This window comes from Lysobacter sp. A289, from assembly GCF_054072675.1.
Genome location: NZ_JBSVRN010000001.1, coordinates 853,812 through 1,315,184, shown reverse-complemented (window position 1 = coordinate 1,315,184; position 461,373 = coordinate 853,812). Strand labels below are relative to the sequence as shown.

General features: G+C 64.5%; 382 protein-coding genes, 8 tRNA genes, 1 other RNA gene and 6 pseudogenes (2 of these 397 running past the window's edge). 204 read left to right on the top strand and 193 right to left on the bottom strand.

Annotation, left to right across the window (positions count from 1 at the left end):
* From rimM to ACW5DN_RS05960, 4 genes are all read left to right on the top strand, one after another.
* Positions 1-398 carry the 3' portion of a ribosome maturation factor RimM gene (gene rimM, locus ACW5DN_RS05975; protein ID WP_456962972.1) on the top strand. It extends 118 nt beyond the left edge of the window, so 398 of the gene's 516 nt are visible here — the last part of the coding sequence; the start codon falls outside the window, past its left edge; it ends in the stop codon at positions 396-398.
* A 55-nt stretch (positions 399-453) separates the two neighbouring features.
* Entirely contained in the window at positions 454-1,233 is a 780-nt protein-coding gene (gene trmD / locus ACW5DN_RS05970; protein ID WP_456961818.1) for a tRNA (guanosine(37)-N1)-methyltransferase TrmD, read from the top strand.
* A 77-nt stretch (positions 1,234-1,310) separates the two neighbouring features.
* Complete coding sequence (gene rplS / locus ACW5DN_RS05965; protein ID WP_456961817.1) at positions 1,311-1,742, top strand: 50S ribosomal protein L19; 432 nt, start codon at positions 1,311-1,313, stop codon at positions 1,740-1,742.
* Between the two features lie 166 nt (positions 1,743-1,908).
* Positions 1,909-2,313 (top strand): RNA-binding S4 domain-containing protein, encoded by a 405-nt coding sequence (locus ACW5DN_RS05960; protein WP_456961816.1) that lies wholly within the window; start codon positions 1,909-1,911, stop codon positions 2,311-2,313.
* 69 nt (positions 2,314-2,382) lie between these two features.
* On the opposite strand, the gene ACW5DN_RS05955 is transcribed toward ACW5DN_RS05960, so the two are convergent.
* A complete protein-coding gene (locus ACW5DN_RS05955) occupies positions 2,383-2,982 on the bottom strand; it encodes a DUF937 domain-containing protein (protein WP_456961815.1) in 600 nt (199 codons plus the stop codon).
* A 59-nt stretch (positions 2,983-3,041) separates the two neighbouring features.
* The gene (gene mutS / locus ACW5DN_RS05950; RefSeq protein WP_456962971.1) at positions 3,042-5,609 is read right to left on the bottom strand and encodes a DNA mismatch repair protein MutS; all 2,568 of its coding nucleotides are present in this window, start codon (positions 5,607-5,609) and stop codon (positions 3,042-3,044) included.
* A 329-nt stretch (positions 5,610-5,938) separates the two neighbouring features.
* On the opposite strand from mutS, the gene ACW5DN_RS05945 reads away from it, so the two are divergent.
* The 10 genes and pseudogenes from ACW5DN_RS05945 (at position 5,939) to ACW5DN_RS05900 (ending at position 17,078) form a co-directional block, all read left to right on the top strand.
* The gene (locus ACW5DN_RS05945) at positions 5,939-8,572 is read left to right on the top strand and encodes a TonB-dependent receptor (protein ID WP_456961814.1); all 2,634 of its coding nucleotides are present in this window, start codon (positions 5,939-5,941) and stop codon (positions 8,570-8,572) included.
* Positions 8,573-8,680: 108 nt separating this feature from the next.
* A complete protein-coding gene (locus tag ACW5DN_RS05940) occupies positions 8,681-9,184 on the top strand; it encodes a CinA family protein (RefSeq protein ID WP_456961813.1) in 504 nt (167 codons plus the stop codon).
* 77 nt (positions 9,185-9,261) lie between these two features.
* Positions 9,262-9,930: a transcriptional repressor LexA gene (gene lexA, locus ACW5DN_RS05935; protein WP_456961812.1), complete on the top strand. Its 669-nt coding sequence runs from the start codon at positions 9,262-9,264 to the stop codon at positions 9,928-9,930.
* Between the two features lie 176 nt (positions 9,931-10,106).
* Positions 10,107-11,141, top strand: a pseudogene (gene recA, locus ACW5DN_RS05930) (recombinase RecA); the annotation flags it as partial.
* Between the two features lie 95 nt (positions 11,142-11,236).
* On the top strand, positions 11,237-11,782 hold the full coding sequence (locus tag ACW5DN_RS05925) for a regulatory protein RecX (RefSeq protein ID WP_456961811.1): 546 nt from the start codon (positions 11,237-11,239) through the stop codon (positions 11,780-11,782).
* Between the two features lie 190 nt (positions 11,783-11,972).
* The gene (gene alaS / locus ACW5DN_RS05920) at positions 11,973-14,642 is read left to right on the top strand and encodes an alanine--tRNA ligase (protein WP_456961810.1); all 2,670 of its coding nucleotides are present in this window, start codon (positions 11,973-11,975) and stop codon (positions 14,640-14,642) included.
* 127 nt (positions 14,643-14,769) lie between these two features.
* On the top strand, positions 14,770-14,994 hold the full coding sequence (gene csrA / locus ACW5DN_RS05915) for a carbon storage regulator CsrA (RefSeq protein WP_456961809.1): 225 nt from the start codon (positions 14,770-14,772) through the stop codon (positions 14,992-14,994).
* A gap of 63 nt (positions 14,995-15,057) precedes the next feature.
* Positions 15,058-15,149: transfer RNA gene (locus ACW5DN_RS05910), tRNA-Ser, on the top strand.
* Between the two features lie 189 nt (positions 15,150-15,338).
* A tRNA-Arg gene (locus ACW5DN_RS05905) sits at positions 15,339-15,415 on the top strand.
* A 268-nt stretch (positions 15,416-15,683) separates the two neighbouring features.
* Positions 15,684-17,078, top strand: coding sequence for a TIGR03013 family XrtA/PEP-CTERM system glycosyltransferase (locus ACW5DN_RS05900; RefSeq protein WP_456961808.1), 1,395 nt, complete (start codon positions 15,684-15,686; stop codon positions 17,076-17,078).
* 20 nt (positions 17,079-17,098) lie between these two features.
* Here the strand turns inward: ACW5DN_RS05900 and ACW5DN_RS05895 are convergent, their stop codons facing one another.
* The gene (locus ACW5DN_RS05895) at positions 17,099-18,016 is read right to left on the bottom strand and encodes a glycosyltransferase family 2 protein (RefSeq protein WP_456961807.1); all 918 of its coding nucleotides are present in this window, start codon (positions 18,014-18,016) and stop codon (positions 17,099-17,101) included.
* Between ACW5DN_RS05895 and ACW5DN_RS05890 the strand changes: the two genes are divergently transcribed.
* Positions 18,015-19,049: a polysaccharide deacetylase family protein gene (locus tag ACW5DN_RS05890; protein ID WP_456961806.1), complete on the top strand. Its 1,035-nt coding sequence runs from the start codon at positions 18,015-18,017 to the stop codon at positions 19,047-19,049. The genes ACW5DN_RS05895 and ACW5DN_RS05890 overlap by 2 nt on opposite strands.
* Before the next feature lie 23 nt (positions 19,050-19,072).
* Here ACW5DN_RS05890 and ACW5DN_RS05885 read toward each other — a convergent pair whose 3' ends face one another.
* The 6 genes from ACW5DN_RS05885 to ACW5DN_RS05860 all read right to left on the bottom strand — a co-directional run bounded on the left by ACW5DN_RS05885 (position 19,073) and on the right by ACW5DN_RS05860 (position 23,869).
* On the bottom strand, positions 19,073-20,125 hold the full coding sequence (locus ACW5DN_RS05885; protein ID WP_456961805.1) for a hypothetical protein: 1,053 nt from the start codon (positions 20,123-20,125) through the stop codon (positions 19,073-19,075).
* Complete coding sequence (gene nadE, locus ACW5DN_RS05880) at positions 20,122-21,108, bottom strand: NAD(+) synthase (protein WP_456961804.1); 987 nt, start codon at positions 21,106-21,108, stop codon at positions 20,122-20,124. The genes ACW5DN_RS05885 and nadE overlap by 4 nt, the downstream gene beginning before the upstream one ends.
* Positions 21,105-22,619, bottom strand: a complete 1,515-nt coding sequence (locus ACW5DN_RS05875; RefSeq protein WP_456961803.1) for a class I adenylate-forming enzyme family protein — start codon at positions 22,617-22,619, stop codon at positions 21,105-21,107. Before ACW5DN_RS05875 ends, nadE begins: the two co-directional genes overlap by 4 nt.
* An 8-nt stretch (positions 22,620-22,627) precedes the next feature.
* A complete protein-coding gene (locus ACW5DN_RS05870; RefSeq protein ID WP_456961802.1) occupies positions 22,628-22,876 on the bottom strand; it encodes an acyl carrier protein in 249 nt (82 codons plus the stop codon).
* A 241-nt stretch (positions 22,877-23,117) separates the two neighbouring features.
* Positions 23,118-23,720 carry a hypothetical protein gene (locus ACW5DN_RS05865; protein WP_456961801.1) on the bottom strand — a complete coding sequence of 201 codons (603 nt, stop codon included), beginning with the start codon at positions 23,718-23,720 and terminating at the stop codon, positions 23,118-23,120.
* Entirely contained in the window at positions 23,717-23,869 is a 153-nt protein-coding gene (locus ACW5DN_RS05860; protein ID WP_456961800.1) for a hypothetical protein, read from the bottom strand. The genes ACW5DN_RS05865 and ACW5DN_RS05860 overlap by 4 nt, the downstream gene beginning before the upstream one ends.
* Positions 23,870-24,182: 313 nt before the next feature.
* Here ACW5DN_RS05860 and ACW5DN_RS05855 point away from each other — a divergent pair, with 313 nt between their 5' ends.
* On the top strand, positions 24,183-25,325 hold the full coding sequence (locus ACW5DN_RS05855) for a PQQ-dependent sugar dehydrogenase (RefSeq protein WP_456961799.1): 1,143 nt from the start codon (positions 24,183-24,185) through the stop codon (positions 25,323-25,325).
* A gap of 1 nt (position 25,326) precedes the next feature.
* On the opposite strand, the gene ACW5DN_RS05850 is transcribed toward ACW5DN_RS05855, so the two are convergent.
* Both ACW5DN_RS05850 and asnB read right to left on the bottom strand, forming a co-directional pair.
* Positions 25,327-26,307, bottom strand: a complete 981-nt coding sequence (locus ACW5DN_RS05850; RefSeq protein WP_456961798.1) for a methyltransferase domain-containing protein — start codon at positions 26,305-26,307, stop codon at positions 25,327-25,329.
* A gap of 42 nt (positions 26,308-26,349) precedes the next feature.
* The gene (gene asnB / locus ACW5DN_RS05845) at positions 26,350-28,296 is read right to left on the bottom strand and encodes an asparagine synthase (glutamine-hydrolyzing) (protein WP_456961797.1); all 1,947 of its coding nucleotides are present in this window, start codon (positions 28,294-28,296) and stop codon (positions 26,350-26,352) included.
* Between the two features lie 189 nt (positions 28,297-28,485).
* Between asnB and ACW5DN_RS05840 the strand changes: the two genes are divergently transcribed.
* Positions 28,486-30,249: a GMC oxidoreductase gene (locus ACW5DN_RS05840; RefSeq protein WP_456961796.1), complete on the top strand. Its 1,764-nt coding sequence runs from the start codon at positions 28,486-28,488 to the stop codon at positions 30,247-30,249.
* Here the strand turns inward: ACW5DN_RS05840 and ACW5DN_RS05835 are convergent.
* A complete protein-coding gene (locus ACW5DN_RS05835; RefSeq protein ID WP_456961795.1) occupies positions 30,140-31,300 on the bottom strand; it encodes a glycosyltransferase in 1,161 nt (386 codons plus the stop codon). The two genes, ACW5DN_RS05840 and ACW5DN_RS05835, sit on opposite strands and share 110 nt — an antisense overlap.
* 38 nt (positions 31,301-31,338) lie before the next feature.
* Between ACW5DN_RS05835 and ACW5DN_RS05830 the strand changes: the two genes are divergently transcribed.
* A complete protein-coding gene (locus ACW5DN_RS05830) occupies positions 31,339-32,403 on the top strand; it encodes an acyltransferase family protein (protein ID WP_456961794.1) in 1,065 nt (354 codons plus the stop codon).
* An 11-nt stretch (positions 32,404-32,414) separates the two neighbouring features.
* Here ACW5DN_RS05830 and ACW5DN_RS05825 read toward each other — a convergent pair whose 3' ends face one another.
* The 4 genes from ACW5DN_RS05825 to ACW5DN_RS05810 are packed head-to-tail and all read right to left on the bottom strand — an operon-like array spanning position 32,415 to position 36,968.
* Positions 32,415-34,514: an NAD-dependent epimerase/dehydratase family protein gene (locus ACW5DN_RS05825; RefSeq protein ID WP_456961793.1), complete on the bottom strand. Its 2,100-nt coding sequence runs from the start codon at positions 34,512-34,514 to the stop codon at positions 32,415-32,417.
* Positions 34,505-35,737, bottom strand: a complete 1,233-nt coding sequence (locus ACW5DN_RS05820; protein WP_456961792.1) for a glycosyltransferase — start codon at positions 35,735-35,737, stop codon at positions 34,505-34,507. Before ACW5DN_RS05820 ends, ACW5DN_RS05825 begins: the two co-directional genes overlap by 10 nt.
* Complete coding sequence (locus ACW5DN_RS05815; protein ID WP_456961791.1) at positions 35,730-36,341, bottom strand: class I SAM-dependent methyltransferase; 612 nt, start codon at positions 36,339-36,341, stop codon at positions 35,730-35,732. The genes ACW5DN_RS05820 and ACW5DN_RS05815 overlap by 8 nt, the downstream gene beginning before the upstream one ends.
* 24 nt (positions 36,342-36,365) lie before the next feature.
* The gene (locus ACW5DN_RS05810) at positions 36,366-36,968 is read right to left on the bottom strand and encodes a J domain-containing protein (protein ID WP_456961790.1); all 603 of its coding nucleotides are present in this window, start codon (positions 36,966-36,968) and stop codon (positions 36,366-36,368) included.
* A 153-nt stretch (positions 36,969-37,121) separates the two neighbouring features.
* Between ACW5DN_RS05810 and ACW5DN_RS05805 the strand changes: the two genes are divergently transcribed.
* Genes ACW5DN_RS05805 through ACW5DN_RS05770 form a run of 8 tightly spaced genes read left to right on the top strand, consistent with a single transcriptional unit; the run spans position 37,122 to position 46,349 of the window.
* Positions 37,122-38,210, top strand: a complete 1,089-nt coding sequence (locus tag ACW5DN_RS05805; RefSeq protein ID WP_456961789.1) for a polysaccharide deacetylase family protein — start codon at positions 37,122-37,124, stop codon at positions 38,208-38,210.
* An 11-nt stretch (positions 38,211-38,221) separates the two neighbouring features.
* Positions 38,222-39,553, top strand: a complete 1,332-nt coding sequence (locus ACW5DN_RS05800; protein ID WP_456961788.1) for an O-antigen ligase family protein — start codon at positions 38,222-38,224, stop codon at positions 39,551-39,553.
* A complete protein-coding gene (locus tag ACW5DN_RS05795) occupies positions 39,550-41,106 on the top strand; it encodes an oligosaccharide flippase family protein (protein WP_456961787.1) in 1,557 nt (518 codons plus the stop codon). The genes ACW5DN_RS05800 and ACW5DN_RS05795 overlap by 4 nt, the downstream gene beginning before the upstream one ends.
* The gene (locus ACW5DN_RS05790) at positions 41,103-42,494 is read left to right on the top strand and encodes a phenylacetate--CoA ligase family protein (RefSeq protein ID WP_456961786.1); all 1,392 of its coding nucleotides are present in this window, start codon (positions 41,103-41,105) and stop codon (positions 42,492-42,494) included. Before ACW5DN_RS05795 ends, ACW5DN_RS05790 begins: the two co-directional genes overlap by 4 nt.
* Positions 42,491-43,669, top strand: a complete 1,179-nt coding sequence (locus ACW5DN_RS05785) for a glycosyltransferase (protein WP_456961785.1) — start codon at positions 42,491-42,493, stop codon at positions 43,667-43,669. Before ACW5DN_RS05790 ends, ACW5DN_RS05785 begins: the two co-directional genes overlap by 4 nt.
* A complete protein-coding gene (locus tag ACW5DN_RS05780) occupies positions 43,666-44,319 on the top strand; it encodes a polysaccharide deacetylase family protein (RefSeq protein ID WP_456961784.1) in 654 nt (217 codons plus the stop codon). The genes ACW5DN_RS05785 and ACW5DN_RS05780 overlap by 4 nt, the downstream gene beginning before the upstream one ends.
* Before the next feature lie 33 nt (positions 44,320-44,352).
* Complete coding sequence (locus tag ACW5DN_RS05775) at positions 44,353-45,537, top strand: hypothetical protein (protein WP_456962970.1); 1,185 nt, start codon at positions 44,353-44,355, stop codon at positions 45,535-45,537.
* Positions 45,534-46,349 carry a glycosyltransferase family 2 protein gene (locus ACW5DN_RS05770; RefSeq protein WP_456961783.1) on the top strand — a complete coding sequence of 272 codons (816 nt, stop codon included), beginning with the start codon at positions 45,534-45,536 and terminating at the stop codon, positions 46,347-46,349. Before ACW5DN_RS05775 ends, ACW5DN_RS05770 begins: the two co-directional genes overlap by 4 nt.
* Before the next feature lie 9 nt (positions 46,350-46,358).
* Here the strand turns inward: ACW5DN_RS05770 and ACW5DN_RS05765 are convergent, their stop codons facing one another.
* From ACW5DN_RS05765 to ACW5DN_RS05745, 5 genes are all read right to left on the bottom strand, one after another.
* Entirely contained in the window at positions 46,359-48,035 is a 1,677-nt protein-coding gene (locus ACW5DN_RS05765) for a hypothetical protein (RefSeq protein WP_456961782.1), read from the bottom strand.
* A 197-nt stretch (positions 48,036-48,232) separates the two neighbouring features.
* Positions 48,233-49,537 (bottom strand): hypothetical protein, encoded by a 1,305-nt coding sequence (locus tag ACW5DN_RS05760; RefSeq protein ID WP_456961781.1) that lies wholly within the window; start codon positions 49,535-49,537, stop codon positions 48,233-48,235.
* Between the two features lie 26 nt (positions 49,538-49,563).
* Positions 49,564-50,349 (bottom strand): polysaccharide biosynthesis protein, encoded by a 786-nt coding sequence (locus tag ACW5DN_RS05755; RefSeq protein WP_456961780.1) that lies wholly within the window; start codon positions 50,347-50,349, stop codon positions 49,564-49,566.
* Positions 50,342-51,922, bottom strand: coding sequence for an XrtA system polysaccharide chain length determinant (locus tag ACW5DN_RS05750; protein WP_456961779.1), 1,581 nt, complete (start codon positions 51,920-51,922; stop codon positions 50,342-50,344). The genes ACW5DN_RS05755 and ACW5DN_RS05750 overlap by 8 nt, the downstream gene beginning before the upstream one ends.
* Positions 51,922-52,554, bottom strand: a complete 633-nt coding sequence (locus ACW5DN_RS05745; RefSeq protein WP_456961778.1) for an XrtA/PEP-CTERM system exopolysaccharide export protein — start codon at positions 52,552-52,554, stop codon at positions 51,922-51,924. Before ACW5DN_RS05745 ends, ACW5DN_RS05750 begins: the two co-directional genes overlap by 1 nt.
* Before the next feature lie 153 nt (positions 52,555-52,707).
* Between ACW5DN_RS05745 and galE the strand changes: the two genes are divergently transcribed.
* A complete protein-coding gene (gene galE / locus ACW5DN_RS05740; RefSeq protein ID WP_456961777.1) occupies positions 52,708-53,808 on the top strand; it encodes a UDP-glucose 4-epimerase GalE in 1,101 nt (366 codons plus the stop codon).
* Between the two features lie 28 nt (positions 53,809-53,836).
* On the opposite strand, the gene ACW5DN_RS05735 is transcribed toward galE, so the two are convergent.
* The 6 genes from ACW5DN_RS05735 to ACW5DN_RS05710 form a co-directional block, all read right to left on the bottom strand.
* A complete protein-coding gene (locus ACW5DN_RS05735; protein WP_456961776.1) occupies positions 53,837-54,673 on the bottom strand; it encodes an alpha/beta hydrolase family protein in 837 nt (278 codons plus the stop codon).
* Entirely contained in the window at positions 54,670-55,530 is an 861-nt protein-coding gene (thiD, locus tag ACW5DN_RS05730; protein WP_456961775.1) for a bifunctional hydroxymethylpyrimidine kinase/phosphomethylpyrimidine kinase, read from the bottom strand. Before thiD ends, ACW5DN_RS05735 begins: the two co-directional genes overlap by 4 nt.
* Positions 55,531-55,590: 60 nt before the next feature.
* Positions 55,591-56,262 carry a YoaK family protein gene (locus tag ACW5DN_RS05725; protein ID WP_456961774.1) on the bottom strand — a complete coding sequence of 224 codons (672 nt, stop codon included), beginning with the start codon at positions 56,260-56,262 and terminating at the stop codon, positions 55,591-55,593.
* A gap of 4 nt (positions 56,263-56,266) precedes the next feature.
* Positions 56,267-57,664 (bottom strand): PhoH family protein, encoded by a 1,398-nt coding sequence (locus ACW5DN_RS05720; protein ID WP_456961773.1) that lies wholly within the window; start codon positions 57,662-57,664, stop codon positions 56,267-56,269.
* Between the two features lie 76 nt (positions 57,665-57,740).
* Entirely contained in the window at positions 57,741-58,214 is a 474-nt protein-coding gene (locus tag ACW5DN_RS05715) for a peroxiredoxin (RefSeq protein WP_456961772.1), read from the bottom strand.
* 44 nt (positions 58,215-58,258) lie between these two features.
* Positions 58,259-58,819, bottom strand: coding sequence for a glycine cleavage system protein R (locus tag ACW5DN_RS05710; RefSeq protein ID WP_456961771.1), 561 nt, complete (start codon positions 58,817-58,819; stop codon positions 58,259-58,261).
* Positions 58,820-59,016: 197 nt separating this feature from the next.
* On the opposite strand from ACW5DN_RS05710, the gene dapA reads away from it, so the two are divergent.
* Positions 59,017-59,919 carry a 4-hydroxy-tetrahydrodipicolinate synthase gene (gene dapA / locus ACW5DN_RS05705; protein WP_456961770.1) on the top strand — a complete coding sequence of 301 codons (903 nt, stop codon included), beginning with the start codon at positions 59,017-59,019 and terminating at the stop codon, positions 59,917-59,919.
* Positions 59,920-59,933: 14 nt separating this feature from the next.
* Positions 59,934-60,482, top strand: a complete 549-nt coding sequence (locus ACW5DN_RS05700; RefSeq protein ID WP_456961769.1) for a hypothetical protein — start codon at positions 59,934-59,936, stop codon at positions 60,480-60,482.
* A gap of 36 nt (positions 60,483-60,518) precedes the next feature.
* On the opposite strand, the gene fdxA is transcribed toward ACW5DN_RS05700, so the two are convergent.
* Positions 60,519-60,842 (bottom strand): ferredoxin FdxA, encoded by a 324-nt coding sequence (gene fdxA, locus ACW5DN_RS05695; protein WP_456961768.1) that lies wholly within the window; start codon positions 60,840-60,842, stop codon positions 60,519-60,521.
* Between the two features lie 78 nt (positions 60,843-60,920).
* A tRNA-Glu gene (locus ACW5DN_RS05690) sits at positions 60,921-60,996 on the bottom strand.
* A 132-nt stretch (positions 60,997-61,128) separates the two neighbouring features.
* On the opposite strand from ACW5DN_RS05690, the gene pcnB reads away from it, so the two are divergent.
* From pcnB to panD, 5 genes are all read left to right on the top strand, one after another.
* The gene (pcnB, locus tag ACW5DN_RS05685; protein WP_456961767.1) at positions 61,129-62,478 is read left to right on the top strand and encodes a polynucleotide adenylyltransferase PcnB; all 1,350 of its coding nucleotides are present in this window, start codon (positions 61,129-61,131) and stop codon (positions 62,476-62,478) included.
* Positions 62,475-63,008 (top strand): 2-amino-4-hydroxy-6-hydroxymethyldihydropteridine diphosphokinase, encoded by a 534-nt coding sequence (folK, locus tag ACW5DN_RS05680; protein WP_456961766.1) that lies wholly within the window; start codon positions 62,475-62,477, stop codon positions 63,006-63,008. Before pcnB ends, folK begins: the two co-directional genes overlap by 4 nt.
* A gap of 15 nt (positions 63,009-63,023) precedes the next feature.
* Complete coding sequence (gene panB, locus ACW5DN_RS05675) at positions 63,024-63,851, top strand: 3-methyl-2-oxobutanoate hydroxymethyltransferase (RefSeq protein ID WP_456961765.1); 828 nt, start codon at positions 63,024-63,026, stop codon at positions 63,849-63,851.
* A 15-nt stretch (positions 63,852-63,866) separates the two neighbouring features.
* Positions 63,867-64,742 carry a pantoate--beta-alanine ligase gene (panC, locus tag ACW5DN_RS05670; protein WP_456961764.1) on the top strand — a complete coding sequence of 292 codons (876 nt, stop codon included), beginning with the start codon at positions 63,867-63,869 and terminating at the stop codon, positions 64,740-64,742.
* Positions 64,743-64,867: 125 nt separating this feature from the next.
* Entirely contained in the window at positions 64,868-65,251 is a 384-nt protein-coding gene (panD, locus tag ACW5DN_RS05665) for an aspartate 1-decarboxylase (protein WP_456961763.1), read from the top strand.
* 40 nt (positions 65,252-65,291) lie between these two features.
* Here the strand turns inward: panD and queG are convergent, their stop codons facing one another.
* Positions 65,292-66,452 (bottom strand): tRNA epoxyqueuosine(34) reductase QueG, encoded by a 1,161-nt coding sequence (gene queG / locus ACW5DN_RS05660; protein WP_456961762.1) that lies wholly within the window; start codon positions 66,450-66,452, stop codon positions 65,292-65,294.
* On the opposite strand from queG, the gene ACW5DN_RS05655 reads away from it, so the two are divergent.
* From ACW5DN_RS05655 to ACW5DN_RS05630, 6 genes are all read left to right on the top strand, one after another.
* A complete protein-coding gene (locus ACW5DN_RS05655) occupies positions 66,451-67,944 on the top strand; it encodes an NAD(P)H-hydrate dehydratase (protein ID WP_456961761.1) in 1,494 nt (497 codons plus the stop codon). The genes queG and ACW5DN_RS05655 overlap by 2 nt on opposite strands.
* Positions 67,941-68,417, top strand: a complete 477-nt coding sequence (tsaE, locus tag ACW5DN_RS05650) for a tRNA (adenosine(37)-N6)-threonylcarbamoyltransferase complex ATPase subunit type 1 TsaE (RefSeq protein ID WP_456961760.1) — start codon at positions 67,941-67,943, stop codon at positions 68,415-68,417. The genes ACW5DN_RS05655 and tsaE overlap by 4 nt, the downstream gene beginning before the upstream one ends.
* 88 nt (positions 68,418-68,505) lie before the next feature.
* Entirely contained in the window at positions 68,506-70,026 is a 1,521-nt protein-coding gene (locus ACW5DN_RS05645; RefSeq protein WP_456961759.1) for an N-acetylmuramoyl-L-alanine amidase, read from the top strand.
* A gap of 79 nt (positions 70,027-70,105) precedes the next feature.
* Positions 70,106-71,980 carry a DNA mismatch repair endonuclease MutL gene (gene mutL / locus ACW5DN_RS05640; RefSeq protein WP_456961758.1) on the top strand — a complete coding sequence of 625 codons (1,875 nt, stop codon included), beginning with the start codon at positions 70,106-70,108 and terminating at the stop codon, positions 71,978-71,980.
* Position 71,981: 1 nt separating this feature from the next.
* Positions 71,982-72,941 (top strand): DUF1684 domain-containing protein, encoded by a 960-nt coding sequence (locus ACW5DN_RS05635; protein WP_456961757.1) that lies wholly within the window; start codon positions 71,982-71,984, stop codon positions 72,939-72,941.
* A 31-nt stretch (positions 72,942-72,972) separates the two neighbouring features.
* Positions 72,973-73,998: a TraB/GumN family protein gene (locus ACW5DN_RS05630; protein WP_456961756.1), complete on the top strand. Its 1,026-nt coding sequence runs from the start codon at positions 72,973-72,975 to the stop codon at positions 73,996-73,998.
* Here the strand turns inward: ACW5DN_RS05630 and rnfB are convergent.
* From rnfB to ACW5DN_RS05615, 3 genes are all read right to left on the bottom strand, one after another.
* On the bottom strand, positions 73,952-74,383 hold the full coding sequence (rnfB, locus tag ACW5DN_RS05625) for an Rnf electron transport complex subunit RnfB (protein ID WP_456961755.1): 432 nt from the start codon (positions 74,381-74,383) through the stop codon (positions 73,952-73,954). The two genes, ACW5DN_RS05630 and rnfB, sit on opposite strands and share 47 nt — an antisense overlap.
* A 19-nt stretch (positions 74,384-74,402) precedes the next feature.
* A complete protein-coding gene (gene metG, locus ACW5DN_RS05620; protein WP_456961754.1) occupies positions 74,403-76,493 on the bottom strand; it encodes a methionine--tRNA ligase in 2,091 nt (696 codons plus the stop codon).
* A 173-nt stretch (positions 76,494-76,666) separates the two neighbouring features.
* The gene (locus tag ACW5DN_RS05615; protein ID WP_456961753.1) at positions 76,667-77,098 is read right to left on the bottom strand and encodes a DUF2147 domain-containing protein; all 432 of its coding nucleotides are present in this window, start codon (positions 77,096-77,098) and stop codon (positions 76,667-76,669) included.
* Between the two features lie 175 nt (positions 77,099-77,273).
* Between ACW5DN_RS05615 and apbC the strand changes: the two genes are divergently transcribed.
* A complete protein-coding gene (gene apbC / locus ACW5DN_RS05610) occupies positions 77,274-78,338 on the top strand; it encodes an iron-sulfur cluster carrier protein ApbC (RefSeq protein ID WP_456961752.1) in 1,065 nt (354 codons plus the stop codon).
* Between the two features lie 72 nt (positions 78,339-78,410).
* Positions 78,411-78,983, top strand: a complete 573-nt coding sequence (gene dcd / locus ACW5DN_RS05605) for a dCTP deaminase (protein WP_456961751.1) — start codon at positions 78,411-78,413, stop codon at positions 78,981-78,983.
* 82 nt (positions 78,984-79,065) lie between these two features.
* Here dcd and ACW5DN_RS05600 read toward each other — a convergent pair whose 3' ends face one another.
* From ACW5DN_RS05600 to ACW5DN_RS05585, 4 genes are all read right to left on the bottom strand, one after another.
* On the bottom strand, positions 79,066-82,011 hold the full coding sequence (locus ACW5DN_RS05600) for a TonB-dependent receptor plug domain-containing protein (protein WP_456961750.1): 2,946 nt from the start codon (positions 82,009-82,011) through the stop codon (positions 79,066-79,068).
* Positions 82,012-82,141: 130 nt separating this feature from the next.
* Complete coding sequence (locus ACW5DN_RS05595; protein ID WP_456961749.1) at positions 82,142-84,169, bottom strand: alpha/beta hydrolase family protein; 2,028 nt, start codon at positions 84,167-84,169, stop codon at positions 82,142-82,144.
* A gap of 139 nt (positions 84,170-84,308) precedes the next feature.
* Entirely contained in the window at positions 84,309-84,734 is a 426-nt protein-coding gene (locus tag ACW5DN_RS05590; protein ID WP_456961748.1) for an HIT family protein, read from the bottom strand.
* Complete coding sequence (locus tag ACW5DN_RS05585) at positions 84,731-85,393, bottom strand: dienelactone hydrolase family protein (RefSeq protein WP_456961747.1); 663 nt, start codon at positions 85,391-85,393, stop codon at positions 84,731-84,733. The genes ACW5DN_RS05590 and ACW5DN_RS05585 overlap by 4 nt, the downstream gene beginning before the upstream one ends.
* 122 nt (positions 85,394-85,515) lie before the next feature.
* On the opposite strand from ACW5DN_RS05585, the gene rimO reads away from it, so the two are divergent.
* Both rimO and ACW5DN_RS05575 read left to right on the top strand, forming a co-directional pair.
* Complete coding sequence (gene rimO / locus ACW5DN_RS05580; RefSeq protein WP_456961746.1) at positions 85,516-86,862, top strand: 30S ribosomal protein S12 methylthiotransferase RimO; 1,347 nt, start codon at positions 85,516-85,518, stop codon at positions 86,860-86,862.
* 111 nt (positions 86,863-86,973) lie between these two features.
* Positions 86,974-87,642, top strand: a complete 669-nt coding sequence (locus ACW5DN_RS05575) for a hypothetical protein (protein WP_456961745.1) — start codon at positions 86,974-86,976, stop codon at positions 87,640-87,642.
* Between the two features lie 75 nt (positions 87,643-87,717).
* On the opposite strand, the gene greB is transcribed toward ACW5DN_RS05575, so the two are convergent.
* Positions 87,718-88,227 carry a transcription elongation factor GreB gene (gene greB, locus ACW5DN_RS05570; RefSeq protein WP_456961744.1) on the bottom strand — a complete coding sequence of 170 codons (510 nt, stop codon included), beginning with the start codon at positions 88,225-88,227 and terminating at the stop codon, positions 87,718-87,720.
* A 121-nt stretch (positions 88,228-88,348) separates the two neighbouring features.
* Here greB and ACW5DN_RS05565 point away from each other — a divergent pair, with 121 nt between their 5' ends.
* The gene (locus tag ACW5DN_RS05565; protein ID WP_456961743.1) at positions 88,349-89,839 is read left to right on the top strand and encodes a rhomboid family intramembrane serine protease; all 1,491 of its coding nucleotides are present in this window, start codon (positions 88,349-88,351) and stop codon (positions 89,837-89,839) included.
* 13 nt (positions 89,840-89,852) lie between these two features.
* On the opposite strand, the gene ACW5DN_RS05560 is transcribed toward ACW5DN_RS05565, so the two are convergent.
* From ACW5DN_RS05560 to ACW5DN_RS05550, 3 genes are all read right to left on the bottom strand, one after another.
* Positions 89,853-91,124: a hypothetical protein gene (locus ACW5DN_RS05560; protein WP_456961742.1), complete on the bottom strand. Its 1,272-nt coding sequence runs from the start codon at positions 91,122-91,124 to the stop codon at positions 89,853-89,855.
* Positions 91,125-91,181: 57 nt separating this feature from the next.
* Positions 91,182-91,673 (bottom strand): copper resistance protein NlpE, encoded by a 492-nt coding sequence (locus ACW5DN_RS05555; RefSeq protein WP_456961741.1) that lies wholly within the window; start codon positions 91,671-91,673, stop codon positions 91,182-91,184.
* A 71-nt stretch (positions 91,674-91,744) separates the two neighbouring features.
* Positions 91,745-93,274: a helicase HerA-like domain-containing protein gene (locus ACW5DN_RS05550; protein WP_456961740.1), complete on the bottom strand. Its 1,530-nt coding sequence runs from the start codon at positions 93,272-93,274 to the stop codon at positions 91,745-91,747.
* Between the two features lie 130 nt (positions 93,275-93,404).
* Here ACW5DN_RS05550 and ACW5DN_RS05545 point away from each other — a divergent pair, with 130 nt between their 5' ends.
* Positions 93,405-94,973 carry a transglycosylase SLT domain-containing protein gene (locus ACW5DN_RS05545; RefSeq protein ID WP_456962969.1) on the top strand — a complete coding sequence of 523 codons (1,569 nt, stop codon included), beginning with the start codon at positions 93,405-93,407 and terminating at the stop codon, positions 94,971-94,973.
* Between the two features lie 7 nt (positions 94,974-94,980).
* Here ACW5DN_RS05545 and asd read toward each other — a convergent pair whose 3' ends face one another.
* A complete protein-coding gene (asd, locus tag ACW5DN_RS05540; RefSeq protein WP_456961739.1) occupies positions 94,981-95,841 on the bottom strand; it encodes an archaetidylserine decarboxylase in 861 nt (286 codons plus the stop codon).
* A 3-nt stretch (positions 95,842-95,844) separates the two neighbouring features.
* The gene (locus ACW5DN_RS05535) at positions 95,845-96,492 is read right to left on the bottom strand and encodes an SCO family protein (protein ID WP_456961738.1); all 648 of its coding nucleotides are present in this window, start codon (positions 96,490-96,492) and stop codon (positions 95,845-95,847) included.
* Positions 96,493-96,577: 85 nt separating this feature from the next.
* On the opposite strand from ACW5DN_RS05535, the gene prmB reads away from it, so the two are divergent.
* From prmB to pnp, 36 genes are all read left to right on the top strand, one after another.
* On the top strand, positions 96,578-97,540 hold the full coding sequence (gene prmB, locus ACW5DN_RS05530; protein ID WP_456961737.1) for a 50S ribosomal protein L3 N(5)-glutamine methyltransferase: 963 nt from the start codon (positions 96,578-96,580) through the stop codon (positions 97,538-97,540).
* 3 nt (positions 97,541-97,543) lie between these two features.
* Complete coding sequence (gene aroC, locus ACW5DN_RS05525) at positions 97,544-98,647, top strand: chorismate synthase (protein ID WP_456961736.1); 1,104 nt, start codon at positions 97,544-97,546, stop codon at positions 98,645-98,647.
* A 28-nt stretch (positions 98,648-98,675) separates the two neighbouring features.
* The gene (locus tag ACW5DN_RS05520) at positions 98,676-99,704 is read left to right on the top strand and encodes an aspartate-semialdehyde dehydrogenase (protein WP_456961735.1); all 1,029 of its coding nucleotides are present in this window, start codon (positions 98,676-98,678) and stop codon (positions 99,702-99,704) included.
* Positions 99,705-99,770: 66 nt separating this feature from the next.
* A complete protein-coding gene (locus ACW5DN_RS05515; protein WP_456961734.1) occupies positions 99,771-101,564 on the top strand; it encodes a type IV pilus assembly protein FimV in 1,794 nt (597 codons plus the stop codon).
* Between the two features lie 23 nt (positions 101,565-101,587).
* On the top strand, positions 101,588-102,382 hold the full coding sequence (gene truA / locus ACW5DN_RS05510) for a tRNA pseudouridine(38-40) synthase TruA (RefSeq protein ID WP_456961733.1): 795 nt from the start codon (positions 101,588-101,590) through the stop codon (positions 102,380-102,382).
* 10 nt (positions 102,383-102,392) lie between these two features.
* Complete coding sequence (locus ACW5DN_RS05505) at positions 102,393-103,052, top strand: phosphoribosylanthranilate isomerase (protein ID WP_456961732.1); 660 nt, start codon at positions 102,393-102,395, stop codon at positions 103,050-103,052.
* Positions 103,053-103,135: 83 nt separating this feature from the next.
* Entirely contained in the window at positions 103,136-104,422 is a 1,287-nt protein-coding gene (gene trpB / locus ACW5DN_RS05500; RefSeq protein WP_456961731.1) for a tryptophan synthase subunit beta, read from the top strand.
* The gene (trpA, locus tag ACW5DN_RS05495) at positions 104,419-105,231 is read left to right on the top strand and encodes a tryptophan synthase subunit alpha (RefSeq protein ID WP_456961730.1); all 813 of its coding nucleotides are present in this window, start codon (positions 104,419-104,421) and stop codon (positions 105,229-105,231) included. The genes trpB and trpA overlap by 4 nt, the downstream gene beginning before the upstream one ends.
* Positions 105,232-105,308: 77 nt before the next feature.
* On the top strand, positions 105,309-106,199 hold the full coding sequence (gene accD, locus ACW5DN_RS05490) for an acetyl-CoA carboxylase, carboxyltransferase subunit beta (protein WP_456961729.1): 891 nt from the start codon (positions 105,309-105,311) through the stop codon (positions 106,197-106,199).
* Positions 106,200-106,241: 42 nt separating this feature from the next.
* Positions 106,242-107,624: a phosphoglucosamine mutase gene (gene glmM / locus ACW5DN_RS05485; protein ID WP_456962968.1), complete on the top strand. Its 1,383-nt coding sequence runs from the start codon at positions 106,242-106,244 to the stop codon at positions 107,622-107,624.
* A 44-nt stretch (positions 107,625-107,668) separates the two neighbouring features.
* A complete protein-coding gene (locus ACW5DN_RS05480; RefSeq protein WP_456961728.1) occupies positions 107,669-108,616 on the top strand; it encodes an isopenicillin N synthase family dioxygenase in 948 nt (315 codons plus the stop codon).
* Between the two features lie 106 nt (positions 108,617-108,722).
* Positions 108,723-109,475, top strand: coding sequence for a triose-phosphate isomerase (tpiA, locus tag ACW5DN_RS05475; protein ID WP_456961727.1), 753 nt, complete (start codon positions 108,723-108,725; stop codon positions 109,473-109,475).
* Positions 109,476-109,518: 43 nt separating this feature from the next.
* Positions 109,519-109,947: a preprotein translocase subunit SecG gene (secG, locus tag ACW5DN_RS05470; RefSeq protein ID WP_456961726.1), complete on the top strand. Its 429-nt coding sequence runs from the start codon at positions 109,519-109,521 to the stop codon at positions 109,945-109,947.
* Between the two features lie 131 nt (positions 109,948-110,078).
* A tRNA-Leu gene (locus ACW5DN_RS05465) sits at positions 110,079-110,163 on the top strand.
* 90 nt (positions 110,164-110,253) lie between these two features.
* Entirely contained in the window at positions 110,254-110,610 is a 357-nt protein-coding gene (locus tag ACW5DN_RS05460; protein ID WP_456961725.1) for an NADH-quinone oxidoreductase subunit A, read from the top strand.
* Positions 110,601-111,179 carry a NuoB/complex I 20 kDa subunit family protein gene (locus tag ACW5DN_RS05455; RefSeq protein ID WP_456961724.1) on the top strand — a complete coding sequence of 193 codons (579 nt, stop codon included), beginning with the start codon at positions 110,601-110,603 and terminating at the stop codon, positions 111,177-111,179. The genes ACW5DN_RS05460 and ACW5DN_RS05455 overlap by 10 nt, the downstream gene beginning before the upstream one ends.
* On the top strand, positions 111,172-111,900 hold the full coding sequence (locus ACW5DN_RS05450; RefSeq protein ID WP_456961723.1) for an NADH-quinone oxidoreductase subunit C: 729 nt from the start codon (positions 111,172-111,174) through the stop codon (positions 111,898-111,900). Before ACW5DN_RS05455 ends, ACW5DN_RS05450 begins: the two co-directional genes overlap by 8 nt.
* A gap of 98 nt (positions 111,901-111,998) precedes the next feature.
* Positions 111,999-113,228, top strand: a complete 1,230-nt coding sequence (locus ACW5DN_RS05445; RefSeq protein ID WP_456962967.1) for an NADH-quinone oxidoreductase subunit D — start codon at positions 111,999-112,001, stop codon at positions 113,226-113,228.
* A 28-nt stretch (positions 113,229-113,256) separates the two neighbouring features.
* The gene (nuoE, locus tag ACW5DN_RS05440) at positions 113,257-113,784 is read left to right on the top strand and encodes an NADH-quinone oxidoreductase subunit NuoE (RefSeq protein ID WP_456961722.1); all 528 of its coding nucleotides are present in this window, start codon (positions 113,257-113,259) and stop codon (positions 113,782-113,784) included.
* Between the two features lie 8 nt (positions 113,785-113,792).
* Positions 113,793-115,148: an NADH-quinone oxidoreductase subunit NuoF gene (nuoF, locus tag ACW5DN_RS05435; RefSeq protein WP_456961721.1), complete on the top strand. Its 1,356-nt coding sequence runs from the start codon at positions 113,793-113,795 to the stop codon at positions 115,146-115,148.
* Positions 115,145-117,406: an NADH-quinone oxidoreductase subunit NuoG gene (nuoG, locus tag ACW5DN_RS05430; RefSeq protein ID WP_456961720.1), complete on the top strand. Its 2,262-nt coding sequence runs from the start codon at positions 115,145-115,147 to the stop codon at positions 117,404-117,406. Before nuoF ends, nuoG begins: the two co-directional genes overlap by 4 nt.
* 5 nt (positions 117,407-117,411) lie before the next feature.
* Positions 117,412-118,473 (top strand): NADH-quinone oxidoreductase subunit NuoH, encoded by a 1,062-nt coding sequence (nuoH, locus tag ACW5DN_RS05425; RefSeq protein WP_456961719.1) that lies wholly within the window; start codon positions 117,412-117,414, stop codon positions 118,471-118,473.
* Positions 118,474-118,482: 9 nt separating this feature from the next.
* Positions 118,483-118,971 carry an NADH-quinone oxidoreductase subunit NuoI gene (gene nuoI, locus ACW5DN_RS05420; protein ID WP_456961718.1) on the top strand — a complete coding sequence of 163 codons (489 nt, stop codon included), beginning with the start codon at positions 118,483-118,485 and terminating at the stop codon, positions 118,969-118,971.
* A gap of 8 nt (positions 118,972-118,979) precedes the next feature.
* On the top strand, positions 118,980-119,633 hold the full coding sequence (locus ACW5DN_RS05415) for an NADH-quinone oxidoreductase subunit J (RefSeq protein WP_456961717.1): 654 nt from the start codon (positions 118,980-118,982) through the stop codon (positions 119,631-119,633).
* Positions 119,634-119,638: 5 nt separating this feature from the next.
* On the top strand, positions 119,639-119,956 hold the full coding sequence (nuoK, locus tag ACW5DN_RS05410) for an NADH-quinone oxidoreductase subunit NuoK (RefSeq protein ID WP_456962966.1): 318 nt from the start codon (positions 119,639-119,641) through the stop codon (positions 119,954-119,956).
* Positions 119,957-119,969: 13 nt separating this feature from the next.
* On the top strand, positions 119,970-122,027 hold the full coding sequence (gene nuoL / locus ACW5DN_RS05405; RefSeq protein ID WP_456961716.1) for an NADH-quinone oxidoreductase subunit L: 2,058 nt from the start codon (positions 119,970-119,972) through the stop codon (positions 122,025-122,027).
* Positions 122,028-122,067: 40 nt separating this feature from the next.
* On the top strand, positions 122,068-123,567 hold the full coding sequence (locus ACW5DN_RS05400; RefSeq protein ID WP_456962965.1) for an NADH-quinone oxidoreductase subunit M: 1,500 nt from the start codon (positions 122,068-122,070) through the stop codon (positions 123,565-123,567).
* A 53-nt stretch (positions 123,568-123,620) separates the two neighbouring features.
* Positions 123,621-125,063, top strand: coding sequence for an NADH-quinone oxidoreductase subunit NuoN (gene nuoN / locus ACW5DN_RS05395; RefSeq protein WP_456961715.1), 1,443 nt, complete (start codon positions 123,621-123,623; stop codon positions 125,061-125,063).
* 215 nt (positions 125,064-125,278) lie between these two features.
* Positions 125,279-125,355 (top strand) — tRNA-Met (locus tag ACW5DN_RS05390).
* A 216-nt stretch (positions 125,356-125,571) separates the two neighbouring features.
* Entirely contained in the window at positions 125,572-126,198 is a 627-nt protein-coding gene (locus ACW5DN_RS05385) for a ribosome maturation factor RimP (protein ID WP_456961714.1), read from the top strand.
* A gap of 4 nt (positions 126,199-126,202) precedes the next feature.
* Complete coding sequence (gene nusA, locus ACW5DN_RS05380) at positions 126,203-127,690, top strand: transcription termination factor NusA (protein WP_456961713.1); 1,488 nt, start codon at positions 126,203-126,205, stop codon at positions 127,688-127,690.
* Between the two features lie 122 nt (positions 127,691-127,812).
* Positions 127,813-130,389, top strand: a complete 2,577-nt coding sequence (gene infB / locus ACW5DN_RS05375; RefSeq protein WP_456961712.1) for a translation initiation factor IF-2 — start codon at positions 127,813-127,815, stop codon at positions 130,387-130,389.
* Positions 130,390-130,393: 4 nt separating this feature from the next.
* A complete protein-coding gene (gene rbfA, locus ACW5DN_RS05370; RefSeq protein WP_456961711.1) occupies positions 130,394-130,759 on the top strand; it encodes a 30S ribosome-binding factor RbfA in 366 nt (121 codons plus the stop codon).
* Positions 130,760-130,791: 32 nt separating this feature from the next.
* Positions 130,792-131,730, top strand: coding sequence for a tRNA pseudouridine(55) synthase TruB (gene truB / locus ACW5DN_RS05365; RefSeq protein WP_456961710.1), 939 nt, complete (start codon positions 130,792-130,794; stop codon positions 131,728-131,730).
* Positions 131,731-131,918: 188 nt separating this feature from the next.
* Positions 131,919-132,179 (top strand): 30S ribosomal protein S15, encoded by a 261-nt coding sequence (gene rpsO, locus ACW5DN_RS05360; protein WP_456961709.1) that lies wholly within the window; start codon positions 131,919-131,921, stop codon positions 132,177-132,179.
* Between the two features lie 137 nt (positions 132,180-132,316).
* Entirely contained in the window at positions 132,317-134,425 is a 2,109-nt protein-coding gene (gene pnp / locus ACW5DN_RS05355) for a polyribonucleotide nucleotidyltransferase (RefSeq protein ID WP_456961708.1), read from the top strand.
* Between the two features lie 82 nt (positions 134,426-134,507).
* On the opposite strand, the gene ACW5DN_RS05350 is transcribed toward pnp, so the two are convergent.
* The 6 genes and pseudogenes from ACW5DN_RS05350 to dinB form a co-directional block, all read right to left on the bottom strand.
* Complete coding sequence (locus tag ACW5DN_RS05350) at positions 134,508-134,765, bottom strand: hypothetical protein (RefSeq protein ID WP_456961707.1); 258 nt, start codon at positions 134,763-134,765, stop codon at positions 134,508-134,510.
* 114 nt (positions 134,766-134,879) lie between these two features.
* Positions 134,880-138,212 (bottom strand): error-prone DNA polymerase, encoded by a 3,333-nt coding sequence (locus ACW5DN_RS05345; RefSeq protein ID WP_456961706.1) that lies wholly within the window; start codon positions 138,210-138,212, stop codon positions 134,880-134,882.
* A gap of 118 nt (positions 138,213-138,330) precedes the next feature.
* Positions 138,331-139,755, bottom strand: coding sequence for a Y-family DNA polymerase (locus ACW5DN_RS05340; RefSeq protein WP_456961705.1), 1,425 nt, complete (start codon positions 139,753-139,755; stop codon positions 138,331-138,333).
* A gap of 141 nt (positions 139,756-139,896) precedes the next feature.
* A pseudogene (imuA, locus tag ACW5DN_RS05335) lies at positions 139,897-140,502 on the bottom strand (translesion DNA synthesis-associated protein ImuA); the annotation flags it as partial.
* On the bottom strand, positions 140,502-141,137 hold the full coding sequence (lexA, locus tag ACW5DN_RS05330) for a transcriptional repressor LexA (RefSeq protein WP_456961704.1): 636 nt from the start codon (positions 141,135-141,137) through the stop codon (positions 140,502-140,504). The gene lexA (ACW5DN_RS05330) and the pseudogene imuA, both read right to left, overlap by 1 nt.
* A 384-nt stretch (positions 141,138-141,521) precedes the next feature.
* Positions 141,522-142,613 carry a DNA polymerase IV gene (dinB, locus tag ACW5DN_RS05325; protein WP_456961703.1) on the bottom strand — a complete coding sequence of 364 codons (1,092 nt, stop codon included), beginning with the start codon at positions 142,611-142,613 and terminating at the stop codon, positions 141,522-141,524.
* Positions 142,614-142,781: 168 nt separating this feature from the next.
* Between dinB and ACW5DN_RS05320 the strand changes: the two genes are divergently transcribed.
* From ACW5DN_RS05320 to ACW5DN_RS05295, 6 genes are all read left to right on the top strand, one after another.
* Positions 142,782-143,402, top strand: a complete 621-nt coding sequence (locus ACW5DN_RS05320; protein ID WP_456961702.1) for a CDP-alcohol phosphatidyltransferase family protein — start codon at positions 142,782-142,784, stop codon at positions 143,400-143,402.
* Between the two features lie 60 nt (positions 143,403-143,462).
* Positions 143,463-144,794, top strand: coding sequence for a class III poly(R)-hydroxyalkanoic acid synthase subunit PhaE (phaE, locus tag ACW5DN_RS05315; RefSeq protein ID WP_456961701.1), 1,332 nt, complete (start codon positions 143,463-143,465; stop codon positions 144,792-144,794).
* 1 nt (position 144,795) lies between these two features.
* Positions 144,796-145,902 (top strand): class III poly(R)-hydroxyalkanoic acid synthase subunit PhaC, encoded by a 1,107-nt coding sequence (locus tag ACW5DN_RS05310; RefSeq protein WP_456961700.1) that lies wholly within the window; start codon positions 144,796-144,798, stop codon positions 145,900-145,902.
* Positions 145,903-145,981: 79 nt separating this feature from the next.
* Positions 145,982-146,185 (top strand): PspC domain-containing protein, encoded by a 204-nt coding sequence (locus tag ACW5DN_RS05305; protein ID WP_456961699.1) that lies wholly within the window; start codon positions 145,982-145,984, stop codon positions 146,183-146,185.
* Between the two features lie 41 nt (positions 146,186-146,226).
* On the top strand, positions 146,227-146,655 hold the full coding sequence (locus ACW5DN_RS05300; RefSeq protein ID WP_456961698.1) for a hypothetical protein: 429 nt from the start codon (positions 146,227-146,229) through the stop codon (positions 146,653-146,655).
* Between the two features lie 65 nt (positions 146,656-146,720).
* Positions 146,721-146,807: transfer RNA gene (locus tag ACW5DN_RS05295), tRNA-Leu, on the top strand.
* A 70-nt stretch (positions 146,808-146,877) separates the two neighbouring features.
* Here the strand turns inward: ACW5DN_RS05295 and ACW5DN_RS05290 are convergent.
* The 12 genes from ACW5DN_RS05290 to ACW5DN_RS05235 are packed head-to-tail and all read right to left on the bottom strand — an operon-like array spanning position 146,878 to position 156,019.
* The gene (locus ACW5DN_RS05290) at positions 146,878-147,471 is read right to left on the bottom strand and encodes a cysteine dioxygenase (RefSeq protein WP_456961697.1); all 594 of its coding nucleotides are present in this window, start codon (positions 147,469-147,471) and stop codon (positions 146,878-146,880) included.
* Between the two features lie 53 nt (positions 147,472-147,524).
* The gene (gene metX, locus ACW5DN_RS05285; RefSeq protein WP_456961696.1) at positions 147,525-148,658 is read right to left on the bottom strand and encodes a homoserine O-acetyltransferase MetX; all 1,134 of its coding nucleotides are present in this window, start codon (positions 148,656-148,658) and stop codon (positions 147,525-147,527) included.
* 19 nt (positions 148,659-148,677) lie between these two features.
* Positions 148,678-149,688, bottom strand: coding sequence for a tetratricopeptide repeat protein (locus tag ACW5DN_RS05280; protein WP_456961695.1), 1,011 nt, complete (start codon positions 149,686-149,688; stop codon positions 148,678-148,680).
* Positions 149,682-150,140 carry a cytochrome c-type biogenesis protein gene (locus ACW5DN_RS05275; protein ID WP_456961694.1) on the bottom strand — a complete coding sequence of 153 codons (459 nt, stop codon included), beginning with the start codon at positions 150,138-150,140 and terminating at the stop codon, positions 149,682-149,684. Before ACW5DN_RS05275 ends, ACW5DN_RS05280 begins: the two co-directional genes overlap by 7 nt.
* The gene (locus ACW5DN_RS05270; RefSeq protein WP_456961693.1) at positions 150,137-150,709 is read right to left on the bottom strand and encodes a DsbE family thiol:disulfide interchange protein; all 573 of its coding nucleotides are present in this window, start codon (positions 150,707-150,709) and stop codon (positions 150,137-150,139) included. Before ACW5DN_RS05270 ends, ACW5DN_RS05275 begins: the two co-directional genes overlap by 4 nt.
* Positions 150,706-152,655 carry a heme lyase CcmF/NrfE family subunit gene (locus ACW5DN_RS05265; RefSeq protein ID WP_456961692.1) on the bottom strand — a complete coding sequence of 650 codons (1,950 nt, stop codon included), beginning with the start codon at positions 152,653-152,655 and terminating at the stop codon, positions 150,706-150,708. The genes ACW5DN_RS05270 and ACW5DN_RS05265 overlap by 4 nt, the downstream gene beginning before the upstream one ends.
* A 2-nt stretch (positions 152,656-152,657) precedes the next feature.
* Positions 152,658-153,161 carry a cytochrome c maturation protein CcmE gene (gene ccmE / locus ACW5DN_RS05260; RefSeq protein ID WP_456961691.1) on the bottom strand — a complete coding sequence of 168 codons (504 nt, stop codon included), beginning with the start codon at positions 153,159-153,161 and terminating at the stop codon, positions 152,658-152,660.
* Positions 153,158-153,349 (bottom strand): heme exporter protein CcmD, encoded by a 192-nt coding sequence (gene ccmD, locus ACW5DN_RS05255; protein WP_456961690.1) that lies wholly within the window; start codon positions 153,347-153,349, stop codon positions 153,158-153,160. The genes ccmE and ccmD overlap by 4 nt, the downstream gene beginning before the upstream one ends.
* Entirely contained in the window at positions 153,346-154,119 is a 774-nt protein-coding gene (gene ccmC / locus ACW5DN_RS05250; protein ID WP_456961689.1) for a heme ABC transporter permease CcmC, read from the bottom strand. Before ccmC ends, ccmD begins: the two co-directional genes overlap by 4 nt.
* Before the next feature lie 5 nt (positions 154,120-154,124).
* Positions 154,125-154,814: a heme exporter protein CcmB gene (gene ccmB / locus ACW5DN_RS05245; RefSeq protein WP_456961688.1), complete on the bottom strand. Its 690-nt coding sequence runs from the start codon at positions 154,812-154,814 to the stop codon at positions 154,125-154,127.
* The gene (gene ccmA / locus ACW5DN_RS05240) at positions 154,811-155,470 is read right to left on the bottom strand and encodes a heme ABC exporter ATP-binding protein CcmA (protein ID WP_456961687.1); all 660 of its coding nucleotides are present in this window, start codon (positions 155,468-155,470) and stop codon (positions 154,811-154,813) included. The genes ccmB and ccmA overlap by 4 nt, the downstream gene beginning before the upstream one ends.
* Before the next feature lie 39 nt (positions 155,471-155,509).
* The gene (locus ACW5DN_RS05235; protein WP_456961686.1) at positions 155,510-156,019 is read right to left on the bottom strand and encodes a DUF3293 domain-containing protein; all 510 of its coding nucleotides are present in this window, start codon (positions 156,017-156,019) and stop codon (positions 155,510-155,512) included.
* A gap of 162 nt (positions 156,020-156,181) precedes the next feature.
* Here ACW5DN_RS05235 and ACW5DN_RS05230 point away from each other — a divergent pair, with 162 nt between their 5' ends.
* The 6 genes from ACW5DN_RS05230 (at position 156,182) to ACW5DN_RS05205 (ending at position 161,723) form a co-directional block, all read left to right on the top strand.
* Entirely contained in the window at positions 156,182-157,351 is a 1,170-nt protein-coding gene (locus ACW5DN_RS05230; protein ID WP_456961685.1) for a pyridoxal phosphate-dependent aminotransferase, read from the top strand.
* Positions 157,348-158,145 (top strand): amidohydrolase, encoded by a 798-nt coding sequence (locus tag ACW5DN_RS05225; protein ID WP_456961684.1) that lies wholly within the window; start codon positions 157,348-157,350, stop codon positions 158,143-158,145. Before ACW5DN_RS05230 ends, ACW5DN_RS05225 begins: the two co-directional genes overlap by 4 nt.
* Before the next feature lie 177 nt (positions 158,146-158,322).
* Positions 158,323-159,882 carry an NfeD family protein gene (locus tag ACW5DN_RS05220; protein ID WP_456961683.1) on the top strand — a complete coding sequence of 520 codons (1,560 nt, stop codon included), beginning with the start codon at positions 158,323-158,325 and terminating at the stop codon, positions 159,880-159,882.
* A complete protein-coding gene (locus ACW5DN_RS05215; RefSeq protein WP_456961682.1) occupies positions 159,879-160,643 on the top strand; it encodes a slipin family protein in 765 nt (254 codons plus the stop codon). Before ACW5DN_RS05220 ends, ACW5DN_RS05215 begins: the two co-directional genes overlap by 4 nt.
* Positions 160,644-160,723: 80 nt before the next feature.
* Entirely contained in the window at positions 160,724-161,038 is a 315-nt protein-coding gene (locus ACW5DN_RS05210) for an MliC family protein (protein WP_456961681.1), read from the top strand.
* 112 nt (positions 161,039-161,150) lie between these two features.
* A complete protein-coding gene (locus ACW5DN_RS05205) occupies positions 161,151-161,723 on the top strand; it encodes an OmpA family protein (protein ID WP_456961680.1) in 573 nt (190 codons plus the stop codon).
* A gap of 279 nt (positions 161,724-162,002) precedes the next feature.
* Here ACW5DN_RS05205 and ACW5DN_RS05200 read toward each other — a convergent pair whose 3' ends face one another.
* The 5 genes from ACW5DN_RS05200 to ACW5DN_RS05180 all read right to left on the bottom strand — a co-directional run bounded on the left by ACW5DN_RS05200 (position 162,003) and on the right by ACW5DN_RS05180 (position 168,652).
* Positions 162,003-162,647 carry a response regulator gene (locus ACW5DN_RS05200; RefSeq protein ID WP_456961679.1) on the bottom strand — a complete coding sequence of 215 codons (645 nt, stop codon included), beginning with the start codon at positions 162,645-162,647 and terminating at the stop codon, positions 162,003-162,005.
* A gap of 21 nt (positions 162,648-162,668) precedes the next feature.
* Positions 162,669-163,406 carry a sensor histidine kinase gene (locus tag ACW5DN_RS05195; RefSeq protein WP_456961678.1) on the bottom strand — a complete coding sequence of 246 codons (738 nt, stop codon included), beginning with the start codon at positions 163,404-163,406 and terminating at the stop codon, positions 162,669-162,671.
* Positions 163,403-166,768, bottom strand: coding sequence for a protein kinase domain-containing protein (locus tag ACW5DN_RS05190; RefSeq protein ID WP_456961677.1), 3,366 nt, complete (start codon positions 166,766-166,768; stop codon positions 163,403-163,405). The genes ACW5DN_RS05195 and ACW5DN_RS05190 overlap by 4 nt, the downstream gene beginning before the upstream one ends.
* A complete protein-coding gene (locus ACW5DN_RS05185) occupies positions 166,765-167,715 on the bottom strand; it encodes a GAF domain-containing protein (RefSeq protein ID WP_456961676.1) in 951 nt (316 codons plus the stop codon). The genes ACW5DN_RS05190 and ACW5DN_RS05185 overlap by 4 nt, the downstream gene beginning before the upstream one ends.
* Before the next feature lie 91 nt (positions 167,716-167,806).
* The gene (locus ACW5DN_RS05180; RefSeq protein WP_456961675.1) at positions 167,807-168,652 is read right to left on the bottom strand and encodes a DUF6689 family protein; all 846 of its coding nucleotides are present in this window, start codon (positions 168,650-168,652) and stop codon (positions 167,807-167,809) included.
* Positions 168,653-168,858: 206 nt separating this feature from the next.
* Here ACW5DN_RS05180 and ACW5DN_RS05175 point away from each other — a divergent pair, with 206 nt between their 5' ends.
* The 5 genes and pseudogenes from ACW5DN_RS05175 to ACW5DN_RS05155 all read left to right on the top strand — a co-directional run bounded on the left by ACW5DN_RS05175 (position 168,859) and on the right by ACW5DN_RS05155 (position 175,570).
* Positions 168,859-171,357, top strand: coding sequence for a S8 family serine peptidase (locus tag ACW5DN_RS05175; RefSeq protein WP_456961674.1), 2,499 nt, complete (start codon positions 168,859-168,861; stop codon positions 171,355-171,357).
* Positions 171,358-171,650: 293 nt separating this feature from the next.
* Positions 171,651-174,146: pseudogene (locus tag ACW5DN_RS05170) on the top strand (class I SAM-dependent DNA methyltransferase); the annotation flags it as partial.
* Between the two features lie 2 nt (positions 174,147-174,148).
* The gene (locus ACW5DN_RS05165) at positions 174,149-174,532 is read left to right on the top strand and encodes a type IIL restriction-modification enzyme MmeI (protein ID WP_456961673.1); all 384 of its coding nucleotides are present in this window, start codon (positions 174,149-174,151) and stop codon (positions 174,530-174,532) included.
* 35 nt (positions 174,533-174,567) lie between these two features.
* The gene (locus ACW5DN_RS05160; RefSeq protein WP_456962964.1) at positions 174,568-174,900 is read left to right on the top strand and encodes a YnfA family protein; all 333 of its coding nucleotides are present in this window, start codon (positions 174,568-174,570) and stop codon (positions 174,898-174,900) included.
* Positions 174,901-174,979: 79 nt separating this feature from the next.
* The gene (locus ACW5DN_RS05155; RefSeq protein ID WP_456961672.1) at positions 174,980-175,570 is read left to right on the top strand and encodes a COG4315 family predicted lipoprotein; all 591 of its coding nucleotides are present in this window, start codon (positions 174,980-174,982) and stop codon (positions 175,568-175,570) included.
* A gap of 104 nt (positions 175,571-175,674) precedes the next feature.
* On the opposite strand, the pseudogene ACW5DN_RS05150 reads toward ACW5DN_RS05155, so the two are convergent.
* From ACW5DN_RS05150 to ACW5DN_RS05130, 5 genes and pseudogenes are all read right to left on the bottom strand, one after another.
* Positions 175,675-175,756, bottom strand: a pseudogene (locus ACW5DN_RS05150) (arsenic resistance protein ArsH); the annotation flags it as partial.
* Entirely contained in the window at positions 175,723-176,949 is a 1,227-nt protein-coding gene (gene arsJ / locus ACW5DN_RS05145) for an organoarsenical effux MFS transporter ArsJ (protein ID WP_456961671.1), read from the bottom strand. The pseudogene ACW5DN_RS05150 and the gene arsJ, both read right to left, overlap by 34 nt.
* 2 nt (positions 176,950-176,951) lie before the next feature.
* Positions 176,952-177,959 carry an ArsJ-associated glyceraldehyde-3-phosphate dehydrogenase gene (locus ACW5DN_RS05140; protein ID WP_456961670.1) on the bottom strand — a complete coding sequence of 336 codons (1,008 nt, stop codon included), beginning with the start codon at positions 177,957-177,959 and terminating at the stop codon, positions 176,952-176,954.
* A 56-nt stretch (positions 177,960-178,015) separates the two neighbouring features.
* Positions 178,016-179,302: an arsenic transporter gene (locus ACW5DN_RS05135; protein ID WP_456961669.1), complete on the bottom strand. Its 1,287-nt coding sequence runs from the start codon at positions 179,300-179,302 to the stop codon at positions 178,016-178,018.
* Positions 179,303-179,305: 3 nt separating this feature from the next.
* The gene (locus ACW5DN_RS05130) at positions 179,306-179,656 is read right to left on the bottom strand and encodes an ArsR/SmtB family transcription factor (protein ID WP_456961668.1); all 351 of its coding nucleotides are present in this window, start codon (positions 179,654-179,656) and stop codon (positions 179,306-179,308) included.
* Positions 179,657-179,673: 17 nt separating this feature from the next.
* Between ACW5DN_RS05130 and arsH the strand changes: the two genes are divergently transcribed.
* Both arsH and arsC read left to right on the top strand, forming a co-directional pair.
* Entirely contained in the window at positions 179,674-180,525 is an 852-nt protein-coding gene (gene arsH / locus ACW5DN_RS05125; protein ID WP_456961667.1) for an arsenical resistance protein ArsH, read from the top strand.
* A 10-nt stretch (positions 180,526-180,535) separates the two neighbouring features.
* The gene (gene arsC, locus ACW5DN_RS05120) at positions 180,536-180,955 is read left to right on the top strand and encodes an arsenate reductase (glutaredoxin) (RefSeq protein WP_456961666.1); all 420 of its coding nucleotides are present in this window, start codon (positions 180,536-180,538) and stop codon (positions 180,953-180,955) included.
* A gap of 55 nt (positions 180,956-181,010) precedes the next feature.
* Here arsC and ACW5DN_RS05115 read toward each other — a convergent pair whose 3' ends face one another.
* Both ACW5DN_RS05115 and ACW5DN_RS05110 read right to left on the bottom strand, forming a co-directional pair.
* Positions 181,011-182,342, bottom strand: coding sequence for an ATP-binding protein (locus ACW5DN_RS05115; protein WP_456961665.1), 1,332 nt, complete (start codon positions 182,340-182,342; stop codon positions 181,011-181,013).
* A gap of 10 nt (positions 182,343-182,352) precedes the next feature.
* Positions 182,353-183,018, bottom strand: coding sequence for a response regulator (locus ACW5DN_RS05110; RefSeq protein ID WP_456961664.1), 666 nt, complete (start codon positions 183,016-183,018; stop codon positions 182,353-182,355).
* A 62-nt stretch (positions 183,019-183,080) separates the two neighbouring features.
* Here ACW5DN_RS05110 and ACW5DN_RS05105 point away from each other — a divergent pair, with 62 nt between their 5' ends.
* Together ACW5DN_RS05105 and dsbG are read left to right on the top strand one after the other, a co-directional pair.
* Positions 183,081-183,944 carry a redoxin family protein gene (locus tag ACW5DN_RS05105; protein WP_456961663.1) on the top strand — a complete coding sequence of 288 codons (864 nt, stop codon included), beginning with the start codon at positions 183,081-183,083 and terminating at the stop codon, positions 183,942-183,944.
* Positions 183,944-184,711 carry a thiol:disulfide interchange protein DsbG gene (gene dsbG / locus ACW5DN_RS05100; RefSeq protein ID WP_456961662.1) on the top strand — a complete coding sequence of 256 codons (768 nt, stop codon included), beginning with the start codon at positions 183,944-183,946 and terminating at the stop codon, positions 184,709-184,711. The genes ACW5DN_RS05105 and dsbG overlap by 1 nt, the downstream gene beginning before the upstream one ends.
* Positions 184,712-184,776: 65 nt before the next feature.
* Here the strand turns inward: dsbG and ACW5DN_RS05095 are convergent, their stop codons facing one another.
* Entirely contained in the window at positions 184,777-186,180 is a 1,404-nt protein-coding gene (locus ACW5DN_RS05095) for a GntP family permease (protein WP_456961661.1), read from the bottom strand.
* Positions 186,181-186,351: 171 nt separating this feature from the next.
* Between ACW5DN_RS05095 and ACW5DN_RS05090 the strand changes: the two genes are divergently transcribed.
* Positions 186,352-188,601: a TonB-dependent receptor gene (locus ACW5DN_RS05090; RefSeq protein ID WP_456961660.1), complete on the top strand. Its 2,250-nt coding sequence runs from the start codon at positions 186,352-186,354 to the stop codon at positions 188,599-188,601.
* 100 nt (positions 188,602-188,701) lie between these two features.
* Positions 188,702-192,070 carry a hybrid sensor histidine kinase/response regulator gene (locus ACW5DN_RS05085; protein ID WP_456961659.1) on the top strand — a complete coding sequence of 1,123 codons (3,369 nt, stop codon included), beginning with the start codon at positions 188,702-188,704 and terminating at the stop codon, positions 192,068-192,070.
* Between the two features lie 34 nt (positions 192,071-192,104).
* Here the strand turns inward: ACW5DN_RS05085 and ACW5DN_RS05080 are convergent, their stop codons facing one another.
* The gene (locus ACW5DN_RS05080; RefSeq protein WP_456961658.1) at positions 192,105-192,770 is read right to left on the bottom strand and encodes a response regulator transcription factor; all 666 of its coding nucleotides are present in this window, start codon (positions 192,768-192,770) and stop codon (positions 192,105-192,107) included.
* A 119-nt stretch (positions 192,771-192,889) separates the two neighbouring features.
* Between ACW5DN_RS05080 and ACW5DN_RS05075 the strand changes: the two genes are divergently transcribed.
* On the top strand, positions 192,890-194,704 hold the full coding sequence (locus tag ACW5DN_RS05075; RefSeq protein ID WP_456961657.1) for a 3-hydroxybutyrate oligomer hydrolase family protein: 1,815 nt from the start codon (positions 192,890-192,892) through the stop codon (positions 194,702-194,704).
* A 64-nt stretch (positions 194,705-194,768) separates the two neighbouring features.
* On the opposite strand, the gene ACW5DN_RS05070 is transcribed toward ACW5DN_RS05075, so the two are convergent.
* The 3 genes and pseudogenes from ACW5DN_RS05070 to ACW5DN_RS05060 all read right to left on the bottom strand — a co-directional run bounded on the left by ACW5DN_RS05070 (position 194,769) and on the right by ACW5DN_RS05060 (position 197,989).
* Complete coding sequence (locus ACW5DN_RS05070) at positions 194,769-196,292, bottom strand: pseudouridine synthase (protein ID WP_456961656.1); 1,524 nt, start codon at positions 196,290-196,292, stop codon at positions 194,769-194,771.
* A gap of 154 nt (positions 196,293-196,446) precedes the next feature.
* Positions 196,447-197,017 (bottom strand): annotated as a pseudogene (scpB, locus tag ACW5DN_RS05065) (SMC-Scp complex subunit ScpB); the annotation flags it as partial.
* A gap of 66 nt (positions 197,018-197,083) precedes the next feature.
* Positions 197,084-197,989 (bottom strand): segregation and condensation protein A, encoded by a 906-nt coding sequence (locus ACW5DN_RS05060; RefSeq protein WP_456962963.1) that lies wholly within the window; start codon positions 197,987-197,989, stop codon positions 197,084-197,086.
* Positions 197,990-198,344: 355 nt separating this feature from the next.
* Here ACW5DN_RS05060 and ACW5DN_RS05055 point away from each other — a divergent pair, with 355 nt between their 5' ends.
* From ACW5DN_RS05055 to ACW5DN_RS05025, 7 genes are all read left to right on the top strand, one after another.
* Positions 198,345-198,644 (top strand): YciI family protein, encoded by a 300-nt coding sequence (locus ACW5DN_RS05055; protein WP_456961655.1) that lies wholly within the window; start codon positions 198,345-198,347, stop codon positions 198,642-198,644.
* A gap of 100 nt (positions 198,645-198,744) precedes the next feature.
* Positions 198,745-201,759, top strand: a complete 3,015-nt coding sequence (locus ACW5DN_RS05050) for a TonB-dependent receptor domain-containing protein (RefSeq protein ID WP_456961654.1) — start codon at positions 198,745-198,747, stop codon at positions 201,757-201,759.
* Between the two features lie 3 nt (positions 201,760-201,762).
* The gene (locus ACW5DN_RS05045; protein WP_456961653.1) at positions 201,763-203,478 is read left to right on the top strand and encodes a glucoamylase family protein; all 1,716 of its coding nucleotides are present in this window, start codon (positions 201,763-201,765) and stop codon (positions 203,476-203,478) included.
* Positions 203,479-203,503: 25 nt separating this feature from the next.
* Positions 203,504-204,832: a sugar ABC transporter substrate-binding protein gene (locus ACW5DN_RS05040; RefSeq protein ID WP_456961652.1), complete on the top strand. Its 1,329-nt coding sequence runs from the start codon at positions 203,504-203,506 to the stop codon at positions 204,830-204,832.
* The gene (locus ACW5DN_RS05035) at positions 204,829-205,707 is read left to right on the top strand and encodes a carbohydrate ABC transporter permease (protein ID WP_456961651.1); all 879 of its coding nucleotides are present in this window, start codon (positions 204,829-204,831) and stop codon (positions 205,705-205,707) included. Before ACW5DN_RS05040 ends, ACW5DN_RS05035 begins: the two co-directional genes overlap by 4 nt.
* 19 nt (positions 205,708-205,726) lie before the next feature.
* On the top strand, positions 205,727-206,548 hold the full coding sequence (locus tag ACW5DN_RS05030) for a carbohydrate ABC transporter permease (RefSeq protein WP_456961650.1): 822 nt from the start codon (positions 205,727-205,729) through the stop codon (positions 206,546-206,548).
* A gap of 137 nt (positions 206,549-206,685) precedes the next feature.
* Entirely contained in the window at positions 206,686-209,898 is a 3,213-nt protein-coding gene (locus ACW5DN_RS05025) for a discoidin domain-containing protein (protein WP_456962962.1), read from the top strand.
* On the opposite strand, the gene ACW5DN_RS05020 is transcribed toward ACW5DN_RS05025, so the two are convergent.
* A complete protein-coding gene (locus ACW5DN_RS05020) occupies positions 209,879-211,381 on the bottom strand; it encodes a PKD domain-containing protein (protein ID WP_456961649.1) in 1,503 nt (500 codons plus the stop codon). The genes ACW5DN_RS05025 and ACW5DN_RS05020 overlap by 20 nt on opposite strands.
* Positions 211,382-211,541: 160 nt before the next feature.
* On the opposite strand from ACW5DN_RS05020, the gene ACW5DN_RS05015 reads away from it, so the two are divergent.
* From ACW5DN_RS05015 to ACW5DN_RS05005, 3 genes are read left to right on the top strand one after another with little or no spacing between them, the layout of a single operon-like run.
* The gene (locus ACW5DN_RS05015; RefSeq protein ID WP_456961648.1) at positions 211,542-212,711 is read left to right on the top strand and encodes an SPFH domain-containing protein; all 1,170 of its coding nucleotides are present in this window, start codon (positions 211,542-211,544) and stop codon (positions 212,709-212,711) included.
* Between the two features lie 21 nt (positions 212,712-212,732).
* The gene (locus tag ACW5DN_RS05010) at positions 212,733-214,040 is read left to right on the top strand and encodes a TFIIB-type zinc ribbon-containing protein (RefSeq protein WP_456961647.1); all 1,308 of its coding nucleotides are present in this window, start codon (positions 212,733-212,735) and stop codon (positions 214,038-214,040) included.
* A gap of 2 nt (positions 214,041-214,042) precedes the next feature.
* On the top strand, positions 214,043-214,312 hold the full coding sequence (locus ACW5DN_RS05005; protein ID WP_456961646.1) for a hypothetical protein: 270 nt from the start codon (positions 214,043-214,045) through the stop codon (positions 214,310-214,312).
* 16 nt (positions 214,313-214,328) lie between these two features.
* Here the strand turns inward: ACW5DN_RS05005 and ACW5DN_RS05000 are convergent, their stop codons facing one another.
* On the bottom strand, positions 214,329-215,687 hold the full coding sequence (locus ACW5DN_RS05000; RefSeq protein ID WP_456961645.1) for a GH1 family beta-glucosidase: 1,359 nt from the start codon (positions 215,685-215,687) through the stop codon (positions 214,329-214,331).
* Positions 215,688-215,828: 141 nt separating this feature from the next.
* Here ACW5DN_RS05000 and ACW5DN_RS04995 point away from each other — a divergent pair, with 141 nt between their 5' ends.
* The 7 genes from ACW5DN_RS04995 (at position 215,829) to gyrA (ending at position 228,811) form a co-directional block, all read left to right on the top strand.
* Positions 215,829-216,965 carry an ABC transporter ATP-binding protein gene (locus ACW5DN_RS04995; protein ID WP_456961644.1) on the top strand — a complete coding sequence of 379 codons (1,137 nt, stop codon included), beginning with the start codon at positions 215,829-215,831 and terminating at the stop codon, positions 216,963-216,965.
* 166 nt (positions 216,966-217,131) lie between these two features.
* Entirely contained in the window at positions 217,132-220,635 is a 3,504-nt protein-coding gene (smc, locus tag ACW5DN_RS04990; RefSeq protein WP_456961643.1) for a chromosome segregation protein SMC, read from the top strand.
* Between the two features lie 51 nt (positions 220,636-220,686).
* The gene (gene zipA / locus ACW5DN_RS04985; RefSeq protein ID WP_456961642.1) at positions 220,687-221,439 is read left to right on the top strand and encodes a cell division protein ZipA; all 753 of its coding nucleotides are present in this window, start codon (positions 220,687-220,689) and stop codon (positions 221,437-221,439) included.
* A gap of 37 nt (positions 221,440-221,476) precedes the next feature.
* Entirely contained in the window at positions 221,477-223,879 is a 2,403-nt protein-coding gene (ligA, locus tag ACW5DN_RS04980; RefSeq protein ID WP_456961641.1) for an NAD-dependent DNA ligase LigA, read from the top strand.
* Positions 223,880-223,886: 7 nt separating this feature from the next.
* The gene (epmA, locus tag ACW5DN_RS04975) at positions 223,887-224,870 is read left to right on the top strand and encodes an EF-P lysine aminoacylase EpmA (RefSeq protein ID WP_456961640.1); all 984 of its coding nucleotides are present in this window, start codon (positions 223,887-223,889) and stop codon (positions 224,868-224,870) included.
* Between the two features lie 7 nt (positions 224,871-224,877).
* On the top strand, positions 224,878-225,936 hold the full coding sequence (gene mtnA / locus ACW5DN_RS04970) for an S-methyl-5-thioribose-1-phosphate isomerase (protein ID WP_456961639.1): 1,059 nt from the start codon (positions 224,878-224,880) through the stop codon (positions 225,934-225,936).
* A 232-nt stretch (positions 225,937-226,168) separates the two neighbouring features.
* A complete protein-coding gene (gyrA, locus tag ACW5DN_RS04965; protein WP_456961638.1) occupies positions 226,169-228,811 on the top strand; it encodes a DNA gyrase subunit A in 2,643 nt (880 codons plus the stop codon).
* 80 nt (positions 228,812-228,891) lie between these two features.
* Here gyrA and ACW5DN_RS04960 read toward each other — a convergent pair whose 3' ends face one another.
* On the bottom strand, positions 228,892-229,371 hold the full coding sequence (locus ACW5DN_RS04960; RefSeq protein WP_456961637.1) for a redoxin family protein: 480 nt from the start codon (positions 229,369-229,371) through the stop codon (positions 228,892-228,894).
* A gap of 138 nt (positions 229,372-229,509) precedes the next feature.
* Here ACW5DN_RS04960 and ACW5DN_RS04955 point away from each other — a divergent pair, with 138 nt between their 5' ends.
* Positions 229,510-230,439 carry a DnaJ C-terminal domain-containing protein gene (locus ACW5DN_RS04955; protein ID WP_456961636.1) on the top strand — a complete coding sequence of 310 codons (930 nt, stop codon included), beginning with the start codon at positions 229,510-229,512 and terminating at the stop codon, positions 230,437-230,439.
* A 40-nt stretch (positions 230,440-230,479) separates the two neighbouring features.
* Here the strand turns inward: ACW5DN_RS04955 and ACW5DN_RS04950 are convergent, their stop codons facing one another.
* From ACW5DN_RS04950 to purB, 10 genes are all read right to left on the bottom strand, one after another.
* The gene (locus tag ACW5DN_RS04950; RefSeq protein ID WP_456961635.1) at positions 230,480-230,845 is read right to left on the bottom strand and encodes a response regulator; all 366 of its coding nucleotides are present in this window, start codon (positions 230,843-230,845) and stop codon (positions 230,480-230,482) included.
* Positions 230,846-230,903: 58 nt separating this feature from the next.
* On the bottom strand, positions 230,904-231,896 hold the full coding sequence (locus tag ACW5DN_RS04945; protein ID WP_456961634.1) for a YhdH/YhfP family quinone oxidoreductase: 993 nt from the start codon (positions 231,894-231,896) through the stop codon (positions 230,904-230,906).
* Between the two features lie 69 nt (positions 231,897-231,965).
* Entirely contained in the window at positions 231,966-232,559 is a 594-nt protein-coding gene (locus ACW5DN_RS04940) for an LOG family protein (protein ID WP_456961633.1), read from the bottom strand.
* An 89-nt stretch (positions 232,560-232,648) separates the two neighbouring features.
* A complete protein-coding gene (gene lpdA / locus ACW5DN_RS04935) occupies positions 232,649-234,079 on the bottom strand; it encodes a dihydrolipoyl dehydrogenase (protein ID WP_456961632.1) in 1,431 nt (476 codons plus the stop codon).
* 17 nt (positions 234,080-234,096) lie between these two features.
* Positions 234,097-235,329, bottom strand: coding sequence for a dihydrolipoyllysine-residue succinyltransferase (gene sucB / locus ACW5DN_RS04930; protein WP_456961631.1), 1,233 nt, complete (start codon positions 235,327-235,329; stop codon positions 234,097-234,099).
* Positions 235,330-235,401: 72 nt separating this feature from the next.
* The gene (locus ACW5DN_RS04925) at positions 235,402-238,218 is read right to left on the bottom strand and encodes a 2-oxoglutarate dehydrogenase E1 component (RefSeq protein WP_456961630.1); all 2,817 of its coding nucleotides are present in this window, start codon (positions 238,216-238,218) and stop codon (positions 235,402-235,404) included.
* A gap of 176 nt (positions 238,219-238,394) precedes the next feature.
* Complete coding sequence (locus ACW5DN_RS04920) at positions 238,395-238,835, bottom strand: GNAT family N-acetyltransferase (protein ID WP_456961629.1); 441 nt, start codon at positions 238,833-238,835, stop codon at positions 238,395-238,397.
* Positions 238,832-240,028: a JmjC domain-containing protein gene (locus tag ACW5DN_RS04915; protein WP_456961628.1), complete on the bottom strand. Its 1,197-nt coding sequence runs from the start codon at positions 240,026-240,028 to the stop codon at positions 238,832-238,834. The genes ACW5DN_RS04920 and ACW5DN_RS04915 overlap by 4 nt, the downstream gene beginning before the upstream one ends.
* Positions 240,025-240,945, bottom strand: a complete 921-nt coding sequence (gene bla, locus ACW5DN_RS04910) for a subclass B3 metallo-beta-lactamase (protein WP_456961627.1) — start codon at positions 240,943-240,945, stop codon at positions 240,025-240,027. Before bla ends, ACW5DN_RS04915 begins: the two co-directional genes overlap by 4 nt.
* Before the next feature lie 3 nt (positions 240,946-240,948).
* Positions 240,949-242,325, bottom strand: a complete 1,377-nt coding sequence (gene purB / locus ACW5DN_RS04905) for an adenylosuccinate lyase (RefSeq protein ID WP_456961626.1) — start codon at positions 242,323-242,325, stop codon at positions 240,949-240,951.
* A 90-nt stretch (positions 242,326-242,415) separates the two neighbouring features.
* Here purB and ACW5DN_RS04900 point away from each other — a divergent pair, with 90 nt between their 5' ends.
* Positions 242,416-243,807, top strand: coding sequence for a class II fumarate hydratase (locus tag ACW5DN_RS04900; protein WP_456961625.1), 1,392 nt, complete (start codon positions 242,416-242,418; stop codon positions 243,805-243,807).
* Positions 243,808-243,893: 86 nt separating this feature from the next.
* Here ACW5DN_RS04900 and ACW5DN_RS04895 read toward each other — a convergent pair whose 3' ends face one another.
* Genes ACW5DN_RS04895 through ACW5DN_RS04870 form a run of 6 tightly spaced genes read right to left on the bottom strand, consistent with a single transcriptional unit; the run spans position 243,894 to position 248,025 of the window.
* Positions 243,894-244,670, bottom strand: coding sequence for a DUF4097 family beta strand repeat-containing protein (locus ACW5DN_RS04895; protein WP_456961624.1), 777 nt, complete (start codon positions 244,668-244,670; stop codon positions 243,894-243,896).
* 47 nt (positions 244,671-244,717) lie between these two features.
* Positions 244,718-245,413, bottom strand: a complete 696-nt coding sequence (locus ACW5DN_RS04890) for a hypothetical protein (protein ID WP_456961623.1) — start codon at positions 245,411-245,413, stop codon at positions 244,718-244,720.
* Positions 245,414-245,440: 27 nt separating this feature from the next.
* Positions 245,441-246,502, bottom strand: coding sequence for a hypothetical protein (locus ACW5DN_RS04885; protein ID WP_456961622.1), 1,062 nt, complete (start codon positions 246,500-246,502; stop codon positions 245,441-245,443).
* The gene (locus ACW5DN_RS04880; protein ID WP_456961621.1) at positions 246,499-247,410 is read right to left on the bottom strand and encodes an ABC transporter ATP-binding protein; all 912 of its coding nucleotides are present in this window, start codon (positions 247,408-247,410) and stop codon (positions 246,499-246,501) included. The genes ACW5DN_RS04885 and ACW5DN_RS04880 overlap by 4 nt, the downstream gene beginning before the upstream one ends.
* Complete coding sequence (locus ACW5DN_RS04875; RefSeq protein WP_456961620.1) at positions 247,407-247,781, bottom strand: GntR family transcriptional regulator; 375 nt, start codon at positions 247,779-247,781, stop codon at positions 247,407-247,409. The genes ACW5DN_RS04880 and ACW5DN_RS04875 overlap by 4 nt, the downstream gene beginning before the upstream one ends.
* Positions 247,782-247,785: 4 nt before the next feature.
* Positions 247,786-248,025, bottom strand: a complete 240-nt coding sequence (locus tag ACW5DN_RS04870) for a hypothetical protein (RefSeq protein WP_456961619.1) — start codon at positions 248,023-248,025, stop codon at positions 247,786-247,788.
* Between the two features lie 195 nt (positions 248,026-248,220).
* Between ACW5DN_RS04870 and ACW5DN_RS04865 the strand changes: the two genes are divergently transcribed.
* From ACW5DN_RS04865 to ACW5DN_RS04845, 5 genes are all read left to right on the top strand, one after another.
* Complete coding sequence (locus tag ACW5DN_RS04865) at positions 248,221-249,189, top strand: FKBP-type peptidyl-prolyl cis-trans isomerase N-terminal domain-containing protein (protein WP_456961618.1); 969 nt, start codon at positions 248,221-248,223, stop codon at positions 249,187-249,189.
* Positions 249,190-249,314: 125 nt separating this feature from the next.
* The gene (locus tag ACW5DN_RS04860; RefSeq protein ID WP_456961617.1) at positions 249,315-250,100 is read left to right on the top strand and encodes an FKBP-type peptidyl-prolyl cis-trans isomerase; all 786 of its coding nucleotides are present in this window, start codon (positions 249,315-249,317) and stop codon (positions 250,098-250,100) included.
* 44 nt (positions 250,101-250,144) lie between these two features.
* Positions 250,145-251,524, top strand: coding sequence for a UDP-glucose dehydrogenase family protein (locus ACW5DN_RS04855; RefSeq protein WP_456961616.1), 1,380 nt, complete (start codon positions 250,145-250,147; stop codon positions 251,522-251,524).
* Entirely contained in the window at positions 251,521-251,763 is a 243-nt protein-coding gene (locus ACW5DN_RS04850) for a SlyX family protein (protein ID WP_456961615.1), read from the top strand. The genes ACW5DN_RS04855 and ACW5DN_RS04850 overlap by 4 nt, the downstream gene beginning before the upstream one ends.
* Positions 251,764-251,802: 39 nt before the next feature.
* Entirely contained in the window at positions 251,803-252,522 is a 720-nt protein-coding gene (locus ACW5DN_RS04845; protein WP_456961614.1) for a DUF2058 domain-containing protein, read from the top strand.
* A gap of 189 nt (positions 252,523-252,711) precedes the next feature.
* Here the strand turns inward: ACW5DN_RS04845 and metH are convergent, their stop codons facing one another.
* From metH to ACW5DN_RS04830, 3 genes are read right to left on the bottom strand one after another with little or no spacing between them, the layout of a single operon-like run.
* Positions 252,712-255,402, bottom strand: coding sequence for a methionine synthase (gene metH, locus ACW5DN_RS04840; protein WP_456961613.1), 2,691 nt, complete (start codon positions 255,400-255,402; stop codon positions 252,712-252,714).
* A gap of 20 nt (positions 255,403-255,422) precedes the next feature.
* Positions 255,423-256,529 (bottom strand): homocysteine S-methyltransferase family protein, encoded by a 1,107-nt coding sequence (locus tag ACW5DN_RS04835; RefSeq protein WP_456961612.1) that lies wholly within the window; start codon positions 256,527-256,529, stop codon positions 255,423-255,425.
* A gap of 17 nt (positions 256,530-256,546) precedes the next feature.
* Positions 256,547-257,527, bottom strand: coding sequence for an ArsR/SmtB family transcription factor (locus tag ACW5DN_RS04830; RefSeq protein ID WP_456961611.1), 981 nt, complete (start codon positions 257,525-257,527; stop codon positions 256,547-256,549).
* Between the two features lie 142 nt (positions 257,528-257,669).
* Between ACW5DN_RS04830 and ACW5DN_RS04825 the strand changes: the two genes are divergently transcribed.
* The 4 genes from ACW5DN_RS04825 to ACW5DN_RS04810 all read left to right on the top strand — a co-directional run bounded on the left by ACW5DN_RS04825 (position 257,670) and on the right by ACW5DN_RS04810 (position 265,909).
* Positions 257,670-258,851 (top strand): acyl-CoA dehydrogenase family protein, encoded by a 1,182-nt coding sequence (locus tag ACW5DN_RS04825; RefSeq protein WP_456961610.1) that lies wholly within the window; start codon positions 257,670-257,672, stop codon positions 258,849-258,851.
* Positions 258,852-259,064: 213 nt separating this feature from the next.
* Positions 259,065-264,083 carry an NAD-glutamate dehydrogenase gene (locus ACW5DN_RS04820; RefSeq protein WP_456961609.1) on the top strand — a complete coding sequence of 1,673 codons (5,019 nt, stop codon included), beginning with the start codon at positions 259,065-259,067 and terminating at the stop codon, positions 264,081-264,083.
* Positions 264,084-264,188: 105 nt separating this feature from the next.
* Positions 264,189-264,962 carry an NAD kinase gene (locus ACW5DN_RS04815; RefSeq protein ID WP_456961608.1) on the top strand — a complete coding sequence of 258 codons (774 nt, stop codon included), beginning with the start codon at positions 264,189-264,191 and terminating at the stop codon, positions 264,960-264,962.
* Between the two features lie 41 nt (positions 264,963-265,003).
* Positions 265,004-265,909: a 5'-nucleotidase gene (locus ACW5DN_RS04810; protein WP_456961607.1), complete on the top strand. Its 906-nt coding sequence runs from the start codon at positions 265,004-265,006 to the stop codon at positions 265,907-265,909.
* A gap of 31 nt (positions 265,910-265,940) precedes the next feature.
* Here ACW5DN_RS04810 and ACW5DN_RS04805 read toward each other — a convergent pair whose 3' ends face one another.
* Genes ACW5DN_RS04805 through asnS form a run of 14 tightly spaced genes read right to left on the bottom strand, consistent with a single transcriptional unit; the run spans position 265,941 to position 278,368 of the window.
* Complete coding sequence (locus ACW5DN_RS04805; RefSeq protein ID WP_456961606.1) at positions 265,941-266,498, bottom strand: DUF2939 domain-containing protein; 558 nt, start codon at positions 266,496-266,498, stop codon at positions 265,941-265,943.
* Positions 266,499-266,501: 3 nt separating this feature from the next.
* A complete protein-coding gene (locus tag ACW5DN_RS04800) occupies positions 266,502-267,188 on the bottom strand; it encodes a DUF2461 domain-containing protein (protein ID WP_456961605.1) in 687 nt (228 codons plus the stop codon).
* Positions 267,185-268,663, bottom strand: coding sequence for an exodeoxyribonuclease I (gene sbcB, locus ACW5DN_RS04795; RefSeq protein WP_456961604.1), 1,479 nt, complete (start codon positions 268,661-268,663; stop codon positions 267,185-267,187). The genes ACW5DN_RS04800 and sbcB overlap by 4 nt, the downstream gene beginning before the upstream one ends.
* Before the next feature lie 4 nt (positions 268,664-268,667).
* Entirely contained in the window at positions 268,668-270,056 is a 1,389-nt protein-coding gene (locus ACW5DN_RS04790) for an FAD-dependent oxidoreductase (RefSeq protein ID WP_456961603.1), read from the bottom strand.
* Positions 270,057-270,089: 33 nt separating this feature from the next.
* Positions 270,090-271,364, bottom strand: coding sequence for a kynureninase (gene kynU / locus ACW5DN_RS04785; RefSeq protein ID WP_456961602.1), 1,275 nt, complete (start codon positions 271,362-271,364; stop codon positions 270,090-270,092).
* A gap of 40 nt (positions 271,365-271,404) precedes the next feature.
* On the bottom strand, positions 271,405-272,415 hold the full coding sequence (locus ACW5DN_RS04780; RefSeq protein ID WP_456961601.1) for an amidohydrolase family protein: 1,011 nt from the start codon (positions 272,413-272,415) through the stop codon (positions 271,405-271,407).
* A 22-nt stretch (positions 272,416-272,437) separates the two neighbouring features.
* Entirely contained in the window at positions 272,438-272,983 is a 546-nt protein-coding gene (locus ACW5DN_RS04775) for a 3-hydroxyanthranilate 3,4-dioxygenase (protein ID WP_456961600.1), read from the bottom strand.
* 3 nt (positions 272,984-272,986) lie between these two features.
* Positions 272,987-273,412 carry a RidA family protein gene (locus ACW5DN_RS04770; RefSeq protein ID WP_456961599.1) on the bottom strand — a complete coding sequence of 142 codons (426 nt, stop codon included), beginning with the start codon at positions 273,410-273,412 and terminating at the stop codon, positions 272,987-272,989.
* Position 273,413: 1 nt separating this feature from the next.
* On the bottom strand, positions 273,414-274,076 hold the full coding sequence (can, locus tag ACW5DN_RS04765; protein WP_456961598.1) for a carbonate dehydratase: 663 nt from the start codon (positions 274,074-274,076) through the stop codon (positions 273,414-273,416).
* Between the two features lie 6 nt (positions 274,077-274,082).
* Positions 274,083-275,507 (bottom strand): aldehyde dehydrogenase, encoded by a 1,425-nt coding sequence (locus ACW5DN_RS04760; RefSeq protein WP_456961597.1) that lies wholly within the window; start codon positions 275,505-275,507, stop codon positions 274,083-274,085.
* Between the two features lie 30 nt (positions 275,508-275,537).
* Positions 275,538-276,326, bottom strand: a complete 789-nt coding sequence (locus tag ACW5DN_RS04755; RefSeq protein ID WP_456961596.1) for an SDR family oxidoreductase — start codon at positions 276,324-276,326, stop codon at positions 275,538-275,540.
* 1 nt (position 276,327) lies between these two features.
* The gene (locus ACW5DN_RS04750; RefSeq protein ID WP_456961595.1) at positions 276,328-276,636 is read right to left on the bottom strand and encodes a hypothetical protein; all 309 of its coding nucleotides are present in this window, start codon (positions 276,634-276,636) and stop codon (positions 276,328-276,330) included.
* Positions 276,633-276,938: a hypothetical protein gene (locus ACW5DN_RS04745; protein WP_456961594.1), complete on the bottom strand. Its 306-nt coding sequence runs from the start codon at positions 276,936-276,938 to the stop codon at positions 276,633-276,635. The genes ACW5DN_RS04750 and ACW5DN_RS04745 overlap by 4 nt, the downstream gene beginning before the upstream one ends.
* Before the next feature lie 29 nt (positions 276,939-276,967).
* Positions 276,968-278,368, bottom strand: a complete 1,401-nt coding sequence (gene asnS / locus ACW5DN_RS04740) for an asparagine--tRNA ligase (RefSeq protein WP_456961593.1) — start codon at positions 278,366-278,368, stop codon at positions 276,968-276,970.
* 141 nt (positions 278,369-278,509) lie between these two features.
* Between asnS and ACW5DN_RS04735 the strand changes: the two genes are divergently transcribed.
* The 6 genes from ACW5DN_RS04735 (at position 278,510) to ACW5DN_RS04710 (ending at position 282,784) form a co-directional block, all read left to right on the top strand.
* The gene (locus tag ACW5DN_RS04735) at positions 278,510-278,848 is read left to right on the top strand and encodes a HesB/IscA family protein (RefSeq protein ID WP_456961592.1); all 339 of its coding nucleotides are present in this window, start codon (positions 278,510-278,512) and stop codon (positions 278,846-278,848) included.
* 223 nt (positions 278,849-279,071) lie between these two features.
* A complete protein-coding gene (gene rpsF, locus ACW5DN_RS04730; protein WP_456961591.1) occupies positions 279,072-279,536 on the top strand; it encodes a 30S ribosomal protein S6 in 465 nt (154 codons plus the stop codon).
* Positions 279,537-279,562: 26 nt separating this feature from the next.
* Entirely contained in the window at positions 279,563-279,793 is a 231-nt protein-coding gene (gene rpsR, locus ACW5DN_RS04725) for a 30S ribosomal protein S18 (RefSeq protein WP_456961590.1), read from the top strand.
* 63 nt (positions 279,794-279,856) lie between these two features.
* Complete coding sequence (gene rplI / locus ACW5DN_RS04720) at positions 279,857-280,309, top strand: 50S ribosomal protein L9 (protein WP_456961589.1); 453 nt, start codon at positions 279,857-279,859, stop codon at positions 280,307-280,309.
* 223 nt (positions 280,310-280,532) lie between these two features.
* On the top strand, positions 280,533-281,957 hold the full coding sequence (locus ACW5DN_RS04715) for a replicative DNA helicase (RefSeq protein ID WP_456961588.1): 1,425 nt from the start codon (positions 280,533-280,535) through the stop codon (positions 281,955-281,957).
* Positions 281,958-282,079: 122 nt separating this feature from the next.
* Entirely contained in the window at positions 282,080-282,784 is a 705-nt protein-coding gene (locus ACW5DN_RS04710) for an OmpA family protein (protein ID WP_456961587.1), read from the top strand.
* A gap of 129 nt (positions 282,785-282,913) precedes the next feature.
* On the opposite strand, the gene ACW5DN_RS04705 is transcribed toward ACW5DN_RS04710, so the two are convergent.
* The 6 genes from ACW5DN_RS04705 to ACW5DN_RS04680 form a co-directional block, all read right to left on the bottom strand.
* Positions 282,914-285,502 carry a glucose/quinate/shikimate family membrane-bound PQQ-dependent dehydrogenase gene (locus ACW5DN_RS04705; RefSeq protein WP_456961586.1) on the bottom strand — a complete coding sequence of 863 codons (2,589 nt, stop codon included), beginning with the start codon at positions 285,500-285,502 and terminating at the stop codon, positions 282,914-282,916.
* 75 nt (positions 285,503-285,577) lie between these two features.
* Positions 285,578-286,909: a carbohydrate porin gene (locus ACW5DN_RS04700; protein WP_456961585.1), complete on the bottom strand. Its 1,332-nt coding sequence runs from the start codon at positions 286,907-286,909 to the stop codon at positions 285,578-285,580.
* A gap of 45 nt (positions 286,910-286,954) precedes the next feature.
* The gene (locus ACW5DN_RS04695; RefSeq protein WP_456961584.1) at positions 286,955-288,430 is read right to left on the bottom strand and encodes an efflux transporter outer membrane subunit; all 1,476 of its coding nucleotides are present in this window, start codon (positions 288,428-288,430) and stop codon (positions 286,955-286,957) included.
* Complete coding sequence (locus ACW5DN_RS04690) at positions 288,423-291,593, bottom strand: efflux RND transporter permease subunit (RefSeq protein WP_456961583.1); 3,171 nt, start codon at positions 291,591-291,593, stop codon at positions 288,423-288,425. Before ACW5DN_RS04690 ends, ACW5DN_RS04695 begins: the two co-directional genes overlap by 8 nt.
* A 235-nt stretch (positions 291,594-291,828) precedes the next feature.
* Entirely contained in the window at positions 291,829-293,031 is a 1,203-nt protein-coding gene (locus ACW5DN_RS04685; RefSeq protein WP_456962961.1) for an efflux RND transporter periplasmic adaptor subunit, read from the bottom strand.
* Between the two features lie 38 nt (positions 293,032-293,069).
* On the bottom strand, positions 293,070-293,873 hold the full coding sequence (locus ACW5DN_RS04680; protein ID WP_456961582.1) for an SDR family NAD(P)-dependent oxidoreductase: 804 nt from the start codon (positions 293,871-293,873) through the stop codon (positions 293,070-293,072).
* A gap of 375 nt (positions 293,874-294,248) precedes the next feature.
* Between ACW5DN_RS04680 and ACW5DN_RS04675 the strand changes: the two genes are divergently transcribed.
* Positions 294,249-295,283, top strand: coding sequence for a LysR substrate-binding domain-containing protein (locus tag ACW5DN_RS04675; protein WP_456961581.1), 1,035 nt, complete (start codon positions 294,249-294,251; stop codon positions 295,281-295,283).
* 57 nt (positions 295,284-295,340) lie between these two features.
* Here ACW5DN_RS04675 and ACW5DN_RS04670 read toward each other — a convergent pair whose 3' ends face one another.
* Positions 295,341-295,766, bottom strand: a complete 426-nt coding sequence (locus ACW5DN_RS04670) for a hypothetical protein (protein WP_456961580.1) — start codon at positions 295,764-295,766, stop codon at positions 295,341-295,343.
* 141 nt (positions 295,767-295,907) lie between these two features.
* Between ACW5DN_RS04670 and zwf the strand changes: the two genes are divergently transcribed.
* The 5 genes from zwf to tkt all read left to right on the top strand — a co-directional run bounded on the left by zwf (position 295,908) and on the right by tkt (position 303,878).
* Complete coding sequence (zwf, locus tag ACW5DN_RS04665) at positions 295,908-297,314, top strand: glucose-6-phosphate dehydrogenase (protein WP_456961579.1); 1,407 nt, start codon at positions 295,908-295,910, stop codon at positions 297,312-297,314.
* A 72-nt stretch (positions 297,315-297,386) separates the two neighbouring features.
* The gene (gene tal, locus ACW5DN_RS04660) at positions 297,387-298,499 is read left to right on the top strand and encodes a transaldolase (protein WP_456961578.1); all 1,113 of its coding nucleotides are present in this window, start codon (positions 297,387-297,389) and stop codon (positions 298,497-298,499) included.
* Entirely contained in the window at positions 298,496-300,157 is a 1,662-nt protein-coding gene (gene pgi / locus ACW5DN_RS04655) for a glucose-6-phosphate isomerase (protein ID WP_456961577.1), read from the top strand. The genes tal and pgi overlap by 4 nt, the downstream gene beginning before the upstream one ends.
* On the top strand, positions 300,157-301,809 hold the full coding sequence (gene pgm, locus ACW5DN_RS04650) for a phosphoglucomutase (alpha-D-glucose-1,6-bisphosphate-dependent) (protein ID WP_456961576.1): 1,653 nt from the start codon (positions 300,157-300,159) through the stop codon (positions 301,807-301,809). The genes pgi and pgm overlap by 1 nt, the downstream gene beginning before the upstream one ends.
* Positions 301,810-301,829: 20 nt before the next feature.
* Positions 301,830-303,878: a transketolase gene (gene tkt, locus ACW5DN_RS04645; RefSeq protein WP_456961574.1), complete on the top strand. Its 2,049-nt coding sequence runs from the start codon at positions 301,830-301,832 to the stop codon at positions 303,876-303,878.
* A gap of 29 nt (positions 303,879-303,907) precedes the next feature.
* On the opposite strand, the gene ACW5DN_RS04640 is transcribed toward tkt, so the two are convergent.
* The 5 genes from ACW5DN_RS04640 to ACW5DN_RS04620 all read right to left on the bottom strand — a co-directional run bounded on the left by ACW5DN_RS04640 (position 303,908) and on the right by ACW5DN_RS04620 (position 309,267).
* Positions 303,908-304,699 carry a DUF6491 family protein gene (locus tag ACW5DN_RS04640; RefSeq protein WP_456961573.1) on the bottom strand — a complete coding sequence of 264 codons (792 nt, stop codon included), beginning with the start codon at positions 304,697-304,699 and terminating at the stop codon, positions 303,908-303,910.
* 128 nt (positions 304,700-304,827) lie between these two features.
* Positions 304,828-305,592 carry a 6-phosphogluconolactonase gene (gene pgl / locus ACW5DN_RS04635; RefSeq protein WP_456961572.1) on the bottom strand — a complete coding sequence of 255 codons (765 nt, stop codon included), beginning with the start codon at positions 305,590-305,592 and terminating at the stop codon, positions 304,828-304,830.
* Positions 305,589-306,494 carry a phosphogluconate dehydrogenase (NAD(+)-dependent, decarboxylating) gene (gene gnd / locus ACW5DN_RS04630; protein ID WP_456961571.1) on the bottom strand — a complete coding sequence of 302 codons (906 nt, stop codon included), beginning with the start codon at positions 306,492-306,494 and terminating at the stop codon, positions 305,589-305,591. The genes pgl and gnd overlap by 4 nt, the downstream gene beginning before the upstream one ends.
* Complete coding sequence (locus tag ACW5DN_RS04625; RefSeq protein WP_456961570.1) at positions 306,491-307,978, bottom strand: mercuric reductase; 1,488 nt, start codon at positions 307,976-307,978, stop codon at positions 306,491-306,493. The genes gnd and ACW5DN_RS04625 overlap by 4 nt, the downstream gene beginning before the upstream one ends.
* Positions 307,975-309,267 carry a glucoamylase family protein gene (locus tag ACW5DN_RS04620; RefSeq protein WP_456961569.1) on the bottom strand — a complete coding sequence of 431 codons (1,293 nt, stop codon included), beginning with the start codon at positions 309,265-309,267 and terminating at the stop codon, positions 307,975-307,977. The genes ACW5DN_RS04625 and ACW5DN_RS04620 overlap by 4 nt, the downstream gene beginning before the upstream one ends.
* Positions 309,268-309,353: 86 nt before the next feature.
* Here ACW5DN_RS04620 and ACW5DN_RS04615 point away from each other — a divergent pair, with 86 nt between their 5' ends.
* Complete coding sequence (locus tag ACW5DN_RS04615; RefSeq protein WP_456961568.1) at positions 309,354-313,355, top strand: GH36-type glycosyl hydrolase domain-containing protein; 4,002 nt, start codon at positions 309,354-309,356, stop codon at positions 313,353-313,355.
* Positions 313,356-313,507: 152 nt separating this feature from the next.
* Entirely contained in the window at positions 313,508-315,919 is a 2,412-nt protein-coding gene (locus ACW5DN_RS04610; protein ID WP_456961567.1) for a catalase, read from the top strand.
* 219 nt (positions 315,920-316,138) lie between these two features.
* Here the strand turns inward: ACW5DN_RS04610 and ACW5DN_RS04605 are convergent, their stop codons facing one another.
* From ACW5DN_RS04605 to ACW5DN_RS04580, 6 genes are all read right to left on the bottom strand, one after another.
* A complete protein-coding gene (locus tag ACW5DN_RS04605; RefSeq protein WP_456961566.1) occupies positions 316,139-317,986 on the bottom strand; it encodes a fibronectin type III domain-containing protein in 1,848 nt (615 codons plus the stop codon).
* Between the two features lie 95 nt (positions 317,987-318,081).
* The gene (locus tag ACW5DN_RS04600) at positions 318,082-321,075 is read right to left on the bottom strand and encodes a TonB-dependent receptor (RefSeq protein ID WP_456961565.1); all 2,994 of its coding nucleotides are present in this window, start codon (positions 321,073-321,075) and stop codon (positions 318,082-318,084) included.
* Positions 321,076-321,186: 111 nt separating this feature from the next.
* On the bottom strand, positions 321,187-322,668 hold the full coding sequence (locus ACW5DN_RS04595; protein ID WP_456961564.1) for a hypothetical protein: 1,482 nt from the start codon (positions 322,666-322,668) through the stop codon (positions 321,187-321,189).
* Between the two features lie 1,474 nt (positions 322,669-324,142).
* Positions 324,143-324,622: a hypothetical protein gene (locus ACW5DN_RS04590; RefSeq protein WP_456961563.1), complete on the bottom strand. Its 480-nt coding sequence runs from the start codon at positions 324,620-324,622 to the stop codon at positions 324,143-324,145.
* Between the two features lie 74 nt (positions 324,623-324,696).
* A complete protein-coding gene (locus ACW5DN_RS04585; protein WP_456961562.1) occupies positions 324,697-325,455 on the bottom strand; it encodes an enhanced serine sensitivity protein SseB C-terminal domain-containing protein in 759 nt (252 codons plus the stop codon).
* Between the two features lie 171 nt (positions 325,456-325,626).
* Positions 325,627-326,583 (bottom strand): DNA-binding protein, encoded by a 957-nt coding sequence (locus ACW5DN_RS04580; RefSeq protein ID WP_456961561.1) that lies wholly within the window; start codon positions 326,581-326,583, stop codon positions 325,627-325,629.
* 104 nt (positions 326,584-326,687) lie between these two features.
* Here ACW5DN_RS04580 and ACW5DN_RS04575 point away from each other — a divergent pair, with 104 nt between their 5' ends.
* Positions 326,688-327,773, top strand: coding sequence for a site-specific integrase (locus ACW5DN_RS04575; protein ID WP_456961560.1), 1,086 nt, complete (start codon positions 326,688-326,690; stop codon positions 327,771-327,773).
* Positions 327,774-327,828: 55 nt separating this feature from the next.
* Here the strand turns inward: ACW5DN_RS04575 and ACW5DN_RS04570 are convergent, their stop codons facing one another.
* From ACW5DN_RS04570 to ACW5DN_RS04550, 5 genes are all read right to left on the bottom strand, one after another.
* Complete coding sequence (locus tag ACW5DN_RS04570; protein WP_456961559.1) at positions 327,829-330,441, bottom strand: AAA family ATPase; 2,613 nt, start codon at positions 330,439-330,441, stop codon at positions 327,829-327,831.
* Between the two features lie 347 nt (positions 330,442-330,788).
* Entirely contained in the window at positions 330,789-331,550 is a 762-nt protein-coding gene (locus ACW5DN_RS04565; protein ID WP_456961558.1) for an AbiU2 domain-containing protein, read from the bottom strand.
* Positions 331,547-332,461, bottom strand: coding sequence for a hypothetical protein (locus tag ACW5DN_RS04560; RefSeq protein WP_456961557.1), 915 nt, complete (start codon positions 332,459-332,461; stop codon positions 331,547-331,549). The genes ACW5DN_RS04565 and ACW5DN_RS04560 overlap by 4 nt, the downstream gene beginning before the upstream one ends.
* 232 nt (positions 332,462-332,693) lie before the next feature.
* Positions 332,694-333,476, bottom strand: coding sequence for a DUF6988 family protein (locus ACW5DN_RS04555; RefSeq protein WP_456961556.1), 783 nt, complete (start codon positions 333,474-333,476; stop codon positions 332,694-332,696).
* Positions 333,473-334,858: a DUF6035 family protein gene (locus ACW5DN_RS04550; RefSeq protein ID WP_456961555.1), complete on the bottom strand. Its 1,386-nt coding sequence runs from the start codon at positions 334,856-334,858 to the stop codon at positions 333,473-333,475. Before ACW5DN_RS04550 ends, ACW5DN_RS04555 begins: the two co-directional genes overlap by 4 nt.
* Before the next feature lie 462 nt (positions 334,859-335,320).
* Between ACW5DN_RS04550 and ACW5DN_RS04545 the strand changes: the two genes are divergently transcribed.
* From ACW5DN_RS04545 to ACW5DN_RS04535, 3 genes are read left to right on the top strand one after another with little or no spacing between them, the layout of a single operon-like run.
* On the top strand, positions 335,321-335,461 hold the full coding sequence (locus tag ACW5DN_RS04545; protein WP_456961554.1) for a hypothetical protein: 141 nt from the start codon (positions 335,321-335,323) through the stop codon (positions 335,459-335,461).
* A gap of 53 nt (positions 335,462-335,514) precedes the next feature.
* The gene (locus ACW5DN_RS04540) at positions 335,515-336,141 is read left to right on the top strand and encodes a DUF6988 family protein (RefSeq protein WP_456961553.1); all 627 of its coding nucleotides are present in this window, start codon (positions 335,515-335,517) and stop codon (positions 336,139-336,141) included.
* Positions 336,142-336,168: 27 nt separating this feature from the next.
* Entirely contained in the window at positions 336,169-336,894 is a 726-nt protein-coding gene (locus tag ACW5DN_RS04535; RefSeq protein WP_456961552.1) for a hypothetical protein, read from the top strand.
* A gap of 236 nt (positions 336,895-337,130) precedes the next feature.
* Here ACW5DN_RS04535 and ACW5DN_RS04530 read toward each other — a convergent pair whose 3' ends face one another.
* From ACW5DN_RS04530 to ACW5DN_RS04510, 5 genes are all read right to left on the bottom strand, one after another.
* The gene (locus tag ACW5DN_RS04530) at positions 337,131-337,727 is read right to left on the bottom strand and encodes an energy transducer TonB (RefSeq protein ID WP_456961551.1); all 597 of its coding nucleotides are present in this window, start codon (positions 337,725-337,727) and stop codon (positions 337,131-337,133) included.
* Positions 337,728-337,889: 162 nt separating this feature from the next.
* A complete protein-coding gene (locus tag ACW5DN_RS04525; RefSeq protein WP_456961550.1) occupies positions 337,890-339,314 on the bottom strand; it encodes a serine hydrolase domain-containing protein in 1,425 nt (474 codons plus the stop codon).
* 767 nt (positions 339,315-340,081) lie between these two features.
* The gene (locus ACW5DN_RS04520; RefSeq protein ID WP_456961549.1) at positions 340,082-340,924 is read right to left on the bottom strand and encodes a hypothetical protein; all 843 of its coding nucleotides are present in this window, start codon (positions 340,922-340,924) and stop codon (positions 340,082-340,084) included.
* Between the two features lie 487 nt (positions 340,925-341,411).
* A complete protein-coding gene (locus ACW5DN_RS04515) occupies positions 341,412-341,894 on the bottom strand; it encodes a Mov34/MPN/PAD-1 family protein (protein ID WP_456961548.1) in 483 nt (160 codons plus the stop codon).
* Positions 341,857-343,635 (bottom strand): ThiF family adenylyltransferase, encoded by a 1,779-nt coding sequence (locus ACW5DN_RS04510; RefSeq protein ID WP_456961547.1) that lies wholly within the window; start codon positions 343,633-343,635, stop codon positions 341,857-341,859. The genes ACW5DN_RS04515 and ACW5DN_RS04510 overlap by 38 nt, the downstream gene beginning before the upstream one ends.
* Before the next feature lie 891 nt (positions 343,636-344,526).
* On the opposite strand from ACW5DN_RS04510, the gene ACW5DN_RS04505 reads away from it, so the two are divergent.
* Together ACW5DN_RS04505 and ACW5DN_RS04500 are read left to right on the top strand one after the other, a co-directional pair.
* The gene (locus ACW5DN_RS04505) at positions 344,527-346,647 is read left to right on the top strand and encodes an ATP-dependent nuclease (RefSeq protein ID WP_456961546.1); all 2,121 of its coding nucleotides are present in this window, start codon (positions 344,527-344,529) and stop codon (positions 346,645-346,647) included.
* Positions 346,644-348,377 carry a UvrD-helicase domain-containing protein gene (locus tag ACW5DN_RS04500; protein ID WP_456961545.1) on the top strand — a complete coding sequence of 578 codons (1,734 nt, stop codon included), beginning with the start codon at positions 346,644-346,646 and terminating at the stop codon, positions 348,375-348,377. The genes ACW5DN_RS04505 and ACW5DN_RS04500 overlap by 4 nt, the downstream gene beginning before the upstream one ends.
* A 277-nt stretch (positions 348,378-348,654) precedes the next feature.
* Here ACW5DN_RS04500 and ACW5DN_RS04495 read toward each other — a convergent pair whose 3' ends face one another.
* Positions 348,655-348,909 (bottom strand): alpha/beta hydrolase, encoded by a 255-nt coding sequence (locus ACW5DN_RS04495; RefSeq protein ID WP_456961544.1) that lies wholly within the window; start codon positions 348,907-348,909, stop codon positions 348,655-348,657.
* 181 nt (positions 348,910-349,090) lie between these two features.
* Here ACW5DN_RS04495 and ACW5DN_RS04490 point away from each other — a divergent pair, with 181 nt between their 5' ends.
* The 4 genes from ACW5DN_RS04490 to ACW5DN_RS04475 all read left to right on the top strand — a co-directional run bounded on the left by ACW5DN_RS04490 (position 349,091) and on the right by ACW5DN_RS04475 (position 352,709).
* Positions 349,091-349,339 carry a XapX domain-containing protein gene (locus tag ACW5DN_RS04490; protein WP_456961543.1) on the top strand — a complete coding sequence of 83 codons (249 nt, stop codon included), beginning with the start codon at positions 349,091-349,093 and terminating at the stop codon, positions 349,337-349,339.
* 1,177 nt (positions 349,340-350,516) lie between these two features.
* Positions 350,517-350,921 (top strand): DoxX family protein, encoded by a 405-nt coding sequence (locus ACW5DN_RS04485; protein WP_456961542.1) that lies wholly within the window; start codon positions 350,517-350,519, stop codon positions 350,919-350,921.
* A 13-nt stretch (positions 350,922-350,934) separates the two neighbouring features.
* Complete coding sequence (locus tag ACW5DN_RS04480; protein ID WP_456962960.1) at positions 350,935-351,642, top strand: pirin family protein; 708 nt, start codon at positions 350,935-350,937, stop codon at positions 351,640-351,642.
* On the top strand, positions 351,639-352,709 hold the full coding sequence (locus ACW5DN_RS04475; RefSeq protein ID WP_456961541.1) for a lipid A deacylase LpxR family protein: 1,071 nt from the start codon (positions 351,639-351,641) through the stop codon (positions 352,707-352,709). The genes ACW5DN_RS04480 and ACW5DN_RS04475 overlap by 4 nt, the downstream gene beginning before the upstream one ends.
* On the opposite strand, the gene ACW5DN_RS04470 is transcribed toward ACW5DN_RS04475, so the two are convergent.
* On the bottom strand, positions 352,706-354,547 hold the full coding sequence (locus ACW5DN_RS04470) for an esterase/lipase family protein (protein WP_456961540.1): 1,842 nt from the start codon (positions 354,545-354,547) through the stop codon (positions 352,706-352,708). The genes ACW5DN_RS04475 and ACW5DN_RS04470 overlap by 4 nt on opposite strands.
* A gap of 20 nt (positions 354,548-354,567) precedes the next feature.
* Complete coding sequence (gene wrbA / locus ACW5DN_RS04465; protein WP_456961539.1) at positions 354,568-355,167, bottom strand: NAD(P)H:quinone oxidoreductase; 600 nt, start codon at positions 355,165-355,167, stop codon at positions 354,568-354,570.
* Between the two features lie 189 nt (positions 355,168-355,356).
* Between wrbA and ACW5DN_RS04460 the strand changes: the two genes are divergently transcribed.
* The 7 genes from ACW5DN_RS04460 to ACW5DN_RS04430 all read left to right on the top strand — a co-directional run bounded on the left by ACW5DN_RS04460 (position 355,357) and on the right by ACW5DN_RS04430 (position 364,421).
* Complete coding sequence (locus ACW5DN_RS04460; RefSeq protein ID WP_456961538.1) at positions 355,357-356,238, top strand: LysR substrate-binding domain-containing protein; 882 nt, start codon at positions 355,357-355,359, stop codon at positions 356,236-356,238.
* Between the two features lie 61 nt (positions 356,239-356,299).
* A complete protein-coding gene (locus ACW5DN_RS04455) occupies positions 356,300-357,952 on the top strand; it encodes an MFS transporter (protein WP_456961537.1) in 1,653 nt (550 codons plus the stop codon).
* A 143-nt stretch (positions 357,953-358,095) separates the two neighbouring features.
* On the top strand, positions 358,096-359,460 hold the full coding sequence (locus ACW5DN_RS04450) for an alginate export family protein (RefSeq protein ID WP_456961536.1): 1,365 nt from the start codon (positions 358,096-358,098) through the stop codon (positions 359,458-359,460).
* A 93-nt stretch (positions 359,461-359,553) separates the two neighbouring features.
* Complete coding sequence (locus ACW5DN_RS04445; protein ID WP_456961535.1) at positions 359,554-359,895, top strand: carboxymuconolactone decarboxylase family protein; 342 nt, start codon at positions 359,554-359,556, stop codon at positions 359,893-359,895.
* A 197-nt stretch (positions 359,896-360,092) separates the two neighbouring features.
* Entirely contained in the window at positions 360,093-360,872 is a 780-nt protein-coding gene (locus tag ACW5DN_RS04440; protein WP_456961534.1) for an isochorismatase family protein, read from the top strand.
* Positions 360,873-360,956: 84 nt separating this feature from the next.
* On the top strand, positions 360,957-362,789 hold the full coding sequence (locus tag ACW5DN_RS04435; protein WP_456961533.1) for an amidohydrolase: 1,833 nt from the start codon (positions 360,957-360,959) through the stop codon (positions 362,787-362,789).
* Between the two features lie 132 nt (positions 362,790-362,921).
* On the top strand, positions 362,922-364,421 hold the full coding sequence (locus tag ACW5DN_RS04430; protein ID WP_456961532.1) for a catalase: 1,500 nt from the start codon (positions 362,922-362,924) through the stop codon (positions 364,419-364,421).
* Between the two features lie 41 nt (positions 364,422-364,462).
* On the opposite strand, the gene ACW5DN_RS04425 is transcribed toward ACW5DN_RS04430, so the two are convergent.
* The 4 genes from ACW5DN_RS04425 to ACW5DN_RS04410 form a co-directional block, all read right to left on the bottom strand.
* The gene (locus ACW5DN_RS04425; protein ID WP_456961531.1) at positions 364,463-365,680 is read right to left on the bottom strand and encodes an oxidoreductase; all 1,218 of its coding nucleotides are present in this window, start codon (positions 365,678-365,680) and stop codon (positions 364,463-364,465) included.
* Complete coding sequence (locus ACW5DN_RS04420; protein ID WP_456961530.1) at positions 365,658-366,329, bottom strand: DsbA family oxidoreductase; 672 nt, start codon at positions 366,327-366,329, stop codon at positions 365,658-365,660. Before ACW5DN_RS04420 ends, ACW5DN_RS04425 begins: the two co-directional genes overlap by 23 nt.
* Positions 366,330-366,342: 13 nt before the next feature.
* On the bottom strand, positions 366,343-367,632 hold the full coding sequence (locus ACW5DN_RS04415) for an MFS transporter (RefSeq protein ID WP_456961529.1): 1,290 nt from the start codon (positions 367,630-367,632) through the stop codon (positions 366,343-366,345).
* A gap of 207 nt (positions 367,633-367,839) precedes the next feature.
* Positions 367,840-368,958, bottom strand: a complete 1,119-nt coding sequence (locus ACW5DN_RS04410; protein WP_456961528.1) for an alkene reductase — start codon at positions 368,956-368,958, stop codon at positions 367,840-367,842.
* 119 nt (positions 368,959-369,077) lie between these two features.
* Between ACW5DN_RS04410 and ACW5DN_RS04405 the strand changes: the two genes are divergently transcribed.
* From ACW5DN_RS04405 to ACW5DN_RS04380, 6 genes are all read left to right on the top strand, one after another.
* The gene (locus ACW5DN_RS04405; RefSeq protein ID WP_456961527.1) at positions 369,078-369,716 is read left to right on the top strand and encodes a TetR/AcrR family transcriptional regulator; all 639 of its coding nucleotides are present in this window, start codon (positions 369,078-369,080) and stop codon (positions 369,714-369,716) included.
* 195 nt (positions 369,717-369,911) lie between these two features.
* Complete coding sequence (locus ACW5DN_RS04400) at positions 369,912-370,616, top strand: pirin family protein (protein ID WP_456961526.1); 705 nt, start codon at positions 369,912-369,914, stop codon at positions 370,614-370,616.
* A 98-nt stretch (positions 370,617-370,714) separates the two neighbouring features.
* The gene (locus tag ACW5DN_RS04395; RefSeq protein ID WP_456961525.1) at positions 370,715-371,287 is read left to right on the top strand and encodes an NADPH-dependent FMN reductase; all 573 of its coding nucleotides are present in this window, start codon (positions 370,715-370,717) and stop codon (positions 371,285-371,287) included.
* Positions 371,288-371,326: 39 nt separating this feature from the next.
* Positions 371,327-372,265: a rhodanese-like domain-containing protein gene (locus tag ACW5DN_RS04390; protein ID WP_456961524.1), complete on the top strand. Its 939-nt coding sequence runs from the start codon at positions 371,327-371,329 to the stop codon at positions 372,263-372,265.
* Positions 372,266-372,333: 68 nt separating this feature from the next.
* Positions 372,334-373,227: a pirin family protein gene (locus ACW5DN_RS04385; protein WP_456961523.1), complete on the top strand. Its 894-nt coding sequence runs from the start codon at positions 372,334-372,336 to the stop codon at positions 373,225-373,227.
* 133 nt (positions 373,228-373,360) lie between these two features.
* A complete protein-coding gene (locus ACW5DN_RS04380) occupies positions 373,361-373,894 on the top strand; it encodes an outer membrane beta-barrel protein (protein WP_456961522.1) in 534 nt (177 codons plus the stop codon).
* Positions 373,895-373,968: 74 nt separating this feature from the next.
* On the opposite strand, the gene ACW5DN_RS04375 is transcribed toward ACW5DN_RS04380, so the two are convergent.
* The 5 genes from ACW5DN_RS04375 to ACW5DN_RS04355 all read right to left on the bottom strand — a co-directional run bounded on the left by ACW5DN_RS04375 (position 373,969) and on the right by ACW5DN_RS04355 (position 378,222).
* A complete protein-coding gene (locus ACW5DN_RS04375; protein ID WP_456961521.1) occupies positions 373,969-374,916 on the bottom strand; it encodes a glutathione S-transferase family protein in 948 nt (315 codons plus the stop codon).
* Between the two features lie 221 nt (positions 374,917-375,137).
* The gene (locus tag ACW5DN_RS04370; protein ID WP_456961520.1) at positions 375,138-376,352 is read right to left on the bottom strand and encodes a PQQ-dependent sugar dehydrogenase; all 1,215 of its coding nucleotides are present in this window, start codon (positions 376,350-376,352) and stop codon (positions 375,138-375,140) included.
* A gap of 171 nt (positions 376,353-376,523) precedes the next feature.
* Positions 376,524-377,006: a DoxX family protein gene (locus ACW5DN_RS04365; RefSeq protein WP_456961519.1), complete on the bottom strand. Its 483-nt coding sequence runs from the start codon at positions 377,004-377,006 to the stop codon at positions 376,524-376,526.
* A gap of 66 nt (positions 377,007-377,072) precedes the next feature.
* Positions 377,073-377,636 carry a YceI family protein gene (locus tag ACW5DN_RS04360; RefSeq protein ID WP_456961518.1) on the bottom strand — a complete coding sequence of 188 codons (564 nt, stop codon included), beginning with the start codon at positions 377,634-377,636 and terminating at the stop codon, positions 377,073-377,075.
* A gap of 1 nt (position 377,637) precedes the next feature.
* The gene (locus tag ACW5DN_RS04355; protein ID WP_456961517.1) at positions 377,638-378,222 is read right to left on the bottom strand and encodes a cytochrome b; all 585 of its coding nucleotides are present in this window, start codon (positions 378,220-378,222) and stop codon (positions 377,638-377,640) included.
* Positions 378,223-378,521: 299 nt separating this feature from the next.
* On the opposite strand from ACW5DN_RS04355, the gene ACW5DN_RS04350 reads away from it, so the two are divergent.
* Positions 378,522-379,115 (top strand): YceI family protein, encoded by a 594-nt coding sequence (locus ACW5DN_RS04350; protein ID WP_456961516.1) that lies wholly within the window; start codon positions 378,522-378,524, stop codon positions 379,113-379,115.
* Positions 379,116-379,455: 340 nt separating this feature from the next.
* Here the strand turns inward: ACW5DN_RS04350 and ACW5DN_RS04345 are convergent, their stop codons facing one another.
* From ACW5DN_RS04345 to ACW5DN_RS04330, 4 genes are all read right to left on the bottom strand, one after another.
* Positions 379,456-380,847 carry a carbohydrate porin gene (locus ACW5DN_RS04345; protein ID WP_456961515.1) on the bottom strand — a complete coding sequence of 464 codons (1,392 nt, stop codon included), beginning with the start codon at positions 380,845-380,847 and terminating at the stop codon, positions 379,456-379,458.
* Positions 380,831-383,296, bottom strand: coding sequence for a membrane-bound PQQ-dependent dehydrogenase, glucose/quinate/shikimate family (locus tag ACW5DN_RS04340; protein WP_456962959.1), 2,466 nt, complete (start codon positions 383,294-383,296; stop codon positions 380,831-380,833). The genes ACW5DN_RS04345 and ACW5DN_RS04340 overlap by 17 nt, the downstream gene beginning before the upstream one ends.
* 48 nt (positions 383,297-383,344) lie before the next feature.
* Complete coding sequence (locus ACW5DN_RS04335) at positions 383,345-383,764, bottom strand: DoxX family protein (protein WP_456961514.1); 420 nt, start codon at positions 383,762-383,764, stop codon at positions 383,345-383,347.
* A 110-nt stretch (positions 383,765-383,874) separates the two neighbouring features.
* Positions 383,875-384,144 carry a pirin family protein gene (locus tag ACW5DN_RS04330; RefSeq protein WP_456961513.1) on the bottom strand — a complete coding sequence of 90 codons (270 nt, stop codon included), beginning with the start codon at positions 384,142-384,144 and terminating at the stop codon, positions 383,875-383,877.
* Between the two features lie 283 nt (positions 384,145-384,427).
* On the opposite strand from ACW5DN_RS04330, the gene ACW5DN_RS04325 reads away from it, so the two are divergent.
* Together ACW5DN_RS04325 and ACW5DN_RS04320 are read left to right on the top strand one after the other, a co-directional pair.
* Positions 384,428-384,856, top strand: coding sequence for an OsmC family protein (locus tag ACW5DN_RS04325; RefSeq protein WP_456961512.1), 429 nt, complete (start codon positions 384,428-384,430; stop codon positions 384,854-384,856).
* Between the two features lie 89 nt (positions 384,857-384,945).
* Complete coding sequence (locus ACW5DN_RS04320) at positions 384,946-386,160, top strand: alpha/beta fold hydrolase (RefSeq protein ID WP_456961511.1); 1,215 nt, start codon at positions 384,946-384,948, stop codon at positions 386,158-386,160.
* A 356-nt stretch (positions 386,161-386,516) separates the two neighbouring features.
* Here ACW5DN_RS04320 and ACW5DN_RS04315 read toward each other — a convergent pair whose 3' ends face one another.
* Positions 386,517-387,413 carry a LysR family transcriptional regulator gene (locus tag ACW5DN_RS04315; protein ID WP_456961510.1) on the bottom strand — a complete coding sequence of 299 codons (897 nt, stop codon included), beginning with the start codon at positions 387,411-387,413 and terminating at the stop codon, positions 386,517-386,519.
* A 204-nt stretch (positions 387,414-387,617) separates the two neighbouring features.
* Between ACW5DN_RS04315 and ACW5DN_RS04310 the strand changes: the two genes are divergently transcribed.
* The 5 genes from ACW5DN_RS04310 (at position 387,618) to ACW5DN_RS04290 (ending at position 391,673) form a co-directional block, all read left to right on the top strand.
* Positions 387,618-388,271, top strand: a complete 654-nt coding sequence (locus ACW5DN_RS04310) for a hydrolase (RefSeq protein ID WP_456961509.1) — start codon at positions 387,618-387,620, stop codon at positions 388,269-388,271.
* A gap of 79 nt (positions 388,272-388,350) precedes the next feature.
* Complete coding sequence (locus tag ACW5DN_RS04305) at positions 388,351-389,253, top strand: pirin family protein (RefSeq protein ID WP_456961508.1); 903 nt, start codon at positions 388,351-388,353, stop codon at positions 389,251-389,253.
* Between the two features lie 8 nt (positions 389,254-389,261).
* The gene (locus ACW5DN_RS04300) at positions 389,262-389,699 is read left to right on the top strand and encodes an OsmC family protein (RefSeq protein WP_456961507.1); all 438 of its coding nucleotides are present in this window, start codon (positions 389,262-389,264) and stop codon (positions 389,697-389,699) included.
* Positions 389,700-389,871: 172 nt separating this feature from the next.
* A complete protein-coding gene (locus ACW5DN_RS04295) occupies positions 389,872-390,768 on the top strand; it encodes a pirin family protein (RefSeq protein WP_456961506.1) in 897 nt (298 codons plus the stop codon).
* A gap of 164 nt (positions 390,769-390,932) precedes the next feature.
* Positions 390,933-391,673, top strand: coding sequence for an SDR family NAD(P)-dependent oxidoreductase (locus tag ACW5DN_RS04290; protein WP_456961505.1), 741 nt, complete (start codon positions 390,933-390,935; stop codon positions 391,671-391,673).
* Positions 391,674-391,737: 64 nt separating this feature from the next.
* On the opposite strand, the gene ACW5DN_RS04285 is transcribed toward ACW5DN_RS04290, so the two are convergent.
* The gene (locus tag ACW5DN_RS04285) at positions 391,738-393,171 is read right to left on the bottom strand and encodes an aldehyde dehydrogenase family protein (RefSeq protein ID WP_456961504.1); all 1,434 of its coding nucleotides are present in this window, start codon (positions 393,169-393,171) and stop codon (positions 391,738-391,740) included.
* Positions 393,172-393,228: 57 nt separating this feature from the next.
* Complete coding sequence (locus tag ACW5DN_RS04280) at positions 393,229-394,875, bottom strand: acetolactate synthase large subunit (protein ID WP_456961503.1); 1,647 nt, start codon at positions 394,873-394,875, stop codon at positions 393,229-393,231.
* Positions 394,876-395,058: 183 nt separating this feature from the next.
* Between ACW5DN_RS04280 and ACW5DN_RS04275 the strand changes: the two genes are divergently transcribed.
* Positions 395,059-396,015 (top strand): DUF5996 family protein, encoded by a 957-nt coding sequence (locus tag ACW5DN_RS04275; RefSeq protein ID WP_456961502.1) that lies wholly within the window; start codon positions 395,059-395,061, stop codon positions 396,013-396,015.
* A 3-nt stretch (positions 396,016-396,018) separates the two neighbouring features.
* Entirely contained in the window at positions 396,019-397,827 is a 1,809-nt protein-coding gene (locus ACW5DN_RS04270; protein WP_456961501.1) for a monovalent cation:proton antiporter-2 (CPA2) family protein, read from the top strand.
* 35 nt (positions 397,828-397,862) lie between these two features.
* Here the strand turns inward: ACW5DN_RS04270 and yedA are convergent, their stop codons facing one another.
* Positions 397,863-398,801, bottom strand: coding sequence for a drug/metabolite exporter YedA (gene yedA / locus ACW5DN_RS04265; protein ID WP_456961500.1), 939 nt, complete (start codon positions 398,799-398,801; stop codon positions 397,863-397,865).
* A 171-nt stretch (positions 398,802-398,972) separates the two neighbouring features.
* On the opposite strand from yedA, the gene ACW5DN_RS04260 reads away from it, so the two are divergent.
* From ACW5DN_RS04260 to ACW5DN_RS04235, 6 genes are all read left to right on the top strand, one after another.
* A complete protein-coding gene (locus ACW5DN_RS04260; RefSeq protein WP_456961499.1) occupies positions 398,973-400,013 on the top strand; it encodes an NADP-dependent oxidoreductase in 1,041 nt (346 codons plus the stop codon).
* A gap of 79 nt (positions 400,014-400,092) precedes the next feature.
* Positions 400,093-401,484 carry a M28 family metallopeptidase gene (locus ACW5DN_RS04255; protein WP_456961498.1) on the top strand — a complete coding sequence of 464 codons (1,392 nt, stop codon included), beginning with the start codon at positions 400,093-400,095 and terminating at the stop codon, positions 401,482-401,484.
* An 87-nt stretch (positions 401,485-401,571) separates the two neighbouring features.
* Positions 401,572-402,945, top strand: coding sequence for an RNB domain-containing ribonuclease (locus tag ACW5DN_RS04250; protein WP_456961497.1), 1,374 nt, complete (start codon positions 401,572-401,574; stop codon positions 402,943-402,945).
* A 100-nt stretch (positions 402,946-403,045) separates the two neighbouring features.
* Complete coding sequence (locus ACW5DN_RS04245) at positions 403,046-403,267, top strand: hypothetical protein (RefSeq protein WP_456961496.1); 222 nt, start codon at positions 403,046-403,048, stop codon at positions 403,265-403,267.
* Positions 403,264-403,857 (top strand): DNA-3-methyladenine glycosylase, encoded by a 594-nt coding sequence (locus ACW5DN_RS04240; RefSeq protein ID WP_456961495.1) that lies wholly within the window; start codon positions 403,264-403,266, stop codon positions 403,855-403,857. The genes ACW5DN_RS04245 and ACW5DN_RS04240 overlap by 4 nt, the downstream gene beginning before the upstream one ends.
* 109 nt (positions 403,858-403,966) lie before the next feature.
* Positions 403,967-404,839 carry an NAD(P)/FAD-dependent oxidoreductase gene (locus ACW5DN_RS04235; protein WP_456961494.1) on the top strand — a complete coding sequence of 291 codons (873 nt, stop codon included), beginning with the start codon at positions 403,967-403,969 and terminating at the stop codon, positions 404,837-404,839.
* A 13-nt stretch (positions 404,840-404,852) separates the two neighbouring features.
* Here the strand turns inward: ACW5DN_RS04235 and ACW5DN_RS04230 are convergent, their stop codons facing one another.
* The 4 genes from ACW5DN_RS04230 to ACW5DN_RS04215 all read right to left on the bottom strand — a co-directional run bounded on the left by ACW5DN_RS04230 (position 404,853) and on the right by ACW5DN_RS04215 (position 410,297).
* Positions 404,853-406,241, bottom strand: a complete 1,389-nt coding sequence (locus ACW5DN_RS04230; protein ID WP_456961493.1) for a replication-associated recombination protein A — start codon at positions 406,239-406,241, stop codon at positions 404,853-404,855.
* An 81-nt stretch (positions 406,242-406,322) separates the two neighbouring features.
* Entirely contained in the window at positions 406,323-407,060 is a 738-nt protein-coding gene (locus ACW5DN_RS04225) for a hypothetical protein (RefSeq protein ID WP_456961492.1), read from the bottom strand.
* 139 nt (positions 407,061-407,199) lie between these two features.
* A complete protein-coding gene (gene lolA, locus ACW5DN_RS04220) occupies positions 407,200-407,820 on the bottom strand; it encodes an outer membrane lipoprotein chaperone LolA (RefSeq protein WP_456962958.1) in 621 nt (206 codons plus the stop codon).
* A 113-nt stretch (positions 407,821-407,933) separates the two neighbouring features.
* The gene (locus ACW5DN_RS04215; protein ID WP_456961491.1) at positions 407,934-410,297 is read right to left on the bottom strand and encodes a DNA translocase FtsK; all 2,364 of its coding nucleotides are present in this window, start codon (positions 410,295-410,297) and stop codon (positions 407,934-407,936) included.
* Between the two features lie 219 nt (positions 410,298-410,516).
* On the opposite strand from ACW5DN_RS04215, the gene trxB reads away from it, so the two are divergent.
* The 4 genes from trxB to infA all read left to right on the top strand — a co-directional run bounded on the left by trxB (position 410,517) and on the right by infA (position 413,716).
* The gene (gene trxB / locus ACW5DN_RS04210; protein WP_456961490.1) at positions 410,517-411,473 is read left to right on the top strand and encodes a thioredoxin-disulfide reductase; all 957 of its coding nucleotides are present in this window, start codon (positions 410,517-410,519) and stop codon (positions 411,471-411,473) included.
* Entirely contained in the window at positions 411,466-412,671 is a 1,206-nt protein-coding gene (locus tag ACW5DN_RS04205) for a GNAT family N-acetyltransferase (protein WP_456961489.1), read from the top strand. The genes trxB and ACW5DN_RS04205 overlap by 8 nt, the downstream gene beginning before the upstream one ends.
* On the top strand, positions 412,640-413,383 hold the full coding sequence (aat, locus tag ACW5DN_RS04200) for a leucyl/phenylalanyl-tRNA--protein transferase (RefSeq protein ID WP_456961488.1): 744 nt from the start codon (positions 412,640-412,642) through the stop codon (positions 413,381-413,383). The genes ACW5DN_RS04205 and aat overlap by 32 nt, the downstream gene beginning before the upstream one ends.
* A 114-nt stretch (positions 413,384-413,497) precedes the next feature.
* On the top strand, positions 413,498-413,716 hold the full coding sequence (infA, locus tag ACW5DN_RS04195) for a translation initiation factor IF-1 (RefSeq protein ID WP_036193457.1): 219 nt from the start codon (positions 413,498-413,500) through the stop codon (positions 413,714-413,716).
* A gap of 72 nt (positions 413,717-413,788) precedes the next feature.
* On the opposite strand, the gene clpA is transcribed toward infA, so the two are convergent.
* Entirely contained in the window at positions 413,789-416,068 is a 2,280-nt protein-coding gene (clpA, locus tag ACW5DN_RS04190; RefSeq protein ID WP_456961487.1) for an ATP-dependent Clp protease ATP-binding subunit ClpA, read from the bottom strand.
* A 73-nt stretch (positions 416,069-416,141) separates the two neighbouring features.
* Positions 416,142-416,468: an ATP-dependent Clp protease adapter ClpS gene (gene clpS / locus ACW5DN_RS04185; RefSeq protein WP_456961486.1), complete on the bottom strand. Its 327-nt coding sequence runs from the start codon at positions 416,466-416,468 to the stop codon at positions 416,142-416,144.
* Positions 416,469-416,573: 105 nt separating this feature from the next.
* Between clpS and ACW5DN_RS04180 the strand changes: the two genes are divergently transcribed.
* The 4 genes from ACW5DN_RS04180 (at position 416,574) to acnA (ending at position 421,718) form a co-directional block, all read left to right on the top strand.
* Positions 416,574-417,053 carry an NUDIX hydrolase gene (locus ACW5DN_RS04180; protein ID WP_456961485.1) on the top strand — a complete coding sequence of 160 codons (480 nt, stop codon included), beginning with the start codon at positions 416,574-416,576 and terminating at the stop codon, positions 417,051-417,053.
* Complete coding sequence (mnmA, locus tag ACW5DN_RS04175; RefSeq protein ID WP_456961484.1) at positions 417,050-418,168, top strand: tRNA 2-thiouridine(34) synthase MnmA; 1,119 nt, start codon at positions 417,050-417,052, stop codon at positions 418,166-418,168. The genes ACW5DN_RS04180 and mnmA overlap by 4 nt, the downstream gene beginning before the upstream one ends.
* Positions 418,165-418,791: a high frequency lysogenization protein HflD gene (hflD, locus tag ACW5DN_RS04170; RefSeq protein WP_456961482.1), complete on the top strand. Its 627-nt coding sequence runs from the start codon at positions 418,165-418,167 to the stop codon at positions 418,789-418,791. Before mnmA ends, hflD begins: the two co-directional genes overlap by 4 nt.
* Before the next feature lie 158 nt (positions 418,792-418,949).
* Positions 418,950-421,718, top strand: a complete 2,769-nt coding sequence (acnA, locus tag ACW5DN_RS04165; protein ID WP_456961481.1) for an aconitate hydratase AcnA — start codon at positions 418,950-418,952, stop codon at positions 421,716-421,718.
* A 46-nt stretch (positions 421,719-421,764) separates the two neighbouring features.
* Here acnA and ACW5DN_RS04160 read toward each other — a convergent pair whose 3' ends face one another.
* The 6 genes and pseudogenes from ACW5DN_RS04160 to ACW5DN_RS04135 form a co-directional block, all read right to left on the bottom strand.
* Positions 421,765-422,760, bottom strand: coding sequence for a serine hydrolase domain-containing protein (locus tag ACW5DN_RS04160; protein WP_456962957.1), 996 nt, complete (start codon positions 422,758-422,760; stop codon positions 421,765-421,767).
* A 48-nt stretch (positions 422,761-422,808) separates the two neighbouring features.
* Positions 422,809-423,306, bottom strand: a pseudogene (locus tag ACW5DN_RS04155) (M15 family metallopeptidase); the annotation flags it as partial.
* A 142-nt stretch (positions 423,307-423,448) separates the two neighbouring features.
* On the bottom strand, positions 423,449-425,071 hold the full coding sequence (locus ACW5DN_RS04150) for a serine hydrolase domain-containing protein (protein ID WP_456961480.1): 1,623 nt from the start codon (positions 425,069-425,071) through the stop codon (positions 423,449-423,451).
* Positions 425,064-426,293: a dipeptidase gene (locus tag ACW5DN_RS04145; protein WP_456961479.1), complete on the bottom strand. Its 1,230-nt coding sequence runs from the start codon at positions 426,291-426,293 to the stop codon at positions 425,064-425,066. The genes ACW5DN_RS04150 and ACW5DN_RS04145 overlap by 8 nt, the downstream gene beginning before the upstream one ends.
* 121 nt (positions 426,294-426,414) lie before the next feature.
* Positions 426,415-429,396 (bottom strand): TonB-dependent receptor, encoded by a 2,982-nt coding sequence (locus ACW5DN_RS04140; protein WP_456961478.1) that lies wholly within the window; start codon positions 429,394-429,396, stop codon positions 426,415-426,417.
* Between the two features lie 35 nt (positions 429,397-429,431).
* Positions 429,432-430,997, bottom strand: coding sequence for a transglutaminase-like domain-containing protein (locus ACW5DN_RS04135; RefSeq protein ID WP_456961477.1), 1,566 nt, complete (start codon positions 430,995-430,997; stop codon positions 429,432-429,434).
* Between the two features lie 179 nt (positions 430,998-431,176).
* On the opposite strand from ACW5DN_RS04135, the gene ACW5DN_RS04130 reads away from it, so the two are divergent.
* The 4 genes from ACW5DN_RS04130 to ACW5DN_RS04115 all read left to right on the top strand — a co-directional run bounded on the left by ACW5DN_RS04130 (position 431,177) and on the right by ACW5DN_RS04115 (position 436,369).
* Positions 431,177-432,640, top strand: a complete 1,464-nt coding sequence (locus tag ACW5DN_RS04130; protein WP_456961476.1) for a C40 family peptidase — start codon at positions 431,177-431,179, stop codon at positions 432,638-432,640.
* 22 nt (positions 432,641-432,662) lie between these two features.
* Positions 432,663-433,775, top strand: coding sequence for a dipeptide epimerase (locus tag ACW5DN_RS04125; RefSeq protein ID WP_456961475.1), 1,113 nt, complete (start codon positions 432,663-432,665; stop codon positions 433,773-433,775).
* Positions 433,776-433,778: 3 nt separating this feature from the next.
* On the top strand, positions 433,779-434,630 hold the full coding sequence (locus ACW5DN_RS04120; RefSeq protein WP_456961474.1) for a MurR/RpiR family transcriptional regulator: 852 nt from the start codon (positions 433,779-433,781) through the stop codon (positions 434,628-434,630).
* A gap of 65 nt (positions 434,631-434,695) precedes the next feature.
* A complete protein-coding gene (locus ACW5DN_RS04115) occupies positions 434,696-436,369 on the top strand; it encodes a long-chain fatty acid--CoA ligase (RefSeq protein ID WP_456962956.1) in 1,674 nt (557 codons plus the stop codon).
* Between the two features lie 61 nt (positions 436,370-436,430).
* Here the strand turns inward: ACW5DN_RS04115 and lysS are convergent, their stop codons facing one another.
* The 3 genes from lysS to ACW5DN_RS04100 form a co-directional block, all read right to left on the bottom strand.
* On the bottom strand, positions 436,431-437,954 hold the full coding sequence (lysS, locus tag ACW5DN_RS04110) for a lysine--tRNA ligase (protein ID WP_456962955.1): 1,524 nt from the start codon (positions 437,952-437,954) through the stop codon (positions 436,431-436,433).
* 60 nt (positions 437,955-438,014) lie between these two features.
* Positions 438,015-439,143, bottom strand: a protein-coding gene (gene prfB / locus ACW5DN_RS04105) for a peptide chain release factor 2 (RefSeq protein ID WP_456961473.1) whose coding sequence is annotated in 2 segments (ribosomal slippage) — positions 438,015-439,067 and positions 439,069-439,143 — 1,128 coding nt in all. Because the reading frame shifts where the segments join, the coding sequence is not laid out codon by codon here.
* Positions 439,144-439,233: 90 nt separating this feature from the next.
* Entirely contained in the window at positions 439,234-440,043 is an 810-nt protein-coding gene (locus ACW5DN_RS04100; RefSeq protein ID WP_456961472.1) for a LytTR family DNA-binding domain-containing protein, read from the bottom strand.
* A gap of 234 nt (positions 440,044-440,277) precedes the next feature.
* Between ACW5DN_RS04100 and ACW5DN_RS04095 the strand changes: the two genes are divergently transcribed.
* Entirely contained in the window at positions 440,278-441,489 is a 1,212-nt protein-coding gene (locus ACW5DN_RS04095) for an acyltransferase family protein (protein ID WP_456961471.1), read from the top strand.
* Here ACW5DN_RS04095 and recJ read toward each other — a convergent pair.
* The 9 genes from recJ to grpE form a co-directional block, all read right to left on the bottom strand.
* Positions 441,452-443,179: a single-stranded-DNA-specific exonuclease RecJ gene (gene recJ / locus ACW5DN_RS04090; RefSeq protein WP_456961470.1), complete on the bottom strand. Its 1,728-nt coding sequence runs from the start codon at positions 443,177-443,179 to the stop codon at positions 441,452-441,454. The genes ACW5DN_RS04095 and recJ overlap by 38 nt on opposite strands.
* Positions 443,176-444,132: a phosphoglycerate mutase gene (locus ACW5DN_RS04085; protein ID WP_456961469.1), complete on the bottom strand. Its 957-nt coding sequence runs from the start codon at positions 444,130-444,132 to the stop codon at positions 443,176-443,178. The genes recJ and ACW5DN_RS04085 overlap by 4 nt, the downstream gene beginning before the upstream one ends.
* Position 444,133: 1 nt before the next feature.
* Positions 444,134-444,610, bottom strand: coding sequence for a transcription elongation factor GreA (gene greA, locus ACW5DN_RS04080; RefSeq protein ID WP_456961468.1), 477 nt, complete (start codon positions 444,608-444,610; stop codon positions 444,134-444,136).
* Positions 444,611-444,704: 94 nt separating this feature from the next.
* Positions 444,705-447,956, bottom strand: coding sequence for a carbamoyl-phosphate synthase large subunit (carB, locus tag ACW5DN_RS04075; protein WP_456961467.1), 3,252 nt, complete (start codon positions 447,954-447,956; stop codon positions 444,705-444,707).
* 1 nt (position 447,957) lies between these two features.
* Complete coding sequence (carA, locus tag ACW5DN_RS04070) at positions 447,958-449,112, bottom strand: glutamine-hydrolyzing carbamoyl-phosphate synthase small subunit (protein WP_456961466.1); 1,155 nt, start codon at positions 449,110-449,112, stop codon at positions 447,958-447,960.
* Between the two features lie 129 nt (positions 449,113-449,241).
* Positions 449,242-450,012: a 4-hydroxy-tetrahydrodipicolinate reductase gene (gene dapB, locus ACW5DN_RS04065; protein ID WP_456961465.1), complete on the bottom strand. Its 771-nt coding sequence runs from the start codon at positions 450,010-450,012 to the stop codon at positions 449,242-449,244.
* A 46-nt stretch (positions 450,013-450,058) separates the two neighbouring features.
* A complete protein-coding gene (dnaJ, locus tag ACW5DN_RS04060; protein ID WP_456961464.1) occupies positions 450,059-451,186 on the bottom strand; it encodes a molecular chaperone DnaJ in 1,128 nt (375 codons plus the stop codon).
* Positions 451,187-451,314: 128 nt separating this feature from the next.
* The gene (dnaK, locus tag ACW5DN_RS04055; protein WP_456961463.1) at positions 451,315-453,246 is read right to left on the bottom strand and encodes a molecular chaperone DnaK; all 1,932 of its coding nucleotides are present in this window, start codon (positions 453,244-453,246) and stop codon (positions 451,315-451,317) included.
* 153 nt (positions 453,247-453,399) lie between these two features.
* On the bottom strand, positions 453,400-453,927 hold the full coding sequence (gene grpE / locus ACW5DN_RS04050) for a nucleotide exchange factor GrpE (protein WP_456961462.1): 528 nt from the start codon (positions 453,925-453,927) through the stop codon (positions 453,400-453,402).
* Between the two features lie 179 nt (positions 453,928-454,106).
* Here grpE and recN point away from each other — a divergent pair, with 179 nt between their 5' ends.
* Complete coding sequence (gene recN, locus ACW5DN_RS04045) at positions 454,107-455,789, top strand: DNA repair protein RecN (protein ID WP_456961461.1); 1,683 nt, start codon at positions 454,107-454,109, stop codon at positions 455,787-455,789.
* A 22-nt stretch (positions 455,790-455,811) separates the two neighbouring features.
* Here recN and fur read toward each other — a convergent pair whose 3' ends face one another.
* Positions 455,812-456,213 carry a ferric iron uptake transcriptional regulator gene (gene fur, locus ACW5DN_RS04040; RefSeq protein ID WP_456961460.1) on the bottom strand — a complete coding sequence of 134 codons (402 nt, stop codon included), beginning with the start codon at positions 456,211-456,213 and terminating at the stop codon, positions 455,812-455,814.
* Between the two features lie 146 nt (positions 456,214-456,359).
* Between fur and ACW5DN_RS04035 the strand changes: the two genes are divergently transcribed.
* A complete protein-coding gene (locus ACW5DN_RS04035) occupies positions 456,360-456,743 on the top strand; it encodes an outer membrane protein assembly factor BamE (protein ID WP_456962954.1) in 384 nt (127 codons plus the stop codon).
* Between the two features lie 12 nt (positions 456,744-456,755).
* Here the strand turns inward: ACW5DN_RS04035 and ACW5DN_RS04030 are convergent, their stop codons facing one another.
* Positions 456,756-457,031, bottom strand: a complete 276-nt coding sequence (locus tag ACW5DN_RS04030) for an RnfH family protein (protein ID WP_456961459.1) — start codon at positions 457,029-457,031, stop codon at positions 456,756-456,758.
* Entirely contained in the window at positions 457,028-457,459 is a 432-nt protein-coding gene (locus ACW5DN_RS04025; RefSeq protein ID WP_456961458.1) for a type II toxin-antitoxin system RatA family toxin, read from the bottom strand. The genes ACW5DN_RS04030 and ACW5DN_RS04025 overlap by 4 nt, the downstream gene beginning before the upstream one ends.
* A 61-nt stretch (positions 457,460-457,520) precedes the next feature.
* Between ACW5DN_RS04025 and smpB the strand changes: the two genes are divergently transcribed.
* Positions 457,521-458,030: an SsrA-binding protein SmpB gene (smpB, locus tag ACW5DN_RS04020; protein WP_456961457.1), complete on the top strand. Its 510-nt coding sequence runs from the start codon at positions 457,521-457,523 to the stop codon at positions 458,028-458,030.
* Positions 458,031-458,069: 39 nt separating this feature from the next.
* Here the strand turns inward: smpB and ACW5DN_RS04015 are convergent, their stop codons facing one another.
* Complete coding sequence (locus ACW5DN_RS04015) at positions 458,070-460,247, bottom strand: CHASE domain-containing protein (RefSeq protein WP_456961456.1); 2,178 nt, start codon at positions 460,245-460,247, stop codon at positions 458,070-458,072.
* A gap of 139 nt (positions 460,248-460,386) precedes the next feature.
* On the opposite strand from ACW5DN_RS04015, the gene ssrA reads away from it, so the two are divergent.
* Positions 460,387-460,740, top strand: a transfer-messenger RNA (tmRNA) gene (gene ssrA / locus ACW5DN_RS04010).
* A gap of 181 nt (positions 460,741-460,921) precedes the next feature.
* Here the strand turns inward: ssrA and ACW5DN_RS04005 are convergent.
* The 3 genes from ACW5DN_RS04005 to ACW5DN_RS03995 form a co-directional block, all read right to left on the bottom strand.
* Positions 460,922-460,997: transfer RNA gene (locus ACW5DN_RS04005), tRNA-Glu, on the bottom strand.
* A 64-nt stretch (positions 460,998-461,061) separates the two neighbouring features.
* A tRNA-Ala gene (locus ACW5DN_RS04000) sits at positions 461,062-461,137 on the bottom strand.
* A gap of 44 nt (positions 461,138-461,181) precedes the next feature.
* Positions 461,182-461,373, bottom strand: the 3' end of a protein-coding gene (locus ACW5DN_RS03995) for a DUF1249 domain-containing protein (RefSeq protein WP_456961455.1). 315 nt of this gene lie beyond the right edge of the window; only the last 192 of its 507 coding nucleotides appear in the window; its start codon lies off the right edge, out of view — the gene reads right to left on this strand; it ends in the stop codon at positions 461,182-461,184.

Genomic DNA, 461,373 nt, shown 5'->3' with positions numbered 1-461,373 from the left:
CCTGGATCTTGCGCGATGCGCATGGCAATGAGCGCGAGATCAGCGGTGTGCAAGGTCGCGAGACGGGCAAGCACGTGGTCGCGGTCTTTCCCGGTGTCAGCGATCGCGATGGCGCCGAACTGCTGAAGGGCCTGGAAATTCTTGCCCCGCGCAGCGTGCTGCCGCCGGCAAAGCCGGGCGAGTTCTATTGGGCCGACCTGGAAGGGCTGAGCGTGGTGACCGTCAATGGCGTCGACCTGGGTCGCGTCTCGCACCTGTTCTCGACCGGCGCCAACGACGTCCTGGTGGCCCGCGACGCCGAGCGCGAACGGATGATCCCCTTCGTGCAACCGCAATACGTCACTGCGATCGACCTTGCCGCAGGAGTGGTCACCGTCGATTGGGATCCGGACTTCTGACAAGTTTCGCAACGGCGTATTACGCCTTCGGCTAATACGCCCTACGATCATCCACATGCGCATTGACGTTATCAGCTTGTTTCCCGACTTCATCGCCCAGTGCGCCGCGTTTGGCGTGACTGGTCGGGCGGGAGAACGCGGCCTGCTGTCACTGCATGGCTGGAACCCGCGGGATTACGCCGAAGGCAGCTATCGCCGCGTCGATGACCGCCCATTTGGCGGCGGTCCCGGGATGGTGATGTTGATCGACCCGCTGCGCGCCGTCCTGCGCGCTGCCCGTGCCGCCGATCCGGCACCCGTCAAGACGATCTACCTGACCCCGCAGGGCGCGCCACTCACCCAGGCCAAGGTGCACGAGCTGGCCGAGCGCGACCGGATCGTGCTGCTGTGCGGACGGTACGAAGGTATTGATGAGCGCGTGGTGGAAGCCGAGGTCGACGAGGAGATATCGATCGGCGATTACGTCCTGTCCGGCGGCGAGCTGGCCGCGGCGGTGCTCATCGACGCGGTTGCGCGGTTGCAGGAGGGTGCGTTGAACGACGCCGAGTCCGCCGTCCAGGACAGCTTCGAGGATGGCTTGCTCGATTGCCCGCACTACACGCGTCCGGTGGAGCATGAGTTGGGAGCAGTACCGCCGGTGCTGTTGTCGGGCAATCACGCCCACATCGCCAATTGGCGGCGGCAACAATCATTGTTGCGGACATTGCAACGCCGGCCGGAGTTGCTCGACCAAGCCGACCTGTCGCCGGCGGATCGACAGTTTCTCGCCACCTTGCGCGACCGCCACGGCCCTTCCCGCCGTGGAGTGGCATCCGGACGGAAATCCCCGCTATAATTGCGGGCTTAGCTGCAATCACGCCAGACGCGGGTCCACGTGCACTCGCGCTACAACTACTCCAACAGGCCAAGTCCATGAACAAGCCCTCGATCCACACGCTGCTGCAAGAGTTTGAATCCGAGCAGATCAAGCGCGAACTGCCGGTGTTCGGCCCCGGCGATACCATCGTCGTCAACGTCCGGGTCAAGGAAGGCACGCGCGAGCGCGTCCAGGCCTATGAGGGCGTGGTGATCGCGAAGAAGAACAACGGCCTGAACTCGGCGTTCACGGTGCGCAAGATTTCCCACGGTTTCGGCGTCGAGCGCGTATTCCAGTCCCATAGCGCGGTGATCGACTCGGTCGAGGTCAAGCGTCGCGGCAAGGTTCGCGCCGGCAAGTTGTACTACCTGCGCGGCCTGGAAGGTCGCAAGGCGCGCATCAAGGAAGATCTCGCTGGTGCTGCCAAGTTCAAGGCAGAGGCGAAGGCCGCTGCGGCCGCGGCCACCACGGAAGAAGCTGCCAAGTAAACCGATTCGGTCTCGTATCGATTCCCGGAAAAGCCACCTTCAAGGTGGCTTTTTCTGTTTTCGGATCCGGCCGGTTGGGGCCGGGTCGAGTGTCGTGGATCGAAGTGCTGTGTGGGTCAACGCTCGCCGCTGAATTCTGACCCGGGGTGGGCTACATTTGTCGGCGATGACCACTGATCAATCCGCTGCGACCGTCCGTCTCGACTTGTGGTTGTGGGCGGCCAGGTTCTACAAGAATCGCGCGCTTTCAAAACAGGCCGTCGAGACCGGCAAGGTCCACGTCGAGGGGCAGCGGGCCAAACCGGCGCGCGCGCTCCGGGTCGGCGATGTGCTGCGGATTACGCGCGCCGAGGAAACCTTCGAAGTGACGGTGCGGGCGCTCAGTGGCAAGCGTGGCGCGGCCAGTGTGGCGCAGGGTCTGTACGAGGAGTCCGAAGCGTCGCAACTGGCCCGGGTCGAACTCCGGGCCGTGCGAGCGGCAACGCGGACCGGCTACGAGGCGCCCAAGTCCAAGCCCGACAAACGCGCCCGGCGATTGATCCGGGCGCTGGGGGATATCGACTCGCTGTAACCGGCGTCGGGCGACACCACGCGGCGGGGTATCACGCTGGGCAATGTCGCGCTGGGTAACGTCGCGCCGTCAGCGCTTGCCGCCGAACAGCGAGCCGCCGATCTTCAATAGATCGGACAGGCCGGCTTGGCCATCACCGTCCTGGTCAAGCACGGCTCCGAGCAGGCCGCCGCCGACTCCGCCCTGTTCGCGGATCTGCGCCTGTTCCTGGCCAAGCAGGCCCCCCAGCGCTTGTGGGGTGGCCGCCGCGTTGCCGCCGCTGCCCATCTGCTTGGCGAGGAAGGCCATTACCAGCGGTGCGAGCATCTTCAACAGCGATCCGGCGCGGTCGCCATCCAGTCCGGTGACGGCGCCCAGCCCCTGCGCGGCCGTCTGCTGGCGCCCGCCCAGTACGTGCCCGAGGATATCGCCGCCGTTGCCGCCTCCGCCCATAACACTGCCCAACACGCTGCCCAGGTCCAGCCCGCTGTGATCGCGCTGCAGCGCACCCAGCAGTTGTTGTGCGCCTTCTGGCTGGCTGGCGTTACGGCCCAGCGCGCCCATCAGTAGTGGCAACGCCGCCGACACCGCGCTGGCAGTCTGTTCGGTGTCCAGGCCGAGCTGCTGGCTCAACTGGGACATGGGCTGGCCCTGCAACTGCTGCATGAGATCGTTGGTGAGGGAGGTCATGGGAGGGTTACCTGTGGGGTTGGAAGATCCATCCTAACGGCGAACGCATGCCCGCGCCGTCACGTCAGCGACTTGATCCGGTACAACGCTTCGAGTGCCTGTTTGGGGCTCAGGTCGTCGGGATCGAGCGTCGCCAACGCATCCAGGGCGGCCGAGCGCGGCGCGAACAAACCGGCTTGTTGCGGCTGTTCAAGCGCGGCGGCGGACATCGAGGGCTTGGGGGCATCGCGGCTTTGCTGTTCCAGCTCGGCCAATCGCCCGCGTGCCTGCTTGATCACCGATCGCGGCAGCCCCGCCAACGCGGCAACCTGCAAGCCGAAGCTGCGGTTGGCCGGGCCGTCCTTCACCGCATGCAGGAATACCAGCGTGTCGCCGCCATTGCGGTCGCGATGCTCAACCGCATCCAGGTGTACGTTGGCAATGCCGCTACCGCCGGTGTTGTTGGGCTCGCCGGCCAGGGCGGTCAACTCGAAATAATGGGTCGCAAACAAGGTGTAGGCGCGGTTGTCGTGGGCGAGATGGCGCGCACAGGCCTCCGCCAGCGCCAGCCCGTCGTAGGTCGAAGTGCCTCGCCCGATCTCGTCCATCAGCACCAGTGACTGGGCGCTGGCGTGGTGGAGGATGTAACTGGTCTCGCTCATCTCGACCATGAAGGTCGACTGGCCGCGAGCGAGGTCGTCGCCGGCGCCGATGCGGGTCAGGATGCGGTCGATCGGGCCGATCACGGCACGTGACGCGGGCACGAAGCTGCCGATGTGGGCCAGCAGCACGATCAGCGCGTTCTGGCGCATGTAGGTGCTCTTGCCGCCCATGTTGGGGCCGGTGATGACCAGCATCCGGCGGTCTTCATGCAACACCAGGTCATTGGGCTCGAACGGCTCGCTGCGCACCGCCTCCACCACCGGGTGGCGACCACGTTCGATGCTGATGCCGGGTTGGCTGGACAACTCCGGCTGCGACCAGTCCAGTGCCTGCGCGCGCTCGGCCAGGCAGGCCAGCACATCGAGCTGCGCCAACGCGGCCGCGCAGCGCTTCAGCGGTTCCAGTTGCCCGGCGAGGATGTCCAGCAGTTGCGCATACAGCAATCGTTCGCGCGTCAACGAGCGCTCGCGGGCCGACAACACCTTGTCCTCGAACGCCTTGAGCTCCTCGGTGATGTAGCGCTCGGCGTTGGTCAGGGTCTGGCGCCGGGTGTAGTGGGTCGGTGCCTTGGCCGCGTGGGCCTTGCTGACCTCCAGGTAATAGCCGTGCACGCGGTTGTAGCCGACCTTCAGGGTCGGGATGCCGGTGGCTTCGCGCTCGCGCGCCTCCAGGTCGACCAGGAACTGGTCAGCGGTCGTGGACAGCGTCCGCAGTTCGTCCAGCTCGCTGTCATAGCCAGCAAGGAACACACCGCCATCGCGGGCCAGCACCGGCGGCTGATCGACGATCGCGGACTGCAGCAGGTGGGCGTGCTGGTCATGCTCGCCAAGCTCGGCGGTCAGCTCGTTGAGCAGCGGCGAGTCCAGCGGCGCGAGCACGCCGCGCAGCTCCGGCAGCAGGCCCAGTCCGTCGCGCAGGGTGGACAGGTCGCGTGGGCGCGCGCTGCGCAGGGCGATGCGGGTAAGGATACGTTCCAGGTCGCCAAGGGCGCGGAACCGCTCGCGCACGGACTGGTCGGCTGCTGATTCAACCAGCGTCTGGATGGCCTGGTGGCGGTGGCGCAGGGCGGGGTGGTCGCGCAACGGACGGTGCAGCCAGCGTCGCAGCAGGCGCCCGCCCATCGGGGTGACGGTGGAGTCGAGCACGCCGAGCAGGGTGTGCTGGTTGTCGCCATCAATGCGCGAGTCCAGCTCCAGGTGGCGGCGGGTCGCGGCATTCATCGCGATGGCAGCGTCGCCTGACTCCACCGCAATCGATGTCAGGTGCGGCAGGCGCTGCTTCTGGGTTTCCTCGACGTAACCGAGCAATGCGGCCGCAGCGGAGATCGCCAATGGCCTGTCTTCCAGTCCAAACCCGGACAGGTCATGCACGGCGAAGAACTTGAGCAACTGGCGACGGCCACTGTCGGCATCGAACAGCCACGGCGCGCGCAGGCGCATGCCGCGACGCCCGGTCACGAAATCCGGCCAGCCGTCTTCGTCGGGGCACAGGGTCTCGGCGGGATCCAGCCGTGCCAACTCGGCTTCCAGGGCGTCCGCCGAGGTGACTTCGTTGACCAGGAAACGGCCGCCAGCGAGATCGGCCCAGGCGACCCCGTAGCCGTGCTTGTTGCGTGACACCGCCAGCAGCAGCGTATCGCGACGCTCGCTCAGCAACGCCTCATCGGTGACCGTGCCGGGGGTGACGATGCGCACGACCTTGCGCTCGACCAGCCCCTTGCTCGTCGCCGGGTCGCCGATCTGCTCGCAGATGGCCACCGACTCGCCCAATGCCACCAGCCGCGCCAGGTAACCTTCGGCCGCATGGTGCGGCACGCCGGCCATCGGGATTGGCTGCCCGGCCGAGTTGCCGCGCTGGGTCAGGGTGATGTCGAGCAGCCGCGCCGCCTTGCGGGCGTCGTCGTAGAACAGCTCGTAGAAGTCGCCCATCCGGAAGAACAGCAGGACGTCGGGATGCTCTGATTTCGCGCTGAAAAACTGGCGCATCAGCGGCGTATGGGCGTCGTTGTCGCGGGCGGTTGCGGTGTTCGATGTGGGCACGGATTTCCGGGGTCTGACGATGGGGCCGGATGGCGCTCGAGGTAATCGGCCATGGGTTGGCAAGTATGCCAGCCGACGGTCGCCAACCGCCGCCAAGCCGCGTTGTGTGACACCGTTCCATTGCGTATGGAACGTGCTACGGTTTGCCTGCGGGCGGCCATCAAGCTGCCATTGGCCAAGACTCCCCCACGTTGGCCACTGGTGATGGTGGCTCGTACATTGCCGCCATGGAGATGGTGCGCGCTTGATTCGATCGCTGCTTGGGAGGGGACACCATGGGAACTGCAAAGCCTGCACGTACGTTGCTTGCCACATCGGTTTTGGTAGCGCTGGCCACATTGGTCAACGCGCCAGTGATGGCGCAGGAAGCACCAGCCGAACCGGAGTCGGCCACGACGACCAACGACGAACGCGCCACTACGCTGGCCGGTATCACCGTCACCGCGCAGAAGCGCGAGGAAGCCCTGCAGGACGTTCCGATTGCGATCACCGTGTTGCCCGAGCAGTTGCTGCAGGACACCGGGGTGCGCGACATCAAGGACCTGCAATTGCTGGTTCCCGGCTTGACCGTCACCAGTACCCAGAGTGCCGTGCAGACCACCGCGAGGATTCGTGGCATCGGCACGGTGGGTGACAACCCGGGGCTGGAGTCGTCGGTCGGGGTGGTGATCGACGGTGTGTACCGGCCGCGTAACGGTGTCGGTTTTGGCGACCTCGGCCAGATCGAGCGCATCGAAGTGTTGAAAGGCCCGCAAGGCAGCGTATTCGGCAAGAACACCTCGGCCGGCGTGATCAACGTGATTACCCGCCGGCCCAGCTACACCACCGAGGTCGAGGGCGAGCTGACCTTTGGCAACTACAACGCGCTCGGCGCGGCGGCCTCGTTCAACTCGCCCATTGGTGATAACGCCGCCTTCAACATCTACGCCGCCAAACGCAAGCGCGACGGAATCATGGACGTGCGCGCCGGGCCAGGCCCGCGCACCGAGACCGATGACTACGACCAGAACTTCCACTCGTTGCGCGGCCAGTTGCTGTTCGAGCCGAGCGACACCTTCGACATCAACTTCATCGCCGACTTCACCAGTCGCGAGGAAAACTGCTGCACCGGCGTCACCATCGCCCGCAATCCGACCCCGGGATTGCCGTATAACGCGCCGATGCAGGTGATCAACGCGCTGGCCGGTGGCGAAGGTGTCAGCCCGACGGTGGATCCGTTCGCGCGGATCGCCTACAGCAACCGCAGCACCGAGCAGGACATCAAGGACAAGGGCATCTCGGCCGAGGCCAATTGGGTAACGCCATGGGCCGGCGGCGCCGAGTTGACCTCGATTACCGCCTTTCGCAGTTGGGAGGCGATCAACGGGCTGGACTTCGACTTCAGCAGTGCCGACATCCTGTATCGCAAGGCCGACCCGGACGAGTCGTTCACCGGCTTCGAGACCTTCAGCCAGGAATTCCGCCTGACCGGTGCGACCGACAGCGTCGACTGGATGGTGGGGCTGTTCTATGCCAACGAGGACTTGGATCGCAACGACTCCTACCGGATCGGCGCGGCCTACGAGCCCTACTTGTCGACCCTGGTGGGCAGCCAGGTGCTGGGCGCGGTCGCCGCCGGCCTGGCGCCGATGGGGCTGACGGTGGACATGTCGAACCCGGCGTTGTTCATGTCGCAGGTCAGCGGCCAGCCATTCGGGACCAACTTCGCCGGTCTTGGCGCGCTGGACCTGTATGAGCAGGAGTCGCGCTCACTGGCGCTGTTCACCAACAACACCTGGCACGCCACCGACGCGTTGGATCTGACCCTGGGCCTGCGTTACACCCGCGAGGAGAAAGACCTTTCGTCGATTTACAGCAACCCCAATGGCTCCCCGGGCTGTGGCGCGGCGCTGGGTAACCCGGGTGGGCGCGTAGGCGCTGCGATCGCCTCGCGCATCAACGGGTTCGCGAGTTTGCCACCGGCAACCCAGGCGGCGTTGCTGGGTGCCGTGGTTCCCGGCGCCGCGCCTGAGGTCGCCGGTTACATGTGCCTGCCTTGGGCCAACGCCCTGCACAACGGTCGGGTGACCAATCAGTCGCGTGATGAAAGCGAATGGTCCGGAACGGTGAAGGCCGCCTACCGCTGGAACGAGCAGGTGATGACCTATCTGTCGGCCGCGCGCGGTTACAAGGCCGGCGGTTTCAACCTGGACCGGGTGCAGTCGTCCAATGGCCTGTCCAGCGGCACCAACGGAATCACGCCGGTCGACGACACCTCGTTCCCGGGTGAGTTTGTCGATAGCTACGAGTTGGGTGCACGTACCACCTGGGCCGGCGGCGACCTGTTGCTCAACGCGACCTTGTTCCATCAGACCTACACCGACTTCCAGCTCAACAGCTTCCTGGGCACCAGCTTCGTGGTGCGGGCGATTCCGGAAGTCGTGTCGCAGGGTGTCGACGCGGAGATGATCTGGCAGACCGGCATTGACGGGCTGCTGCTGCAGGGCGGGTTGATGTATGCCGATACCCGATACGGAAACGACCTGCTGCCGGATGCCGATCTGTTCCTGCTGCCTGGCGGTCGTGCCAGCTTCGCGCCGCTGTGGTCGGGCACCGCCTCGGTCACTTACGAACAGGATATTGGCACCAACCTGATCGGCCGTTTCAACATTGGCGCCAAGCACACGTCCGACTCCAACACCGGCTCCGATCTGGATCCGCAGAAGGTGCAGCGCGCCTACACGACCGCCAACATGCGCGTGGGCATCGGTGCCAGCGACCGCAGTTGGATGCTGGAGCTGTGGGCGGACAACCTGACTGATGAGGACTACATCCAGGTCGGCTTTGACGCCCCCTTGCAGGCGGATGCGTGGAACGCCTTTCTTGGGGCGCCGCGTACCTACGGCGTGACCTTTCGCGTACGTTACTGATAGGCGTGACTGACAGGCGTGGTTGATTGAACCCGCAGGAGCGACTGATCGCGCTCCTGCGGTTTTTTTGTTGCGTGGTGATGGCGTCCGCCCGCTATAGTCCGTCCCATGAGCAAAGACGCCTCCGACGCCGCCCTTCATCAACTTGCCGAGAAAGTCGCCGCAGCGGCACGCCAGCATCACCATCGACTGGTGACCGCCGAGAGCTGTACCGGCGGCTGGATCGCCAAGACCCTGACCGATATCCCGGGTTCCTCGGAGTGGTTCGAGTGCGGCATTGCCGCCTATAGCTACGAGGCAAAGCAGGCGATGCTGGGAGTGCAGGCCAGCACCCTGGAGGAACATGGGGCGGTCAGTCGCGAAACCGCGATCGAGATGGTCTCCGGCGCCCTGGTGCATTCCGGAGGGAGTCTTGCCGTGGCGGTGACCGGCATCGCCGGCCCTGGCGGCGGGATCGAGGACAAACCAGTGGGAACGGTCTGGATTGCCTGGAAGCGGCGGGGCGGGTATCCGACCGCGCTGGTGTTCCATTTCGACGGCGACCGCGAGGCGGTGCGTCGACAGACCGTTGCGGCGGCGCTGCACGGGCTGCTCGACCTGGCTGCCGCCTGACCCGTCGCGCCGCCGCCAACGCCGGATATCAGGCAACGCTTGCATCGTCATGATCATCGTTAGTAGTATTACTGCTAATGAACGCACTCACTGAAACCCAGCAAGCCATCCTTGCCTTGATCGTCGATAGCATCGCCGAGGAAGGGGTGCCCCCGTCACAAGTCGAAATCGCCCGGGCGATGGGTTTTGCCGGCGTCCGTGCGGCGCAATACCATCTGGACGCTCTGGAGCAGGCAGGGGCGATAAGCCGGTTGCCTGGCAAGGCCCGCGGGATCCGGGTACTTGGCCCGGCCGTGTCCGAAGCCAGCGATAACGGCGGCAATGGCGATGCCACGGGCATGCCGGGGCCGGCGGCGGAAGAAGCGTTGCGGCTGCCGGTCCTGGGACGGGTCGCCGCAGGCACACCGATTGGTGCCGATATCGGGTCCGATGACTACGTACTGATGGATCGCAACATTTTCTTCCCGTCGCCGGACTACCTGCTCAAGGTCCAGGGTGACTCGATGCGCGACGAGGGGATCTTCGACGGCGACCTGATTGGCGTCCATCGCACCCCGGAGGCGCGAAACGGGCAGATCGTCGTTGCCCGCATTGATGATGAAATCACGGTCAAGCTGCTGAAGGTCGGCAAGGATCGGATCCGGCTGTTGCCACGCAATCCCGATTACCAGCCCATCGAGGTCCAGCCGGATCAGGACTTTGCCATTGAGGGGCTGTATTGCGGATTGGTGCGTCGTGGCAGATAAACCACCGCTGATTCCGAGTCGGGGCGCGGCACTTTCCGACCCGAAGACGGCGCCGGGGATGATAGGCCGGTACCGCGAACCAATCTTAATGTCGTAGTCGTGGCTGTGTCGCAATCCGTGCGACCGGCTCCACGTAATCTGGATCCACTCAACTGATGGCAGCAAGGAAACCCACAATGGACGAGAACAAGAAGCGAGCTCTTTCCGCGGCACTGGGGCAGATCGAGAAACAGTTCGGTAAAGGCTCGGTCATGCGCATGGGCGACCGGGTGGTGGAAGCGGCCGAGGTGATCGGCACCGGCTCGTTGATGCTGGATATCGCGCTTGGCATCGGCGGCCTGCCCAAGGGCCGGGTGGTTGAGATCTACGGCCCGGAATCCTCCGGCAAGACCACCTTGACCCTGCAAGCGATTGCCGAGTGCCAGAAGGCCGGCGGCACGGCTGCGTTCATCGACGCCGAACACGCACTCGATCCGATCTATGCCGCCAAACTGGGCGTCAACGTCGACGACCTGCTGCTGTCGCAGCCCGACACGGGCGAGCAGGCGCTGGAAATCGCCGACATGCTGGTGCGGTCGGCCGCGGTCGATATCGTGGTGGTCGACTCGGTCGCCGCGCTGACCCCGCGCGCGGAGATCGAAGGAGAGATGGGCGCCCAGTTGCCCGGCCTGCAAGCTCGTCTGATGAGCCAGGCATTGCGCAAGTTGACCGGCAACATCAAGCGCTCGGGCACACTGGTGATCTTCATCAACCAGTTGCGCATGAAGATCGGCCAGATGATGCCGGGCCAGAGCCCCGAGGTGACGACGGGCGGCAACGCACTGAAGTTCTACGCCTCGGTACGCTTGGACATCCGTCGCATCGGAGCGGTCAAGAAGGGTGATGAGATCATCGGCAACCAGACCAAGATCAAGGTGGTCAAGAACAAGCTGGCACCGCCGTTCAAGCAGGTATTCACCGAGATCCTGTACGGCGAAGGCATCTCGCGCGAGGGTGAGTTGATCGAGATGGGCCTGGAGGCAAAACTGGTCGAAAGAGCGGGTGCCTGGTACAGCATGGGTGAGGAGCGTATCGGCCAGGGCAAGGAGAACGCCCGTCAATACCTCAAAGACAACCCGGCACTGGCCGAGGGCCTGGAGGCGGCGCTGCGCAAACTACTGGTGCCGGCGGAGGCCAACCCGGCGGTGGCGGCAGATGCCGAATCGGACGATCCAGTGGACGGTGTCGCGAGTCGCAAGCCGGTGAAATCCGGCAAGGCCGGTAAAGCGGAGAAAGCGGAGGCCTGATCGCCTCTCACGACGGGATCATGCAGGACGAAAGCTCCGACGATGGCCGCGATGGCGGACTGTTTGGAACAGGCACCGGCACCGGCTCGGCGGTTGATCCGGGTCGGCGCCGCAAGCGCCCACCGGCCACCGTGACCGAGCGGGCGCTTGGGCTGTTGACGCGCCGCGAGCACTCGCGCAAGGAACTGATCGCGAAGTTGACCTCGCGCGGGCTTGATGCGGACGAAGTTCTGGTCGTCGTGGACAAGCTCACCGAGGCGGGCTGGCAAGATGACGGCCGCTTTGCGGAAAGTCTGGTTCGGGCTCGCGTCGGGGGAAGCTACGGGCCGATCCATATCCGCGCAGAACTGCGTACGCACGGGCTGGACAGCGATGCCATCCTCGCGGCGATGGATTCCTTTGAGGGTGACTGGACCGAAAATGCCCGTGACCTGGTTCGTCGCCGCTATGGCGATACAGTCCCGGATGACCTGTCGCTGCGTCGCAAGGCAGCAGACATGTTGATGCGCCGTGGATTCCCCGGTGATGTGGTGAGGGCGGCGACTCGCTACGATCCAGACGATTAGCGTGGTGCTCCGAAAGTGGGCGCTGGCTGGCGGCTTACCGCCGCAGGGCAAGGAGACCATGTTCGTGTCGAGGTTCGGCCCCTGATACGCTTGTCGGCTTCGCGCAGTTGTCTCTGCGTCCCGGAACCCCCATCTTGCGGGGATCGGCGCAGCGCCAGCGTGCCCAGCCCTTCGACAGCCGTGGCAAGTCATGAATAACGCTCCCCATCCCAGTACCAACGATATCCGTCGCGATTTCCTCGAATTCTTCCGCGAGCGCGGACACACCATCGTGCCCTCGGCGCCGCTGGTACCCGCCAACGATCCGACGTTGTTGTTCACCAACTCCGGGATGGTCCAGTTCAAGGACGTGTTCCTGGGAAGCGAGAAGCCCGGTTACGTGCGTGCGGCCGACGTCCAGCGTTGCCTGCGTGCCGGCGGCAAGCACAACGACCTGGACCAGGTCGGCTACACCGCGCGTCATCACACGTTTTTCGAGATGCTCGGCAACTGGTCGTTCGGCGATTACTTCAAGGAAGACGCGATCAAGTGGGCGTGGCAGCTGTTGACCGAGGTCTGGAAGCTGCCGCCCGAGCGCCTGCTGGCAACCATTTATCACACCGACGACGAGGCGTTCGAGATCTGGAACAAGCAGATCGGCCTGCCACCCGAGCGAATCATCCGGATCGGCGACAACATGGGTGCGCCGTTCGCCTCCGACAATTTCTGGCAAATGGCCGATACCGGTCCGTGCGGCCCCTGCACCGAGATCTTTTACGACCACGGGCCGGCGCACTTTGGTGGCCCGCCGGGTTCGCCCGACGAAGATGGCGACCGCTTTATTGAAATATGGAACCTGGTGTTCATGCAGTTCGACCGCCAGCCCGACGGCAGTCTCGCCCCGCTGCCGGCGCCCTGTGTCGACACCGGCATGGGCCTGGAACGATTGGCCGCGATCCTGCAGGGCAAGCATGGCAACTACGAGATCGACCTGTTCCAGCACCTGATCGCCGCCGCTGGCCGACTGACCGGCACGGCCGACCTGGACAACAAGTCATTGCGGGTGATTGCCGACCACATCCGGGCCTGCAGCTTTCTGATTGTCGATGGCGTGCTGCCATCCAACGAGGGTCGCGGCTACGTGCTGCGCCGGATCATCCGGCGCGCCTTGCGCCATGGCTGGATGCTCGGCCAGAAGCAGCCATTTTTCCACCGCATGCTCGCGCCGTTGATCGAGGTCATGGGCGGCGCCTATCCGGAGCTGACCCGGGATCGGGTGCTGATCGAGCAGTCGTTGCTGGCCGAGGAGGAGCGTTTCGCCGAGACGCTGGATTCTGGCATGCGCATATTCGATGAGGTTGCCGCGCGCTCCACGGACGTCATCCCAGGGGCCGATGCCTTCCGCCTGTATGACACCTACGGATTCCCGGTCGACCTGACCGCCGATATCGCGCGTGAACGCGGTTTGACGATCGAGATGGCGGGTTTTGATGCGGCCATGGCGCACCAGCGCGAGATGGCGCGTGCGGCGGGGAAATTCGGCAATGCCACCACGTTGCCGGCCGAGTTGGCGGCGCAACTGCCGGCCACCGAATTTCTTGGTTATGACCGTCTGGAGGAGCGCGATCTGGAAGTGCTCGCGCTGCTCAAGCAGGGTCGCCCAGTGGAATCAATCCAGGCTGGCGACGACGCCGTGGTTATCCTGGGTTGTACACCGTTCTACGCGGAAAGTGGTGGCCAGGTCGGCGATGCCGGCGCACTGGTCATTGGCGATGCCCGGTTCCAGGTGGACGACACGCTGAAGTTTGCCGGTCAGTTCCACGGACACATCGGCACGCTTGCGGCCGGCACCCTGGTGCGCGGTGACAAGGTGGCCGGGTCGGTAGACCAGGTCCGTCGCGGCGCGACCGTGCTCAACCATTCCGCCACTCATCTGCTGCACGCCTCATTGCGCAACGTGTTGGGTACCCACGTGGTGCAGAAAGGCTCGTTGGTGGCTCCGGAACGGTTGCGCTTTGACTTCTCGCACTTCCAGCCGGTCACCAGCGACGAGTTGGCCGATATCGAGCGGCGGGTCAATGCCGAGATCCGCGCCAACCATGAAGCGGAAATCCGGCAGATGGACATGCAGTCGGCGTTGGATTTCGGTGCCATGGCGTTGTTCGGCGAGAAATACGGTGACCAGGTGCGCGTGCTGCGGATGGGCGATACCTCCACCGAGCTATGCGGCGGCACCCATGTCTCGCGTACCGGCGACATCGGTGTGTTCAAGATTGTTTCCGAGGGCGGCGTGTCATCCGGCGTGCGTCGGATCGAGGCGCTGACCGGGCAGGGCGCGCTGGATCACATCACCGGTGAAGAACAGCGCCTGGGTGAAGTCGCGCACCTGCTGGGTGGAAGTCCGGCCGACCTGACCGACAAGGTGCGGCATTTGCTGGAGCGGCAGAAAAAGCTCGAGCGCGAACTGGACGCGATCAAGGCCAAGGCCGCATCGGGAGCGACCGCCGACCTGGCGGGATCAGCCGTGGACGTGGCGGGGGTCAAGGTCCTTGCGGTGCGGCTGGAGGGCTTTGATGCCAAGGCCCTTCGCGATGCCCTGGACCGGCTGAAGAACCAGTTGGGTGATGCGGTGATCGTCCTGGCCGGTGCCAGGGGCGGCAAGGCGGCATTGGTGGCGGGCGTCAGCGGTAGCGCACTGGGCAAGGTCAAGGCGGGGGAACTGTTGGGGCATATCGCGGGTCAGATCAATGGCAAGGGCGGCGGACGGCCAGACATGGCGCAGGGCGGGGGCGAGGACAGCCCGTCACTGGCCGCGGCGCTTGCGGGTGTACCCGCATGGGTCGGTACGTGTTTGGGACTGAACGAATCCCTCGACCCATGACTTTCTTCGCTTGCGGACTTTGTCCGGTCAAGCAGATACTTTCCGTTTACTGAAACTGGAAGCGCCTGACGTATTGCGTGGGCGCAACCTACCGGGCACGATGCACCGGTACAAGGAGACTTTACCCATGCTAATTCTAACCCGTCGCGTCGGTGAGACCCTGATGATCGGCGACTCGGTGACTGTCACCGTGCTTGGGGTGAAGGGCAACCAGGTGCGAGTCGGCATCACCGCGCCCAAGGATGTTGCAGTCCACCGCGAAGAGATCTACCAGCGCATCCAGCGCGGCGAAGAGCCCGAGGTACGCGGTGGCGAAGCCGAGGTGGAACCGGGGAAAAGCGAGACCGAGTGACAAAAAGTTTGCCCCAGGTTGGGTGAGCCGTTATGCTTCCCGCCCGCACATCGTGTGTGTCGCGGAGAGTTGCCCGAGTGGCTGAAGGGGCTCCCCTGCTAAGGGAGTATGGGGGTTAAACTCCATCGAGGGTTCGAATCCCTCACTCTCCGCCAATTTGCATCGGCGGCGGGTTGAAGGCGACCAGCAACACCGGTCAACGCCTTTATCTGTCACCTGCTGTACGCCGCCGCAAGGCGGCTTCGTCTTGATGGACAGCGCGTTATCGCGACCGTTGCTCAAGGCAAAGGCAACACCGGAAAGTTTGACGAGATTGCGATTGATCGTCATAATTCTCCGACTGCGCGCCCGTAGCTCAGCTGGATAGAGCACCAGGCTACGAACTTGGGGGTCGGAGGTTCGAATCCTTCCGGGCGCACCATACAAGAGCACGAAAGGGCCGACGAGCAGCACTCGTCGGCCCTTTTTTTGTGTGCGACTTCCACGCGGACGGACGTTTCATTCCTGATGCACCGGCGCTTTTCCGTGTTGTCACGTCCGGATCGCGCGGTTTCCCCCGTTGTTTAGATCAGACCCTCCGCAGCATTGGCCGCGGGCCTCGGGGAAGTGGTACGACGACAGGGGAACGCAATGCGTGCTTCGGCGGATCAGTGCGGGGACTTCATCGTTATTGCCCGGGTGACACTGCCATGAGTTTCTTGTCGGTCAGCCGCAAGAACCGGGTGTTGCTGTTGCTATGGCTGCTGGAACTGATGGTCATCGTTGCGGCGGTCACGGTTGCGGCGTGGCTGCGGTTCGTCGGCGACCACGAGGGACTCGTCACGTTCACCCAGACCGCGCCGGCGCGTCGGCTTCTGGTCGCCCTGGTGGTCACCTTGGTAATGACCGCATTCGGGCTGTACCAGGTGCATGTGCGGCACAACCGGCAGGACTTCCTGCTTCGCCTGCTGCTGTCGTTCTCGTTCGGTGGTGTTGGATTGCTGGTGCTGTACTACCTGGTGCCGGTGACCTACATCGGTCGCGGCGTGTTGTTGCTGTCGCTGGTATTGGGGTTCATCGGTGTCATCGCCACGCGCTGGTTGTGGGAGCAGCTGTTCGATGCTGAGGCCTTCAAGCGACGAGTCCTCGTGCTGGGAGCCGGTAACAATGCCAACCTGGTGAATCGCCGATTGCGCCGGCGATCGGATCGCCGTTCGCTGGTGGTGGTCGGATTCGTGCCCGTCCCGGGACAGGCTATCGCGGTGCCGGAGGAACTGCTGGTGGACATGGGCGACAGCCTGGTCGAACTGGCGACCCGACTCAGCGCGTTCGAGATCGTGGTCGCGCCGGACGAGCGCCGTGGCGGCCTACCGATGGAGGAGATGCTGGCCTGCGCCCAGCGGGGTATCGCCATGACCGACCTGTCGACGTTCTTCGAACGCGAGGCCGGGGTGGTCACGCTGAATGTCGCCGACCCCTCCTGGCTGGTATTTTCCGGTGGCTTCGAGAACTCGATGGTTCGCCGGCTGTGCAAGCGGTTCTTCGACTTGGCTGCAGCATCGGCGCTGTTGCTGGTCGCGTGGCCTTTCATGCTGCTGGTCGCAGCGTGCATCCGGCTGGAGTCGCGCGGGCCGATCCTGTATCGACAGGTTCGCGTGGGGGAGCGGGGGCAGCACTTCGAGCTGGTCAAGTTCCGGAGCATGCGGGTCGACGCGGAAGCCGACGGGGTGGCGCAGTGGGCCGCCAGTGATGATGATCGGGCCACCCGGGTGGGACGCTTTACCCGGCTCACGCGGCTGGACGAGCTGCCGCAACTGTTCAACGTGCTGCGGGGCCAGATGAGCTTTGTGGGGCCCCGTCCCGAACGACCACAGTTCGTCGACCAGCTCAGCACGGAGATCCGTTACTACGCGGTCAGGCACTGCGTGAAGCCGGGACTGACCGGCTGGGCGCAACTGCGCTATCCCTACGGGGCGTCGGTGCGCGATGCCGAGGAAAAGCTCAAGTTCGACCTGTTCTACGTGAAGAACCACGGGGTGGTGTTCGACCTGTTGATCCTGCTGCAGACGGTCGAGGTAGTGCTATTCCGGCGTGGTGCGCGTTGATCCCGTCGGGCCGTGGCGCGTTACCGCGAGAGCAGCCCGCGTGCGGCGCGCTTCAACGCGAACGGCAGCAGGCCGAGCGCCTGCCGGCGAAGCGTGGGTTCGGATGTCGCATGCCACGCGCGGGACGCCAGTCTCCAACCGTCGGCCCAGCGGGAATGGATGAGCATGCCGCGGGCGATGCGCAGGTTGACAGAGGCAAACGCGCGTTGGCGTTCGGTTTCGTCGACCTGTCCACGTGCGTCCTCGAATGCTCGCTCCATCACCCCCAGGTAGTCATCGTAGGTATGGGGCAGCGCCGACAGCCCGTCATCATGGCCGCGCATCGCGCGCACCAGTACCTGGTCGACTACTCCGACCTGCCAGCACCTGGCGACGCGCAGGTGGTACTCGATGTCCTCAGCCGTACGCAGCGACTCGTCGAACCCACCAATGTCATCGAACACTTCGCGTCGCATCATCACCGATGCGGGCACCAGCGCCGGGTTGTGCAGGATCCAGCGCAGCACCCAACCATCCTCCCGGATCACGTCGCGGCGGCGGAACACGTCGATCTCGCGGTGCTGCTCGTCGACGCGGGCGACGTCGCACAGGACCATGCCGGCTTCCGGGTGCGATTCGAGCCAGGCGAGTTGCCGGGCGGTCTTGTCCGGAAGCCATTCATCATCACTGTCGAGCAGGGCGAAGTAGCGGCCGCCGGCGATAGCCATGCCATGGTTGCGCGCTGCGGAAACCCCGGCATTGGCTTGCCAGACATGCTGCACGCGATTGCCGAAGCGCTCGCGCAACGCCGCTGCGGTTCCATCGGTGGAGCCGTCGTCCACCACCACGATTTCGTCGACGCGGCGCGTCTGCGCGAGCACCGAATCGATCGCCCGGCTCACCAGTTCGCGCCGGTTGAACGTCGGTATGATCGCCGAAACCTGGATTGAGTCAGTCATGCTGCCGGAACTCGCGAAAAGGCTTCTTTATGGGTGCGGTGCGCTGGGCCTGTACCACCGTGTCCGAAACGTGGACACGCTGACCGTAGCGATGTTCCACCGGGTGCTGGACCCGAGTGACCCGCGCTGGCAATCCTGCGACCCGGACTACACGATATCGACCGGACTGCTGGCGCACTCGCTGGCGTTCTTCAAGCGTCACTACAACGTGGTATCGCTGGGGCGGGTGCTGGCGGCGCGGCGCGGACTGGAACCGCTGCCGTCGCGCGCGTTGTTGATCACCTTCGACGACGGCTGGGCCGACAACGCCGAGTTTGCCCTGCCGGAACTGCAGCGTGCCGGCGTGCCGGCGTTGCTGTTCGTGGTCGCGGACGTGATCGGGCGACGACAACCTTTCTTTCAAGAACAATTGGTGGGGGCTTGGCGGCGCGGGAGGGTCAAGGTGGCCGACCTGTCCGCGTCGCTGCCGACCCATGCACCCGCGACCGATACCTCCGCTGATCCGGAGGCAGAAGAGAGCTTGAAGGCGCTGCGCACGGTCATTGCGCAATTGGAAGCACTTGACCCGGTGCAGCGGGATGCGGTGCTGGCGCCGCTCGCGCAAGTGCTTGATGACGGCCTGCGCCAGATGGTGGACGTACAGGACTTGCAGCGGTTGGAACACGGCGGGGTCGCGCTGGGCCTGCATGGAAAGACCCATGAGGCGTTGACCGAGGGATCTGACCTTGATTCGGAACTCGCTGGCGCCCGTACCGCGCTCGCGGCCCACTTGGGGTCCGAGCAGCCGGTGGGAGAATCGATGTCGTTTCCGCATGGTGTGCACGACCCGGTGGTAGCACGACGAGTCCGCGAATCCGGTTACGAGTTGGCATTTACCAGCGTACCGGTGCTCAACCCTGCGCGGCCCGAACCAGGGTGGTTGCTTGGCCGCACCGGTTTCGAGAGTGGGGCCGTGGTCGATTCGCAGGGGCGTTTCCGGCCGGAACGGCTGGCGCTGTACCTGTTCCGCCGCGAGCGACGGCGGCTGGTCTGAGCCGCCGCGGCGGCGCAACGGATTCACTCGTCCTCGTCGGCGGCGGTCAGGAACAACGCCGGGTCGTTGCCGCCTGGGTCAGGCCAGCTCCACTGGCCGAACACCGGGCGGCGGCCGCGTTCGACGAAGCGGCGCGAATGCCAGGCGTCGAGGTGCGAGTCCGGCGCGGCCAGTTCCACCGATACCGCGGCATGCCCTGCGGCGCGTGCCGCGCGCAACAGCGCATCGAGATAGTGGCGACCGACACCCTCGGCAGCGTCGCGGGTCCAGAAGTCGCGGACATGCAGCGTGCCATCGATGCTTTGGGTCGCGAACCAGCCCGACAATGATCCGTTCGGCTCACTCAGCAGCAGGTGGCGGGTCTTGCCCAGCGGACATTGATCGAAGCGCCAGCGTACGTGCCGGCCATCGCGGATCGCGAGCAGGCCGTGGCCATGCGGCGAGCCGGACCAGAGTGCATCCATGCGCGGGTCGGCGCGGTTGCTCCACTGGGCATGCAGGCGCGCGCCGCCGAGGCTGCGCAGGGTGTCGGCCAGGTGGACGGCGAGATCGATCGCGGCGCCGGCCACCCGGGCCAAAAACAGTGGCATCTTTCTGGCGAGGTAGCCGGCGTGGCGGAGCACCTTCGCATGCCGGACGATATCGGCCAGGTGGCGGTAGCCGACCCGCTTGAATACCGGTGCGGCCTTTGGATTGGGGAAGCCGTACAGCAGGTCGAGATCGCGCTTGCCGGCTGCGACCAGACCCTGCTGCAGGATCAGTGCCGGGCCCAGCGAGCGATGTTCGGGAGTGACCGCGAGATCGACCAGCACGCCGGCCCGGATGTCGCGGTTCCGCCACGACATCCGCCGCCGACCGGCCGAACACGCACCGATCGCGGTGCCGCTGGGTTCGTGCCGAAGCAACTGCAACAGCGGTGGATCGCCGGACGATTGCAGGTAGAACCAGTCGTACTTGGCCGCCATCAGTGGTGCCTGCCCCAGGTTGTCACGCCAGATCGAGAGTACGGTGTCGCGATCGCGCTCCACATCACCGGTCTGCGCCGTGTATAGCGGCACCTGCAACGCGGCGTTCATGCGGACTCCAGCTCCCCGACTTCGGTCGCCAGTACCGGGGCGCGGTGCAGGTAGCGGGTGGTACGCCGCTTGTTGCGGATATCGTCGTAGACGGCGCGCGCGTGCGCTTCGCTGATCTGCAATGCCGAAGCCAGCTCCGCCGCGGGTCGGTCGTGGTTGAGCGCCCACAAAGCCAGGTCCATCTGCCGGTACGGCAGGCCGTAATAGAACTCATCCTGGCCCTGGCTGAGGCTGTAGGTGTCGGTCGTGGGCTGGGCAGTGCATAGCCGTTCGGGAAGGCCGAGGTGACGCGCCATCGCGTAGACCTGGGTCTTGTACAGGTGGGCGATCGGCTTGACGTCGGCCGAGCCGTCGCCGTTCTTGACGAAGAATCCTTGGTCGTACTCGACCCGGTTGGGTGTGCCGACCACGGCATAGTTGAGGCGGTCGGCATGGAAGTATTCGAGGGTCTTGCGGATGCGTTGCTTGAAGTTGGTCGCGGCGACGATGGTGAGGTATTCGGACAGGCCGAGGTCGCGTTCGTGGCGGCGTCCGTCGGGACCCTCGGCGATCAGGCGGAACCGGTTGATCCGGCCCTCGGTGCCTCCGTCGATCACGATCTTCATTTTCCAGTCGTCGCCGTAATCGGGCAGCACGCTGCGCACCGCCGCATCGCGCGCGCGGTAGCAGCCGATTGCCGCCAGCGTCGGGGCGATGTCGATGGTCTCGCTGCGCACGCCCAGGTGCCCGGCGAGTATCCGCGCGCGCTCGGCGCTGTCGTCGGACGAATCCTGTTCCGGCAGGATCAGGGTGAATACCCGGTCGGGGCCGAGCGCCCGCACCGCCAGCGCGGCGCTGACCGAGCTGTCGATGCCGCCGGAGATCGCCACCACCAACCCGCGTCGATGCAACTCGCGCGCGGTGATGTCGCGCAGGCGCGCGGCGATCCCGTCGGCTTCCTGTTCTAGGTCGATGTCCAGTACGGTCCAGTCCAGTGGGCTCATGGGGTTACCTGTTGCTCGGTGAGTTGGATGCGCCGAACCTTGCCCGACGCGGTGCGGGGCAGCGCGGTCACGAATTCGACGTGCCTGGGGATCTTGTAGGGCGCCAGGCGCGCGCGGCAGTGCGCCTTGACCCGTTCGACGCCGCGCTCGGGCAGGGTCTCGGTGACGATGAAGGCCTTGATGACCTGGCCGAGGACCTCGTCGTCGATGCCCACCACCGCGACCTCGATCACGCCCTCCATCTCGGCGATCGCCTGCTCGATGTCGTCGGGATGCACGCGATGGGCGCCGGTCTTGATCATGTCGCTGCGGCGGCCGGCGAGGAACAGGAATCCGTCGTTGTCGAGGTGACCGATGTCGCCGGTGCGCAGCCAGCCATCGCGCATCACTGCTGCGGTCGCGGCCGGGTTGTTCCAATAGCCTTGCATGACGTTCGGGCCGTGTACCCAGACCTCCCCGGCCTCGCCGGTGGCGGCATTACTGCCGTCCTCGCTGAGTATCTTCAGCGAGACTCCATCGATGGGGACGCCGACCGAGCCGGGCTTCTGGTCCAGCCGTTCCGGCGGCAGCCAGGTCAGGCGCGAGGTGGCCTCGGTCTGGCCGTACATCACGAACAGGCGCGGATGCGGCAACGCCGCGCGCAGCCGGTTCGCCAAGGTGGTCGTCATCGCGCCGCCGGCCTGGGTGAGATAGCGCAGCGACGACAGGTCGTACTCGTGCAGCGCGACGCGACCCAGCAGCAGCGCGAAGGTGGACGGCACGCCGGAGAAGCCGGTGACCCGCTCGCGGGCGATGTCTTCGACCACCAGGTGCGGAAACAGCAGGTTCGGTGCCAGCACCACCCGTGCACCGCTGATCAGGTGGGTATGCAGAACCGAGGCGCCGTAGGCGTAATAGAACGGGAGCACGCTGAGCACGCTGTCGTCCTGGCACAGGCCGAGATAGGCGATTACCGAGTGCGCGTTGGCCAGCAGGTTGGTGTGGCTGAGCATCACGCCCTTGGGCGCACCGGTGGTGCCGGAGGTGTAGAGGATGAGGGCCACTGCGTCGGGCCCGGTGCTGCCATCGCTCGCGCATTCGCGTGTTGTTTCTGCAGGCGTGAACCGGAACTCGGCGTCCGCCTCGCCCAGGGAAAAAGCCTGTGGCCGTGCCGACATCGCGTCCAGTGCCTGCAAGGCATCGGCATGGTCGCGCTCGTGGACCACGAATCGCGCGCCGCAATGATCCAGCCAAGGCACCAGATCGCGCACCCGTGCCTGCACGTTCAATGCGACCACCACGCCGCCGGCAAGCCACACACCGTACCAGGCCACCGCCGCCTCGATCCGGTTGGGCAGCACGATCGCGACGCGGTCGCCAGACACGAGTCCGTGGCCCCGCAAAAGGGCCGCAAATGCGTTGGCCTGCGACCACAGTTCGCCGTAAGTGGCCTGCCGTTCGCGATCGACGATCGCGGTCCGCCCCGGCGTCGTGTCCGCCACCGCCGCCACTTGTGAAGTCAACGAGTCCACGGCGGCTTTCACCCCGCGAGCTTGCGGATGACGAACTGGTTGACCGAGTCGATCGAATCGAAGTGCGCCGGGATCATCTCGTCCGGCGACACCGAGATCTGATAGTTCTCTTCCAGGAACAGGATCAACTCGTGGATGCCAGTTGAATCCACGATCCCGCCGCGGATGAGCGAGTCCTGATCCCCCAAGGCGCTCTCGTCCTCGGAAAACAGGAAGTTCTGGAGCACGAATTGCTTGATCCTGCGTTGCTGTTCCATGTCGGACGTTTCCCCTTGGCCGGATTTCCACGACGTGTCATGCGACGCCCGTGGTGCTCGCACTGGTGGTTAACGTTCTGGACGAACGTCACCGGCCAACCGCCAACCGGTTCACCAGTACCATCGGGCCCCTCGCGGACCGCCACGACGCGGAGCCGACCGTCAAGATCACCGCCCCACATCACCGCGACCGACATGGTAGGGATGGGTTTCTACTTCGATGATGCGACCAGCTTAGTTCTCACAGGCAAGCGTGCACGTCATACCAGCCAATTAGCCGATTCCGATCTCGCGCGTGCTTCCATTTCTTTAGTAACGCGGCTGCGGTGCACCAGTTACCGTCGCTTGCCCACGGCGCCGGTCCACTGCTGTGCATGAGTTGGAACCATCGCCCCGACCGGCGTACCCGCGACGGCTCATCGAATCCCAGCCATCGCATCAATTTCCACCTGATTCGAGCTTCCAGGCTGCTTTCGTTGTCCAACTCCAGGAAGCTGCATTGACCGATCAACTTGAATCGCGAATAACCCAGCGATGCCAAGTGCGCGACGAGTTCCTCAAGATCGTCGTCGGCTTCGAACGACAGGAATTGCGGGCGGTTACCTCGATCGAGTGCCAGGATGCAGTATCGATCGGCACCTTCGATGTCGACCTTGACGTGGTGGGGCACGCCGTATTGTTGAACAAGTTCGGCGAATGTGACCGTCGGCACTGTGCAGGCTCTGGATGGATTCCGATGGGCGATTTTGTTCTCGAATATTGTGCTGGCGCCCAGATCGTCACCGCACAGGACCAAGTCGATTTCGCCGGATCCGCCTGCAAGCGCACGGTTGACCAGCGTCAACCGTGCGCTGAGATGTCCTGCTGGAATAGTTGCCTGGCTTGGTCGGCCAGCGCGGGGTTTGCCTCGACGGCCATCACACGAAAACCTTCTTCCAGGAAGTACCTAGAGTCGGAACCGTCGTACATGCCGATGTGGAATGCAAGCTTCATCACTAGTCTCTAGACGTCGATTGGAGGTTTTCCGGAAAAGCTCATATCTGGATGTGGCAACTCACGCGAGATTGCCCCTACGCTAGTGACGCTTCTCTTGCCAACGGTGCGACGACCTGGAAATGGTCATTCGTCACGGACGTCATCGTGGGTGTCGTCCGGCCTGCGCGATGGCCAGTTTGCGTTGTACTGGTCAACCGCCCTGCTCGGAGTACCTATGTACCGTTGGTTGTTGATCACGTGGTTGGTATTTGTTGTCGCAAGCTGTGGAGACGCAGTTCCGGGCGGATCGCCGGTTGTATCGCCGCGCTGGGTGGGAGACTCGCCACCGGTTAGTCATGCCTCGCGGCAAGGTGCCTTTGCCGTCACCGAACTGGTCGTCGGGCTGGAACACCCGTGGGCGCTGGCGTTTCTTCCCGATGGCAGCATGCTGGTCACCGAGCGGCCGGGGCGGCTGCGCCGGATAACCCCTGATGGACAGGTGTCGGCACCGCTCGACGGGTTGCCCGAAATCTTCGTGGATGGTCAGGGCGGACTGCTCGACGTGGCGCTGTCGCCGACGTTCGCCGACGACCGCCTGGTCTACGTGTCGTTCGCCGAGCCGAATTTCCGCGGCAACCTGGCCGGCACCGCGGTGGCGCGCGGCCGGTTGGAGGGCGGGAGCCTGCGGGACGTCGAGGTTGTCTATCGGCAGGAGCCCAAGCTGTCCGCCGGCACCCACCTGGGTTCGCGGCTGGTGTTCGATGGCGCCGGACATCTGTTCGTCACCCAGGGCGAGAACCGGGTGGCTGCCGCGGCCGCGCAGGAGCTCGACAAGCTGCAGGGGAAGCTGGTGCGGATCTGGCCGGACGGCAGCATCCCCGAGGACAACCCGTTCGTTGGCCGCGACGACGCCCGGCCGGAGATATGGTCCTACGGCCACCGCAACATGCAGGGCGCGGCCCTGCATCCCGGCACCCGCGAACTCTGGATCAGCGAGCATGGGCCGATGGGCGGCGACGAACTCAACATCCCCGAGGCCGGCCGCAACTACGGCTGGCCGGTGATCACCCACGGCAGGGACTATGACGGCAAGCCGGTGCCGGGGTCGGTAGGCACGTCGGCGCCCGGCATGGAGGAGCCACACCATGTCTGGCCGGTGTCACCGGGCTTGAGCGGCATGGTGTTCTACACCGGCGACCGGTTCCCGCAGTGGAAGGGCGACCTGTTCCTCGGCGCGCTTGCCACCAGCGAACTGATCCGGCTGGAACTGGACGGCGACGAGGTCGTGGGGCAGGAGCGTTTGCTGTCGGAGCGCGGCCAGCGCATCCGTGACGTGCGGCAGGGTCCCGACGGGGCTCTGTACCTGCTGGTGGACCATGCCAGCGAGGGCCAGCTGCTACGCCTGACGCCGAGTGGCGGGGCGGCGGCCGACTCGCCGGAACCTCCGGTGGAGGCGTCGGCGCCGACGGGTTGAATCAGGCGACCGCCATCGTGCTGCGGTCCACGGTGGTAGCCCCGATCGGGTTGGTGGTTGCCGGACGGGCGATGAAGTCGATGCTGGTGATGCACAGCTGCTCCGCCGGGAAATGGGCGAAGCGCGGATGCACGCGAATGGCGGCCAGTTGCTTCAGCCGCTGCGGCCGGGCGGTCGAGGTATCCAGCAGGATGTCGAACCCGGATTCGGCGGCAAGGTCGATGAACTCGTGGGCGCGCATCCGGTTCTGGTAGAGGAAGGCGTTGTTCCAGAATTGCCAGGCGCGATCCGAATACTGCAGGTAGTTCAGCTGACTGACGTTGCGGTCGACGTAGGCATAGTGGTCGCCACAGTTCACCGAGTGGAACATCAGCCCCGCCGGCGCGAGTATCCGCCGTGATTCCCGGTACATCGCGGCGATCACTTCGGCCGGCACGTGCTCGAGCACGCTGTTGGAGAACACCACGTCGACCTCGCCGTTGGTGAGGCCGGAGCAGGTCGCATCGGCCGGTGCGCGATAGCGGACAACGCCGCCGGTCGACAGACCCAGGGTGGCGCCTGAATCCAGTGACCTCCGCAGACGGGCGTGGCGGTCGCGGATCGTGGCGACGTCGGTGCCGGACGCGTCGGCGATGACGTCGAGGAAGCCTTCCAGTTCCGAAACACAACGGTGCAACAGTTGCGGTTGCAGGTGGTGCGTCAGGTCGAAGGTGGTCACGCGCGCCGCGCCGGCCAGGTAGCAGGCAAGCGGAAAGGTCGGATACCAGCCGGTGCCGATCTCCACCATTCGCGCACCATCGATCGCGATGCCGGCGGTACGCAGGTGGCCGACCATGATGGTCCAGTCGTCGACCTTGGTCGCCAGTTCTCGGCTGAAGTCGGTCAGGCCGCCAAACCTGCGCTGCAACTGGTAATGCAGGCCGGCGCCGGCCGGATGGATGCCGAGGAGTTTCTGGATGAGTCCCTTGATTCGCCAATGCATGTCGTTCTCCGCTGCGTTCCCGTGCCGCTAGGCGGCGTATCGTTATCGTCCCGCGGCCGTCGCGGTCTGGTGGTGCACCAGCATCGTCGACAGCACGCCGACGAAGGCCTGGTTGTCGGCGAACCCGGTGGCCCGGCCGGCGCGGCACTTGTCGAACAGCCGCCCGACCGTCGCCGCATCGAAGTAGCCAGCGGCGCGGATGCGGTCGGCTCCCATCAGGTCGGCGACGTAGTCCAGTGGCTCGCCATCGTGGAAGAAGCTCTGGCAGTCGGGGGCGCGATAGGGTTGCTTGGTGCGCTGCAGGATGTCCTCCGGCAGCAACCCGGCCAGTGCGCGCCGCAGCAGGTACTTCTCGGTCAGGCCGCGGATCTTCCAGCTTGGGGGCAGCCGGTTGGCGAACTCGATCAGGCGATGGTCGAGATAGGGGAACCGGCCCTCGATCGAGTTGGCCATCGCCACCCGGTCGCCTTGCGAGGACAGCAGGTAGCCGGCAAGCAGCGACTTCGCCTCGACATACTGGTCGCGCGCCAAGGGGCTCCACGCCATCATCCCCGGCGGCAGCGACCGTTCGTAGGCCTCCAGCGGATCCCAGCCGGCGACGCTCGCGCGCAGTTCGGGCGACAGCATTGCCAGCGCACGCCCGGACGTCATCCAGCGGGGCGCATGCGCAAAGATCGGGCGATCGAGGTGTTCCATGCCCTGGCCGAAGAACGACTGCGCGAACGCCGGATTGCGCACCGGTGAATTGGGCAGGTAGCCGTACAGGCGTTGCAGCAGCAGCGGTCGCAACCGCGAGTCGGGCTGGCGCGCCCAGAACCGTCGGACCTTGGCCTCCTTGAACAGGTCGTAGCCACCGAACACCTCGTCCGCGCCCTCGCCGGTGAGCACCACCTTGTAGCCATGCTCGCGCACGCAGCCGGCCAGTAGCATCAACGGCACCGGCGCGGTGCGCAGCACGGGGGTCTCGGCATGGCGCACCAGCCGCGGGAACGCCTCACCGATGTCGCGCCGGGTGCAGTGCAGCGTGGTGTGATCGGTGCCCAAGTGCGCGACCATCGCCTGCTGGTGAGCGCTTTCGTCGAACTCTCGATCCTCGAACGTGACCGAGAACGTCCGCACCGGCGTATCGGTGAAACCGCGCACCAGCGCCACGATGCCGGATGAGTCCAGCCCGCCGCTGAGGTAGGCCCCGACCGGGACGTCCGCGCGCAGTTGCAGGCGCACGGCATCGACCAGCAGCTCGCGCAGCTCCTCGGTTGCCGCTTCGATGCTTCGCGGGTAGCGCGACGGCGCGGTCTCGGCGGCGTCGGGGAATGTCCAGTCCCAGTAGCGGGTCAGGGTTTCCCGACCGTCGTGTTCGATCGCCAGCAGGCAACCCGGCGGCAGGCTCTGCACGCCGTCGTAGATGGTGTCCGGATCCACCGTCGACCAGTAGGTCAGAGCCTGCACCAGTCCTGATGGGTTGAGGGTTGTGCATTCGGGCAGCACCGCAAGCAGTGCCTTGACCTCCGAGGCGAACCACACCCGCCCGCCGCCACGCGCATGGAACAGCGGCCGGATGCCGGCGCGGTCGCGGGCGAGCACCAGCCGCCTGCGCTCGCTGTCCCACAGCGCGATCGCGAACTGGCCGTTGAGGTGTTCGACGAAACGGTCGCCGTAGCGGTCGTACAGATGAACGATGACCTCGGTGTCGGAGCGGGTGCGGAACCGGTGCCCGAGCGCTTCCAGCGCGGCGCGCAATTCGACATAGTTGAAGATCTCGCCATTGAACACCGTCCACACCGTGCGCCGTGGATTGGGGAGGGGCTGCGCACCCGTCGCCAGATCGATGATCGACAGACGCGCGTGGGCCAGGCCCACGCCGGGCTCGGCATGGAAACCATGGCCATCCGGGCCACGATGGGCGAGGGTCTGGATCATCCGTTCCAGTACCGGCCGCGCGAGTGCCGAGACTACGTCCGGCCCGATGAAGCCTGCAATTCCGCACACGTGGTGGCGATCCCCGTCAACGCGCCGTGATCGGCGCCATACCCAATCAGAGACGCGCGATACGGCAAGAATCGGCCACGCTACGGCGGTGACGGCCGCTTACGCGTGAGCCTCGCGTTTATAAACTCCAGTGGCCGACGGCCAAACCAAACAAGGCGATGTGCGAATGAGCAGGCACAGGGAACGCGAATGATCGTCGACTTTCTGCAACCATCGGCTCCGACCGAAGTGGAGGTGGATCTGTGCGTGGTAGGCGCCGGTCCGGCCGGCATCGCCATTGCGCGATCCTTCATCGGCACGACGGTCAGCGTGTGCGTTCTGGAGGGCGGCGGCCTCGACGGCGAGCCGGACAGCCAAGCGCTCTACGGCGGTACGGCGGTCGGGACGGTTCCGTTCGACCCGGCGACCTGCCGGGTCCGCGCGTTCGGCGGCAGCGGTAATGTCTGGGGCGGTGGCTGCATTCCACTGGGTGCGCCGGACCTGGCCTGCAGGGAATGGGTTCCACACAGCGGCTGGCCGTTCCCGTACGCAGAGCTCGAACCGCATTACCGGCAGGCGCTGGCGTATTGCGGGATCGAGTGGCACACCTTCAGACCGGGTTCGTTCGACACATTGCCGGCAAGGCTGCCGCCGGAATTCGATGCCGCCAAACTGGTCAACCAGAACTTCGTCCTCAGTCCGGTGTTCTTCGGCGAAACGTACCGGGAGGCGCTTGAGCAGGCGGCGAATATCACCGTCATGCTGCACGCCAACCTGCTCGAGCTGGAAACCGGGGAGGCTGCGGGAGCGGTTCGCGCGGCCAGGATCGGTTCCCTCGATGGGCGCCGGGGCGTGGTCCGGGCGCGGAACTACGTGCTGGCGTGTGGAGGGATCGAGAATGCGCGGCTGTTGCTGTTGTCGGACTCGGTTGCCCGGCACGGCCTCGGCAACGACCGCGACCTGGTAGGCCGGTTTTTCATGGATCATCCCAGCGGAAAGCTGGGAGAACTTGTTGCCGACGACCCGGATCGGTTGTGTCGACCCTACGACCGTACCGGCGGCAAGGGTCCGGCACCGGCATTCCCCGAGCTGTGCCTTTCCGACGATGCGACGCGAAGGCATCGGATTTTGGCGGGGCGGATCCGCCCGATCGCGGTCGAACGGCGAGTGCCAGCGGGGATCCAAGCTTTGCGGGGGTTTCGGGCCGCGCTGCGCCATCCCTCGCGTGACGAGGCGCTGGAAGGGCAGATGACTGCCTGTGGGTCGGAAATTGGCGGATCGGGCACACCCCCGGATTTGGGCCGGCTTGCACTGCGACTTGGCTTGGGCGCTGGCGATATTGCCCGCGCTGTCGGGCGCAAGCTGGTCGGAAAGCCGGTGGTGCACACCGACCATGTCGACGTGGTCGGGTTCTTCGAGCAGGCCCCGAACCGCGACAGCCGGATCATCCTGGGTTCCGAGATCGATGCCTTGGGGCAGCGCAAGGTCTGCGTCGACTGGCGGTTGACGCCACTGGATTGGCACACCTACCGTACTGCGGCGAACATCGCAGGCAGCGAGCTCGCACGCGCATCCCGGGGGCGGTTCAGGCTCGCGCCCTGGCTCGAACAGGGCAGCGAGTCCATGCCGCCATTGCGCGGCACATCGCATCATCTCGGCACGACCCGGATGTCCGATGATCCGAGGACAGGCGTTGTCGACCGGCATTGCAAGGTGCACGGGGTCGACAACCTCTATGTGGTTGGCAGTTCCGTGTTTCCTGCCGGTGGCTGGGCCTTCCCGACTTTCACGATCGTGGCGTTGGGCCTGCGGCTGGCGGAGCACCTGCGGACGTGCGCCAGGCACGAAGCAGCCGGTGCTGGGTTCAGCGGCGCGACTCCGCGACCGCCTCCTCGCACGCCAGCAGCGTGTCCCGTGCGACTTGATGCCAGCCCCGCGAGAACTTGCGCGCGAGCGCCGGCGGATCCCAGTTGAACTCCAGCGCCCGGACCAGCGCTGCAGACAGTGCCGCCGCATCGCGCGCGGGGATGAGTACTCCGCAGTGGCCGTCCACCACCTCCGGGATGCCACCCACGTCCGTGGCCACGACGGGTCGCCCGCACGCGAGCGCCTCGACCAGCACGTTGGGGTGGCCTTCGGAGTAGCTGGGCAGCGTGATCACATCGGCCGCCGCCATCCAGCGCGCGACCCGGGACGGCGACTGGCTGCCGACAAGCCGAAGCGGCAAAGACGGATCCGCCGCCGCGATGGCGCCCGCCAGCTCCGCCTGTAATGGCCCTTCGCCGACCAGTACGGTTTGCAACCCGGGGCGCTGCGCCGACAGGACGCGGGTGGACGTGACCAGCTCGCGCAGTCCTTTTTCGGCAACCAGGCGGCCGACATACAGCACGATCTCGGCATCGCCGGGCAAGCCTAGTTCGTGGCGCGCCGCCGCGCGATCGGCGGGCTGGAACAGCGCGGCGTCGCAGCCGTTGGGAATCGCCCGGATCCGTCCCGGCTCGGCGCCATAGTCGCGCACAGCCATGCGCCCGAGATCTTCGCTCACGACCAGCAACCGCCGCGCCGCGCCGACCACCGCACGTGTCAGCTGGCGGCTGACCGGATCGCGCACCCGGATGTCGGATCCACGCGCGCCGGCGACCAGCGGAACGCCCGCGCGGCGTGCAGCCAGCATCGCACCGTAGGCGTCGGGATAGAGCCAGTAGGACAGCACCAGGTCGGGTGCGAAAGCCTTGATCGGGTGATCCAGCACGTGGCCGCAGCGCCAGCCATTGAATGGCCGTGAGATCACCGGCAACGCGTTGTATGGGGCGTACTGCACATCGCAGCCATCGATTCGGTCATCCGCTTGCGGCGGTCGGAACAGATAGCTGCGTGGACGCGCCCAGGCGGGATAGACAGCGGTCGGGCTGACCACCTGCACGGTCGCCAGCCGCGCCAGTTCGCGGATGGTTTGCAGGATCGGGCGGCCGCGGTTGGGTTCGCCCGCGATCGGGAACTGCGATGTGGCAATCAGGATACGCATCGAGGCGGAAAGGCTGTCCGGAGATCGGGTAGTGGCGGATGACGAATATTCCAAGCCAGGTCATCGTGGAAAGTTCGAGGCCGCCAGCGCCACGCGCCCGGCTCGGTGAGCTTGACGCGCTGCGGGGGGTGGCGGCACTGGCGGTGGTCGCGTTCCACTACACCACGTCGTATGCGCAGCAGGTCGGCCATGTGGAGCCATTGCCGTTCGGCTTTGCGGCCGGGAACTACGGTGTACACCTGTTCTTCCTGATCAGCGGGTACGTCATCTTCATGACACTCGAGCGCACCCGCGACGCGATGGATTTCGTGGTGTCGCGATTCTCGCGCCTGTACCCGGCTTACTGGGCTTCGATGGGTATCACCGTCGCGGTGGTGTCCGCGATCGGGCTTCCCGACCAGCAGCTTGCGACCCGCGAGTTGCTGCTGAACCTGACGATGGTCCAGCAGTTCCTGGGTGCCGGGCACCTGGATGGGTCCTACTGGACCCTGCAGGTCGAGTTGTTCTTCTACGCGCAGATGCTGTTCTGGTTCGCGGTCGGACAGCTTCGGCGTATCCACTGGATCATCGGGGCATGGCTGGTGCTTGCGGCAATCCAGGGCGTGGTCATGGATCGGGGCCTGCATTTCTCCTACTCGGTGCGCGAACTCCTGATCCTGCGGCACATTCCATTCTTCGCCCTGGGCATCTTGTTCTACCGCCTGCACGACAAGGCCGGCGAGCGTGGCCTGAACCTGGTGATGATCGGGTTGAGCCTGGTCGCGATCAGCATTGCCCAAGGGGGCGTGTTGCTGCTGGTGGGGTTGGCCTGCTGCGCGGTCTTCGCGCTTTTTGTCAGCGGCTACTTGCGCTTCCTCTGTATCTGGCCGTTTGCCTGGTTGGGGGCGATTTCCTATCCGCTCTATCTGCTTCACCAGACCATAGGCATCGCGTTGATCCATTGGCTTGAGCAGCATGGGGTGCCCAGCATGGTGACGGTGGCGATGGCGCTTGTCGTGGCACTTGCGTTGGCGACCCTGGTCACCTGGCGGGTGGAGCGTCCCGTCATGCTCGCGATCCGAATGGCGTGGCGCCAGCATCGGACGCGACTGGCGCCGGCGTAAACGAGGAAGGTTCAATTGGACCGCGGTGGCGAAGCTGCCGAAGGTTGCGCGACCAATGGCGCCCCGAACGTGCAATCCAGGCCGTGTACCACGCCTGTCCGCGGCTTCCAGCCCAGCAGCCGCGATGCCGCGGCGCCATCGAAATTCGCCAGCGGCCGGAGCGAGCGAACGCGGTACCGGGTCAGTGGCACTTCGCGACGCAGCAGTCTGCCGAGCAGTTCCACACCCGTGCCCAACACCATGAAAATACCGGTAGGCACCCTGAACATACGCAGGTCACTGCCCAGCTTGTGCTGGCAGCGTGCCAAGTAATCGGCTTGGTTCACCGGTTGCGGGTCCACAACATTGACGATCGCCCCGACCGCGCCCGGGGCATCGGCCGCCAGCACGAGCGCATCGACCACATCGTCCAGGTAGACCAACGGAATGGTCTGCGCACCATCGCCCACCGCGATCCAGTAACCGGCGAGCGCCACCACGCCATTGGGCGTGACCCGTTCGGCGCCCGGCCCGAAGATCTGTCCGGGCCGGATGATCACTGCTGGCAAGCCCTCCTGGGCGGCCTCGACGACCATCCGTTCGGCGATGAGCTTGGTCCGGGTGTAGGCGCCGCGGAGGCCAGGCTGCGGCTCGTATGCGGAGGCCTCGTCCACCGTCGAGGCGGGGTCACGGCCGGCATGGTCGAGCACGCTCAACGAGCTGACATACACCAGCCGCCTGCTGCCATGCTCGCGGCATGCGGCGACGACATTGCGCGTGCCCCAGACCGTGCCTGCCTCGAACTCGCGTGGGCCGCCTCGCATCGCGGCACCGACGTGATAAACGGTGTCCGCGCCGGCCACGGCATGGGCGACGACGCGCGGATCGCCGAGGTCGCCCACCACCACCTGCACGCCGGGGTCCTCATGGGTGCGGACCGGGCGTCGAACCAGGATCCGCACACGCTGGCCACGCGCACGCAAGGCCGCTACAAGGGCGCGGCCGAGGAAGCCACCGGCGCCGGTGACCAGTGCGTCGACCGGTTCCAGCGATGCGTAGCGCGCCTCCAACTCTCGCAGTCGCAAGGCATCGGGCTCGGCGCAGGCCGGTTCCAGCAAGCGCGCCACCCGCAATGCGTCCTCTGCGTCGAATGGCGGCGCCGCCTTGTCCAGCACCGCCAGCGCGAACTGCTCCACGCCGCGCTGGATCCCCGGCGACGGCCTGAGCAGGCCGGTGGCGAAGCGCACCACGTTCCAGGGAATGCGCACCAGATCGGCCGCTGCATGCAGGAAGGCATTGGCGACGATGCCGATGAACTTGGGACCCGGCAACACGCGGTGAATCCGGCAGGTCTGCAGGAATCGATCAACCTCGACCAGGCCGCGGGTGCCGCGCACGAACAGACGGTTCTCCATCGGCCGTGCGGTCCACGACAGCAGCAGGCGGCCGACGCCGTTCCGGCCGACTACGCGCGCTTGCCAGTCTCCGAACTTCAGGTTGGGGTCGGTGCCGCTCGCCCGATAATCAAGCTCCAGTGATTCAAGCGGTCCGAGAAAGGCCTCGAGCGTGTACACGCCATGCACGCCGAGGTCGCGCAACGGATAGGAACCCTGGGTGACCATCGCCGGCAACGGGCCGCCTGCGTAGGCCGGGTAGTCCGAATTGCGTACGATGTCGACCGACACGACTTCGCCGATTCGGCCCGAACGCACGACCTCCAGCGCTTTCATCACCACCGGGTCGAACAGGTCGGAGTGGTTGACGCCGAGCAACAGGTTCTTCTCGCGGGCCTTGGCGCTCATCGCCTCGCAGTCGGCGACCGAGTCGGCCATCGGCTTCTCGACCAATACATGGCAACCCATGTCGAGTGCTTCGATGGCGAGTGCCGCATGCGATGCCGGGGGGGTCAACACGTGCACGACCTGCGGGACGAGGTGGGCAAGGTCGGCCAGATGGGTGGCGGCCACGCCGCCGAAGCGGGTTGCCAGCGCCTCCGCGGCAGCGAGATCGGTATCGCAGATGCCGACGATGTCCACGAAATCAAGGCGTTTGAGCGCGGCCAGATGGTGGCCGGCGACGTAGCCGGCCCCCACGATGCCGACGCGCAGCCGGGTGGTGGGCGCTACTGACATGGTGCTGCCTCGGAAGTGGATTTCGGGGTCGCCGCGCGCCGAGCCAGCGCCTGCCTCACGGTTTCCAGCACCGCGTCGACGCGCCGGTCCCAGGTCTGGTCGGCAACGGCGGCGATGCGATCCGCGGCGCCGCCGACGGGATCATTCCGCAGCACCTGTTCGAGTGCGGCGAGGAACTCATCGCGGCTGTCGGCGATATGCACCCATTGCGCGAATTTCTCGATCTCGGGATTGCGCACGCTGACCACGGGCTTGCCGGTGGCCAGATACTCGCGCAGCTTCAACGGATTGGCGTTGGCCACCTGGCGATTGAGCCGATACGGAATGATGCAGGCATCGAACGCCTTGGCCCACTGCGGCAGGGTCGGGTAGGGCTTGGGGCCGACCAGATGGACGTTGGACAGCGCCCGCAGCGCGCCCACATCAGTCGCGGCGTGCCCAACCAGCAGGAAACTCCACCGGGGGCGCGACTGTGCCAGCCATTCGATCAGGTCCAGGTCGATCCACTCGTGCACGGAGCCGAAATACCCGATCACCGGCGCGGGCAGCCCACGTGCTTCCTCGGGCACCTGCGTCGCCGAATCGCTTGCCTGCCCGAACAGCGCCACGTCGACGCCGTGCGGTGAGAAAACCGTGTTCGGGTTGATGCTGCGCTTTGCATCCAGCAACGCCGGCGGCGCCACGAACAACAGGTCGGCGCGCCGGCTGAGGTCGACGTCGCGTTGTGCAATCAGTGGCGCGTCGACCCCCGGGTGCGCCGCATAATCGTCGATGCAGTAGTACACGCAGAGTTCCTCGCCCAGTCGTTGGGCCATGAAGCCCGGGTGGGGCACGACGAACCATGAGATGCAGCGCTGGATGCCAACCCGTCGCAACGCCCGCCGCACAGCCCAGCGCCCGAACAGCCGGTTGAAGGCGTCGACGCCGGGCACGCGCCGGAACGGTAGCTGCGGAACGGTGCAATGCCACAAGCCCTGGGGAGTCCGCACCGGCGCACGGAAGGTCGCGGCGAGCTTGCTGAGGGCACGCCTGAAGTCGCGACCGGATGCGCCGGGTGCGCGCATCCCGGGGGAGTCGACATAGAGCAGTGGGAACTTCGCGGCCAGCCGTTCCGCCACGTGATGGCTGCTGGTGCGATTTTCCGCATGCCAGTCGTTGCCGAAGTAGACGACTCCCAAGCCCTGGATCAACGCGTTCTGGATCGATGCGTCCGGGTCAGGCATCGGTCCACCATCCCACCAGCCACGAAGTCGTACCGGCGTGAATCCAGTCCTTGTGCAGCCCCGGGACGTTCTCCAGCGATGGCCCTATACGGCCCGACGCGGGTGCGAAGAAGGTGACCAGCCCGTTGCGGCCCAATCGTCGCATCCGCTCGATGGTCGCGACCGGATCGCTGAGGTAATAAAGTACCTCGCAGGCCGTCACCAGGTCGAACCGGTGGCGCTCCGTGCCCCACGGCTGACTGAAGATGTCGGCGACCGCGAACTGCGCGTCCGGCAACCGTGTGCGGGCCCTGCCGATTGCCTGCGCGCTGACATCGACCCCATACAGTTGGTCGGCCAGCAAGGCCAGATGACGGCTCTGATGGCCCTCGCCGCAGCCCAGTTCGAGGATCGAGCCAACCCGGCCGAAGGCTCGCTCGATGACCTGATTGGTGGTCTCGAACCGCGTCCGCTCCATCGTGGAATCCATGTTCCAGGGGTCTTCCAGACGGTAGGCAAGGTCGAGCCGCGAATGGTTGTCGTTGCCGCCAACGCCGCGCAATGCGTACTTCATCCACAAGCGCCGCTGTGCCTTGCTCAGTAATTGGCCAGTCGCTGCAAACATGCCTTTCCCCGATTCTGATCGTGCTCAGCAGTCAAGCGCAGTGTCCGGATGCAGGGGTTTGCCCCCCGTGACCGGATTGTCGTGAACCCGGAGAGGCTGCCCCGACTCGCTGTACCAGTCGACAACCTTGCCGCAACGAAACTCGATCCACGACAGGCCATATTCCCAGCGCGATCCAGTGATCCTCGCGGGTTCACCCTGGATAGCCCGGATATCGTCGGCGTCCATGCCCAGAGCCACCCGCGGCCCGAGGGATCCACTCCCGTGCAGCCACAACAGTGTCACCGCTACCAGCGCTACCAAGACTGAGTAACGGGCGCGATGTGAGTTTCCGGCCATCGGCGGCGCATCACGCGCAACCGCCGGTGCAGGTTCGTACACCGTGCGAGCCCCCTGGATCTGGATACGGGCGCCGGGAAGCCGTCCGTGCAATCGATGGAACTCGGTGGCCCACGCGTAAGACCCGTTCAATTGCTGCAGCCGGGCGAGTCCGCCATCGGCGCGTATGCGGTCGGGGTGCAGGCTGCCGACCCGTCGTCGGTAGGCCTTCCTGAACTGTTCGATGGTGCAGTCGGGGGTGACACCCAACTCGCGGTAGAGCTCATTGACGTCGTTGTCGACCCCCATGTCGTGCCCTCGTGGACGATGCGCTCGCCGTCGCAGCTGCGGATGTAGCCGGCCTCGAATCGCGCCGGCTTGCGTTAACAGGAAAAGAGGTCTGCCAGATTCCGACAAGTCGGGGACTGCCAGGGGGAGCAACCAACAAGAGTGGGTAGTCTGATGATCACCTCGAAGGTAACGGCAACAATGCCCGCTACCGGCTACGGCCGAAGGCAGGCATTGGCGCGCCTTTGCCACGGCGCGCAGGTGATGGCCCCGCTCGCGCGGCTACGCACGTTGCTGCGCGACGACCTGCGGATACTGGCGTATCACCGGGTGCTGGAATCAGCCGACCCCGCAGGCTTCGATTTCGACGTCGACCTGATCAGTGCATCGGCCGAGCGGTTTTACGATCAGATGGCGTTCCTGCGCCGACGGTTCCATCCGATGCGCTTCGACGAGGTCCTGGAGCGGGTCGAAGCCGGGCGCCCACTGCCGTCCCGCGCCGTCCTGGTCAGCTTCGATGACGGCTATGACGACAACCATCGCGTTGCGTTCCCAATCCTCAACGACCTGGGAATGTCGGCGATGTTCTTCGTGTCCACCGGTCATGTCGATTCCGGGCTGCCGTTCTCCTACGATTGGCTGGTGCACATGGTCTGCAGCATCCCGGCGGGAAGGCTCAGCATTCCCGAGCTCGCGCTGGAGACACCATTGCCGGACGGCCTGGATGGACGGCGCCAACTGGTGCGGAAGTTGTTGACCCGGCTCAAGTCACTGGATGACGCGTCGCAGACGGCGTTGATCGCGCGACTGGAACGCGAATGGGGCATCGCTCGCACCGACGGCCATCCTGATTGCCGGCCGATGAATTGGGATCAGTTGCGCGAGATGCGTGATGGCGGGATGGAAGTCGGGTCGCACGGGGTCACTCACCGGATGCTGGCGAAGTTGTCGATCGACGACCTTGTCCAGGAACTGCAGGGTTCGAAGGCGACCCTCGACCGTGAGCTCGGCACATCCGTCGAGGTGCTGGCCTATCCGGTCGGGGGTCCGGATGCCTTCGACGCGAAGGTGATCGAGACGGCCCGTGAGGCGGGCTACCGGATGGCATGCAGCTATATCTCGGGCACCAACCCGGTCGTACGTGAGTCGCGATACGCATTGAACCGGCTGCCGGTGGAGCGGGACATGGACGCCGCGTGGTTCGAGTCGATGGTTTCGCTGCCGGAAGTGTTCGGCTTCCCCTCGCGCCGGCGTGCGTACTGAGGGTGCGACCGATGTTCCTCTTCATGGTCGCCTACCTGGTGCTGGTGCTGATTCGCCCGCAGGACTATCCAGCGGTGTTGGAGTCCGCCGGGCTGCCGTGGCAGCCCATCGTTCTGATGATGGCCGCATTGTTCTGGTTGTTCTCGGCACGCAAGTCGCTTGCGGCGCCGCAATACCTGTTACTGCTGTGCTTTCTTCTGGTGCTGATGTTGTCGAAGGTCGTCAATGGCTGGACCGGCGGCGCGCTCGTCCAGTTGACCAAGTTCGCGCCGGTGGTGATGGCATTTGTTCTGCTCGCCAACGCAGTCGATACCCGCGAGCGGGTCGTTGCCGTGATGGCGGTGTTCGCGGTCTGCGCGGGCGTGCTGGCGCTGCACGGCATCGAACAGTCGCGGACGGGCATCGGCTGGACCGGGGTCACCATGTCACAGGAAACCCGCATCCAGTACGTCGGCATCTTCAACGACCCCAACGACCTCGGGATGCTGTTCGTGATGTGCTTGCCGATGAGCGTTTACCTCAGCCAGCGCGGTGGGCTCATGGGTTTGCGCCGGCTGTTCTGGCTGGTGGTCGCGGGAGTCCTGCTCTATGGCATCTACCTCACCGACTCGCGCGGCACGATGCTGTCGCTGGTAGTGCTGCTCGGTGTGTACGTGTGGCAGCGTCGGGGGCTGGTCACGGCCGGGGTGCTGGGCTCGGCTGCGCTGACTGTGCTGATGCTGTTGCCATCGCGGATGCAGGAGTTGGACGTGGGCGAAGCATCCGCGCAGGGCCGCGTCGAGTCCTGGTACCAGGGGCTGCAAATGTTCATTTCCAGTCCGTTGCTCGGGATCGGCGCCGACGGCTATTCGGACATGTACAACCTGACCGCGCACAACTCCTTCGTGCTGGTGTTGGCCGAAACCGGCATCATCGGCTTCACCATCTGGTTGGCATTCATCGGCTACTGCTTTCGGATGGTGCTGGCGGTACTGAAGCATCAGGACGACCTCGACCTCGACACCGATGGGGGCGATGTCCATGCCATCACCGGACTGGATGCCGATCCGGAGTTTGATGACGGCAGGGCACTGCAGTGGCAGGAGGATCGCGCCATCGCGATGACGCTGCTGTTGTCGTTGTCGGGCTTCTTTGCCGCCTCGTTTTTTCTCAGCCGCAGCTACGTGATCATCCTTTACCTGCTGGCGGCGCTGGTGGTGGGGCACTACTCCGGTATGCAGGCGCGCTACGCGGGATTGCCCCGGTTCCGCCTCGAAAACGACATGTTGCGTTGGCCGCTGTGGTCGATGATCGGGATCGTCGGCCTTTACCTGATGGTCAAGGTCCTGCTGGGGATGGTATGAACACGCGGTCCATCACCTTGCGCAACACGGCATTCTCCTCGGTTGGCATGTATACCGAGTACCTGCTGGGCATGTTGACGTCGATCATCATCGCCCGCCACCTGGGGCCCGATGGTTTCGGCGTCTACAGCCTGGTGATCTGGCTGGTGGCGACGGGGGTGGCGACTACCAATTCAGGCACTGCCAGCTCCGCGATCAAGTTCGTCGCGGAATTTCGCGGGGCGGGGCGCGACGACGACATTCCCGCGCTGCTGGCCTACCTGCGACGGGCCCAGCGCCTGTTCCTGTTTGTGGTGCTGGGGATCGGTGCAGTGGTGTTCGCGGTGGCCGGCGAGCACATAGCCGCGGGACTGGACCACGTGATGCTGCTGGCCTTCCTGGTGGTGGCGGTTGCGCTGCGCGCGGGCTACATGTTCAACATCGGCGTGGCGAAAGGGTTCGAGGACTTCCGGGCCACCGCCATGATTTCCTTGGTCTCGACCCCGCTCAACCTGGCGATGGTGGTCGCGGCCTGGCAGTTCGGCGCGTCTGTGGAATGGCTGCTGGGGGTATTCGTCGTATCCAGTGTGGTGTTCTACGGCGTATCGCACAGGATGATCGCCTCCCGTGCGCCGATGCTGGCCGGGTCCCGCGTGCTCGCGCCGGAGTTGCGGGCGCGGATCCGTCGGCACATGTGGCTGACGGCGATGATCGTCAGCGTGGGTTTCGTCGCCGCGAGCGAGGTCGAGGTCCTGTTCCTCAACCTGTACGGCGATGCAGAGGCGGCCGGTCAGTTCAAGGTCGCATACCAACTGGCGGTCGGCGCCGCGGCGCTGGTGCCGGGGGTGTTCGGTGCGTTGCTGTTGCCGATGATGGCCAACGCACTTGGCCAGGGGCGCGATGTCGCCGGCCGGCGCTTTGTCGCAACCACCGGTTACCTGGCATTGCTGGCGGCGCCGCTGGTCGCGTTCGGAGCGGTGTTTGGCGCAGCGGCGGTGCAGGCGCTGTATGGCGATGCCTACCTGCAGGCCGCCCCGGTGTTTGCCGCCTGCCTGCTGGGTGTTTCGATCACCGCAATGACCGGCGGCGGCTCGAGCTTGCTGATCAGCGCCGACCGGCAGCAAAGCGTGCTCGCGGTGGTCGTGGGATGCGGCCTGCTGAAGGTGCTGCTTGATGCGATCCTGGTGCGGCAGTTCGGACTCGCCGGTGCGGCGGTCGCCTACGTGGCGGTGTCGCTGGCCAGCGCAGTGGCCATGATGGTGCTGGCCATTCGCGTCAGCGGCGCGGCGCCGGACTGGGGACGTCTGGCACGCATCGGCTTCGCTGCGGCGTTGGCCGCACTCATCGTTTTGCCCTTGCGCGGCCAGTTGCTGCCGCTGGTGGAGGTGGCGGCCGGGGTCGTTGCGCTGGGGCTGGTCTATGTACCGCTGACCTTGCTGCTGCGTTGCTGGAGCCGCGGCGACATCGAATACCTGCAACAACTCCACCAGCGATTCGTGGCGGGCCGGCCACGTATCAGCGCACGCTTGCTGGAATGGGCATACCAACGCGCGCCCGAGGGAGGTGGCCGATGAGCCTTTACGAGCCGTTGTTCCGCAATGTCCTGTTCCCCGCGTACGAATCCGGCCTCCGGCGTCGGCGCACGCTTGACTACCTGCGCGAGTACGAGGCCAGCCAGTGGTTGTCGCCTGAAGAAATCGCAGCGTTGCAATGGGCCAGGCTGAAGCGCCTGGTCGAACACTGCTGGGCGGAGGTGCCGTACTACCGCAAGCATTGGCAGCTCGCCGGACTCGCCGGCGCGGAGGATATCCGCGGGCTGGATGATTACGCGCGATTGCCGGTGCTGACAAAACAGGATATTCGAGACAACTTCGAGCAGCTGATCGCACCTTCGTTTCGCGGGAGTCTTCTGTACAAGACCACCGGCGGTTCGACCGGCGAGCCGCTGCGGTTCGGCTATACACGTGAGAGCTACGAGCGGCGCCTTGCCGTGATGTGGCGCGGATATGGCGCTGCGGGCGTGCCGCTGGGCGGTCGCGCCTTGTACTTGTGGGGCGGCGGCGTCGGTGACATTTCGCGCGCTTCAGCACTCAAGGAGCGGCTGTACCACGGTGCGTTCAATCGCCGGATGCTCAATTGCTTCGACATGCGTGAAGACAACCTGTCCACGTTCGCCTCCGCCATCGAGTCATACAAGCCGCAGGCGATCGTGGCCTATGTGGGCGCGATCGTGCGGCTGGCGCAATGGATGGTCGAGAACAATCGGGCCATCAAGGGGGTGAAGTCCATTTTGGGGGCGGCCGAGTCGCTGCACGACTTCCAGCGGCCGGTTATCGAAGCGGCGTTTCCGGACGCAACCACGTACAACACGTACGGCTGCCGGGAGTTCATGCTCATCGGAAGTGAATGCGAGCATCACAACGGGCTGCACGTGAACGCCGACCACCTGTTGGTCGAAGTGCTCTCACCAACCACGGCTGGTCCCATTGGCGGATCACCGGACGCTGGAGCTTGCCCGGTTGAAGCAGGCGACCTGGTTACGACGGACCTGAGTAATTTCGGGATGCCGTTCATCCGTTACGTGGGCGGGGACATCGCTGTCCCGGGAGATTCCGGGCGCTGCCGCTGCGGGCGAGGCTTGCCGCGCCTGCTCCGGGTCGAGGGGCGCAAGCTCGACGCGATCCGGACGCTCCGGGGGCACCTGCTTCCGGGCGAGTTCTTCCCGCATATGCTCAAGGACGTCGCTGGCATTCAGCGGTTCCAGGTAGTGCAGCATCGGCTGGATGACTTCACGATAAGCATCGTGCCGGGTGCCGGATTCGATAGCGCCGCGGAGCAGTACATCCGGCGCGAGATCCACAACGTGATCGGGGATGCAAGCACCCTGAGGTTGCGATTGGTGGACGACATCCCCCTTACCCCGAGCGGCAAGTTCCGCGTCACCATCTCGGAGTTGGCATGAGCGGTGATCCCGTATCGGGGACGACGTCAGGCGACGTATCGGGCGCAAACCACAATCGCCGACCGACCGTCATCCACGTGGTCGAGAACCTCAACCGGGGCGGGCTGGAGCGCGTCGTCATCGACCTGGTCCGCGCACAGCGTGCGACGGGCACGCGATGCCGCGTGGTATGCCTATTCGGGCTGGGTCCGCTGGCGGACGAACTGTTGGCCGATGGGGTGGATGTACAGGCCTGCGGCAAGCGCAGCGGCGCCGACCTGCGCGCCGTGCGCCGCATGCGCGAGCTGTTGAAGCAGGAGCCTGGGGCGATCGTGCATACCCACAATGCTGTTGCCCATTACCACGCGGTGTTGGCGGCCGTGGGGCTGTCGCTGCGACGGGTGGTCAACACGCGCCATGCGATGCTCGCAGGCGAGGGCGCCGGCCGGCGCGAGTGGCTGTACCGCCAGGCGATGCGATTGACCGATGTCTGCGTGGCGGTTTGCGAGGCGGCGCGCCTGCAGTTGGAGGCAGGGGGTCTCGGCCCCCGCACCAAGCTGGTATCCATTCCCAATGGCATACAGCTAGGCCGGTACCAGCCGGCCTCCGCAGGGTCGCGGCAGCAACTGGTGAAGGTGCTGGGGCTGCCTGCCGGCACGGTGCTGATTGGTACCGTCGGCCGCCTGAATCCGGTGAAGGATCAATCATCGCTGATCCGGGCATTCCGTAGGGTTCACGAAGCGATGCCAGCCACGGCCTTGCTGCTGATCGGCGATGGTTCGGAACGTGCCGGGCTGACCACGGTTGCGCAGACGGAAGGCGTCTACGACCGGGTGCATTTCCTCGGCGACCGCGCCGACGTCGACTTGCTGTTGCAGGGACTCGACCTTTTCGCGATGTCGTCGGTATCCGAGGGCTACTCGATCGCCCTGCTCGAAGCCAGCGCCGCCGGTTTACCGATTGTTGCCACCGACGTCGGCGGGAATGCCGAGATCGTGCAGAACGCCGTCAGTGGGCGATTGGTGCCCGCGTCGGACCCGGTCGCACTGGCCGAGGCGATCCTCGCGATACTCGGCGATCCTGATCTCGCCGGCCGCATGGGGCTGGCCGGCCGGGCCTGGGTCTTGGAACAGGGTTCATTTCGCAGCATGGCAGAACGATATGCGAGGATCTATGCGGGACAGGACAGGCCATGACGATGAGTGACATGACGCCGAGGCCGCGGCGGCTGCACCTGCTGCGCTGGCTTCCCGGAGCCTGGGTGACCACGGCAGGCCCGCGTGGACGCAAGCCCCTGTACCTGAGTTTCGATGACGGGCCGCATCCGGAGCACACCTTGCCGGTGCTGGATTTCCTGGCTGGCCACGGTGCCCGCGCGACGTTTTTCCTGGTCGGTAACCAGGTGGAGCGGCACCCGTCGCTGGTGGCTCGCATCGTCGCGGCGGGGCATACGCTGGGCAACCATTCCTACGACCACCCCCGTTTTGAACGGCTGTCGTTGGCGGAACAACTGGCCCAGATCGACCGGACGGATGCGTTGCTGGCGCGGTTCGACGGCCGCCCGCGCCATCCGTTCCGTCCGCCGCGTGGGGTGCTGTCGCTGCCGCTGCTGGCGCATTTCGTCCGGGATCGCCGCCCGATTGCGTACTGGTCCTATGACAGCCTCGATTACGGCCGCCAACCTGCGCCGGGATTGATCGACATTGCACGGCGGCATCCGCCGCGGGGGCGCGACATCATTCTGATGCACGACGACAGCACGATCTCGTTGCAGATGCTGGCAACGCTGGTTCCCGAATGGAGCGCGCGAGGTTTCACGTTCGAGGCGATGGCGCCCCATGCGTAATTGCGCCAGCCGGAAGGAAGGTGTCCATTGAGCGTGCTCGGCTGGCTCGCGTTGCTGATGGTGCTGGCCGTGGTCGCGGCAGGATTGGTCGGATGGCAGCTGCTGCGCGCGCGCAACATGCAGGTGTGGATCGGCAGCTACCTGCGGCGAAGGGTTCCGCGGGTGGCTGGTCGTCCGGTGCACGTGATGTTCTGCTTCGTCGACCACTTCGAACCGATGTGGCACGGCGCGGACCTGCAGGTCCAGCGTGCCCGGGTCGACCGCTGGTGTCGGGACTATCGGGTCATGGCGTCGCGCCATCGCGATGCCGATGGTCGCCCACCCCAGCACAGCTTCTTTTATCCGGAAGAGGAGTACGCCCCCGAACACCTCGACAAGCTGGCCGCGTTGTGTGCCGACGGCTATGGCGAGATCGAGATCCACCTGCACCACGACAACGACACCGAGGCCAACTTCCGCGAATGCATCACCCGCTTCGGGCGCATCCTGCACGAGCGCCACGGTGCGTTGCCGCGCGACCCGGACACCGGACAGCTTCGTTTTGGTTTCATCCACGGCAACTGGAGCCTGGACAACTCGCGTTGCGATGGCCGCTGGTGCGGTATCGACAACGAGTTGGTGCTGCTGCGCGAGTTGGGCTGCTATGCGGACTTCACCTTGCCGTCGGCGCCCAGCGATACCCAGACCCGCACGATCAACTCGATCTATTACGCCACCGATGACCCGATACGCCCCAAGTCGCACGACACCGGCGTGCCGGTGCGGGTCGGCGGGCGTGCCGAAGGCGACCTGATGCTGGTGCAGGGGCCGCTGGGTCTGAACTGGCGCGAGCGCCGCTTCGGGATCATGCCGCGCATCGAGAACGCGGACGTGCGTCGCAGTTGCCCGCCGACGCCGGCGCGTGTCGATGCGTGGGTGAAAACCGCGGTCCAGGTGGAGGGTCGGCCGGACTGGGTGTTCGTCAAGATCCATACCCATGGCACCCAGGAACACGACATGGATACGCTGCTGGGCGCCCAGATCGATGCCATGCACGCGCACCTTGAGCATCGCTACAACGATGGCGTGCACCACGTGCTGCATTACGTGACCGCGCGCGAGGTCTACAACATCGTCAAGGCGGCCGAGGCCGGACTGGAGGGTGACCCCGGACAGTACCGCGACCATGTGCTGCCGCCGCCGCGCTCATCATGGGCCGGAGCGAGGGCGGGCTCGTGAGCCAGGCGGATATCGACGCCAGTTCGAGCGACGGCTTCGGGCCGGGTGGCCGCCCGAGAACGGATGGCAGCCCGAAAGTGAGCGTGGTGATGCCGGTCTACAACGCCGCCGACACCGTAGCCCAATCCATGCGATCGGTCCTGGAGCAGACGTACGCCGGGCTGGAGCTGGTTGTGATCGATGACTGCTCAAATGATGGCTCAGCGGAGGTGGTGGAGGGTATCGCCCGCACCGATCCGCGGGTCGCGATTTTGCGCTTGCCGTGCAACGGCGGGGTGGCCACGGCGCGCAACGCGGGTATCCAGGCGGCCACCGGCGACTACATCGCCTTCCTCGACAGCGACGACTGGTGGCACCCGGGCAAGCTGGAGGTCCAACTGGTGCAGATGCGCGCGGCCGGGGCGCGGGTCAGCTACGCCGGTTACCAGCGCGTGGATGAGGCCGGCAAGCCGTTGTCGACCGTGCGGCCTCCGGCGACCGTACGATATGCCGACATGCTCAAGAGCAACCGCATCGGCAACCTCACCGGCTTGTACGACCGCAGTCTCGGGGATGGCCGCTTCCAGCGCGTGGGGCACGAGGACTATGTGTTCTGGCTGCAGATGGTCCAGCGAGCGGGAGTTGCGATCTGCGTTACCCATCCGGAACCCCTCGCGTTCTATCGGGTGCGCGCCGGCTCGCTGTCAGCCGACAAGTTCAGGGCCGCGCGGTGGCAGTGGCATATCTACCGCGAGATCGAGAAGCTCGGCTGGGCGGATGCGTGTCGGTATTTTCTTCACTATGGCGTCAACGCACTGGCCAAGCGCCACTGACGTTCCTGGTCACCTGTCGCTGAGCTCGACCACGTAGCCGGTATCGCCGCCCTTGACGTCGATGCGCCAGCCGCGTTTGAACTCATCGGCATCGACGCTGCTCCAGTCGTGTGCGCTCAACACGGCGTTGGCCGGTTCGAGCACTCGGATCCGCAGATCGCCGGCCGTCGCTTGGTTGCCGTCGATTTTGGGCTTGACCGGAACGTTGAGCTGGAATATCGCGCGGGTGCCCCTGCCCAGCTCGAACGTGTCGCTGACGGTAAGCCGGCGGCCGGCAAAGTCGAACCGGCGTTGCCACCCACGCACGGCCGGGCTGCCGGCGTACGCCGCGGTCAGGTCGGCGGTGGCCGAGAACTCTGCGCCTGGGCCCGGCGTCACGGTCATGCTTGAACGGGTCGGTGTGCACTGATGCACCACGATGTCGCCGGCGGGCCGGGCGCATTGCCTCGCATCGGGATTGGCCCGCTCGAACCGGACTACGTTGTGGACCTCGGTGCCCTGTTGGATGCCGCTGTGGCTCCAGATGTTCTCGGTGACGGCGAGCCAGTCGTCCGCGAACAGGGTGAACCCACCCTGATCCTGATGGGCGTGGCTTTCCTCGTAGGGTCCAGCGACGATCGCGACCCACATCGCACCGTCGTCCCAGCTGGTGCGCGCGAACAGGTGCCCGGTACCCTTGGCATGGTAGATCAATCCGGCAGGCGCCGCCCCGGTATCGCCGGCGGGCAGCAGGTCGTGGCGAAAGTTGAAGCCGGACGACATCTCCGGTACCGAAATGTTCCGCAGCCACCACGCCGCCGTCTCGCGGGCGCCTGGATCCTGGGTCAGCGCACGGGCTTCCAGTACCAGCCGGCGGTGGTAGTCATACAACTCGGGCACGGAGTTGCGTGACTGGTCGCCGAGCGGCGCGAACCTGTCGAGCGTGGGGACGGTCGAGTGGACCCAGTAGTCGATGCTGTCGGTGGCATGGCCGTTGGCATTGGCGAGGTCCTCGCCGGTGGCGTCGCGCCACAGGCGGTACAGCGAAAACAGGCGCATGTGCGCGGCGCCGTACCCGGTGCCTTCGCGGCTGCCTCCCCCATCGAGCTTGGCGAAATAGGCCTGCAGCGGCGGCAGCTTGTCCTCGCGCAGCTCGGCCATCCACCCGGCGTTGCCGCTGGCCAAAGCCCAGTACATGGTGGCTTCCAGGAAGCTGTAGTAGTAGTTGTTGCCGGGGTTGTCGGTGGCCCATCCGGTCCATGGGTGCGGCCGGTTGCCCCAATGCGCCCGGATGTGGTGCCACACGTTCCAGACCGCTTGTTCGGCATAGGCCGACCAGCGCTGGTGTTGCTCGGGGGTTACGCCTGCGGCGCAGGTGTCGAGCGTCAGCGAGAGGTCGGAAATCATCGGTCCGACCTGCAGGTAGGAGTCGCCGGCGACTGCGGGACGGTCGCCACGCGCGATCGCGACTTCAGCCTCGGCGACCTGCTGTTCGACCATTGCCACCGCAAGCTCGCAGTACTCGTCCTTGGCGGATAGGCGGAACATCAGGGCCGCGTCCGTGGCTGCGAACGCGTAACCGGGATTCCCGCCCACTGCGCTATCCACGAACGACTTGAAACGCCGGTACTCGTCCGAGTTGAGGTCCACGTAAGACAGGTCGAGCGGGATGCCGGGCTCCATGTCATCGGCGGACACGGGCGTCATGGGCTTGGTGAGGGCGGCGGGTTCCGGTTCTTGTGATGTCACTGGTGGGCCGGGGTTGCCGGTTTCCGGGAATCCGCACGCGGCAGCTAACGACACGAGATACAGCAGCACTGCTGCTCTGCCGCGCCAGGCAAATACGCCTGACCGATGGGCGTGACGCGCGCGCGGTACTGGATGCGAAGACATGGCACTTCTCCTTAGCGGTGGTAGGTGACGCTCAGGTAAAGCAGGTCCTGGTCGGCGTCATCGCCCGGCAAACTGCTCCGGCGCTCGTATCGCGCCCATTCAATGCGGCTGCTCCAATGCCTGGACCAGTCGTGTTGCAGGTGGATTCCGTAGCGCCGGGTCTCTTGTTCGATCCCGAGTTGCAGATAGTCGATGTGGTCGAGGCTGGCGAAGATGCCGACGGACAGCCGCGGCCGCAACTGCCAGCCGACGCTGAGAGCGGCACCATGACCCTCCTGGTCGAACTCGTCGGCATCGACATAGTCGAGCTTGTTCACGTAGGGCTCGATCGCCACACCGAGGCGCGTCCCGGTGAATGTATAACCCAGCGACAGCCGGCGCTCCTTGTAGGGCGACGCGTTGACCACCGCGTCGCCCACAAGCGATGGACCCGGTGTTGCGGCCGCGGCCTCACCGATGCCGACCAGTGCGTCGGTCGCGGCATCCGAAAATTGCTGGGAGCCGGCCAGGGACAAACGATGCCGATCATTCGGAACCCAGTCGAGGTTGGTGCGCAACAGCGGCTCCGAGCGGTCACCGTCGCCGGTGCGGTATGCCAACTGGGAGTAACCGGCATCCAGGCCCAAACTGAAGTTCGCCAAGTCACGGGCGTAACGGCCGAAGATGTCGTATCGGGTGTAATCGCGGGCCACGACGTCATCGTCGAAATCGACGCGTTGTCCCTGCAGGTTCAGCGAGACCTGGCTGGTCGGGCTCAGTTCCTTGACGGTGCGGACGGCCAGGCCCAGCCGCTGCGAGTTGAATTCGTCGGTTATCTCGGCGTCGCTGTCCGTGTAGCGTAGTTCTGCCCGGCCTCGGAGGGTGTTGCCCAGGTCGAAGTACAGGTTCGGTCCAAGTGACAACACGTTGACCTGCTGGCGATTGCCCGGCGTGTTGGCCGCGAGCGTGTTCACCGCCTGTACTGCGAGACTGTCCTCGACCGTGAAGCTGAGCCGCTCGGGCAGCGCGAACCAGTTGAAGCGGCCGTCCAGAGTGCCGTCGACCGTATCGGAAAAGGTATCGCCCAGGTAGCTGCGGTACTCGGCGCGCCCGGCAATGCTGCTCTGGATCGCCGAGGTGTCATGGGTCAGCTCGAAGCCGAGGCCGGAACGCAGGATGTCCTCCTCGATCGGCTCCACCTCGCTCAATGCCACGTTGTCGTTACGCTCCACGCCGACATCGACGCTATAGTCCAGCTGGACTGCGGTGGCGATGCCGGGCAGGGCCGCAAGCGCGGTTGCGAATGCAGTGGCCGTGCCGAGCCGCTTTCCACGCATGTACCTGCTCCCTGGTTCCGGTGGATTCATGGGCTGTTGTTGAACACCACGCCGGCGAGCTTCTCCGGCGGGAAACTGCCCATGGTCTTTTCGACCGCGGCCGTGGTGACGCGGCCGTAGCCCGCGACCAACACCACGAAATCGGCGAGGTCCGACAGGATCCGGGCATCCGGCGAGCCCTGTACCGATGGGCCGTCGAGGATCACGTAGCGGTCGTTGTAGCGACCACGCAGGGAATCGATCATTGCGCGCATGCGGAACGAGGTGAACGACTCGCCGGTGATCTCGCGTGTACGCCCGCTCGGAATCATGTCCAGGCGCGGCAAGCCGGTCGGATACAGGACGTCGCTGACGTCGATCGACGGATCTTCCAGGTAGTCCATCAAGCCGCCCTCGGTGGCTTCGATGCCCAGGGCGGTGTGCTGCGCCGGGTACCGCGCATCGCAATCGATCAGTAGCGACTTCTTCGATTCATCGAACGCAAAGGCGGCGGCCAGGTTGCGCGCGACGAAACTGCCGCCACATCCCCGGCCGATCGGAGCGACCAGGGTGACGAAACTCTGGTCCCCTCCCAGTGCCAACAGACGGGTCCGCAGCTCGCGGAAGGCATCGGCCTGTATCCGTACGGAATCGTGCCGGTGGATCAGGCGACGCTCCTCGAGCTTCTGCACGCTGAGTGCATTTGGCTCCGTGAAGCGCGCGAGGGTGCGGGGCTCGGGTGCCGGGTCCCGGATTGCTCCCGCACCGTCGACAACCGAGGCCAGTGGGACTTGCTTGAGGCTTGGTTTGGTCATGGCGTTGATGTCATGCATGCAGCTGCTTGTATCCATAGATGAGCCCATAGGTAACGAAGACCGCCGCGATGATCGCGAAGCTCAGCGTCATGCGGACGATTTGTTGGCGCCGTTCGTGCGGCGTGTGGTAGGTCGGGATCACGGCCAGCAAGGGCATGCCAATCCGGCGGGAGAAGTGCGTCGCGGAGCGCATACGCGGATCGAAGCGTGCGCGCAGGAACACCACGCCCAGTGGTAGCAGGATGGCCAGCAGCAGCCCGCCGGCCGCGAAATGCATGAAGCGCAGGCCCGTCGGTCGCAACGGCATGGTGGCGGGATCCTGCACACGCAATGTCAGGCCGCGTTCCTCCTGGTCGAGCTGCATCGATACCCGTGCGTTCTCACGGCGCCGCAAAAGGTCCTGATAGAGGTCGCGATTGACTTCGTAGTCCCGGGTCAGCTCCGCCAGCGCGCCCTCGGCGTTGACAATGTTGCGCCGCCGACCGAGCTCGTCATCCAACATCGACTGCGACACGCCCAGGCGCGCGTCAGTGGCGGCCATCTCGCGGAGTGTTTCGGCACGCTGCTGCCGGAGCTCCTGGTAATGCGGATTGAGCTGTGCGCTTTCAAAGGGCGTGTTGCTCTGAACCAATGACTCGGGACGCTGCGCTTCTTCCTGCATGGCTTTCCGGATATCGGCAATTTGATTTCGGAGCCGTACCACGTCCGGATACTGCTCGGTATAGCTCAATAGCAGAAGATCCACCTGACTCTGCAACTCCACCAGTTGCGCCCCGTAGAGGTTGGCGCGTGTCTGCACCGCAGTGACTGCCGACTCGGTCGAAAGCTGTGACGTCAGGGCCGCCGCGCGCGACTGTTGTTCGAGTTGTGTCATGCGGGTTTGGCTGACTTGTGTTCGAAGAGCGGAGATCCGGTTGTTCACGTCGGCCGAACTGTCCGGTTGGGCGTCGGCATTGCTTGAGCGATAGGCCTGAAGGCTGTTCTCGGCTTCGATCAGCTTGCGGTGGTAGGCCTGTACCTGGCTGTCGATGAACTGGTAGGCATCGCGGCTCTCCCGCTCCTTGGTGGCGAGGCTTTCGGCGATGAACAGCTCCGCCAGCCGCTCGGTGACCTGAAAGGTCCGTTCGGCGTCCGCATCGCTGTAGGCGATATGCACCAGATCCACACGTGGACCGGTGACCCGGATGCGATCCTGGATCTGCTCGATCAGGCGATCGCGTTCTATCGGCGAGGGGTCACCCGCCAGCCAGCCGCCAGTCTGCAGAATGTCTTCGAGCACCTTGCGGCTGAATATCACCTGCCGCGCCATGCCGGCGCGGTCGGTCACCCCGGTCGCCACGGCTCGACCTTCCAGCAAAGGCTGAATGATGTCGCTCTCGCGCGCCAGGATCGTGGTCGAGGCAGCATAGTTCCGGGGCAGCAGGAACAGCCCGATCAACAACGTAATCATCGCGACGACCGCAAAGGTCGTCGCCATTGGCAGTGCATGCCGCCGGCACTCCTTCAGCAGGATCGGAACCAGTTCGTTCGGCGGCAGCACATCGTGTGTCGCCGCCGCGGAACGCCGGGCAGGAAGCGCGACCGAGTTCATCAGAACGTGCGCTCCGGTACCGTGATCACGTCGCCGGGCGCGACCGGATAGTTGGTCGTCAGGTCGCCGCGGTCGAGGATCAGATCCAGTCGTACGCCGTAGGTCTGCGCGCCATCGTCGCTCTTGCGATGCAGGTCGGAGCGGGCGGGTGCGGCAAACTCGGTGACTCCACCGGCGGCCAGTACGGCATCGAGCACGGTCATGCCCTGGCGATACGGGATCGACACTGGTTGTTGCACGGCCCCGGTGACACGCACGCGGGACAGGTATTCGTGGCTGCGCAAGTCGGTCAGGATGACCGCAACCTGGGGGTCGCGGACGAAGGCGCCCAGCTTTTGCTGGATATCCTTGGCCACTTCCTCCGGCGCCGATCCGGCGGCGGCGACGTCGCCGATCAGCGGCACGGAGATCTTGCCGTCGGGGCGGACCGGCACGGTGATACCCAGTTCCGGGTTGCGCCACACCGTGACCTGGACGATGTCGTCGACGCCGATCAGGTAGGAGTCGATCGCGTTCGGCAGTTCTGCCGGCGGTGCCACAGCCTGCGAGCGACCGCCGCTGGCACAGGCGGCCAACAGCAGGCACAGGCAGGTCGGCAGGTACAAAACGGCAAAGGCTCGCAGGATCATCATTTGGTGTTTTCCCCGGGTACGCAACTTTGAACGATGCAACCGGCTCAACCCGGCCATGTCGTAGCGGGACCCTCGTGAACCCCGAAGGTTCAGGGCCGGCAAAGGTGTCCTTTTCCGTTGTATCCGTCATTCAGGCAGAACAGAGGGGAATAGATGCATATCCTCGTGACTGGCGGTGCGGGCTACATCGGTTGCCACACTTGCGTGCAGTTGGTCGAACGCGGACACCGGGTGGTGATTGCCGACAGCTTCGTCAACAGCTCGCCGGCAGTACTGCCGCGGCTGCGGCAGCTCACGGGCGTGCCGCTGGTGGCGCATCAGCTGGACCTGCGGGACGTGGATGCCTTGTCGGGGCTGTTTGCCACGACCCGTTTCGACGCAGTCGTTCACTTCGCCGCGCTCAAGGCGGTGGGGGATTCCTGCGAGCGGCCGCTGGACTACTTCGACAACAACATATCCGGCACCATCCACCTGTTGCAGGCGATGCGTGCCGCCGGCGTCGGCCGCCTGGTGTTCAGCTCATCGGCGACGGTCTACGGCGACCCCGAGTCGGTGCCGGTCCGTGAGGACGCGCCGCTGCGGGTGACCAACCCGTATGGCCGCAGCAAGTTGGTGATGGAGCAGCTGATCGAGGACTTGTGCGAGCGCGATTCGAGCTTCCGCGCGGTCAACCTGCGCTACTTCAATCCCGTCGGAGCCCATCCCTCGGGCCTGATAGGCGAGGATCCCGGTGGCGTGCCAAACAACCTGATGCCCTATATCTCCCAGGTCGCGGTCGGTCGACGCAATCAACTGGCGGTATACGGTGGCGACTGGCCGACCATCGATGGCACCGGCGTACGCGACTACATCCATGTCATGGACCTGGCCCGTGCCCACGCCGATGCGCTGGAATTCATGGTCCGCGAGGACCGCAGCGCGACCATCAACCTCGGCACCGGCCACGGCATCAGTGTTCTGCAGTTGGTCAAGGCATTCGAGCGTGCATCGGGCAAGCGGGTTCCTTACCAGATCGTTGATCGGCGAATCGGAGACGTGGCCGAGGTGTACGCGGATCCGGGCCTGGCTGGGAAGTTGTTGGGTTGGCGCGCCGAACTCGGCGTCGACGCGATGTGCGAGGACGCCTGGCGTTGGCAATGGATGAACCCGGACGGCTACGCCGACAGTGATGCGGTAGCCCACACGGAACGACTCGTGATCGCACGCCATGCAATGGGGACGCCACGCCCGGTCGAGGTGGCATCGTTGCGTTGAGTTGGCGGGTTGCTGGCGGAAACGTCGGTCAGTCGAGCAACGCGGCCGCGACCGCACCGGTTTGCTTCATCCACTGGAAATGGTCCGCGGCAACGCCCAGCGCTTGATGGTCAAGCTGGTCGACCGACGCGTCGGCCTGCGGCATCTTCGACAGCAGGAAACGCAGTGACGTGGCGGGCGCCAGCCAATCGTGCGTCAACACCACCGCGCGGATTTGCGGCGTGGAGATGGCCAGTGCCGCTTCCAGGTCGGTGTTCAGGCCGCGGGCGGCATAACGTCCGCTGAGTGCGGTGCGTGACCAGTCCGCGATCACGCCGCGGGCTTCCAGGCCGCCAAAGCCGATGCGGCGGCCGGGTAGGGCGCCGCACCGGTCGGCCAGCCAGGGCAGGAAGCGATAGGCCAACGGCAACCACCACCGCGTGGGCGACGGGAACGCCCGCCAGTACGGCGCACCACTGGCGACCAGCCACAGCCTGCGCTCCAGTCCGGGGGTCATCGCGATGCGGCAACTGGCGAGTTGGCCACCCAGGCTGTGCCCGCCGATGATCGCCGGCATCCCGCTTGCCACGACTTGTGCCATCGCCGCCTCACTGGTGGGCAAGTCGCTTTCAAGCAGCTCCCGATAGCCCCAATCGCACTGGTTCCCGGCACGTCGATTACTGCTGCCGTGGCCACGCCATTCGTGCAGGAATACCGCGATGCCGCGCGTGGCCAGGGCGTCGGCGAAGGGCAGGTAATGACGCGCCGCCACGCCGAGCGCCGGTAGCCATAACAGGCTGGCGGACGGTCGGTCGGGGATGCGTGCCAGCAGGTTCCAGCGGTGGCCATCACCGGCCTCGACCGGCAGTTCCCGTGCCTGGATCACTGCTGTCCACTGCTGGCATCGGCCCGGTGGGATGCGGTCGCCGCAAAGTGATCCAGCGCAAAGTGGTCCAGAACCACGATATCGCTGTGGCCCGGCCGGTATCCGCTGAGCAGCGCGGCATGCACGTAATCGGATGCGTCGATGCACGCCTGGACCAGGGTCTTGCCCAGGGCGAGGTTGGCGGCGATCGCGGACGCCAGCGTGCAGCCGGTGCCATGGGCTTCGAGCGTCAGACGCGGGTGCTGGATCGGGAGGATGGTGTCGTTGGCGGCAAGCAGGTCGATGACATCGCCGCCATCGTGCAGATGGCCACCCTTGAGCAATGCCGCGTTGGCTCCGGTGGACAATAACTCGTCGCAGGCCGCCCGCATGGCCTCCAGGGTGGTAATCGGGTGGCCGAGCAGCAGCTCTGCCTCGGGGAGGTTTGGAGTGATCAGGCTGGCGATCGGCATCAGCCGGTTATGCAGCGCGTCCAGGGCGGCGGGCTCCAACAGACGTGCGCCGGAGGTGGCGACCATCACCGGGTCCAGCACGATGTGCCGTGGGCGGTAGTGCTCCAGCGCGTCGGTGACCGCGTGGATGACTTCTGCGTTGGCCAACATTCCCAGTTTGACCACGCCGATGCGGAAGTCATCAAAGCAGGCATCGATCTGGGCACGCAGGAAGCCGGTGTCCGGTACATGCACCGCGATCACTCCGCGGGTGTGTTGCGCGGTCAGCGCGGCGATCGCACTCAGGCCGTGGACGCGGTGTGCGGCGAAGGTCTTCAGATCCGCCTGGATGCCGGCGCCGCCGCCGGAGTCGGAGCCGGCGATCGTGAGTGCGCAGGTCGGGCGAAGGTCTTGGTCGATGGTCATGGCGTCATTGTCGCGGATTCTGCCGCACGCGGCCGAGTGCGAGGATGGAGCGCCTGGTCGCTACCGCGCCGCGGGGGGATGGGTATGCCGGTAGAGGGCATACGCCACGCCGGTGCAACCGGTGAGGATCACTGGCAGGTACAGCGCGCCATAGTCGAATCGTGCGAACAACCATGCGCCCAGCAAGCCGCCGATGAAGAAAAAACTGATGATCAGCACGCACAACGCCAGCCGCCGTCGACCCAGCGCAAGTCCGCGAATGGCATGGCCGAGCATGATTCCCAGGTCGGTAAACATCCCGCTCAGATGACTGGTCCGGATGAGCGCGCCGCTGTAGGTAGTCGTCATGGCGTTCTGCAGGCCGCAGGCCATGGCGGCCAGCAGCGGGCCGGCCAGGTGTTGCTGGCGGAACAGCGGGATCGCCGCAAGCAGCATGACCGACTCGATCGTCAGTACTACGCCGTAGCGCCGCCCCAACTGCAGGGTACTGTCCTGGACGATCAGGCCACTCAACATCGCACCCACCACATAGGCGACGATCATGCCGGCCAAGTGGGTGGTGGCCAGGGTGTCGCCAGTGACCAGTGCCGCACCCAGCAACGAGGTGTTGCCGGTGAGGTGTGTGATGGCTTGCTGCTGGTAGCCCAGGAAGCCGATCACGTTGACGATGCCCGCCACGCAGGCCAGGGCCGCCGCGCCGACCCAGACCCACGTGGCAAATCGACTTGCCACCGGGTTACATCACCTCGGAGGCATAGTCGGCCAGCCGCGAACGCTCGCCCCGGCGCAGGGTCACGTGTGCGCTGTGCGGCCAGTGCTTGAAGCGATCCACCGCGTAGGTGAGGCCTGAGGTGGTTTCGGTCAGGTAAGGCGTGTCGATCTGTTCGACGTTGCCCAGGCAGATGATCTTGGTGCCCGGGCCGGCGCGGGTGATCAGGGTCTTCATCTGCTTGGGAGTCAGGTTCTGCGCTTCATCCAGGATCAGCCACCGGCTCAGGAAAGTGCGCCCCCGCATGAAGTTCAACGAGCGGATCTTGATCCGGCTGGCAAGCAGGTCGTTGGTCGCCGCACGCCCCCAACTGCCGCCTTCCTGGTTGTGCGTGAGCACTTCGAGGTTGTCGGTCAGCGCGCCCATCCAGGGCGTCATCTTCTCCTCCTCGGTACCGGGCAGGAAGCCGATGTCATCGCCGACGCTCACCGTTGCGCGGGTCATGATGATCTCCCGGTAGCGTTGCTGGTCCATTGTCTGGGCCAGCCCGGCGGCGAGTGCGAGCAGGGTCTTGCCGGTACCGGCGGTGCCCAGCAAGGTCACGAAGTCGATCTCCGGATCCATCAGCGCGTTGAGCGCGAAGTTCTGCTCGCGGTTGCGCGCGGTGATGCCCCACACCGCGTGCTGGCCGTGGCGGAAATCATCCACGATCCGCAGCACAACCTTGTTCTCGTCGACGCCGGTGACCTTGAGTTCGGCCTCGTCGTCGCCCGGCAGATGCAGGAACTGGTTGGGATACCAGTCATCGCCTTCCACCCGGGATACTTCGTAGTAAGTGCGGCCGCCGTCGGTCCAGGACCGCAGGTCCTTGCCGTAGCGCTTCCAGAAATCCTCCGGCAATTCGGTTGCGCCGGTGTAGAGCAGGCTGAAGTCATCCAGCGCGCGGTCATTCTCGTAGTCCTCCGAGATGATGCCGGCAATGGCGGACTTGATCCGCAGGTTGATGTCCTTGGATACGAACACCACCGACGCTTCCGGCTCGGCCTCGGTCAATGCCAGGATCGCGCCGAGGATCGCGTTGTCGGGTACTACCGCGCCGAAACGTTTGCCGGCATCGAAATTGCCGGTCTGGAAGCGCAGGCATCCGATGTTGCCGGCGTCACGCAGCTTCAAGCCGTGCGGTTGCACCAGCGGGATCCCGGACGCAATCCTGTCGCTGCCTTCGGCCTCGATCAACTCGTTGAGGAAGCGGCTTACCTGGCGCGCGTTGCGGCTGGCGTCCGTGGTGCCTTTCTTGCCGTTGTCCAGCTCCTCGATGACCTGCATTGGCAGGTAGACGTCATGTTCCTCGAACTTGAACAGCGCGGTCGGGTCGTGCATCAGCACGTTCGTGTCGAGCACGTAGATCCGCTTGCCTTTTGTCATCGCGAGCTCCGGGTGGGAAATAATGACGGCACAAGCCCGCGAGGCGGGGTGGCGACGTGGCATGAAGCGGGACGGGTCACCGGGTGACGGCAGCCTTGAGCTCGTCGAGTACGGCCGCGGCATGGCCGGGCACCTTGACCGGTTGCCATGACCGGGCGATGACACCCTCCGGGTCGATCAGGTAGGTGCTGCGCACGATTCCCATCACCTTGCGCCCGTACATGTTCTTTTCCCGGATCACGCCGAACGCGTTGCACAGGGCCTCGTCCTGGTCGCTGACCAGGTCGAACGTGAAACCCTGCTTGGCACGGAAGTTCTGGTGCGACTTCACCGTGTCGCGCGACACTCCGAGCACGGTCGCGCCGAGCTTGGCGAATTCCGGCAGCAGTGCCGTGAAGTCGTTGCCCTCGGTGGTGCAGCCCGGGGTGCTGTCCTTGGGATAGAAATACAGCACCAGCCACTGGCCCTGATAATCGGCAAGGCTCACGGTCTGGTCGCTGGACAGCTTCAACGGCAGGTCGGCGGGAACGTTGTCACCGGTATCAAGCATCGATGTGACTCCTCAGGATTTCATCGGGTCAGGACTTTATCGGGTCAGAACTTCATCGGATCGAGGATCGCATCAAGATTCAGGTGATCGCAGAACTCCAGGAAGTCATCACGTAGCGCGGCAATGTGCATGCTCGCCGGCACCCCGATCGTGATCTGCGCGGAGAACATCTCGGCGCCCGTTTGCATCGCCCGGTAACGGGTGCAGTGCAGGCTCTCGATGGTGATGCCCTGGCGATCGAAGAAATCCGACAGCTGGAAGGTGATGCCCGGCTTGTCGGCCGCGACCACCTCGACGATATAAGGCAGCAAGTTGGTCTGTACCTGCTTCTCGTCAGTGCGATACCAGACCAGCTTGATTTTCTCCTCGCGCTCCAACCGGACCAGCATCGCTTCCAGCTTGGCCACCGCGTCCCACGAGCCCAGCGCGAGCGCCGTCACCGAGACATCGCGCCCCACGGTCGACAGACGTGCATCGATCAGGTTGCAGCCGCTGTCGTTGATCCGCCGGGAGACCGGCAACAGGGGGGATTCCGGGTGCGTCGACCAAGCGTTGATCAACAGGTGGTTTTCGTTCGGTGACGGTCGGGGGTTGGGGTCGGTCAAGGCATCGCCTGCAAGGAAGGTGACTGGCTTCGGCGCGACGCGCGGACTGCATCGCCCGGAGGCTGAACGGCGGACCGCAAACGGGCCGGGGCTGGAAGCAGCATACTTGCCCGTGCTTTCGCGCCGCAAGTAACATCAACTTGCGACAGCCCTTTTTGATGGCACCTCGCCACTAGCCCATGACAGGACATCGAGACTTGCGACTTTCCGGCAGTATCACCGCGTTGGCGACACCTTTTGGCGCCGATGGCGAACTTGACCTGGATGCGTGGCGACGCCTTGTCCGGACACAGTTGGAAGCCGGGACCCAGGCGATCGTGGTGGCCGGCTCGACCGGGGAAGCGGCCGCGCTGTATGACGCGGAGTTCGACCTCCTGTTGCGCACCGCCGTGGAAGTGGTTGCCGGGCAAGTCCCGGTCATCGCGGGCACCGGGCAGTCCAACACCGCCAAGTCGATTGAGCAGACCCGGCGCGCCGAGGCATTGGGCGCCGACCTGGCATTGGTAGTGACTCCCCCGTACGTCCGTCCGACCCAGGCCGGCCTGGTCGCCCATTACCGTGCGATTGCCGACGACGGCGCCTTGCCGGTGATGCTCTACAACGTACCGGGACGCACCGGCAGCGATATGTTGCCCGTGACCGTGGCGGCGCTGGCCGGCCATTCGCGCATCATCGGCGTCAAGGAGGCACAGCCGGAGCCGGAACGCATGACGGACTTGCTGGCCCTGCAGTCGGCGGACTTTGTGGTGTTCAGCGGCGACGATCCGACCGCTTGCCGGGCGATGCTGGCCGGTGCCGACGGCGTTGTATCGGTCGCCTCCAATGTATTGCCGCGTGCCTTCCGGCGCCTGTGTGAGTTGGCGCGCCACGACAAGCAGGCGGCGGCGCAGGCCTGGGACGAGCGGATGGCGGCGGTGTATAAATTCCTCGGCGTGCAGTCCAACCCGATCCCGATCAAGGCCCTGCTTGCCGCGCAAGGCGTGGGTTGCGGCCTGCGCCTGCCACTGCTGCCACTATCGCCATCCCATCATGAGACTGCAGCCAGGATTGCTGCGATCATCCGCGAACTTGAACTGGCCTGCGACCCCGTCGCGGACTGACCTGGAGATTGCCCATGCGTTCCACCATTTCGTTGTCCCAAGCCGCCGTCGCCGGCATTTTGCTGGTTGGCCTGGCCGCCGGTTCCGGTTGCAGCTGGTTTTCCAAGACCGATGAGCTGTATGCCCAGCAAACCCGCCCGTTGGAAGTGCCGCCCGACCTTGACTTGCCGCGTACCGGCGCGGCGCTGGAAATGCCGGCTGGCTCGGCAACGGCGTCGGAAACCGTCGCGGCAGCGGCCGCCAGTCCGGGTTCGGCCGCGACTGCGGCACCGGCGCAGATGGGCTCGGCGGGAGCCGGGTTTGTCGTCCCGGGCAGTCGTGACGAGGTCTTCGCCCAGGTCGACGCGGCGCTGGCTGAAGTCGACGGGGTTACCGTTGCCAGCCGGGCCAAGTTGCTGGGGGCGTTTGACGTGAACTACCGCGACAGCAACTTTCTGGTCCGGGTGAGTGAAACCGAAGCCGGTGCGTATGTGTCCGCGGTTGATCCGCGTGGCATGCCGGCGGTCGACGAGGCGCCGGTAGCGCTGATCACCGCGTTGAAGGCGGCGTTGGGCGGCCAGTAACCGAGGCGCAAGCGAGGGCGGCGCTTGTCGGCCGCCTCAGCGCTCAAGCAGTGGCAGTTTGCCGGTCTTGTCGTCCCATTCGGCCGCGTCGGCCGGGGCGTCCTTGCGCATCGAGATCACCGGCCATTGTTTGGCAAGCTCGGCATTGAGCTGCACGAACTCCTCCTGCCCGCCAGGGACGTCGTCTTCGGGATAGATGGCATTGACCGGGCACTCGGGTTCACACAAGGTGCAATCAATGCATTCGTCCGGGTCGATCACCAGGAAATTTGGACCCTCGTGGAAGCAGTCCACCGGGCACACCTCCACGCAATCGGTGTACTTGCACTTGATGCAGCTCTCGGTGACGACGAAGGGCATTGATCGGACTCCCCGTTTGGTCGGGCTCAAGGGCGGAAAAGAAGAAAGCCCGTACATCGCTGCACGGGCTTTCGGTGTTGGTGCTCCCTACGAGATTCGAACTCGTGTTTTAGCCGTGAGAGGGCCACGTCCTAGGCCTCTAGACGAAGGGAGCAAGCCCGCACCGGACTCTCACCGTTGTGCGGCCTGCTAGTATATGGCGCGCCGTAGCCATCGGCAACGGCTATTCATGAAATAGTTCCCCGATCCTCCCAACTGTCCTCCCAACTGCGGCGACGCCCGCCCGATGCCAGACAAAAATCAACTTCCCGTTCCCGCCCTGCGGATCATCCCTCGCGATCAGCACAACGTATCGCGCAAGGACATCAGTCCCAATGCCCTGCGGGTGCTTTACCGCCTGCGCGATGGTGGTTTCGCTGCCTACCTGGTCGGCGGCGCCGTGCGCGACCTGTTGGCCGGCCGCGCGCCCAAGGACTTCGACATCGCCACCGCGGCGACACCCGAACAGGTCAAGCAACTGTTCCGCAACTGCCGCCTGATCGGTCGCCGGTTCCGGCTGGCGCATGTGGTGTTCGGTCGCGAGATCATCGAGGTCGCCACCTTCCGCGCCAACACCGACGATGGCAGCGGCGACCGCGAGCAGCACGAAGGCGGCCGCCTGCTGCGTGACAACGTTTACGGCACCATCGAGGACGACGCGGTCCGCCGCGACTTCACTGCCAACGCGCTGTATTACGGCATCGAGGATTTTTCGGTACGCGATTACACCGGCGGCTTCGAGGACGTGCAGAACCGCCTGATGCGGCTGATTGGCGACCCGGAGACACGCTACCGGGAAGATCCGGTGCGGATGCTGCGCGCTGTCCGGCTGGCCGCCAAGCTGGGCTTCCAGATCGAGCCCGCCACCGCTGCACCGATCCGGCCGCTGGCACCGCTGTTGGCCGACTCGGCACCGGCTCGCTTGTTCGAGGAGTGCTTGAAGCTGTTCTTGTCCGGTCACGCGGTCGAGAGCTTCCTGGGCCTGGAAAAACACGGCCTGCTGCCGATGCTGTTGCCCGAAAGCGCTGCCGCACTGACGGCCAACCGCAGTGGCGCGCTGCGCAAGATGGTACTCGACGGCCTGCGCGGAACCGACCAACGTGTCGCGGATGGCGAGCCGGTGTCGCCGGCGTTCCTGTTTGCCTTGCTTCTTTGGCCGGCGTATTGCCGGACACTGATGGCATTGCAAGCGCAAGGGGTGCAGGCGATCGAGGCCCAGCGCCGCGCCGCCGACCGGGTCACCGTGCACGAGCTGGCGATGGTCGCCTTGCCGCGCCGGTTCTCGATCCCGATGCAGGAAATCTGGCTGCTGCAATCGCGTTTCTCACTTCGCCAGGGCAAGCGGGTGTCGCGGATGCTCTCCCACCCGCGTTTTCGCGCCGCGTTCGACTTCCTCACGCTTCGGCTCGGGGTGTCGGACGAGCACGCCGAGGATGTCGATTTCTGGCTCCAGGCCCAAAAGGAGTACGGGCCGTTGTTGGCAACCCAGCACGACGGGGACGACGAACCATACGCAGGTGACTCGGCCGACGCCGGCAAGGCCGCCAAGCCACGGCCACGACGGCGCAGTCGGCGCACGGCGGCTGCCGACGAATGAACTCCGGCGTCGCGGTGTTCGTTGGCCTTGGCAGCAACCTGGGCGACAGCGCCGCCATCATCGGGTCCGCCCTGGGCGCGCTGGACGCCTTGCCCGGCACCCGTGTATTGAAGGCCTCGCGCCTGTATCGCACCCCGGCGTGGGGACTGACCGCGCAGCCGGACTTCCTCAACGCAGTGGCGTTGCTGGAAACCACATCGGCCGCGCAATCACTGCTGGCGGCGATGCTGGGCATCGAACGCGACGCCGGCCGGACACGCCGCGATGATGGCGGCGACCGCTGGGGCCCGCGCACACTGGATCTCGACCTGTTGCTATATGGCGACCAGGTGATCGATCAACCCGGCCTGCAGGTTCCGCACCCGCACCTGCATGAGCGTGCGTTTGCGCTGCTGCCGCTGGTGGAGATAGCGCCCGATGCCCGGATTCCCGGCCGGGGCCTGGCGCGTGAGCTGCTCGCCGCGATGGCCACCGACGACATCGAAGCGCTACCGTATGCACTCCCGCCGCAAACTGACGCGGCTCGTTAAGCGAAGAGCGCAATCATGTATACCTCCGCCGCCGTTCCGGCTGACCGCAAGCCCTGGACCGTACCGTTGCTGCGAGCGGCCAAGAACGATGACCGCAAGTTGGTGATGCTGACCTGTTACGACGCGGGTTTTGCCCGCGTGATGGACGCTGCAGGTATCGACCTGGTGCTCATTGGCGACTCGTTGGGGATGGTCGTACAGGGGCACGACAGCACCTTGCCGGTGACGGTCGATGACATTGCTTACCACACCGCCTGCGTCCGACGCGGCTTGGCGACCGCCTTGCTGGTGGCCGACATGCCGTTCCAGTCCGACGCCACGCCGCTGCGTGCGCTGGATGCGGCGACCCGGTTCCTGCAGGCCGGTGCGGCCATGGTCAAGATCGAAGGCGCGGGGCCCAAGCTTGACGTGATCCGCTACCTGGTGGAACGCGAGATACCGGTGTGTTCCCACCTCGGCCTGACCCCGCAGTCGGTGCTGCGGCTGGGCGGGTATCGGGTGCAGGGAAGGGATGACGCAGCGGCGGAGCAGTTGCTCGAGGATGCACGCGCCGTTGCTGCCGCCGGCGCGGAGTTGCTGGTGCTCGAGTGCGTGCCAACCCCTGTGGCAGCACGCATCACCGCCGAGTTGGAAATCCCGACCATCGGCATCGGCGCCGGCCCGCAATGCGATGGCCAGGTGTTGGTGCTGCATGACATGCTCGGCTTGGCAGGCGGCTCGCGTCGGCCCAAGTTCGTCAAGGATTTTCTTGCCGAGGGTGGATCCGTCCTTGGCGCGATGCAGGCGTATGCGGCCGCGGTACGCGAAGATCGGTTCCCCGACGCCGCGCATTCCTACGCCTGACGGGTTGCAGACGCGATGATCGAGACCGTCACGGAACTGTCCGCGCTGCGCGAGCGCGTCGGTGAGTGGAAGCGCGCGGGCCTGCGGGTCGGCTTCGTGCCGACCATGGGCAACCTGCACCCCGGCCATCATTCGCTGGTGAAACTCGCCGCCCAGAGTGCCGACCGGGTGATCGCCAGTGTGTTCGTCAACCCGACCCAGTTCGGTCCCGACGAGGACTTCGATCGCTACCCGCGTACCGCCGATGCCGATGCGGCCGGGCTGGACGCTGCTGGCGCCGACCTGATGTGGCTGCCATCGGTCCCGACCATGTACCCGTACGGCGTCGAGGCCACCGTGCAGGTGCGGGTACCCGGCGTGACCGAAGTACTGGAGGGTGCGCGTCGCCCGGGCCATTTCGACGGTGTATCGACCGTGGTGTCGCGTCTGTTCAATCAGGTCCAGCCGGACGTGGCGGTATTCGGACGCAAGGACTACCAGCAGTTGGCGGTGATCCGTTACCTGGTCCGTGACCTGGCATTTCCGGTCGAGCTGCTGGCGGCTCCCACCCTGCGGGAGACCGACGGGCTGGCGATGAGTTCGCGCAATCAGTACTTGTCGACCAGTGAGCGTCCGGTCGCGGCGCAGATCCAGTCGTGCCTGCAGGCGATGCGGCACGCCAGTCAGGCCGGGCAGGCTCGGGAAACGGTGGAGTCCGATGCCGTGCAGCGCCTTGCCGAGGCCGGCTTCGAAGTGGATTACGCGGTCCTCAGGCGCCCCGACCTGACCGTGCCGACGCCCATGCAGTCGCCGCAGTCACCCGGTACCGATGACCCGGATGCCCGGGTCGCGCTGGTTGCCGCGCGCCTGGGCAGCACCCGGCTGATCGACAACCTCGAATTCAGGCGCTGATCGCAACCGGTGCTTGGCGCGCAGTGTTTGGCGCGCACTCATGTTGCGCCGCGCCATCGACTGGTAAACTTCAATCCCCTGAAACACCTGCGCGCCCACCTGCGCGCCGCGTTGGAGTCATCGCAATGCAACTGAACCTGCTCAAGGCCAAGATCCACCGTGCCACCGTCACCCATGCCGAATTGCATTACGAAGGTTCGTGCGCGATTGACGGCCGGTTGCTGGATATTTCCGGCATCCGTGAGTACGAACAGATCCACATCTTCAACATCAACAGCGGGCAGCGCTTCATCACTTATGCGATCCGTGGCGAGGAAGGCAGTGGGGTGATTTCGATCAACGGGGCGGCCGCGCATCGCGCGAAGCCCGGCGATCTGGTGATCATCTGTGCCTACGCCGAGTTCGACGAGGCCGAAGCGGCGAAGTACAAGCCGACCCTGGTCTATGTCGACAGTGACAACCGGCTGACCCACACCAACAACTCGATTCCGCCCCAGGCGGTTGCCTGACGGGCTTGTTGCGGCGGTAGCACGCCTGTCGCCGAGTCGGTCAGTCGGGCGCCATGGTCTGCGCCCGGGCGGCGTGCTGCTGCAATGCCCACTGGACGTGCTCGCGGATCAGTGGGTCTTCGCTGTCGCGGCGTGATTCCAGCGCGGCCAGCACCTGTGGTGTCGACGGTGCGTTGCCCAGCGCGACAGCGATATTGCGCAACCAGCGTCGGTGCCCGCTGCGGCGGATTGCCGAGCCTTCGGTGCGTTGCAGGAACTCTTCCGGCGTCCACGCAAACAGCTCTGCCAGGCTGGCCTGGTCCAAATGGTTGCGGGCGCGGAAATCGGGCTCGTCGGTGCGCTTGGCGAACTTGTTCCACGGACACACCAGCTGGCAGTCGTCGCAACCGAAAATGCGGTTGCCGATCGGTTCGCGAAACTCCAGCGGGATCGACCCTTCGTGCTCGATGGTCAGGTAGGAGATGCAGCGCCGCGCGTCGAGCCGGTAGGGCGCGGTGATCGCACCGGTCGGGCAGACATCGATGCAGCGCGTGCAGGTGCCGCAATGGGCGGTAGCCGGCTCGCTGATGGGCAGCGGCAGGTCGAGATAGATCTCGCCCAGGAAAAACCACGAGCCACCATCCTTGTCGATCAGGCAGGTGTGCTTGCCGATCCAGCCCAGCCCGGCGTTCCGCGCCAGTGCCCGCTCCAGCACCGGGGCGGAGTCGACAAACACCCGGTGGCCAAAGGGGCCGACCAGGTCGGCGATCCGCGTTGCCAGCCGCTGCAGGCGTTGGCGCATGAGCTTGTGGTAATCGCGGCCCAGCGCGTAGCGGGCAACGTAGGCGCGCTCGCCATCGTCCAGGGTTTGCCAGGCCTCTTCGTCGTCGCGACGTCCGTAGTCGAGGCCGACCGATACCACCCGCAAGGTGCCAGGAATCAGCTCGGCCGGGCGTGATCGTGCATCACCATGGCGCGCCATCCATTCCATCGATCCATACAGGCCCTTTGCGAGCCAGTCACGCAGGTGGGCCTCGTCATCACCCAGTTCGATGCCACTGATACCGCAGTGCTGGAACCCGAACTCGCGGGCAAGCTCGCCGATACGCTGGGCGACTGCGGAGTAGTCGGGCGCCGGCGCAGCGTCACTGGGCGTGGCCGGGGGCGGGGCGGTGGGCAGTCGGGTATGGGTCACGGCTTGCCAAGTATAGAATCGCTGCATGCTTGCTGCCGCCGCCCTGTTTTCCGTCGCCGCCGTGCGCGAGGTCGAGGCCCGCGCGATGGCCGGGTTGGGCGACAGTGCGGAGTTGATGCAGCGCGCCGGTCAAGGCGGATGGCGAGTGGTGCTGCAGCGTTGGCCGGCGACCCAGTCGTTGTTGGTGGTATGCGGCCCAGGCAACAACGGTGGTGATGGGTACGTGCTCGCACACCATGCCAGGCAAGCGGGCAGGCAGGTCCAGGTGGTGCGGTTGCCAGGCCATTCGCCGAGGACCGACCCGGCGCGCTTCGCTTGCGCGGCCTATCTCGCCGGTGGTGGCACCGTCGTCGAGTTTGAAGACCCATTGCCGGCGGCCGAGCTGGTGGTGGACGCGTTGTTCGGAATCGGCCTGGCTCGCCCACCCGACCCGCTGGCGGTGGCATTGATCAGGGCGATCAACCAGCATCCGGCGCCGGTGCTTGCGCTGGACGTGCCCAGCGGCGTGGATTCGGCGACCGGCGCGGTGGCGGGCGAAGCGGTTGATGCCGCATGCACGTTGGAGTTCATCGCTTCCAAGGCGGGCCTGCGCACCGGCGCGGCACGCGATCACGTCGGCAAAGTGCAGCGCTCCTGCCTCGGGCTGGACGACGGATTGTTTGACGGGATCACCCCGATGGCCGAGCGTCTGCTGACCATCGATCTGCAGCGGTGGCTGGCGCCGCGCCGCCGCGACAGCCACAAGGGCCGCAATGGCCGGGTGCTGTGCATCGGCGGCGAGCACGGCCATGGCGGGGCGATCATGCTGGCCGCCGAGGCGGCGCTGCGCAGTGGTGCAGGCCTGGTCGACGTGGTGACCCGCAGCGCGCATGTGGCTGCACTACTGGCCAGGTTGCCCGAGGCCATGGTTCACGGTCATGCCGATGATGCCGACGCGCTGGATAGCCATTTTCTAGCCAGTGCCAACGTGGTCATGGCGGGTCCCGGCCTGGGGCAGGGCGACTGGGCGCGTGCGTTGCTGCAACAGGTTCTGCAATCACCCAAACCGTTGGTACTGGACGCCGACGCGCTGAACCTGATCGCGAAGCAGTCGCTTGCGACCCCAGCCAATACGGTGCTTACCCCGCATCCGGGTGAAGCGGCGCGCTTGCTGGATTGCGATACCGCCGATATCCAGCGGGATCGATTTGCCGCCGCCACCGCGCTGGCGACGCAGTTCGACGCCGTGGTGGTACTGAAGGGAGCCGGCAGCATCGTTGCCGCACCAGGCCGGACGCCGCGCCTGATTGATGCCGGCAATCCCGGGATGGCAGTTGGCGGCATGGGCGATGTGTTGAGCGGGGTTATCGCCGCGTTGCGCGCGCAAGGCCTGGAGGCCTTCGATGCCGCCAGTTGTGGCGCGCTGCTGCATGCCGCTGCCGGAGATGCTGCCGCCGCCCGGGACGGTGAGCGCGGACTGTTGCCGAGCGACCTGATGCCCTGGTTGCGCGAGCTCGCCAATCCGGAATTGCCACGATGAGCCTGCTCTGGTTGCCCGACCCGTCCAGTACCGATCAGCTTGGCCGGTCGCTTGCGGCGTCCCTCCCGCCGCAAGCGGTGGTGCACCTGCGCGGAGAGCTGGGTGCCGGCAAATCCAGTCTTGCCCGTGCCCTGCTGCGGGGGCTCGGCGTGCAGGGGGCAATCCGTAGCCCCACCTACACCCTGGTTGAGCGGTATCCGTTGTCTAGCGGTGGTGAGGCCTGGCACCTGGACCTGTACCGGATTGGCCATCCCGGCGAACTGGAATACCTGGGCCTGGATGGTGAAGAGCCGGTTCTATGGCTGGTGGAATGGCCGGAACGTGGCAGCGGTCACCTGCCGTCGCCGGACCTGTTGATCGAGCTGGCGGTGGAGAACGATGGCCGGAGCGTGCAGTTGCTGCCGCAAACGCCGGTGGGGCAGGCTTGGCTGGATCGGATGGAAAATCACCCCCCGATCATGATCAACTCCTGAACGTTTCCACAAGAGTATGCGGCAGGTGTCGGATTCTTAAGGGAAAAAGTGCTTGCAATCGAGGGGAAGCAGTGATTGACTACCGCCCATGCGAGTCGATGGCGCCACCTTCAAGAATTTCCTGCTGGGTTTGACGCTGGTATCGGCGTCGGCTTGGGGCATCGCGGGCGCCAGCCAGGTTCAGGGCGTGCAGTTGAGCAATGGTGCGACCGGCACCCGTGCCGAGATCGCGTTGGACAAGGCAGGTGAGTTCAACATCATCAGCCTGGCCGGCCCGGACCGGCTGGTGATCGACCTGCCGGCATCCTCGCTGGCGGCAAACCTGCTGGTTCCGGCCGGCACCGGCGTGGTCACGGCTGTCCGTACCGGTCAGCCGGTTCCCGGCACTGTCCGGATTGTCTTTGATCTTGGCCAATCGATTACCGCGATCACGCCACGGATCGAATCGGGTCCTTCAGGCCCGCGTCTGGTAGTGCAATGGCCGGGCGACGGTGCGGCGGCGCTTGCGTCTACTCCTGCGCCGATCAACAAGCCCGGCGTCGAGCCGCAGACAGTGGTCGACAATGTTGTCGTTGCCCATGCTGTGGCCGCTCCCGTTTCCGACGCGCCAGCGGTAGACCAGACGGCAGCATCCGCCGAGGCCACCAGTCGCTTGATATCGCAAATTGCGGCGCGCGTCGCTGCTGCCGAACCGACGACCGCGGCCGCAGCCGCAGCCGCGGTTCCGACCACGGTGGCCACCGGCATTCCTACCCGGGTTGCCACTGGAAAGCCTGCGGTCCCAGCGGCTCCCGCCCGAGCGGCGAGCGATCCGGTCAAGACCTTGGAGCAGATCATGCAGGGTCGCGGCATGCGCCCGCTGGTGATCGCGATCGATCCCGGGCACGGTGGCCAGGATCCCGGCGCGATCGGCAAGAATGGTACGCGCGAGAAGGATGTCGTGCTCGCGATAAGCAAGGAGCTGGCGCGCCAGATCGACGCCACGCCCGGCCTGAAGTCCTACCTGACCCGGGATAACGACGTGTTCATTCCGTTGAACAAGCGTGCCCGCCTGGCGCGCGCGGCGAAGGCCGACCTGTTTATCTCGATCCACGCCGATGCCGCCGAGAACCGCGGGGCTGATGGCTCCTCGGTCTACGTGTTGTCGCTGCGCGGTGCCTCTTCGCAGCGCGCGCGCTGGTTGGCCGACAAGGAAAACTCCTCCGACCTGGTGGGCGGGGTGCGCCTGGCCCAGACCAACAATACTTTGGCTTCGGTACTGCTCGATTTGACCCAGAGTGGTCATATGAAGGCCTCCGCGGACGCCGCCGAGGAAATCCTTGATGGCCTCAAGCGGGTAGGCAACATCCACAAGCCGCACATCGAACGCGCCAACTTCGCCGTGCTGCGGACCTCCGACATGCCGGCGATGCTGGTGGAGACCGCCTTCATCTCCAACCCGGCCGAAGAGATCCGTCTGCAGCAACCCGCGTTCCAGCGCAAGTTGGCGAGCGCGGTGCTCGACGGCGTCAATACATTCTTCACCCGGCAGCCACCGCCAGGCACGATGTATGCCGCTCGGGCGGCCGTCACGACGGCTTCGGCGGGAGCCGCTGGCGGCAGTCCGTAGCTTCCGGACGGGGTCGGTTGGCGGCGACACTCGGTTATGATCGAAGGTCTGCCAGCCCACTCACGGACCCACCGCCACAGTGCCGATCCAGCCGCTTCCAGACACACTGATCAACCAGATTGCGGCGGGCGAGGTCGTCGAGCGTCCCGCCTCGGTGGTGAAAGAGCTGGTAGAGAACGCTCTTGACGCCGGTGCCCAGCGGATCGACATCGACCTTGAGGAAGGCGGCGCCCGGCTGATCCGGGTTCGGGACGACGGTGCGGGCATCCCCGCCGCAGAGCTGGCGCTGGCCATCTCGCGCCATGCCACCAGCAAGATCGCCTCCCTCGATGACCTGGAGCGCGTGCTCACCTTGGGCTTCCGCGGCGAGGCGTTGCCATCGATTGCATCGGTCAGCCGATTCATCCTGGTCTCCCGGACTGCAGGGGCCGAACACGGCTCGATGCTGGAAGTCGACGGTGGCCGGGTTGGTGAAGTCGGCCCGAAACCGCACCCGCAAGGCAGCACCGTCGAGGTCCGCGACTTGTTCTTCAACGTGCCGGCGCGGCGCAAGTTCCTGCGTGCCGAACGTACCGAGTTGTCCCATATCGAGGAGTGGCTGCGGCAACTGGCGTTGGCCCGCCCCGATGTCGAGTTGCGTGTGTCGCACAACGGCAAGCCGTCACGGCGCTGGAAAGGCGATGTGGACATGCTCGACAAGGCCGGGCTGTCGGACGCACGTTTGCACGAGACCCTGGGCGAGGAATTTGCCAATAACGTCCTGCCACTGGACTACCAGGGGGCCGGTTTGCGCCTGCATGGCTGGATTGCGCAGCCGTCCTACAACCGGGCCAGTACCGACCAGCAGTACCTGTACTGCAACGGTCGTGCGATCCGTGACCGCAGCATTGCCCATGCGGTCAAGCAGGGTTACGCCGATGTGCTGTTCCATGGGCGCCAACCTGCCTACGTATTGTTCCTGGAGCTTGACCCGGTCCGGGTCGACGTCAACGTGCACCCGGCCAAGCATGAGGTGCGTTTTCGCGATTCGAGACTGATCCACGATTTCGTCTACCGGACCGTGCAGACCGCCCTCGCCGGGACGCGTGCCGGCCTGGCAGGCTCGGCCATGACCGGAGCATCAGCGGAGGGCGATGGCGGCGCGGCGGCCGGTGCCCAACAGGGCCAGGGGTTTGCGCAGCGCTGGCACCCGCCGCAGGCACCGCTGGGGCTGCAGGTGGCCGAAGCGCGTGCCGGTTTCGCCGCGCTTTATGGCAGCAGCGAATCGGGCGCTGCATCGGCGTTCCCTGTTGCCCAGTCCCCGGGATCGACCTTCCCGGCCGGCGGCTCCCTGCCGGCCAGCAGCGAGGCGACGCTGCCACCGCTGGGCCATGCGATCGCCCAGTTGCACGGGATCTACATCCTTGCCCAATCGCGTGACGGCTTGATCGTGGTCGACATGCACGCCGCCCACGAACGCATCGGTTACGAGCGGCTCAAGCGTGCGCACGATGGCGAAGGCCTGCGCAGCCAGCCGCTGCTGGTGCCTGCGACGCTGGCGGTATCGGAGCCAGAAGCCGATGTCGCCGAGAGCGAAGCGGCGACGCTGGACGCGCTCGGGTTTGAAGTGACCCGCGCCGGTCCGCAGTCGCTGACCTTGCGATCGGTGCCGGCGCTGCTGGCCCACGGGGATGTCGAGGCGTTGTTGCGCGATGTCATCGGCGACCTGCGCGAGCATGGTGGTGCTTCGCCACTGGGCGGGATACGGGTCGCCGCGGCGCGCGACGAATTGTTGTCGACCATGGCTTGCCACGGTGCCGTGCGCGCCAACCGGCGCCTGACCCTGCCGGAGATGGACGCGTTGCTGCGCGAGATGGAAGTCACCGAACGATCCGGCCAGTGCAACCATGGCCGGCCCACCTGGGCGGCGTTCAACTTGTCCCAGATCGATCACTGGTTCCTGCGCGGACGCTGATATGACAAAACTCCACCAACTGCTCGTGCTGCTGTGCCTGGCCACCCTCGGCGTGGCCCTGGGTGGCTGCGAGCGCAATAATCTGTCTTCCACCAATGATGAGGTTTCGATGTCCGCCGAAGAGTTTGCCTTCAAGCAAAGCCAGCAAGCCTGGCGTGAGCAGCGTCGTGCCGGGCTGGTTGCGGCTGACGGCTGGACCAGCCTGGTGGGCCTGCACTGGATCGAGCCGGGCGCGCACTATCTGGGCAGCGATGCGGACAATGGCATGCGCCTGGCGATGGGTCCGGAGCACATCGGCATGATCGAGTTGCGTGACAACCGCGTCCGTCTGGTGCCCGAGGCCGGCGTGGCGTTGACGGTGGACGGTGAGCCGTTGACCGGTGAGGCCTGGCTGCGCGCGGACGATGATCCGGCCGGCCCGAGCACGCTGGGGTTCGACGGTGGTGATGGGCGCGCGGTGGTAATCAAGCGCAATGATCGGCTTGCGCTACGCGTCCGTCATGCCCAGGCGCCCACAAGAACCGGGTTTGCCGGATTGGAGTATTGGCCGGCAGACCCCGAATGGGTGGTGCCGGCGCGATTCGTTCCGCACCCGGCAGGACAGACGATGGAAATTGCCAACATCATCGGTGCATTCGATGAGGTGGACAATCCGGGACTGGTCGAGTTCGAGCGTGACGGGGTGAGCTACCAGTTGGAAGCCATCGACGAAGGCGGTGACACATTGTTCCTGGTCTTCGCCGACCGCACCAACGGGCACGGCAGCTACGGCGCCGGTCGCTTTGTGTATGTCCCCAAGCCCGACGCTGACGGCCGACTGGTCGTTGACTTCAACCAGGCCTACAACCCGCCCTGCGCCTTCACCGCATTTGCCACCTGCCCGTTGCCGCCGCTGGAAAACCGGTTGGACCTGGCGGTGACCGCCGGCGAAAAATCCTATGTCGTCGGGGAGGCTCCCTGAAACCCAGCCGCGCCACAAGCCGAGTAGCGACATGCAACCAGTGAGGATCGTGCTGGCCGGGCTGCTGGCCGTGTGCGCCACGGTGTCGGCGGGAGCCGTCGGTACCGTGGAGGCGCTGCAGGACACCTTGCCGCCGCCGACCGGGGTGGAGATTGCCGAGCTGCCGCCGTACAGCCCGCCCGTGCCGCTGCTGTGGAAAGTCTCCGATGCCGACAATGCGATCTACCTGCTGGGATCGTTCCACTTGCTGAAGCAGGATGACTACCCGCTATCGGGCGACATTGATGCCGCGTATGAGCTGGCGGACCGGATCGTATTCGAGGTTGCGCCTGCCGAGCTTGATGACCCGACGACGGGGCAAAAATTCCTTGAGGCCGCCGGCTATGAGGACGGACGGGTGCTCGCCGACGTGCTGCCGCCGCGACTGCGCGAGAAGCTGCACCGATTGTTGGCCCGGCAGGGCAGCGGGCTCGAACAGGTGAACCACTACAACCCCTGGTTCGTGAATTTGTCGCTGATGCTGGGCTTGTCACGATCGTTGGGCTTCAGCGCCGAGCTGGGGCTGGATCGTCATTTGATGGAGCGCGCGGCCAGCTCCGGCAAGCCGACCTCCGGGCTTGAGTCGATTGATGACCAATTGCAGGCGCTGGACGCCGCACCGATGCACGAGCAGGTGATCGGGCTGAAGGATTTTATCGACCGCCCGCAGGAGATGCCCGCGATGCTGGCCGATCTGCACCAGGTCTGGCGCGACGGTGACATTGAAGCGCTGGATGCCCTGACCCGGCAGGAAATGCTGGAAAAGACCCCGCAGACGTACCGGGCCATCAACCAGGAGCGGAACCTGTCGTGGCTGCCCCAGCTACGACAGATGCTCGATGAGAATCATCATGATGATGTCATGGTGGTGGTCGGTGCCTTGCACCTGCTCGGGGACGACGGCGTCGTGGAGCTGCTGCGCGATCACGGTTATCAGGTCGAGCGTATCTGCTCGGCTTGTGAAGCCGCGCTCAGCGACTCGATTCCGCCGCTAGAGGAGCCACAAACTCCATCGTGATGCAATCCACCGGGCAGGCAGGCACGCACAATTCGCAACCGGTGCATAGCGGCTCGATCACCGTGTGCATGTACTTGGCGCCGCCCACGATCGCATCGACCGGGCAGGCCTGGATGCATTTGGTGCAACCGATGCAGTCGTCCTCGATGACCAGCGCGACCTGGGCCGGTGTGTGCTCGCCGCGATGGCGGTCGAAGGTTTTGGGCTCGACGCCGAGCGCCCGGGACAGCGCTAGTGCGCCGGCATCGCCGCCGGGAGGGCAGCGGTCGATATCCGCATCGCCTGCCGCCATCGCCTCGGCGTACGGCCGGCAGCCCGGATAACCGCATTGGCCGCACTGGGTTTGCGGCAACAGGCGGTCGAGTCGCTCGGTCAGGTCGGCCATGGCGTTACCTGGAACGTTATCAACGCACCGGCATGCCAGCCTGCGCGCTGCTGTCGGCATCCAGCAAGGCCAGCGCGTCGGCGTCGAAACCGGCGGAGAGGATCATGCCCTCGCTCATCCCGAACCGCATCTTGCGCGGCGCGAGGTTGGCGATGAACACCACGTTGCGGCCGACCAGTTTGCCTGGCTCCGGGTACGACGCGCGGATACCGGAAAAGATCTGCCGGGTGCCCAGATCGCCGCCGTCGAGCTCGAAGCGCAGCAGCTTGTTCGAGCCTTCGACCAATTCGCAGACCAGCACCTTGCCGATGCGCAGGTCGAGCTTGGCGAAGTCGTCGATGCCGATGGTGGCGGCCTGCGATGCATCGGGCGTTGCCGGCTTCGCCGTAGCGGCCGGAGCGGGCTGGGCGATGGATGTCGGCGTGACGTTCGCCGGGGTTTGCGGGGCATCGGGTGCTTTCATGGAATCCTTGCTGGCTTCGGTCATGGCATCGATCAGCTTCGGGTCAATCCGGGTAAACAACGGTGAATAGGAGTGGATGCGGTGGCCAACAAGTGGCGCGTCCAGCGTGCGCCAATCGGCTACCGGCGCATCGAGGAATGCTTCGGCTTGCGTCGTGACCCGGGGTAGCACCGGCTTGAGCGCGGTGTTGAGCACGCGGAACAGATTCAGGCCCTGGCTGCACACCGCCTGCAGTTGCGCATCCGCGCCTTCCTGCTTGGCGATCACCCACGGTTTGTGCTCGTCGATATAGCGGTTGGCCTCGTCGGCCAGGGCCATCGTCATCCGCAGCGCGGTGGCAGCTTCGTTGCGGTGGTAGGCGGCTGCGATCGGCGCCAGTTGTTCGACGAAGCGCGCGTACATCGCCGGGTCGGGCAAGGCATCGGCGAGCTGACCGTCGAAGCGCTTGCTGATGAATCCCGCGCAGCGGCTGGCGAGGTTGACGAACTTGCCGACCAGGTCGGCGTTCACCCGCGCGGTGAAGTCGGTCAGGTTGAGATCCAGGTCGTCCACGCCGCCGGAGGTCTTGGTCGCGAAGTAGTAGCGCAGCGCTTCCGGCTCCAGGCCGACATCGAGGTAGGTGCGCGCCATCACGAAGGTGCCGCGCGACTTGGACATCTTGGCGCCGTCCACGGTCAGGTAGCCGTTGACGTGCAATCGGGTCGGCGCGCGGAAACCCGCTCCGTGCAGCACGGCCGGCCAGAACAGGCCGTGGAAGTTGACGATGTCCTTGCCGATGAAGTGGTGAAGCTCCGATTGGCTGTCGCGGGCAAGATAGCTGAAGAAATCCAGCCCCTCGCGCTCGCACAGCGCCTGGAAGCTGGCCAGGTAGCCAATCGGTGCGTCGATCCAGACATACAGGTACTTGCCCGGATGGCCGGGGATCTGGAAGCCGAAGTAGGGCGCATCGCGGGAGATGTCCCAGGCGCGCAGGCCGCCCTCGGCATCCAGCCATTCCTGCAGTTTGGCCTTGACTCCCGGATTGGCGACATCGCCGGACAGCCAGTCGCGCAGGAAGGCGTCGAAATCGCCGACCTCGAAGAAGAAGTGCTCCGACTCGCGCAGCTCCGGTTCCGCGCCGCTGACCACCGAGCGCGGCTCCTTCAGCTCGGTCGGCGAATAGGTCGCCCCGCAGTGTTCGCAGTTGTCGCCGTACTGGTCGGGCGTGTTGCAGTTGGGGCAGATGCCCTTGACGAAGCGGTCGGGCAGGAACATGCCCTTGGCCGGGTCGTACAGCTGGGCAACCGAGCGCCGCTTGATGTGGCCGTTGTTGTCGAGCTTGGTGTAGATCGCCTCGGTCAAGGCGCGGTTGCGCGGCGAGTTGGTCGAGTCGTAATGGTCAAACGCCACGCCAAAGTCGGCGAAGTCGCGCTCATGGCTGGCCTGGATGCCGGCGATGTAGGCCTCAGGTGTCATTCCGGCCTTTTCCGCCGCCAGCATGATCGGCGTGCCGTGGGTGTCGTCGGCACAGACGAAGTGGGCGGTGTTTCCGGACAGGCGCTGCGCGCGGGTGAAGATGTCGCCCTGGATGTAACCGACCAGGTGGCCCAGATGCAGCGGGCCATTGGCATAGGGTAGGGCGCAGGTGACGAGGAGCTCGCGGGACATGGGTGGGATCGGCGGTGACAGAACCTTCATTATTGCATGCGCCAGCGGCTGCCCCACCCGTCAGGCTACGGCCGGTTCGTGCCCGCCAGTCCGGCACCCGCGCCAACGAAGACGACCCGCAAGAGCGGGCCGTCGAGGGGTACAAGCCGTGCGCGTAACGCTTGCGATCGGCGTTACTTGCGAACCCAGGTCTGCGTGCGGCCGAGCAGCGAGAAGCCCATGAAGCCGCGGATCTCCAACTTGGCGCCGTCATCGACCGGCTGCAATTTCAATGAGTAGACCTTGCCCTTGGCCGGGTCGAGGATCTTGCCGCCCTTCCAGACGGCGCCGTCCTGCTTGGCATCCCACAGGATCACCATTCCCTCGATGGGCTGGTTCTTGCGTTCGCCGTCGCACTCGCTGCAAACCGGGTTGTCGCCCTGTGCGGACTGCATCACTTCGAGCACCCGGCCGGAGAGCGTGCCGTTGTCGGCCTGGTAGATCTCTACCGTCGACTTGGCCTTGCCGGTGTCATCGTCGATGGTCGTCCAGGTGCCAATCGGGGTTTGCTGGGCGAGTGCAGACATCGGCAGTACCAGCAGCAACGCGAGCAACTTCATACGCATATGGTTTCCTCCGGAAGCAGGGGACAGTGCCGATCTTTATACCGTATCCGGCCGGTAATCCGCGATAACCTGCCGCTGCGGTTCATCAAGTGTCGCGATTGATCCATGTCAGTGACTCTTGCCGTGGCGCTGCCACAATAGGCAACCAGAACATGACTCCATAAAGAGGCCCGCCGTGACCGATTCACTCCAGACCCGTATCGGCGCGTTGCCGCTGCCGGGAACCGACACCACGATGGCTGCCACTGGCGCGCGCGTACGGGTGGCGCAGGCCGATGGCAGCGTCGCGGTGGCGATTGACCTCGGGGTGCCGATCGCCTGGCTGCACGATGAACTGGAGGCGGCGGTCAAGGCGCTGCTGGCCGAGCAGGACTTGTCCTTGACCCGGTTGGAGCTGACCCAGCGCATCAGCAGCCACGCTGTGCAGCCGAAGTTGTCGCCGTTGCAGAAGGTTCGCAACGTGATCGCGGTGGGTTCGGGCAAGGGCGGTGTGGGCAAGTCGACCACGGCGGTGAACCTGGCGCTGGCATTGGCGGCCGATGGCGCGAAGGTCGGGGTGCTGGATGCCGACGTCTACGGCCCCAGCGTGCCGATGATGCTGGGCATCAGTGGCCGCCCGGACAGCCCGGACGGCAAGTCGATCGAGCCGATGCGGGCCCATGGCGTGGAGGCGATGTCGATCGGCTTCCTGGTCGAGCAGGACACCCCGATGATCTGGCGCGGGCCGATGGCGACTTCGGCGTTGTCCCAGTTGCTCAACGAAACGCGCTGGAGCGACCTGGATTACCTGATCGTCGATTTGCCGCCGGGTACGGGCGATATCCAGTTGACCCTGGCGCAGAAGATCCCGGTGGCCGGTGCGGTCATCGTGACCACACCGCAGGATGTGGCGACGCTGGATGCCAAGAAGGCACTGAAGATGTTCGAGAAGGTGGAGGTGCCGGTGCTGGGCCTGATCGAGAACATGGCCGTCCACGTGTGCAGCAATTGCGGTCATGCGGAACACGTATTCGGCGAAGGTGGCGGGCAGCGCATGGCCAGCCAGTACGACGTGCCGTTGCTGGGCAGCTTGCCGCTGGAGCGCTCGATACGCGAGCAGGGCGATGCCGGCGTGCCCGTCGTGCTCGCCCAACCGGACTCGGCGGCGGCGAAGGCGTATCGCGATGCGGCCCGGCAGATCGCGATACGACTGGCCATGCGGCCGCGGGTTACTCCGTCAATCTCGGCGTCGCTGCTATAGGCATTACAATCATCTGCTTTCGCCCGACGGGGTTGCCCCGGGGCTTGGCCCGATCGCACGGGGAAGTACTGCATGAGCATCAAATCCGACCGCTGGATCCGGCAGATGGCCGAACAGCAGGCAATGATCGAGCCATACGAGCCCGGTCAAGTGAAGCAGGCGAACGGCGAGCGCATCGTCAGCTACGGCACGTCGAGTTACGGTTACGACGTGCGCTGCTCGCGCCAGTTCAAGGTCTTCACCAACATCAATTCCACCATCGTCGACCCGAAGAACTTCGACCCGCGCAGTTTCGTGGACATCGAGGCCGACGAGTGCATCATCCCGCCCAACTCGTTTGCACTGGCCAGCACGGTCGAGTATTTCCGCATCCCGCGTGACACCCTGGTGGTGTGCCTGGGCAAGAGCACCTACGCGCGTTGCGGGATCATCGTCAACGTGACCCCGCTGGAGCCGGAGTGGGAAGGCCACGTGACGTTGGAATTTTCCAACACCACCCCGTTGCCGGCGCGGATCTACGCCAACGAAGGCGTGGCGCAGATGCTGTTTTTTCAGGCTGACGCCGACGACGTCTGCGAGACGTCCTACAAGGATCGCGGTGGCAAGTACCAGGGCCAGCGCGGAGTCACGCTACCGCGCACCTGATTGGCGGTTTTTTCGGTGGTACAAAAAAAGAGAGGGTGGCGCATGCCACCCTCTCTTTTTATTGTTTAAGGCCGGTTCCCGGTCAGAACTTGTACTCCATGCGCACGAAACCGGTGCGTCCGTAATAGTCATACTGGGTTGCGAACGTGGGTACGTTGCCGGTGGTCGTGCCTACGCCACCCGAGATACGCGGTGGATCCTTGTCCAGCAGATTGCGGATACCGACCAGAATCGACCAGTCGTCCTGGCTGTAGCGGACCGAAAAATCGTGGTAGAAGGCCTTGTCGGCCCAGATGTCGCGCCACGCGTTCGGCCGCCCCTGGTAGGTGTAGGTTGGGGTCAGATCCCGGTTCTTGGTTTGGTGGATGTATTCCGTGTTCCAGAAGTATGTCCAGTCGCCCCGTTCTAGACGGGCACCCAGGTTGCCGGTCAACTTCGGACGGCCGATGTAACCGGCCAGGTTGGAGGAGCTGAAGCCGCTCTCCTCTGCCGTATCAAAAAATTGTGATACGTCCTCCATCGTATAGGTGATCTGGCTCTCCAGGGAAAGCTTGCCGAAGGAGAAATCATTGTCGTAATTCAGGAGCAGGTCGTAGCCACGGACCTGCTGACGGTTGATGTTGATGTACTGGTTACGAACCTCTTCGATCTTGAATGGCTCGGTAGGGTGGCCCGCCGCGTTGCGATCGAACAGGTCGCAAAAGTTGTTCGGGAAGATGGGAGCGCCGTAGCAGCCGGACAGGATAGTTCCGGTCGACAGCTGGCCAATCTGGTCCCGGATCTCATAGTTGAAGTAATCGAGCGCTACGCTGAAGTTGGAGGACGATGGCGTGAGCACTATCCCCGCGGTGAATGCCTTGGAGTTTTCGGGAGTGAGCGTGCCATAACCACCACCGGAGACGACCGTGGCCGACGATGCCGCGCCGGTATAGGTGTCCGGAATGCCGGTGGCTGCACAGTTGGCCCTGATGAAGTCGTTGTTGCTTTCGCCCCAGAGGATGCACGGGTCGATGGCGAGCTGCGACTGGAAGCCGGTCTGGTCACCCAGGTACAGCTCGTACAGGCCAGGCGCACGGAAGGACGTGCCACGGGTGGCGCGCAGACGCATCACAGAGTTGACCTGCCAGTTCAGACCCAACTTCCACACGTTGTCCGATCCCTCGACCGAGTCGTACTCGAACGCCCGCGCCGACGCATTGAGCGACAGCGACTCGAAACCGGGCTTGCCGGTCAGCAATGGCACCTCGACTTCGCCAAATATCTCGCGGACGCTGTCATCACCCTTGGTCACCTGGGCGGAGCTTGAGCCCCACAGGTCTCCGTTACGTGACAGGTCGCTCGGCTGGTCGTCGATGCTGTAGCGGCGGTACTCGATGCCGAATGCGCCCGGGATCACGCCGGCCGGGATCTCGAACAGATCACCGGTGACGATGAAATTGACGGTCGCTTGATCGTAAACCGTGTTGCCGGTATGCCATTGACCAACCGTATCGGCCAGCTCGCCCATCCGCTCGCCACTCAGGAAGCCCGGGTCGTAGTAGTCGACGCGCGGGGCGGTGTCGTCGAATTGCACGTCACCGGACCGCGACGCAACGATCCCGAAGTTGCTGTAGTCACCGTCGGAACGGCTGTAGTTGCCGTTGACTTGCCATCCCCAGGTATCGGTGGCCGAGAACAGGCCATCGAGCTTCGTGGCGCCGTAGAAATAGTCGACCTCGATCTCGTTGTCCGACATGAACGGCATGATCGGCTGGGCGAGGCCGGACAGAACCGGGCTGACATAATCCGGCGAATTGGCGTAGGTGTACGCGGTAGTGCCGAAGGGTTCGACGGACGAAGCGCCACCGACCAGCGGGAAGAATTGGCGATAGGAGTGGGTGGTGGTCTTGCGCTTGTTGTACAGCCACTGGGTCTTCCAATTGACCTTGTCAAATCCGAAGTCGGTCGCGCCGTAAATACTGAAGCGCTCCTGCTTGTCGATTACCTGCTGCGAACCCATGAAATCGTAGTTCAACACATCTTCGAAATAGGCTTGGTCGGAGTTCGCATAGTTCGGATTGTTCCGCGGCCGGTAGCCCGGGATCATTCCGATCGTGACGCCGTCGGGGGAAGGAATATAACGGGTGCCGTATCCGGCATCGATCACCGTGTTTGCGTACAGGTTTCCGGCACTGCAGCCGCCCAGCGCGGTGCCGCCAATGATCGAGCGGTCTTCGCGGTCAAGGCGTTTGCCGCCAGGGCCGTCAAAAGCCAGGTCCTGTGCACACTTGAAGTAGTCGCGGTCGCCAAGGGTCAGTTCCTTGTGCAGATAACCCTCACCGGCCAGGACAATGCTGCCGCTGTCGAAATTCCAGCCGGTGGCGCCGGAGACCGAGTACACCTCGCCGCCGCTATCGAACGGTTGGCGAACGGTGATGGAAAGCTCCGGCCGGTCGACGCTCTTGCGGGTGATCATGTTGACTACGCCGGCGACCGCGTCGGAGCCGTAGATGGACGACGCGCCATCCTTGACGATCTCGACGCGTTGCAGGATGGACGAGGGGATGACGTTCAGGTCGAACGCGCCAACCTGGCCGCGGGTTCCGGCCGGTCCAGGGCGCTGGCCATCGAGCAGGACCAGCGTACGGTTGGCACCCAGGCCGCGCAGCGACAAGGTCTCCACGCCGGTACCGCCTTCAACCACGAATCGGCTGAACTGGTTCTTGATCTGGGTCGAGCCGGAAGCCACGCTTGATTTCTGCAGCCACTCGGCGGCGGTGACCTGTCCGATGGCCACGTTGGTATCGGCAGTGATGACCTGGACCGGGGAAGTTGATACGTACTCGGTGCGACGCAGCAGTGACCCGGTAACCGTCACCCGGTCCAGCTCGACGGGATCGGCGGATGCTGCTTCCGGCTGCGTTTGCTGCTCCTGTTGTCCCTGCTCATCCAGTTGTTCAGCATCGGTCGCCGGGGTCGTGTCCTGTGCCAGTGCACTGGATGCGTACAGGCATATCAGCACCGCCGCCGCAAGTGGCAAACGTTTCATGTCAATCGACTTCCGTCCCATTTCCTTCCCCTCGTTAGGCTTTTGTTAACCGAACATATATCTTTCGTTCAGCAAGTACAACTTACCGCCAGAACTCTGCTTCGCGCCCCTAGCCGGAGTTGCGGCCAGGTCACAGCCCTTGGGGGCCGCAGTCCTCGGACAGATAGTTCTCGATCAGGGTCAACGTCGTTGTGTGGTGTCGTGGGTACCACGGCATGCTGTGCGGCATGTCCGGGACCAGTTTGAATTGCGCCGGCACCTTGTCCTTGACCGCGTTGTAGAAGTCGCGGGCGTGGAACGACGGCGTGCGGACGTCGCGGTCGCCGACATACAGCAGTACCGGGAGCTGTGCGGCGTCGGTGTGCTGCATCGGGTCCATTCCCTTCACGGTGCTGGCCTGCAGGATCCGCTGCAGGCGATTCTGGCTCCATGACGTCCCGAGGCGAGCGAGATTGGTGACCGGCGCACCGGAAATGGCGCACTGATAAGGGGAGTCATCGCGCACGACGGCCGCTGCAGCGGCGAACCCGCCATAGGAGTAGCCAAAGATCGCGATTCTGTCCGCGGCGGCAATGCCTTGCGAGACCAGCCATTCGGCGCCATCGTCGTTGTCGTCCTGCATCGCCAGGCCCCATTGGCCATCACCGGCAATCCACAGATCCCGACCGAGCCCCGTCGAACCGCGATACTGGGGACGTAATACGGCATAGCCGCGTGATGTGAAGAACGGGACCCATCCCGATCCGTCCCAACCGCCATAGTCACGAGCCCAAGGTCCGCCATGTGGGAGAACAATCGCCGGCAGTGGCGCATCGCCCTTGTTCCAGTCCACCGGGAAGTCCAGCAAAGCAGGAATCTCACGGCCGTCGCGCGCTTTATAGCTGACCCATTGTTGCTCGCCGATCTGCTCCGGATCGATCCATGGGCGCTGGCCTCCCAGCGAAACCACCTGCTTCTTGTCCGTCAGCACGTGATACGACGGTGGGTGGCTTGCACTGCTGGCGCTGAACAACACACGGGACATGGTGTCGTTGTAATCGATGATGCTGACGCTTTGTCCCGGGAACGCTTGTTGAAGGCCGTCGTGAACGGCCTTCATCTCCGGATCGACGTAGACCGCCTTGCGCTGTGGCCCGTCCACCACGAAACCCAGTACGCGGTTGAAGTTATGGGGTTGCCTGCCGAAGATAAGCGCCCCGATCGAGAACTCCGGATGCGCCGCAAGTGGCTCGTCGTCGAACTGGCGTTTTTGCGGGTCGTACATCTTCGCCTGCACGCGGTCGGATGACAGGTCGCTCAATACGTAGAACTTGCCGCTGGCTTCGTCGATGCCGACAATTTCGACGGTGTAACGATCGGTGAGATTCGTCATCAGCGCCGGGTGTTCTTCGAAACTTCCGCTTTCAGGATTGCGGATCAGTATTTTTTGCTGGTACTCGTCCCGCCCGGCCGAATCGATCTGGACACGGGTCAGCAGTTCGCCGGTGCCTGGATGGAACAGGCCGGGACTACTGCGACCGCTGCCGCGAAACAGCAGCTCCGTTTCTCCGGTGCGAAGGTTGTATTTGTAGTAATTGGAGGACAGCGTCAGTTCGTTGAGCTGGGAGACGATTACCCGCTTCGGATCCAGTGGCAGCGTATGGACCAGCGATGCCGTGCCGGCGATTTCGAGACAGCGCTTGGTTTGCTTGCTGATGCCGATGGTTCGGGTGTTGTCGGCAAATGCTTCACTGAACTCGTCGTGGCTGGTGTCGGTCAAATACGCCTTGACCACAAACGTCTTGGTCGCGCCGGTGGTCTTGCCCTCGCCGCAACCACCCAGCTGGCCGGTCCACTCCTGGCGTGCCAATACGAATACCTGGTTCGCCTTGAGTGCGTTGGCCGCGATGAACTTCATGCGGTCTCCGGACGGCGTGATTGTCGGACCTGCGGCAAGATCGTCGAGACTCCAGGTGGCCAGCGCGGTTTCCTGATAATCACTGCCGGGCGATGCGACGATTGCGACCAGGTTATTGCCGTCGGAACTCATTGACGGCGATTGCATGGCCGGCACGCGGGCGAAGTCGTCGATCGGGATCGGTTCGCCAGCGTTCGCGGTGCCCGCCAGTAAAGCGATACACCCGACCTGCAGCGCCCTCAGGATGTTCCAGTTTTTCATGCGTCCCCTTCCCCTGTTCATTATTTACGTAACTGAAATTCCGCACCCGTGCCCCACGGTGGGAATGTCTGGAAGCTAGCAGAAATGTGACGCAAGTGATCCCCAGCCGGCCCGTCGAATCGTCACAGCGCGATGGCTCTCAGCTTTGCAGTGCGGCCTGCAATCGCTTCACGCGCTCGACCAGTAACTCAGGCGAGTAGGGCTTGGCGCTGACCGTGCCCCAGACCGGCCGAGGCCACGCGATGTCGCTTTCAAAACGTGCAATCACATGCACGTGCAATTGCGAGACCTGGTTGCCGAGGGCGGCGACGTTGAGCTTGTTGGGGCGGAAGGCCTGTTGCAGCGCCCGGCTGGTGAGGGCGATTTCGCGGGTCAGTTCCGTTTGCTGGTCGGGGTCCAGGTCGATCCACTCCACCATGTGTTCGATCCGTGGCACCAGGATCAGCCAGGGGTGGTTGGCATCGTCCATCAGGCGCAACTCGCTCAGCCCCAGCATCGCGACCGGGTGGGTGTCATCGGCCAGCCGTGGATCGAGCTGCCAGCCGTGGTCTTGTCGGTGGCTCATCGCAGGTTCTCCGCCAGGAATCCGGTGGTGCGTTGCCAGGCCAGGGTTGCGCTGGCAGGCTCGTGGTCATCGCGCAACTCGCAGTTGAAGCCGTGTCCGGCCGGGTAGACGTGGATAGTTGCGCCGGGGTGCTTGTCGCGGTGCAGCTGCACGTCAGCGGCGGAGATGTTGCGGTCGCGCTGGCCGAAGTGGAATTGGATGGGGGCGCGTAGCGGCTCATCGAGGAACGGCACGTTGCGGGCCCCGTAGTAGCTGACCGCAGGCAGCCCGAGGCGGGTATTGGCGAGCAGGGCGACGGTGCCACCCCAGCAAAATCCCACCGCGCCGGTACGCAAACCCTCGCTGTGCAACTGGTCGGCGGCGGTGCCGACTACGTCGACTGCCGCCTCAATGCCCACGGCGTTGGCCAGCTTTCGGCCACGGGCGATGCCCGCCGCGTCGTAATCCAGTTCCACCGCTTTCTCGACCGGATCGAACAACGCGGGGGTCATGGCGATGAAGCCGTCCTGCGCAAACTGCTCGGCAACATGGCGGATATGGCGGTTGACACCAAAGATCTCCTGAATCACCACCACCGCGCCGCGTGACGGTCCGGCCGGCTCGCAGCGCCACGCACGTACGGGACCGTGGGGGGTTTCCAGATCAATCCAACGGTTCATGTCGGCTCCGTTCAGCTTGGCTGGGTGGTCTTTCGGGTTGATTCTAACGCCAAGGTTATAATTCGCACTTCACCTTTGCCGTCGCCTCTCGCATCGGAAAACCTTCGCTACCTGGTCGCAACATGCCCCTGCAAGACACGCTGTCCAAAACCCCGAAAGTCGGCTTCATCAGCCTTGGTTGCCCCAAGGCACTGGTCGATTCCGAGCGTATCCTCACCCAGCTGCGGGTGGAGGGTTACGACCTGGTGCCCAGTTATGACGATGCCGACGTGGTGGTGGTCAACACCTGCGGCTTCATCGATTCGGCCGTGGCCGAGTCGCTGGACGCGATTGGCGAGGCGATGGCCGAGAACGGCAAGGTCATCGTGACCGGCTGCCTGGGCAAGCGCGCCGAGGTGATTCGCGAGGCGCACCCGGGCGTGCTGTCGATCAGCGGCCCGCAGGATTACGACAGCGTGCTGACCGCCGTGCATGCCGCCGTGCCGCCGCGGCACGATCCGTTCATCAGCCTGGTGCCGGACACTGGCATCAAGCTGACCCCGAAGCATTACGCGTACCTGAAGATTTCCGAGGGCTGCAACCACCGTTGCAGCTTCTGCATCATCCCCTCGATGCGCGGCAACCTGGTGTCGCGGCCGATCGACCAGGTGCTGCGCGAGGCCGAGAAGCTCGCGATGGGCGGGGTCAGGGAGCTGCTGGTGATCTCGCAGGACACCTCGGCCTATGGTGTGGACGTGCGCTATGCCGAGCACGAGTGGCGCGGCAAGAGCTACCAGACCCGGATGAAAGCGCTGTGCGAAGGGCTGGGCGAGCTGGGCCTGTGGACGCGACTGCACTACGTCTATCCGTACCCGCACGTGGACGACATCATTCCGCTGATGGCGGATGGCAAGATCCTGCCCTACCTGGATATCCCGTTCCAGCACGCCAGCCCGCGCGTGCTGAAGCTGATGAAGCGCCCGGGAGCGATCGACAAGACACTGGCGCGCATCCAGAACTGGCGCAGGGTTTGCCCCGAGCTGACGATCCGGTCGACGTTCATCGTCGGCTTCCCGGGCGAGACCGAGGCGGAGTTCGAGGAGTTGCTGGACTTCCTCGACGAGGCGCAGCTTGATCGCGTTGGTGCATTTGCCTATTCGCCGGTTACCGGTGCCAAGGCGAACGAGCTGCCGGACCCGGTCGACGAGGACGTGAAGCAGGAGCGGCTGGCGCGTTTCATGCAGCGCCAGGCCGGGATCTCCGCCGAGAAGCTTGAGGCCAAGGTCGGCAGCGTGCAGCGTTGCATCGTTGATGCCGTCGATGGCGAACTGGCCATTGCCCGCTCGATGGCCGATGCGCCGGAAATCGACGGCGTGGTGCAAATCCAGAACGGCTACTTCGCCGGCCTGAAGCCGGGTGATTTTGCCGACGTGGAGATCATGGGCAGCGACGAGCACGACTTGTTCGGCGAGGTTTCCTTCGGGGATTGAACTACCGGTGGCCTGACACGGGCGCACACCGCGTATCTGCTTATGTAGGGTCGACAATGCACGCACCGGGCCACGGCCTGGCGCGTGCCGACCGCATGCCGTGGAGGCAGCATGAAGTGGTTGCTGGTGCCCTGTGTGGCCTGCTGTGCCGGTCTGCTGTTGCCGGCGCTGGCGTACGGCGCGGCGGCCATCGGCGATGAGGACCTTCGGGTTTATCTGGGCGCGTTGGAGCTGGGGGCGCGGCTGGACGTGGACCTCACTGGCGATGGGCGGGCGGAGCTGGTTTATGTCGCCACCGACAGCAACCAGCGGGTGCTGGGCGTCATCGAAGGTCGCGGGGAACCCGCACGTCTAGGTGCGCACTTGCTGGGCGAGGCCCCGCTGGCGGCCACGCCACAATCCTCGGTGTCGCTCAGCTTTGATAACGGGCAGTTGGTGGTGGAACAGTTCGCTGGTGAGGGCTCCGTCCGCGTGAGCAGCTACCGCTATCGCTATGATGCCGCCGTGCAAAAGCTGCGGTTGGTCGAGTTGTCCGTCGAGCAGTACGACGATGCGGCGGGGCAGGGAACCCTGCGTATCAGCTGGGATCTGGACGCCGGCGAGCAGGTGGTGGTGCGTAGCGAGCCGGCGACGCTCGATAACGGCCAGCAGGTCTACGTCTACGGCCCCGAATTGCGCTTTGTCCGGCTGGCTGCGCCGATATATCTGTCCGGCACGCCGGACCCGCTGACGTTATTCGAGCTTGAGGGCCGGTGGGAAATGCTCGTGTCGAGCGACTGAAAACATTGAGGCGTGAAACACGCACGATGGTGCAAGACGGGTAGCCTCCAGGCCGTGGGCGCGGAGCTGCTGCGGTCAGTCCGGGTACTGCACCCGCACGATCACCAGATGCTGCGGACCGGCCGGAAGTTGCACCTGGATCTCGTCGTCCAGGCACTTCTTCAGCATTGCCCGGGCGAGCGGTGAATCGATGCTGATCCACCCCAGCTTCGCGTCGGTTTCATCAGGGCCGACAATGCGGTAGCGGAAGGTCTCGCCGCTGCCGCTGCCGCTGCCTTCGACATCGACCGTGGCGCCAAAGTACACCGCGTCCGGGTTGGATGGCGTGGATTCCACCACCCGCAGTGCCGGCAGTCGCTTGCTGAGGTAGCGGACGCGCCGGTCGATCTCGCCGAGCTGCTTCTTGCGGTAGGTGTACTCCGCGTTCTCCGAGCGATCGCCCTCGGCCGCGGCAGCCGCGAGGGCCTTGACCACCTCCGGGCGCTGGAATCGCCACAGCTGCTCCAGCTCGGCCTTGAGCCGATCATGGCCCTGGCGGGTGATCAGGGCAGTACTGCTTGCTGCGGGAGGACGCCAACGGCCCATCAGGACTCCATGCGGTCGGTGAAGAAGGTTTGCAGGGCGGACGATCATCCCGGCGCGGTGGCTTGCGCTTTGACGGTCGAATCGCGGAATCTTGCGTCCTGCCCGGCCATTGTCGTCTTTCATGCTGATCCTGCCACTCCATCGCCCGCTCACCCGCGCCACGTTCCCGTTCGTGACGGTGGTGTTGATCGCGATCAATGTGCTGGTGTTCCTTGGCTGGCAAGTCGGCGACAACGCCACGATGCTGCGCGCACAGCAACATTACCTGGATGCGGATCTCGGACGTTACGAAGTCCCGGCCTACGAGCGCCACTTGCTCGGGACCAGCCAGGCGGATGCGCTGGCGGAATTCGAGCGGGTGTCGACGTCGGCGCGACCGGCCTACGTGGCCAGGATCACGCTGACCGACGTCGTATTTGTCGCCATGCTGCAGTCGGGCGAGGGGTTCGACCAGGTTGCCGACTTCCAGGCGTGGCAGCCGCTGCGGGTGGAGTACGACGCGTTGCTGGGCGACGTATTCACCCTGCGCCACCTGCTGCGAAGTTCCGAGGTCGACCCGTGGCGGATGTTGAGTTCGGCGTTCCTGCACGGCGGGCTGATGCATCTGGTTGGAAACATGCTGTTCCTGCTTGCACTGGGATTGTTGGTCGAAGGTGCGATTGGCTCGGGTCGCTTCATGGGCGTGTACCTGCTTGGCGCGCTCGCCTCCAGTGCAGTGTCGCTGTTGTGGCGCTGGGGCGAAGCCAGTGGCGGCCTGGGTGCATCGGGCGCGGTGGCGGCGTTGATGGGCGCGTTCTGCGTGGTATGGGGCCGCCAGCCGGTGCGCTTCTTCTACTGGTTCGGGGTGGTATTCGACTACGTGCGCGCGCCGGCAATCTGGTTGCTGCCGCTGTGGCTGGGCTGGGAGGTCTACAACCTGCTGGTCAATGAAGATCTCGGGGTCGGGTTCGACGCCCACGCGGGCGGGATCATCAGCGGCGCCCTGATGGGGATGGTGCTGGTGGGCCTGGGTCAGGTGCGCAACGGGTTCATCGGCAAGGATGATGCGGCCGCACTACCTGATGATCGCTGGGAGCGCGCGCAAGCCGATCTTGGTCGTATGCGATTGCTGCAGGCCGAAACGCTGCTGCTTGATTTGACGCGGGAACAACCCGAACGGTTCGAGGTGCGGCTGGCACTTTATCGGGTCGCGTGCAATGGCAAGCAAGCCGAGGCAGTGGCGCAGCGCGCGACCGGGCTGCTCCAGCTCCCTGTTGTCGATGCTGATGAAGTCGCGGCGCAGCGCACCGTGCTGCTGGAATTGGACGATGCCGGGATCGTCCTGGACCCGGGCTTGCGCACGACGCTCGTGCGGCGCTGGCTGGAGGTCGGTGAACTCGACGCTGCCGAGGCGGGACTGGCGTCCATCGGCTCGGCCGCGGACGCACCGGAGCAGGCACGGCTGTGGTTCCAGCTGGCGTTGGCCCGGCGCGATGAGCATCAGGCCGAGGCCCATGCCCGGGCGCTGCGGATGCTGGTGAAGCGTTACCCGCAACAGCCGCAGGCGACCAAGGCGCAGTTCCTGCTGGCCGGCCAGGCGGCGGGCCATGGTGATGGGACGTCCACGGCATGACTGCCGGGTGGTCCTAGCCGTTTGCCGGCACCTGCAAGGCAGTCAGAGCGGCTTCGATCCTGGTCAGCAGCCCGTCGTCCCCGCTGTCCTGGCAGCGGTCGCGCGCCTGCTGCAGCAATGCGCGTGCCTCTTCGTCGCGGTCCATCCTGTCAACCATCAACAGCGCCGCGTCCAGGCCCCAGCGCGGTGCAGCCTGGTGCCGTGGATGGGCACGTAGCAGCGGCTGCAGACAATCGAGCGCAAGCTGGTTCTGGCCGGCGAGGCGGGCACGCTCGATCAGGTGCTCGGCATGTTCGACCTGCATTGGCACGAAATCGGGATTGGCGTCGAGCGACTCGCGCAACAAGCCCAGTGCGCGCCGATCCTGCTTCTCCAGCAACAGCACATTGAGGTACTCGCGCGCATGCTCCGATACTGCGGCAGCATCGCCGTTGCGGAGCAGCAAGCGACGGTACAGGTCGTGGGTTTCAACACTGACCGCACGGCTGCGGATCTCGCCACGCAACAGTTCCAGCGCGGTGTCGAGTTGGCCGTCCTGCACGTAGCCTTCGGCCTCGGCCAGAAGGTCGGCGTCAGGGGTGTGGCGACCCGGCAGCGCCTGTGGGCCAACTGGCTGGTAGCCCAGTACTTCGTGGTACTGGTAGACCAGATAACCCATCAGGTGGAAGGCGGCGAACAGACCCCAGAACGCGACCGCAGTCGTTGCCAGGTCGACCAGCACCGGCGGCATTACTTTGGCGAGCCAGACGGTCGCGGTGAATTTGCTGGCCTGGATCACGAACAGCAAGCCGACCACCGCCAGGTATGGCCAGCCGATCCGCTGGACCAGGCGCAAGGGAGTCGCCGGGTTGAGTGCATGTGGCAGGCTGCCGTCGATGGCCAATGACATCACGCAACCGGGCTGCAGGAACGCGATGAAGGCGATCGTTGCCAGGCCGATGCCCGGGCCGCCAACCTCCATCGCGATCATGATTACCAGCAGGAAGACTAAGTGCATGAGCAGCAGTCGCAGGACGACGCCGTTGTCGACCCCCAGCATCCCCTCGGGCGCTTCCATGCGTCCGTCGGCAGTGGCCTGCAGGATCTCGAACGCGTACTTGTAGGCGCCAACCCAGACCAGGATCAGAACCACCCAGCCGATCACTGGGATCAATCCGAGCAAGCTGGCAAAGGTCAACGCCAGCAGGCTGTATAACGCGGCTCCGCGCACCGGGTACGAGCTGATTTCGCGCAGGCGATGCCAGAAGGGTACCGCGGGCGCGGGAGGGACGGGGGCAGGTTGCACGGGTTTCACTCCTTGGCAGGCGCTGGCATCAGCTGGTCTGGAAACACGCAGTCGCCGTCAGTTTGCGGCCTGGCGGTCGAGGCTGTAATCCAGTCCGCTTTCCGCCAGGTTGCCCGACGCATCAAGCAAGGTGATCTCCTGCTGTGAGGTGATCGCAAACAGCCAGTCCGGCTCGGACTTGCTGTTGGGATCCAGGCGGATCTGCTCGGCCAGGACCGTCCAGGTGCCATCCGTACTGACCGGTGCGCCGTCCTCGTCCTGGTAGGTCTCGCTCAACTCGTAGCTGCCGTCGGCGTTGAGCACCAGAGTGGTGTCGATGCCCGGGCAGCTGGCGCACGGCAGGGTGGCGCTGAACGTGCCGGCAAAACCGCGCATGTCGAAGTTGGCGTTGTCGGAGGGCTGGTTGTCGCCGGTGGAAACGACATCGACTGCGGCCGGCGTGGTTTCGGTGACGGCAGGCGTGTCCGCGGCCGGCTCGGCCGACTGGGGTTTGCAGGCGGCGACAGTGAGCACGGTCAGGCAGGCGAGGGCAAGCAGCGACTTGGTCATGTAGTGACTCCTTTCGGTGGGAACTTGGTGCGGGTGAACGTACTTGCGCGTAAGTGAATGAAACGCCGACGTCAGCGGCGGCCGCCGAAGATGCCGCCCAGCAGGCCGCGCAGGATCTTGCGGCCGATCTGGTTGCCGACCGTGCGCGCGGTCTGCTTGGCCATGGTTTCGACCATGCCCTGGCGACGCTTGGTGCCGAACACGGCGTTGCGGATGGCCGTGCCGAAACCGCCTTCATCATCCTCGACCGCCTTGGCCGGCGGCGCCTCGGCTTGCTCGGTCGCCGCTTCCGCCTTGCCGGCCAGTATTTCCATCGCCGATTCGCGATCGACGCGCTGGTCGTACTTCGCGCCGACCGGGCTGCCGGCACGGACCTGGGTGCGTTCCAGTTCGCTGAGCGCGCCCATGCGGCAGCGTGGGGGCGCGATCAACGTGCGTTCCACGGGCATCGGGATGCCCTTGTCCTGCAGCGTAGATACCAGTGCCTCGCCAGTGCCCAGCTGGCCAATCGCCTCGGCAACGTCCAATGCCGGGTTGCTGACGAAAGTCTGCGCCGCAGTCCGCACCGCCTTCTGGTCGCGCGGGGTGAAGGCGCGCAGGGCATGCTGCACCCGGTTGCCGAGCTGGCCTAGGATGTCGTCGGGCACGTCGTCGGGGAACTGCGAGCAGAAGTACACGCCCACGCCCTTGGAACGGATGATCCGTACCACTTGCTCGACCCGCTGCTGCAGCGCCTTGGGCGCATCCTCGAACAACAGGTGTGCCTCGTCGAACACGAACACCAGCTTGGGCTTGTCCAGGTCGCCGACTTCGGGCAACTGCTCGAACAGCTCCGACAACAGCCACAGCAGGAAGCTGGAGTACAGCCGGGGTTTCAGGATCAGGGTCTCGGCACACAGGATGTTGATCACCCCGCGACCGTCGGTGGTGGTGCGGATCAGGTCGCTCAGTTCCAGCGCCGGTTCGCCGAAGAACATCTCGCCGCCGTCGGATTCCAGTCGCAGCAACGCGCGCATGATCGCGCCAATCGACGCGGTATTGACCAGCCCGTACTCGGTCGAGATGGCCTTGCGCTGCTCGGACACCAGGTTGAGAAGCGCACGCAGGTCGGCCAGGTCGAGCAGCAAAAGCCCGCGGTCGTCGGCCAGCTTGAAGGTGATGTCGAGCACGCCGGACTGGGTGTCGTTCAGTTCGAGCATGCGCGACAACAGCGTCGGGCCGATTTCGCTCACGGTCGCCCGGACCGGGTGGCCGGATTTGCCGAACAGGTCCCACAGCACCGTCGGGTTGCCTTCGTTGGCGTAATCGTTGATGCCGATCTGGTCGAGCCGGGCCTGCAGCTTCTCGCTGGTCGTGCCGGGCATGGCAAGGCCGGCCACGTCACCCTTGACGTCGGCCATGAACACCGGCACCCCGATCCTCGAAAACCCCTCTGCCAGCGTCATCAGCGTCACGGTCTTGCCGGTGCCGGTCGCGCCGGCGACCAGGCCATGGCGATTGGCGAGCCGCGGCTGCAGAAATACCTGGCCACGGCTTTCGGGCAATGAATCGGGCGTGGTGACGGCTTTGCCGACCAGGATCGGCGCGGGGATGGGTGGCATATCGACTTCCTTGATGGATTGCGGTTGATTCTATGGCTTGTGACGGGTCACCGGAATTGCTGCGTCCCTGCAATTGCGGCATCCCATCGGCCCGACTACTCTGAAGCACGAATCCCTCTTGTTGCCATCCATGTCCGTGAATGCCTGTTTTCCGCGCGCTGCGGCGCTGCTTGTCGTCTCTTTGTTGGTGTTGGTCCCGTTTGATGCAGGCGCGATTTCCAGTCGGGACCAGGCGGCCGTTGATGACATCCATCAGCGCATGCAAGTGGCGGAGTCCGGCTACCGCGACGCGCTGGTCAAGATCGGCAACGCCGACCCGGCGGGTCCTGCACAGGCCAATACGGCGCTGGAAGACATGGAGGACGTGGTTGTGGCCTGCGCCGCGCAGCGGGGGTGCTCGGTACCGTCATTGCTGACGTCCTACGAGCGCCTGCTCAAGCTCAACGCCGACCTGGAAGCCGATGAGGACTTGCTGGCCGAGGAGTCTCTGGCGCAGCGGGAGATCGGGCACCATATCGATCCGTCGGTTCTGCCCACCGCCCCCGGCACGGTGTCCGGCGACGTGCCGGAAGCCGCCCGCGCTGCCAGCTTGCTGGGGGCCGACAATGGCCACCACTTTGACCGGATGGTCCAGTACAACCCGGCCGTCCAGGAGGGGATCCGCCGCTGGTTGACCGATATGCGCGGCGCGTTCCTGACCAGTTACGAAAATTACCAGTACATGCGCCACCTGATGTGGCCGCAGTACGAGCGTGCCGGGCTGCCGGAAGCGTTGTTGTTCGGCATCCTGGCCAAGGAGTCCAACGGCCGCGTGCATTCGACTTCGCGCGCAGGCGCGGCCGGGCCGATGCAGTTCATGTATGCCACCGGCCAGCGTTTTGGCCTGGGCGACGACGGCACCGGCTTCGATACGCGCTACGACCCATATGCGGCTTCCGAGGCCAGCGTCGCCTATCTCAACGAGCGGATGGGTGAGCTCAATCGTGATATCGAACTGGCGCTGGCGGCGTACAACGGCGGCGAAGGGCGAGCGCGGCGAATCCACCAGGCCAACCCCGGCAAAAGCTTCTGGCACGAGGATGTCTACCATCAGTTTCCGCCGGAGACACGGGACTACGTGCCGATGGTGATTGCGGCCGCCTGGCTGTTCCTGCATCCCAGGGAGTATGGGTTGACCTTGTCGAAGCTTGACCCGGAGCCCTCACAGCTGCGGCTGGAACAGCCTGCGTCGATCTACCAGTTGACCATTTGCCTGGGCAATCGGCGCGCGCGCGAGGGCTACATGCGAGTATTGCGCAACCTCAACCCGCGTTATCGCGCCGATGACTGGCTGCCCGCCGGCACCGTCCTGGAGGCCACCAACCGGATCGTTGGCTTGTACAAGCGCCAGTGCGTGGATGGCCGGCTTGCGGACATGGCGCGCGAGCTGGTGGCCAGTGACCCGGCAATGGCCATCGTGAGCGGGCAGGTTGCGCCTGTGGTCCAGGTGGGGCCGATGGTGCCTGCCGCGGTTTCTTCAGCGCTCCCGGCAGCGGACGCGCCGCGGCACTACCAGGTCCAGCGCGGCGAGACCGTGGCCTCGATTGCGAAGAAGTTCCAGTGTGACGTGGGTGAACTGGTGCGGGCCAACGACATCAAGGGCCCGCAACATCGGCTTAGTCCCGGGCAATCACTTGTGCTCGCTGGTTGTCGCGGCTGACGGAAACTCAGCCGCGCAGGGTTGCCAGCCGCTGGCCAAGCCGTACCGGGGATTCCGCCGACAGGCCCGGCGCCAGTTCGGCGACCCCCGTTGGCAGCAGCACGATCACCGTTGAGCCATAGTTGAACCGGGCCATCTCCTCGAAGCGCGCCACGGTGATGTTCTCGCCGCGGTAGTCCTTGTGCTTGATGGCGCGGCCATAGGCCGGGATCTCCTCGCCGCTCCACACGGTCTCGACCCCCGACACCAGCATCGCGCCGACCATCACCATGGCCATCGGGCCGAAGTCGGTGTCGAAATGGCAGGCCAGCCGCTCATTGCGGGCGAACAGGCGCGGTACGTGTTGCACTGCGGCCGGACCGACGCTGAACAACCTTCCCGGCACGTGCACGGTCTCGCGCAGCCGGCCGCTCCATGGCATGTGCACGCGGTGGTAGTCCTTCGGCGACAGGTACACGGTCGCAAACAGGCCGCCGTCGTATGCCCGCGCCGCTTGCTCGTCACCCAGCAGTTCCGCGGCAGTGAATGACTGGCCCTTGGCCTGGAAGATCCTGCCGGCATCCTCACCCGCGCTGCCGATTTGCCCGCATTGGCTGATGCGCCCGTCCGCCGGCATCAGCAACGCACGCGGATCGGGATTGGGCAGTCGGGCCTCCGGCTTCAGGGCGCGGGTAAAGAATGCATTGAAGGTCGGATAGGCACTCGGATCCGACTGCAGCGCCTCGTCTAGATTGACCCCGAACTTGCGGGTCACCGTGTCGATCAGCCATTGCTTGGTGCGTGGATGGTCGGAGTAGGCGATCCGTCGCGCCAGCCCGGACAGCAGGCGATGCGGCAGCAGGTGGGTGATGCGGGTGGCCAGGCTCATCGCTCAGGGTGCCGCGGCGCTGGTGAGCGCGGCCATGTCGGCGGCGATCGCATTGGGTTCGAAGGGTGGTTGCAGTACACCGGCCATGCGTCCCTGGGGATCCAGCACCGCCATCGTGGCGCTGTGATCGACCGAGTATTGATTGGCGGGCGCGCCATCTTCCGGCGCCACCTTGACGAACACCAGGCTCAACGAGCGGGCGAAGTTCTCCAGCGCCGGGATGTCCGCGGTGGCGGCAAGCGTGTCGCGGTGGAAGGCATTGGCGTACTCACCAATCCGGTCAGGGGTATCGCGCTCGGGATCGACCGAGATAAACAGCACCCGCGGGCGGATCGCGTCGGGGATCGACTCCCATTGCTGCTGCGCCTGCGCCATCTGGGTCAGGGTCAACGGACACACGTCCGGGCAGTGGGTGAAACCCAGGAATACCAGGGTCCAGTGGCCCTTCAGTTCGCCGGGCACCAACTGGGTGCCGTCGGACTGGCGCAGGCTGAAGTCGGGCAGGTTGCGTGGCGGATCGAACAGGCTCACCGCCCGGGTCTCCGGCCAGGACGGAGAACCCGACTGGCTGAAATAGCTTTGCGAGGCCCACAAGCCCAGCCCCATGGCGACTGCGATGACGAGGATGATGATGGTGTTGCGGTTGAACATGGTTGACCGTCTTGAGGCGAAGGCAACGCCCATGATAGCGGGCCGCAGCGGCTATAATTGCCGCCCATCCGTCGAACCCCTCGCCATGACCGTCGAACGCGCCGATTTCGGCTCCGCCTGCTTCGAGCAAGTCTCGATCATCGACCTGATCCGTTTTGGCGGTAGCCGCTTCGGCCACGCCGACCTCGCGTTCGGCCACAGCTACGACAACGCACTGGATGAGGCGACCCAACTGGTACTGCATGTCCTGCGGATGCCGCACGACCTGAGCCCGGTGTATGGCGCCTCGCGGGTGACCAGCGACGAGAAGCGCGAGGTGCTGGCGCTGTTCGAGCGTCGCGTCAACGAGCGTATCCCGGCGGCCTACCTGACCGGTGAGGCGTGGTTTGCCGGGCTGAGTTTCAAGAGCGATCCGCGCGCGCTGGTGCCGCGTTCGCCAATTGCCGAACTGATCGAAGCCAGCTACGAGCCCTGGTTGGGCGGGCGCGAGATCAACCGCGTGCTCGATCTGTGCACCGGCTCGGGCTGCATCGCCATTGCGACCGCCCACTACCATCCGCAGTGGCACGTCGACGGGGTCGACATCGACGACGACGCGCTGGCGCTGGCGACCGAGAACAAGGCGCGCCTGCTGGCCGACAATGTCACCTTGCGCAAGTCGGACCTGTTCCGTGACCTGGACGGCGAGGTCTATGACCTGATCGTGACCAACCCGCCCTACGTGACCAACGACGAGACCGACGCGCTGCCGGCCGAGTACGTCCACGAGCCCGAGCTGGGCCTGCGGGCCGGCGACGATGGCCTGGACCTCGTACTAGAAATCCTGTGCGATGCGCCCAGGCACCTCTCCGAGGCTGGCCTGCTGGTGTGCGAGGTGGGAGAAGCTGAGCGTGCGCTGGTGGCGCTGTTGCCGGAATTGCCGCTGGCATGGGTCGAGTTCAAGGTGGGCCAGATGGGCATCTTCGTGGCCGAGCGCGCGGACCTGCTCGCCCACCATGCGAGGATCAAGGCCTTGGCCGATGTCCGGCGTCGGGTCAGCGCGGAGTAGCCATTGGCCAGCAACACCTTCGGGAAGTTATTTGCGGTCACCACCTTCGGCGAAAGCCACGGGCCGGCGATCGGCTGCGTGATCGATGGCTGTCCCCCGGGCATGGCGATTGCCGCGGACGACTTCCGCCACGACCTGGCCCGTCGCGCCACCGGCAAGAGCCGGCATACGTCCGGCCGGCATGAAGCCGATGAGGTCGAGATCCTCTCGGGCGTGCATGAAGGCGTCACCACCGGGACCCCGATCGCGCTGTTGATCCGCAACACCGATGCGCGCAGCAAGGATTACGCGAAGATCGCCGAGCAGTTCCGCCCCGGTCACGCCGACTACACCTACTGGCAGAAATACGGCATCCGCGACCCGCGCGGTGGCGGTCGCTCGTCCGCGCGCGAGACCACGATGCGGGTCGCCGCCGGGGTGATCGCGAAGAAGTGGCTGGCTGATCGATATGGCGTGCGGGTGCAGGGATTCCTGTCGCAGATCGGCGATATCACGCCCGGCGCCATTGACTTTTCGGTGGTCGAAGACAACCCGTTCTTCTGGCCGGATGCCGCGCAGGTGCTGGCGCTGGAGACGTACATGGACGCGCTGCGCAAGTCCGGTGATTCGGTCGGTGCGCGGATAGACGTCATCGCCGACGGGTTGCCGCCGGGGTGGGGCGAGCCGATCTACGGCAAGCTCGATGGCGAGTTGGCTGGCGCGTTGATGGGCATCAACGCGGTCAAGGGCGTGGAGATTGGCGACGGTTTCGCTTGTGTCGGGCAGAAGGGCAGCCAGCATCGCGACGCCATCCGCCAGTCCGGGTTCGAATCCAACCACGCGGGCGGGATCCTGGGCGGCATCAGTACCGGCCAGCGGTTGCGTTGCTCGGTCGCGTTCAAGCCCACTTCCAGCCTGCGCCTGCCGGTGGACAGCGTGGACGTGCACGGCAACCCGGTGGAGGTGGTCACCACCGGCCGCCACGACCCTTGCGTCGGTATCCGTGCCACGCCGATCTGCGAGGCGATGGTCGCGCTGGTGCTGATCGACCAGGCGCTGCGCCACCGTGCGCAGTGCGGCGATGTCGGCGACGTTTCACCGCGTATCCCGGGCGCCCCGTCCGAATGATGTTCCTCCCTACTTCCCAGGTAATTCGATGAGCAAGACCGTGAACGTAGCTGTCGTTGGCGCCACAGGCGCTGTCGGCACCGCGATGCTGAAGATCCTTGCCGAGCGTCAGTTCCCGGTCGGTCAGCTGCATGTATTGGCCAGTGAGCGCTCCGCCGGCGAGAAGCTCGAGTACGGCGCCCGGCAACTGGTCGTGCAGGACCTGGCCACGTTCGATCCGGCCGGGGTGGATATTGCCTTGTTCTCCGCCGGCGCCGAGGTGTCGAAGCTCCATGCGCCGAAATTCGTTGCTGCCGGCGCGGTGGTGATCGACAACTCATCGGCATTCCGCCAGGACGACGACGTGCCGCTGGTGGTGTTCGAGGTGAATCCGCAGGCCGCGCGCAGCCGGCCACGCGGGATCATCGCCAACCCGAACTGCTCGACCATGCAGATGCTGGTGGCCCTGGCGCCGATCCACCGCGCCGTGGGCATCGAGCGCATCAACGTGGCTACCTACCAGTCGGTGTCGGGCACCGGTCAACATGCACTGGAAGAGTTGGGCCGGCAAACCGCCGGGATGCTCAATTTTCGCGAGGTCGAGGCGAAGGTCTACCCGGTGCAGATCGCGTTCAACGTGATTCCCCAGGGCGGTGAGTTCACTGACAACGGCTACACCACCGAAGAGATGAAGCTGGTCTGGGAAACCCGCAAGATCCTCGCCGATGACTCGATCGGGGTGAACGCGACCGTGGCCCGGGTGCCGGTGTTCTTCGGCCACTCCGAGGCGTTGCATATCGAGACCGGTTCGAAGCTGACGGCGGCAGATGCGCGCAAGCTGCTGCAGGACGCACCCGGGATAGAAGTAGTCGACGAGCCGGTGGATGGCGGTTACCCGACGGCGGTGACCCACGCCTCCGGCACCGATCCGGTGTATGTCGGTCGCATCCGCGAGGACATCTCCCATCCGCGCGGGCTGTCGCTGTGGGTGGTCGCGGACAATATCCGCAAGGGTGCGGCGCTCAATGCGGTGCAACTGGCCGAGCTGGTCATGGCCGAGCAGGCGTCGGGTGAATAGGAGGTTGCATTGCCGCCAGTGCGTGCGGCCGTTAGAGTCGCGATCAACGGTTAGTCGGGGGTGACGGTGAAGCGATTCATGCGCGTGGTGCTGGTAATGATGCTGGCGCTGGCCAGCAGCTCGGTGGCTGCGCTGGGTCTGGGCCAGATCGAGGTGAAGTCCAAGCTGGGCGAGCCATTGCTGGCCGAGATTTCAATTATCTCCAACGATCCCGGCGAGCTGGAACAGTTGCGGGTCGGGTTGGCGTCGCCGGAAACGTTCGCCCGCGTGGGGCTCAGCCCGCCCGAAGGGGTGGTGGCGGGACTCCAGTTCGTGTCTGCGCTGGACGCTGCCGGCAACCCGGTGATCCGGGTGACCAGTTCCCAGCCGATCACCGAATCGCTGCTGACTTTCCTGGTCGAGGTCGATTGGGGCCAGGGTCGGATGGTTCGTGAGTACTCGACGCTGCTGGACGCGCCGCGCACCGTGTCGGCACCGTTGCAGCCACAGGTCGATGCACCGGTGGTGACGCCTTCCAACACGATCTTGCGTCCGCCCGAATCCGCGGCGCAGGGCGAGGCTCCGGATGCCGGTGCGAATGCCACGGCCGCGGAGCCGGCAGAGCCGGCCAATGCGATCGCACCGACGCCCACGTCCGTGGCGACCACGACGGCCGTGCCCGCTGCGCCTGCCACCAGGCGCAACCCCGCCGAGGTCCAGGCCGGAGACACGTTGTCGGAGATCGCACAGCAGCTGGATCTTGGCGGCAATCTCAACCAGGCCATGATCGCGTTGTTGCGGTCCAATCCGGAGGCGTTCATCGGCGGCAACATCAACCTGCTCAAACAAGGCGTGGTACTGCGGATCCCCGATGCCGCCGAGGTGTTGGACATCGACGCTGCCCAGGCGATGGCGAAGGTCCGCGAACAGACCCGGGCCTGGCGTATGGCCAGCCAGCCGGTGCCACAACCGACCCTGGTCGACGGTGAAGGCGAACCCAACCCGGCCTCCACCGCAGAGGCAACGACGACGTCGGCCGCAGCCAGCGGTGCGCGGCTGCAAATCGTTCCGCCGGGCGCCAGCGACGCGACCCGGACGGGGCCACAATCGGGCATCAGTGCCGGAGGCGAAGGCGACATGGTGCGACAACAACTGCAACAGACAACCGAGACGCTGGCCGCACGCGATGCGCAGCTGGCAGACATGGAGAGCCGGATCGCTGAACTCGAACAACTCCAGCTCGACCAGCAGAAATTGCTGACCATGAAGGACAGCGAGTTGACCGCGGTGCAGCAGCAACTTGCACAGGCCCAGGCGGCCGAGGCTGGCGGCGCGGTTTCCGGGCTGCCCTGGATCCTGGCCGGCATTGGGTTGCTGGTGCTGGTGTTGCTGGGCGTCTGGTGGTCGCGTCGGCGTGCCGTCGCGGTACCGAAGTTCCGTGTGCCTTCGACCACGGCCCAGGCGCCATCGACTTTGGCCAGCGGTTTCCCCGATGGCCGGAGTCCATCCCGATCCGATAGTGCGCCGGATGAGCCGAAACCGCTGAACGACAATGCGGCCGCCGGTTCCGAGCCGTCGCCGTCGAAGGTGCCGGTGGGTTCAAGTGACTCGTCGTTGATGGCCGGGGCCGCTGCAGTGCCGGTCTGGCATGCGGGATCCGACGATCAAAAGCTGAATCGTCCTTCGTCCGCGCCCGCTACCGACACGGATTTCGACGTCGACGCGCCCGGGTTGGAACGACTGGAGCTGGCTCGTGCCTACCTTGAGCTGGGTGACCGCGACAGCGCCCGCCAACTGCTGGACGAACTGGTGCTCAGCGGGGACGTGGCTACCAGCCAGCAGGCGGAGCAACTGCTGCGCGAGACCGGCCAGGAGCGGTGATTCCGGAGCCGTTACCGACCTCGTTGCAACGTTGGGCGCTGGGTGTCGAGTACGACGGTGGCGGGTTTTCCGGCTGGCAGCGGTTGAACAAGCCCGGCAAGCCCGAGCGACGTAGCGAGCCAACCATCCAGGCCGCGCTGGAGAAGGCCTTGTCGTTTGTTGCCGACGTGCCGATCACGGCGGTCTGCGCGGGCCGGACTGACGCCGGAGTGCACGCGTCCGCCCAAGTGGTTCACTTTGATGGTCCCGCGGAGCGCGAACCCCGTAGCTGGGTACTGGGCACCAGCAGCCGGCTCCCGCCCTCGGTCTGCGTACGGTGGTGCGTGCCGGTTCCATTTGAGTTCCATGCCCGCTACTGTGCACGCGCCCGGCGCTACCAATACCGGATACTCAACCGCCCGATGCGACCGGCCCTGCATCGCCAATACCTGAGTTGGGAGCGCCTGCCGCTGGACGCTGAGGCGATGCATGAGGCGGCCCAGGCGCTGCGGGGTATGCATGATTTTTCTGCGTTCCGGACCGTGCACTGCCAGGCCCCGCATCCGCGACGTGACTTGCAGGACATCAGCGTCACCCGACACGACGACATCGTGACGATCGAGGTGCAGGCGAATGGATTTTTGCACCATATGGTCCGCAATATCGTCGGCAGCCTGTTGCCGGTAGGCCGTGGCGAGCGGCCTGGAGAATGGATCGCGCAGCTGCTGGCCGGCCGCGATCGTGCGCTGGCCGGCCCGACGGCCCCGTCCGCCGGGCTGGTGTTTCTCGGGCCGCGCTACCCTGCACAATGGTTGCTTCCTGCCGAAGTCACATTGTGAGGGCCGTATCTTGAGCCGCATCCTGTTCCGCACCCGCGTGAAGTTCTGTGGCCTGACCCGCCCTGGTGACGTGCGGTTGGCATGCGAGCTGGGTGCCGATGCGATCGGGTTCGTGTTTGCCAGCCAAAGCACGCGTCGGGTTGCGCCGCAGCAGGCGCGTGCGATGCGCCAGGCACTGGCGCCGCTGGTCGACGCGGTCGCGTTGTTCAGTGACAACCCGGCCGATGAAGTCCGCCAGGTCGTGCGCCAGGTCCGCCCGAGCCTGCTGCAATTCCATGGCAGCGAGGACGACGCCTTCTGCAGCGCCTTTGGCGTCCCGTACCTGAAGGCGATCCCGATGGGCAGTCCGATTGCGCGGGAGCATCCGGTGATGCTGCATCGTTGCTATCCCGCCGCCGCCGGATTCCTGTTCGACAGCCACGATGTTGGCGGCGCCGGTGGCAGCGGCAAGGTATTTGACTGGCGGCGGATTCCGGCCGGTGTGCAGAAGCCATTCGTACTCGCCGGCGGTTTGTCGGCCGACAACGTATTCGACGCGATCCAGGCCGCCTTGCCGTGGGGCGTGGATGTGTCCAGCGGCATCGAGAGCGCGCCGGGTGTGAAAGATGGCGACAAGATGCGACATTTCGTGGAACAGGTTCGGCGTGCCGACTGTTACCAGCCAGAGTGATACCAGCCAGACTGACCTGCGCCAGCTGGCGCGGTGGCCGATTACCCTCCCGGCGGTGACGCCGGCCCACAGACGAGCGAGAAATGCCCTTCCAATCTCCCCCAGGTCGGTTCGCTGCCAACGCGGCGATAAACCCTACCAGCCCCACCTCTTCGGCGATCCCTGACGCCGTTGATTACCACGCCTTCCCGGACGCATCCGGACATTTCGGCCGCTTCGGCGGGCGTTTCGTGGCCGAGACCCTGGTCGGCCCCTTGCAGGAGCTGGCGGCCGCCTATGACGCCGCCCGCATCGACCCGGCTTTCGTGGCCGAGTTCGAGCGCGACCTGGCCCATTATGTTGGCCGGCCCAGCCCGATCTACCACGCACAGCGGCTGAGCCGCGAGGTCGGCGGCGCACGCATCCTGCTCAAGCGCGAGGATCTGAACCACACCGGCGCGCACAAGATCAACAACACCATTGGCCAGGCCCTGCTGGCCAGCCGAATGGGCAAGACCCGGATCATCGCCGAGACCGGCGCCGGCCAGCACGGCGTTGCATCGGCCACCGTGGCGGCCCGTCTGGGGCTGGAATGCGTGGTCTACATGGGCGCGACCGACATCGAGCGGCAGAAGATCAATGTCTACCGGATGCAGTTGCTCGGCGCGACCGTGGTGCCGGTGAGCAGCGGCTCGGCGACCTTGAAGGACGCCCTCAACGAGGCCATGCGCGACTGGGTCACCAATGTCGCCGACACGTTCTACATCATCGGCACCGTGGCCGGGCCCGACCCGTACCCGCGCATGGTGCGCGACTTCAACGCGGTCGTCGGGCGCGAGGCGCGCGAGCAGATGCTGGCCGAGTACGGTCGCCTGCCGGATGTAATCACCGCCTGCGTCGGCGGCGGCAGCAACGCCATCGGGATTTTCCATGCATTCCTGAATGATCCGGGGGTGCGGATCGTCGGCGCCGAGGCGGCGGGCGAGGGCATGGACACCGGTCGCCATGCCGCGTCCCTGGCCGCGGGACGGCCGGGGGTGCTGCACGGCAACCGCACGTATCTGTTGTGCGATGACGATGGCCAGATCATCCCCACCCATTCGATCTCGGCCGGCCTGGACTACCCGGGCGTGGGCCCGGAGCATGCGTTCCTGAAGGAAACCGGGCGCGCCGACTATATTGGCGTCACCGACGACGAGGCGCTGCAGGCCTTCCACCAACTGATCCGTACCGAAGGCATCCTGCCGGCGCTGGAGTCCAGCCATGCGGTCGCCCAGGCGGTGAAGCTGGCGCGTGAACTGCCCAAGGACGCGACCGTGCTGTGCAACCTGTCCGGTCGCGGCGACAAGGACGTGCACACCATCGCGGCGCGCGAGGGGATGGTGCTATGAGCCGTATTGCAAGCCGTTTTGCCAAGTTGAAAGCCGACGCCCGCAAAGCGCTGGTGCCATTCATCACGGCCGGTGATCCGTCGCTGGAGGCGACCTTGCCGGTGATGCACGCCCTGGTGGCAGCCGGTGCTGACGTGATCGAGATCGGAGTTCCATTTTCCGACCCGATGGCGGATGGACCGACCATCCAGCACAGCTCCGAGCGTGCGCTCAGCCGCGGGGCCGGAATGGACTATGTCTTCGAGACGGTGCGGCGGTTCCGCGAAACCGATGACGAGACGCCGGTGGTGTTGATGGGCTACCTCAACCCGGTCGAGGTCCGTGGGCCCGAGCGCTACGCCGCGCAGGCGGTGAGCGCCGGCATCGACGGTGCGTTGCTGGTTGACCTGCCGCCCGAGGAAGCCGCCGAGTACCGGCTCGCGTTTGCCGCGTGCGGCCTGGACCTGATCCTGCTGGCGGCACCCACGACCTCGTCGGCACGCATGGATCAACTGTGCGAGCTGGCGACCGGGTATCTCTACTACGTCAGTTATGCCGGCGTCACCGGGGCCGACCATCTGGATTCGGGCGCGGCCAGTGAACGTCTGGGTGCCATCCGGGCACGCGGCACGGTGCCGGTAGTGGCCGGCTTCGGCATCAAGGATGCGGCCAGCGCTGCGGCAATGGCGAGCCAGGCCGACGGTGTCGTGGTCGGCAGCGCACTGGTCGCGGCGATGTCAGGGGCGGACGACCCGGCCGACGCGGCGCGGCGCGCGGGCGCCTTCCTGGCGCCGTTGCGGCAGGCTATCGATGGATCGGGTCCGGCCTGAGGGCGCGCTGCGCTAAACTCGCATGTTGGCCGGCGATCCCGGCTCCCGCCACCCGCTACAGGAAATCTCGTAAACGCATGTCCTGGCTCAAGAAATTAATGCCGTCCGGCATCCGGACCGATGCCGCTGCTGCCAAGCGTCGCAGCGTGCCCGAAGGCTTGTGGGAAAAGTGCGACCGTTGCGGCGCGGTGCTGTACCGGCCGGAACTGGAGGAGAACCTGGAGGTCTGTCCGAAGTGCAACCACCACCGGGCGATCCGTGCGCGGGTACGGCTCAAGGCCTTGTTCGACCCTGACAGCACCAGCGAGATCGCCGCCGAGCTTGCGCCGGTCGATGTGCTCAAGTTCAGGGATCAAAAGAGGTACTCGGACAGGCTCAAGGCCGCACACAAGTCCACCGGTGAGCGCGACGCGCTGGTGGCCTTGCGCGGCACGCTCAAACAGCGCCCGCTGGTCGCCTGCGCGATGGACTTCGCCTTTATGGGCGGCTCGATGGGCTCGGTCGGCGGTGAGCGCTTCGCCCGCGCCGCCGAGCAGGCGCTGGCCGATGGCTCGCCCTTGGTGTGTTTTTCCTCCAGTGGCGGCATGCGCATGCAGGAAGGCCTGTTCTCGTTGATGCAGATGGCCAAGACCTCCGCGGCGCTGGGGCGCTTGCGTGAAGCCGGGCTGCCCTACATTTCGGTGATGACCAATCCCAGCTTCGGCGGCGTGTCGGCGTCGTTCGCGATGCTTGGCGACATCAACATGGCCGAGCCGGAGGCGTTGATCGGTTTCGCCGGCCCGCGCGTGATCGAGCAAACCGTGCGCGAGACGCTGCCTGAGGGCTTCCAGCGCGCCGAGTTCCTGCTTGAGCACGGTGCGATCGACCAGATCTGCGACCGTCGCGAGATGCGCGACCGGCTTGCCGACTTGTTGGCGATGATGATGAAACAACCCCAGCCGCAGGACGATGCCGAAGTCGTGGCATGACGTCACGTGGCATGACGTCGCGTGGCATGACGTGAGTGAAATCTGATGAGTCGTAAATATTTTGGTACCGACGGCATCCGTGGCCGGGTCGGCGAGGGCGCTATTTCCGCCGACTTCGTGCTGCGGCTGGGCAACGCTTACGGCTTTGCGCTCAAGCGCGCGGCGCAGGGCGAGCGCGCGTGGCGCAAGCCGGTGGTGATCATCGGCAAGGACACCCGGATCTCGAACTACATGTTCGAGGCCGCGCTGGAGGCGGGTCTGGTCGCGGCCGGCGTCGATGTGCAGTTGATGGGGCCGATGCCGACCCCGGCGGTCGCCCATCTGACCCGCTCGATGCGCGCTGACGGCGGGATCGTGATCTCCGCGTCGCACAACCCGCATTTTGACAATGGCATCAAGTTTTTCTCCGCACATGGCGAGAAGCTGGACGACGCTACCGAGTTGGCGATTGAGGCATCGCTGGAGGAGCCTTTCAGTACCGTTCCCTCGGAGGAACTGGGCAAGACCGAGCGCACCCGCGACGCGATCGGTCGTTACGTGGAGGCCTGCAAGAACTCCGTGCCCAGGGGTTTCGACCTGGGCGGCATGCGCATCGTGCTGGATTGTGCCAACGGTGCGACCTACCAGCTGGCCCCGTTGGTGTTGCGTGAGCTGGGCGCCCAGGTTGACGCAATCGGGGTCGAGCCCAACGGCCTGAATATCAATGACGGGGTCGGTTCGACCCACCCGCAGGCGCTGGCCCGACGGGTGCGCGAGACCGGCGCGGTGCTGGGCATTGCGTTTGATGGTGACGGTGACCGGGTGATGTTCGTCGACCGCCAGGGCGAGGTTTGCGATGGTGACGACCTGCTCTACGTGCTGGCCAATGACTGGCGCCAGAGCGGTCGCCTGCGCGGTCCGGTGGTCGGTACGGTGATGACCAATTACGGACTGGAGCGCGCGTTCGAGAGTGAAGGGATTGGTTTTGTCCGGGCCAAGGTGGGCGACCGTCACGTACACCAGCAGCTGGTCGCGCATGGCGGGGTGCTGGGCGGGGAAGCTTCGGGCCACCTGCTGTGCCTGGACCAGAGCGGCACCGGCGATGGCATCGTCAGCGCGTTGCAGGTGCTGGAGGTGCTGCATCGTCGTGGTGTCGAGCTGGCCGAAGCGTTGGCCGGGCTGGAAAAGGTGCCCCAGCGGACCGTCAATGTCCGCTTCAGCAATGGCACCCGTCCTGCCGAGGCGGCATCGGTGCAGGCGGCATTGGCCGACGCGCAACTGGCGGTAAAAGGGCGCGGACGTGCATTCCTGCGGCCCTCGGGCACCGAGCCGGTGGTTCGGGTCACCGTCGAGGCCGATGGCGCCGAACTCGTGCAATCCACGCTCGACCGCCTGGCCGAGGCCGTGCGCCAGGCCGCGAAGCAGGGCAGCCCCCAGGAAAAGTAATTCGCGCTGCGTTCCACACAGCGCTTCATTGCAATGGACAGGACATGAGCCAGACCCGCATTCCCGTTTTTGACATCCGACGCTTTGATGATCCGGCGCAACGTGACGGATTCGTCGCGCAGCTCGGCGATGCCTACCGCGAATGGGGTTTCGCCGGGATTCGCGGCCATGGCATCCCGGCTGACCGGATCGCCGAAAGCTACGACGTGTTCCAGCGCCTGTTTGCGCTGCCCGACGACGTCAAACGCGGGTACCACGTCGCGGGCGGCGGCGGCGCGCGTGGCTACACGCCGTTCGGAGTCGAGACCGCGAAGGGTGCCGTCCATCATGACCTGAAGGAGTTCTGGCATATCGGTCGCGAGATCCCGCGCGACTCCAGGCACGCAGGCGTCATGCCGCCCAATATCTGGCCGTCGGAGATTCCCGAGCTGCATCGGATCGCCTATGGCCTGTATCAGTCGCTTGACGGGTTGGGCGCGAAGGTGCTCAGCGCGTTGGCGTTGCATATCGACCTTCCGGCGGATTGGTTCGACGACAAGATCGACTCCGGCAATTCGATCCTGCGGCCGATCCATTACCCGCCGATCACCTCCGCCCAGGTGCCCAACGTGCGCGCGGGTGCGCACGAAGACATCAACCTGATCACGTTGCTGGTGGGCGCCAGCGCCGCAGGCCTGGAGGTGCTCTCGCGCGGCGGGCAGTGGGTGCCATTCACCGCGGAGGCCGACACCATCGTGGTCAACATTGGCGACATGCTGCAGCGTTTGACCAACCACGTGTATCCCTCGACCACACATCGGGTGGTGAACCCCATGGGGGAGGCGGCGCGCCAGCCACGCTACTCGGTTCCATTCTTCCTGCACCCGAATCCCGACTTCCTGATCGACGTGTTGCCCGGCACGATCACCGCCGACAACCCCAGCCGTTATCCCGAGCCGATCAGCGCGCAGGATTACCTGGACCAGCGTTTGCGTGAAATCAATTTGAAGTAGTCCCGTCGCTGGCTAGTCCCGCAACCGGCGCAGTGGGTACTGGGGTAGAATCGCGGTCTTCAAAATCGCGGTTTTTACAATCGCGGCTTTCAACATCGGAGTTGGCATGGCTCGTCGCAAGATCGTCGCAGGGAACTGGAAGCTGCACGGTGATCGTCATTTCGCCGCGGAATTGCTGGATGCCATCAGCGCTGCGAGCGTTTCGTCCGGGGTCGAGCGGATCATCCTGCCACCCATGCCCTATCTGGGTGAACTGGTGGCGCGCTATGCAAGCCGCGGACTGGCGTTTGGCGCCCAGGACGTCAGTCGCAACCAGAAAGGCGCCTACACCGGTGAGGTTTCCGCGGCAATGTTGGTCGATATCGGCGCGCGCTATGGCCTGGTGGGTCATTCGGAACGTCGCCAGTACCACAATGAAACCAGCGAACTGGTCGCCGAGAAGTTCCTTGCGGCCAAGGCTGCCGGGCTTGCCCCGATCCTCTGCATCGGCGAGAGCCTGAGCGAGCGGGAGGACGGGCAGACCGAGTGGCGGCTGCAAGAACAGCTGGCTCCGTTGCTCAAGGACGGAGCCGGTGCGTTCGATGGCGCGATCGTGGCCTACGAGCCGGTATGGGCCATTGGTACCGGCAAGACCGCGACTCCGGAGCAGGTGCAGGCGGTTCATGCATTCATCCGTAGCGAAGTCGCTGCCCACGATGCTAGAATCGCTGACTCGCTGCCGATCCTGTACGGCGGTAGCGTGAAGGCCGACAATGCCGCCGCACTGTTTTCACAAGCGGACGTCGATGGCGGCCTTATTGGCGGCGCCGCACTGGCAGCTGCCGACTTCAACGCCATCGCGGCTGCGTTGGTGCCCTGACCGGTTCCGGTTCACCCCGGACGATTGACTGAAGAGCTTTCCGATGCTGTTGTTCCTCAACGTCATCTATTTGATTATCGCGATCGCCATGATCGCCATGATCCTGATGCAACGCGGCGCAGGTGCGCAAGCGGGCGCAGGGTTTGGCGGCGGTGCGTCGGCGACCGTGTTCGGCGCGCGCGGTGCATCGAGTTTCCTGTCCAAGTCGACCAAATGGCTGGCCATCACGTTTTTCTGCATCAGCATGTTCATGGCGTGGCAGGCAACCAAAGTGCTCGGCCCAACCGCGGCAACTCAGGATCTTGGCGTGATGTCGCAGGTGCCGGTTGCGCCCGCACTGCCCCAGGAGAATGCGGCCATTCCCGCAACGCCGGAGCAGGCGACACCCGTGCCCGTGCAGGCCCCGATCGATGCCGACGGCGTGCCAGCAATCCCCGCCGACGCAGAGACACCGAAACCCGTCGGCAACTGAGGCAGCGCGATACAATTGGAGCAAAGTGACGTCCGGCATGGAGCGCCGGGTGTCCGGTCATGATGACCAAAAACCGTCGTTGCCCAGTGATGGGGCGCGGAATCACGGATGAAGGAGGTTTTGGAGATTGTGCCCAGGTGGCGGAATTGGTAGACGCACTACCTTGAGGTGGTAGCGGCTTAGGTCGTGGGGGTTCGAGTCCCCCCTTGGGCACCACTCCAGTTTGCATTAGTCAACGGTACCTACGCAGTTTGGTGCCGCCGAGCCAGGTCCGCGTTCGCGCGGCGTAGCCGAGAGAGAACGGAAGTGCTGGGCGAATATCTGCCGACCCTGTTGTTCCTTATTGTCGCCACCGGTATTGGCGTGGTGCTGTTGGTCGCCGGCTACGTGCTCGGCCCCAGGCGCCCGAGTCTGGCCAAACTGTCTCCCTACGAATGCGGATTCGAAGCATTCGAAGATGCGCGCATGCAGTTCGACGTGCGCTACTACCTGATCGCGATCCAGTTCATCATCTTCGACCTGGAGATCATCTTCATCGTGCCCTGGGCAACGGTATTCCGGGATCTTGGCCTGGTCGGCCTGGTCGAGATGGCGATCTTTGTCAGCATGTTGCTGTTGAGCTTCATCTATGTATGGAAGAAGGGAGCGCTGGAATGGGAGTGAGTGAGACCATCTCGGGTCTGATGCACAATCCGGTGCCGGTAGGGCGCCTTGATGACATCCTGCTTCCCGAGGCTGACAACCCGTTGATGCAGCAGGGTTTCGTCACCACCAACCTGGATGCGCTGTGGAATTGGGCGCGAACCGGCTCGATGTGGCCGGTGTCGTTCGGCTTGGCCTGTTGCGCGGTGGAAATGATGCACGCCGGCGCGGCGCGCCTGGACCTGGACCGTTACGGCGTGATCTTCCGCCCGTCTCCGCGCCAGTCCGACGTGATGATCGTGGCCGGCACACTGGTCAACAAGATGGCCCCGGCGCTGCGCAAGGTCTACGACCAGATGCCCGACCCCAAGTGGGTGATCTCGATGGGCAGCTGCGCCAATGGCGGCGGCTATTACCACTATTCCTATTCCGTCGTGCGCGGGTGCGACCGTATCGTGCCGGTGGATATTTACGTGCCGGGTTGCCCGCCAACGGCCGAGGCGCTGGTGTACGGCATCCTGCAGTTGCAGAAGAAGATCCGTCGTGGCACCAACTTTGGTGGGGCCAAGCAGGGTGTGCGGGATGAGTGAGTCGGTTGCAGCGTATGCCGATCGCTTGCGCGAGCGTTTCGCCGATAGCTTGGTGACGGTGGCCGAGCCGCGTGGCGAGATCACCCTGGATGTCGATCCGACGCAGTGGCTGGCGGCGGCGCTGGCGTTGCGCGACGAGTTCGGTTTCGAGCAGCTGACCGATGTCAGCGGCGTCGACTACCTGAGCTACGGCAGCGATGAGTGGAATACCGAAGCCACGTTCGAGGGATTCTCGCGCGGCGTCGAAGGCAAAGGCCCGGGGCGCTTTGTCTGGGGCGAGTCGCCCAACGGTGCGGCCGACGCGCCGGATCGCCGTTTTGCCGCGGTCGCCCACCTGTTGTCCTATCAGCACAACCGACGGCTCCGCCTGCGTACCTTTGCCGCGGATGACGCGATGCCGGTCGTGGACTCGCTGACCTCGGTCTGGGCGGGCGCGAACTGGTTCGAGCGTGAGGCGTTCGATCTGTTCGGCATCATTTTCGAGGGCCACCCGGACTTACGCCGAATCCTTACCGATTACGGCTTCATCGGCCACCCGTTCCGGAAGGACTTCCCGCTGATCGGCAACGTCGAGGTCCGCTACGACGCGGAAAAGAAGCGCGTGATCTACGAACCGGTATCGATCGAGCCGCGGGTATTGGTGCCGCGTGTGATCCGCGACGACGCGCGCTACCAGACCGCTGTCGGTGAATCGGCGGCCCGTCGCGAGGTCAAGCCATGAGCACGCCTACCCACCAGATGCCGCTGGTCAACCAGACCCGACTCGACCCCAGCCCCATTTCCGGGTTGAAGGACAGCCCGGAGATCCGCAACTACACCATGAACTTCGGCCCGCAGCATCCGGCCGCCCATGGTGTACTGCGCCTGATCCTGGAAATGGACGGCGAGGTCGTGCAGCGTGTTGACCCGCATGTCGGCTTGCTGCATCGCGGTACCGAGAAACTGGCCGAATCCAAGCCGTTCAACCAGTCCATCGGTTACATGGATCGGCTCGACTACGTGTCGATGATGTGCAACGAGCACGCCTATGTGCGTGCGATCGAGACCCTGCTGGATATCGAGGTGCCGGAGCGCGCGCAGTACATCCGCACCATGTTCGATGAGATCACCCGCCTGTTGAACCATCTGATGTGGCTGGGTTCCAACGCCCTCGACCTGGGTGCGATGGCGGTGATGCTGTACGCGTTCCGCGAGCGCGAGGAGTTGATGGATTGCTACGAAGCGGTCTCCGGGGCGCGCATGCACGCGACTTACTACCGGCCCGGCGGCGTCTATCGCGACCTCCCGGGGCAGATGCCGCGCTACAAGGAGTCGCCGTGGCGCAAGGGTGCCAAGCTCAAGCGCTTCAATGACTGGCGCGATGGTTCGATGCTCGATTACCTGGAAGCGTTCTGCAACGATTTCCCGCATCGCGTGGACGAGTATGAAACCCTGCTGACCGACAACCGGATCTGGAAACAGCGCACGGTCGGAATCGGCGTGATCAGCCCGGAGCTGGCCAAGGCCTGGGGCATGACCGGGGTGATGTTGCGCGGCTCGGGTGTTGCCTGGGACCTGCGCAAGAAGCAGCCCTACGCGAAGTACGCCGAGATGGATTTTGATATCCCGTTGGGCACCGAAGGTGACTGCTACGACCGCTACCTGGTGCGTATCGCCGAGATGCGTCAATCGACCCGGATCATCCAGCAGTGCGTCAAATGGCTGCGGGTGAATCCCGGCCCGGTGATGGTCGACAACTACAAGGTGCGGCCGCCAGAACGTGAGGAAATGAAGGAGTCGATGGAAGCGTTGATCCATCACTTCAAGTTCTTCACCGAGGGTTATTGCGTGCCCGCCGGCGAGACCTACTGCGCAGTGGAGGCACCCAAGGGCGAGTTTGGCTGTTACCTGGTATCGGACGGCGCCAACAAGCCTTTCCGGGTCAAACTGCGCGCGCCTGGTTTCGCGCATCTGTCGTCAATGGACACGGTTGTTCGGGGCCATATGCTGGCCGACGCCGTGGCGATGATTGGTACCTATGACCTCGTGTTCGGCGAGGTGGATCGCTGATCGTGGCGATCGCTGAGGATTTGAAAGCATGAAAGCGACTGGAAATTTCGAGGCGTGCAAGAACGTCGACCCGATGGTTGCGTTGTCGGATGACACCCGCGCGCAGATCGATCACTGGGTGGCCAAGTTCCCGCCCGAGCGCAAGCGTTCGGCCGTGATCCAGGGGTTGTTCGCCACCCAGGAGCAGAACCACGGCTGGCTGAGCGACGAGCTGATCTGCGCGGTGGCCAAGTACCTGGGCCTGCCGCCGGTGCATGCCTACGAAGTGGCGAGTTTCTACTCGATGTTCGTGTTGCAGCCGGTGGGCCGCAATAACGTCGCTTTCTGCACCAACATCAGCTGTTGGCTCAACGGCGCCGAAGACCTGGTCGCCCACGCGGAGAACAAGCTCGGTTGCAAGCTGGGTGAATCCACTGCCGACGGCCGCGTCTTCCTCAAGCGCGAGGAAGAGTGCGTCGCTGCCTGCTGCGGCGCACCGGTGATGCTGGTCAACGGCCATTACCACGAGAAGCTCGATGCGGCGCAGGTCGACGCGCTGCTCGACGGGCTGGAGTGAGAGGGGACATGGCGCACCACGATTATTCCAAGGGCTACGGTCCGGTCGGTCCTGCTCCGCAGGAGCACAGTGTCGTTTACACGACGCTCCACTACGACACGCCGTGGTCGTATGACAACTACCTCAAGACCGGTGGTTACAGCGCCTGGCGCAAGATCCTCGACGAGAAGATCGCGCCGGCCGACGTGGTCGAGATGGTCAAGCAGTCCGGTCTGCGGGGACGCGGTGGCGCGGGCTTTCCGACCGGCCTGAAGTGGAGCTTCATGCCCAAGGGCGACGAGGTCCAGAAATACATCCTGTGCAATTCCGACGAATCCGAGCCGGGCACCTGCAAGGATCGCGACATCCTGCGTTTCAACCCGCATTCGGTGATCGAGGGCATGGCGATCGCCTGCTATGCGACCGGCTCGACGGTGGCCTACAACTACCTGCGCGGCGAGTTCCACCATGAGCCGTTCGAGCGTATCGAGCAGGCGCTGAAGGAAGCCTACGACAACGGCTGGCTGGGCAAGGACATCCTTGGCTCGGGCATCGACATCGACATCCATAATGCATTGGGTGCGGGTGCCTATATCTGTGGTGAAGAAACCGCATTGATGGAGTCGCTGGAAGGCAAGAAGGGCATGCCGCGCTTCAAACCGCCATTCCCTGCCAACTTCGGCCTGTACGGCAAGCCGACCACGATCAACAACACCGAGACCTACGCCTCGGTGCCGACCATCATCCGCAACGGTCCGGAATGGTTCCTCAACCTGGGCAAGCCGAACAATGGTGGCGCCAAGGTGTTCTCGGTGTCCGGCCACGTCGCCAAACCGGGCAACTACGAGATCCGCCTGGGCACGCCGTTCTCGGAACTGCTGGAGCTGGCCGGGGGCATTCGTCCAGGCCACAAGATCAAGGCGGTGATCCCCGGTGGATCCTCGATGCCGGTATTGCCGGGCGAGACCATGATGGGCCTGACCATGGATTACGACGCGTTGCAGAAGGCCGGCTCCGGCCTTGGCTCCGGCGCGGTGATCGTGATGGATGAGACCGCCTGCATGGTGCGCGCCTGCCAACGCATCGCGCGGTTCTACTACAAGGAAAGCTGCGGTCAATGCACGCCATGTCGCGAAGGCACCGGCTGGATGTACCGCATGATCAGCCGCGTCGTCGACATGCGCGCGACCGTGGAGGATCTCCAGGTGCTGCGCGAATCCGCCGGACAGATCGAGGGGCACACCATCTGTGCATTCGGTGAAGCCGCGGCATGGCCGGTGCAGGGCTTCCTGCGCCATTACTGGGCGGAGTTCGAGTACGCCATCGTGAACAAGCGTTTCCTGGTGGATGACCAGCGCGACGGGCGCGTGGAGAAGGTGGCATGAGCGCCGAAGCGGAAAACACCAGCGTCGCCCCAGTAGTGCCGGAAGGGCATGTCGCGATCGAGATCGATGGCGTCGCCACCACCGCGCCGAAGGGTTCGATGATCATCCAGGCCGCGGACAAGGTCGGCATTCCGATCCCGCGGTTCTGCTACCACGACAAACTGTCGATCGCGGCGAACTGCCGGATGTGCCTGGTGGACGTGGAGAAGATGGGCAAGCCCGCGCCGGCCTGCGCCACGCCGGTCATGGATGGCATGAAGGTCAGCACCCGCAGCGAAAAGGCGTTGAAATCGCAGCGCAACGTGATGGAGTTCCTGCTGATCAACCATCCGCTGGACTGCCCGATCTGCGACCAGGGTGGCGAATGCGAGTTGCAGGACCTGTCGCTCGGCTACGGCCGCTCGGTGAGTCGTTTCGCGGAACGCAAACGCGTGGTCGCCGATGAGGACATCGGGCCGCTGGTGGCGACCGAGATGACCCGCTGCATCCACTGCACGCGATGCGTCCGATTTACCGCCGAGATCGCCGGGACCTACGAGTTGGGTGGCATGTATCGAGGCGAGGACTTGCAGATCGGCACCTACGACGGCAAGCCGTTGACGACCGAGTTGTCCGGCAACGTCATCGATGTATGCCCGGTCGGCGCGCTGACCAACAAGCCATTCCAGTTCCGCGCCCGCGCCTGGGAGATGCAGGCGCGCGAGTCGCTGGGTTACCACGACGCGCTGGGCAGCAACTTGTTCCTGCACGTGCGCCGTAGCGAGGTGATGCGCGCCGTGCCGCGCGACAACGACATGGTCAACGAGTGCTGGCTGTCGGATCGCGATCGCTATTCCCATCAGGGCCTGTACGCGAGTGACCGCGCGCTGGAGCCGATGATCAAGGACGGTGGCCATTGGCGTGATGCCACGTGGGAGGAGGCGCTGGCGAAAGCCGCGACCATCCTGCGTGACAACGCGGCCGACCAGTTGGGGATGCTGGTGCACCCTGCGACCTCCAATGAGGAGGGTGCTTTGCTGGCCCGTCTTGGCGATTTGCTGGGGACGGGCAATATCGACCACCGCCTCAGTCAGCGCGACCTGTCCGACGCCGCGATCGCCGATGTCTTCCAGATGCAGGTTGCCGATGTCGAACAGGCCGATCTGGTGGTTATCGTCGGTGCCAACCTGCGGCATGAACTGCCGCTGGTGAATGCACGGGTACGCAAGGCGTGGCAGAACGGCGCCAAGGTGCATGTGGTCAATCCGGTTGATTTCGACCAGACCTTCGACCTTGCGGGCAAGCAGATCGTGGCGCCGTCCAGGTTGGCGGCAGCGCTTGCCGATACCGGGTTGCGCGATGCGGCCAAGACGGCTTCGCGCGCCGTGGTGTTTATCGGCGCGCTGGCCGAGAACAGCCCGCATGCCTCCGCGATCCGGACTGCGGCAGTTGATTTTGCGGCAGCCACGGGCGCGCGCCTGTGCCGCATTCCCCAGGGAGCCAATGCCGTCGGGCTGGCCGATCACGGCGTGTTGCCCACCGCGCGCGACGCCGGCGCCATGCTGCGCGAGCCGCGTACCGCCTACCTGCTGTACGGGGTTGAGCCGGGCCTGGATTTTGCCGATACCGCCGCCGCCTTGAAGGCGTTGGGCAGCGCGCAGGTCGTCGCGTTCAGTCACTTTGCGTGCGAGTCGACCCGTGCGGTCGCCGACGTGATCCTGCCGATCGGTCTATTGCCCGAAATCGACGCCACCCTGACCAACGTCGATGGCCGCGAACAAGCGGCGGTAGCTGCTGGGAAGCTCCCGGGCCAGGCGCGTGCCGGCTGGCGCGTGTTGCGTGCCCTGGGCGGTCAACTTGGCGGGCAGACCGCGGTGCAAGGGTTTGAATTCACCGATCTGGCGGGTCTGCGCGCGAGCCTGGTCAAACGCGAGGTCAAGCCGGTCGCCGGCCAGAGCGTGTCCGTCGATGCTTCCGGTGAGGGTCTGGAGATTGCCACCAGTGTGGCGATCTATCGTTGCGATGCTGTGGTGCGCCGCGCTTCCGCGCTGCAGGCCCATCCGCTCAACGTGGGTCCGCGAGCGATGATCCATCCTTCCGACGCCGGGCAACTGGGACTGGAAGATGGTGCCACCGGCAAGTTCGATACCACTGCCGGCATTGCGAGTTTGCCTGTTCTGGTAAGCGACCAGGTCGCCGCCGGCACGGTGTGGATTGAGAGCGGCTACGGCGCCACCGCACCCATGGGCGCCGGGCGCGTCAAGGTACGGGGAGCGTGAGCGTGATGAATGACCTGATCACTCCGTTCCACGGTTGGCTGAGCTCGTTCGGGGCGGTAGGGACCGTGGCCTGGCTGGTACTGATGATCCTGACGATCACGGTGCCACTGATCATCGCGGTGGCGTTCTACGTGCTCTGGGAGCGCAAGCTGATCGGCTGGATGCATGTCCGCGTCGGGCCGAAATACGTCGGTTTTGGCGGTCTGTTGCAGACGTTCGCCGACGTGTTCAAGCTGCTGTTCAAGGAGTTGTTGCAGCCGGCCGCGGCCTCGCCGTTCCTGTACAAGTTGGCGCCGATGCTGGCGCTGATTCCGGCGCTGGCGGCGTGGGCGGTCATCCCGTTTGACGCCCAGGTCGTGCTGTCCAACGCCAACGCGGGCCTGCTGTACCTGTTGGCCATGACCTCGATGGGGGTCTACGGAGTGATTCTCGCCGGCTGGGCAACCAACTCGAAGTACGCCTTGTTGGGCGCCATGCGCGGTGCGGCGCAAATGGTCGCGTACGAGATCGCAATGGGTTTCGCGCTGGTCGGGGTGATGGTTGCCGCCGGGAGCTTGAACCTGACCGAAATCGTGATGGCGCAGTCTGGTAATGCGGGCCTGTTCGAGTGGTTCTGGCTGCCGTTGCTGCCGTTGTTCGTGATCTATTTCGTGTCCGGCGTGGCGGAGACCAACCGGCTGCCGTTCGACATGGTCGAGGGTGAGTCGGAAATCACCGGTGGCCATCTGGTCGAGTATTCCGGTGCCGGTTTCGCGCTGTTCTTCCTGGCCGAATACGCGAACATGATCCTGATCAGCTTCCTGGTCTCGATCTTCTTCGTTGGTGGCTGGCTGAGCCCGCTGCAGGGCTGGGGCATTCCGCTGCTGTCGGTGGATGGCTGGTGGTGGCTGTTTGCGAAGGTGTTCTTCTTTGCCAGCTGCTTCGTCTGGTTCCGCGCCTCGTTCCCGCGCTATCGCTACGATCAGATCATGCGCCTGGGCTGGAAGGTATTCGTTCCGCTGGCGATCTTCTGGATCGTCGTGGTCGCGCTGATGGCGTATTTCGGCGTCTTCGAGCCGGGGCAATAAGGTAGAGCCATGAATCGCATCGTTTCCTTCTTCAAAAGCCTGCTGCTCATCGAGCTGTTGCGTGGCATGGGATTGACGCTCAAGTACGCGTTCAAGACCAAGTACACGTTGATGTACCCGATGGAAAAGACGCCGCAGTCGCCGCGCTTCCGGGGCATCCATGCGCTGCGCCGGTATCCCAACGGCGAGGAGCGTTGCATCGCCTGCAAATTGTGCGAGGCGGTATGCCCGGCACTGGCGATCACGATCGATTCGGAGAAGCGCGAAGACGGCAGCCGCCGCACCACGCGCTATGAGATCGACCTGTTCAAATGCATCTATTGCGGCTTCTGCGAGGAGTCGTGCCCGGTGGATTCGATCGTGGAAACCCATATCCACGAATACCACTTCGACCAGCGCGGCCAGAACGTCCTCACCAAGCCGCAGCTGCTGGCCATCGGCGACCGGCTTGAAGCTGAAATCGCAGAACGTCGTGCCACCGACGCACCCTTCCGCTGAGTGCCCCCATGGATTTTGTCTTCATAGCCTTCATTGTTTTTTCCCTTGCGGCCATCGCGGCGGCAACCGCCGTCATCAGCGTCCGCAATCCGGTGCATTCCGCGCTGTCGCTGGTACTGACGTTTTTCTCGGTGGCTTGCGTGTGGATCATCGGCGACGCCGAGTTCCTCGGTGTGGCGCTGGTGCTGATCTATGTCGGCGCGGTGATGGTGCTGTTCCTGTTCGTGGTGATGATGCTCGATATCGACATCATTCCGCTGCGTGAGGGATATGTGCGCTATCTGCCGGTCGGATTGCTGGTTGCGGTAGTGATGCTGGTGGAGATGCTGGTACTGATTGGCGCGAAAGCGCTGATGGACACGCCGTTCCCGGTCGATGGCGCGGCCGCTGCCGGCCTGCCCAATACCGAATGGCTGGCGCGTGCATTGTTCACCGAATTCCTGCTGCCGTTCGAAACCGCTGCGGTGATCCTGACCGTGGCGGTGATCGCGGCGGTGACGCTGACGCTGCGCCCGCCGCGTGAAGGCGGCAAGAAGCAGAACCCCGGCGACCAGGTGCGGGTGCGCGCCGCCGACCGGCTGCGCGTGGTCAAGATGGACGCGGTCAAGCCGCGACCGCTGGATGACGTCGATAGCACGGGCAATCCCGGGGAGGGCAAGTAATGGATATGTTCGCTTCAGGCTTGGCGCTGGGCCACTTCCTCACCCTGGGAACCGTGCTGTTCTGCATCTCCGTGGCCGGGATATTCCTCAACCGCAAAAACATCATCGTGTTGCTGATGTGCATCGAGCTGATGCTGCTTTCGGTCAACATCAACTTCGTGGGGTTCTCGCGTGAACTCGGTGACCCGTCTGGCCAGGTGTTCGTGTTCTTCATCCTGACCGTGGCCGCGGCGGAAGCCGCCATCGGCCTGGCGATCCTCGTCACGCTGTTCCGTAACCGGCGCACGATCAATGTCGCCGAAATTGACTCGTTGAAGGGCTGATCGGATGTCGGGTATGGAGTTCGCCATTTCCAAGTGGGTGCTGCTGGCCATCGCGCTGGCACCGCTGTTGGGCACGATCATCGCGGGCTTTTTTGGGCGCAGGATCGGTCGCGCCGGTGCACACAGCGTCACCATCGCCGGGCTGGCGGTGAGTTGCGCGCTGTCGGTGTGGGTGCTGTGGCAACTGGTCGGGCAGGGCGCGGCGCCGTTCAACGAGAACCTCTACACCTGGTTCAAGGTCGGCGGGTTCGAGGCACACATCGGCTTCATGGTCGACACGCTGACCGCGATGATGCTGGTGGTGGTGACCTCGGTATCGCTGCTGGTGCATATCTACAGCATCGGCTACATGGCCGGCGACGACGGTTATCAGCGCTTCTTCAGCTACATCAGCCTGTTCACCTTCTCGATGCTGATGCTGGTGATGAGCAACAACTTCCTGCAGTTGTTTTTTGGCTGGGAAGCGGTGGGCCTGGTGTCCTACCTGTTGATCGGGTTCTGGTTCAAGCGCCCCAGTGCGGTGTTCGCCAACCTCAAGGCGTTCATGGTCAACCGGGTGGGCGACTTCGGCTTCATTCTGGGTATTGCCGCGGTGGCGTGGCATTTCGATTCGCTCGATTACGCGACCGTATTTGCCAACGCGCCAAGCCTGGTAGGGGAGTCCATTGCGGTCTTCGCCGGCCACGAGTGGTCGATCGCGACGGTGATCTGCATCTGCCTGTTTATTGGCGCGATGGGGAAATCGGCGCAGGTTCCGTTGCACGTGTGGCTGCCGGACTCGATGGAAGGCCCGACCCCGATCTCGGCGCTGATCCACGCCGCGACGATGGTAACCGCCGGCATCTTCATGGTGGCGCGGATGTCGCCGCTGTTCGAGCTGTCCGATACCGCGTTGCAGCTGGTCCTGTTCCTGGGCGCGACGACCGCGTTTTTCACCGGCCTGATCGGCATCGTGCAGAACGACATCAAGCGCGTCATCGCCTATTCGACGCTGTCGCAGCTGGGCTACATGACGGTTGCGCTGGGCGTGTCCGCCTACAGCGCAGCGGTGTTCCACCTGATGACCCATGCGTTCTTCAAGGCGCTGCTGTTCCTGGCGGCGGGTTCGGTGATCATCGGCATGCACCATCAGCAGGACATGCGCCGGATGGGCGGGCTGAAGAAATACATGCCGATCACCTACTGGACCATGTTGCTGGGGACGTTGGCGCTGGTCGGTACGCCGTTCTTCAGCGGCTTCTACTCCAAGGACACCATCATCGAGGCGGCGCACCACGCCAGCCAGCATGGTGGATGGATTGCCCAGTACGCCTATTGGGCCGTGCTGGCGGGCGCATTCGTGACCGCGTTCTACAGCTTCCGTCTGTTGTACCTGACCTTCCACGGCAAGGAACGGTTCCGTGATGCGCCAGCAGTGCACGAGGCCGGCCATGATGACCATGGCGAGGGCCACGGCAACCACGAACCACACGAGTCGCCGTGGACGGTGACCGTGCCGCTGATCGCGCTGGCGGTTCCTTCGGTGGTGATCGGATTCTTCACCGCGGGTCCGGTGTTGTTCGGGACCAATTGGAATGGGGATATCGCGCAGCTCCCATTCTTCCTCGGCTCGATCGACGTGGCGGCGGCGCGTGACGTGGTGGCAACGCTTGCCAGCCAGGTCTGGCACGGCCCGGTGGCATTCGCGCTGCACGGATTCAAGGCGCCGACGTTCTGGCTCGCCTTTGCCGGCTTCGCGCTGGCCACGGTGATGTACCTGTGGAAGCCCGAGCTGCACGCCAAGGCACGCAGGGTCTTTGCGTGGCCGGTCCGGGTATTGGAAAACAAATACGGTTTCGACACGCTGTGGATCAAGGGTCTTGCCGGCGGAAGCGTCCAGTTGGGCAAGGCGTCACGAATGATCGACAGCCGATTGATCGATGGCGTTGCCGTCAATGGCAGTGTTCGCGTAGTCGAGCTGATCGCCAACCTGAGCCGCCGGATCCAGTCCGGCTTCCTGTACCACTACGCTTTTGTGATGATTATCGGCTTGATCGTGTTGCTGGCCGCACTCATCCGCAACCTGATCTGAGAAGGACCGCGACGTGACCCCAGAGCCTTTACACAGCGCGCTGCCTTTGCTGAGCCTGATTGTCTGGTTGCCGATCATCGGCGGCCTGCTGACCCTCGCATTGGGCAATGAACGCGCCAACGCCGCGCGTTGGTTTGCCACCGCGGTGGCTACCGTCACCCTGGTGTTGAGCGTGTTGTTGTTCACCGGGTTTGATTCCGGCACCGCGGCGATGCAGTTCGTGGAGAACAACGCCTGGATCCCGGCGTTCGATGTGCGCTACCACCTAGGGGTTGACGGATTCTCGGTGCCACTGATCGGATTGACCGCCCTGACATCGATGCTGGTGCTGGTCTACGCCTGGAGTGTGGACAAGCGTGTCAGCCAGTACTACGCATCGTTCCTGATCCTGGAAGGGTTGATGATCGGGGTGTTCAGCGCGCTGGACTCGATGCTGTTCTACGTGTTCTTCGAGTGCATGCTGATCCCGATGTTCATCATCATCGGCGTCTGGGGCGGGCCGCGTCGCGTCTACGCCGCGATGAAGTTCTTCCTGTACACGTTCCTCGGCTCGCTGTTCATGCTGATCGCGCTGATCTACCTGTACATGAAGGGTGGCAGCTGGCAGATCGCCGACATGGTCCAGTTGCAGCTGTCGGCGGGCGAACAGACCTGGATTTTCTTCGGCTTCCTGCTCGGGTTCGCGATCAAGATCCCGATGTTCCCGGTTCATACCTGGTTGCCTGACGCCCACGTCGAGGCGCCGACCGCCGGCTCGGTGATCCTGGCCGCGATCATGTTGAAGATCGGTGGCTACGGCTTCCTGCGTTTTGCCCTGCCGATCGTGCCTGATGCCGGTGCGGAATGGGCTTGGCTGATGATCGCGCTGAGCCTGATCGCGGTGATCTATGTCGGGCTGGTCGCCCTGGTGCAGGAGGACATGAAGCGGCTGGTGGCCTACTCGTCGGTCGCGCACATGGGCTTCGTGACCCTGGGTACCTTCATTGCCTTCGGGCTGGTGCGCGACTTCGGCGACATGGACGCCGCGCGGCTGGGCCTGCAGGGCGCGATGGTGCAGATGGTCAGCCATGGCTTCATTTCGGCGGCTCTGTTTACCTGCATCGGCGTGTTGTACGACCGCCTGCACACGCGCAGCATCAAGGACTACGGCGGCGTCGCGGTAATGATGCCGATGTTCGCGGTGTTCTATGTGCTGTTCGCGATGGCCAACTCCGGCTTGCCCGGGACGTCCGCGTTCGTGGGCGAGTTCATGGTCATCCTGGCCAGCTTCCAGAGCAATCCGTTGATCGCGCTGGGCGCAGCACTGACGCTGATCATCAGCGCCGGCTACAGCCTGTGGCTGGTCAAGCGCGTGCTGTGGGGACCGGTGGTCAACGAGCCGGTCAAGACCATGAAGGACATCGGCGCTCGCGAGTTGTTCGTGCTGGGAGTGTTCGCGGCCGGAACCTTGTTTATCGGCGTATGGCCGAAGCCGTTGACCGACATGATGGAACCGTCCATCGCCAACCTGGCGATGCAGATCGCTGCCTCCAAACTGTAGACACGCCCAGTCAGGCGCTCGTGCCATAAGCACCGACCTATCAGAGATTGCCAATGATCCACGTACGCTCCGCCGCCGAATTGATGCCGTTGTTACCGGAACTGGTGCTGGTCGGCGGCGCTTTCGCGCTGCTGATGCTCGACCTGTTCCTGTCCGACCGCCGCCGGGTGATGGTTCATGTCCTGGCGATGGTGTTGTTGCTGGTCACCGCTGGCCTGATCGCCTGCGGGGTCGGCGGCCACGCCACGGTGTTCAGCGGCATGTTCGTGCGCGACACCATGGCCGATGTACTGAAGGTCGGCATCGCCATTGCGACCGCGTTGTCGATGGTCTATCTGTGGCCCTACATGCGTGACCGCGGCATCTACAAGGGCGAGATGTCGGTGCTGATGCTGTTTGCAGCGCTGGGCATGATGCTGCTGGTCTCTGCCGGCAGCCTGGTGATGATCTACGTCGGGCTGGAGATGCTGGCGTTGTGCTCCTACGCGCTGGTGGCGATCGACCGCGACAACCCGCTGGCCTCGGAGGCGGGAATCAAGTATTTCGTTCTGGGTTCGCTGGCATCGGGCCTGCTGCTGTACGGCCTGTCGCTGATCTACGGAGCCACCGGCACTCTGGACCTGGATGCCATCGCGCTTGCCGCGCAGACCACCTCGTCGCAGACAATGCTGGTCACCGGCGTGGTGTTCGCGGTGGTCGGCATCGGTTTCAAGTTCGGTGCCGCCCCATTCCACATGTGGTTGCCGGACGTCTACCACGGTGCGCCGACCCCGATCACCCTGTTCATCGGCTCGGCGCCCAAGCTGGCGGCGTTCGGGATGACCTTCCGCCTGCTGGAGCAGGGGCTTGGATCGGCCGATGACCACTGGCGGATCATGCTGGCCGCGCTGGTGGTGCTGTCGCTGGCGATTGGCAACCTCGGCGCGCTGATGCAGAGCAATTTCAAGCGCATGCTCGCCTACTCGACCATCTCCCATGTCGGTTTCCTGCTGATGGGATTTGCCGGTGCCGGAGCGATCGGGTTTGCCGCGGCGATGTTCTATGCGATCAGCTACGCGCTGATGGCCGCGGCGGCCTTCGGTGCAATCGTGGTGCTGTCCAGCCGTGGTTTTGAAGCCGATGAACTGGTCGATTACAAGGGACTCAATGCCCGTAACCCGTGGCTGGCCGGAATGGTCCTGCTAGTGATGTTCTCGTTGGCCGGCGTGCCGCCCTTCATTGGCTTCTGGGCGAAGCTGGCGGTGTTGCAGGCGGCGATCCAGGGCGACATGTTCTGGCTGGCCATCGTCGGCATCGTGTTTGCGGTGATCGGCGCGTTTTACTACCTGCACGTGGTCAAGATGATGTACTTCGATGAGCCGGTCGGCGAGATGCCGCCGCCGTCGCAGAATCGTCCGTTGCGGATCGTGTTTGGCGTCAATGCCGTCGCACTATTGGCGCTTGGCCTGGCTTGGAGCCCGATCATGGAGTGGTGCCAGCGCTCATTCGGGCCCTGATTACCGGGGTTTGGCCGCGTTTCCGCACTCGCGGGACGCGCTTGTGCGGCAAGTTTTGCAACAAGTGCGTGGGTCGGTTAAGCTCTGCCTCCCCCAACCGGGGCGAGGCCATGAAATGGGGCCCCGGGTTGGATCGGCGCTAGTAGTGTCGAGCAAAGAAAAAGCCTGATCGGGCTTGCGAAGTTCAAAGTCCGCCGCTATCATGGGCGGCCTGATGCGGGGTGGAGCAGTCTGGCAGCTCGTCGGGCTCATAACCCGAAGGTCGCAGGTTCAAATCCTGCCCCCGCTACCAGCTTCGGCCGGGACTGCAGTGTTTGGGCAGTTCGCTGAAAGCCTCGTTTAGAGGCTTTCTTTTTTGGCCAACAGCTCGGGCTTGGTGACGCGTTCTGCTCGCGCGTCACACCGACATCCAGCGGTACGGACAAGGGGCCCAATGGGCCCTTTGTTGCATTTGCAGTATTGACTCGCGGATCGACGCGCCAGTTGCCAATCGCAGGAGTAGGAACGCGTGACGGACAAAGCGGCCGAAATCTCTCAATTGCTGGCCCCCACGGTGGCTTCGTTGGGTGTCGAACTTTTGGGCATCGAGTACCTGCCGTCCCCGGGTGGGGCGGTTGTCCGGCTGTATATCGACTTGCCCGCGAGCGAGCAGGCCAACGGTGACGCCCAAGTGGGTGACGATGGCACCGATGACGGTGCGCCACGAGCGGTCTCCATCGAAGACTGTGAGGCCGTCAGCCGCGAGGTTTCCGCCCAGCTCGACGTGGAAGATCCGATCAGCGGCAACTACACCCTGGAAGTGTCTTCCCCCGGGCTTGATCGGCCGTTGTTCACCGCCGCGCATTTCACCCGCTTTATCGGTGAAACTGCGAAGGTTACGTTGCGGCTGCCGCAAGACGGTCGTCGTCGCCTGACCGGTGTGATTTCACAGGTCACCGACGACGACATGACCTTCCTGGTCGACGGCGCGCCGCTGGTGATCCAGCAGGACAATGTCGACAAGGCTCGCCTGGTCCCGGACTGGGCGGGTTTGGGACTCGAGCCCAGCAAGCCCGGCTCCAAACCGGGACAGCGCAAGAATCCAACCAACACACCAACCAACAAGCCGGCGGCAAAGCCGTCCTCGGCGGAGTAAGCAGATGAGCAAGGAACTGTTGCTGGTCGTTGATGCGGTAGCCCATGAAAAGGGCGTGCCGGAATCGGTGATCCTCGAAGCGATCGAGGCGGCACTGGCGTCTGCGGCGAAGAAGCGTTACCACGATGAAGACGTGCTGGTCCGGGTCAAGATCAATCCTGAGGACGGCAGTTACGAAACCTTCCGCCGGATGGAAGTGGTTGCCGACGACGTGGTGATGGAGTCGCCTGACCGCCAGCTGCGCCTGATGGACGCCATCGACGAGGTCGAAGGGGTCGAGGTTGGCGACTACATCGACGAGCAGATCGAGAACCCCGGCTTCGGCCGCATTGCAGCCCAGGCCGCGAAGCAGGTCATCGTGCAGCGGGTGCGTGACGCCGAGCGCGCGCAGGTCATCGACGCATGGAAGGATCGCGTCGGCGAGCTGGTGACCGGTATCGTCAAACGGGTCGAGCGCGGCAATATCTATGTCGACCTGGGCGGCAACGCCGAGGCAATCATTCCCAAGGACAAGGGCATCCCGCGTGATGTGCTGCGCGCCGGTGACCGCGTTCGTGGCTACCTGTATGACGTGCGCCCCGAGCCACGTGGGCCGCAGTTGTTCATCAGCCGCGCGGCTCCGGAATTCATGATGGAGCTGTTCCAGCTGGAGGTTCCGGAAGTCGGCCAGGGCCTGGTGTCGATCATGGGTTGCGCGCGTGATCCAGGCGATCGCGCCAAGATCGCGGTACTCGCCCATGACAACCGCACCGATCCGATCGGCGCGTGCATCGGCATGCGCGGTTCACGCGTGCAAGCGGTGACCAACGAGCTCAACGGCGAGCGGGTCGATATCGTGCTGTGGTCGGACAACCCGGCACAGTTCGTGATCAACGCCATGGCGCCGGCTGAGGTGCAGTCAATCATCGTTGATGAAGACAAGCACTCCATGGACCTGGCGGTAGCCGAGGATCGTCTGGCACAGGCGATCGGCAAGGGCGGCCAGAACGTACGCCTGGCCAGCCGCCTGGCGGGTTGGCAGCTCAACGTGATGACCCAGGACCAGGTCACCGAGAAGACCGAGACCGAGCAGGCCGTCGCGCGGCAGTTGTTCCAGAGCAGGCTGGAGGTCGATGAGGAAATCGCCGCGATCCTGGTCAGCGAGGGGTTCAACACGGTGGAGGAAATCGCCTATGTCCCGGTCGGGGAGTTGTTGGCAGTGGAGGGTTTCGACGAGAACATCGTCGAGGAGCTCCGCGCCCGCGCCCGCGATGCGTTGCTGAACGAGGCATTGGCGGCCGAGGAAGTGCTGGACGAGCATCATCCGGCCGAAGACTTGCTGTCGCTGGAAGGCATGGACGACGAGTTGGCGTTCGCATTGGCGGCGCAAGGCGTGGTCACGCGGGATGATCTGGCCGATCTGGCGACCGATGAGCTGGCCGAGCTGGAAAACGTGGACGAGGCCCGGGCCGCGGCACTGATCATGGAAGCGCGCAAGCATTGGTTTGAGTAGGACGGCCGAACAAGGCCGCCGAGTAGAACGGTAAAGGTTGTTGAACGGGTTCCAGAAACCCAGCCGTTAGAATGCATCATTACGCACGGGCATTGGTCCGTGCCACAGGACACGGAAACCGAATGTCGCAGGAAACCACTATCCGCAAGTTGGCCGCACTGGTGAATACGCCGGTCGAGAAGCTGCTGGAGCAGTTGGCCGAGGCTGGCATGCCCTTCGACGGGCCTGACCAGGCGGTCACCAGTGCCGAGAAGGGCAAGCTGCTCGGCTTCCTGCGCAGCGCCCATGGCAAGGGCAACGCGCCCCTCGCCGTTGGCGGCCCTGCCAAGAAGATCACTCTCAGCCGGAGCCGCAAGCAGGAGCTTACGGTCGGAGGCGGGAAAAGCCGCGCCACGGTTGACGTGGTGGTACGGAAGAAGGTCACCGTGATCCGCCCCGACGAGAAGCAGGGTGAGCCAACCGACGAGCGCGCCGAGATCCTGCGCAAGCTGGAAGCTTCCAGGCAGCGCAACCTCGCCGAGCAAAAGGCACTGGCAGAGGCCGACAAGCGCCGCGCCGACGAGGCCGAGCGGGTGAAGCGTGAAGCCGAGCAGGCCGCACAACTGAAGGTTGAGCAGGCTGCTGCGGCGGCGGCTCCCGCGGTTCCGGCAGCCGTGGAGGGCGAGCCCAAGCCCGCTGTGACCCATGGTCACGGCCATCCGAAGCCCGCCGCGCCGCGGGCTGGCGACGAGCGCGGGACTTCACGCCACAAGCGTGGTTCCAATGCCGCTCCCGCCGGCGCTGACGACGATGGACGCGACAAGCGTTTCGCCGGGCAGATGCACTTGAGTGCGTCCGACCGTGCGCGTCGCAGCACCAACACCCGTGGGCGCTCGACGCCGCGGCGCCAGGGCAACCAGGCGCGCAGCGGTACCGGGTTCAGCAAGCCGACCGCACCCATCGTGCGCGATGTTGCGATCGGCGAGACCATCACGGTTGCCGACCTCGCCCAGAAGATGTCGTTGAAGGGTGGGGAAGTGGTCAAGGCGCTGTTCAAGATGGGCGTGATGGCCACCATCACCCAGAGCATCGACCATGACACCGCGGCACTGGTGACCGAGGAGCTTGGCCACAACGTGGTCCGCGCCGATGCGGCCGACGTTGAAAACGTCCTGTTGGCGCACGTGGAAAACAACGATGGCGAGCAGGTGGCGCGTCCACCGGTGGTGACCATCATGGGCCATGTCGACCACGGCAAGACTTCGTTGCTGGATCAGATCCGTCGCACCAAGATCGCCACCGGCGAGGCTGGCGGCATTACCCAGCATATCGGCGCGTACCACGTGCAGACCGACAAGGGCATCATCAGCTTCCTGGATACGCCGGGTCACGCGGCGTTCTCCTCGATGCGGGCGCGAGGCGCGCAGCTCACCGATATCGTGGTGCTGGTGGTGGCCGCCGATGATGGTGTCAAGCCACAGACCATCGAGGCGGTGCAACATGCCCGCGCTGCCAACGTGCCGTTGATCGTGGCAATCAACAAAGTCGACAAGACCGGCGCCGATCCGTTGCGGGTAAAGAACGAGCTGCTCGAACAACAAGTCGTTGCCGAGGAATTCGGTGGCGAAACCCAGTTCGTCGAGTTGTCCGCCAAGACCGGCCAGAACATCGACGGATTGCTGGACGCGATTTCACTGCAGGCGGAATTCCTGGAGCTTCGTGCCGTCGCCGAAGGCCGCGCCAACGGTGTGGTGATCGAGTCGGCGCTCGACAAGGGTCGAGGCCCGGTGGCCACCGTGCTGGTCCAACAGGGCGAGCTGAAGAAGGGCGATTACCTGGTCTGCGGCGTGCAGTACGGCCGCGTGCGGGCGTTGTTCGATGAGACCGGTGCCCAGGTCGATTCGGCCGGCCCCTCGATTCCGGTGCAGGTACTGGGCTTGTCGGGTGTTCCCGATGCCGGTGACGATTTCGTCGTGGTCGAGGACGAGCGCCTGGCCAAGGATGTGGCCGGCCAACGTGATGCCCAGCGTCGCGAGTCGCGCCTGGTTGCCCAGAGTGGCACCCGGATGGAAGACATCATGGCCCAGTTGGGCCAGGGTGGAGACCAGCTCAGCCTGCCACTGATCATCAAGGCCGATGTGCAAGGCTCGGTGCAGGCACTGCGCGAGGCGCTGACCGCGCTGTCCACCAGCGAGATCCGCATCAACGTCATCGGCTCCGGCGTCGGCGGTATCAACGAGTCCGATGCGCAACTGGCATCGACCTCCAAGGCCACCATCATCGGATTCAACGTGCGCGCCGACGCGTCCGCCCGCAAGGTTATCGAGACCAACGGCGTGGATCTGCGTTACTTCTCGATCATCTATGACGTGATCGATCAGGTGAAGCAGGTTGCCTCGGGCATCCTGGGTGTGGAGATCCGCGAGGAAATCATCGGCAATGCCGAGGTTCGCGATGTGTTCCGCAGCTCCAAGTTCGGTGCCGTCGCTGGTTGCATGGTGGTGGAGGGCGTGGTCAAGCGGACCAAACCGATCCGCGTGCTGCGCGACAGCGTCGTGATCTTCGAGGGCGAGCTGGAATCGCTGCGCCGCTTCAAGGAGAACGTCGACGAGGTCCGGGTCAACACCGAGTGTGGCATCGGCGTGAAGCAGTACAACGACGTCAAGCCGGGCGACATGATCGAATGTTTCGAGCGCATCGAGGTCCAGCGCACGCTGTGATGCCATGAAGACTTTCCATCGTACCGATCGCGTTTCCGCCCAGCTCCGACGTGAGCTGGGCACCCTCGTGCACGAGGCCGTTCGCGAGCATGGCCTGCCGTCGGTGAGCGTGTCCGACGTTGAAGTCACCCGCGACCTGGCGCATGCCAAGGTTTTCGTGACCGCTTTGCAGCCAGAGCGTGCGCAAGAGGCGATGGAAGGGCTGAAAGAGCTCACCAAGCCGCTGCGTTACGGACTCGGGCGCGCCATGCAGTTGCGTCACGTACCGGAACTGCATTTCCATTACGACGACTCGGTGGATCGTGGTGAGCGCATCGAGAACCTGCTGCGCGAGAATCCGCCGGTAGGCGACACCGAAGACCCTGCCTGATTGATCCAGATGGATCGGAGCGGATCGGATCGATGAGCAAGCGTCGCCGTGCCAACTTCCGTCCAGTCGACGGGCTGTTGTTGCTCGACAAGCCCGCCGGACTGAGTTCCAACCAGGCATTGCAGCAGGTTCGCCGGTTGTTTCATGCCCGCAAGGCTGGCCATGCCGGCAGCCTGGACCCGCTCGCCACCGGCCTGCTGCCGATCTGTTTTGGCGAAGCCACCAAGATCGCCGGTTTGTTGCTGGGCTCGCGCAAGGCCTACCAGACCACCGCGGTGTTGGGTTCCACCACCGACACTGACGACGCCGATGGCCTGGTGTTGCAACAACGACCGGTTCCGTCATTGCACGCCGTCGATATAGAAGTGGCTTTGGCGCCGCTGCGTGGCAACATCCGCCAGCGTGCACCCATCTATTCGGCCCTGAAGCAGGGCGGTGAGCCGCTGTATGCCAAGGCCCGACGTGGCGAGCCGATCGACGCGCCAGTCCGCGATGTCGAGGTACACCGCCTTGAGCTGCTGGAGCACGATGGGCCGCGCTTGGTGCTGTCGATCGAATGCGGTTCAGGAACCTATGTGCGCAGCCTGGTTCGCGAGATCGGCGAATCGCTGGGTTGTGGGGCGCATGTGGAGGTGCTGCGTCGGCTCTGGGTTGAGCCGTTCACCGATCCCGGGATGTATTCACTCCCCGAGTTGGAGGCATTGGCGGGGCAGGGCGCGGACCTTCTTGATGCCTGCTTGTTGCCGATCGAGGCGGGATTGGCCGATTATCCCCGGATCACCCTGGACCCGGAACAAGCGCAATCCCTGGGCCATGGCCAGCCAGTCCGCCCGGACGTCGCGCTGCCGGGCCCGGTGGTCGTAGCGGTTCACGATCAGGACGACCGGGTGCTGGGCCTGGGCCGAGTCGACGAGACCGGATTGCTGCATCCGCAGCGATTGTTCGCGTGGGCCACGCCGGCGGCGGGCTGATTGCAACGGGGGCGCTGACGCGCCTTGTTGTCCCGGGGACAGAGGGCTACAATTTGCGGGCTTTCCCAAGCAAACCCACGTTTCATCATCCAATTTTGTAAACAAGCGGCGGACCAGGCGGTGCGCCGGTGCTGGCATTGCCCGGCATCGGACGCGTTCTGCGGGTCGCGCATCAACGAGGCAAACCCATGTCCATTGACACCAGCAAGATCATTGAAGACAACAAGCGCGGCGAGAACGACACCGGCTCCCCGGAAGTCCAGGTCGCCCTGCTCACCGGTCGCATCGAGCAGCTCCAGGGCCACTTCAAGGAGCACAAGCAGGATCACCACAGCCGTCGCGGCCTGCTGATGATGGTCAACCGTCGTCGCCGCCTGCTCGACTACCTGAAGCGCAAGGACAGCACGCGTTACAAGGCATTGATCGCGAAGCTCGGTCTGCGCCGCTGATCGAAGTATTCCCTCGCGGCGCAGTGATGCGCCGCGACTGTTTTCGGGGTCGCAAGACCCACCAGGTCGCGAGCCGGCGACCGACCGGGCAAGGCAAGGGCCATGACCGGATCGCACAGCACCGATAGGAAACCAACGTGGCGAAAATTACCAAGACCTTTCAGTACGGCAATCACCAGGTAACCCTGGAAACCGGTGAGATCGCGCGCCAGGCAGGCGGCGCCGTGATCGTTCGCATCGAGGACACCGTGCTGCTGGTCAGCGCCGTCGCCAACAAGACTGCGCGCGAGGGTCAGGATTTCTTCCCCCTGACCGTCGACTACCAGGAGAAGTTCTACGCCGGTGGCCGTATCCCGGGTGGCTTCTTCAAGCGTGAGGGCCGCCAGACTGAAAAAGAGACCCTGATCTCGCGTCTGATCGATCGCCCGATCCGCCCGCTGTTCCCGGACGGCTTCCGCAACGAAGTCCAGATCATCGCCACCGTGATGTCGATGAACCCGGAAATCGACGGCGACATCCCGGCGCTGCTGGGTGCATCCGCCGCGCTGGCGTTGTCGGGTGCCCCGTTTGACGGCCCGATTGCCGCCGCCAAGGTCGGTTACAAGGACGGCCAGTATTTGCTCAACCCGACCAAGACCGAGCTGGAGGATTCCCAGCTGGAGCTGGTCGTCGCCGGCACCGCCGACGCGGTGCTGATGGTTGAATCCGAAGCCGACGTGCTGTCGGAAGACGTGATGCTCGGCGCGGTGATGTTCGGCCACAGGGAAATGCAGGTCGCGATCAATGCGATCAACGAGCTGGTTGCCGAAGCCGGCAAGCCGAAGTGGACCTGGGCCGCACCGGCCGCTGATCCGGCTCTGGTTGACGCGCTCAAGACCGCCATTGGTGATCGACTGACCCAGGCTTTCGCGGTCAGCGACAAGCTGGAGCGCAAGGACGCCATCTCGGCGTTGAAGAAAGACGTGATTGCGTCACTGGCGCCGCAGGCGGAAGCCAACGATTGGAAGACCTCTGACCTGTCCAAGCAGTTCAGCGTGTTCGAGTACGGCACCATGCGTGGTTCGGTGCTGAGCAGCAAGATCCGTATCGACGGCCGTGCGCTCGACACCGTGCGCCCGATTTCCTCGCGGGTCGGCATCCTGCCACGCGTGCACGGCTCGGCGTTGTTTACCCGCGGCGAGACCCAGGCCATCGTTGCGGTCACCCTGGGCACCGCGCGTGATGGCCAGGTCATCGACGCCGTCGCCGGCGAGTACAAGGACCACTTCCTGTTCCATTACAACTTCCCTCCTTACTCGGTGGGTGAAGCCGGTCGCATGATGGGCCCGAAGCGTCGCGAGATCGGCCACGGTCGCCTTGCCAAGCGCGGCGTGCTGGCAGTGATGCCGACGATGGAAGCGTTCCCGTACACCATCCGCGTGGTCTCGGAGATCACCGAGTCCAACGGTTCGTCCTCGATGGCCTCGGTCTGCGGCTCGTCGCTGGCGCTGATGGACGCCGGCGTGCCGATCAAGGCACCGGTTGCCGGTATCGCGATGGGCCTGGTCAAGGAAGGCAACGACTTCGTCGTGTTGTCCGACATCCTGGGTGACGAGGATCACCTCGGCGACATGGACTTCAAGGTCGCCGGCACCAGCGAGGGCATCTCCGCCCTGCAGATGGACATCAAGATCCAGGGCATCACCGAAGAGATCATGAAAGCCGCGCTGGCCCAGGCCAAGCAAGGCCGCCTGCACATCCTTGGCGAGATGGAAAGTGCGCTGACCGCCCCGCGTGGCGAGCTCAGCGAATTCGCGCCGCGCCTGATCACGATCAAGATCCACCCCGACAAGATCCGCGAAGTGATCGGCAAGGGCGGCTCGGTGATCCAGGCGATCACCAAGGAGACCGGCACCCAGATCGACATCCAGGACGATGGCACGATCACCGTTGCCTCCGTCAATGCGGCTGCCGGCCAGGCGGCCAAGGACCGGATCGAGCAGATCACTTCCGACGTCGAGCCGGGCCGTATCTACGAAGGCAAGGTCGCCAAGATCATGGACTTCGGCGCGTTCGTCACCATCTCCCCCGGAAAGGACGGACTGGTGCACGTGTCGCAGATCTCCAACGATCGCGTCGAGAAGGTCAGCGACGTGCTCAAGGAAGGCGATGTGGTCAAGGTCAAGGTGCTGGAAGTCGACAAGCAGGGCCGTATCCGCCTGTCGATGAAGGCGGTCAACGACGGCGAGGGCACGCCGGCCGAGTAAGCCGCGCACGCATCATCGTCATGGAAAAGCGGGCTTCGGCCCGCTTTTTCGTGCGCGCACGGTCGCCGCGTCGATGGCGATATCAGCCGTCGGTCTGCTTCCGGACCGCGAGCTTGGTGCGGTCATCGATGCTGCCATCCGCGCGGATTACCAGAAAGGTGTTGTCGGTGGCGAACATCACGGGTATCGGCGCGGACGGATTGCGTACAAAACGCAACGTCCAGCCGAAATATTCCAAGGCACGCAATGCGCCGCACTGGGCTTCGTTGAGGCAACTACGCAAGCTGTGCCCATCACTAGGGGTCACGCGACGTCGGTCGTGTACGAGGCCGTTGGCCATGGTCTTTGTCTCCTGAACACGCAGCTCCCTGTTGTCCGGCGAACGTGGAGCGAAGGGAAAACAGGCCACGGATGGGCGGCGCCGAGGTCAAGGCGATGGGTAAAAGGCGCGGAATCAATGGAAATCGCGCGAGCGGGTGTCGAGGTCGCCGAGCAGTCCGCTCAGGTTCTGCAGCCGCTTCGCGACCAGGTGTTGCACGCCGTCCTTGCACTCCAGCCGGCCCTCGACCGCGAGCAGTCGCGACTCCAGCAACTCGCGGCGCTGGCGTTCGGCGAGGTCGCGCCAGACCACCACGTTGGTCATGCCGTCCTCGTCCTCCAAGGTCATGAAGATAACGCCGCTGGCTGTCTGCGGGCGCTGGCGCAGGGTGACCAGACCGGCGATGCGGACGTGGCGGCCGTGCGGCATTGCCGCGACCTCGCCGGAACGCCGGTAGCGGCGCGCCGACAGTTGCTTGCGGATCATCGCCAGCGGATGCCGGCCAAGGGTGGTGCCGGTCATCGCGTAGTCGGCACGCATGTCCTCGTCGGCGCTGGGCAGCGGCAACACGATCGTCTCGCTTTCCCGCGTCGCCGGGGTGTCGGCGAACAGCGGCAACTGCGGCTCGACCCCGGTGATCGCCCAACGGGCGCGGTGGCGATGGCCGGCGAGGCCGCGCAGGGCACCGGCATCGGCGAGCAGTGATTGCTGGCGGCGGTCGAGTGCGGCGCGGGCGCACAGATCGGCGACATCGGTGAACACGCGCTGCTTGCGCGCGACCTCGATGCGGCCTGCGGCGTCGGGCGGGAAGCCACGGATCATCCGCAGGCCGAGGCGGATCGCAGGTTGTCGTGCGTCATCCCCGCGAAAGCGGGGATCCAGTGACTTTGGCGTATCTGGCGGGCCCGCGGTATCCAAGTCGCTGGGTTCCCGCTTTCGCGGGAATGACGGTATCGGGGACGGCGGTATCGGGGACGGCGGTATCGGGGACGGCGGCATCGGGGATGACGGCATCGGGGATGACGGCATCGGGGATGACGGTATCGGGAATGGCGGGGTCGGGGGCCTGGAGATACCTTCCAGGCTGCAATCCCAATTGCTGTGGCGCACGTCCACGGGCAGGGTGCGGATGCCGTGCCGGCGAGCGTCCTGCAGCAACTGGTCGGGCGAGTAGAAGCCCATCGGCCAGGAGTTGATCAGTGCGCAGGCGAATGCGGCTGGCTCGTGGCATTTGAGCCAGCTGCTGGCGTAGGCAATCAGGGCGAAGCTGGCCGCGTGCGACTCGGGAAAGCCGTAGTCGCCGAAGCCCTTGATCTGCTCGAAGATGCGCTCGGCGTACTCGCGACTGTAACCATTGCGGAGCATGCCGGTCATCAAGCGCTCGCGGTGGGGCTCCAGTCCGCCGCGGCGCTTCCAGGCCGCCATCGAGCGGCGCAGTTGGTCGGCCTCGCCGGGGGTGTAGTCGGCCGCGGCCATCGCGATCTGCATCACCTGTTCCTGGAACAACGGCACGCCGAGGGTACGTTCCAGCACGGCCTTCAATTTTTCGGAGGGGTATTCGACCGGCTCCTTGCCGGTGCGGCGCAGCAGGTAGGGATTGACCATGTCGCCCTGGATCGGGCCGGGGCGGACGATCGCGACCTGGATGACCAGGTCATAGAACGTCTTCGGGCGCAGTCGCGGAAGCATCGCCATTTGCGCGCGCGACTCGATCTGGAACACGCCGATGGTGTCGGCGCGGCTGATCATCTCGTAGGTCTGCGGGTCTTCGGCCGGGATGTCGGCCAGCGCGGCGATGTCGCGGCGGCCGCCGTCGCGCAGCAGGTCGAGGGTCTTGCGTACTGCGGTCAACATGCCCAGCGCGAGGCAGTCGACCTTCATCAGTCCGATCTCGTCTAGGTCGTCCTTGTCCCACTGGATGATGGTTCGGTCGTCCATCGCCGCGTTTTCCACCGGCACCAGGGTGTGCAAGGGGTATTCGGAGATCACGAAGCCGCCGGGATGCTGCGACAGGTGGCGGGGCATGCCGATCAACTCGGCGGTCAACGCGATCACCTGGCGCAGCACCAAGGAGTCGGGATCGAAGCCGCGTTCGCGCAGATGCTCGGCGATGGGCGCGTGGCCGCCCCAACGGTCCATCGTTGATGCCAGCTCGCCGACCACGTCAGTCGGCAGGCCGAGCGCGCGGCCGACATCGCGCACCGCGCCGCGGCCACGGTACTGGGTGGCTACCGCGGTCAGCGCGGCACGTTCGCGACCGTAGCGGTTGAACACGTATTGCAGGACTTCCTCGCGACGCTCGTGTTCGAAGTCGATGTCGATGTCTGGCGGTTCGTCGCGTTCCTTCGACAGGAAGCGCTCAAACAACATCTTCATGCGGACGGGATCGATCTCGGTCACGCCCAGTGTGTAGCAGATCACCGAGTTGGCAGCCGAACCGCGGCCCTGGCAGAGGATGCCCTGCGAACGGGCAAAGCGGACGATGTCGTGCACGGTCAGGAAGTAGGACTCGTAGCGCTTCTCGGCGACGAGGGCGAGTTCCTTGTCGATCAATGCGTGGGCCTTGTCATCCATGCCGTCGGGCCAGCGCCAGCGCGCGCCTTGCTCAACCAGGTGGCGCAGCCAGCTGGTGGCGTCATGGCCGGATGGGACCAGTTCGTGCGGGTACTGGTATTTAAGGTCGTCGCGCAGGCTGAAACGGCAGCGATCGGCGATGCGCAGGGTTTCGGCGAGCAGGTCGGCCTGGTCGTCGGATCCGTCCTGGTCGTCGGGTTCGTAGATCGCGGCCAGCGCGCGACGGCTGCGCAAATGACGTTCGCCGTTCGGGAACAGGCGGTGGCCGGCTTCGGCGACGGTGACGTGGTGGCGGATCGCGGTCATCGTGTCCTGCAACGCGCGACGGCCGCGCACGTGCATGTGGACGTCGCCGGCGGCGACCAGCGGCAGGCCGAGGCAGTCGGCGGCTTGCCGTAGTTGCGCTGCCCGCGTCTCGTCGTCAGGGCCGCGGTGCAGCTCGACCGCGAGCCAGGCACGGTCGGGGAAGGTGGTCTTTACCCAACCTGCATGCGCCTCGTCGGGCTGTTCGCCGGGTAGCCAGAGTGCAAGCAGGCCGTCGGTGTCGACGAAGTCCTCGCGCAGCAATCGATATTCGCCCTTGCGCGCGCGGCGGCGGGCGAGGGTGATCAGGCGGCACAGCGCGGTGTAACCGGTGGCGTCCTCGACCAGCAGCACCAGTTTGGGACCGTCCTCGATCTGCATTTCGCTGCCGACGATCAGCTTCACGCCGAATCGGTCGGAAGCTTCCAGCGCACGCACGATGCCGGCCAGCGAGCATTCGTCGGTGATCGCCAGCGCGGTGTAGCCCTGCTGTTTGGCGCGCTCGAACAGCTCGGGCGCGGTCGAGGCGCCGCGCTGGAAGCTGAAGGCGGACAGGCAGTGCAGTTCGGCGTAGGCGGGTAAGGGGATCATGTACGTCCGGACCATGTGCGTCCGCTCCCCCGGCGTTCCCGCGCTCCCCGTCGTTCCCGCGAAGGCGGGAACCCAGCGACGTTGGCTCTGCCGGCAACCGGGGCACTGGATCCCCGCCTCACCCGAACCACCCGTGCAGCATGAAGCCATCGGCGTGTCCGTCACCGGCGGCATCGCCGGCCTGCCGGAACGCCCAGGCGCGCTGGCCGTGGCTGGTCTCGACCTGGTAGTAATCGCGGCGCACGTCGCCATTCCACCAGCCGGTCTCGATCCGCTCGGGGCCAGCGACGATGCGGACATGGCGGTCCCGCAGCGGCAGTGGTTTCGACAGCAGCCAGCCGGGGCGTGGGGTAGTGGGGACATCAATCACGCGTGCCGGTTCGGCCTGCCATGAGCGTTCCGGGCGGTGGTCGGCGCGCATGCCAAGACCATGCACCGCCTCGTCGCCGAGGCGCGCACGCAGGCGTTCGCGCAGTTGCTCCCACGGCACCGCCTGCTGTGGCCGGGTGTCAAACAGATCCCGGCCGGCGGGCACGAACGGCGGCAGCTCGCAGGCAATCAATCGCAGGCCGCGTACCGGGGCGGGCACCCGCATCTGCTCGAGTCGGCTGCGGGCCAGTTCGAACAGCATCGCCGGGTGGCGCTCGGGTGCGAGCAGGCCAACCACCAGCTCGCTGTCGGCGCAGCGTTCGTGTTCCAGCACCAGGGTGAAACGCTGCACGCCGCCGTCGCGACCGGCCAGGTAGGCGGCCAGGTCGCCGGTCAGCCGGCGTAGCGGGAACAGCAGCGCCTGGCTGGATTCGACGTCATGATTCAGCTCGATCCGTGAGGTGAATGAATCCGGTGGCTGGTAGTAGCGCAGCGGCGTTGGCAGCGCGCCGGTCAGCCGATCCAGGTGGGCGAGCGCGTCCTTGCCGACCCGTTTGCCGAGCGCGGCGCGGGGCAGGGCGAGGACTTGCCGCAGCTTGCGCAGGCCCATGCGGGCGAGGCTGGTCGCTACTTCCGGGGCAAGTCCACTGCGTTCGACCGGCAACTGGCCCAGCGCATTGTGCAGCGGCATGTCGTGGGCAATCGCCAGGCCGTCATGCACGTTGGCCAGTGCGCGGGCGGCGTAAGGGTTGGGTGCCAGGGTGATGCGGTGGCGGAAGCCGAGTTCGGTCAGGTCCGCGCGCAGTTGGGTCTCGAACCGTGGCCACGGGCCGAACAGCTTGAAGCTGGCCTCAACCTCCAGCAGCAGCGCCGAGGGCATGGTGCGGTTGACCAGCGAGCTGTAGCGGTACGCCCAGGCGGCCAGGAAGTCATGCCAGCGCTCGACCTCGGCCGGATCATGCTCGGCGGCAGTGAATCGGCTGCAGAGTGCTTGCGCCGCGCCCAACGATTGGCCGGCGCGCAGACCGGCGGTTTTCGCTGCGGTGTTGACTGCGCGCAGCACGCGGCGTTGCGCCGGCCCGGTCACCAATACCAGCGGGGCGTCGGGGTCGTGGTGGCGGCGCAGGACGCCGTCGAGCGCCAGTTGCGGCAGGAGGATGCAGGCCCAGAGCATTGGTCGTGCTCACTGCGCCTGCGTCGGAAGGGCGCGGGGGCGGAAGGGAATGGGGGCGGCCGCCCCCTGTCCGACTGTCGTGGGCGACTGGATGGGAAGAGCAGTGACTGCTGGCGGTTGGGCAGATAAAACAGTGGCTTGCGCAAACGGGATGGCTCGCGTGGGCGGGTTGCCGCCGCGGCACTTGAGTACGCGCAGTTGCGCCGGGTCGACGTCGATGGCGATCCGCAACGCGGCGGGCGACGGGTTCGTTGCCGCCTTCATTGGGCGCATCGCGAAACCGAGGCACTGGCCGGTTTCTGCGGCGACCTGCAGGCGGCGTAGGGCACGGTCGTTGGCGTTTTGTGGCCAGCACAACACGGCCGAACAGGCGGCCGAGCGCAGGCATTGTTCGGCGGCCCAGAGGGCATTGCGCGGGTCGGTGCGGATTATCTGCAAGCGGTTGAGTTGCACCCCGGCGCTTGCCCAGGCGGCGGCAAACGGCATGTACGGTGGTGCGATCAGGGCGACCATGCCGTCGGCGCGCGACAGCCGGGCGAGGGTGGGCCACAGCAGACGCAACTCGCCGACGCCGTCGGCCGGCAGCAGCAGTTCGGTCAATGCGGTTTCGGGCCAGCCGCCGTCGGGCAGGGCGTCGTCCAGCAGCGCGAAGCCGGTGGGATGTCGCGATGGTGCGCGCGGCGCTGGCTGGCCACGCCAGACCTGGCGCGATTTCAGCAAGGCATCAAGGGCGACCACGGCGCCCATCAGCTTGGTCTCACCAATCCGGCAAACAGCCCTTCGATGGCGAAGTCGGTGACGCTCGCATCGATCTCGATCGGGGCATAGGCCGGATTGCGCGGCAGCAGGCGCAGGTGCCTGGCGCCGGTCTCGAAGCCGCCGTTGTCTAGCCGTTTCACTGTCAGCTCGCCCTCGACCCGCGCGACCACGGTCTGGCCGTCGCGCGCCTGGATAATGCGATGCACCCCGATCAGGTCGCCGGGCAGGATGCCGTCGAGCAGCATCGACTCGCCCTCGACCTCCAGCAGGTAGTCCGGACGCAGGCGGAACAGCGACGGGTCGAGGGTGACTTCGCGCCGTATCTCGGGGTCCGAGCCGATCGGCGTACCTGCGGCGACCCGGCCGAGCAAAGGTACCTGCAGCAGGTCGGCGTTGAAGGCGGAAGTGCGACGCGGCGACGTGAGCCGGATGCCGCGTGCAAGCCCGGCCGACAGTTCGATCAATCCCGCCTGAGCCAGCGCCTCCAGGTGATAGCGCGCCGAACGGTTCTGGCGGAACCCGAACGCCCGGGCGATGTCCATCTGCGACGGCGGATAGCCGTGCTCGGCGATGTGCTCGCGGAGGAAGTCGAGCAGGCGGCGTTGGGTATCGGTCAAGTGCATGGTACTAATTCTAGTAACAAACAGGTGGCAGAAGTAGAAATTTTTAAAATCAATGAGTTATAACTTAAAGTTAAGGTAAATTCGTATGTCGCAATAAGCAAAGCGCATTGCGCCAAAAGTCAGGACAAGCCGGGCCGGGAGCCATGTCGGGTCGGGGAGGAAAGGTGTATTACGCCTGTGGCTAATACACCCTACGCAACTCAACGGCGCGAAAATCCCCGGCGTCGGAAAACATGAGACGTGACCATCATCCCCGGGAACGGGCTCTGGATTCCCGCCTCCGTCAGTCCAGTATTTCCGTCGACCGTCCCAATGCATGAGACTGCCGGGAATCGTCGTGCGCCACCAAAGACGGCGAAGACGAAAGATAACGAAAGGAGGAAGTCAGTCGTGCTCGAAAAGATCCGACTGGACGCGCACATCGTCCTGGTCGACGAAACCGGACAGTCCTACCCCCACCAGTCGATAGCGCGTACCCGCCGGCAATTCCACCCGCGTGCGCAACTCGCAGGCGATGTCGGCCAGCACTTCCAGTGTCGTCGGTTGCATGGCCGGGGTCAGGCTGCGGGTGAGGATGCGGAAGTCATGGGTCTTGAGCTTGAGCACCACGGTGCGGGCAAGCCGGCCTTGGTGCTGGGTGCGTTCGCGCTGGTAACCCGCCCAGGTCTTCTCGGCGAGGCGTCGGATGTGCGGTTCCAGCGCATCCAGCAGCAGGTCGTGCTCGAAGGTGTCTTCTGACGAGATCTGCATGGTCGGGCGCTCGGAGCGCACCGGGTTGTCGTCGATGCCGAGCGAGAGTTCGTGCAGGCGTCGCCCCCAGCGGCCGAAACGCAACTCCAGTTCGGCCGCCGGCAGCGAGCGCAACTGACCGACCGTGGCGATGCCCAGTTCGGCCAGCTTGCCCTGCATCACCTTGCCGACTCCCGGCAAGCGACCGACGGCCAGCGGCAACAGGAATGCATCGACCTGCCGCGGGCGCACCACGCAGATGCCATTGGGTTTGTTCCAGTCCGAGGCGATCTTGGCCAGGAACTTGTTCGGCGCAACCCCGGCCGAGGCGGTCAACCCGGTTTCATTAAAAATTGCGGCACGGATCGCCTCGGCGGTCGCGGTGGCCGACGGCAGGCCGGTCCTGGTTTCGGTGACGTCGAGGTAAGCCTCGTCCAGCGACAGCGGTTCGATGAGGTCGGTGTGGCGGGCGAAGATCTCGCGCACCTGCCTTGATGCCGCCTTGTAACGGACGAAATCCGGCGGTACGAATACCGCCTGCGGACACAGCCGCTCGGCGCGGGTCGCGGGCATCGCCGAATGCACCCCAAACTTGCGCGCCTCGTAACTGGCCGCAACCACCACCGAGCGCCCGCCTCGCCAGGCGACGACCACCGGTCGACCGCGCAGCGAAGGATCGTCGCGCTGCTCGACCGACGCGTAGAACGCGTCCATGTCGACATGCAGGATTTTGCGGGGTGGGGCCATCGCGATACTGTTTCCGGGTAGCGTCCTTCGGAACCTATTGTAGGAGCGGCTTCAGCCGCGATCGGGCCATGCGGGTGGAGCGACGGGATGCTTTTGCTTTCACCCGTCATTTGGCAGGCTGGACGCCTCGGTTTGCGCGATGATGGCGAACCACACGGGAGTCAGTGAATGCAGCAACGCCGCCATTTTTCGATGCTTCGCGAGTTCGCCCTCGCGGACTGGTTCACCCTCGGCAACGCCTTCTGCGGCACCGGGGCGGTTTTTGCCGCGATGCGCTTCCTCCAGGAAGGGATCGTGTTCGACTTGATGATCGGCATGGCGCTGATCCCGCTGGCTTTCATCTTCGATGCGCTTGACGGCCGCATCGCGCGTTGGCGCAAGTCGGCTTCCACCCTGGGCCGGGAGCTGGACTCGCTGGCCGATGTGATCTCGTTCGGGGTCGCCCCCGCCGCGCTGGCTTACGCCTGCGGATTGCAGGGTGGCTGGGACTGGGTGGTGCTGAGTTACTTCGTCGGTTGCGGGGTCAGTCGGCTGGCGCGTTACAACGTCACAGCCGAGCAGTTGTCCGGCGCCGAGGGCAAGGTCAAGTTCTTCGAGGGCACGCCGATCCCGACCAGCCTGGTCCTGGTGGTGGTGTTGTGGATCGCGGCCGGGCAGGGCGCAATCGGCGCCAACCTGTGGCTGGGCATGGTCAAGCTGGGGCCGTGGCAGTTCCATCCACTGGTGTTGATGTTCGCTTTGTCGGGCACCTTGATGGTCAGCAAGACGGTGCGCATTCCCAAGCCGTAGGCATCCACCCTGTATCCAGACATAGCGTTGTTATGATCGAGCTCACGCTTGGAGAATGAAATGGCCAATCACGGGTTCGGTACGGGTGGCTTTCCGCCCGGCGGTTTTGGAAGCGGTGCCGGCGGCGGTTCCGGCAACGACGATTTCGAGTCGCTGGCACGGCAGTACTGGAGTCGCTGGGGCGAGATGTTGCGCGCCGCGCCCGCGTCGACGCCAGGAGTCTCGGCTGCCGGGTTTCCCGGTGGAGGCTTCCCGGGTGCCGGTTTCGCAGGCGCGGGGTCTCCGGGTGTGGCAGCCGGGATGCCGGGCTGGGAGGAGGCAACCGCATGGTGGTCGCAATTGGCCAGTAGCGGCAACAGCCCGGCCGATGCAGCCGTCGACCGCTTTACCGACCAGACATGCGGCTGGTTCGCGCAGATGCAGCAGTTGGCAGCCCGGTTCGCAGGCCAGGATGCAAGTGCGCCGGAGATCGCAGAGGCCTGGAAAAGCATCCTCGGAGGCGCGGGTGGCAACCCGTTTGCCGATGCGCTGCGCGACATGCACGGACCGGGTCAGCAAGGCTTCGAGCAATGGTTCGAGCAAGTGACTCCGTGGCTGGAGAAAATGCAGGCCGGTGGGCAAACCTGGCTGGGCACGCCCGCAGTGGGATTCACCCGCGAGCACCAGCAGCGCTGGCAGCAGCTTGCCCAGGCGCAGCAAGACCACCAGCAGCAGGGTCGGGCGTACCAGGCACTGATGGCGCAGGCGTTGCAGGACGCGTTCAAGCGTTTCGAAGAGAAACTGACCGAGTGCAGCGAGCCCGGCAAGAAGCTTGAATCCGCGCGGGCACTGTTTGACCTGTGGATTGATGCCGCCGAGGAGACGTACTCGGAAATCGCGTTGTCGCCGCGCTTCCGTGAGGCCTACGGCGCGATGGTGAACTCGCAGATGCGGCTGCGCACCGCGGTGCAACGCGAGATCGAACAGGTTGGTGAGGCAATGGGCGTGCCCACCCGCAGCGAGGTGGATGCGGTGCATCGCAAGATCGTCCAGTTGGAACGCGAGCTGCGTCGCTTGCGCGACCAGCTGGCTTCCGGCGCGACCGGATCGCCACCGACAAAGCCCAGTCCCAATAGCGGGCGTGCGCCTTCGAAGGCGGCCACGAACAAGGCCGCAAAAGCGAAGCCCGTGAAAAAGGTCGCTAAGAAGGTCGCGAAGAAGGCAGTAAAGAAAGTCGCGAAGAAAGCGGTGAAGGCACCGGCGAAGAAAGTCACGAAGGCACCAGCAAAGAAATCCACGGCCAAAAAGCCGGCCGCGAAAAAGCCGACTGCGAAAAAAACGAAATCCACCACCGGCAAGCCCGCGTCCGCGTCACGACGCGGGGTAGCCAAGTCCGCCGCTAAGGCACGCTGACATGGACAAGCCCACTATGTTCAACACCGGCCCGCTCGACTTCAGCCCCGAAACGATGACGAAAGACGCGATCCAGATGCAGGCTAAGTTGCGCGCCGGTCTCGACACGCTGCATGAGGTGGGCGATATCAGCTATGGCGCAACGCCCAGGCAAGAGGTCTGGTGCGACGGCAAGGTGGTGTTGTACCGCTATCAGGGTGCCTCGCTGGAGGGCGGGCGCGCGCCGACTGCAAAGGTGCCATTGCTGATCGCCTACGCGTTGGTCAATCGCCCCTACATGGTCGACTTGCAGGCCAACAAATCGATCGTGCGCGGGCTGCTTGAGCGCGGCGAGGACGTCTACATCCTCGACTGGGGTTACCCGGACCGCTCCGACCGCTACCTGGAGCTGGAGGACTACATCCAGCGCTACCTCGGTGGCGCGGTCGACCATCTGCGCGCTGCGCACCAACTGGATGCCATCAACCTGCTCGGCATCTGCCAGGGCGGCGCGTTCTCGTTGTGCTACGCCGCGCTCAACCCGGGGAAAGTGCACAACCTGGTCACCATGGTCACCCCGGTCGATTTCCACACCGACGACAACATGCTGGCCAACTGGGTACGTGGGATCGACGTCGATGCGCTGGTCGACGCGCTGGGCAACATCCCGGCCGACATGATGAATTTCACCTACCTGACGCTCAAGCCGTGGCGGCTGTTCGTGCAGAAGTACGTCGGGCTGGTCGACATCCTCGATGACAGGGATGCGCTGGAGGATTTCCTGCGCATGGAGAACTGGATCTTCGATTCGCCCGACCAGGCCGGTGAGGCATTCCGCCAGTTCGCCAAGCAGTTCTACCAGGCCAACGGGTTCCTCAATGGGGGGATCGAGATCGGCGGAAAGGCGGTCGACCTGGCCGACGTCGACATGCCGGTATTGAATGTCTTCGCACAGCACGACCATCTGGTTCCGCCGTCTTCGTCCCAGGCGCTGGGTGGCCTGGTCGGCAGTGACGACTACAGCGAGCTGTCATTCCGCGGCGGCCATATCGGCATCTACGTCTCCAGCCGCGCCCAGCGCGAGGTCCCGCAATCGATCCACGACTGGCTGGCGTCGCGCAGTGGGTAGCGAACGATCCTCCGGCGCGACGCGGTCGTCACCTTGCCGCGCTAGACTCGTTTTACTCCTCCGCTGACCCCGAAATCGCATGGAATCTTCATCACGTCCGTTCACCCGATCGCGTCACGACCGCATGCTGGCCGGCGTCATGGGTGGCATTGCCCGGCGCTTCGGCTGGAGCTCGACATTGGTGCGGGTCGTTTTCGTGATCGTCTCGATTGCCTCCGCGGCGTTCCCCGGCATCCTGGCGTACCTGATCCTGTGGCTGCTGATGCCCGAAGAGGCTGGCTGACGGAAGTGTCATGGCGGCGACGGGCGGTGGTCGTCCTGGGCATGGCGTGGACGTCGCCCAACACGCTGGTCGGATTATTGCTTGGTGTTGCGGGCATGCCGTCTGGCGCGCATGTGCATTGGCAACCTGCTGAGCTGGCGCTGGTATTCCATGGCTGGCGTTGGGGGCCGGGCGGCGCGCTCACGCTGGGCAATGTGATCATCCATACCGGCGACAACCTCGACAGCACTTGTCGAACCTACGCCCATCGAGCCGGGTTGTGTGAAGACCCGCCGGTGCGTCTGGGCGATCACGAGCGCGCCCACGTCTACCAGTACATGGCGCTGGGCGTGCTGTTCCTGCCGCTATACCTGTTGTGTGGCGCAGTAAGCGTGCGCAACCGGTTCGAGCGGGCGGCGGATCGCTACGCCATGAGCGGGCAGGGTTGGTGGCCCTGGCCGGCACCGCCGCTGCCGCCGCATCGGACATAGATCGTGGACGCGGTACGGCAAAAGGCTGGAGTGTGGCCCCGTGCGTCCGTTATACTTCCGGGCTGGCCGAAGTGGCGGAATCGGTAGACGCAGCGGATTCAAAATCCGCCGCCTTTAAAAGCGTGGGGGTTCGAGTCCCCCCTTCGGCACCAGAGACAAACAAGAAAGGCCTGCGAACGATCGCAGGCCTTTCTTGTTTGTCAGGCGGTAATGCGGTGGGTCTCAGCCGGCCTCGTCGGTTTCCAGTGCCTGCGCGGCGCGGGTGAACCACTCGCCTTGATCGGGCACGAACATCGAGCAAGCTTCCATCGGGGCCTTGTAGATGTGCACCGAGATCGCGATCTCGTCGTTGCTGCTGTTGCGGATGGAGTGGTATTCGTGGGGCGGGATCAGACTGCCTGCGCTGCCGGGACCGGCGACCATGCCGCCGGCGCCACGGAAGCGGAAGCGCTCGCCATCGCGTTCGAGCAGCTCGTACTGGGTGATTTCCAGCCCGCCATCCCAGACACCCTCCACGCACCACAGGCCGCAGTGGTCGTGTACCGGTGTGCCCTGGCCGGGCCCCCAGGTCATCGCCACGACGCTGTAGCCATGCTCGGCGCTGCGATAGATCTCGCGGCGGGCGTAGTGGGACTCGATCGGTTCGAAGACGCACTCGGGCAACTGGATATCGCGATCGCGGATCATCCGGCACAAGGTGTTGCGCAGTGCGGCGGTGATCTCGTGCTCGTCGCCGTGGGCCACGGCGGCGTCCAGGGCGGTAACGAGTTTGGCGCGGCCGGTGAAGGCAACGTCGGGCAGGACTTGGCTGGTCATGGCATTGATTCTACGCAAGACAGGCGCGCGTGACAGGCGATGGCTGAATAACCCTACAGGCTGTCGAGAAAACCGCGCACGGCGGGGCCATAACGGTCGAAGTCGACCAGGAAGGCATCGTGTCCCTGCGGCGAAGCCATCGGCAGGCATCGCGTGTCGGCACCACCGTCGGCCAGGCCGTCGGCGATCTCCTGTTGTTGTTGCAGGGGGAACAGGATGTCGCTCTCGGCACCGATCGACAGCGCCTTGTCGATCCGGATCGTGGCCAGACCGGAACGCGTGCGCGCCCGGTTGTCGCCGCTGGCGTGCGGGCAATGGTCGCCCAGGTCGAACCAGTCCATCGAACGGCTGAGGTAGAGGTAGCAATTGGGGTCGAAGTGGCGCACGAAGCGACGGGCATGAGCCTCCAGGTAGCTCTCGACCTGGAACTCGAGCCCGAACGGTTCGTCGTCGGTGTCATCGGAGTCCAGGCGCACGCGGCCGAACCGGCCATCCCATTCCAGCGCGGAACGGTAGGTGATCACCCCAAGTTTGCGCGCCATCCGCATGCCCGACTCGGGGTAGTGCTCATCGTCGTAAGTGCCTTGGTTGAAGTTGGGATCCAGCCGGATGGCCTCGCGTTGCAGCGAGCGGATCGCAATCGACCAGGGCAGCGCGCGGGCGGCACCGGAAATATTCAGGTGGGTACGGGCGATGCCTGGTTGCAGGGCAAGCATCGCCAGTGCGGCCATCCCGCCCATCGAGTTGCCGACCAGACAGGCCAGTTGCTCGATGCCGAGCTGGCGAACCACGTGGGCCGCCGCCTGTGCGCCATCCTCGATCGACAACTCGGGAAAGTCGAACCGATAAGGTGCGCCGTTGTCCGGGTTGATCGACGCCGGCCCGGTCGAGCCCTTGCAACTGCCCAGCGAATTGGTGCAGATCACGAACCAGCGATCACTGTCGATCGGTTTGCCCGGGCCGACCATCGGCTCCCACCAGCCCGGCTCCGGGTTGGCCGGGTTGGCCGCGGCGTGCGCGTTGGGGGACAGCCCGGGGACGATCAACACCGCATTGTCGCGTGCCGCGTTGAGCGTCCCCCAGGTCTCGTAGGCCATGCGCGCGCCGTGCAGCTCACCGCCACGCCTCATCGGAAATGGTGAGGGCAGGTCGATCCAGCGGGTACCTGGTGGGATGAACTCGGTCACGTCGGATTGCCTTCCCTGGTTATTTAACGACCTGGTCGATCAACAGCGCCGCAGCAGCTTCCGGCCCGGTATCGATGGTCACCGAGGCCGATTCGAAGTCGCCCGGCTGCGCGCTGGCATCGCCGCTGGCGGAGATCCGCGCGCTGAGCTGGACCTGGTCGAGCTGCGACAGCTTCATCGTCGGCATCAGGCTGTCGTTGTCGTCAAGGACGATGGTGAACGGGAACTGCGTCGCCTGCAGTTTCTCCACCGCGACCGGCATTGGCGCGCCGCTGGCCTGGCGGGCGATCACGAACACGCTGGCACCCTGCGGATACTGCATTGCCAATGCCGGATCCAGCGATACGCTGATGGTGATCCGAACCGGCGACGCGTCCGCCACGGCCACCTCTGGCAGAGGGTCAAGTCCGGCATCGACCCGCGCCTGGTTGATCTGCGGTCGCAGGGTCGCTGCGGTCGCCGGGTCGACCTGGGTCAGCAATGGCGTCCAGGTCTTGACTGCCCCCGCCGCATCCCCGGCCTGGCGCTGGGATATCCCCAGGAACCATCGCGCCCGTTGGTGGTTTGGCTGCAAGGACAGTGCGCGCTGCAGCATCGATACCGCCTGCTGGTCGAAGCTGCGTTCATCGGAGGCCAATGCGCGCGCCTCCGCGGCCTCGGTCAGGATGTCCGGATCATCCGGGGCGAGTTTCAGGGCGCGGCCGAAGGCATCGCCGGCTTCGCTCATGTCGCCCTGGGCCAAGTAGGCCCGGGCCAGCAATCGCCAGCCCTCGACCTGGTTGGGGTCGCGGTCCAGCTCGGTCTGCAACTGGGTGATCGCATCGGCCAGGGTCTCGGGTATCGCCCGTTGGGCCGGGTCCAGCGCCCGAGGCGTGCCGACCACGGTGTACAACAGGCCGACGCTGATGCCGATCAGCACGATCGCGCCGATCCCGGCCGCGGGCCGGGCCCGCCAGATGGGTTGCAGGACATAGCCCAGTACCAGCAATACCAGCACCACGCTGGCGATCACGAACACGGTGGTCACCATTCCTGATCCTCGTTGATTGCCTCATTGGCGGTCTTGTTGCTGCCACTGCGTTTGCGCACCACGTTGACGACCACCAGACCGCCAAACAGCAGCAGTACCGCTGGGCCGAACCACAACAACCAGGTGCTGGCATCGACCTGGGGGCGGTAGAGCACGAACTCGCCATAACGGGCGACCAGATACTGTTTGACCTCGCCGTCGGTCTTGTCCTGGCGCATCAATGTCAGCACTTCGTGGCGCAGGTCGTGGGCGATCGGCGCATCGGAGTCTGCCAGCGACTGGTTCTGGCACTTCACGCATCGCAGTTCTTCGGTCAGCGCGTGGAAGCGGTCGGCCTCGCCCTGGTCGCTGAACTCGATTGGCGTCCGGTCACCGGTGGCCTGGGCGAGTGCCACGGTCGGCAGCAGCGCAAGCAGTATCGGCAGGACGATCATTCGCAGGTAGCGGTTCATTGCCCTGCCTCGATCCGGGCCAACAGCGGCACTATCTCGGTCTGGATGATCTCCTCGCTGACCGCGCCGACATGTTTCCAGCGCACGATGCCTTCGCCGTCGACCAGGAACGTCTCGGGCGCACCGTAAATGCCCCAGTCGATCGCCTTCTCGCCGGTGTAGTCGGTCAGCACCAGCCAATACGGGTTGCCGTACTGCTCCAACCAGCGCAGCGCGTCGGCGTGTTCGTCTTTCAGGTTATAGCCGATCACCCGCACACGTTTGGTCTCGGAGAAGCGGGTCAGGATCGGGTGTTCGACCCGGCATTCCGGACACCAGCTACCCCATACGTTCATCAGGTAGGGCTCGCCGCTCAATTCTTCGGACGATACCAACCGGCCTGGCTCATGCAGTACCGGCAGTTCGAAGGTCGGCGCAGGCTTGCCGATCAACGCAGACGGCAGGGCGTCGCGGTTCTGGTTGCGGCTCATCTTCACCCCGGCCGCCAGCAGCGCGGCCAGCAGCGCGAATACCAACAGCGGCAGCCAGCGCATCGCCGATTTTTGCGGTTGCATGGTTGGGGGGCTCATTTGGCAGCCTCCTGTCCGTTGCCGGTCGCACGCGTCGGGCCGGAGGTCCGGCGGAAGCGCTTGTCGGCCGCAGTCACCAGGCCACCGAGCATCATCAGGATGGCGCCGGCCCAGACCCAGCGGATAAATGGCTTTACCTGCACCCGCAGCGCCCAGGCACCACCCCCCAACGGCTCGCCGATGGCGACAAAGACATCGCGGGTGACGCCGGCAATGATCGCGGCCTCGGTCATCACCTGGCCACCGAGATAGGTGCGTTTTTCGGGGTGCAGCAGGGCCAGTGGCTTGTCGCCGACGAATACCTGCACGGTGGCGTAGCTGGCCTGGAAATTGGGGCCATTACGCTCTGCTACGCCATCGAAGCGGAACGAGTACTTATCCAGCTCGATGGTCTGGCCCGGCCTCACCGCAGTCTCGTGTTGCTGTTCCAGTCCTTCCACCAGCAAGGCGCCGACCAGGAATACCGCGACGCCAAGGTGGGCGAGCGTCATGCCCAGCATCTCCGCGGTCATCCGCGTGCCGCGGCCCTTCAGCCGCGTCCACACGAAGCGCAACGTGCCCAGGGACACCCAACTGGCACCCACCACGCCCGCAACGACCTTCCAGCCACCTTGCGGGGCGAGGAAGAACGCGCCCACGCCCATGACCACGGCCACGCCTGCCCACGGCAACAACATCGCCACCGGCCTGGAGGCCTGGTCGCGTTGCCAGCGGGTCAGTGGGCCGAACGGCAACAGCAGCACCAACGGCGCCATCAGCAGGGTAAACAACAGGGCGAAGTAGGGCGGGCCGACCGAGATCTTGCCCAGTTCCAGCGCATCGGCCAGCAATGGGTACAGGGTGCCCAGCAGCACCATCGCGCACGCGATCGACAACAGCAGGTTGTTGCCCAGCAGCAGGGTCTCGCGCGAGCACACCGCAAACGGCTTGCCATCTGCCTCGCTCGGGGACCGCAGTGCGTAAAGCACCAGCGAGCCACCAATCACGATGCCCAGGAAGATCAGGATGAACAAGCCGCGGGTCGGGTCGGCGGCAAAGGCGTGCACGCTGGTCAAGACACCCGAGCGGACCAGGAAAGTGCCCAGCAACGACAGCGAGAAGGTCGCGATGGCGAGCAACAAGGTCCAGCCGCGGAAGCTGCCGCGCTTCTCGGTCACCGCCTGCGAGTGCAACAGCGCGGTGCCGGCCAGCCACGGCATGAAGCTCGCGTTCTCGACCGGGTCCCAGAACCACCAGCCACCCCAGCCCAGTTCGTAATACGCCCACCAACTGCCCAATGCGATGCCGAAGGTCAGGAACGCCCAGGCCACGTTGGTCCACGGCCGAACCCAGCGTAGCCAACGCGCATCGACCTTGCCGTCGAGCAGCGCGGCGATCGCGAACGCGAACGGGACCGAGAACCCGACGTAGCCGAAATACAGCATCGGCGGGTGGATGATCATCCCCGGGTCCTGCAACAGCGGGTTGAGGTCGCGACCCTCGACGACCGCCGGCAACAGGCGCTCGAACGGGTTGCTGGTGAAGATCAGGAACGCCAGGAAGCCGATGCTGACAATGCCCATGACGCCGAGCACGCGGGCGATCACCGGGGTCGGCAAGCGCTGCGAAAAGAGCGCGACTGCACCGCTCCACAATGCCAACACCATCGCCCACAACAGCAGTGAACCCTCGTGCGCGCCCCACACCGCGGTATAGCGATACCCCACCGGCAACATTGAATTGGAGTTCTCGGCGACATAGCGCAGCGAGAAATCCTGGTTGACGAAGCCAAGGGTCAGGATCACGAACGCCAACCCGACCAGTAGCAACTGGGCGTAGGCTGCCGGTCGCGCAACGGCCATCCAGCTGCCAATGTCGCGATGGGCGCCGACCAGCGGTAGTGCCGTCTGCACCATCGCGACCAGCAGCGCCAGCAGCAGGGCCACCTGGCCGAGTTCAGGCAGCATCGTTATTGCCCCGCCGCGGGTGCGTCGACTTCGTGCTTGTCAACGTCAGGCTTGTCAACGTCATGCTTCTGGTGGGCGATGCCCATCTTGTCGGCAACCTCCTTGGGCATGTAGCTCTCGTCGTGCTTGGCCAGCACTTCCTCGGCGACGAAGCGGTCGCCTTCCATGCGGCCTGTCGCGATGACCGCCTGGTTCTCACGGAAGAGGTCGGGCAGGATGCCGGTGTAGGTGACCGGCATCAGCGCGTCACCGTCGGTCACGGAAAAGTGCGACTCGAGCGTTCCTTCCTGGCGTTGCAGGGATCCCTCCGCGACCATCCCGCCCAGGCGGAACCGGGCTTGGCCAGAGGCGACCTCGGCACCGGCCTCACCGGTGATTATCTCGTTGGGCGTGTACAGGTATGCCACGTTGCGCTGCAGTGCCATGGCGACCAGCGCGGTCGCAACGGCAGCTGCTGCCACCAGGGCCAGTATCCACATCAGGCGGCGACGTCTAATCGGATTCATCGGGTCAACTCATTGGAAATGGGGGGTTGGCTGGTGGCTTGATCGCCGGGTCTTGCCGCCTGTCTGGCCGCGCGGCGGCGGGCATTGCGCAGCTCCCGTCGCAGTTGCAGCCAACTGGCGATGAAGTCCCAGCCCAGCACCAGCACGAATACCGCGTAGCCGGCAATGACGTAGTTCAGGTAACTCATGGCTCGGCTCCGCGCCGCGCAGACGGCTTCGCGGTGGCCAGCGCGAGCACCCAGGCCTTGCCGGATTCGCGGCGCAGGTTGTCCGCACGCGCCCGCACCAGCAGCGCGCCAATGAACCACAGCTTGGTACCTACCAGCATCCAGATCAGCGGCTGGACCATGCTGGCGTCCATCGTCGACTCGCCAAACAGGCGGATCGACGGGCCTTGGTGCAGCGAGTTCCACCACACCACCGAGTAACGGATCACCGGCAGCAACACCACGCCTACAATCGCCAACAGGCCGGCGGCGCGGGCGGCGGCGCGGCGGTCGTCAATCGCGTTGTACAGGCCGATGACGCCCAGGTAGAGGAACAGCAGGATCAGTTCGGTGGTCAGGCGCGGGTCCCAATCCCACCACGTGCCCCACATCGGCTTGCCCCAGATCGCGCCGGTCAACAGGGTGATCAGGGTGAACCCGGCGCCGATCGGCGCGCAGGCCATGGCCAGGATTTCGCACAGCTTGATCCGCCAGATCAGTGCAATGGCCGAATAAAACGCCATCAGCCCGAATACGGCCAGGCTCATCCAGGCACTGGGCACGTGGATGTAGAGGATGCGGAAGCTGTCGCCTTGCTGGTAATCGGCGGGGACCACGAACAGCGCGCCGTACATGCCCCAGGCCATGACCGCCAGGCCGAGCGCATACGCCCATGGCGTCCAGCGCGCGGCAAACCGGTCGAAATTGGGTGGCGAACCCAGTTTGTGGAACCACAGGATGATTGGATTCATATGCCTCAATTCAGAGCGATCCGGATCGCGGCCGCGGCGGTCAACGGCGCCAGTACCAACGCGACAACCAGTCCGGCGCCCAGCAACAGCAGTGCGCCGACCGGATCCAATCCCTGGGTTGATGCGGCCACGCTGCCTGCGCCAAACACCAATACCGGCACGTACAAGGGCAGTGCCAACAGCGCAACCAGTATACCGGAGCGCCTCATGCCGACGGTCAGCGCGGCGACTACGGCGCCCAGCAGGCTCAACAGCGGCGTGCCCAATGCCAGCGAGGCCATCAGCACCGGCAATTGCTGGTGTGGCAAATGCATCAGTTCGGCCAGGAACGGCGTGGCCAGCAGCAGTGGCAAAGCCGTGGTCGCCCAATGGGTGAAGGTGCGCACCGCGACCAGCCAGCCCAGTGGCACCGGTGCCAGCATCCATTGCTCCAGCGAGCCATCCTCGGCATCGCCGCGGAACAGGGTGTCCAGCGACAACAGGCCGGCCAGCAATACCGCGACCCAAAGCACCGCGGCGGCGACCCGGGACAAGGTCTCCGCCTCGCCGCCCAGCGCCAGTGCAAACAGCACCACCACCAACAGCGCGAACAGCGCCGGCTGCAGCGCATCGCCCCGGCGCCGCCACAGCAGCCGCAGGTCACGCAGCAACAGGGCCTTGGCCGAACCGACCAGACCGGGAGTCGCGAGACTCATGCCGTGTACTCCGCGGCCGGCTTCAGCAGGGTCAGCATCCGGGTGCGGACCGGCGGCGCCGCGTAGGCGCCGTGGGTGGTGACCAGCGCCGCGCCACCACCGCGCAGATGGGCCTGGACCATGCGATTGACCAGCTCGATGCCTTGCAAGTCCAGGTTGGCGTAGGGCTCGTCAAGCAGCCATAGCGGCGCCGGCGATAACCACAGCCGTGCCAGCGAGAGCCGCCTTTTCTGGCCGGCGGACAATTGCCGGGCCAGCGCGTCCTCGTAACCTGACAAGCCGACGATGCCCAACGCGTTGACCGGGTTCTGGTTACGACGCCGGCCCTGCAGGCCGCACAGGAACTCCAGGTTCTCCAGCGTGCTCAGGTCGGCCTTGAAGCCGGGCAGATGGCCCATGTAGGCGATCGCCCGGGCACGTCGCGACACGCGTGCGCGTTGACCGTCGATATCCACCTCGCCGGCATCGGCGCGCAACAGACCTGAAAGTACCCGCAGCAGGGTGGTCTTGCCGGCGCCATTGTCACCTTGCACCAGCAACGCCTCGCCGGCATCGACCGAGAAATCCAGCGGCCCGAAAACCGGTTCATCATTGCGGGCAAAGGACAACCCGCGGGCTGCGAGCAGCGGCGGGGCGGATAGATCAGGAGGACTCATCGACAGGGACAGGAGCCAACGGAATGCGAAACGACCATGTTACGCGGTCGCCGCTGGGTTCACCCGTTCGCCGATCCAGTCGACGTGCGAACCGAATGCCTCCTCGGGATCGTGACCGGGCGGACGCTCGATCGACATCCGTAACCGGACCGGTTCGCCACGGCACCATGCCAGCACGGCGGCCTGGCCGAACTCGCTGGCGAGACGATCGACCGTGTTGTCGTCGATATCGGCCAACAGCCAGCCCGGTTCCTGCCAGCCGCCGTCCGGAGCTTCGGCCCAGGCGCGCAGGCGCGCGGCGCCGATAGCGTCGAGTCGGGTTTCCAGCACGACGTCAGCTGCTGTATTGGCCGTGTCCGAGCGCGGTTCGGAGGCAGGATTCCAGGCGGTGATGAACAGGTACCGCTTGGCGGGCCAATACGCCTCCAGGTCGGCCGCGTGATGGCCGACCTGCAGCGGCAGGGTATCGCCGTCCAGCTTGACCACGTATCGCGCTGAAGCGTAGGCGGCGGACAATTCGATGGGGTCGACGACGGTGAGTTCTCGCATTTCCGCAGTGTCTGGCGGTCACGGCCGGGATGCAAGTCCGGAACCTTGTTTTTTCCTTGCATTTCAACACATGCAGCGGGCCAGGGCGCGTGCCGGACGGCAAAATCCCCGGCGGCCGGTATTTCGTAGACTAAGGAGCCCAACTCCGCGGATCGACAACCGATGACTCCAGATACGGCGACGCCCCACTTGCAGACCAAGCTGCCAAAGGTCGGCACAACCATCTTTACGGTGATGTCGCAGCTCGCTGCCGAGCACGACGCGGTCAACCTGGGCCAGGGATTTCCTGATTTTGACCCGCCGGAGAGACTGACGTCGGCGTTGACCCAGGCCATGCGCGATGGCCGCAACCAGTACTCGCCGATGACCGGTATCCCCGCGTTGCGCGAGGCGATCGCGGCCAAGACCGAGCGTTGCTACGGCTATCGCCCCGACGTGGACGCGGAGATCACGGTCACCTCGGGCGGCAGCGAAGCGATCCTGGATGCGGTCCATGCGGTGGTGCGGCCGGGTGAGGAAGTGATCGTGCTCGACCCGTGCTACGACTGTTACGAGCCGGCGATCGAGCTGGCCGGCGGCATCGCGGTGCATGTGCCGCTGGACCCGCGAACCTTCGCCCCCGACTGGGGCCTGGTTCGTGACGCGATTACGCCGAAGACGCGGATGCTGATGATCAACAGCCCGCACAACCCATCCGGGGCAACGTTCAGCACCGATGACATCCGCCAGCTCAGCGACTTGTTGCGCGACACCAGCATCATCTTGCTGTCGGACGAGGTCTACGAGCACATCGTGTATGACGGCGCCCGCCACGAGTCGGTGTTGCGGTATCCGGAGCTGCGCGAGCGTGCGTTCGTGGTCTCCAGTTTCGGCAAGACCTACCACTGCACCGGCTGGAAGGCCGGCTACTGCATTGCTCCGCCGACCTTGAGCGTCGAGTTCCGCAAAGTCCACCAGTACAACACCTTCTGCACCTTCACGCCGGCGCAGTTTGCGTTCGCCGAGATGATCCAGGACGAGCCGGAGCACTATGAGCAACTGGGCGCGTTCTACCAGCCGATGCGTGACCGTTTCCGCGAGCAATTGCTGACCACCCGGTTCAAGCCGCTGCCGGTGCCGGGCGGGTATTTCCAGCTGGTGGACTACTCCGCCGTCAGCGATCTGGACGATGCCGAGTTCTGCCGCTGGCTGGCGGTGGAGCATGGCGTGGCTGCGATCCCGCTGTCGCCGTTCTACGGCACGCCGCCCAAGGGACAGCGTCTGGTGCGGCTGTGTTTCGCCAAGAGTGAGACAACCCTGGATGCGGCCATCGAACGACTGAGGAAATTATGAAGAACCTGCGTATCTCCCTTATCCAGGGTTTCACCCTGTGGCACGACCCTGCCGGCAATCGCGACTATTACGGCGCGCTGGCAGCGCCGTTGCGGGGACTGACCGATCTGGTCGTGCTGCCGGAGACCTTCACCAGCGGCTTCTCAAATGACGCGATCGGGGACGCCGAGACCATGGACGGCCCGACGGTCGCCTGGATCCGCGAGCAGGCGTCGAGCCTGGACGCCGCCGTGACCGGCAGCGTGCAGATCCGCGAAGGCGACCAAGTATTCAACCGGATGCTGTTTGCCAAGCCCGACGGTGAGCTGCACACCTACGACAAGCGCCACCTGTTCCGTTACGCCGGCGAGCACAAGCGTTACGCGCCCGGTCGCGACCGGATCACGGTGCAATGGAAGGGTTGGAGCATCTGTCCGCTGGTCTGCTACGACCTGCGCTTCCCGGTGTTCTCGCGCAATCGCTTCGATGTGGAGCGCCCGGGCCTGCCGGATTACGATCTGGTGTTGTATGTCGCCAACTGGCCCGCCGCCCGCGCCTACGCCTGGAAGACGCTGCTGCGTGCGCGCGCCATCGAGAACCTGTGCTATGTCGCTGGCCTCAACCGTGTCGGCACCGATGGCAACGGCATTGCGTATGCGGGTGACAGCTCGGTGATTGATTTCGTCGGTGACGCGTTAAGCGAATGCACCGACTCGGAGATGACCACCACCACGACGTTGCTTGCGTCCGAACTGCAGGCTCACCGCGAGCGATTTCCGGCAATGCTGGACGGGGACGCGTTCGAGATCACCTGAGCCGGGGCTTACGCAATACCGGCACGTCTCGGCACGGCGTAATGCGCTTCGGTTATTGCGCCTTACGGCTTGACTCGGGTGATTAGCGTGTCCGCATTCACGGCGTTGTCAGGACCCTAACGTCTGTCAGTGTCTACTCGGGTCATGGGCGGAGTAGCGCCGCGGTTCGGGGGCGTCATGAGCTTGATCGCACGAGCGTTCTGGTTATTGATCTTCAGCGTTGGATTGGCAGTCTCGATGCCGGCATTGGCCGCAGTGTCCCAGTCGGCGGAGCCGACGCCTGCGCTCGAGCCGGGTAACACGACACGCGCCGGGGTGGTGCTGTTGGAGATCCAGGGCGGCATTGGCCCGGCCACGCGCGACTATGTGAGGCGCGGCCTTGATCGCGCTGCCGAGCAGAACGCCGTAGCCGTGGTGCTGCGGATCGACACGCCCGGCGGTTTGGACCTGTCCACCCGCGACATCAACCAGGCGATCCTGGCGTCCACGGTGCCGGTGATCGGCTGGGTCGCGCCCCAGGGCGCACGCGCCGCCAGTGCCGGCACCTACATCCTGTATGCCTGTCATCTGGCGGCGATGGCGCCGGCGACTGCGTTGGGTGCCGCCACGCCGGTATCGATGGGCGGTGGTGGGCCGGACATCGTTCCCGGGGACAGAAATGGGCAATCCGAAGACGAACCATCCGGAGGTGCCGCAGGGAGCGACTCTGGTCGGGACGGTACCGGTCAGGGTAATCCAGCTCAAGACAGTCCGACGGAAGACAATCCGGTAGACGGCGCCCCAGCCTCCGCCAAACCCGCCCCAGGTGCCGGCGGCGCGATGGCGCACAAGGTCATCAATGATGCCGCCGCCTACCTGCGCAGCCTGGCCGAGTTGCGCGGCCGAAATGCCGACTTTGCCGAGCGTGCCGTGCGTGAAGCGGCCACCCTGACCGCCGAGCAGGCCCTGCAACGCAACGTGATCGAAATTGTCGCCAACGACCTGGACAGCTTGCTGGCCCAGGCCGACGGGCGCCAGGTCAAACTGCACCACGCCACCGTCACCCTGGACACTGCAGGCCAGCCGGTTACCAGCATCGAGCCCGACTGGCGCTTCAAGTTGCTCGCGGTGCTGACCAACCCGACGGTTGCCTACATGCTGTTGCTGGCCGGGATGTACGGCCTGCTGCTGGAAGGCTACAGCCCGGGCGCGGTGCTGCCAGGCGTGGTCGGTGCGATCTGCCTGCTACTGGCCCTGTATGCGATGCAGGTGTTGCCGGTGAACTACGCCGGGGTGGGATTGATTGTGCTCGGTATCGTCTTGATGGGCCTGGAGTTCGCGATGCCGAGCTTCGGCGCGCTTGGCATAGGAGGCTTGATTGCGTTGATGATCGGCTCGCTGATCATGTTCGATACCGACGTGCCCGGGTTCGGCGTGCCCGGGCAGCTGATCGTCGCGATTGGCGTCACCAGCGGGCTGGGCTTCATGGGCCTGATCTGGTTGGCGATGCGCGCACGCGCCAAACCGGTGACCACCGGCGCCGATGAGATGGTCGGCCACCACGCAACCGCGATCGCGGACTTTCACGGCCACGGCCACGTGCGGATTCGCGGAGAGATCTGGCAGGCCGTATCAACCACGCCCGTCACCCGTGGCCAAACGCTGCAGGTACTCGCCCTTGATGGCCTGGTCCTGCAGGTCGCCCCGGTTGTCGAATCGCCCGCCGTGCACACCCCAGAACCCGGAGTTCGTCCATGAACATGCTCGTGTTTCTCCCGATCCTGATCGTCATCGCGTTGTTTTTTTTCAGCGCCATCAAGATTCTGCGTGAGTACGAGCGCGGCGTCGTGTTCCAGCTCGGTCGCTTCTGGAGCATCAAGGGGCCGGGGTTGATTTTCCTGATCCCGGTTGTCCAGCAGATGGTCCGGGTCGACCTGCGCACGATCGTCATGGACGTGCCGACGCAAGACCTGATCACCCGCGACAACGTCTCGGTGCAGGTCAACGCCGTGGTGTACTTCCGCGTGGTTGATCCGGAGAAAGCCATCATCGCGGTCGAACACTTCTACGACGCCACCAGCCAACTCGCCCAGACCACCCTGCGCTCGGTGCTCGGCCAGCATGAGCTGGACCAGTTGCTGGCCGAGCGCGACAAGCTCAACCAGGACGTGCGCACCATCCTCGACAGCCAGACCGACGCCTGGGGCATCAAGGTCGCCAACGTCGAGATCAAGCACGTCGATATCAACGAGACCATGGTCCGCGCGATTGCCCGCCAGGCCGAAGCCGAGCGCGTGCGTCGGGCCAAGATCATCCACGCAGAGGGAGAGCAGCAGGCCGCCGAGAAACTGGTCGAGGCCGCCAAGTTGCTGGGTGCCGACCCGCGCGCGATCCAGTTGCGCTACCTGCAGACCCTGACCGAGATCGCCGGCGACAGGAGCTCGACGATCGTCTTCCCGCTGCCATTGGATCTGGTGGAACCGATGCTGGCGCGGTTGAAAGCGCCACCGCGCGAATGAGTCGTCGTCGCCGCGAGGCTCACTGCGGATCGACATGCGCCCGGTTATAACCGATGTCCCAATATCGGAAGGAGCGCGGCATGAAGGTCCTCGTAGCGGCAATGGTGGCGGTCATCGGCTCGGGCTGCGCCAGTACGGTTCCGCCCGGCAGCGGGTCGGTCGATGTGCACGACGTGGCATTCTCCTGCGACAACAACGAGTCCCTGTCAGTGCGTTACATCACGTCACGTGAGGTTGCGATCCTGACGCGCCACGGCGACGCGATCGAGCTGAAACAGCAGCCCAGCGGCTCGGGCTTCATCTATAGCAACGGCCCGAACACGATCCGCGGCAAGGGCGACGACCTGACGGTTGAGATCGGCCGGATGGCGCCGATCCAGTGCACGGCGAGCTGATCGTTTCACCTGACGCAAAGAGTCACCCGGCTAGCTTCGGTTCCGGCGCCATCCCCCGATTAGCGCGCGCAGTTCGCGCCAGGGCGCCACACCGAACCCGGAGATTCAGATCATGGCCACTTCCCTGTCCCGTAAAGCCGTCCTTGCCGTCGCATTGGCAAGCGTAACCCTCGCCAGTTGCAGCAGCTTCATCAAACGCGATGAATTCGACGCCACCATCGCCGATCTTCGTGCCACCGATGCCCGGCTGGAGTCGCAGATCCAGACCCTGGGCCAGAAGTACGACGCCCTGGTGACCCAACTGGCCGGCCGTACCCGCGTGGATACCGCTGCCTACTTCGCCGTCGGTGATGCGACTCTCGGCGCGCAGGCCGAGCCGTTGCTGAATGACTTCGCGCGCGCGATCAGCAGCAGCCACACCGATGCGTTGATCACCGTGGAGGGTTTCGCCGATCCGTCCGGCTCGACCGCGCTCAACAAGCGTCTCGGCCAAAGCCGTGCCGACGCCGTGCGTGACTACCTTGTCACCGCCGGCTTGCCTGCGGAACAGGTCCGTGCCGTGAGCTATGGCGAAGACAAGAACCGCCAAGTCCGTCCGGGTGCGACCGGTGATGCCGGCCAGGACAACCGCCGCGTCGCGTTGGTGGTCGATTACGCCGGGCCGAAGACCGCCTCGACGATGTAATCGGCGCGGCTTGGTGGTACCGGAAAGGACGCCCGATGGCGTCCTTTCTTTTCGCTCATTTTCCATCGCTGGCAGTCGATCCGGAAACGGTTGGGATATCGTGGCTCCCCACGGGGCGGCGTATTCCGACGCCCGTTTGCTTTCATCGTTGAGCAACGACTGACGCGCCGTCGCGCGCAAGCTGATCGTCGCGCGCGGCGGGGCGGCGCTGCTGGAGCGGTGGCTGCCGCTGTCGCTGGCCGCGCTGCGTCGTCCGCCGAACAGCCGGCGGGCTGCGTTCTAATCCAGCAACCCGCGCCGCAGCGCGTAGCGCACCAGTTCGGCGGTGTTGCGCACCCCCAGTTTTCCCAGCACGCGGGTGCGGTGGTTCTCCGCGGTCTTGGTGCTGGTCCCGAGCTTGCGTGCGATCTCCTTGGTGGTCAGGCCTTCGGCGATCAGGTGGAACACCTCGCGCTCGCGCGGGGTCAGGCGGCCGTAGGGATCGTCGACCACGCGCTCGGGATGCTGCAGTTGCTCGGCCAGCGCCTTCGACGCCTGCGGGCCGAAGTAGCTGCGGCCGAGCTTCAGACTGCGCACCGCGGCCAGCAATTCCGATGCCGCGCTGTCCTTGACCAGGTAACCCGAAGCACCGGCGCGCACCGCCTGCAGCACGTACTCGTCCTCCTGGTGCATGGTCAGCACCAGCACCTTGGTGTTCGGCAGTGATTCGCGCAGGCGGCGCACGACCTCGATCCCGTTGAGCCCGGGCATTGTGAGGTCGGTGACGACGATATCCGGATGGGTCGCCGCCGCCTGCTCCAGCGTCTCCAGGCCGTTGGCGGCCTGCGCCACCACCTGCACGTCGCCATCGGCTTGCAGCAGACCGACCAGGCTTTCGCGGACCAGAGTGTGGTCGTCGGCGATCAGGACGCGGATATTCCCCATCACGCTAACGTGCGTGAGTGATCAGTCGGCGTCAAGCGGGATGACCGCGCGGATGCGGGCACCGTTGCCGGGCGACGAGTGCAGGTCCAGCCGGCCGCCATGCAGGTGCAGGCGCTCGCGCATGCCGCCCAGGCCACTGCCGCCGCTGCGCAGGGCGACTTCCGGATCGCAACCGCGGCCATCGTCGACCACCTGCAACTGCAACCAGCCGCCGCGCACGACCAGGCGCACAAGTACGTTGTCGGCTTGCGCGTGCCGGGCGACGTTGTTGAGCGCTTCCTGGGTGATGCGGAACAGCAGCGTCTGCAGGTCGTCGTCGAGCGCCGGCAGCGGCTCCATCTCGACCGTGATCGACAGCTGGCTGGTTTCGCCCTGGCTGCGCGCCAGCCATTGCAGTGCCGGTGCAAGCCCGAGGTCGTCGAGGATCGGCGGACGCAGCAGGCGCGACAGTTCGCGGGTGTCGTCGAGGGTGTCGCCGCACAAGGCGATCGCGGCCTCGAGCTGGGCGCGCAGGGCCGGGTCCGCCGGCAGGCCGTCGCCGAGTTGGGCCAGGCGGTGCTTGAGCGCGGTGAGGTTCTGGCCGATGCCGTCATGCAGTTCACGCGCGAGCCGGCGCCGCTCGTCCTCCTGCACGCGCAGCACCGAGCGCCCGAGCCGGCGGAATTCGCGCTCGTTGGCTTCCAGTCGCTGCAGCAGGCGCTGGTACTGCTCGCGGATCGCCAGCAGCGACAGATCCTGATCGAGATCCTTCCCGCTCAACGCGGCAGTTCCTTCTCGGCGGGTTGCGCGGATTGGTCGAAGCCGGCGCGCAGGGACTCGGGCAATCCTTCGCGCAACTTGATCCATGCATCGCGGGAACGGGCTTGTGCGTGCCCGGCCTCGGCGGTGTTGCCGCTGGCGGTGTGCGCCTCGGCACCGAGCCGATGGACCTGCCAGGCGTGCTGGAAGTCGCCGCCGCGCAGCAACCCCTGCGCCTCGCGGTAGGCGGCGAGCGCAGCCGTCGGGTCACCATTGCCGAGCGCTCGTTGCATCGCCCATTCGAGCCAGCCCAACCGCAGGCCGGCATGGCCGAGCGTCGTGGTGGCGGCGTCGAGGTCTTCGCCGTCGACGATGCCGGCGCGTGCCTCGTGCAACGCGATCTGCAACTGTAGATGGCGCACGCCGGAGTTCGCCGCCCATTCCCGGGCCTGCCGCAGCATGGCGGTGGCCGGCGTCGCGCCGTTGGTGCGCGTGGCAAGTTTCGAACGCAGTAATTGCGCGATCGCGCGTTGCTCGGTCGAGGCCTGCGCCAAGGTCGGTTGCAGCGCGTCGAGCAGCGCCCGCGCCTCGGTATCGGCGTGGGCCGCCAGCAACGCCCGGGCTCGGAGCAGCCCGGCATCGGCGACGCCGCGCTGGTCCTCGCGTTGGCGAAACAGCGTTTCGGCCTTGTGGGTCTGTTCGATCGCCGCGGCCAGGTGGCCCTGCAGCAATTCGAGTTCGGCCAGGTTGCGGCGGCTGACCGCAGCCTCCTCCGGCATTTGCTGTTGCTCTGCGCTGGTCAGCGATTGCTTCAACCGGCGTCGTGCGTCATCCCAGTGCCCGCGGGCGGTGGCGAGCAGGCCCAGGTTCTGCTCGGTGCGGATCTGGCCCGTCAGCGAACCGAGCTCGGCGTAGGCCTCGGCGGCTTGTTGCCAGTAGACCTGGGCGTCGTTGTAGGCACCGAGCTGGTAATGCGCGAAGCCGATGTTGTTGAGCGCCTGCGCGTTGCCGTGCACGTCGCCGGCGCGCTGCCAGATCTGCAGCGCGCGCCGGTACGCCGCGAGCGCGCCGCGGTAGTCGCCGCGTTCCTCGGCCAGCAGGCCCAGCTCGTTCTCGGTGGCCGCCAGTCCCTCCTGGTCGCCGAGTTCGGCATGCAGCGCGCGGGCCTGCTCCAGGTGGTCCGCGGCTTCGTCGAACCGCCCGGTCAGTGCCAGCGCATTGGCGAGATTTCGCAGGCTGGTCGCGACGCCGCGGCGGTTGCCGACGGCGCGGCGCAGGTCCACGGCCTTGCGGTACTGCTCGATGGCATCGGCGGTCTGGCCAAGGCGGGCGTAACCGATGCCGAGCGCGTTGACGGTCTCGGCCTCGCCATAGGCGTCGCGGCTGCGCTTATAGAGCACCAGCGCGCGCACGAGGTGGTCGTCGACCGCTCGCTGGGCGTCGCCGCTGAGCAGGGTGAATTTGCCCAGTTCGAACCACGCGCGCGGGTCATTGGCATCGCGTTGGACCAGGGTCTGCAGGCCTTCGACGGCGGCGCTGAAGTCGCCGCCAGCGCCCTGCGCACGTGCGAGTTGCAGCTCGGCAAAGGTGTCGTCCGGGGTTGCGGCGAGCAGCGCGCGCCACTCGGCGACGGCGGCGGTCGGATTGCCTTCAAGCAGCGCGAGTTCGGCGGCGAAGCGTCGGCGCAGGCTTGCCGGCGCGTCGATTGCGGCACGCTGGCCGTGCTCGATCGCGTCGAACGCGGTATCGAGTTCACCGATCGCCAGCGCTGTCTCGGCCTGCGCCAGCCACGCGGCGGCATAGCCTGGGGCGGACGTGGTGGCAGCGCGCAGCTTCTCCAGTGCCTCGTCGAGCTTGCCGCCCTGGCGCGCGAGCAGGCCGGCGCCATGGGCGTCCAATGCCCCGGATTCGGTGGGCAGGGTCAGACGGATGGAAGCGCCGTCGCGCAAGCCGAGCGCCCGCCGCGTGCTGGCCTGGTCGGCCCACGCGCGCAGCGCGGTGGCGGAACCATCGGCGGCCGGTCCATCGATGACCACGGGCGCGGCGGTTCCGGAATGCAGTTGCGCGCGCAGGTGCCAGCGGCCGTCCTCGGCCACCAGCGTGGGTTGCAGCACCCGTTGTGCGGCGGCGATGGTGCGCAAGCCGGCGACGTCCGGCCGCGCGGCGCCGGCGGGGTCGAGCTGGCGCAGGGCCTGTTGGGTGCGTTCGCCATCGACCACGGCGAAGCCGGGGATCGCCGCCAGCGCATCGCGCAGGTGCGCGCTGAGTCCGGCAAGCTTCGGTGCGAGCGTGTCGGCCGACGAGCTGCCATCGCCCGCATGCTCGATCGGCAATACAAGCAAGCGTTGCAACGGTGGCGAAGCGGCGATAACCGGGCCGGGCTCGTGCTGCAACCACCACCCGCCAACGCCGAGCGCGAGCGCAAGCATCGCCGCCAGCCCCCAACCGACCCCGCGGGACAGCCGAAGCTCGCGGGGCACTTCGCGCGTGTCGATCGCGAGCACAACCGCGGCCGCGCTCTGGAAGCGGTGTGCCGGCTGTGGACGCAACAGCTTGTCGAGCAGGCGCGCGACCCACGCCGGCACCTCGGGTCGGTGCCGGACGATCGGTTGCGGGGTGCTCACGATGCGTTGTGCCAGCACCTCGGCCATGGTGCCGCCGCCAAACGGTGGCTTGCCGGCCAGCATCTCGTACAGGATCAGGCCCAGGGCATACAGGTCGCTGCGCGCATCGACCGGGTCGCCTCGGGCCTGCTCGGGGGAAAGGTAATCCGGGGTGCCAACCACCGTGCCCGACTGGGTCAGGCCGCTGGTGATGAGCGAGCGGGCCACGCCGAAATCGCTGATGTAGGCATTGTCCTGCGCGTCGAGCAGCACGTTGGCCGGCTTCAGGTCGCGATGCACCACGCCCTTGGCGTGCGCGGCGGCAAGGCCTTCGGCGAGCTGGCGCGTCACCTGCAGGGCTTCCTCCACCGCGAGCGGGCCTTGCTTGTCGATCCGATGGTCCAGCGAAGTCCCGTCGACGAAGTCCATGCTGATCAGCCAGTGCTGGCCGTGCCGGGCGAGGTCGTGGATGCGCACCACGTGCGGGTGGGAAACCTGCCGCGCCAGCAGCAGTTCGTCGCGGAACCGGTCGAACGCGTCGGCGCGCTGCGCCAGTTCCGGACGCAGCAGCTTCAGTGCGACCGGCACGTCGAGGGTCAGGTCGGTGGCGCGATAGACCACGCCCATGCCGCCAATGCCGAGGATCGACTCGAGCCGGAAGCGGTCGGCCAGCACGATCCCTGGCGCGAGGTTCAGTTGGGCGTACACGCCGGTGGCGGTGGCGTTGCTGGCCGGGGCGTCGCCGGCGGGCGGGTCGGAGTTGCCGCCTGGAGGGATCATGCGTCTGTGTCGTCCGGTTGACGGTGGGCGGCGATGATCCGGCTCCAACCGGCGTGATTCCCATCGGCGCCGTTCCGGCCGGCATCCCCCCGGGCCAGCGCACCGGACTGGAGGTCAAGTTGTTCGCTGGTCCGGCGTGCCGATATCCACACCGCTGCGTTCTCGGCGAAGGCCTGCAACAGTTCCAGGTCGAGCGTGCTGATCGCCGGGCCGGGCGCGACGCGGTCGGCGTAGATCGCTCCGAGTACCCGGTCCTCATCCATCAATGGCAGGCACACCAGCGCGCTGAGCCCGGCCGCTACCACTGACTCGCGCGTTGCCAGCCAGGCCTCGCGGCCGATATCGTTGGCGACCACGATGCGTCGCTGGTCCAGCGCACGCCGCACGGCGCCTACGCTGCCGGAGAATGACCGACTTGCCAGCGCCGCGGGTGCCAGCGAGTGGCTCGCGCTCACCACGAAGTCGGTGCCGTCGTTGAGTAGCACGAAGCCGCGTTCGCAATGCGCCAGTCCCAGCACTGCACTCAGGCTGGCGTCGAGCAAGTCGCCGAAGCGGGTGAGTTTCTCGATGCGGGTGGTGTGCGCGGTGGCGACTTGGCGGCGTAGGTGGCGGTCGCGTTCGAAGGCTTCGGCCTCGGCCTCGGTGAGCAGGTCGAACTCGCAATGGATGTCGCCGAAGCGCAGCCAGCAAGTGCGCTCCAGTCGGGCGTTTCTGATCGCGATGCCATCGACGTGGCTGCCGTTCTTGCTGCCAAGATCGACCAGCCGCCAACGGCCGGCGTCGCCATGCAACTCAGCATGCGCGCGCGACACCGACGGGTGGTCCAGGACGAGATACTCCGCCGGATCGTTCTCGCACACGCGGCCGATCCGCAGCGTCTGGTCGGGTCGGGCCAGACGAATGACGGCGGCGGCGTCGGGCGGGTAGGCGATCAGTCGTGCCTGCATTCAGGCATCTTACCGCGGTATCGGGGGGCTGGAGCGCGCGCAGCCGCACCACCTGGGGACGGCCCGGAACCCGGAGCCGCGAGCGTCCCGGCTACTGCCCGTAGTCGCGTAGATAGGCGACGCTGTACTTGAGGGTCGCGGCACCGGCGATGATCTCGCCGGCCTGGTTTTCCACGTCCCGGGTGGCACGCCACTGCTGGGTCAGGCCATGACCGGCGCGGGCCGAGGCGCGTGCACGGATCTCGTCCAGCGCGCCGATCGCGTCGGCGTAATCGCTGTTGGCGACGGCGGACTCGGCAGCATCGAGGTACGTATCGAAGGCAGCTCGCTCGCTCGAGGGGAGGGCGGCGATCCGCGCGCGCAACCACGAGAACTTTTGATCCAGCACCACACCGGTCTCACGCAGGTCGGTCACCACCAGGAATTGCGAGAAGCCCCCCGTGGTGCCGCGCGCGCGCACGCTGCCCGGCGCGATTTCATCGGTGATGTCGCGGAACGCGCCGTTCAATGGCGCCTTCAGCAATCGCAGCGAGCTGCCCGCCGTGTAGGGCAGGGCGTGGGTGTGGACTTCGGCCCGCACCGTGCGATTGAAGCTGAGCCCGCCCAGGGCCGGCGGTTCCACCGTGATCAAGAGCGGCAACGCCGGATCAAGCGGAGTCAGGGTCTGGCCGGGCAGGCGGATGAGCAGGGTGGGATCGCTGACGTTCACCAGCTGCGCGCTGACACCGAGGCTGGAGGCACTGAGTCCGCTGGCATCGTCGAACGTGAGGATGAGTTCCGCCAACGGCTCGCTGCCGCTGCCGATCTCGATAATCGCGGTGTTGCCGCTGACGTCGACCTGCACCGGGACCGCGATCGATTGCGCCGAGACCTGGCCGGCGCCGAACAGCAGTGCCGCCACAGCCAACAGTTTTGAAACCAACGAAAATCTCGACATCGTCATTACTCCAGGGCATCAGCCTGCCTACCCTAGCCTGATCAGTGGCCCGAGTCTCTAGGGGAAATCACTCAGGCGTGTGCCTCGCGTGCGCTGGGTGATTTCCCCCAGTACGGCTGGGGGCAATTCCGGATGGGCAACCGGGCGCAACGCTGCGAATACTCGGGTTCGCCCCAAACCTGCGGCGATTTTTCCCGGAGCTCTCCATGTCTTCCAGAACCCGATCCCCCATTCAGCGCCGCACTTTCCGCATCTGCGCCATCGCCGCCGGCCTGCTTGCCAGTGGTGTCGCCCTCGCCGACGCCCAGCTCGACCCGGAACTGAGCTCGCGCATGCAGGATGCGCTGCCCACCGACCAGTTGCAGATCGTGGTCAGCTACGAGCAGTCCGGTCCGGTCACGGCCGGCCAGGTCGCCGTGCTCAATTCACTCGGCATCGACCAGGGCGTGCTGATGCGCACGCTGCCGATCGCCGGTGCGCTGGCGACCCCGGCCGAGATCCGCGCGCTGGCCCAGCGCGATGATGTCGCCTCGATCTACTTCAACGCTCCGCTGCAGTATTTCAACAAGGAAGCACGGCAGATTTCCGGCGCCGAGCGCGCCGTGAGAAGCCCGGGCGACTACAACCGGGCGATCCCGTTCAGCGGCGCCGGCGTGACCGTGCTGGTCAACGATTCCGGTGTCGACGGCACCCACGACGACATCAAGTTTGGCGAGCACCTGGTGCAGAACACCCAGGGCGTGACCAACCTGGCGGCGTACGACACGATGTTGCCGATCACCTACACCGAGGGTGTCCCCAACACCGACTGGGGTTCGGGCCACGGCACTCATTGCGCCGGCACCATCGGCGGCACCGGCGCCAAGTCCAATGGCCTGTACCGCGGTGTCGCGCCGGGCGCGGACCTGGTCGGCTACGGCTCGGGCGCCGTGCTGCTGATCCTCGATGCGGTGGGCGGGCTCGATTACGCCGCCACCAACCAGTTCAGCTACGACCACCCGATCCGCGTCACCAGCAACTCCTGGGGCAGCTCCGGCAAGTTCGCGCCGCTCAACCCGGTCAACGTCGCCACGTATGAGCTCTACAAGCGCGGCATCGTCAGCGTGTTCGCCGCCGGCAACGATGGCTCCGGCGAGGACACCCACAACCCGTATGCCCAAGCCCCGTGGGTGATCTCGGTCGGCGCGGGCGAGAAGGACGGCGTGCTCACCGGCTTCTCCTCGCGCGGCAAGCGCGGCGAGATCGGCAGCTTCACGATGCCCGACGGCATCGAGTGGACCTACATCAACGAGCCGACGGTGGTTGCCACCGGCGTCGACATCGTGTCCACCCGCACCCTGACCGGCGCGCTGCCGGCGCTAGCCGCCGAGTACGACGCCAACAACCTGGCGCCGGCGCACCTGCCGTTCTACAGCCACATGAGCGGCACCTCGATGGCCACCCCGCACGTTGCCGGCGTGGTCGCGTTGATGCTGGAGGCCAACCAGAACCTCACACCGGCGCAGGTCAAGGACATCATCGAGCGCACCGCCACCAACATGACCGGCCGCTTGCCGTGGGAGGCCGGCATGGGTCACCTCAACGCCTATGCCGCGGTCGCCGAGTCCGCCGACATGCGCAACGACTTCGGCGCAACCGTCAACGGCCTGCGCGAGTTCAACGCCAACGCGCTGCTCGCCCCGGGCGCCGACCCGATCCCGTTCTCGATCGACTTCGCCCCGGTTGGGCCGGTCGAGGAGCAGGCGTTCAATGTCGGCCCCGAGGTCGCCTTCGTCAGCGTCCGCGCCACCATCGGCGAGAACACCCTGGCGCTGGTGCTGATCGATCCGGACGGCGTGCAGTACGGCTCGGCGATCTCGTTGCCGGTGCTCGGCGACACCGTCACCACCGGTGCACCGGCCAAGGAGGGCGTTTGGCGCGTCACCGTGCGCGGCGTCGGTTCGGTGTCCGGGCTCGCGCTCGACCCGGCCAAGGTCACCAACGGCTACGGCGCGCCGGGAACCGTCAACGGCGACATCAGCTTCCTCAACAGCGGTGGCTACATCGGCATGAACGACGTCGCCACCCATCCGGCACGCAAGGCGATCGAGTTCGCCGTCGCCAACCGCCTGGTCGACGGCGATTCCGACCGCCGTTTCCGTCCCGACGCCTTCCTCAAGCGCGCCGAGGTGGCGCAGTACCTGCTGATGGGTACCAGCGTGCGCCAGCAGCTGCCACTGGATCGCAAGCCGAGCTTCACCGACCTGAGCGTCCACGACGCGGCATATCCGTTCGCGGAGTCCGCGGTCGCCACCGGCGGTGGACTGCGCGACCTGGGCCAGTCGCAGGCCGGCGTGATGGGCGTGCTCAACGGCAAGTTCCGGCCCGACGACAACGTCAGCCGGGTCAGCCTGGCCTACTCGCTGGTGCAGAGCCTGGCGTTGCAGGAGGAAGCGCGTGGGTTCAGCGGCGAACTGACCGCGTTCTACCTTGGCCAGCGCATCCCGGTCGAGGATGCCGCGTCGATCCCCGTGGTATTGCGCGGCTACGTGCAACTGGCGCTCGACCTCGGGCTGATCAACGCCCGCTTCGTGGTCAGGCAGGGGCCGTACGACCTGGAGCCGACCCTGCACGCGTACTTCGATCCGACCAAGGGCGTGACCCGTGCGGCCTATGCGGTTGCTGCCAGTCGTTACATGACGCACTACCAGAGCGCGCAAGACTGACCGCCCACGCAACGCGTCCGTAGTAGCACAGCGGCCCGGGTCACACCGGGCCGTTTTTCTTTCACCAGAGATTGATCGCTGGATTGATGCTGACGCCTGTCATACAGGAGGTCGGGCCATGGCTCTCCCCCTCTCCCGGGGAGGCAACTGTCAAGCAATCCTTGACGGTTCATCGGTTCCGAGAGCGGCAGGATGCAGGCAACCTGTAAGCATCGCTTACAGGTTCATTACGCGGAGAACCGCGGCCCCATGATTGGCGCTGACGTATCCTCGGGCCAACAAGGGGAGCCGCAATGCCGCTGAGCTGGAACGAGATCAAGACCCGCGCCATCGCCTTTTCCAAGGAGTGGGAAGGGGAGGCGTCCGAGAACGCCGAGGCCAAGTCCTTCTGGGATGCGTTCTTCGAAGTATTCGGCGTGCATCGTCGCCGCATCGCCAGCTTCGAGGTGCCGATCAAGCGCGAGGACGGCTCCGGCGGTTTCATCGACTTGTTGTGGAAGGGCATCCTGTTGGTCGAGCACAAGTCGCGCGGCAAAGATCTGGACCGTGCCTACGGCCAGGCCCGCGATTACTTCCCGGGCCTCAAGGACCGCGACCTGCCGCGCTACGTGCTGGTCTCGGACTTCGCGCACTTCCGCCTGCACGACCTGGAAACCGGCGAGCAGCACGCCTTCGCGCTGAAGGAACTGCACCGCAACATTCGCCTGTTCGGATTCGTCGCCGGCTATCAGTCGCGCGTCTTCAAGGACCAGGACCCGGTCAACATCAAGGCCGCCGAGCGCATGGGCAAGCTGCACGACGCGCTCAAGGACGACGGCTACACCGGCCACAAGCTCGAAGTGCTGCTGGTGCGCGTGCTGTTCTGTCTGTTCGCCGAGGACACCGGCATCTACGAGCCGCGTCGGCGCTTCCAAGACTACATCGAGCAGCGCACCGCCGAGGACGGTAGCGATCTCGGTGGTCACCTTGCCACCCTGTTCGACGTGCTCGACACTGCGCCCGAGCAGCGCCAAAACAACCTTGACGCGCAACTGGCCGGCTTCCCCTACGTCAACGGCAAGCTGTTCGAGGAGCGCCTGTCGCCGGCGGCGTTCAACGCCCGCATGCGCGAGCGCCTGCTCGATGCCTGCGGCTTGGACTGGAGCGAGATCAGCCCGGCGATCTTCGGCGCGCTGTTCCAGTCGATCATGGACGCCAAGGCGCGGCGCAACCTCGGCGCGCACTACACCAGCGAGAAGAACATCCTCAAGCTGATCGGGCCGCTGTTCCTCGACGGCCTGCGCGCTCAGTTCGACAAGGTGAAATCCAGCCGCGCGAGGTTGCACGAATTCCACGAGAAGATCGCCGGCCTCACGTTCCTTGACCCGGCCTGCGGCTGCGGCAACTTCCTGGTCATCGCCTACCGCGAGCTGCGACTGCTGGAGCTGGACGTCATCGACTTGCTGTACCAGAAGGACCAGGAGGCCGGGCAGGTCACCGACCCGCGGCTGCTGATCAAGTGCAACGTCGACCAGTTCTACGGCATCGAGATCGAAGAGTTCCCCGCCCAGATCGCGCAGCTGGCGCTGTGGTTGGTCGACCATCAGGTCAACCTGCGGGTCAGCGAGATGTTCGGCAACCCGTTCGAGCGGTTGCCGCTGAGGAAGTCGGCAACGATCGTGCACGGCAATGCGCTGCGGATCGACTGGAACGACGTGGTGCCGGCGGCGGAGCTGGATTACATCCTGGGGAATCCGCCGTTCGTGGGTTCCAAGCTGATGTCGCAGGACCAGCGTGCCGACCTGTTGGCGATAGCCGGCGGTCTGAAGGGCGCCGGGGTGTTGGATTTCGTGGCCGCGTGGTACCTGAAGGCCGCCGACTACGTGGCCGAAGGCAGCGATATCCGTTGCGCCTTTGTATCGACCAACTCGATCACGCAGGGCGAGCAGGTTGGGGTGCTCTGGAGCGCGATGCTGGCGCGGGGTTTCCACATCCAGTTCGCCCATCGCACGTTCCAGTGGAACAACGAGGCACGGGGCATGGCGGCGGTGCACTGCGTGATCGTCGGCTGTGGGCGCGAGCAGATGGCCCCGAAACGGTTGTTCGACTACGCCACGCTACGGGCGGAGCCACACGAGATCGTGGCGGCGAACATCAACCCGTATCTGGTGGATGCGGCTGACATGGTGTTGCCGAGCCGAACCAATCCGCTATGCGACGTGCCAAGGATAGGGATTGGCAACAAGCCAATCGATGGTGGCTATTTCCTGTTTACCGACGACGAGAAAGTGGCTTTTCTCCGGGAGGAACCACAGGCAGAACCGTATTTTCGTCGTTGGCTGGGCGCGGATGAGTTCATCAATGGTTGGCATCGCTGGTGTTTGTGGCTGGGAGACGCAACACCAACCGATCTACGGCAGATGCCGAAGGCAAGGGAAGTCGTTGAAGCCGTTAGAGACTTCAGACTCGGGAAGCGACGTGCCAAACGTGCGAAACCGGAGAAGGAAATCAAAGTCGGTACAAGCGCCCTTCAGCTTGCTGCGACCCCGACACGGTTCCACGTAGAAAAATTCTCCACCGAACCTCAACTTGTAATTCCTTCGGTGTCGTCTGAACGCCGAAATTTCATTCCCATCGGGTTCGAGCCAGCCAGCACGTTCTGCAGCAATTTGGTACTAGTTGCGTTGAACGCAGACAAGTTCCACTTCGGGGTGCTTAACTCAACCATGCACATGGCATGGGTGCGTGCCGTTTGCGGGCGTCTTAAAAGCGACTACCGCTATTCCGCCGGCATCGTCTACAACAATTTCCCGTGGCCAGACGATCTCTCGACCGACCGACCGACCGACCGACCGACCGACCGACCGACCGACCGACCGACCGACCGACCGACCGACCGAAGCATGTTGCGAAAATCGAATCCGCCGCCCAAACCGTGCTCGATGCCCGCGCCGCCTTCCCCGACAGCACCCTGGCCGATCTCTACGACCCGACCACGATGCCGCCGACGCTGGTCAAGGCGCACCAGGCGCTCGACCGTGCAGTGGATGCGGCTTACGGCAAGCGTCGTTTCAACACCGACGCGGAGCGCGTGGCCTTCCTGTTCGAGCGCTACCAGCAACTGACCTCGCTGCTGCCCGTCGCCAAACCGGCCAAGCCGCGTCGGCGTAAAACATCTGCCACGGCAAGCGATTAGTCGCCTTCCTCATCGAGAAAAACCTGATGCCGCTTCTGCAAACCCTCGGCCTGTTCACCCTGACCGCCGTCGCCGAGATCGTCGGTTGCTGGCTGGTGCTGATGTGGCGCAAGCCGGAAGGTGCGGCGTGGCTGCTGATACCGGCGGCGCTCAGCTTGGCGGCGTTCGCGTGGTTGCTGACCTTGCACCCGGTGGCCTCCGGTCGGGTGTATGCGGCGTATGGCGGGGTGTATGTCGCCACCGCGCTGGTGTGGCTGTGGGCGGTGGATGGCGTGCGGCCGGGAGTGTTCGACCTGCTTGGCGGCGGGCTGATCCTTGCGGGAGCCGTGGTGATCATCAGCGGTCACTGGGTCTCGACCGGGTCTTAACGCCGGCCCGTCTATCACTCGATGCAACGACCGCAGTGTCGGTTGCAAGGCGGACGCGAGGTTCGCGCAAGGAGATGTCGTGACGATTTCACGCAAGGTGGACTGGGCCCGCGTGGGTCCGGTCGCGATGGCCGCATGGTTGAGCGTCGCACTGGCCATCAGTCTGGCCGGTTGCAACGAGCCCGGCGAAGGCAACTCGTTGGGGGATCCGTCGCCCGCACAGGCAACCGATGAAACCCCATCAATCGTGGGCGAGGGCGGCACCCTGGTGACCGATGCCGCGTCGGCCTCAGGCAGCTTGACGGTGATGTCCGTCGGCGGGCCGGCCGATTACGTGGCCGACGACAGCCGTCGTGCGGTCTACCTGCTGGAAGGCGATACCGATGGCAACCAGTGCGTCGATGCCTGCCTGCGCCAGTGGGCACCGCTGTTCCCGCCGACTACCGCGCCGACCGTCAGCGGCAACCTCGCACCGGTACTGGTCGGCACCATCGATCGCGCCGACGGGTCCAAACAGATCACCTACAACGGCCACCCGCTGTACCACTACGTGGGAGACACGCGGCCGGGCAGCACGCTGGGGCACGAGCGCGATGATGAGTGGGGCGAGTGGTATCTGGTCACGCCGCAGGGCAACGCGTTGGGCGAGGAGGTCGGCAAGCTGGATTGATGAGCGATACGCCTGCTTGCGGAGTTTCATCGGCGTCGCGCGCCGCTCCCGTTTTCACGAGGATTCGGTAACAGCTGCTTGCCTGGTCAACTCGCGCGCTTCGGCCAGGCTGTTGACCACGTTGAACGACTGCGAGCCGCCGCAGACCTGCATCACCGCGAGGGTGCGTCCTGGCGGTCGTGCCGAGGCAATGTGATCGACGCCAGCGCCGCGATCGCGACCAGCCCGGCGGACACCAACAGACATGCGGCCATGCCGTAACTCTGGAATACCCAGCCTGACAACACCGTGCCCAGCAACCGGCCCATCGCGTTGGCCATGTAGTAGAAGCCCACGTCGAGCGATACGCCGTCCTCGGCTGCATAGCTGATGATCAGGTAGCTGTGCAGGGACGAGTTGATAGCGAACAGCACCCCGAACACCGTCAGCCCCGCGACCAATATCAGTTGTGGCGATGCGCCCTGGATCAACAGCATCGCCATCGCGGCGGGCACCAGCGCCAGCACGGTCGCCCAACCCAGCGCGGAGCGGCCATCGGGCACCTTGCCGCTTCGGTGACCGGTCACGTATGGCGCGAGCGATTGCACCACGCCATAGCCGATCACCCAGGCCGCGAGGAAGCCGCCGACCTGCCAGAAATCCCAGCCCAGCGAGGCGGACAGGAATACCGGCAGGGCCACCACGAACCAGACGTCGCGGGCGCCGAACAGGAACATGCGCGCGGCCGACAGCTGGTTGATCGCGCGGCTCTTGGAAAAGATGTCGCGGAATTTCGGCTTCGACTTGGCCTTGCCCAGGTCGCGCTTGAGTAGCGACATGCTAAGCAGCCACACCAAGGCCAGGCCTGCGGCCATGATCGCGATTGCCGGTGCGAACCCGACGGTCGTGAGCAGCGCGCCACCCAGGAAGAAGCCGACGCCCTTGAGTGCGTTCTTCGATCCGGTCAATGCGGCGACCCAGCGGTACAACGCCCCCTGTTGGTCGTTCGGCACCAGCAGCTTGATGCTGCTCTTGGCACTCATCTTGTTGAGGTCCTTGGCGATGCCCGACAGTGCCTGCGCCGCCATCACCCACGGCACCACCAGCCACGGCGCCGGCACCAGCAGCATCGATAGGGCGACCACCTGCAGCGCCAGGCCGACGTTCATGGTGCGGTTGAGCCCGACGTGGGCGCCCAGCCAGCCCCCGACCAGGTTGGTGACCACCCCGAAGATCTCGTAGAACAGGAACAGCATCGCCACCTGCAACGGGCTGTAGCCGAGCTGGTGGAAATGCAGCACCACCAGCATCCGCAAGGCGCCGTCGGTCAGGGTGAACGCCCAGTAGTTGCCGGTGATCAGCAGGTACTGGCGCACGTCCGGGGAGAGGCGCGCGAGCATGGTCAGCGATCCGCGCTGCCGACCAGGCGCACCAGCTCGGCGGTGCGGTTCACGTAGCCCCACTCGTTGTCGTACCAGGCATAGATCTTGACCTGGGTGCCGTTGATGACGAGCGTGGACAGCGCGTCGATGATGCTGGAGCGTGGGTCTGTCTGATAGTCGATCGAGACCAGTGGGCGCGTTTCAAAGCCGAGGATGCCGGCCAGTTCGCCTTCAGCGGCCGCCTCCAGCATCGCGTTCACTTCCTCGACGGTGGTCGGGCGTTCGACCTCGAACACGCAGTCGGTCAGCGAGGCGCTGGTCAGGGGAACGCGCACCGCATGGCCGTAGAGCCGGCCGCGCAGTTCGGGAAAGATCTCCGCGATCGCGGTCGCCGAGCCGGTTGAGGTCGGGATCAGGCTGCTACCGCACGAGCGCGCCCGGCGCAGGTCCTTGTGCGGCGCGTCGACGATGGTCTGGGTGTTGGTCAGGCTGTGGATCGTGGTCAGGCTGCCGTGGCGGATGCCAAGGCCTTCATGGATCACCTTGACCACCGGTGCCAGGCAGTTGGTGGTGCACGAGGCGGCGGAGACGATGCGATGCACGGCCGGATCGAAACGGTCGTGGTTGACGCCCATGACGATGTCGAGCGTGCCGGCGGCCTTGACCGGCGCGGTCACCACCACGCGCTTCACTCCCTGGTCGAGATAGGGCTGCAGCACGTCGGGCTTGCGGAACTTGCTTGAGGCCTCGATCACCACGTCGCACCCCGACCAGTCGGTGGCGGCGAGGTCCTTGTTGCGCGTGACCGGGATGCGCTGGCCGTCGATGACCAGCGCATCGCCGTCGGTCTCGATCGCGCGACCCCACCGCCCGTGCACCGAGTCGAATGCCAGCAGGTGCGCGAGCGTGGCCGGATCGCCGGCGGGATCATTGATCTGCACGAACTCGATGGTCGGGTCGCCCCATGCCGCACGCAAGGTGAGGCGGCCCGTGCGGCCGAAGCCGTTGATGCCAACGCGGATGCTCATGTGCTCGATCTCCAGGAATGGGTACAAGAGGTGGTTTCAAGTCGCCAGGTGGCGCATCACGCAAGACTCAGCCGGATCGCCAAAGCCGCCAAGGTCACGAGCAGCACCGGGAGCGTCAGGACGACACCGACCTTGAAGTAATAGCCCCAGGTGATCTTGATGTTCTTGCGTGCCAGCACGTGCAACCACAACAACGTGGCCAGGCTGCCGATCGGGGTGAACTTCGGACCCAGGTCGCTGCCAATGACGTTGGCGTAGATCATCGCCTCGCGCACGGCCCCTTCGGCCTGGCTGGCGTCGATGGATAGCGCGCCAACCAGCACGGTGGGCATGTTGTTCATGACCGAAGACAGGAACGCCGTCAGCAGGCCGGTGCCGATCGTCGCTCCCCACAAGCCGTAACCGGCAAAAACGTCCAGCAGCTTCGCCAAATGGTCGGTCAAGCCCTCATTGCGCAGGCCATACACCACCAGGTACATGCCGAGCGAGAACACCACGATCTGCCACGGCGCTTCCCGGACGACCTTGCGGGTCGATATCACGTGCCCCTTCGCCGCCACCCCCAGCAGTACCAGCGCCCCGGCGCCAGCCACCGCGCTGATGGGCACGCCAATCCTCTCCAGCCCGAAGAATCCCACCAGCAGGAGCACCAACACCCCCCAGCCTGCGTTGAAGGTGGTGCGGTCGACAATCGCCGATCGAGGGTCCTTCAACTGGGTCACGTCGTAGTTGTCCGGGATGTCGCGGCGAAAGAACCACATCAGCATGCCCAGCGTCGCGGCAACGGAGACCAGGTTGACCGGCACCATGACCGAGGCATATTCGGCAAAGCCGATATCGAAGTAGTCCGCCGAGACGATGTTGACCAGGTTGGAAACGACCAGCGGCAGGCTGGCGGTGTCGGCTATGAACCCGGCCGCCATCACGAACGCCAGCGTGGCCGCCGGAGTGAACCTGAGCGCCAGAAGCATGGCGATCACGATCGGGGTCAGGATCAGCGCGGCACCATCGTTGGCAAACAGCGCCGCCACTGCCGCGCCGAGCAGCACGAGGTACGTGAACAGCCTGCGCCCGCTGCCCTTGCCCCAGCGCGCCACGTGCAGCGCTGCCCACTCGAAAAGCCCGGCTTCATCCAGCACCAAACTGATGATAATCACCGCCACGAAAGTGAACGTGGCGTTCCAGACAAATCCCCAGACCGTTGCGATATCCGCTAGCCCCACCACGCCGGTCAGTAGTGCCAATGCGGCACCCAGCATGGCGCTCCAGCCAACGCCCAAACCTTTCGGCTGCCATATGACCAGGACGATGGTGGCGACGAAGATCAGCAGCGCAACCAGCACGGCTCAGACCTTGCCCACTTTCTGCGCACCCTTGAGAGAGGGGCGGGAGACCGGGAGACAGCGACTCTGGTCGCCGTTGCAGCAGTTGTGCGTCAGGAATTCGATCAGGCCATTCATGGCGTCGAAATCGGCGCGATAGCAGATGTGGCGACCTTGCGCCTGGCCCTGTATCAGGCCTGCCGCGGTGAGTTCCTTGAGGTGAAACGACAAGGTCGCCCCCGGCAGCGATAGCGTTTCGGCGATCTCGCCGGGCATCCGCCCCTCGGGACCGGCCTCGACCAGTAGGCGGAAGACGGACAGCCGCGTGGTTTGCCCCAGGGCGGCCAATGCGGTGGTTGCATTCTTTAGTTCCATGTTTCTAGAATACTGGAATGAAACCGAATGAAGCAACCACCTCGACGACATCCGACCTCGACAATCTTGTCCCAGCGGCGGTGGACATCCCCGCCCATGACAAGCTTGGTCTTCACGGGGCGACGCACCCGCCACGGATCCTGATCCTGTACGGCGCGTTGCGGCCGCAGTCCGTCAGCCACAAGCTCGCGCTGGAAGCAGAGAGGCTGCTGCGCCACTTCGGCGCGGAAACCCGGGTGTTCGACCCGCACGACCTGCCGATGGTGGACAGTGTGGGTGCGGACCACCCCAAGGTGCAGCAACTGCGCGAATGGTCGCAGTGGTCCGAAGGCCAGGTCTGGGTGAGCCCGGAGCGCCATGGCGCGATGACGGCAGTGTTCAAGAACCAGATCGACTGGCTGCCGCTGGAGCTGGCCGGGGTGCGCCTGACCCAGGGCCGGACCCTGGCGGTGATGCAAGTGTGTGGCGGCTCGCAGTCGTTCAACGTGGTCAACGCGCTGCGCCAACTGGGTCGCTGGATGCGCATGGTCACCATCCCCAACCAGTCATCCGTACCGAAGGCCTGGCAGGAGTTCAACGACGACGGGCGGATGAAGCCCTCGCAGTACTACGACCGCGTGGTCGACGTGATGGAGGAGTTGGTGAAGTTCACCCTGCTGGTGCGCGACCGCAGCGACTATCTGACCAACCGCTACAGCGAACGCAAGGGCGACCTGGCAGCTGCGACGCTGGCCGCTGCCTCCGGCGCGGTTACCGTGCCCCCGGTTATGACGATCGCGCCCGCAACCTCGGCGGAGACCACATTGGATGCCGAAGTCGCTCAGCCCGCGCGAGCCGCATGTTGCGGAACCACATCGACCTGCAACTGAGGAACCGGCCGTGAACGCGATGATCTATCACAACCCGAACTGCGGCACCTCGCGGAACACGCTGGCGCTGATCCGCCATGCGGGCATCGAGCCCACGATCATCGAGTACCTGCGGGATCCACCTGCGCGCGATCGCCTGATCGAGCTGATTGCGGCGGCGGGCCTGAGCGTGCGTGATGCCGTGCGGCAGAAAGGCACGCCCTACGTGGAACTCGGGCTGGACGATCCGGCCCTGTCGGACGAGCAACTGCTCGATGCGATGTTGGTCGATCCGATCCTGATCAACCGACCGTTCGTGGAAACGCCGCTGGGCACCCGCTTGTGCCGACCTTCGGAGGTCGTGCTCGACATTCTGCCGGCAGTGACCCGTCCGTTCGCCAAGGAAGACGGCGAAGTGGTTATCGATCAGAGTGGTCATCGAGTCAGGTAGCAGACCGGCGCCAGGCACCAAGGACGACCTGGCCGCGTCCATGTTGGGCGAACGGCTACGCTTGCATCGATGGGCGCGGCAGAGTCAGGCGCGCCCTGGTGCCGCCGTCGCGCCCTGGCGAGAGATCGAGTGACCCGCCGTAGCGGCAGGCGATCGCCTCCACGATGGTCAGGCCCAGGCCGCTGCCGGTTCCGGCGCCGGTGTTGCCTCCACGCCAGAAGCGTTCCTTGACGCGCGTGGCATCCGGGCCGAGTCCCGGGCCGTGGTCGATGACGGTGAAAATTACGCTGCCCGGTGCGGTGTCGATGACAACTTCCACGGCGGTGTCGGGCGACGAATAGCGCACCGCGTTGTCAGTCAGGTTGCGCAGCGCGGTGACGGCAAGCGCCGGTGGTATCGCGACCATCACCCCGGCGCCTTCAGCTCGGCGCACGATGCGTTTGGCGGCGCCCTCGGTGCCATCGGCGATCGCGTGGTCGAGTACCTGGTTGGCGTCAATGGCTTCGGACTGGTCAAACGACACGCGTCCTTCGACCCGCGCCAACAGCAGCAGCTGTTCCAGCGTGGAGCGCATGCGGTGCACGCCTTCTTCCGCATCCTCCAGGGCCTGCTCGTGCGTCTCGCCGCTGGTGATCCGAGCGACCTGCAAGTGGGTGTCGATCGCAGTCAGTGGGGTGCGCAATTCGTGCGCGGCGTCGTTGGTGAAGTGGCGCTCGCGCTGCATCGCCTCGGCAGTGTGGCGCAGGTGATGGTTGAGGGCGTCGGTCAGCGGCTGCAACTCGCTGGGCAGTGGACCGGCATCCAGCGGTGTAACGGCATCGGGTTCGCGGGCGGCGACGGTGCGACGCAGCCGTTCCAGCGGTGCCAGGCCCCGGCCAACCCCGAACCACAGCGCGAGCAATCCGCCGACGGCCGCGATCAGGAACGGCAGGCCGGCGGCGAGGGCGATGTTCTTGCGCAGCTCGTCGCGTTCGTCCATGCGGTCGGCCGTGGTAATGCTGAAGTGGTCGGTCTGCAGGGTGTAGGTGCGCCAGTAGGTGCCGTCGGCCAGGCGGGTGTCGTAGCCCGGTGTGCTGCCGTCCAGCGGCAACCCGGCGGCACCGCGGGTGGTGGCGATGACCTGGCCGCGTAATGAGCGCACCTGGCAGGCCATGCTGCGGTTGCCGGGCACCGTCACTGCCTGGTCGATCGCGAGGTTGCCACCCTCCTGCAGCGTTAGCGATTGCTCGATCAGCCCCGAAACCATGCGCGTGGACATCGCCAGCCGGTCATCCAGGGTGCGCTGCAGGCTATGGTCGAGGTCACGCAGCATCCATAGCGCCGCTGCTACCCACAACACCGTCAGGGCGAGGCCGATACCCAGCGCCAGTCGCAGTCGCAGGCTCATGACAGCGGGCTCATGACGGTATGCCGCCAAAGCGGTAGCCGATGCCGCGGACGGTTTCCACGACGCCGGCGCCGAGTTTGCGCCGCAGGTTGTGGATGTGGACGTTGACCGCATTGCTGCCGACATTCTGCTCATAGCCGTACAGGCTGTCCTTGATCTGGTTGGCGGACAGGCAGCGGCCGCCGGCTTCCATCAAGGCGGTGAGCAGGGCGGTTTCGCGCCGTGACAGGGACAAGGGCTCACCGGCCAGCCACGCCTCGCCGCTGGCGGGATCGATCGCCAGCCGGCCCGATTCGAGCAGGTTGACGCTGCGCCCGCCGACGCGCCGCAACAGGACGTGCAGACGGGCGACCAGTTCGCCCAGATCGAACGGCTTGACCATGTAGTCGTCTGCGCCGCCCTGGAGACCGGCGATGCGGTCTTCCACGGCGTCACGGGCCGTCAGCAGCAGGATGGGCAGCGTATGGCCGGCATCGCGCAGGCGCCGCAGCAACTCGGTGCCATCGGCATCTGGCAGGCCGAGATCGAGCACCATGACGTCCAGGTGCCCGGTGGCCGCCGCCGCCTCGGCCTGGCCGGCGGTGCCCACGGCGTCTGCGGTGATGCCGTGCGACCTCAGGCCCGCGACGATCCCGCGGGCGATCAGCGCGTCATCTTCGACCACCAGAACTCTCATTTAATACTCACTTAATCGGCATGCGACAACATTGGCGGATGCTTAGTGTTGGTCCATTTCCCATGTCACTGGTCGTGCTGCTGATTGCGCTGGCGGCCGCCGTGCTGTCGGCGCGCTGGTTGCACCGTCGCACCGTCGATGGTGGCCCGGCGACCGGTTCCGTATCAGCCAGTTCCGTATCAACTCCTTCCGGATCAGCCCATCCAGGTTCGATCATCGTGGACATGGCATTCATCGGGGTCGTCGTGGCCCGGGTCGCCTTCATCGTCCAGTGGTTGCCGCAATACCTGGAAGATCCATGGTCGATGGTACGCATTGGCGATGGCGGTTTTACCCTCTGGGCCGGTATTGTCGCAGCGATCGGATGGGGTGTCTGGCGCATTCGAAAGCTGCCGTCACTGCGTCGTCCACTAGCGGCCGGTGTGGCGGCGGGCCTGCTGTCATGGGCGTTCCTCGGCGGCGCCCTGACGCTGCTGCAGCATTCATCGGCAGCACTGCCAACCACGGCGCTCAACACCCTGGATGGCGGCTCGACCAGCCTGCAGGCAATGTCCGGCCGGCCGATGGTGGTCAATCTGTGGGCCACCTGGTGCCCGCCGTGCCGGCGCGAGATGCCGGCACTGGCCCAGGCGCAGCAGCAGTACGCCGATGTCAGCATCGTCCTGGTCAATCAGGGCGAAGGGCCCGACGAGATCCGGGACTATCTGAGCTCCGAAGGCCTGGTGCTGGATAACGTGTTGCTGGATCCTTTTTCATCGGTGATGCAGGAAGTGGGCTCGCGCGGCTTGCCGACCACGCTGTTCTTCGATGCCAATGGCACTTTGGTCGATACCCACATGGGCGAGTTGTCCGCGGCGAGCCTCACCCAGAAACTGCAGCGCTTCGAGCTTGGCGCGCCTGCCGACCCCTCCGAGGAGATGCCGTAATGGCTCGAATTACCCCACACTGGCTGTTGCTGTCTTCGGCCTTGTTGATGGTCACCGGTTGCAGTCAGGCGCAGGAGCGGCCGGCGCCGATCCAGGCGCTGGAGGCCCAAGGGCTTGAGGTCATCGGTGAATTCGACGCGCCATCCGGGCTGAGCGGGTATGCCGGCCTGGCTGGCCAGAATCCCATCGCCGTCTACGTGACCGAAGATGGCCAGCACGCGCTGGTCGGCTCTCTGGTCAATGCCAAGGGTGAGGATGTCGGTGCGCAAGCGGTGAAAGACCTGGTCATGAAGCCGATGACCGAGCGCTCCTGGGACAAGCTGGAAGCCTCGACCTGGATTGCCGACGGCAAGGCGACGGCGCCGCGCGTGGTTTACACCTTCAGCGACCCGAACTGCCCCTACTGCAACCGTTTCTGGGAAGCCGCCCGGCCGTGGGTGGACTCCGGCAAGGTGCAACTGCGCCACGTCATGGTCGGCGTTATCCGCCAGGACAGCGCCAACAAGGTGGCCGCGATACTTGCCGCGCCTTCACCCGAAGCGGCATTGGTCAAGAACGAGCGCGCGTTCGCGAACGGTGGCATCAAGCCGGCCGTAACGGTGCCGGCAGCCGTACGCAAGAAGCTCGACTCCAACCAGCTGTTGATGCTTGAGATGGGTTTCCAGGGAACACCCGGAATCCTGTTCCTCGATGCCGAAGGGCTGCTGCAGCGCCGCGCCGGGATGCCACGCCCGGAAGACCTGGCCACCGTCCTGGGCCCGCGTTGATGAGTTGATATCACGTCGCTGGTACTTGCCAACAGCTCAAGTCCTGACTCTCAGATTGGCGCCGCTCAGACAATCCCGGTCGCATAGAACACGCCGATGATCACCATCACTGCCAGGGTCTTGATGATCGTGATCGCGAAGATGTCCTTGTAAGCCTGCCGATGGGTCAAACCGGTCACCGCGAGCAGGGTGATCACCGCGCCGTTGTGGGGCAGGGTGTCCATGCCGCCGGACGCCATCGCGGCGACACGGTGCAGTACTTCCATCGGGATGCCGGCGGCATTGGCATTGGCGATGAAGGTGTCTGCCATCGCTGCCAGCGCGATGCCCATGCCGCCCGATGCGGAGCCGGTGATGCCGGCCAGCGCCGTCACGGTAACCGCCTCGTTGATCAGCGGGTCGTCGATCGTGCTGAGCGCATTCGCGACGACCAGGAAGCCGGGCAGGGCGGCGATCACGGCGCCGAATCCATATTCCGAAGCGGTGTTCATCCCGGCCAGCAAGGCGCCGCCGATCGCATCCTTGGTGCCGGTCGCGAAGCTGGTAATGACCGGTTTCCAGGCGAAGGCGATCACGCTGATGATGCCGACCAGCAGGGCGCCCTCGACCGCCCAGATCGCGGTCACCGAAGCGATGGTCTGCACGATGGGTGCGGCGTCGCCGATTACGGCCGGGTCGAACGAATGACTCTCGCCATAGAACCGCGGGATCCAGATCGTGAACAGCTTGTTGGCGACACCGACCAGCACCAGCGGCAGGATCGCGATGAACGGATTGGCGAGGTGGCCGCCGGTGAAGGGAACCGGCTCGTTGACCAGAACCGCATCACCCGCGTAACCCTCGCCGGCCTTGAGCGCGACGCGCCGGCGCCAGTCGAGGTAGGCCAGTCCGACGGCGAGAATGAATACGCCGCCGATGGTACCCAGCCACGGTGCGGCCCAGGTGTTGGTGCCGAAGAAGGTGGTCGGGATGATGTTCTGGATCTGCGGCGTGCCGGGCAGGGCGTCCATGGTGAAGGTGAACGCGCCCAGCGCGATGGTGCCGGGGATCAGCCGTTTCGGGATGTCGCTCTGGCGGAACAGTTCCGCGGCGAACGGGTACACCGCGAACACCACCACGAACAACGACACGCCGCCGTAGGTCAGCACCGCGCAGACGACCACGATCGACAGGATCGCCCGGCTCGCGCCAAACATTCGGATGGTCGCAGCGACGATTGCCTTGGAGAAACCCGACAGCTCGATCACCTTGCCGAAGATCGCGCCGAGCAGGAACACCGGGAAATACAGTTGCAGGAAGCCGACCATCTTGGCCATGAACAGACCGGTGAACATCGGCGCCACCAGGCTTGGCTCGGTCAGCAGTACCGCCCCCAACGCCGCCACCGGGGCGAACAGGATCACGCTGTAACCGCGGTAGGCCACGAACATCAGGAACGCCAGTGCGCCCAGCACGATCAGGAAATCCATACGCCACACCCCAAGCCAGACCAATGGGATGGAGTGTCCGCGTCGGGCCTCCATCGGGGCATTGTCCGAAGGTACAACTGTTCCGTCGGGCGTCCTCTCCTAATCTTGCAGCCATGACGGCATGGGTCCGTCACGCAATCCGTATTCGACAGTTTCCAGGGGAGACACCGCATGTACCGCAAGCAATTGACCGTCGCCATCGTTGCCGCATTGCTCGCGCCATGTGCCTGGGCGCAGTCGTCCACAAGCCCGGCGAGCGAGGATGCCGTACCGGACAACCAGGCGTTGACGCTGGACAAGGTCACGGTGACCGCGCGGCGGCGGGCCGAGTCGCTCCAGGACGTTCCGGTGGCTGTTACCGCCTTCACCGAGGATTCGCTGAAGGATCTGCAGGCCAGTGACGTGACCGGCCTGCAGGGAGCGGTGCCCAACCTCAATATCGTCCAGGGCCGCGGCTCGGCCAACAGCACCAACGTGTTCATCCGCGGTATCGGCCAGCCCGACGCGCTGCAGACCTTCGACCCGGGTGTCGGCATGTATGTCGACGACATCTACTACTCGCGCATCAACGGCTCGATGTTCTCGCTGTTCGATATCGCCCAGATTGAAGTGTTGCGCGGCCCGCAGGGCACGCTTTACGGCAAGAACTCCACCGGCGGTGCAATCAAGGTCACGACCAAGGATCCGTTCGACTACACCGGCGGCTCGGTCGAGCTGACGGCCGGTGACTACGGTCGCCTGGAAAGCCGCTTCTATGTCGCCCACCAGCTGAGCGATACGGTCGCCGCCAGCCTTGCCGGCGCCTTCGTCCGCAACGACGGCTACGTCCGCGACCCCGATACCGGCCGTCACTTCAACAACGATGACACCCAGTCGCTGCGCGCGAAGTTCGCCTTCCGTCCGAGTGACGGGTTCCGCGCCACGTTGTCACTGGATCACAGCAAGCAGGACGTTGCGCCGACCCTCGGTCGGCCGATGGCGCCGCTGATGCAGACTGACCTGGCGTTTGGCCCGGTCGTGCTGCGCCCGGCGGAGACGGGTGAGTGGGATTACCGCTCCCGCACCTCGTTTGCCCCGCCGGGACACGGCCAGAGCCTCGAGCACTCCGGCGCGTCGCTGGCGATGGAGTGGGACCTGAATTCCCAGTGGCTTTTCAAGAGCATCAGCGCCTACCGCGAACTGTCGACCCATTCGTTCATCGATATCGACGCCTCCGAGTTCGAGCTCGGCGACGTACTGGTGGCGCTGGACCAGGACCAGGTCAGCCAGGAATTCCAGTTGCAGTACGACAACGGCGACAACCTGCAGGCCACTTTCGGCGCCTACTACATGCGCGAGAACGTGCCGTCGCACCAGGAGGCCTATGCCGATGACCTGTTTGCGCTGGCGGGCACGCCGATCAGCTTCCTGCGCACGATCGACGACGACCTGACCAGCACCAGCGTGGCCGCGTTCGCCCATGCCAGCTGGGAGTTTGTCCCGACCTGGTCGCTCGCCGCCGGGGTGCGCTGGACCCGTGACAACAAGGAATATGACCGCACCACCAGCACCTTCTGGGGCGCGCCGTTCCAGGCGCTCGATGAGAGTGTCGCCTTCAGCGCGGAAGCGGACTGGACTGCGGTGACGCCGTCGCTGAGCCTGCAGAAAGCCTTCAACGACAATGTCATGGGCTACGTATCGGCCAACCGTGGCTTCAAGTCGGGCGGCTTCAACGGCCGCGCCAACACCGTCTATGACACCTTGAACGCCGAATACGATCCCGAGTACGTCTGGACCTACGAGGTCGGGTTGAAGGCGAGTTCGGCCGACAATCGGTTGCGCGGCAGCGTGGCGGCATTCAAGAGTGATTACAGCGACTTCCAGGCGCGGGTCTCGCAGGACGTCGGCACCTTCCCGGTACTCAACGCCGCCGAGCTCGACATCAGCGGTATCGAGTTCGAGGGCATCGCGTTGCTGGGCGAGTCGACCACCCTCAGCGCGCAGCTGGGCTGGCTGGACGCGAAGTACGCACGCTTCGATGACTTCCGCCTGGATCCCACGTACCCCGGCTACGACCCGGCGCTGAACCATGATCACGTGCCGTTCTCGCCGGAGTTCACCGGCCGCGTCGCGCTGCAGCATGGCTTCCAGCTGGATGGCGCGGGCATGCTGACCCTGGGCGCGGACATCTCGTACCGCGCCGACACCTGGCTGTCGGTGGACAACCGCGACGTGCTCAAGCAGGACGCCTACACCGTGGCCGGCGCCTATGGCGTCTGGGATTCTCCGGCCTACGTGTGGCAGGTCCGTGCCGGCGTGCGCAACCTGACCGACGAGGTCTACATGACCGAGGGCCAGGAGTTCGCCAGCGTCGGCAACATCCAGACGGCCTACTACGGCCTGCCGCGGAACTACTACCTGTCGGTGCGCTACAACTTCTGAGTTGCAACCCACCAGGCAACCCGCTTCCGGCTGACCCCCGGTCCGGCGGCGGCGGGCTTCGGCCCGTCGTCGCTGTTTTGTTTTTGGGTATCCTCGCCGTATGCTGAGTCTGACCACCGTCGCCCTGGCAAGCCTGGCCTGGCTTGCATTGATGTTCGGCGCCGCGCTGTACGGCGAGCGTCGTCCGGCCGCGTTCGCGCGGCACTGGCGGCATATCTACGCGTTGTCGCTGGCGGTGCACTGCACCTCGTGGACGTTCTACGGCACCGTTACCCAGGCCGCGCGCTACGGTTGGCCGCTGCCACCGACGTTCCTGGGCGCGATCGTGCTGTACGCGCTGGCGGTCGGCTTCATGATCAAGCTGGTGCGGCTGGCGCGTGAGACCAACGCCACCTCGATCGCCGACCTGATCGCCACCCGACTGGGCAAGGATGCGTGGCTGGCGGCGACGGTCACCCTGGTGGCCGCGCTGGGCCTGATTCCCTACATCGCGCTGCAGTTGAAGGCGGTGGCGATGAGTTTCGCCTTGCTGACCACCAGCGATGCCGGCAGTACTGCGGCGGCCTGGCAGGACAGCGCGTTGTACGTCGCCCTGGCGATGGCGGTGTTCGCGATGCTGTTTGGCACCCGGCGCGCGAGCGCGACCGAGCACAATCGCGGGCTGGTGCTGGCGATCGCGTTCGAGTCGTTGTTCAAGCTGGCCGCGATGCTGGCCATTGGGGTATTCGTCTGGTTCGGCCTGGATATCGGATCCGCGGCGGGCCTGGAGCAATTGCAGGGTCAGCTACCTGCGGCGACCCCGGCCGAGCCATCCGGCGGCTTCGTGCCGCTGGTACTGCTGGGTGCATTGGCGATGTTCATCCTGCCGCACCAGTTCCATATCGGCGTGGTCGAATGCCGCGACGAGGACGACGTGCGCACCGCGCGCTGGCAGTTCCCCTTGTACCTGGTGTTGATCGCTCTGCCGGTACTGCCATTGGCGACCGCCGGTGCGGCGCTGCTGGGCGATAGCGTGCCATCGGACATGTACGTGCTCGCGTTGCCGTTGTCGCAGGGCCACGAAGGGCTGGCGCTGTTCGCATTCCTGGGCGGACTGAGCGCCGCCACGGGGATGGTCGTGGTCAGCACGCTGACCCTGGGCCTGATGATTGGCAACCACTGGTTCGCGCCGGGATTGTTGCGTGGAGCGTGGTCGCGCAACGACGGCAGCGACCTGCGCGGCAGCGTGTTGCTGCTGCGTCGCGGCGGCATCATGGTGATCATGCTGCTGGCGTGGGGGTACAGCCGCCTGGTCGGTGGCAGCGAAGCGTTGGCGGACGTCGGTGCGGTGTCGTTCTCGGCGCTGGCGACGCTGGCGCCGGCGTTGGCGTTCGCGGTGTGGCGACCGCAGACGCCGCCGCGCGCCGCCGTGATCGGCATCTCGGTCGGGTTTGCGGCGTGGGCCTGGGTACTGCTGTTGCCGACGATGTTCGAGCTGGGCGGCAGGCCACCGGCGTGGATCGAGTCCGGACCTTTCGGCGTGGCCCTGTTGTCGCCCGATGGGCTGTTTGGATTGACCGGCTGGAGCCGGCTCGGACGAGCTGTGGGGGCGAGCCTGTTCCTGGGAACGATCGCCACGGTGTTGGGCTGGATCTGGCGACGCGATACACCGCGTCAAAGCTATCGTGGACTGGATGCGAAGACGCTCCGGGATGCGAGCCTGCGGTTCCTGCCACGGGAAAGGGTGCTGCAGTTGTTGCATGGCGTGCCGGCGGTTGGCGCGGTGCCAGTGCCGATCGAGGCCGGGATCGAACGTGAGCTGGCGGCGGTGTTGGGTTCGGCATCGGCGCGGGTGTTGCTGGATGCAGCCCGCAGTGAGGGCGGCCGCGGCCTGGATACCGTCGCCGCGATCGTCGGCGAGGCTTCGGCCGACCTGCGCTTCAACCAGCGGGTCCTGGAAGCCGCTTTGCAGAATATGAGCCAGGGCATCAGCGTGGTCGACGCGCAGTTGCGTCTGGTGGCATGGAACCGGCGCTACGCCGAGCTGTTCCAGTATCCCGCCGAGCTGCTGCAGGTGGGCCGGCCAATCGCTGACCTGTCGCGTTGGGCGCTGGGGAAACTGCCTCCCAAGGGCGACCTCGAGCGGGCGCTTGAACGACGCCTGGCGTTCATGCGCGCCCGTACCCCACACCTGAGCGAACGCGTACTGCCAGACGGCAACATCATCGAGATCCGCGGCAACCCGATGCCCGGCGGCGGATTCGTCGCGACCTTCACCGATGTCACTGATTTTCGCCATGCCGAGACGGGGCTGTTGCAAGCCAACGAAACCCTGGAGCAGCGCGTGGCCGAGCGAACCGCCGACCTCCAGGTAGCCACCCGCGAGGCCGAGCGCGCCAACGATGCCAAGAGCCGCTTCCTCGCCGCGATCGGCCACGACCTGATGCAGCCCCTGCACGCCGCGCAGCTGTTCACCGACGCGCTGACCACCCAACTTGCGGGGCAAACCCAGCGCGACGTGCTGGCGCAGATCGGCGGTGCGCTGGATTCCACCAGTGACCTGCTGACCGGGCTGCTCGACATGTCGCGGCTGGAGGCGGGTGGGCTGGTGCCCGAGCTACGGGATTTCCCGTTGGCCGAGGTGCTCGAACCGCTGGCCTCGGAGTTCAGCGCGATTGCCGCGGCGCGGGGACTGCGGTTCCGTTTCGTGCGCACCAGTGCCTGGGTCCACAGTGACCCACAATTGCTGCGACGTGCGCTGCAGAATTTCCTTGCCAATGCGGTTCGCTATACCGACGTCGGCGGCATCCTGTTCGGGGTTCGCCGCGACCACGGCGGCCTGCGGATCGAGGTGCATGACACCGGGTCCGGTATCGACCCGGCGCTGCAGGATGCGATCTTCGAGGAGTTCCGGCGTGGCGAGAACGCCCCGGGGCAGGGCCTCGGCCTGGGGTTGTCGATCGCCGATCGAATCGCACAGTTGCTGCATGCTCCGTTGACGTTGCGCAGTACGGTGGGCCGGGGCACGGTGTTCGCGATGCGGGTGGTGCAGGCCCCGACGCCGGCTGCGGTGGTCGCGCCCCGTGCCGTGCGCAGTCTCGCCAGCCTGCGGGTGTTGCTGGTCGACAACGACCCCCAGGCGCTGGATGCACTTGCCGGGGTGTTGCGCGGCTGGGGCTGCGAGGTGGCGGCGGCGGTGGATCGCGAGAGTGCGGAGCGGCAAGTGGTGGAGGCTCCCGCGTCGCTGTGGTTGTTCGACTATCACCTGGACCACGGCGATACCGGTATCGCGCTGGCTGCCTACCTCGGTGAACGGCATGGTTCGCGTCCGACCCTGTTGCTCAGCGCCGATGGTACCCACGCCGTGCGCCGGGCAGTGCTGGAAGCGGGATATTCGTTGCTGGCCAAGCCACTCAAGCCGCTGGCACTGAAGTCCGTCCTCGACCGCCTGATTGCCGCCTCCGAGATACGCCCCGCTGCCAGGATCTAGGAGCGACGTCCCCCAAGGGGACTTCCTTCGGGCGTCAGTCCGCGATTCGGCGCGACGGATCGGTCAGCTCGAGCTCGCGCAGCACCACGCCGGCCTGGGTCCGGTTGCGTACCCCGAGGCGTTCGAAAATGGCCGACAGATGCGCCTTTACCGTGCGTTCCTGTATGTCCAGGCGATCGGCGATCTGCTTGTTCAGCAAGCCCTGGGCGACCAGGGTCAGCACCCGGAACTGCTGCGGCGACAGGCTCGCCAGCCGCGCGGCGAGGTCGGCGTCATCCCGGGAGCTTTGCGTCCGTGAGACAGCGGCCCGCAATGATGGCGGCAGCCACTGCTCACAGCCGAGCACGGCGCGGATCGCGTCGCGCAGTTCGTCCAGCCCGGAACTCTTGGGCAGGTAGCCCGCGGCACCATGGTCGAGCGCGCGACGCACCACCCGTGGATCGTCGTTGGCCGACACCACCACGACGGCGACACCCGGGTACTGCGCACGAATCGCGGCAAGGCCGGCCAACCCGTGGTTGCCGGGCATATGCAGGTCGAGCAGGACCAGGTCGACATCGGATTGCGCTTCCAGCACGGCCAGCACGCCATCCAGCGATTCGGCTTCGTGTACCGAGATATCCTCGACCGCATCCACCGCAGCGCCGCGCAAGGCGGCCCGGAACAGGGGGTGGTCGTCGGCAATGAGCAAGGTGGGCATCGGACGATTTGTCGGACAGGTAGTAGCTCAGCCTAGCAAGCGGCCGGGAATTGCGGACGGTACGAAAGTACGATGGCGGCGAGCACCGGTCTTGCTAAGGTCGGCAAATGAACCTTTCCATGCTTGAGTTATCCGTGGTTGCCGCCTTGGCCGTGTTGGCCGGTTGCGCGACACCTGCCCATCACACCGGGAGCACGCCTGTCGACGTCAGTTCCGCCAACCAGTCCGACGCGACGGCATTCGGACCGATACGGGTCAGCGAGCATCGTGGCCCCGATGATGATCTGCTGACCGCAGGACTTGGGCTGGACGGCTTGCGCGCGATGACCCCGCCGGCATTCGCCGACCCGGCTGCGCCGACGGTCGAGGAAGTGCGCCGTCGTGCGATGTGGAGCAATTGGCGTGGCATCGCCGACCTGGCACCGGGCGGGGGCTATGGCGAGCTTTACGGCAGCGTCGCGTCGGTACCGGGTCGCGAGTACCAGGCATTCGCACGGATCACTGACGCGAGCCAGCCGCATCGCGTGCTGGTGCAGGTACCCGACAACTTCGACCATGAGACCCGCTGCATCGTGGTGGCGCCGGCGTCGGGGTCGCGCGGCGTGCTGGGCGCGATCGCGGTTGCGGGGCCGTGGGCGTTGCCGAAAGGTTGCGCGGTTGCCTATACCGACAAGGGTGCCGGCAACGATTACTTTGACCTGGATGCAGGGTTGGGGGTCCGTCTCGACGGAACCATGGGTAGCCCGGACGAGGGCTTGGCCTTCGTGCCGGAACCGGCGACGGGCCACGGCGTCGCGGTCAAGCATGCGCACTCGCGTGACAACCCCGAGGCGGATTGGGGCCGGCACGTAAAGCAGGCTGCCGAGTTCGCCCTGCTGGCGCTGGACCGGGCATTCCCGGACTCGCCCGCGTTCCAGTTCGACAACACCACGGTGATCGCGGTCGGACTGTCCAATGGCGGCGGCGCGGTGTTGCGCGCGGCCGAGCTTGACGGTGACTGGCTGGATGCGGTGGTGGCCGGTGAGCCGAACGTGCAAGTGGCAGGTGCGCGCCCGTTGTATGACTACACCACCGAGGCGGCGTTGCTGATGCCCTGTGCGTTGCCAGCGCTGGGCATCCCGCCGATGCCGACGGCCGCGGCCCAGTGCGCGGCGTTGGCCGAAGCCGGTCTGGTGACGGGCGCGACCATCGAAGAGCAGCAGAAGTCTGCGTACGACATCCTGCACGCGAATGGCTGGACCGACGCGGCATTGCGGGCCGGCTCAATCAGCGTGGCGTTCGATTTGTGGCGCTCGGTGGCGGTGACCTACGCCTCCACCTATGGTCACTACGGCGTGGCCGAGCATCCGTGTGGATATTCGTTTGCCGCGCAGGCCCAGGCAGGCACGCCACGCCCCGCGACGGCTGTCGAACGCGCCGCCTGGTCGGCGGATGGTGGTGGTATCCCGCCCGGAGCCGGTGTCGCCATCATCGCGCCGGCGCTCGATCCCGACGCCCCGTTGGCCCAACTGCAATGCCTGCGCGGGTTGTGGGACGGCGAAGGAGCGGACGCCGAACGCATACGCGATGGCATCGCTGCCGTGCGCGCCAGCCTGCCGCGCGCTGACCTGCCGATCATGGTGATCCACGGGCTCGACGACGGCCTGATCCCACCGGCGTTCAGCAGCGCGCCGTATGTCGCCGCTGCGCAGGCTGCTGGCCGCGACGTGCACTACTGGCAGGTGCGCAACGCACAGCATTTCGATGGATTCCTCGGCCTGCCGGTCTACGGCGCGCAGTACCTGCCGTTGCTTCCGTACGTCCATGAGGCGCTGGATCGGACCTGGGCGCACCTGCAAGCAGGAGCGCCGATGCCGGCAGACGCCGTGATCGAGACCATCCCGCGCGGCGCGGGGAATCCGCTGGAAGCACGCCACCTGGCGATTCCACGCTGATCCCGCCGTTATCTCTCGTTGATCGAATGCCGCCATGCGGCATTCGATCAGGGACTACTGCGTATCAGGCGCCGCGCGAACCCCCGCGTCCGCCGCTACCTGGGCGTCCACCACTGCGCGGACCGCCCTGACGAGGACCGCCTGGACCGCCCGGGCCGCCGGAACGATTGCCACCGGGTTTGTTGCCCGGTCGACCGCCGGGAGCGCGCGTGCTGCGTGACTTGTCGCCGTAAGGATTGAACCCGCCCGGATTGGCATGGTCGGACGGAAAGCTGGGCGTGCTGGCCGGGCCACGCTCGCTGCGCCCCTGGCCACCGCCCGGACGGCCAGCGCCGGGGCCGCCGGGACGTCCGCGACCGCCGCCCGGCTTGCCATAGGGCTTCGCGCCTCGATCATCCGCGTTGCGGTGACCGGTGGGGCCGGTATTCACGCCGTCAGGCACGTACCAGCTGCGGAATGCGGCGGGGTTGCCGTCCGGTAATGGCTTCTGGCCCTTCGGGGCGCGCTGCTTGAACGGCTTTTGCGACTGCTTGGCGGCGGCTTCACCGCTGACGGTCAATCCGCCATGCCGCTTGGGCGCGCCACGGCCGCGACCACGGTCCTCGCGAACATTGTCGAAACGGCGCAACTCGCGGCCCTCGTCGGCCGAAGTGACATGGCCTCCGACGTAGCCGGGACTCTGTGCCCTGCCAGTGAGGTTGATGGTCGAGCGGGCCGCCTTGCGTTGGCCAATCACCGGCTGCAGGGTCAGCGCGGACGGTGCGCCGTCTTCCAGTCCCAAACCCTTGCGCAGGCTCTCGACCCGCTCGGTGGTCAGCTCCTGCGACTGGCCGCGCAGCAATTCGCGGGGCAGGTCGACCGAGCCGTATTTGATCCGCTTCAGGCGGCTGACCTGGCAGCCCTGTGATTCCCACAGGCGACGCACTTCGCGGTTGCGTCCTTCCTTCACCACGACCCGGAACCAGTCGTGCGAGTCCGCACCGCCGATGCGCTCGACGTCATCGAACTTCGCCGGGCCGTCCTCCAGTGCGACGCCGCGTTTGAGGCGATCGGCAATGGCATCTTCCACATGGTCCTGGCCTTCGGGCGCGCGCACCCGGCAGACGTACTCGCGTGACACCTCGTAGGAGGGGTGCATCAGGGTATTGGCCAGCTCACCATCGGTGGTCAACATGAGCAGGCCGGTGGTGTTGATGTCCAGCCGGCCGATCGCGATCCAGCGCGCGCCCTTCAGCGCGGGCAGCGCGTCGAAGATGGTCGGGCGGCCTTCGGGGTCCTCGCGCGTGGTGACCTCGCCTTCGGGCTTGTTGTACATCAGCACCCGGGACGCTTCGGTCAGCGCGCTGGCGATGAAGTGGCGGCCGTCGATCTCGACCTTGTCGCCACTGCCGATGGATACACCGACCAGGGCAACCTCGCCATTGACCTTGACCAGGCCATCGGCGATGCGTTGCTCCAGTGCCCGGCGCGAGCCGAGGCCGGCCTGCGCGAGCACTTTGTGCAGGCGTTCCTGCATGCGCACAGCGGGGTTGTCACCGGCGTCGTTGCCGTGTTTGAGGGAAAGCTTGCCGCGGGTTTCTTCAGTCATTTCTGTTGCTCCGACGAGACCAGCGAGGCGTCGTCTTCTTCGAGTGGTGCGGTTCCCGGCATCGCGTAGATGTCCGGGTTGGCGGTGGTGGGTTCGTCTGCATCGACACCGATGCTTCCGGCGTCGATTGTCTGTGGTGGGTCGGGCGCGTCCTTGTCGTTGAAGCGCAGTTGTGGCTCCAGCTCGCCGATTTCCTTCAGCTCCGACAGCGGCGGCAACTCGTCCAGCCGCTTGAGTCCGAAGTAGTCCAGGAAGCCCCGGGTGGTGCCAAACAAGGCCGGTCGACCGGGGACATCCCGATGGCCTACGACGCGGATCCATTCGCGTTCTTCCAGCGCCCGGATGATGTTGCTGCTGACCGCCACGCCGCGCACCTGCTCGATCTCCCCGCGGGTGACCGGTTGCCGGTAGGCGATCAACGCCAACGTTTCCAGCGTGGCGCGGGTGTAGCGGGTCTGGCGCTCGGTCCACAGGCGCGCGACCCAGGGGTGGACGTCGGCCTTGACCTGGTAGCGGAATCCCGACGCCAGCTCCACCAGTTCGACGCCCCGATCGGCGCAGTCGACCTGCAGTGTTTCCAGTGCCTGGGCGACGCTGCCAGTCGGGGACGGCTCACCGGTGGCGAGATCTGCGGCAAACAACTCGCTGAGCTGGGCCACCGTCAGCGGCTGGCTGGCGGCGAGCAATGCAGCCTCGACGATTCGGGTAATCAGGATTTGATCCATGGATGATTCTATGGCGATGATTCTGTGGTGAAAAACAGCTTTGGGGCCGTGCGCGGGCGATGCCGCTCAGGGTGTGGCGTCGTCGTTGGCCGCCTGGTCGAACTCGTCGCTGAGCTGGATCTCCGACGGGTCGGTACCAAGCGCCAGTGACTTGACATAAATGGGCGCCAATGCGGCTTCCTGGACGATGTCGACCAACTGTTCCTTGGCCAGGGTGAGCAGGCCGAGAAACGTGACCACCACGCCGAGCCGGCCTTCGTGCACTTCAAACAAGCTCTCGAAACGGTGAAATGCGCCATCTTCCAGTCGCGCCAGAAGCTCCGCCATCCGCTGGCGCACGCTCAGCGCATCGCGCTTGATGGCATGTTCGGTGTACAGCTCGGCGCGCTTGAACACGTCGTGCAGGGCCAACAACATCTCGCGCAGGTCGACCTCCGGCGGCAACTTGATCGAGGCCCGATCCGGCACGTACGCGTTTGCCGGTGCGGTATCGCGATCCTGACGGGGCAGGGCATCGATGTCTTCGGCCGCCTTCTTGAAGCGTTCGTACTCCTGCAGCCGGCGTACCAGTTCGGCGCGGGGGTCGTCTTCCGCGTCTTCCTCGGCCACGGCGCGCGGCAGCAACATCCGCGACTTGATCTCGGCCAGGATCGCGGCCATCACCAGGTATTCGGCGGCCAGCTCGAAGCGCAAATGATGCATGGCCTGGATGTAGTCGACGTACTGGCGGGTGATCTCGGCCACCGGGATGTCGAGGATCTCAAGATTCTGCCGGCGGATCAGGTACAGCAACAGGTCCAGCGGGCCTTCAAACGCATCGAGGATGACTTCCAGCGCGTCCGGAGGAATGTACAGATCCTGCGGAATCTGCAGCACCGGCTGGCCATGCACCATTGCCAGCGGCATTTCCTGCTGGCGCGGTGGTACCAACCGTGAGGCGTCCCCATCCTGGACCAGCGTCAAATTTTGCATGCTCGCGTCGGGCGCGGGATCGTTTGTCATGCGGGGCCGACCCCCTCTGGGTCGTGGCGCTGCAATATCGGAAGAACGGAACACGGCCGGGGAAATCGTTCCAGCGACCCCGGTATACGCACCACGTGGCAGCGTGGCAGCAAACGGTTTCGGAAATCCCGGGCTTGGAGTGTCGCGCTGTGGCGTTGAACGTGGGCCGTGGAAGACAAGTGCCACGCTGGGCGCGCGGACGTCTTCGGCAAACGGCTCAGTGGCCTCAGGTTGATCGTAGGGTACGGGCTGGGGAAACCGCTGTCCAGCGGCTTTTGCGACAGTGTGACCTACAATTCAGCGACATCCAGGAGGAATACAGGCCATGTGGTACGTGATCGAGGGGTATGACGGTGACGATGTGCTGGCGCGACGAAAGAAGGCGCGGGCAGAACACCTCGCCAGGCTGACTGCGCTGCGTGACGCAGGCCGATTGTTGCTGGCCGGTCCGTGTCCGGCGATCGATGCACAAGACCCCGGCCCGGCAGGCTTCAGCGGCAGTGTGGTGGTGGCCGAATTCGAATCCCTCGAGGCCGCCCGTGACTGGGCGCAGGCCGATCCCTACGTGGGCGCGAAGGTCTACGTGCGCACCGAGGTGCGACCGTTCAACCCGGTACTGCCATGACCGCGGGCGCGCCCATGGAATCGGTATTGCCCCGCATCTGGCGAAACCATTTGGTGTAAAACGGTTAGAGTCGATTGAACGCTGGATCGAGGAACTGCTAATGAAGCCGTGTCCGCGTCGTCTCCGCCGTCCGACCCCGAGGCTACTCGCCTGTGCATTGGCCAGTTGTCTCGCGTTCGTCGCCCCCACCGTACTTGCGCAGAGCACCGCCGCCACGATCCGTGGCCAGGTCACCCTGGATGCGGCTCCGGCCGACAATGCCCAGGTGACGGCGACCAACCTGGCCAGCGGACTGACCCGCAGCGTCCAGTCTTCTGCCGACGGGCGCTATTCGCTGGCAGGACTACCACCAGGAAACTACCGGGTCGAAGTCACCGCCGGTGACCGCAGCAATTCCCAGGTGGTGACCGTGAGGGTCGGCCAGACGGCAACACTGGATCTGGCGGCGGGTGGGCTGGCCGAGACCGGCCCGTCGGGCGAGGCGACCGAAATGGCGGCGGTGCAGGTCACGGCGCACGCGCTGGTGGAGACCAAGACCTCGGAGGTGGCGACCTACGTCAGTCAGAAGCAGATCGAGGCGTTGCCGCAGGTATCGCGCAACTTCCTGGCCTTCGCCGACACGGTTCCGGGCATGCAGTTCACGGGCTCCGGGGAGAGTGGTTACACCAGCCTGCGCAGCGGGGCCCAGTCCTCCAATGGCATCAACGTGTTCATCGATGGGGTCGGCCAGAAGAACTACGTGCTCAAGGGCGGCATCAGTGGACAGGACAGCAGCCGGGGCAACCCGTTCCCGCAGTTGGCGATCGGCGAGTACAAGGTCATCACCTCCAACTACAAGGCCGAGTACGACCAGATCAGCAGCGCCGCGGTGACGGCGGTCACCAAGTCCGGCGGCAACCAGTTCGACGGCAGTTTCTTCTGGGATCGCACGTCGGACCAATGGCGGGCGCCGACCGTGCGCGAGAGCCAGACCGGTGAGAAGGTGCCCTCGAGCGAGGAGCAATACGGATTTGCCCTGGGCGGCCCCATCATCCAGGACAAGCTGCATTTCTTTGTCACCTACGAGGCCAAGGATTACTCCCAGCCACGTGAAGTGCGCATCGGCGAGAACTTCACCGTGGACCAGTTGCCCGCGCACCTGCGCCCGCTGATTGGCAACAACCAGGCCACCTTCAACGAGGACCTGTACTTCGGGAAACTGAGCTGGCAGGCCAGTGACAGCCAACTGGTCGAGTTGACCGCCAAGCATCGGGTGGAGGAGGGCCTGCTGCTCGATAGCGGGGTCAATACCGCCAGCCGCGCCAAGACCGACAACAACGAGGAGACGCGGATCGACCTGCGCCACCAGTTCAACGCCGAGAACTGGCTCAATGACGTCCATCTCACCTATGAGGAGAGCTACTGGAGCCCGCGCTCGAACGTGATCGCGCCAGGCTACCTGCTCTACACCTGGCCACTGGACGACGCCGGCAATCCACAGGAGCGGTTGGTGCTGGCCTCCGGCGGTGGCGCCGACTACCAGGACAAGGGCCAGGAAGGGTACGGGCTGCAGAACGATTTCACGTTCCTGGGCTGGGCCGGCCACACGGTCAAGGCCGGCATCAAGTTCAAGAGCGTCGAGGTCAGCTCCTTCGAGCAACAGCCGTACAACCCGCAGTTCCGTTACGACATCGCCGGCGACCCGATGCTGCCGTACCAGGTCAACTTCAATGCCAGCACTGTTACCGGCGACCGCGCGATCAGCTCCCGCAACAAGCAATTCGGCATCTACGTGCAGGACGATTGGGAGGTCAACGAGCATCTGATCCTGAACCTCGGCCTGCGCTGGGATTACGAGCAGACGCCGGGGTTCCTGGATTACCAGACCGATCCGGGCATCGCCGCGGCGCTGCGCGACTGGGCGAACCTCGACGGCGCGGATTACGACATCGAGAATTTCATCGCCACCGGCAGCAACCGCGAAGCATTCAAGAATGCCTGGCAGCCACGGCTGGGTTTTTCCTACGACCTCAACGCCGACAGCCGCCACGTGATCTTCGGCGGAGCCGGCCGCTCCTACGACCGCAACCTGTTTGATTACCTGGCGCTGGAGCAGGCCAAGCACACCTTCCCCAGCTACCAGTACCGGTTCGACACCGCGCAACACCCCTGCGTGGTTGGCGTCGACAACTGCCTGGCATGGGACGCGGCGTACCTGGATCCGGATCGGCTGGCCCAACTGGTGGCGGGAAATCCCAACCAGGGGGTGGAAATCAACCTGATCGACAACGACCTGAAGACGCCCTATTCGGATCAGTACAGCCTGGGCATGCGCAACATGATCACCCTGGGCGGCCAGGACTGGGACAGTTCGGTCACCGTGGCCCATATCCGCAGCTACGATGGCATCTACTTTGCGCTGGGCAACCGGTATCCGAACGGCGACTTCCGCGACCCGGCCAAGCCCGACGCCACCTGGGGAAGCCAGCCGTGGGGCCACCCGATCCCGGGTTACGGCACCCTGCTGATTGCCCGCAATGGCATCGAGACCAAGCTCAACAGCCTACTGGTATCGATGAACAAGCCCTACACCCAGGACTCGGGCTGGGGGGTGACCATCGCCTATACCTACAGTGACGCCAAGGAGAACCGCCTCAACGCGGCCAATGCCGACGAGCATTATCTGTTCGACTACGGCGACCTGGCGGGGCAGCCGTTCCTGCGCTCGGTGGGGATCGCCAAGCATCGCCTGGTGACCACCGGCATCTACGATGCGCCGTGGGGGATCACCGTATCGGCGAAGCTGAGTCTGGCCAGTCCGGTCGCTCGCGATGCCACCAACTGCTACGCGGCGGCGACCTTCGACAATTGCTATTTCGATCCCTTCATCCCTGATGAGTCGATCGGGTTCAAGCAGTTCGACCTGGCGTTGCAGAAGGAATGGGATACCGGCAGCGAACTGCGCTTGTGGGCACGCGCCGACCTGATCAACGCCTTCAACTGGCGCAACTGGACCGATTACGACAATTGGCGCGGTGGGCCCAACGACCCCAACATGGCATTCGGGGATCGCAACGGTGACGGCATCCTGTTGCCCACGCGCACCTTCAAGCTGTCGTTTGGCCTGGACTGGTAACGCATGACGGTATCGCCCGTTTCGCCGCCGGGAGCCATTGAGTCACGCCGTGGCGGCGCGGGCCGGCTGGTTGCAGCGTTGCTGTGTTCGTTGCTGCTGTTTGCGTGCAAACCAGCCGAGCCGCCGAAGACCTCGGTCGAGGCGCGCCAGGAGCAGATCCAGCAGGCACAACAGGTACAGGTCACGCCGCCGGCCGAGCCGGTGGTGGAGGCGGTGCCGGAAAAGCCGGTGCTGCCCGAGCTGTTCGACGATATCGAGCGGCGTACGTTCCAGTTTTTCTGGGACACCACCAATGAGCGCAACGGTCTGACCCCGGACCGCTACCCGTCGCGCCCGTTTTCCAGTGTTGCCGCCATCGGGTTTGCACTGACCGCCTACCCGATCGGAATCGAGAACGGCTGGATCAGCCGTACCCAGGCACTCGACCGTACCCTCACCACGCTGAAGTTCCTGCGCGACATTCCCAGCGGAAAGGAGGCGACGGGCAACGGCGCATGGCACGGTTTTTTCTATCACTTTCTGGATATCGACAGCGGTGAGCGCTATTCCAGCTGGGTCGAGCTGTCCAGCGTCGATACCGGCCTGCTGATGATGGGCGTGCTGTTTGCACAGTCGTACTACCAGGGCGACGATCCGCGGGCGGTGGAGATCCGCGAGATCGCCGATGAGCTGTACCGCCGCGTCGAATGGACCTGGCTGCAGCGCAATCCGCCGTTGATATCAATGGGCTGGTATCCCGAGAGCGGCTTCATCGAGTACGACTGGAAGGGCTACGACGAGGCGATGCTGTTGTATGTGCTGGCGCTGGGCTCGCCCACCCACCCGGTGGAGCCGGAGGCATGGACGGTCTGGACGCGGACCTACAACGAGGTCTGGGGGGTTTATCAGGGCGAGGAATACCTGTCATTCGGGCCGTTGTTCGGCCATCAGTTCAGCCACGTCTGGATCGACTTTCGCGGCATCCGGGACGAGTACATGCGTGAGCGCGGGATCGACTATTTCGAGAACAGCCGCCGCGCCGCCTACGCCCACCGTGCTTATGCCATTGCCAACCCGATGGGCTGGAAAGGGTATGGCGAGAATGTCTGGGGCCTGACCGCCAGTGACGGTCCGCAAAACACCTTGCAGGAGTATGCCGGTGAGCAGCGCCAGTTCCACCATTACACCGCCCGTGGCGCGGGGTTGAGCATCAACTTCGACGACGGCACGATCGCGCCGACGGCGGCGATCGCGTCGCTGCCGTTCGCGCCCGAGATCGTGATCCCGGCAACGGTGGAGATGCACAAGCGCTACGGCGATTTCCTGTACTCGAGCTATGGGTTCCTGGATGCGTTCAATCCCAGCTTCAACTATGAGATCCCGCTGAAGAATGGGCGCATCGTGCCGGGGAAAGGCTGGGTTTCCAGCGACTACATCGGGATCGACCAGGGGCCGATCCTGACCATGATCGCGAACTACCGCAATGATTTCGTCTGGGATGTCATGAAACGCAACAAGTACATCCGCGCCGGCCTGGAGCGCGCCGGGTTTACTGGTGGGTGGCTGGCACCGGAGCCAGAGCCGGAGGAAGGACAGGCGCAGGGGCAAGGCAGGAATCCTGCGGATGCCCCGGCGCCAGCTGACCCGGAGGCCGCCGCCGCCCGTGCGATGGGGCAGGCCGAGGCACGTTCGCGGCGTCCGCCTGCCGAACCCGCCCCGGTGCCGTTGCCGGTGCCGTGAGCGGCATGAAGAAGCCAGGGTGAGCATGAAGCGGTGGATATCGGATACGGCCTGCGCCGTTGGCATTCTCTCGCTGGCTCTGGCCCTGTTGTTGCTGTCAGCCTGCTCGCGCCAGGACGATGGCCGTACCGTGGTCGAGTTCTGGGCGATGGGGTACGAAGGCGAAGCCGTTGCCGAGCTGGTGCCCCAGTTCGAGCGCGAACACCCGCACATCCGCATTGCGTTGCAGCAACTGCCCGTGACCGCTGCCCACGAGAAGCTGTTGACCGCCTACGCGGGTGATTCCTTGCCGGATGTAGGCGCGATTGGCAACACCTGGATTCCCGAGTTCGCGCTGCTGGGAGCGTTGACGGCGTTGGAGCCGCACATCGCGGCAGCCCCACAGCTCGACCCGCAGGATTACTTTCCCGGCGGCTGGGATAGCGGCGTGGTGGACGGCCATACCTATGCGGTCCCGTGGTACGTGGAGACCCGCCTGCCGTTCTACCGGCGCGACCTGCTGCGCCAGGCCGGGATCGACCAGCCGCCCGCCAGCTGGGACGAATGGCGCACCGCGATGGCCGCGATCAAGCAGATGGTCGGCCCCGACCGGTACGCGATCCTGCTGCCACTGAACGAGTCCGAGCCGCTGCTCAACCTGGCCATGCAACAGCCCGAGCCGCTGCTGCGTGACGGTGGCCGCTACGGCAACTTCCGCAGCCCCGGGTTCAAGCGTGCGCTGGCGTTCTACAAGGAGATGTTCGACAAGGGCTGGGCGCCGCAGGTCGCGAACACGCAGATTTCCAACGTCTGGGATGAGTTCGGGCGTGGCTTTTTCTCCTTCTACATCAACGGGCCCTGGAATATCGCCGAGTTCCGCAAGCGTCTGCCGGCCGAGCTGGCGGAGGCGTGGATGACGATGCCGCTGCCCGGCCCCGACGGGCCGGGTGCATCGGTGGCCGGCGGGGCCAGCTTCGTGATCTTCAGCGACTCCCCGCACAAGGACGCGGCATGGGAGTGGATCAGTTTCCTGTCGCGCCCGGAGATCCAGGCCCGTTTCCATGCCCGCACCGGTGACCTGCCACCGCGACGCAGTGCATGGCAAAGCGATGCGCTGGTCGAGGATGTCTACGCGCGTGCCTTCCGCGACCAGCTGGAACGCGCCAAACCCACGCCGAAGGTGCCCGAATGGGAGCGCATCGCCAACGAGATGCTGGTGGTCAGCGAACGCATGGTCGCCGGCCGGCTGAGCGTGGATGAAGCCGCCACGGAGCTTGACCGTCGCACCGACGCGATACTGGAGAAGCGCCGCTGGATGCTGGACCGCGAAAGTGATCGCGACAACGACAGCGACCCGGGGCAGGTTGCGCCATGAAGCCATCAACCGCCGGCTGGATCTTCGCCGCGCCCGCACTCATCGTGATCGGCCTGTTTTTCGGCCTGCCGGTATTCGCCGCATTCGCGCTGAGCCTGACCGACTTCGACATCTACGCCCTGGCCGACATCGGCAACCTGCGTTTCGTGGGCCTGGGCAACTACATCGACCTGCTGCAAACGCCGCTGTTCTGGAAGGCCCTGGGCAATACCCTGTACTTCGTGGTGGTCGGCGTGCCGCTGTCGATCGCGGTGTCGCTGGGCGCCGCGTTGCTGCTGCACTCGAAGCTCGGGCTGCTGAAGCCGCTGTTCCGCACGGCGTATTTCGCGCCGGTGGTGACCACCGTGGTGGCGGTGGCGGTGATCTGGCGGTATCTGTTCCATACCCGCTACGGAGTGGTGAACTGGGCGCTGTCGGGGCTCGGCATCAACCCGGTCGACTGGCTCGGCGACCCGCACTGGGCGATGCCGACAATCATCGCGTTCGCGGTATGGAAGAACTTCGGCTACAACATGATCATCTTCATCGCCGGCCTGCAGGCGGTTCCGGAGGATCTGTACGAAGCCGCGCGTATCGATGGTGCCTCGCGCTGGCGACAGTTCTGGCACATCACCCTGCCGATGCTGGGGCCGGTGATGTTGCTGGTCACCATCCTGACCCTGGCCGGCTACTTCCAGCTGTTCGCCGAGCCCTACGTGATGACCCAGGGCGGGCCGCTGCAGAGCACCGTCAGCGTGCTGTACCTGATGTACGAGGAGGGCTTCAAGTGGTGGAACCTGGGCAACGCATCGGCGGTCGCGTTCCTGTTGTTCGTGCTGATGACCACCATCACCAGCGCGCTGCTGTGGTTCGCGCGACGCAAGGGAGCCGAATGATGCGGGCCGGGGAGGGCGCATGAGCCCGCGCATCGCCCAGGGCATCGTCAATGGCCTGATGCTGGCATTGGGGGTGTTGAGCCTGGCGCCGTTGCTGTGGATGGCGTCGGTGTCATTCATGCAGCCCGGGGAGGCCAGCAGCTTTCCACCGCCGTTGTTGCCGTCTGCGGCGACGTGGGGCAACTATCACGAGCTGTTCGCCAAGGCCGGGATGGGGCGCTACCTGTTCAACAGTTTCCTGGTGGCGACGCTGACCACACTGATCGCCGTGCTGCTCAACACCCTGGCTGGTTATGCATTCGCGAAGCTGCGTTTTGCCGGCCGCGAGCCGGTGTTCCGGGTGCTGCTGGCGGCGCTGGTGATCCCGGCGCAGGTGGCGATGATGCCGCTGTTCCTGATGCTCAAGCAGGTCGGGCTGGTGAATACCTATGCCGCCGCGATCGTGCCCGGGATGGCGGGTATTTTCGGCATCTTCCTGGTGCGCCAGTACGCGCGCTCGATCCCGGATGAACTTCTGGAGGCCGCGCGGATCGATGGCGCTGGCGAGTTCCGGATCTTCTTCCAGATCGTGCTGCCGGCGCTCAAGCCGATCCTGGTGACGCTCGCCATTTTCAGCTTCCTGGCCGCCTGGAACGACTTCATGTGGCCACTGATCGTGCTCAGCGATGCCGACCTGTACACGCTGCCGGTGGCGCTGGCGTCGTTGTCGCGCGAGCACGTGCAGGACAACGAACTGATGATGGCCGGTTCAGTGGTCACCGTGCTGCCGGTACTGGTGTTGTTCCTGGTGCTGCAGCGCTATTACATGCAGGGCTTGCTGGTGGGCAGCATCAAGGGCTGAGCGCCAGCAACCAAGCCCCAACAACCAATCCCCAGGAGGCACGATCAATGTATGTGTCCAGTCGTGTGGATGCGGAATTCATCGGCGGGAAGACTCGCCGTCGGGTCTTGCTTGCGTTCGGCCTGTTGCTTGTATCGGTGCAGTCGGTGCCAGTGCTTGCCCACGGCCAGCTGCGCACGCTGGATGGCTTCGACCATGCCGCCGACTGGAGCGTCGTCACCTCCGACCAGGTCGCTGGCAGTTTGCGCGAAGTCGATGGCGTCCAGGGTCGCGCACTGTGCCTGGACTACGATTTCCATGGCGTCTCCGGTTACGTCGGGCTGCAACGTGAGCTGCCGATGGAGTACCCCGCGGATTATCAGTTCTCGTTCCAGTTGCGCGGCGATGCACCGGTCAATGACCTTCAGTTCAAGCTGGTGGATGCCAGCGGCGACAACGTGTGGTGGGTCAACCGGCCCAAGGTCGAGCTGCCGGCGCAGTGGACACCGGTGGTCTACAAGAAGCGCCACATCAGTCGGGCGTGGGGGCCGTCCCCCGATCCGGCATTGCACCGCAGCGCCAGCATCGAGTTCACGGTCTATAGCAGCGCCGGCGGCGCCGGATCCGTTTGTTTCGATAGCCTGGTGTTCCGGGAGCGGACGCCGGACGATGGCTCACCGCTGACCGCTACGGCAAGCATCGAGGTAGGCAAGCTCGTGGGCGAGGGTGGGGCTCTGGTCGATGCCGTTGCCATGAACGCCGTCGCCGACGATGACCCCGAAACCGTTTGGCGGGCTCGTTTCCAGGATGGCGCCGGGCTGGTGCTGGATCTGGGCCGCATCCGCGAGTTCGGCGGATTGAGCCTGCAATGGGGTGACCGGCATGCCCGCGATTACGCCATCGCCTTGTCCAGCGACCGCCGGCAGTGGCGCGACGTCCGCCGGGTGACCGACGGCAACGGAGGCCAGGACTGGATCGCCTTGCCGGAGTCCGAGGCGCGCTACCTGCGTTTGCGACCGATGGGCGGCACGGGCGCGGCGTTCGCGCTGGCCGGAATCACCATCGAACCACTCGGGTTTGCGTCGACCCCGAACGACTTCATCCGCGCCATCGCCGCGACCGCGCCACGTGGACATTACCCGCGTGGCTTCGTTGGCGTGCAACCGTACTGGACCGTGGTCGGAACCGACGGCGGCGCCGAGCAGGGCTTGATCGGTGAGGATGGCGCGGTGGAAGTGGCGCGCGGCGGCTTGCGCATTGAACCGTTCGTGATCAGCAATGGCGAGCTGGTCAGCTGGGCGGACGTGGAGGCCAGTCAGTCGCTGCTCGATGGCTATCTGCCGATCCCGAGCGTCGGCTGGCGTCATCCGCAGTTCGATCTGGCGATCACCGCCTTCGCCGAAGGCCAGCCTGGGCAATCGCAGCTGAGTTCCCGTTACGTGCTTACCAATACCAGTGGGCAATCCCGCGACTACACCCTGGTGTTGGCGGTGCGACCGCTGCAGGTCAATCCGCCGTCCCAGTTCCTGAGCACGCCCGGCGGCGTCAGCCCGATCAACCGTCTGGCATTCGACGCTTCGGGAGGCCCGTTGTCGGCGCAGGCGGGCGCCTGGAGCGTCAATGGCGAACGCAAGATTGCCCCGTCACAGGTACCCGATGCCACCATCGCCTCCACCTTCGATGCCGGCCCGGTCGTCGAGCGACTCGCGGCAAGGGTCGCTGCCGGATTCCAGGCCGATCCGGAGCTGCGCGACGATTCCGCCAAGACCGGCATCCGTGCCCGGGTCGAGCACGACCCCACCGGCCTGGCGTCGGGCGCGATGCTGTACCGGATCCGGCTGGCAGCGGGCGAGAGCCGCAGCTTCGATTGGCGCGCACCACTGACCGGCGATCTTGTGGTCGACGGCGTGCTGGCCGGCGATGCGGCGGCCCGGCAAGCCCGCGCGGCCATCGGCTGGCACGACAAGCTGGACCGGGTGGCCCTGGAGGTGCCTGCCGCCGGCCAGCACGTGGTCGATACCCTGCGCACCGGATTGGCCCACATGCTGATCAGCCGCAATGGCCCGCGGCTGCAACCGGGCACCCGCTCCTATGCCCGAACCTGGATCCGCGATGGCGCGATGATCTCCGAAGGCCTGTTGCGGCTGGGCCGCGGGGATGTCGCCGAAGCATTCGTGCGCTGGTACGCGCCGTATCAGTTCGATAGCGGCAAAGTCCCGTGTTGCGTCGACGACCGCGGCAGCGATCCGGTGCCGGAGAACGACAGCCACGGCGAGCTGATATTCACCATCGCCGAGGTCTACCGCCATCGCCGCGACCGGCAATTGCTCGAAGACCTGTGGCCCCACGTGGCGGCCGCGGTGGCCTACATGGACCAGTTGCGCCTGAGCGAGCGCACCGCGGCCAACCGTGCCATCAACCCGGCGTTCTACGGCATGATGCCGGCCTCGATCAGTCACGAGGGCTACTCGGCCAAGCCGATGCACTCGTACTGGGACAACTTCTGGACGCTGCGCGGCTACAAGGACGCGGTGCTGATCGCGCAATGGCTGGGCCGTGATGCCGATGCCGAGCGGTTCGTGGCCTCGCGCGACCAGTTTCGCGCCGACCTGTACGCTTCCATCGAGGCGGCGACCGACCAACACCGTATCGACTACATCCCCGGCGCGGCCGAGCTCGGCGATTTCGACGCGACCTCGACCACCATCGCGCTGGCGCCGGGTGGAGAGCAGGGCCGGCTGCCAACAGATCTATTGCAGAACACCTTCGAGCGTTACTGGCGCGAGTTTGTGGGTCGTCGTGACGGCTCCCGGGACTGGAAGGATTACACCCCGTATGAGCTGCGGACCGTCGGTACCTTCGTCCGCCTGGGCTGGCGCGAGCGTGCCCATGAAGCGCTCGCGTTCTTCTTCGCCGACCAGCAGCCGCCAGGCTGGAACCAGTGGGCCGAGGTGGTCTCGCGTACGCCGCGCAAGCCGTTTTTCCTCGGTGACCTGCCGCACGCCTGGGTGGCATCGGACTACGTGCGTTCCGCGCTGGATCTGTTTGCCTACAGCCGCGAGATCGACCAATCGCTGGTGATCGCCGCCGGTATCCCGGCCAGTTGGCTGGACGGGCAGGGGATCACCATTGACGGCCTGCGCACGCCGTATGGCGAGCTGGGCTACACCTTGCGTCGCGATGGCGACACGGTCCGGCTCAAGCTGCACCCCGGCATCCGGCTGCCACCCGGCGGCGTAGTGCTGCAGCTGCCGAAGCCGATGACCGGCGGCAATGCACGCGTCGATGGCGAGCCGCGCACGTGGCAGGGAAGCGAGCTGCGAATCGACCGGTTGCAAGCCGAAGTGGAGGTTAGGGTGTCGCCGAAGTAGCGCTGCCGCGGATCTCCATCGTGGTGACCTCACGCAGGGTCTGATCCCCATCAATCCGCTTTTCACGGCGGTAGGTCTTGCGTGCGATGACTCCCGGATCGTTCGAAGGCTGCCAGTCGGCAAAGCCAAACTCGCTTTGCGCCTGCAGATCATCGATATGCAGCATCTGGAAACTCATCCACCAATGGGCACCCATACCCTTTAGCACCGCCATTCCCAGCCCGCCCGCAGGAGGCGGGCACGTGACGTCAACCCCCGGAACCGCCTCGAACATGGACCGAGCCGGATCCATCGGTACCGTCATCGACACCTTGATTCCATCGGCGCTTTGCTTCAACGACTGCGGCAACGTCGCACTCACCTTGAGCACGCCTTTACGGGGCGAGAGCGTGCAGCCCGTCGAGGCCATCATCTGGTCTTGATAGGAGTTGTCCATCTGGACACTGCGTAGCGCCGCCTGTCCCTCAAAAACCGAATTGGCACCCATCGCCAGCGGTACCGTCGACTGGAACTCCTGCAGGAAACGGCCATTGGGGAAGTTCTGCTCGATACGCGAGGAGAACACCAGCTTCAGCTGGTTGTCGTCAATCACGACACTCACGGAACCGATACCCGGCTCCACCTGCTTGCCGTCCACCTTGCCTTCCACGCGAACCGTTACCGTATACGTGCCCTTTTTGGCGTACACATGTCGAGGGCGCCTGCCGGCGTCTTCGGATGTCGTTCCATCACCGAAATCCCATGCGTACGTCAGGCTGGGGGCATGAGTATCCGTGTAGCCCGCCAGAAACTCGACCTCGTCGCCTACGGCATTGCCTGATACATGCTCAACGCGTATGTCGCCGCAGGGGCCGACCGGAGCGCCGATATTCAAATTGAGGCCATCCCAGGCAGCATCCATCGCCGGAGGCAAGCCGTCCCGATCGGGATTGTTCATCACGCCGGCGCTGGTGTTGTCCGCCTGCATGACGCTGGTTTCCCCTTCGTGCTTCTTTTGGATGAGGTTTGTTGCCGTGTCGATCAGCTGGCCATATACCCAGTACTGGGACCGGTCTTTGCCGTCCGCTTTCTCCCTGACCCGCATCATCTCGAACGACAGTAACTGGGCAGCCTCACGCGGGGAGCGCGCACGGTTCTTGCAGTGATCCTCATGTCGGTCTTGCCACTCGCGGCTCGGAATCATGTTCCCGTCAGAACCGAGCCACACGCCGACCGTGCCGTCGAACCGGGATTGGCCGGCGCCGCGGTAGATGTAATCCTCGAGTGTCAGGTCACTGCCGGAAGGCGGAACCAAGCCGCGACTTTGCAGTTGCTCAATCAGGACATCCTCGGCAATGGGGCTCGATATTCCGACCGGATCCTCGTCTAAAGCCAGCGCTGGTTCGGCAATACTCACCCACAGCACCAATATGGCCAGCGCGGGCAAATACCGCCTGCATGCAATACGCCAGGTCGGCGCGAACAATCGCTTGTGGTCACCCATTAGCAGCTCCCCTTCCGACACCGACGAAGTGGTGTCAGTACATACAATGCCAGATCCACCTTACGCACACGTGCCAGGGCGCGCCGCTTTCCCCTGGACGGTATAGTTGCCCGCAGCATGGCGGGTACAGTACCCGGCAACGAATCAGGGGAGAGTTGGCATGGGGCTTATTCAAGCAGTGGTGGGTTCGGTCAGTGGTGCGCTAGCCGACCAGTGGAAGGACTTCTATACGGTGCCGGAGGGTTTGCCGTCGACTGCGGCGTTGTTCGCGGCGGTGCCGCATGGCACCAATGCAGGGCGCGGCTCCAATACCAAGGCGTCCTCGAACATCATCACCAACGGCTCGAAGATCATCGTGCCCGAGGGATACGGGCTGTTGCTGTTCCAGGATGGCGCGATCACCGGTTTCGCGGCCGAGCCGGGTGGTTATGAATGGCGATCGGATGACCTCAACTCGAAGTCGGTCTTCGCAGGCGACGGTCTTGTCTCTTCGCTGATCAAGCAGAGCTGGGAGCGCTTCAAGTTCGGCGGCCAGCCCGGTTCGCAGCAGGCCGCTTTCTTCGTCTCACTGAAGGAACTGCCGAACAACCGCTTCGGTACCCAATCGGAAATCTATTGGGACGATGGCTTCCTGGGCACGCAGGTCGGCGCGGTGACGCGTGGCACCTACACGCTGAAGATCGTCGATCCGATCCTGTTCGTGAAAAACTTCGTACCGGCCGCCTATCTCCAGCCGGGCCAGGTCTTCGATTTCACCGACATCGACAATGCCGCCGCCAGCCAGCTGTTCAACGAAGTGGTGGGTTCGCTTGCGCCGGCCTTCAGTCTGTACACGAACGATCCGGGCAAGGGCAATCGCATCACCAAGCTGCAGCAGGATTCGATTGGTTTTGCCAAGAGCCTGTCCGACGCGGTGGAAAACGCCTATCAGTGGAAATCCGACCGTGGCCTGGCCATCTTCAAGACCGCCATCATTTCCATTGAGTACGACCCGAATACGCGGGAACTGCTCAAGACCGTGCAGCGCGCCGACGCGCTGGGCGGTGCGCGCGGCAATTCCAACCTGCAGGCCAGCGTCGCGCAGGGCATCCAGTCGGCGGGAGAAACCAGCGGTGCTGCAGGCGTCATGGGCATCGGGATGGCGAGCGGAATGATGGGCGGCATCGGCAACTTGCAGCAACCGGTGGCACCAGCCGCGCCAGTCGCGCCAGTCGCGCCAGCCGCCGATGACCCGATTGCGAAATTGAAGAAGGCGAAGGAAATGCTTGATCTCGGCCTGATTACGCAGGCGGACTACGACGCGGCCAAAGCCAAGGCACTGGGCCTGTAAGGCCGCAGTCGCAGAACGACCATGCCCGATACCACTACGCCGCCGCCGGTGCCGCCCTACACCGGCCCCGGCTCGCCGCAGGACGTGCCGCCGCCACCCGGCAGTTTTCCTGTCGACCCGGCCACGCTGCCCGAACCGATCCGAGACGAATTGCTGGCGCCCGATCCGGTCGCCATCGATACCTCTGCCACCGAGCTTGAGGACGGCCTCAACCGCTGCCCCAAATGCGGCGCCACCGAGGTCCGGCAAAAGTCCGGCAGCGACCTGTTGGTCTGCCTCTTTTGCCGCCACCAATGGCAAGCCATGCGGGTCGAGGAGGAATTCGGGCTCGGCGAAGGCCTCGACGAGCTCACCGGCACGGTGATCGCGTCGGGTGCGCGGGAGATCGAGGCCGACGCCGCCAGCCTGATGAGCTTCAAGTGCACCGGCTGCGGCGCCGAGGTGACGATCAATACCGAAAACGCGATGACGGCGCGCTGCCACTGGTGCCGTCACGTTTTCGGCGTCAACGAGCAGGTGGCCAACGGCGCGGTGCCCGACGCGGTGCTGCCTTTCCACATCAGCAAGGACGACGCGGTCGCGCGCATCCGCCAGTTCGTGGACAAACGGCGAATGTTCGCGCTGAAGGAATTCAAGGAACAGTTCACCCCCGATAACGTTGTCGGCGTCTACTTGCCGTACATGATCGTCGATGGCAATGCGAGCGCCGACGTCACTGGTCAGGGCGAGATCCAGACGCGCCGTTACACCCGCGGCAGCGGCGACAAGAAAGAGACCTACTACGACGCCGACGTGTATCAGATCGATCGGCACGTGGACTTCACCGTTGATGACCTGCCAATGGAATCCTCCACCGAGCGCGGCAACCTCGACACGGGCACCAACACCAACAACATCATCAACACGATCCTGCCGTTCGACACGAAGAACGCCGTGAAGTGGAACGCTTCCTTCCTGGCCGGCTTCAGCTCGGAGAAGCGCGACCGGGACGTGGAGCACCTGCGCCCACGCCTGGAAGACCAGTTGCTGTCGATCGCCCGCTCCCAGGTCGAAAAATCGGTAGACCGTTACGATCGCGGCGTGCGCTGGGAGCAGGAAGGCCTCACCGTTCACGGCACCCGCTGGGTGGCTATGTACCTGCCGGTCTGGCTGTACTCGTACCACCAGCCGGGCAGCAACGGCGGCATGCTGCACTACATCGCGGTGAACGGTCGCACCGGCGAGACCATGGGCAGCGTGCCGGTGCAGCAATGGAAGCTTCTGTTGGCTGCGCTCACCGCCGGCAGCTTTCTCGAAGGTATTGCACTCATGATCATGATGGGGAACTAATGATGAGCGACGATGGCGGACTATGGCTGCTCCTGCTCGGCCCGGCCGGCGCCACCGGCCTGTACTGGGCCTTGTACCGGTATTACCGCAACACCGATAAATCTCATGCCTTCGAACGCGATACCGCCGTCGAAGCCAAGCCGGTGACCGGCTCGGACCAGAAGGTCAAAGAGGTGAAAGGGACGCAGAGGACACGTATCGATGGCGACAACGTCGGTGAGTATCGTAGGCGCGTGCAGCGTGTCCGGGACATTACCGAACAAGAGGGGTAGGGCGTCGGGGCGAACGTCACGGCAACGGCTCATCCAGGTGGCGGCCGTGGCTGGCGATGACCTTCGAATACCAGCGGGCGCTGTCCTTCGGCGTGCGCTGCTGGGTGGCGTAGTTCACGTGCACCATGCCAAAGCGCTTGGTGTAGCCCAGTGACCATTCCAGGTTGTCCATCAGCGACCACAGCATATAGCCGCGGATGTCGCAGCCGGCTGCTATCGCCTGGTGCACGGCGCCGATGTGCTTGCGCAGGTAATCGGTCCGCAACGGGTCGCGCACACGGCCATCCTCGGCTACCGGTGGGTCAAAGAACGCGGCGCCATTTTCGGTGATGTAGGTGGGGATGTTGCCGTAGCGATCCCTGGCCCAGGACAGCAGGTCGACCAGGCCTTGTGGGAACACTTCCCAGCCGGTCTCGCTGTAGGTGCCCAGCGGTTGCCGCACGGCGCCGGCGTTGAGCGGGTAGCTGTCGTCGGCCCGGGTGACGCTGCGGGTGTAGTAGTTGATGCCGATGAAGTCGAGCTCCTGCCGGATCAGCTCGAAGTCCTGCGCCGGCCAATCCGGCCACGCGTCGCCGAATATTTCTTTCATCTCGGGCGGGTAATGACCGAGCAGGGCGGGATCCAGGTACTGGCCATTCATGTAGGCGTGCGCGCGGGCGACGGCGGCATGGTCGTCAGGTGAGTCGCTTGCGGGGTATTTCGGCTCGATGTTCACCACCAGGCCGATCTCGTGTTGGCCGATGTCGCGGTAGGCCTTTACCGCCGCGCCATGGGCCCGCATCAGGTTGTGGCTGGCAATCGGCGCCTCGTAGCGGCTGCGGTGGCCGGGGGCGAGGGCACCGTGCAGGTAGCCGCCATCGGTGATCACCCACGGCTCGTTGAGGGTCACCCACTTCTTCACCCGGCCGTCGAGGGCGCGATACATGACGCTGGCGTACTCGGCGAACCAGTCGGCGCTGTCCGGGTTGAGCCAGCCGCCGCGGTCGTCCAGCGCCGCCGGCAGATCCCAGTGATAAAGCGTCAGCATCGGTTCGATGCCGTTGGCCAGCAGCTCGTCGACCAGGTTGGAGTAGAAGTCCAGCCCGGCCTGATTTACTCGGCCGGTGCCGTCCGGCAGGATCCGCGACCACGACACGCTGAAGCGGTAGGCCGTCAGGCCCAGTTCGCGCATCAAGGCCACGTCGTCCTTCCAGCGCCGGTAATGATCGCAGGCGACATCGCCGGTGGCGCCGTCGACCGTCATGCCGGGGGTGTGGGCGAAGCGGGTCCAGATGCTTGGGCCGGCACCATCGGCCAGCGGCGAGCCTTCGATCTGGTGGGCGGCCGTGGCGGCGCCCCACAGGAAGCCGTCCGGGAAAACGCGTGCATCGCTCATGAATACGGGGTCTCTGGGAATGGCGGCCCGGCGACGGGATCGACGGGAGGCGTGAAGGGGTTGCGTGGCAGGATAGCCGAGGCAGGCGGGCCGCCGGCCGGCCCATCGCGGTAACCTTGGGTCACAACCGCAGGAGAGTGCATGGCCAAGGTCAGCCTGGAGCGTGTGCGCAAGGTCTACCCGAATGGTCACGTTGGCGTTGCCGAGGCCAGCTTCGTGGTCGCCGATGGTGAATTGCTGGTGCTGGTGGGGCCGTCGGGCTGTGGCAAGTCAACGCTGCTGCGGATGATCGCCGGGCTGGAAACCGTGACCGCCGGCGAATTGCGGATCGGCGAGCGCGTGGTCAACGACCTGCCACCCAAGGATCGCGACATCGCGATGGTGTTCCAGAGCTACGCGTTGTATCCGCACATGACGGTGGCGGAGAACCTGGGCTTCGGGCTCAAGCTGCGCGGGATGGCCAAGGCCGAGATCCGCGCCCGGGTCGGTGAGGCGGCCACGATGCTGCAGCTGGATGAGTTGCTGGAGCGCAAACCGGCCGTGCTGTCGGGTGGCCAGCGCCAGCGGGTGGCGCTTGGACGGGCACTGGTTCGACAGCCACAGGTGTTCCTGCTGGATGAGCCGCTGTCCAACCTGGATGCCAAGCTGCGCGCCGGGATGCGGGTGGAAATCGCCCGTCTGCATCGCCAGTTGGGCGCGACGATGGTGTACGTAACCCATGACCAGATCGAGGCGATGACGCTGGGGCAGCGGATCGTGGTGCTCAACGATGGCCTGATCCAGCAGATCGACACCCCGATGAACCTGTACGCCAAGCCGGCGAACCTGTTTGTCGCCACGTTCCTGGGCAGCCCGGCAATGAATGTGTTGCACGGCCGGTTGCTGCGTGACGACGGCGGGTTGTCGCTACACACCGTCGAAGGTGATCGCATCGGTCTGGACGGGGCCGTCGCCGAAGTCCCGACGCCATGGCTGCAGCGCGACGTGACGATCGGCTTTCGGCCCGAGCACCTGCAGCCGGCGACCGATGGAGCCAGCCCGAGTTTCGTGGCCGGGATCGAGATGCTTGAGCCGGTCGGCAACGAGATCTTCGTCAACCTGCGTCATGGTTCCGATGCGCTGGTTGCGCGCTGTCCGCCCCAGGAACTGCCCGAGGTGGGGGAGAAGCTGCCCTTGTCGCTTGCCCCGCGCAGCGTCCACTTCTTTGATCCCGACAGCGGCGAGCGCCTGGACGGTGATGGGCTTGAAGTCCATGGATCCCCGCCTTCGCGGGGATGACGGTTTGTTGTGGTTCGGCCGTTTGCCTTGGCCCGTTATACTTGCCGATGGGCGCAGGCTTCTCTAGGATCTTGTTTCATAGGATTCAATAGCTTGGGCGATATAGTTAAACTCATTTGGCATTAACGGAAGCGCCCGTGTGGCGCTCAAGAGGTTCCCGCGACGCATGCGTCTGTCCACGATCAAGCTGTCCGGCTTCAAGTCCTTCGTCGATCCGACCACCCTGCACCTGCCGTCCAACATGACCGGCGTGGTCGGGCCGAACGGCTGCGGCAAGTCCAACATCATCGACGCGGTGCGCTGGGTGATGGGCGAAAGCTCGGCCAGCCGGCTGCGCGGGGATTCGTTGACCGACGTGATCTTCGCCGGCTCCTCGGCGCGCAAGCCGGTGTCGCAGGCCACCGTCGAGCTGGTGTTCGACAACTCCGACCACACCATCACCGGTGAGTACGGCGCCTTCGACGAGATTTCGGTCAAGCGCCTGGTCAGCCGCGATGGGGGCAGCCAGTACTACCTCAATGGCAGCAAGTGCCGCCGACGCGACATCACCGACCTGTTCCTGGGCACCGGACTCGGCCCGCGTAGTTATTCGATCATCGAGCAGGGGATGATCAGCCAGATCATCGAGGCCCGGCCCGAGGATCTGCGCGTGTACCTGGAAGAAGCGGCCGGCATCTCCAAGTACAAGGAGCGTCGCAAGGAGACCGAGACCCGCATCCGGCACACCCGCGAGAACCTCGACCGGCTCAGCGACCTGCGCGAGGAGGTCGGCAAGCAGCTGGAGCATCTTGCCCGCCAGGCCCGTCAGGCCGAGCAGTACCAAGCCATCCAGGCCGACCGGAGAATCCGGGACGCGGAATGGAAGGCGCTTGAGCATCGCGCGCTGGACCGCAAGCTGCAGGGACAACGCGAAAAGCTGGCCCAGCAGGAGACCCGCCTGCAGCAGTTGATCGCGGAGCAGCGCGAGGCCGAGCGTGAAATCGAGACCGGCCGGGTACGAAGGGAAGAAGCCGCCGAGGCGCTGAGCAAGGCGCAGGCGAACAGTTACGAGGTCGGCGGCGCGCTGGCCCGGATCGAGCAGCAGATCCAGCACCAACGCGAGATGTCGACCCGGCTGCAGAAAGCGCGCGACGAGGCGCAGACCCAACTGGCGCAGATCGCCGAGCATATCGGCAGCGATCAATCCCGCCTGGATGTGTTGGCCGCGGCAATCGAGAGTGATGAGCCACGGTTGGAGCAGATGCGCGAGGAGGATGTCGCCCGCCAGGACGTCCTGCGCGAAGCCGAGACCGCGCTAGCAGCGTGGCAGCAGCGCTGGGATGAGCACACACGTGCCCAGTCCGAAGCGACCCGTGCCGCCGATGTCGAACGTACCCGGATCGAGCATCTGGACCGTCAGGCGCTGGAGGCGGATCGCCGTCGTGAGGCGTTGACCGCTGAACGCGCCGGCCTGGACCTGAGCACGCTGGCCGCGACGTTTGCCGAGTTGGAAGAGCAACACGAGACCCACAAACTGTCGTTGGACAGCCTGACCGACGCCGTGGAGGGCCGGAAATCCAGCGTCGACGGATTGCAGGAGCAACAACGCGCCACCCAGTCCGGGCTGGCCGATGTGCGCAAACAGGCACAGGCGGCGCGTGGTCGTCTGTCGTCCTTGGAGGCGTTGCAGAATGCCGCGCTGGGCCAGGAACAGGGCGCTGCGACGGCCTGGTTGCAGGCACGTGGGCTGGACTCGGCAACCCGTGTTGGCGAAGCGCTGGAGGTCGACGCGGGCTGGGAAAACGCGGTGGAAGACGCGCTCGGCCAACTGATCGAAGGGGTGTTGGTCGAATCGCCCGAGGCGTTGGTGGCGGCGATCGGCGAGCTGGGCGAGGGTCGTCTATCGCTGGTGTCATCCCAAGCCGACCCGCTTGATGTCGCGCCGACTTCGCTGGCGTCCAAGGTGCGTGGCCCGGTGGCGATTCGCCGCCTCTTGTCCCGGTTGCATGTGGCCGAGGATCTGCAAGCCGCGCGTGCGCTGCTGCCTGGACTGGCTGCGGACGAGTCGGTCATCACCCGTAATGGTGAACGACTGGGCGCCGGCTGGATGCAGGTATTGCGCTCGGGCGCGGCCCAGCAGGGCGCGTTGCTCCGTGAGAAGGAGATCCAGTCGCTGCGTGAACAGATCGAGGTCTTGCAGAAGCGCGAGCGCGAGCTGGACTCCGGCCTGAGCCAGTTGCGTGATCGCCTGCTGGCGGCCGAGCAGCAGCGCGAAGACGCCCAACGCAGCCTGTACACGGCCCATCGCAGCGTCTCGGAGATGGCCGGCCGGTTGCAGAGTCAGCAGGGCCGCCTGGATTCGGCGCGCGGCCGGATCGAGAAGATCGAGGTTGAACTGACCCAGTTGGTCGGGTCGCTGGACGACGCGCGGGAGCAGGGTCGCGAGTCGCGGAGCCGGCAGGAAGAGGCGGTCATGCGGATGACCGAGCTGGAGGATGCGAGGCTGGTGCTGGATGGCGAGCGCCGCCACCTGATGGAAGCCCGCGACCAGGCCCGCAACCTGGCCCATGAGTCGCGCGACGCCAGCCATGCGCTGGCACTGACCCTGGAGTCGCAACGCGCCCAGGTCACCTCGCTGGCCCAGGCGCTGGATCGGATGGGCGGCCAACGCGGCGTGCTCGACCTGCGATTGGGTGAGCTGGCCAGCCAACTGGTCGCAGGTGACGACCCGGTGCTGGAGCTTGAGCAGCAGCGACAAGCCACCCTGGAACAGCGGGTTCAAGTTGAGCACAAGCTCACCGCGGCGCGTACTGCGGTGGATGGCATCGACAATGATCTGCGCCGGTTCGAGCAGACCCGTCAACAGCGCGATGAGCAGGCATTGGCGCAGCGCGAGGCGATCGGCCAGCGCCGGCTAGACCAGCAAGCAATCGTGCTGAAGGCCGAATCCCTTGCCGAGGACGTGGTTGAGGCCGGTTTCGTGCTTGAGGATGTCGCCAATACCCTGACCGACGAGATGGAACCAGCGGCATGGGAGAAGACGGTCAGCGAACTGGACGCCAAACTGCGCCGGCTGGAGCCGGTCAACCTGGCCGCGATCGCCGAGCATGCCGAAGCCGCCCAGCGCAAGGATTACCTGGACGCCCAGGACACCGACCTGACCACGGCGCTGGAGACCCTGGAGGAGGCGATCCGGAAGATCGACCGGGAAACCCGGGGCCGCTTCAAGGACACCTTTGACCGCGTCAATGCCGGCGTCCAGCAGCTGTATCCGCGCCTGTTTGGTGGCGGGCACGCCTACCTGGAGCTCACCGGCGAGGATCTGCTCGATGCCGGCGTGGCGATCATGGCCCGGCCGCCCGGCAAGCGGGTATCGAATATCTCTCTGCTGTCTGGCGGCGAGAAGGCGATGACCGCTGTGGCGTTGGTGTTCGCGATCTTCCAGCTCAATCCGGCGCCGTTCTGCCTGCTCGACGAGGTGGATGCGCCATTGGATGAAGCCAACGTCGGGCGATTGGCGGCGATGGTCAGCGAGATGAGCGAACAGGTACAGTTCTTGTTCGTCAGCCACAACAAGGCGACCATGGAAGCAGCGCATCAGCTGGCTGGCGTCACCATGCGCGAGCCTGGTGTCAGCCGCCTGGTATCGGTGGACCTGGCCGAGGCCACCCGCCTGGCCGGCGCAGCGTGATCGGCAGCGCACCATTGCCGTACAACCGCACCAGCAAGGAGTAGCGAAACAATGTCGGACATGACCCTGCTGCGGATCGGAATCCTGATCGCCGGCCTGATCCTGATTGGCGCGATCGTATTCTTCGGTCGCCCACGCAAACCCGGACAGGGCAGGCGGGTTCCCCGCGACGCCAAAACGACGGGCGAGCGTCGCGAGCCCACCTTGGGCGAGCAACTGGAGGACGAGCTGGCTGGCGAGCTGCCCGCCACCGGTGATGCCACCAGCCAGGCAGAGCTGGAGCTGTTTGAGCGCAGCCTGGACGGCACGGCCGATATCGCCAGCGCCGAGCTGGGGCGCCGGGTCAGCGACGAGTTCGACAAGATCGTGACCGTTTACCTGGCGGCCCGCGCCGGCCACAAGCTCCGCGGTCCCGACATCGTGGTGGCGGCCGAGAAGGCCGGCCTGGTGTACGGCCACATGAGCGTGTTCCACCGGCTGCTTGATCAACGACCCGAGCGCGGGCCGGTGTTCAGCGTTGCCAATATCACCAAGTCCGGCAACTTCGACATGGCGAACATCCAGGAGCTGGAAACCCCGGCGATCGCGTTTTTCCTGACCCTGCCGGCGCCGATTGCCGCGCTGGACGCCTGGGAAACCATGCTGCCGACCGCAGAGCGCATGGCCGAGCTGCTCGACGGCATCGTGCTGGACGAGCAACGCAACAACCTCGGGCGCCAGCGTATCGGCCATATCCGCGACGAGCTGCGTGCCTATGATCGCCAGCGCGAAGCCCCGCCGTTGAGCAAGCCGACGCGCTGGTAAGCCGTGTCCTGGCACCGCCGTCCCGTGCATAAAAGTCATGTCCGCAGCCGCAACCGCTGAAGCCGAAAACCGTATCGCCGAGCTGCGCCGCCGGCTTGATGACGCCAATTACCGGTACCACGTGCTTGACGATGCGGTGCTTGCGGATGAGCAGTACGACCGGCTGTTGCGCGAGTTGGAGGCATTGGAAGCGGAGTTTCCGTCGCTGGCGAGCGAGGATTCGCCCACCCAGCGTGTCGGGGCGGCACCGTCAGGCGCCTTTGCGCCGGTACGACACGCAGTGCCGATGCTGTCGCTGGCCAATGCCTTTACCGAACAGGAAGTGGCGGACTTCGTGCGCCGGATCGAGCACAAGACCGGCCGGGACAACCCGCTGTTTTCGGTCGAGCCAAAGCTCGATGGCCTGGCCATCAGCTTGCGCTACGAGCACGGCCGCTTCGTCCAGGGCGCGACCCGCGGCGACGGTGCCACCGGCGAAGATGTCACCGCCAACCTGCGCACGGTGAAGGCGATCGCGTTGCAGCTGCGTGGCGCGGACTGGCCCGAAGTGCTGGAAGTGCGCGGCGAGGTCTACATGCCGCTGGACGGGTTCAAGCGTTACAACGAGCGCGCACTGGCCGAAGGCGGCAAGGTGCTTGCCAACCCGCGCAACGGGGCTGCCGGCTCGCTGCGCCAGCTGGATCCACGCATCACAGCGCGCCGCCCACTGGCGTTCTACGCCTACGCGGTGGGGGTGGTGGAAGGCGGCGAGCTGCCCGAAACCCACTCGGAGACATTGCAACGGTTGCGCGAATGGGGCTTGCCGGTCAGTGCTGAAAGCTCGGTGGTGGCCGGAACCAGCGGCTTGCTCGACTATTACCAGCGTCTGGGCGAGCGTCGTGCCGGATTGCCATTCGATATCGACGGAGTGGTCTACAAACTCGACGATTACGCGGGACAGCGCGAGTTGGGCTTTGTCTCGCGCGCACCGCGTTGGGCGATCGCGCACAAGTTCCCCGCCCAGGAGCAGTCGACCGTGCTTGAGGCGATCGATATCAATATCGGCCGCACCGGTGCGGCTACGCCGCTGGCGCGCTTGCGGCCGGTGCAAGTCGCTGGCGTGGTGGTCAGCAAGGCGACCTTGCATAACGCCGACCAGATCGCGCGACTGGACGTGCGGATCGGCGATACGGTGATCGTGCGCCGCGCCGGTGATGTGATTCCGGAGATCGTCCGGGTCGTGCCTGACCAGCGCGCGCTCGGTGTGCCCGCATGGGTGATGCCGACCCAGTGCCCGGTCTGCGGCTCGCAGATCGTCCGCGAGGAGGGCGGCGTGGTTTGGCGCTGCTCGGGCGAGTTGACCTGCGCGGCCCAGCGCAAGGAAGCCATCGGGCATTTCGCCTCGCGCCGGGCGATGGACATCGATGGTCTCGGCGAGCGCTACATCGAGTATCTGTCGGATCTGGATTACGTCACTACCGTTGCCGATCTGTACAAGCTGACCCTCGATGACCTGCTGGAGATGAAGCGTCGCGGTGATGCCGCGCAGAAGGCGCTGCCGGAAGCGCCGGCGGACGTGCCCGCGCCAACCAACGGCAAGCCGGCCAAGGTCGCGACCAAATGGGCCGAGAACCTGATCGAGGCGATTGACCGCAGCCGCGACACGACGCTGGAGCGTTTTCTGTTCGGTCTGGGCATCCAGCATGTCGGCGAGAGCACCGCGAAGGCGTTGGCGACCTGGTTCGGCGACCTGGAAATAATCCGTCACTTGCCGTGGCCGTTATTCAAGCGTGTGACAGATATTGGTGGCGAGGTTGCCCGTTCCATCGGCCATTTCCTGGGCCAGCCGGGCAACCAGCAGGTTATCGACGAATTGTTGGCGCGCGGCGTCACCATCAACGATGCCCATGAGCCGTCGCCGAAGCTGCGCGATGACTTGGGCTTGGCGACCCTGCTGGTCGACCTGGATATCCCGAAGATCACCCGCATTCGCGCCGAACAGGTGGCAGCGGCATTTCCGCTTGCCGATCAGCCCTCCGCTGCGGTGGCGCGCCTGCTGAAGGCGCCGCAACATGACTTTGTTACCGCCGGTTTGCCGAACGATACCGCGACGGCGCTGTTCGACTGGTTGCAGGATGTCGGCAACGCCGGGCTGCTGTCCGCGTCGGCCGCTGCGGTGGAACGATTGGAGGCGCGGGTTCCGCAGAACGAGACACGCGTTGCCGGTGCGCTGGACGGACAGACCGTGGTGCTGACGGGAACCTTGTCGTCGATGACCCGCGATGAGGCCAAGGCCCGGCTGGAGGCCCTGGGCGCAAAGTCCGCCGGCAGCGTGTCGAAGAAAACCGGCTTTGTCGTCGCCGGCGAGGCTGCCGGCTCCAAGCTCGCCAAGGCCGAGGAGCTCGGCGTTGCAATCTGGGACGAGGCGAAGCTGATCGCTTTCCTGGCTGCACACGAATGAAATCGCCATGACGTCGGATTGGCCGCCAACCGCGAGCTTCGATGCGCTGCGCCTGCGCGCCGCCCTCAACGCCTGCATCCGCGCGTTCTTCGCCGAGCGTGGCGTCACCGAGGTCGAGACGCCGATGATGTCGGTGGCCGGCAACACCGAACCCAATATCGCGTCGTTCTCGCTGCAATTCAGCGGACGCACCGATGGCGCGCCGCGAACGCGATGGTTGCGTACGTCCCCCGAGTACCCGCTCAAGCGTCTGCTGGCGGCCGGTTTTGGTGATTGCTACGAACTGGGCAGGGTGTTTCGCGATGGTGAGGCCGGGGTCCGCCACAATCCGGAATTCACCATGTTGGAATGGTACCGCCTGGGCTGGGACCATCGTGCGCTGATTGCGGAAACCGCCGAGGCGATCAATGCCGCCCTGGCGCTGGTCGGTCGCCAGGTTCCGTTGGTCCAGGTTCGCTACCGCGACCTCTACCGCGACCGGCTGGGCCTGGACCCGATGACCGCCAGCGAAGACGAGCTGCGCCACGCGTTGGGTGAGGCCGTTATCGATCCGCGCGGGCTGGTGCGCGACGATTGGCTGGACCTGTTGATGACTCACCGGTTGCAGCCGGATTTCCGCGACGACCAGATGCTGGCGATCCACGACTACCCGGCCAGCCAATGCGCGTTGGCGCGCCTGCGCGATGATGGCAATGGCGAGCCACCGGTCGCCGAACGTTTCGAGTTGTATCTGGGGCCGCTGGAGCTTGCCAATGGCTATCACGAGCTGGCCGATGCGGTGGAGCAGACGGCGCGTTTCCAGCGGGACCAGCAGGTGCGTGCGAGTCGTGGCGATATCGTGCCTCAACTGGACGAGCGCTTCCTCGCATCGTTGGCCGCCGGTTTTCCCCATTGCGCCGGGGTCGCCCTCGGTGTCGACCGGCTGATGATGTCGATGCTGGGTACCGACCGGATCGCCGACGTGCTGGCATTCGACTTCTTCCGAGCTTGAGAACGCCATGACCGATACCTTCGATTTTGACCGTTATGACCGGGTCCGGCCCATCCGCTGGACCAGTGACGCACTGGAGCTGCTGGACCAGCGCAAGCTTCCCTTCCAGGTGGAATACGTCACCTGCCACACCAGTGACGAGGTATTCGACGCGATCCGCGGACTGGTCGTTCGTGGTGCGCCTGCCATTGGCATTGCCGCCGCCTGGGGACTGGTGTTGGCGGCCCGTGAAATTACCGCGACCGATGGTCGCCAGGCTGCAGAAAAGCTTGCTCCGACCATCGCCCACCTCAATGCGGCCAGGCCCACGGCGGTCAACCTTGCCTGGGCGTTGGCGCGGATGCGGCGCGTCCTCACCGGTGCCGGTGAGCAGTGGCGCGGGATCCTCGCCGCCGAGGCCGAGGCAATCACCCGCGAGGATCTGGCGGCCAATCGGCAGATGGGTGTGCTTGGTTCGGCCCTGATCGCGCCCGGCAGCAGCGTCCTGACCCATTGCAACACCGGCTCGCTGGCAACCGCCGGTTTCGGCACCGCGCTGGGGGTGATTCGTGCCGGCGTCGCCCAGGGGCGAATCGAGCAGGTGTATGCGGGCGAGACCCGCCCATGGTTGCAGGGCGCGCGACTGACCGCATGGGAACTGCAGCAGGACGGTATTGCCCCGACCCTGATCGCCGACGCGGCGGCCGCGCACCTGATGAAAACCGGCAAGGTGCAATGGGTCGTGGTGGGGGCGGACCGCATCTGCGCCAACGGTGATGTCGCCAACAAGATCGGCACCTGCCAGCTCGCCATCTCGGCATGGCATTACGGGGTCGGGTTCATGGTGGTGGCCCCGTCATCGACGGTGGACATGGACACCGCGTCGGGCGACTTTATCCATATCGAGGAGCGCGACCCCGACGAGTTGTTCGGCCTCGCCGGGACCCGTACGGCGGCCGATGGTATCCGTGCCTGGAACCCGGTATTCGACGTCACGGCACATGATCTGATCACCGCCATCGTTACCGAGCGTGGGGTGATCGAGCGTCCGGACGAGGCTGCGATGCGGCTCGCATTTCCTGATTGAGCGGCGCGAGTCTCCGTCAGCGCCCGATTCGACCGTAAAACCGCGCTAAGTCATTGTTTCCGGGGAAAATAGCGGGGCGTCAGAGCGCGTTTTGTGCTATGATTCAGTGTCTTTTTCATCTGCTTGTCGCGGATCGAGAAATCGCCGCGCAGGAAGAATTGCTTGGGTGGTTTCCGATAGGCGCGGGCGGCGATCGATATCGCTCTAACCCCTGTCAAAACACGGAAACCTGATGGCCGAATTTGCCAAGGAAATCATCCCGGTAAACCTCGAAGACGAGATGCGTCGCAGCTACCTCGATTACGCCATGAGCGTGATCGTCGGACGCGCGCTTCCGGATGTTCGGGACGGGCTCAAGCCGGTGCACCGGCGCGTTTTGTACGCGATGAGCGTGCTCGGCGCCCACGCCAACAAGCCGTACTTCAAGTCGGCGCGAATCGTTGGTGACGTGATCGGTAAATACCATCCGCATGGCGACCAGTCGGTCTACGACACGCTGGTGCGCATGGCGCAGCCGTTCTCGCTGCGCTACATGCTGGTCGATGGCCAGGGCAACTTCGGCTCGGTGGATGGCGACTCCGCGGCGGCGATGCGTTACACCGAAGCGCGCATGTCCAAACTCACCCATGAGTTGATGGCGGACATCGAGAAGGACACCGTCGACTTCCAGCTGAACTACGACGAGAAGGAATCCGAACCGACGGTCATGCCGACCCGCGTCCCGAACCTGCTCATCAATGGTTCGGCCGGTATCGCGGTCGGCATGGCGACCAACATCCCGCCGCACAACCTGTCGGAGATCATCGACGCGACGATCGCGTTGATCGAGAACCCCGAGATCGACATCGATGGGCTGATGGTGCACGTGCCCGGTCCGGATTTCCCGACCGCCGGCATCATCAACGGCACCTCCGGGATCATCAACGCGTACCACACCGGTCGCGGTCGCGTGCGCATGCGCGCCAGGGCCGAGATTGAAGTGGCCGACAACGGTCGCGAGGCGATCGCGGTCAGCGAGATCCCGTACCAGGTCAACAAGGCGCGGTTGATCGAGAAGATCGCCGAGCTGGTCAAGGAAAAGAAGCTCGAAGGCATCAGCGAGCTGCGTGACGAGTCCGACAAGGACGGCATGCGCATCTACATCGAGATCAAGCGTGGCGACTCGGCCGACGTGGTGCTCAACAACCTCTATCAGCAGACCCAGATGGAGTCGTCGTTCAGCATCAATATGGTGGCCCTGGTAGACGGCCGCCCGCAGCTGCTGAATCTCAAGCAGATCCTGCAATCGTTCGTTCGCCATCGCCGCGAAGTGGTGACCCGTCGCACCATCTTCGAGCTGCGCAAGGCTCGCGCACGTGCACATATTTTGGAAGGCCTGACTGTCGCGCTGGCCAACATCGACGAGATGATCGAGCTGATCAAGACCTCGGCCAATCCCAACGAAGCCCGCGAGCGCATGCTGGCCAAGACCTGGGAGCCCGGGCTGGTCGGTGCACTGCTGGGCGCGGCCGGGGCGGAGGACTCGCGTCCGGACGACTTGCCCAAGGGTGTCGGCCTGGTTGATGGCCGATACCAGCTGACTGAAATCCAGGCCCAGCAGATCCTGGAGATGCGCCTGCACCGCCTGACCGGGCTGGAGCAGGAGAAGCTGACCGACGAATACAAGCTGCTGCTGGAGGCCATCCGTGGCCTGATCGAGATCCTGGTAGACCCCAACGTGCTGCTCGACGTAATCCGCACCGAGCTGGACAACGTCAAGGTGGAGTTCGGCGACGAGCGCCGCACCGAGATCCGCGAGAGTGAGGAAGACCTCGATATCCTCGACCTGATCGCACCTGAGGACGTCGTGGTGACGTTGTCGCACTCCGGCTATGCCAAGCGCCAGCCGGTCAGCAGTTACCGCGCGCAGAAGCGCGGTGGCCGGGGGCGCAACGCGGCGGCGACCAAGGATGAGGACTTCATCGACAGTTTGTGGCTGGTGAACACCCACGACACCTTGCTGACGTTCACCAGCGCCGGCCGGGTGTTCTGGCTGCCGGTGTACCAGCTGCCGGACGCGGGCCCCAATGCCCGCGGGCGGCCGATCATCAACTGGATCCCGCTGGAACCTGACGAGCAGGTTCAGGCCGTGGTTCCGGTGCGCGATTACGACGGTGGTCGGTATGTCTTCTTCGCGACCCGCAATGGCGTCGTCAAGAAGACTCCGCTGACGGAATATGCCTATCGCCTGCAACGCGGCAAGATTGCCATCAACCTGGACGAGGGCGATGCACTGATCGGCGTCGGCCTTTCCGATGGCAGCTGCGACATCATGCTGTTCTCCAGTGCGGGCAAGGCGGTCCGTTTCGCCGGGAGCCACGTGCGCTCCATGGGACGTACCGCCCGGGGCGTGCGTGGCATGCGCCTGAGTGAGGACGCCAAGGTGGTCAGCCTGATCGTGGTCGAGGGCGACGGCGATATCCTGACCGCCAGTGAGCGTGGCTACGGCAAGCGCACCGAGCTGGAGCAATACCCCTGCAAGGGGCGTGGCACCCAGGGCGTGATTGCACTCAAGACCACCGAGCGCAATGGCAAGCTGGTCGGTGCGATCCAGCTCAGCGACGACCACGAGGTATTGCTGATATCCGACGGCGGTACCTTGGTGCGTACCCACGCATCGGAGATATCCCAGGTCAGCCGAAACACCCAAGGGGTGACTTTGATGAAGCTGGCGGCCAACGAGACCCTGCAGGCCGTTGAACGTCTGGATGCATCACTGGACGACGAACTCGGTGACGGGACGGTCGACGACGAGGGGATTGCGGCGGCTACCGGCCCATCGTTGGTAGTTGGCCCGCGTGCCGACGACGCGCACACCCCAGAGTCGCCGGACTGATCGGCCTGACAAGAAGAAACGCCGCCCCTTGAGGGCGGCGTTTCTTCGTGGGTCTACCGGCGCTCGGGGCTTGGTGCGGGTCAGGCCAGTTGGGAAAGCATGTGCTCGGCGGTGGATGCCCGGTACTCACCCGGTGCCTCCACGTACAGCTGTTTCACCACGCCGTCCTCGGCATACAGCGCGAAGCGCTTGGAACGCACGCCCATGCCGTAGGAGCTGGCATCGAGCTCCAGACCCAGGGCGCGAGTGAACTCGGCGTTGCCATCGGCCAGCATCATCAGTCCTTCTGGCACGTCCTGGCTCTTTCCCCAGGCTTGCATCACGAACGGGTCGTTGACCGACACACAGGCCACATCGATTCCCTTGTCGCGGAACTGCTGGTAATGGGCGACAAATCCGGGGAGGTGCTTCTCCGAGCAGGTCGGGGTGAAAGCGCCGGGGACGGCGAATATCACCACCTTTTTCTGGTTGAACAGTACCGAGGCATCAACGGTTTCAACGCCATCGGCAATACGTTGCAGCGGAGCTTCCGGGAGGCGTTCTCCCACCTGGATGGTCATCTTGTTTCCTTGTCTGGCGCGCGGATTGGCGCATGTACGCAGTGACAGTGTAGGGCTACGCTTCTAGAATGCACGTCAACGCTCGTTGAAATTCATACGCCCCGCAACGCTGCGGTCAAGGGCATTTCCGGAGTATCCATGCATTTCAAGGACTATTACCAAACCCTCGGCGTGGAACCCAGCGCGGGCGATGCCGAGATCAAGACCGCCTATCGCAGGATGGCGCGAAAATACCATCCGGATGTCAGCAAGGAGGCGGGTGCGGAGGAGAAGTTCAAAGCCGTCAACGAGGCTTACGAGGCTTTGCGTGATCCGCAGAAGCGAGCGGCTTACGACCAGTTGCGCACGCGCGGCTATCGTCCGGGCGATGAGGTGCATCAGCCGGCCGGTGGCTTTGGCGGGCAGGGTGGCTCGGGGGTCGATTTCGAAGAGATATTTGCCGGCGGTGGGGCGGGCGGTGGTTTCAGCGATTTCTTCGAGACTCTGTTTGGACGCGGTCGTGGGCCGGGCGGAGCAGGAGGCCCGGCTGGCGCCAATGGCGGATTCGCCCCGCGCCCGGGCGCAAATCCGCACGCCGATACCCGCGCCAAGCTCTCGGTTCCACTGGAGACGGTGTATTCCGGCGCAAGCGTCAGGATCGGGATCAACGGCAAGACCCTGGACGTCCGCGTGCCCAAGGGCATTCGCGAAGGGCAATCGATCCGGTTGGGTGGCCAGGGCAGCAACGGCGGTGCGCTGCTGCTGGAAATCGATTACGCGGCCCATCCACAGTTCGAGGTCGACGGCCGCAATGTGATCCATGTCCTGCCGATCGCGCCGTGGGAGGCGGCGTTGGGCGCGACGATCAGCGTGCCGACCCTGGGTGGGTCAGTGGAATTGAAGATCCCGGCCAACTCGGAAGCCGGCAGCAAGCTTCGCCTGCGCGGCCGTGGTCTGCCGGCCAAGCCGGATGCCGGAGACCAGATCGTGGAGCTGGAAGTGCTGGCGCCACGACCGCATACCGACGCACAGACCGACGCCTATCAGACCATGCGCGATGCGTTCGGCGAGGATTGGCGCCGAGAGTAGCGCTCGCTCGGCGCGGGGACTTGCTGCAACCGGGCTTGCTTCAACCGGGCAGTAGCTGGCCGAGCACTTCGGCCAGATCGGCCTCACTGAACGGCTTGGTGATGTAGGCCTTCGCACCCTGGCGCATGCCCCAGACGCGGTCGGTTTGCTGATCCTTGGTGGTAACCAGGATGACCGGGATATGCTTGGTATCGACGTCCCGGCAAATCGCCCGGGTGGCCTGGAACCCATTGAGGTTGGGCATCACCACATCCATCAGTACCAGATCCGGAAGTTCCTGCTTGGCCGCGGCGACCCCGGCGGCGCCGTCTTCGGCAGTCAGGGCTTCGTGGCCCAGTTTCTCGACGATGCGGCGGATGCCCATCAGTTGTGACGGTGAGTCGTCGACGATCAGGATGCGCGCCATGTATTTCCCCCAGGAGATCGGTTTGATTGTAGCTTCGTATGACGACGCCGCAAATGGCTCACATCGTCACCAGCGTGCGCCCCAGCGAACCGCCGCCGAGCATGTTCGAAAATACCTGTGGCAACTCGGCCAAAGACACTTCGCGGGTGCAGATGCGATCAAGGTGCCTCGGTTTCCAGTCGCTGGCCAGATGTTGCCAGACCGCCTCACGGATAGCACGTGCGGTGCCGGCGGAGGCAACACCAAGCAGTGACACGCCGCGAATGATGAACGGCATTACCGTGGCATCGAGTCCGGCAGACGCGGCCAGCCCGGCGCTGGCGATATTGCCGTACGGCGCGCATTGAGCAAGTAGGCTGGTCAGCATCGGACCGCCGACATTGTCCAGGCCACCGCCGAACCGCGCCGATTCCATCGGCCGGGTAGTGGCCAACGCGTCACGCCCCAGGACCTGGCTGGCACCAATCTCCCTCAGGTACGCATGTTGATCGGCCTTGCCGCTGATGGCATGCACCTCGAAGCCGGCGCGGGTGAAAATATCGACTGCCAGCGAGCCCACGCCGCCGGACGCGCCGGTTACCGCGAGCGGTCCCATCTCGGGTCGCTGCCGGTTCTCGGTCATGCGGAACAACGCCAGTGCCGCGGTAAAGCCGGCAGTACCCAGGATCATGCTCTCGCGCAGGTCAAGGCCATCGGGCAACGCAATGGTCCACTTCGCCTCCAGCCGTACGTACTGTCCGTAGCCACCGTCGCGGGTTTCGCTCAAGCCGCTGCCGGTCGCCAGCACGGCGTCGCCTTCCTTGAACGACGGATCGGTGGAGGCCACCACATGGCCGGCAACATCGATCCCGCCGACCAGCGGGAATCGCCGCAGGATCTTGCCCTTGCCAGTGCCCGCCAGCGCGTCCTTGAAGTTGACCGAGGAATGCACGGCCTTGACCACGACTTCGCCGGGAGCGAGGTCATCCAGCGAGATCGGCTCGATGCCGCTGCGATAGCCGGCCTCATCGTCATGGATGCGAAAGGCGTTGAAGGTTGCCGGGATCGTCATGTGGTTCTTCCTTCCGGCAACCGCCGGTTACTGCGTGGGACAGGTCTGCCGGATCATATCCCGATGGCGCTAGCGCAAGGCGCTGCGACGTTTCGCTTCCAGCCACTTCTCTGCATGAGCGGGCGTATAGGCGCACATCCAGTCCAACATCGTGTCGATGTCCTCGCCATGCCACAGATCCTGTCGCTGCCCGGGGTGGACGAAGCCTTCGGCGACCATGCGATCCATCATTGCGATCAGCGGAGCGAAGAATCCATCCACGTCAAGGAAAGCGCATGGCTTGTCGCCAATGCCGAGTTGTCGCCAGGTCAGCATCTCGAACATCTCGTCCATGGTTCCGAAACCGCCGGGAAGGGCGACGAAGGCATCGGACAAGTCGAACATCCGCTTCTTGCGTTCGTGCATGTTGGCCACGATGTCGAGCCGGGTCAGGCCGCGATGGGCGACCTCCAGGTTGACCAGTTGCTCGGGGATCACCCCGATCACCTCGCCGCCAGCCGCCAGCGCGGCATCGGCGACGATACCCATCAAGCCGACATCGCCACCACCGTAAACGACCGTCAGGTTCTGGCTTCCCAGTTGGGTGCCCAGCAGTGCGGCGCGCTCGGCATAGATGGGGCGGGCACCGGGATTGGATCCGCAGTAAACGCAGATGGACCGCATGGTGGTATTTGCTCCGAAGGTGGGGGCTTCCAAACCAGAACGGCGCACCTGGGTGCGCCGTTCTGGTTCGCAGATCAATGATGACGCGATCAGTTTGCCTTGTGGATGGCGCGCTTTTCGACTGCCATGGCAGCCTCATGCACTACTTCACTCAGCGCCGGATGCGCGAAGCAGATCCGTGCCAGATCATCGGCCGCTCCATTGAACTCCATCGCGATTACGCCGCTGTGGACCAGCTCGGACACGCTCGGGCCGCACAGGTGCATGCCCAGGATGCGGTCGGTTTCGGCATGGGCGATCACCTTGACCAGACCGGCGGGTTCATTCATCGCCACGGCACGGCCGTTGGCGGCAAACGGGAAGCTGCCGGTCTTGTAGGGAATACCTTCGTCCTTGCACTGGGCCTCGGTCTTTCCGACCCAGGCAATTTCCGGCTCGGTGTAGATGACCCACGGCACGGTATCCAGGTTGACGTGGCCGGGCAGGCCGGCGATCAGCTCGGCGACTGCGATACCTTCCTCGGATGCCTTGTGCGCCAGCATCGGGCCGCGGATGCAGTCGCCTATCGCCCAGACGCCATCGACGCCGGTGTGGCAATGCTCGTCGACCTCGATCTGGCCGCGCTCGCTGACCTTGACCCCGGTGCCGTCGGCCAGCAGGCCCTTGGTTGCCGCGCGGCGACCAACGGCTACCAGCAGCTTGTCGACCACCAGCGACTGCTCTTGCTTGCCGTCGTTGTAGGACAAGTGGACGCCATCCTTCTTGATCTCTGCCTTGCTGACCTTCGCGCCGAGCTTGATATCCAGGCCCTGCTTCTTGAATTCACGCGCAGCGACCTTGCTGATGTCGGCGTCGGCGGCCGCCAGGAAGCCGGGCAGGGCTTCCAGGATGGTGACTTCCGAGCCCAGGCGCTTCCAGACGCTGCCCAGCTCCAGGCCGATCACACCGGCACCGATCACGCCCAAGCGCTTGGGTACCTTGTCGAAATCCAGCGCACCGACGTTGTCGACGATCTTGTCGCCGTCGAACTTCGCGAACGGCAACTCGATGGAGTCCGAACCGGCGGCGATGATGACGTTGGCGGCCTTCAGCTCGACCTCGGAGCCGTCGTGCTGCTTGACCTTGACCACGTTGCCCTGGTGCAGGGTGCCGAAGCCGTAGAACGGGGTGACCTTGTTGGCCTTGAACAGCATCGTGATGCCACCGGTGAACTGGTTCACGATCTTGTCCTTGCGCCCCACCATAACGCCGACATCGATCTTCGGCTTGTCGGCCGAGATGCCGTGGTCGGAAAACATGTGGGTCAGATTGTGGAACTGGCGCGAGCTGTCCAGCAATGCCTTGGACGGGATGCAACCCACCCGCAGGCAGGTCCCGCCCAGCGCGGGCTTGCCGTCCTTGCCCACTCCGGCGTCGATGCACGCGGTCTTCAGGCCGAGCTGCGCGGCGCGGATCGCGGCCACATAGCCGCCGGGACCGGCGCCAATCACCACGACGTCGAAATTCTGTTGTTCGCTCATCTCAAATGATCCTTTGGTTACATGCCCAGCAGCATGCGATGCGGGTTCTCGAGCTGGTTCTTGATGTCGACCAGGAACAGCACCGCATCCTTGCCATCGACAATGCGATGGTCGTAGCTCAATGCGATGTACATCATCGGCGCGGCGATCACCTGGCCGTTCTCCACGATCGCGCGTTCCTTGATGGCATGCATGCCCAGGATGGCGCTTTGTGGCGGGTTGATGATCGGGGTCGAGAACAACGAGCCGAACGTGCCGCCATTGGTGATGGTGAAGGTGCCGCCCTGGAGGTCCTCCAGCTTCAGGCCACCTTCGCGGGCGGCCTTGGCGTAACCGTCGATGGCCTGCTCGACTTCGGCGAAGCTCATCGACTCGGCATTGCGAAGCACCGGCGTGACCAGGCCCCGGTCGGTCGACACTGCGATCGAGATATCCGCGTAACCGTGATAGATGATGTCCTTGTCATCTACCGATGCGTTGACCAGCGGGTAGCGCTGCAGCGCGTTGGCGGCAGCCTTGACGAAGAAGCTCATGAAGCCCAACTTGATCCCGTAGGCGTTCTTGAACGCTTCGCCCTGGGATTTGCGCATGTCCATGACCGCCTTCATGTTGACCTCGTTGGAGGAGGTCAACATCGCGGTGGAATTCTTTGATTCCATCAGGCGCTCGGCGATGCGTGCGCGCATCCGGGTCATGGGGACACGCTCTTCCGGACGCGCACCACCGGCCTTGCCGACGCCGGCATTTTTCGCGTAGTTGAGCAGGTCTTCCTTGGTCACGGCACCTCGGCGGCCAGTGCCGTCGACGTTGGCCGGATCGATGCCTTCCTTGTTCGAGGTGAATCGTGCACCGGGAGGCAGGTCCGCGGACTTGCCGGCGGCCGCAGGAGCCTTGGCCGCCTTGGGTGCCTCGTCCTTGGGCTGTACCGGTTGGGCCACGTCGGTCGCAGCGGCATCGTTCTTGCTGTCGATCTTCCCGGCTTTCTTGTCGCCGGCGTCGGCCGCGGGCGCCGCGGCGTCGTCAATGACCGCCAGTACCTGCTCGCTGGTCACCGTCGCGCCAGTGTCGAACTTGATTTCCTTGAGCACGCCATCAATCGGGGAGGGAACCTCCAATACAACCTTGTCGGTTTCGAGGTCGACCAGGTTCTCATCACGCTTGACCGCATCGCCTGGTTTCTTGTGCCAGGTAGCGATGGTGGCGTCGGAGACGGACTCGGGCAGGACCGGAACTTTGATCTCGGTGCTCATGGAAAGACATCCTGGGTAACTTGAAAGTGGGACGAATGGCGAAGGGTTGAGAGTAGCGGAACAAGCATGCGGTTATTCGGGAGCCGGGTTGCCCTGGGCGGGATTCACCAACGCGTCGGCGACCAACTGGGCCTGTTCCGCGAGATGATCGCTCATGTGGCCGACCGCCGGTGAGGGTGATCGCAGGCGACCGGCATAGTGCAAGGTCTGTTTCGGTGCCAGGCAGAAGGTCAGGTGATGGCCGATCTGATACCACGCACCCTGGTTCTGCGGCTCCTCCTGGCACCAGATCACTTCCCGGGCCGATGAGAAGCGCTTGAGTTCGGCGGCCAGTGCCTCGCGCGGGAACGGGTACAGCTGTTCCACGCGAATAATGGCCACGTCATCGGCGCCGCGCTTGGTCGCATCTTCCAGCAGGTCGTAATACACCTTGCCGCCGCACACCACGACCCGCTTGATCTTCTTCGGATCGGCCTTGGCATCCGGGATCAGGGTCTGGAAACTGCCGGTGGCCAGCTCGTCCAGCGACGATACCGCCAGCTTGTGGCGCAACAGCGACTTGGGCGTCATCACCACCAACGGCTTGCGGGTCTGCATGCGCATCTGGCGGCGGATCATGTGGTACGCCTGCGCCGGGGTAGTCGGCGTGCACACCATCATGTTGTCCAGCGCACACAATTGCAGGAACCGCTCAAGCCGTGCCGAGCTGTGCTCCGGGCCCTGGCCTTCGTAACCATGTGGCAAGAACAGCGCCAAGCCGCACAGCCGGCCCCACTTGGCTTCGCCAGAGGACAGGAACTGGTCGATCACCACCTGGGCGCCGTTGGCGAAGTCGCCGAATTGCGCTTCCCAGATGGCCAGGGTGTCCGGGTCTGCGGTGGCGTGACCGTACTCGAATGCCATCACCGCTTCCTCGCTGAGCAGCGAGTCGATGATTTCCACGTCCAGCGGGTTCTGCACCAGCTCGCGCAGCGGCAGGTAGTACTCGTCGCTGGTCTGCTCGTGCAGGATGGCGTGCCGATGGAAGAATGTGCCGCGACCGCAATCTTGGCCGACCAGACGCAGCTTGTAACCCTCGCTGAGCAGTGACGCGTAGGCCAGGTTTTCGGCAAAGCCCCAGTCACCGGCCTGCTCGCCGGCCGACATCTTGCGACGGTCTTCGTAGATCTTGGCCACGCGCGGGTGCAGCTTGACGTCGGCGGGGATCGTGTTGATCCGCTTGGCCAGCTGGTTGAGGTTGTCGCGATCGAACGTGGTGTCGACGATGTCGGCCAGAGTGCCCTTGAGGAACTTGGTCCAGTCGACGGTGAACTCATCGGGCTTGACCGTGACCAGGTCGGTGGTGACCTCTCCGGCATCGAGCTTGTCACGGTACTGGTCGACCACGGCCTTGGCATCGTCGGCGCTCAGGGTGCCTTCGGCGATCAGCCGGTCGGCATACAGCTCCCGCGGCGTCTTGTGCTGGCGGATCGCCTGGTACATCACCGGTTGCGTGGCGGCAGGCTCGTCGGCCTCGTTGTGACCGTGGCGGCGGTAGCAGACCAGGTCAATGACCACGTCCTTGGCGAAGGTGTTACGGAAGTCGAGCGCGAGCTCGGCGCAAAATGCCACCGCCTCGGGATCATCACCGTTCACGTGCAGGACCGGCGCGCCGACCATCTTCGCCACGTCGGTGCAGTACAGCGTGGAACGGGCGTCCTCGTGGTCACTGGTAGTGAAGCCGATCTGGTTGTTGATCACGATGTGGACGGTGCCGCCGACCCGGAAACCACGGGCCTGCGACATCTGGAACAGCTCCATCACCACGCCCTGTCCCGCAAACGCGGCATCGCCGTGGATCAGGATCGGCAACACCTGGGTGCGGCCGGTGTCGCTGCGGCGGGTCTGGCGCGAGCGAACCGAACCGACGACCACCGGGTCAACGATCTCCAGGTGCGAGGGGTTGAACGCCAGCGCCAGGTGCACCGGACCGCCGGGAGTCGCGACGTCGGCACTGAAGCCGAGGTGGTACTTCACGTCGCCGGTGTGGGCGAGCTCGACATGGTCGAACTTGCCTTCGAACTCGTCGAACAGCTTGCGCGGGGATTTGCCCAGCGTATTGATCAGCACGTTCAGGCGGCCGCGATGGGCCATGCCGATCACGACGTCCTGGGTGCCTTGCTCGCCGGCACGACGGATGACGGTGTCCATCAGCGGGATCAGCGCGTCGCCACCTTCCAGCGAGAATCGCTTCTGGCCGACGTACTTGGTATGCAGGTAACGCTCCAGCCCGTCCGCGGCGGTCAACCGCTCCAGGATGCGCTTCTTGTCTTCGGTGCTGCGGTGGTACTTGCCGGCGGCTTTTTCCAGCCGGCTGTACAGCCAGCGCCGTTGCTCGGCATCGGCGATATGCATGAACTCGCTGCCGATCGAGCCGGTGTAGGTCGCCTGCAGCAGGCTGAGCAGGTCACCCAGTTTCATCCGATCCTGGCCAGCCACGCCGCCGGTGCTGAACTCGTCGGCCAGGTCGCTGCCGGACAGGCCATGGAAGCCGAGGTTCAGGTCGGGCGCATCGGGCTTTTGCAACAAGCCGAGCGGATCCAGGTTCGCACCCAGGTGGCCGCGCGAGCGATACGCCGTGATCAGCTTGCCCACGAAGCGTTCGCGCTCGTCTGCGGCGCCAGTGGCGCTGGACTTGCCGGCGTGCCGGGCGGCCTCGGTGATGCTGGCGATGACGGCCGAATGTGGTACGTCACCCGCCTGGCGACCCTGAAAGCCGTCGAAATAGGCTTTCCAACCAGGTTCGATGCTTTCCGGTGAGACCAGATACTGCTCGTAGAGGTCTTCGATGTATGCGCCGCTGGCGCCCAGTTGTGATGACTGCGAGAACTGCTTCAGGAGATTGGCCACGATGGCGTCGCGAAACTCGTCAGGGAGGGAAGTTGAGAGCGCCGGATTGGCCTGATTGCGGCTATTCAGACACCCAAGGCTTCGAATTATAGCCGTTAGAACCCGCGGGGAGGCCCTTGACAGGCACGAAAAAGACGCGGTGTTGCCGATAACGCCGGCTCTGGGTTCGCCCCTGTTCAGTTAGCGAGACTGACGCGCATCGCCTGATGCTCGATGCCGGCCTCCTGGAACCGTTCGCCGTGCGGCAGGAAACCGTGGCGCGCATAGAAGTCGATCGCCTGTACCTGGGCATGCAATGACAGCTCGCGCCAGCCCAGGCTCCGGCCTTGCTCGATCAGGGCGCCCAACAGTGCGTCACCAACGCCGCATCCGCGCCAGTGTTTCAACACCGCCATCCGGCCGATGCAATGATCCGGGGTGAGCCGGCCGGTGCCGATCGGCTTGCCTTCCAGGTCACGGGCGATGACATGGTGGCAGCGCGGGTCCAGCTCGTCCCATTCCAGCGACAGCGGAACGCCCTGTTCGTGCACGAACACGGATTCCCGGACCGTGCGCAGGTCGGACAGGCCGCTGGCGTAATCGATCGCCTCGACGTGGAAAGCCGGTGTCGGACTCACTCGTCTTCGTCCTCCAGGAGCGCGAGGTGGTAGTGGCCGGCTTCCATCAGGCCGAGGACGCAGTTGCGGCCGCCTTCGGACAGGGCGGCGTAAGTCGCGCCATCCAGGACGTTGGTATTGGCAATCCGGCTCGCGTCGGCGGCTGGCAGCCAGTGGCCTTCGCCATTGGCATGCAATCGTGCGCCGCTGGTCGTCTTGCGCCAGGCCATGCGCGAGTAAGGATGCCGATGCAGGGTCGCGCCGTGCTGAAGGTCCCATTCGACCTCGATCCGCGAGCGGGGAAGCTCGCCGGGTGGCAGTTGCGCCGGGGCCACGTCGACGGCGTTGCGGTACACGGTGATGAAGTTGCCGAACCAGTCGCCCAGCCGCTCGGGGTCGTTGGTGCGCAGTTGATCAAGCGCGGCCAGTACCCGCGCCATCGCGGTCGCATCGATCTCGCCGGGGTCATCGGCGGGTGCAAGGTCGGGGTCGCGGTAGCGCAGTGATTCGTCCGCATCCACCGTCAACGTGTCGGCCAGGTCGCCCAGCAGCTCCGAAGCCGACGGTGCGCGCATGCCAAACGAAAACGTCAGGCAGGCATCCTCGGCGACGCCGTGATGGGGTACTCCCGGCGGCAGGTAAAGCATGTCGCCGGGGCCGAGTATCCAATCGTGGCTGGGCGTGAACTGCTGCAGCAACCGCAGCTCGACGTCGTCGCGAAAGTCCATCGGCGGGCTGTCGCTCGCATCGATCTCCCAGCGGCGGTGGCCAACCGCCTGCAGCAGGAACACGTCGTACTGATCGACATGCGCGCCCACCGAACCGCCAGGCGCGGCAAACGACACCATCACGTCGTCGATCCGCCAGCGCGGCAGGAAATTGAAGTGTCCGATCAGTTCGGCGACGTCCGCATCCCACTTGTCCACGTCCTGTACCAGCAAGGTCCAGTCCTGGTGCGGCAGGCCCGGGAACATCTCCTCCGGGAATGGCCCGTGGCTGACCGTCCACCGGTCATTGGGCTTGTCGTGGGAGATGAGCCGCGACAAGGCGCCGTCCTCGCAGGCCAGGCCTGCGAGGTCATCGGGTTGCATCGGCGAGTCGAAATCCGGAAATGCGTTGCGGATCAGCAGCGGCTTCTTCTGCCAGTACTCGCGCAGGAACTTCGCTGGCGGCATACCGAGGAAATGCTTTGCGGTGGCGTGGACTTCGATCATGGGACGCTGTGGTGCTTTTCGTCTTGCAGGCGTTGTTCGAGGTTGGTGCGCGCGTCTTCGGCGTAGCGCTTGCATGCGTCGGCATCCATCAACGGCGCCTTGCCGTCGAAGCGTGTGAACAGGTCGGAGACCAGTGGATGCGGCGAAATCAGGATGTCGCAGGGCAGTGACGCAACCGTGTCGATGCTGCGGTGGAACGCGGCGAGGTAATCCGCGTGATCGGAAAAACGGTAGGTCTTGTCCGAAGCCGCGCTCAAGCTGTCCGCATAAACCATCTGCAGGCAATGCGAGCTCTCGCAGGAAGCCCACGTCCAACTGGTACTGCCCGGGGCGTGGCCTGGGGTGGCGTGTGCGGTTAGTGCAAGATCGCCGATGCGGGCGGTCTGGTCGTCGGGCAGCACTTGCACGTTCGCCACCGGCGGGAATTTGTCCAGCACACCGAACTGAGGATCGCCGCGATCGCTCGCTCCGCGTTCCAGCGTCGCAGCGGACGGTTCGCGCGCCAGAACCAGCGCATCGGTGACGCGTTGCAGATAGGCAAGGCCACCAGCATGGTCGGAATGCTCGTGCGAGTTGAGGATGAATTTCACGTCCGCGAGCTTGAAGCCCAGCGCTTCGATGTTCGCGGCAATCGCCGGGCCGCCTGGCTCGGTGGCGCCGTCGAGCAGTATGTGGCCTTGGGACGAAGTCACCAGCAATGCAGTGATGCCGCAGGTTCCGACGTAATACACGTTTCCGAAAATTTTGCGTGGTGGCGCACGGTCGTTCCAACCGTCCATCACGCCGGCATCAGCAGGGCATTCCGGAACGTTGACCGGTGTGACAGTCGGTAGCGCAGGATCGACTGCAGGTTGCGGTGAGGAATCTGCGCAGGCGGGCAACGCGAGCAGCGCAGCAAGAGCGAATGCAGCGCGCATGCGTCAGATTTCCTTTGCGAGTTTTTCTGCAAGGCCAATGTAAGTTGCGGGGATTAAATCGCGCAGGCGTTGCCTGGCATCGGCCGGCAGCTCGAGACCATCAATGAACTCGCGCATCGAGGCCTCGTTGATGCCGTGGCCGCGGGTGAGCGCCTTCAGCTGTTCGTAGGGATTGGGCAGGCCGTGACGGCGCATCACCGTCTGTACGGCCTCGGCCAGCACTTCCCAGCTCGCATCGAGGTCGGCGGCGAGGCGCTCCGGGTTGGCGGTCAGCTTGTCGAGGCCGCGCAGCAATGCGTCGTAACCAATCAGGGCGTGGCCAAACGCGGTGCCCAGCGCACGCAATACAGTCGAGTCGGTCAGGTCGCGTTGGAAGCGGCTGATCGGCAGCTTGACCGCGAAATGCCCGAACAGGGCATTGGCGATGCCGAAATTGCCCTCGGCGTTCTCGAAATCGATCGGGTTGACCTTGTGCGGCATGGTCGAACTGCCGACTTCGCCGGCCTTCACCGATTGCTTGAAATAGCCCAGCGAGATGTAGCCCCAGATGTCGCGGCACAGGTCGATGGCGATGGTGTCGATGCGACGCTGGGCATCGCAGATCTCGGCGATGCCGTCGTGCGGCTCGATCTGGGTGGTGTAAGGCTGCCAATTGAGGCCCAGCGAGTGCACGAAGTGTTGCGAGAACGCGGGCCAGTCGACGTCCGGGTACGCGGCGACATGGGCGTTGTAGTTGCCGACCGCGCCGTTGATTTTGCCCGGCATCGGAGCGGCAGCGAGAGTCTCGCCCTGGCGTCGCAGGCGGGCGACGACGTTGGCCAGCTCCTTGCCAACGGTGGTCGGCGACGCGGTCTGTCCGTGGGTGCGCGAGAGCATCGGCAACGCCGCGTGTTCGTGCGCCATCGCGCGCAGCTTCTCGATCAACTGGTCAAGCCTGGGTAGCAGCACCGTTTGCCGCGCCTCGTTCAGCATCAGCGCGTAGCTGAGGTTGTTGATGTCCTCGGAGGTGCAGGCGAAGTGCACGAACTCCAGCGCCGGGCCCAGTTCGACGTCGTTCTTCAGTCGCTCCTTGATCAGGTATTCGACCGCCTTGACGTCGTGATTGGTGGTGCGTTCGATTTCCTTGACCCGCGCCGCGTCCTCCACCGAAAGCCCGTCGGCGAGCTCGCGCAGCCGTGCGGTGGCTTCGGCCGAGAACGGCGCGAGTTCCTCGATGCCGGGTTCATTGGCCAGTGCCAGCAGCCATTCCACCTCGACCTTGACCCGTGCCTTGATCAGGCCGAACTCGGAGAAGATCGGCCGCAGCGCATCGACCTTGCCGGCGTAACGGCCATCGAGCGGAGACAGGGCGAGCAGTTGGGATTCAACGTTGGCGGGCATGGCTTTGGGGCGTGTGGGAGGCAGTCACGCATTCTAGCGCGAGGCGGGAGTCGCGGCGGCGTATCCTCGGCTTCTCATACGGAGGACGTCATGGCCAAGCAGGATTACCGCATCGAACACGACAGCATGGGCGAGCTCCAGGTGCCCGCCGATGCCTTGTGGGGCGCGCAGACCCAGCGCGCGGTAGAGAACTTTCCGATCTCCGGCCGGCCGATGCCGCGCGGCTTCATCCGCGCACTGGGGCTGGTCAAGGCGGCGGCGGCGCAGGTCAATGGTGATCTGGGCCTGCTGCCGAAGGGACGTTCGGCGGCGATCCGCAAGGCGGCCCTGTCGGTGGCCGAAGGCGAGTTCGACACCCAGTTCCCGATCGACGTGTTCCAGACCGGATCCGGCACTTCCAGCAACATGAATGCCAACGAGGTGATCGCCACGCTCGCCTCGCGTTCGGTGCGTGGCAAGGCGGTGCATCCCAATGATGACGTCAACCTGGGGCAGAGCTCGAACGACGTGATTCCGACCGCGCTGCGGGTTTCGGCGCAGCTGGCGACGGTCGAGTCGTTGCTGCCGGCGCTCAAGCACCTGCGACGGGTGATCGACCGTCGCGGCAAGGCGTTGGGCAAGGTCACCAAGACCGGCCGCACGCATTTGATGGATGCGATGCCATTGACCTTCGGTCAGGAGTTCGGCGCGTGGTCGGCGCAGCTGGCCTCGGCGCAAGCGCGGATCGAGGACGCACTCAAGCGTCTGCGACGGCTGCCCATCGGTGGCACGGCCATCGGCACCGGCATCAATGCCGATCCGCGCTTCGGCAAGGCGATGGCGAAGGCATTGTCATCGCTGAGCAAAACCCGGTTCGAGTCGGCCGAGAACAAGTTCGAAGGGTTGGCATCGCAGGACGATGCGGTGGAGTTGTCCGGGCAGCTCAGTGTGCTGGCGGTGGCGGTGATGAAGATCGCCAACGACCTGCGCTGGATGAATTCGGGGCCATTGGCGGGGCTGGGCGAAGTCGAATTGCCGGCCTTGCAGCCGGGCAGTTCGATCATGCCGGGCAAGGTCAATCCGGTGATCCCGGAGGCGGCCTGCATGGTTTGCGCGCAGGTGATGGGTCACCACACCGCCATTACCGTGGCCGGGCAGAGCGGCAACTTCCAGCTCAACGTGATGCTGCCGCTGATCGCGCTGGACTTGCTGGACTCCATCGGGCTGCTGGGCAACACGATGCGGTTGCTGGCCGACAACGTGATCGCCGGCCTGCAGGTGCGTCGCGACGTCGTCGCCGAAGCGCTGCAACGCAACCCGATCCTGGTCACCGCGCTCAACCCGGTGATCGGTTACGAGAAAGCGGCGGCCATTGCCAAGCAGGCTTACAAGCAACAGCGTCCGGTGCTGGAGGTGGCGATGGAAGTCACCGGCATGACCGAGCAGGCGCTGCGCCGGCTGCTGGATCCGGTCGCGCTGACCCGCGGCGGTATCCACAAATAGTTGCGGGACAGGCAGGTCGCGGCCGAAGCCGCGCCTACAACGATCAGCTCTGGTTTAGTCAGGCTGGTTTACCCGGGCTTGTTTAGTCAGCCCTGTCCCGGCAGGTCGCGCGTCCCGGCCACATCGCGGTGATTGACGTCGCCGCTGCCGATGCTGCGTACGCGCAGGTCGCCGCTGACGGTATCGACGTCCAGGCTGCCCGAACCGATCGTGCCGACCTGGACACTTCCTTTCACCCGGGCCAGGTCGATGTCGCCGGAACCGATGCTGCCGATCTTGACGTCGCCGGCCACGTCGCGGGCCTCCAGGTCGCCCGACCCCACCGATCCGACTTCCAGCGGCCCGATACCGGCCAATTCGGCATCGCCGGAGCCGACCACCACGCTCACCAATCCGGGAACGCGGCGCACATCGGCATCGCCGGAACCGACCACCAGGTCGAGGCTGGCCACGCCGTCGATGTCGGCATCGCCGGAACCGGTGTCGACCTGGACCGCCACATCGTCGGGCAGGGTGGCCGTCAGCTGCATGTAGGCGTAGTTGTTGCCGAACAGGCTGAACTGCCAACCGTCACCGTCACCGTCACCGTCCATCGACACCACCAGCTTGTCGCCGTGGCGCTGGTGCTGGAATTGCAGTTGCTCCAGCTTCTCCGCGCTGGATGCGCAGGCCTTGCCTTGCAGTTGCGCCGACGCACCGGCCGCGGCCTTGAGGTCGAGATCGAAGCCGCCGACCTCGAACACCACGGTCTCGATGCCGGCCAGGTCGGGGCTTAGTTCGAACGCCCGTGTGTGCTCGCACTTCTGTTGGGCGAAGGCCGCCAGTGGCAACATCAGCACGCAGCCAAGCAGGGTCTTGCGCATGGTTTTCTCCTTTGGGATAAAGCTGGGAAATGGAGCCCGGGCGGGGTTCATTGGGTGGTGAAGCTGCCGCCGCGGCAATCCTCGAGGTCTTCCTTCGCCAGGGTCGCGTACGGCTTGAACTCCGGCAGTGCGGCGGCTAGTTGCTGCTGGGTCTCGTGCAGCGCCGGCAGTTGCAAGCACAGTCGCATCGCATTGGCCTCAAGCTTGGCGGCTTCGGCCTCGATCCTGGCGTCGATCTGCTCGGGATTGCCGCTCAGCAGGCCATTAACGACTTCGCGGATCGCCTTTCCGCCCAGATCGGCGCCCTGCACGCCCAAGGCCATGCCGGTTTCGGCCACGTCCATGATCTGCTGGCGGTATTGCACCAACAATGCGTGCTGCGCAGGGGTGGTTTCGACCTTGCGGCCATCGAGCAGCAATTCGCCTTGCGGGGTGAGTTCGGCGTTGGCGCGTGGATCGGCCGGATCCTTGTCGCTGGTCTTGGCGACCGTCTGGCCACGGTCGCCGTCGTATCTGAACTCGTTGTTGAGGTTGATGTTGGAGCGTGCCAGTTCGTCACGCGCCTTTTCGATTGCCCGCTGGGCGGCCTTGCCGATCACGGTCTGCGGCGCGCCATCGGGCATCGTGACGGCGGCCGGTGCCGGCGCCGGCGCATTCTGTGCCGGCGTTGGTGACGGCTCGCACGCGGCGAGGGTTGCGACCAGTGCCGCAGCGAGACTCAAATTGATGACGGATAGGTTCATGTCATGGTTCTCTGTGTTGAGATCGGATCAGCCTTCATCGCGCCAGCGGCGCAGGCGGATCGCGGCGAAGATCATTACCGCGCCGGCGACCACGCCGATCCACAACCCGGGCATGGCCAGGCTGGACAGGACGTTCTGCGCGGAGAAGGCATGCAACAACGCCTGGGCGCCGTCCGGCCCGGAAACATCGAGCACATTGTTGCGATAAGCCAGATCAATACCGGGCATCGTACCCAGCAACATGCGACCCACGACGTTGGACCAGAACCACGAGCTGTCCAAGTCGAACAGTTCCATCAGGTCGAACCAGCTGACGAAGATGCCCGCGAACAGCGGAATCATGATGGCCCACAGGAACGGTTTGGTGCGGGCCCATGCCGAGCACAGTAGTAGCCAGCCGACGGTCGGCATCGCCCACAAGGCATAGACGGGCAGGGCGGCGAACAGGCTTGCACTGACCGACAACGGGTTAGCCGGCCCCCACAACAGGGTGATCGGATTGCCGCCGTGCAGCAGCACCAGCGCGCTCACCAGCACCATGAACCCGACCATCGTGGCAAATGCCATCACGATGGCCAGCAGCGGGGCGACGATCGTGGCGCTGGCGACTTTGGACAATACGGTCTGGGTGTCCGACAGCGGCAGCGACTTCCAGAACAGCACGCTGCGATCCTTGCGGTCGTCGTAAAGCGCGCCCAGGCAGTAGAAGAACACCACGAACGACAGCACCACGAAAGGCCAGAACGACGACAGCAGCAATGAGAAATCCAGCCCTTGGGCCAGTTGTTGCATGTGCCCGGCATCGAGCTTGCCGGTCAGCGCGCCAATGTCCAACCCGTTGACGACTATATCGCCGTCGATCATCAGGTCGCCCCGGCCCAGGGCGCGTCGAGCGGCGACCTCGGCGACGATGACCGCCATCAACGTCAACAACAACGAGATGCCGCCGGCGATCAATGGGGCCCACAGGAATCCGCCCTTGTGCTCCCAGAATTCGCGCCGCAGCAACAACTTGAATTTATGGGTGGTATGGGACGCCGCTACCGGTGGGTTGGGCCGGGGTGCTTGGGTTTGGACGACAGCGTTCATTCGTAGGTCCCTTTCATGGTGGCGACAAACAGGTCGGCCAGGCCCGGAGTGCGGATCTCGCCGAGGCCGGCCAACTGCTCGCGTGGTACGCCGTCGAACAGCATCACGGTCTTGCCAAACGGCAGGGAGCGTTCATCCAGCGGCGTCAGCGCGCGGGCCGCATCGGCATGGTCGGCGTTGACCAGCACTTCGGTGAAGCGCTCGCCGACGGCGTCCATTTCGCTGCTCAACACGATCTTGCCGTCACTGATGAACATCACGTCGGTCAGGATGTGCTCGACTTCTTCGACCTGGTGGGTGGTGATCACAATGGTCTTGTCCTCGTCGAAGTAGTCCTCCAGCAAGCGCTGGTAGAACTGCTTGCGGTACAGGATGTCCAGGCCCAGGGTCGGCTCGTCCAGGACCAGCAGCTTGGCGTCGATCGCCATCACCAGCGCCAGGTGCAGCTGCACGATCATGCCCTTGGACATTTCACGCACGCGCATCTTCGGTGTGAGTTGGGTGCCTTTCAGGAAGCGCTGGCAGCGGGCGCGATCGAAGCGCGGGTGGACGCCGGCGACAAAGTCGATCGCCTCGCGCACCCGGATCCAGCGAGGCAACACGGCAACGTCGGCGATGAAGCAGACATCACGCATCAACTCGTCACGCGAGGTGCGAGGGTCGCGACCGAGCACGGTCATCTGTCCTTCGAACGGGATCAGGCCGAGCATCGCCTTGAGTGCGGTGGTCTTGCCGGCGCCGTTGGGGCCGATCAGGCCGACGATGCGTCCGGCCGGGATCTCGAACGTGGTGTCGTCGAGCGCGAGCTTGTTCTTGTAGGCCTTGCGCAGGTTGCGTGCGCTGACCACGGTGCCGGCCAACGTCGGCTCGGTCGTTGCCACAGCCGAGCGAGAGGATGAGGGGCTCATTGCGCGTTCTCCTTGGACAGACCTGGGCCCAGCAACTCTTCCACAGCCAGTCCCAGGCGCGCGATGCGCTCCAGCACCAGGGGCCATTCTTCGGTAAGGAAGCGATCGCGCTCGCTTGCCAGCAGTTTTTTTGCCGCACCTTCGGTCATGTACATGCCCAGACCCCTGCGTTTTTCGACGAGTGCCTCGTCCACCAACTCCTGGTAGGCGCGCGAGACGGTGATTGGATTGAGCTGGTACTCGGCGGCGACCTGCCTTACCGAGGGCAGGGCGTCGCCGGGCTTGAGCACGCCGTCGAGCATCATTGCCACGACGCGTTCTTTCAGCTGGCGATAGATCGGAGCGCCATCGCTCCATTGGAATGCGGTCATTGGGTCAACCCCGCGGGATAAATGAGAAATAAGGCATTGCGAACATCCGCAGGTGATTGGACTTGGTTGTGGTGGTACGCGGCGAATCGGCGTCCGTCTGTACCGTGACGGCGGGATCGAGCGTTGACGTCGCGTTTTCCGACGCCTCCGGCTGCATCACCGGCGCCATGGCAATCAGTCCCGACACCAGCAACGCAGCACTGGCCGTCAGCGCGGGAAGCGTGTTGTGAAGCTTGCGGTTCATGGGACACTGCCTTTGGTTAGTCGGTGTTGTATGCAACTATAACACCAGAACACGCCTTGTCAACAATGTTTTTCGGGAGGGGCGCGCGGATCCGTTTATCGTTCACGATTGCGGGTATCGTCTCCGGCCGCGACAATGGCGTCTTTGCGTCGCCACCTTCGTCACCATTCTTGCGATTCGACAGGAGCACACCGGATGACACCCTTCCTACGCGGCGTTGCCGTGTTTTTGACCACCGCGTCGCTGTCCTGTGTTGCGATGGTTTCCGCCACCACCGCCCATGCGCAGGGCGTCTCAACCCAGGATAACGCCGTGCTCAGCACCGATCGCGCAAAAACCAGTTACATGGTTGGCCATGACATTGCCCGCTCGATTACTCCGGCCGCACCGGACATCGACCTGGCGGCATTCGAGCGTGCCATTGGCAATGCCTTCCAGGGCAAGGAGCCGCTGATCGACCAGGGCGAGGCGCAGGAGACCGGGCGCGCGCTGATGATGCGTATTGCCTCGCGGGCCGGCAAGGCGCCGGCGGATGCGACGATCCCCGAGGTCGACAAGCAGAAGGTGGCGTACCTGGTCGGTGCCGATGTCGGCCGCTCGCTGGTGACGATCAAGGACGAGCTGGACCTGCCGGTGCTGCTGCAGGGCGTGCGCGCCACGTTCTCTGGTGAAACGTTGTTGCTGGACGAGGGCCAACTCACCAGCGTGCGCGACGCGTTCGCGCAGCGGATGCAAGGTGAGATGGCGGCACGCACGGAGCGACAGGCAGGCGCCAACCAGGCTGAAGGCGAGAAGTTCCTGGCCCAGAACAAGCAGGTCAAGGGGGTTTTCAGCACCCCATCCGGCTTGCAGTACATGGTTCTGCGCCAGGGCGCGGGCCTACGGCCGAAGCCGAGCGACCGGGTACAGGTCAACTACGAGGGCAAGTTGCTTGACGGCACGGTATTCGACAGCTCCTACGAGCGCGGCGAGCCGACCCAGTTTGGCCTGAACCAGGTGATTCCGGGTTGGACCGAGGGATTGGGCCTGATGCCGGTGGGTGCGAAGTACCGCTTCTGGATTCCCGGCAACCTGGCTTACGGCAGCCAGGGCACGCCCGGTGGTCCGATCGGCCCGAATGCGACCCTCGTGTTCGATGTCGAGTTGCAGTCGATCCTCGACTAGCAATCCAGGTATGACAACGCGGTCGTCCGATGGGGCTTGTTCAGCCCCGGGGCGACACAGTACGACGCTTGCGCGCGTCGGCGACAACGCCGCCCGCGCCTTTTGACACCAGGAGTTACGACCCGATGATGCGATTTGCCCGTCCCGCCACAGCCCTACTGGCCGCCGCCAGCCTGACCCTCGCCATTGCCGCGTGCCAGCCGGAGGACAAGACCACCGCCGAGACCGCTGACAAGGCCGCCGACGGCGCATCGGCTGAGACACCGGAGATCAAGGGCCTGCCCACCCAGAAGGATCAGGTCAGCTACATGATCGGCATGGACATGGCCAAGTCGCTGGAGCAGATCAAGGACGAGATCGACGTCGACACGCTCGCCAAAGCGATCAAGACCCATCTGGATGGGGGGCAATCGCTGATGACCGACGAGCAGGCGAGTGAGGTTGCAGCGGCGTTCGGCGAGCGCCTGCAGGCGCAACGTGAGGCGGAAGCCGCTGCCACGGCCGAGAAGAACAAGACCGAGGGCGCCGCATTTCTTGCCGCCAATGCCAAGAAGCCGGACGTCAAGACGACCGAGTCGGGCTTGCAGTACCAGGTGTTGACCGAGGGTACGGGTCCGAAACCGACCGTTGATGACCTGGTCAAGGTGCATTACAAGGGCACCTTGCTGGATGGCGAGACTTTCGACAGTTCCTACGATCGTGGTGAGCCGGCCGTCTTCCCGTTGCAGCAGGTGGTGCCGGGTTGGCAGGAGGGGATCGCATTGATGCCGGTGGGCAGCAAGTACCGCTTCTGGATTCCCGGTGAGCTGGGCTATGGCGCTACTGGCACCCCGGGTGGCCCGATTGGCCCGAACGCGGTGTTGGTGTTCGAGGTCGAGCTGCAGGAAATCGTCCAGGCACCGACCGAATAAGATGAGCCACCACCGCTGCGGCAGCGGTGTCGAACGGGGCGTATATGAAGATCAGTATTTTCGGGACCGGTTACGTCGGATTGGTAACCGGTACCTGCCTGGCGGAGGTGGGTCACGACGTGGTCTGCGTCGATATCGACCAGTCCAAGGTGGACGGGCTTAACCGCGGCGAGGTATCCATCTTCGAGCCGGGCCTGACCCCGATGGTGCAAGCCAACCACGCGGCCGGCCGACTCCAGTTCACCTCCAATGCGGTCGATGCGATTGCTCATGGCGAGGTGATATTCATCGCCGTGGGCACGCCGCCCGACGAGGATGGTAGCGCGGACCTGCAGTACGTCCTGGCAGTGGCGGCGACCATCGGCCAGCACCTGTCGCAATCGACGTTGGTGGTCGACAAGTCGACCGTCCCGGTAGGCACCGCGGACACCGTGCGCGCGACGATCGCGGCCGAGCTGGACAAACGCGGCGTCCGGATTGATTTCGAGGTTGTGTCCAATCCCGAGTTCCTGAAGGAAGGCGATGCCGTCAACGATTTCATGCGGCCGGACCGGATCATCCTGGGCACCGATGATCTCGATGCCGTGGATAAGATGCGGCACCTGTATGCGCCTTTCGTGCGCAGTCACGACCGCTTCGTGGTGATGGACGTGCGCTCTGCCGAGCTGACCAAGTACGCCGCCAACGCCATGCTGGCGACCAAGATTTCCTTCATGAACGAGATCGCCCACATCGCTGAACGGGTCGGCGCGGATGTCGAAATGGTGCGCCAGGGCATCGGTTCGGATCCGCGTATCGGTTGGCAGTTCATCTATCCCGGCGCCGGTTACGGCGGCTCGTGCTTTCCCAAGGATGTGCAGGCATTGGCCCGCACTGCCCACCAATATGGTCATGAGCCTCGGCTGCTGAATGCGGTCGAGAAGGTCAACGAGCGCCAGAAAGATCATCTTTTCGAGTTGATGCAACGTCACTATGGCGATGCATTGGCGGGCAAGACCGTGGCGGTATGGGGATTGGCGTTCAAACCCAATACCGACGACATGCGCGCCGCGCCCAGCCGTCGATTGCTGGAGCAGCTGTGGTCGGTCGGTGCGAAGGTGCAGGCGTTCGATCCCGAGGCGGCTGCCGAAACTCGCCGCATCTTCGGCGATCGCGAGGATTTGCTGTTGTGCGATTCGGAGTACGCCGCGTTGTCCGGTGCCGATGCGCTCGTGGTGGTGACCGAGTGGAAGCAGTTCCGCAGCCCGGACTTCTCCCGCCTCAGCGAGGAACTTGCCGACGCGGTCATTTTCGACGGGCGTAACCTGTATCCGCCAGACGAAGTGGAAACGGCGGGTATCGCCTATTACGGCATTGGTCGTGGCCGCTCGATTCTGGCGGCGGGCGATCAGGATGCAGGTCAAGCGGGCAGGGTGCGCCGATGAGCGATCGTCCTGGCACCAGTGTCGAGCAACGGCTGGTCGAGCTGGAAACGCGGCTGTCGTTCCAGGAGCACAGCATTGGCGAACTCAGCGATGCCCTGGCGGCGGCTCGCGACGAGGAAGCAGGCAATGCGCTGTTATTGCATCGTGCGTTGCAGGAGCTGCGGCAATTGCGGGTCTCGGTTGCCGCCAATCCGCTTTCAGCTGATCCATCCAGCGAACCACCACCACCCCATTATTGAAGGCCGCGTCCGGGCTTCCGTCCGGACCCGACGACCCCTATGAACGACACTCTTCGCGATCAGCTGCTGGGGCTGGGCTTCAAGCCTGCGCCCGAACCCAAGCGTTCTGCAGGCCACCCGCGCGACGGCCGCCCGGATCGAAAAGCATCGGATGCCCGTGGCGAGCGGCGCCCAGGTGCGCCGAACCGCTCGGGCACCGCAGCGAACCGGTCTGGGAAACCGTCCAGTCCACCTCCTTCCGGAGCAGCCCGTCCGGGGCCTGGCCGGGCAGGGCAATCCCGTGGCGGGCAGGGTAAGCCAGGGCAAGGTAAGCCGGGGAGTCCGCGCTCGCGCGAGGACATCGATCTGGCCAAGGCGTACGCGATCCGCGCCCAGCGCGAGAAGAACGAGCGTATCGCGGCGGAGAAAGCCAAGCAGGACGAAGCGCGCCAGCGGCGAGAGGCGCGCGCGAAGCTGGCCGAGATGGTGAAAGGCATGGCCCTCAATGCCGAAGCGGCCGACATCGCCCGGCATTTCCCCTACGGCGGCAAGATCAAGCGCATCCACGTGACCGCCGACCAGCTCAAGGCGCTGAATGCCGGTGAGCTGGGGGTGCTGCAGATGGACGGACGTTACCTGCTGGTCACCGCCGAGTTGCTGGCACAGGCCGAGCAGGTCTTTGCGCCATCGGTCGCCCTGAAGGTCGATCCCGATGCGCCTGTCGCCGACGGTCCCTACGCCGACCCGCAGTACCAGGTGCCTGACGACCTGGTCTGGTGATACTCCAGCTCCGATTCGATCCATCTGCGGGGTGGCCGGGGCGCCGGGAACGAATGCCCTTGTGTGCGAATGTCCCCCGGCACCGATGAAGCCGGTGCCTCCTCCTTTATTTCACACCCAAGGGCATTCGCACCCGTCGTTCCAGCGTGGCGGTGGTTCCAGAAGCGCAGGCCCGTCGGGCGAGGAACATCATTCCGGATCGTAGTCGAGGTTCGATGCCAGCCAGCGTTCGGCTTGGGCCAGGTCGACGCCCTTGCGGCGGGCGTAATCGACTGCCTGTTCCTTGGACACCCGGCCGACCACGAAGTACTGGCTGCGCGGGTGGCTGAAGTAGAAGCCAGAGACCGCCGCGGCCGGCGTCATCGCGAAGTTTTCGGTCAAGGTCATGCCGGCGTTGGTGGTCGGGTCGAGCAGGCGGAAGATCGTCGCCTTTTCGCTGTGCTCGGGACACGCCGGGTAGCCGGGGGCGGGGCGGATGCCGAGGTACTTCTCGTCGATCAGTGCTTCGGCATCGAGTGACTCATCCGGCGCGTAGCCCCAGAACTCGGTGCGCACCCGCTGGTGCAGTCGCTCCGCCAGGGTTTCGGCGAGGCGATCGGCCAGCGCCTTGAGCAGGATCGCGTTGTAGTCGTCGTGGTCGGCCTCGAAGCGCTGGATATGCGGCTCGATTCCGATCCCGGCGGTCACGGCGAAAGCGCCGATCCAGTCCTGCTTGCCGCTGTCTTGTGGGGCGATGAAATCGGCCAGGCAGAAATCCGGGCGCTCAACGGGCTTGTCGACTTGCTGGCGCAGGCAATGGATCGTTTCCGGCTTGCCATCGACCTGGGCGACGATGTCGTCGCCATCACTGTTGGCTGGCCATAGTCCGAACACGGCCTTCGCAGTCAGCCATTTCTCGTCGATGATCCGCTTGAGCATCGCCTGCGCATCGCGGAACAGGTCGCTGGCGGACGCACCGACGACCTCGTCGGTGAGGATGGCCGGATAGCGGCCCGCGAGTTCCCAAGCCTGGAAGAACGGGGTCCAGTCGATCAACTCAACCAGTTCGGTCAACGGGTAGTCGTCGAATACATGCAGGCCGGGCTGTTTCGGTGCGGGCGGGGTGTAGTCGTCCCAGCCACCCTGGAAACGCTGGCTGCGCGCCTTCTCCAGCGATACCAGCCGCTTCCCGTTGCCACGCTTGCGATGGCGCTCGCGGATCTCCGCGTAATCGGATGCGGTGGTGGCCACGAAGGCAGCGCGTTGTTCGGCGCTGATCATGGTCTGGGCCACGCCGACGGCACGCGAGGCGTCTTTCACCCAGATCGTGGCCGGCTTGTAGAACGGGTCGATCTTCAACGCGGTGTGCGCCCGCGACGTGGTCGCACCGCCAATCAGCAACGGCATGGTGAAGCCCTGGCGCTGCATCTCGCGGGCGACGTGGCCCATTTCCTCCAGCGAGGGGGTGATCAGGCCGGACAGGCCGATCATGTCGGCGTTCTCGGCGATGGCGCGATCCAGGATGACCTGGGAAGGCACCATCACGCCCAGGTCGATCACCTCGAAGTTGTTGCAGGCCAGCACCACGCCGACGATGTTCTTGCCGATGTCGTGGACGTCGCCCTTCACCGTGGCCATCACGATCTTGCCGTTGGTCTTGCCGGTGTCGCCGGTGCGTAGTTTTTCGGCCTCGATGAAGGGCAGCAGGTAGGCCACGGCCTTCTTCATCACCCGCGCCGATTTGACCACCTGCGGCAGGAACATCTTGCCAGCGCCGAACAGGTCACCGACCACATTCATGCCGTCCATCAATGCGCCTTCGATCACGTCCAGCGGGCGGGTGGCTTCAGCGCGCGCCTGCTCGGTGTCCTCCACGATCCACTGGTCGATGCCCTGCACCAGTGAATGGCTCAGTCGCGCGCGCACCGGCTGCTCGCGCCAGGACAGATCCTCGACCCGCTTCTCGCCCTTCTTGCCGCGATAGCGTTCGGCCAGCGCCAGCAGCGTCTCGGTGGCCTCGGGGTTGCGGTTGAGCACCACGTCCTCGACCGCGTGACGAAGCTCCGGGTCGAGGGTGTCGTACAGCGGCAGCGCACCGGCGTTGACGATGCCCATGTCCATGCCGGCCTTGATCGCGTGGTACAGGAACACGACGTGGATGGCCTGTCGCACCAGCTCGTTGCCGCGGAACGAGAAGCTGACATTGGAGACGCCGCCGGAGATGTGGCTGTATGGGAAACGGCGCTTGATCTCGCGGGCGGCTTCGATGAACGCGACCGCGTAGTCGTTGTGCTCCTCGATGCCGGTGGCGATCGCGAACACGTTGGGGTCGAAGATGATGTCCTCGGGCGGGAACCCGACCTCTTCGGTCAGCAGCCGGTAGGCGCGCGAACAGATATCGACCTTGCGCTGTACGGTGTCGCCCTGGCCTTCCTCGTCGAACGCCATCACCACCACGGCCGCGCCGTAACGACGCACCAGCCGCGCCTGGCGCAGGAACTCGTCCTCGCCTTCCTTCATCGAAATCGAGTTGACGATGCCCTTGCCCTGCAGGCATTTCAGCCCGGCCTCGATCACGCTCCATTTGGAGCTGTCGACCATCACCGGGATGCGGGCGATGTCGGGTTCGGCGGCAATCAGGTTGAGGTAGGTGACCATCGCCTGCTCGGAATCCAGCAGGCCCTCGTCCATGTTGACGTCCAGCACCTGGGCGCCGTTTTCGACCTGCTGCCGGGCGACGGCGACGGCCTCGTCGAAGCGGTCGTCCTTGATCAGTTTCTTGAATTGCGCGCTGCCGGTGACGTTGGTGCGCTCGCCGACGTTGATGAAGTTGCTTTGCGGCGTGATTTGCAGCGGTTCCAGGCCGCTGAGGCGGGTCTGGCGGGCGATGGTGGGTTGCATTCCAGGTGCCTCGTGGGTCGTCATGCCGGGACGGCCGCGTCGGCCAGGCCCGGCAGCCGCCGCGGCGCAACGCCGCGCACGGCCTCGACGATCGCGGCGATGTGGGCCGGCGTGGTGCCGCAACAGCCGCCTACCAGGTTCAACAATCCGGAGCGGGCAAACTCGCCCAGCATCTCGGCCATGTCTTCGGGCGTCTGGTCGTAACCGCCGAACGCATTTGGCAACCCGGCATTGGGGTGGGCGCTGACACAGGTGTCGGCGATCCGCGACAAGGTATCGACGTGGGGGCGGAGCTCCTTGGCGCCCAGGGCGCAATTCAAGCCGATGGACAGCGGCTCGGCATGGCGCAACGAGTACCAGAACGCTTCGGCGGTCTGGCCCGAGAGCGTGCGCCCGGAGGCATCGGTAATCGTGCCCGACACCATCACCGGCAGGCGGGCGCCGCGTGCCTCGAACGCCTCGGCAATCGCAAACAGTGCGGCCTTGGCGTTGAGTGTGTCGAACACCGTTTCCACCATCAATACGTCCGCGCCGCCGTCGATCAGGCCATCGGCGGCTTCGCGGTAGGCCATCCGCAGGTCGTCGAAGCTGACCGCGCGGAAGCCGGGACGATTGACGTCGGGGCTCAAGGACGCGGTGCGACTGGTCGGCCCGATCACGCCGATCACGAACCGGGGTTGGCCCGGCGTCTTCGCCTCGGCGGCGTCGCAGGCGTCACGGGCCAGGCGCGCGCCGGTCTGGTTCAACTCGCGGGCAAGATGCTGCAGGCCGTAGTCACCCAGCGACGTGGTGGTTGAGTTGAAGGTATTGGTCTCGACCAGGTCGGCACCGGCATCGAGGTATTCGGCATGGATCGCGCCGATGAGGTCCGGTCGGGTGAGGCTCAGCAGGTCATTGTTGCCGCGTTGGTCGCGGACGCAGCCGCAATCGGGGCCATGGGCGTGGCCATCAATCGAATGATCGCGGTCGAAGCCATCGACGAAACGCTCGCCGCGATAGTCGGCTTCCTCCAATCGGTGTTGCTGGATCATCGTTCCCATCGCCCCGTCGATTACAAGGATGCGTTCTTGCAGGATCCGTTGCAGGGTTTCGGCACGGTCGGGGTTGAGCCAGGGCAGGGTCGTCATCGCGTTGTCTCGTTTGGCTAACGTTTGGTGGGCGCGGTGGTTTTGATCGACTTGGGTTTTTTGCCGTCGGCAGGCTTTCGGCCCAGCAGCGCAATCACCTCGAAATGTGGTGGGCGGCGCTCTCGGGTCACCGACTCGCAGCTCTCGATCGCGAAGCCAGCCTTGCTCGCGAACCGGCTCAGCTCCTTCTCGCTGAAACCCAGGTTGACGTGGCCATACGCGTCCACCACCGAGCGATGCTCGTGGCTGGCCAGGCTGGTCAACAACAGGCGACCGTTGGGACGCAGCACACGCGCTGCCTCGGCGACGGCGTGGGCGGGATGATCGGCGTAGGTCAGTGCGTGCATCAACACCACCAGGTCGAAGCTGGCGTCGGCAAACGGGAGTTCGTGCATGTCGCCTTCCTGCACCTCCACGTTCTCCAGCTTGCGCAGCCTTTCGGAGGCGGCAAGTACCACCTTGGTGCTGGAGTCCAGGCACACGTAGCGATTGGAATGCGGCGCCAGCAGTTCGGCCAGGACGCCATCGCCGGAAGCGACGTCGAGCACGTCGCCGGGCTCCAGCAGCGGCAACGCCGAGCGTGCCATCGCCTCCCAGGTGCGGCCGGGCGAGTAATGGCGCTCCATGTCACCGGCCACGGTATCGGCCCAGTTCTGGTCGGCCGCGCGCATCGCCAGCACATCTGCCACCCGTTCCGCGTCCTGCCGCAGCAGCGGGTCGTCGCTACCCTCACGCAGGGTCGTCCACAACGCGCGTTGCGCCGGATCCAGAGCCGGTCCGTCGAACCGGTAATACGCCGACACCCCGGCGCGGCGATCACGCACCAGGCCGGCCTCCTTGAGCTTGGCCAGGTGGGTGGAAACGCGCGGCTGCGCCAGCCGGGTGATGGCCGACAGTTCAGCGACAGTCAGCTCCTCGCTCTCCAGCAGCGCCAGCAGCCGAACCCGGGTGGCGTCGGCAAATACCTTGAGGCGAGATGACCAGCCTTCCAGATCCATACATATGCACCTATCGCGATATAGCGATAAGTTTGCTGCCGCGACGGGGCCCGGGTCAAGCAACGCACGCGCCGAGGAGTTCAGTCACGAGTCCGGTTGTGGGTTCGGTTAATTCTCGCGCAGGGCTACAATTGCAGCATTCGTGACCAGCAGAGGTATCAGCGTGGATTTTCGTTTCAGCGAAGAGCAGTTGATGATCCAGGATGTCGCGCGGCGTATCGCCCGCGAAAAGATCGCACCCAGCGCGGAGCACCACGACCGCACCGGCGAATTTCCACTGGACAATATCCGCACCCTCGGCGAGAACGGCCTGATGGGCATCGAGGTGCCGACCGAGTACGGTGGCGCCGGCATGGATCCGATCTCCTATGTGTTGGCGATGATCGAGATCGCCGCAGCCGATGCCGCGCACTCCACCATCGTCTCGGTCAACAACTCGTTGTTCTGCAACGGCATCCTCAAGTTTGGCACCGAGGAGCAGAAGCAGCTTTACGTGCGTGCGATCGCGGAGGGCAAGGAGATAGGCGCGTTCGCGCTCACCGAGCCGCAATCGGGCTCCGATGCCACGGCGATGCGTTGCAAGGCGACCAAACAGGCTGACGGCAGCTTCGTGGTCAACGGCAAGAAGAGCTGGATCACTTCCGGCCCGGTCGCAAAGTACTTCGTGCTGTTCGCGATGACCGATCCCGACAAGGGCGCGCGGGGCATCACTGCTTTCATGATCGATGGCGAGCGTGCCGGCTTCCATCGTGGCAAGACGGAGCCGAAGCTGGGCATCCGCGCCTCGGCGACCTGCGAGATCGAGTTCAACGATTACGTGGTCCAGCCCAACGAAGTGCTGGGCGCGGAAGGCGAGGGCTTCAAGATCGCGATGACGGTGCTGGACGCCGGTCGCATCGGCATCGCCAGCCAGGCGATCGGCATCGCCCGTGCGGCGTACGAGGCCACCCTGGACTACGTCAAGGAGCGCAAGGCATTCGGCCAGCCGATCGGTGCCTTCCAGATGACCCAGGCGAAGATCGCCGACATGAAGTGCAAGCTCGACGCCGCCATGTTGCTGACCTTGCGTGCGGCATGGCAGAAGGGCGAGTTCGACAACGGCGGGGCGCGCTTCAGTAATGAGGCCGCGATCGCCAAGCTGACCGCGTCCGAGGCGGCGATGTGGATCGCCCACCAGGCGTTGCAGATCCACGGCGGCATGGGCTACTCCAAGGAGATGCCGATCGAGCGTTACTTCCGCGACGCCAAGATCACCGAGATCTACGAGGGCACCAGCGAGATCCAGCGCCTGGTGATTGCGCGCAACGAGACCGGTCTGCGCTGACATGCAGACCCGGCACTTCCATAACTGTCGTTTGACCGCTGCCTTCCATGGGCAGCGCGGCTGCGATCGCCGCGATATCCCGATCGTTGCAGCTGGCAATGGGGTCCGTTTACGGATCCCGGACGCTGCCTGCATGCCATTTTCTGTCTACTGATTCCCGAGCCTTGGCCCACGCAATTGCGTGGGCCTCACTGCATTGGACCCAACGATCGCATGAGCACCCAACGAAAAACCCCCGCGCGCGCCGCTGCCGGCAAGACCGTCGCCACCAAGAAAACAGTCGCGACCAAGACCGCAAAGACCGCATCGCGCAACCAGAGCGACGGCGTGACGCTGGAGCCCATCCTGGCCGCAATCCGCAAACGCCTGCCCAAGGCGCAGCATGCCGAGGGCGAGGCCTTCGCCAAGGCTTTCTACCAGCGCATGGGTGATGACGAGCTGCCCAAACATACTGCTGAGGGCTGGGCGGCACTGGCTGCGGACATGCTCGATTTCGCGCGCAAGCGCAAGCCTGGCGTGGCGTTGGTGCGCCTGTTCAACCCGACCCGGGCCAGTCATGGTTGGGAATCGCCGCACACGGTGCTGCAGATCGCCAATGACGACATGCCGTTCCTGGTCGATTCGGTGACCATGTCATTGGCCGAGCAGAATATCGGCTTGCATGTGCTTGGCCATCCGGTCATCCAGGTCTCCCGTGACAAGACCGGCAAGCTGGTGAAGGTGGGCGAGGGCGAGCCGGAATCAATGATGCACCTGGAGCTCGACCGCCTGCCGCGCGAGGCGATGCCGGATATCGAGAAGGCGGTGCAAGGCGTGCTTGCTGATGTGCGGGCAATCGTCAGCGACTGGGCCGAAATGCACGGCAAGATGGTTTCGGTCGCCGACGACCTGACGGAACGAAAGCTTCCGGTCAGCGAGGCCGGTCGCGAGGAAGGCCAGCAATTCCTGCGCTGGGCCGCCGACGACCACTTCATTTTCCTGGGTTACCGCGAGTACGACGTGGTCGACCAGGGCGGCGAGGATCTGCTGCGCGCCGTCAAGGGCAGCGGGCTGGGTCTGCTGCGCGGCAAGGACACGGGCAAGCCACGTGCATTGGCCACCCTGGCCGCGCATTACATGCCCCATTCCGGATCGGTCGATGCGCTGATCCTGACCAAGACCAACGCGCGCGCCACCGTGCACCGCCCCGGGTACATGGACTATATCGGCGTGCTGAGCTTCGACGACAACGGCAAGCCGACGCGCGAAGAGCGCTTCCTGGGCCTGTATACCTCCAGCGCATACACCCGGCGGCCATGGGACATTCCGCTGGTGCGCCAGCGCCACGAATACGTGATGAAGCAGTCCGGCCTGGCCGAGGACAGCCACAGTGGCAAGGCGCTTCGCCACATCCTGGAAACCCTGCCGCGCGACGAGCTGTTCCAGTCATCTGGAGAGGAGCTGCTGAAGACCGCCCAGGGCATCCTCGGCTTGCAGGAGCGCGTGCGCAGCAAGTTGTTCCTGCGTCGCGACCGTTACGGCCGGTTCTTCTCCGGGCTGGTCTACATTCCGCGTGAGCGTTTCAACACCGATGTGCGCCTGCGTATCGAGGCGATGCTCAAGCGTGTCCTGCACGGCGAACGTATCGACACCACCGTCCTGCTGGGCGAGTCACCGCTGGCACAGCTGCACCTGCTGGTACGGCCGAAGACCGGTCAGTCCGGTCCGGGCGGGATGGTGAAGGTCGACAACGCCGCCATTGAGGTCGAGCTGGCCGAGATCGTGCGCAACTGGCGCGACGACCTGGCCGAATTGCTGGTGCAGCGTCACGGCGAAGAGCGCGGTCTGGCGATGGCCGAAACCTACGGCCGTGCATTGCCGGCGGGCTATATCGAGGACGTGTCGGTGGCGATCGCGGCCGACGACGTGGAGCACCTGGCCGCACTGGACGGCCCCGATGACCTGCGCCTGAGCCTGTACCGTCGCAGTCCCGGACCCGGCGGCCTGCGCTTCAAGTTCTATCGCCACAAAGAGGACATCTCCCTTTCCGACGCATTGCCGCTGATGGAGAACATGGGCCTGCGGGTGATCTCCGAGCACCCCTACCGGATGTATGCCGGCACCAACCTGATGTATATCCAGGATTTCGAGGTCGAGACCAGCAACCCCAATACCGAGATCGAGGGCGTCGGTGAGAACTTCGAGGATGCATTCGGGCGGATCTGGCGCGGTGATGCCGAGAACGACGGCTTCAACCGCCTGATCCTGGCCGCTGGCCTGACCTGGCGCCAGGTGTCCGTATTGCGTGCCTACAGCAAGTACATCCAGCAAGTGGGCGTGCCGTTCTCACACAGTTACGTGGAAGAGACCTTTGCCCGCTATCCGGCCCTGGCGCGCTTGCTGGTGGAGTTGTTCGAAGCCCGCTTCGATCCTTCCACCGGTCGCGAGTCCAAGGCCGAGGTCAAGTCCGGGATAGAGCGGTTCAAGGGCCAGCTCAGACGCCTGTGTGGGGATGACCAGGCCTTGCGCGCCGCGTTGGAGCCGGTTGTCAGCGCACGAAGCGGCAGCCGGGCCGTCCAGTTGGACGCCACCAGGACGGCCCTCAAATTGCTGCTGGACCAGGTTTCCAGCCTTGATGAGGACCGCATCCTGCGCAGCTTCATGGACGTGATCGAAGCAACCCTGCGCACCAGCTATTACCAGGACGCTATTGGCGGCGCCGATTGTGGCTACGTCGCCTACAAGTTCGATTCCGCACTGGTCCCCGACCTGCCCAAGCCAGTTCCGTATCGCGAGATCTTCGTCTACGGTCCGCGCGTGGAAGGCATCCACCTGCGCTTTGGTCCCGTGGCCCGTGGTGGCTTGCGCTGGTCGGACCGTCGCGAAGATTTCCGTACCGAGGTACTGGGCCTGGTCAAGGCGCAGATGGTCAAGAACACCATCATCGTGCCGGTCGGTGCCAAGGGCGGCTTCATCGTCAAGCGTCCGCCGCCCGATCGCGCCGAGCTGCAAGCCGAAGGCGTGGCCTGCTACAAGATGTTCATCAACGGTTTGCTCGACATCACCGACAACCTGGTGGACGGCAAGGTCGTGCATCCCGATGACGTGGTGCGTCACGATGACGACGACCCGTACATGGTGGTCGCCGCCGACAAGGGCACCGCGCGCTTCTCCGATACCGCCAACGCCATCTCTGCCGACCATCACTACTGGATGGGCGATGCATTCGCGTCCGGCGGTTCGGTGGGTTATGACCACAAGGGCATGGGCATCACTGCCCGCGGCGCGTGGGAGTCGGTCAAGCGCCACTTCCGCTCGCTCGGGGTCAACACCCAGAAAGAAGACTTCGTCGCGGTGGGTATCGGCGACATGTCAGGTGACGTATTCGGCAATGGCATGCTGCTGTCCAAACACATTCGCCTGGTGGCCGCGTTCGACCATCGCCACATCTTCCTTGATCCGGATCCGGTGGCTGCGACGTCGTTCAAGGAGCGCCAGCGTTTGTTCAAGCTGCCCGGCTCCAGTTGGGATGACTACAGCCGGGACCTGATCAGCAAGGGAGGCGGCGTGTTCCCGCGCAGCGCCAAGTCGATTCCGCTGACCGCGCCGGTCAAGGCCGTGCTTGGCATCGATCCGGACGTCGCCGCGATGAGCCCCAACGAGTTGATGGGCGCCATCCTGAAGGCGCCGGTCGACCTGCTGTGGAACGGCGGCATCGGCACCTACATCAAGGCCAGCAGCGAGTCGCATGCCGATGTTGGCGACCGCGGCAACAATGGCTTGCGTATCGACGGCCGCGATGTGCGTTGCAAGGTGATCGGCGAGGGCGGCAACCTGGGCATGACCCAGTTGGGGCGGATCGAAGCGGCCCATGCGGGCACCCTGCTCAATGCCGACTTCATCGACAACTCGGCCGGGGTGGGTACCTCGGATCGCGAAGTCAATATCAAGATCCTGCTCAACGAGCTGGTCAAGTCGAAAAAGCTGACCCTGCCGGCGCGCAACAAGTTGCTGGCCTCGATGACCGAGGAGCTGGCCGGGCTGGTGCTGGTGGACAACTACCGCCAGAACCAGGCGATCAGCCTGATGGAGCGCATGAGCGCGCCACGGCTGGGCTCCAAGCAGCACTTCATCCAGACCCTGGAGTCGCAAGGCCTGCTGGATCGCCAGATCGAGTACCTGCCTTCGGATGCGGAACTGGCCGAACGCAAGGCACGCGGACAGGGCCTGACCCGGCCCGAGCTGGCCGTACTGCTGTCATACAGCAAGCTGGTGTTGTTCCAGCAACTGGTCGACTCCAGCGTGCCGGAAGACAAGTACCTGTCCAAGGAACTGGTGCGCTACTTCCCGGTGCCATTGCAGGACAAGTATGCCAAGGCGATGCAGGACCACCGCCTGAAGCGCGAGATCATCGCCACCGCGGTGACCAACTCGATCGTCAACCGGATGGGCGCCACATTCACCTTGCGCATGCAGGAAGACACCGGTCGTTCCGCTGGTGAGGTCGCCGAGGCGTACACCATCGCCCGCGAGGCGGTAGATGCGCGGGCGTTGTGGGCGAAGATCGACGCGATGGATGGCAAGGTTCTGGAATCGGTCCAGATCGATGCCTTGCAGACGATCTGGGACCTGCTGCGTTCGGTGTCGCGCTGGTTGCTGTCCCGTCCCGGCCCGATGCCCGAGATCACCACGGCGATGGCTCGCTTTGGCGATGGCTTGAAGGCGGTGCATGCGGCATTGCCCGACACCATGTCTCCGGTTCGCCAGGAGGCCTTCAACACCCATCTGGCCGAGTGGAAGGCCAAGGGTGTGCCGAGCGCGTTGGCGGCACAACTGGCGGCGCTGCCGGCACTCGAGTTTGGTTGCGACATCATCGAGATCGCCAACGCACGCAAGTTGTCCCCGGTGGAGGCATCGCAGGCGTACTTCGATCTGGGTGCGGCATTGAACCTGCCCTGGTTGCACGAGCAGATCGATGCATTGCCGGTGGACGGTCGTTGGCAGGCGCTGGCGCGGGGGGCGTTGCGTGACGAGCTTGCGACCCAGCAACGCGTCCTGGCCAGCCAGATTCTTGCCAGCGGCGGCAAGAAGCCTGCCGCGTCGAAAGTGGCTGCCTGGCTGCAACGCGACGACGCCAGCCTGCGCTTTGCCCAGTCGATGCTGGATGAGTTGACTACCCAGAAGACCCTGGATTACCCGACCGTCTCGGTCGCGGTACGTCGGCTGGCGCAGGTAGCCGCAGCCGGCGCGTAAGCGGTTTGTTTGATGATGCACACGCAGCGGCGGCCTCAGGGCCGCCGTTTTTTCTGGTCATGACACCACTCGCGCTATCCTGCAGGCGACCTTCCGGAGCCGCCGATGACCGCGACATCCCGCATTGCGTTTCTTGCCAGTCCCACCGCCGAGGCGCAAGCGGTGTGCAAACGGCTGGCCGCGATCCACGGCGACCATCCGCCCGAGCAAGCCGACACGCTGGTGGCCCTGGGCGGTGACGGCTTCATGCTGCAGACGCTGCATCGCCACGGCGGACTGAACAAGCCGGTGTACGGGATGAAACTGGGTTCGGTCGGATTCCTGATGAACCATTGCCAGATGGATCGGCTGGTCGAGCGCATCCATGCCGCCGAGCCCGCTGTGCTGCGACCGCTGGAGATGGTGGTGCACACCGAGTCCGGCGTGTCGGTGGGCTCGCTGGCCTACAACGAGGTGTCCCTGTTGCGCCAGACCCGTCAGGCCGCGCACCTGTCGATCGAGCTCAATGGCCAGATTCGCCTGGAGGAGTTGATCTGCGATGGCGTGTTGGTGGCAACCCCGGCCGGCAGCACCGCCTACAATTTTTCCGCCCTCGGGCCGATCCTTCCACTGGGCGCGAACGTGATGGCGTTGACCCCGATTGCCGCGTTCCGGCCGCGTCGCTGGCGCGGAGCGGTGCTCAAGGCCGACACCGAGGTTCGCTTCCGGGTGCTGGATCCGTACAAGCGGCCGGTCAGCGCGACCGCGGATTCGCACGAGGTCCGGGACGTGGTGGAGGTGACCATCCGCGAATCGCACGACCGCACCGTCACCCTGCTGTTCGACCCCGAACACAATCTTGAGGAGCGGATGCTGGCTGAGCAGTTCATCAGTGGATGACGATCTCATCGGTTGCGACGGGGATCGCGCACAATGGGGTCATGCTAGACCAGATTGACCCGTTGATCGTTGCCATCTCCTCGCGGACCCTGTTCGACCTGGAGGATGGCCACGCCTTGTTCGAAAGCCAGGGCCTGGAAGCCTACGCCACGTATCAGCGCAGCCACGAAGACGATCTGCTGGAGCCCGGCGTCGCGTTCCCGCTGGTGCGCAAGCTGCTGGGGCTCAACGATGGCTCACCACCGGAGGCGCCGCGGGTCGAGGTGATCCTGATCTCGCGCAACTCGGCCGACACCGGACTGCGGATCTTCAACTCCATTGCGCACCACGGCTTGTCGATCCAGCGTGCGGCATTCAGCAATGGCGCGCCGCCGTTCCCCTATATCCGCCCATTCGGCGCAGATCTTTTCCTGTCCACCCATGCCGAGGATGTGCGCAATGCGCTGGCCGCCGGGGTGGCCGCGGCGACCTTGTTGCCGGCCAAGGCGCTGTTGCAGCGACAGGACCAACTGCGCATCGCGTTTGATGGTGATGCGGTGATCTTCGGTGATGAGGGCGAGCGGGTATCGCGGGAAGGAGGCCTTCTCGCGTTCGCCGAGCATGAGCGCAGCCATGCCGGGGAGCCGTTGTCGGGCGGGCCATTCCGCGGCTTCCTGGATGCCCTGCAGCGTTTGCAGAAGGCCTTCCCGGCGGGAGAAGACGCGCCGATCCGGACCGCACTGGTAACGGCACGCTCGATACCGGCGCACGAACGGGTAATCCGCACCCTGCGCGATTGGGGTATCCGACTCGACGAGGCACTGTTCCTGGGTGGACGCTCGAAAGGGCCCTTCCTGGAAGCGTTCGGCGCCGACATTTTCTTCGACGATTCCGAGCACAACATCGAATCTGCGCGTGGACTGGTTACCGCCGGTCACGTTCCGCATGGGGTTGCAAACCCGTACTGACGACAGTTCGCGCGCGCGCGAGCTGCGTCGTTCAGTAGTGCCGCATTTCCGCGCCGTCCAGGGGCAGGCGGATATCGGTCAGCTTCCAGCGCAGTCCATCCCGGGTGAGGACAAACCGGATGGGCTCGCCGCCGTCTGAGTGGACGGTGGCAGTGAAGCGTGATGGCGACTGGAACCGGTAGCTGGGTTCGCGCAGCGGGTTCGCCGGTGGCTCCGGGGTGAAGGCATTGTCGCCGGTATCGCCGACGATCCGATGCCAGGTGCTGCGGCCCTCAAGCAACGCCGCCAGTCCCGCTGGGCTGACCATGGTGTCGACGGCCACCCCCGCCATGCCGCTGGCCATGCGTGTGGCGACCGCGCCCAGCAGGCTGGACTGCAGGTCCGGTCCGGCCCGACGCACCACGTAATCATCGATTTGCAGCTTGAGGTTTTCGCGCAGGACGGGGAAGTCGACATGCTTGTCGAGCTTTGCCATGTTCTTGGTCTCCACCGCGTCGCGGATGGCGCTATACGCCAGGTACGGGCCGGCGGCGACATAGCCGAGCAACACGATTGCGAGCAGACCCGCCAGTACAAGCAGCTTTCTCATGACTCAGAACTCCAGGTCGACGGCGGCGCACAGGTAATCGGTGAAGCCGGCCAGGCCGGCGAGGTCGGTCTTGAGGATTTCCAACAGGTCGGGGCCAGTGACCACGCTGTCCTCCAGTGCCCGCGAACCGATGAAATTCTTGCGCCGCAGGTCTTGGGCAAACTCGAACTCGGCGGGGAAACCCCGCGGCATCCGTATCAATATCTCGCTGTCGTCCAAGGTGAATCGCTTGCGGAAGCTTGTACCGTGCGCGGCGGCCTTCCAGCCGGCGGGATTGTCGAGGATGAAGTTGCGCACCCGACGCAAGGTGTCCGACTCGGGGTGCCACAGGCCACTGCCGATGAAGCAACGGCCGGGCTGCACATGGATGTGGAACGAAGGCGCTTCGATCTGGCGGCTGCGCTCATGGAACAACTTCACCCCTTGCCAGGTCTTGTAGGGCGACTTGTCGTTGGCGAAGCGGGTGTCCCGATGGATACGGAACAACGAGCCGCCGACTTTCCGGCTTTCCGAGCGGTAATGCGGACTGAGCTCGGCCAGCACGGGTTGCAGGTCGTCCAGCAGGCGCTGGAACGGCTCGCGTACATGCTTCTCGTAGCGGGCCTTGTTGGCATGGAACCAGTCGCGTGAGTTGTTGCGCGCCAGACCACGGAAAAACGTGAAGGTGGCGGGACTGAAATAGGCGTTCATGCGGGTGCGGCGGGCCGCGGCGGCGTGCCGGCGGGCGACAAACTGCGTTCGATATCCTGACGCCACTGGTCGATCTGGCCCAGCAACGCCAGTCGAGCTGGATCAGCCGAGTGCTGATCGCGCAGGGTTGCCAGCTCGGCATCAAAACTGGCGAAGCTGTATTCCGACAATCCCGACCCCGATTGCAGGCGAGAGCGGCGATAGTCGTCCCAGCGGATGCGTTCGTCGGCATCGAGATGCTCGGGGAAGTTGCGGGCGCGGTAGCGGAACAGCAGTTCCGGCAGGCGTGGGTCGCGGAAGTCGAACCTGCGCGCGCCCAGCGCTTCCGGGGCTGTGTTGCGGATGTCGGAGAACAATCGTTTGTCGGCACCGTCGACAAACCCGTCGTACAGGCTGGCATCGACGTCAGGCGTGTCGCGCTCGCGCTCGCGGGAGAACACGGCGCGTACCTTCTCCACCAATGCCGGGCCGGCGTCGCGCAAACGCCGGGCCCGCTGCTCGGCCAGTTCGCGGTCGATGCCCAGGCGCTCGAAGTCGGTCGGCCGCAGGTGATCCCAGGCCGACAGGGCCGGGCTACGGTTGAGGTGGATCTCCTTCAGCGCGATGCGCTCCACCCCCTCGGGCAGGTCCGCCGCACGTACATACAGGCGCGCGGCAATCGTGTCCGCATCCAGTGTGAGCAGGGCCTCGGGATCCTGGGTCAGGTCGTACACCAGCACCCGGCTGTCGATATACGGATGTCGCGCAAGCGGGATCACCGGTGCGGCGCACAGGCGGCTGGCGGGGAAGCGCTGGGATACGTTCAACACCGGCGTCATCGCGACCACGTCGAGCAGGCTGGCGGCATGGCGCTTGTCGCGCAACCGCAGCGCGTAGTCCCACAGCCGGGGTTGGGCGGTCTTGAGTTTTCGGGCCAAGCCGATCAACGCGCGCACATCGGACAGGGCCTCATGCGCATCGCCCTCGCGCACGTGGTTCGCTTCGGCCAGGTGCTCCAGCTTGAATGAGGTGGCGCCGTCCTCACGCTTTGGCCAGACCAGGCCTTCGGGGCGAAGCGCGTGGGCGAAGCGGAACACGTCGAGGAGATCCCAACGCGAATTTCCACTGCGCCATTCGCGTTCATAGGCGTCAAGGAAATTCCGGAAGAAGCCATGGCGCACGAATTCATCATCGAAACGCAGCGAGTTGTAGCCCAGCGTGCAGGTTTCCGGGCGCGACATTTCCTCGCTGATCAACGCCATCGCATCACGTTCGTGCATCCCCTCGCGCAGCGCTTGCTGCGGGGTGATGCCGGTGATCAGGGTCGCGATGGGGGAGGGCAGCAGGTCGTCCGCGGGCTTGACGAAGATACTGATCGGCTCGTCGACCGGGTTGAGATCGACGTCGGTGCGGATCGCGGCGAACTGGGCGATACGGGTCCTGCGAGGATCGGCGCCGAAGGTTTCCAGGTCGTAGAATAGGAACGTCGCGGGCATCGATTCAGTCTTCCGGCGGTAGCGGTGGCAGGCGTGCGACGACGGCGGCATCGACGGCGTCCCAGTCCAGGCCTTCGAGGTTTTCGCGACCGCGGGTCAGTTCGACCAGCAATTCGCGTTGCAGGTTGCCGCGTTCCAGCGCCAGTGCGTAGGGCATGTGGCGGAAGGTGACCATCGCGTAGCGGGGCACGAAGCGGGCGGGGTGGCGCTCGGCCAGCCGATGTTCGAGTTGGCGCTGCAACAGGTAATCCTCATCGTCAACGCGGTCGCGCATCTCCAGGTAGTTCTCCAGCGCCATGTGCTGGATCGCGCGGGCATTGGGCAGGCGTTCGGCCTGGAAGCCAGCGAAGGCGTCGTTGCGTTCCTCGCTGCGGGCCAGGTGGTTCGCCAGCGACACGCAATCTTCGAAGGCACAGTTCATGCCCTGGCCGTGGAACGGGACCATGGCGTGGGCGGCGTCGCCGATCAGTACCGCCCGGTGATCCAGGTGCCAGCGGTCGAGATACAGGGTGCCCAGCACGCCGGTCGGGTTGTGGTCGAAATCGTGTTCCAGCTCCGGGATCAGTTTTGAGGCATCTGCGAAGTCCCGGTCGAACAGGGCCCGCGCCTCGGCGCCGGTGCGGATGGTGTCGAACCCGGGAGTTTCGCCAGTCGCGTGGTTGGGCAGGAACAAGGTCACGGTAAACGTGGACTCGCTGTTGGGCAGCGCGATGCACATGTATCGCCCGCGAGGCCATATGTGCAGCGCATGGGGCTCGATCTGGAAGCCCTGGTCCGGGCCGGGCGGGATCTCCAGTTCCTTGTAGGAATGGTCGAGGAACTCGCCGCGCTCGCCCAGGTCGGTGGCAGCGGCCATCGCCTGTCGCAATGATGAGCCGGCCCCATCGGCACCCACCAGGGTCTGGAACGGGATCTCGCGGATCCCGTCACCACGGTCGTCACCAAACCGGGCAACGCAGTGGTCGAAGTCGACGCTGTCAAGCCGGTGGTGGAAGTGGATACGGGCGCCGGCCTGTTCGGCGATGTTCAGCAGGACCTCGTTGAGCTGGCCACGATGAACCGACCAGATCACCTCGCTGTCGTCGCGGCCATAGCGCTGCAGGTCGACGCGACCATCGTCGAAATGGACCATGCGGCCGCGCATCATCACCGTCTGCGCCATTACCGCATCGTCCGCGTCGGCCTGTCTAAGCGCATGGCGTCCGCGTTCGGCCAGGGCGAGGTTGATCGATCGGCCACGCTCGTAGCCCAGTTCGCGCAGGTCGCCGCGTTTCTCGTAAACGTCGACTTGCCAGCCACGTCGGGCAAGCAGGGTGGCGAGAAGGGCGCCGGCAAGGCCGGCGCCAATGATGGTCAGGTGTTTTGTGGAATCGGGCGGATCGAAGTCTGACATTGGGGAAGGCCTGCCTTTCGAAGCGGTGTGCCGTCAGCGTGCCTGCTGCCAGGTCTCGACGCCGTGGGCGAAGCGCAAGACGTCCTGATGGGTGTTGTAGAGCGGCGCCGGCGAGATGCGGATGACATCGGGCTCGCGCCAGTCACCCAGCACACCGTTGGCGGCGAGGTGGTCGAACAAGGCGCGACCGTGCTCGCGACCGCCACGGACCCGGATCGACAACTGGCAGCCGCGTTGCGCGGGGTCCATGGGCGTCAGTATCTGCAACACGCCGTCGAGATGGTGCTGGATCAGCGATTCCAGGTAGCCGGTCAGCCGCCGTGATTTCTCGCGCAACGCGTGCATGCCGACCCGATCGAACAGATCCAGCGACGCACGCAGCGGCGCCAGGGCCAGGATCGGCGGATTGCTCAACTGCCATCCCTCCGCGCCGGCCGTGGGCACGAACTGCGGGCCCATCTGGAAGCGTGTCGAGGGCTCATGGCCCCACCAACCGGCCATGCGCGGGACGCTTGCGTGGGCATGGCGCTCATGGACGAAGCAGCCGCCGACGGCGCCCGGGCCACTGTTGAGGTACTTGTAATGGCACCAGACTGCGAAATCGACCCCGCTGTCGTGCAAGGCGAGCTCAGTGTTGCCGACCGCGTGGGCCAGGTCGACTCCACACACTGCACCGGCCGCATGACTGAGTCGGGTGATTTCGCTGATGTCGAAAGCCTGTCCGGTGCGGTACTGCACGCCGGGCCACAGCACCAGCGCCAGGCGATGGCCGTGCTGGGTGATCGCCCGTTCAATCGCCGCCATGGAGAACACGCCGCCGGGCTGGTCGGCCTCCAGTTCGATCAGCTCGGTTTCGGGGGCAAATCCGTGCAGTGCAATCTGCGAGGACACCGCATAGCGGTCCGATGGAAACGAGCCGGCCTCGATCAAGATTGCCGGTCGCTGCCGCGTTGGCCGGTAGAAGCTGGCCATCATCAGGTGCAGGTTGGCGGTCAGCGAGTTCATCGCGACCACTTCCTCGGGCTGGGCGCCAACGATGCGCGCCAAGGGCTCACGCATCAGCTGGTGGTAGCTCATCCATTGCGAATTGCCGCGAAAATGGCCTTCGACCGCTTCCATCGACCACTTGTCCAGCACGTCATCGACCTGGGCGCGCACGCCTCGCGGCTGCAGGCCGAGTGAGTTGCCCACGAAATAGGCCTGGTCACCGCCTTCGTGCTGCGGGATATGGAACTCGTCACGCAGGCTGGGCAGCGGATCGGCGGCATCGAGCGCCCGGGCATGGTCCGGGGATTGGATATCGGTCACTTGGTCAGGGTCCTCGAAGAAGGAAGGCGGGCAGTGGCGGTCATGCAAAACGCGACTTTGGCAGTCCCAGCCATTCCAGCGCGGTGCCGTGGTACAGCCGGGCCTGCTGGACTTCATCCAGCCCAAGCGCATCGATGCCCGCGCCCGGTGTTTGCTCGCCCAGCGGGAACGGGTAGTCCGTGCCCAGCATCACCCGGTCCGCGCCGCAGGCGTCGAGCAGATAGCGCAAGGCGGCATCGTCGGCGACCCAGGAATCGAAATACAGCCGGCGCAGGTATTCGCGGGGGTTGCGCGGGTTGTCGGTGGCGACAAGGTCCGGGCGCATGTTGAAGCCGTGCTCGATGCGGCCGATGGTGTACGGGAAGCTGCCGCCGCCATGGGCTAGACAGATTTTAAGCTTCGGCAGTCGTTCCAGCACGCCGCCAAAGACCAGGCAACAGGCCGCGCGTGATTGCTCCGCCGGCATGCCGACCAGCCACGGCAGCCAGTACTTGGGCATGCTGTCGGTGCCCATCATGTCCCAAGGGTGCACCAGGATTGCCGCACCCAGCTCGCTGGCGGCCTGGAAAAATTCAAACAGCTCCGGCGCGTCCAGGTTCCAGTCGCCGACATGGCTGCCAATCTGCACGCCCTGCAGGCCAAGCTGGTCCATGCATCGCTCCAGTTCCTGGACCGCCAGCCGCGGTGATTGCATCGGTACCGTGCCGATGCCGGCGTAATGTCGCGGATAGTCGTGGCAGGTCAAGGCCATGTGGTCGTTGAGCGCCTGGTGCAGCTCCAGTGCGTGGTGCGGCCGCGCCCAGTAGCAGAACATCACCGGCACCGTGCTCAGTACCTGCACCTGCACATCGAACTTGGAGTAGTCCGCCACGCGCTCCTGCGGATCCCAGGTGTTGGACCAGATCTCGCGGAAAAACTTGCCATCCTTGTAGATACGGTGCCGTCCGTCTTCGGTGTGGTGGATCACCGGAAAACGCAGCTCGCCGTACTTGCGCGCCAGGTCGGGCCAGTCGCGTGGCAGGTAGTGCGCGTGGGTATCGATCTTGAGCATGAGTCCAGTCTATCCGTGCAGGTCAGGTGTCGGCCATGACGTACTTGTCGGGCGCCGGGTTGAGGTGGCCGCAGCGCTTGCAACTACGGTGCTCGCGGGAGGCATAGAAGCGCTCGAAGACCGGCGGAAAATCGGTCTCGATGTCCTCCAGGTGGAAAAATTCCTCGTACAACTTGTGGTTGCAGCGCTCGCAGAACCACATCAGCCCGTCGTCCTCGCGGGCCAGGCGCTTGCGCTCGACCACCAGCCCAATGGAGCCGGGCATGCGTTGTGGTGAATGCGGTACCCGCGGTGGCAACAGGAAGATCTCACCGGCGCGGATCGGGATGTCGCGCACCGCGCAAACCCCGTCCGCGCCAGCCTCCTGGATCCGCAGGATCATCTCGCCCTCGATCTGGTAGAACCATTCCGGCCCCTCGTCGAAGTGATAGTCGCTGCGTACGTTGGGGCCACCGACCACCATCACGATGAAGTCGCCATCGTGGACCACCTTGTTGCCGACCGGCGGCTTGAGCAGTTGGCGATGCTCCTCGATCCAGGCGTGCAGGTTGAGTGGGTTGGGCAGCATGGCTTACTCCTTCAGGGCAGCAATACACTTCAGTTCGATGGCGATCGGCGTCGGCAAGGCGCTGATACCCACGGTAGTGCGGCATGGTGCGGTGTCGATGTCGGGGAAGTACTCGGCCCAGACCGCGTTGTAGCGTGGGAAGTCGGCTTCCATGTCGGTCAGGTAGACGGTCACGTCGACCAGGTCCCGCCAATGCGCGCCACTGGCCTCCAGCACCGAGCGCACGTTGGCGAACACCGCGCGCGTCTGGGCGTCGATGTCGTAGCTGACCAGGCGGTCGTCGGCGTCATGTACGTTGCCGACGATCGCATTGCTGACGGGATCGCGCGGCCCGATGCCCGACAGCAACAGCAGGTTGCCGACACGACGCGCGTGTGGATACTGGCCGACCGGTCGGGGCGCGCTGGCGGCGTGTATCGCCCCGGTCATTTTATCGATCCTCCCGGTCGGCGCGGATGCGCGCCAAGGCGTCGGCATAGACGGACGGCAGGCGCTCGGCAGCGATCACGTCGGCGCGCAGATCGTGCACGCGACCGTCGCGCAGGGTATAGACCCAGCCGTGCACGGATACCGACTGACCACGCTCCCAGGCATCGCGCACGATGGTGGTGTGGCAGACGTTGACCACTTGCTCCAGTACGTTCAGCTCGCACAGGCGGTCATGCTTCATTTCATCGTCGTCGAACGTGAGCAGGCTGGCCTCATGCTTCTCGGCGACGTCGGCGACGTGTCGCACCCAGTTGTCGGAAAGTCCGAGCCGCTGGTCATGCAGCGCCGCGTGCACGCCGCCGCAACCGTAGTGCCCGACCACCAGGATGTGCTTGACCTTGAGCACGTCCACTGCAAACTGGATCACCGACAGGCAGTTCAGGTCGGTGGTGACGACGACATTGGCGATGTTGCGGTGGACGAACACCTCGCCCGGCGAGACGTCGATGATCTGGTTGGCCGGCACCCGCGAATCCGAGCAGCCGATCCAGAGGAATTCCGGCGCCTGCTGGCGCGACAGGCGCTCGAAGAACCCGGGATCCTCGGCGCTGACGCGGTCGGCCCATTCGCGGTTCTTGTGCAGCAGTTCTTTCAATGAGTTCATACAGGGTTATCCAATGTGGAGACCGACGTTCTTGGCGTCGGTGAAAAATTGCATGGCCTCAAAACCGCCTTCGCGGCCGAGCCCGGAGTTGCCGATGCCGCCGAACGGCGTGCGCAGGTCGCGTTGCAGCCAGGTGTTGATCCAGACCATGCCGACCTGCAGCCGGGCGGCCAGGCGATGGGCGCGGTTGAGGTCGCGGGTCCAGAGCGAGGCGGCCAATCCGTAGTCGCCTGCGTTGGCGAGGTTCAATGCCTGCTGGTCATCGTCGAACGTTTGCAGCGTGGCAACGGGGCCGAAGATCTCCTCGCGGTTGCTTGTGCAATCGGGCGGCAGGCCTTCGATCACCGTCGGACTGACGAACCAGCCGGGGCGGTCGAGCGCATGCCCGCCGCACAGGATCGAGCCACCTTCCTGGCGTGCGCATTCGATCGCAGCCACGACCTTGTCGAAATGGGCCTGGGAGACCAGCGGGCCAACCTGGGTGTCCCGGGCAGCCGGTTCGCCGATCCGCAGCTGGCGTACACGCTCGACGAAGGCATCGCGAAACTCGTCGTGGATGCCGCGCTCGACCAGTATCCGCGAACCGCACAGACAGATCTGGCCGGAGTTCTGGAACGCGGAGCGCACCAGCACGTCCAGGTCTTCACGCCAGGAGCTGTCGGCAAATACCAGGGTCGCGTTCTTGCCACCCAGCTCCAGTGAGGTCTTCTTCAACAGTGGGCCGGTCAAGCCGGCGAGCCGGCGCCCGACCGCGGTACTGCCGGTGAACGACACGGCCTTCACACGGGGATCGATCACCAACGGCTCGCCAACTGCAGTGCCGTGCCCGTGGATGATGTTGAGCACACCCGGAGGAAAGCCGATGTCCGCAGCCAGTTCACCCAGCATGCTGGCCGTGACAGGCGTGATCTCCGAGGGCTTGGCGACCACGGTGTTGCCCGCGGCCAGCGCCGGTGCAATCTTCCAGGTCAGCAGGTACAGCGGCAGGTTCCACGGTGAAATGGTCGCCACCACGCCCAGTGGCGGGCGCAGGGTGTAGTTCAATCCGGCCTGGCCGTGGTGGGACTGGCTGGCGAACTGGGTCGCGGCATGCGCAAAGAAGCGCAGATTGCTGATGGCCCGTGGGATTTCCACCTCGCGTGCCAGTGCGATGGGTTTGCCCGCATCGCGTGACTCGGCCAACGCAAAATCCTCGGCGCGCGCTTCCAGTGCGTTGGCGAGCTTTTCCAGCCAGCGCGATCGTTCGGAATTGGGCAGGCCCGCCCAAGCGGGGAACGCGGTTTGCGCGGCGCTGACGGCGGTGTCGACCACCGCGCTGTCGCCGCCGGCAACCGTGGCGAAAACCTGTCCCGTTGCCGGATCAAACACATCGATGTCGCCATCGCCAGCAGGGCCGGATGGTTTGCCGTCGATCCAGTGGGTCAGGTGCATTGGGCTAGCTTACCGCCAGCGACAGCCGGGTTACAGGGACCGCGTGCGGCCGCCGTCCACGGGCAGGTTGATGCCGGTGATGTAGCTGGCCGCCGGAGAGCACAGGAACGCAATTGCCGCAGCCGTTTCCTCCGGCTTGGCAAAGCGCCCGATCGGGATGGCAGAGACCATGTCGGCGACGACTTCCTCGCGGTGGCGGCCGCTACGGGTCGCGGTGGCGTCGATGATCTGCTCGATGCGGGGCGTCTGGGTCGAGCCGGGCAACACGTTGTTCACGGTAATGCCGGACGGTGCCAGCTCACCGGCCAGGGTCTTGGCCCAGCTGGCGACGGCCCAGCGGGTGGTGTTGGATACACCCAGGCCCTTGATCGGTTCCTTTACCGAGGTCGAGATCACGTTGACGATGCGGCCAAACCCGTCGCGCTGCATGCCCGGGATCACCGCCTCGGCGAGCACATGGTTGCCGAGCAGGTGTTGGCGCAGTGCCGACTCGAACGCGGCGACGTCGGCGCCATGCACGGCTCCGGGTGGCGGCCCGCCGCTGTTGTTGACCAGGATATGCACCGGCCTGGCGGCAACCAGCGATTCGACCTGGGCGCGCAAACGCTGGGTATCGGCGGCGTCGACCGCAATCCAGCCATGCTGCTGGCTGCTGCGAGGCATGGGTAGTTGCGCGGTCAAATCACGCAACAACGGCTCGCGGCGCGCCAGCAACGTGACATCGGCGCCCAGCTCCGCCAACGCCTTGGCGGTGGCCCATCCGATGCCCTGGCTGGCACCGCACACCAACGCGTGCTTCCCGCCGAGATCCATGTCCATGTCAGTTTCCCTTCGGTTTGGATGCGAGCGTCTGCACCATCCGCGCTCGCAGTTGTTCGTCATCGTCGGCCTGGGGCGCAATCAGCTCGGCAAGCATGAAGCCCCGTGAGTTGGCATCGTCCTCGTCCATGCCGGACAGCTCCGCGAACTCGGCATCCATCAACGTCGATCGGGCGGAGTCCTCACTGTCGAAGGGCAGGGTATTGCCATCGCTGTCGAGTATCTCGGCGGTGCCGGCCTCCAGTACCCGCATCCGGGCCCAGACCACCGTGCGTCCAAGCGTCGCCAGCCACCACTGTCCGGCGCTCATGACGCGGCCTTGGCGACCAGCGTCAACACGCCGGAGCTCAGCAAGCCGCCGACGATGGTCAGCAGTGCGATCCGTGCCGGGGTGGCAAGGCCATTGAGGTTGTGGTCGGCGGCCGAGCGATAGTGGCCGCGCAGCAACCACAACCACGCCGGCGGGCGGGCAAACGCGTTGGGGCCGAAGCTTTCCAGCAGTTCCGGCTGGCGATCACGCATGTGCACCAGCGTCAGCGGCCAGAAGATGACGAACGCCGTTGCGCCGGCGATGGCGACGGCAAGGCAAAGCAGGGCAAAGAACAGGATCACGAATCACCACCTCGGCTGGTCATTGGCATTCAGTACTCGGCGTTGCCCGGCGCGCGCGGGAAGGCGATCGCGTCGCGGATGTTGCTCAGTCCGCAGACGTAGACCACCAGCCGCTCGAACCCGAGCCCGAAGCCGGCGTGCGGCACCGAACCATAACGACGGAAGTCGCGGTACCACTGGTAATGCTCCGGATCCAGCCCGAACTGGCGCATGCGCGCGTCCAGCACGTCCAGCCGTTCCTCGCGCTGGCTGCCGCCGATGATCTCGCCAATGCCCGGCGCCAGCACGTCCATCGCGGCGACGGTCTTGCCGTCGTCGTTCAGGCGCATGTAGAAGGCCTTGATGTGCTCGGGATAATTGGTCACCACCACCGGCCGGCCGACGTGTTGCTCGGTCAGCCAGCGCTCGTGCTCGGTCTGAAGGTCCAGGCCCCATTCCACCGGGAACTCGAACTTGTGCCCGGAGTCCTGCAGCAACTTGATTGCGTCGGTGTAATCGATCTGCTCGAACGGCGCGTTGATGAATCCTTCCAGCCGATCCACCGCACCTTTCTGCACACGCTGGTCGATGAAGGCCATGTCGTCCGCGCGCTCGTCCAGCACCGCTCGGAACAGGTACTTGAGGAAGTCCTCGGCGACCCGGGCGTTCTCCATCAGGTCGGCAAACGCGATCTCCGGTTCGACCATCCAGAACTCGGCCAGGTGGCGGGTGGTGTTGGAATTCTCGGCACGGAAGGTCGGCCCGAACGTATACACCTTGCTCAGCGCAAGCGCATAGGCCTCGGCATTGAGCTGGCCGGACACGGTCAGGAAGGTCTCCTTGCCGAAGAAGTCGCGGCTGAAGTCGACCGCACCGGTCTTGTCGCGCGGCAGGTTGGCCACGTCCAGGGTCGAGACCCGGAACATCTGCCCGGCGCCCTCCGCATCGGAAGTGGTGATGATCGGCGTACTGATCCAGAAGTAGCCGTTCTCGTGGAAATACCGATGCACGGCCTGGGCCAGACAGTGGCGGATGCGGGTGACGGCGCCAAACAGGTTGGTGCGCGGGCGCAGATGGGCGACCTCGCGCAGGAACTCCAGCGAGTGGGCCTTGGGCTGGATCGGGTAGGTTTCCGGGTCATCGACCCAGCCGACCACCTCGAGCTTGTGGGCCTGGATCTCGAACCCCTGCCCCTGGCCCTGGGAGGCGACCAGCTCACCGGTGGCGATCACCGAGCAGCCCGTGGTCAGGTGCTTCACCTCGTCCTCGTAATTGGACAAGGTGGCGGGCGCGACGACCTGGATCGGCGCGAAACAGGAGCCGTCACTGACATTCACGAAACTCAGGCCGGCCTTGGAGTCACGTCGGGTGCGCACCCAGCCGCGGACGGTGATTTCACCACCGACCGGCAGTTGGCCTGCGAGCGCGTGCTGGACGCTGGTTATCGTCATGCGCAAACCGCCGTCATGCCTTGATTCCTTGCCCTTGGGGGCCGATATGGTTGGGAGTTGGAGTTTACGGGTGGGCCGGCGTGCTTGCGAGGCATCGCGTTGCCGTTCACCTATAATGGCAGCATCAACGGAGGTTTTTTTATGAGCGTCACCATGACCCCGGCCGCGCTGGCTCGCGTGCAGCGCTTCCTCGGCGATAGCCCGGATGCGATCGGTCTGCGTTTCGGAGCCGCCAAAACCGGGTGCTCGGGTTGGCAGCATCATGCTGACCTGGCCACCGAAGAGCGTCCCGGCGACACCGTGTTCGAGCAGGACGGCGTGCGTGTCTACGTGGACATGCTCAGCCTGCCGCAAGTCGATGGAACCCAGATTGACGTGGTCAAGCAGCGCCTGGGCGAGCAGTTCCTGTTCCGCAACCCCAATGCCAGTGCCGAATGCGGCTGTGGGGAAAGTTTTACCACCAGCGCCGACCTCGCCTAGGCGAAACCGCGCGCGCCGGAACCCACACGAAAGTACCGGAGCGGCTCGCCATGCGGGCCGGGTTGCCGGGCGGAAGCGCGCCTATGGTTCCCATGCCGGAAAACTGCGATAATCGCCGGCTTCCTTCGGCATCTTGCCGCAGGAACCTTGCCCCACCGCGTGTCGAGCCACGGCCACGGGGGGCTGACCGGCCAACAAGGCCGATATCCACAAGGACAACACCATGCGTCATTACGAAGTCGTGTTCCTGGTCCATCCCGACCAGAGCGAGCAGGTGCCGGCCATGATCGAGCGCTACAAGGGCTTGATCGAGGGCGGCGAAGGCAAGATCCATCGCCTCGAGGATTGGGGTCGGCGTCAGCTGGCGTACCCGATCGCGAACCTGGTCAAGGCCCATTACGTACTCATGAACATCGAGTGCAACCAGACCGTGCTGGCCGAGTTGGTCGACAGCTTCCGCTTCAACGACGCGATCCTGCGCCACCTGGTCATCAAGCGTGACGAGGCGGACACCGAGCAGTCGCTGATCATGAAGTTCAAGGACGAGAAGGGTGACAAGCCCGACCGTGGCGATCGTCGTCGTCGCGACGACGAAGGCAGCAGCCACGACGGCGCCGGCGACAAGCCCGCCGCCAAGCCTGAAGCTGAGCCGGAAGCCACGTCCGACGACAGCACCGAAACCGCCTGATCACGCCCTCCTGGAGCAGCGCACCCATGTCCAAATTCTTCCGCCGTCGCAAGTTCTGCAAATTCACCGCCGAAGGCGTCAAGGAGATCGATTACAAGGATCTCAATACCTTGCGCCAGAACGTTTCCGAGACCGGCAAGATCGTCCCCAGCCGGGTCACCGGCACCAAGGCGAAGTACCAGCGTCAGTTGGCGACCGCGATCAAGCGCGCCCGTTTCCTGGCCCTGATCCCGTACACCGACAACCACCACGCCTGAGCCCATTCGGACAGCCATCAGTTGCGGGGCCTCGCGCCCCGCTAACGAATACGGAGCAACACCATGCAATTGATCCTCCTGCAAAACGTGCAGAACCTCGGCAGGCTCGGCGACAAGGTCGACGTCAAGCCGGGCTACGCGCGCAACTTCCTGGTTCCCCAGGGCAAGGCCACGCCGGCTACCGCCGCCAACCTGGCGGAGTTCGAGACCCGTCGTGCCGAGTACGAAGCCAAGGCCAAGACGCGTCATGACGACGCCGAAGCCCGTCGTGCCGGCCTCGAGGACGTGTCCATCACGATCCACGCCAACGCCGTCGCCGAAGGCAAGCTGTACGGCTCCATCACCAGCAACGATATCGCCGTGGAGCTGACCAAGCTGGGCCAGCCGGTCGAGAAGTCCGAGGTGATCATGGGCAAGGGTGCCATCCACCACACCGGCACCTACGAAGTCGTGGTGCACCTGCACACCGATGTCGAAGCCACCGTTACGGTGATTGTCGAAGGCGACGTCACCTGATTGCCGCCGGCCCGGGGTTCGCCCCGGTCCGCACGCTGGGCACGTTTGTCTGATAAAGCGAGGGGCGCCGCGAGGCGCCTTTCGTGTTTTTGCCGACTTGTCCCGCGCTATCCACCGGTTATCCACAGACTTGTCTGCAACCCCCACGCGCATCCGGCACTAGGATGCTTGTTCGACCTGCGCGCGCCCCTGCCGCACGGCCACTGCCAGGAACCTGTCCTTGATGAGTGCACGCCCCGGCTTCCGCGGTGAACAGCGCAGTGATTCGCGCTTCGAGACCCGCTCCGAGCAACGATTGGATCAGTTGCGGATTCCGCCACAATCGATCGAAGCCGAACAGGCCGTGCTGGGCGGCCTGATGCTGGCCCCGGACGCTTATGACCAGGTCGCTGACAGCCTCGCCGAGCATGACTTCTACCGGCGCGACCACCAACTGATCTTCCGCGCGATCCGCGAGCTGGCCGAAAAAAACAAACCCTTCGACGCGGTCACCCTTGGCGAGTGGTTCGAATCGATGGGGGAGGGCGAGCAGGTCGCTGGCGGTGCCTACCTGATCGAGCTGGCCAGCACCACGCCATCGGCTGCCAACATCAAGGCTTACGCCGAAATCGTCCGCGACAAGGCCGTGCTGCGCAAACTGATCGAGGTCGGCACCACCATCGTCAACGATGGTTTCCAGCCCGAAGGCCGCGAGAGCAGCGAGCTGCTGTCTTCGGCGGAGCAGCAGGTATTCGCGATCGCCGAGGCCGGTGCGCGGGGCCGTACCGACTTCACCGCCATCAACTCCGCGTTGTCGGAAGCCTTCGATGTCCTGCAGACGCGTTACGCCGCCGGCGGCACGGTCACCGGCCTGCCGACGGGTTACACCGAGCTGGATGAGATGACCGCCGGACTGCAGCCGACCGACCTGCTGATCCTGGCGGCGCGTCCAGCGATGGGCAAGACCACGCTGGCGCTGAACATCGCCGAGTACGCCGCGATCAAGAGCAAGAAGGCGGTCGCCGTGTTCTCGATGGAAATGTCGGCCAGCCAGCTTGCGTTGCGCCTGATTTCCTCCAACGGACGCGTCAATGCCCAGCGCCTGCGCAGTGGCCAGTTGGAGGACGAAGACTGGAGCCGGGTCACCAGCGCGATCCGGATGCTGAAGGAATCCAAGATATTCATCGACGACACGCCCGGCCTGTCGCCGGACGCACTGCGCGCCAAGGCCCGTCGCCTCAAGCGCGAGCACGACCTGGGGTTGGTGGTGGTCGACTACCTGCAGCTGATGGCGGTGCCGGGCAATACCGAAAACCGCGCCACCGAGATCTCCGAGATCTCACGCTCCCTGAAGCACTTGGCCAAAGAACTCAACGTGCCTGTGATCGCGCTGTCGCAGCTTAACCGCTCGCTGGAAACCCGCGCCGACAAGCGTCCGGTGATGGCCGACCTGCGGGAGTCCGGCGCGATCGAGCAGGATGCGGACGTCATCATGTTCATCTACCGCGATGACTACTACAACAAGGAAAACTCGCCCGACAAGGGTCTGGCCGAGATCATCATCGGCAAGCAGCGTAACGGCCCGACCGGGTCGCTGAAGCTGAAGTTCTTCGGTGAGTACACGCGGTTCGACAATCTGTCGCACGACTCCATCGGCAGCTTCGAATAGCTTGCCGGCTGCGATGCCTGCCGAAAGCTGAACAGGTAAAACTTGCCATCACCTTGTTCATACAGGAACGTGGTTAGCTTCGCCGTATGTTTCTCAGGCCCACTGTCAGGAAGGACACTCCCATGAAAAACCCAGTCAAGATCGTACTCGCCGTTGCCATGACGACCGCGTTGCTCGGTGGTTGCGCTACCGGCGGCGGCGGGTACTATGGCCAGCCGCAGGATCCGTATGCACAGCAGTCCGACCCCAGCAATGACCGCACCAAGAAGGGCGCGATCATCGGTGCCGTGGCGGGTGCGGTCGCCGGCCTGTTGAGCGGCAGTGACGCCACCGAACGTCGCCAGCGCGCGCTGGTCGGCGCAGGTGTCGGCGGCCTGGCCGGCGGTGCGATCGGCAACTATCAGGATCGTCAGGAGCGCGCACTGCGCGACCAGATGGCGGGCACCGGCGTGGATATCGTGCGCCAGGGCGACAACATCACCCTGAGCATGCCGGACAACATCACCTTCGGCTTTGACAGCTCGTCGCTGCAGTCCCAGTTCTATCCGGTGCTCAACAACCTGGCCGGCACGTTGACCCAGTACAACCAGACCATCATCGAGGTCGCCGGCCATACCGACAGCAAGGGTACCGATGCCTACAACCAGCAACTGTCCGTGCGTAGGGCGGACGCGGTGGGCGATTACCTGATGGCCAGGGGCGTGGTGCGCGATCGCTTCATCATCACCGGTGCCGGCGAGAGCCGTCCGATTGCCAGCAACGACACCGATTCGGGTCGCGCGCAGAACCGCCGCGTCGAGATCACGTTGGTGCCGTTGCGCTCCTGACCGATTTACCGGGCGTGTCTGCCGGGCTTGCCCCGGCAGCGCAACTTCAAACGGGCTCCCCAGGGAGCCCGTTTTTGTATGTGAGCGGTCGAGAACCCATGACGCCCGGACGAACCGGGGTTCAAGGGTTCATTGAGCAGACGGCAGCGCGTAGGCGATCACGTAATCACCCGGCGTGGTGCCCAGCGAGCCGTGCCCACCGGCGACCACCACCAGGTACTGGCGCCCATCCGTTCCGGTGTAAGTCATCGGCGTGGCCTGACCGCCGGCGGGCAGGCGCTGCTGCCACAACTGCTTGCCGGTGGTGACGTCGTAACCGCGCACGTAATCATCCAGGTTGCCGGACAGGAAGGCCACGCCGCCGCCGGTCATGATCGGACCGCCAATACCGGGCACGCCCATCCGGAAGGGAAGCGGCACCGGCGAGAGGTCGCGCACGGTGCCGTTGCGGTGTTGCCAGATGACCTTGCCAGTGGTGAGGTCTGCGGCGGCCACGTAGCCCCATGGCGGCTGCTGGCAGGGCAGGCCGACGGGCGACAGGAATGGCCCCATCTCGACCGCGAATGGCGCGCCGAAGTTCTCGTTCAGGCTGGGTAGCGCGCCATGTGGAGGCGCGCCGCCTGGCTGTACGTATAGCGTTTCGTCATCTTCGCGCGGAACCAGGGTGGAGGTGAACGCCAGGTAGGTCGGCATGGCGAATGCGATCTGGCGCACCGGATCCACCGCTATGCCACCCCAGTTGAAGACGCCGAAGTTGCCCGGGTAGATCAGCGATCCCTGCTCGGACGGCGGGGTGTAGCGACCCTCGTAACGCAGCTTGCGCAGCGCGATCCGACAGGCGAGCTGGTCGAACAGGGTCGCGCCCCACATGTCGGCGCCGGTCAGTGGCGGCGGATTGAACGACAGCGCCGACACCGGCTGCGTCGAGGCCGTCCAGTCGCCTTCCGCGGCACCTTGTGGCGCGGGCATCTCGGTGACCGGCAACAACGGCTCGCCAGTGCGGCGGTCGAGCACGAACAAATCCCCCTGTTTGGTCGGTTGCACCAGCGCCGGAACGGTGCGGCCATCCATGGTGAGGTCGATCAGCGTCGGCTGGGCGGGTACGTCGTAGTCCCACAGGTCGTGGTGCACGGTCTGGAACACCCAACGCACCTGTCCGGTAGCGAGATCGAGCGCGACAACGGCGGAGGAGAATCGCTCGACCGACTCGCTGCGATCGCCGCCCCACTGGTCGGGCGGCTGGTTGCCGAGCGGTACGTACACCAGCCCCAGCGCCTCGTCGACACTGGAGATGGACCAGCTGTTGGGCGAGGAAGGCGTGTAGTTCTCGCCGGGGCCCAGCGGCGCGGTGTCGTCGGGGTTGCCCGAATCCCAGTTCCACGCCAGCTCGCCGGTATCGACATCGAACGCGCGGATCACGCCCGACGCTTCGTTGACGCTCACGTTGTCCAGTACCGTGCCGCCGACGATGACCAGTGAGTCGGTCACCACCACCGGCGAGGTGGAGTAATAGGAACCCGGGTTGACGTTCGGCATGTTCTGCCACAGGTCGATCTGGCCGCGGCCGTCGCCGAAGTTTGGACAGACCTTGCCATTTTCGGGATTGATCGAGATCAGGCGCCCATCAGCGGTGGGCATGAACAATTGAGCGCTGCAGCTGTCGGCTATCGGCAGATGGGTGACGGCTACTGGCGCGCCGGAGGGGGTGCGCTGCGACGTCGCGGACTCATTGCCAGCATCGGTTTGCGTGCCGGACACAGGCGAGGTGCCATCATTGGCGGCGAGCGCATCATCAGCCAGTTCCGGATGGTCGCCCGGGTTTGCGCTAGTCGCCGCGTTATCCACGTTATCTCCCGTGTCAGCGGGCTTGGCAGCGTACGACAACCCCCTGCAGGTCAGGTGCTGCAGTGCGAGTTTGCCCTGGATCTTCGGATCCAGCCGCCATACCTCCTCGCCGGTGGTGGCGTCCAGGGCAATGACGGACTGATGCGGCGTGCAAAGGAACAGGCGATTGCCGACCTTCAGTGGCGTGACCTCGAAGGTGGTTTCTACCGGGTCGCCGGGCTGGCCCAGAAAATCGCCGGTGCGGTACGTCCAGGCGACCTCCAGGTCGGCCACATTGGCCGGGGTGAGTTGGGTCAGTGGCGAGTAGCGCTGGCCCTGCTGGGTACGTCCGTAGGCATGCCACTCGTCGGCCGGCACGGCCTCGGTGATGGCACCGGTAGCGGGTCGCGAACCGGGTGCATTGCCCTCGATGCGATGCGGGTCGTTCCACCACGAGGTAACCGACAGCAACAAGGTCGCGATGACGACGGCCGCCAAGGGTATCCAGGAGCTGCGCGGAGCCGGTTGTCGGTCAGGTCCGGTGATCCTGGAGTGGTGCTGATCCAGCCCGCGGCGGGCCCAGGGCAGCAACAGCCAGATACCGAGCAGGAAAGGCACCCCGAGCCGGCTGGCCAGTGGCCACCAGTCCAGCCCAGACTCCCACAACGCCCAGACCAGCGTGGCCAGCATCAACAAGGCATAGAGGATCAGCGCCATCCGGCGGCGCATGCACAGAAGCACGCCTACCAATGCGAAACCCAGGCCGGCGAGCAGGTAATACCAGGACCCGCCAAGCAGCACCAGCCACCCGCCGCCGCCCACAAGGGCCAAGCCGATCACCAGGAAAACAGCGCCGGTGATCATGGGGGCGCGATACGACTGGGTATCTGGCACGGTGATTTCCTCCGGTGATGGCCCTGCAAGCTTCCCGCAGCGAACGTCTGCGAGATGTATACAAGCGCTCGATGCTCAGAAGACGAGGCTGCTTTTGAGTCCGACCACGAGCGCGTCGCTGTTGCGGCTGCTGCCGCCCGGGTGGACGACGTATTGGAGATTCGGCCGCAGCGTGAGCCCCGGGATGGGACGCCAGACATAGATCAACTCGGCTGCATACTCGTTGCCATCCAGCACCAACCCCGGATCCTCCGGGTGCAGTTGGTTGTGTAGCCGTTGATGGTCGGCGGCGCGACCGTTGGGACGGGTAGCACCGACGGCGAAACCGACCGTGTCCTGGTCCCGCCCGAATGGCCCGGCATATTGCACGCCCAATGCGATCTGCCGGTCGGTGGTCGCTGTCGCGCGATCGGCTTGCGTTGCGTTGAGGAACACGGTCGCCCCGGACTGGCCGCCATCGCCACTGATTTGTTGCTCGAAGTTGATGTAACCACCGTAGCGCGCGTCGCGATGCAGGGGGTCACCAGAGGTGATCGCAAGCGGCTGATGCCTGGTATCCAGGAACAGATCCGGACCGCCGGACGTGTCGTACCACAGTCCAATCTTGTAGCTGCCGGGTCGACCGTCGGTCGTGGGCAACCAGCCAAACTCCAAAGGAACCAGTGCGCCGGTGGTACCGCTGGGGAAGTCGAGTTTCCAGCCGTTCTCGCGCGCGTACTGGTCATCGACATATTTCGGATTGACCTGGTACGCGCCCACCTGCAGGTACATTCGCTCGCTGATGTCGAGTTTGAGCCGCGTGGCCCACTGGCTGGTAGGCCAGTTGACCCAGTAGTCGCCCACCAGGTTGCCCGGCTGCGAGCCACAGAAGGTGAGATTCTGGAAGTCGCACGAGAACGCCGCGAAGTCGCCGCCCGCCGTCATCCGGCCAATGCGCCACTGCAACCGGTTGGCCAGGAACGACTGCTCCAGCGCGAAAACGGTCAGGTGCCAGGTCTGGCCGCGGCCGTAAACCTCCTGCAATAGCTGGTTGTTGCCTATCCCGGCGTCGCTGCCAAGGTCATTGCCGTTGCGGTGGGTCATGACTACCTGGAAGCTGGCGCCATTCCAGCCCCAGAGTTTTTCCAGATCCAGGTCGGTGCCGAACTTCCATTGGTCGGCGTGACGCGTGATCTGCCGCTCGCCACCGCTGAAGTTGTGCGCCAGCTCACTGTCGTATCCGATGTCGAAGGTGATCCCGGTATCGGCGAGGCGGCCGCGCGCGCCGTCCCAATCACCCAGCAGGTAGTGATCGTCAGCGGCGCTCGCCTGTCCGGCAAAGCACAGGGCCATTGCCGCCAGGGCCCACGACACCGCTCGATCGCCCTTGTGCCGGATGTACACGATTGCCGCCCTCCATGCGGGCATCTTCCATGAACGATGTGACGGAGCGGTGCACTCGCCACTTCAGCGTCAATCGGCGCTTGCCACATCCTCCCGCAGCGGAATGCGGCTCGGCCAGCCCCCGGCCATGGCCTTGTAGAGCGCTACCGCGCTGGTCGCTGCCCGGGTGCGGACATCGGCGAGCGCGTCCTGTGCCTGCAGTTTCGTGCGCTCGGCATCAAGCACTTCCAGCAAACTGGTCGCGCCGGCGTCGTAGCGGACGTGGGCCAGTTCAGCGGCGCGAGCGCTGTCGGTAGCGGCCTGCTGCAGATGCTCGTCCTCGGTGCGGGTGCGGGCGTAGCGGACCAGCGCGTTTTCGGTTTCCTCCAGCGCCAGCATCACCGTCTGCTGGTATGCCGCCAACTCACCGGCGGCATCGGCATCGGCGGCGGCCATGCGGGCGCGGACGCGGCCGATGTCGAGGAACGACCAGTCGATGCCCAGTGCAATCAGGCTGGTTTCACTGTCGCGTTCAAACAGGTTGCCGGTGTCGATGGCCTGGCTGCCGATCAGCCCGCCCAGGGTGAAGCGTGGGAACAGGTCGGCGGTGGCGACGCCGATGCGCGCAGTGGCGGCGTGCAGGCGCTGCTCGGCGGCGGTGATGTCGGGGCGACGGCGCAGCAACTCGCCGGGGGTGCCGGGATCGATCGGGGCGGGCAGGGCCGGAAGGTTGGCGGGTTGTTCCAGTTCGACGACGAGAGCGCCCGGTGCCTTGCCGGTCAACACCGCGAGTCGGTGCATCATTACCGCGGCGTCGGCCTCCAGCGCCGGCACGCGGGCGAGGGTCGCCTGCAACTGGGCGCTGGCGCGGGCGCGATCGAAGCCGGTGGCACTACCTGCGTCGAGCCGGACCTGCACGATGCGCAGGGTCTCGCGCTGGTTGTCGGCGTTTTCGCGGGCGACATCGAGGCGCTCCTGCAGGCCGCGCAGATCGATGTAGCTGCGCGCGACCTCGGCGACGATGGCGACCTGCAGCGCGGCGAGGTCGGCCGCGGTCGCGGCGGTTTCGGCGCGTTGCGACTCGACCCCACGGCGGATGCGGCCGAACAGGTCGAGTTCCCAGACCACGTTGATGCCTGCCGAGTAGCTTTCGCTGTCGCGTTGCTCGCGCGACAGGCCCGGCGCCTGGTCGGCGCTGGCGCGTCCATCGCTCGCCTCGGCGCCGGCGGTAACGGTCGGCAACCGGTCGAAGCCTGAGCCGCGCAGCAGGGCATTGGCGCGGTCGAAGCGGGTCAGGGCGATGCGCAGGTCGTAGTTGGCCACCAGCGCCTCATCGACGAGCCGGGTCAGCATCGAGTCGTCGAAGGCGTTCCAGAAGTCCGCATCCGGCTGGGGCTGTGGCGCGACCGCGACGGGATTGGTGTCGTCGCGGACGAACTGCTCTGGCACCGACAGGGTGGGGCGGACATGGTCGGGACCGACCATGCAGGCGGCGAGGGCGATTGGCAGCAGCGCGATTGCAAAGGCGCGCGAGGCGGTTCGCGCAGCGGGGTTGAAGTTACGCATGGGTGATCTCCTTCAGTTCGCTGTGCGCCCGCTTGCCGGCACGTCGCGACACCAGCTTGCGCAGGGCGACATAGAACACCGGGGTCAGGAACAGGCCGAACAGGGTGACGCCGAGCATGCCGGCGAAGACGGTTATTCCAGTGACCGAGCGGACTTCCGCGCCGGCGCCGGTGGCCAGGACCAGCGGGATGGTGCCGGCGATGAAGGCGATCGAGGTCATTACGATCGGGCGCAGGCGCAGGCGGCACGCTTCCAGCGCGGCCTCCACGATCCCCATGCCCTGCATCTCCAGTTCTCGGGCGAACTCGACAATCAGAATCGCGTTCTTGCACGCCAGCCCCATCAGAACGACCAGCCCGACCTGCACGAACACGTTGTTGTCGCCGCCGGTCATCCACACGCCGACCAGGGCCGACAACAGGGTCATCGGCACGATCAGGATCACGGCCAACGGCAGTGTCCAGCTCTCGTACAACGCGGCCAGCACGAGGAAGGCGAGCATCACCGCGAGCGGGAACACGATCAGTGCCGAATTGCCCTGGGTCGCCTGCTGGAAGCTCAGGTCGGTCCACTCGATCTCCATGCCGTTGGGTAGCACCTGCGGCGCCATAGCGGCGAGGGTCTCCATGGCCTCACTCGACGACAGCACGCTCGGATCCGCGTCACCGATCAGGTCGGCGGCCGGATAGCCGTTGTAGCGGATCACCGGGTCGGGGCCGAAAGTGCGGCTGATCTTCACCATGCTGCCGATCGGCACCATCTCGCCGTTGTTGTTGCGCGTGCGCAGGTCGGCGATGTCGCCAATTTCATCGCGGAATTGACCATCCGCCTGCGCGATCACCTGGTAGGTGCGGCCGAAGCGGTTGAAGTCGTTGACGTAGGCCGAGCCGAGATAGGTCTGTAAGGTGTCGAACAGGTTCGTCAGTGACACGCCCTGTGCCTTGGCTTTGACCCGATCGATCTCGATGTCGAGCTGCGGCACGTTGGCCTGGTAGCTGCTGATCGGGAAGCCCATGCCCGGCGTTTGCGAGATTGCGCCCTGGAAGCCGCTGACCGCATCCTGCAGTGCGCCGTAGCCCAGGCCCGCACGGTCCTGGATGAACAACGAATAGCCCGAGCCGGTGCCGAGACCGAGGATCGGTGGCGGCATGATGGAGAAGCCGAAGCCTTCCTGGATGCCGGCGATCTTCTGGTTGAGCTCGGCGTTGATCTCGGCGGCCGTGCGGTCGCGCTCACTGAACGGCTTGAGGCCGAAGAACACGGTGCCGGTGTTGGGCGTGTTGGTGAACTGCAGCGCGTTGAGGCCGGGGAATGCGATCGCGGAATCGACGCCTTCGGTCTCCAATGCTATCTGGCTCATCTTGCGGATCATCGCGTCGGTACGTTCCAGCGAGGCACCTTCCGGCAGCTTGGCGCCGCCGATCAGGTACAGCTTGTCCTGGGTCGGGATGAAGCCGCCGGGCACCGCCTGGAACATCAGGCCGGCGACCACCAGCAGCACCGCATACACCGCGAACACCGCGCCACGCTTGTTGAGCGACCGCGACACCGCACTCTGGTAACGCTCCGAGCTCTTGCCGAAGAAGCGGTTGAACGGCCGGAAGATCCATCCGAACAGCCGGTCGATCAGGCGGGTCGGCGCGTCCTTGGCGGCGCTGTGCGGCTTCAGCAGTATCGCCGCCAATGCCGGTGACAGCGTCAGTGAGTTGATCGCCGAGATCACCGTGGAGATCGCGATGGTCACCGCGAACTGCTTGTAGAACTGCCCGGTCACGCCCGACAGGAACGCCATCGGCACGAACACCGCGCACAACACCAGCGCGATCGCGACGATCGGCCCGGAGACCTCCCGCATGGCCTGGTGTGCGGCTTCAAGCGGGGTCTTGCCTTCCTCGATGTTGCGCTCGACGTTCTCGACCACGACGATCGCGTCGTCGACCACGATGCCGATGGCCAGCACCAGCCCGAACAGGGTCAGCGTATTGATCGTGAAGCCCAGCAGGTACAGCGCGGCGAAGGTGCCGACGATGGACACCGGCACCGCCAGCAGCGGGATGATCGAGGCGCGCCAGGTCTGCAGGAACAGGATCACCACCAGCACCACCAGCAGCACCGCTTCGAGCAGGGTGGTGATGACCGCCTTGACCGAGTCGCGCACGAATACGGTGGGGTCGTAGACGACCTTGTATTCCATGCCTTCCGGGAACCGCGTCGATAGATCGGCCATCTTCGCGCGCACCGCGTCGGACAGCTCGATGGAGTTGGCGCCGGGTGACTGGAAGATCGGGATCGCGACCGCGTCCTTGTTGTCCAGCTGCGCGCGCAGGGTGTAGTCGCCGGCGCCCAGTTCGATACGGGCGACATCGGACAACCGCACGATCTCGCCGTCGTTGCCGCTCTTGATCACGATGTCGCCGAATTCCTGCTCGGTCTGCAGGCGGCCGCGGGCGTTGATCGAGATCAGGAAGTCGCTGTCGTTCGCAGTCGGCTCGGCGCCGAGTTGGCCGGCCGAGACCTGCACGTTCTGCTCGCGCACCGCGTTGACCACGTCGCTCGCGGTCAGGCCGCGGGAAGCGATCTTGTCCGGGTCCAGCCACAGCCGCATCGCATAGTCGCCGGAACCGAACAACGCGGCCTGGCCGACGCCGGGAATGCGCGCCAGCTCGTCCTTGATTTTCAAGGTCGCGTAGTTGCGCATGTACAGCGAGTCGTACTCGCCGTCCGGCGAGATCAGGTGCACCACCATGGTCAGTGTTGGCGACTGCTTCTGGGTGGTCACGCCTTGCCGGCGTACGTCCTCGGGCAACCGGGCGAGCGCCTGGCTGACCCGGTTCTGCACCTGCACCTGGGCCTGGTCGGGATCGGTGCCGGGGCGGAAGGTCACGGTGGTGACGAGGACGCCGTCGGAGCCGGCGACCGACTTGACGTACATCATGTCCTCGACGCCGTTGATCGCCTCTTCCAATGGCGTGGCGACGGTCTCGGCGATCACCTTCGGGTTGGCGCCGGGGTAGACCGCGCGCACCTGCACCGAGGGCGGCACGACGTCGGGGTATTCGCTGACCGGCAGCAGCGGGATCGCGATCAGGCCGGCGGCGAAGATCACGATCGACAGCACCGCGGCGAAGATCGGCCGGTCGATGAAGAACTTGGAGAAATCCATGGGGGATGTCCTGTTTCGGGCTTGTGGTGTCAGCGAGGAGCCGTCGTTGCCGGGAAAAAGCGGAATTCAGTGCCTCAGCGAAAGCGGAGGAGCCGTCATTGCGAAGGGGTCGTCATTGCGAAGGGCCGTCATTCCCGCGAAGGCGGGAATCCAGTGCCACGTCGAGCGCCAAAGTCACTGGGCCCCCGCTTTCGCGGGGATGACGGTGAGGACGGAAGTCAGGCGGGCGAGGGCATCACTTTGAGCCGGCGGTGGTGGCCACCTGGTCGACCGGCTCCACGACCGGCTTTCCGGCCGGTGGCCCGCCCATCGCGATGGTCTTCGGATCGACCTGCATGCCGGGGAAGAACACCTTCTGCACCCCGTGCACGATTACCTTGTCCTTCGCAGTCAACCCAGCCGTCACCACGCGCAGGCCCTCGGCCTTGTCGCCCAGTTGCACGTCCTTGCGCACAGCCTTGTTGTCCTTGCCCAGCACGTAGACGTACTTGCGGGTCTGGTCGGTCATGACCGCCTTGTCGTCGATCAGCAGCTCCTCGGACTTGTTGCCGCCGGCCAACTGCACGCGGGCGAACAGGCCCGGGGTGAACACGTGCTCCCGATTGGGCAGCACCGCGCGCAGGCGGATGGTGCCGGTGGCCGGGTCGACCTGGTTGTTGACGAAGTCGACCGTGCCCTCATGCGGGAAGCCGGTCTCGTTGGCCAGACCGACCCGGACCGGGTTGCTCGAATTGGCGCGGTCGCCGTTGCGGGTCAACTCGCGATAATTCAGGTAGGTCTGCTCATCACCCCCGAAATACACGTGGACCGGATCCAGCGAGACCACGCTGGTCAGCACCGTGGCATCGGCCTGGGCGAGGTTGCCGGCGGTGATGAGCGCGCGCCCCGCGCGGCCGTCGATCGGTGATCGAACCTCGGTGAACTGCAGGTCGAGCCGCGCGGTGGCGACCGCCGCCTCGGCGGCGCGCACTGCGGCATTGCCCTGGGCTGCACCGGCCCGGCGGGCTTCGGCTTCCTCGCGCGAGATCGCTTTGGCTTCCACCAGCGTCTGTGCGCGCTTGCTCTGTGCCCGAGCGAGTCCGGCTTCGCTGCGCGCGCGTTCCAGATTGGCTTGGGCCTGCGCCAGCGCCGCCTTGTACGGGCGCGGGTCGATCACGAACAACAGGTCGCCCTTGGCGACTTCCTCGCCCTCGTCAAAAGCAACGCGTTCGACGTAACCGCTGACCCGCGGGCGCAACTCGACCGATTTCACCGCTTCGATCCGGCCGGTGAATTCGTCCCATTGCTGGACGGGCTTCTCGATCACCTGGGCGACGCTGACGGCAGGCGCTGGCATGGCGTCAACAGGGGCGGCTTGGCTGCCGCAACCTGACAGGCCCAGGGCCAACAAGGCGGCGACGATGGCGAGGGTTAGTTCGGGCAGGGCGCTGCGGTTCAACCGGGCGACGTGCTTTTTGATCAGGGGGGAGCTCATGACTAAATATCCTTTTTGGAACCAGGGGGAGAAAAACGGCCCAGCAGCGCGCGGACGGCGACGAGGGAGGGGCAGCTGTCCGGTGGGGGAGGTGCGCTGTCCGGGCCAAAGTGAAAAGAGGGTTCGGGTGATGGTGCGTAACGCACCACTGGGGTGTCCGGCGGGGATCGTTCGATCAGCGCCACCGCCTGCTGGCCGATCGCCAGCGCGCTGGGCCAGCGATCGCAGGCGTGCTTGCGGTTGGCGCCGGTGCAGACCGGCATGTCGACGGTCAGCAGTTGCACCCGCACATCCAGTGCGCGGGCCTCGTCGTGCAGGACGCAGGCGAGCATCCGCAACGCCGCCGCGCCGATCGAGCGGTGGCCGTAGCCGGCCCAGGGGTTCTCGCTGCCGGGGCCGCCGATAAGCAGGTAATTGCCGTGCCCGGCCTCAGACAGCAATGGCAGCAGATGTCGGGCCGCGGCGAGGTGCGGCAGCAGGTCCTCGTCGAGCTTGCGGCGCAGGAATGCGGCGGGCTGGTCGAGTACCCGGCCGCTGCTGGCGCTGCCGCAGACCGAGGCGACGATGCCGGCGAATGGGCGTTGCAGCTCACGCAGCCGATCGGCCAAGGTGGCGCCTTCGAGATCGCTGGCAACCGAGCCGGGCAGGGTGGTGAGGTCGGTGCCCGGGTTTTCGAGCGCCAAAGCGTCGAGGGCATCTGCGCTGCGCGCCACCGCGATCACCGGATGCTTGCGCTCGAGCGCGGCCTGAACCACACCTCGGCCGATGCCGCCGCTCGCGCCGAGAATGACGAAGGCTGGTCTCATTGTCCCACTCCCGGGATTTTCTCTCCCAAAATTGAAGCGGAATATTTCATCGGCAGATGATTTGGCGGACACGAAAGGCCAGAATCCCCGCGGTTGGCTAGCGGTGCCGATGTCCGCCACCGATGCCCGTCGAGGACGGCAGAACCCGCTGCTGACCCGTTCCAGCGTCGAGCGACGCATAGAACGAGCTCCGCTGGCATGGAGCCGGTGGGGGCAAACTGGTTGAGCGGGATAAGGTTCACGAGACGGCCTGCGGCACTTCCTGTTCGGATGCGACACAGACTAGGGGTGAGCGCGGCACTTGATTAGTCAGCAAATCGGGGAATAATTGTCCCGACTGCGGGCCAATGCCGGCGCGTATCACTGGAGTCCCTCATGGCCCGCGATCTCAACGACACCCTGATTTTCGTGCAGGTGATCGAGCACGGCAGCTTCATCGCCGCGGCCCGGTCGCTGCGCCTGCCCAAGACCACCGTCAGCCGCAAGGTGCAGGAACTGGAATCCCGTCTTGGTGCGCAGCTGCTGCACCGCACTACCCGCAAGCTTGGCCTGACCGAGGCCGGCAACATCTATTACGAACACTGCAAGCGCATTGCCAGCGACCTCGCCGAAGCAGAGAACGCGGTCGGCCAGTTGCAGGGCGGCCCACGCGGCTGGCTCCGCATCACCGCCCCGTATTCGCTGGGCATCGAACGCATCGCGCCGTTGCTGGGCGAGTTCCATGCCCGCCATCCTGAGGTGCGGGTGGAGATGTTGCTGGCCAACGAATCGCTGGACCTGATCGGCAAGGAGATCGACGTCGCCCTGCGGCTCGGCACCCTGCCTGATTCCAACCTGGTCGCACGCCGGCTTGCGGTGTTGCGCACCCAGGTCTACGCCAGCCCCGCCTATATCGAACGCCACGGCGAACCGCTGCATCCGGACGACCTGCAGCACCATCGAACCCTGGGCATGCAGAAGATGCGTCGCAACGGCCATTTCCACTGGCCGCTGAGCGATGGCGAAAGCACGGTTGAGTACCGCATCGATCCGATCATGATCGCCAATGACCCGGCCGGCGTGCGCGGCGCACTGGTGTGCGGCGAAGGCCTGATGCTGGCCAGTGACATCATGGTCAAGGACTACGCCGAGAAGGGTTATGTACGCCGGGTGCTGGCCGGCTGGACCGGCCCGGAACTCGAACTCAACGCGCTGTTCCCTCGCGGCCAGGTGACCTCGCCGAAGGTCCGCGCGTTCGTCGACTTCCTGGTCGAACGCCTCAACTTCGACGCCGACTACATGCAGACCCTGTGTCCCAATCGTCGCCAATGCGGGGAGCAGAAGGCGGTTGATCCGATGGAGGCGCGGCAGGGGAAAGCCGCATCGATGGCGTCAGCCGAGGAGGATGAGGAGCTGGAGGTCGCTGCCTGACGTGTCTCGCCGGGTGGTGCAGGCCGCGCACCGCACAGCTCCCGCTCGGGCTGGACTTCAGTGGGCCGCGGATCCGGATTGCTCGGATGTCGCGGCCGGCCGGCTCCCGGTCATGTCGTCGTCCAGTCGTGCCTCGAACTGCTCCAGGCTCAGGCCCTGCGCACGCGCCTCCTCGTTGGCGGCGTCGCGCAGCGCATCGGAGAAATTCAGGGTGACCTTGGTGCCGGAGCGCTCAAGCATCGCCGCGGCGCGCTTGATCATCGCCAGGATCGTGGCGGCGCTGGTGGAACCGCCAACCATCTTGCCGTCCAGCCCGAGTTCCCAATCGCCATCGCGCCTGGCAATGCCGCCAAGCAGGGTGCCGTCTTCGTGGCGCAACTCGGCATGTGCCTCGATCGCCGGGCGCAGGGTGCCGGTAACCACCCGTTGGCGGGCCGCTTTCTTCCGGTTCGCGTCACGTTTGGCTTTGGACTGGATCGACATGCGGGCTCCCCCTTTTATCAATGGATGACAGCTTACGTCCGATGACCAGCGCCAGCCTGGCCGGGGGCGATTTTTTCGGATTTCATCACGCGCCACCGGGCAGACTGTAGTTTGCGTCAGCCAACTATCAGGTGAATCGGTATGACGATACCCAGCTCGGATGCCTTCGTGTTTTTTGGTGCCACCGGCGATCTTGCCTACAAGAAGATATTCCCGGCACTGCAGGCGATGATCAAGCAGGGTGGCTTGTCGATGCCGCTGATTGGCGTGGCCCGGGGCGACTGGACACTGGAGAAGCTGCGCCAACGCGTGCATGACAGCCTGCGCGACAACGGCGGCGTGGATCCTGCGGCGTTCGCCCAGCTGTCCGCACAACTGCAATACATCAACGGCGACTACAACGATGCGTCGACCTTCGCCCGGATCAAGCAGGCACTGAAGGACGCGTCGCGGCCGATCCATTACCTGGCGATTCCGCCGAGCATGTTCGGCACCGTGGTCAAAGGGCTGGCCCAGGCAGACTGCACCCACGACGCGCGGGTGATCGTGGAGAAGCCCTTCGGGCGCGACCAGGCCTCCGCCGCGGCCCTCAACCACACTTTGCATGAAGTGTTTCCGGAGTCGTCGGTGTTCCGCATCGACCACTACCTGGGCAAGGAAGCGGTGCGGAACCTGCTGTATTTCCGTTTCGCCAACGCCTTCCTGGAGCCGATATGGAACCGCAACTATGTCGCCAGTGTCCAGGTCACCATGGCCGAGTCTTTTGGCGTGCAAGGCCGGGGCAGCTTCTACGATGAGGTCGGTGCGGTCCGCGACGTCGTCCAGAACCACTTGCTGCAGGTCATTGCATTGCTCGGGATGGACGCACCCGTTGGCGGTGACCCCGACTCCATGCGCGCGGAAAAGCTGCGACTGTTCCGCGCCATCCGGCCGCTGAAACCGGACGAGGTGGTGCGCGGTCAGTTCGCCGGCTACCGCGATGTGGTGGGTGTCGCGCCGGATTCGCAGGTGGAGACCTTCGTCGCACTGCGGCTGCATATCGACAACTGGCGCTGGGCCGGGGTGCCGTTTTACATTCGCGCCGGCAAGCACCTGCCGCTGACGAGCACCCAGGTGGTGGTGGACCTGAAACGCCCGCCGCTGCCGATCTTCGATGAAATTTCGGTCGAACAGTCCAACTACTTCCGCTTCCGGCTCGGCCCGGAGGTGGTGATCGCCACTGGCGCACAGGTCAAGAAGCCCGGTGAAGCCATGGTCGGCGAGCAAGTGGAACTCGTCGCGCGCAGCCGCCCCGATGCGGGCAAATCACCGTATGAGCAACTGCTGGGCGATGCCATTCGCGGCGATGCATCGCTGTTCACCCGCGATGACTCGGTTGAGGAGGCCTGGCGCGTGATGGGCCCGGTGCTGTCCGATTCGCACGGCAATCACGCAACCCCGATCACTATCTATGAGCCGGGCAGTTGGGGTCCGTCGACGGCGTCGGATATTGTCGTCGGCGACGAAGGCTGGCATGACCCCAAGCCCGAGACCAGCCATCCATGCTGATGGCCAGGCGTAACCTTCCAGTCGTCATTGCGTGATCTACCATGGGTCCAGACGGCATCCACCGGAGGACACATGAGCACGATCAATGCACCCATCACCACCACCGAACGACTGCACCAGTTGGGCCAGAGCCTGTGGCTGGACAACATATCCCGCGAGCTGCTCGATAACGGCGGATTGGCCGATTACATCGAGAACTTCTCCATTACCGGCCTGACCTCCAACCCGAGCATTTTCAACCAGGCGATCGGTGGTGGCGATAGCTACGACGAGGGAATCCGGTCGAAGGTGGCATCGGGGAAGTCCGGCGAGGCATTGTTCATCGAGCTCGCGCTGGAGGACCTGCGACGGGCCGCCAAGCTGTTCCAGCCGATCCATCGCGCGACCAATGGTGTTGATGGCTGGGTCTCGATGGAGGTCTCGCCGCTGTTGGCCGCCGACACGCAGGGCAGCGTCGCCGCCGCCCGCAGGATCCACGCCGACGCGGCGTGCGAGAACCTGTTCGTCAAGATTCCAGGCACGCCGGAAGGCGTTCCTGCCATCGAGGAGTCGATCTTCGCCGGGGTGCCGATCAATGTGACCCTGTTGTTCTCGACCGACCAGTACCTGGCGTCCGCCGAGGCGTATCTGCGCGGCATCGAGCGCCGACTCCAGGCCGGTCTCGACCCCAAGGTCGCATCGGTCGCCTCGTTGTTCGTCAGCCGCTGGGACAAGGCGGTGGCCGACCAAGTCGATGACAGCCTGCACAACAAGCTGGGTATCGCGGTCGGCCAACGCACCTATCGCGCCTACCGCGAGATGCTGGCATCCGATCGCTGGCAGCGGCTGGCCGGGCAGGGGGCGTTGCCGCAACGGCTGCTGTGGGCGAGCACCGGGACCAAGGATCTGAAGGCGTCCGACACCCTGTATATCGAGGCGCTCGCCGCACCGGACACGATCAACACCATTCCGGAGAAAACCCTGCGCGCGTTCCAGGATCACGGCACGCTCGGTGGCGAGATGGCCGTGGATGGCGGCGATGCGGAAGCGACGTTGGCGGAGTTCACCAAGGCCGGAGTCGATATCGACGCCCTGGCAACGCAATTGCAGCACGAAGGTGCGCAGTCGTTCGTCGACTCATGGCAGGAGCTCATGGGCTGCATCGAATCCAAGGGCCAGGCATTGGCGGGGAAGGGCGACGCGTGACACCAGTCCCACTTACCGCGCGACCGCAATGGGCGGCGTTGCAGCAGCACCTGGCGCAGGCCCAACCCCGGCACCTGCGCGACTTGTTTGCCCAGGATCCGCAACGCGGTGAACGCATGGCGGCAGAGGCGGCCGGGCTGTACCTGGACTATTCCAAGAACCGGATCACGGACGAGACGCTCGACTTGCTGTTGCAGCTGGCGAGCGCATGCGGCGTGGCCGAACGCCGCGATGCGATGTTCGGCGGCGAGGTCATCAACGCCACCGAGCGGCGGGCGGTGCTTCATGTCGCCCTGCGCGCACCCGCCGACGCGAGCATCCGCGTCGAAGGTCACGACGTGGTTGCCGACGTGCACGCGGTGCTGGAGCGGATGGCAGGGTTCAGCGACAAGGTTCGCAGCGGCGAGTGGACCGGACACACAGGCAAGCGCATCACCCATGTGGTCAACATCGGCATCGGAGGCTCGGATCTCGGCCCCGTCATGGCCTACGAGGCGCTGCGCGATTACAGCCAGCGCGATATCGATTTCCGCTTCGTGTCCAACGTCGATGGCACCGACTTCGTGGAAGCGACCCGTGGCCTCGACCCGGCCCAGACCCTGTTCGTGGTGTGTTCCAAGACCTTCACCACGCTGGAGACGCTGGCCAATGCGCATGCCGCACGCCGATGGTGCCTGGAGGGTTTGGGTGACGAGGCGGCAATCGCGAAACATTTCGTCGCCGTATCCACCAACGCCGACGGTGTGCAGGCATTCGGCATCGACACCGCCAATATGTTCGAGTTCTGGGACTGGGTGGGCGGGCGCTATTCGATGGATTCTGCCATCGGTCTGTCGACGATGCTGGCCATCGGCGCGGATGGATTCCGGGACATGCTGGCCGGGTTCCGCGCCATGGACGAGCACTTTCGCGACGCACCGCTGGAACGCAACCTGCCGGTGCTGATGGGCCTGCTGGCGATCTGGAACAATAACTTTCTGGGCGCCGATACCGTCGCGGTGTTGCCGTACGAGCAATACCTCAAGCGCTTTCCCGCCTATCTGCAGCAGCTGACGATGGAAAGCAACGGCAAGCACGTAACCAACGATGGCCGGCAGGTGGATTATCAGACCGGCCCCATTTACTGGGGCGAGCCGGGAACCAACGGCCAGCATTCGTTCTATCAGCTGATCCATCAGGGCACGCGGCTGATCCCCTGCGATTTCATCGGGTTCTGCCAGCCGCTCAACCCGCTGCCGACCGCCCAGGGCGATCAGCACGACATGCTGATGGCCAGCCTGTTCGCGCAGAGCGAAGCACTCGCATTTGGCAAGACCGAGGCCCAGGTACGCGCTGAAGGCACCGAGGACGCGGTGGTGCCGCATCGGGTGTTCGAGGGCAACCGGCCGAGCAACACGATCCTCGCCGAACGGCTCACGCCGTTCTCGCTGGGGACGCTGGTCGCGCTGTACGAGCACAGTGTGTTCGTGCAGGGCACGATCTGGAACATCGATTCATTCGACCAGTGGGGCGTTGAGCTGGGCAAGCAGCTGGCGAAGGCGACGGCGGCCGAGCTGACCGCCGAAGCCGAGCCTGAGCTGTCCCACGACAGCTCCAGCAACACCTTGATCCGCCGCTATCGAACATCCCGCTATAGAACATCGCGGAGGCCGCGTTGATGGGCACCGATGTCAGCCCACGTGCCGGTAATCCCGCGCGCCCGGAAGACCTGGTCGATATCGGCAAGCTGGTGGATGCCTATTACCAGGTGAAGCCCGACCCGGGGACTGCCGCCCAGCAAGTGTCGTTCGGCACCTCGGGGCATCGGGGCTCATCGCTGGATGGCAGCTTCAACGAGGATCACATCCTCGCCATCACCCAGGCGATTTGCGCGTATCGCGTTGGCCAGAAGATCGATGGGCCGTTGTACATCGGCATCGACACCCACGCATTGTCGGCACCGGCATTGGACACGGCGCTGGAAGTGCTGGCCGCCAATGAGGTCGAAGTCCGCCTCTCGCAGGGCGGCGAGTATGTGCCGACCCCTGCAATTTCCCACGCGATCCTGTGCCACAACCTGGGACGCACGAGCGGGCATGCCGACGGCGTGGTGATCACGCCATCGCACAACCCGCCCGCCGACGGCGGGTTCAAGTACAACCCGCCCAACGGTGGCCCGGCCGACACCCAGGTAACCGGCTGGATCCAGCAGCGCGCCAACGCCATCCTGGAGGCCGGGCTGAAAGACGTGCGACGCATCCCGGCTGTCAGGGCGCGTGCTGCATCCAGCACGCGCGAACACGATTACCTCGGCGCCTACGTCGCTGACCTTGGCAACGTGATCGACTTCGACCTGATCCGCGCATCCAGCCTGCGCATGGGCGTGGACCCGCTGGGCGGGGCAGGGGTGCACTACTGGGCCCGCATCGCCGAGCATTACCGGATCGACCTGGCGGTCGTCAGCGAGCAGCTCGATCCGCAGTTCGGTTTCATGAGCCTGGACTGGGATGGCCGCATCCGGATGGACCCTTCATCGACGTATGCGATGCAACGTCTGATCGGTATCAAGGATCACTACGACATCGCGTTCGCCTGCGATACCGACCACGACCGCCACGGCATCGTCACCCCCGAGGCTGGCCTCATGCCGCCCAACCACTACCTCAGCGTGGCCGTCGACTACCTGTTCCGGCACCGGCCGCAGTGGAGCGACAACGCCGCGGTCGGCAAGACGGTGGTCAGCAGCGCGATGATCGATCGGGTCGCGACTGGCCTGGGTCGCCGTCTGCATGAGGTCCCAGTCGGGTTCAAATGGTTCGTGGACGGATTGTTCGACGGTTCGTTGGGCTTCGGCTGCGAGGAGAGCGCCGGTGCCACGTTCCTGCGCCGCGACGGCCGGACGTGGACCACCGACAAGGACGGCATCGCCGCGGCATTGCTGGCTGGCGAGATCACCGCCGGCAACGGCGCGGACCCTGCGACCGGCTACCGGGACCTGTGCAATCGCTACGGCGAGGTGTTCGCAGACCGGATCGAAGCGGCAGCGAACCCGGCCCAGAAGCGTGTACTTGCCAAGCTGGCGTCGGCGCAAGTCACCCAGACCGAACTGGCAGGCGATCCCATCGTCGACGTGCTGGACAAGGCGCCGGGCAACGACGCGCCGATTGGTGGCATCAAGGTGACCTCCGCCAATGGCTGGTTCGCCGCGCGCCCCTCGGGCACCGAGGACATCTACAAGATCTACGCAGAAAGTTTTCGTGATGAGGCCCATTTGCAACGCCTGCTGCAGGAGGCCCAAGCGATCGTGGACGCTGCACTGACCGACACGTAACCACACAAGAGGATTCCGCCATGTCCGCCGAACTCGACCAACTGTGCATCAACACGCTGCGCTTCCTGTCCGTGGATATGGTGCAGAAGGCGGAGAGCGGACATCCCGGGCTGCCGCTGGATGCCGCGCCGATGGCTTACGTGTTGTGGACGCGATGGCTCAAGGACAATCCGCGTAACCCGGCCTGGGCCGATCGCGATCGCTTCGTGCTCTCGGCAGGACATGGCTCGGCGTTGCTTTACAGCCTGCTGCACATGAGTGGATACGACTTGTCACTGGATGACATCAAGACCTTCCGCCAATGGGGCAGCAAGGCGCCGGGCCATCCCGAGCGTGAGCATACGCCCGGCGTGGAAGTGACCACCGGGCCGTTGGGGCAGGGCTTCGCCAACGCAGTCGGAATGGCAATCGCCGAGGCGCAGTTGGCCGCTCGCTACAACCGTCCAGACCACACGGTCGTTGACCACCGCAGCTATGTCCTGGCCAGCGATGGCGACTTGATGGAGGGTGTGGCGTCAGAAGCGGCCTCGCTGGCCGGGCACCTGAAGCTGGGCAAGCTGACCTGCCTGTATGACGACAATCAGATCACTTTGGCTGCCGGTACGGATATCACGTTTTCCGAAGACCGCGCGGCGCGCTTCCGGGCGTACGGATGGCATACCGTGTCGGTCGCCGATGGCAACGACGTGGCCGCGATCGATGCCGCACTGAAGGCGGCGCACGAGGAATCGGCGCGCCCATCACTGATCCTGGTGCGCACCGTGATCGGCTACGGCTCGCCCAACAAGCACAACACTTTCGAGGCGCACGGTTCACCGCTGGGCGAGAAGGAAGTGCGCCTGACCAAGGAAAACCTGGACTGGCCGACCGAGCCGCCATTCCTGGTACCCGACAAGGCGTTGGCGCACATGCGCCAGGCGCTGAAGATCGGCGCGGCCGAGGAGGAAGCATGGAACCGCCGTATGGAGGCCTACGCGCAAGCGTTTCCCGAGCTGGCGAAGGAACTGCAGGGCAGCTTGCACGCCCAATTGCCATCGGGCTGGGATGCGGACATTCCGGTGTTTCCAGCCGACGCCAAGGGCATGGCGACTCGTGCGGCCAGCGGCAAGGTCATGAACGCCATCGCCCCCAAGCTGCCTGCCCTGAGCGGCGGTTCGGCGGACCTGGACCCGTCCACCAAGACCGCGCTCAAAGGTCTGGGCGACTTCAATCCACCCGCCACCGCCGGCGAAGACCTGCAGGGGTCGGACGGTGGTGGTTGGAGTTATACCGGGCGCAATGTCCACTTCGGCGTCCGCGAACATGCGATGGGCGCCATCGTCAATGGCATGGCCGCCCATGGTGGGTTCATCCCGTATGGCGCGACGTTCCTGATCTTCTCCGATTACATGCGGCCACCGATCCGGTTGGCGGCGCTGATGGGTTTGCACGTCATCCACGTGTTCACCCACGACAGCATCCTGCTCGGCGAGGACGGGCCGACCCACCAGCCGGTCGAGCAATTGATCGGCTTGCGCGCTGTGCCCGGCCTCACCCTGATACGCCCCGCGGATGCCAACGAGACCGCGGTGGCCTGGCGGGTCGCGATAGAGGCGAAGGAACGCCCGGTATTACTGGTGTTGACCCGGCAGGACCTGTCTACCTTGGATCGCGACCAGTTCGCATCCGCCGACGGGTTACGGCAGGGCGCCTACGTGTTGAGCGACGCCGACGACGGCAAGCCCGAGTTGATCCTGATCGCCAGCGGTTCGGAAGTCGGCTTGATCGTGGAAGCGGCAAACCGCTTGGGCCAGCAGGGCATAGCGGTGCGGTGTGTCTCGATGCCCAGCTGGGATCTTTTTGATAAGCAGCCGCAGGACTATCGCGATGGTGTACTGCCGCCGACGGTCACGGCGCGGCTGGCGGTAGAGGCGGGCAGTTCCCTCGGCTGGCACCGCTACGTGGGTGATGGCGGCGACGTGATCGGTGTCGATCGCTTCGGAGCCTCGGCACCGGCGGCCGACATTGCGCGCGAGTACGGGCTGACCGTGGACAACGTCTGTAAGCACGCGCTGGCGCTGCGGCGCTGATGTATCGCGCCGACTGCAGATCGCTCGAATCAGTGGGCATCCATAGGGTAGACGGATCGGACAGGGCATCCAAACTTTGCCCCCAATATCTGCAGTCGGTCGCTTCCCGTCATAAGGAAATCCGGTGGCCTACCGCCGGCAAATGCGCGGGTTCCAGTCTGGATCGTGTCCCCCGGGTTTCCGCAAACCAGACCGATACCCATGCCGGAACGCATGGACATGGCGCTGCCGCCTGACAGTTGAGGGCATGAACCGGTCAGTTCCACCCGATAGAATCGGTTACCGCCAGAGCGGCGTGGGTCCATTTCCACAACCACGCCTTCGGGGTCTTCCGACCAGCCCCGTATATATCGAGGGTTGATACAGTAGTTGGAAGAGGCTGCGAATCCACGTCGCCGTTCGCCCTGTACCCTGACGGTGGACAGCGTTACGGTGCCGTCAGGGCTGGTATGACTGGCTCGGGCGTGCTCGGCATACTCGGCAGCACTGATCCTGGCGACACTGTCTACTGGGCAGAGGCGATCGTTCATCGCGATGAACTCGTTGCCGGTACCGCACATCCACCCGTCCTTGGCCAGCATCTTCGCGTCGGAGGCGGTCGTGACGTCACCGCAAGCATCCGTGAAGCTCAATCGATAACGCAGCCCGTCGGACGCCGCCACTGCAAGAGTGCGCTCATCCGCCTGGAACACTTCATTGACCAATCGGGTATCCAGGCAGTTGCCAGCAGGCGCTATACGCTCGGATCCGAAGCTTGGTGTCGCCAATAGCATGCCCAATACCGCCGGCAGGAAGAGCTGGTTCGTACTGATATTTGCCATTGCTTCACTTGGCCCTCAATTTGCCTGCACTCCAAGGCATGGCAACCGTCGTAACCAGTTGGCTGCAGCCATGATCTCGACAAGGTATGACCGTACCGTTGCTGATCGTAGCTTGACCACTCGTCAGTTCATGCCGGGTCTCCTGCCGCCGGCAGCAACGACGCGTCCAGCAGCACATCGACTCCGGCGGGTGGGCAAATGGCTGCGACCGGCAAGTCATTGCCGGTCCGCCACTGGGCCACGGCATCGCGCTTGGAATCTCCCTCGATCAGGAACAGCACCTCGCGAGCCCGGCTCAAACGGGCGGCGCTGAGCGACACCCGCTGCGACGGCGGCTTGGGCGAGTCGAAGACGGCCAGTACGTCGTCGGCATTGTCCGGTACTCCCCAGTCGTGCCCCGGAAACAGGCTGGCGGTGTGCCCGTCCTCGCCGATGCCCAGCATCACCATATCGAATGGCTCGGCACTCGCCGATGGCGATCCGTTCTGCCCTGGCGCTTTCAGTGCTTCGGCGTAGGCGCGCGCGGCTGCCTCGGCACCCAGTTCGGCCGGCATCACGTGGACCTGGCCCGACGGTATCGGGACATGCGAGAGCCAGGCGTCATTGGCCATGAGACTGTTGCGCCCCGGGTCGTCCACCGGCAGGCAACGCTCGTCACCAAACCAGATTTCCCAGCGTGACCAGTCCGTGTCGGCGGTGCGCAGAAGCGCATGGACATCCTGTGGCGTGCGGCCCCCGGACAGGACGAGTACGAACCGTCCCCGTGCGGCGATGGCGCGCTTTGACGCGTCCAGCACCCACAGGCAGGCCGCTTGCGTGAGTACCGCCGAGCCTTCGACCTGATGCCAGCGCACCCGCTGGGGCAGGGGGCCGGCTACATCGACGATGCTCATTCTTTTTTTACCGTGTGACCGCCGAACTGGTGGCGCATCGCCGCCAGCAGCTTGTCGGAGTAGGAGTCGGTATCGCGCGAGCGCAAACGCTGCAACAGCGACAAGGTGATGACGGGTGCCGAGACGTCCAGGTCGATGGCTTCGGCCACCGTCCAGCGTCCCTCGCCGGAGTCGTCGACCCATGGTGCGATCCCGTCCAGGCTCGGGTTCTTGTCCAGCGCGCGGGCGGTGAGATCCAGCAGCCAGGAGCGCACCACGCTGCCACTGCGCCAGATCTCGGCCACCTGGTGCAGGTCCAGGCCGAAATCCTTCTTGTGCTCCATGATCGAGAAGCCTTCGGCGTAGGCCTGCATCATTCCGTACTCGATGCCGTTGTGGACCATCTTGGTGAAATGACCGGCACCAACCGGGCCGACGTGGCCCCAACCCTGGTCCTTGCCCGGCGCGAGCACTTCGAACACACCTCGCAATCGCTCGACCGGCTCCTTCTCGCCGCCGATCATCAGGCTGAATCCTTCCGCCAGCCCCCAGACCCCGCCGCTGGTGCCGCAGTCGACGTAGTGGATCTGCTTGTCGGCCGTCAGCTGGCCGCGACGCAGGGTGTCCTTGTAATTGGAGTTGCCCCCATCCACCACAATGTCGCCAGCCTGCAGCAGCTTCAACAGGGCAGTGACGGTGCTTTCAGTGATGTCGCCGGCCGGCACCATCATCCACACGGTCCTGGGCGCGGGGAGTTTTTCGACCATCTCCTCCAGCGAGGCAGCCGACTGCCCACCCTTGCCCTCCAGTTCGGTGCGCGCCTCGGGCCTGGGGTCAAAGCCGACGATTTCATGGCCACCGCGCATCAGTCGTTCGGCCATGTTGGCGCCCATTTTTCCCAATCCGATCATTCCCAGTTTCATGATTGTCTCCTTGTCGATGTGGTGGCCAGGCCGGCGACGTAGGCCTGGGCGGCCTTCCTGATCGCGTCGGCCTGGGTGGGGTAGGCGTGGATGACCCGGGACAGCGTGCCCAGGCCAATCCCTGCCACCATGGCCAGGGTGATCTCGCTGATCATCTCGCCGGCGTGGCGGGCGACGATGGTCGCGCCGATGATCAGGTCGCTGCCGTCCCGGACGTGAATCTTCACGAAGCCAACCTCTTCGTTGTCGGTAATCGCGCGGTCCACATCGTGCATCGGGACGGTGAACGTGGTCACCGGAATACCAAGCTCGCGGGCATCGCGCACGTGCAGGCCGACGTGGGCGATCTCCGGATCAGTGTAGGTGCACCAGGGGATGACCAGCCCGCTCAACTTTTCGCCGACATCGAGCAGGGCATTGTGGAGTGCGATCCGCGCCGAAGCCTCGGCGACATTGGTGAACTTGTGCTCCAGGCAAACATCACCGGCGGCATAAACCAGCGGGTTGGTGGTCTGCAGGAAGTCATCGACATGGATCCCCCGGTCCGGGTCGTATTCAACCCCGGCGGCTTCCAGCTCCAGGCCCTCGACGTTTGGTACGCGGCCGGTTGCGGTCAGGATGACATCTGCCTCCACCGTGCTTTCGAAATCGTCGCTGACCAGGTCGATGAGCTTGCGTCCCGCCTCCACCCGAACCCGGACGGCGCGGGTGTTGAGCCGGATCTCCAGCCCGTCACGGGCCAGTACGCTGGACAGGACCTGCGCGGCGTCGCGCTCCTCCCTGGGCAGGAACAGCGGCCAATGCTGGGCAATCGTGGTCCGGCTGCCGAAGCGGGAGAACGCTTGCGCCAGCTCGCAACCCAACGGGCCGCCGCCGATGACCAGCAGCCGGCGAGGCAGTTCGGTGATCTCGAACGCATCGTGATTGGTCAGGTAACCGGCCGCCGCGAGACCCGGAATGTCGGGGATCAGCGCATGCGCGCCGGTTGCGATCATCGCCTTGCGGAACCGCAGTGTCGCCCCGTCCACCTCGACCGAGTCGTTGCCACGGAAGCGTGCCTGGCCAAAGAATACATCGATGCCGGCATGCGCCAATCGGTGCGCCGAGTCGGCACGACTGATGCGCGCGCGAACCCCCCGCATGCGCTCCATCAACGCCGCAAAATCGACCGGCATCTCCGGTGGCACCTGCGCGCCATATCGGGTCGCCTCATGCATCTGTGCGTACACCCGCGACGTACGCAGGATTGCCTTGGACGGCACGCAACCGGTATTCACGCAGTTGCCGCCGAGCATTTCGCGCTCGACCAGGGCGACCCGCACCCCGAGTGCCGCGGCTTCCTGGGCCGCAACCAGACCGGCAGGCCCCGCGCCGATCACCACCAGGTCATACCGCGTCGCCGGTGGGGGATTACGCCAATCCGGCGGGCGCAGGTTGTCGAGCCGATCGCGCTCGTTGACGCTGGGCGTTTGCATCGTGCTCATTCCAGCCAGCCTCCACGGTATCCGGCATGGCGCAAGCCGGCCTGTAGATAGTCGCAGTCGCGCATCAGCCGCCAGGGCAGGCCGGTACGATAATTCTCGATCATCAGCACCACGATGCCCTGATCGAGTCCGAAGTACCCATCCGATGTCCACGCTGGCGGCTGCTCGCCGCCCAGGGTCGGGTTGAAGCTGCTCGCGTACTTACCCTGCGTCAGCATCTCCGGATAGCGTTTCAGCATATGACGAGCCGCGGCCAGCGAGGCGGCGGGATCGAAGGGCATGCAGGCTATCGCAGCCCAGCCACTCAAGGTGCCGTCGTCAGGGCCATACGGCACGGCGCGGGCGGCATAGCCGTACATGCGTTGCACTCCCTGGACGACCGCGGCGGTGCCCTCGTTGGGTCCATCGCAAGCGGTCAGGCCCCAACAGTCCCTGTCGTAGCCCCGGAACCAGCGCGGGTTGCGCCATGCGTACTCACGCTGGACCGCCACCGCTCGTCGCGTGTTCTCGAAGTAATCACAATTTTTTTGGCGCATGAACTCGTCCTGGATGCCGCGAAAATCGATCCAGGTGTGGGAGAACTGATGCACGAACAGCGGCCCGGCGAACAGGAATTCATGGCCGTACAGGTTCTCCCACTGGTAGGTGGCCGTCCACGCGTCGTAGTGCTTCGGGTCAATCGGATGCGTGGGTGATCCGAGTGCAAGGATATACAGGATGATGCCCTCGTCATAACCATCCCAGCCGTAGTGAAGGAACCCGCATTCGGGTTTCCAGCCATGCCGGATGGTGGCCTTGCCGCCTTGTGCCCACGCCCAGTCCACGCGCCGATACAGGTTGTCGGCGAGCTGCCGCAACTCGGTCTCATCCGGGTTGTCCGCGTCGAAGTATTCCGCTACGAGCAATACGCCGGCCATCAGCAGGGCGGTGTCGATGGTCGACAGTTCCGAGCGCCACATGCGAGCGCCGGTATCCATATCCAGGAAATGGTAATAAAAGCCCCGATAGCCGGTGGCCGTCTCGCTCCCGCTCTGGTCGCTGCCAGCGAAAAACCGTAGTGATGCCAGGCAGCGGTGAGCGGCTTCGCTGCGGTCCATCCAGCCGCGTTCGACCGCAACCGGGCAGGACGAAAGCATGAATCCCACGACCGCAATACTGCAGGGAGAGCCGGGTCGAGATGTGTCGGCTACCAACCCATTGAGCGGATTGAAGGCTTGCTGGAAGTAACCGAACGCCGCGTGTTGCAACTGATCCAGCAACGCATCGTCGTCGGGAGCGAAGTTCGCCATCCACGGAGCGTAGCGGAGTGGCGTGCAAGGAATCGTCACGGCCGCCGCGTAGGATGGAAAGCGGGTTCCGTGGAGGTTCGATTGCCATGCCAACGATGCCGCCTGTCGCCGCCGCGCCGCGCGCCAACCTGCTGTCCAACGGCCGTTACACGGTAATGGTCACCGACGCCGGGTCGGGTTTCAGCCACTGGAATGGGCTGGCCGTCACCCGTTGGCGGGAAGACCCGACCCGCGACCCGTGGGGCAGCTACATCCTGTTGCGTGATGCCGATAATGGCACCTCATGGTCGGCCGGCTTGCAGCCTTGCGCGGGCCGGCCGGATAGCTACGAGACGTTCGCGGAAGATGGCATGTTCCGTATTGAACGACGCGATGGGAGCCTGGACACGATCCTGCAGGTTGCCGTCGCGGCCGGGTTCGACGCGGAAGGTGTCGATGCAGAGCTGCGTCGCATCACACTGGTCAATACCGGCGATCAAGCGCGCGTTGTCGAGCTGACCTCCTATGCGGAACTGGTTCTTGGCTCGGCGGCAGGGGACGCATCGCACCCGTCGTTTTCCAAGATGTTCGTGCAGACCGAATGGCTGCCCGATGCCGGCATCCTGTTGGCGACCCGGCGTCTCCGCGATGCCGGTGAGTCGCAAACCTGGGCGGCACACGTGGCAGTGGTCGAAGGGCAGGGCAGCACGACCAGTGAATACGAGAGCGATCGCGCCCGGTTCCTCGGCCGCGGCCGGACATTACGCAATGCGGCGGCAATGCAGGATGGCGTGGCGTTGTCGAACACCGCCGGCTCGGTGCTGGACCCGGTGTTCAGCTTGCGCCGACGAGTGTCCGTCGAGCCGGGCTCCTCGGCGCGGGTCACGTTCTGGACCTGCGTCGGGCCGAACCGGGACGCGGTGCTGGAAACCGCGCGCAGGCTCGCCGATGGCATCGGCAGCCGCCAACGGTGCGAGCAGATCATGGAGGCGGCAGTTACCCAGGCGCGCAAGCAGCGCGAGCGGTTCGGTATCGATGACGCCGCCGGCAATCGCGCCCGTGAGCTTGCGTCGCCGTTGCTGTATACCGATCCCGCATGGCGTGCGCCAGCGCAGCAGATCGAGCGGGGCGCTGGCGGCCAACCGAGCCTGTGGCCATTGGGCATATCCGGCGACCGGCCCATCGTGTTGCTGCATGTTTCCAGCGCGGCCGACCTGGAAGGGATCGAGCAACTGCTGCGGGTACAGCGTTACCTGCATTGGCAGGGACTCGGCGCCGATATCGTGCTGTTGAAAGGCGCCTCCGGCGATGACGGCGACACGCTGCAAGAATCCCTCGCCAGCAGGATCGAGACGCAAGCCGCGGCTTTGGAATCCGAGGCCACGGCGGCGGGTCGCAGTGTCGATGCCAGTGTGTTCCTCGTGCGCGGCGACCAGACCGACCAGGCCAAGCGCGACAACCTGGCCACGGCTGCGCGGGTGATCCTGGACGCCGGTACGGGTGGCAAACATCGCGATGCGGCCAAGTTGGATCGCGCAGAAGCGAGTCCTGCCGTGGCAGGTCAGTCCAGGGCACAGCCCAGCCGAGCCGGCGACGGGCACCTACGCGATAGCGACCAACGCCAGGCCACGTCTGGATCTGACACCCAACCAGAACCCCGGTCGGTTACCCCGCCGATTGCCGGGGTCGAGTTCGACAACACATACGGGGGATTCACCGGCAAGGGTCGTCACTACACAATCCGTCTGTCCGGCAGCCGGTGCACGCCGTTACCGTGGACCAACGTGATCGCCAATCCCGACTTCGGCTTCATGGCAACCGCCGAGGGGGGCGGGCACACGTTCTCGGGAACCAGTCAGCTGAACCCGCTGACGCCGTGGCCGAACGACCCGGTCAGCGACATGCCCGGTGAGGTGCTGTACCTGCGTGATCTGGACAGCGGCGAGCTGTGGAGCGCGACGCCGTCTCCGATCCGGGTACCGGGTGCGGACTACACCAGCGAGCACGGCAAAGGCTGGACCCGCTACACCCATACCGCCTACGAGCTGGAAATCGAATTGCTGCAATGCGTGCCGACAGCAGACCCGATCAAGCTGTCGCGACTGCGCATCAGCAACCCATCGGGCCACGCACGGCGATTGTCGATCACCGCTTACGTCGAATGGGCGTTGGGGCCGAACGGGAAAGTGCCGGCACCGTACGTGGTCATCCACCACGACGACGAAACCGGCGCGGTGTTTGCCTGCAACCGCTGGCGCGCCGAGTTTGCCGAACGCGTTGCCTATGCCGACCTGGGCGGCCGGCAGACATCGTGGACTGGCGACCGCGGCGAGTTCCTGGGCCGGCTGGGATCGGTAGATGCGCCCGCCGCGCTGACGACCGATGCGGCGCTGTCAGGTCGTGTGGGCGCCGCGCTGGATCCTTGTGCCGCGCTGCAGACCGGCATCGAGCTTGCCGCTGGCGAACAGGTCGATGTCATGTTCCTGCTCGGCGACGCGGCATCGGCCAGCGAGGCGCGGCAGTTGGTGGCCCGCTACCGTGACCAGGACATCGAACGCGTGCTGGCGGACGTCACGGCATTGTGGGTCGGCGTGCTTGACCAGGTGCAGGTGCAGACGCCGGACCGGGCGATGGACATCCTGCTCAACGACTGGTTGCTCTACCAGACCCTGGCGTGCCGGATGTGGGCGCGCACGGCGTACTACCAGTCCAGCGGCGCCTACGGGTTCCGCGATCAACTGCAGGATGTCACCGCGCTGTGCATCACCCGGCCGGATATCGCCCGCGAACAGTTGTTGCGCGCAGGCGCCCGGCAGTTCGTGGAAGGCGACGTGCAGCATTGGTGGCTGCCACCATCGGGGCAGGGTGTACGCACGCGAATGACCGATGACCGGATCTGGTTGCCGTTTGTCGCGATGCATTACATGGACACCACTGGCGATACCGGCGTGCTTGATGAGGACTTGCCTTTCCTGGAAGGGCCGCTGCTGGAAGAAGGGCAGCACGAGGGGTTCTTCCAGCCCACGCAATCCGGGCAGCACGGCAGCCTGTACGAACATTGCGCACTGGCACTGGATGTCAGCCTGTCGCTGGGCCCGCATGACCTGCCGCTGATCGGCACCGGCGACTGGAACGACGGCATGAACCGGGTGGGCGAGCAGGGCAGGGGTGAGAGCATCTGGCTGGCGTGGTTCCTGTTGGACAATATCCAGCGTTTTGCGCCGATCGCCGAAGCACGTGGCGACCACGAACGGGTTGCACGCTGGCGTGATTGCGCTGCGACCGTCAAGGCCGCGCTGGAGACCGCCGGTTGGGACGGACAGTGGTACCGCCGTGCGTATTACGACGACGGCACCCCGTTGGGTTCGCACACCAGCAAGGAGTGCCGGATTGACACCATCGCCCAATCGTGGAGCGTCATCTCGGACATGGGTGACCCGGCCCATGCCGCGCAGGCCATGGCGTCGGTGGACGAGCACCTGGTCGACCGGGAGCACCAGGTCGCGATGCTGTTCACTCCGCCGTTCGACAAGTCCACGCACGACCCTGGCTACATCAAGGGCTACCTGCCGGGCATCCGTGAGAACGGCGGCCAGTACACCCATGGCTCGCTGTGGGCGATTTTTGCGTGGGCGAAACTGGGCGACGGCGACAAGGCCGGCGAACTGTTCGACATCTTCAACCCGATCCGCCACAGCGAAACCGCAGCCGCTGCCGAACACTACAAGGTCGAACCCTACGTGTCCTGCGCCGATGTGTACTCGGTTGACGAACTGGCGGGGCGGGGCGGTTGGACCTGGTACACCGGCTCGGGTGGATGGCTGTACCGCGCCGGCCTGGAAGCGATGTTGGGTTTCCACCTGCGCGGCGACCATCTCCTGATCGACCCGTGCATTCCCGCCGCCTGGCCGGGGTTCACTATCCGCTATCGGCATGGCGCGTCGCGGTATGTCATCAACGTGGAGAATCCGGATCGGGTCAGCCACGGCGTTGCCACGGCGGAGCTGGATGGTGTCGTCGTGCCATCGCAACAAGACGGTCAGCGGGGTGGGGTGATCGCCCTGGTCGACGACGGCGCGGAGCACCAGGTGCGTATTCAGTTGGGCTGAATTGCCCGGTCCATTTCACCCAGGGTAATGGGGCATGCCTGCGGTCGTTACCCCGTTGCAATGCTTCGCGTTGGCGTCACGCCCAGCCGCTCAAGTTGAGTGCACCGTCACCGACTCTGGTACTCCAGAGGAACGCGCAAAGGATCAATCCAATGACCACTTCGAAGCGTACCCGTTCCAACGGCAAGGCGAAGAAGGTTGCCGGAAAATCGGCAGCGCGAGCGTCCGATAGCGGCGCCTCGACTGCGCCGCCTTCGGGCACCGGCGACGCGCTCGCCCAGCGGGCGGCAGATGTCGAGGCCACCGTCGCGGCTATGCCGCACAACGCCAACAAGGCTGCCGAACACGGTCACGAAAATGCACTCGCGCCACCTGAAGGCCTGCATGTCGAACCACCATCCGACCTCGTCGGCGCAAGCACGCTGGCCGAAGCGAACCGCTCCAGCAAGACTGGCAATCCGGCCGTAGCGGGCAACAACCCAACCGTCGGTCCGCTGGATCGCGTGCGCGTGGATGGCAGCGGCCAGCGCCTGACCACCAACCAGGGCGTGGCGGTCGCCGACAACCAGAATTCGCTCAAGGCCGGCCTACGTGGCCCCGCGCTGCTAAAGGATTTCATCCTGCGCGAGAAAGTCACCCACTTCGACCACGAACGCATCCCCGAGCGCGTCGTGCATGCGCGCGGCTCCGGTGCGCATGGGGTGTTCGAGTGCTACAAGCCGCTGACCAAACTCACTCGCGCGGCGCCGTTCCAGACCGCTGGCAAGACCACGCCGGTGTTCGTGCGTTTCTCCACCGTCGCCGGCGAACGCGGCTCGAAGGACACTGCGCGCGATGTGCGCGGGTTCGCGGTCAAGTTTTATACCGACGAAGGCAACTGGGATCTTGTCGGCAACAATATGCCGGTGTTCTTCATTCAGGACGCGATGAAGTTCCCCGACCTGGTGCACGCGGTCAAGCCCGAGCCGAACAACGCGATGCCACAGGCCGCCTCGGCCCACAACACGTTCTGGGACTTCGTCGGGCTGATGCCCGAGTCCATGCACACGATCCTGTGGCTGATGTCCGACCGCGCGATCCCGCGCAGCTTCCGGATGATGCAGGGCTTCGGCGTGCACACGTTCCGCTTCGTCAACGAAGCCGGCGAGTCGGTGTTCGTGAAATTCCACTGGAACCCGCTGCTCGGCACCCACTCGCTGGTCTGGGACGAGGCGGTCAAGATTGCCGGCGCGGACCCGGACTACAACCGGCGTGACCTGTGGGAGGCGATTGAAGCAGGCGAGTACCCATCGTGGGAACTGGGCGTGCAGGTATTCACCGAGGAGCAGGCCGACAAGTTCAGCTTCGACGTACTCGACTCGACCAAGATCGTGCCTGAAGAGCTGGTGCCGGTGACGCCGATCGGGCGCATGACGCTCAACCGCAATCCCGACAACTTCTTCGCCGAGACCGAACAGGTCGCGTTCTGCAGCGCGCACGTCGTGCCCGGCATTGATTTCACCAACGATCCGCTGCTGGCCGGTCGCATCCACTCGTATGTCGATACCCAGTTGACGCGACTGGGCGGGCCGAACTTCCACGAGATCCCGATCAATGCGCCGATCGCACCGGTGCAGAACAACCAGCGCGATGGCATGCATCGGCAGGCGATCCATCGTGGCGCTGCCGCTTACGAGCCGAACAGCCTCGGCGGCGGTTGTCCATTCCAGGCGGGTACCGCGGGTTTCGTGTCGTTCCCGGAACCGGTGCAGCAGGATGAGATACGCGGCAAGCCGGAGAAGTTCGCCGAACACTACAACCAGGCGGCGTTGTTTTTTGACAGCCAGAGCCCGCCCGAGCAGGCGCACATCATCGCCGCGTTCCGTTTCGAGCTGAGTAAATGTACCGTGCCGGCGATCCGTGAGCGCGTGGTGTCGATGTTGCGCAACGTGTCCGACCCGCTGGCGAATGGTGTTGCGCAGGGTCTGGGCATGGCAATGCCGGCGCCCATGCCGCGAGCACTGGCCAAACCGCCCAAGCCCGAAGTAGATCGGTCGCCCGCGCTGTCACTGCTGGCGCGCCCGGGCGATGGCGGCATCCGCACGCGCAAGATCGCGCTGCTGGTCGCCGACGGCATTGACGGCGAGGCCGTGGCCGCCGTGCAGGCGGCATTGCTTGCGGCCGGCGCGGTGCCGCGTCTGGTCGGCAGCCGCATCGGTCCATTCAAGACTGTGGCGGGCGACATGCTCGACGCGGATGCATCTATGGAGAATGAGCCGGCGGTGTTGTTCGACGCGCTGGTGCTGCCCGATGGTGCCGCCGGGCTGGCAGCGTTGAAACAGGACGGGCACACGGCCGAATTCATCAAGGACCAGTACCGTCACGGCAAGGCGATCCTGGCATTGGGTGAATCGCTGGCGCTTCTGGAGGGCGCCGGAGTGTCCCATACATTGCCGACAGGCGAAGACGATCCCGGGATCGTGCTCGGCGGTGGCAAGAAGCTTGGACGAAGCATTGAAAGCTTTATCAGCGCTGTTGCCCGTCATCGCCACCCCGAGCGTGAGACCGATCCTCCGATGGTGTGATCGCCTCCTTCGGTTAAGGTCCCATCACCCTCGTGTACTCGGCGCATGACGAACTGCACAACGACGCCGTGGTATTGAGGCGCGCTTTCTGCTTGGCGGGAAACCGATCCCGTAGTTGGCTTCAAGCCATACAGGCGGTGGCGCATTGGCAAGGATCGGATGAACTGGCGGCCCGAAGCATCGTCTTGACGATGAGAGAGGCCGCCAGCAATGCCGCTGTTACTTCTCGATCGTGAATTCGTCCAGCACGTTGCCCTGGATGTCGTAGGCCTTGTAAGCCAAGCGACCGCCGTCGATGTCGATCACTTGATAGGTCGAGGTGTCAGTGAAGCGCTTGGCGATGTACGGGGCGTCGGATTGCTTGTACATCTTGGTGCCCGCCACTGCATGGATGTAGACCGGGCCCTCGGCCGGCGAGGACACCACCTGGTCGCCCTTCATCGGGAAGGTGCGCAGGTAAGCGTGGTCATCACCTTGCAGGACGAGGTCGACGCCGTGCTTCTCGAATACCGGTGCCCAGGCCGCCTTGAGCGCGGGCTGGCCGCGGTCATTGGGCTTGGTCGAGTACAGCGGGTGGTGGTAGACCACGAACTTCCACTGTGCGTCCGAGGCGGCCAAGGTCTGGCCCAGCCACTCGGTCTGCTGCTCTGGCGGCAGGTTCGAGTCGAGCACCACGAACTGGGCACCGCCGTACTCCATCGCGTAGACGCGTTCGGGTTCGACGCCGGTCGGACCGTTGCGCGGCAGGTCGAACTGGTCCACGTAGAGCGCGGCGCGGCCCTGGTCGACCTCGTGGTTGCCGATCGCCGGCACCAGCGGGCGGTTGTCGTAGACGCCACCGGAGTTCTGGAACAGCAGATCCCAGTCGTCGCGGCGCTCGCCCCAGTTCACCAGGTCGCCGGCCATGACGTAGAACGCGGCCTCCGGGTGCGCGGTGCGGGCCTTGCGAACCAGTCCGCCCCAGGTATTCAGGCCATTCTGGGCGTCGCCCATATAGACGAAGCTGAAGGCCTCGTCCTGCGCCGGTGCGGTGGTGAAGCGACGCGTCTCGCCCCATGCCTGACCGTCGCCGATCGCATAGTGGTAAGCGGTGCCCGGCTGCAGACCCTGCAACGCGACGGTGTGGCGCGTGACCTTCGGGTCGTTGGCCACGTCAGGCGTGTGGATCTCATGGCTATCGGCTTCGATCACAACCGGGGCGGCATCGCTGCCTTCCACGGTGTAACGCAGGCGGCTGTTGGCGCTGCTCGGCGCGGTGCGCCATTGCACCGACTGGGTGGTGCGCGGGTCGCCGTTCCAGGTCAACACCACGTGGTCGGCATCGGCGCTGCTCGGGTGAGGCGTGTTGCGGAACCAGCCCAGCAGGCGCGCCTCGTCCTCGCGATCTTCCAACGTGCGCACCAGGATTAGGCCGTCCAGTGCCGGATCGATCCGGTCGAGCGCGTCCTCCTCGTCGGCGTAGACCGGTTCCCCGACCGTAGCGGTGCCCAAGGACATCGCGGCAGGCTGCAGCGCAGCGACTGCAGGCGCGGCGCCGCCGGTTTCGGCCGGGCCGACCAGCACGAAGTAGGGCTTGATCCCGCCCTCGATGGACGGCACGCCCAGGTCGACCGAACCGGCCGGAACCTGCTTGCGCCACCCGCTGTAGGTGTCGTCGCCATCGACAACGGCATCCAGGGCGGTGCGTTCGAAGCCCTGGGCTTCAAGCCAGAACGGCTCGGCCTCCGAGTCCGGCGACTGCATCACGTAGATGCTGGCCGGCGCGTCGACGGTGAAGCGCAGGAAGCCGGTCGAAAGCAGTTCCAGCTCGTCCGGCGTGAGCAAGGGCAGGACGTCGTCCACGCCCGCATCGGCGAGGTCGACGGCAGGCAGTTGCTGCAGCATGCGCGCGCGGATCGCGCCAACCGCGGCGGTGGCCGGAGTCGCCGCCTCGGCGCCGGCATTGGCCGCTACGACCGCGGTGACTTCCGGCGTGGCGCCGCTGTCGGGTGCGGGCGAGCAGGCGGCAAGCAGGCCGATGGCCAGCGCGGTGGGAAGCAGCGAGCGCAGGGTGGGGTGCAGGTTCATCAGAGGTCTCCATAGCGGGTGTCGCGAAATACGCAAAAGGCCGGACCAGGCGGCATCCACCGCCCGGCCCGGCCCGAAGGAGGCGCGGGATCGGATCAGAAGTTCATCCGCACGCCGACCATGAAGCGCTTGCCGAACTGCTCGAACTCGGTGGTGCGCTGACGATCGCCCTGGTAGCGGATGCCCGACTCGTTGAGCAGGTTGTTGGCGTCGAAGTACATCTCGACGTTGTCGTTGAACGCGTAGCGCAGCGAGAAGTCGAGACGACCGACGTCGCTCCAATACTCGTCGCCCATCACGCCGCCCTCACCGATGCCGTCGATCCACTCATCACGGTGCTGCCAGCTCAGGCGGGTCGACAGGCCGTAGGCCTCGTAGTACACCGAGGCGTTGTAGATCACGTCCGAGGTGCCCGGCAGGGACACCTTGCGGCCGTCCGGGGTCGTGGCCTCGCTGTCGTTGAAGTTGACGTTGGCGGTGATGCCGAAGTCACCGACCCACATCGGCAAGTTGAAGCGCTCGGCCAGCCCTCCGAACTTCTGCGAGTAGGCCAGCTCCAGGCCCTGGAGGTAGCCCTCGCCACCGTTGGCAAGGGTGTAATAGGTGTACTCGGAACGGTCGATGTCCGGGGTGTTGAGGTCGTTGCTGCCGAACTGCGGAATCGCCACGTCGAACAGCACGTCACGCAGATCCTTGTAGTACACGCCGGCCGAGAAGAAGCCCTGCGGGCGCATGTACCACTCGAAGTAGGCGTCGAAGCCGATCGACTTCTCGGTGTCGGCATACGGGTTGCCGCCGTCGATCTCCTGGTCCTCGTCGCTGATGGCGAAGTTCGGCCGCAGGTCGGTGTAGTCCGGGCGCGCGGCACCGGTGTTAGCCGAGAAGCGCAACTTCATTTCGTCGTTGAGATCCCAGTTCACATGCACGCTGGGGAAGAACTCCACGCCGCTATCGCTGACGGTGATCCGCTCGTAGCCGTTGTCGTCCTCCATGAACGCCGAGGACTCGTTGCGGGTGTACTCACCGCGCACGCCTGCAACCATGTTGCCCCAGTCGAAGTGGGTGGTGGCCATGCCGTAGACGGCACCGATCTTCTCCGAAACCTCGTACCACTCGTCCATCGCCACGCTGTCCACCATCCGGCCGGCACCCTGCCCGCGCAGGTCGTCAAGCAGGTCCCAGGCGCGTCCTTCGTCGTGGTAACGGAAGCTGTAACCCAGCGGCAGGTTGCCCTTGTAGGGCTTGTCGGAAGCGAAGTCGGCTATGGTCGGCTGAGTGATGCCCATCGCGGACAGCTGCGCGGCGGTTATCTCGAAGCGGCTCTGGTTGTTCTCCTTGGTGCGGTCGTCGTACTGCACGCCGAACTGCAGTTCGGTCGGACGGCCGAACAGCTCGGTGTCACGGAACAGGTCCATGCGCCCACTATAGGAGTCGGTTACCGCGAGGCCGCGGTTGCTGCGCAGATTGACGAAGTTGTAGTCGTGTGAGTCCAGCGAACGCTTGAGGTTGCCCTTGGAGAACGAGCCATCGGCGTTGCGGATGGTGTCCCACAGGGTCACGCGGTGCAGCTCGCGGTTGGTGAAGTCGTAGTCCACGGTCGGACGCAGGGTGCGCTCGGCGGGGCTGACCCAGCTGGAGTTGAACGACGGCCCCTTGTCCTCCTCGGCCTTGGTGTAGTTCAGGCGCCAGCTGGTGCGCCAGGCGTCGAAGTCCTGGTCGCCGCCCAGGGTGGTGGTGAAGATGCTCTGCACCGTGTTGTTGATGTTGAGCGTGCTGTCCATCTCCACGCCATGCACGGTGCCGCTCCACGGGGTGTTGCCGGTGCGGACGTCGGCATAGCCAGTGCGCTGCGCCTCGGACTGCGGACGGGTATCGGAGGTCTTGACCGCGTTCGCGTCCAGGTCGAACTCCATCGCATTGCGCATCTCGTGGTCGCTGAACTCGGTGTAGATCGAGCTCAGGAAGAAGCGGTGGTCGTCGTTCGGGCGGAACTCGAGGCGGCCGCTGACCGACTCGTTCTCGCGGGTCAGGCGGTAGAGCTTGTTCTGGTGGGCGTCGAACCACACACGCTCATCGCCACCCGGCTCCTGGTCCTCGCTGGCGACTTCGGGATCGGACTCGAAGTTGTCGGTGACCATGTCGCGCGAGTACTTGGACGCGGACAGCAGCACGCCCCAACGGTCGTCGGCGAACTTGTTGGAGATGAAGCCGCCCCAGTTGTACTGCTTGCCGCCGCCCAGGTCGTTGTAGCCGATGCCGATGTCGGCGCCCACCTTCAGGCCTTCATAGTCGAACGGGCTGCGGGTGATGATGTCGATGTTGCCGGCCAGCGTCTCGCTGGGCATGGCCGCGGTGATCGCCTTGCGGGCGATGACCTGGCTGGCGATCGAGGAGGGGATGGTGTCCAGGCGCGCGGTGCGGCCGGCCGGGCTGATCACGTTGACGCCGTCGAAGGCGATGGTGGTCCAGCGCGACGGCGCGCCACGCAGGTTGACGTAGCGTTCCTGGCCCTGATCGCGCTCGACCGCGATGCCGGGCAGGCGGCTGAGCGCAGCGGCGACGTTCTGGTCGGGGAAGCGGCCGATCGAGTCGGCGGCGACCACGTTGACCAGCGAGGTCGAAGCACGCTGAGCCTGCAGTGCGGCGTACTCGGATTCGGCGATCGGGCGCGGCGCAGTGACTACCACGCTGTCCAGGTCGGTGGCGTTGCCATTGGCGGCCACGTCGAGGCTGACCGAGGTCGTCTGCCCGATGGTGACGGTTACGTTCTCACGCACGTCCGGGCGGCCGACGTAGCTGACGGTCAGCTGGTGCTGGCCGGCGGGCACGCGGTGCAGGGTGAAGCGGCCGTCCGAACCGGTGACCGCGACCACGTTGAGTCCGCTCACGCGGACTTCGGCACCCGCGAGGTAGCCGCCGCGACCGCTGTCGGACACCACGCCGGAGATGGTGCCGCTCTCGGCGCGGGAGGCTGGGTCACCCATGCCGGCCGGATCCGGAGACGGACCGGAAACGGTCTGGGCGTGCGCCTGGACATGCATGGTCAGCGCGATAGCCAGCGCCGTGGCGAGCGAGGTGGTCCTGAACATCGTGATTTTCCCTGGAGTGAAGTTGTGCGGAAGTGGAGCCGGTCATCGGGTGACCAGCGGGGATGCGGAGTGCGGTAGGAGAGGGCGGGGCAGTCGTGGAGACCGCCCGGGTCAATGGACGTCGATGAACACCGGGTTGCTGTAGAACCACAGGTCCGTCCATGGATCCTCGCCACGCGGGTCGGCGGCCGGCTCGAGGTCGGTGGTGCTGGTGCCGCGCACCCGCAGGTAGCTCGACGTCGCGATGGCGGGCAGGGTGCGGGTCATCGTCAGGTACTCGCCGTCGCGCACCCAGTCGGTGGCGGTGAAGCGGTGCACCACGCGGGTGGTCGGATTCGAGTCGTTGCTGCGGTCAACGGCCGAGCCGGTGACTTCGCCGACGATCAGGTCGATGCGCGCAACCTCCGGCGAGTGGCCGCCGTGGTTGGTGCCGGCCGGATCGCGAACCCGGATCGCGACCTCGACGTCGCTGCCGGAGTGGGCGTGCAGGCTGCCGCCGATGCCGGCGCGGGTGCCCGGCTCGGCGCCGCTGCGCACGACCACGTCCAGCTCCGAGATCAAATCGCCAGTGGTGACGAACACGCGGCCGTTGCGGATGCCGTCGAGGATGTCGTCGTGCCCGTGTTCGGCCAACACGTAGGTTTTGGAATACTCGCCGGGGTAGAAATCGCTGCCGCCGTCGCGCCAGTGGCGGTGGGCGTCGGAAGTCGATGTGACCCACCAGCGCCGGCCCTCGCCGAGCATCGAATCCCAGAATCCGCCCAGGCGCGCAGTCATCTGGTCGAAGCCGCCCATCGTCGGGGCATTCTTGTAGCCGCCGCGAGCGCCCTCGGGGTCGATGCCGCCATCCGGATCGATGGCCGCGGCCTGGTGGCCGGGCGCGCCTTCCATGCCGACTGCGACCTGCGGCGCGGTGTCGTTCCAGGCCCGGAACTCGGCCGGGGCGTACTTGCCGTACACGCCCACGTCCGTCGCCGAGCGGGAGGGGTGGTTGGCGATGAGCACTGGCGGTGCCTCCAGCTGGCGCATGTGCTCCAGCGCTTCGAGCATCTTCGGCTCGGCGTCGCGGGACGGGTCGCGCGGCCAGGCATCGCGCTGCGACCAGCGCGACTCGATCGTGTGCAGGTGGCTCCGTTCGTCGTGGCTGTGCGGCATGATCAGGCTGCTGTGGTCGCCGCCCGGCGTATCGAACTCCATGCCGAAGAACTGCACCACCTCGGGCACTTCCCGCCGAGCCTGCTGCAGCGCGGGCCAGGCGTCATCGTGGTTGATCTTGGAGTGGTTGGGGCCGCCGTGGTCGGTGGAGACCATCCAGGCCAGGCCGTGCGCGCGTGCCTTCAGCGCGTTGTCGGTGATGGAATAGCGGCCGTCGGCGCCGAACACCGGTGTGGGCGGCTGGCCGGAGTCCGCGTTGTCGGTGTACTTCGCGCTGAACTCGCTGTGGATGTGATGATCGCCGGCCAGCCAGCGCCGCTCGCCAGTATCGAAGACCGGGTCCGCCGCACCGGTGGCTCCACGCACTTGGCCTTGATGCAGGCCGCAACCAGACAGACCCGCGAGTAACAGCCCGCAGGCAAGAGTTCCAATTTTCATCTGTTGTTTCCCTCAGGGCTGCCCGGGGGCACCCATCAATCCGAGCCGGTGACTTGAGGCGGTGCGCGGTATGTTGCGGTCGCCGCTACATGAACAGGGCTCATGGTCGTTGCACGAGGTGACGGGAAGGGAACATGCAGGTGAAACCTTTGTTACATCTATTTACATAATATGCATTATGCGAAGTTGCAGAGACTGGCCCGCTTCCTGCATCGCCTGTTGGCCCGCCTGATGTGTTCATCGCAGAGATTTCTAAACAGTCCCCGCGGATAAGGTGCCCAACTGACGTAGACGTCACTACCCAGCGTAGGACAGCTGTCGAAAACTCTACTCAGCTTTGAACTCCACGTAGAGCGCTCACCACAAGAATATCCGGTTGTTGATAGTCAGCCGGTGCGTACCACCAACGCATTTGCTCAGCGCACTCAAGTGGGTCAGGACTCTGCACATCTCGGGTACAGAACGACCACTCAAGTGGGTACAGCGACGGCGCTCTGCACTCAGGTGGGTACACCTGTACGCCTCTGACGAACTGTTCTCCCCGGAAAATGCGGCAACCCTACACAATTGCCACGGTCTTGATTTCCCCCGCTGTTCTCCCCGGAAAATTCGGCTTGCCACAAGTAGAAACTGTGCTCTTTGGAGGCAGACAGGTCTAACCAAGACGAACAGAGGCGGAGATTAAGGACATCACCGGACATGTACGCTGAAATTTCTGGCCTCTTGAGCACTGGGATCGGTGAAATCTGACCCACGTGTGTCCTGCTAATCGCTCAGAAATCTTGTTGATCTGTCAGCCGATGCGTACCACCAACGCATTTAACCCGTTCACCGGCGTCAACTAAAGCGTTCCACGATGGCCCATCGTCAGCTAATACGGACTATGCGGCATTGGTTGCCACTGCAAGCGATCCGCTTTCGTTAGTCGGACTGTCCGGCGCGGTTGTTGTTGAGCGCACTGCTGAGCACCCAACGTATGCGGCAACCCTACGCAATTGCAGCGGTCTTGATTATCCAGCCTGCAACGCCTGCGGTTATCCATACCCAGCTGGGCACCGCAGTCTTGTGTGCCCTGACCACGCACTCATAGTGCCCATTGCACGCAGTCATGCATGCCCACTGGTTTAGTGATGCACTCATCGGTGTGGATTTTTCTGAGCAACGCAGTCATACATGCTCACAATTGAACTAATGCCGAACCGTGGCGTTCTCTGGATGCCCAAAGCAGAGAGTACTCCGCATCGCACGCTGGCCAGTGCCATGTCCGTTGCTGAAGATGAGCTCTGCCATTGCTCCAGTTGCTGTAAGCCCAGCTTTGGACCCAGCACATGGCTTAACACTCCTCAATCGCTGAGGAGATTTGGCTACAGCCTCCACCGCAAGCGGTCTTGTCTCCCCACGTTGAACAATCACTGATAGTCGCTGTCGCAATATTCACGTGTACCGACTAACCCGACTCCTGTGATCATGTCTGTCAGCGCCACTCCTGTGGCGTAAGGTCACCTGCCGCCAAATACAGAGGAAGCTTTCGATTGTGGAACAATCGAGCCAATCTGCTGCGATCATGGCCCAAAAACAGCCACATATGACGCTCATCGAACTGAAATTCCGACCGAAACGGATAGATTGGCTCTTCCCGGTCGTGCCCCTCTAACAAGTCAAACCCGAGGAGCACCACGAGAGAGCGTGGGCATGCTGGTTCCCCAGATTGACGGTTAGAAAGGTAAATGCGGTCGGTAACTTGGCCCAAGGTGGTCGCAGGTGATGGACGGAGATCAATGACTTCGGTTTCCACCCCACGATCTGCAACCGTGTGTGCAAGCGCTCCTAAGAAGGCCTTCGTGCAATCCGGCGGGCAAGCTACAAATGCAGGATTGACATAGCTCGGGAACAACCGGTGAACAAACTTGGCAATGACCGAATCAATGACCGTGGAGGACTGAGGAATATCCATGGGTTACCTGGTTGTTGTAAGCACCAGCTTGGCCCAACTGCTGAAGCGGAGCGTGGCCATTGCTCCCGGTGAAATCAGATCTTCCGGGCCTCTGTGGTTCCCATGTAAAATGGCTCCACGTCGCTTTCAGCGATGTAAGCCGGCAGCCCTTCGGCCGGATCAAACACCGTTAGATCGATCGTTTGGTCCGGCGGAGATTGCTGGATCGCGGGTTGCATCGAAGTCATGCACGCACGCGCTGCGCGTTCCGAATATTCGGGTGCTACACCTAGCACAATGAGCAGAGAGACCACCTCTGGATGTGCTGCAGTTGCGGTTTGGATCAAGTATGCAGACTCCACGAATGTTTGCTTCGTTAGTGTCTGTGTAAGAACAGGAACCAGCCAGGGAGGTTGTTGATCGGGTGAGCCGAACCAAGTTGGTCCTCCATGCCACGTGTCCTTCCTGACCTGAGCGACCGTCCCCGAGGTCAGTAATGACTCAATCTCTTCCGGGTACAACACGGCACCACCATCGTTCGGGTTGAGCATCAAAGTGGCTCCGCGCGTCATCTCAAACAGTTCGCGACCCACGCAGGTCACGATACGCGCTGAACGGCCGGCCGCGGCTGCCGCCTTAGACTCGGATGTGAAAAACGGCAGAGCGTCGAAGCCATCAGGGTGTTTGAACTGGATCAGTCGGAGCTTTGCCGAGTCGTCTGAGATTGGGACATGGGCGTACACGGTGGCTTCAAGCAGGTATCGAAAGAACTCCTGATCTTCTTCCGGATTCCCACGAGCACGCTCCAGGCGTTCTTCGAGTTCGCTCTCACTGATCATTGCGGGCTGGATCATCCGGTGGCAGACGTGATTTTCAATGTATTGTGTCCAAACGTGCCTTAGTCAAGGCTCCGGCCTGTGCAAATCTAGGTTAGCTGCTTCGAACAGAGCTTCTCTGAAGGCCGCGGCCGCAGCCCAAAGCCAGCTGGGTTTGGCAAGTATCTCGTTGACTCGTGCAGCTCCCAGCTAGCTTTCTTCCGAGACTTTAGCGCGTTTCCCGAACACACGAACGGCACGTTTACTGCCGGGCGAGCGAGCCTTCTTTATTGGCGTCTCACTCCTGCGCATCGCCGCCTCCAGAGCAGCCGGAAGATCTTGAAGCTTGGCCAACTGCTTCTCCAAGGCATCAGCGCGTGCACGTTCGATACCAGCGTCCCGACTCGCCTTAGTTGCTGCGACCTTGGCCTTTTCGGCAGCCTGATGAAGCGATTTCTCAATGGCGGCCTGCTCTCTGGTCGCAGCCACCAGACGATTCTTGAGCTCCTTGGTCTCTTGGCGGGCGCGATCTATCTCTGCGTGAGCGCGATCTTCAACGGTCCGCACATGCTGCGCCAAGCTTTCTCGCTCGGCTCGACCTGCATCCTGCAGCTGCTGAAGACGGGCCTCTGCAGCGTTCCGGGCCACATCGACTTCGGTCGTGCGCGCGAGCGCGGAATCGCGCTGCGCGGCGACTTCCTCAACCTGTCCCTCGAGCTGGCTGGTCAACCGCTGCAGCTCGACAGCCTGGGATGAGGCGAGTCGTTCCGCATGCGCAGAGGCGTCCGCTTGGTCACGCAGTGCTGCCGCCTCGGTGGCGAAGTTCTCCCGATCTAGCTGAAGTGCCGCCTGATCCGCCTGTAGAGCCGCGCGATCGGCAGTATGAACCTCTCTGGCGATGCCAGTAGCGTGCTTGAGCGCCAAGGCCCACCAGTCCGCTGCCAAGGAGGCGACCGTTTCCGGTGCTTCGGGCACCGCCAGACGCGCTTGATGTCCCTGCAGTCGAGCACCCAACGCCTGCCACCAGGTCTCCAGCCACCGGGTCACGGTGTTGGGCGAGCCGGTGCCCAGGTGCGCTCGGATCCGCTCGATCGTCGGCCGTTCGCCGGCGGCGACCAGCGCGTCAGCCGCGGCGTGGACGTCGGATTCGGTGATGCCTTTTGCCATGCTGCGGCCTCCTATGCGGGCGCCCTACTCTGTTGATTCCGTACTGGTGATAAGTGATGATTATCGTGGCTAGACGGTCACAATCGTATTAAAACATACATACTATGAAAGATAATCACGCACTTCCGGTGCTCGCGCAAGCCGCGTCCGGCTTGGTCCTGCCCGATCAGCTGGCCCAGCAGGCCACCGACGCAGTGCGCGAACTGCTGGCCGAAGCCGCAGCCGCCAACACCACCCGCAGCTACGCCACCGCCCTGCGCTACTGGGCCGGCTGGCACGCGGCGCGCTACGGACTCGAGTTGACACTACCGGTACCCGAGGCTGCCGTGCTGCAGTTCGTGGTCGACCATGTCCAGCGCCGCTCCGCCGACGGCGAGCTGGCTTGGGAACTGCCGCTGGCGGTCGATCAGGCGCTGGTGGCCGCGGGTCTGAAAGCCAAGCCCGGGCCGTGGACGCTGGCCACGGTCCGGCACCGGGTCGCGGTCCTGTCCACCGCGCACCGGCTCAAGCAAGTCGCCAATCCCTGCGAACAGCCGGCCGTGCGCACCGTGCTCAGCCGGGCCGCCCGGGCCGCGGTCAAACGCGGCGTGCGACCCCGCAAGAAGACCGCCATCACCCTGGCGGAACTCGAAGCCATGCTGGCCACCTGTGACGACAGCCTGGAAGGCCTGCGGGACCGCGCCCTCCTCTGCTTCGGATTTGCCAGCGGTGGGCGCCGTCGGAGCGAAATTGCCGCGGCAGACCTGCGTGATCTGCGCCGGATCGGCGACAAGGGGTACATCTACCGGCTTGAGCACAGCAAGACCCAGCAGGCGGGCGTTACCGCGTCTTCGACCCCGGACAAGCCGGTGCTTGATCGCGCCGCGCTGGCGCTGGAAGAGTGGCTGGACGCTTCGGGGGTCACCGAGGGGGCGATCTTCCGGCGGCTGTGGAAGAACCGTGTGGGCCCTGCCCTGTCGCCGGCGGCCGTGGGCGAGATCGTGCAGCGCCGCGCACGCCTGGCCGGACTGGAGGGGGATTTTGGCGGGCACAGCCTGCGCTCGGGGTTCGTCACCGAGGCCAGTCGCCAAGGGGTGTCCTTGCCGGCCATCATGCAGCTGACCGAGCATCGGGCGGTGTCGAGTGTGATTGGGTACTTCCAAGCGGGTGGCGCCTCAGATAATCCTGCCGCTCGACTCTTGGAGGACTAACCACGTCTGAGTCGTTTTTACCCGCAGCTGGGAGACAGGAGGTAAAGACCTGCCGCTAGTTGCCAAAAGAAGCGCTCATCTTCGTCAGAGCCGCCAGGATCTGCTGGACGATGCCAATCTCGAAGTCTTCCCCATCCCCGTCATGCGTGCCCTTGTTCAGATACTTCCAAGCCAACGCAGCCTCAGGCACAGCCAGCAGCTCTTGGAACGCCTCCTTGCGTTGCGTCCAGGCCGCTGTTGCCAGTCGCCCCTGATCAACTCCGTTGTTGACGGCCCTGGACAGGGCTTGCACTAGGTTGCGTAGCTCAGGATCGCCATCGGGCCTGCGCAAAACCAGTGATATCCGCGCTAGTGAATCGTCGGCATTGCTCAGCGCTCTCCAGACCCGGGTCGTCAGGTTCTCCAGTGCCTGTCGGCAGGATGCCAATGCCTGCCGCTGATCAGCCTCGTCAAGTCTCTCTTGGGCGCGGCGCAGGTAGTGGCGATCGCTTCCGTTTCTGACGATGGGCTGGTGATCGCCGCCATGATGCTTGAGGATGTAAAGCATCGAAGCTTCCTGTCCCAAGCCGTTTTGAACCTGGGTGATGAACTCCGGACTATGGCAGGTAATCACGATCTGCTTGCCATTGAGCCTGGGATCGCCAAACAACGTGTCGCGTATCCCCTTGCGGTGGTCATGGTCGATGGCATTGACGACATCGTCGAACACAAGCAACGGCAAGCCAAGTTTGATGTTCTTGGCCAGCAGGATAGCCAATCCCAAGCATCGCAGATGCCCTTCACTCAATACGTGCAGCGCGTCGTGCAGTTGGTCTTGGCTCCCCACGAAGGCAACCCGGATCCGCTCGCCTCCACGAAGCGGAAGATCAAGCTTGGCGAGCTTGTCATGGTCGTGGTCCTCTAGATTGAACAGGTTGTAGAGTTCCTGGGCCGTCTCGTTCAAGTCTGCCAGCAAACCTTCCGGAAGCCCGTCGCGAAAGCGTTTCAGACTGTCAAGGAAAGGCGAATATCCGTCTTGGATCCGCTTCTCGAAGGCCACGGTAGCTGCTTCTGCAGCCGCTTCGGCAATCAGTTCCGCGTTGGCTTCTTCGAAGTCATCGATCTTGGCTTTCTCATCCACCACCTGCTGATCATGCATCGAGCGGCGAAGTCGGAGGGCATCGACCTGATCCTTGACCTCTTGCAGCGCCTGCTGCTCTTCCCTCAGTGGTGCACCACGCGCCTGCCTTGCACGAATGTCCGCGTCGCCTTCCTCAAGTGCGCGAACCTTCGCCAACAGCGCTTTCCAGGTTGCCTTGGTCAGCAAGCCTTCTGTCCAGGCCTCGACTGGTTGATCTTGCTCCACCCATTGCACCAATGGCGCAAGGCCCCCACCGCCTAGGGGCGCGTAGGTATGCGCTGCCGTCACCTTCCCATGCAACTGGGAGGACAGCTGGCTGCATTCCTGGACCAGGCGCGCCTTCGATGCCTCAAGCGCGGCAAGGTCTGCCAGTAGTTCAAGCCCGTCATGTGCACGAACAAATGGATCCCGCACCACGTTGGCCAATGGCGTGTCGCAGGCGGGGCACTTGTCGGGGGTCTCCGCCGCAAGTGCCTCTACCGCTCGATACAGTGCAAGGAACGAGACCTCGCCGGCCCGGACATCCAGATCCGCCTGCATTCTGGCCACCTCGGCAAGCTTCTTACGCAAGCTTTTGCGCAGGGCCGCAAACGAGGCAACCGCCAGCCCCGACTGCGGAGGGATCTGTTCTTGCAGGGCGGCATTGACCTCTTGCAGCCGCCCTTCTTGTCCGTCCATGCCGAGGCGGCGCAGCAGCAGCTCGTAGGTCAGGCCCTCTTCAAAGCCATTGGCAAGCTGGGTTTGCGCGGCATCAAAGGCAGCCTGCGCCTCGGCACTGCCATCGAGCTTTTGCCGTGCGACCTCAAGGGTCGTGCGCACGAGCGTCAGCGTTTCCTGCTTGGGCGTGCCTAGCCGCAGCTGGTTGTCTACGCTTGCCGTGAAATTGCCGACGAACGTGTTGAAGCCATCCAGCCCAAACAATGTGGCAATGAGAGCACCGGCTTGCGCTGGGGTGCGAGCGGCCAACCGCGCGAAGCCCTCGATGCGGTTCTTCTCCACGATGGCAAAACGCAGCAGTTCGGCATTGGGCGCAACGGGAACCCCATTGGCCCCACCGGTCGCCAGCAGCTGCGGCGCGACATACCTGCCTTCGTGGATGTTGTTGAAATACTGACCAAGATCCTCGATGCGCTTTGCGGAAGCCTCTTCAACATAGCCGAGCAGCGCAAACTCAAGGGCCTCACACAGGCTGCTCTTGCCGCTGCCGTTGGGGCCCTGGACCAGTACGATGTTGTGCGACAGGTCGAATTCTTCTTCGCGCCGGAATCCGCGAAATGGTCCGACCTTCAGCTTCTTCAACCGTGTCCAGGGAAGCTGGGCAGCGGCGGCGTCGACCTGTGCCGGCTCGATCGCGTCGGGCGTGTTGTCCAGATCCCGACGCAGCATGGGCGTCAGCACAGTCGCCCGTTGCCCCCCGTTGTTCACCGTGGGGATCAGCGCATCCAGGTTGTCTTGGACGATTCGCGCAATCCGCTTCGCGTCAGCAGGTTCTTCCGTGGCCCCCAGCCATTGCATGTATCGAAAATACTCGTCGTGCACCGCACCCATCGTTGCTGCTCCGTTGCTCAGCAGTCTCTTGGCCGGGTCCCGTCTGCACCAGCTGGCCCGGCCCTGTGGGACCACTGGCTACCAAGCTACCCCTTGTATCAGTGCCGTGCACTAAGCCTTGGCCGGGAAAGCACGAACCAACTGCTCCGTGCGCCAATCCTATAGCCCAATCATGTACTCCGGGCGGCGCTCGCGAGCCCACGCCAGCTGGATATCGGTTTCTGGTCGAAAGCTGCCCCCTACTCGCGATAGATCTTCCTAACCCCCTGTCCGCAAGCCTCTGCTGTCGACCAGAAACGGACACTGGGCGCTCGGATCGCTCGTCGGGAAGGAAACTGGAAAGGAGCTTAGAGACCGGCCAACGTGCGCCACATCGCCTTGCCTTGCTTTTCATGGACCGACGCAAACTGCTTCGGATCCCAATTCGTGCCCGTCAGCAGCAAGCCCAGTTCGGCCACGATGGCCTGGCATCGATCGCCGAAGGCCAGCAACTCGTTGAACGTCAGGCCAAGCGTGTTGATGTCGAAAGCAGCTGGCTCATCGTCCAACTTGCTCATTTCCAGGTGGGCGTGGTGCTTGTCGCGCATCGTCTTGATCTTGTCGGCCGCCGGGTGCGCCTTCAGTGCCGCCATGTCTGCCTCTACTTTCGCTAGACGGGTGTCGAATTGCGCGTAGTTCGTGGCCCTGTCTTGCTCCCTGAAGCGCTCCTGGATAACGGCGGAGCTTTCCGGGGGCAGATCGCTGATCGGGTCCTCGTGAAGGTGATCGAACATTGTTCCGTAGCGGTCCCGGTAGCATTCTTTGATCGCGGGATCCGCATGGAGTTTTCGCCAGAGATTCGGCAGGCTGCCGGACCTCGAATCTTTGTCTAGGAAAAGCCGGGACTGGTCGCGCACTAGGTCTTGCCCCAACAGCGGGGTCAGGTGGTTCCAGGCGTTGGCACCCGGAGTCTTGTCCAGCTTGGCCTTCAACCCCGCCTGGATCTCGGCGTCTTGGATGAGAGGCGCGAGAATGTGCCGGCGCTCATCCAGGATGTGGCATTCCTGTGTGAGTACCCGAATGTATCCGTCGATTTGCCGAACACGTTGGTCCAGATCTTCAGGCGTCATCCCTCTGCCTCCAACGGCACCTGCTGAAACCGCACCTGCAAGCGTTTGATGAGGGCACGGGTTTCCGCATTGGGAGCGCGCGTGCAGACCAACACAGCCTCCCCATTGGGCACGTGGCGGGTGGCCTTCTGTTCCGCCCGCAAGATGGCGCGGTATTTGACGGCTTGGTAGACGCCCCGCTGCAACTCGTCCTCGCTGCACCGGCTAGTCTTCACCTCCACCGCAAGACGTTGCTTGCCGTTGTCGAAGTGCGCGTCCAGCCGATCACCAGAGCTCAGCAATTTCTCGTTGGTGCCCGCGAGATAGTTTCCTAAGTCCGCCAGTTCTTCCGGGTGAGAAGCCACCCACCGCTTGAGTGCCTGGTGCTCGGCACTTTCAGGGCCACCCCCCTGCTGAACCTTCGGGAGGGGGATGAGTGCATCTGCTGCGACTTCCTCCATCTGTCCGGCCGCTGGGGTCAGCATGGTGGCGCCCAGGGCGCGAGCGACCCGATCCCAGTCCGGATAGGTGAAAGCGTCTTCCATCGCTTCCCGCAGGTGCGCACGGCGCTCGTCCTCTGTGTCCAGCTTCTTACCCGCGAAGTAAGCAGGAGAGATGGTGATCGCCCCCTCACCAGGGTGCTTGGTAGCTTTGTTGACCACGATGGCATGCAGCGGAGGAATGGGCTGCTTCCACTGCTCGCTTAGCCATTGCAGGGCTTGCGCCACGCCACCGGCGACGGTGCCGTAGAGGTCTTTTCGGGGTTTGATTTCGTGCCCGTAATTGTCGTGCAGCTCTTGGGCCAGGTCGCTGTATGAATGGGCCTCGCCCTCCTGTGCCCACCGGATGAGAATGGGCAGCGCGTCAGGGATGACCTGACTGCGCCAGCGCGTGCGCGCGAACTCAACCTTCGACCAATCGAACTTCTCCATCCCCCGCTCTTCCCCCTTGTCGTCCCGTCATGGTAGCCGCGGCGCAAAGCCCTGGTAACGGTGAGGGCCGCACTCCTCGGCCTCCTCGTCAATTATCGTGCGGCAGCAGCCAGCAATCGAAGTTGAGCGCCGTTCTGGAATCGCTCACCGACTTGCCGATGAAAAAGCGCGAAGCTTTGGTTCAAGAGCTGATGAAGCCTGCAGCGGGCTAACCGGATTAGGCCCATGGGCGTTACAACGCCAGATGGCCCATCCGGGCTTTCCGCTGCTCGAGGTATCGGGTCATGTGGGAGGCGGCGTGCGCGACCACATCATTGAGGTCGTAGGCCCCCACCCCCGTGGCCGTCAGCGCCGCGATGACGCAGAGGTTGGTCGTGGCCACAGTGTTGACCGTGGTCTGGAAGAGGATAGCGGCGGGCACGTGCGCGCCGATCTGCCCGTTGGGATCCTCATACATCACCCGAATGGCCTTGCCCCCGTGGACCAGCCCACACAGGGGATCCCAAGAATTGGTCACCGTGCGAGCCAGCTTCTGCGGTCCGTTGTCTTGGCCGATTCGGGCAATGGTGGTTTCGACCTCGGTCGCCAAGTCCTTCAATGGGATGGCTGCCCACTTCCCCTTCTCGTTCTTCTGCCGGGGCCCGCGGTCTTCCTTGAGGAAGTCCTGCAACTGCTCCTCGTCGGCGATGAACTGGACAAACACCGCGCGCAGGAACTGCTCGGTCTGCGAGCGATGCAACCCCAACGCAACCGCGGGCAAGTCAATCGGATGGGTTTCGAGCAGGAAAAGCAGCGCCCGGCCGTAATCCATGGACGCCCGAAGCAGCTGGAACGTCACCCAGTGGCGCTCGCTGTCGGGTGGGATGCTGATCTGCGCCATGCCTCCCATGTTGGCCTCTAAGGCTGCTCGGGCCTCGCTTGCTTCCTGTGAGATGTCTTGGGCCGTGGGATGCCGGCGTTGGCGCAGGGCACCCAAAGCTATCTGGATGCCCTGATTCAAGGCGTCACTACTCATGCCACGGTCCCCTCCACACTGCGAGGTTTTCTCCTGGACGCTTGAAGGGCAACGCTCGCCACCCGCGCGGCGTCGGCTGACCAGATCTGCGCCACTTCGGGAAACAGCCGCACCAACAAGGTATCCCAGGTGCGCTGTGGTTCAAAGGCCGGCTCTCCTTTCGCGAGGCTGACCAGAACGTCCTTCATTTTGCCTTGAAGCTTCTTGGTTCGGTCTTGCTTCACCACGGTCTTCAACTGGCCGTGTGTCCGTAGCATGCAGCGGTAGAACCAGAGGGCCTTGGGCCACACCTTGTGGACGTGGTGGCCCAGCTCGGCCAGGGTCTCAAACCCGATTCCAATGGGCTTGCCTCGACCATTCTTGGCCGAGTAACCCACCACCAGTAACCGCTCCAGGTCGGTGTCGTCCTTCGGATATTTCGGCAACTGGATGCCCACCTGGGCGAACGATCGCCGCAATTCATTCCAGCGGCGATCCCTCTCCTTGTAGTCGGTGAACTCGCCCTGGAGCATCGCCACGTAGAAGGCATCGAAGGCGTCTCGGCGCCGGGCCCAGACCTGCTCTTCCTGCCACGTCGCCCGCTCCTTCTCCACCCGGGCTTTGTGACCCTCGTAGTCGAAGGCATAGACCCGCGGGATGCCGCGGCTGCAAGTGTCAAAGGTGAGTTCGTCGAAGAAAACCTCTCGCCGCACCTCCACCTCCCTGATCGCCCCATTCGCCAGGCGCGATTCCAGCCAGGCCCCTTCAAGGACGAAGCGGCCTTCACGCTGCGAGCGGGCCACCGTGGCGAATGTGACCCGGAACGCGTTGCGGTTGTTGGAGAAGAACAGGTCATCCTCCGACAGCCGGAACGCCTCCAGATCCAGATCCTTGAACAGCCAAAGCATGTGTCCGGCGTTCTCACGGTAGAACTTCATCCGTTCCGCGATGACGTGGACAAACGTGGTGGAGAGCTGGATCTCAATGGCCCAGCGATTCCCTTCCCGGGTTGTCTGGACATCGGGCTGACGCCACTTGTAGTGCTCCACGTCCCACCATCGTGCCTCCGTGTCCGTGCCGGCAAAGGTCGGATCGGCGTCCAGGCTGTCCCTCACCCATTGCTTGAACGTCTTGTGGAGGGCACCTTCCTTATGCAGCCCGAACTTGCGGGCTAGGATGGCCTTGGGGGAGTGACCCTTGCGGCCGGTGCAGGATTCCCGGTGGCGGGCGGTGAGGTGATCGAAGTAGAAGCGGATCTCGCTGCGCGCCCGAATGGCCTTTGACCTGACGCCCATCGCGTCCTCGCAATGCGGGCAGACATAGCGCGGCGTTCCGTCGAGAAGTTCGAGTTCTGCCGCCAAGCGCCCATCCCTCACGACTTCGCCGTAGTCGCGCCCCTCCATGAATTTTTCCAGGGAGAGTGTGTCACCGTTCACCCGGTCCCACACTAGGTCATGGGATCGCTTCGACGCCGGCACGTATGGGACAGGGTTATCCATTCCGGCAATTTACGGGGCGTCCGTCTCCCCACCTGAGACGATGGGACGATGTTGGCAATGGAGTGCCCTACTCCCCAACACCGGCCGCATTGCGATCCACTCTCATCGCCTAAAAACTGGACCGGCCAGAGCCTCGTGGACGCCCAATGTCCGCATCGAGTCGAATTTCGGCCTTGCCTACCCCCGATAAATTTTCCTAATCCCATCCGCCCCCTATGCCAGGGAATGGGTGCTGTTCTTCAATACGGAGAGACCCAGCCACATCCTGACGTGCTCACGCAGCCATCCTGCCATTACCCCTGAGTTCGGCCGCTCGCAGAGATTCGGAAACACTAAATACGTTCATAGCAAATATTAGGAGACGCTATGAACATAAATTTCAACTGCACCAATTGCTTCAATAACAACACTGTCAGCATCACCAAGCGTGTCACCCGCTGGACCATCTCCATCGCGGTATCCTTCGCCGTCACCTTGGGCACGCTCGCCCTCAGTGCACTCCTCTAACGGTTTGACCCTTCCCTCCCCGACCGGCATCATGCCGGCTGACTGGGGGAGTGATGGACTTCGATCTGCTATTTAATCAATCGGACGATTTGGCCGCCGAGGTGATCCAGGTAATCGGGCGTCCGCTCTATGACGAGAGCAACCGTTTGCAGGTCAGCGACCTTTTGTGCTCGCTATCCATGGAGCATGCCCACAGTGCTAGGACCTTGCTTGCGGCAGGCCTGATGTCCTCGGCCCTAGTGATCCACCGGGCCCAGTTTGAAGCGGTGATGCGCTCGATCTGGTCAATGTACGCGGCCAGCGATGGGGACGTGGAGAAGTTAGCCAACAGCCTCACGCTGGACGCGGAGCAGGCTGCCAAGAACTTACCCAGCGCTACCACCATGATGGCCGAGCTGGTCAAGAAAGCCCCTGACTCGCCCGTTGAAGCCCTACGCGAGTTCATGGACTACAACTGGAAGGCTCTGAATTCCCACGTACATGCCGGCATTCATCCCCTCCGCCGTCACATGGAAGGCTATCCACCCGCTCTGATCCGTGAGGCGTTGCTCAACGTCAACGGCATGCTGATGCTGGCCGCTATGCAGGCATCCATCCTTACTGGGGTTACTGGACTGCAACGACAAGTGCTGGAAGTTGGCGAGCGTTACCCGGCGGTTCTGCGGGTCAAGTCGCGGTAAACCTTGCTCTCGATGGAACAGGCCCCCATGCAAACCCAGAAGACTTCGATCAACGCGGCGCAGGTCATTGCCTGGGGTTCGATACTGCTCGGCTTTGGCGTCACTCAAGGCGTGATCTACCTGAAGTCGTATTGGGGCAGATTCGGCCTTGATCCTTTTCAGTTCAACAGTGCTAGCGACCTGGCAATCGTCGGGCTCACTGGAATAGGTGTGACTGTTATTTTCATGATGAGTGCCGCGCTGTTCGGGGGCTATATCAGCCACAAAATAGAACCGTATGTGGCGGCGCATCGGTGGGCCCTACTGGCCGCATCCGTAGGGTTTATTTCCGGTCTTGTTGCGTTGGCGTTCTTCGTGGATTTTGGTATCTACCTACTGATCGGAATGCTACTCACATGGGGCATGATCTGGCTTGTACATCGGTCACCCGATCTTCCTGAGAGCATCACCAAGCTACGTGCGGTTCCATACATTGCGTTGGCTGTTGCGTATGTTCCCATGGCATCGCACTACTACGGGCAACGAAAGGCGGATTACATCATTCGAGCCGATAGCGCCCTTTACATGCAGCCCGACCTTTCCATCGGCACTGGGCTTCCCAAAGGCAACCAGCGGTTTGTTGGGCGTCTTGGCGGTGAGTACATCTTCTACAACGTGAGTAATGGAAACGTTTCTATCGTCCTAGCCGATTCAACTCAGATGATCTCCCTTACGAAACGAAGCGCAAAATCCAGTGATTCCAGCCAGCCGTGATTACCAAGAAAGTATCGTGCTTACTTCTATCGACTACGGACTCTTTCGTGCTTTTACCTTGACGGATACATTGGGATCGAGGTCCGTCCTGGGTCGAAGGTGCCCCTTCCCTACTCCCGACAAACATCCCTAATCCTCTACCCGCCGATGTCCGCTTCCGGCCAATAGCGGACATCCGCGTGCGCAAAAAGTGGGAGCTGGTTTTGACGCCGCCATCAGCTCTCCACCAACCGTCTCTACTCCACCGTGACCTTTGGCTTGCCGTTGTGCTGAGTAAAATCGAACGCGTAGTCCTGATGAAAAGGCAAAGGTGTCACCTCACCCTTGTAAGTCATGGAGATGTCGCCGACACGTACCGTGCCGTGCACTGGGCCAAGCGTTACCTTGACTAGCGGATAGAACTTCCAAGTCTGGACCGACTCACGAACGCGGGGGAAGAAGGCGTCGAACTCGGGTGTGGCAGCCGCGTTGATCGGCTGCACTTCTGTAACCCGTCCTTCAGCGCTAACGATCAGTCGTACCACTACCTTGACGGGTGGTAGCCGATTGGCCACCTGAGAAGCGGGATACGCCGGGACCTGGTTGCCGGGCAGTGCCCACGGCTGTTCGTATTCAACACCCTCGATGCGTTGGTAACGCTCTGAAGCTGAAGCATCCAGCAATCTCGCTTGAACCTCTCCTTGACGAAGCTGGTCGGGGGACTCCAGCGGTTCCGAAACTCGTGTGGGCGCCGCGCATGCTGTGAGCAAAGCGAACGAGCCAGTCAACGCTCCTGCTTTGACTGACGCTGGATTCATGCCAAGAAATTTTCGTGGGGTGAGCTTGCACGTCATAGGTCTCGATCCTTCTTCGACTCCATTCCCAGGTGACAAGTGACCGGAATGCGTACCACGGAACGAGCGGCTACTTCCGCAAGTCCGCGCCACCCGGGTTCTCCGATCAAAGGCGGGTGCCCGGCTCATGCAGTGCTTTGGCCACGCGTTGGCAGGACGGTCCTAAGGGAGCCGCCGAGTAACGAACCTCACCATATCGCCCATGGTGCTCGGGTCAAAGTTGCTCAGTCCGACGACCGTATAGCCTTTGACAGGCATCACGCTGAAGACGGCATTCGCCCCGGGAGCCCCGCCTGCGTGGCCGAACTCGCGCTCGGCGCCCTCGCCGCTGACCCCGAATCCGTAGCCATACGAGCCCTTGTTGTTCTGCGGGCGGGTCGCGGCCTCCAGCGACTCCGCCGAGATCAATGTTCCATCGGCCAATGCGGTGGCGAACCTCACTAGGTCGTGGGTGGTGGTGTATCCCCCGCCAGCGGCCATCCCGCGCCACGGCAATGTAGCAGTCTCCCTCGTCCACTTCCCCTTGACCTTGGTGTAGGCATACGCACGTGCCGGGACAGACTCCGATTCTGGCTTGGAGCCCGTCGATGTCATGCCCGCAGGACGGTAGATGTGCTGGTCGACATAGTCGTAGTAGCTCTGGCCACTGACGGCCTCAATCACTGACCCGAGAAGAATGTATCCGTAGTTTGAGTATCGATCCTTCGCGCCTGCTTCGAACTTGAGCGGCGTAGTTGCGAATCTGCCCCAGTAGTCCTTGTGCGTCCTTAGCGAAGCCGATATTTTCGGGAACTCATCCCCAAAAATGTCGCCGGTGCCGCTCGTGTGGTTCAGCAACTGCCGCAGGGTAACCGCGTGAGCCAGCTCCTGGTTCGGGTAGTCGGTCAGGTGGCGCGACAAAGGATCATCGAGCGACAGCCTGCCGTCCTCCGCCAGTTGCAGGATGGCAACGGCCGTAAACATTTTCCCGAGAGACGCCATGCGGAGTTGGGTCTCAGCCGACACCGGGACAGTCGCCTCGCGGTCCGCAAGGCCGCCAACCCATGCGAAGACGGGCTGGCCGTTGCGCACCAACAGAAAGCTGCCCGAGAGCTTGCCTTTGGACTCGAGTGCATTGAGCCGCTCTCTAGTCCTTGCCACCAGCGCGTTCAACTCCATGGGTTCGGGCTTGAACGCATCGGGGGTCGGCACGCCTTCGAACCCCATGCTGCTCAGTTCCAAGATATCGCCCTGCTTGAGGACAATTCTGGCCAGCAGCGCATTTCCCCACTCGGACACCACCAGCGCCTCCACGGACGTGGGCGTACTCGACTTGACCTCCACCAGCTGAAAGGCGCCCTGCGACTCTCGAAAGTCGACGAACCATTGAACGTCGTCTTTATCTTTGTACTTCGCCTTGAAGGCTTCAAATAGCTGGCGCTCGCCGGCGTTATGCGCGGCCAGCCACATGTGAAAGGCCTGCTCGGCATGACCAACAGAGGACTTCGACTCGACAGCGACAGCGTATGGGAGCGTCAAAAGCACCATCAGGAGGAACTGCAAGAACTTCATCGGCATGCCTCTTCCGTCATCGGTGAATCTCAGCATACGCGCCGCCCTCCGAATCTGGCAGACCATTAGCGTCCGCTATGGGTCGGAAGCGGTCATTCGATCAAGCCACGCTGCGTGGCCTTGGTCCGCTATCGGCCTGAAGCGGACATTGCAGTTGGGCCGTGCGCACGCTGACAGGCCCCCAACCTTCGAGCCGGGCTTGAGGCGGATAACGTCGAGCAACGGGCCGAAGTCGTACCCATCGGCTTAAACACGGCGCTATGTAGAAATGAAACGCGGGCAGCCGCTCACCGCAACGGACGGAAGAACGCGCGGATTTCTTCCGCCAGGAGCTCCGGCTGTTCCATGGCAGCGAAGTGCCCGCCTTTGGGCATAGGCGTCCACCTTTTGACATCGAACACCCGCTCGACCCACGAGCTTGGAGGCGTAGGAAGCTCGGCTACGCTAGCGCCGGTGATCAGAGAGCCGTAACGCCGAAACGAGGCGGCGCGGGCCTTCGCTGACTTGGAGTTTTCTCCCCCGAGCCGGTCTGCGATCTCGTCGAATAGGGCCTTGGAAATGGCGTCGCCTTCATCCGTTCCATCCGGCGCCGCGCAAGCAGACCTTCGCGGACGCTCATTACCGACGAAAGCTGCCCAGAGTGGTCAAGATACCCTTCGTAAACTGGGCGAGCCGCAATCGCTGGTACGAACGGCCCACGCTTCCAGGCGTTGCCAGGACGTCCGCCTGAGCTACCAGCCGTCTTGTAGCAAAACGGTGGTGGTTGGGCGTTCCCGCCTCCCGGGACGCGTCGTCGGGCTGGCTCAGGCGTCGGCAACGATGAGCCAGGCTGGTGCCCAACTGTAATCAAACAAATGGGCGCTCGATCGGACTCGAAAACCGGCACTTTCGAGTTCCTTGCACCAAGCAGAGACCGGCTGCTCAAAGTTCGACGGTGCCGTGGCCCGTAGTTGTCCAAGCAGCATGGGGGCCAAAAATCCGCCGGCAACCAGCGGGCCGTCCTCACCATATTCCTGCGCCGCTCGCTCGTAGCGTTGTGCCATCGAAACGACCTGTTCGCTTTCATTGTTGTGTTCGGGGACGTCGAACTCAACGATGGCAATTCGCGCCACGTGCCCGCGCAGCTGCTTGAGTGAATTAAGCCGCTCAATGGGCGGAATTGATTGGAGGGCGAAGCTCGATTGGGCGAGATCCCAGAAATCTCCGGGTGCGATCTTCGACAGGAACGCCTGTAGCGTCAGCGGCCACGCGTTGCCGGGGGGAAGTTTCGGCCTTAGCGTCGCTAACAGGCCGGCTGCGGGTTCTACAACGTCAACGCTGCCGGGGGCGACGGATGCGTGTGCCAGGGCCGGCAGCAGGGCCATGCCGTCGCCGGCCCCGATATCGAGAAGTGAGCTGACAGCATGTTGCCCGTACAGCGAGGCCAATGCGCTACTGGTTGCGCTGTAAAGTCCGGGATTGCCCCCGCCACGGATAAAGACCTGAAAGGCGTGGGGTGCATCGTAGGCGTTGCGGCTGCCGGCGGCGAGATTCTCGAGGATGGCGGCTGCCATCAAAGAGCCGTCACCGCGTGCCGTCGTGAGGTTTTCGTTGGCGTCTTCGCGATGAGCCAGCTGGAGGAGGGCGCGGGCAAGCGGATCATTCATCACAGCCATGCTAACCGAGGCATCGGCGTCTCGCACACGTGCCGCGATTGTTCAGTCGATCGTGTTGTGCGGCTCCGATGCGAAGGGCAGTGCAGAACCTGGAGACGACGGCCTGTTGCATTAAGCCAGACATCGCCGATCGCACGGGGGCGGCGATCAACGCCGTCCACCCTGCCGTTTTCGTCATGGAATCGCCGCTCCACGGTTTCGCCAATCGTGCACCGCCCCGAAGCCTGCTCCCTGACACGCGCAGTTTCCATGTTTCAATAATGTCCATGGAAACAATACGTTAGGACGGATTACGGGAAGGGCGCTAGTTTCTCGTAACTTACGAGACTCCCCGTAAAGCGCCGTAATTCGGAATCTGTCACGAGAGTCGATGCCGAGGGGCTGAGGTCCGCCTCGGGGCGGTAGCGGCTTGGTCCGCTCTCGGCCAGAAGCGGACTTAACCAATAGCTGCCACACGAACGCGCCCGGACGGTCCACTTCAATCAATCTCGGCCGACGCGACCACCACCCCATTGCTCCAAAACCATCCGTGGCCAAGCTCGCACGCCCATACATCCATGTCCCAATCGTCCGGTCGTCCCCAGACAATTGCCATCAGCACTCGGTCGCATTGGGAATCTGCCGAACGAAGGATAGTGTGTGCCGCGCCACGGTCGATGTAGCTCAGGCGCCCGTGGCGCGCCTCCGGATGGCTGTGCCAGTCCCCCAAATACGTCGATCGCCCTCCGGTCGCCTGGAAGCGCTCTGCGATCCGCTCGTGCTGCCACGCCGGATCAGGAGTGAATCGGTAGCGATCATGCCGCGCACCCGGACCGGGCCCAATGACATGGTCAATTCGCCAGCTATCTGGGCTGAGTCTCTCGCCCATGAGCACACTGCCGGATTCTTCCGGGAATGTCCGAGACGCCTCAACTCGGCACGCTTCAATTAGGTTGTGCGGCAGGGCTAGGCGCGGGCGCATCACGGATCTTCCAGCAGTTACATTCCGGAGAGGACTCGAGCGTCTGCCGACGCCACACGGGCGGGGCTGAGCGATCACCGTCGGCGGCAAGGTCCAAGGTGTCGACGACGCTCGCGCCGAGACTACCCGAAACGACTGCAACCGCCTGGCGAATCGCTTGCATTGACAGCTCCTGCAGGTCGTAGTCCGCGCCGACGAAAGTGCGCTCTCCGCAGCCAGCGGGCTGTACCCGTCTCTCGTCATCGCTGCCGGCTGGCTCGTCCACTGTCCCTGCAATCCGCGCGTGTTGCAGGCACAGCACGCACGGTCCACCGACCGGATAGTGCACGACGGTTCCCCCCCGCACCTCTGGCGTGGCGCCCAGTTGGATCATCGGCACATCGCGACGCTGGGTCCTGTCCCAGAGCAGGCGATTGACGCTGTGCGAAACCGAGGCATCGATCAGCAAGTCTGTGTCGGCGAGGACGTCTGTGAACAGCTCGTCATCGGTCGGATTCGAGCTCATGCCAAGGCCATGCGGTCGTGGCTCGATCTGGCAGCCCGGGAAGTGCGCCTCGATATGCTCCTTCAACGCATTGACTTTTGGTTTACCCCACACGGGCGCACCCAACGGCCAGCGAACGCTGTTGCCCGGTTCGACAACGTCGAAGTCAATGAGTGTGAGTCGCGCTACGCCGTTTCGAGCCAGCTCGATCGCGATGGGCGCGCCCAGCGCACCCACTCCAACCACCGTGACCTTGCGCCCGGCCAACGCAGCAATTGCTGGAACGCGTACGCCCAGGTCGGAGCGACCTGCGCGCAAGATGGGAATCACTACACCCTTGGGCGCCGCGCCAGGTCGATCGCGAAAGTCTTTCGCATCGCCCCACTCCAATCCGACTAGCCAACCATCGCCGGTGCGGGTCTCGTCAAGCTCGATTGGGTGCAGAAACACGAATGGGCGAATATTGACCCCGCCCGGCAGTGCCTCGCGTCTGCCCGGTCCACCGAAGTGCTCTCGCCGGAGCTCAGTAATTCGATGGCCAATATTCGGTCGCGGTAGGAGCACGCTGTCGTGGCGGTGCCACGGAACGCGGACGACACGTCCACTGGCCAAGGCTGGCGGCAGTGGCATTGTCCATTCGGCGACGGTTTCGCCGTTCTTGTTGAAAACCCGCCGAACATAAGCCCGAATCTGCGGCGCGGTCGGCTGCACGCCGCGTGGCGCCGGCGGCTCGAATGAAACAACGAGCTCCAGATCGCCGCCTGCGGTGGAGGCGAAGTCCCAATCCGAGTCAACCAAGCAATAGGAGTCGCGCAACTGGGACCGTCCTATCACGTTCCACCAGTACTCGGCCGGCTCGCCCTGTGGGTCCTCTTCGCTACCGCCAAAGAGCGAGCCTTCGAGTTGACGCTCCAGCAGATCCGCAAGGCTCCACTCAGGTTGCCACTGAGCCGAGTCGCGTCCCAGCAAACAGATGTTCCCCGTATCTGGCGCGACATGTCGCTCGGGCCAGTCCTCCGGTGCCGTGCGCAACATCACCTGGGGCCGGACGTAGGGATGGGTGGACTGGAAAACCGCATGCAGCGGGATCCACTTGTCGCGCAATGGCCAGTCAAAGGTCACCTCCAACTGGCCTTGTGCCAACTTTTCCGTATCGATCTTGACGGCACGCGCCCGGCGCCGAAGAGAGGCGAGCTCCCAGGCCATGTAGCCGGGAAACACGCGCTCCCACTCGGGTTCGAGCGACGTGCCGTTCACGATCAACCTACCTGTGGGCGCGGCGGCTTGGGCGGGTTTTGCGGGCCTTCCGGCCGAGGCGGATGCTCCGGATGTTCTGGGTGCTGCGGATGCTGGGGGTGTCCCGGATGCTCCGGATGCTCAGGTTTGTTCGGGTTGCTAGGCTGTGCCATTGTGAAAAACTCCGTGAGAAGGATGGAAGCGAATCGGGGGTATTCCACGATCACGTTCGTCAGCGATATCATTGGGGTGACAAAATTGTCTGACCCGTCAGCAGTTGTAAGTCCGCGCGCCGGCCGTTTCAAGCGAGGCATCAGGAGATCCGATCCCTACTGGGGCATGAGTCCCTTGATCTTGACGTACCCATATGCGCCGACGAGCAAAATCACTGCCAACTGGATGCCCTTGGCAATCCATCGGTTTCGTTCGCGACGCGTCATGCGTCCGCATTGATCGCACTCCGTGTCTCGCTTGAGCTGCAAGTACCCGCAATGGTCACAGACGATGGTGCGGCGGCGAGGCATAACAGGTGTCCGGGACTAAGGGACTTGAAGCGTCGCACTGACCCATCTCACCGGTTGAGACTGTTGAGACGGTTGACCGTAGAGTCGAAAAAAGGACCACCTTCCGGCGGGCTCTACCTTCCCTATCCCATCACTTGCCGCTCTGTGCAAACCAGTTCGCCCCGGTGATTTGAAATGACCGCTCCGGTCGGAAGCGGCCACCCGCGCGAACGTCGGCTTCCGGCCATTAGCAGTCACTGACAGGAGGAGTGGCCGATGGCTCAACACCCGCTGGAACGGACCAATGTCTGCCCAAGCGCAGGGACACTTGGGTTCCGATCGGAGCGGCCTGCTTCGTGCCCGACGAAAGAATGAATTAGGCTCTCCTCAGCCTTTGGGGAGGAGAGACATGCGCATACAGAAGGTCAGAGTCGAAGGCTTTCGCCTGCTTCAGGATGTCGAGCTCATGCTGGAGCCGGGATCGACGGTTATCGTGGGTCGCAACAACAGCGGAAAAACATCCCTCACCGACGTGTTCGAGCGTTTCGCTGGCGACGTCGGCGCGAAGTTCAGGCTTGAGGATTTTTCTGCTGGCGCCCGCAGCAAATTCTTCGAAGCAAAGGAGCTCAGGCAGAAAGGGGAAGACCTGGACAAGGTCCTCTCCACCCTTCCGAGAATCACGGTCACCCTGACCTTCGCCTATGACAGTGCCGCCCACTCCTTAGGGCCACTATCAGCATTCATCATCGACCTCGATATGGGTTCGACGGCCGCCATCGCAAAACTGGAGTACGCACCCACCCTCCCATCGCTGCAGCAGCTGCTCGAGGTTGCGGAGGCTCCTGACGGCGTGGACCCGAAAGTCCATTTCATGAGGCATCTCAAGGAGGCGATACCCAAGGCCTATAGTGTCCAGATCAGTGCTATCGATCCAACGGACCCAGCGAATGTTCGGCAGTTCGAAGGGACGACACACCTCGCCGCATTGCTCCAATGCAACCTGGTGCGCGCCCAACGCACGCTCGATCATGCCAAGCACGGCGACACCGATGTCATCGGCAAGCTGCTAAGCACCTTGTTCAAGACCGCATCCACTCCGACTGCAGCCGCAGCAGACCAGCAGCTCGCGGCCCAGCTGAAATCCTCAGTTGAGGGTATCGAACGGGAGGTGCAGTCGGAATTCGATACGATGCTGAAAGCACTGCTGCCAGCGATGAACGTGCTGGGCTTTCCGAGCATGAACGACACCGTGTTGCAGCCGGAGACATCGCTCAATGTCGATGCGCTTCTGTCGGACCATACCAAGGTGGTCTATGCCGGCGCCGACGGCGTGCATTTGCCTGAAGGCTATAACGGGCTTGGCACACGCAACCTGATCTACATGCTACTGCAGCTGGAGAGTCACCATAAACTCTACCGCGCGCGACCGACACGCCCAGCAACCCATCTCATCTTTATCGAGGAACCCGAAGCGCACCTGCACCCCCAGATGCAGGAGGTGTTCATCAATCAGTTGAACGCCGCGGTGGGCAAGCTGTCGGCGAAATATCCAGACGAGCCGGCATGGCAGGTACAGTTCGTCATTACGACGCATTCCTCGCATGTGGCGAATGCCGCGCCGTTTGAAGCGATACGCTATTTCCTGAATCAGCAACCGGTGCCGGCATCGGGGCGCCGGACGAAGGTGAAGGATTTCAAGAAGGGCATGGCGGCGATCTCGAAGCCCGAGCAGGAGTTCCTGCACCAGTACATGACCCTTACCAAGTGCGACCTCTACTTCGCGGACAAGGCGATCCTCGTGGAAGGTACGACCGAGCGGGTGCTGATGCCGAGACTCTGCGAGATTGTCGATGGCGACTTGGATGAAGAGCATAAGTTGGCTAAGCAGTACATCACCACAGTCGAGGTGGGCGGCGCCTATGCACACATCTTCTATCCACTGCTGGACTTCCTTGAGCTGAAGACGCTGGTCGTCACTGACCTCGATGCCGTACGGTCAGCTACCAAGAAGGACAGGAAAGGAAATGATCGAAAAGTGTGGGAGAAATGCCCGGTCGCGCTGGGCGAAAGGACATCGAATGCAGCAATCCGTGAGTGGTTCAAGCCAGCTGGCGAGAAGGACGAAGGCGAAGCCGAGGCCAGGCCTGCTCCCGACTTTGACATGAAAACATTGCTCGCCAAAACCGACACCGAGAAGCTTTCCGGCTATCGCCGCATCGCCTACCAGGTGCCGGAAACGCCCGGATCAAACATCTGTGCGCGCACCTATGAGGATGCGCTGGTGCTCGCGAATCCTCGGATTTTTCAGCTTGCCGACGGCAACGGTCAAGCAGAGGATGCTTGGGATATCGCGCAGGACCTACCCAAGTCAGAAACAGCGTTGCGCTTCGCGATCCGCGAAAAGAATTGGAAGGTGCCGCGGTACATGATCGATGGCCTGAAATGGCTCTCTGAACCACCTCCGCCCGCAGCGGAAAATCCACCGGTCGTGCCGCCCGTCCAAGCTGCTGCCGGGGAGGCGGCAGCATGAACGGAGTCCAGGACAGCCCTGCTCTCGCCGCTGCCAAACGGGCACAGGCAAAGATCGAGACATGTTTGGATGAAGGCTGCAGCTTCCGGCTGGAAGCGGGCGCAGGGGCCGGCAAGACCTATTCCCTTGTCGCCGCGTTGAAGCGGATGATCGAAGAGCGAGGCACCGAGCTGATGCAAAGCGGACGCAAGATCGCCTGCATCACCTATACGGAGGTCGCGCGCGAGGAAATCGCGCGTGAGGTGGAAGGTCATCCCGCCATCCTTGTCGAGACCATCCACGCATTCTCTTGGGCCTTTCTACGCCAGTACCAGAAGGCGCTTCGCGAACTCGTCTCAGCATCGGAGAGCCGAAGTGGCAAGCTAGAAGAGGCGGGCGGCGTCGGGTCGAAGCTGGTGGAATACGAACTTGGCTTCTTCGGTGTGGACGACAAGCGCATCACGCTCGCCCATGACGACATTCCCCTGTACATGTCGCAGCTTCTCGCGAAGCCCAAGTTCCAGCTCCTATTCCAGCAACAGTTTCCAATCGTCTTCATCGACGAATACCAAGACACCGACCGCGACTTCATGACGGCTATCACCGACTACTTTTTTACGCCCAAAAAGGGTCCCCTCATCGGGCTGTTTGGTGATCATTGGCAGACGATATACAACAGCGAGTACGAGCTCGCCGCCTACCCGATTGAGGCGATCGACAAGGGATCGAACTTCCGTTCGGCGCCCGCCATCGTTGACGTGCTCAATCGGCTCCGGCCGGAACTGACGCAGGCAGTGGCCGACCCTGAAGCGGCCGGCGAGGCAAGGTTCTTCCACACTAATCTGTTCACTGGCGCGAGGACGAACACGCCGCATTCGAAGGCCGATCTCTTTCCCGAGCTCGCCCGCACGGTACGGGAGTCGCTCATGCAGCGCCTGCAAGGTGAAGGATGGGATCTGGGTAAAACCAAGGTGCTCATGCTGACCCACAACACGCTGGCGGCAGAGCAGGGCTACCCCTCAATTGCCAAAGTGTTTTCCGGACGCAACGACGCGTTCGCGAGGAAGGAAGATCCCTCGATCAAGTTCTTCGCTGAGACACTTGAGCCGATGGCGGAGGCGTATCAGGCATCCAATTATGGTGAGCTCTTCCGTCTCTACGGTGCGCGTCCTGCCATCAACACGCAGGCGGACAAGCAGTCTTGGCGTGACGACATGGACGCGCTAATGACGCTAAGGAACGAGGGCACCATAGGCGGAGTCCTTGATCACCTGCAGGCAACGAAGCGACCTGCGCTTCCCGATCGCGTGCTTCGCCGCGAGGAAGAGCTCAGACAGTTGAATGGCGAGCCGATAGCGGCGGACGCGACGGGACTGCAGCGCCATCGATCGCTGCGCGATGTTGCCTACTCCGAAATGACGGCGTTGGCTCGGTTCATCGACAAGCAGACACCTTTTGCTACCCAGCACAGCGTGAAGGGAGCGGAGTTCGAGAACGTGCTGGTCGTGCTCGGTGGCGGGTGGAACCACTACAACTGGCCGAAGCTCTTGGAACTTATCGAGACCAAGGCGCTCATCACAGCGAACACCAAGGGTTTCTACCGCGCACGCAATCTCTTTTACGTCTCACTCTCCAGGCCTATGAAGCGGCTCGCGGTGCTGGCGACGCAGACTTTGTCCGCCACAGCATTGACGACGGCCACGCAGCTGTTCGGCGTAGCGAACGTGGAGGCGCTAGCAGTTCCCGAGTAGTGGTTTGCAGTGCTACTGAAGGTCCGCTTTGGGTCGGAAGCAGCCATCCGCCCTACCCCCCCCCCCGAAAAAAAGCCCTAATCGCCTCCTCTAAGTTCCACGGCGAATCCGCGACTTGGACGCTACCGCCGCACCAGCGCTAATACGAACAATAGCAATGCAGCCAGTATTCCGAGCGCAGCCAGTGCCGTCCCGGGACCGATACCGAGCACTTGCACCCGCAAACCAAATTTTCTTTTCGAAAAAATCGGTGGCGGCACTTCGAACTCAGCATCACTCACCAATCGGCTGGCAAGGAAATTGGCATACGTGCGGCTATATCCAGATCACCTCGCCACAGCTCGTCATCATGACTGGCACCATGCACTAACAAGTGTGCGGCGTCGCTGAAGCCGGGCATCAGTGCTTTCGCGTTTCCCGGCGGCGTGCGGCCATCCAGCGTGCCGCTGATGAACAGCGCCGGAACATCACTTTGCAAGGGAGCGCGAAATGCCTCACCGAGGTCGATGAGCCGATAAAGACTCGCATGCACTCGATCCGATCCATCAGCATTCGGCTTGTATCGGGGCCGCATTGTTCACAAAGCTGCTCCCGGGTAGCAAGGAACAAGGCTTATTGGTGCTTGCAAGGAAACAAGGTGATTCCAACCTCGCGACTATTGGCAACTGCCGGCCGGGGTTAAGGTCGAAATCCACTTTTCCAATGGAGGCGGAATGAAGCCCTACGTCATCTCGCTCGCGGTCGGCCTTTTGGTCGGCGTTATCTATGCAACACTCAAAGTCCGATCGCCGGCCCCTCCCACCATCGCCCTCATTGGCCTTTTTGGCATGCTACTCGGAGAGCAGATGGTGCCCGTGGCAAAACGCCTGATCAGCGGTGAGTCGGTCATCAGCCTCATCCGGGGCGATTGCGCCGAGCAGGTTCTTGGCCAGCAGGCCGGGCCCGATGAACGAAAGGCCTGAGGCTGATGATCGCCTCGTTGCCCCGGTGGTAAGCACCATGGATACCGCAAATTACGGGATCGATGCAACGGCTGGTCATCACGTCCTCGTCGCAGACGAGCGCAAAGCCCATGACAGCAGTGACAGCAGTGACAGCAGTGACAGCAGTGACAGCAGTGACAGCGTACGAGCATCTCCTGTCGGGCCTCGTTGCCTGCACCGCAATCACCCTGCGCATGTACGCCGAACACGAGCAGTGGGGAGCTGCAGCAGGTGCGCGTCGAACTGGGCTTCATCCGCGATGGCAACACTGCCCGTATCGAGCGGATCCACGCGCTCAGGAAGCCTCTGCTGATCCTGCATCCGCCGCAGGATGCGATCGCCGGCATCGTACAAGGCAGCGCTGCATCCCAAGAGCTTTATGGCGCGGTCACCTGCTCACCGATCGTCAGGGTACCGAATCTGTCGCCACCACATCATCGCTGCCTAGTCATCGCGCTCCCTGAAGAGTGCACTGCCACCGCGGAGCAATGCGCAAGTCGGCGTCGTGACCGTCTCGGAGACTGGCGAAGGCGACTTCTAAGTCTAGGTCAGCGCCGGGGGCGTCCATTTTCTCGCCGATGAGCCGCCCGAGGTCGGCGGTCAACACCCTATGACTTGGTCGCCGCAGGTCTCGGTGCGTGCACGGCGATGACGCTACGCATGTAATGCGCGCCGCAAGCAACTCCCGCTGGATCAGGTGACGGTTGGCCATAGCCGGCGACGCGGAACCGGGCCGTCGGATCTGTTCACGCGCCGTTTGTTGCTAAAGGCGCCCTGTCCGACGAGCAGAGGCAGCGACTGATGGAAATCGCCGACAAATGCCCCGTGCACCGGACATTGGCACGAGGCGCCGCGCTGGAAACCGAACCAGGCGGGAGCATGCCTGCTGGAGCCGCCGACAAGCCGGGACAGCACTCGCACGACGTAGCCGCTTCCTCCGACGCCACAACTTCATACACGCCCGGCGCCATGTAATTCGTCATGTACCTAGCGGCGCGTCTAGTCGGAGATGCAACAGCGCTTCGCGCTCAATGTCGCATTTTTTGAATCAATGCTTTCAGTTTTCATGCCTTTGTCCCGTATTTATTGCGATAGATACTGACCCCGTCAATCAGCGCTGTTGGGCGCCTCCTTCAACCACACGGGATCTTTCACCATGAACAACACTGCACTTTTGACCGGTCGCACCGGCCTAGCCTTGATCTTCATCCTCTCGGGCGTCACCAAGATCGGTGGTTATGCCGCCACCCAAAACTACATGGACTCCATGGGCATAGCCGGCGGACTGCTTCCGTTGGTGATTCTGCTTGAAGTGGGCGGCGGCCTTGCTGTCCTCGCAGGTCTCTTCACACGCTGGGCGGCTTTGGCATTGGGTGCGTTCTCGTTGGCCAGCGGCTTCCTGTTCCACTTCGACCTGGGCGACGCCAACCAGTTCAACAACCTGTTCAAGAACATCGCCATTGCCGGCGGCTTCCTGCTGCTCACCACGCAGGGTGCAGGTGACTACAGCCTTGATCGTGTGTTGCGCCTTGCTCGCACTCGCTTCCCTGCCCGTGCTTGAAGGGGGCGATGACATGATCACTCTTCGTCCTGCAAACAAGCGCGGCCATGCAAACCATGGCTGGCTCGAGTCCCGGCACAGCTTTTCGTTCGCCGACTACCACGACCCCCTCCATATGCATTGGGGTCCGCTGCGCGTGATCAACGAGGATCGCGTACAACCGGGCCAGGGCTTTGGTACCCACGGCCACCGCGACATGGAAATCATCAGCTACGTCATCAGCGGTGCGCTCGGCCACAAGGATTCGATGGGTAACGGCGCATCGATCGTCCCGGGTGAGGTACAGCGTATGAGCGCGGGCCGTGGCGTCACTCACTCCGAGTACAACCACGATCGCGAAGGCGTGACCCACTTCCTGCAGATCTGGATCATCCCGAGGTTCACGGGCATTCCGCCCAGCTATGAACAGAAGGCATTTCCCGAATCGGAGAAACGTGGCCGGCTCAGGGTGGTGGCCAGCCCTGACGGCGCAGACGGATCAGTGACGATCCACCAAGACGCGCGGATGTATGTCGGCCTGTTCGACGGCGCGGAGACCGATACGCTCCGCCTGTCCCCGGGTCGCCTGGGCTATGTGCACGTGGTGAGCGGATCGGCCGTGATCAACAGCCATACGGTATCCGCCGGGGACGCGTTGCTGTACTCGAACGAAGACGAGGTGCTCGTCGAACGCGGAACCGGCGCCGAGCTGCTGGTGTTCGACCTGCCGGAACTGCCATGAATCGCGGCAGTCTGAGCGGGATCAGCATGGTGCGCATCCTGCTCGCCGTGGTTTTGGGCACCATTCCTCTCACCGCTGCGGCGGTGGAGGGTTGGTCGGAGCCAGAACCGCCAACCAGGCCAGCGGCGACCGTGAACCTGCGCGTGGACAACGATCTGTTCGCCAGCCGCGACCGTGGCTACACCAGCGGTATACAGCTCACCGTCGTTTCCCCAAACCTTGCCGACTACACTGCCGACACGAACCTGCCGCGTTTCGCCCGTTGGTTGAACGACAACTTCGAGTTCATGCAGCCCGCGGGGGCCGAGCAGCAGAACATGGTGCTGCGCATCGAGCAGCGTATCTATACACCTACTGACCCGCTCCGCAGCGACCTGGACACTGGCGACCGTCCCTATGCTGGAACACTGATGGCGGTGGCCGGCTACAACGCGCGCAAGGGCAATACCTTGCGAACGACTCTGCTGGGCGTCGGTATCCTGGGGCCCAGTTCGCTGGCTGAGCGTTCGCAGGATGCGATCCACGACCTGACCGGGTCGGAGAAGTTCGCCGGATGGGACCACCAACTGAAGGACGAGATCCTTGTTGGCGTCCGCCATGAGCGGTCCTACCGCACGAATGCTTTCGACCTGGGGCGAAGCGGATTGCAGGGCGATGCCATCAGCCATTGGGGCGGCGCGTTGGGCAACCCAATGACCCGCATCAACGGGGGCTTCGAGTTCCGCGTTGGACACAACCTGCCGGATGACTTCGGTTCAAGCCCAGTCCGGCCCGCAGGCGACAACACGGCACCGGCATCGAACGGCAGGGATCCGTCCTTTGCGTGGCATGTCTTCCTCGCCGTGGATACATATTGGTCAATCTACGACCCTTCACTGGACGGAAATCTGTTCCATGACAGCCATGACGTCGACAAAAAGTCTATCGTCGCTGAAACGGCACTGGGCTTCACCGTGAACCGCGGTCCCTGGAAGCTGGCTTTCGCGCGATATTTCCGCACGCGCGAGTTCAATGGACAGCATGAAAGCCCGCGGTTTGGTAGCTTCACTCTGAGCCGGTCATTCTAAAGAGGGGCAGTATTGATCCGCTTAAGCAGAATCCGCTTCAAAATAGAAATTGTCGCGGGTTCGGTCTGTAAGTCGTGACCGGCAGTCACGTGATCCACGCTCCCGGCCGTCCAGGTCGCGCTTTCCAGCGACACTACACCGTCGCCTTTTTCCGGCCTGGCGGGGTCCTGGATACCGACGATCGAATGGATCGCGACGCCATCGATCACTGGCAAGGCCCGAGCGGCATGTATCACTGGCTGGTCAGGCGACAGGGTCCCCAGGCTGGTCGGACCACCCTGACGATAGTTGTCGAGCACTGAAGGCTGGACGCTCTCTGGATGCTCGACCGCCAACTGGACCAGGTAGTCCATGGTGTCGACCGGCAAGCGAATGAAACGCTGAACCAGGCGCGCCACGAGTCCCTCAGCCCGCGTGCTACCACCGTGGGGAGCAGCAATCATCACCAGTTCGTCCACGCCCTGGATCGGCTGGAACACGAAGAGTTCGCGCGCGCGATCCACGGCTTCACCTGGGTCGAAGGTGTCGGGATCGGCAGTGAAGGCGGCGTTCCAAAGCGCGGTTCCAGGATCCGTCAGCAACAGGCGTGAAATCACGCCTCCCATGGAGTGCCCCACCAGCACCGCATGCCGGTAACCACCGGAAGCTGCTGAGGCTCGGCTGCGGAAGTCCTGCAGCGTCCCAGCCAGTTGCTGCCGGTTGATCAGCACGGGCATGCCGGTCGAGTAGCGCGCCATCCAGAACTGGTAGTGCTCGGAGATGTCGGGATCGCCGAGCAGTTCGTTGACCATGTTCGCCCAAGTCATCGGACTGCTCGCAAAGCCGTGCACGAGGATCACCGGCGTCTTGTTCGGATCCACGGGCGCCAAGAGCCGGATCTGGGAGTCGTCGCGGCCCGCTTCGGCAGCAAACAGCGCACTCAGATAGCCAAGCTCATTCTCGAAGCCAACCGCGGCCCTCGCGTAGGCGGCGCTCATGTCGCGCGAAAGCGTGATTGGACCGAACGCGGTGTCGATGGAGCCCGCCCGAGATGCGTCACGAGCGACGAGCCGCTCCCCCCCGCTGGCAAGAGGCTCGAACAGAATGTTGATGGCCAAAGCGAAGGGCTGTGGGGGAAAGGACCCGATGGCGGCGTCAGTACGTCCGCTGGCGATCGCTGCGACCCCGATGCCGTCCTCGACATGGCGTGTCCTGAGACCGCGCACCTTGACTTGGTTCGCCAGCACGACGTTCGTGACCGCCGCACGTGGGAAGTGGGCGGCCTCAACGTCCCATTCGAAGCCCTCGGGCCCCCGGACTGCGATCGCGTTCAGCGCAAGCCCGGCCGTGCAGGCATTGTGCAGTCGGAGTGCCAACTGCGTCCGCGCGGTGATTGGCCCTTGCCGTCCCGGAAGCATCGGGGCGTGCAGGTAGCGATGGGTATGGTGGGCACAGGCGCGCCAGTGCGCGACCCGGGTGTCCTGGGGGCCGTGCTTGGCCGCTTGATAGAGGACGTCGGAAGCGGCGATCAACCGCGTGCCCTCGCGGATCGTGCCCGTAGCGTCGATAATCCGTGAGGCGCATTCGTTGCTCGCGCGGGAACACGTCGTGCGAAGATCCAGCATCGACACGACTTCATTCGTGGTGTTGGAAAGATGACCCGCGAGTGCCAAGCCATCCAAGCTCATGCGCGAGCGCAGCGCGGCATTGTCGTGGACCCGAAGAGTTGAGCAGGCGCCGGCCAACAGCGGGATGACCGCCAGGATGAGCCAGCGGCTCCAGTTCCTTCGTGATGGTGATCTTGGGTGCTTCAGATGCTCCATGCCTTCCGCCAATGCAGGATCGCGAGGATCCTGCATTGTGCGTCCGACAGCCCGGATCAGCCAGCGAGCTTGGTAGTGACCTCGGCCACCAGGCGACCCTGGAAGCGGGCACCTTCGAGTTCGTTTTCACTCGGCTGGCGCGAGCCGTCGCCGCCGGCGATGGTGGAGGCACCGTAGGGTGTACCGCCAGTCACCTCGTCGAGCCGCATTTGGCCCTGGAAGCTGTAGGGCAGGCCGACGCACACCATGCCAAAGTGCATCAGATTGGTATGGATGGCCATGAGCGTGGTTTCCTGGCCGCCATGCTGCGTGGCGGTGGAAGTGAACGCCGAGCCGACCTTGCCATGCAGCGCACCCCGCGCCCAGAGGCCGCCGGTCTGGTCGAGGAAATTCGCCATCTGCGAGGCCATGCGGCCGTAGCGCGTGCCCGTGCCGATGATGATCGCGTCGTAATCCGGCAGTTCGTCCACCTTGGCAACCGGTGCTTCCTGGTCGAGCTTGTAGTGCGATGCGCGCGCGACCTCCTCGGGCACCAGCTCGGGCACGCGGCGGATGTCCACGGTCGCGCCGGCCTCGCGCGCCCCTTCGGCCACGGCCTGCGCCATGCGCTCGATGTGGCCATAAGCCGAGTAGTAAAGGACCAGGATTTTGCTCATTGTCGTCTCCACAGTGGTTAAGGCGTCCGACCGTAGCCGCGGCGGTGAAATGAAAATAGTCACTCAGGTGGAATCTTACTGTTTCCAATAACGATACAAACGACCACTTTTCTTGCGGTACCGCCATTATTGTGGGAACAATGCCCGACCAATCATGCGCTGGAGCTGTTGATGGATCGGATGGAATGCATGCGCGCCTTCGTCGAGGCCGTGCGGGCGGAAAGCTTCGCCGCGGCGGCGCGCACACTTGACGTTCCACGCTCCAAGGTGAGCAAGCAGGTCCAGTCGCTGGAAGCGGCACTCGGTGTCCAGTTGTTGATGAGGACCACCCGTAGCCTGCACCTGACCGAGGCCGGCGCGACGTACTACGAAGACGCGCAGGACGTGCTGGCCGCGATTGACGAGGCCGAGGAGCGGGCACGGGGAACCTCCGGCATCCGCGGCATCGTGAGGTGCAATGTGCCGGTGTCCTTCGGGATGCGTGTCCTCTCCGGGCTGGTTCCGCGCTTTCTGGAGAAGTATCCGGACATCGAGCTGCAGATCTCGCTCACCGACCATCTGATCGATCCGGTGCGGGGAGGTTTCGATGTCACCATCCGTATCGCCGACCTTCCTGACTCATCGTTCGCCGCCCGCAAGATCATGCCGGCACCGCGCAGCCTGCTGGCTTCGCCCGACTACCTTGCCCGACAAGGGGTGCCTGGCGTTCCGGAGGACCTGGCGTCGCACGCCTTCCTCAACTATGGCTGCCTGCAGGGTGGCATCACCATCCAGCTCACCCGTGGGAAGGAAATGCAGCGCGTGCGTACGCGGGGATCGGTCATGGCCGACAACGGTGATTTCCTCGCAGAGATGGCCCTAGCCGGGCTGGGCGTTGTCTTGCTTCCAGACTTCATCGCTCAGGATGCGGTGGACGCGGGGCGCCTCGTTCGCGTCCTGGAAGACTGGAGCGCGCCTGCAATCGCGGTGCATGCACTGTTCCCGCAGTCGCGCAACATGCCTTTGCGCCTGCGCCGATTCGTCGATTTCCTGGTCGCCGAGCTCGGCGGAGAGGATGGCCAGATAGTCTGATCATCAACGATGCCGGTTCCCTTCCCCGCCCAGACGGGAGGGACACAAGAAAGAACATCCCATGAGCCAACCCGCACCACAGGCAGCCCCGACCGCTACCGGCCCATGGACGCCGCTGACCCAGTCCACGTTCCGCAACCTGTGGCTGGCGATCCTCGTCGCCAACATCGGAACCTGGATTCATGACGTCGCCGCGGCCTGGATCATGGCCGAGAACACCGGCTCGCCGTTCATGGTCGCGGCAGTGCAGTCGGCAACCACGCTTCCAGTCGTCCTGCTGGCGGTGATCGCCGGCACCCTCGCCGACATCGTCGATCGTCGCAAGTACTTGATCCTCGCCCAACTGTGGATGGTGTTGGTTGCCAGTGCCCTCGCGCTGGTGGCGCACCTGGACATGCTGACGCCATGGCTCCTGGTCGCGCTGACCTTCGCGCTCGGGATCGGTGCCGCCATGGCGATGCCGGCGCAGCAAGCAACGACGCCGGAACTGGTTCCCAAGGCCATGCTGGGTCCGGCAGTCGCACTGGGTTCACTGAGCATGAACATCGCCCGCTCCATCGGACCTGCCCTGGGCGGCCTGATCGTGGCGAGCGCGGGAATCGAATGGGCGTTCGCGATCAACGCGCTGAGCTTTCTCGGCGTGGTGCTAGTGCTGGTCACCTGGCGTCGGGAGCCCGGCAAGTCGACCCTGCCACCCGAATCGTTTGGCGTGGCACTTCGTGCAGGACTGCGGTACGCCACCCAGGCCACGGTCTTGAAGTCCGTGCTGATCAAGGCGGCAAGCTTCTTCGTGTTCGCCAGCGCGCTCACAGCGCTGCTGCCGATCGTGGTCAACCGTGAACTGCAAGCCAGCGCCGGCACCTACGGCCTGCTGCTGGGCTGTATCGGCATCGGCGCGATCACCGGCGCAGTGCTGTTGCCGAAGCTGCGCGCGAAGTACGATTCCGACCGCCTGGTGCTGGTTGCGACCCTGGTCTACGCGGCCTGCATGCTTGCGCTCGCACTCGTCCGGAACATTCCTGTCCTTTACGTGGTGTCGCTGGCCAACGGCTTCGCCTGGATCACCGTGCTGTCTTCGCTGCAGATCGCCGCACAGACGTCGGTCCCGGCCTGGGTGCGCGCCCGCGCGCTCTCGCTGTACATCGTCGTGTTCTCCGCGGGCATGGCGGTCGGCAGCCTGGGCTGGGGCACGCTGGCGCAGCAGACCAGCACGCCCGTCGCATTGATGGTCGCTGCCGCAGGCACCGCGCTGGCTTCGCTGTTCGCATTGCGCTACCGGTTGGGCGAGGCGGCGAACGTTAACGTCACTCCATCCGGGCACTGGCCGGAACCGGTTCTGGTGGAGGAGATTGCCGGCGACCGTGGTCCGGTGCTGGTCACCATCGAATACCGGATCGCGCTGGACCAGCGCGTCGAGTTCCTCCGCAGCATGCGTCTGCTCGGGCGCAGCCGTCGTCGCGATGGCGCGGTGCAGTGGGGCGTGGCCGAAGACACCACCGAGCCGGGCACCTATCTGGAGTATTTCCTCGACGCATCGTGGGTGGAACACCTGCGCCAGCACGAGCGGGTGACCGAGGACGAACAGGTGCTGCAGGAGCAGATCATGGCTCTGCTGGCGGATCCTGCCAAGCGCCCGCGCGTGCGTCATTACGTGGGCGGCACACCGGGTGCGGCCCTCGAGCATCCGCCGGAAAGTGCCAGGGAGATCGTATGAGCCTCAGGTTCCTGATCGGACTGCTGCCGGGTTCGGCATCGAATGCCGGCCTCCGACCATCCTCCTGCAGATGCATCGATGCCTTCAGGGAGATTGGCGATAGCCGCGATATGCCTGGCCATCCTTTGGGACGATCGAATGCAGTGCTGAGGAGCCGAGCAGGCCTGCTCGCGCTGCCACTGCTGGCGGCAGCCGGGGGCGCCGCGGCGGATTTCCGCCAATTGCGCCATGAGGACGATTTCATTGCCCAACGCCAGATGTGCGCGGACGACAATCGCATCGCCTGCTGGAAAGCCCGGCCGGTCGCCGGCGGCATGCACCTGAGCCTGGGCGGCGATTTGCGTTGGCGCTATGAGTACGCCGACAATCCAGGCCATGGTGAAGATCCGCAGGATCACTGGGGAGCCTGGTTGCAGCGCCACTCGCTGTTCGCCGATGTGCGTCTGGGCGAACACTGGCGCGGCTTCGCCCAACTGGGCACCTCGCTGGCGAACGGTCGCGCCGGAGGCCCCGCGCCCGTGGACGAGAACCGGCTTGACCCGATGAACCTGTTCGTCGAACTGCGCGGAGCGACCGCTGGCGACAGGGAGTTCGGTCTGCGTGCAGGCATCCAGGAGATGCGGTTCGGATCGGCCCGACTGATGGACGTGCGTGACGGTACCAACGTGCGCCGAAGCTTCGACGCGATACGTACGTATGTGGAAGGCGCCGACTGGCGCATTGACGCCTTCGCGGCAACGCCAAGGCTGAATCGCCAGGGCAGCTTCGACGATGGCCATTCGGACGTCCAAGCGCTGCGAGGCATCTACGCCGTCCGGACCGGTGTCGACCGCGTCTGGGATGTCTACCTGCTTCATTATGAAGACCTGACTGCACACTACGTCCAAGGAGATGCGCATGAGCGCCGCTGGACGCTGGGACTGCGTGTGTCCGGAACACAGGGCGGCTGGGACTGGAATTGGGAATCCGCGATGCAGGGTGGCCGCTTCGGCAGCGCCAGCATCCGTGCCTGGACAGTTGCGACCGAAACAGGCTACCGCTTCACCAATGCCACGTGGCAGCCGCGGCTGGCCCTGCTGGCGGCGGTGGCCAGCGGCGACCGTAACCCCGATGACAATCGCCTGGGCACCTTCAATCCGATGTACCCGCGCGGCAACTACTTCGGCGAGGAGGCGACTCTAGGGCCACGCAACTTCTTCAACGTCCAGCCCACAATCTTCCTGCACCCCACGCCGCGGCTGGAGCTGAACGCAAGTCTCGATCTGTTCTGGCGGCACAGCACGAACGATGGCGCGTACGCGCCCAACGGGACGCTGATCCGCACGCCCGGCGACAGCAGCAACCGACACGTGGCAACCATCGCCTCATTTGGAACGACCTGGACGCCGTCGCCGGGTTGGACAACGGGCGCCGTCTTGGCCTGGTCCCGGCCCGGCTCGTTTCTACGCGACAACGGTCCGCATGAGCCGTTGCGCTATCTGGAGTTGACCCTGCAGCACCAGTTCTGAGATGCACCCTGCCCTCGCCCGGTGCCTGGAACCGAGCCGTTTCCCTGAAACACATGACTCGCGTCGAATTGCGACGCCTACGGAGGAACCACCATGCTCGACTGGAACAACTATCGCGATGAACTCAAGGGCCGGATCGGCGAGATCAGCAAGCTGTCCCCCGATACCGTGCGCGGCTACGCGACGCTCAGCGGAGCCGGTGCCAAGACCCAGCACCTCGATGCCAAGACCCGCGAACTGATCGGCTTGGCGGTCGCGGTAACCACGCGCTGCGACGGCTGCATCACCGTGCATGTCGATGCCGCGCTCAAGCATGGCGCTAGCCGCGAGGAAATCGCCGAAGCGCTGGGCGTTGCGGTCGCACTCAATGCCGGGGCGGCACTGGTTTACTCGGCTCGCGTCATGGACGCGGTGGCTGCCCATCCCGGCTCGTGACCGCCCGCGCGGTCTCGGATCGTATCAATTCCAGAAACAATGAAGTGTCGATCATCCGGTATCTGCGGGGCCTGGGGAGATCTACGCTTCGATGGCGCGCTGCGAACGACTGAACTTTCGGGCGCTGGTACACGGGCAACACGTTCGATGAGCTTGCTCCGGTCATCGTCATTCATTTCAAACGAGAGGCAACCACCATGAAGCACTCGAACTTCCTCGGCAATTTCTTCCACACCGTGGCGATGGTCGCGGTAATGTCCATCCCCCTGGCGTATTCGCCCATGGCGAGTGCGCAGCAAGCCAGCGCCCAGGCGCCCATCGAAGGGCTTTCACGCCAGCCGACGCCGGCGGCACGCGCGGCGCTCTATGACCCCGACGATGCCGTCTTCTTGCTGCTGGACCATCAGACGGGTCTTTTCCAGACGGTAAAGGACATTCCACTTGCCGAGCTGCGTGCCAACACGGTGGCCTTGGCAAAGATCGCCGTACAGGCGGGTATCCCGGTCATCTACACGGCATCGGAGCCGGGCGGCCCGAACGGTCCCATCATGGAAGAATTGCTTGAGGCCGCGCCCAATGCGATCTACGTCGGCCGCAAGGGCGAGGTCAGCGCATGGGACAACGCCGACTTCGTGAAGGCCGTCGAGGCCACCGGCCGCAAGACCCTCGTCATGGCGGGCGTGTGGACCAGCGTCTGCGTCGCGTTCCCGGCCCTGCAGGCAGAGGCCGATGGATACAACGTACTGGCGGTGATGGATGCCTCGGGCGACGTCAGCAAGCTGGCATCCGACGCGGCCATGCTGCGCATGGCGAATGCCGGTGTTGTTCCGGTCACGACCAACACCATCCTCAGCGAAACCCACCGCACCTGGAACCGCGACGATGCCGCCGCGTGGGGCGCGCTCTACTCCGAGCTCGTGCCGCACTACCGGGCCGTTTCCGAGAGCTACCAGCGGGCCCAGGAAGCTGCGAAGTAAGACCTCGCCGTCCACGCTTCCCCGAGAAGCGATTGAACGCGGGGCCGGACCGACCCGTCCGGCCCCGCCATAAAGGAGGCATCCATGCGATACCTACTCTTACTCGCCGTGACGCTATTCGCGGCGGCGTGCACCAATCCGGCGCCGCCTGCCACGGCGCAACAATCCGGGACACAACAGCAAGCAGGCCAGGCCGATCTCATCGTGACGAACGCGAACGTCGTCACCATGGATACGAAACGCCCCAGCGCCCGCGCCTTCGCGGTGGTCGACGGCAAGATCGTAGCTGTCGGCGACGACGCGGAGATCGCAGCGCAGCGCGGCGACAGGACGCGCGTCATCGACGCGGGCGGCCGGACCGTCATTCCCGGCCTGAACGACTCGCACACCCATGTGGTCCGTGGCGGCCGCTTCTACAACCTGGAGCTTCGCTGGGATGGCGTCGGTTCGCTGGATCGCGCCCTGGAGATGGTGCGCGAGCAGGCAGAGCGGACGCCTGAAGGTCAGTGGGTCCGGGTCATCGGCGGCTGGTCGCCGTACCAGTTCGAAGAAAAGCGGATGCCGACCATCGCGGAATTGAACGCGGCGGCGCCCGATACGCCAACGGTCGTCGTATTCCTCTACAGCCAGGGCATGATCAACCGGGCCGCCGTGGAGGCTCTTGGCCTGACGGAAGATACCAAGGCACCGGACGGCGGTAGGTACGAGTTTGTCGATGGCGGCGCGATCCTGCATGCGGAACCGAACCCCGCCATCCTCTATTCAATGATCGCCAAGCCGCCGGCTCTCTCGGCCGACGACCAGGTCAACTCCACCCTGCACTTCTATCGCGAGCTCAACCGGCTGGGCATGACCAGCGCCGTTGATGCAGGTGGTGGCGGCCAGCTGTTTCCCGACGATTACGCCACCAGCCTGAAAATCGCGACCGACGGCAAGCTGCCCCTGCGCGTGAGCTATTACCTCTTTGCGCAGACCGCTGGCCAAGAGGCGGCCGATTTTCGCCGTTGGGCCGACGGTTACGGGTTGGACGACAACCAGCACGAAGCGCTCGAGCATGGCTACGAGCTGGAGGGTGCGGGTGAGTTCCTGGCGCACAGCGTTGGCGACTGGGAAAACTTCATGGCGGCAAAGCCCGACCTCGACGAGCGCAAGGCGCGCGGCATCGACTGGGACACCGATCTCCACGAGGTCGCCTCCATCTTGGTCGAGAAGCAGTGGCCGCTGCGGCAGCACGCCACCTACGGCGAGAGCGTGAGCCGGATCCTGGATGTCTTCGAGCGGGTGAAGGAAGAACAGGGCCGGTTCGTGCCGCGCTGGGCGATCGACCACGCGGAAACCGTGACCGACGAGGACCTGCAGCGGATCAAGGACATGGGCGGCGGCATCGCCATCCAGAACCGCATGGGCTTCGCGGGCGAATACTTCGCCGAACGCTACGGGAAGGAAGCGGCTTTGAACGCCCCACCGGTCCGCAAGATGCTCGACCTTGGAATCGTGGTCGGCGGTGGAACCGACGGCACGCGCGTGAGCAGCTACAACCCGTGGCCGGCCATCCATTGGCTGGTGACCGGCAAGACGATGGGCGGCACGCAGCTGTTCGCAGACGAAAACCGGCTGTCGCGCGAAGAAGCCCTGCGGCTGTTCACCGCGAACGCAGCGTGGTTCAGCCAGGAAGAGGACGTCAAGGGTCGGATCGCCCCCGGCCAGTACGCCGACTTCGCCATCCTGACCGAGGACTACCTGACCGTTCCGGAAGAGCGCATCAAGAACCTGGAGTCACTGCTCACCGTGGTGGGCGGAAAAGTGGTCTACGCGGCAGGACCGTTTGATGACTTTGCGCCACCTGAGCTTCCTGCAGTGAGCCCCGCCTGGTCGCCGGTGGCACATTTCGGTGGATATCAGAACGAGGGTCCGTGACATCTGCTGAAGATACTGCTGGCCGCGACATGATCCGCAGGAGCAAAGGCGCCGGTGCCCCCGGCTCGACGTCGCGGAACCGCAACACAACCAGAGGCAACATCCACACACGCTCTTCATGAGGATATTCCCATGGCAAAACAAGACGACAAGCACGCGACCGGTTCGACCATGAGCACCGGTGCGCCCGCGCCCAGCGACCGCAACTCGCTGAGCATCGGCGCCGACGGCCCGATCCTGCTGCACGACGTGCACTTCCTGGAGCAGATGGCGCACTTCAACCGAGAGAAGGTGCCCGAGCGCCAGCCGCACGCCAAGGGTGCCGGCGCGTTCGGCGTGCTCCAGACCACCGAGGACGTCTCGAAGTACACCAAGGCGGCGTTGTTCCAGAAGGGCGCCTCGACCGACATGCTGGCGCGCTTCTCCACCGTCGCGGGCGAAATGGGCAGCCCGGACACCTGGCGCGACGTGCGCGGGTTCTCGCTGAAGTTCTACACCGACGAGGGCAACTACGACCTGGTCGGCAACAACACCCCGATATTTTTCGTGCGCGACCCGATGAAGTTCCCCCACTTCATCCGCAGCCAGAAGCGCCTGCCCGACTCCGGCCTGCGCGACAACCACATGCAGTGGGACTTCTGGACCAATAATCCGGAGACCGCGCACCAGGTCACCTACCTGATGGGCGAGCGCGGCCTGCCGCGCACCTGGCGGAACATGAACGGCTACGGCTCGCACACTTATATGTGGATCAACGCTGCCGGCGAAAAGTTCTGGGTCAAGTATCACTTCCACACCGAGCAGGGCATGGCGTTCTTCAACAACGCCGAAGCTTCCGCGATGGCCGGCCAGGACGCCGACTTCCACCGCGGCGACCTGTTCAACGCGATCAAGCGCGGCGAGCACCCCAGCTGGATCCTGTCGGTGCAGGTGATGCCGTACGCGGACGCCAAGACCTACCGCTTCAATCCGTTCGACCTGACCAAGACCTGGTCGCACAAGGACTATCCGCTGATCAAGGTCGGCACCATGACCCTGAACCGCAACCCGGAGAACTTCTTCGCCCAGATCGAGCAGGCCGCGTTCTCACCGGGCAACACGGTGCCGGGCATCGGCCTGTCGCCGGACAAGATGCTGCTCGGTCGCGCGTTCGCCTACGCCGACGCCCAGCGCCACCGCATCGGCACCAACTTCCACCAGTTGCCGGTCAACCAGCCCAAGGTGCCGGTCAACACGTACATGTTCGATGGCCAGATGACTTACCACCACAGCGGCAACGCACCGGTGTACGTACCCAACAGCGGCGGCCGCACTTGGGCGGATGAAACCGGCCCGGTGGCAGACGGCTGGGAGACCGACGGCGAGATGGTCCGCAGCGCCTACACCCTGCACGCGGAAGACGACGACTTCGGCCAACCCGGCACCCTGGTGCGCGAGGTCTGGAACGACGCCCAACGCGCCCAGTTCGTCGACCAGGTCGCCGGCAGCCTGCTCGGCGGCGTCCGCAGCCCGGTGCTGGAACGCGCGTTCGAATACTGGAAGAGCGTCGACCCTGGCGTGGGTGCGCGCATCGAGCAGAAGGTGAGATCCGGGAGTGCTCCCGAGCCGGCAGCGGGCATGGGCGAGAGCTGAGCAGACGCGCGCCGGCAGGCGCACGATGACCGTGGACCCGGCTACCTGGATACACAGGCAGCCGGGCTTTCAACCACCATCGGTGACGTAGCGACCACTGAAGCAGGATTCCGGGCCAGGCGTGATACCCAGGCAGCATCAGCCAACAGCCGACGGCCAACCGCGATCAGGTCGAACTCCTCTTGCTCGATCCGCTCGGTCAGGCGCCTCAAGTCCGGCCCGCTACTCGGCAGTCCAGTTGGCTCAAGCCCAACCGAGCCAACGGCGATGGTCGGAAGCTCCGTCAGTTCCTTGACCCACACGGCCAGGCTGCGATCCGATCCTGAAAAGGCCGGGCGATCGAAATGTCCATCCGATGCATGCAGCAGGGTGGCACCCGCCTGGACGATCGGGCCAAGCAGTTCTTCCAGGTCGTGGGGGCTGGTCACGATAGCGGCATTGCGGGCGCCGACCTTCCACTGCGAGAGCCGGAACGAGATCGGAAACGAGGGCCCGGTTGTCTGGCGTATCGCCGCTACGACCTTCGCCGCGAAGCGTGCGCGGCTGCGCGCCCCGCCGCTATAGGCATCCTTGCGCCGGTTGGTATGTGCCCACAGGAACTGGTCGATCAAGTAGCCGTGCGCACCGTGGACTTCAACACCATCGAAGCCGACCGACTGCGCGTACACCGCCGCCCGTGCATAAGAGGCGGCGACGCTGTCGATGTCGTCCAGCGTCATCGCCTTACCGTAACTTCCCCGGACCGCGGATATCCCTGAAGGGCTGTAAGCAAGCTCGGCATCGACGCGTCCATCGTCGTTCGCACCCTGATGGAACAGCTGCACAAAGATCTTGCCTCCGGCGGCATGGACGGCTTCGGTCATTGCCGTAAACCCGGCCTCCGCGCCGGGCGCAAGGCGCGGAACGCTTGTTTTGTCTCCTGCCGAAGGATGGTCGATGTAGGTGGCTTCGGTGATGACCAGGCCAACACCGCCATTGGCCACGCGCTGGCGGTAATGTTCTGTCATTTCATGACCCGGCACACCACCTGGAGACCGCTCCTGGCCCATCGGCGCCATGACGAAGCGGTTGGCCAAAGTCAGCGAACCAAGCACGAGTGGCCGGAATAGCGGATGCTCTGGCGCGTTGTCCGGCAGCGTGCAAACCCCATTGGCGCAGCTTCCTGCAGCATCGTCGCCCATCGAGATCCAACCGGCGAAGGAATTGTCAGTAGTTTCCATGGGCTTTCCTGCCGTATCAGATGTTCTTGGCGCCTTCATCGAGCGCGTCAGCCAAAGCACTGCGGATGGCGTTCTCGAAGACGTCCTGCGACTGGGCGCCGGAGACGGCGACCCGTCCATTGAAAATCACTGCCGGGACGCCCTGCACACCTCGGTTGAGCCATTCACGCTCGGCATCGCGAACTTCGGCCGAGTAGGCGTCACTCTCCAGCACCGTCCGCGCTTCGGCGGGATCAAGTCCGGCGGATTCCGCCAGAGCGGTCAGTACTTCACTGTCGCCGGGGTCCTGGCGGTCGGTGAAGTGGGAGTCGAACAGAGCATGCTTGAGCTCGCGCTGGCGGCCTTGCAGCTTGGCCCAGTGCAGCAGGCGATGGGCGTCGAAGGTGTTGTAGATGCGACTGTCATCGTCGAGATCAAAGACGAAGTCGACCTCTTCGCCACGTCGGCGTGTCATGTCGAAGTGCTGGTGGACTTGCCCGATGCCCAGGCCGTACTTCTGCTCCATATGCTCGATGAGGTTCTGGCCGCCCTGTGGCATCTGCGGGTTCAACTCGAACGGTTGGAAGTTGAAGTCGGCTGTGGCATCCATCACGACATTCTCGACTGCACGTTCGAGCGTCGGCAGTGCGATGGCACACCAGGTGCAGGAGATGTCGGAAACGAAATCTATTCTCAGGGGCTTGGACATGATGTTTTCCTATTCAATGGGGAACAGAGGTTGCCGCTTGCAGCGTCTGCGTTGCCGAAGGGAAGCCGCCGCGTGAAGCAAGCACGACCAGCAGCGCGCCCGCCACCAGCAACAAAGCCAGCGCCGGAAGCCAACTCACGTCCAGCCAATCCAGCGTCTTGCCGCCGATGAAAGACCCGGAGGCGATCGCAAGGTTGACGGCGGTGAACAGGACCGTGGAAGCGATGTCCGGTGCGTTGGGAGCGGCGCGCAGCATGGCGGCTTGGAACAGCATCGGAACCGCCGACCATGCCAATCCCCACAGCACCGTGGCGGCGATAGCCAGTAGCGGGATCTCATGGCGCGCTGTGAAGACCAGCACCACCATGGTGGACAAGAACAACCAGAGCGTGCTCAGGGCAGCCAGGCGAAGACGACTATCAACAAGCCTGCTCATCGCCCATACGCCGGCAATCCCGACGATTCCGAAGGCAAACAGGATGGGGGCAACGGCGCCGACGGGGACGCCGGCCTGGCGTAACGAAGACGTGACGTAGGTGTACAACGCGAAGTGAGCAGTGAAGATCAACAGGGTCGCCAAGGAAATGGCGATGACACCAGGCGTGCGAAGCACCTTGCGTAAGGACAGGTGGGGCGATGTGGCGGCACCTGGCAAAGGCGGCAAAGTCCTCCAGGCCAGCAGCGCCAGGATCAAGCCCACCGCGCCAACCAAGGCGAATGACGGTCGCCAGCCGATCAGCAGCCCAGCCGCTGCGCTCAACGGGATGCCGAGGCTCATGGCCGCGACGTTTCCAGCGAAGATCGCCGACAGCGCGCGTCCGCGCTGCGTCACTGGCACCATGCGGGTGGCCAGTGAGCCGATCATGCCCCAGAAAATGCCATGCATGATGCCCGTGACGAAGCGGATGACGATATCCAGCGCGTAGCTGTCGCTGAACGAAACAGCGATGTTGCCTAATGACAGGACGGTCAGGATCGAAACCAGCAGCGGTCGCCGCGGCAGTCTTGCCATGATGCCGGCAAGCGGTGCAGAGGTCACAACGACTGCGAACGCGAAGATCGACACAAGGAAGCCGATGCGTGCTTCGGTTTGCCCAAGATCACTGGCCATCACCTGGAGCACGCCCATGGGCAGCAACTCTGCGGTGATGAAATTGAACGTGATGGCGAACAGCAGAATCAGGACCCATGCGGGCTGTTTCACCAGACGCCATTCTTCTGTTCGGGCAACGGCGGCTCCTCCTTCGACAAGGTTCGGAGAAGTCGCAGTAGCTGGCACCAAGCCGTCCGGCTTGCGCTGCATTGTGATAATCCCTCGATACAGGAAGTCCCCCAACGGCCAAGAGGCCGCGAAAGGCTTCCTCAGATCGGGGCTTTTGAACGGTTTGGGATGGCGCCAGGGGTGTTACATCGAACGCTGCACTGTCCACCGCGTGTTCAAGCAGTGGCAGTGCGATGGCGCATCAGGGGCAGAAAATGCCCATGACGAAGTCGATCTCCAGCGGCGTGCTCATGAGGCCGGCGCCATTTCTTCCGCGGCGTACTCCGGGTAGTCGACATATCCGACCGTGGTACCGCCATAGAAGGTGTCACGGTCGGGCTCGGCCAAGGGCCATCCATGCTGCAGCCGCGCCACCAGGTCGGGATTGGAGATGAACGGCCGTCCAAACGCCGCCAGGTCCGCCAGTCCCGCAGCAAGGTCGGCCTCGGCGGTCTCGCGGGTGTAGCCGCCGGCAATGATCAGGGTGCCGACATAGGCCTGGCGGAATGCTTCGAGGAAACGCTTGCCTTCATCGGTCGCCACCAGCACGTCGCGGTTGCTGATATGCACGTAGGCGAGCTGCCGTGAAGAGAGCTGCCGCGCCAGTTCCAGCCACGTGTCCGCCTCGTCCTCGAACGCGGGCATGTCGAAGATGCGGTTGAACGGGGACAAGCGGATGCCGACGCGACCCGGGCCGATCGCTGCGGTGACGGCGTCCACGGTCTCGAGGGTGAAGCGAAGGCGATCCTCGATAGTCGCGCCGCCATAGCGGTCATCACGCGTGTTGAGCCCTGCGTTGATGAACTGCTCCAGCAGATAGCCGTTGGCGCCATGCAGTTCGACTCCGTCGAAGCCGGCGGCCACAGCGTTGTGGGCGGCAGCGACAAAGTCCTGCGTGATCCGCGGGATCTCCGCGGTTTCCAGAGCGCGTGGCATGCTGGCCTGCACCGGGCCGGGCTGACCCTGCTGGTCATAGGCGAAGGCGGTGGTGCCTTCGGCGACCTTGGCGACCGAGCTGACCGGTGCACGAGCTTCGGCCTGCACCGACACATGCGATACACGCCCGACGTGCCAGAGCTGGGCAAAGATCGCGCCGCCCCGTGTATGCACCGCGTCGGTTACGCTCTTCCAGCCCTCGACCTGGGCCGGGGTGTGCACCCCGGGCGTGAATAGGTAGCCGCGGCCTTCGTCGGAGACCTGCGAGCCTTCGGTGACGATCAGACCCGCGGTCCCACGCTGCTGGTAGTACGCCGCGGTCGCCGCATCGGGCACGGTGTCGGCGGCGCGGGAACGGGTCATCGGCGCCATGACGACGCGATTGCGCAGCGCCAGGCCCGCCAGGTTGTAGCGATCGAAAAGAGTGGTCATTGGTGCTGCCTCGATAGTTATGGATCGAATGTTCCACAACTGTACAGAGTGCCGATCCGCCTTGGGTGTAGAATTATAGAACGATCAGTACCGAATTCGTTCCGCCCTTGGAGACAGCCATGGCCACCCTCGGCCGACCACGCACCTTCGACCGTCAGCAAGCGCTGGAAAACGCCATGCACGCGTTCTGGCGCCATGGTTACGAGTCAACCTCCCTGGCACAGCTACGCTCGGCCATGGGCGGACTCTCGGCGGCCAGCTTTTACGCGGCCTTCGGTTCGAAAGAAGCCCTGTACCGGGAAACGGTCGAGCTGTACCTGTCGACGGACGGCAGTGCGGTCCGTATTGCTCTGGAGGACGCCTCGAGCTCGCCGCGCGAAGCTATTGCACGCGCGCTCCGCAGCGCGGCCAGGATCCAGACGGCTCAGGAGCACCCGTATGGCTGCATGGTCGTGCTGTCGGCACTGAACTGCTCCCCTGCCAACGATCATGTTCGTCAGTCGATGACGGACGAGCGTGCGAGTACGCAAGCGCTGGTCCACAACTGTGTACTCAAGGCGACCAAGCTTGGAGCGTTGCCACGCGGCACCGACGCCGAAGCCCTGACGCTGCTCGTCGTTACGCTCCTCAATGGCATTTCGATCCAGGCCCGTGATGGGGCATCACTGCCAGAGCTCGACAGCATGATCGACCTGGCCATGACCATGTGGGATGCCACCGCGCAGAGCGACTCTCAGGGAAGCCTTTCGTCACGCTGAGCGCTCGTGCGGCGTCGGAAAATTCGGCACGGATGATGGGTGTCGTTGCAGCGCATTACGACGGATAACCCCGATGCATAACGGAAAGTGATCGTATCAATTTCAGAAACAATGAAATGATATTTGCCCGGTTTTTACCACGCCTCTGGAAACCTAGACTGCAATCATCGAATCCACTCCATGCAGGAAAACACCATGATTGAACGTCGCCCCTTCAACGCCCTCGGCGGAGCCAACCACGGCTGGCTTGACGCCAAGCACCATTTCTCGTTTGCCGAGTACCAGGACCCGGAACGCGTCCACTGGGGCGCGCTGCGGGTCTGGAACGACGACACCATCCAGGCGGGTACCGGCTTCCCTCCCCACGCACACGCCGACATGGAAATCATCACCTACGTCCGCGAAGGTGCCATCACCCACGAGGACAACCTGGGCAACAAGGGGCGCACCGAGGCCGGTGACGTCCAGGTCATGAGCGCGGGCACCGGTATCCGCCACTCCGAGTACAACCACGAACCGGGTACCACACGGATCTTCCAGATCTGGATCATCCCGAACCAGCAGGGACGCCCGCCCTCGTGGGGCGCCAAGCCCTTCCCCAAGGGCGAGCGCTCAGGACGCTTTATCACCCTCGCCAGCGGCATCGAAGGCGATGGCGATGCGTTGCCGATCCGCACCGACGCACGGGTGCTTGGCGCGACGCTCAAGGCCGGTGAAACCACTGAGTACCACTTTGCGGGCCCCGGCCGCTTCGGCTACCTGGTACCTGCCACAGGCAAGATCGAAGTCGACGACGTTGTCCTCGATGCACGCGATGGCGCCGCGATCAGCGAAGTGGAAAGCATCAGGGTGAAGGCCCTCGAGGATTCCGAGCTCGTGCTGGTCGATACCGCGGCCTGACCGCCTGCCGCCCACATCGAGTCCGTGCTGATCGTGACCGGTGCGGTATAACTTGCAACGCGACCATAAGGTCGCGTTGCAGCCCAAGGAGACGAATGATGAAAACATACAAAGTCGGCTACCTGATCGGAAGCCTCGCGAAGGAATCGATCAACCGCAAGCTCGCCCAGGCGTTGGTCAAGCTTGCGCCGCAGCAGCTCCAGTTCCACGAGATTTCCTACAAGGACCTGCCGCTGTACAGCTATGACTACGACGCGGACTACCCCGAGGTCGGAAGCAAGTTCAAGAAAGCCATCGAAGGCTCCGATGCGATCCTGATCGTGACCCCGGAGTACAACCGTTCCATCCCCGGCGGGCTCAAGAACGCGATCGACTGGGCCAGCCGCCCTTGGGGCACCAACTCCTTCGCCAACATCCCCTCGGGCGTGATCGGCACCTCGCCCGGCGCGATCGGCACCGCGGTGGGCCAGCAGCACCTGCGCAGCATCCTCGGCTTCCTCAATTCGCCGCAAATGAACTCGCCGGAGGCCTACATCCAGTTCACTGACGGCTTCCTCAACGACGCCGGCGAGGTCGCCGATGCATCAACCGCCGAGTTCCTGCGCGGCTATCTCAAGGAGTTCCACGAATTCGTTGCGCGCGTGTTGACAGTTCTTCCGCGCGGCGCGTGATGCGCCCGCGGACATGACGGAGGTGGCACGGGCCCGACCATGGAGGCACTGAACGAACTGCTGTCGATCTACGGTCTGTGGCTCGTTTTCATCGTCGTCCTGCTCGACCAGGGCGGGATCCCGATTCCCGCCTGGCCGCCGCTTGTGGTCGCCAGCGCGCAGGCCACGGAGCGCCTGGAACCCGTGTGGCCCATTCTGCTTGCGGCCACGGTGGCGGCGCTGCTGGCCGACATGCTCTGGTACTTCGCCGGGCGTCGGCACGGCGCCCGGATGCTGCGCCTGATCTGCCGCGTCTCGCTCTCTCCCGACAGCTGCGTGTCCAGCACGCGCGCGATCTACGCGAAGTGGGGTCCGCCCTCGCTGATACTGGCCAAGTTCATCCCCGGTTTCGCCGCGGTCGGCACCACGCTGGCCGGGCACCAACGCACGCCGCTGGGCCGCTTCGCGATCTATGACGGCACCGGGGCCATGCTCTGGGCCGGTGTCGCGATCGCCACGGGCGTGGTGTTCCACGACGCAGTCAACGAAGCACTGCTGACCCTGGAGTCTCTGGGGCGCGTCGGAATTGGCCTTGTGCTGGTGGCGCTGCTGGTGTTCGTCCTGCGCAAAGTCTGGAAGCGCCACCTGTTCCTGCGCGAACTGCGCATGGAACGTATCTCCGTGCCCGAGCTGCATGCGTTGATGGAGCATCCCGAAAGGCCGCTCGTCGTGGACGTCCGCACCGACGCCGAACGTGCCGAAACCGGATGGATTCCCGGCGCGGTCCACGCGACCCGGGTAGCCGATCTGGTGTCTCGCGTCAGCGGCGAAGTGGTGGTCTATTGCGACTGCCCGAACGAAGCTTCAGCCGCACGCGTGGCCAGCCAGCTCAAGCAGCTCGGCTTTGGCCGCGTACGACCGCTGGCGGGTGGACTGGAAGCCTGGCGTCTGCACGGCCTGCCAATGGAGACCCTCCGGCCTCAACCGGATGACGCCTAACCACCGCCACATACCGTTGCTGCAATCGTCGTCCACTGCAGCTCGCCCACCCTGTCAGGAGGTTTCCCATGATTGAACTCATCATCCAGCAGCGCCGCCGCGACCTGGGCGCCTTTGAAGTCGGCCGCGTCTTGCCGTTCTCCAAGCGCCGCATGATCGGTCCCTACATCTTTTTTGATCGAATGGGCCCCAAGCAGATCGAGCGCGGCCTGCCTCGCGAAGCCGATGTCCGGCCCCACCCGCACATCGGCCTGTCGACGATCACCTACCTGTTCGACGGCGAGATCATGCATCGCGACAGCCTTGGCTCCGAACAGCCGATCCGGCCTGGCGAGGTCAACTGGATGACGTCCGGCAGTGGGATCACCCACTCCGAGCGTTTTGAAGAACTCCGCGCCAACGGCGGCCCGATGGATGGCATCCAGGCCTGGGTGGCGCTGCCGAACGAGCGCGAGGAGGTGGACCCAGGCTTCTGGCATTACCCGAGCGAGGCGCTGCCCGTGTTCGACGGGGACGGCATTGTCGGGCGCCTGATCGCTGGACGCCTGGCGGGCATTGAGTCACCGGTGAAGATCGATTCCCCGCAGTTCTACGTGCACTGGCAGGTGCCTGCCGGATCCCGGGTGACGCTGCCGGCGGAATACAGCGAGCGTGCGGTCTATGTCGCCAGGGGTGATGTTGAAGTGGCTGGCCAGCGCGTCGAGGCCGGAAGCATGGCTGTCCTCGCACCCGGCAAGGCGGCGACGGTTGCAGCGCTCCGCGACGCAGTGGTCATGGCGCTGGGTGGTGAGCCCGTCGGATCGCGCTACATCGATTGGAACTTCGTGTCCTCGTCCAAGGAGCGAATCGAACAGGCGCGCGCCGACTGGGCGGGGGGCCGGATGAAGCTGCCCGACCTGGACAACGAAGAGTTCATCCCGCTGCCGCCCAAGATTGGGGCGGCGCCGGAACCGATGTCCTGATCAGCTTGGGAATGGATTGGCTGGTTTTCGGAAACAATGAATACGTTTTTGTCGTCTTTGTTTCGCTATTCGCAACCTCCATCCTTCTTGTCAGCGAGATTCCTCGCAAGAATCCCAAGAAGGAGCTTCCAAAATGAGCAAGACCCCCATCCTCGCCGCTTCCGTTCTCGCCCTTGCCCTTGGCACGCTGTCCCTGGGCGCCCAGGCCGCCGAGCCCACCGGGTTTTATGCGGGGGCCGGCGTCGGCCAGGCGATGGTCGACGAATCATTCGTCGACGATGAAGACGTTGGCTACCAGGTGTTCGGTGGCTACCAGTTCAATTCCTACTTCGGGATGGAGGCGGCCTACACCGACTTCGGCGAGGTCGACCTGAGCGGTAACGTCGGCAAGCTCGAGGCCGATACGTGGTCCTTGGTCGCCGTCGGCACCCTGCCCTTCACCGACAAGTTCTCCGGCTATGCCAAGGCCGGCTTCCACAGCTGGGACGCCGAGGTCAGCGCCCCGGGGATCGGCCGCGCCGATGACGACGGTACCGACCCGACCTACGGCCTGGGCCTGCAATACCGCTTCAACGACACCGTCGCGCTGCGCGGCGAGTACAGCCGCTTCGAGCTGGACGATGTCGACGTTGACCTGGCGCAGGTGCAGGTGCGGTTCGATTTCTGATCGGGCTGCAAGGCACCTGCTCACGAGGCCGGCCCCGAAACGGGCCGGCCTCGTGCTTCCCGGGGATGGCATGCTCAGAACGGCTGCAGCGGCCCCAGGGGCACCACCCCGGTCGGATTGATGGTCGGGTGGCTCTCGTAGTAGTGCCGTTTGATGTGGTCGAAGTGAACCGTTTCGCCGACCCCGGGGACTTCCATCATCCGCACAGTGAACGCATGCAGGGCCGGGTAGTCGGCGATCCTGCGCAGGTTGCACTTGAAGTGTCCGTGGTAGACCGGATCGAAGCGCACCAAGGTCGTGAACAGGCGGATGTCGGCCTCCGTCATCAGGTCGCCAACGAGCCAGTTCCGGGTTGAAAGACGCTCCTCGAGCCAGTCCAGTGTTTCGAACAGAGGCCGCACCGCGTCCTCGTACGCGTCTTGGGTGGTGGCGAAGCCGGCTCGGTACACCCCGTTGTTGACGGTCGCATAGACCCGCGCGTTGACCGCGTCGATCTCCTCGCGCAGTGGCGCCGGATAGTAGTCGCCCGGCTTCGCGCCCAGAACGTCATACGCCGCATTGAACATGCGGATGATCTCGGAAGACTCGTTGCTGACGATGGTGTCCGTGGCCTGGTCCCAGAGCAGCGGCACCGTCACCCGACCCGTCATCCCGGGTAGTGCCCGGGTGTAGAGCTGGTGCAGGTACTCCGCGCCCATCACCGGATCAGGCGTGACCCCCGTGCCATTGGCGAAAGTCCAGCCGTGCTCGAGCATGCGCCAGTGCACGACCGACACCGGCACCAGCTCCTCGAGCCCTTTCAGGGCGCGCACGATCAGGGTGCGGTGCGCCCAGGGGCAGGCGTAGCTGACGTACAACCGGTAGCGACCGGGCTCGGCGCGGTGTCCACGCTGCCCATCCGGTCCGACGCCACCGTCGGCGCTCAGCCAGTCTCGGAAGCTGGCCTCCTCGCGCCGGAATTGGCCGTCCTCAGCCGTGTCGTACCACTTGTCGCGCCATTTGCCTTCAATCAACAGGCCCACGGGATTCTCCTGCGTTGTGTGCAATCGTTGGAATGCGAACAGCTGCGTATGAAAGGACGCCCTGTTCGATGACGGCCGTGTCCTGTCGAAGCTGATCGGCCGGCCGACCACGTCGCTGAAGGACTCCGTGTCTGCCACGCCAGAACAGGTCTGATGCCGCTTTGACGAGGTTTGACCACGAAATTCCCGGAGTCAAACCTCGCCCTGCATGATTGGAAGGGTCAGCTTTCGGTCGCCGACGTTGCTTGCTCCGGCGTCAGCTTCAACAACCAACCCTCGCCCTGGCGGGTGCCGTCTTCAAGCAGCCAGATGGCGCCATCGGGGCCCTGTTCAACTTCGCGGATGCGCCGCTGCATGTCGAATCGCTGCGCTTCGCGTGCGCTGTCGCCATCGAACTCGATGCGCACCAGCGACTTCGACGACATGCCGCCGATGAAACCGTTGCCCTTCCACGCCGAGAACAGGTCACCGCTGTAAATCATGAGGCCAGCGGGCGAGATCACCGGATTCCAGCTCACCACCGGCGCGCGGAATTCCGGGCGGGTGTCGTGGTCGGGGATCACGGTGCCGTCGTAGTGGTCGCCATTGGAAACGATCGGGTAGCCATAGTTGGCGCCCTTGTCGATGCGGTTGAGTTCATCGCCGCCCATGGGCCCCATTTCCTGTGCCCACAGCTGGCCGCTGGCGTCGAAGGCCAGGCCGAGGATGTTGCGGTGGCCCAGCGTCCAGATCTGCGCGGTCACGCCGCCCTGGTCGGCGAATGGATTGCCCTCTGCAGGCGTGCCGTCGTCGTTGAGGCGCACGATCTTGCCCAGGTTGGTGCCCAGGTCCTGCGCCGGGTCAAACTCCTTGCGCTCGCTCGAACTGATGAACAGCTTGCCGTCGCTGCCGAAGGCGATGCGGTAGCCGAAGTGGCCGTCGCCGCTCTTCTTCGGGTCCTGGCGCCAGATCACCTCGAGGTTCTCGAGCGCGCCACCACCCTGACCATCGAGCATCAACTTGCCGCGCGCAACCGCGGCACCCATCAGGCCCCCGTCGCCGGGTTCGTTGAAGCTGAGGTAGACCAGTCCGTTCTCGGCGTACCCGGGATGCAGGACGACATCGCCCAGACCGCCCTGGGCCACATGCTTCACCTCCGGCACCCCACTGATGTTGCCGGTCTTGCTGGTCGCCGGGTCGTAGAGGCGCAGCGTGCCCCCCATCTCGGTCACCAGCAGACTGCCGTCAGGTAGGAAAGTCATCGCCCAAGGGGTGTTGAACTTCGTTACTTCGGCAGTGGCGAAGCTGCTGGCCGCTGCGTTTTCAGGTGCGGGGAGTGTCGCCGGTGCGGTCTGCGCCGGCGTTACGACTGCGGCCTCTTCGCCGACATTGCTGCCACAGGCGGTCAGCACTCCGGCGATGGCAGCCACGATCAACATTTGTTTGAACTGGATCATTGTTTGTCCTCGGTGGATTGGAAGGAAACGCCCGGCATGAGTGATTACCCGGGTGATGACATGGCTCCGAGCAGAGCCAGCTTGTCAATCAACAGGCCCACGGGATGCTCCTATTTTGTGTGCAATCTTTGGAGTGCAAATAGCTGCATATGACAGGCTGCCAAGCTGCGGCTAACGCGTGTGGATTTCCGGATTCGACGGTGATTCCAGCCACGCTCGTAGGCGGGAGCTGGATTGAAGCTTGATGTCCATGCACCTGCTGACCGTTGCTTCGAGCGACCCCTGCGGGTTGCCGGCCGCGTGCCCATTGGCGGTCCTGCAAGCGGTTTCCGCCCCCGCAATCCTTCGGGAATGGACCCATTCATCCATGCTGAAGCCTCCGGCGCCGAGCACCGCGATCACGAACAGGACCATGGTGAACACGCTGGTGCCGGCGAACTCGAGGAATGCCGACTGTGAGATGAAGTCCCAAGGCTGCACGGCCAGCGCCGACAGTCCGAGCACTCCAAGCACGGCAGCGGCATACCGGGTCTTGAAGCCGGCCAGGAGGAACAGAGCGCCGACCCAGTTGAGGATCTCCGGATGCGATAGCTCGATCGAAACGAGGACCGCTGCCGCAAGCAGGCGTAGAAGCAGCGCATTGAAGTCGGTCATGGCGTAATTCCAGTCAGCGTTCGTTTTGTGGGCGCCGCTATGGCGGCTCCCACAGGAGAGATGGCCTCAGGGCGCCAAGCGGAAGGTCACCTTGGTCGACACGGCGACGTTGTTCGGGAGGATCGACAGATCGCCCCAGTCGCCCGCGCCCACGCCGAAGTCCAGGCGCTTGACCGTGGCCTTGCCGGCCAATACGGGGCGATCGCCCGGCGTCCAAGTGATGGTCAGGCTCACCGGCTTCTTGACCCCACTCAGCTCCAGCGTGCCGTCGGCGACGTAGCGGTCATTGCCCAGGCTGCGGAAGCCACTCGCGGTGTAGCGGGCAGTGGCGAACTTCGCCACGTTGAAGAAGGCCGCGGTCCTGAGCGTACCGTCGCGGTCGGCGTTCTTCGTGTCGGCGGTCGCCAGCGGAATCGTCACGTCGAGCTTCGCGTCCTGCGGCGCGGCCGGATCGAAACTCAACCTGGTCTGGAATTCGGGGAAGAGGCCGACGAAGGTCTCACCCTGGTACTCACTGGCGAAGGTCAGTGCGCCCGAGGACTGGACGTAGTCGGCAGCGGCGACGGGGGCCGCGTTGGTGGCGAAGGCGGCGGCCAGCGCCAAGGGAAGGATGCGGTTACGGATGTTCATTTCAGTTCTCCGGAAGGGGTTCGGTGGGCGTGGCAGAACGACGCAGGATGGGGAGCATGCGGCGCAAGGTTTCGTCGCCCTGGAAGATGTGGTGATAGAAGGCGGCGCCGGCGTGTGCCAGCACCAGCAGGAGCAGCAGCCAGAAGCCGTATTCGTGCACTTGGATGGATAGCGCTGCCAGTTCCTCGCTGCGCCCGGCAATCGCCGGCAGGTTGAACTTCTTGAACCACTGCAGCGGATAGCCCGAGGCGGAGTTGAACGCCCAGCCGCTGAGCGGGATCGCGAACATCAGCACGTACAGCGCGATGTGGGTGGCGTCTGCGATGCGTGCCTGCCAGGTCGGCGTGCCGGTCACCGGCTTCGGCGCGCCGGCAAACAGTCGCCAGACCAGGCGCAGCGCAACCAGGGCCAGCAGGGTCAGGCCCAGTGACTTGTGCAGCGCATAGGCGTTGATCTTGGCCGGCGTGGGCGGCATGTCGACCATGGTGAGACCGAGCCAGGCCAGCCACACGATCAGCACCAGGATGGCCCAGTGCATCAGCTGGCTGATGGCGCCCCAGCGGCGGTTGGAATTACGAAGTTGCATGGACTGCTCCGTCTTGATCGAGGCGGCTGATCCGCGACGAAGCCATTCTCAGTGTCTCAAAGGGGACGATAAAGAGGCGGGAAGAAACATCATTGTTTCTTATTTCATGACAACCCCGCCTGCGTGGCGCGCCCAACGCTTACTCGCAAGTCCACGGCCATTGACTCCGATTTAGGGACATTCTTGTTCCAGTAAGCGGCTTTATCCACGAAACGAGAACAATATCCTTGTCCAAGTGGTCGGCAACTGCTGTCTCGACCTATCGCCACCCGTCTTAAACCACACAACTGGAGCTTTCCATGAAAAACCGTCTTTCCCGCAGCATCCTCGCCGTCGCACTGCTCGCCTCTTCGGTCTACGCGTTTGCCGCGCCGGTGACCTACAAGATCGACCCGACCCACACCGACGTCGTGGCCCAGTGGAACCACTTCGGGTTCTCCAAGCCGATCGCGCACTTCGGCCAGGTCGACGGTTCGATCACCTACGATCCGGACAATGTCGCTGCTTCCAGTGTCGAGGTCGTGCTGCCGCTGGCCGGACTGTCCTCGCACGTGGCCGCCTTCGACGACCACTTGCGCAGCGCCGACTTATTCGACGCCGAGAACTTCTCCCACGTCACCTTCAAGAGCACGTCCGTGAAGGCGAATGGCGCCGGGAAGCTGGCCGTTACCGGTGACCTGACCATCAAGGGCATCACCAAGTCCGTGGTGCTGGATGCCAGCATCAATCAGATCGCCGAGAACCCGATGAACGGGCAGCCGACCGCGGGTTTCGACGCGGTTGCCACGATCAAGCGCACGGACTTCGATCTGGGCATGTTCGCGCCGAACGTGAGCGACGAAGTGCAACTGCGCATCACTACGGAAGCATCTGTGCCGAAACAGAGCCAGTAACCGAACTTGCTTGTGGACAAGGCCGTCGTATCCATGAGGAGCGACGGCCTTGCTTTGTCCGGATGATCCGTCGAGGGTGACGCCACAAAGCATGCCGGCCCAGGCTTTACTCAGCCCGCGCTTAGGATCTCGGAGACCAAAGCCTGGCGGAGACTTGAGAAGCGTCGTCTGAATCAACTTATCAAGCGCCCTTCTGCTTCTGGGGAGCCAATTAGCTCCCCCGGGGCTGACGCGCTCCACGCGCAAGTAGGTCGGGACAGTCTGCGGATCGAGACTGACTAAACGTGGGGCATCTTTTCCGCCGCAGCGCGAAACATGGGGCGGCTCGTCCGTACAGGCGTCAGAGCCGAATGACCATGTGCAGCCCCAGCACCAGGGCATTGCTGCGATCGTCGTTGCCGCCGGGCTGCACGATGTACTGCAGGTTGGGCTGCAGCAGCAGCCACGGCGTGGCCTGGATGCCGTAGTCGACCTCGATCACCGTTTCCCAGTGCTGCACCGGCACACTGCCCGGAACCATGCGATTGCGATCCTGCTGGTAGCGCATGAGCCGCAGGTTGGTCGGTGACCAGGCCACCATGAAGGCGGCGTAGTCATTGGGGCGTGACGCGAACGGCCCGCGGTACAGGCCGCCCACGATGGCGAAATGGCGGAACCGCGCGGTCGCGCTGTCGCCGACGCCGGCGATGCCCCCGAACGACAGCCCCCGGTCCGGGTTGCCGGGGTCCGGTCGGTACACCACCTGGCGCCCCATGACATAGCCGCCGTGGCGCCCGCCGTGCTGCAGGAAAGGCTGCCCGGTGAGGCCGGCCGGGCCGTCGTCGATGTCGGTGTGCACGTCCGGGGTGGTTGCGCTGTTGTAGTAGACGCCGATCGCAATCAGTCCCTCCAGCCTGTCCGGCGCGCGCTGCCAGCCCAGCTCGATGGGGTAGAAGTTGCCGTCGTTGTCGAGCGACAGGTCGAAGCCGTCGTCGGTGCCGCCATCGGGATTGTTCCGGTAGACGCCGGTGTTGATGTAGAAGCGGTCGGTGGGCCAGTACTTGATGCGCGCGCCCCACTGGCTGACCGGGCCGTTGATCGCGCCGCTGTTGATGGTCATCGCGTTCGCATGGCCGCAGATGACCACGTTCTGGAACTTGCAGAAGGCATCCAGGCGCGCCAGGTCGTTGCCCAGCGGCGACCAGCCCAATTGCACCGTCAGCCGGCCGTCGTCAAAGTGCTGCAGCCAGTTGAGCTGGCTCAGGCGCAGGATCTGCGCGTTGGTGTACAGCTGCTGCACCGAAAACTGGTTGTGCAGGACATCGGCGCTGAGGCTGCGCCCGGTGCGGTGGTTGAGCGTGATCTGCACGCGCGCGTCGTCGATCCCGGCCAAGCGCTCCATGTCGAGCAGGGTCTCGAGTTCGAGCTGCTGGGTATAGCGTGCGGTGCGCTTGTCACCGCCGGACAGGTTGCCGGCCACTTCGGCGGCATAGCCTGCATTGAAGATGACACCGGCGTCATTCCAACGGGTGCGGGCGCCGCCCCAATCGCCGCTGAGGGTGTCGCGTTCGCGCCAGTCGGTGGTTTCCTGCGCATGCGCTGGTATGCCCGTGCCCGCTGCGCACAAGGCGAGGAGTGCACAGACGGCCATCGCCAGCGCCGGACGACGCCGATGGCTGCGTCCGCAGCCCCGGGTATCGATGGATTGGATCCCGGTGGTGGCGGTCCTGATCCTGTCAGTCGGGGGCGCCATCGGTTCGACCCTGCGGCAACGCATAGGCGATCACATAGTCGCCGCGGTCGGGCGAGGTGCGGGCACCACCGGCGGTCACCACCACGTACTGGCGGCCGGTATCGGGCGAGACGTAGGTCATCGGCCCCGCCTGGCTGCCGACCGGCAACCGCGCCTTCCACAATTCCTTGCCGGTGCGGCCGTCGAGCGCGCGCAGGTAGTAGTCCTGGGTACCGGCGAAGAACACCAGGCCGGACTGGGTGGCCAGCGAGCCGGCCAGGGTCGGCATGCCGACCGGGATCGGCAGATGCATCTTGATGCCCAACGGGCCGGTGTCCTGCACGGTACCCAGTGGCACCTGCCAGAGGATCTCGCGGCTGGCCAGGTCGATCGCGGTCATGGTGCCGAACGGCGGCTTCTGGCAGGGGATGCCGAGCTGCGAGAGGTAACGCTCGCGCATCGCACCGTAAGGCGTGCCGTCCTGCGGGACGATGCCCATCTCGATGCCGCTGGCGGAGGTCGGGACGTCCGCGCGCGGCACCATGTAGTTGGCCAGCCCCAGGCGCATGTCGTTGACGAACATGGTGTGGGTGGTCGGGTCGACCGAGACGCCGCCCCAGTTCATGCCGCCCAGCGAGCCGGGCATCTGCAGCGAGCGGTCCAGCCCCGGCGGGGTGTACACGCCCTCGTGGCGCAGTGACTTGAACTGGATCCGGCACAGCAACTGGTCGAACGGGGTGGCGCCCCACATGTCGGACTCGACCAGGGTCTCGTTGCCGATCGAGGGCATGCCGACCGAGTACGGCTGGGTCGGTGAATAGCGCTCGCCGGGCAGGTTGCCCTGTGGCACCGGCTTTTCGACGACTTCGGCGATCGGCTCGCCGGTGACCCGGTTGAGCATGAAGATCTCGCCCTGCTTGGTGATCTGCACCAGCGCCGGCAGGGTGCCGCCGTTGCCGTCGGGCACGTCGTACAACAGCGGCTGGGCCGGGATGTCGAAGTCCCACAGGTCGCGGTGGGTCATCTGGTAGTGCCAGCGCGGCCGGCCGGTGGCGACATCCACCGCGACCACCGCCGATGAATACTTGTCGTCGAGTTCGCTGCGATGGCCGGACCAGAAGTCCGGGGTGGCGTTGCCGGTCGGCAGGTACACCAGGCCCAGTGCGGGGTCGTAGGCCATCGCCGACCACACGTTGGGCGTACCGCGGGTGTAGGTCTCGCCTTCGGGCGGGCGCAGGGTGGTGGCGGGGTTACCCGGATCCCAGGCCCAGGCCAGCTCGCCGGTGACTGCGTGGTAGGCGCGGACCACGCCGGGCGGTTCGCCGACCGAGAAGTTGTCGGCGACGCGGCCGCCGACGATCACCAGGTCGCCGGCCACCAGCGGGGTCGAGGTCTGCTGGTAGTAGCCGGGCTTGATCTCGCCCATGTCGATGCTGAGGTCGACCGTACCGTTGTCGCCGAAGTCCGCGCACGGTTGGCCGCTGTCGGCATCCAGCGCGATCAGGCGGGCGTCGAGGGTGGGCAGGAACAGGCGCTTGCTGCAGCTCGTCGAGGCAAGAGCCTGGCGTCCGACCGGATCGACGCTGGCCGATGCCGATGCCGATGCCGATGCGGTGGCGGTGGCGGTGGCTGGAGTGGCCGGTGCCGGCGTTGCTGCGGCCTCGCCGATTTCGTCGAGGGCGTCAGGTGCGACCGTGCCAGCCAGCTGCTCGTGGTAGCCAAGACCGCGACAGCGCTGCCAGTTGGGCGCGGTGGCGTGCGGGTCGAACCGCCACGCCTCCTCGCCGGTGTCCACGTCCAGCGCCAACACCTTGCCGTAGGCGGTGCACACATACAGCGTGTCGCCGATCTGCAGCGGCGTGTTCTGATCCTCGGCACCGGAGCCCGTGCTCTCGGGGATGTCGCCCGTGCGCGCCGTCCACGCGACCTGCAGTTGGCCGACGTTGTCGCGGTTGATCTGGTCGAGCGCCGCGAAGTGCGTGCCGGCGGTCGTGTTGCCCCAATGCCGCCATTCCTTCTGTGCCGCCGCCGGCGATACCGGCGTCACCGCCGGATACGGGCCGCTGGCCTGCACCATCGGGCTCGGCTGGAACGCGCGGATGGCAGTGGCGAGCAGGGCCACGGCGAGCACGGCGGCGGCGATCCATGCGCCGCGACTGCGGGTACCCGTCAGCGCGGGCCAGGCCAGCGCGACCAGCAGGCTCAGCACGCCGAACGCGAACAGCCGCGACACCAGCGGCCAGAACGCCAGGCCCACATCCCACAACGCCCAACCGAGCGTCGCCAGCATCACCAACGCATACAGCCAGGTGCCGGCGGCCCGGCGGCGGAACATCAGCACCGCCGCGACCACCAGGCCGATGCCCGCGAGCACGAAATACGGGCTGCCGCCGAGCATCAGCAGCCGGCCGCCGCCGATCGCCATGAACGCCCCGATTAACAGCGTCAGCGCGCCTACGACCGGTACCACCCACCGGGTCCCAGCACCGCTTTGCGGCAGACGACTCACGGACGGAACCTACGATTGACGCCGCATCAACGCGTAGCGACCAGCTCCGGTGACGGCAAGCAGCAGCAAGCCGCCGACGATCGCCAGGTTCTTGTAGAACTGGGTCATGTTCATGGCACGATCGGCGCCTTCCATGGACCAGAACGGATGGCCGATCAGCCCCGTCCCCAGCACGAACAGGGCCATCAGGAGCGTCAGGGGACGCACCCACACGCCGGCGATCAAGGCGAGGGCGACGAAGAACTCCATGATCACCGCAACCGCCACGGCAATCGGTGGTACGGGGGTGCCGATCGACGCCAGATACCCGACCGTTCCCTCGTAATCGATCAGTTTGGACCAGCCCGAAATGACGAAGAGCACCATCAGCAGAAAGCGGGCCAGCAGGATCAGCGCATCGCGATGCCGGTCGATCAGGGTGTCGATCATGTGGAATTTCCCCATTGGTTCTCCCAAACAAACCACCGCTGGCGTTATCGACGCGTGAAAAGTGCTCCACACTCCCAATCCACGATTGAAAGCGCCAACGCCGCAAATCCCTAGCCCTGCTGGCGGATCTCCTGCTCCGAGCCAAGGCTCTCGCGGTGCACGATCTCGCCGTCGAACAGATAGGTGATGGTCGACAGCCCGATGTGCGGATGCGGGCGAACTTCTGCCTTTCGCGGCAGTCCTGGCGCGAGGTCCTTGGGGCCCATGCGGTCGAAGAATATGTAAGGCCCGACCATGCGTCGTTTGGCGAACGGCAGTATGCGGCCCACCTCGAAGCTACCGAGGTCGCGGCGGCACTGCTGAATGATGAGTTCGATCATCGAAAGACTCCAGTCTTGAACCGAGCGGGTCCGTGGTGCTCCAACTATCGCACCAACTGCATGCAGGTGGATCGGGCCCTCCCAGATACCTGACAAGGCAGCTTCGATCAGCAGACCGAGCGAACGCCAAGCCTCCGTCGACGGTGGACAGCTCGGGCTTTAAGCAATAGCGAACGATGCCCCGTCCGGCTGCAGGAATCTTCAACCACGACCAAACCCATCATAGACAAGCGCATGATGAGACTTCGCAATTCCGCGCCACGCGACTTCGAGGAGCAATGCAATGAGCGACCATGAACTTCCAGCAGGCGATCGCCTTATTGCTCGGGCGACAAGCACTATCGGCACCGACAATTACCGGGTCGATGTAGCGGCTGGCCACCACACCCTCGTCGCAGACGAGCGCAAGGCCCATGGCGGTAGTGACAGCGGACCGACACCCTACGAGCATCTTCTGTCGGGCCTCGGCGCCTGCACCGCGATCACCCTGCGCATGTACGCCGAACGCAAGCAGTGGGAACTGCAGCGGGTGCGTGTCGAACTGCGCTTCATCCGCCATGGCGACGCTGCTCGCATCGAGCGGATCATCGCGCTTGAAGGCACGTTGACCGATGAGCAGCGCGCGCGTCTGGCCGATATTGCCGAACGCACACCCGTCACCCTCACTCTCAAATCCGGCGTGCCGATCGAGACGGAGCTTCGCGGCACATGATGTACCGTTTATAAAAACCCGGAAGAGCAGAAACGATGTCGACACAACCATTCGATTTCACCGGCGCGGATGGCCAACAGCTTTCCGGCATGCTGGACCTGCCGGAGGGTCCGGTATCGTCCTATGCGCTGTTCGCCCATTGCTTCACTTGCACGAAGAACTCGCTCGCTGCGGTTCGGCTCGGCAAGGCACTGACCGCGCTTGGCTATGGCGTGCTTCGCTTTGACTTTACCGGCCTCGGGCAAAGCGGCGGCGAGTTCGCTGACAGCAGCTTCAGCGGCAGCATCGCCGACCTGATCGCCGCCGCCGATGCGATGCGACAGGCGGGGCGGCCGCCGGCATTGTTGATCGGCCATAGCCTGGGGGGCGCCGCGGTTCTGGCGGCCGCCGGTCAGATACCTGAAACACGGGCTGTGGCGACGATTGGCGCACCTTTCGATGTCGACCATGTCACGCGGCTCTTCGCTGGCGGCATCGAGGAACTGCGCGAGAAGGGCGAGGCGGAAGTCCGGATCGGCGGGCGACCGTTCCGGCTCCGCCAGTCCTTCGTCGACGATCTTGCATCCCACGACCAGGGGGAGCGGATCCGGGCGCTCAGGAAACCCCTGCTGATCCTGCATTCGCCGCAGGATTCAATCGTTGGCATCGACAATGCGACGGCGATCTACAAGGCGGCGCTCCATCCCAAGAGCTTCATCTCGCTGGACGGCGCGGATCACCTGCTCACCGATCGCCAGGATGCGGAGTTTGCCGCCACCATCATTGCTGCCTGGTCATCGCGCTCCCTGAAGAGTGCACTGCCGGCGCGCAGCGACGCGCAGTCCGGCGTGGTGACCGTGGCGGAGACCGGTGAAGGCGACTTCCAGGTCGAGGTCAGCGCCGGCGGCGTCCATTTTCTTGCCGACGAGCCGCCCGAGGTCGGTGGCCTCGGGTCAGGTCCCACACCCTACGATCTGCTCGCCGCCGGGCTCGGCGCGTGCACGGCGATGACGCTGCGCATGTACGCGCGCGGCAAGCAACTCTCACTGGGCCGCGTGACGGTCACGGTCGGCCATAGCCGCCGACGCGGAACCGAGCCCTCGGACCTGTTCACGCGGCGTTTGCTGCTGGAAGGCAACCTGTCCGCCGAGCAGAGGCAGCGACTGGTGGAAATCGCCGGCAAATGCCCCGTGCACCGGACCCTGGAACGGGGCGCTGCGGTGGAAACCGAACTCGGTGAAGCCATGCCTGATGGAGTCGCCGACAAGCCGGGGCAGCACGCGCGCGACATGGCCACCTCCTCCGACGACGCCGAAACGTCATAGGAACCTGCCAACGCACAACGCGGGACCGGATTGCGGCCCTCAGGCGCCGCGCGGCAACACTGTCAGGACGCGGGCGATGAACTCGTGGAGTTCCTTGAGATAGTTGCCCAGGAACTCCGCCGTCGATGCGTCGGCGATCTCGCCGGCAGGGTCGGAAGCTGCCCTTCCCTACCCCGATAACGCTCCCTAATCGCACACACCAAGGGGCCGGCTGAGAGCATATATTCGCCCAGCACGATCAGCCGGGAACTGCGGCGCAAGCTCCTGCGCAGGCGGCGGTAGCGCCGCAGCGAGGTCTGCGCGATGACCGGGGTCAACTCCGGCACCGGCGCAGTCGGCCTGGTGCATCGCACCGCTCAGGCAGGGGCAGTTTCCGGCACCAGCGACGCCTGATCAAAGCACTCGATGAGCAATTCGGTCAGAGCCCGTACTTTCCGTGCTGGATGCTTACCTGGCGGGCGGACAACAAAAATGCCTGCCGGAGGCAGCGGATAGCGCGGCATGATCCGGACAAGCCTGCCGGACGCCACATACTCACTGATGATCGCATCGGGTAGCCACGCGATACCGAGTCCTGCTACGGCGGCGGTAACGAGCGCAGTCGCGTTGTCGGCCTTGAAACGCCCCCTCGGATGCACCGTGACGAGCTCATCGCCATGCATGAACTTCCAAGCTTCGGTTCCCTGCATGAGGGCCTCGTGGGCCAGGATATCGTCGGGCGCCTCAGGGGAACCGTGAGCTTTGAGGTATTCAGGGCTGGCCACAAGGCTTCCATAAACCGGCCCGACGCGTCTTGCTATCAGGTTTGAGTCCGGGAGATAGCCAACCCGGATGGCACAATCGAAACCCTCGGCGACAAGGTCAACCATCAGATCGGTGTAGCTGGTATGGATGTGGAGCTGCGGATGGTGTTGCGCCATCTGCGCGAGCACCGGCGCGAAGTGCGCCGGGCCAAAAGAAAGCGGCGCGGCGACGCGCAAACGCCCGAACAGGTCCCCGTCGGGCAGGATGGTTTCCCTGGCCAGGTCGATCTCGCTGCAGGCTTTGGCCGCAGCATCCCGAAACGTACTCCCGGCTTCGGTAAGCGCCGCGCCACGCGTGGTGCGTGCTAGCAGCTGGATACCAAGTTCCGCCTCAAGCCGGACCAATCGCCGGCTGACGATGGACTTCGAAACGCCAAGCCGGCGCGCTGCTGGGGAAACCCCTCCCGCATCGGCGACTTCCACGAATGTCCTGAGATCTTCGATGTCCACCTCGCTTCTCTCGATCTCGTGACTCGGGCTGACGTGGATAGTACCAGCCCAGCGTTCCGGCTTATGCGACACAGCATGACGCGAGAACGGGCTACCGATCCACGAAGGGGGGTGACAACGTATCTCCCCTGAGGCAGCGCACCAGTCCGCGCACGCCTTGGGGAAAAATCAGTCTCCCCCACTCTACCTGCAGAGGATGTAAGCATGCCCTTCCGTAACGGTCTTGACTCTCTACTTCGTCCCGAAGACTCGGTGCTCGTTCTGATCGACCATCAGCCCTTCCAACTGGCGAACCTCAACAGTCACGACCCGCACATGGTGGTCAACAACTCCGCGGCGCTCGCCAAGTCCGCCAAGGCATTCGGCGTGCCGACCATCCTGACCAGCGTGGTCGAGGACCGTGGCGGCCACATCTTCCCCCAGATCACCGATGTGTTCCCCGGCCAGGAGGTGATTGATCGCACCACCCTCAACACCTGGGAAGACAAGAAGGTCGTCGATGTCGTGAAGGCAACCGGCCGCAAGCAGTTGATCATCGCAGGCCTCTACACCGAGATCTGCGTCGCGATGCCGGTGATTCAGGCCCTCGGCGAAGGTTGGGACGTGACGGTGGTCACCGATGCATGCGGCGGGGTTTCCGTCGAATCCCATGAGGTGGCCATCCAGCGCATGATCGCCGCCGGAGCCAATGTGATGACCTGGCTGGCGCTTGCGTCCGAATGGTATCGCGACCACGCACGAACCGAGCACGCCGCCGAGTTCGTGAAGGTGCTCCAGCATCACGCCGCGGGTAGCGGCATTGCGTTCCTGTGGGAACAGCAGCTGCTCGATACGCCCGTCGCTGGCAGCGCGGGATGACCTGAGCAGGTACGAGGAGCTGGCTTGCGCATCCAGAGAGGCCGGTACTTAGCCGGCGACGTGCGAACGGAGACACGACATGGTTGAACTGATCATCGAACAACGGCGCCGGCAGCTTGGTGGCGGCATGGAGGTCGGCCGCGTGCTGCCCTTCGCCGAACGCCGTATGGTCGGACCGTACATCTTTTTTGACCATATCGGTCCCATGGACATCCCGGCCGGTGTGGACCGCAGCGCGGACGTGCGCCCGCATCCACACATCGGCCTGTCCACCGTCACCTACCTGTTCTCCGGGGAGATGATGCATCGCGACAGCCTGGGGTACGCACAGGCGATCCGCCCGCGGGAAGTCAACTGGATGACCGCCGGCCGCGGCATCACGCACAGCGAACGGTTCGAGCGCGCGCGGGCACAGGGCGACCACCTGCACGGCATTCAGGCCTGGGTCGCGCTGCCGGCCGAGTACGAAGAGGTGGATCCTGGCTTTTCGCACCACGCCGGCGACGACCTGCCGCAGTGGAGCGACGGCGGTGTGCACGGGCAGCTCATCGCAGGCACCGCCTACGGCCTCACCGCGGCCGCAGCGACGCATTCGCCGCAGTTCTACGCGCACCTCGATATGGACGCAGGCTCGACGGCGGAAATCCCCACCGGTTATTCCGAGCGCGCCGTGTACATCGCCACCGGTGCGGTGGAGCTCGACGGCGTCACCTATACCGCCGGCAGGATGCTGGTCCTGGGCAAGGGCGCATCACGGCTGCGGGCCGTGGAGCATTCGACGGTGATGGTGCTCGGCGGGGAGCCCGTCGGCGAGCGCTTCCTCTACTGGAACTTCGTGTCGTCATCGGAGGAGCGGCTGGCGCAGGCTGCAGCGGACTGGAAGGCCGGCCGCATGAAGCTGCCCGATGCCGACGACGCCGAGTTCATCCCCCTGCCCGACGATCCCGCGCCTCCCGCGCCTCCCGCGCCCGCCATTTCGTGAGGCCTGCGATGAAAGACGACACGGCACGGCATGCCAGCCTCACCCTCGGCCGGGCACAGGCCCGTATCGGCGATGTGCCCTATGCGGTGACGATGCGTATCGATGGGCACGCGATCGTCGCCGACGAACCCGAGGCGTTGGGCGGGCACAACGCTGGCCCCCGCCCGTTCGGCCTGCTGCTCGGTGCGCTTGGCGCATGCACGTTGATGACGCTGCGGATGTATGCCGAGCGCAAACAGTGGCCGCTGGTCGCGCTGGATGTGCAACTGCGCTACCTGCGGCCGCGCGAGGACGGTGCGGATCGCATCGAGCGGGTGCTGGAGATCGTCGGACTGGACGACCCACAACGGGCGAAGCTCGCCGATATCGCCGAACGCACGCCGGTGACGCTGGCGATCAAGAGTGGTGTCGCGATCGACACGCGTCTTGCAGCAGAGGCGGCATGACACGCACCTCCGGTGGTTGTTGCCGGCCGCCAGTTTCAGGTTGCGCATTGAGCAAGCAGGGTTGTCGATCGTGCCTCTAAATCATGTGAGGCAGGTCAGCGACGATGGGCACTCATGCCGGGGCGGTGCCGGCTCGGCGAGAACGCCCTGAACCACGAGAAGGACTTGGCCAATGTTTGAGAGATCGATTGATCGTGTCATCCGGATACCCGCGCTGGGCCCAGGCTTCGGCGGCGACAGGCATAAGGCTACTTTGGTGATTGCACCGGGTGATCTGCCCGCAACCGATCCCTTCTTCCTCATGGCCGATGACAACATCACGCGCGAGGGAAGGTTTGGGGAGTCGCACCCCCATGCCGGGCTCGAGACCGTCACCTTCATGCTCAACGGCACGATGGAGGACACCGGCGGGCGGCTGGAGGAAGGCGATGTCGAATGGATGACGGCTGGCAGCGGCATCGTCCATTCCGAGAACGCGATGGTCTCCACCGGGATGCGTCTGTTCCAGCTTTGGCTGATCCTGCCTGAGGCGCAGCGCAACATGCCGCCACGGGTGCAGATCCTGCGCCGCGCCGAGATGCCTGTGCACGCTGAGCCAGGCGTCCTGGCAACGGTCTACAGCGGCAAGTCAGGGGACGCGGCGGCACCTGCGATGAACGCTGTTCCGGTGACGTTGATCGATATCCGGTTGGAGCCAGGGGCCACCTTCGCATCGCATCTCCCTGCCTCCTACAACGCGTTTGTGGTGGTGATCGACGGTGAGGTGGAGGCCGGCGTCACAGCCGAGATACTTGCCAAAGGTACGGTGGGCTGGACGCGACCCATGGGCGACGGCGACAGCCTGCTTGCGTTGCGGGCGGGTGAAGGTGGCGCTCGAGTATTGCTCTACGCCGGACAGCCACAAAACATTTCGGTGGTTGCAAAGGGACCGTTCATCGCCGGGTCCCAGGAGGAACTGGCCGGCTACTATTCCGCCTATCGTCAGGGGAAGTTCCCCCACGCCGGCACGATGCGTCCTGTCACCTACTCCAGGGACGGCAGTAGTTCGACTACTTGGGATCCAGTCTGACAAGTCGTTGTTCGTTCCAGCGTTCCCATGTGTGCAACACAGCCTGACGAGAGACAGGGCTACCGTGCACAGCAGCTGGATGAGAAGGTTCACCCATCAACCTTCCCACAGCGAGAACAACTCACGTGGGCCCTTGAACCAACCATGTTGAAAAGGACGAACCTATGATCGATTTGAATGGAAAGCGTGCATTGGTAACCGGTGGATCACGGGGCATCGGTGCCGCGATCGCGCTGGGGCTCGCAGAGAACGGCGCCGACGTCGCCTTCACCTACCAGAGCTCGGCCGAAAGAGCTGAAGCGCTGGCCAAGTCCATCGAGGCCACAGGGCGGCGCGCAATCCCCATCCAGGCCGATAGCGCCGATCCGGACGCCATCACGCGCGCCGTGAGCGAAGCCGTCTCAGCGCTCGGCGGGCTCGATATTCTCGTCAACAGCGCGGCCATCGGCCACAACGGAATGATCGCCGACCTTGATGTGAGCGAATATCAGGCCGTAATGGATATCAACGTACGAGCGCCAGTGCTGTTTGCGAAGGCGGTAATCCCGCACCTCTCCGAAGGGGGACGCATCGTCACCATCGGTTCGGCCCTGGGTGAGCGGGTTCCGTTCCCGGGCATCACACTTTATGCGATGTCCAAGGCGGCACTTACCTCCTTCACCCGCGGCCTTTCGCGCGAACTTGGTCCCAGTGGCATCACCGTGAATCTCGTGCAGCCCGGGGCGACCAATACGGAATCAAATCCGGCGGACGGCGCGGCTGCCGATCTCCAGCGAAGCCTGACGTCGTTGGGGCGCTATGGCGAGCCGCGCGAAATCGCGAACGCCGTAGTCTTTCTTGCAAGTCCCGCGGCGAGCGTGATCACGGGCGCCATCCTGACCGCCGACGGTGGCGCAATCGCCTGATCGGTTCTGATATTCGCCAAGACATTAGCCCTGCTGCCTTGAATTTCGCTCCCGCAGGCGCGCCTTACGGTCGGCGAATCACCAAGTTGCGGATTTCGGTCATGTCTTCCATCGCGAAACGCACGCCTTCGCGGCCCAGGCCCGAATCTTTGACCCCGCCATAGGGCATGTTGTCGACGCGGTAGCTGGGCACATCGTTGACCACCACGCCGCCGACATCGAGATGATCCCAGGCGTCGAACATCTTGAACAGGTCGCGGGTGAAGACGCCCGCCTGCAATCCGAATTTGGAGGCGTTGACCTCGGCGAGTGCGGCACTGAAATCGGTGAAGCTCGACAGCACTGCAACAGGGCCGAACGCCTCTTCGATGACAATCTTGGTGTCAGCAGGCACGGCTTCGAGCAGGGTGGCGTCGAGCATCGCGCCGTCGCTGCTGCCGCCGCAAAGCAGAGTGCCGCCGGCGGCGATCGCCTCGTTGACCCAGGTTTCGAGCCGTGTCGCTTCCTTGACATCGATCATCGGGCCGATGAACGTGTCGCGCTGCTTGGGGTCGCCCGCCACCAGCGTCTCCGTCCTGGCGACCAGCATGTCGCGGAAGCGGTCGTAGACATCGGCATGGATGATGATGCGCTGCACCCCGATACAGCTCTGCCCCGACTGGTAGAAGGCGCCGAAGATGACGCGCTCGAGCGCATCGTCGAGATCGGCATCAGCATCGACGATCACCGCGGCATTCCCGCCGAGTTCGAGCACCACCTTTTTCTTGCCGCTGCGCGTCTTGAGATCCCAGCCGACATCGGGCGATCCGGTGAACGAGAGCAGCTTGAGCCGGTCGTCGGTGGTGAACAGGTCGGCACCGTCGCGGCTGGTGGGCAGGATCGAGAATGCGCCTTTGGGCAGGTCGGTCTCGGCAAGCACTTCGCCGATGATGATCGCGCCCAAGGGGGTCCGGCTCGCCGGCTTCATCACGAACGGACAGCCCACCGCGAGCGCCGGAGCGATCTTGTGCGCGGCCAGGTTGAGCGGGAAGTTGAACGGCGAGATGAAGGAACACGGTCCGATGGGCACACGCTTCCACATGCCCTGATAGCCCTTGGCGCGCGCCGAGATGTCGAGCGTCTGGACCTCGCCGTTCATCCGCACCGACTCCTCGGCGGCGATGCGGAAGGTGTCGATCAGTCGGGCGACCTCGCCCTCGCTGTCCTTGATCGGCTTGCCCGCCTCGACGCACAGCGCGTAGGCGAGCTCGTCGAACCGCTCGGTGAAGCGGGTGACGCAATGAGTGAGCACCGCCTGGCGCTCGTAGCTCGCCATCCGCGCCATCGGTTCTGCCGCCTCGACCGCACCCGCGATCGCCGTATCGATCGTCGCGACATCGGCCCGCGCGACGCGGAACGCGACCTCACCGGTGAACTTGTCAGTTACTGCGAGATCGGTGTTCGGCTGCTGCGCCACGTTGTTGAGATAGAGCGGATAGACGGACTTGAGCTTGGTCATTCGAAACTCCGGGGCCGCGCCCCGCTTTCCGGCGAAAGCCGGGGAACGGGACAGCTATTACAGTTCTTTCGACAGCTTCTTGATGTCGATGTTGAGGATCTGGTCGTTCTCCGAATAGTCGACCGGGCACTCGATCAGATGGACGCCAAGCGTGTCACGGGTTTGCGCGAGCAACTGCTTGAGATGCTCCGCGCTTTCAGCGCGATGGCCGAACGCGCCATAGCTTTCCGCGTACTTGACGAAATCGGGGTTGCCATAGGTCAGCCCCCAGTCCTTGAAGCCCATGTCCGCCTGCTTCCAGCGGATCATGCCGTAGCTGTTGTCGTTGAGGATCAGCACGGTGAGGTTGAGCTTCAAGCGAACGGCCGTCTCCATTTCCTGGCTGTTCATCATGAAGCCGCCATCGCCGCAGATCGCCATCACCTGGCGATCGGGATAGACCATCGCCGAGGCCATGGCCGAGGGCAGGCCCGCGCCCATTGTGGCGAGCGCATTGTCGAGCAGCACGGTATTGGGGCGGTAAGCCGGATAGTCGCGCGCGAACCAGATCTTGTACACCCCATTGTCGAGGCAGATGATGCCGTCTTCGGGCATCGCCGCGCGGACCTGTTCGACCAGAAAGGACGGGGTGATGGGGAAGCGTGCATCGCCCGAGATCGACGCGGTGTGCGCGACCTGGCCCTTGCGCGCCGCCAGCATCGCGTCGAACTTCCAGCCCCCATTGGGAACGATGTCCTGCTTGATCTGCCAGATCGCGTTGGCGATGTCGCCGATAACCTCGATCTGCGGGAAATAGACCGGATCGACCTCGGCGGTCTTCGACGAGACATGGATCACCTGCGCGCCGCCCGCATGCATGAAGAACGGCGGCTTCTCGATCACGTCATGACCGATATTGACGATCAGGTCGGCGGACTCGACCGCGCGGTGGACAAAATCGCCCGCTGACAGAGCCGCGCAGCCGACAAACCTGGGGTGACGTTCGTCGATCACACCCTTGCCGAGCTGAGTGGTAAGGAACGGGATGCCGGTCTTCTCGATGAACTGGAGCAGCATCCGGCTGGTCATGGTGCGGTTGGCGCCTGCGCCGATCACCAGGATCGGCGACTTGGCGTTTTCAAGCGCAAGCACCGCAGCGCGGATCGACTTCACATCGGCAGTGGGGCGCCGCGTGTGGCTGCGTGTGAGCGGCAAAGATTCGGTCTTCTCGTTGGCGACATCCTCGGGAAACTCGATATGCGTCGCGCCTGGCTTTTCCTCTTCTGCGAGCCGGAAAGCCTCGCGCACCCGGCTGGGGATGTTGTCGGCGCTGGCGAGTTGATGGGTGAACTTGGTCAGCGGCTTCATCATGCCGACCACATCGAGGATCTGGAAGCGGCCTTGCTTCGACTTCTTGATCGGCTTTTGCCCGGTGACCATCAGGATCGGCATGCCGCCAAGCTGCGCATAGGCGGCGGGGGTGACCAGATTGGTCGCGCCCGGCCCCAGGGTCGCCATGCATACCCCCGCCTTGCCGGTATGCCGGCCATAGGTCGCGGCCATGAAGCCTGCGCCCTGTTCGTGCCGGGTAAGGATCAGCTGGATCCTGGTCGAGCGGCTGAGGCTGTCAAGCATGTCCAGATTCTCCTCGCCGGGAACCCCAAAAATGTACTCCACCCCCTCTTCCTCCAGACACTGGATGAAGAGATCGGATGCTTTGGTCATGATGAGAATTCCTTCGGAGCGGGCCGCTTATCGGGACAAAGTCTGGCACACCATTGTCTGTTCCAGTGTTCCTGCGTGTGCAACACAGCTTGACGCGAAACAGTGCTACCGCGCACAGCAGCCGGATGAGAAGTTACATACTTGAGGGGACTTCCCCGCGCGCCAATCGATGGAGCTGATCGGATGACTGATCGAAACCGGCAACAGAACAACTGGCCTTCCCTACCCTACGACGTCTGGGCGGAAACCTGTACCGCCCTGCATCTGTGGACCCAGATCGTCGGCAAGTACCGGTTCGCGCACACGCCGTGGGTGAATCACTCTTGGCACGCCACGCTCTACGTCACGCCACGTGGTCTTACGACGGGTGCCGTGCCCGACGGCGAGGGAGACCTCACGCTGACCTTCGACTTCCACGAGCACGCGCTTGTGGGTGAAACGCGCGATGGGCGCGAGAGCTTCCCGCTGGAGGCGATGAGCGTGAGCGAGTTCCTGGAGCGCACGTCCCGCATGGTGGAACGGCTTGGCGGGCGGATGGACATCCATGGCGCTCCCAACGAGATCCCGGATGCGAAGCCGTTTGCTCAGGACACCGCGCGCCGGCCATACGACCGGGAGGCGGTCCGGCGGTTCCACAAGGCCTTGTTGCAGATTGACCGGGTATTCACGCGGTTTCGCACCGGCTTCCTCGGCAAGGTTTCGCCTGTGCATTTGTTCTGGGGATCCTTCGATCTGGCCGTCACCCGGTTCTCAGGCCGCAAGGCGCCCCTTCATCCGGGCAAGGTTCCGGCGCTTCCCGATGACGTTACGCGGGAGGCCTATAGCCATGAGGTGTCTTCCGCCGGATTCTGGCCAGGCGGCGGCGGTGTGGACGAGGCGATGTTCTATTCCTACGCCTATCCAGCGCCCGACGGCTTTGCCGACCATGCCGTCGAGCCGGCGGCGGCCCGCTTCGACAAGAAGCTTGGCGAGTTCGTGCTGCCCTACGAGGCCGTGCGAACCAGCGCTGATCCCGAGGGCGACCTGATGCGCTTCCTGCAATCAACCTACAAGGCCGCCGCGGATCTGGCCGGATGGGACCGGCAGGCGCTCGAATGCGACGTCGGCATCCCGCGGGTACCTCGCAAGTTGCACGTCTGAACAATGGATATCGCGACCATCGAAACCGGCCACAGCGCCGGTGACCTGATCCGCCTGGTCTCGCTGCTCGCCGCCGCAGTGATCGCCGTACCGCTGTTTCGTCGAATCGGCCTGGGGTCGGTGCTGGGATATCTGGCAGCCGGACTCGCCATCGGCCCCTTCGGGCTGGCGCTGTTCTCCGATCCGGGCGCCATCCTCCACATCGCCGAACTGGGGGTGGTGATGTTCCTGTTCGTCATCGGACTGGAGATGCGTCCGAGCCACCTGTGGCAGCTGCGGGGACAGATTTTTGGATTGGGTACCCTGCAGATCGGCGCGGCCGTTGCCGCGCTGTCTGGCGTAGGCATGGCGTTGGGGTTCCCCCCGGCAGTCGCCTTCATCAGTGGGGCCGGCTTCGTGCTGACCTCGACCGCCATCGTCTTCCAAGTGCTGGGCGAGCGCGGCGACCTGGCCACCCCTGCTGGCCAGAAGATGGTTTCGGTGCTGCTGTTCGAGGACATGCTGATCGTGCCGCTTCTGGCACTGGTGGCATTCATGGCGCCCGCCGCGCCCGAAGCTTCAGCGGGAGCCCGGTGGATGGAGGTGCTTTGGGGGCTCGGTGCCATCCTGGCGCTGATTGTGGCCGGGCTATGGCTGCTCAATCCTTTGTTTCGCATCCTCGCGGCCTCAAAGGCGCGCGAGGTGATGACCGCCGCGGCGCTGCTGGTCGTGCTGGGCTCTGCCCTACTGATGGAACTGGGCGGGCTGTCGATGGCAATGGGTGCGTTCCTGGCGGGTGTGCTGTTGTCGGAGTCGACGTTTCGGCACCAGCTCGAAGCCGACATCGAGCCGTTTCGTGGCCTGCTGCTGGGGCTGTTCTTCCTGGCGGTGGGCATGTCGCTGGACCTGACGGTGGTGACAGCCAACTGGGTTCTGATCGCAGTTGCGGTACCGGCAATGATGCTGGCCAAGGGTGTGTGCATCTACCTGGTGGCACGGTTGCTGCGCAGTTCGCACCATGAAGCGCTCGACCGCTCGGTGCTGATGGCCCAGGGCGGTGAGTTTGCCTTCGTGCTTTATGCGGCGGCCGCCGGGGTCGGACTGATCGATGCGAGCGTCAACGCCAACCTGACCGCGATCGTCGTTCTGTCGATGGTGCTCACCCCGATGATGCTGATTGTCGTTCGACCTCTGCTTCGTCGCGGGGGCCCTTCGCTCGAGGGCATCGACCCGGCGAAGAGTCTGCGCGCTAGCGTGCTGGTCATCGGGTTCGGGCGCTTCGGCCAGGTCGCCAGCCAGTCGTTGCTGGCCGGCGGCATGGACGTGAGCATCATCGACAACGACGCGGACAGGATCCGCAATGCCGAGCGCTTCGGCTTCAAGGTCTACTACGGCGACGGATCGCGCTTGGACGTGCTACAGGCTTCCGGCGCCGAAAAGGCACGTGCCGTTCTGGTCTGCATCGACGACCCGAAGGCCGCCACGCGCATCACCGAACTGGTGCGCTCGGCATTTCCAAACACAATCTTGATGGTGCGTGCCTACGACCGGGCGCACGCCCGCGAGCTGGTCCACGCCGGAGTCGACGTGCAAGTCCGGGAGGGTTTCGAGTCGGCGATGCTGTTTGGGCGCCGTGCGCTCGAGTTGCTTGGAGTGAACGTGCTCGCGGCCCAGACCGTATCCGATGACATCCGTGCACGCGATGCCGAACGCTTCGCCCTGGAAGTGTCGAGCAACGACGATCGGGCCGGAATGGACAAGCTTTTCCAGAACCGTGAGGGGACCCGGGTGGAGCCAGTCCCCTTCGTCGAGCCCGAGCGTCAAGCACCGTGACTCCAAGTGCGGAGCGCCTCCCCTTGGCCACGGCCTCATCGAGCGTTGCGGGTTCTCGCTGTCTTCGACAGGGTAATGATGACCACTCCGGCCAGGATGATCGCCATACCGACGAGGTCATAACGGCCGACATGTTCGCCGGCCAGCAACACGCCGAACAACACCGCCACCGGCGGGTTGACATAGGCATAGCTCGTGGCGACCGCCGGTCGTGCATGCTTGAGCACATACAGGTAGGCGCTGAAGGCAATGATCGAGCCGAATACCCCCAGGTAGACCAGCGCCAACGTCGCGCGCAGGGTCGGCGCGGCCGGCAGCGTTTCGCCGCTGGCAAAGCCCACGCCAAGCAGGGCGACGCTGGCACACAGCATCTGCGCCGCGGTGTTCATCGGTCCGACCGGCATGTCCTGGCGACGGCTCCAGACCGAGCCGAATGCCCAGCACGCCGCCGCGGTCAGCAGGGCGATCGCACCCAGACGCTCGCCGGACAGGCCGCTGCCCATGTTGAGCACGATCACGCCGGCGAAGCCGACCAGCAGGCCAATGGTTTCCCGGCGCGTCGGCCACTGTCCGTACATGCCGGAGAACGCCGCCGCGAACAGCGGCATGCTGGATACAGCAACCGCCGCGATGCCCGAGCTCACCCGCTCCTGGGCGAAGCACACCAGGCCGTTGCCAAACCCGAGCAGCAGCAAACCGGTGATCGCCGCATTGCGCCACTGCAGGCGGGTCGGCGTGGCGTGCCCGCGCCAGTGCAGGAACGCGTAGAACGCCACGCCGGCACCGAGGAACCGCAAACCCGCCAGTAGGAACGGCGGATAGCTTTCCAGTGCAAAGTGGATGCCGAGGTAAGTGGAACCCCAGACCACGTATAGCGTGAACAGGGCTAGCGGGATCAGCACGCGCGGCTCGAGGGCCGACGAGGCCGGCGAGGCCGGCGACGCCATTGTGGCGGGGGTGGAGCGATCAGACATGGGGGGCGTGCCGTTCCTGGGTGCCGCATTATCCGTGAGTCATGGAACGGGCACGAGTGCCACCGGCGGAACTATCACCGATCGCTTCTTCATGGTTTGCTCTGAACCGATGCAGGAGAATCTACTCCAGCCGCCTTTCCAGTCCCAGTTTCGACCTCCGAGGTAAGCACCATGTCCAACACCGAAACCGTCAATCGCCAGATCACGCTGGCCTCGCGTCCGGTCGGCGCCCCGACCGTCGACAACTTCAAGACGCTGGAAACTCCAGTGCCGACGCCTGCCGAGGGCCAACTGGTGTTGCGCAACGTGTATCTGTCGCTGGATCCCTACATGCGCGGCCGCATGAGCGACGCACCGTCGTACAGCGCGCCGGTGGGCATCGGCGAGGTGATGGGTGCCGGCACCGTGGCGAAGGTGGAAGCCTCGCTTCACCCCGATTACCGGGTTGGAGACCTGGTGCTGGCCCAGGGCGGCTGGCAGGACTACGCGTTGTCCGACGGCAGCGGCCTCAACCGGCTTGATGCGGACATGGCGCACCCCTCGCTCGCCCTGGGCGTGCTGGGCATGCCCGGCTTCACCGCCTACATGGGCCTGCTCGACATTGGCCAGCCCAAGGGCGGCGAGACGGTGGTAGTGGCCGCTGCCAGCGGCGCGGTCGGCTCGGTGGTCGGCCAGATCGCCAAACTCAAGGGTTGCCGCGTGGTGGGCATCGCCGGTGGCGCGGAGAAGTGCCGCTACGTGGTCGACGAGTTGGGCTTCGATGCCTGCATCGACCATCGCGCGACTGACTTTCCGCAGCAGCTGGCATCGGCCTGCGCGGACGGCATCGATATCTATTTCGAGAACGTCGGCGGCGCAGTATTCGATGCGGTGTTGCCGCTGTTGAATACCAAGGCCCGGATCCCGGTGTGCGGTCTGATCGCGCATTACAACGACACTGAGCTGCCGCCGGGCCCGGATCGCCTGGGACTGCTGACCCGCACGCTGCTGACCAAGCGCATCAGGATGCAGGGCTTCATCATCTTCGAAGACTACGGCGACCGCTACGGCGAGTTCCTCAAGGAGATGGGCGGTTGGGTCAAGCAAGGCAAGGTCAAGTTTCGCGAGGACGTCGTCGAGGGACTGGAGAACGCGCCACAGGCGTTCATCGGCCTGCTTGAAGGCCGCAATTTCGGCAAGCTCGTGGTTCGCATTGTTCGGCCACATGGCTAAAGGCTGGCGGGTGCGGCGAGTGGACTGTCTCCGGTAGAGTTCAAAAGTCAGCTCATACAACCCAACACGGACGCCATCCATGTATCGATACTTGCTTGCCGCCGCTGCCAGTCTCGCCTGTGCGCCAGCGATGGCTGCCACGGGCACGACTCCTCCGGCCACGGTCCCGGAATTGCACGACATCGCACGGGCGCCCTCACCCACCCGGATCGAGGCCGATATCCGCACCCTGGTCGACTTCGGCACGCGTCACACACTGTCCGACACCGAGTCCGACACCCGTGGCATAGGCGCTGCGCGGCGCTGGATCAAGGCCGAATTCGAGCGGATCTCGCGCGACTGCGGCGGTTGCCTGGAAGTAATGGTGGTTGGCGACACCGTATCCGGGGAGGAACGCATTCCCGAGCCGGTCGAGGTCGTCAGCGTGATTGCGATCCAGCGTGGCAGCAGCGATCCCAAGCGCGTGGTGGTGATGTCGGGTGATATCGATTCGCGGGTATCGGACGTGATGGATCACACGTCTGATTCTCCCGGTGCCAACGACAACGCCTCGGGCATTGCCGGGACACTGGAAGCCGCCCGGGTGCTGTCGAAATACGAGTTCAACGGCACGATTGTCTATGCCGCGCTTGCTGGCGAGGAGCAAGGCCTGTTCGGCGGCAAGATCCTGGCCGAGTACGCGCTGGAGAACGACTGGCGGATCGAGGCTCTGCTCAACAACGACATGATCGGCAACATTGCTGGCATCAACGGCGTCATCGACAACACCACCGCACGCGTGTTCTCCGAGGGCACGCGGGTCAACGAAACCCCGGAAGAAGCACGCGCGCGCCGCTTCACTGGCGGCGAGGTCGACTCGCCCTCGCGCAACCTCGCCCGCTACATCGACCGCATGGCCGACCAGTACGTGCCGAACCTGGACGTGATGATGGTCTACCGCCTCGACCGCTTCGGCCGCGGCGGCCACCACCGGCCGTTCAACGATATCGGCGCGCCGGCGGTGCGGGTGATGGAGACCAACGAGAACTACCACCGTCAGCACCAGGACCTGCGCACCGAAGACGGCATCGCCTATGGCGACACCATCGATGGCGTGGACTTCGCCTATGCCGCCAAGTTGACGGCCCTGAATGCGGTCAGTCTGGCCGGTATGGCCTGGGCGCCGCCACCGCCAGCGGAGGTCGAGATCGAGGGCGCGGTCAGCCCCGACACCACCTTGCGCTGGACCCGACCGCCTGCGAACCAGGCCCCGGACCTCGCGGGCTACCGCATCCACTGGCGACTCACGACCGAACCGCAGTGGAGCCACAGCATCTACGTAGGCAACGTCGCCGAGCACACGCTGGAGAACGTCGTCATCGACAACTACTTCTTCGGCGTCTCGGCCGTCGGCAAAAACGGTGCGGAGAGTCCGGTAGTGTTTCCGGGCGCGGCCGGAAGTTTTGGCGGCTACGCTGCGAACCGACCCTGACCTCAAGCAGAAGGATAGCCAGTGCCGACGACACGCCGCTTACGCCTTGGTACTCCGCAGGATCCGGTATTGGTTCGGGGCATGCGGATGCTCCAGCAAGAACTCGAGCTGCCGAGCTCGTTTTCGCCTGAGGTCGAGTGCGCCGCCGTAACCGCGGCAGCCAACGCGCGACTTCCCGACGAGGATCGCACCGACATCGCGCTGGTCACCATTGATCCACCCGACGCGATGGACCTGGACCAGGCGCTGTTTGTCGAGCGCAACGGCGATGGCTATCGGGTCCATTATGCGATTGCCGATGTCGCCGCATTTGTCAGCGCCGGCGATGCGATCGATCTGGAGGCCAACCGTCGCGGGGAGACGTTGTATGGCGCCGACAGCAAGATTCCACTGCACCCCAAGGCGTTGTCCGAAGACGCCGCCTCACTGCTGCCCGGGCAGGTGCGGCCGGCCTTGCTGTGGACGATCGACTTGGACGCCGGCGGCGAAGGCGTCGCCGTGGACGTGCATCGTGCCCGAGTCCGCAGTCGGGAAAAGCTTGATTACGCCGGCGTGCAGCACGAGATCGACAGCGGCAAGGCTGACCCGATGTGGGCAGTCCTGCGTGAGATTGGCGAGTTGCGGGAGATGCGTGAGCGACGTCGTGGTGGCGTCAGCCTGCCACTGCCGGAGCAGGAGGTTCGTATTGACGGTGGTGCGTGGACGATTGAATTCCGCGCCCGGCATCCGGTCGAGAACTGGAACGAGCAAATCTCGCTGTTGACCGGCATGGCGGCCGCGCACCTGATGGTGCAGGCCGGTGTCGGTTTGCTGCGCACCCTGCCCGATGCCGATCCGCGTGCCATCGCCCGGCTCCACCGCACCGCCGACGCGCTGGAGATCGACTGGCCCGAAACACTCTCCTACCCCGACTTCATCCGCTCGCTCGATCCACGCCAACCACGCGACGTGGCGATGGCGACCGCGTGCACCTCGGTGTTGCGCGGAGCGGGCTATCTCGCGTTCACCGGCAGCGTGCCCGAGGATTCGTGGCATTCGGCGCTGGCGGCCCAATACACCCACGTCACCGCACCGTTGCGACGGCTGGTGGATCGTTACACCGGTGAGACCTGCGTTGCGCTGTGTGCCGGTGCGCCGGTGCCGAAGTGGGTGCTGGATGCCCTGCCCGGCCTGCCGGCGACGATGCAGGAGTCTTCGCGGCGCGCAAGCCGCTACGAGAACGCCGTGCTTGACCTGGCCGAAGCGACGGCGCTGGCGCCGCGCGTGGGTGAAACGTTCGCCGGCGCGATTGTCGAGGTCAATCCAAAGAATCCCGGCCAGGGTGAGGTCATGTTGCGCGATCCGGCCGTGCTGGGACGCGTGAACGCGGATTCCGATCTGCCGTTGGGAGCCAAGGTTCGCGTGCGGCTTGCCCAGGCGGACCCGGTGACGCGCAGGGTCCGTTTTGAACTCGTGACCTGAGCCGCTCCCGACCAGCGAACGCCGCCTTGCTGTCGCACCTTCACACCCGGGTTCCGGGAGCTGCCGTAAATTTCAATCGATTTCATTCGGGAGTTTTCCCATGAGCAATCGAGACCAGAAAGACCCGCCTGGGAGCGATTCCAAACCGCGCCCGTCGCAGGCGCCGGAATCAGCGGAGGAGCGCCGGCAACGCGAGCAACACCAGAACGAGAACCAGGATGAGGCCTTGGAGGAAACCTTTCCCGCAAGCGACCCGGTCTCGCCGTTCGTGGCTGCCAAGCGACCCGACCCCACCAGGACCCGACCAAGCTCGCACGATTGAGTGCCCCCGCCCGCCGCCACACAGCGCTGCCGCGAAAGTTCTACCGGCGCGACCCGCGTCAGGTCGCCCCGGAACTGCTCAACAAGGTCCTGACAGGACCGGACGGGCGCAGCGGACGCATTGTCGAGGTCGAGGCCTATTGCGGCGAGGCGGATCCGGCCGCGCACACTTATCGCGGCCAGACCGCGCGCAACGCGACGATGTTCGGGCCGCCGGGGCACCTGTACGTGTACTTCACCTACGGCATGCACTGGTGCGCCAACGCGGTGTGTGGCGACCCGGGCGAAGGGGTCGCCGTGTTGCTGCGCGCGCTGGAGCCGCTGGAACGGCTGGATCTGATGCATGCCGCCCGGCCGGCGGCGAGGCGCGAGCGCGACCTGTGCAGCGGCCCGGCCCGGCTCACCCAGGCCATGGGCATCGGCAAGGCGCAGGACGGCGACGATCTGTTGGCCGGGCCTTACCGGATACTGGACGACGGTACGCCCCCGCCCGACAACCCGTTCGTGACCACACGCGTCGGCATCACCCGAGCCGTCACCGAACCCTGGCGCTGGTATGTGCGCGGTAACCCGCATGTATCGCGACGTTAATGCGCACACCGTCGCGTTGGCGTGGGGCAAATTCGCCAGTCGACAGCCTTTTCCATGAGGTAATGCAATGACTGTAGATAGCCCTGATACAAGCTGCCTGGATTGTCTGGTGGTCGGCGCCGGCCCTGCTGGACTGACCGCGGCTACTTACCTGGCGAGGTTCCGCCGCAACATCGTGGTCGTCGACGCGGGCGATAGTCGCGCCGGGTTGATACCGGCCAGCCACAACTGCCCCGGCTTTCCCTTCGGTGTCGCCGGCAATGAACTGCTGGCGAAGTTTCGTGCCCATGCCGAGGAGTACCGGGTACCGCTATTGAACGCACGGATCGAGGTGCTAGAGCTTCAAGGCGAGACCTTCGTCGCCAGCGCCGGGAATCGGCAATGGCGAGCACGCAGCATTATCCTGGCCACCGGCGTGGTCGACCGCCTGCCGGATCTGGACGGTGTGCAGGACGCAATTTCCAGCGGCGCAATGCGCCTTTGCGCGGTGTGCGACGGTTACGAAGCCAAGGACGATACGATCGCGGTGCTGGCCGCGGGCCAGGATGCCGTCCGTCATGCCGAATTTCTACGGACGTTCTCGCGCCGTGTCACCGCGATCGCGACCGACGACATCGGCGGCGATACGGCTTTGCACCAGCGCGCGAACGCGGGCGGGATCGCTCTTTGTCCCACGCCGGCGCGTTGGGAGTTGATTGAGGGCGCGTACGAAGCTTGTTTTCATGACGGCGCCCGTCGTCGTTTCGACACGCTCTACCCGGTGCTCGGCGCGAACGTCCAGTCGGGGCTCGCGTCGGCGCTTGGGGCGCAGATAAACGATGAAGGCGCCTTGGTCGTCGACCAGCACATGGAAACCGCAATCCGAGGCGTTTTTGCCATCGGCGACGTGGTCAGTGCGCTCAACCAGATCAGTGTCGCGGTGGGTCACGCCGCCATTGCTGCAACCGCCGTGCACCGGAGATTACCGCCCAATGTCCGCTGAGCGTTCCGATCAATCATGTTTCGTCGGCACCGGGGTCCGCACGCGCCGCCTTGCGCGCGGTGCGCAGCCGGTCGAGTTTTTCTTTTAGCTTGACCTCCATGCCCCGCGCCACCGGCTGGTAGTACACGCGCTCGCCCATCGCATCGGGAAAACCGGTCTGGTCCAGCGCGATCCCGCCTTCGGCATCGTGGTCGTATTGATAGCCCTTGGCGTAACCCAGCTCCTTCATCAGCTTGGTGGGTGCGTTGCGCAGGTGCAGCGGGACGTCCTGGGTGCCGTACTGGCGCACGTCTTTTTTGGCCGTGTTGAAGGCGACATAAACCGCGTTGGACTTGGCGGTGCTGGCCAGGTAGATCACCAGTTGCGCCAGCGCAAGGTCGCCTTCCGGACTGCCGAGGCGGTCATAGGTGTCCCAGGCATCGATCGCCATTTGCTGCGCGCGCGGATCGGCCAGGCCGATGTCCTCGGTGGCCATGCGGGTCAGTCGACGGGCGAGATAGGCCGGGTCGCAGCCGCCATCGATCATCCGGGTGAACCAATACAGGGCGGCATCCGGGTTAGAGCTGCGCACCGATTTGTGCAATGCCGATATCTGGTCGTAGAACTGCTCGCCGCCCTTGTCGAAGCGCCGGGTGCGGTCAGCCAGCACCTGGCTCAGGGTGGCATCGGTAATCTCGCCCTGCTCGCCAGAGGCAAGCTCGGCGGCTATCTCGAGCAAGGTCAGGCCGCGACGGACGTCGCCATCAGCGGCGCCGGCGATCTGCATCAACGCTTCGTCAGACACCTTCAGGCCCTGTCCGCCCAGTCCGTCCTCAGCGTCATCCAGGGCCCGCTGCAATGCGACAGCGATGTCCTGGGCGGACACCGCCTCCATCACGTGCACGCGACAGCGCGACAGCAACGCGGAGTTGAGTTCGAAAGAAGGGTTCTCGGTGGTCGCGCCCACGAACAAGATGGTGCCGCGCTCGATGTGCGGCAGGAAGGCATCTTGCTGGGTCTTGTTGAACCGATGCACCTCATCGACAAACAACACGGTGCGGCGGCCTTCGGCGAATCGCTGTGCGGCCTCTTCCAGCACCACCCGGACCTGCGGCAAGCCGGACAGCACGGCGGATATCGCGCGGAATTCGGCGTCGGTGTACTGCGCGAGCAACAGCGCGAACGTGGTCTTGCCACAGCCTGGCGGCCCCCACAGGATCATCGAATGGGCGTGGCCGGACTCGACCGCCCGGCGTAATGCGGAACCGGGGGAAAACAGGCGGCGCTGACCGACCATCTCGTCCAGTGTGTTCGGTCGCATGCGCTCGGCCAGCGGTCGCATTGCCCGGTTTTCCACGCTGAGCAGGTCTGCAGGGGTGCCGGCGAGATCGATCTGGGGTGAACGGGTTCTGGGCAACTTCATGCCAGTCAGGGAGTCGGGTGAACGCCGTCCAGCGTAACAAAGGACACGCATCTCGCGTGCGCGCTGGCACCCACCGTTGAGTCAGTTGCTGGCGACGGCGGGCTCGGCTTGTTCGGCCCAGTTTGAAGACGTACCCAACTCGTAGTCCACGCGCACCCATTCGCCGGTGTCGCGGTCGTACAACGCGGAAACCTGCGCCGGCGTAGTGCCTTCACCGGAAAATTCAGCGATGCCCAGTGCCCTCAGCTGCACGAAACGTTGGTCGGAAGCGGTCGTGGTAACGCGTTCAATCAGCAATTGCACCGATTGCTGGGAAAATTCACTGGCCAGGGCGGAGTTCACTTTGCGGTCCAGTGCGCGCGCGAGATCGGAATCCAGTTGCAGCACCTCGCCGGCCTGGCCATCGTTGAGCACCAGCACCGGACGGCTCACGCTTGCGGTGGCGGTGTCGTATAACGCGTCGAAGCTCATCGCGATCCAGTCGGTTGCATCGCCGATGCGCAAGCGACCGCTGCCGGACACGCTGCGGTCGCGCACGCTGAGTGGTGCGACATGAACCTTGTCCAGGGTGACCTCAACCCTGCGCGCACCGAACTGATCGCTGATCGCGCCGATCAGTGCCGCTGCCACCGCGCTATCCATCGCCTGCCCGCCTTCACCACGCGACTCGGGGGCATGCAGCGCCTGCGCCTGAAGCTGAGGTACGACCGGCACCGGCACAGGGCGTTGGGCAAGGGCCGTGGTGCAGAACAACCCGGCGGCAGTCATCGCGACAACCGCAAGCGGGCGGATATACAAGTGGGCGAAGTGATGGCGCATCTGGCGGTTCCTGCGGTATCCGGGAGATACCTTGGAAGCCAGCATGACGCTGTAGCCGTCGACAGCTCGTGACGCCAAGTTATTGAATATGAACGGTTTGTCTGTTCACACCGGGCTCACGGAACAAACAAGGGCTTCGTCAGCGCTCCCCAATTACATCCACGCCTTCCGGAGGCGTGTAGCGGAACGTGTCCGCCGGGAAGCCAGGGTTGCGCTGCCACTGCTTGAAGGTGATCTCGGTGCGCTGGCCGACGGCGTCGTTCACTTCCATCTGCACCAGTTTGCCGTCGTCAAAACCCAGCCGGGCCGAGCGGAAACTGGCCTGGTTGTCGTCGTTGGGTGCCAGACTCAACCACTCCAGGCCATCGGTGGCGCCGAGCTCCTTGACCACGAACTGCTTGTCCAGCTTGGCCGGCTCGAACAATGCCGCCAAGGGACTGCTGCGCTCTTCCACGCCTTGCGGACGCACCGTCACCTGCTCCAGGTCGGGGTCGTAGATCCAGACCTTTTCACCATCGGCAACAATCAATTGGGGATAGGGTTTCAAGTATTCCCAGCGAAACAGATGCGGCACGGACAGCTGCACATAACCGGTGGAGGTTTCCTTGAGCTTGCCCTGGGTGTCGTAAACCTGCTGGGTGAACTGGCCATCAAGCCCTTTCAAACCCTTGGTGAACGTATCGAGATCATCGCGCGCGCCAGCCAGTGCACTGCCCGCAACGACGGTGCCCAGCAGCAAACCGGTACTCCAGCGAATCATCTGGTTCATGCAGTCGATCTCCAGTCGTAGTCTGGTTACGAGTGTGTAGTGGTCAAGCTGAATGCGTGCTCGACGTGATCGTCAACATTCAGCGTGGCGCGGCCGGACGGGAGTCAATCGCGGGGCGGTGGCGGTGCCAGGACGCTGCGGTCGCCATTGTGCTCCGGCGGGGTGACGATGCCGGCCGCTTCCATGGCCTCGACCAGGCGCGCCGCACGGTTGTATCCAATTTTCAGCCGCCGTTGCACGCCGGAAATCGATGCACGCCGGGTCTCGGTGACCACCCGCACGGCCTGGTCGTACAGCGGATCGGATTCGTCCCCGCTGCTGGCCGTCTCGGGCAGGCCGGTGGCGCCCACCACGACACCATCGCCCATCGTCTGCACATCTTCCAGAACACCGTTGATGTAGTCGGTGCGACCGGTCTGCTTCAGGAACTCGACCACGCGGTGGACTTCTTCATCGGACACGAACGCGCCATGCACGCGCTCGGGCATTGCCGTGCCTGGCGGCAGGTACAGCATGTCGCCGTTGCCGAGCAGGGTTTCGGCGCCGGACTGGTCGAGGATGGTGCGCGAATCGATCTTGCTCGATACCTGGAACGCGATCCGGGTCGGGATATTGGCCTTGATCAGACCGGTGATGACGTCCACCGACGGGCGCTGGGTGGCGAGGATCAGATGGATGCCGGCGGCGCGGGACTTCTGCGCCAGGCGGGCGATCAACTCCTCGACCTTCTTGCCGACGATCATCATCATGTCGGCGAATTCGTCGATGAAGATCACGATGAATGGCAACGGCTCCAGCAGCGGCGCAACCTCGTTGATCTCCGGGTTGGGCTTGAACAGCGGGTCGCTCATCGGCTGCCCGGCGTCGCTGGCCTCGCGCACCTTCTTGTTGAAACCCGCCAGGTTGCGCACCCCCACCGCGCTCATCAGCTTGTAGCGCCGTTCCATCTCGGCCACGCACCAGCGCAGGCCGTTGGCGGCCTCCTTCATGTCGGTGACCACCGGCGCCAGCAGGTGCGGAATACCTTCGTATACCGACAGTTCCAGCATCTTCGGGTCGATCATCAACATCCGCACGTCCTTGGCGGACGCCTTGTACAGCAAGCTCAACACCATCGCGTTGACACCGACCGACTTGCCCGAGCCGGTGGTGCCGGCAACCAGCAGGTGCGGCATCCGGGCCAGGTCGGCGACCGTCGGACGGCCCCCGATATCCTTGCCCAGCGCGATCGTCAGCGGACTGCTTGCCTTGTCGTACTCCTTGGAACGCAGCAGCTCGGACAGGTAGATCATCTCGCGCCGGGTATTCGGCGTTTCCAGGCCAATCACCGCTTTTCCCGGGATGACGTCGACCACGCGCACCGACTTGACCGACAGCCCGCGCGCGATGTCCTTGTCCAGCGAGCTGATCTGGCTGACCTTGATCCCCGGCGCCGGCTCGATCTCGAACCGGGTAATCACCGGGCCCGGATACGCACCCACCACGGTGGCGTCGATGCGGAAATCCTTGAGCTTGAACTCGATCTGCCGCGAGAGGGTCTCCAACGTATCTGCGTTGTAGCCCTTGGGCTGCGGCTTTGGATCGTCCAGCAACGACAGCGGCGGAATGCCGGTGCCGTCGCTGACGTTGAGCAGGGGGATCTGTTGTTCGCGCTGGGCGCGGTCGCTACGTTCCACGGCGGCCGGTGCCGGTGGCTCAATCTTCACCGGCGCGCGCTTGGCCCGCAGCTCGCTGTCGACCTTGCGTACTTCACCGCGCTCCTCGCGCAGGGTCCGGGTCTGCTGCCACTCGCTGGCTTGTTGGCTGCCCCGGCGGAACAGGCGCGAAAGCACGGGCCCCAGCGCCAATACCCACTGGCCCACCCGGTCCATCACGTTCAACCACGAGATCCCGGTCGCCAGGGTCACCGACACCAGCAGCAAGGCAAGCAGGAACAGATTGCCTCCGACCGGGCCGAAGCCACTGTACAACGAGCGGCCGACCAGCTGCCCGAGGATGCCACCTGCGCCGGCGGAAAAATCGATCACCGAACCCACGCGCAGTTGCAGCAGCCCGGTGGCCGATACCAGGAAGCCGACAATGCCGACCAGTCGCAACGCCGGACCGAGGTCGGCGTCGCCATCGCCATCCACGTCCATGCCGAACAAGGCGATCCACGCCACCAGGGCAAGCATCACCGGCAACAGGAACGCGACGTAGCCGGTCAAATACAGCAACACATCGGCCAGCCACGCCCCGACCCGGCCGCCCAGGTTGTGCAGTGGTGCGGTGATGCTGCCGGACTGCGACCAGCCCGGATCATTGGGTGAGAAGGTGACCAGGCTCGCCAGCAGGTACAACAACAGCGGCGCGATCACGATCATCGCAATGTCGCGCATCAACCGCTGCCGCCGTGGCGACGGTGTGGCGTCCGCCCTCGGAGTGGTCGTCGCTTTTTTCTTGCGTGCTGCTGTGGACGCTTGCGCCACCGTGATGTTCTGCCTTAGCTAGGTTGTGTTAGTCATTGAATATACGCGAAAAACCGTTGTCAACCGACCCCTGCCCCGCACGGCCCCACTGCAACGCTGCGTCTTCGTGTCCGCCTTGTGTTGCCGGGACGCCGCCTCCAAGCTATGGGCCATGCCGGTCGCCGATGCGGCCCTGTCCTGCGCCGATGCGGCGCACTCCCAACCGTTGCGATTATACCCATGACCCCAAGCAAGCATGCCCGTCTCATCATCCTGGGCTCCGGCCCGGCCGGCTGGACCACGGCCGTCTACGCTGCCCGCGCCAACCTCAAGCCATTGTTGATCACCGGGTTGCAGATGGGGGGGCAGTTGATGACCACCACCGACGTCGACAACTGGCCCGGCGATGCCCACGGCCTGCAGGGGCCGGACCTGATGACGCGGATGCAGGCCCATGCCGAGCGTTTCGATACCGAGGTGGTGTTCGACCAGATCCATTCGGCCGACTTGTCGCAGCGGCCGTTCCGCCTCATCGGCGACAGCGGCGAATACACCTGTGATGCGCTGGTGATCGCCACCGGCGCGAGTGCCAAGTACCTGGGTATCGAGTCCGAGACCAGGTACATGGGCAAGGGTGTCTCGGCCTGCGCGACCTGCGATGGCTTCTTCTACAAGGAGCAGGAAGTTGCAGTGATCGGCGGCGGCAACACTGCGGTTGAAGAGGCGCTGTACCTGTCCAACATCGCGCGCAAGGTGTACCTGGTACATCGTCGCGACAGCCTGCGGGCTGAGAAGATCCTCCAGGACAAATTGTTCGCCAAGGCCCAGGCCGGCAAGATCGAGCTGGTCTGGGATCACACCGTCGAAGAAGTATTGGGTGATGACAGCGGCGTCACCGGCATGCGCCTGCGCTCGACCAAGGGCGACCAGAGCATCCGTGATATTCCGGTCAACGGCTTCTTCGTCGCCATCGGGCACACCCCGAACACCTCGCTGTTCGAGGGCCAGCTGGACATGAAGGGCGGTTACCTGCAGATCAAGTCGGGACTGGACGGCAATGCGACCCAGACTTCGGTCCCCGGGGTATATGCCGCCGGCGACGTGGCCGATCAGGTCTACCGCCAGGCAATCACCTCGGCGGGCTTCGGCTGCATGGCAGCGCTGGATGCGGAGAAGTTCCTCGACCAGGGTGAGTAGCCGTACCCGCATCGTCGCGAGCCTCAACGACGTCCCCGCCGGGCAATGGGACGCGCTGCACGACGGCCGTAACCCGTTCGTTGCCCATGCGTTCCTGGCGGGCATGGAGCAACACGGTGTCGTGCGCCCGGAGTGGGGCTGGTCGCCCAGGCACCTGACGCTGTGGCAAGGCGATGAGCTGCTCGCCGCCGCGCCGGGATACCTGAAAGACAATTCCCATGGCGAGTTCGTGTTCGACCATGCCTGGGCGCATGCCTACGCCCAGCACGGGCTGGATTACTTCCCCAAGTGGCTGTGCGCCGTGCCCTACTCGCCCGTCACCGGACCGCGCCTGCTGGTGCGCGATCCGGCGCATCGGTCGTTGCTGCTGGAGGCGATGGCCAAGCTGGCTGCTCACGAAGGCGTGTCTTCTGCGCACGTCAATTTCCACGACAAGGACGAAGATGCGGCGTTCGAACCGGTAAGCTTCACGCGACCAGGTGCCAGCGGTGAGTGGTTGCAACGCATCGACATCCAGTACCACTGGCATAACCGCGCCGGCTGGTCCGATTTTTCGGACTATCTGTCCGCGTTCGACCACAAGCACCGCAAGAACATCCGTCAGGAGCGCGCCAAGGTCGCCCGTGCGGGCGTGACCTTCCGGGTGGTCGAGGGCGGTGACGCCAGTGCTGCCGACCTGGCCGACATCCACCGGTTCTACCTGTGCACGTTCGCCGATTACGGCAACCACCCGACCATCACCCTGGCGTTCGTTCGCCACCTGGCGCAGGCCATGCCGCGCTCACTGGTGCTGTTTTTTGCCGAGCGCGATGGGCGTCCCGTGGCCGGCGCCCTGTGCCTGCGCGGTGGCGATACGTTGTACGGCCGATACTGGGGCGCGACCGAGGCGATTCCCGGGTTGCACTTCGAGACTTGCTACTACCAAGGCATCGATTACTGCCTGCGCGAAGGGCTGACCCGGTTTGAGCCGGGTGCACAAGGGGAGCACAAGTTGGCGCGCGGGTTCCTGCCCGCGCTGGTGCGCAGCCGCCACTGGATTGCTCATCCCTCGTTCCGCAACGCGCTGGGCCATTGGTGCGAGCAGGAGCGCGCCGTGATCAATCGGCATGCGACGACCCTGGCCGGCCGCTCGCCGTTCAAGCAGCCGTCCGGCGACAATATCGACCATGCCGATCCACCTGCCCCGACTGGCCACTGACCCCTGCTCGCCCTTCCCCGACCCGCGCACGGCCCTGCGGGAACCGGACGGTTTGTTGGCGATGGGTGGCGACCTGTCCCCACAGCGGCTGCTCAACGCCTATGCGGGCGGGATCTTCCCGTGGTACTCCGATGGCCAACCGTTGCTGTGGTGGTCGCCGGACCCGCGCACCGTATTCCGTACCGACGCGGTGCACCTGTCCTCCCGGTTTCGGCGATCGCTGCGCCAGTCCGACTGGCAGGTCACCGCCGATGGCGCGTTCGACGAGGTAATCCGGGCCTGCGCCCGGGCGCCGCGTCCGGGCCAGCCCGGGACGTGGATCACTGCGGCGATGCGCCAGGCCTACAGTGAGCTGCACCGCCTCGGCCACGCACACTCCATCGAGGTGCGCAGCGGCTCGGAACTGGTCGGAGGCCTGTACGGCGTTTCGATCGGCCGGATGTTCTTTGGCGAAAGCATGGTCAGCCTGGCGTCGGGTGGCTCCAAGGTCGCCTTGGCCGCCCTCGCCGCCCGCCTGCATCAATGGCGCTGGCCGCTATTCGATGCACAGGTTGAGAATCCACACTTGCTGAGTCTGGGCGGGATGTCGTGGCCACGCGAGCGGTTCCTCACCCAGGTCCGGTTGCTGGTCTCGCGCCCCGTGGCGGCGACGTCGTGGACGCAGCGGTTTGGCACGCTCCATGCTCGGGAACTTGCGCTGCCATTGGCTTGAGACACGCCGGGTATATCCACGACATCCGAATTTTGCGTCGACACGGCAAGCGTGTCATGATGCTCGGCTTCGCGGCTGCATTTTTGCGCCGCCCGCAACAAACGCAGGAAACACATGGCAAAAGACGACGTGATCGAATTTGAGGGCACGGTGGCGGAAACCCTTCCGAACACCCTGTTCCGCGTGCGCCTCGAAAACGGGCACGAGATCATCGCCCACATCTCCGGGCGCATGCGCAAGAACTACATCCGCATCCTGACCGGTGACAAGGTCAAGGTGGAGATGACCCCGTACGACCTGACCAAGGGAAGGATCACCTACCGCAACAAGTAATCGCGGTGGTGCATGCGTAAAAAAGGCGACCATGGGTCGCCTTTTTCGTTTGGAGGTCTGCTCCGTACCCGCCTATTCCACGGTGGCGGGCAGCAGCTTTTCCGGCTCGGCTTGCGCGTCGATCACCAGCTCGTCGTCCTTCACCTGGACCGTTACCCGGCCACCGGCCACCAGCTTGCCGAACAGCAGCTCGTCCGCCAGCGGTCGCTTGATCTTGTCCTGGATGACCCGGGTCATCGGCCGCGCACCCATCAATGGGTCGAAGCCATGCTGGGCCAGCCATTCGCGCGCTTCCGGGGTCGCCGTCATGGTGACGCCCTTCTCGTGCAACTGGGCTTCCAACTCGATCAGGAACTTGTCGACCACGCGCAGGATGTGCTCGAAACCGAGTGCATCGAACTGAACCACGGCGTCCAGCCGGTTGCGGAACTCGGGGCTGAAACCCTTGCGGATTGCCTCCATCGCATCGGTGCTGTGATCCTGCTTGGTGAAGCCGATCGTCCGCCTGGCGGCCTGAGTGGCCCCCGCATTGGTGGTCATCACCACGATCACATTGCGGAAGTTCGCCTCCCGGCCGTTGGTGTCGGTCAGCGCACCGCGGTCCATGACCTGCAGCAGGATATTGAAGATGTCCGGATGGGCTTTTTCCACCTCGTCCAGCAGCAACACGCAATGCGGGGTCTTGACGATCTTCTCGGTCAGCAAGCCGCCCTGGTCAAAGCCGACGTAGCCGGGAGGCGCACCGATCAGGCGCGACACCGAATGCGACTCCATGTACTCGGACATGTCGAAGCGAACCAACTCGATGCCCAACTGCAGCGCCAACTGCTTGGTCACCTCGGTCTTGCCGACACCGGTCGGGCCGGCAAACAGGAAGTTGCCGATCGGCTTGTCGGGACTGCCCAGGCCGGAACGTGACAACTTGATGGCCGACGTCAACGAATCGATGGCCGGATCCTGGCCGAAGATCACCATCTTCAGGTTGCGCTCAAGGTTGCGGAGCACGTCCTTGTCGGTTGCCGAGACCTGCCGGGCCGGGATGCGCGCCATCTTGGCGACGATCATCTCGATCTCCTCCACGTCGATGGTCACCTTGCGCACGCCTTCCGGCAGCAGGCGCTGGCGTGCGCCGGCTTCATCCATTACGTCGATCGCCTTGTCAGGCAGCAGCCGGTCGCCAATGTGCTTGACCGACAGATCTACCGCCGCCTGCAGCGCGTCATCGTCGTAGGTGACCCCGTGGTGGGCCTCGTAACGCGCCTTGAGCCCTTGCAGGATCTCGACCGTCTCGCCAATGGTCGGCTCGACGATGTCGATTTTCTGGAAGCGCCGCGCCAGCGCCCGGTCCTTCTCGAAGATGCCGCGGTACTCCTGGAACGTGGTCGAGCCGATGCAACGCAGGTCGCCCGAGGACAGTGCCGGCTTGATCAGGTTACTCGCATCCATCGTGCCGCCGCTCGCGGAGCCGGCGCCGATGATGGTGTGGATCTCGTCGATGAACAGCACCGCACCGGGGTGCTTCTTCATTTGCGCAAGAACCGCCTTGAGGCGCTTTTCGAAATCGCCGCGGTACTTGGTGCCGGCGACCAATGCGCCCAGATCCAGCGCATAGATGGTCGCGTCGGCAAGGACTTCGGGCACGTCGCCGTCGACGATGCGCTTGGCCAGCCCTTCGGCGATAGCGGTTTTCCCGACGCCGGCCTCACCGACATACAACGGGTTGTTCTTGCGGCGGCGGCACAGCACCTGGATGGTGCGTTCCACCTCGTCCATCCGGCCCACCAACGGGTCGATTTTGCCATCGCGGGCGAGCTGATTCAGGTCGACGGCGAACTCGTCCAGTGCCTCGGCCTTGGCATCCGCATCGCCGTCCGCCGGCCGGGCTTCGCCGTCGACCGGCTGGCTGTCGCCATCGTCGCCCTGGCGGGCAATCCCGTGGGACAGGTAATTGACCACGTCCAGCCGCGCGATGTCCTGCTGGTTGAGGTAGTAGACCGCGTGCGAATCCTTCTCGCCGAAGATCGCCACCAGCACGTTGGCGCCGGTGACCTCCTTGTTGCCCGACGATTGCACGTGGTACACGGCGCGCTGCAGTACGCGTTGGAATCCCAGCGTCGGCTGGGTGTCGCGATCGATCTCGTCGGGCAACACCGAGACCGAGGTCGCAATGGCCTGTTCCAGATCGCCGCGCAGGCGCGGAGCGTCCGCGTCGCACGCCTTGAGCACGGCCTCCGCAGAGGGGTTGTCAAGCAGTGCCAGAAGCAGGTGCTCGACCGTCATGTACTCGTGGCGCGCCTCACGGGCGCGCTTGTAGCACTGGCCGATGCTGAACTCGAGATCCTTGCTGAACATGAAGCGATGCCTCCGAAAAGCTACTGCTACCCAAGATGGGGATGCCAGCCCGCTTTTCCATGCCGGCTATCGGTTACGCCCTCTCCATCGTACATAGCAACGGGTGTTGATTCAGCCTGGAGAATTCGTTGACTTGCGCTACCTTCGATTCGGCCACTTCCCGGGTGAACACACCGCATACGCCACGGCCACGGGTGTGCACGTGGAGCATGATCTGGGTGGCGTTCTCGGCGGTCATCGGGAAGAACCGCATCAGCACCTCGACCACGAAATCCATCGGGGTGTAATCGTCGTTCAGCAGCATCACCGAGTACAGCGGTGGGCGGGCGGTTTCGGGCTTGGCGGCCTCGACCATCGTGCCGTGGCCATGGTCGTGTTCGTGTTCGGCAGGTCTGGACATGGCCGCATTGTAAATGCTCGCGCGCGCGGTGGGAGGACGGCCGGACGATGGACGCCCGGCCGGAGCACCGGCAAAATGGGCGAAACACCATTGGTTGAATGAATCTTGAGTTATCGCGAAGGCCGCTTCTGGCAACCCGACGTGACCGTGGCCACCGTCGTGGTCCGTGACGGGCAGTTGTTGATGGTCGAGGAAGCTTCCCGCGGACGCCTGGTGCTGAACCAGCCTGCCGGGCATCTGGAGCCCGACGAGAGCCTGGAGGACGCCGCGCTGCGCGAGACACGCGAGGAGACCGGCTGGGACGTGCGTCTGACCTGCTTCATCGGCGCGTATCAGTGGAAAGCGCCACCCGGCCCAAATGGTGGCGAGGGCCGTCATTACCTGCGCTTTGCGTTTGCCGCGGAGCCGGTCGCCCATGATCCCGACCGTAAACTGGATGTCGGTATCGCGCGGGCACTGTGGCTGGCCCCGACCGACCTGCAGAACCAGCTCGACCGCCACCGCAGCCCTTTGGTCTGGCGCGCCGTTGTCGACTACCTCGCTGGCCGCCGTCATCCGCTGTCCCTGGTGCAGCAGCTGGCGTGAGCACTCCCGGCACCATCGTGGGCATGTCAGGCGGTGTCGACTCGTCGGTGGCCGCTTTGCTGTTGCGCGATGCCGGTGAACCCATCGCCGGGCTGTTCATGCAGAACTGGGCGGAGGATGGCAGTGGCGACTGCCGGGCCGAGGACGACCGTCGCGATGCAGTCGCAGTGTGTGGGCGGCTTGGTATCCCGATCCACTTCCGCGATTTTTCCGGCGCGTACTGGGACGGCGTGTTCGAACATTTCCTTGCCGAATATGCCGCCGGGCGCACGCCCAATCCCGATGTGCTGTGCAACCGGGAGATCAAGTTCAAGCATTTCCTGGACGCGGCCCGCGACCTGGGTGCGGACTTCATCGCCACCGGACACTATGCCCGCATCACCCGCGATAACGGGCGCTGCCAGCTATTGCGGGCGGTAGACCGCAACAAGGACCAGAGCTACTTCCTGCACCAGCTCGGGCAGGCCCAACTGGCGGCCACCCGTTTTCCGCTGGGTGAACTGGACAAGGCCGACGTGCGGCAGATGGCGCGTGATGCCGGCTTCGCCACCGCCGCCAAGAAGGACTCCACCGGGATCTGTTTCATCGGCGAGCGCGACTTCCGTGAGTTCCTCGGACGCTATATCCCTGCCCGCACCGGCGAGCTGCGCACCCCTGCCGGGCAAAGCATCGGTCATCATCCCGGCGTGTTCTACTTCACCCTGGGCCAGCGCGAAGGCCTCAACATCGGTGGCGTACGCGGGTTTGCCCAGGCACCGTGGTACGTGGTGGGCAAGGACATCGCCAACAACGTGTTGTATGTCGACCAGGGCAGCGACACACCATGGCTGGCGTCGCGGTTGCTATGGTCCGAAGCCGCACACTGGATTGCCGGGGGCGCACCAGCGTCGCGGTTCACCTGCACCGCCCAGACCCGCTATCGCCAAACCGAAGAGGAGTGCGAGGTCACGGTAAACGAGGACGGCACCCTGGCGGTTTGCTTTGACCGGCCCCAGCGTGCGGTGACTCCGGGCCAGTCGCTGGTGCTCTACGACGGACAGGTCTGCCTGGGCGGTGCCATCATCGCGACCACTGACGCTCCACTTGAACAACGCCTGAGGGCCAATGCTGCATGACTGATCACCGTGACAACCCCCTTGGCGAACGCGTACTCGCGCTGGCCGGCATGCTCCAGGCACTGGCCCAGGTGCGCCGCATTGCCGACACCGGGCAATCCAACGCCAGCGTGGTCGACACCATGCTCGATTCGGTGTTCCGGATAGATGCCTCGACCACCGAGGAAGTCTATGGCGGACGCGCGTCGCTGCGTCCGGGGCTGACGTTGCTGCGCGACTATTTTGCCAAGAAGAAAAGCCACGATGAGCACCTGCCCCGGCTGGCGTTGGCCGTAATCCAGCTTGAACGCCGCTTTGTCGCCGACGGTGCCATGGCCCAGCGCGTGCAGCAGGGAATCCTTGTCCAGGCCGAAGCCGCGCAACGGCTTGGCCGTAGTCATCCCGATGTGTTGTCGGGACTGGGAAGCCTGTACGCCGACACCTTCAGCCACCTGCGTCCACGGGTCCTGGTGCAGGGCAACCCCCACTACCTGGGCCAGCCCGCCGTCGTCGCCGAAGTGCGCGCGGTGCTGCTTGCCGCGGTGCGCTCGGCCGTGTTGTGGCGGCAGCTGGGCGGCAGCATGTGGGACTTCCTGCTGCGCCGTCGTGACATGGCGGCACAGGTGGAAACGTTGCTGCGCTAGGCGATCATGGCCCGCTCCCAACGGGCCGCCGCAGGCGATAAATAGCGATTTCCGGCATAATAAGAAGATCGTACTGCGGCGGCTGTCCTGGGCGTGATCATTTCCCAAGGGCCTGTCGCGCTGCCCTCCCCCATGTTTTTCCAGCTACGGAGCTCCTCATGGCCGACTCCTTCGCCACACGCGCGCAACTCGACGTCAACGGCAAGTCCTATACCTATTTCAGCCTGCCCGCATTGGGCAAGCGCTTCGATCTGGCAAAGATGCCTTATTCGATGAAGATCCTGCTTGAGAACCTGCTGCGCAACGAAGATGGCGGGATCACTGTCGGCAAAGAGCATATCGAGGCAGTCGCGCAATGGGATCCGGCGGCGGAGACCTCCAGCGAGATCGCCTTCATGCCCGCCCGCGTGGTGTTGCAGGACTTCACCGGCGTGCCCTGCGTGGTCGACTTGGCCGCGATGCGCGATGCCGTCGCCAAGCTCGGGGGAAACCCGAGCCAGATCAACCCGCAGATCCCGTCCGAGCTGGTGATTGACCACTCCGTGCAGGTCGACGTGTATGGCCGTCCCGACGCGCTGGACATCAATGGCCGGATTGAATTCGAACGCAACAAGGAGCGCTACGGATTTTTGCGCTGGGGCCAGAAGGCGCTGGAAAACTTCAAGGTCGTGCCGCCCAGCACCGGCATCGTCCACCAGGTCAACCTGGAGAACCTCGCCCGCGTGGTGATGGGCACTGAGGTCACGAATGACCAGGGCGTGACCGAGTTGATGGCGTTCCCGGACACGGTATTTGGTACTGACAGCCACACCACGATGATCAATGGCATCGGTGTGCTGGGTTGGGGTGTTGGCGGTATCGAGGCCGAGGCCGCGATGCTGGGCCAACCGTCCTCGATGCTGATCCCGCAGGTGGTCGGCTTCAAGCTGACCGGCAAGCTGCCCGAGGGCGCAACGGCGACCGACCTGGTGCTGACCGTTACCCAGATGCTGCGCAAGCATGGCGTGGTCGGCAAGTTCGTCGAGTTCTTCGGCGAAGGCCTGCAGAACTTGCCGCTGGCCGACCGCGCCACCATCGGCAACATGTCGCCGGAGTACGGTGCCACCTGCGGTATCTTCCCGATCGATGCCGAGGTGTCGAAGTACCTGCGCCTGTCAGGCCGCAGCGAGGAGCAGATCGCACTGGTGGAGGCCTATGCCAAGGCCCAGGGCATGTGGCACGAGGCGGGTCAGCCCGAGGCCGAGTATTCCTCGGTGATCGGACTGGACATGTCCGGGGTCAAGCCGTCGCTGGCGGGCCCCAAGCGACCGCAGGATCGCGTGTTGTTGAGCGACATGCAGGAAAACTTCACAACCAACGTGAAGGGCTTCACCGCCAACCGCGTGGGCTGTGCGGTGGAAGAGTTGAAGGACGAAGGTGGTGCCCAGCCGCAGGCCGAACACTTGGCGGCAAAGCCGATCTCGAATATCCGCCTGGACGACCAGGACCATGCCCTGAGCGATGGTTCGCTGGTGATTGCCGCCATCACCTCGTGCACCAACACCTCCAACCCGGCGGTGATGCTGGGCGCTGGCCTGGTCGCGCGCAAGGCGGCAGCCAGGGGCCTGAAGGCCGCACCCTGGGTCAAGACCTCGATCGGTCCCGGCTCGCGCGTGGTGACCGATTACCTGCAGAAGGCAGGCCTGCTGGAGGATCTGGAGAAGATCGGTTTCTACATCGTCGGTTATGGCTGCACGACCTGCATCGGCAACTCCGGTCCGTTACTCGAGGCCGTGTCCAAGGGCATCGCCGAGAACGACCTGGCCGTCGCGGCGGTGTTGTCGGGCAACCGCAACTTCGAAGGCCGCATCCACGCCGAGGTGAAGATGAACTATCTCGCCTCCCCACCGCTGGTTGTCGCCTACGCGATTGCCGGCAGCATCGACCTGGATCTGGTCAATGATTCGCTGGGCAAGGACCAGGACGGCAACGACGTTTACCTGCGCGATATCTGGCCGACCAACCAGGAGATCGGCGACATGATCGCCGCCACGGTCGGTCCCGAGCTGTTCGCGCAGAACTACGCCGACGTGTTCAAGGGCGACGCCCGCTGGAACGAGATCGAGTCGCCCGACGGCGAGTCCTTCGCCTGGGACGAGGCCTCGACCTACATCAAGAACCCGCCGTACTTCGATGGCATGACCATGGATGTGGCCGCGATCGATGACCTGCATGGCGCCCGCGTAATGGGCCTGTTTGGCGACTCGATCACCACCGACCACATCTCCCCGGCCGGTGCGATCAAGAAGGACTCACCTGCGGGGCGCTTCCTGCTGGGGCGCGGCGTCGAGCATGCCAATTTCAACAGCTATGGCTCGCGTCGCGGCAACGATGACGTGATGGTTCGTGGCACCTTCGCCAACATCCGCATCAAGAACCTGATGCTGGACGGCGTGGAAGGCGGCTTCACCAGGTACTACGGCACCGACGGCGGTGCCGGCGAGCAGATGGACATCTACGACGCGGCGATGAAGTACAAGGCCGACGGCGTCCCGCTGGTGGTGTTTGCCGGCAAGGAATACGGCACCGGCTCCTCGCGTGACTGGGCGGCCAAGGGCACCATCCTGCTGGGCGTAAAGGCCGTCGTGGCGGAAAGCTTCGAGCGCATCCACCGTTCCAACCTGGTCGGCATGGGCGTGCTCCCGCTGCAGTTCAAGAATGGCGAAACCGCACGTACCCACGGCCTGGACGGCTCGGAGGTCATCGACGTGATTGGCCTGCAGGACGGCGCTTCCAAGACCGCCACAGTGGTCGCAAAGAAGGCCGACGGCAGTGAGAAGCGCTTCGAGGTCGACGTATTGCTGTTGACGCCGAAGGAAACCGAGTACTACCGCAATGGCGGGATCCTGCACTACGTGCTGCGCGACCTGGCCCGAAAGGCTGCATAAGGCCTTTCCGACCTGAAAAAAAGCGGCTTCGGCCGCTTTTTTTTGCTTATCGCTTGAACAGCTCGGCAATCTCCAGCGCTGTGGAATACGGTTCGGGATCATTGCGGTTGCTGAGTAACACCACCGTCAACCCCTGCTGTGGGTTACGCACGATTACGTTACGGAACCCCATGGTCTCCCCGGAATGCCACAGGCGGTCGCCGGTGATGCGCCAACCGTAGCCGTATTCGACCGTGGGATCATCGGTCGGGGTCACCGCGGTGAATGCGAGGCGGCGCGACTCATCGCTGAGCAGGCGGTCGTCGTACAGCGCGGCGTCCCATTTGGCGAGGTCGTCGATCGACGAGTAGATGCCGCCATCGCCGAGCACCGCGCTGGTCTGGCTCTGGTCGGTGCGCGTCCACTGGCCGTCGACTTGGCTGTACCCAAAGGCCCGGTTGGGGACTTCCGGGCCGCCCTGCACGTAGGCCAGGGTGTCGTGCATGCCCAGCGGCAGGAAGATCCGCTCGCGCAGGAACGCGGGGAAGTCCCGGCCCGACGCGCGCTCCACGATCAACGCCAGCAGGGCGTAGCCGCTGTTGCTGTAGCGATAATCGCTACCGGGCTCGAAGTAGGTCTGGACCTGCCCTTCGAGCAGGCGCAGCACGTCGGCGTCATGGAGTTGCCCGGTCATGGTCGGCGGAATCACGTCCTCGTAGTCGATCAGGCCGGAGGTATGGCTGAGCACGTGATGCAGGGTGATGCCGTCGGCGGCGTCCGGCAGCGACGGCAGCCACTGCCGCAGCGGGTCGTCGAGGTCGAGCGTGCCGTCCTCGGCCAGCAACAGGGTCGCGGCGGCGGTGAACTGCTTGGTGATGGATGCCAGCCGGTAATTGGTTGCCGGGCCGGCCTCGAAGCCGCGCTCGAGATCCGACCGGCCGTAACTGCGTCGCACCACCGGCTCGCCATCCTTGATCACCAGCAGCGATGCGCCGGGCACGTCGCCGTCATAGCGGCCCATCAACTGGTCGGCCGTGGGTTGGGACACGGGTACGTCATACATCAGGGTCGGGCTCGGTTCGGGCCGCAGCGTGTAGTGCCACCACTCCATCGGGTAGTTGGCGAAGCCGTGGCGGCCCATCGCCTCGCGCAGGCGTTCGCGATTGGCGCGCTGGGCCGGGGTGGCCAGCGACGAATCGGTGTTGGCGCGCGGGCCGAAGAAGTCGAAACCGGTGCCCATGTCGAGCGTTTCGCACGTCTCGCCCTCGCATTGCAGCAGGGTCAGGTCGACCGTCGCGCCGCGGCTGTGGCCGGATACCGAGGCGATGTAACCGTTCAGCAGGTCGGGCTTGTCCATGTCGGGGTAGTAGTCGGCCTTGTTGCGCACGTCGCCCGGGTCGTTGGCCCAGCGGACGAAGTGCGCGACGGCGCGGGTGGGCCGGTAGCAGTCAAAGATCTTCAGGCGCAGGTTCTGCTGGCGCAGCTCCTGCTCGACCTTTTGCAACGCCTCGGCGACCGGTTCCAGCAGGTAGCACCGCGGGGCCTGGTAACCGTCGATCGGCACGCCGACGAAGTTCTCGCTGCCGGCGTAGCGGATTTCCTGGGCCATGTCGGGGACGAGGCTGCGGATGTCGACCAGGCCGGCTTCGGCGTGGGTCTGCGCCGGTGACAGCTGCGGCGTCGAGGCGGTCGAAGCGCAGGCGCCAACGATCGCCACCACGAAGGCCGTGGCTGCGAGTCGCAGTAGCGTTCTAGTCACAATCACCGGTGCGCTCAAAGGCGAGGTCCTCATAGTCGGAACTGAAATCGGCATTCGGATCTACCTTGGCCATCGAGAGCGCGGGCGACGCGCCTGCATCGGCGAAGTCGAGCCAGGCTTCATCCAGGCCCGGACCGTCCCAGTCGACCAGCAGTCGCTCCCCCACTTCCATCACCTGGCCGCGCATGCGCGGCGACTTGACCGCGGTGAAGCGCACGTCACCGTCGCCCTTGCATACCGCGACCTCGCCGAACCATGGATCGGTGTAACGGCCCAGATGGTTGGAAAGCGTCGCGGCCGTGGCTGGGACACGGGCGGAGGTGTCAGGCATCACCGAATCGCCGGCCGACGCCGGTTGGTTGGCGATGCGCGCCGCATAGTCAGCGACCGTAGGATTTTCTTGCGGGGCAGTGAAGTGCTTCAGCAGCACTTCGTTGATCACCGTCCGGGCCTCGCCGGCATTACCGTTCATCAACACCACGAAGCCGGAATCCAAATCCGGCAACAGGGTCATCACCGAGTACATGCCCGACAGCGTGCCGGTATGCGAGACCGTCCAGGCACCATCGACATCGGCCAGGCGGAAACCGAATGCGTAGGCGTAGGCATGGGTGTTGTTCCAGTCGCGGCTGCGCTGTGAGATCGGCATCGGCGTGCGCGCTGCCCACATCGCCTCGCGCTGCTCCGGTGACAACCATTGCAGTTGTTGTTCGGTCGGCACCAGCCAGTTCCGTGCCCAGTCGAGCATGTCGCCGACGCTGCAACGGATGCCGCCGGCGGCCGCCGACGTGATCGCCGGGATGATCTCGTCGTCGACCGCGGCCGGAATATTGCGACCGTCCTCCCGGCGATGTGGCTGGGCGATATTGCCGACCGCCGCGCGATCGATCTCACCGACCTTGCACCGGTCCAGCCCGAGCGGCTGGAACACCTCGCGCCGGACCATCTCCTCGTAAGATGCACCACCCACCGCGGCCGCCACTTCACCGGCGACGACATACAGCAGGTTGTCGTAGGCATAGCCCGAGCGGAAGCCGTAGGCCGGCTTGATGTGGGCCAGCCCATTGATGATGTCGTCGCGATCGAACAGGTTCGGCTGCGGCCACAGCATCAGGTCGCCGCCGCCCTCGGGCAGGCCGCTGTTGTGGACCAGCAGGTCGCGCACCTGCATGTGCTCGGTGACCCACGGGTCGTGCATGCGGAACTGCGGCAGGTGCTTGACCACCGGGTCGTCCCAGCGCAGCTTGCCGGCATCGACCAGCCGCGCCAGCACGGCGGCGGTCATCGCCTTGGTGTTGGAAGCGATCTTGAACAGGGTGTCGGGCGTGACCGGTTGACCGGAGCCTTCGGCCAACTCGCCGGCGGTGCGCACGTAGACGACCTGGCCGTCTTCAATGACGCCCACCGCGAGCCCTGGCAACTGATAGCGATCCATCACGGCATCAAAAACGCGGTCGAGCCTCGGGGCCGGATCGGCGACCGGTCTTGCCTCATCCATCGCTGACGGCGGCGAGTCGCCAGTTGCAGTTGCGGCCGGCAACGTCGCGGTAGCCAGCAATGCCACAGCCGACAACGCCATCGCCCACCATCGCGAATGGTGCACGGACTCAGTCATCCGTGGCCTTTATCTGCTGCGCAACCTGCTCGACCTCGCTCCAGACCCGCAACAGGTTGCCGCCCCAGAGTTGGGCGATCTGTGCTTCGGTGAATCCACGGCGACGCAATCCTTCCGTTACGTTCGCGGTCTCCGAGGCGTCGTTCCACCCGGTGATGCCGCCACCACCATCAAAGTCGGAGGCCAGTCCGACGTGGTCGATGCCGGCGACCTGGACGGCGTGCTGGATGTGATCCAGGTAATCGTCCAGGTCGGCGATCGGGAATTGCTGTTTGATACGCTTGATGCCGGCCTGGTACGCGGGCAGGGATTCGTGCAGCTCACTGTCGAACTCCGCCGCGCCGGCCTGCTCGGCAACTTCCGCCTGCAGTGCGTCCTCGGCCGCCTCGCGTGCGGGGTCGGACTTCAGGAAGTAGGTGTAGGCGACGATGTCGGCAACGCCGCCATGGTCGGCGATGGCCCGCAACTGGGCATCGTCCAGGTTGCGCGGGTTGTCGGTCAGCGCGTTGACTGCGGAGTGGGATGCAATCACTGGCGCGGTCGATGCCGCCAGCACGTCGCGCACGCAGGCATCCGAGGTGTGGGAGACATCGACCATGATCCCCAACTGGTTGGCGCGTTGCACCACCGAGCGCCCGAAGGTGCTCAAGCCCACGTCCCCGGGCGGCGCATCGCCGAACTCCGGACGCCCACTGGAACTGGTACAGATGGCGTTGTGGCCGACGTGGGTCAAACCGAGATAACGCGCCCCACGTGCATATGCCGCGTCGAGGTTGTCGAGGTTATCACCCAACGAGTAGCCATTCTCGATGCCGATCATCGCCGACAGCAGTCCGTCGGCCTTGTGCTGGCGCACCTGTTCGGGCGTGGTCGCCAGGGCGATGCGGTCGGGGTATCGCTCCAGCATCATCTCGATCGCCGAGTACTTTCGCTCCGCCTGCGCCATCGCGTCGGCATAGCCGGCGTCGGTCAATGGCCCCTGCTCGGTATAGATAACGAAGAACGCCGCATCCAGGCCGCCACGTTCCATCTTGCCCAGGTCGACTCGCAGCTCGGTGTCGGTGCCGACGTCGAAGCGCGAGTCGCGCATGTAGTCCAGCGGGATATCGACGTGGGTGTCGATAGTCAGCGGACCGGGTAACGCGGTAAGGACGGGCTGTTGAGCGCAGCCCGCAAGTGAGACGGCCAGCGCCGCGCAAACTATGCCAGTACGAGTATTCATGTATTCCTTCCGGCCTCGGCCGGGCGTTTGCCGATGCTTACTTGTCCGTAAGCATGGTGAAATCATTGGTGGCCTTGAGCGGATGGCGGCCCGACAAGCGGGCCGCCGATTGGGGCGTGACTCAGAATGCGTAGGTCACGACCAACTGCGCGTAACGCGGCGACTGCCAGCCAAGCGCTTCCCCGAAGTACGGCATCTCGTTGCCGGGGGTGCTTTCGTAACGGGAATGCACCCGGGTTGCGGTCTGGCTGTTCAACAGGTTGAAGACGGAGAAGCGTGCCTTCAGGTCAACGTTTTCCGACGGCAGCGTCCAGGTCACGCTGGCACCCAGGTTGGTGACCCAGGGCATGCGGCCGAATGCACCCTGCTCGGTGAACACCAGTTCCCGCGTCTGCCAGTCGTCACAGTTCGCCACGCACAGCCAGCCAGAACCGCCGCCGCTGTACTCACCGGGCCCGCCGGCACTGCGATCATCGTTGGGCCAGCGCACGCCGAAAGCGGTGATCGGGCCGCCGGACCGTGCGGACAGTGTGCCGCCGAAGCTCCACATCTCATTGAGCTTGTAGCTGCCGCGCAGTTTGATCTGGTGGCGGGAGTCGTTGAACAGGACGCCGTAACGCTCGTTGACGGCCGGGTGGTCGAAGTACTGCACCAGGTTGGTGTCGTTGTAGCCGGTGTCAGAGTTGACCGGTCCTTCGATATTGCCCTCGGACTTGGACCACAGGTAGCTGGCATTGAATGCCCACTTGTCGTCCCAGGCGCGATCCAGCTGGAATTCTAGGGCCTTGTATGTGCGCTTGGGCTTGCTGTAGCCCATGATGGCGCCGCTGCCGAGCGCCATATAGCCGTCCTTGGAGCTGTCGAATTCAACCCACTCCTCCGTGTCCGGGCACCACAGGGTATTGCTTTCGCCGGGATTGATGATGGGCCAGTCACCGGAATACCAAGGGCATCCTTCTACATGATTGATGCGCGCGTCTTCCACGGCGCGGGTCATCTCGCGGTAGGTGGCGCTGACGCCATACGACCACGCGTTGTCGATCGCCTGCTGGAAGCCCAGGATGAACTCGTCCTGGAATACCTGCTTCAGGTCCCGGCTGACTGCAGTGCGGACGTCGTCGGGCGCGGGAACGTTGCCATCGGTGTTGACCGCACCGAGCTGGGCACCAATGTCCGGGAACAGATAGGTGCCACCGGTGACCGGGTCGGTACGTTCGACCCATCCATTGAGCTCGTAGTAGGTATGCTCATCGGTGGATCCGCCGCCGAAATAGTCGGTGAGCTTGTTGGTAAGTGGGGTGTAGTAGCGGCCCGCGTTACCGAACACCTTGGTCCTGCCGTCGCCCTGGACGTCCCAGCTGAAGCCTAGGCGTGGCGAGATCATGTCGCTGAAATCGGCCTTGGCGAAGGTCGCGCCCGAAGCCAGCGTGTTCTCGAACTTGTCGGCGCGCACACCGATGTTCAGCAGCAGGTTGGGGGTGACATTCCAGTTGTCTTCCACGTAGATCGCCTGCACCTTGGTCGAGACCGGGGCGCCGGTGATGTAGTGGCGCGCATCGATGATCCGAGTGACGCCACCGGGAATCACCGCGCCATTGGGAAGCACGCCACCTGGTGTAGCGGCTTGCGCCTGATAGCTCACGCCGTCGCCCGGATACACCCTGGAACTGTTGGAGTCCGAGACTTCCTGGTCGACGCCGAAGCGCAGCAGGTGGTCGCCCATCGTCCACTCGAAGTCCAGGCGCGCTGCCTCGCGCTTGTCGAACCGGCTACTGATGCTGCTGTTGCTCGGGTGGCAGCCTTCCCGCGTGGTTTCCGGACCGAACGCGTCGGTGTAGCCGCCAGTCCGCGTAACGATGCTGCAGCCCCCGTCCCATGGACTGCCGCCGGTGGCGCTACGCTCGTTCACGCCATACATCGCCTTGGCGACGAAGTTCTGGCCGAAGTGCCCGGTATAGGTGGCCGACCAGTTGTCGCCGCCGGAGCCGTCATAGCTTTCACCAGCTTTTGCGCCACGCGTGGCGCTATCCCAGTCGTAATCATAGTTGCTGGTAGCCGATTCGGCCTTGTCGGAGAAGGCCAGCAGTTCCAGCGAGTGATTGTCATTGATCTGCCAATCGAGTTTGCCGCCCCAGAAGTCGTTGTTGCTGTCGGTGTACCAGGCCTCGATCGTGTCGATGTCCCTCGGATTGCTGTCGCGCTGTTCGTACATCGCGAAGAAGAACAACTTGTCCTGCACGAGGGCGCCGGATGCCCAGACGTTGGCCTTGTAGAACGACCCGTCGTCTCGGCTCATGCGATCGCGCTCATCGAGGGTGCCGTCTTTGTGGTACCGGTCCTTCCTCGAGGATGTCCAGGCCGCCGGTTCCATCGTCACCTCGGCGCCGGCCTTGAACTCGTTGCCGCCGGAGCGGGTCACGGCATTGATGACGCCGCCGGTGCTACGGCCGAATTCCGCCGAATAGCCGCCGGTCTTGACCTGGAATTCCTCATAGAACCCGAAGGGGACCGATGAAAATCCCTGGCGGCGATAGGGGTCGGTAACGTTCAGCCCGTTGATGTAGGCGACGTTCTCCGCCACCGACGAGCCACCGAAGGACAGACCGCCGAAGCTGGCGCCCGAGGCAACCACGCCTGGCGCCAATAGCGCAACGGCACCCAGACTCTGGTCCACCGGCAGCCGCGCAAGCTCCTCGCGGTTGACGTTGGTCGAGGACTCGGTGGAATTGACGTCCACGCGGTTGACCACTCTGGAACCGACCACCTGCACAGCGGCCAGGTTCACCGCGCCGTCGCTGGTCAGATTGACGGTCGTGGTCCCACCCAGGGAAACACTGACGGAAACCGGGGCTCCCGATCCGGATGTCAGGGTGTACTGGCCCGGCGACAATTGGCCGATGCGATAGTTGCCGTCCTCGCTCACCGTCGCGGAGCGCGACGACCCCGTCGATGTGTTGGTGATAGTGACCTGCGTGCCGGCTTCGGCACTACCCGCGACGGCACCAGTGACGCTCTGGGCCATGGCCACCGGAGCCAATGACGCCAGGCAAAGACCCAACGCGGCTACCAGTACTTTTGTTCGTAACACTTTCTTGTTATTCATGACCCCTCCGGCAAAAAGTTGTTTGTCAAGCGTATTTACGGGCTTGCATCAGGTTGCGGCAGCAACTGTGCCTCAAAGCTGTAATCCCACTGGTCGAAGTACAGATTGCCTCCGCTCCACTCGGCCTCCCCCCTTTGTGAGTCGACCGTTTCGGAACGGAAAAACTGTTTTTCAGGATAGAAATCACCGCCGAAATCGTCATTGAAGGCGATCCGGTAGGCATCCAGGCCACCGAGGTAGAACCACTCCAGGCTGTTGCCCTGGTCGTCGACGGCGCCCTGCAACCGCCCCGTCGTCACGTCCATCGGCATCCAGCCATAAGGGGCCAGGTACAGGTGGCCCCAGTCGTGCAGGTTCCAGTAGTCGTCGTCGGGGCCTTCGCCACCTTCGAACACCATCCCCGATTGCCAGCGCGCCGGAATTCCGTTGAGCCGCAGCAGGCTGATCAGTAACAGCGTCTGTTGCCCGCAATCGGCATGGCCTGCGTGCAGCGCGTAATCACTGATGTTGGAAATGGTCGAGTATTCGCGTGCACCGGCCCAGGGAATCTCGTCGACGGCAGCAAACAGCTTCCGGGCGATCCGGTACGGGTTGGTCTCATCGCCAACGACCTTGTGCGAGAACTCGCGCAAGGCGGGGGTGAACACGATGTGCGGGGGGCGCTCACCCAGGCTTGCTGCCAGCTCGGTCGTTACAGGCGCTGGCTGGACCTGGTCAGGGTCGATCGCGTGGTACTGCGCGTACAAGGTGAGCTCGTAGCTAATCGAGAAATTCGTCGGCTCCCCGGCCCGTGCGGGCCTTTCCAGGTAGACGGTGCGTTGGGCAACCGAATCGGGAGCGATGACCGCGTCGTCGGGCTCACTGTCCAGCAGGTCGATGGCTTCCTGCTGACCGGCAATCGCGCGTGGGAACGGGATCCAGGCACGAACCATCTCACCGGCTGGGACGGTATCGGCGGGCACGCTCAATTTCTGGGTTACCCGTACCCGGCGTGGCAGCACGCTGGTCTGGTTGCTGGCCTGCGCCTGGGCACGAATGGCCGCGTGATGGGCGTTGGCCGACTCCATCGGGCCTTCGCTGAAAGGCTTGGGATTGGCGCGGCGCGCAGCCGCCTGGTCACTGAGCCGGAACAGGTTTGGCACCGCGCGGTCGAAGTACCAGGTCTCTGCGTCGATGACGCGGTGTTCAATCAGGTTGGCCTGCTTCCATCGTGCGAACTCATCGGCTTGCAGGTCGGGTATCTGCTTGCGGAGGCGCTCCAGTACTTCCTCCTCCTGCAGATGGAAGTCGATCAGGATGCGACGCATGCGCTCGCGTTCAAACCGCAACGCCTGCTCGGTGCCGGCGTCAATGGAGTCGTCCCGCAGCGCTGCGACGATGGCGGCCTCGGCCTCGCGGAAGTGACCGTCGTCGACCATCGCGATGACCGCGGGCAATGCTGGTTCATCCTGTGCTGATTTATCCGGCGCCTCGGCGGCGACACCCAGCATGGGCAGCACCAGCAGCAAGGCGAACAGCACGGCTCCCAACCACGGCCCACAGGCTTGCTCACGGCCTCGCTCCGTGCTGATTGACGCGCGCTTGTTCAGAACCTGACCCATCCCTAAAACCCCTCCTGCCTTGACCCCCATGGAGAGCTGTTTAGCACGGCCCCCACCGATAAGCAATAATATATTCTCGACTATCGTGATATAAGAATGATGTATTCCGCAGTGCACAATAGGTGTTTGACGCGATCATCCCGACCCATTCACCCCGACCAGTCCATGAAGGTATGACGATGCGATTGCAGTCCATTTCCCTTGCGCTCGGCGTCGCCATCGCGCTTGCTGCTTGCCCGTTGCCGGCGCGCGAGGTTCACGCGCCGGCGGTTGCGCCGATGACCGACGGCATCCCGGCCCACGGTGTAATCGGGGTTGAGGACGCCTACCTGGCCCCCGGGTTCTGGGTCGCACGAATGGATCATCCCGACCGGGTATTGGCCGGACGCGATGCTATCAGCGCCCAGAACGATCGTTTGTTCAAGCTCGACCCGTCGATGCATGATTTGCGCGCCCTGCCCCTGAACCTGGATCGGGCCACGGTGCGCGGCTGGATAGACGCCATCTCGACCGCCCCGACCACGAGCCGCTGGGATGTCGACGGCGTACCGGTTGCCCCCACGACGCTGGAGGCGATGGTCGACAACCTCGCACTGGAGGCCATCGCGGAATCACAGCCGACGCGTTATGGACTGGTCGTCCATCGTGCCGCATTGCGCGGCTTTCCTACCGCGCAGCGGATGTTCAGCCGCCAGGGTGATACCGATATCGACCGTCTGCAGGAGAGCGCGCTGTTCCCGGGCACGCCGGTGGTGATCGCCCACCAAAGTGCCGATGGCGACTGGCTGTTCGTCGTCAGCCCGCGCTACGCGGCGTGGATCGAGAAGCGGCAGATCGCCGAAGGCAGTGCCGCGGACGTGTTTGCTTATGTCGATGACACGCCGTACCGGGTCATCACCGGCGGCACCGAGCACACCGTTTTCACCCGCGAGGAGCCGCGAGTCTCCGGGCTGCAACTCGACATGGGGATTCGTTTGCCAGTAGCGGATGTGCCGCAGAACCGGCCCGTGAATGGCCAACATCCGTACACCGCCCATGTGCTTCGCCTGCCGGTTCGCGACCCCGACGGCACGCTGGAGTTCTTCGCTGCACTGCTGCCAAAACGCGCCGACAGCGCCGCGGATTACCTGCCCCTGACTCCGTCCAACCTGGTGCGGCAGGGCTTCAAGTTCCTGGGTGAGCGCTATGGCTGGGGACACGCCTACGGCACGCGCGATTGCAGTGGCTTCGTGTCCGAGATCTACCGCAGCATGGGTGTACAGATGCCGCGCAACACCAGCGCGCAAGCCGTCAGCCCGGCGTTGCATCACGTGCTGTTCGACCAGGATGACAACCGCGCCGCGCGCATGGCCGCGGTGGCGGAACTGCAGGTCGGCGACCTGGTCTACATCCCCGGTCACGTGATGATGATGATCGGCCGCATCGACGGCGCGCCTTACATGATTCATGACACTCACGGCGGCAGCTACCTGGGCGCCGACGGCACATTGCAGTCGATGGCCCTCAACGGCGTGTCGGTAACCCCGCTGCTGCCGATGATGTTCAACAAAAACCAGGATTACGTCGACCGCATCACCAGCATCGTGCGTCCCCACGACGTGCGCGGCAAGCTGGCGCCGCCGCCGAAAACGAAAACCCACTGACCGGAACCAGGGCACGAACCCCATGAAGATCACTGAAATAAAGTTCGGCATGCTCCGAGTACCGCTGAAGACCCCGTTCAAGACCGCCTTGCGTACCGTGGAGCAAGTCGAGGATATCGTGGTGATGGTGCACACCGACACCGGCCATGTCGGCTACGGCGAGGCGCCCGCGACGGCGGTGATCACCGGCGACACGCACGGCTCGATCGTGGACGCGATCCGCCATTACATCTCCCCGCGTGTGATCGGCGAGGACATCGCCGACCTCAACCGGATCACCCGCCTGATCCAGACCGCGATGGAGAAGAACTCCAGCGCGAAGGCGGCGGTGGAGATCGCCGTCTACGACCTGTTCGGCCAGCTCTACAACGCCCCGCTGTACAAGATGCTCGGCGGCGGCGACCCGGTGATCACCACCGACATCACCGTCAGCGTCGACACCATCGACAAGATGGTCGCCGATTCCATCAGCGCGGTTGAGCGCGGTTTCGACTCGCTGAAGATCAAGGTCGGCAAGGACATCGGCGTCGACATCGAACGGATCAAGGCGATCTACGCCGCGGTCGAGAACCGCGCCCTGCTGCGACTGGATGCCAACCAGGGGTGGACGGCGAAGGAGGCGGTGTACGCGATCCGCGGCTTGGAAGATGCGGGCGTGCGGCTGGAGCTGGTCGAGCAGCCGGTCAAGGCCCGCGACCTGGAGGGGATGCGCTATGTCACCGAACGCGTGCACACGCCGATCATGGCCGATGAAAGCGTGTTCGGGCCGATGGAGGTGATCAAGCTGATCAACATGCGCGCGGCCGACATCATCAACATCAAGCTGATGAAGACCGGCGGCATCTCCAATGCCATCCGCATCGCCGATATCGCCGCGATGCACCAGATCCAGTGCATGATCGGCTGCATGTTGGAAACCAGCATCAGCGTGGCGGCAGCGGTGCATGTTGCCGTGGCCAAGGCCGACGTGATCACCAAGGTCGACCTGGACGGCCCGTCGCTGTGCCTGTTCAACCCGGTCGAGGGCGGCGTGATCTTCAACGAGTCGGAAATCTCGATCACCGACGCACCCGGACTGGGGATTCGCGAAATCCGCGGGATGGAGCCGATTGGCAGCGATGTCGTGGCGGCCTGAGCCGTGTCGGCCCTGCTGAAGATTCGTGCCGAGCGCGACCAGATGTCGGCGATCGAGCGTCGCATTGCCGACTTTGTCCTCGACAACGCGCAACTGCTGCGCGATTACTCGTCCCAGCAGATCGCCAACGCACTGGGGATCAGCCAGTCCAGCGTGGTCAAGTTTTGCCAGAAGCTGGGGTTCAAGGGTTACCCGGACCTGAAGTATTCGGTCGGCGAAGCCATCGTCCGGGCCAGCAATGGCGACAACCAGGTTGATGACCAGGGGAGCGACGCGGATCCCGACGGCTCGGCAGCGGGCGACTTGTGGCAGCGCAAGACCGAAGCGGAGCAGGAAACCCGCTCTATCAATCCGCCGCAATCGGTTGCCGCGGTGGCTACCGCAATAGCGGCCGCGGCCGAGGGTGGCAAGGTGTTTCTGATCGGATTGGGCGCCGACGATATCCGCGCTCGCGCGTTCGCCCTCAAGCTCTCCCTGCTGGGGATCCTTGCCGTACACAATTTTGACCCAGCCCACATGGCTGCCAGCGTTTCCGCCGCCACGCCCGGTGATGTGCTGCTGGTGCTTTCCGAGCATGGAAAGGCAGCGCCGCTATGCCATCTGGCCCGTTGCTTTCGTGAACGCCGAGGCACCGTGATCTCGGTAACCCGGCATACCTCCAATACGTTGCGGGCGTATGCCGACCTGAGCCTGCTGGTATCTGCGCACGATGATCGCGTGCACATCCAGCCCCTGCTCTATCAGTCGGCATTGCAGCACCTGCTGGACCGCGTGTTCGTGCTGTTGTGCGAAAGCGGCCGTGAAGAACAGCTACAAGCCAACCTGGAACAGATTCAACCGCTGCTGGAACTTTGACCCCCGTCATGCTCCAATCTTTGGACGACCAGTACCAACAACGCAGTGCAGACAAGGGGATCGCGATGAGTGTCGAACGTCCGTGGCTTGACCAGTATCCAGCCGGGGTTCCCGAGCAGATCGATGTTGACGAATATCCATCGATCGTTGCGGTACTGGAAAACGCCATTGCCAATTTCCGCGATCGCCCCGCGTTCGCCAACTTTGGCAAGACGCTCACCTACGCCGAGATCGACACCCTGAGTGCACAGTTCGCCGCCTACCTGCTGGGCGAGCTGAAGCTCAGGAAGGGCGACCGCGTGGCGATCATGATGCCCAACTGCCTGCAATACCCGATCGCGACCTTTGGCGTGCTGCGGGCGGGATTGACGGTGGTCAATACCAACCCCATGTACACCGCGCGCGAGCTCCGCCATCAGCTGGTGGACTCGGGTGCGACGGTGCTGCTGGTGCTGGACAACTTTGGCGACACCGTCGAGGAAGTGCTGGGCGACACCAAGATCAAGACCGTCATCACCACCGGCCTGGGCGACATGCTTGGCCCGAAGGGGGTAATGGTCAATTTCGTGCTCAGGTACATCAAGAAGATGGTGCCCGAGTTCAACATCCCCGGCGCGGTACGATTTGCCACGACCCTGAAGCTGGGCCAGAAGCACCCCCTGCCGACGGTCGAGGTACAGCCCGGCGACATCGCCTTCCTGCAGTACACCGGTGGCACCACCGGCGTGGCCAAGGGCGCAATGCTGACCCATCGCAACCTGGTGGCGAACATGCAGCAGGCCGCCGCGTGGGTCGGAACCAACGTGGTGCCGGGCCAGGAAGTCATCATCACCGCGTTGCCGCTTTACCATATCTTCGCGCTGACGGCGAACGGACTGGTGTTCATGAAGTTCGGTGGCTTGAACTACATGATTACCAACCCGCGTGACATGCCCGGCTTCGTCAAGGAGCTCAAGAAGGTATCGTTTACGGCCATCACCGGCGTCAACACGCTGTTCAACGGCTTGCTCAATACGCCGGGTTTCGATGAGGTCGATTTCTCCAAGCTTCGCCTCACCCTTGCTGGCGGCATGGCGGCACAGCGTTCTGTCGCCGAGCGTTGGAAGAAGACCACCGGATGCACCTTGATCGAAGCCTACGGGTTGACCGAGACCTCCCCGGCCGCCTGCATCAATCCGATGGATCTGAGTGAATTCAACGGCGCGATCGGCCTGCCGATCCCGTCCACCGACGCCTCCATCAAGGACGAAGACGGCAACACCCTGGCCACCGGCGAGATTGGCGAGTTGTGTATCAAGGGCCCGCAAGTAATGAAGGGCTACTGGCAGCTGCCAGAGGAAACGGCCAAGGTGCTCGACGCCGATGGCTGGCTGCATACCGGCGATATCGCAAAGATGGACGAGAAGGGGTTCTTCTATATCGTCGACCGCAAGAAAGACATGATCCTGGTTTCGGGTTTCAACGTGTATCCGAACGAGATCGAGGACGTGGTTGCGATGATGCCCGGCGTGCTCGAAGTGGCTGCCATCGGCGTGCCCGATGAGCACTCCGGCGAGGTCGTCAAGCTGGTCGTGGTGAAAAAGGATCCGTCGCTGACCGCCGAGCAGATCACCGCCTACGCACGCGAGAACCTGACCGGCTACAAACGGCCCAAGGTGATCGAGTTCCGGACCGAATTGCCCAAGTCCAACGTCGGCAAGATCCTGCGCCGCGAGCTGCGCGACGAGCCGACCGAGTGATCGACTGATTCAAAATCGCGACTGTCCAATCCCCTCTCGATGAGGGGATTTTTTTTCCTGTTCACCCCTCAGGCCGCATATACGGAAACAACAACACGTCGCGGATTGACGACGAGCCGGTCAGCAACATCACCAGCCGGTCGATACCCACGCCCAGACCACCAGTGGGCGGCAAGCCGATCTCCAGCGCGCGGATGTAGTCGGCGTCGAAATGCATCGCCTCGTCGTCACCGCCCTCCTTCGCCTCGACCTGAGCCAGGAAGCGTGCCACCTGGTCTTCCGGGTCGTTGAGTTCGGAAAAGCCGTTCGCCAGTTCCTTGCCACCCACGAACAGCTCGAAACGGTCGGTCATGCCCGCATCGTCATCGCTGGCGCGGGCCAGTGGACTGACCTCGACCGGATGGCGGGTGATGAAGGTCGGCTGGACCAGGGTGTGCTCGACGGTCTTCTCGAAGATCTCCAGCAGCAGCTTGCCCCAGCCATACCCGGGTTTGACTGCGACTTTCAACCGCGTGCAATGGGCGCGCATGGCGTCGATGTCACGCAATTCCTCGCGCCGGATCTCGGGATTGTGCTCCAGCACCGCGTCGCTCATCGTCCAGCGCCGGAACGCCGGGCCGATGTCGATTGACTGCCCATCCCATTCCAACTGGGTGGTCCCGAGCACGGACGTCGCGATGTCGCGGATCAGGGCTTCAGTCAGATCCATGACCTCGTTGTAGCTCGCATAGGCTTCGTACAACTCGAGCATGGTGAACTCGGGGTTGTGCCGGGTCGACACGCCCTCGTTGCGGAAGTTGCGGTTGATCTCGTACACCCGCTCCAGCCCTCCGACCACCAGCCGCTTGAGGTACAACTCCGGCGCGACGCGAAGGTACAGGTCAAGATCCAGCGCGTTGTGATGGGTCGTGAACGGTTTGGCCGTGGCGCCACCGGGGATGTAATGCATCATCGGCGTCTCCACCTCCAGGAAGCGCCTGGTGTCGAGCCACTCGCGCATCGCGCGGATGATCTTGCTGCGCTTGACGAACACCTCGCGCGCCTCGGGTGAGACGATCAAGTCGACATACCGCTGGCGATAACGCTGCTCCACGTCGGCCAGGCCATGGAACTTGTCGGGCAACGGGCGCAACGACTTGGTCAGCAGCCGCAACTGGTCGACCTTGACCGACAGCTCGCCGGTGCGGGTACGGGTCAGGACGCCATGCGCGCCGATGATGTCGCCGACATCCCAGCCCTTGAATGCGGTGTAGGTATCGCCCAACACATTGGCTTGCAGAAACAGTTGCAGCCGTCCGGACTCGTCCTGGATCTGCACGAAGCTGGCCTTGCCCATCACGCGCTTGAGCATCAGCCTGCCGGCAACGACGACGCGATGACCCTTGGCCTCCAAAGCCTCGGCGGCCCACTGCCCTGCATCGGCGTACTCCGCCTGCAGGTCGCCGGCATAGTCCGCACGACGGAAGTCGTTCGGGAACGCAATCCCCTGCCCGCGTAGCGCGGTCAATTTCGCGCGGCGCTCGGCAATGAGCTTGTTCTCGTCCGGCCGGCTTTCGTCGGCCTGTTGGTTTCCATCGTGGGGCATGGCGGTGTCGGTCATGGTCATTTCAAGTTACGGATAAGGGAGCTTGCAGGCAGGCAAACACTATCTCGCGTCGCTGCGTTTGGCGCCGACTTCGAGCCCCGCCTTCAGGCTGGCCGAGACAAACTCGTCCAGGTCACCGTCAAGTACGTTCTGGGTGTCGCTGCGTTCCACGCCGGTGCGCAGGTCCTTGATCCGGCTCTGGTCAAGCACGTAATTGCGGATCTGGCTGCCCCAGCCGATATCGGACTTGGTTGCCTCCACCGCATCGCGTACCGCATTGCGCTTCTGGATTTCCAACTCGTACAACTTGGCCGACAGCATCTTCATTGCACGGTCGCGGTTGGCGTGCTGGCTGCGTTCGGTCTGGCAGGCAGCCACGGTTCCGGTGGGCACGTGGGTGATGCGCACCGCCGACTCGGTCTTGTTGACGTGCTGTCCACCGGCGCCGGAGGAGCGATACACGTCGGTCTTGAGGTCGGCCGGGTTGATGTCGATCTCGATGTTGTCGTCGACTTCCGGCGACACGAACACAGAGGTAAAACTGGTGTGACGGCGGTTGTCGGAATCGAATGGCGATTTGCGCACCAGACGGTGCACGCCGGTCTCGGTCTTCAACCAGCCGTAGGCGAAGTCGCCTTCGACCCGGAACGTTGCCGACTTCACCCCAGCGACATCGCCGCCGCTGACCTCCATCAGCTCCGCCTTCCAGCCGCGCGACTCGGCCCAGCGCAGATACATGCGCAGCAGGATCTCGGCCCAATCCTGGGCTTCGGTACCGCCGGCGCCGGCCTGGATGTCGACGAATGCGGCGGCGTTGTCCATCTCCCCGGAGAACATGCGGTGGAACTCGAGCTCATCGACATCCTTGGCGCAGGCTTCGATGTCCTCAATCACCGCCTGGGCAGTGTCGTCATCGCCTTCCAGCTCCGCCAGCTCCAGCAGTTCCTCCGCGCCGGTCACGCTCTCGGTCAGGCGGCGGATGCCGTTGACGACCTTGTCTAGCGACGCGCGCTCGCGACCCAGTGCCTGGGCACGCTCGGCATCGTTCCAGACATCGGGGCTTTCCAGCTCCCGGTTTACTTCTTCAAGACGCTCGACCTTGATGTCGAAGTCAAAGATACCCCCTGAGCGCATCCAGCCGATCCTTGAGATCGACGATGCGCTCGTGGACGGGATTCAGTTCGATCATGTCCGTGATTTCATTGCAAATGATGACCGCCAATTCTAGCAGGCGCGAGGCTTGCCGGCGCCTTGGGTCTATCCAACGCTCAAGTGGCCATCAAGTCCCGGTACCGGGGTCGAGCCGCTCTCTGAGTGTCTGGCGATAACGACGACTGCACGGCAGCGGCGCACCGTTCTTGAGGTGTACCCGCGCGTCCCCGCTATCGAGCGGTTCGATCGAGGCGATCTGGTTGAAATTGACGATGTAGCTGCGGTGGATACGCACGAACCGCGTGGAGTCAAGTTTCGACTCGATGCCGGCAATGGTGCTGCGTAGCGGGTAGTCGCGTCCGTCCAAATGCAGATTGACGTAGTTGCCCGAAGCCTGCAGCCACTCCACGTCCGCCGCAGCGATCAGGAATTCCCGCCCGAGTTTCCGCACCAGGAAGCGTTCGGGGCGCTCGACCGGCTCCACCGCGAGTCCGCCGTCGGGTACATCCAGCACGCTGGCCTCGCCTTGCAATCGCAACACCAGCAGCCGGTAGCCGTGGATCAACAACACCATGCCGATAAAGGTACGGACATCCTTGGAGTACTCGTAAAGCAGCTCGGCCGGCCAGTTGCCGAAGTCGTAGCTGAAACCTTGGGTGAGATACACCAGTTTTCGAACCGCCACCATGCCCGCAACATGCAACACCGACCAGACGACGCTGGCGGGCAGATACCACGCAAGGTGGCGGCGCCAGGTGTCCAGGTGCAGTGGCCAGCGCCGGGTGAACCAGAGCAGCACCGGCACCAGTGCCAACTGCAGCAACCCGCTGCTCCATGACCACGTCAGCGGCTCCCACCAGTCCAGCGCCAACTCCAGTCGCTGGTAATCGGCCCATTTCGCGTAGCTGCCGCCCAGTGCGCTCAGGCAGCAGCTCACGACCCAATAGCCGATCTCGAATGGTCGGCGGTGAGCGAGATACCGTTCGGCTGAGCTCAAAGTGTTGGCGGAGGCATCCTGCATCCGCGCATCATACGGAACCACCGCGCCGGCACGCCGCGGTTCGTCCCTGTAGTCCACTGTTGGTCACAAACCCCGCGCGATCAATCACTTGCCGACGGTTTGGCGGTTGTCCTGCGGATACGGTTGGTGGACTCGATAGCGGACTCTCGCATGCCTCGCCGACACGACATCGACGCCTTGCGCGTCATCGCGTTTGCCATCCTGATCCTTTACCACGTCAGCGGCGTGTATCAGGTCGATGCGGATTTCCACATCGTCAGCAGTTACCAGAACCAATGGCTGGACTACGTCCGGATCGTGTTCAACCGCTGGCGCATGCCGTTGCTGTTCGCAATTTCCGGTGTCGCCATCGGTCTTTCGTTTCCGGGCAAGAGCCCAGTCCGCTTCGCACTTCTGCGGACCTGGCGGCTGTTGCTGCCACTGACGTTTGGCATGCTGTTCATCGTATCGGTCCAGGCGTATTGCGAAGGTGTCAGCAAGGGCGCATTGGCACCGGGCTTCTGGAACTTCCAATGGCGTTACCTGCAAGTACGACCCTGGCCAGAAGGGACGTTCACCGGAGCGTCGCATGGAATCACCTGGAACCATCTGTGGTACCTGGCCTACCTGTGGGTATACACATTGGCCCTGATGACGCTCGCGCCGGTGCTGCGGTCCAGCCACGGCGAGCGGACGTTGGCCTGGCTGGGTCGTCCGCGCCATGGACTGCTGCTGTTGGTACCTACGGCCCTGTTTTTCGCGTACCTGGTGGTGTTGAAGCCCCGGTTTCCGGAGAACCACGCGCTCGTTGGGGACTGGTACCTGCATGCCGAATATTTTTCGGTATTTCTGCTTGGTTACATCATTGCCGACCAATCGGCGCTCTGGCAGCGACTGGCACAATTGCGGTGGCCGATGACGAGACTGGCCATCGCCGCGATCCTGGTGGAGTTGTCGTTGAAAGCGGCCAGCCAGTACTTGCCGGCTGGGGAAATCCCGGCTGCGCTCCAACCGCTACCGTGGGGCTTGATCGAACGCGCCGCACGCGCCTTGTACATGTGGACGGCACTACTGGCGATCTTCGGCTGGGGCCATGCGTACCTGAATCGCCCGATGCGCTGGCTGCCGTACGCCACCGAAGCCGTCTACCCCTGGTACATCCTGCACCAGAGCCTGATCGTGCTGGCTGCGTACTGGCTGATCCCGCTGAGGCTCGGGCCCTGGCTGGAGCCGATCCTGGTCATCCTGTCGACGATCGCCGGATGCCTGGTATTGCACGAGTTCGTGATCCGACGCACGGCCGTGTTGCGGCCGCTGTTCGGCCTCAAACGGCCACCGACATCGCTCAAGCGGCTTCGCGGTGCACCACGACCAATTGGATAGCGTCGCCGCCGCGGTAGTCGTCGGCTTCGAGCCGGTAGGCGATGCGGACTCGTGCGGACGGCGGCTCGCCGATCCAGCCGCCAAACTCGATGGCGTTCAGGCGCGTGCGTCCGAGGCCGAGCTCCAGTTTGAGGTGGCGCTCGCCGACCACGCGCCAACGCAGCACGTCAAATTCTCCATCGAACTGCGGCTCGGCAAAGCCCTGCCCCCACGGCCCGCCATCGCGCAGTGCGTCGGCACTACGACGGGTGAACTCGTCGCTCGCCAATTCACCGTCGCTGAGGATCTCGGCCTGCAGCAGTTCGGCATCCAGGGTCGCGGCGACGCAGTCGCGGAATGCCTGCGCGAACGCCCCCATCGACGCGGCCGGCAAGGACAAGCCAGCCGCCATTGCGTGACCGCCGAAGCGCTCGACCAGACCGGGGTGGCGCGCATTGACCATCGCCAGTGCGTCACGGATATGGAAGCCGGGAATCGAGCGCGCGGAGCCGCGCAGCGTCGCGCCACCGGGTTCAGCCGGGGCGAACGCGATCACCGGACGGTGCAGGCGCTCCTTCATTTTCGATGCGACCAACCCCACCACTCCGGGGTGCCAATCCGGGTCGAACAGGCAGACCGCGAGCGGCGGCGTCACGGTGTCCAGCGTCACCTGGGCGAAGGCTACTTCCGCCTCTTCAGTCATTTGCTGCTGGACGGCGCGGCGCTCGGTGTTGATCCGGTTGAGGGTATCGGCGATCTCGCGGGCCTGGTTCATGTCATCGGTCAGCAGGCATTCGATGCCCAGCGCCATGTCTTCCAGCCGGCCCGCGGCGTTCAGGCGCGGCGCGATCGCAAAGCCGATGTCGCTCGCGCTCAGCCGGGCGGGATCGCGCTTGGCGACGTCGATCAGCGCACGCAAGCCGGGACAGCCCTGCCCGGCGCGCAGGCGACGCAGGCCGGCGGCCACCAAGGCACGGTTGTTCGCATCCAGCGGCACCAGGTCGGCAATGGTGCCCACAGCGACCAGATCAAGCAGCCGGCTCAGATCGGGGCCATTGCCGTCCATGCCGACATCCAGCTTTCCGGCATCGCGCAACCGTCGGCGCAGTGCGAGCAACACGTAGAACATCACCCCGACGCCGGCCAGCATCTTGCTGGGGAAACCATCGCCGGGCTGGTTCGGATTGACGATGGCATCGGCCGGGGGAAGCGTGTCGCCCGGCAAGTGATGATCGGTTACCAGCACTTGCCAACCCAACGCCTTGGCAGCCGTGATACCGGCGTGGCAGGCGATGCCGTGGTCAACGGTGACCAGCAGGTCGGGCTGCAGCGCGGCCAGATCGGCTACCAACCCCGGCGACAGCCCGTAACCATGAGTCATCCGGTTGGGCACGGCATGCGACACATGGCGGGCGCCCAGCATCCGCAAGCCGCGCACGGCGACGGCGCACGCGGTGGCGCCGTCGCAATCGAAATCCCCGACCACCAGTATCTGGCGGCCACCCGCAATCGCGTCGGCAAGCAGCCTGGTTGCCGCGTCCAGCCCGCGCAATGTATCGGGCGGCAGCAGGTTGGCCAGCTTCGGACGAGCCTGGTCAATGGAGGTTGCGCCGCGGGCACCGTAGATGCGCTGCAATAACGGCGGAACCTGTGCTGGCCACGAGTTGGAATCCACCACCGGCCGGCGGCGCAACTTGCTGATGGGCGTCATTCCGACGTGGCCGATGGGGCGGCCACGAACGAGCGCCATGGACGACGCCAGAACCGCCAGCGCTGCCGGGGTGTCAGCAGAAGCTGGTGGCCATCGGCGAAATCAATCGTGGCGCGCGTCAGCTTGCCGGCCTGCAGATCGACCAGCAGGGGCAACCACCAATCGCGATCAAACACGGCCAGGTCGCGCAGGTGACGCAGGTCGAACAGCTGCCCGCCCTCGCCCGCCTGCCAACACGACGGTAACGGCCCGTTGTGGGTACCGGCGGCGGTCGCAAAGGCGATCAGGGTGTCGTCGTCACTGAACAGGCTTGCGTGGGACGTTCGGACGGAATGCGGAACGCGACTCGCCCCCCAGAACCACAACGAGTTGACCGGTGCCAACCCCGCCGACGCACGTTCGATGTTGCGTGGGTGATTGTGCAGGACTACCTGCGCTTCGCTCAGCAAGGCACGCCAACGACGGCCTTCCGGGCCTTCCGGCAACTGATCGAACAAGTCCGCACCAAGTGCCTGGTCCAGCGACGCCATCACCGGCAGCGGTGCGCCCGCTGGCATTTGCAAGTACCAACGGCTCGGATGCGGTGCATCGATCGGAAAACCGATGTCACCAAACAGTGGCTTGAGCGCCGGCAGGAACGCGGCGCTATCGGCCGCGCTCAGCGACAAGGCATTCCCATGCGACAGCAGCCGGGCACCATTGATGTCGGGCTGGATGTAGACCGGGTCGGCCCGAAGCCATGCGGATCCGACTGCGTCGCCAGCGTCGACCTGGCGGGTTACCGCTGCTACCGGCCAACCCCGCGGCAGAATGTCGAACTGACGTGCCACTTGATCGCCCTCGACCCGCGACTGATCAGCGCGCCCAAACCATCGACCGGCGCTTTCCGATAACCGCTGGCCACCAAATCGGCTTCGTGCCGACAGCAGCAAGGTGACCGTGTTGGTGGTCATCTCAATCGATGTAGCGTACGGCGGCGATCTCGTACTCCCGGGTGCCGGCCGGGGCCTCGATGCTGACCTCGTCGCCCTCGTTGCGCCCGATCAGCGCCCGCGCGACCGGTGAGGAGATCGCAATCAGGCCCAGCTTGATATCCGCCTCCAGGTCGCCAACGATCTGGTAGGTCTTTTGCTCTTCGGTATCCAGGTCCACCAAGTCGACCGTGGCCCCGAACACGATCTTGCTGCCCACGTTGAGGGCGCTGATATCGATGATCTGGGAGTTGGAGAGCTCGCCTTCGAGTTGCTTGATGCGGCCTTCGATGAACCCTTGCTGCTCGCGCGCGGCGTGGTACTCGGCGTTCTCCTTGAGATCGCCGTGGGCGCGTGCTTCGGCGATCGCATGGATCACGGCGGGGCGCTGGACCGACTTGAGCTCTTCGAGCTCGATGCGCAGGCGCTGTGCGCCCTTGCTGGTGATTGGTGGTTGCATTGATGGATCCTTGGCAGCCGCAGGGCTGCCGGTAGTTAGTCCGACAATCGGTGGTTTCGCAGCGACGATTGTGCCCGGATCGCGCGAGGCAAAGCTAGACGGTGTCGGCGACCTTGCCATGCAGGTCTTGCAACGACAGCACCGGACCGGTGTTGCGGTAATCAAGCGACAACAGCAATGCGCGGGCACCCGAGATCGTGGTCGAATAGGTCACCCGCTGCTGCAGGGCCTCGCGACGGATCGAGAAGGAATCGGCGATCGCCTGCCGGCCCTCGGTGGTGTTCACGATATAAACGATCTCGCCATTCTTGATCAGGTCGACGATGTGCGGGCGGCCTTCATTGACCTTGTTCACCAACTGGCACTCCAGGCCCTGATCACGCAGGAACCGGGCGGTGCCGCCGGTGGCCACCAGTGAATAGCCACGACGAACCAGGTCTTGCGCCACCGGAAGAACCCGCTGCTTGTCGGGGTCTCGAACGGAAACAAACACCTTGCCGCTGCTGGGCAGCGCCTTGATATCGCCAGCCTCCTGGGCACGCGCCATTGCCGCACCAAAGTTGAGGCCCACACCCATGACCTCGCCGGTGGAACGCATCTCCGGCCCCAGGATCGGGTCGACGCCCTGGAACTTGGCAAACGGGAAGATGGCTTCCTTGACCGAGTAGTAGCCGGGAATGATCTCCACCGTTGTGCCTTGCTCGGCCAGTGTCTTGCCGGCCATGCAGCGCGCGGCAATCTTCGCCAGTGGCATGCCGGTGGCCTTGGATACGAACGGCACCGTACGCGACGCACGCGGGTTGACCTCAAGCAGGTAGATCGTGTCTTCACCCGCCTCGTTGGTCTGGATGGCGAACTGGGTGTTCATCAGCCCGACCACGTTGAGCGCCCTGGCCAAAGCGACCACCTGCTCGCGCAGGCGGGCCTGGGTATCGGCCGACAACGAGTACGGCGGCAGCGAGCACGACGAGTCGCCCGAGTGCACCCCGGCTTCCTCGATGTGCTCCATCACCCCGCCGATCAGTACGTTGCCGTCCTTGTCCGCAATGATGTCGACGTCGACTTCGATCGCGTTGTCGAGGAAACGGTCCAGCAACACCGGCGACTTTTCGGAGACCCGCACCGCGTCGCGAATGTAGCGTTCCAGGTCGGCGTCGGAATGCACCACCTCCATCGCGCGGCCGCCAAGCACGTAGCTGGGACGGACCACCAACGGATAGCCCACTTCACCGGCGAGCAGCAAGGCCTCCTCCGGATTACGTGCGATGCGGTTGGGTGGCTGCTTCAGGCCGAGCTTGTCGACCAACTGCTGGAAGCGCTCGCGATCCTCGGCCAGGTCGATGCTGTCCGGGCTGGTGCCGATGATCGGCACCCCGGCGGCCTCCAAGGCTTCGGCCAGCTTCAGCGGCGTCTGGCCGCCGTACTGGACGATCACGCCCTTGGGCTTTTCCAGGTCGCAGATCTCCAGCACGTCTTCCAACGTCAGCGGCTCGAAGTACAACCGGTCGGAGGTGTCGTAATCGGTGGACACGGTTTCCGGATTGCAGTTGATCATGATGGTCTCGAAACCATCCGCGCGCAGTGCCAGCGCCGCGTGCACGCAGCAGTAGTCGAACTCGATGCCCTGGCCGATCCGGTTGGGGCCGCCGCCGAGCACGATGATCTTGTCGCGGCCGGTCGGCTTGGACTCGCACTCGTCCTCGTAGGTCGAGTACATGTAGGCAGTTGTGGTGGCGAACTCGGCGGCGCAGGAATCCACGCGTTTGTAGACCGGCCGCACGCCAAATGCGCGTCGCAGGGAACGCACGGCGGTCTCGTCGGTGCCGGTCAGCTGTGCCAGCCGCGCGTCGGAGAAGCCCAGCCGCTTGAGCGCGCGCATGCGAGTGGCATCCAGCGCCGACAGGCCGGCCTTGGCGACTTCAGTCTCCGCCGAGATGATCTCTTCCATCTGATCCAGGAACCACGGATCCACGAAGGACAACGCGTGCACGTCTTCCACGCTCATGCCGGCGCGGAACGCATCACCGATATGGAACACGCGGTCGGGGCCGGGTTCCTTGAGCTCACGGCGAACCTCGGCCATGCCTTCCGGACTGCCCAGATCCAGGCCGGTAGGGTCCAGGCCAACCTTGCCGGTTTCCAGGCCACGCAGCGCCTTCTGCAGCGATTCACCGAAGGTCCGGCCCATCGCCATCACCTCACCCACGGACTTCATCTGGGTGGTCAGGTGGGAGTCGGCCTGGGGGAATTTCTCGAACGCGAATCGCGGAATCTTGGTGACGACATAATCAATCGACGGCTCGAACGACGCCGGGGTTGCGCCGCCAGTGATGTCGTTGCGCAACTCATCAAGTGTGTAGCCGACCGCCAGCTTGGCCGCGATCTTCGCAATCGGGAAACCGGTCGCCTTGGACGCCAGCGCCGAGGAACGCGACACGCGCGGGTTCATCTCGATCACCACCACCCGTCCGGTCTGGGCGTTGATGCCGAACTGGACATTGGAGCCACCGGTGTCGACGCCGATCTTGCGCAGCACCGCAATGGAGGCATCGCGCAGGCGCTGGTATTCCTTGTCGGTCAGGGTCTGGGCCGGCGCAACGGTGATCGAGTCGCCGGTGTGCACGCCCATCGCGTCGAAGTTCTCGATCGAGCACACGATGATGCAGTTGTCCGCGGTATCGCGGACCACCTCCATCTCGAACTCCTTCCAGCCCAGCACCGACTCCTCGACCAGCACCTCGTTGGTCGGCGACAGCTCCAGGCCCCGCTTGATGATCTCCTCGAACTCTTCCCGGTTGTAGGCGATGCCGCCGCCGCTGCCACCCAGGGTGAAGGACGGGCGGATGATGGTCGGGTAGCCAACCGTCGCCTGGATCTCGACCGCCTCCTCGAACGTCCTGGCGACCGCCGCCTTCGGACATTCCAGACCGATCTCGGCCATCGCGACGCGGAACAGCTCACGATCCTCGGCCATCATGATGGCCTCGCGCTTGGCGCCGATCAGCTCGACGTTGTACTTCTCCAGCACGCCGTGATCGGCCAGGTCGAGCGCGCAGTTCAGCGCGGTCTGACCGCCCATCGTCGGCAGCAACGCGTCGGGGCGTTCCTTGGCGATGATCTTCTCGACCGTCTGCCAGTTGATCGGCTCGATATAGACCGCGTCGGCCATTTCCGGATCGGTCATGATCGTGGCCGGATTGGAGTTCACCAGCACTACCCGGTAGCCCTCCTCACGCAGGGCCTTGCAGGCCTGCGCGCCGGAGTAGTCGAACTCGCACGCCTGTCCGATAACGATCGGACCGGCGCCGATGATCAGGACGGTCTTGATGTCGGTACGCTTTGGCATGTCAGTGGTTCTCGGCGTGTTGGTCTTGCATCAGCGCAATGAAGCGATCAAACAAAGGTGAGACATCTTGCGGGCCGGGACTGGCCTCCGGGTGACCCTGGAAACCGAACACCGGTGCACCCGGGATCTCGATGCCCTGGTTGGAGCCGTCGAACAAGGAACGATGGGTGACCCGGACGTGTTCCGGCAACGTGGCCTCGTCGATCGCAAAACCATGGTTCTGGCTGGTGATCATTACCCGGCCACCATCATGACCATCGCCGCAAAGATCCTGCACCGGGTGGTTGGCGCCATGATGGCCAAACTTCATCTTCATCGTCCGCGCGCCACTGGCCAGTCCCAGCAACTGATGCCCCAGGCAAATGCCGAACATCGGGATCCTGCGCTGGATGAATTCGCGGATTGCATTGATAGCGTAGTCGCACGGCTCCGGGTCGCCCGGACCATTGGACAAAAAGATGCCGTCGGGTTGGAGCTCCAGGACGTCGGCAGCCGCCGTCTGGGCCGGCACCACGGTGATCCGGCAGCCACGCTCGGCGAGCATGCGCAGGATGTTGCGCTTGATGCCGAAGTCGTAGGCAACGACATGGAACCTGCCGTCGGTCTTCGAGAACACGTTGTTGTCGAGGTCGAGCTGGCCGTCGGTCCATTCATAGCGCTCGCGCGTACTGACTTCCTTCGCCAGATCCATGCCCTTCAGGCCGGGAAACTTGCGTGCCGCTTCGATGGCCTGCTCGGCATCGATGTTGTCGCCCGCCATCACCGCACCGCTCTGGGCGCCATGGCTGCTGAGCATGCGGGTCAACTTGCGGGTGTCGACGTCGGCGATCGCGACCACGCCGCGCTGGGACAACCAGCTTGGCAGGGACAGCTGGCTACGCCAGCTACTCGGCCGCCGCGGCATGTTGCGGACGATCAGCCCGGCCGCCCAGACCTGGCTCGACTCGTCGTCCTGGTCATTGATGCCGGTATTGCCGATATGGGGATAGGTCAGTGTTACCAGTTGGCGCGCATACGATGGATCGGTCAGGATTTCCTGATAACCGGTCATCGCGGTGTTGAACACCACTTCCCCGACCGACAGGCCGGGTGCGCCCATGGAAATGCCCTCGAAGATGGTGCCGTCTTCAAGCGCGAGAATTGCGGGTTGGGTCACGGTGATCGCCTTGGCTGCCAGGGGATGCTGATTCCATCAAGCGCGGCGCGGGTCGAAACTCAGGCTGCAGCAAAGCGCGGACGCGGCTGGGGGCCGGTCCGACAAATGGAGTTCAGGCGAACGAGAATTCTAGCGATGAAGTGGGTCCAGCGCCAGCTTTTCGTCCGTTTCCTGCCGTGCAGCAGGCGGCAACAGGTCGCGCAGCGAATAGCGTCCGGGACCCTGGCTGGCCAGCCACGCGGCGGCTTGCAGTGCGCCGCGGGCGAAGACGTCGCGACTGGTGGCGCGGTGGGTCAACTCCAGGCGCTCGCCAAATCCGGTGAACTGGACCACGTGCTCACCGATGATGTCACCGGCCCTCAAAGACGCATAACGAGGCTGCGCGCCGCCCTGCTCCGCGCGCGCTCCCAACGCCAGCGCAGTGCCAGAAGGAGCATCCAGCTTTTGCGCGTGATGGGACTCGACGATGTCGCAGCTCCAGCCCCCAAGGACCTGTGCGGCGCGTTCCACCAGTTCGGCCAGAACCGCTACGCCAAGGCTGAAGTTGGCGGCCCAAAGTACCGGTACGCGCGCCGCCGCCGCTTCCATCGCCTCGCGCTGCACCGGTTCCAGTCCGGTCGTGCCCGACACCAGCGCCGCACCACGCCCGGCGCACAGCGCCAGGACGGCGTCGAAGCCGGCCGGGAGACTGAAATCGATGGCGACGTCGAACTCCGGCACACCGTTCAGTTCATGAACCGAGAAATGAGGGATGCCATCAATCACCCGCTGGCCAGGCTTGTCGGGTGCGACCGCGGCGACGACTTGCAACCGGTCATGGCTGGGTGCCAGGCGCAACAAGGCTTGGCCCATGCGACCGGAAGCGCCGTGGATAAGGATGCGGACGGGTGCGTTGTTCATTACCGCAGGCTATCGGGCTGGCAGTGGGGCGACAAGCACTGATGACTCAGGAAGTCATGCGATCCCAGAAGCCCTTGACCCCATCGATGAATGTCGATGATCGTGGCGAATGGCGGCGCGCGTCCTCACCGGTGAAGGTCGCCTCAAGCTTCTCCAGCAACTCACGTTGCTCACCGGTCAGGTTCACCGGGGTCTCGATGACGACCCGGCAGTACAGGTCACCGGGGCGACGGCTGCGCACCGACTGCACACCCTTGTCGCGGACCCGGAACAGCTTGCCGGTCTGGGTCTCGGCTGGCACCTTCAACTCGACCTCGCCGCCCAGCGTCGGGACCCGCACGATGTCGCCCAAGGCAGCCTGGCCCAGGCGGATTGGCAGGTCACAATGCAGGTCATCGCCATCGCGCTGGAATATGTCGTGCTCACGCACACGTACTTCCACGTACAGGTCACCCGGCGGCGACCCGGCGGGGCCTGCTTCACCCTCCCCGGCCAGACGGATGCGGTCGCCGTTGTCGACCCCGGCCGGAATCTTGACCTGAAGGTCCTTGGTGCTCTCGATCCGGCCTTGTCCGTGACAATCACCGCATGGATTGGCGATGGTCTGGCCACGACCGCCGCAATGCGGGCAACCCTGCTGCATCGAGAAAATACCGCGCTGGAATCGAACCTGGCCACGGCCACTGCAGGTGGCGCATGTTTCCAGCTTTCCATCGGCCGAGCCACTGCCGTTGCAGTGATCACACTCGTCCAGGGTCGGGATCTGGATCTGTTTCTCGACGCCGCCGACCGCTTCCTCCAGTGACAACTCCATCACGTAGCCGATATCGGCACCGCGCCTGGGACCGCGCGCACTGCCGCCGCCGCCAAAGATGTTGCCAAAGATGTCACCGAAAATATCGCCCATGTCGGCTTGGCCCGCACCGCCGCCACCGCCGCCCATTCCGTGCTCGAATGCCGCATGGCCATGCTGGTCATACAGGCGCCGACGGGAGCTATCGGAGAGAACCTCGTAGGCCTCCTTGCACTCCTTGAACGAAGCTTCGGCGGCCGCATCCCCCGGATTCCTGTCGGGGTGATACTTCATCGCACAACGACGATAGGCTTTTTTCAGCTCATCGCCATCGGCGTTGCGGGCTACACCCAGGGCTTCGTAATAGTCGCGTTTGCTCATTTGCTACGGTTTCCCCCGCATCCGACGGCAGCCCGGGGTGCGGTGTTGGTGAAACGAGAAGGGTCCGGAAACGCCTGGCGATCCCGAACCCTCGCGTCAGGCCCCTCCAGCGGAGAGACCGGGTCGACCTACTTCTTGTCGTCGTCGGTGTCGTTGACTTCCGTGAACTCGGCATCGACCACATCGTCGGCGGCGGCGTTGGCGTTGGCGTTGGCGCCCGCGGCGGCGTCATCCGGACCGGGCTGCCCCTGTACGGCGGCGAGCAATGCCTGGACCGACTCTTCCAACGTCTTGCTCTTGGCTTCGATCTGATCCTTGTCGTCATTCTTCATCGCCGTTTCCAACTCGGCGATGGCCGTCTCGGTGGCGCCAATCGCGTCACCCGGCAACTTCTCACCATGTTCCTTGATGGTGCTGCGGGCCATGTGGATCAAGCCATCGGCCTGGTTGCGGGCCTGCACCAGTTCGTGGAACTTCTGGTCCTCCTCGCGGTTGACCTCCGCGTCCTGCACCATCTTCTGGATCTCTTCCTCGGACAGGCCGGAACCGGCCTTGATCTCGACCTTCTGTTCCTTGCCGGTCTTCTTGTCCTTGGCGGTCACGTGGACGATGCCGTTGGCGTCGATGTCGAACGACACCTCGACCTGCGGCATGCCGCGCGGCGCCGGCTCGATGCCGGACAGGTCGAAGCGGGCCAGCGACTTGTTGTAGCGCGCCTGTTCGCGCTCGCCCTGCAACACGTGCACGGTGACAGCGGACTGGTTGTCGTCAGCGGTGGAGAAGGTCTGCGAGGCCTTGGTCGGCACCGTGGTGTTCTTCTCGATGATCTTGGTGAATACGCCGCCCAGGGTCTCGATGCCCAGGCTCAGCGGGGTCACGTCGAGCAGCAGCACGTCCTTGACATCGCCGGCCAGCACGCCGCCCTGGATCGCGGCACCCACGGCAACCGCCTCATCGGGGTTGACGTCCTTGCGCGGCTCCTTGCCGAAGAATTCGGTCACCGCTTCCTGGACCTTGGGCATCCGGGTCTGGCCACCGACCAGGATCACCTCGTTGATGTCGCTGGCGCGCAGGCCGGCGTCATTGAGCGCGATACGGCACGGCTCGAGTGACTTCTTGATCAGGTCTTCCACCAGCGACTCCAGCTTGGCGCGGGTCAGCTTGATGTTGAGGTGCTTCGGGCCCGACGCGTCGGCGGTGACATACGGCAGGTTGACCTCGGTCTGCTGCGCGGTCGACAACTCGATCTTGGCGCGCTCGGCAGCGTCCTTCAGTCGCTGCAGGGCCAACGGGTCCTTGCGCAGGTCGATGCCCTGATCCTTGTTGAACTGCTCCACCAGATAGTCGATGACGCGCTTGTCGAAGTCTTCGCCACCCAGGAACGTGTCGCCATTGGTCGCCAGCACCTCGACCTGCATTTCATCGTCGACCGAGGCGATCTCGATGATCGACATGTCAAAGGTACCGCCGCCCAGGTCATATACCGCCACCTTGCGATCGCCGCCCTTCTTGTCCATGCCGTAGGCCAACGCGGCCGCCGTGGGCTCGTTGATGATGCGCTTGACGTCCAGCCCGGCGATCTTGCCCGCGTCCTTGGTGGCCTGGCGCTGGCTGTCGTTGAAGTACGCCGGCACGGTGATGACCGCCTCGGTGACCGTTTCGCCCAGATAGGCTTCGGCGGTCTTCTTCATCTTGGTCAGCACTTCGGCGGAGATCTGCTGCGGCGCCATCTTCTTGTCGTCGCCGGTCTGCACCCAGGCATCGCCATTGTCATGCGCCACGATGCCGTAGGACACCAGGTCAAGGTCTTTCTGCACCTCGGCGTCGGTGAACTTGCGGCCGATCAGTCGCTTGACGGCATAAAAGGTGTTCTTCGGGTTGGTGACGGCCTGGCGCTTGGCCGATGCACCCACCAGGATCTCGCCGTCCTTGGTGTAGGCGACAACCGATGGCGTGGTGCGGTCACCCTCTGCGTTCTCGATGACCTTCGCCTTGCCGCCCTCCATGACTGCCACACATGAATTGGTGGTGCCCAAGTCGATACCGATGATCTTGCCCATGGTCTTGTTTCCTCTGGAATCCTGGATGTACTGCGAATGTTTTGTGGCGGTGATGCTGCCAATGACTGTTATCTGGGGGTTACTGCGCGGCAGTTCAAGAACCGGACCGATAACCCTCAGGCCCGGGAGTCAGGAACGGCGGCAATGGCTTCGTCAACCTTGCTCGCTCACCACCACCAGGGCCGGACGCAACAGACGCTCGTTAAGCAGCCAGCCTTTCTGGTAAACCTGCACCACGTGCCCCGGCGCGTGTTCATCGCTGCCGACCGTGCTCATCGCCTGGTGGTGCTCGGGGTTGAAAGGCTGCCCGACCGGGTTCACCTCGACCAACCCATTGTCGCTGGCAACCTTCAGCAACTGTTTGAGAGTGAGTTCCATACCCTCGCGCAGCGCGTTGGCATCGCCATGGGCCGCGCCCAAACCGGCCTCCAGGCTGTCAATAACCGGCAGTAGCGCGGCCAGCAGACGCTCGTTGGCGAACTTGCGCGCCACCTCGATATCGCGGGTCAGGCGCTTGCGCTGGTTTTCGATATCGGCGCGGTCGCGTAACGTGCCCTCGCGCAGTTGTGCCAGTTCTGCTTGTGCGGCGGCCAGTTCGACGGCCATCGGATTGTCGTCGTCGATGGACGGGTCGGTTTCAGCGGCCTGGTTGGCCAGATCTGGATTGGGTTCAGTGGACATGCTTTGCTCTGGTCCTGGCGCCTTCGGGCGCGTTATCCGTGACTGCACCAGCAATTGGGGTCGGCGATTCGCAATTCAAGATGCTGGCAACCAAAATGCCGGTGGCTCAGCATGCGAGACCCGGTTCTGCCACGCTTTATCCCCGCGCAACATCCCTTCACAACCAGATTGTTCGCCACATGCTTGCTCACCTCTCACTCAAGCACTTTGCCGTGGTCAGCCAGGCCGAACTCACCTTCGGCCCCGGACTGACCGTCATCTCCGGTGAAACCGGTGCCGGGAAATCCTTGCTGGTCGACGCCCTGGGCTTGCTTTCCGGCCTGCGCGCGGACAGCGGCGTGGTTCGTCACGGTGCGCAACGCGCCGAGCTGGCGGGCGAGTTTTCGCTGGGCGACGTGCCCGCAGCGGCAGACTGGTTGCATCGCCATGAGCTCGACGATCCGTCCGATGGTGAACGTGCCGGTTGCCTGATCCGGCGGGTGATCCGCGCCGACGGCGGCTCACGGGCCTGGGTCAACGGTCATCCGGTGACATTGGGCCAGTTGGGCGAACTGGCCACGCTGCTGGTGGAGATCCACGGCCAGCATGAGCACCAGGCGTTGCTGTCGCGGCCCAGTCAGTTGGCCTTGCTGGATGCGTACGCCAGTACCGGCGCCGAGCGACGGAAGGTGGCGGATGCCGCCGGACGCTGGATCGACCTGCTGCGCGAGCGCGACCAGCTGTCCGCGCAAGGCGACCTGTCCGAACGAATCGATTGGCTGGAACACCAGCACGACGAGCTGGACCGGGAGACCCTGGAGCCCGAGTCGATTGAGCAACTGCTGCTCGATCACCGTCGTCAGGCCCATGCCAGTGACCTGATCGATGCCAGCGACGCCGCGTTCGCGCAGCTGAGCGGCGACGATGGCGCATCGATTTCCCACGACCTGCAACAGGTGCGCAGCGAACTGCGACGCGTGGCCGAGCACGAGCCCCGGCTGACCGAGGTCGACGCCATGCTGGACGCCGCCGCGATCCAACTGGACGAGGCGACCGCGCTGCTGGACCGGATCCGGGGCGACCTGGATATCGACCCGTCCACCTTTGGCGCCATCGAACAGCGTCTTGGACGGCTGCACGAACTGGCGCGCAAGCATCGGGTGCTCCCCGAGGAACTCGCCGCCCGACGCGAAGCGCTGGGCCTGGAACTGGAGGAACTGCGCGGTGCCGGAGCGCGATTAGAGAAGCTCGATGGTGAAATCGACACCGTCCGCACCCACTGGCGCAAGGCGGCGGATGCGCTTGGGGACAAGCGCCGTGCGGCAGCGCTCACTCTGGCCCAGGCCACCACCGAGCTGATTGCCGAGTTGGGGATGGGTGGCGGGCTTTTCGAGATTGCGATCGAGGCGGTCGAGGGCGACAAGCCCGACCCGCAGGGGGGTGAGCGAGTCGAATTCCTGGTCGCGGCCAATCCTGGCCAGCCGCCACGCGCCCTGCGCAAGGTCGCGTCGGGCGGCGAGCTGTCGCGCATCTCGCTGGCGATCGAGGTGGCCGCGCTGGGCCTGGACGCCGTGCCCACCATGGTGTTTGACGAGGTCGATTCGGGTATTGGCGGCGCCGTGGCCGATATCGTCGGCCAGAAGTTGCGTGCGCTTGGTGCCAGCCGCCAGGTGCTGTGCGTTACCCACTTGCCGCAAGTCGCGGCGCAGGGCCACGCGCACTACCGGGTCAGCAAGGCTGCGGCAGACGGCGTCACCCAGAGTCAGGTGCAGCTATTGGATATGGAACAACGGCAGGAAGAACTCGCGCGCATGCTGGGCGGGGTGGAACTGACCCACGAAGCGCGTGCAGCGGCCAAGCGGTTGCTCAGCGACGTGGTCTGACGCGCCGTTCAGGATCCGCCGTTCAGGGTTTCTTGCGGACGTACAACACCAGCGAATGGTCTTCGATCAGGTAGCCGTAACGCTCCGCAATGATGTGCTGGAGGCGTTCAATTTCTTCGCTCTCGAACTCGATGATCTTGCCGGTATCGACATCCACCATGTGGTCATGATGGCCACCACGATCGAGCTCATAGACCGACTGGCCGGACTCGAAATTATGCTTGAGCACCAGGCCGACCGCCTCGAACTGGGTCAACACCCGGTAGACCGTTGCCAGGCCGATATCCTCGCCCTGGTCGAGCAATAACCGATAGATGTCCTCAGCGGTCATGTGCCGGGGCCTGGCGCTGTCGAGCAACTGCAGTATCCGCATCCGTGGATGGGTCACCTTTAGTCCGACGTCCCTGAGATTTTTTGTTTCCATCGTGGGCTCCTGGCGGGGTCCGTTGCGGTGTCACGCGTCCCGCAACACCGGCTGAACGCAGCAACGGGAACGGACGCACGGCAGGGTGTCAGTGTATCATCGCCGTCGTCATCCGCCTGCCGCAGAAACCGATGCCAAAGCACCCGATCCGTACTTTCCTCCTCGCTCTTTCCGTCGCCTTGATCGCCAGTGGTTGCGGCATCGTCTACCGCCAGCCGATCTACCAGGGCAACCTGCTGGAATCGACCGCGGTGGAGCAACTGCAAGAGGGCATGGGCAAGCAGCAGGTACTCGGATTGCTGGGCACGCCGTCCGTCCAGGACCCGTTCCACCATGACCGCTGGGATTACACCGCCACCCAACGTCTGGACCGCTTGGCCCACACCCACGTCAAGAACCTGACCTTGTGGTTCGAGAACGACGCGTTGGTGACCTGGGAGGGCGAGTACTTCCCGGAACAGGATCTTGAGATCTCCCAGAACTCCCGCAAGCAGTTCGGGCCAAACCTGGCAAAGGACAAGAGCAACTAACGAGTACCGGGGCTACTTTCCACTGCCTTGCTTTCGACCGTCTTGAGCGCGACGTCGGCGTGCCTGCTTTGGATCGATCAGCAACGGCCGCAGCAACTCGACGCGATCCCCATCACGCAGCCGCGTGTCTGGTTGTGCGTTGGTGCCAAATACCGCGTAAGCGCTGACGCCCTCGATGCGATCCATGCCTGCTGCCCGCACGGCTTCCGAAAGGCAGGCGCCGGGCGGCAGTTCGAGTGCCACCCGCTGGCACCGCTGCGGCCATGCGCAAACGACCTCGACTTTCATTGGGCGCCGCGGTCCGCCGCACGGACGAAATCATCGACCATGCGGTCGGCGAGCTTCTGGAAGCCCAGCGCCATTGCCGGACCCAGCAAACGCACCGTCGGCTCGAAGCTCAAGGTCAGCCCGATCCTGCAAGCCGACTCGTCAAGGGCGTGGAACTCCCAGCGGCCAGTCAGCTTTCGGAACGGCCCGTCCACCAGGGTCATGTCGATATGGTGTGGTGCCGAATAGGTGTTGCGCGTGGTGAACCAGGTGCTCAGCCCGCCCAAGCCAAGGTCCAGGCGCGCGACCATGTGGGTATCGGAGGATTCCAGCACCCGGGCGTCCTTGCACCAGTCGAACCGGCGCGGATAGGCGGCCACGTCACTGACCAGCGCGAACATGCGGTTGCTGGAGTGATCGACGAGGGCGGAACGTTGGATAGTGGTCATGGCATGCAACTGACGTCACCGATGTCGCCCGCGGCGCCCCGGATCGGACACAATAGGCGCAATGACAAAAAATAAAGACAACAAGGCTGGCAAGGATAAAGGAAAGGCAGGCGGGGGCACCATCGCGCTGAACAAGCGTGCCCGCTATGACTACCACCTTGAAGAGCGTTTCGAAGCCGGTTTGGCACTGCAGGGCTGGGAGCTGAAATCGATCCGTGCCGGGCGCGCCAACATCGGCGAGAGCTACGCGGTGATCCGAAGTGGGGAGATGTTCCTGTTCGGCGCCCAGATGACTCCGGTGATCTCCACCTCAAGCCACGTCGTCGCCGAGGCCCTGCGCACCCGCAAGCTGCTGTTGCACCGGCGCGAGATCGACAACCTGATCGGTCGGGTCGAACGCGACGGGTACACGGTGGTGCCCACCTCGATGTACTGGAAGGGCAACAAGGTCAAGATCGAGCTCGCGCTGGCCAAGGGCAAGCAGGATCACGACAAGCGCCAGACCAACAAGGATCGTGATTGGCAGCGCGAGAAGCAACGCACCATGCGCTCGCACAACAAGAACGCTTGACCGCGGGACGCCGGCGCGTCCTCAGCCGGCAGTCGCCAGCTATTCCGCGGTGGCACCGGGCAAGGTGAAGTAGAAGCTCGCGCCCTCCCCTTCCCGACCCTCGGCACGTATCGTGCCGCCGTGGCGTTCGACGATCCGTCGCGCCGACGCCAGGCCGATGCCATGGCCTTCGAATGCCGACTGCGCATGCAGGCGCTGGAACGGGCGGAACAACTTCTGCACATAGGCCTGGCCGAAGCCGACGCCGTTGTCGCGGACGAAGAACTCATCGCCTTCACGGCCGAACTGAATCCGGGCCAGGTCCCGGTCGCCGCTAAACTTCCATGCGTTCGCCAACAGGTTGGTCAGCAGGTTGCGCAGCAAGCTCGGGTCGCCGTTGACGCGAAGTCCAGGCGTGATTTCAACCTCGACCTTGCGTTCCGGATCCGCGCCCCGCAGGTCATCGATGACTTCCGCCGCCACCTGGCTCAGTGCTACCGGTTCAATTGTCAGCTCGCTGCGGCTCAGTCGCGACATGCGCAGCAGTGCGTCGATCAGCTCACCCATGCGACCGGCGGCATTGCGTGTCCGCATCAGGTAACCCTGCCCCGCCTCGTCCAGTTGGTCGCCATATTTCTCGGTCAGTATCTTGCTGAAACCGGCAATCGCGCGCAGTGGTGCGCGCAGGTCATGGGAGACGCTGTAGGCGAACGACTCCAACTCCTGGTTGACCTGGCTCAGCTCGCGCGTGCGCGAGCTGACGCGCGCCTCCAGGGTCCGGTTCAGGGCCCGCACTGCGGCTTCCGCGCGCAGACGTTCGGTCACATCCTCGGCCTGGACCAGACCGGCGATATCGGTGCCAACGCTGCCCGGTATCGGCGCACGCGTCAGATGGACATGGCGTGGTTCTCCGTCTGCGCGACGTACCAGACGCGTCTCACGGCGCACGCCACTTGCATCCCCACGATGTCGAGGCGTGGCGCCATCGCCCGATTCCACCTCGTCTTCCAGCAGTGACTCCAGCTTCGTGCCGACCAGTTCCTCGGACCTGCGACCCACGATCGCGGCAAATGCCGCGTTCGCCTCGACGATGCAGTGGTGGCTATCCAGCAGGACCTTGCCGATTGCCGAATACGCCATGGCGGTACGAAAGCGCTCCTCGCTGCGCCGGAAATTCTCGTTCATCCGCAGCGCAATCGACTGAGCCCTCGACTCGGTGCGCGCCAGCATCCAGGCAACGCCGTACATGAGCAAACAGGCGAGCAGGCCAAAGACCAGCATGTTCCGCAAGCCCTGCAGGCGCGGCACCGCCGAGGCGAGCGGTTTGGACTGGAACTCCAACCGCCATTGCCGTCCATAGCTCTCAATCGTGGTGTGATATCGGAACGCGGGTGCCTGGTCCGATGATTCTCCGGGTGTGACATACAGCAATTCGACATCCTCATCGGTGACGTCGAGTATCTGGAATCTGGATTGCCGGTCGCCGACCGCCTCCAACACCAGCGATTCCAGCCGGAAGGGGATGTATACCCAGCCGAGCATGGAGGCACGTCGGTCAGCCGGCGTGTCGGGCCGCTGGACACCGCGGTAGACCGGTACGTACAGCAACAGACCGACGTTCTGCGTCGCCCCGTCCTGGATCAGGTGTACCGGCCCCGACAATGCCGACTGGCCAGTCACCATTGCTTCCGTCATCGCCGCACCGCGGGTTGGCTCTGACAACATGTCATAGCCAATGGCTTCCAAGTTGGCAGCAGTGCGCGGCTCCAGGAACAGGATCGGCCCGTACGTCGGCCGAGCACCCTGCGGACGCACGTCCAACTGGCCCCAACCTGCCTCTTGCCATTCCCGCTGCAGGTCAACCATGCGCGTCTTGCGCAGGTATCCCGAAAAGCCCAGCCCGACGAAACTGGGGAAACGGCGTGACAACTCCAACCCCCCCACATAGCTGGCCCACTGCTCAGGTGTCGGCCGGGTGACCGCAAACAGCGAAATACCGCCGCCGGCAACCAGCTCGTAGTTGATCATCCGTTGCTGCAGCAGCTCGGTGATATCGTTGCTTTCGCTCCTGAAGGTGATCTCGCTGCTGCGTAGCTCCCGCTCGTAGGCGGCCCGCCACAACAGCAGTACCGACACCAGCGACGCCAACAACACGACCAACGCCAGCAGGTGACCGCGTAACGGTCTCAACCGGCTGGCAACGGAGCGTTTGGGGCTATCACCGGGCGCATTATCCATTGTGGCCAAGCATACAAGGACGCCGCCGGCTCGTCGCTACAGATGAAGCAGCTGAACGCAGCGGAGCAAATTCACGAGGAAACCTTGTGCAACGACCTTTGCGTCTTATACTGCGGGTGTCAGCAATCTTGTAGTCCCCGGGGGTGCACTGGCTTCGACGGGGGTCGCGAAATCGCTTGGCGCATGCCGAGGGGGTAGCTTTCCTCGTAAATCCAGCTGCAAAACTCTAGTTGCGAACGACGACAACTACGCACTGGCCGCTTAAGGCCTAAGCCCCGAAATCGCTTGTGTCCGTGCTCGCGACGTAGGGTTATCATCACGGAATCGCCGGGAGTGGCTGCCTGTCAGCACCCGGTTAACCTAAAGCAGGCTGGTCCCCGGATGCGCTTTGTGCGCCGTGCTGTCCGGGGATGAGACTTAACGGAGCACTAAGCATGTAGGGCCGGGGATGGAGTGCCTTCGGACGGGGGTTCAATTCCCCCCACCTCCACCATTTTCAGAAGTGCGAAACGAAAACCCCGCAAGGCTCGCGCCTTACGGGGTTTTCTCGTTACGGGCCGGCATCAATTGGTCGCTTCTGGTTGTTAAAGTCCATTACTGGCGTTGGACGCCAGCGCTGCCGACACGCCAACGCACAAGGCCACCCGAAGGTGGCCTTGTGCGTTGGGTAAAAATGGTGTCCCCAAGGGGATTCGAACCCCTGTCGCCGCCGTGAAAGGGCAGTGTCCTAGGCCTCTAGACGATGGGGACACGCGGGAACTTCGGACTTTTGCCGACCGCTTTCACTCGGTCGAGTAACGAAGAACCTTGAAAATGGTGGAGCCAGGCGGGATCGAACCGCCGACCTCCTGCATGCCATGCAGGCGCTCTCCCAGCTGAGCTATGGCCCCACGGGCTGGAAAGTCGACAAGCTTAGAGGCGCCTGCTGAAACCGTCAAGCCATGTTTGCTACTTCGTGTGAATTTCCCTCACGACCGGCCGTAATTGCCGTCAATGTGGCGACGCAATGACCGCGCTCGGCGAGGTACTGCAGCCACTTCCCCAAAAACGTATTCATCCGCATCCGGTGGCTGATCAATTCGGCGGGCAGCGGATGCATGCCGATGACATCCTGCCAACGGCGACC

Coding starts and splice junctions, on each gene's coding strand:
- trmD (WP_456961818.1), top strand. CDS start 454: ATGCGCATTGACGTTATCAGCTTGTTTCCCGACTTCATCGCCCAGTGC.
- rplS (WP_456961817.1), top strand. CDS start 1,311: ATGAACAAGCCCTCGATCCACACGCTGCTGCAAGAGTTTGAATCCGAG.
- ACW5DN_RS05960 (WP_456961816.1), top strand. CDS start 1,909: ATGACCACTGATCAATCCGCTGCGACCGTCCGTCTCGACTTGTGGTTG.
- ACW5DN_RS05955 (WP_456961815.1), bottom strand. CDS start 2,982: ATGACCTCCCTCACCAACGATCTCATGCAGCAGTTGCAGGGCCAGCCC.
- mutS (WP_456962971.1), bottom strand. CDS start 5,609: ATGCGCCAGTTTTTCAGCGCGAAATCAGAGCATCCCGACGTCCTGCTG.
- ACW5DN_RS05945 (WP_456961814.1), top strand. CDS start 5,939: ATGGGAACTGCAAAGCCTGCACGTACGTTGCTTGCCACATCGGTTTTG.
- ACW5DN_RS05940 (WP_456961813.1), top strand. CDS start 8,681: ATGAGCAAAGACGCCTCCGACGCCGCCCTTCATCAACTTGCCGAGAAA.
- lexA (WP_456961812.1), top strand. CDS start 9,262: ATGAACGCACTCACTGAAACCCAGCAAGCCATCCTTGCCTTGATCGTC.
- ACW5DN_RS05925 (WP_456961811.1), top strand. CDS start 11,237: ATGCAGGACGAAAGCTCCGACGATGGCCGCGATGGCGGACTGTTTGGA.
- alaS (WP_456961810.1), top strand. CDS start 11,973: ATGAATAACGCTCCCCATCCCAGTACCAACGATATCCGTCGCGATTTC.
- csrA (WP_456961809.1), top strand. CDS start 14,770: ATGCTAATTCTAACCCGTCGCGTCGGTGAGACCCTGATGATCGGCGAC.
- ACW5DN_RS05900 (WP_456961808.1), top strand. CDS start 15,684: ATGAGTTTCTTGTCGGTCAGCCGCAAGAACCGGGTGTTGCTGTTGCTA.
- ACW5DN_RS05890 (WP_456961806.1), top strand. CDS start 18,015: ATGCTGCCGGAACTCGCGAAAAGGCTTCTTTATGGGTGCGGTGCGCTG.
- ACW5DN_RS05895 (WP_456961807.1), bottom strand. CDS start 18,016: ATGACTGACTCAATCCAGGTTTCGGCGATCATACCGACGTTCAACCGG.
- ACW5DN_RS05885 (WP_456961805.1), bottom strand. CDS start 20,125: ATGAACGCCGCGTTGCAGGTGCCGCTATACACGGCGCAGACCGGTGAT.
- nadE (WP_456961804.1), bottom strand. CDS start 21,108: ATGAGCCCACTGGACTGGACCGTACTGGACATCGACCTAGAACAGGAA.
- ACW5DN_RS05870 (WP_456961802.1), bottom strand. CDS start 22,876: ATGGAACAGCAACGCAGGATCAAGCAATTCGTGCTCCAGAACTTCCTG.
- ACW5DN_RS05860 (WP_456961800.1), bottom strand. CDS start 23,869: ATGAAGCTTGCATTCCACATCGGCATGTACGACGGTTCCGACTCTAGG.
- ACW5DN_RS05850 (WP_456961798.1), bottom strand. CDS start 26,307: ATGCATTGGCGAATCAAGGGACTCATCCAGAAACTCCTCGGCATCCAT.
- ACW5DN_RS05840 (WP_456961796.1), top strand. CDS start 28,486: ATGATCGTCGACTTTCTGCAACCATCGGCTCCGACCGAAGTGGAGGTG.
- ACW5DN_RS05835 (WP_456961795.1), bottom strand. CDS start 31,300: ATGCGTATCCTGATTGCCACATCGCAGTTCCCGATCGCGGGCGAACCC.
- ACW5DN_RS05830 (WP_456961794.1), top strand. CDS start 31,339: ATGACGAATATTCCAAGCCAGGTCATCGTGGAAAGTTCGAGGCCGCCA.
- ACW5DN_RS05825 (WP_456961793.1), bottom strand. CDS start 34,514: ATGTCAGTAGCGCCCACCACCCGGCTGCGCGTCGGCATCGTGGGGGCC.
- ACW5DN_RS05820 (WP_456961792.1), bottom strand. CDS start 35,737: ATGCCTGACCCGGACGCATCGATCCAGAACGCGTTGATCCAGGGCTTG.
- ACW5DN_RS05815 (WP_456961791.1), bottom strand. CDS start 36,341: ATGTTTGCAGCGACTGGCCAATTACTGAGCAAGGCACAGCGGCGCTTG.
- ACW5DN_RS05810 (WP_456961790.1), bottom strand. CDS start 36,968: ATGGGGGTCGACAACGACGTCAATGAGCTCTACCGCGAGTTGGGTGTC.
- ACW5DN_RS05805 (WP_456961789.1), top strand. CDS start 37,122: ATGATCACCTCGAAGGTAACGGCAACAATGCCCGCTACCGGCTACGGC.
- ACW5DN_RS05800 (WP_456961788.1), top strand. CDS start 38,222: ATGTTCCTCTTCATGGTCGCCTACCTGGTGCTGGTGCTGATTCGCCCG.
- ACW5DN_RS05795 (WP_456961787.1), top strand. CDS start 39,550: ATGAACACGCGGTCCATCACCTTGCGCAACACGGCATTCTCCTCGGTT.
- ACW5DN_RS05790 (WP_456961786.1), top strand. CDS start 41,103: ATGAGCCTTTACGAGCCGTTGTTCCGCAATGTCCTGTTCCCCGCGTAC.
- ACW5DN_RS05785 (WP_456961785.1), top strand. CDS start 42,491: ATGAGCGGTGATCCCGTATCGGGGACGACGTCAGGCGACGTATCGGGC.
- ACW5DN_RS05780 (WP_456961784.1), top strand. CDS start 43,666: ATGACGATGAGTGACATGACGCCGAGGCCGCGGCGGCTGCACCTGCTG.
- ACW5DN_RS05765 (WP_456961782.1), bottom strand. CDS start 48,035: ATGACGCCCGTGTCCGCCGATGACATGGAGCCCGGCATCCCGCTCGAC.
- ACW5DN_RS05760 (WP_456961781.1), bottom strand. CDS start 49,537: ATGCGTGGAAAGCGGCTCGGCACGGCCACTGCATTCGCAACCGCGCTT.
- ACW5DN_RS05755 (WP_456961780.1), bottom strand. CDS start 50,349: ATGCATGACATCAACGCCATGACCAAACCAAGCCTCAAGCAAGTCCCA.
- ACW5DN_RS05750 (WP_456961779.1), bottom strand. CDS start 51,922: ATGAACTCGGTCGCGCTTCCTGCCCGGCGTTCCGCGGCGGCGACACAC.
- ACW5DN_RS05745 (WP_456961778.1), bottom strand. CDS start 52,554: ATGATGATCCTGCGAGCCTTTGCCGTTTTGTACCTGCCGACCTGCCTG.
- galE (WP_456961777.1), top strand. CDS start 52,708: ATGCATATCCTCGTGACTGGCGGTGCGGGCTACATCGGTTGCCACACT.
- thiD (WP_456961775.1), bottom strand. CDS start 55,530: ATGACCATCGACCAAGACCTTCGCCCGACCTGCGCACTCACGATCGCC.
- ACW5DN_RS05720 (WP_456961773.1), bottom strand. CDS start 57,664: ATGACAAAAGGCAAGCGGATCTACGTGCTCGACACGAACGTGCTGATG.
- ACW5DN_RS05715 (WP_456961772.1), bottom strand. CDS start 58,214: ATGCTTGATACCGGTGACAACGTTCCCGCCGACCTGCCGTTGAAGCTG.
- ACW5DN_RS05700 (WP_456961769.1), top strand. CDS start 59,934: ATGCGTTCCACCATTTCGTTGTCCCAAGCCGCCGTCGCCGGCATTTTG.
- fdxA (WP_456961768.1), bottom strand. CDS start 60,842: ATGCCCTTCGTCGTCACCGAGAGCTGCATCAAGTGCAAGTACACCGAT.
- pcnB (WP_456961767.1), top strand. CDS start 61,129: ATGCCAGACAAAAATCAACTTCCCGTTCCCGCCCTGCGGATCATCCCT.
- folK (WP_456961766.1), top strand. CDS start 62,475: ATGAACTCCGGCGTCGCGGTGTTCGTTGGCCTTGGCAGCAACCTGGGC.
- panB (WP_456961765.1), top strand. CDS start 63,024: ATGTATACCTCCGCCGCCGTTCCGGCTGACCGCAAGCCCTGGACCGTA.
- panC (WP_456961764.1), top strand. CDS start 63,867: ATGATCGAGACCGTCACGGAACTGTCCGCGCTGCGCGAGCGCGTCGGT.
- panD (WP_456961763.1), top strand. CDS start 64,868: ATGCAACTGAACCTGCTCAAGGCCAAGATCCACCGTGCCACCGTCACC.
- ACW5DN_RS05655 (WP_456961761.1), top strand. CDS start 66,451: ATGCTTGCTGCCGCCGCCCTGTTTTCCGTCGCCGCCGTGCGCGAGGTC.
- queG (WP_456961762.1), bottom strand. CDS start 66,452: ATGCAGCGATTCTATACTTGGCAAGCCGTGACCCATACCCGACTGCCC.
- tsaE (WP_456961760.1), top strand. CDS start 67,941: ATGAGCCTGCTCTGGTTGCCCGACCCGTCCAGTACCGATCAGCTTGGC.
- ACW5DN_RS05645 (WP_456961759.1), top strand. CDS start 68,506: ATGCGAGTCGATGGCGCCACCTTCAAGAATTTCCTGCTGGGTTTGACG.
- ACW5DN_RS05635 (WP_456961757.1), top strand. CDS start 71,982: ATGACAAAACTCCACCAACTGCTCGTGCTGCTGTGCCTGGCCACCCTC.
- ACW5DN_RS05630 (WP_456961756.1), top strand. CDS start 72,973: ATGCAACCAGTGAGGATCGTGCTGGCCGGGCTGCTGGCCGTGTGCGCC.
- rnfB (WP_456961755.1), bottom strand. CDS start 74,383: ATGGCCGACCTGACCGAGCGACTCGACCGCCTGTTGCCGCAAACCCAG.
- metG (WP_456961754.1), bottom strand. CDS start 76,493: ATGTCCCGCGAGCTCCTCGTCACCTGCGCCCTACCCTATGCCAATGGC.
- ACW5DN_RS05615 (WP_456961753.1), bottom strand. CDS start 77,098: ATGCGTATGAAGTTGCTCGCGTTGCTGCTGGTACTGCCGATGTCTGCA.
- dcd (WP_456961751.1), top strand. CDS start 78,411: ATGAGCATCAAATCCGACCGCTGGATCCGGCAGATGGCCGAACAGCAG.
- ACW5DN_RS05600 (WP_456961750.1), bottom strand. CDS start 82,011: ATGAAACGTTTGCCACTTGCGGCGGCGGTGCTGATATGCCTGTACGCA.
- ACW5DN_RS05595 (WP_456961749.1), bottom strand. CDS start 84,169: ATGAAAAACTGGAACATCCTGAGGGCGCTGCAGGTCGGGTGTATCGCT.
- ACW5DN_RS05590 (WP_456961748.1), bottom strand. CDS start 84,734: ATGAGCCACCGACAAGACCACGGCTGGCAGCTCGATCCACGGCTGGCC.
- ACW5DN_RS05585 (WP_456961747.1), bottom strand. CDS start 85,393: ATGAACCGTTGGATTGATCTGGAAACCCCCCACGGTCCCGTACGTGCG.
- rimO (WP_456961746.1), top strand. CDS start 85,516: ATGCCCCTGCAAGACACGCTGTCCAAAACCCCGAAAGTCGGCTTCATC.
- ACW5DN_RS05575 (WP_456961745.1), top strand. CDS start 86,974: ATGAAGTGGTTGCTGGTGCCCTGTGTGGCCTGCTGTGCCGGTCTGCTG.
- greB (WP_456961744.1), bottom strand. CDS start 88,227: ATGGGCCGTTGGCGTCCTCCCGCAGCAAGCAGTACTGCCCTGATCACC.
- ACW5DN_RS05565 (WP_456961743.1), top strand. CDS start 88,349: ATGCTGATCCTGCCACTCCATCGCCCGCTCACCCGCGCCACGTTCCCG.
- ACW5DN_RS05555 (WP_456961741.1), bottom strand. CDS start 91,673: ATGACCAAGTCGCTGCTTGCCCTCGCCTGCCTGACCGTGCTCACTGTC.
- ACW5DN_RS05550 (WP_456961740.1), bottom strand. CDS start 93,274: ATGCCACCCATCCCCGCGCCGATCCTGGTCGGCAAAGCCGTCACCACG.
- ACW5DN_RS05545 (WP_456962969.1), top strand. CDS start 93,405: ATGTCCGTGAATGCCTGTTTTCCGCGCGCTGCGGCGCTGCTTGTCGTC.
- asd (WP_456961739.1), bottom strand. CDS start 95,841: ATGAGCCTGGCCACCCGCATCACCCACCTGCTGCCGCATCGCCTGCTG.
- ACW5DN_RS05535 (WP_456961738.1), bottom strand. CDS start 96,492: ATGTTCAACCGCAACACCATCATCATCCTCGTCATCGCAGTCGCCATG.
- prmB (WP_456961737.1), top strand. CDS start 96,578: ATGACCGTCGAACGCGCCGATTTCGGCTCCGCCTGCTTCGAGCAAGTC.
- ACW5DN_RS05520 (WP_456961735.1), top strand. CDS start 98,676: ATGAGCAAGACCGTGAACGTAGCTGTCGTTGGCGCCACAGGCGCTGTC.
- trpB (WP_456961731.1), top strand. CDS start 103,136: ATGCCCTTCCAATCTCCCCCAGGTCGGTTCGCTGCCAACGCGGCGATA.
- trpA (WP_456961730.1), top strand. CDS start 104,419: ATGAGCCGTATTGCAAGCCGTTTTGCCAAGTTGAAAGCCGACGCCCGC.
- accD (WP_456961729.1), top strand. CDS start 105,309: ATGTCCTGGCTCAAGAAATTAATGCCGTCCGGCATCCGGACCGATGCC.
- ACW5DN_RS05480 (WP_456961728.1), top strand. CDS start 107,669: ATGAGCCAGACCCGCATTCCCGTTTTTGACATCCGACGCTTTGATGAT.
- tpiA (WP_456961727.1), top strand. CDS start 108,723: ATGGCTCGTCGCAAGATCGTCGCAGGGAACTGGAAGCTGCACGGTGAT.
- secG (WP_456961726.1), top strand. CDS start 109,519: ATGCTGTTGTTCCTCAACGTCATCTATTTGATTATCGCGATCGCCATG.
- ACW5DN_RS05455 (WP_456961724.1), top strand. CDS start 110,601: ATGGGAGTGAGTGAGACCATCTCGGGTCTGATGCACAATCCGGTGCCG.
- ACW5DN_RS05450 (WP_456961723.1), top strand. CDS start 111,172: ATGAGTGAGTCGGTTGCAGCGTATGCCGATCGCTTGCGCGAGCGTTTC.
- ACW5DN_RS05445 (WP_456962967.1), top strand. CDS start 111,999: ATGAACTTCGGCCCGCAGCATCCGGCCGCCCATGGTGTACTGCGCCTG.
- nuoE (WP_456961722.1), top strand. CDS start 113,257: ATGAAAGCGACTGGAAATTTCGAGGCGTGCAAGAACGTCGACCCGATG.
- nuoF (WP_456961721.1), top strand. CDS start 113,793: ATGGCGCACCACGATTATTCCAAGGGCTACGGTCCGGTCGGTCCTGCT.
- nuoG (WP_456961720.1), top strand. CDS start 115,145: ATGAGCGCCGAAGCGGAAAACACCAGCGTCGCCCCAGTAGTGCCGGAA.
- nuoH (WP_456961719.1), top strand. CDS start 117,412: ATGAATGACCTGATCACTCCGTTCCACGGTTGGCTGAGCTCGTTCGGG.
- nuoI (WP_456961718.1), top strand. CDS start 118,483: ATGAATCGCATCGTTTCCTTCTTCAAAAGCCTGCTGCTCATCGAGCTG.
- ACW5DN_RS05415 (WP_456961717.1), top strand. CDS start 118,980: ATGGATTTTGTCTTCATAGCCTTCATTGTTTTTTCCCTTGCGGCCATC.
- nuoK (WP_456962966.1), top strand. CDS start 119,639: ATGTTCGCTTCAGGCTTGGCGCTGGGCCACTTCCTCACCCTGGGAACC.
- nuoL (WP_456961716.1), top strand. CDS start 119,970: ATGGAGTTCGCCATTTCCAAGTGGGTGCTGCTGGCCATCGCGCTGGCA.
- nuoN (WP_456961715.1), top strand. CDS start 123,621: ATGATCCACGTACGCTCCGCCGCCGAATTGATGCCGTTGTTACCGGAA.
- nusA (WP_456961713.1), top strand. CDS start 126,203: ATGAGCAAGGAACTGTTGCTGGTCGTTGATGCGGTAGCCCATGAAAAG.
- infB (WP_456961712.1), top strand. CDS start 127,813: ATGTCGCAGGAAACCACTATCCGCAAGTTGGCCGCACTGGTGAATACG.
- rbfA (WP_456961711.1), top strand. CDS start 130,394: ATGAAGACTTTCCATCGTACCGATCGCGTTTCCGCCCAGCTCCGACGT.
- truB (WP_456961710.1), top strand. CDS start 130,792: ATGAGCAAGCGTCGCCGTGCCAACTTCCGTCCAGTCGACGGGCTGTTG.
- rpsO (WP_456961709.1), top strand. CDS start 131,919: ATGTCCATTGACACCAGCAAGATCATTGAAGACAACAAGCGCGGCGAG.
- ACW5DN_RS05350 (WP_456961707.1), bottom strand. CDS start 134,765: ATGGCCAACGGCCTCGTACACGACCGACGTCGCGTGACCCCTAGTGAT.
- ACW5DN_RS05345 (WP_456961706.1), bottom strand. CDS start 138,212: ATGATCCCCTTACCCGCCTACGCCGAACTGCACTGCCTGTCCGCCTTC.
- ACW5DN_RS05340 (WP_456961705.1), bottom strand. CDS start 139,755: ATGCTCTGGGCCTGCATCCTCCTGCCGCAACTGGCGCTCGACGGCGTC.
- lexA (WP_456961704.1), bottom strand. CDS start 141,137: ATGCACTTGACCGATACCCAACGCCGCCTGCTCGACTTCCTCCGCGAG.
- dinB (WP_456961703.1), bottom strand. CDS start 142,613: ATGGCCCCACCCCGCAAAATCCTGCATGTCGACATGGACGCGTTCTAC.
- ACW5DN_RS05320 (WP_456961702.1), top strand. CDS start 142,782: ATGCAGCAACGCCGCCATTTTTCGATGCTTCGCGAGTTCGCCCTCGCG.
- phaE (WP_456961701.1), top strand. CDS start 143,463: ATGGCCAATCACGGGTTCGGTACGGGTGGCTTTCCGCCCGGCGGTTTT.
- ACW5DN_RS05310 (WP_456961700.1), top strand. CDS start 144,796: ATGGACAAGCCCACTATGTTCAACACCGGCCCGCTCGACTTCAGCCCC.
- ACW5DN_RS05305 (WP_456961699.1), top strand. CDS start 145,982: ATGGAATCTTCATCACGTCCGTTCACCCGATCGCGTCACGACCGCATG.
- ACW5DN_RS05300 (WP_456961698.1), top strand. CDS start 146,227: ATGGCGTGGACGTCGCCCAACACGCTGGTCGGATTATTGCTTGGTGTT.
- ACW5DN_RS05290 (WP_456961697.1), bottom strand. CDS start 147,471: ATGACCAGCCAAGTCCTGCCCGACGTTGCCTTCACCGGCCGCGCCAAA.
- ACW5DN_RS05280 (WP_456961695.1), bottom strand. CDS start 149,688: ATGGTGACCACCGTGTTCGTGATCGCCAGCGTGGTGCTGGTATTGCTG.
- ACW5DN_RS05275 (WP_456961694.1), bottom strand. CDS start 150,140: ATGAACCGCTACCTGCGAATGATCGTCCTGCCGATACTGCTTGCGCTG.
- ACW5DN_RS05270 (WP_456961693.1), bottom strand. CDS start 150,709: ATGAGCCCCCCAACCATGCAACCGCAAAAATCGGCGATGCGCTGGCTG.
- ACW5DN_RS05265 (WP_456961692.1), bottom strand. CDS start 152,655: ATGCTGCCTGAACTCGGCCAGGTGGCCCTGCTGCTGGCGCTGCTGGTC.
- ccmE (WP_456961691.1), bottom strand. CDS start 153,161: ATGAATCCGATTAGACGTCGCCGCCTGATGTGGATACTGGCCCTGGTG.
- ccmD (WP_456961690.1), bottom strand. CDS start 153,349: ATGAGTTACCTGAACTACGTCATTGCCGGCTACGCGGTATTCGTGCTG.
- ccmC (WP_456961689.1), bottom strand. CDS start 154,119: ATGAATCCAATCATCCTGTGGTTCCACAAACTGGGTTCGCCACCCAAT.
- ccmB (WP_456961688.1), bottom strand. CDS start 154,814: ATGAGTCTCGCGACTCCCGGTCTGGTCGGTTCGGCCAAGGCCCTGTTG.
- ccmA (WP_456961687.1), bottom strand. CDS start 155,470: ATGAGTCCTCCTGATCTATCCGCCCCGCCGCTGCTCGCAGCCCGCGGG.
- ACW5DN_RS05235 (WP_456961686.1), bottom strand. CDS start 156,019: ATGCGAGAACTCACCGTCGTCGACCCCATCGAATTGTCCGCCGCCTAC.
- ACW5DN_RS05230 (WP_456961685.1), top strand. CDS start 156,182: ATGACTCCAGATACGGCGACGCCCCACTTGCAGACCAAGCTGCCAAAG.
- ACW5DN_RS05225 (WP_456961684.1), top strand. CDS start 157,348: ATGAAGAACCTGCGTATCTCCCTTATCCAGGGTTTCACCCTGTGGCAC.
- ACW5DN_RS05220 (WP_456961683.1), top strand. CDS start 158,323: ATGAGCTTGATCGCACGAGCGTTCTGGTTATTGATCTTCAGCGTTGGA.
- ACW5DN_RS05215 (WP_456961682.1), top strand. CDS start 159,879: ATGAACATGCTCGTGTTTCTCCCGATCCTGATCGTCATCGCGTTGTTT.
- ACW5DN_RS05210 (WP_456961681.1), top strand. CDS start 160,724: ATGAAGGTCCTCGTAGCGGCAATGGTGGCGGTCATCGGCTCGGGCTGC.
- ACW5DN_RS05205 (WP_456961680.1), top strand. CDS start 161,151: ATGGCCACTTCCCTGTCCCGTAAAGCCGTCCTTGCCGTCGCATTGGCA.
- ACW5DN_RS05200 (WP_456961679.1), bottom strand. CDS start 162,647: ATGGGGAATATCCGCGTCCTGATCGCCGACGACCACACTCTGGTCCGC.
- ACW5DN_RS05190 (WP_456961677.1), bottom strand. CDS start 166,768: ATGATCCCTCCAGGCGGCAACTCCGACCCGCCCGCCGGCGACGCCCCG.
- ACW5DN_RS05185 (WP_456961676.1), bottom strand. CDS start 167,715: ATGCAGGCACGACTGATCGCCTACCCGCCCGACGCCGCCGCCGTCATT.
- ACW5DN_RS05180 (WP_456961675.1), bottom strand. CDS start 168,652: ATGTCGAGATTTTCGTTGGTTTCAAAACTGTTGGCTGTGGCGGCACTG.
- ACW5DN_RS05175 (WP_456961674.1), top strand. CDS start 168,859: ATGTCTTCCAGAACCCGATCCCCCATTCAGCGCCGCACTTTCCGCATC.
- arsJ (WP_456961671.1), bottom strand. CDS start 176,949: ATGCTCGCGCGCCTCTCCCCGGACGTGCGCCAGTACCTGCTGATCACC.
- ACW5DN_RS05140 (WP_456961670.1), bottom strand. CDS start 177,959: ATGAGCATCCGCGTTGGCATCAACGGCTTCGGCCGCACGGGCCGCCTC.
- ACW5DN_RS05130 (WP_456961668.1), bottom strand. CDS start 179,656: ATGGAACTAAAGAATGCAACCACCGCATTGGCCGCCCTGGGGCAAACC.
- arsH (WP_456961667.1), top strand. CDS start 179,674: ATGAAACCGAATGAAGCAACCACCTCGACGACATCCGACCTCGACAAT.
- ACW5DN_RS05115 (WP_456961665.1), bottom strand. CDS start 182,342: ATGAGCCTGCGACTGCGACTGGCGCTGGGTATCGGCCTCGCCCTGACG.
- ACW5DN_RS05110 (WP_456961664.1), bottom strand. CDS start 183,018: ATGAGAGTTCTGGTGGTCGAAGATGACGCGCTGATCGCCCGCGGGATC.
- ACW5DN_RS05105 (WP_456961663.1), top strand. CDS start 183,081: ATGTCACTGGTCGTGCTGCTGATTGCGCTGGCGGCCGCCGTGCTGTCG.
- dsbG (WP_456961662.1), top strand. CDS start 183,944: ATGGCTCGAATTACCCCACACTGGCTGTTGCTGTCTTCGGCCTTGTTG.
- ACW5DN_RS05095 (WP_456961661.1), bottom strand. CDS start 186,180: ATGGATTTCCTGATCGTGCTGGGCGCACTGGCGTTCCTGATGTTCGTG.
- ACW5DN_RS05090 (WP_456961660.1), top strand. CDS start 186,352: ATGTACCGCAAGCAATTGACCGTCGCCATCGTTGCCGCATTGCTCGCG.
- ACW5DN_RS05085 (WP_456961659.1), top strand. CDS start 188,702: ATGCTGAGTCTGACCACCGTCGCCCTGGCAAGCCTGGCCTGGCTTGCA.
- ACW5DN_RS05080 (WP_456961658.1), bottom strand. CDS start 192,770: ATGCCCACCTTGCTCATTGCCGACGACCACCCCCTGTTCCGGGCCGCC.
- ACW5DN_RS05075 (WP_456961657.1), top strand. CDS start 192,890: ATGCTTGAGTTATCCGTGGTTGCCGCCTTGGCCGTGTTGGCCGGTTGC.
- ACW5DN_RS05070 (WP_456961656.1), bottom strand. CDS start 196,292: ATGACTGAAGAAACCCGCGGCAAGCTTTCCCTCAAACACGGCAACGAC.
- ACW5DN_RS05060 (WP_456962963.1), bottom strand. CDS start 197,989: ATGCAAAATTTGACGCTGGTCCAGGATGGGGACGCCTCACGGTTGGTA.
- ACW5DN_RS05055 (WP_456961655.1), top strand. CDS start 198,345: ATGTGGTACGTGATCGAGGGGTATGACGGTGACGATGTGCTGGCGCGA.
- ACW5DN_RS05050 (WP_456961654.1), top strand. CDS start 198,745: ATGAAGCCGTGTCCGCGTCGTCTCCGCCGTCCGACCCCGAGGCTACTC.
- ACW5DN_RS05045 (WP_456961653.1), top strand. CDS start 201,763: ATGACGGTATCGCCCGTTTCGCCGCCGGGAGCCATTGAGTCACGCCGT.
- ACW5DN_RS05040 (WP_456961652.1), top strand. CDS start 203,504: ATGAAGCGGTGGATATCGGATACGGCCTGCGCCGTTGGCATTCTCTCG.
- ACW5DN_RS05035 (WP_456961651.1), top strand. CDS start 204,829: ATGAAGCCATCAACCGCCGGCTGGATCTTCGCCGCGCCCGCACTCATC.
- ACW5DN_RS05030 (WP_456961650.1), top strand. CDS start 205,727: ATGAGCCCGCGCATCGCCCAGGGCATCGTCAATGGCCTGATGCTGGCA.
- ACW5DN_RS05020 (WP_456961649.1), bottom strand. CDS start 211,381: ATGGGTGACCACAAGCGATTGTTCGCGCCGACCTGGCGTATTGCATGC.
- ACW5DN_RS05015 (WP_456961648.1), top strand. CDS start 211,542: ATGGGGCTTATTCAAGCAGTGGTGGGTTCGGTCAGTGGTGCGCTAGCC.
- ACW5DN_RS05010 (WP_456961647.1), top strand. CDS start 212,733: ATGCCCGATACCACTACGCCGCCGCCGGTGCCGCCCTACACCGGCCCC.
- ACW5DN_RS05005 (WP_456961646.1), top strand. CDS start 214,043: ATGAGCGACGATGGCGGACTATGGCTGCTCCTGCTCGGCCCGGCCGGC.
- ACW5DN_RS05000 (WP_456961645.1), bottom strand. CDS start 215,687: ATGAGCGATGCACGCGTTTTCCCGGACGGCTTCCTGTGGGGCGCCGCC.
- ACW5DN_RS04995 (WP_456961644.1), top strand. CDS start 215,829: ATGGCCAAGGTCAGCCTGGAGCGTGTGCGCAAGGTCTACCCGAATGGT.
- smc (WP_456961643.1), top strand. CDS start 217,132: ATGCGTCTGTCCACGATCAAGCTGTCCGGCTTCAAGTCCTTCGTCGAT.
- zipA (WP_456961642.1), top strand. CDS start 220,687: ATGTCGGACATGACCCTGCTGCGGATCGGAATCCTGATCGCCGGCCTG.
- ligA (WP_456961641.1), top strand. CDS start 221,477: ATGTCCGCAGCCGCAACCGCTGAAGCCGAAAACCGTATCGCCGAGCTG.
- epmA (WP_456961640.1), top strand. CDS start 223,887: ATGACGTCGGATTGGCCGCCAACCGCGAGCTTCGATGCGCTGCGCCTG.
- mtnA (WP_456961639.1), top strand. CDS start 224,878: ATGACCGATACCTTCGATTTTGACCGTTATGACCGGGTCCGGCCCATC.
- gyrA (WP_456961638.1), top strand. CDS start 226,169: ATGGCCGAATTTGCCAAGGAAATCATCCCGGTAAACCTCGAAGACGAG.
- ACW5DN_RS04960 (WP_456961637.1), bottom strand. CDS start 229,371: ATGACCATCCAGGTGGGAGAACGCCTCCCGGAAGCTCCGCTGCAACGT.
- ACW5DN_RS04955 (WP_456961636.1), top strand. CDS start 229,510: ATGCATTTCAAGGACTATTACCAAACCCTCGGCGTGGAACCCAGCGCG.
- ACW5DN_RS04950 (WP_456961635.1), bottom strand. CDS start 230,845: ATGGCGCGCATCCTGATCGTCGACGACTCACCGTCACAACTGATGGGC.
- ACW5DN_RS04945 (WP_456961634.1), bottom strand. CDS start 231,896: ATGACGATCCCGGCAACCTTCAACGCCTTTCGCATCCATGACGATGAG.
- ACW5DN_RS04940 (WP_456961633.1), bottom strand. CDS start 232,559: ATGCGGTCCATCTGCGTTTACTGCGGATCCAATCCCGGTGCCCGCCCC.
- lpdA (WP_456961632.1), bottom strand. CDS start 234,079: ATGAGCGAACAACAGAATTTCGACGTCGTGGTGATTGGCGCCGGTCCC.
- sucB (WP_456961631.1), bottom strand. CDS start 235,329: ATGAGCACCGAGATCAAAGTTCCGGTCCTGCCCGAGTCCGTCTCCGAC.
- ACW5DN_RS04915 (WP_456961628.1), bottom strand. CDS start 240,028: ATGATCGAAGTCCACGCCACCGCAAAGCATTTCCTCGGTATGCCGCCA.
- bla (WP_456961627.1), bottom strand. CDS start 240,945: ATGCGCGCTGCATTCGCTCTTGCTGCGCTGCTCGCGTTGCCCGCCTGC.
- purB (WP_456961626.1), bottom strand. CDS start 242,325: ATGCCCGCCAACGTTGAATCCCAACTGCTCGCCCTGTCTCCGCTCGAT.
- ACW5DN_RS04900 (WP_456961625.1), top strand. CDS start 242,416: ATGGCCAAGCAGGATTACCGCATCGAACACGACAGCATGGGCGAGCTC.
- ACW5DN_RS04895 (WP_456961624.1), bottom strand. CDS start 244,670: ATGCGCAAGACCCTGCTTGGCTGCGTGCTGATGTTGCCACTGGCGGCC.
- ACW5DN_RS04890 (WP_456961623.1), bottom strand. CDS start 245,413: ATGAACCTATCCGTCATCAATTTGAGTCTCGCTGCGGCACTGGTCGCA.
- ACW5DN_RS04885 (WP_456961622.1), bottom strand. CDS start 246,502: ATGAACGCTGTCGTCCAAACCCAAGCACCCCGGCCCAACCCACCGGTA.
- ACW5DN_RS04880 (WP_456961621.1), bottom strand. CDS start 247,410: ATGAGCCCCTCATCCTCTCGCTCGGCTGTGGCAACGACCGAGCCGACG.
- ACW5DN_RS04875 (WP_456961620.1), bottom strand. CDS start 247,781: ATGACCGCATTCCAATGGAGCGATGGCGCTCCGATCTATCGCCAGCTG.
- ACW5DN_RS04870 (WP_456961619.1), bottom strand. CDS start 248,025: ATGAACCGCAAGCTTCACAACACGCTTCCCGCGCTGACGGCCAGTGCT.
- ACW5DN_RS04865 (WP_456961618.1), top strand. CDS start 248,221: ATGACACCCTTCCTACGCGGCGTTGCCGTGTTTTTGACCACCGCGTCG.
- ACW5DN_RS04860 (WP_456961617.1), top strand. CDS start 249,315: ATGATGCGATTTGCCCGTCCCGCCACAGCCCTACTGGCCGCCGCCAGC.
- ACW5DN_RS04855 (WP_456961616.1), top strand. CDS start 250,145: ATGAAGATCAGTATTTTCGGGACCGGTTACGTCGGATTGGTAACCGGT.
- ACW5DN_RS04850 (WP_456961615.1), top strand. CDS start 251,521: ATGAGCGATCGTCCTGGCACCAGTGTCGAGCAACGGCTGGTCGAGCTG.
- ACW5DN_RS04845 (WP_456961614.1), top strand. CDS start 251,803: ATGAACGACACTCTTCGCGATCAGCTGCTGGGGCTGGGCTTCAAGCCT.
- metH (WP_456961613.1), bottom strand. CDS start 255,402: ATGCAACCCACCATCGCCCGCCAGACCCGCCTCAGCGGCCTGGAACCG.
- ACW5DN_RS04835 (WP_456961612.1), bottom strand. CDS start 256,529: ATGACGACCCTGCCCTGGCTCAACCCCGACCGTGCCGAAACCCTGCAA.
- ACW5DN_RS04830 (WP_456961611.1), bottom strand. CDS start 257,527: ATGGATCTGGAAGGCTGGTCATCTCGCCTCAAGGTATTTGCCGACGCC.
- ACW5DN_RS04820 (WP_456961609.1), top strand. CDS start 259,065: ATGAGCACCCAACGAAAAACCCCCGCGCGCGCCGCTGCCGGCAAGACC.
- ACW5DN_RS04815 (WP_456961608.1), top strand. CDS start 264,189: ATGACCGCGACATCCCGCATTGCGTTTCTTGCCAGTCCCACCGCCGAG.
- ACW5DN_RS04810 (WP_456961607.1), top strand. CDS start 265,004: ATGCTAGACCAGATTGACCCGTTGATCGTTGCCATCTCCTCGCGGACC.
- ACW5DN_RS04805 (WP_456961606.1), bottom strand. CDS start 266,498: ATGAGAAAGCTGCTTGTACTGGCGGGTCTGCTCGCAATCGTGTTGCTC.
- ACW5DN_RS04800 (WP_456961605.1), bottom strand. CDS start 267,188: ATGAACGCCTATTTCAGTCCCGCCACCTTCACGTTTTTCCGTGGTCTG.
- sbcB (WP_456961604.1), bottom strand. CDS start 268,663: ATGCCCGCGACGTTCCTATTCTACGACCTGGAAACCTTCGGCGCCGAT.
- ACW5DN_RS04790 (WP_456961603.1), bottom strand. CDS start 270,056: ATGTCAGACTTCGATCCGCCCGATTCCACAAAACACCTGACCATCATT.
- ACW5DN_RS04780 (WP_456961601.1), bottom strand. CDS start 272,415: ATGCTCAAGATCGATACCCACGCGCACTACCTGCCACGCGACTGGCCC.
- ACW5DN_RS04775 (WP_456961600.1), bottom strand. CDS start 272,983: ATGCTGCCCAACCCACTCAACCTGCACGCCTGGATCGAGGAGCATCGC.
- ACW5DN_RS04770 (WP_456961599.1), bottom strand. CDS start 273,412: ATGACCGGGGCGATACACGCCGCCAGCGCGCCCCGACCGGTCGGCCAG.
- can (WP_456961598.1), bottom strand. CDS start 274,076: ATGAACTCATTGAAAGAACTGCTGCACAAGAACCGCGAATGGGCCGAC.
- ACW5DN_RS04760 (WP_456961597.1), bottom strand. CDS start 275,507: ATGCACCTGACCCACTGGATCGACGGCAAACCATCCGGCCCTGCTGGC.
- ACW5DN_RS04755 (WP_456961596.1), bottom strand. CDS start 276,326: ATGGACATGGATCTCGGCGGGAAGCACGCGTTGGTGTGCGGTGCCAGC.
- ACW5DN_RS04750 (WP_456961595.1), bottom strand. CDS start 276,636: ATGAGCGCCGGACAGTGGTGGCTGGCGACGCTTGGACGCACGGTGGTC.
- asnS (WP_456961593.1), bottom strand. CDS start 278,368: ATGACGATAACCAGCGTCCAGCACGCGCTCGCAGGCCAACTGCCGGTC.
- ACW5DN_RS04735 (WP_456961592.1), top strand. CDS start 278,510: ATGAGCGTCACCATGACCCCGGCCGCGCTGGCTCGCGTGCAGCGCTTC.
- rpsF (WP_456961591.1), top strand. CDS start 279,072: ATGCGTCATTACGAAGTCGTGTTCCTGGTCCATCCCGACCAGAGCGAG.
- rpsR (WP_456961590.1), top strand. CDS start 279,563: ATGTCCAAATTCTTCCGCCGTCGCAAGTTCTGCAAATTCACCGCCGAA.
- rplI (WP_456961589.1), top strand. CDS start 279,857: ATGCAATTGATCCTCCTGCAAAACGTGCAGAACCTCGGCAGGCTCGGC.
- ACW5DN_RS04715 (WP_456961588.1), top strand. CDS start 280,533: ATGAGTGCACGCCCCGGCTTCCGCGGTGAACAGCGCAGTGATTCGCGC.
- ACW5DN_RS04710 (WP_456961587.1), top strand. CDS start 282,080: ATGAAAAACCCAGTCAAGATCGTACTCGCCGTTGCCATGACGACCGCG.
- ACW5DN_RS04700 (WP_456961585.1), bottom strand. CDS start 286,909: ATGCCCGCATGGAGGGCGGCAATCGTGTACATCCGGCACAAGGGCGAT.
- ACW5DN_RS04695 (WP_456961584.1), bottom strand. CDS start 288,430: ATGCGTAACTTCAACCCCGCTGCGCGAACCGCCTCGCGCGCCTTTGCA.
- ACW5DN_RS04690 (WP_456961583.1), bottom strand. CDS start 291,593: ATGGATTTCTCCAAGTTCTTCATCGACCGGCCGATCTTCGCCGCGGTG.
- ACW5DN_RS04680 (WP_456961582.1), bottom strand. CDS start 293,873: ATGAGACCAGCCTTCGTCATTCTCGGCGCGAGCGGCGGCATCGGCCGA.
- ACW5DN_RS04675 (WP_456961581.1), top strand. CDS start 294,249: ATGGCCCGCGATCTCAACGACACCCTGATTTTCGTGCAGGTGATCGAG.
- ACW5DN_RS04670 (WP_456961580.1), bottom strand. CDS start 295,766: ATGTCGATCCAGTCCAAAGCCAAACGTGACGCGAACCGGAAGAAAGCG.
- zwf (WP_456961579.1), top strand. CDS start 295,908: ATGACGATACCCAGCTCGGATGCCTTCGTGTTTTTTGGTGCCACCGGC.
- tal (WP_456961578.1), top strand. CDS start 297,387: ATGAGCACGATCAATGCACCCATCACCACCACCGAACGACTGCACCAG.
- pgm (WP_456961576.1), top strand. CDS start 300,157: ATGGGCACCGATGTCAGCCCACGTGCCGGTAATCCCGCGCGCCCGGAA.
- tkt (WP_456961574.1), top strand. CDS start 301,830: ATGTCCGCCGAACTCGACCAACTGTGCATCAACACGCTGCGCTTCCTG.
- ACW5DN_RS04640 (WP_456961573.1), bottom strand. CDS start 304,699: ATGGCAAATATCAGTACGAACCAGCTCTTCCTGCCGGCGGTATTGGGC.
- pgl (WP_456961572.1), bottom strand. CDS start 305,592: ATGAGCATCGTCGATGTAGCCGGCCCCCTGCCCCAGCGGGTGCGCTGG.
- gnd (WP_456961571.1), bottom strand. CDS start 306,494: ATGAAACTGGGAATGATCGGATTGGGAAAAATGGGCGCCAACATGGCC.
- ACW5DN_RS04625 (WP_456961570.1), bottom strand. CDS start 307,978: ATGAGCACGATGCAAACGCCCAGCGTCAACGAGCGCGATCGGCTCGAC.
- ACW5DN_RS04620 (WP_456961569.1), bottom strand. CDS start 309,267: ATGGCGAACTTCGCTCCCGACGACGATGCGTTGCTGGATCAGTTGCAA.
- ACW5DN_RS04615 (WP_456961568.1), top strand. CDS start 309,354: ATGCCAACGATGCCGCCTGTCGCCGCCGCGCCGCGCGCCAACCTGCTG.
- ACW5DN_RS04610 (WP_456961567.1), top strand. CDS start 313,508: ATGACCACTTCGAAGCGTACCCGTTCCAACGGCAAGGCGAAGAAGGTT.
- ACW5DN_RS04605 (WP_456961566.1), bottom strand. CDS start 317,986: ATGAACCTGCACCCCACCCTGCGCTCGCTGCTTCCCACCGCGCTGGCC.
- ACW5DN_RS04600 (WP_456961565.1), bottom strand. CDS start 321,075: ATGTTCAGGACCACCTCGCTCGCCACGGCGCTGGCTATCGCGCTGACC.
- ACW5DN_RS04595 (WP_456961564.1), bottom strand. CDS start 322,668: ATGAAAATTGGAACTCTTGCCTGCGGGCTGTTACTCGCGGGTCTGTCT.
- ACW5DN_RS04590 (WP_456961563.1), bottom strand. CDS start 324,622: ATGGATATTCCTCAGTCCTCCACGGTCATTGATTCGGTCATTGCCAAG.
- ACW5DN_RS04585 (WP_456961562.1), bottom strand. CDS start 325,455: ATGATCCAGCCCGCAATGATCAGTGAGAGCGAACTCGAAGAACGCCTG.
- ACW5DN_RS04580 (WP_456961561.1), bottom strand. CDS start 326,583: ATGGCAAAAGGCATCACCGAATCCGACGTCCACGCCGCGGCTGACGCG.
- ACW5DN_RS04575 (WP_456961560.1), top strand. CDS start 326,688: ATGAAAGATAATCACGCACTTCCGGTGCTCGCGCAAGCCGCGTCCGGC.
- ACW5DN_RS04570 (WP_456961559.1), bottom strand. CDS start 330,441: ATGGGTGCGGTGCACGACGAGTATTTTCGATACATGCAATGGCTGGGG.
- ACW5DN_RS04565 (WP_456961558.1), bottom strand. CDS start 331,550: ATGACGCCTGAAGATCTGGACCAACGTGTTCGGCAAATCGACGGATAC.
- ACW5DN_RS04560 (WP_456961557.1), bottom strand. CDS start 332,461: ATGGAGAAGTTCGATTGGTCGAAGGTTGAGTTCGCGCGCACGCGCTGG.
- ACW5DN_RS04555 (WP_456961556.1), bottom strand. CDS start 333,476: ATGAGTAGTGACGCCTTGAATCAGGGCATCCAGATAGCTTTGGGTGCC.
- ACW5DN_RS04550 (WP_456961555.1), bottom strand. CDS start 334,858: ATGGAGGGGCGCGACTACGGCGAAGTCGTGAGGGATGGGCGCTTGGCG.
- ACW5DN_RS04545 (WP_456961554.1), top strand. CDS start 335,321: ATGAACATAAATTTCAACTGCACCAATTGCTTCAATAACAACACTGTC.
- ACW5DN_RS04540 (WP_456961553.1), top strand. CDS start 335,515: ATGGACTTCGATCTGCTATTTAATCAATCGGACGATTTGGCCGCCGAG.
- ACW5DN_RS04535 (WP_456961552.1), top strand. CDS start 336,169: ATGCAAACCCAGAAGACTTCGATCAACGCGGCGCAGGTCATTGCCTGG.
- ACW5DN_RS04530 (WP_456961551.1), bottom strand. CDS start 337,727: ATGACGTGCAAGCTCACCCCACGAAAATTTCTTGGCATGAATCCAGCG.
- ACW5DN_RS04525 (WP_456961550.1), bottom strand. CDS start 339,314: ATGCTGAGATTCACCGATGACGGAAGAGGCATGCCGATGAAGTTCTTG.
- ACW5DN_RS04520 (WP_456961549.1), bottom strand. CDS start 340,924: ATGAATGATCCGCTTGCCCGCGCCCTCCTCCAGCTGGCTCATCGCGAA.
- ACW5DN_RS04515 (WP_456961548.1), bottom strand. CDS start 341,894: ATGCGCCCGCGCCTAGCCCTGCCGCACAACCTAATTGAAGCGTGCCGA.
- ACW5DN_RS04505 (WP_456961546.1), top strand. CDS start 344,527: ATGCGCATACAGAAGGTCAGAGTCGAAGGCTTTCGCCTGCTTCAGGAT.
- ACW5DN_RS04500 (WP_456961545.1), top strand. CDS start 346,644: ATGAACGGAGTCCAGGACAGCCCTGCTCTCGCCGCTGCCAAACGGGCA.
- ACW5DN_RS04490 (WP_456961543.1), top strand. CDS start 349,091: ATGAAGCCCTACGTCATCTCGCTCGCGGTCGGCCTTTTGGTCGGCGTT.
- ACW5DN_RS04485 (WP_456961542.1), top strand. CDS start 350,517: ATGAACAACACTGCACTTTTGACCGGTCGCACCGGCCTAGCCTTGATC.
- ACW5DN_RS04480 (WP_456962960.1), top strand. CDS start 350,935: ATGATCACTCTTCGTCCTGCAAACAAGCGCGGCCATGCAAACCATGGC.
- ACW5DN_RS04475 (WP_456961541.1), top strand. CDS start 351,639: ATGAATCGCGGCAGTCTGAGCGGGATCAGCATGGTGCGCATCCTGCTC.
- ACW5DN_RS04470 (WP_456961540.1), bottom strand. CDS start 354,547: ATGCAGGATCCTCGCGATCCTGCATTGGCGGAAGGCATGGAGCATCTG.
- wrbA (WP_456961539.1), bottom strand. CDS start 355,167: ATGAGCAAAATCCTGGTCCTTTACTACTCGGCTTATGGCCACATCGAG.
- ACW5DN_RS04460 (WP_456961538.1), top strand. CDS start 355,357: ATGCGCGCCTTCGTCGAGGCCGTGCGGGCGGAAAGCTTCGCCGCGGCG.
- ACW5DN_RS04455 (WP_456961537.1), top strand. CDS start 356,300: ATGAGCCAACCCGCACCACAGGCAGCCCCGACCGCTACCGGCCCATGG.
- ACW5DN_RS04445 (WP_456961535.1), top strand. CDS start 359,554: ATGCTCGACTGGAACAACTATCGCGATGAACTCAAGGGCCGGATCGGC.
- ACW5DN_RS04440 (WP_456961534.1), top strand. CDS start 360,093: ATGAAGCACTCGAACTTCCTCGGCAATTTCTTCCACACCGTGGCGATG.
- ACW5DN_RS04435 (WP_456961533.1), top strand. CDS start 360,957: ATGCGATACCTACTCTTACTCGCCGTGACGCTATTCGCGGCGGCGTGC.
- ACW5DN_RS04430 (WP_456961532.1), top strand. CDS start 362,922: ATGGCAAAACAAGACGACAAGCACGCGACCGGTTCGACCATGAGCACC.
- ACW5DN_RS04425 (WP_456961531.1), bottom strand. CDS start 365,680: ATGAAGGCGCCAAGAACATCTGATACGGCAGGAAAGCCCATGGAAACT.
- ACW5DN_RS04420 (WP_456961530.1), bottom strand. CDS start 366,329: ATGTCCAAGCCCCTGAGAATAGATTTCGTTTCCGACATCTCCTGCACC.
- ACW5DN_RS04415 (WP_456961529.1), bottom strand. CDS start 367,632: ATGCAGCGCAAGCCGGACGGCTTGGTGCCAGCTACTGCGACTTCTCCG.
- ACW5DN_RS04410 (WP_456961528.1), bottom strand. CDS start 368,958: ATGACCACTCTTTTCGATCGCTACAACCTGGCGGGCCTGGCGCTGCGC.
- ACW5DN_RS04405 (WP_456961527.1), top strand. CDS start 369,078: ATGGCCACCCTCGGCCGACCACGCACCTTCGACCGTCAGCAAGCGCTG.
- ACW5DN_RS04400 (WP_456961526.1), top strand. CDS start 369,912: ATGATTGAACGTCGCCCCTTCAACGCCCTCGGCGGAGCCAACCACGGC.
- ACW5DN_RS04395 (WP_456961525.1), top strand. CDS start 370,715: ATGAAAACATACAAAGTCGGCTACCTGATCGGAAGCCTCGCGAAGGAA.
- ACW5DN_RS04390 (WP_456961524.1), top strand. CDS start 371,327: ATGGAGGCACTGAACGAACTGCTGTCGATCTACGGTCTGTGGCTCGTT.
- ACW5DN_RS04385 (WP_456961523.1), top strand. CDS start 372,334: ATGATTGAACTCATCATCCAGCAGCGCCGCCGCGACCTGGGCGCCTTT.
- ACW5DN_RS04380 (WP_456961522.1), top strand. CDS start 373,361: ATGAGCAAGACCCCCATCCTCGCCGCTTCCGTTCTCGCCCTTGCCCTT.
- ACW5DN_RS04370 (WP_456961520.1), bottom strand. CDS start 376,352: ATGATCCAGTTCAAACAAATGTTGATCGTGGCTGCCATCGCCGGAGTG.
- ACW5DN_RS04365 (WP_456961519.1), bottom strand. CDS start 377,006: ATGACCGACTTCAATGCGCTGCTTCTACGCCTGCTTGCGGCAGCGGTC.
- ACW5DN_RS04360 (WP_456961518.1), bottom strand. CDS start 377,636: ATGAACATCCGTAACCGCATCCTTCCCTTGGCGCTGGCCGCCGCCTTC.
- ACW5DN_RS04355 (WP_456961517.1), bottom strand. CDS start 378,222: ATGCAACTTCGTAATTCCAACCGCCGCTGGGGCGCCATCAGCCAGCTG.
- ACW5DN_RS04350 (WP_456961516.1), top strand. CDS start 378,522: ATGAAAAACCGTCTTTCCCGCAGCATCCTCGCCGTCGCACTGCTCGCC.
- ACW5DN_RS04345 (WP_456961515.1), bottom strand. CDS start 380,847: ATGGCGCCCCCGACTGACAGGATCAGGACCGCCACCACCGGGATCCAA.
- ACW5DN_RS04335 (WP_456961514.1), bottom strand. CDS start 383,764: ATGATCGACACCCTGATCGACCGGCATCGCGATGCGCTGATCCTGCTG.
- ACW5DN_RS04330 (WP_456961513.1), bottom strand. CDS start 384,144: ATGATCGAACTCATCATTCAGCAGTGCCGCCGCGACCTCGGTAGCTTC.
- ACW5DN_RS04325 (WP_456961512.1), top strand. CDS start 384,428: ATGAGCGACCATGAACTTCCAGCAGGCGATCGCCTTATTGCTCGGGCG.
- ACW5DN_RS04320 (WP_456961511.1), top strand. CDS start 384,946: ATGCTGGACCTGCCGGAGGGTCCGGTATCGTCCTATGCGCTGTTCGCC.
- ACW5DN_RS04310 (WP_456961509.1), top strand. CDS start 387,618: ATGCCCTTCCGTAACGGTCTTGACTCTCTACTTCGTCCCGAAGACTCG.
- ACW5DN_RS04305 (WP_456961508.1), top strand. CDS start 388,351: ATGGTTGAACTGATCATCGAACAACGGCGCCGGCAGCTTGGTGGCGGC.
- ACW5DN_RS04300 (WP_456961507.1), top strand. CDS start 389,262: ATGAAAGACGACACGGCACGGCATGCCAGCCTCACCCTCGGCCGGGCA.
- ACW5DN_RS04295 (WP_456961506.1), top strand. CDS start 389,872: ATGTTTGAGAGATCGATTGATCGTGTCATCCGGATACCCGCGCTGGGC.
- ACW5DN_RS04290 (WP_456961505.1), top strand. CDS start 390,933: ATGATCGATTTGAATGGAAAGCGTGCATTGGTAACCGGTGGATCACGG.
- ACW5DN_RS04285 (WP_456961504.1), bottom strand. CDS start 393,171: ATGACCAAGCTCAAGTCCGTCTATCCGCTCTATCTCAACAACGTGGCG.
- ACW5DN_RS04280 (WP_456961503.1), bottom strand. CDS start 394,875: ATGACCAAAGCATCCGATCTCTTCATCCAGTGTCTGGAGGAAGAGGGG.
- ACW5DN_RS04275 (WP_456961502.1), top strand. CDS start 395,059: ATGACTGATCGAAACCGGCAACAGAACAACTGGCCTTCCCTACCCTAC.
- ACW5DN_RS04270 (WP_456961501.1), top strand. CDS start 396,019: ATGGATATCGCGACCATCGAAACCGGCCACAGCGCCGGTGACCTGATC.
- yedA (WP_456961500.1), bottom strand. CDS start 398,801: ATGTCTGATCGCTCCACCCCCGCCACAATGGCGTCGCCGGCCTCGCCG.
- ACW5DN_RS04260 (WP_456961499.1), top strand. CDS start 398,973: ATGTCCAACACCGAAACCGTCAATCGCCAGATCACGCTGGCCTCGCGT.
- ACW5DN_RS04255 (WP_456961498.1), top strand. CDS start 400,093: ATGTATCGATACTTGCTTGCCGCCGCTGCCAGTCTCGCCTGTGCGCCA.
- ACW5DN_RS04250 (WP_456961497.1), top strand. CDS start 401,572: ATGCTCCAGCAAGAACTCGAGCTGCCGAGCTCGTTTTCGCCTGAGGTC.
- ACW5DN_RS04245 (WP_456961496.1), top strand. CDS start 403,046: ATGAGCAATCGAGACCAGAAAGACCCGCCTGGGAGCGATTCCAAACCG.
- ACW5DN_RS04230 (WP_456961493.1), bottom strand. CDS start 406,241: ATGAAGTTGCCCAGAACCCGTTCACCCCAGATCGATCTCGCCGGCACC.
- ACW5DN_RS04225 (WP_456961492.1), bottom strand. CDS start 407,060: ATGCGCCATCACTTCGCCCACTTGTATATCCGCCCGCTTGCGGTTGTC.
- lolA (WP_456962958.1), bottom strand. CDS start 407,820: ATGATTCGCTGGAGTACCGGTTTGCTGCTGGGCACCGTCGTTGCGGGC.
- trxB (WP_456961490.1), top strand. CDS start 410,517: ATGACCCCAAGCAAGCATGCCCGTCTCATCATCCTGGGCTCCGGCCCG.
- aat (WP_456961488.1), top strand. CDS start 412,640: ATGCCGATCCACCTGCCCCGACTGGCCACTGACCCCTGCTCGCCCTTC.
- infA (WP_036193457.1), top strand. CDS start 413,498: ATGGCAAAAGACGACGTGATCGAATTTGAGGGCACGGTGGCGGAAACC.
- clpA (WP_456961487.1), bottom strand. CDS start 416,068: ATGTTCAGCAAGGATCTCGAGTTCAGCATCGGCCAGTGCTACAAGCGC.
- clpS (WP_456961486.1), bottom strand. CDS start 416,468: ATGTCCAGACCTGCCGAACACGAACACGACCATGGCCACGGCACGATG.
- hflD (WP_456961482.1), top strand. CDS start 418,165: ATGACTGATCACCGTGACAACCCCCTTGGCGAACGCGTACTCGCGCTG.
- acnA (WP_456961481.1), top strand. CDS start 418,950: ATGGCCGACTCCTTCGCCACACGCGCGCAACTCGACGTCAACGGCAAG.
- ACW5DN_RS04160 (WP_456962957.1), bottom strand. CDS start 422,760: ATGTATGACGTACCCGTGTCCCAACCCACGGCCGACCAGTTGATGGGC.
- ACW5DN_RS04150 (WP_456961480.1), bottom strand. CDS start 425,071: ATGACTGAGTCCGTGCACCATTCGCGATGGTGGGCGATGGCGTTGTCG.
- ACW5DN_RS04145 (WP_456961479.1), bottom strand. CDS start 426,293: ATGAATACTCGTACTGGCATAGTTTGCGCGGCGCTGGCCGTCTCACTT.
- ACW5DN_RS04140 (WP_456961478.1), bottom strand. CDS start 429,396: ATGAATAACAAGAAAGTGTTACGAACAAAAGTACTGGTAGCCGCGTTG.
- ACW5DN_RS04135 (WP_456961477.1), bottom strand. CDS start 430,997: ATGGGTCAGGTTCTGAACAAGCGCGCGTCAATCAGCACGGAGCGAGGC.
- ACW5DN_RS04130 (WP_456961476.1), top strand. CDS start 431,177: ATGCGATTGCAGTCCATTTCCCTTGCGCTCGGCGTCGCCATCGCGCTT.
- ACW5DN_RS04125 (WP_456961475.1), top strand. CDS start 432,663: ATGAAGATCACTGAAATAAAGTTCGGCATGCTCCGAGTACCGCTGAAG.
- ACW5DN_RS04115 (WP_456962956.1), top strand. CDS start 434,696: ATGAGTGTCGAACGTCCGTGGCTTGACCAGTATCCAGCCGGGGTTCCC.
- lysS (WP_456962955.1), bottom strand. CDS start 437,954: ATGCCCCACGATGGAAACCAACAGGCCGACGAAAGCCGGCCGGACGAG.
- ACW5DN_RS04095 (WP_456961471.1), top strand. CDS start 440,278: ATGCCTCGCCGACACGACATCGACGCCTTGCGCGTCATCGCGTTTGCC.
- recJ (WP_456961470.1), bottom strand. CDS start 443,179: ATGACGCCCATCAGCAAGTTGCGCCGCCGGCCGGTGGTGGATTCCAAC.
- ACW5DN_RS04085 (WP_456961469.1), bottom strand. CDS start 444,132: ATGACCACCAACACGGTCACCTTGCTGCTGTCGGCACGAAGCCGATTT.
- greA (WP_456961468.1), bottom strand. CDS start 444,610: ATGCAACCACCAATCACCAGCAAGGGCGCACAGCGCCTGCGCATCGAG.
- carB (WP_456961467.1), bottom strand. CDS start 447,956: ATGCCAAAGCGTACCGACATCAAGACCGTCCTGATCATCGGCGCCGGT.
- dapB (WP_456961465.1), bottom strand. CDS start 450,012: ATGAACAACGCACCCGTCCGCATCCTTATCCACGGCGCTTCCGGTCGC.
- dnaJ (WP_456961464.1), bottom strand. CDS start 451,186: ATGAGCAAACGCGACTATTACGAAGCCCTGGGTGTAGCCCGCAACGCC.
- dnaK (WP_456961463.1), bottom strand. CDS start 453,246: ATGGGCAAGATCATCGGTATCGACTTGGGCACCACCAATTCATGTGTG.
- grpE (WP_456961462.1), bottom strand. CDS start 453,927: ATGTCCACTGAACCCAATCCAGATCTGGCCAACCAGGCCGCTGAAACC.
- recN (WP_456961461.1), top strand. CDS start 454,107: ATGCTTGCTCACCTCTCACTCAAGCACTTTGCCGTGGTCAGCCAGGCC.
- fur (WP_456961460.1), bottom strand. CDS start 456,213: ATGGAAACAAAAAATCTCAGGGACGTCGGACTAAAGGTGACCCATCCA.
- ACW5DN_RS04030 (WP_456961459.1), bottom strand. CDS start 457,031: ATGAAAGTCGAGGTCGTTTGCGCATGGCCGCAGCGGTGCCAGCGGGTG.
- ACW5DN_RS04025 (WP_456961458.1), bottom strand. CDS start 457,459: ATGACCACTATCCAACGTTCCGCCCTCGTCGATCACTCCAGCAACCGC.
- smpB (WP_456961457.1), top strand. CDS start 457,521: ATGACAAAAAATAAAGACAACAAGGCTGGCAAGGATAAAGGAAAGGCA.
- ACW5DN_RS04015 (WP_456961456.1), bottom strand. CDS start 460,247: ATGGATAATGCGCCCGGTGATAGCCCCAAACGCTCCGTTGCCAGCCGG.